We start from the raw sequence: 448030 nt of genomic DNA, 5'->3' as shown, positions 1-448030 counted from the left end.
AAGCGGTTGAGAATACCCGCGCCATCATGCCCGTTTTTAAGGCCGGCAATGGCTGGGAGATCCAAGGCAAGACCGGCAGCGGTTGGCTGAGAAACACCGCCGGCAAGATCGACCGGGCGCGACCGCTGGGCTGGTTTGTCGGTTGGGCGCAAAAAGACGGGCAAGAAATTGCCTTCGCGCGTCTCTTTATCGACACGGTACCGCATGCTGACCCCATCAGTTTGACCACTCGCGATAGCCTGATTGCCGATTTTGCCGGGTTGATGCCGTAACGGCGCTTTAGCGCCGCAAACGCCGCCCCATCAAAAGCAGCACCGCGCCGACGAAGGCGAGCACGGCGCCATTGATGATCCAGGGTGTCTGGTCGATCATGAAGCTCGCCGCCGGATAGGGGAAAATACCCGATCCCTGTGCCATCCACAAAAGGCCCATCAGGATGGCAAGGGCGCCGATGACCGTGAGCGCGATGCGAGCGACTTTCATAAGCAGTCTCCTGGGAGCAAAGAGGAGTGATCCGGCATTTATGCAAGGCTGTCGAAATCGAAGGCCGTCTTTGGTGTCGGGAAGCCTCAAACCATCAATGCGGTCTGGTGCCCGCGTCGCGCATCAGCCGGCGTGTTGCCACAAGCACGATCAGTCCGAAGGTTGCGACCAGCGCGCCATTGATGATCCACACACTGTCGCTGGAGATGAAGCCCGTGCCGGGCAGATGGATCGCGCCCGTTCCATGGCCCACCCACAAAAGCCCGACGATGAAAACAATAGCGCTGATGACCGTGAGGCCAAGTTTGATCTGTCCCATGCCACTCCTCCGTGAGCTGTTTGAGCGAGTATATCGCGGCCCTTTTGCAAGGCCAGCGGAAAATGCGACATCCCGCCGCAGCCTTCATGCCCCATGACCGCAGCCCGCTGCGCCGCTCCAAAGCTTTGTGCATTGGCCAGATGTCTCTCGATCTCAGCCGTAAAGCTGATAAAGCGGAAGCATAGTCCTCTTTTATTGCGCAAGATCCATGACATCTCCCATCCAGTTTCGCGAGCGCATTGCTCTTTACGCACTTTTGACCTCGCTCACCTCGCTCAGTATCGACGCGCTGTTGCCCGGCTTGCGTCAGATCGGCGATGAACTCGGCGTCGCGCCGCCGCTTTCCACCCAGTACGTCATCTCGCTCTTCATCTTCGGCATGGCCTTCGGGGAACTGCTTCTGGGGCCCTTGTCCGATGCGGTGGGGCGGAAGAAGGCGCTTGTGCTCGGCCTTTGCATTTATGCCGCCGGAACGATCGTCGCCATGCTGGCGGGGTCGCTGGACATGGTGATTCTGGGGCGGTTTCTGCAGGGCGTCGGTGTGTCCGGGCCGAAGATCGCGACGCGTGCCATGATCCGCGATCAGTTCGAAGGCGATGCCATGGCCCGCGTCATGTCGCTCATGTTCTCGCTGTTCATCCTGGTGCCGATGCTCGCACCTGCTCTGGCGCAGGGTGTGATCGCGCTTGCCGGCTGGCGGGCGGTCTTTGCCATCTATCTTGGGGTGGCACTGCTGCTGGGGATCTGGCTTGTCCTGCGTCAGCCGGAAACGCTTCCCGCACACAAACGCATAGGATTCCGGCCGAAGCTGCTGTTTAGGAACGCCCTGCGCATCCTGTCGAAGCGTCGTGTCGCCTTTTTGATCCTTGCCACCGGTCTCATCTTCGGAGCGCAGCTTCTCTATCTGAGCACGGCGGCCGATCTGTTCTTCGACGCCTATGGCATCCAGGAAACCTTCCCGCTCTATTTTGCCATTCTCGCCACGTCGATCGGCCTGGCATCCTATCTCAATTCAAGACTGGTCGAGCGTTTCGGCATGGATGGCATGGTGCGCACGGCATTGATGGCTTTGGCAACGGTCGGCCTTGGGATGCTGGTCGCCTGCCTGTTCCGGGATAGGCACCTGCCGCTCACCGTGCTGATGATCTTCGGCTTTCTCGCCTTCTTTGCCATCGGCATCCTGTTTGGCAATCTCAACGCCATGACCATGCGCTCGCTCGGCCAGGTTGCGGGGCTCGGTGCATCGCTGATTGCCTCGGGCTCAAGCCTCGTTGCCACGCTCTTTGCCGTCGCACTCGGTTACGCCTATGACGGCACCGCCACGAATCTTGCAGCCGGTTTTGTCATCGCCGGCATCGGCGCACTGGCTCTTTCGCATCTGGCGGCCCGGGGGGATGCCACGCCTGTCGAGGCGGCACGATAGGCGATTGTCACATTTGCGGGGCTTGAGGGCCGCAGGGCAGGGTGAGGAACGCCCTGCAGCCCAAAAAGTCAGTTCGACTTCGATGCGCCGCCGTCGACGCGCACCATGGTGCCTGTCACATAGGCCGCAGGTTCCGAGCACAGGAAGGTTGCAACCGCGGCAAATTCCTCGACCTTGCCGAGGCGGCCTGCCGGAATGGATTTGATGGAAGCGGTGCGGATCTCGTCCAGGGACTTGCCGGATCGCTTGGCATTGGCGCCGTCCAGCTCGTCGATACGGTCTGTGTGAATGCGACCGGGCAGGATCATGTTGGACGTCACGCCATAAGAAGCGATTTCCGAAGACAGCGTCTTGTTCCAGCCGACCAGTGCGCCGCGCAGCGTGTTGGAGAGTGCAAGATTCGGGATCGGTTCTAACACGCCGGACGAGGCGACCGTCAGGATGCGGCCATAGCCCTGGGTCTTCATGAGCGGCAGCAGCGTATTGGTGAGCGTGATCACCCGCACCACCATCGACTGGAAGAAATTGTAGAGCTTTTCGGCATCCATGTCTTCGGCAGTGCCCGGCGTCGGTCCGCCGGTATTGTTGACCAGGATGTCGATGCCGCCGAGCTTGTCGTGAACGGCATGGGCGATCTGCTCGACGAAACCGGCATCGGAGATGTCTGCTTCGACGAAATCGGCCTTGCCCTTGCCGCCCGCATTGATGGCGTCGGCATTGGCCTTCAGCTTGTCGGTCGAGCGACCGCACATCAACACATGCGCACCTTCATCGGCCAGAGCCTTGGCAATACCGGCGCCAAGGCCGCGCGAGGAGGCAAGCACGAGCGCGCGCTTGCCGGAAAGACCGAGATCCATGGTGAACTCCTTCGTGAGTTTTGTGTCTGTTGGCGTGATCTATAGAGATCCGGCAGGCGAAGCAAAAGCCCCGATCCCGATAGCGGCGATCGCTGACACACAAGCTTCATATCCGTTTCACCGATCATTAAACAAAACAAACTTATAAAATGGCGAACTGCTTAATTACCTTCCACATTAGGGATTCGCATGAACACTTCATTCCGGACTGTTTCGGCAAAGCTGGTGCTGGTCACCGGTGCTGCGATTGGTGCCATTCTGATTGGTTTTACCACGTTCAACGCCTGGAGTGCCAAAGAGCAGACCAAGGCTTCCGTCATGGCGCTTGCGGAAGAAAAAGCATCGTCTGCGGCCCAGGAAGTGGCCGTCGATATCGCCCAGGCAACATCGGCAGGTGCAACGCTTGCTGGCAGCCTTTCCGGCTTCATTGCCGAGGGCTCGCGTAGCCGCGCCGATGTCGTAGCCATGATCAAGACAATCGGTCCACAGTATCCAAGCGTCTACGGCGCATGGATGTGCGAGTTGATCGGTCAGCCGGGTGCAAAGCAACTGACAGGCACCGAAGGCCTGAACCCGGAAGGCATATTCACGCCCTACTGGACCAAGGATGATAACGGCAATGTCGAGTTCTCGACCTGGACGATCAATCCGGAAGACGAATATTATGCCCTGCCGCTGAAGACCGGCAAAGCCACCATCACCTCGCCCTATCTGACCAACCTGAAGAAGCTCGTCACATCTGTGAGTGTGCCAATCCGCGTCGATGGGGAAATTGTCGGTCTTGCCGGGGTCGACATCAAACTTGACGATCTGACCAGCAAGCTTGGCGCCATGCAGCCCTTCGAGGGCGGCCATGTCATGCTTCTCGCCAATAACGGCAACTGGCTGGCCAATCCTGACAAGAACCTGCTGATGACGGATTATGCCGACAAGGGCGCCGATCGGGTGAAGCAGGCACTGGCTGACGGCAAGATCCAGGTCATCGACGATATGCCCAATGGTGTGGTTCGTCTCGTTTATCCGTTCACCGCACCGGGCATGAACACCACCTGGGCAGCCGTCATCGACGTTCCCGGTGCAGTCTTCACCGCCCCGGTCTGGGCGCAGGTGACCAACACCGTCATCGGCGGCCTGATCATTCTGCTTGTCGCACTTTGCGTGATCCAGCTTGCCTCGCGCTCGATCATCGGTCGGCCGCTGTCGGCGATCCTTGGTGGCGTCAACAAGATGAGCCAGGGCAATTATTCCCAGCCAATCGCCAATGCCGACCGCAACGACGAACTTGGCACGCTGGCAACGGCTCTCGAAGCGTTCCGCCACGATCTGGCCACTGGCGAGACAGCCAAGGCGGAGCAGGAAGCCTTGCAACAGCGTGTCGCCAGCGAACGCGAACGGCAGGCCGGCATCGATAACGCCAAGGCCGAAGATCTGCGCAAATTCGTGATGGCCGTTCAGACCGGCTTTGATGCGCTTGCCAGCGGCGATCTGACCGTGCGCATGAACGAGAGCGTTGCGCCGGAATTCGAGCCGATCCGCAGCAACTTCAATGCCTCTGTGACATCGCTTCAGGAGGCCATCAATGGCGTGGTGCATTCCGTATCGACCATTCGCTCGGGCCTGAGCGAAATCTCCTCGGCATCGAACGATCTCGCACGCCGCACCGAACAGCAGGCGGCCTCGCTGGAAGAAACCGTTGCCTCCCTTGGCGATGTCACCCGCGGCGTCAACGATACCGCCGAAGGTGCCGGTCGCGCCCAGGCAACCGCGCAGACAGCGCGCGACAATGCGGCAAAGGGCGGAAGCATCGTCGCCAGTGCCATTTCCGCCATGACGGAAATCCAGGGTTCTTCGGCAAAGATCGGCAATATCATCGGCGTGATCGACGAGATTGCCTTCCAGACCAATCTTCTGGCGCTCAATGCAGGCGTCGAGGCGGCCCGCGCAGGCGAAGCCGGCAAGGGTTTTGCGGTTGTCGCCCAGGAAGTGCGCGAACTGGCCCAGCGTTCTGCCAACGCTGCCAAGGAGATCAAGGCACTGATTTCCACATCGTCGGCCCAGGTCGATACCGGCGTCCAGCTGGTCAGCGACTCAGGCACGTCGCTGGAAGAAATCGTGGCCCAGGTTGCCGCCATGAGCAGCACCGTGTCCGAAATCGCCATCAGCGCACGCGATCAGGCCAACAGCCTGCGCGAGGTGTCTTCCGCCGCCGACCAGATGGACAAGGTCACCCAGCAGAATGCCGCCATGGTGGAGCAGACGACAGCCGCTGCCCAGAGCCTGTCGCAGGAAACGGAAAACCTCGCCATCATGGTCCAGCGCTTCAAGACAGTCAGCGCAAGCGGCCAGACCCAGCGCTACGCAATGGCAAGCTGAGCGGGCAAGTCCGTCTGCCGGTCCATGTAGGCCCTTTCGAATATCCATATCGCGCCGCTTGTGAGTAACCCTCACGGCGGCGCGATGTCGTTTCTGGCAGCAGGTTGGTGCAGCCGGTGGCGACGCAGTCGGGTCAGCGCCGTCCTGCAAGTTCTGCCCTGAGCGCCGCATTTTCCGCTTCAAGCTCTGCGATCCGCTCGCGCAACTGCGTCGCCGCTGCCGTGAATTCCTCTGCCGTCAGGCGCGGTGCGATATGCTGCGGGCAGTTCCAGTCGAATGCTTCCAGTGTCAATTTGAACAGCCGCTCCGGCCGCCCCTTATAGCCTGGATCGACCACTTGCGCGGTAAAGTCCGGGTCGTCGTCGAGCGACAATGCCTGTGCACGGGCAAAGATCTTCATCCGCGCCCGCATGCCGTAATCGACGAGGATCAGCGCCACGCGGTCATCGGCGGCGATATTGCCAAGGCTGATATACTGCCTGTTGCCGCGGTAGTCGGCAAAACCCAGTCTCCTGTCGTCAAGGACCTTGAGAAAGCCCGTCGGGCCGCCCCGGTGCTGGACATAGGGCCAGCCTGTCTCCGAGACGCTGGCCATGTAAAAGCTGTCGCGCTGTTGGATGAATGCGGTCTCGTTGGGACCGAAACGATCGAACGCGCGATCGCCGCCGAAATTTTCCCAGAGCTGGGCCGCGTTATTCTCAGCCTGTGCGGCACGCACGCTGGGCGTGACGGCAATATCGAGAAATCCATAGGTCATAATCATCGCCCTTTCGCGCATCGGGTTGCGATAGCGAGATACTACCGGCTTTCGATTTTCGGGATAATCACGTATATCTGATAATATTAATCTCGAAAAATGAGAGAGTAATGGATCGACTGGAAGCCATGTCCGTACTGGTTGCTGCGGTGGAAACGGGCAGTCTGACCGCAGCGGGAAAGCGGCTCAACATGCCGTTGCCCACCGTGAGCCGGAAGCTCGGGGAATTGGAAGAGCATCTGGGCACACGCCTCGTTGCCCGCACCACCCGAAGCCTGTCTTTGACGGATGCCGGTGCCGGTTACTATGCCGCCTGCATTCGTATTCTGGGCGAGGTCGGCGAGGCAGAGCGCAAGGCATCCGGCGAACAGAGTGAACCAAAGGGCGAGCTGGTCATCACGGCACCGATTGTCTTTGGCCGTCTCCATATGCTGCCCGTCGTCACGGCTTTTCTCGATCTTTATCCCGAAATCGATATCCGGCTTTTGCTCTCCGATCGCAATGCGCAGCTCATGGAGGATCAGATCGATCTGGCGCTCCGCATCGGCACCTTGCCGGACAGCTCGATGGTCGCGACGCGTGTCGGGGAGGTGCGTCATGTGGTTTGCGCCAGCCCCGCATTTATCGCTCAAACGGGCATGCCGCAGACGCCGCCTGACCTTGCGCACCTGCCGTGCGTTACCTTCGACATGGCGGCTGCGCGCAGCCCGTGGATATTTCGCAATGGCCAAGGTGGAAACGGTCAGATGGTGGAGGTCAATGCAAGACTGTGTGTGAACACGGCCGAAGCGGCGATCGATGCCGCGGCGGCTGGGACCGGCTTGACACGCGTCCTGTCCTATCAGGTTGCCGATGCGGTGGCAGATCGCCGTCTTCAGATTGTGCTCGAGGATTTCGAGCCGCCGGGTCTCCCGGTCACCCTGCTGCATCAGGGGCAGGGCGCCTTGCCGATGAAGCTGCGCCGCTTCATGGATTTCGCCATACCCGAACTGCGCAACCGGCTGTCGAACGGCGCTACGCCCGCATCGGAAAAGGCGTAGTTCCGCCAGTCAATGCGGCCCGGCAACTTCCGTCCGCAGCCAGGCGATGAAAACAGTCGCTTCCGCCGTCGTGCGCTGCCGCCCTTCGGGCGTCACCAGATAATGCGCCTCCTTGAGCGGCAGCGTGCTGTCGAGTGCCTTCACCAGCTGGCCGCGCTCCAGATAGGGAGCGGCAAAATCCTGCTGCACGATAGCCGGGCCAACGCCTGCGGTCGCAAGCTCCAGGGCCGCCATCGTGGTGTCGACATTGACACCGGACAGGCGCGGCAGCGCTATACCGAGAGATCCGGCCAGTCTCTGCCACATATCCTCATAACCGGTCACATGGATGAGCGGACGGCGCGCCGTCAGGCGCACCAGCCTGTCGTCGTCTTCGCCCTGTTCCAGCGCATCGGCACGACAGACTGCAATGGCGTCCGACGTCATCAAGCATTCGACGGCATATCCCGGCCAGTTGCCGTCGCCATAGCGCAGATCGACGTCGACCGGCTCCTCGTAATGGGTCTGCGCCCAGACCACCGAGGCGACCCGGATGGAGATATCGGGGAAGCGCTCGGTGAAGCGTTTCAGGCGCGGCGCAAGCCACAGTGCCACAAAGGATGTCGGTGCCCTCAGCGTGAGGGTCCTGTTGCCCACGGGGCCGAACAACCCGTCCGTTGCCGAGGCCAGATCCTCGAACGAACGTCGCACCGGCGGCAGATAGGCAGCGCCGATCTCGGTGAGTTTCAAACTGCGCGGCAGCCGCTCGAACAGAAGAAAGCCCAGATGCCGCTCAAGGCTGCGCACCTGATGGCTGACGGCCGCCTGTGTGAGATTAAGCTCTGCTGCCGCCTTGGTAAAACTGGAATGTCTGGCCGTCGCCTCGAAGGCGCGAAGCCAGGCAAGCGGCGGCAGGCGATACGTGGATGCGGCATTGGTCTCGGTCATGGCTTCGGCCCGGTTCGATGCGATGCAGACCACATCTTGCGCCCCGGGAAAAGCGCCAAGCGTCAAATCTCACAGTTCTGCGGGAAAACCGGGTGCCCTCAGGTCCGTGCCGACCGCATCTTCCAGCAGCTTGACCACCTGCGACGACCAGGCATCGCCGCCATAGGCCGCACGGGCGCGGATGAAGGTCTGCTCTGTCTGCGAGGCCAGGTCGAGCGGCACGCCGAAATCGCGCGCAAACCCCATGGCGAAACCCAAATCCTTGCAGGCGAGATCCATGGTGAAATTGATGTTGTAGCTGCCGTTGAGGATCACCTGGCCTTCGGTCTCGTGCACGAAACTGTTGCCGGACGAGGCCTTGATGATGTTGAAGGCATCGGTGAGGTCGATGCCACCCTTCTTGGCCAGCATCAGCGCCTCGCCGCAGGCCACCAGATGGATGAAGGCCAGCATATTGGTAATCACCTTGATGATGGCGGCCTTGCCCAGTGGCCCGGCGCGGAAGATCTGGTTGCCCATGGCCTGAAAGGCGGGCAGGTGCAGTTCGTACAGATCCTGGTCGCCACCGGTGATGACCGAGATCTCGCCGGAGGCCGCCAGATGCACGCCACCGGTGACCGGCGCTTCCATGACCCGGATGCCCTGCGCGGCGGCCATGGCGCCAAGGCGGATGATTTCCTGCTCGTCCAGTGTGCTCATCTCGATCCAGCATCCGCCCGGCTTCAAGCCTGCCAGAATGCCACGCTCGCCGGTCAGGACCCGCTCGCTGACGGAGGGCGAGGGCAGGCAGGTGATGACAGCCTCCACCTGCTCGGCCACCGCCTGCGCATCCCCGGCCCAGATCGCACCGGCGGCGATCAGATCGGCGGCGTTTTCCTTGTTGAGATCCGTGACGACAAGCCCGAAGCCTTCGCGCAGCAGGCTGCCCGCCAAAAAGCGCCCGAGATGCCCAAGGCCGATGAACCCATATGTCTTGACCATGCCGCTGCGCTCCATTCCTGCGTTGAATTATGGCAAAGATTGCGCGACGGCCGGTGGTCGGACAAACGAAGATAACGCGGGCTGAGACCCCGTTTGATTTGTGAGTGGGCTGCAACTGGCCCGTTTCCCCTCCTGTCGGTCACAGAAGCTCTTGCCAATTTGTCAGGTTGTATGACAACTAGAGCTGAACCTGTCGCCGGATCGCAATTGACGTTCACGTAAGCGTAATTTATTCTTGGCGACAATACATACGGGCCCCCGTATCTGGCCAGTCGGTGTCGCATCGCGGCTCGACAATCCGCGTGGCATTTGCCAATGAGGGAGCCAACAAGATGGGGATCCGACCGAGCGGAGGATAAAGAATGACCGAACAGATGGAACTGCCCGAGCGCGAAAGCATGGAATTCGATGTGGTGATCGTGGGGGCTGGTCCTGCCGGTCTGTCTGCCGCCATTCGTCTCAAACAGATCAATCCCGATATGACCGTGGTCGTGTTGGAAAAGGGCGCTGAAGTCGGCGCGCATATCCTGTCGGGCGCAGTGGTCGATCCGATCGGCATCGACAAGCTTCTGCCGGGCTGGCGCGAGGAGGAGGGGCATCCCTTCAAGACGCAGGTCACCGAGGACCATTTCCTTCTGCTGGGCCCCGCCGGTTCCATCCGCCTGCCCAATGCCCTGATGCCGCCGCTGATGAACAATCACGGCAACTACATCGTCTCGCTCGGCAATGTCTGTCGCTGGCTTGCGACCAAGGCGGAGGAGATCGGCGTCGAGATCTATCCGGGTTTTGCCGCGACCGAAGTGCTTTACAATGCCGATGGCGCCGTCACCGGTGTCGCCACCGGCGACATGGGTGTCGAGCGTGACGGCACGCCGGGGCCAAACTTTACACGCGGCATGGAACTGCACGGCAAATATGTGCTGATCGGCGAAGGCGTGCGCGGGTCGCTGGCCAAGGAGCTGATCGCCAAATTCGACCTCTCCAAGGATCGCGAACCGCAGAAGTTCGGCATCGGCCTCAAAGAACTCTGGGAAGTAAAGCCCGAGCATCACAAGCCGGGCCTCGTCCAGCATTCCTTCGGCTGGCCGCTTGGCATGAAAACCGGTGGTGGCTCCTTCCTCTATCACCTGGAAGACAATCTGGTTGCCGTCGGCTTCGTCGTGCATCTGAACTACAAGAACCCCTATCTCTTCCCCTTCGAAGAATTCCAGCGCTTCAAGACCCATCCGGCCATCAAGGGCACCTTCGCAGGCGCAAAGCGCATCTCTTATGGCGCGCGCGCCATTACCGAGGGCGGCTATCAGTCGGTGCCGAAGCTGACCTTCCCGGGCGGTGCGCTGCTTGGCTGTTCGGCAGGCTTCGTCAACGTGCCGCGCATCAAGGGCAGCCACAATGCCGTGCTGTCCGGCATGCTGGCCGCAGACAAGATCGCCGCCGCTCTGGCCGCTGGTCGCGGCAATGACGAGGTCATCGAGATCGAAAACGAATGGCGCTCGAGCGAGATCGGCAAGGATCTGAAGCGCGTGCGCAACGTCAAGCCGTTGTGGTCGAAGTTCGGAACGGCCATTGGCGTCGCCTTGGGCGGTCTCGACATGTGGACCAACCAGCTTTTCGGCCTGTCGTTGTTCGGCACGCTCAGCCATGGCAAAACCGACGCGGCCTCCCTGGAGCCGGCCGCGAAACACAAACCGATCGCTTACCCAAAGCCGGACGGTGTCTTGACCTTCGACCGTCTGTCCTCGGTCTTTCTCTCCAACACCAACCACGAGGAAAACGAGCCGGTCCATCTCCAGGTGAAGGACATGGCCCTGCAGAAATCGTCCGAGCACGACGTCTATGCCGGCCCCTCGACCCGTTACTGTCCGGCCGGCGTCTATGAATGGGTGGAGAAGGATGGCGAGGAGACCTATGTCATCAACGCCCAGAACTGCGTCCACTGCAAGACCTGCGACATCAAGGACCCCAACCAGAACATCAACTGGGTGCCGCCCCAGGGCGGCGAAGGACCTGTTTATCCGAACATGTGATGATGAGAGGGCGGCTCCGGGCCGCCCTTTTCATGTGGTGCAGGCGGAAATGCCCAAGTGCAGGCCTGACATTCGCGCGGTTGCATTAGGGTCTGATTTGCTGCTCAGAGTACCAATCCCCGTGCAAAAAGACTTGCGGAATGTGCGCGTGAGGAATATTCGCCTTGAAAAGGCAATAGGTCAGCAAGCCTGACCAAACGATAAGCAAGGTCATCATGCGCACCGAACAAGACACGCTTTCCTTCGATATCACGCCCAATGCCAATCCGATGCCCGAGGCCGACCGGCTGGAAGCCTTCAAGACGCTCGGTTTTGGCACGCTGTTTTCCGACCATATGGCGGTGATCCGCTGGAGCGCCGACCGCGGCTGGCATTCGGCCGAAGTGACCGCGCGCGCGCCGTTTCCGATGGACCCGGCCTCTGCCGTGCTGCACTACGCGCAGGAAATCTTCGAGGGCATGAAGTCGTATCGCACAGCCGATGGCCGCGCCGTGCTGTTTCGTCCGGAAGAGAACGCCAAGCGCTTCAACGACTCGGCTCGCCGCATGGGCATGCCGGAGCTTCCGGAAGAACTCTTCCTCGAGGCGGTCGACAAGCTGGTCGAGATCGATGCCAAGTGGATCCCCGAAGGCGAGGGCAGCCTGTATCTGCGGCCTTTCATGTTCGCCAACGAGTCCTTTCTCGGTGTGCGCCCGGCCCGCGAATATATTTTCTGCGTCATCGCCTCGTCGGTTGGTCCCTACTTCAAGGGCGGTGCCAAGCCGGTCACCATCTGGGCATCCAAGACCTTCACGCGCGCGGCCCACGGCGGCACGGGTGCTGCCAAATGCGGCGGCAACTATGCAGCGAGCCTGATTGCGCAAGCCGAAGCGGCCCAGCACGGCTGCGACCAGGTTGTCTTTCTCGATGCCGCCGAAAAGAAGTGGGTCGAGGAACTCGGCGGCATGAATGTGTTCTTCGTCATGGAAGACGGCTCGCTGGTGACGCCGCCGCTCACCGGCACAATCCTGCCCGGCATTACCCGAAATTCGCTGATCAAGCTGGCAAGAGACGAGGGCAGGACGGTGCATGAACGCCTCTATTCCTTCGAGGAATGGCAGGCCGATGCCGCAAGCGGCAAGCTCAGGGAAGCCTTCGCCTGCGGAACCGCCGCCGTCGTCGCCGCCATCGGCAAGGTCAAGTTCACCGAGGGCGAGTTCGAGATCGCCGATGGCCAGACCGGTCCGGTGACCACGAAGCTGCGCGAACAGCTGGTCAGCATCCAGCGCGGCCGCTCCAATGACCGCTATGGCTGGCTGAAGGTGCTCGACGGCGTCTGATCGGGCTCTTCCTCATCTGTGCACAGCAAAAGGCCCGTTCCAAGGACGGGCTTTTTTCGTTTAGCCCTGTCGCAGCTGCGTTGGGCTCATGCCGGTCATGCGGCGAAACATGGCGATGAAGGCAGAAGGGGTGGAGTAGCCGAGCCGCTTTGCCGCATCCTGTACGGAAAACCCGTCTTCCAGAAGGGCGAGCGATGCCACCAGCCGCAGCCGTTGGCGCCAGTCGTTGAACGGCATGCCCAATTGCTCCAGGCAATGGCGCGCCAGAGTACGCTCCGTGGTGCCGGCAAAGCGGGCCCATTCGGATGCCGAGCGCCGGTCGCCGGGATTGTCCTGCAACGATTGAAGGATGGGCGCGATCAACGGATCGTCGCTCAAGGGCAGGTAATGGGCAAAGCGTGGTGCCGCGCGGATCTGATCGACAATCACCATGGCCAGTCTCCGATCGGCGGCGCTCTTTGGATGCCGGACGCTGCGGCGGTCGAAATCGGCCAGGATGGCTTTCATCAAAGGGCTGAGCGCAAGCGTCGACGGCTCGGCGGGCAGGTCGATACACAGGTCCGCTGCCACATAGACGGTGACGTAACGGATTTCCCGGGCATTATGCGCCTCGTGTTCAAATCCCGGCGGAACCCAGATCGCATAATGCGGTGGCGACAGATAGCGCTCGCCCTCGATGACGATCTCGGCCACACCCTCCAGCGCATAGTTGAACTCGCCCCAGACCTGCCGTCGTGGAGGAAAGACCATGCCGGCGCGGTAACGTTCGGTGCGAAAGAAAAGCGGGTCCGGCGTTTCGCCGTCGACCTCTCCGTAAGCTGTTGCCATGGCCGGTCCTCGCAGTCTTCTGTCTGAAAATGACTATATGCCGATTATGAGACATTTGCTAGGAAACACCCGTCTCAGGAGAAGTGGAATGGCAAGCGAAATGGCGACGACACCCAAAGGCGACGACGACGGTCGCTCCGCCGCCATGATGGCAGCCTTCGCCGGTCTCGTGACGATCCTGATCTGGTCCGGCAACACCATTGTCACCAAGGCGTCGGCGGATGTCATTGCCCCCGCATCCATCGCCTTTTATCGCTGGCTGATCGCCTTTATTGTGCTGACGCCATTTGTGGCGAAAGCCGTCTGGCGCGATCGAAGGCTTGCCTTTGGCCACTGGCACCGTCTGTTTCTTCTGGCAATGCTTGGAATGGTCACCTATCAGAGCCTTGCCTATGAGGCGGCAAAGACCACCACTGCCGTCAATATGGGCGTGCTGGTGGCGCTGATGCCGCTGATCGCCGCCTTTGCTGCCGCGGCAATCGCAGGCGAGCGACTGACCCCGGCGCGATTGCTCGGTGCTGCCGTCTCGCTGTTCGGCGTCGCCTATCTGATCTCCCATGGCGACCCCGCCGTTATCTTGCGGGACGGCTTTCGCATCGGCGATGCCCTGATGATCGTCGCCGTGGCCGCCAATGCCTTTTATGGCGTCTTCCTGCGGCGCTGGCCGATGCCATTCTCGCTGTGGCAGCAATTGTGGTGGCAGATCGGCTTTTCGACGCTGGTTCTGCTGCCGCTCTGGTTGCTGAGCGACATCAGCGCATTGAATGCGCAAAACCTGCCGCTTGTCCTTTATGCCGCACTGCCGACCTCGCTCATTGCGCCTTATTGCTGGATATTCGCCGTGCGCGGTCTGGGCGCTGCCAGAACCACGCTGTTTCTCAATCTGCTGCCGCCCATCGTGGCGGGGCTCGCGGCACTGCTTCTCGGCGAGCAGCTTCAGCTCTTTCACCTCATTGGCGGAGGTCTGGCAATTGCCGGCGTTCTGATCGGCATGCGCCGCGCTCCGGTCAGGGTCGAACCGTTAAGATAACGGCAAAAACCTGCCACATCTTCACCACCTGTTAACCATGATTTCCCTAATATTAGCGCTGAAACACAGCATGATTTGGGGACAGAATATGACGATTTCGCGCCGGGGCTTTCTGATCGGCCTTCCATTGTTTGCGGCAGGCTGCCAGACAAACTCCGACTTCGAGAACTATGGTCCGGTAACCGATGCCGGCTATACGCTGAAGCGCATTCCGCTGGACAAGTTCAAGCCTGACCTGCGTCGCCGCGAAGTGGCCTATGAAACCAATATGCCGGCAGGTTCGGTTGTCGTCGATACGCCCAACAAGCGGCTCTACTATGTCATGGGTGGCGGCAAGGCGATGCGCTACGGCGTAGGCGTCGGTCGCAACGGTTACGCCCTGGCCGGCATGGCCTATGTCGGTCGCAAGGCTGAATGGCCGTCATGGACCCCGTCGCCCAACATGCTGCGCACCAATCCCAAGCACAACATGCAATTTGCCGGCGGCGTGCCCGGTGGACCGAACAACCCGCTGGGTGCCCGTGCCATGTATCTCTATCGCGGTGGCAAGGACACGATGTTCCGTCTCCACGGCACCAACCAGCCCTGGTCGATCGGCGAAGCGATGTCGTCGGGCTGCGTGCGCATGATGAACCAGGATGTCATGGACCTTTATGAGCGCGTCAAGGTCGGCGCTCAGGTGAAGATCCTTCAGGCATAATCGACGTTTGCCACTGAGTTTGGAAAACGGTCGGGTTCACCCGGCCGTTTTGCCTTGCGATGCCGTGTGTCAATCAGGCAGCCGCCCTCACGCGCCGCGAGACGATGCCGGTCGACAAGAGCACACCGATACCCGTCAGGCTTGCTGCCGCAACGGTTGCCCAGCCCACCGGTTCAGATAGCAATATGGCCCCGCCGATCGCCGCAGCGATCGGTGTGACGGCGGTAAAGGCCGCCGCCTGCGTGCCGCCCAATGCGCGGATCGCAGTGCCGTAGAAGATCGTTGCCAGAAGTCCCGACAACACGCCTTGCGTCACCACCTGTAACCCGGTTTCCGCAATCGGTGCGTTGAACAGTTGCGTCCCGCCGAAAAAGGGTAGGAGCGCAAGGTTGATCACCGTCGACCAGAAGCAGATCAGCGCACCGCCCTCGAAGGCGGAGAGGCCGGAATGGCGAAAGGCATGGGTATAGATGGCCCAGAGCGTCGCTCCGATCGGCAGGATGACATAGGAATGCCAGGTCAGCCCGGCATCCCCCAGATTGCCGGCCAGCAGCAGGAGGCCGCCTCCCAGAATGGCAAGCATGCCCCATTGCCGCATGCGGTCCGGACGCTCGCCCAGGAAGACCACACCGATCAGTGCAGTCATCAGGGGCATCGCACCGGGCAGGAGGACGCCGGCGGCGGAGGCCGGTGTGGAATGCATGCCAAGTCCCACCACCTGGAAGAAGGGCGCACCGGAACCGACCACCATCAGAATGACGGGCCATGTCTTCACGCCCTTCGGCCAGATGCCGACCCGCATCAGGGCAGGCGCAAGAACGATCAGCGGAACTCCATAGCGCAACAGGCTCAGATCAATGGGGCGAAGCACAGTGCCAACGCTATGACGCGTCGAGATCAGCCAGGACGCCCAGATTAGAACGACGGACAGCGCCGAAAATGCGCCCACAAGCGGGGACACGGTGGAGGAAGATGACGATGTGGTGGCAGCCATTGGTCGCTCCGCAGAAGGATGACGGCACGATAGCTGCAACGCATGTGGCATGTCCTTGCTCAATATGCTGCCAGACGATATGAAATTGGCACGAATTGCCAATAATAAACCTCAGGATTTGCGATTATGCCAAAACTGGACGAATTCGATCTCGCAATCCTGGCTGCGCTTCAAGACAATGCCCGCGCCACCAATGTGGAAATTGCCGACAAGGTAAACCTGTCGCCATCGCCCTGCCTGCGGCGCATCCGGTTGCTGGAGGAGGCGGGCATCGTGAAGGGCTATCGTGCCGATCTCGACCGGCAGGCCGTCGGCCTGGAACTGACGGTTTTCGTGCACTTCAAGGTGATCCGCCACAACAGGGAAAATGCCGATGAGTTCCAGCAGGCCCTGGTGGAGATTCCCGAAGTCGTGTCCTGTTACATGATTTCGGGCGATCTGGACTTCCTGGCCGAGGTCGTTGTGGAAAACCTGGCGGCCTATGAACGCCTGCTCACGGAAAAGCTCTTGGTGCTGCCGCAGGTCACCGATATCCGCTCGAATTTTGCCATCCGCAACGTCAAGACCGGCGGCAAGCTGAAGCTGCCGCCGATGAAGAGCTAAAGGCGTCAAGGGGACAGGGGCTTAGAACCCTTCGAGCACAACCTTGCCGCGGGTCTTGCCGGTCTCCAAAGCCGTATGCGCCTTCTTGAGGTTTTCGGCATTGATCGCGCCGAAGTTCTCGCCAAGTGTCGTGCGGATCTTGCCGGTGTCGACCAGATCGGCAACCTCGTTGAGCAGCCTGTGCTGCTCGATCATGTCGGCGGTCTGAAACAGCGGACGCGCAAACATGAACTCCCAGTGCACGGACACCGCCTTGCGCTTGAAGCGCATGATGTCGAATCCGCCCTTGGGATCGTCGATAATGGCGAGCCGGCCCTGCGGTGCGATGATGGCAGCCAGCGCATCGGCATGCATGTCGCTCTGGGTGAGCGAATAGACGAATGCCGGCGCATCGATGCCAAGTGCAGCATATTCGTCGGCCAGCGGCTTGGAATGGTCGATCACGTGGTCGGCGCCGAGTGATTTGGCCCATTCGGCGGTCTCTGGGCGCGATGCCGTGGCGATCACGGTCAGATCGGTCAGTTGTTTGGCCAGCTGGATGGTGATCGAACCCACCCCGCCGGCGCCGCCGGTGATCAGGATCGCGTGGTTGGCGCCGGGTACCTTGTCTTGAACCTTCAACCGGTCGAACAGCGCCTCATAGGCCGTGATGGCCGTCAGCGGCAGGGCGGCAGCTTCGGCAAAGCTCAGACTCTTCGGCTTCTTGCCGACGATGCGTTCGTCCACAAGATGCAATTCGCTGTTGGTGCCGGCCCGTGCGATCGAACCGGCATAATAGACGTCGTCGCCGGGCTTGAAGAGCGTTACATCGGCACCGACGGCCTTCACCACGCCGGCGGCGTCATAGCCAATCACCTTGTATTCGCCATCGGTGGGGTCCGCAGAGGCGCGAACCTTGGTATCGACAGGGTTGACCGAAACCGCCTTCACCTCGATCAGGAGGTCATGGCCGCTGGCAACCGGATCAGGCAATTCGATGTCGAGGAGGGAGGCTTCGGCGGTAATGGGCCCTGCCTTTTTGTAACCGACTGCGCGCATGGGGTCTCCTTGGCGTGTTGTTTGAATTCTTTTTCACGCGCCTCATGTGGAGATTGCAACCGGCCGAGGCAAGAAGTGTGTCGAGCAATCAGCCCTTGGCACTCCGCCGTTCCACAAGGATCGAGATCAGGAAGATGACCAGGCCGACGGCGGAAAAGCCTGCGCCGACAAAGCCTGTCGAGCCATAACCATAGCCCCAGGAGATCACCAGACCGCCGATCCAGGCGCCAAGCGCATTGGCAATATTGAAGGCGGAATGGTTGGAGGCCGCAGCCAGCGTCTGCGCATCTGCTGCGACATCCATCAAACGGGTCTGTACGGCAGGGCAGGCGGCAAAGCCGCAGCCGGTCAAGAACACGCAGATGAACAGCATGACGGGATTATGCGCCGTCAGCGAGAAGACCGTCATCATCACCACATTGAAGGCCAGCATGCCGCCGATCGTGCCCTTCAGCGAATAATCCGCCATCCGCGATCCAAGCACATTGCCGACATTCATGCCGATTCCGAACATCGCCAGGACAATGGCAACGGTCGTCGCCGGAAGGCCGGCAGTGTCGGTGGTAGTTTTGGCGATATAGCTGAAAATCGAAAACATGCCGCCAAAACCGGTGGCGGCCACAGCAAGCGTCAGCCACACTTGCAACCTGCCGAATGCGCCAAGCTCGCGCCGGATCGATGCGCCTTCGGCAACCTCGTCCTTTGGCAGGTAGAGGAAGATCAGCACCACCGTGAGCGCGCCGATGCCTCCCACCAGCATGAAGGCCGAGCGCCAGCTCAGGATCTGCCCGAGGAAGGTGGCAACCGGTGTGCCGATCAGCGTGGCGATGGTGAGGCCCAGCATCACCCGTCCGACGGCACGGGCTCGCCGATGCGGCGGCACCATGGAGGCCGCAACCAGTGCCGCGACACCGAAATAGGCGCCATGCGGAAGCCCGGTGATGAATCGCAGCGCCGTAAAGGTCACAAAGTCAGGTGCAATTGCCGAAAGAATGTTCCCGGCTGCAAACAGGCCCATCAACATCAACAGCAGCGTCTTGCGGCTGAGGCGCGCTGCCAGCACGGCAATGATGGGCGCGCCGATGACCACACCCAGCGCATAGGCTGTAATCACGTGACCCGCCTGCGGAACGCTCACCTGATAGCTCTCGGCGACATTCGGCAAAAGGCCCATGATCGCGAATTCGCCCGTGCCGATGCCAAATCCACCGGCCGCCAGCGCGACCTCGATCAGGATGGCCATCAGCGGCGAGATGGATGGGCGCTCGAAACGGTTATCCGCAGCACTGGCATTGGAGTAGGCGGGGCAATCTGTCATGGTGGGTCCTGAAGGCGCGACGCGCAGGGGTGCAAAAGGCAACGCGCAGCAAATACGTCTTGGACTTATCATGTTGTTGCAGTGCGGCAAAGGTCGTCAAGGAGCGTTATTCACGCCCGATTGCGGGATTTTTCGCACCCGCCGGGAAACCAACTGCGTAACCGATGCGTTGAGTTGCATTGGGTTCGTCAATTTTTTCAACGAGGGTCGCATCATCCATGAAGATTAAAGCCGTTTTCAATCGCGATGGCGGCACGTTCAAGACGACCGACATGGATGACTATTGCGCCAGGGCGACCGAGGCCTTTGCCCGTGCCGGGCATGACATCGAATGCCGCGTGGTGGCCGGTGCCGATATCTTCGATGCACTGGAAAAAGCAGCCCAGGAACCCGGTATTGAGGCCATTCTCGCGGGCGGTGGCGACGGAACGATCTCCGCTGCCGCCGGTATCGCGTGGAAAGCGGGTCTGCCGCTCGGCGTTATCCCCGCCGGCACCATGAACCTGTTTGCGCGCGCGCTCGGACTTCCCCTCGATATCTGGGCCGTTCTCGATGTGTTGGCCAAGGCCAAGATCCGCGCTGTGGATATCGCAACCGTAGGCGACCGCCCCTTTGTCCATCAGTTCTCGGCCGGTCTCCATGCGCGCATGGTCAGGCTGCGCGACAAGATGGAATTTGCCTCGCGACTGGGAAAAATGCGGGCCAGCGTTCAGGCGGCTTTGAGCGTCATTGGACGTCCGCCACGGTTTGAGGTGGCGCTCGATATCGACCATGACGGTCAAAAGGAAAGGTCTCGCGTTTCGGCGGTTTCGGTATCCAACAACAGCTTTGGCAATAATCCGCTGATGTTTGCCGAAAATCCGGCAGGTGGGCATCTTGGTGTTTATCTTGCCGACGCACTCAAACCATCCGGCGCCCTGAAACTTGCCATCGACATCATCCGCGGCCGGCTGAAGGAAAACGAGGCCGTGCATGCGAAAACCGCAAACAGCGTCACCCTCGAATTCTCCCGGTCCAGACATACGCTCGCCGTGGTCGACGGTGAATTGCTGCACCTGCCGCCGAAGCTGGAGATCAGCATTCATCCCGGCGAGCTGAAGGTTCTGGCGCCCGAGCCGCAGGATCCGGTCGACTGATCGATCGAGGCCCCGTGCATTCACCGGACAGGTCTATTCCAGCTCGATCTCGACACGGCGGTTTTGAGGCCGGCCGTCGATGTCATTGGAGCCATCGGCAATCGTGACAGATTTTGCTTCACGCGCTGCCGAGAAGTCGGCGATCTTGAACGCATCGTCGGACGGAAATGAAGCGGCGACAGGGCTGGCCCATTCGACGCGTGCCGAACCGAGGGCCGGCCCCGCAATGCCTCGCAATCGGCAGATTTCAGTGGGCCGTTGCCGGGTAGATCACACCCTTGCGGATGATCATATTGGCGTAAAGCCGCGGCTCGCCGGTCTGCACGACGGTGTGCGCGCGTTTCACCCGGTCGTAGAAGGCAGGCCCCACCAGCGGCACCACCTCAATTTGCGGCACGTGAAGCCGACAGCAGCCGAGAAGTTCGTCATGCACGGGGTCCAGACGCTCTGCATCCGCCCCGACGGTCGAGCGAAAGAGTGCTTCTTCGACAAAATCATCGACCGGCAGCACCGACAGGATCGCGTTGATCACCGGGACGATGGCAAGGCCATCCAGCCGGATCAGGCGTCGCCCATGCTCCAGCGCGGGATAGTTGCCGTCAACGACGGCGATTTCATCGCCATGTCCCATGGCCCGCAAGGTGGCGAGCAGGTCTGGACTGAGGATGGGGTCAATTCCCTTCAGCATTATCGATTTCCTTGAACAGTACGGTCTGGTCTGTGAGATAGCGGGCGAAGATGGGCAGGCTGGCCCCGCCAATGGCACGCGCCTGCGCGCCGACGGCACCCTCGACAATTTCGGGATAGACAATGCCCTGGACATTGAGCTTGTCGATCTCCTCGTGAGTTGCCTTGACAAGCCGCTCGCGCACCCATGCGGGAAAGCCGCCATCGATGACGGCTGCGGAAAAGTCGATGATGGAACAGGCAGCGACGATTGCCTGGGCAAGGGCGGCTGCACTGTCGCGGATCCAGTTTTCAAGCGGTTCGCCAAAATCGATCCACTGATCGGCGCTGTACCAGAGCGGCTGCGAATCGATGCCGCGTTCGCGCAGCATGCGCTCCAGCATGAAAATCGAGGCGATCTGCAACAACTGCACGGTCTCGCCATTCTTGTTGCGCACGGGCAAGGGGCCTGTCGCGCCAGCGGTTCCGGTCCGTCCGACAAACAAAGCAGAGTTCAACACCACGCCACCGCCGATAAACGAGCCGATGTAGAAATAGACGAAATCGGGATAGCGCGGTCCGACCCCGAAAACGAGCTCGGCCCCGCAGGCGCTGGTCGCATCGTTCTGCAGGAATACCGGATAGTCCACCCGTTGGGCGATCTGGGCCTGCAGGTCAAAGCCGCGCCACTGATCCATCACGCTTTGCGGCGCACCCACTTCGCCTGCCCAGTTCCACAATTCGAACGGCGCGGATATGCCGATGCCGGCAATATTGCCCCGTTGTGCCCGCGACAGGCTTGCCTCGATCTCGGCGATGCCTTCGGTGACAAATTCCAGAATTTCCCCGGGCGAGGGGTAGCCATAGGTGCGATGGCGATTGAGCCGGATCTCGCCGACGAAGTCCATCAGCACCAGATCCGCGCTGCGTCGTCCGATCTTCACCCCATAGGAATAGACCGCATCCGGATTGAGATGCATGGGAACCGAAGGCTGGCCGACCTTGCCGCGCACCGGTTCGCCGCGCATCAGCAGATGATCTTTTTCCAGCGCCCGCATGATAACCGACACGGTTTGTGCGGAAAGCCCCGTTCGCCTGGCGATTTCCGCCTTCGAGACACCGGGATGCAATCGCACGACAGACAGCACGAGACGTTCGTTATAGGCGCGCACACGCACCTGATTGGCGCCGCCGGCCATGCTGGCATAGCTCGCAGTTTCGTCCTGTTTCGGCTGGTTGTCGGTCAAAGTCATCGCCGTTCCTCCTCCGGCCCGATTAAAGCAGCCTCCTTACGCCACCCTGTTCACACCATGTCACATTGGATTAATAAATCAAATGGATTTATTTATTGACAGAAGGAAAACCTAATGTTCTAAATGGCGCCGTGGAGTAGGGCGGACGCAAACGTTTCGTCCTCTGGATTTGAGGAAATCCGGGAATTTTTGGCTATGCTGGCACGCAGGAGGCCGGTATCAATCGGGAGGAAGTCATGAAGAAATCATTTGTCGCCGCATCCTTGGCAGCTCTGGCAATGGGCGTCGTTTTCGCCGCTCCGGCAAGCGCTGCCGACGTCACGGCCTGCCTCATCACCAAGACAGATACAAACCCCTTCTTCGTCAAGATGAAGGAAGGCGCTGAAGCCAAGGCAAAGGAACTGGGCGTTGACCTGAAAACCTTCGCCGGCAAGATCGACGGCGACCACGAGACACAGGTTCAGGCCATCGAAACCTGCATCGCCGATGGCGCCAAGGGTATCCTGATCACCGCATCCGATACTTCGTCCATCGTCTCTTCGGTCAAGCAGGCCCGCGATGCCGGCATGGTCGTGATCGCGCTCGACACGCCGCTCAATCCGATCGATGCCGCAAACGCAACCTTTGCCACCGACAATTTCAAGGCCGGTGAACTGATCGGCCAATGGGCCAAGGCCAAGCTCGGTGCAGACGCCGACAACGCCAAGATTGCCATGCTCGACCTTGCCGTCAGCCAGCCAACCGTCGGCGTGCTGCGCGACCAGGGCTTCCTGCAGGGCTTTGGCATCGATCTCGGCGACCCCAACAAGTGGGGCGATGAAACCGATCCGCGTGTTGTCGGTCATGACGTGACGGCCGGTAACGAAGAAGGGGGTCGCAAGGCCATGGAAAACCTTCTCGCCAAGGATCCGATGATCAATGTGGTCTACACCATCAATGAACCGGCCGCAGCCGGCGCCTATGAAGCCCTGAAGTCGATCGGCCGTGAAGGCGACGTCACCATCGTCTCCGTCGATGGTGGTTGCCCGGGCGTCAAGAATGTCGAGGAAGGTGTCATCGGCGCGACCTCGCAGCAATATCCGCTGCTGATGGCCTCCAAGGGCATCGAAGCAATTGCAGCCTTTGCCAAGGACGGCACCATGCCGGCTCTGACCGAAGGCAAGGATTTCTTCGATACCGGCGTGTCCCTGGTCACGGACCAGGCCGTCGATGGCGTTGAATCCATCTCGGTCGAAGAAGGCAAGAAGCTCTGCTGGGGCTAAGCGGCACACATTCTTCCATGACGGGGGGGCCGCAATGCGGCTCCCTCAACTAAGAGGCGCTCCAGGCGTCCATTCTGTGTCTGACAAGCACATTGGTATCCGCTAGCCGGAAGGGGAGGAGCATGACCAATACCGTTTCCAAGGGACAGGACTACGAGTCCTCGCTCGCCACAAGTCCCTCAACCGTCGCGGAGTTCCAGCACGGTCGCCAGGGCTTCATCGAAATCCTGCAGCACAGGCTGCATCAGGCACCCTCGCTGGTTCCGTTCATTGTTCTGGTGATGTCGATCGTCGTCTTCGGCCTTCTTCTGGGCTCGAAGTTCTTTTCGCCCTTCGCACTCACCCTGATCCTGCAACAGGTGCAGATCGTCGGCATTGTGGCGGCCGCACAAAGCGTGGTCATCCTGACGGCCGGTATCGATCTCTCGGTTGGTGCCATCATGGTGCTGAGTTCGGTCGTTATGGGCCAGTTCGCCTTCCGCTACGGCTTCCCGCCGGGCATCGCCGTCTTCTGCGGTCTGCTATGCGGTGCGGCCTGCGGCTTCATCAACGGTTTCCTCGTCGCCCGCATCAAGCTTCCCCCCTTCATCGTGACGCTTGGCATGTGGCAGATCGTGCTCGCCACCAACTTCCTCTATTCCGCCAATGAGACCATCCGCGCCCAGGACATCGAGACGCAGGCGCCATTCCTGCAGTTCTTCGGCAACAAGTTTTCGGTCGGTGGCGCCGTCTTTACCTATGGCGTTCTCTTCATGGTGCTGTTGATGCTGTTGCTGGCCTATGTGCTGCGCCACACCGCCTGGGGTCGCCATGTCTATGCCGTGGGCGACGATCCCGAAGCCGCAGAACTGTCGGGCGTCAACGTCAAGGCCGTCCTGATTTCCGTCTACACGCTGTCGGGCATCATCTGTGCCTTTGCCGGCTGGGCGCTGATCGGCCGCATCGGTTCGGTGTCTCCGACCTCCGGCCAGCTCTCCAACATCGAATCCATCACGGCCGTGGTGATCGGCGGCATCTCGCTCTTTGGCGGACGCGGCTCCATTCTCGGCACACTGTTCGGAGCGCTGATCGTCGGCGTCTTTACCCTCGGTCTTCGCCTGCTCGGCGCAGACGCCCAGTGGACCTATCTCCTGATCGGTGTCCTCATCATCGCCGCCGTTGCGGTTGACCAGTGGATCAGAAAGGTATCGGCATGAGCGAGCCCCTCTTGAAAGCACGCAACCTCGTCAAGCGCTACGGCAAGGTCGTTGCCCTCGACAACTGCGACTTCGACCTCTATCCCGGCGAAATCCTCGCCGTGATCGGCGATAACGGCGCCGGCAAATCGACCCTCATCAAGGCGATCTCCGGCGCGGTCATTCCGGATTCCGGCGAAATCCTGATGAACGGAAAGCCGCTGGACTTCGCCTCGCCCAATGATGCGCGCGAAGCCGGGATCGAGACCGTTTACCAGACACTCGCCATGTCGCCGGCGCTCTCGATTGCCGACAACATGTTCATGGGCCGCGAAATCCGCAAGCCGGGTTTCATGGGCAAGGTGCTTCGCCAGCTCGACCGTCCGGCCATGGAAAAATTTGCCAGAGAGAAGCTGACTGAACTGGGATTGATGACCATCCAGAATATCAACCAGGCAGTGGAAACGCTCTCGGGTGGCCAAAGGCAAGGTGTTGCCGTTGCCCGCGCTGCGGCCTTCGGCTCCAAGGTGATCATTCTCGACGAGCCGACGGCCGCGCTCGGCGTCAAGGAATCCCGCCGCGTTCTGGAACTGATCCAGGATGTGAAATCGCGCGGCATTCCGATCATCCTGATCTCCCACAACATGCCGCATGTGTTCGAGGTCGCAGACCGCGTCCATGTCCACCGGCTGGGCAAGCGCCTATGCGTCATCGATCCGAAGGATTATACCATGTCGGATGCGGTCGCCTTCATGACAGGCGCCAAGGAGCCGCCGGGAATGGAAATCGCTGCGTGACTGTTACGGTTGAACACATTGCTGATGACATACAGCGCCGGGCAGGGGATGCCCGGCGTTTCATTGTGGCCATTGCCGGTCCGCCGGGTGCCGGCAAGTCGACGCTTGCCGAACGGCTGAACGCTGCCTTGCAGGCCAGGGGCGAAGGCTGCGCCATCCTGCCCATGGATGGCTTCCATATGGATAACGGCATTTTGGAGGAGCGCGGCCTTTTGAAACGCAAGGGCGCGCCGGAAACCTTCGATGCGCGCGGTTTCACCGATATCGTCAAGGCTGTGCGGGCCGGGGGCGAGGTGCTGGTGCCGGTGTTCGACCGCGACCGGGAACTTGCCATCTGCGCGGCCCGCGCCATTGTGCCGGAAGACCGGATCATTCTGGTCGAGGGAAACTATATCCTCCTCGACCGCGCGCCCTGGAACGCTCTGGCACCCCTGTTCGATTTCTCCATCCTCGTCGCCCCGTCCATCGACGAACTCACCCGCCGCCTGACCGAACGCTGGACCGGCTACAAGCTCGATGAGGCCGGTATCGAGTGGAAGCTCTACGGCAACGACCTGCCGAACGGCAAGCTGGTGATCGAGGAAAGCCTGAAGCCGGATCTGAGGATCGAGGGTTTTTGAGGCGCATGCGTGCGGGCTCTGCGCCATGGTCCCAAATCAAAAACGGCGGCCCGAGGGCCGCCGTTTTGCATTCATGTCAGTGCGCAAACGCCGCCGCGATCAGTGACTTGGTGTAATCCTCGCGCGGCGCGTCGAAGATCTGTTCCGTCTGACCCTGCTCGACGATCTTGCCGCTCTTCATCACGATCACCTCGTCGGACATTGCCCGAACCACGGAAAGATCGTGGCTGATGAAGATGTAGGACAGATTGTGCTTGTCCTGCAGGTCACGCAGAAGCTCGATCACCTGGCGCTGCACCGAGCGGTCCAGCGCCGATGTCGGCTCGTCGAGTACGATCACTTCCGGCTTCAGGATGATGGAACGGGCAATGGCGATACGCTGGCGCTGTCCGCCGGAAAACTCGTGCGGATAGCGGTTGCGTGCAGCCGGATCGAGGCCCACTTCCTTCAGGGCCGCAATGGCCCGTACATCGCGCTCGGCCCGCGTCAACTGCGGCTCGTGCACGAACAGACCTTCGGTAATGGTGTCACCCACCGTCTGGCGCGGCGACAGCGAACCATAGGGGTCCTGGAAGACCAGCTGCAGCGCCTTGCGATAGGGCCGCATCTCGGTTCTGTCCAGTCCGGAAATATCCGTCGTCCCGAACCGGTAGGCTCCATCGGAGTGCAGCAGCCTCAGCAACGCACGGCCAAGCGTCGACTTGCCCGAACCGGACTCGCCGACAACGCCGATCGTCTGGCCTCGCCGCAGGGTGACATTCACATGATCGACCGCGCGGAATACTTCGCTCGATTTGAAGAACATGCCCTTGCCGATATCGAAATCCACGATCACATCGCGGGCATCCAGAATGACGGGCGAACCTTCCGGCGGGGGGATTTTGGTCCCGGTCGGTTCGGCCGCCAGCAGCATCTTGGTATATTCATGCTGGGCATCGTTGAAGATTGCGTCGCGGCTTCCCTGTTCCACGATCTCGCCCTTGCGCATCACAACCACGCGGTCAGCCACATGCTTCACCACACCCAGATCGTGGGTGATCAGCACGATGGCCATGCCGAAACGCTTCTGCAGGTCTGCCAGCAGTTCGAGGATCTGCGCCTGAATGGTCACGTCCAGAGCCGTTGTCGGCTCATCGGCAATCAACAGGTCCGGATCATTGGCAAGCGCCATGGCGATCATCACGCGCTGGCGCTGGCCGCCCGACATTTCATGCGGATAGCTGTCGATCCGGCGTTCCGGGTCGGGAATGCCGACGAGCTTCAGCAGTTCGAGAACACGCGCACGGGCATCCGCCTTGCTGAGACCCCGGTGAAACATGATCGGTTCTGCGATCTGCTTGCCGATACGGTAGAGCGGATCGAGCGAGGTCATCGGTTCCTGGAAGATCATGGTGATCTTGGAACCGCGCACCGTGTTGAGTGCCTTGATCGGCTGTCCGATCATGTCCATGCCGCCATAGACGGCGGAACCGGTGGCGCTGCCGTTCTTGGCCAGCAGGCCCATGATGCCCATCATGGTCTGGCTCTTGCCCGAGCCGGATTCACCGACGATGGCAAGCGTCTCGCCCTTCTTGACCTCGAATGAGGTGCCCTTGACCGCTTCCACCTGACCGTCCGGTGTCTCGAAAGTCACCTTCAGATCCTTGACGGACAGCACGGTCTCGTTGTTGCTTTTGTTGTCCATGCTTATCGGTCCTTCGGGTCGAGCGCGTCACGCAGGCCATCGCCAACGAAGTTCAAAGAGAACAGCGTGATGACGAAGAAGACGGACGGGAAGATCAGCAGCCACGGAGCGCTCTGCATGTTGGCAGCACCCTCCGAGATGAGCGAACCCCAGCTGGCCAGCGGCGCCTGAACGCCGAGACCCAGGAAGGACAGGAAGCTTTCGGTCAGGATCACATGCGGCACCACGACGGTGACGAACACGATCACCGGCCCGATGGTGTTGGGAATGATGTGACGACGGATGATCTGCCAGTCGGTGAGTCCCAGCGCCTGTGCCGCGCCGACGAATTCACGGCGTTTGAGCGACAGGGTCTGGCCACGCACGATACGGGCCATTTCCAGCCATTGCACCGCCCCGATGACAATGAAGATCAGAACGATCGATCTGCCGAAGAACACCACCATCACCACCACGAGAAAGACAAAGGGCAGTGAATAGAGGATTTCGACAATACGCATCATGACGTTGTCGACACGGCCGCCAAGATAGCCGGATGTCGCACCATAGATCACGCCGATACCGAGCGAGACCAGGGAGGCGGCGATACCGACGGCAATCGAGATCTGTCCGCCCAGCATCACGCGCACCAGAAGGTCACGTCCGTTGGTGTCCGTGCCGAAGGGGAAATATTCCTGATCGACATGACCGGTCAGCACCATGGAGAGCTGGTCCGGGGCCGTTTCGGCGATTTTCGTGTCGCGGAACTCGTTGACACGGTTGAAGTAGCGGATGGTCCGCTCGTCGATCGGCTTGGTGGAGGTGATCGTCGCGGTGAAATCGCCGTTCTCGACCTCGAAGCTGGAGACGGTGACGCGCGCGCGCCGTGCCGCCGATTCAGCCACATCCTGAAGACTGGCCGGGTCGGGCCTTGGATCGAGGCTCGGTGCGACCGTCACGTAAGACGAAAACACCTGATCGTAGCTGTGCGGCACGAAGAACGGGCCGAGATAGGAGAAGGCGGCAATCAGCAACAGCATGATGGTGCCGGCCATCGCGGGCTTGTTGCGGCGGAAGCGCAGCCAGGCAAGCTGGCCGAGGCTGCGTCCGGCGACTTCCTTTGGAGTTTCTGTCATATCAGTCATGGCGGACCCTCGGATCGAGCAGGCCATAGGCAATGTCGACCAGTAGGTTGAAGACGATCACGAACACGGCAACCAGGACCACCGTCGCCATGACGAGGGGGTAATCGCGGTTAAGCGCGCCGATCACGAAGAAGCGGCCGATGCCGGGAATGGTGAAAATGGTCTCGACGACCGCAGACCCGGTCAAAAGGGCAGCAGCTGCCGGGCCGAGATAGGAGATCACCGGCAACATCGCACCGCGCAAGGCATGGGTGATGACGACAACGCGCGGCGGCAGACCATAGGCGCGGGTCGTGCGGATATGGTCGGTGTTGAGCGCTTCAATCATCGAGCCGCGGGTCAGGCGGGCAAAGACGGCAAGCTGCGGCAGAGCCAGGACGGTAATCGGCAGGGCCAGATAATAGGGCGAACCCGTACCCCAGCCACCTGCTGGCAGCCAGCTCAGCATCAAAGCGAAAATAAGGGTGAGAACAGGACCCATGACGAAGTTCGGAATGGTGACGCCGATGGTGGCAAAGCTCATCAGGCCGAAATCGATGGCGCCGTTCTGGCGAAGGGCCGCGATCGTGCCGAGCAGGACACCGCCGAACAGGGCCAGAAGAATGGCAATGGAGCCGACTTCAAGCGAATAGGGCAGGGCCTTGGCGATCAGTTCCGAAACCGTATTGTCCTTGTAGACAAAGGACGGACCGAAATCACCGCGAATGGCATTGCCGATATAGCTGATATATTGCTGCCACAGCGGATCATTGAGGTGATAGGTCGCGTTGAGAAGCTCCATCGTCTGCGGGGGCAGGGGGCGTTCCAGATCGAACGGACCGCCTGGAGCGACCCGGATCAGGAAGAAGGAGATCGTGATGACGAGGAACAATGTCGGAATTGCACTCATCAGTCTTCTAAAGACGAAGCTCAGCATGTGCTAACAATGAACGCGCGACCGTGTTTGCGATCGCGCGTCCATCTCCAGTGTTGGGGTTACTCGGAAAGGCTGAAGAACTTGGAGCGGTGATCGTTGACCGCATTGTCCTGCCAACCGGACACGCGCTTGGAGACCATCCACAGCTCGGCCTGGTTCATGAATGGAGCGATCGGCTGGTCATTGACCACCATCTGCTCTGCATCATGCAGCATTTCCATACGCTTTGCCTGATCCTGTACGCCATAGGAGTCATCGACGAGCTTGTCGAAGCCCTTGTTGTCGTAATGCGAGTAGTTGAAGGTCGCATTGTCGCTCAGCATCAGGAACAGGAAGTTTTCCGGATCCGCATAGTCAGCGGCCCAGCCAGCGCGTGCGACGTCGAACTTGCCGCCCTGCTTGAGATAGGCGTAGTGCGAGGCAACGTCGAGGTTCTGCAGCGAGACATTGGCACCGAACACGTTCTTCCACATATCGGCGATGGCGGTAGCCACGCGCTCGTGGTTGGTGTTGGTGTTGTAGCGGATCGAGATGTTGAGCGGCTTGCCGCCTTCACCGTAACCGGCTTCCTTCATCAACTCGACAGCCTTGTCTTCGCGGTCGATCTGAGACAGGTCGGCCCAGTCTGGCTTGGCCTGCGTATAGCCTTCCATGCCTGGAGGGACAACCGAATAGGTTGGCAGATAGGCGCCGGAGAAGATTTCCTGGGTCAGGAAGTCGCGGTCGACAGACATCGAGAGCGCCGTGCGGACCTTGACGTCGTCATAAGGCGGGTTGCGCATGTCGAAGGCGTAGTAATAGGTCGACAGCGACGGGCTGACGTGAACCTGGTCGCCATAGTTTTCACGCAGACGCTCAATCTGGTCGGCGGAGAAGTTGTAGACGGTGTCGAGTTCACCGGCTTCAAAGCGACGGATCGCAGCAGCGTCGTCTTCGATCGGATAGAAGATGACCTTGTCGAGCTTGACGTTTGCAGCGTCCCAGTAGTTTTCGTTCTTGACGGTCGTCAGGCTGTCGTTCGGGACATGGGCTTCAAGCTTGAAGGCGCCGTTGCCGACCATATTGCCTGGCTTGACGAACTGGTCGCCAAACTTTTCGTAGTTTGCCTTGCTGATCGGCAGCGCTGTGTAGTGCGCCATCAGCTGCAGGAAGAAGGGGGTGGACTGCTTGAGAGTGATCTCGAGTGTCTTGTCGTCGATCGCCTTCACGCCCAGTTCTTCGACCGGCACCTTGCCGGTGTTGACTTCCTCGGCGTTCTTGATCGGGTAGAGGATGGTTGCGTATTCGGCAGCCGTCTTCGGGTCTTCGACGCGCCGCATGGCGAATTCGAAATCGCCGGCGGTGACATCCGTCCCGTCAGACCACTTGGCGTTGTCACGGATGTGGAAGGTGTAGACGGTACCGTCTTCCGATACGTCCCACTTTTCGGCAGCGCCTGGCTGCAGCTTGCCATCGGGGCCGAAAATCGTCAGGCCCTCGAAGAGGTCATAAATGATGAAGCCTTCGATATTGATCGAGATATGGGCCGGATCGAGCGATGTCGGCTCGCCCGAATTGCCGCGATGCAGAACGGCTTCTGCAAGGGCTGGGCTGGCGCCGAGCATGATTGTGCCCAGTAGCAGGCCGGTTGTTGCGAATTTGCTTATGATCGTCATTTTTTTTCTCCCCTTTGAGGCGTGACGGAACCTGCAAAAAAGGCCAAAACCGCTTTGGATGCAATAGGCTAAAAATGAAGCACGACGCTAAAGTTGCGTAAATATGCATCGACGCACGCATTGGAATGAAATCGTATGGTTTAACGCAATAAGTGTGCGTATAATTGTGGCGAAGAGAATTTTCCTGTCGCGCCAAGATGTCGCGGCTGTTGATAGCGGGGGAAGGTGCGCACCGTCTTGCGCCAAAACGTCACCAAACCCCTAAGGATAAAGGGCCGTGCCATATTCTGGCAGGCCCTTCAATCTGGTCGATAAAGGTACTGGGCCGAGGCTTAGATGCGCGGCAGATAGGTCTGGTAATCGAAGCTCGAAACCGTTTGCAGGAACAGGAGCGCTTCCTTGCGCTTGGTCACGCCATAAAGGTCCTGATAGGCTTCGCCGAACACATCCTTGATGAAGGGTGAAGCCGAGAATTCTTCAACCGCCGTCAGGAAGTCGTGGGTGAGGCGCTTGCCGCCGACCGGATCCTTGCCGGGCTCGGTTGCGGGGCCGGGATCGAGCGTTTCGTCCAAGCCCAGAAGCATACCGCCAAGGATGGCGCTCAGCAGCAGGTAGGGGTTGACGTCTGCACCGGCCACCCGGTGCTCGACACGGGCGGCTGGACCGTCCTTGTCGGGAATGCGGATGGCAGTGCCGCGGTGGCCAAAACCCCAGTCGATATCGACAGGCGCAAACGAGCCCGGCTGGAACCGGCGATAGGAATTGGCAAAGGGCGCAAACACGAGCTGGGCATCGCGCATGGTGTTGAGCATACCCGCAACGACGGATTTCAGCTTCACCGGATCGCCGCCCCTGGCGTCGAGAATATTGTTGCCGTCTCGATTGAGGATACTGCAATGCACATGCAGGCCGGAGCCCGCCTGATCCATATAGGGCTTGGCCATGCAGGTGGATTTCAGCCCGTGGCGGCGGGCGGCATAGTCGGCAGCCCGCTTCAGATAGATACAGTCGTCGGCAGCTGCCAGCGCATCGGGACGGTGCAGAAGGTTGATCTCGAACTGTCCGGGGCCGAATTCCGCCGTCGTCGCATCCGCCGGCAGACCCATGGCATCGGCATAGCCGCGCAGGGTCGACAGGAAGCCCTCCATCGAAGCCGCCGCGGTCATGTCATAGAGCTGGAAACCGTTGGGCTCGCCGCGATAGTTCAAGGCCTTTGGCGGCATCGGCTTGCCGGTCTCGCGCCAGTCATCCTCGACCACGTAAAATTCGAGCTCGGTTGCAACGACCGGCGTCAGCCCGCGCTCGGCAAAACGGTCGAGCACCTTTGCCAGAATGGCGCGCGGATCCATGAAGCTCGGCTGACCGTTCATCTCATGCATGGTGGCCAGCACCTGGCTCGAGCCCTTTGGAGCCCAGGGCATGGCTGCGTGGCTGCGCTTGTCTGGAATGCAAAGGCCGTCCGGGTCGCCGGCGCTGATGGACAGCCCTGTCAGATCGTCATTGTCGTCGCCCCAGATATCCAGCGACTGCGTGGACGATGGCAAACGGACTTCGCCGGCCCAGACTTTTTTCTCCGCCGAGAGCGGGATCATCTTGCCCCTGAGATCACCGTTCATGCCCACGAGCAACAGCTCGACGCGGGCGGATGTATCGGCGGCATGGGTGTCGTCGGCCTTGATGGATTGGGTCATGAAACGGCTTGTCTCGCATGTTGAGGAGAAACGATTTGGTCGCAGCGTGTGGATGATGCACACCCTTGCCAAACCGAATTCGGGCGGTCATGTTCGTAGCCGATAACCAGACGCCTTTCAATCAGGCAAGGGTAAGCAGCACGGAGGGGGAGATGGGCCCGCTCCGCTTGCATGTTTGCGCTTGCTGCAGGGGAATAACCACATGAACCAGAAACCGACGCTTTCCAATCTCGCCGCCATCGATGCTGCCCATCACCTGCATCCCTTCTCCGACATGAAGAAGCTCAATGCGGACGGCACCAGGATCATCAGCAGTGCCGATGGCTGCAATATCTGGGATTCGACCGGCAAGAAATATATCGACGCCTTCGCCGGTCTCTGGTGCGTGAATGTGGGTTACGGTCGCAAGTCCATTGCCGAGGCTGCCTATGCGCAGATGCAGGAACTGCCCTATTACAACACCTTTTTCGGCACCACGACGCAGCCGACGACGCTTCTGGCGCAAAAGATTGCCAGCCATAGCGGCCCCAACCTGCAGCATGTGTTCTTCACCAATTCCGGTTCCGAGGCCTCCGATACCTGGTTCCGCATGGCGCGCGTCTACTGGAAGGCGCTGGGCAAGCCGACCAAGACCACCGTCATTGCCCGCAAGAACGGCTATCACGGTTCGACGGTCGCTGGCGCTTCGCTCGGCGGCATGAAGAGCATGCACGAGCAGGGCCAACTGCCGATCCCCGGCGTGGTCCATATCGGCCAGCCTTACTGGTATGCAGAAGGCGGCGATCTGTCTCCTGAGGAATTCGGTCTGAAGGTGGCGCGGGAACTCGAAGACAAGATCCTGGAACTGGGCGAGGACAATGTGGCGGCCTTCGCGGCAGAGCCGATCCAGGGCGCAGGCGGTATCATCGTCCCGCCATCCACCTATTGGCCGGAAATCAAGCGGATCGCGGCCAAATACGACATTCTTCTGGTTGCCGATGAAGTGATCTGCGGTTTCGGTCGTCTGGGCACATGGTTTGGCCATCAGTATTACGATTTCCAGCCGGACCTCGCACCCATCGCCAAGGGCCTGTCATCGGGCTATCTGCCCATCGGCGGAGTGCTGGTCTCCGATCGCGTGGCCAAGGTGATGATCGAGGAGGTTGGCGATTTTTACCATGGCTATACCTATTCAGGTCATCCGGTGTCGGCAGCCGCTGCCATCGAGAATCTGCGCATCATCGAAGACGAGGGGTTGGTCGAACGGGTTCGCGACGATATCGGCCCTTATCTGAAGACGGCGCTCGCCTCGCTCGAAGATCATGAACTCGTCGGCGAAACCGTCTGCGTCGGGCTCATGGGCGCCGTCCAGATCGCTGCCGACAAGTCGACCCGCCGCCGCTTCGAAAAGCCGGATGCGATCGGCTCGCTGGTGCGCAACCAGTGCGTCGACGCGGGCGTCGTCCTGCGCGCCACCGGCGACCGCATGCTGTTTTCCCCGCCGCTGATCATCTCCCATTCCGAAGTCGATCAGGCCGTGGAAGCACTGCGCAATGGACTGGACTGGCTGAAGGACAATCACAAGGAATAGGGGCTAACGGGCGATGATGCCGTAATGATCGTCGCTGAGTAATGAATAGCCCTTCACCCTAACCCTCTCCCCGCAAGCGGGGAGAGGGTGCCGGCACGCGGGTGAGGGGACATATATATGTCCTGAAGTGATGCTCCTGTGCCTGGTCAGCCCTTACGGCATGACCTGCCCGCCATTCACATCCACTGTCTGTCCGGTGATGTAACCGGCCATCATTTCGGACGCCAGAAACAGATAGGCGCCGACGCAGTCTTCGGCCGTGCCTGTTCGCCCGAGTGGAACGCTGCCGGCGACCTGATCGAGCTGGCCGGGCAGGGCGTAACGGTCCTGAAACGGTGTGGTAATGACACCGGGGGCGACTGCATTGACGCGGATCTTGTGCTTGCCGAATTCGAGCGCCATGCCCTTGGTGACAGCAGCAACAAATGCCTTGGACGAGCCGTAGAGGCCCGATCCCGCGGTTCCGCCGGTGCGTGCCGCCACAGACGTGGTGTTGATGATGAAACCGCCCTGTTTTTTCAGATGCGGCAGCGCTGCATGGCTGGTGGAGACAACCGAACGGCCATTCACATCCATCACCTTGTCGTAATGTTCATCCGTCATCTCTTCATAGATGAGACGGGAGATCATGCTGCCGGCATTGTTGATGAGCCCGTCCAGTTTTCCGAAGGCCTTGGCAATCTTGTCCACGGCCTCCGTCATCGCCTTGCTGTCCGCTGCATCGGCCTGAACCAGCTCCACGCTGCCACCGATGTCTTCGATGTCGCGCGCGATCGCGTCGGCGGCCTGCCTGCTGGAATGATAATGCAGCCCGATCAGGGCGCCCTGAGCTGCAAAACCATGGGCGAGTGCTGCGCCAATGCCACTGGACGCACCGGTAATGAGCACGGCCTTGCCTGCGAGATCGGGAATGGTGGGGTGTGATGTAAGATGCGTCGTCATGGGATACTCCTCCTTGCAAGCGGAGGCAGAATAGACGCCGATCAGGATGGCGTTTCAAGGGATAGATGACAGAATGCCCCGGTCTTTGCCGCCGGAAACGATGACCGGCGGCAAAGGAGTGGCATCGTGTCAGGCAGGTTTCCAGTCAAATGGCAAAGGCGCTTCGCGAAAGGCGAAGCGGTCGAGATGGCTCGACACCACGCCCTTCATACGCTCCAGAACTTCGTCCGACATTGCTTCCAGCTCGACGACAAGTGCTGTCTCGCTGGAGGTCATGAAAGCGGTTGCCTCCTGGAATTTCACCACGCCCTTTTGCTCGCCAAGCTCGACATCGAGCTTGTGGGCCCAGTGCTTGCACAACTGTTGCAGATATTTCCAGCCGCTTTCGGTGGGAACGGTTGCGATTGCTTTCGACATGTTCAGAGCCTTTCGATCTTGCTGGCGGCCTCGTCTATCAACCGCGCGATCTCGAGTTGCAGATCGCGGTTCGCATTTTCATGCGACAGGCGTTCCTGCAGAACCACTTTCAGATTGTGCATGGCACGACGGACAGGTGCGGCATCCGTGCGCTCGCTCATTTTGCCAAGAGCGGACAGGCGCGCCATGATCTCGTCGACCTGAACGGCATTTTCCGCCAGATGCGTTCGACCGGCATCGGTGATCGACAACAGCTTGCGCGCACCTTCGCTGGCCTGTTCTTCGGCCAGGTCCATGTCGATCAGCAATGTCATCGTTGGGTAGACGACGCCGGGACTTGGTGCATAGGCACCGCCGGTGCGGCTTTCGATCTCCTTGATCAGATCGTAACCGTGGCGCGGCTGTTCCTCGATCAGTTTCAACAGTACCAGCCGCAGTTCTCCGCCATCGAACATCCGCCGGCGACCGCCGCGTGGTCCACGCCCCGGGCCATGTCCTTCCTCGCGGTCGAAGCCGCCAAAGGGGCCGCGTCGCATCGCATGCATGTCTGGGCCGCAACGATGGCGGCCAAAGTGAAATCCTCTCATGGGATAATCCTTAAAATGTGTTTCGATGTCTCTAAGATATATCTTAAGACTGTTTTGACAAGGGGTGCCACGCAAATTTCTCGAGGGCAGCTTCGGCAGCAGGGATTGGCCCCGACTTCCACCTGACCTATCGTTACGGTCGAATGACAAGGACAATAGGGCATGAGCGCAGAGCAGCACCGTTATCGGCTCACCGTCACCTGGACCGGCAATCGCGGCAGTGGCACCAGCAGCTACCGTGATTATGGCCGCGACCACGTCATCGCCGCCGCCGGCAAGCCGGACATTCCCGGTTCATCGGACCCTGCGTTCAGGGGCGATGCCGCGCGCTGGAACCCGGAGGACCTGCTGGTGGCCTCGGTTTCGGCCTGCCACAAGCTCTGGTACCTGCATTTCTGCTCGGTCAACGGCATCGTCGTCGAGCGTTACGAGGACGCAGCCGAAGGCGTGATGGTGATGGACGAGGACGGCGGTGGACGTTTCACCGCAATCGCGCTGAAGCCGAAGATCTGGATCTCGTCAGGCGACGCGGAGTGTGCGCTGAAGCTGCACCATGACGCCCACGAAAAATGCTTCATCGCCAATTCGGTGAATTTCCCGATTGGATGCGAGGCGGAGATCCTGCAGGCTTGAACGGCTGGAGACAATGAAGACATGTTTTCGGTTGCGATCGTCGTGAAGGAGAGCAGACTGAGCTGCAAGGCTTTTGGGGCCAGTCTCCGGGGTGCCCGGGCCTCCTCACATTGCACTTGCCAACCTTGATCTGAGAAGGAACATGCGCCGTGCCTTCCGCATCCGCCGATTTTCCAGCCTTTGCCGCGCTTCTTGCCATCCTCGGGACCTTGCTGGTCGGTGCCATCAGTCCCGGCCCGAGTTTCGTCATGGTGTCCCGCATCTCGGTAACGAGGTCTCGCCTGCATGGACTGGCCGCTGCCTGCGGCATGGGGCTCGGCGGATTGCTCTTTTCCACCATCGCCCTTGCGGGCCTGACCACCTTGCTCCTGCAGGTGGAGTGGCTCTACCTGATCCTGAAAATTGCCGGCGGCACCTATCTCATCTATCTCGGCATCCGGATCTGGCGCGGCGCCTCGGCGCCGTTTGCGGCCGATAATGCTGACACTCCCCTGGCGACATCGGTTCGGCGTTCCTTCTGGCACGCTTTCGCTGTTCAGATCGCCAATCCCAAGACCGCGATCGTCTATGCCAGCGTCTTTGCTGCCCTCCTGCCGAGGGACGTTCCATTCTGGATGCTGATATGCCTGCCACCCCTGATCTTCTGCATCGAAGCTGGCTGGTACGCGGTGGTCGCCTTCGTCTTCTCCGCACGAAAGCCGCAGCAGCTCTATCTACGCGGCAAGCGGTTCATCGACCGGACGGCCGGGCTGCTGCTCGGACTGCTGGGGGTAAGGCTGACGGCGGAGGCGGTCCAGGTGTCAGGCTGAAATGGCGTGCCACTTACAGCCATTGCAGGCCCGGATGGGATTGCATGATGTCGAAATCGCGATCCTTTTTGCAGAAGCGGGAGGTCGTGTTCGATGCAAGATGTGCCAATGATTACGTCCGCTGATCGACGGACTGTAAGTCCTTTCCGGCGCAGTTTTCTGTAGGTCAAGGCGGATTTGCGAGCGAGCTCCGGACTTAAGCATTGGCGCGAGCTTGCCGCTTATTTGGTGGCGTGACGGGTCAGCGCCATGACCTCTTCAAGCAGATCGTCATCCATTTCGATATTGGTCCGCATGAGCATGACCTTTGTCCATGGAACATCCAGGATCATACACAAGGGCAGTTGGGACTAAAAAGGCGACTTACTGGAACGCGGTTTCGTAGAAGCTCCTGAGCTTGCGCGAATGCAGCTTTTCCTTCTTCATCGCCCCAAGTTTCTGCAGCGCACGAATGCCGATCTGCAAATGCTGGCTCACCTGGGTGCGATAGAAGGCCGTCGCCATGCCGGGCAGCTTCAACTCCCCGTGCAGCGGCTTGTCGGAGACGCAAAGAAGCGTGCCGTAGGGCACACGGAAGCGGAAGCCGTTGGCGGCGATCGTTGCCGATTCCATGTCCAGCGCGATGGCGCGCGACTGCGACAGCCGCTTTACCGGCCCGCGCTGGTCGCGCAGTTCCCAGTTGCGGTTGTCGATGGTGGCAACCGTGCCGGTGCGCATGATGCGCTTCAGCTCGAAACCCTCGTAACCGGTAATTTCCTCGACAGCGTCCTCGAGCGCCAGCTGCACTTCGGCAAGCGCCGGGATCGGCACCCAGACAGGCACGTCATCATCCAGAACATGGTCCTCGCGCACATAGGCATGGGCAAGCACGTAGTCGCCCAGCCGCTGGCTGTTACGAAGACCGGCGCAATGGCCAAGCATCAGCCAGGCATGCGGGCGCAACACCGCCACATGGTCGGTAATGGTCTTGGCGTTTGAGGGACCGACGCCGATATTGATCATGGTGATCCCGGCATGGCCTTTCATCTTCAGGTGATAGGCCGGCATCTGCGGCAGACGGGGCGGGTTGATATCGCCTTGCGGATGGGAAGACCCCGCCGGTGTCACGATATTGCAGGGCTCGACAAAGGCCGTATAGCCCTCGCCACCGTCGGCCATCAGCTTGCGGGCATAGGCGCAGAACTCGTCGATATAGAACTGGTAGTTCGTAAACAGCACGAAATTCTGGAAATGCGAGGCGCTGGTTGCGGTGTAATGCGACAGCCGGGCCAGCGAATAGTCGATGCGCTGGGCGGTAAAGGGCGCCAGCGGATGCGGCTCGCCGGGCTTGGGCTCATATTCGCCATTGGCGATCTCGTCGTCGGTCGTCGTCAGATCGGGCGTATCGAACAGGTCGCGCAAAGGCACATCCACGAGCGACGAGGCATCGGCCTCCACATGCGCTCCTTCGCCAAAGGCGAAATGCAGCGGAATGGGCGTTGTGGATTCAGAGACTGTGATCGGCACTTCATGATTGCGCATCAAAAGGCCGAGCTGCTCTTTCAGGTAATGGCGAAAGAGATGCGGCTTCGTCACCGTGGTGGTGTAGACGCCCGGTCCTGTCACATGCCCGTAGGACAGACGCGAGTCGATATGGCCGAAACTAGTCGTCTCGATACTGACCTGCGGATAGAAGGCGCGGTAGCGGCCTTCAATCGGTGCCCCCTTGGAAAGGGCGGTAAAATTGTCGATCAGGAAATTGGTGTTGCGCTCGTAAAGCGCGGTCAGTTCATCGACTGCCGACTTGGCGTCCGTGAATACCTTTGGCTCGTAGGCGTCAGGCTTGATGAAACTGATGGATGATGGCTGTGAGATTCGTGTGTTCATGCGCCATTATAGAGTGGAGTTTTTGGCAGGCAAGCGACGGTTCAATGACGAAATTCAAAAAAATATGCGGTTTGTTGCGACGTGTTCGTGATTTTCAGGCCAGACCTGACGCGTATTGGTCCTGAAATCTCAAAATCAGCTCATCGACTGGCGCTGCAGGCTGACGAACAGAACAAGGCCCGCGCCCTGTTTGGCAATCACCGGTTCGCCGCTCTTGGCCATGCCCAGGGCTGCAAGCGGCCCCAGCAGCATGACGGCCATCAGTGCAAGGCGAAGGCCGGAAGAAAAAGTGTTGGTCAGCGAGTTTGTCATTGTCCTGGTATCCCGTGTTTGTGGCATCAGCTTTGAGCGATGCAGAAAATGCTGTTGGGGTGAAAGCAGGGAATGCTGGTGCCGCGATGAACGCGCTGCTCGGGCTTTTCAACGAGGGCGCTCATCACCAGAGCGAAAACCGTCATTGTCAACGTGAAGATCGTAAAGCGCCGTGCCAGTTTTCCCATGTCCCTCAATCCTCTTTCAGATCGTTGGACCCTTTATGACAGCGGCTGCCTGAACGCTTGCTGATGCGGGCATTCATCCAGCGTTCAGAAGCGTTAACAGCGGGAAAGATGTGGGGTTTGGCTGCGCGAGGCCGGTTTCAGATCTCGGCCGCTGCAAAGATACCAGACACCCAATCGAGAAATACCCGCAGTCGCGGTGAGAGCTGGCGGTTCTGGGGATAGAGCGCAGACAAGGGCGTGGGCGAAGGGGGATGGTCGGGCAGGACTTCCACAAGCGTGCCCCGGTCCAGATCGGGTTTGAGCCGGTAGCGCGGCGCCTGGATGAGGCCGAAGCCGAGGCGCGCGAGTTCTGCCATGGTGTCAGAATTGTTGACCGTCACCCGGCTCGGCAGCTCGACCATACGCAATTCGCCCCCAACGGTGAATTCGAGCGGCATTACCGTTCCCGTGCGCGAGGATACAAAGCCCACGCATTGATGACCGCCCAGTTGTTCGGGCGAAGCGGGCATGCCGTGCCGCGCCAGATAATCGGGGCTTGCGCAGGTCACTTCGCGAATATCGGTGAGGTGTCGCATGATCAGGCCACTATCCGGCTGACTGCCGGCGCGCAGAACGCAGTCCACACCCTCGCGCACCAGATCGACGATCCGGTCGCCCTGGCCGATATGCAGATCGAGTTTGGGATTGCGGGCCAGAAATTCCGGCAATTTGGGCAACAGATAGGTATGGGTCAAAAGCGGGTGCGCGTCGATCCGCAACAAGCCTTGCGGTTCCGCATTGCGAAAGGCGGAGTTTGCCTCCTCGAATTCGGTGAGGATCTGCTGGCATCGCTGGTAATAGGCCTGACCATCCAGTGTCGGGCGTACAACGCGTGTCGTCCGCTCCAGCAACCGGGCACCGAGCTCGGCCTCCAGCTGCTTGATCGCTTCCGTCGCTGTCGAGCGCGCCAAGCCGAGATCGCTGGCAGCAGCACTAAAGCTGTGCCGGTCGACGACCCGGGTGAACAGATGCATGCGGTCAAGACGATCCATGTTCATTGTTCATCACAGACGAATTAACATGTCAATTATGATGTTATTGTTTGGTTTCGAGTTCGGTTCTATCTCCTGTTCACCAACCAGGGAGAAAACCATGACTGAACATAAACAGAAGACCGCAATCGTCACCGGCTCCTCCAAGGGCATTGGCGCGGCTATCGCCCAGCGCCTTGCCAAGGACGGTATGGCCGTTGTCGTCAATTATTCCCGCGATGCCGAGGCGGCCAATGCCGTGGTGTCGAAGATCGAGGCCGATGGCGGTCGAGCGCTTGCGGTCGCGGCGGATATCGGCACCGCGCATGCGATGGCTTCGCTGTTCGATGCGGCCGAAGAGGCGTTCGGCGGCGTCGACATCCTCGTCAACAATGCCGGCATGATGCAACTCGCGCCTCTGGCGTCCGTCGAGGATGACGCGTTCGAGCGGCAGATTGCCGTCAATCTTGGAGGCGTATTCCGGGGCATGCGGGAAGGTGCCAGGCGATTGCGCGATGGCGGTCGCATCATCTCCTTCTCCTCCAGCGTTGTCGGCCTCTACCAGCCGACCTACGGCGTCTATGCCGCCACCAAGGCTGCCGTCGAGGCGATGACCCATATTCTTGCCAAGGAGCTTGGTGCCCGAAATATCACCGTCAATGCGGTTGCCCCCGGTCCGGTCGAAACCGATCTGTTCATGCAGGGCAAGCCGGACGAACTGGTCAAGACCATTGCCGGTATGAACCCCTTCAAGCGTCTCGGCCAGCCGGACGACATTGCCAATGTCGTCTCCTTCCTCGCCAGCCCGGATGCCGGATGGGTCAATGGGCAGGTCATCCGCGCCAACGGCGGCGTGATCTGAGCGCCGCCTGCCTGCTTGTCTCCATCGAACCCATCACCAACGAAGCGAAAGGATCGCATCATGCCGTTCATCAATATCAAGACTCCGCAAGGAGCGCTGTCGAAGCAGCAGAAGGAAGAGATCGTCCATCGCGCCACCGATATGATGGTGGACTATTTCACCGAGGCCGCTCGTCCGCACACCATGGTGCTGATCGAAGAAGTCAAGGATGGGGGCTATGCCCGTGCCGATGAGGTCTTCACCATCCCCGAAAGTTACCGGGCGAAAGACTGATCTGACCAAACGCAAGGCGAAGACCCGGGCCTGAGGATGCCCGGGCCTTCAGTCTATTCATTATAATGTCGGATGCGGATCAGAGACGTGTCCAGGTCTGGCTCTTGCACAGAACCGCCAGCACGCAGCCTTTCATCTTCAAAGAATTGCCGGACACGGTTCCGGACCCGGCATAGGTCTTGTCGGTTTCCGGGTCGGTGATCTCGCCCTTGTAGGCATCGCCGGCACCGCTCATCTTGCCGATCTGTTTGCCGGCATGCTTGCCGCTCTTCAGCGTGACGCAGAATGCGCCGCCGCAGGGCGAGATATCGGCGGTCGCGCCGCTTGCCGTCTTCCATTGACCTTGAATGGGTTCGGCTGCCTGCACGCTTGTGACCGACAGCGCCAGAGCGGCGCCAAGAATGAGTTCCCGTATCAATGTTGTTCCTCCCGAAAGCGATGCCGGTGCCTGATTTAGGCCTGGCATCATGTTGGCAATGGTTTCACCGCTCCACCCGGCGCGTGCCATCGGTTAAGAAATAACTTACGCGCACGTAAAGGTAAAGTGGGGACACGGCTGTCTCCGGCTGCATTTTTCCATGCGAAAACCAGCGATTCCGGTGTTTCATAAAAACGGGAACGAAAATCGTGGTGAATTTTCCGTTTAAACCATCGCATGAAGAATCCGTAAAATTTTCGCCAAATCCCACTGTTCTCAGGGGCAGCGATGCTTAACAAATTCCCAAGTTTACAAACAATTTGTACTTTGTTTTCAGCAAATTAACTCTGCCTTTTAAGCGCCTGTTGAAGCCCGTTTGGCATAGTGGGCTCATCAAACGAGCAGGGAAAACCTGCCGACGCTTGAAGGGTCGAGACGGAGCCGCAGAAGACGGACCGGACCCGACAAGCGGCTCGCAAGGGCAAAACAGGGCAGACTGAACAGACAAGCTTTTTAACAGGGATAGTACCAATGGCACGCTTTGAAATGCACACTTCAGAAATGGCCACCATGGGTGGCGAAACCAAAGCTGATGTATTCCGCGATATGGGGCTGATGTATGCCACCGGCCGCGGTTGCAACGTCGACCTTGTCTCGGCCCACAAGTGGCTGAACATCGCCGCGATCAAGGGCTGCGACCGCGCCGCTGAATTGCGCGCCGATCTGGCCCAGACCATGAGCAAGCTCCAGCTCGCCGAGGCGCTCCGCGCTGCCCGCGACTGGATGACAATGCACTGATCGTCTGATCACACAATTCTCCGGGCCGACGGCCCGGCGCGACACAATAAAAATAGAACCCTCTTGCGAGGGGACCGTGGCGGGGGACCTTTGGACGGGGCCGATGCCAACACATCAGAACCGCGACCGGCAGGAACAAGGCCGGCGCGGTTCTTTTTACGTTTGGCTTCCGTTGGTTATCCGGACCCGCTAGAGCGCTTTCAACACATCTGGAAGCGAAGCTTCAAGAAGGTCCATGGCGGCTGGAACACCGGCTGAAATGCGCACGCATCGATTGAGCGGTGCGACGCCCGGCATGCGGATGAACACCCCATGCTCCATCAATCCGTCGACCACGGATTTTGCATAGGCGCCATCACGCCCGCAATCGATGGTGACGAAATTGGTCGCGGATGCCAGCGGCTTCAGCCCGTTCGTCTCGGCGATGGCGGCAATCCTGTCGCGCGAGGTCTTGATGGCGGCAATCGTCTGGCCGAGATAGGCCTGATCCTCAAGGGCTGCCAGAGCTGCAATGACCGAAAGGCGTGGCATGCCGAAATGATTGCGGATCTTGTCGAAATAGATCGCGGTTTCCGGCGTGCTGATGGTGTAGCCGATACGAGCGCCGGCCAGTCCATAGGCCTTGGAGAATGTGCGGGTGCGGATCACGTTCGGGCAATCGATCAATGCATCGATTTCGGGCACCGAACCCTCTGGCGCCGTCTCGCTATAGGCCTCGTCCAGAATCAGCAAAGTCGTTTCCGGCAGCGCCCTGGCAAAGGAGACGATACTGTCTGCATCCCACCAGCTTCCCATCGGATTGTCGGGATTGGCGAAATAGACGATCGGCGCATTCTCACGGCGAACCGCATCCAGCAGTCCGTCGAGATCTTCGCGATCATCGACATAGGGCACTGTCACCAGCCGCCCGCCAAAGCCGGTGACATGAAAGTTGAACGTGGGATAGCCGCCAAGAGATGTCACAACCGGCATGCCGGGTTCGATGACCATGCGCACGATCAAACCGAGCAGATCGTCAATGCCCTCGCCAACGGCAATATTGGCGGCATCGACGCCAAGATGCCGGGCGAGAGCCTGTTTCAGCTGAAAATTTTCCGGATCCGCATAGCACCAGACCTCGCCGGCATTGTCGCGGATGGCCTGCAGCACGGAGGGTGCAGGGCCGAAACCGCTTTCATTGGCGCCGATCCGGGCCTTGACCTTGAGGCCGCGATTGCGCTCGATGGCTTCGGGACCGACAAATGGAACGGTGGAGGGCAGGGCACTGATCAACGGTGTAAAGCGCTGGAATGCGGACATTTCTGAAGTTTCCCGGGCATTTGAAAGAGGGCATCTGGAATAGGCGCGCCCACAATAGGGGCTAATTCGCGCTGTGCAAGCACGCCAAGGCCGCAGAAAGACCGGAAATGAAAAAGGATTTGCGCGCCGTCGTCAGGACAGGCGTGACGAAGGGGAGATGCCGCGACAGGCTTTAAAAATCGCGCGGCCTGCGCCCCATGCCGGGCGGAAAGCCGACGGTTGGACCGGGACGTTTCTGGCGCACATCTTCCCCCATCAGGAAGTCCGCACGGATGATCTGCTGCAGGATGTCATCGGGAATGGGCGCAATGAACTTCACCCCGACGCGCGTGCCGTTGCGATAGGCTTCCGCACAGCCGATCCGGCGGGAAATGCCGATGACCTCAATATAGTAATGCAGGCCGAGGCCGGCCGAGGTCGACATTTCCAGCCCCGCGCCGCCGCGGGAAATATCCAGGATTTCGCAGTTGCGGATGGAGATGTTGTTCATGCAGGGGCTGACTGTCCACACACGGGCGGGGCGGCGCACCTGATACCGGTCCCAGCGCCGCTCGTACATTTCGGAATTAACCGTCGCCAGATGTGTTCCAGACTGCATGCTGTCCCTCGATCCTTGGTGTTCAAGAATATCCTCATGCAGCATGCTGCCTGAAAATTGTTCCTGTCAGGTCAATGAAAAGGTTAAACTTTTACACTTGGGTCGATGGCCCGAGCCTCTGAAAATTCCCGGTTTCCCGAACGCAAGCAATTGATGAACGGTAATTCATGGAACAACGGCTCAACCGCACTTGTTACCGATTGGCACACCAATTCGGTGTCATCGACGACAGGAGAAAACCACATGAGCCAATTCAAAGTACCAACCAAGTCCTGGGTGATTGTCTGCGACGGCGCGCGGGCTTTGTTCATTCAAAATGACGGCGATACCGAAAAGCTGAATTTGCGTGTGGCCGAACGGTCGTCCCAGGAGGATGAGCCAAGCCGGGATCTGGGTAGCGATCGGCCCGGCCGCTCGCACCAGTCGGTCGGGAATGGAAGAAGCGCCATGGAAGAGACAGACCTTCATGCGCAGGCCGAGGAGGCGTTTTTGAAAAGGACCGCCGAACGCGTCAACGAGATGGTCTATGACAAGACCATAGAGGATTACGTGCTGATCGCACCGCCGTCAGCGCTTGGTACCTTGAGACAGCATCTCAATGCGGCATCGACGGATGCGGCGAGCGCTGAAATTCCGAAGGATCTGACCAATCAGCCAATCCCGGATATCGAAAAGCACTTGACCAGGCTGAGGGCCGCCTGAGCCGATCCGATAAGGGCGAAAGCCGGCACGCCCTTGAAGGCTGTGTCGGCTTTTGTCACATCACTGGCTGAGTTCGAAGGACAGCCGCACCACATGATGCAGGAATTCGGGGTCGATCAGCATATTGAAGCCAACCGTGACCTTTTCTTCCTCGCGGCGGATGACCGTGCAGCCGATCTCGTCGTGAATGCCCAGAATTTCCAGGAAAAAATGGGCCGGCACATCGAGCTGGGGGCTCACCTCGAGTTCGGCGCCGTAACGCGAGATCGATTGAATGAGGCAGCGCATCGAACTGGTTGTGCTCAGGCGATGGCCGACAAATATGATCCGCCCCGGCCGGTCGATCCTGAATTTCTCATAGATCTGGTCCGGCGGTATGTCCTGTGTCGTCTTAGGCGTCGTTTGCAAGGGCATGGCACCCTCCCCAGACTTGTTTTTTAGGGACCCACTATAGCGCAGCTTTACGCATGAAGGGTGAAGAGATTTCTTCAAATCCCAACAATCTGCGCCGATCTGCCACAACTGCGAAGGCTCTCGGATCGGCCCCGCTTGACAGGATCGCACAGCCCTTGCATATCTGGCGACGGTTCGAGGCACCGGCCGCCCGCAGGCATAATTGCCCCTGGTGAAGTCCTCTTTTCTAAAACTGGTTCAGCCCATCCTGCGCATGCGCAAATGGGGCAATGCGGGTCCCTTGTTTCAGTTGTCGCATGCCTGTTCAGGAAAGAGGCAAGCCATGTCCACATCAATGGCACATCTGACGATCGACGACCTCAAGGCCCAGGCCAAACGCCTGCGCCAGGCCATGTCTGCTGCCGGCAGCCCGGTTGGCCACAGCCGCGCACTCGAACTGGTGGCCAAAAGCCATGGCGTGCGCGACTGGAACACACTTGCAGCGCTGGCCAGCCGCCACGACAACGCACCCTTGCCGCCGGCATCCGTCGGCGCTCTGGTCTCCGGCGAATATCTCGGCCAGCGCTTCACCGGCAAGGTGCTTGCCTTGCAACAACTCTCCGACAGCGACTTCTACGCCATCACGCTGCATTTCGACGAACCGGTCGATGTCGTCACCTTCGACAGCTTTTCGGCCTTTCGCCAACGTGTGAACGGCACCATCGACAGGAAAGGCGTCTCCCCAAGACAAACCTCCAACGGCCGCCCGCAAATCGTGCTGGATCGGTGAGGGTAGGTGGGACAAGGCAAATCGGGCAGCTCCGCCCCTTCGTATAAGGAGGGGGCGGAGTTGGAGCCGGGCTTTGGCGCAATGGTTGAAATGGGGGCCGGGAGGGGAAGGGCGGGATTGCTACGGGACCGTCTCAGAAGCCGACATGGCGCGGCAGTAGATTGGCCATTTTGGGATCGATAACGACTGGCGCGGGCAGTACTGGCCTTTATAATCGTTGATGATGCTTATTCGCGGACAATCGAGCTAATGTCAGTACAGTTATGAGCTGGCAGCCAAGGCACGGCAGTGGGGCGCGTCCAAGGCGCCAATTTTACGTTTGTGAAATAAGTAGAGCGAGGGGCTTAAACGATGGAGTTAAACGAACTTCCACCGAGGGGTGGTGTAACCCGAGCTTATTGCGAAAGCTGCGGCAGTTCTCTCGACCTCATTTTTGCGCCATTTCAAGAGAGTGTCTCTAGCGTTCTAATCGACATGGACGGCTTGCCCACACTCGAATGCCCCGCGTGTGGCTGGCGCACCCTTCCCGACCGGACACGCTTCTCAATCATGCGCGCGCACGAGCTAGCCTCGAAAGAGGGTAACCGGATTTTCAGCAGCAAGCGAAACAAGATTATCGAGGATTTCGGTTTCACCGATGTCCCATTCAAATACGATCCAGACGATTTTTATTATTACCCGGGCCTCAAACGCCCATGGAACAATGGATTCTTGACCCCTGTGTTTTTCAACCGCAAGGTAATAGCTAAATTCGACGCTGATCCAAACTATCTCGTGAGCTACGCATCGCCGACGTATGGCGACATAAGCGGAGACAACTTCTCGATAGCGTTTGGAATCAATCGCCACGGCCATGTGATCATGTGGCTAGGCGATATAGCGAAACTTCCCAAGTCAGAACAATATTATCTGGTAAGTGAAAATCGACCATCCGACCACTGTCTCGGAAGCGAGTTCTATGACGGTCAAATCGAATGCATCTTCACTGAGCCGCCTCGCGAGAAGATCCTGTTCGCAGCTCGGTCCGATTTTCTGGCAGCCGCCTTCAGGCTCTGGAGCACCAAGCTCGCCCATCTCGACGACGTAGTTTTGGATCTGGCGGGGCAATTGAGACGTCCACTACATGACACGCCCGCTCAGCGCCACGTTGTCTCGGACAATTTGAACAAGGTCCACATCGAATCGATCGACAACGAAGCGCTCGGCAAGCTCCTTAGTAGCTTGGGTATCGCCTGCAATGGAACCGGCCAGCTGAAGCGCCTTCAGGCGCTTCTTGAGAGCATCGCTGACAGCGGCCAAGTTTATGCACGAATGACGCCCTTCTATACTACCTATGATTTTCGCATTTCCTATTCTCATCTTGGCTCGACCGAGGGCGCGGCAAAGAAGATGAAATCCGTTACAGGCCGGCTAGGTCTCGCCGAGGATGCTGAGGTTACCGAAATTTATGACCAACTGCTTGAGAAGCTGATCCACTCCTATTCCACCTTAACCGAAATGGTAACAAAGGCGCTTCCAGCCGAAGCGAGAACATGAGGGCGCATCCCGGATGAAATCGGTGCCATTGTTTAGAAGAAAGCCACACCATGAAAGGCAGAGACCGAAATGCATTATGCTGGTGTGGCTCTGGAAAAAAGTTTAAAAAATGTCACCTCGGTCGAGAGGTCCAGCCGAAGGGAAATCGGTGGGTCGCTGTAGACGCAAACCGACAGGCTTTTTCCAAGAAGAAATGCTGCGCACGCGATGTAGGTCTGGGTAGCTGCGGTGGCGGAGTGGTCAAAGCTCACACTGTGTCGCGGGGGCCAAATTTGGCGAAAATCGCCAAAGATGGCCATGTGCTGCACTACGCTGTGAGCATTCCCGACATGAACAAGAACGGTGGCAACTTATCCGTAAAGAAGATCGGCATCAAAGATGCATCGGCTTTTCATGGCTTTTGCGGCAAACATGATCGGGAGCTTTTCTCCTGCATCGAGAATGAAGCATTTACCGGGCGACCCGACCAGTGCCTTGCTGTTGCTTATCGAACGATGAGTCGAGAACTGTATGGCAAGGATGCCGGAGCTCACTTGCGAGAGACATTACGGGAAGCTGACAAGGGCTGGAAACCTTCTAAGCAATTCTTGTTTCAGAAGATGCTTGACGAAATAAATATAGGGAATGAAGCTGCACGACGTGAACTGAAGGCTACGCATGATGCTCTGACCTCAGCAGTTGTGGGCGCCCGATCTGATATACTTAGTTCGGTCGTCTTTGAATTTGCCGCACCTTTGCCATTCATGTTCGCAGGTGCCTGGTCGCCCTTTACTGATTTCCACGGCAGAGAACTCCAGAAAGGCTATGTGGATGAACTTCTTGAACAGATTTTTGTTTCGTCATTTGCAGGTGACGGGGGGGCGACGGTCTGTGTTTCTTGGCGAAATATTGACGACGCGCCGGGGTCTGTAATCGCCGAACAGCTTCTGGCGCTGCCGTATGACCAACTAGCTTCAGCGGTTCTTCAGTTTGTAATGAAGCATGTTGAGAACGTCTTCTTCAATCCCGACTGGTTCCATGCCCTAGATGGCGAACAGAGAAAGTGGCTCAACCAGCTTGCAGCCGACGGCGTCGATGCGATGGGTGGAGTTCCATCATTGGCTGTAAACTTGGATATTGATTTTCAACTGCCCATATCAACGAGATCGTTTCACGTTAACCTGCGCAATACCAATTCGTCTTAGCGAGCCGATTTTTTGAAGACCTGGCGTTGCGGTCAGCGAAACCTTTTCTCAACGCCCATTTGACCGTTGCCGCGAGCTATATCAACGGCAGCTTCCGGGCACCGCGCCAAGGCGCCTGATTGGCCGGAATGACGCGGCGCAAAGCAGAAATGATTTCCGCAAGGGGGCCGGGAGGGGACTGGCGGGTTCAAGGTCCATGAATGGTCAAGGCGGATATTTTACGCGCAGCTGGCTCGAAATTGCTTTCGGCACAAGGCGATGATTAGGTGGTGTTGAGGGCACCCCCTTCTTTGCGCGTCCATACCCGCCTTTCACAGATCCGGCTCGATCGATCCAAGACAAATTCTTGTCGTGTGCAATGAAGGGCTCGTTTGTAAATTCTATCTGGAGGCGAAGCGGTTCCTGGCTGCCGCCGTTTCCGGCCTGTAAAACGATACTGCATTTCCTTCCGGGTCGCGGAATTGAAACGTCTTGTTGCCCCAGGGCATCGTCTTCATGTCGTGCACCAATGGTACCCTTTCCTTTAGCCGCTCGAATTCGGCATCGATATCCTCGACCTGAAATTCCAGATAGGCGGTGCGGTTCGATCCTGCCTCGCCGCTTCCTGCTTTCCAAAGTGCGACGGTTTCGGCTGCGCCGATTGCCAGCGTCGCACCGGGGCAGACGATTTCGGCAAAAACCGGCGCAAGCCATTCGGCCTTGACGCCAATGACCATTTCATAAAAAGCGACCATCTTGTTCAGATCGGCTGCAATGAGGCGGACTGATGCGAGTTTCATTCTTTTGCCATGGGTTTGAGGGCTGATCGTTAAATTTGCGACCCGTTGCTTGTCGCACAGCCCTCTTGCCACCATTATGGCAGCAGGAGTCAGTAGCGATGCGCCGTGCCGACCGTTTGTTTCAGATCATCCAGATATTGCGCCGTTCGGAGCGGGCGGTGACGGCGGCTGCAATCGCCGAAGAGCTGGAAGTGTCCAAGCGCACCGTCTACCGCGACATCGCCGATCTCATCGGCCAGCGTGTTCCCATTCAGGGGGAGGCAGGATTTGGCTATGTGCTCGATCGCAATTACGACATGCCGCCGCTGATGCTGACCGTCGACGAAATCGAGGCTTTGGTTTTGGGTGCGCAATGGGTCACGGCCCATTCCGACCGTTTGCTGGCCAATGCCGCGCGTGACCTCGTTGCGAAAGTGACAGCGGCGATCCCTGAAGAGCTTCGGCCGTTCATCGCCGAGCCGAGCATTGCCGCGCGACAACCGCTCTTTCCCGAACCCGAAGATGGGCTTGCCGCGAAACTGCGTCAATCGATCCGCGATGGGCGCAAGCTGCTCATCGTCTACCGCACACTGGATGGAAAAACGACAGAAAGAGTGGTCTGGCCGGTCACTTTGGGTTATGCGGAGACAAGCCGTCTGTTGATCGGCTGGTGCGAATTGCGGGCGGGTTTTCGCCACTTTCGATGCGACAGGATTCGATCTGCGGACATTCTCGATCAGCCGATCGGGTTGCGTTCGGGAGATCTGCGCCACCGTTGGCAAAGATGGCGGGCGCAAGAGTTGATGCGGCTCCGAACTGTGGGGAATGATGTTGCCCTATAGCGGACAGGCTGCGCGCGCGTCAGCGCAACGCTGCGATGGCAGCGTTTGTTATGCCATCAATCTAGAACCCAGGAAAATGAGCCGTTGAAAACGATCCGAACCGACCGTCTGGCGATCAGGAATTTCCGTGTGGGCGATGCGGAGGCCTTGTTCGCCTATCTGCGGGAGCCGACTGCGAGTTGCTTCTTCTCGCTAAGACTCGCCGATCTGGCGGCATCCGAAAGCGAGGTTCTAAAGCGCGCTGGCGACGACGAGTATGTCGCCGTTTGCCTGCAGGAATCGGGTGACCTCATCGGCGACCTGTTCGTCCATTCAGATGCCGATTGGCCGGGCGATGAAGAAAAAGCGCAACAATCTGACACGGTATCCGTGGGCTGGAACTTCAATCCACTGTTCAGTGGCGAAGGCTATGCGTTCGAAGCCGCACAGGCCCTGTTTGAAGACTTATTCACGCGTCGGAATAAAAGGCGCATCTACGCCTATGTCGAGGATCACAACACCTCGTCGCGGCGGCTTTGCGAAAAGCTTGGCATGCGAAAAGAAGGCCTCTTCCTGGAATATGTCACGTTCCAGAACGACAGCGCCGGAAATCCGATCTACGAAAACACCATGCAGTACGCCATTCTGCGGCATGAATGGGTTCGACGTTAAACCACATGTCCAGGCTGCCTGTTGGTGATCGCGGGCTAGAGCCTTCATCCGCTTCCCCATCTCGGTCAGGGAGGTGAGGCCAGATAAGCCGCGTGGCTGCCGTGGAAAATCTTGCGGCCGGTGTGAACGGGCGCAATGGGGGGATTATCCCGCGAATGCGATAACGGCGGCCCCACCCTTATCTCACGCAAATCCATAGAAATCGGCGGTCGCCGCACTTGATGCGGGCGACCGCCGCAATCCTTATTGAAAGGCTTGCAGACCGGTCTGCGCACGGCCCAAGATGAGCGCGTGGATATCGTGGGTGCCTTCATAAGTGTTGACGGCTTCCAGGTTCATCACGTGGCGGATCACGCCATATTCGTCAGACACGCCATTGCCGCCATGCATGTCGCGCGAGACCCGGGCGATATCGAGAGCCTTGCCGCAATTGTTGCGCTTCATCAGCGAGATCAGTTCGGCCGGTGCCCGGTGTTCGTCAAACAGGCGGCCGAGACGCAGGCACCCCTGAAGTCCGAGCGCGATCTCGGTTTCCATGTCGGCAAGCTTCTTCTGGATCAACTGGGTGGCGGCCAGCGGCTTTCCGAACTGCTTGCGGTCGAGCGTATATTGGCGCGCAGCATGCCAGCAGAATTCGGCAGCACCCATGGCGCCCCAGGCAATGCCGTAACGGGCGCGGTTGAGGCAGCCGAACGGGCCGGCCAGACCGGACACATGCGGCAGAAGATTTTCTTCCGGCACGAACACGTCCTGCATCTGGATCATGCCGGTGGCCGAAGCCCTGAGCGAGAACTTGCCCTCGATCTTCGGCGTCTCGAAGCCCTTCATGCCGCGCTCAAGCACAAAACCCTTGATCTTGCCGTCATGGGCATCCGATTTCGCCCAGACCACGGCCACATCCGCGATCGGTGAATTGGTGATCCAGTTCTTGGCGCCCGAGATGGAATAGCCGCCATCGACCTTCTTTGCGCGGGTGATCATGGAGCCGGGATCGGAACCGTGATCGGGTTCGGTGAGACCGAAGCAGCCGACCCATTCGCCAGACGCGAGCTTGGGCAGATATTTCGCCCGCTGTTCATCCGTGCCGAAGGCGAAGATCGGATGCATGACCAGCGAGGACTGCACCGACATGGCCGAACGATAGCCGGAATCGACCCGCTCGACTTCGCGGGCAACCAGTCCATAGGCCACGTAATTGGCGCCAACGCCGCCGAATTCCTCCGGAATGGTGGGACCAAGAAGGCCGAGCTCGCCCATCTCGCTCATGATTTCGCGGTGGAAGATTTCATGGCGGTTGGCCTCGGTGACGCGGCTCATCAGTTTGTCCTGACAATAGGCGCGCGCCGTATCGCGGATCATCCGCTCTTCGTCAGTCAGCTGATCTTCCAGCAGAAAAGGATCTTCCCACACGAAATGCGCCATCCTGGCGCGGGCCTGTTCGGGCGTTGCGGTGTGATGGTCACTCATGGGTGCGTCCTTCCGGGAATGGCTGCTTGTTTTGCGACCATAGGTACAACAGCTTTGTCTCCGAGAAAAGCCCGAAGATTCAGGCTTTTCATCTCATTCTCGATCTTGCGGCGATGACTTAAATCATTCCGTTGGGGAATGAGTTGTTGGGTGTGTTCCGTCTTCTGTGGATAGGCACGGGGTTGTCGAGCCGGCGACATATATGGTTACCACCCATGACGCCGTTTGCCGGCCCTGCCATCCTTGACGGGGTGATACCGTCACGGTATCGCTGGACCGCAGATTGCCCGCCGCAAGACGGGAACTTCAGTGCATGGCAGGAGTACGGCGTGACGGACAGGCTGGTCATCATCGGGGCAGGGCAGGCAGGTTTTGCGCTTTCTGCCAAACTGAGAATGCTGGGCGACATGCGGCCGATCACCATGATCGGTGCCGAACCGGAAATCCCCTATCAGCGACCGCCGCTTTCCAAGAAATATCTGCTCGGCGAGATGACGTTCGAGCGCCTGACCTTCCGTCCGGCAGAATGGTTTGTGGAAAACAAAGTCGAGCTCAAACTCTCCACATGGGTAGACGCCATCGACCCTGCGGCGCAGACAGTCACGTGCCGGGGCGGGGAAGAAATCGCCTATGGCACACTGGCCTTTGCCACCGGCTCCACGCCGCGCCGCCTGCCGGCAGCCATTGGAGGCGATCTGAAGGGCGTGTTTGTCGTGCGCGACAAGGCCGATGCGGATTGCCTGGCGGTGGAGATGAAGCCGGGTCGCACACTGCTGGTGGTCGGCGGCGGTTATATCGGCCTTGAGGCAGCAGCCGTGGCCCGCAATCTCGGTCTGGATGTCACCGTGATCGAAATGGGGGAGCGCATTTTACAGCGTGTCGCCTCGCGGGAAACGGCCGATGCCATGCGGGCGATCCACGAAAGCCATGGCGTGACCATTCGCGAAAAGACCGGTCTGGTGCGGTTGATCGGAGAGAACGGACATGTCACCGGCGCCGAACTGGCCGACGGCACGACGATGGCAGCTGATCTCGTGATCGCCGGGATCGGTGCCAGCGCCAATGATGCGCTGGCGACTGCAGCAGGCCTTGCGACGTCGAACGGTATCGTCGTCGATGAATATGCGCGTTCGTCCGATCCGAACATTTACGCTATGGGCGATTGTGCCGTTCTTCCGTGGAAGGGCGCGCAGGTGCGCCTGGAATCGGTGCAGAATGCCATCGATCAGGCGGAAGCCGTAGCGGGCCTGCTGGTCGGTGGAACAGAGCCCTATAGCCCAAAGCCTTGGTTCTGGTCGGATCAATACGATGTCAAGCTGCAGATCGCAGGCTTCAATCTCGGTTTCGATGAAACTCTGGTTCGTCCGGGCACCCGCGAAGGCAGCCGGTCGGTCTGGTATTTTTCCCATGGGGAACTGATCGCAGTCGATGCGATCAACGATGCGAAGGCTTATGTGACCGGCAAACGCCTGCTGGACACCGGCAAGATAACGCCTGATCTGGCGATTCTGGCCGATCCTCAGGCGGATCTCAAACAGCTGCTGCAATAGAATTGTATCGAGGGGGGCGAGGGGGCACTGTCCGGTTCGCGGTGCATTCCCCTTGGCGTGGATCGTACAGGGCTTTTCAGATAGCGGGCGAGGGGCGGGACTTGCTGCGGCCTAGCGCCCGCCACGCTCCAGAATAGGTATGCACATATCCAGATCATGCGATGCCAGATGCGCATAACGCATGGTCATGGACAATGTCTGGTGACCCAGCCACATCTGCACACGGCGGATATCGATACCACCCTGAACCAGACGCGATGCGCATGTGTGGCGCAAGACGTGCGGAACAACATCCTTGTCGTCGCCAAGACCGACAGTCGCCTTGCAGGCATGCCAGCAGGTGCGAAAACGCTGCTGATCGATCATGGAAAAGGGGCCGGGCTTGCGACGATCGCCGTTTTCAACGGCCTTGCGGGCGCGATCGGTCAACGGAACCGAGCGGCTGCGGCCGGATTTGGTGACCCAGAAGGTCGCGCGGCAATCGGAGATATCGTTCCAGCGCAGATTGAGCGCTTCGCTCAGACGTGCTCCGGAATCCACCAGGAAGACACAGAGGCGATAATAGTCATCCGACTGGGACCGGATGGCTTCAAACAGATCGTGTTCTTCCACGCCGTCGAGAAAGCGGATTCGTCCCGCACTTTCCTTTTGGCGTTTGAACTCCGGCAAGCTGTGAATCTCGCCCATCTTGTTGGCCTTTCGCAGCAATTTGCTAAGGGCCGCCATCTTGCGATTGATCGTTGCGTTACTGTTACCGCGCTTGCGCAGGATTCCAATCAGGCTGTCGAGCATATCCTGGCTGAAACAGGCGAATTCCGGTTCAACCAGAAGATCGTGCATTTCGTGGATGAAATTCGTCACATTGTATTTGTGAGGACCGTTCATCCACAGGATGTCGCCATATTTGCGAAACATCTCCCGCAACGACGTATTTTTCACGACAGATAGCCTGGCTCTTTCGCCATGCTGATAGTTTACGCTGTACTCGGGCACATTACCCGTAACGAACGACGCGCCGATACCGGCCTCTACGCTGCTCAAAACCAGTCCCCCTTAAAGAGACGAACGAAAACGCTCGCCGCACACTGAGTAGTGGAGCAAATTGTTATAGTCAATAAACGATATGCAGCAATACGGTCCCATCGTATTCACATATCTATCTTACAAAGGCTTCAAATACGGTCCCATCGCATTGTCGGCCAGCGCCCTTTCAGAGGGCAGAAAACCCGGCCCTAAGGCCGGGTTCCCGTTTCGATCAGATGATCGAATTAGAACGAACGCTGCAGACGGAAGTAACCGCCGAAGTCTTCGGTTACATCGTCATACTCGACGGTAGCGCGAGCAAGCAGGTTTTCGACTGGGTAGTAGTCGAAGGTTACGCCATAAAGGAAGCGCTCTTCGCCACCGACGTATGCTGCTTCACCGTTGTTGTAGGAATCCCAGTACTGAACAGATGGGGTAATTGTCAGCTTTTCAGTAGCCTTGAGGGCGTACGAAGCAGCAATCGACCACTCGGACTGATCCCAGTAGGCGTTGTCGCCTGTGGAGTAGAGGCCAGCAACCTGGAGCGAACCAGGACCAACGTCAGCCTTCACGATACCGCGGATAGCGCCTTCTTCGGTGTTGTTGTCGTACGAACCGAGCAGGTTGGCAGAAACTGGACCGAAGGCAACAGCGAGGTAACCGGTCACACCGATGTCGTGGTAACCAGTGCCTTCAAGTTCATCAAGCGAGATGCCAGCTGTGAAAGCGTCGGCTGCGTAAGTGTATGCAACCGAGACGAATTCTGTTGTGTCGCCGAGGCTGTCGGTTTCGCCAGCAATGCTCGAATCCCACCAGCTGTAGAACCAACCAGCCTGGAAGCCGCCGAGAGCGATATATGCCGAGTCAGCATAGATATCGTTGCTGCCGTTGTTCGATGTGTCCATTTCGAAGGTGATGTAGGACTCAAGAACACCGAGTTCGGTGTCGCTCTTGGCCGAGAAGTTAACCCAAGCAAGGGTCTTCATGTCCCAGTCGTCGCCCTGCGTGCCGTTGGCATGCTTGTCGTCCTGCGTACCGAAGTCGACCTGGAAGCGCATCGCACCAGAGATCTGCAGGCAGGTTTCAGTGCCAGGAATATAGAAGTAGCCGGTGCCGAAAGCGTCGCAAACGCGAACGTATTCCATAGGCTCAGGAGCAGCAGCGACGATGGCGTCAGCGGCCTGCGCGCCAGAAACTGCAGCAAGTGCGGCAGCGGAACCGAGCAAAAGGCTCTTGATGTTCATTATTGACCTCCAGTCAAGTTTGATATGGGTCTGGGTGTTTTGGCTGAAGGACAGCATTCCCTGCCCCATCCCCGTCGATATTCAGAAGACGGACGATCCACCGCCTCGCTTCCGATGTTGAAAATACAAAATGAATGCCGTCATGCAATCAACAAACCGTCGTTTGAAACTTTTCTGCCCCCCCTTCCGTCCATGATGTTGCTGAAAGGACACAAACGGGGTGCTGGCGGCGATGATCTGTTTACTGATTGTTAAGAAAGGCTTTGTTTTTTCAGCACTTACGCTCGCGACCGAAGCTGCAGATGGAAGGCCGCTGTGTCACTATATATAATAGACGGCAATGCCGCCATGCGAAGAGAAGCCCGGAATTGCGGCGTTTGCTAACTGTTGCGTTTTGGTTTTGCGCTCCCCGGGAATAAGTGAGCCATGATCTTTTTTCAGGGCGGTTGTCGTTTGAAGAGAGATTTCGGCCCGAGTCACTGGAAAAAATCGCGGCTGATTCTGGCTTCGGCGATTCGGTGGCCTCATCCCATCGCGGCGATCGTCGGTGATTCACTCAATGTGGACGGTGCGGGGTGGCGTTCCTGGCCTCTTGCGGTGGAAAAAGCGGTAGCCGGTTAAAAAGCCTTGCATTCGTAGTTTCGACGCAATAATCAGGCGTCACCGGAGAGGTGGCCGAGTGGTCGAAGGCGCTCCCCTGCTAAGGGAGTATACCAGAGATGGTATCGAGGGTTCGAATCCCTTCCTCTCCTCCATAACCCCAGCATTCATATAGTCTGCTCGAAAGTGCCGGTTTTCCGGCTCTTTTTACGATTTGGGCACGCCGCACATATCTCGTTGCGCCTTGGCTGCTACGTTGATTCCCGGTGTTTTCAGATAGACCATTGAACAGCGGCGTCTCGATACGGATAATAGGTATGGTGTGTGGAGCAGGTGCTGTATCCGCATATCACCATTGTTGGCGGGTTAGAGCCGGGAGCTGGTAAGGCGGTCATGATCAGCGTTTTCGAGCGGGCGGCGCTTCTGGCCGGTCGCGCCATTCTTGAGGTTTACGAGGCTGGGCCGGATATTTCCTTGAAGGCTGACTGCTCGCCGGTGACCGATGCTGATAACCGTGCAGAGGCCATTATTCTGGGCATTCTGGCCGATTCCTTCCCTGATATACCCGTCGTGGCCGAAGAAGCCGTTGCCGCCGGTCATGTTCCCGATATTGGCAGTGGTCGCTTTATTCTCGTTGATCCGCTCGACGGGACAAAGGAATTCATCGATCGAAACGCCGATTTCACAGTCAATATTGCCCTTATAGAGAATGGGGCACCGATCATGGGCGTGGTCTATGCGCCGGCAAAGGGCGTTGCCTATCTGGGATCGGCCAGTGGGGCGGAAAAACTGACCATTACTCGCCAGTTTGACGTGACTGAGCGCCATCCGATCCAGGCTAGAAAGAGCTGTTTGCCTGTTGTCGCCATCGCCAGCCGTTCCCACAACAGTGCGGAGACTGACGCGTTTCTACGTGACAACGGCATCAGCGGCTGCAAATCCATTGGTTCATCGTTGAAATTCTGTTTGTTAGCCGAAGGCCAAGCGGATGTTTATCCCCGCTATAGCCGCACCATGGAATGGGATACGGCGGCCGGCGACGCCGTGCTTCGCGCTGCAGGTGGCCTGACAACCACTCTCGACGGACATCCGCTTGTCTATGGCAAGCGAAACCAGGCGGCCGATTGCGATTTTGCCAATCCGTTTTTTATCGCCCGGGGCGCGTAGAGCCGAGCGCGACAGCTGGACAGATTTTGGCCGATCCGGTCAGCGTCAAGAAGCGACGCCGTAAAGCTGAAAACATCATCCTCAATCTAAGTTATTGATAAATAATAATTAAATTGACAAATAGTGTTCTTCGAGGCTCATAATTGACTGGAGGTCAATAATGAACATCAAGAGCCTTTTGCTCGGTTCCGCTGCCGCACTTGCTGCAGTTTCTGGCGCGCAGGCCGCTGACGCCATCGTCGCTGCTGCTCCTGAGCCTATGGAATACGTTCGCGTTTGCGACGCTTTCGGCACCGGCTACTTCTACATCCCTGGCACTGAAACCTGCCTCAAGATCGGTGGTTACGTTCGTTTCCAGGTCGACTTCGGTGAAGACACCTACACGACTGCCGCTGGCGGCACCGACGACTGGGATATGGTTACACAGGCTTACCTGACGTTCGACGCCAAGTCTGACACCGAGCTCGGCGTTCTTCAGGGTTACATCGCCCTCGAAAGCGACATCTCTTACGACAGCGACACTTCGATCTATGCTGACGAAGCTTTCCTCGCTCTCGGCGGCATGAAGGCTGGTTGGTTCTACAGCTACTGGGATAGCGGTATCGCAGGTGAAGTTGACAACCTCGGCTCTGCCACAGAGTTTGTCTCGATCGGTTACGAATTCGCTTCTGACGCTTACGCAGTTGGCTTCTTCGTAGACGAATTCGACAAGTCGGACGTTACCAACAACCACGGCATTGGCCTTGAAGCTCAGGTTTCTGGCTCGTTTGGTCCTGTGACTGTAGCGCTTCTCGGCGGTTACGACACCGACGTTGAAGAAGGTACAATTCGTGCGATCGCGACTGCGGCTGTTGGCCCAGGCACGTTCAGCCTTGCTGGCCTCTACTCGACTGACCCGAACGCCTATGGCGATGAATTCGAATGGGCAATCGCGACTTCGTATGCTTTGAAGGCAACCGAAAAGCTGACCATCACTCCCGGCTTCCAGTACTCTGCTAATGCAGCAGCAGCTGGTGTATGGAGCTCGAATGACCAGTGGAAAGCTGGCGTTCTCTTCGATTACGAAGCAGTTGAAAACTTCCACGTCAAGCTCAACGTCAACTACACCGATCCGGATGCTGGCGATGAGACATTCGATGGTTGGTTCCGTCTGCAGCGCGACTTCTAATCTGATCTCCTGATCTGATTACGGAAAGCCCGGCCTCATAGGCCGGGCTTTTTGCATTCTATGGTTGGAGCTTCGATTACATTGACCCGTGATCACCCGCGCGAGAAAAAATCTCCGATCGCCGCGCCGATCCCGTCCAGATGCAAGACCGGCGCGTGGCCCTGTCCTTCAGCTATCACAACCGTAAGCCCGACATGCTTTTCGGCCATCCGCGCAACAATGCCCTCCGTCAGCAGCTTGGAATTCTCCCCCTTCACCACCATCACGGGCAGACCCGCAAACTTATCGAATTGCGGCCAAAGATCCGATGGCGGTTTGCTGAGGTCGAGATCGGCAAACTGACGCGCGATCGCCGGATCGACGTCGGGACGGATCATGCCATCCACCTCGCGGTAGATGGCCGCTGCCATATCGCGGAAATCATCCGCTGAAAGTGCCGTAAATTCAGCGCCATGGTTATCCTGAACATAAGCCGTGGCCTCCTCCCAGTCCTTGGGGGCGGGGCGAGGCGAGGTGAGATAACTTTGAATATGTCGCAGCCCTTCGATGCCAAGTTCCGGCCCGACATCGTTCAAGACAACCGACTCAATCAGCTCCGGTCGCATGGCGATCAGCAGATGCAGGATCAAGCCGCCGCGCGACGTGCCGATAAAACTGGCTTTGGAAACACCGAATGCCGCGCAGGCCGTCAGGACATCGCCTGCCTCGACAACGAGATTGTAGTTCTGCTTGTTGTCGTCCCAGCCTGAGAGGCCGCGGCCACGCGAATCGAGTGTGATCACGCGGCAAGAACTGTCTCTGTCAGTCAGCTGCACCGCCAGATCATGGAAGTCGCGGGAGTTGCGGGTCAATCCGGGCAGGCAGACAATGGTTCGGGTGGCCTTCGGATCGCCGTAGATCCGGGCATAAAGCTTCAGTCCATCGCTGCTGTCATAATATTCCTCGCTGAAACCACTTTGCTGACCCATGAAATCCTCCAATGACTGGACACTTCACGCGATGAGCTAGCGTCCATAGCGCAGATCGTGCTCGATTTCGGCCTTCTGGCCAAGCCGCACTTTGTAGACTTCGTAGTTTTCCATCACCCGCTGCACATAGTTGCGCGTTTCGGGAAAGGGAATGCGCTCGATCCAGTCCACCACATCGTCAATGGGCCGGCCCGTCGGGTCGCCGTAACGGGCAATCCACTGCGGAACCCGCTTTGGGCCAGCATTATAGGCAATGAAGGTCAGGATGTAGGATCCGCCGAAACTGTCGATCTGCTCGCCCAGATAATGCGCCCCGAGCGTGGCATTATATCCCGCATCGCTGGTCAGCCTGTCCGGTGAATAGGCAATTCCGTGCCGACGGGCGACACCCTTGGCGGTTCCCGGCAGTAATTGCAGCAGTCCGCGGGCATTGGCAGGCGAAACGGCTGCCGGATTGAACGCGCTTTCCTGTCGCGCAATGGCGTAGGCCAGGGCCGTGCCTGAGCCCGCAATATTGGCACTGGCCGGGATGACGCCGATCGGAAAGGCAAGCGCCGGCACATCGATACCGCGTCCATAGGCGATCTTGCCGATCTGCAAAGACAGTTGATGATCGCCGGATTTCTCTGCCTTGGCCGTCAGCAAAGCAAGCTCGCCGGGCGAATCGAGTTCGTTTGCAAGTGCGCGATAAAGGCTGGCCGCGCGCCAGCCATGCCCCGCCTGCTCGAAACGCGAAATGGCCTGAACTGCCTCGCGGCGTCCGAATCGGGTGCGCTCCGCTTCGTTCGGCGCCGGATAATCTATCTTCAAACTGGATTGCTTGAGACGCGCCGCCGCGAGCTGGCCATAGAATGTGCTGGGAAAATTGGCGGACTTGCCGAAATTGGCCGTCGCTCTGGCCTTGTCGCCGGCCTCTTCTGCCGTTCGGCCCAGCCAATACCAGGCACGCGAGGCTGAAATCGGCCCGCTGGAGACGCTGAGGATCTTGCTGAAATGTCTGGCTGCCGCCTTTGTGTCATCCAGCCCGCGCAGCGCAAACCAGCCTGCGTGAAATTCCGCGTCAACAATATCGGTCGGTTCCGTGGCAAGATGGTTGGCAACAAGTCGGTAGGCCTTGCTGAATTTCCCATCATCCGCCAGCCCGCGCGCGGTGATGCGCTGTTCGTTCCACCACTCGCCGGGATTGATCAGCTTTTTCGGATCGTGCGGCGCCTTGGCCAGCAACGCTGCCGCCTCGTCATACTTGTCCTGATGCCGCAGGTTCTCAATCTGGATGAAAAGATATGCAGGGTCATTGGCCCATAGATTGTCCACGGCCTGGATCAACTCATCTGCCCTGGACGAGCGATTGATGACGGCACTCCAGGCATTATAGAGCGACGCTGCCTGACCCAACTGCGAAAAGCGTTTCGCCTGGGTCACGCGGCTGCGATAGAGCAAATAGTCCATCCGGGCCTTGTGATCTTCGACGGATAGCAGACCGGGAAAGGCATCAAGGATTGTGTCCTCAAGCTTGGTGTTGAGGGCGTCGCCGTGCCACAGACGAAGGATAAGCGCGCGTGCCTTTGTCTTTTCGCCTTTGGCAAGCTCGGCTTTGGCAAGAACGATGTTTCCTTCAACCGTCTCGGCGCGACTGCTGCCAAAGGCTGCAAGCACCTGATCCGCCGGCGGATCTTCCCGGTAGAGCGCCCGTTCCGAATTGGCGCGAAGGGCTGCCAGACCGGGCCAGGTCTTCAACTCGCGCTGGGCAGCGGCAATGTCTGCGGATGGAACGCTGCTGAGCCCCGACATGGCAATCGACCATGTCAGCATATGGCGATCGAGCGATTGTTTCATGCCGTTGCGGATGGCGAGTGCCTGAGCACCGTCCTTGTTGGAAAGGGCGTCCAGACCGGCCTTCAGATCGCTATTGACGGGCGCAGTTGGCGCGCCATGGTCGGACAGGCTTTCGGCAAAGGGGGCAGGCGGTTTGACAGATGGAACCGGTACGAAGCCAAGCGCATCTTCAGCCACAGCCGGGGCAACGCAGGCGACCCAGATAGCAATTGCGGATGCAAGACAAACACGGCGTGTCATGGGGCTCCTTGAAGCGGCATGGCATTCTGCCGCCCGGTGCAACGCGATTGGCCGAAGCATACCACATCCGAATGATTTCGGGCTTTTACGTTGGCGATTTCTCGCTTAAAAGCCTTGGGCACGCCAGCTTGTCGCCGTCAGGGGGCAAAATGAACTGTGCGCCTCGTAACCGATGAATGCGGCTGAACAATGAATTCGGCCGTCAGGGAGTTTCTTGCATGTTCCAGGGTTCCATGCCCGCGCTCGTCACACCTTTCGCCGAAGACGGCAGTGTCGACGAAGCTGCATTTGCCGCTCATGTGGAATGGCAGATCGCTGAAGGCTCGTCCGGTCTCGTACCGGTGGGCACAACAGGCGAATCGCCAACTTTGTCCCATGCCGAGCACAAACGGGTGGTGGAACTGTGCATCGAAATTGCCAAAAAACGCGTGCCGGTGATCGCCGGTGCGGGATCCAACAATACACGCGAAGCGATTGAGCTTGCTCAGCATGCCGAAAAGGCCGGTGCCGATGCACTGCTGGTGGTTACGCCCTATTACAACAAGCCTACGCAAAAGGGCCTGATTGCGCATTTCTCGGCCATCGCCGATGCCGTTTCGCTGCCGATCATCATCTACAATATTCCCCCGCGCTCCGTCATCGACATGTCACCGGAGACAATGGGCGCGCTCGCCAAGGCGCATAAGAATATTGTCGGTGTGAAGGATGCCACCGGCAAGATCGAGCGCGTGTCCGAACAGCGCATCACCTGCGGCGAGGACTTCGTCCAGCTGTCCGGCGAAGATGCAACCGCGCTTGGCTTCAATGCCCATGGCGGCGTTGGCTGTATTTCCGTGACCGCCAATGCTGCTCCGCGTCTCTGTGCCGAATTCCAGGCGGCGACGGCCGCCGGCGATTTCAAAAAGGCGCTCGAATATCAGGATCGCCTGATGCCGCTGCACAAGGCAATCTTCCTCGAGCCGGGTGTCTGTGGCGTCAAATATGCGCTGTCAAAGCTTGGCCGCATGAAGTTCACCGTGCGCTCGCCGCTGGTGCCGTCGGTCGAACCGTCGACGGCATTGGCCATCGATGCCGCGCTGAAGCATGCCGGACTTCTGAACTGAGCGTATAATGAGACGGCGGGCACAGCCTTGGCTCTGTCCGCCTTTTCTTTGCCGCTGATCGACACTACATAGAAACAATCATGAGCCCCGGCGCGTTTGCAACAGGGCGAAAATAGACATTCCGGGAGAACGGATCGGTATCATGGCACCCAAGGGCAGCCAGCGTGTGGTCAAAAAGATCGTTGCGGAAAACCGCAAGGCACGCTTCAACTATGAGATCATGGACACCTACGAGGCCGGCCTGGTGCTGACTGGCACCGAGGTCAAAGCCTTGCGCGAGGGAAGGGCCAATATCGCCGAATCCTATGCCTCGGACGAAGGCGAAGAGATCTGGCTGATCAATTCTCATCTTCCGGAATATCTCCAGGCCAACCGCTTCAACCACGAACCGCGCCGTCGCCGCAAACTGCTGCTGTCCAAGCGCGAGATCGGCCGCATGCGGGTGGGGATCAATCGCGAAGGCATGACACTGGTGCCGTTGAAGATCTATTTCAACGAACGCGGCAGGGCCAAGCTTGAACTGGCGCTTGCCAAGGGCAAGAAGCTGCACGACAAGCGCGAGACCGCCAAGGAACGCGACTGGAACAGGCAGAAGTCCCGTATTCTGAAGAATTCGGGTTGAACCCACCATCTCCTGGTATTGCCGGCATATCCACTGAATTGAATATGCCGGTCGGTCGCAGGTCTTTGTTAAAGGCCGCTTCGCCCCATCAGCAATAAGAGCGATGCCCGTTCGGAAGCCGCCGCATTGCGCCGCGCGCGCAACAAAGCGTGCGAACACGCGTTGATGCCATCCCCTGACAGTCCGATATCGCGCAATTGCCGCTCGTCGACATCGACGAGACGATTCACTCGATATCCTCGGTTCATGACGCGATAGAGCCAGACCAAGACGCGCACTGGGGAAAAGATGCAGCTGCGCAGTGTCCGAGCGGCAGAGGCAAGCGGGCCTGTGATGTCTTGGTCTATCGAGCTCATGGTCCTGTTCCTTTCAAAAATCAGGCGCAAAGAGGGGTAGCCCGCCTCTCGGTTGAGCAGCAGGGCAAAGGTTTGGGTTGGAGGTTCGACGGAGAGCCGGAAAATAATCGTCGGCTCAGGATGCGGCGCGAAAATGCCGCCACTGCGTCAATCGGTCCAGCGAATGTTTGGAATGTCTCGCATCACGGATGATGATGTTTTGCGGGAAAGCAGTGCGTTTCTACATGCCTATGCCGCGATCCGAGAGGACTAAGCCGCCCCGTAAACCGATGCCGCAGCGTCCTTGATTGCGGCCATGGCCTTTCGGTAGGGACGGGGACCATGGCTGATCCTTGCAACGCCAAGTCTGGCGAGCGTCTCGGTGGACGCTGCCGTGCTCATCGCCGTGATGTTGACGGGAAGGGCGATTGCACCGCAGATTTCGGCGATCAGGTTTTCTGTAGCCAGTCCGGGAACGAAGAACCCGTCAGCGCCAGCCTCCGTATAGGCAAGCCCCCGCGCAATCGCATCCGGCATCAGATCCGGGTGGCGCTCAGCATTGTTTTCGGCCAGAAAATAGTCGTTGCGCGCGTTGATAAAGAGCGGGACCCCTTCAGCGAGCGCCATGGCGCGGATCGCCTTGATGCAGGCGACCTGTCGCTCGACACTGTGCATCCTGCTTTCATTGTCAAAGCTGTCCTCGAAATTGATTCCGACGGCACCGGCTTTGATGATTCTGAGAACATTGGCAGCCACCGCCTCGGCATCGAGCGCATATCCGCTTTCGAAATCCACCGTGAGCGGCAGATCGACTGTCGCCGTTATGCGCGCCGTGACCGTTTCAACCAGATCGAGTGGAATGCTCTCCCCATCGGCATAGCCATGGGCTGCGGCAACAGACCAGCTCCCGGTGGCAAGGGCCGGCGCTCCTGCCTCTGCAACGGCCTTTGCCGAGCCGGCATCCCATATATTGTAGAGCACGAGCGGATTTCCCTTCACGTGAAGGGCGGCGAATGTCTTTGCTTTGTCAGCGCTCAAGGTCAGTTCCAATCTCTTTCGGTTCGCAATAGATGCCTCAAATTGACCTGTGTGTCCGGGCGATCATGCGTTTTTCGTGCTCCAGAAGCCATCTCTTGCGCCACAGGCCGCCACCATAGCCTGTCAGAGAACCGTCGGCGCCCAGCACCCGGTGGCAGGGGATGACGATGGCGATCTGGTTGGCACCGTTGGCGCGGGCAACGGCGCGCACGGCGCTATCGCGACCGATTGCCTTTGCCTGGTCGGAGTAGCTGCGCTGGGTACCCGGCGGGATCCGCCGCAATTCTTCCCAGACCTGCCGCTCGAATGGCGTGCCATGGCCACCGATCCGCGTCTCGAAACCATCGTCATGGCCATCGAAATAACGGTTCAATTCGCGCCTTATCTGCTCTGTGATCCCGGTGCGCCCCATCACGATACCGCAGCTGTTGTTTCTCTGCAGTCGGCGAATTTCGGTTGGCAGGGCAGGGCGGTCGATGAATTCCAGAAGATGTAAGGCGTGGTCGCAGGCAATCGCCATCAATGGGCCAATCGGTGTCTCGATCCAGTCGGCTTTCAGGAGCGGCTTGCCCTTCATCCGCGCAGGGGCGTCGCCAAAGAGCTGGATGATGGCGGATCGAAAGCCGCTACCGGAATCATATCCGGCGTCGAGCTGGGCATCGATCACATCGGCACCAATGGTCAGGCTCTCGGCGGCCTTGCCCACACGGCGAAGCCGGGCAATTTCCAGAAAGCTCATGCCGAATTGTCGTTTGAAGGCGCGCCGCACCGTGGTGCGATCCAGCCCCATAGCCTCGATGTCGGCCTCGCACCAGCGTCGCTGCGGCTCGGCATCGAGCGCAGACAGCAGACGCGAGACAATGGGATCGTGACCCTTGAGCTTGAGCATCGGGGTGCAGCGCTTGCACGGACGGAACCCTTTTTCCAGGCAGACGCCGACGGTCTCCTCAAAGATACAGTTTTCGCGCTTTGGCTTGCGGGCGGGGCAGGTGAAACGGCAGAAGATGCCGGTGGACGAGACGCACACATAGGCGAAGCCGTCATAGGCGGCATCGCGCTGGATCAGCGCGTCATAATAGGTGTCATCTGTGGGGCGAGTAAGCAGCATGGCAGGACTTTAGCCGATTTCACCGACCATGCCGCCGAAAAAGAGGCGTTGATTTTTAAAGCTGCTACATCGCGCGAAAGAACGTGTGGCCTGATTGCAGCCAGCCTTGCGGCCGGCATTTCAGCATCAATCCTCGAATTCTTCCTCTTCTTCTTCCACCGCAGCCGGTGCCGGACGTTGCATGCGTTCGCCCGGATCGCGTCCAACTTCCGCTTTCAACGAAATAAGATCGATAAAGTGATCGGCCTGGCGGCGCAGGTCGTCTGCAATCATGGGTGGTTGCGTGGCCATGGTGGAGACCACAGTCACCTTGCGTCCGCGGCGCTGAAGCGCTTCGACCAGCGTGGTGAAATCGCCATCGCCGGAGAAAATCACCAGATGGTCGATCGTCTCTGCCTGTTCCATGGCATCGACGGCAAGCTCGATATCCATATTGCCCTTGACCTTGCGTCGGCCCATGGCATCGGTAAATTCCTTTGCGGGCTTGGTCACGACCTTGTAGCCGTTATAATCGAGCCAGTCGATCAGCGGGCGGATGGAGGAATATTCCTGATCCTCGATCAACGCTGTGTAGTAATAGGCCCTGAGCAGATAGCCGCGCTTCTGAAATGCCTTCAGCAATTTGCGATAATCGATATCGAAGCCGAGGCTTTTCGAGGCGGCGTAGAGATTGGCACCGTCGATGAAAAGACCGATTTTTTCGCGTGGGTCAAACATTCCCAAAATTCCTCGTCATACAAAACGTCACGATTGACAAAAGCGGGCCAAAAACAATTCACTGCTATGATGGTAATGATTAACTCACGTAAATTATGAATTAATCATATAAGGAATTTCTTTAGAGCAAGAAACGTCGCATTCCAAGCACGCATAGGTTGAGTTTAACTTTATATATATTAAATGTGTCATGGATAGCGCTTCTCAAGGCCGATCTGAGGAAAAACTTGAATTTGTCGTCCATTGATTGTATCGCGTCACCCAATCCCATGAGAACTCGGTTACAAAAGGACAGGCCATGGCCCGTGTCACAGTTGAAGACTGCATCGACAAAGTAGACAATCGTTTCGAGCTGGTGCTGCTCGCCAGCCACCGTGCGCGCCAGATTTCGCAGGGCGAAGCAATCACCATTGACCGCGACAAGGACAAGAACCCTGTTGTAGCACTACGTGAGATCGCTGATGAGACCCTCTCGCCAGGCGACCTGAAGGAAGACCTGATCCATTCGCTGCAAAAGCACGTCGAAGTCGACGAGCCGGAACAGGATATGGGCTCGTCTGCCGCGTCCAATTCGGATGTGGTCAAGGCCGATCAGGACGACGACATGCCGGAAACGGTTTCCTTCGACCAGATGTCGGAAGAAGACCTGCTGGCCGGCATCGAAGGCCTCGTGCCACCGGAAAAGAGCGACGATTACTAATCGTCAAGATTTATTGCCCTAATCTGGGCATATCTGATGCTATTGTTGTGCGCCAATCTCAGAGATTGGCGCGCTTTTCGTTTTTAGGAGTGGCTTTGCATGATGCGGCAATACGAACTCGTCGAGCGAGTTCAACAATATAAGCCCGATGCTAACGAAGCTCTCCTGAACAAGGCATATGTATATGCCATGCAAAAGCATGGCCAGCAGAAGCGCGCCAGCGGCGACCCCTATATCTCCCATCCACTCGAAGTTGCCGCCATTCTGACCGATATGCATCTCGATGAATCGACGATCGCGGTCGCCCTCCTGCACGACACCATCGAAGACACCAGCGCCACCCGTCAGGAAATCGACGAACTGTTCGGCGAGGATATCGGTCGCCTTGTCGAGGGACTGACCAAGATCAAGAAACTCGATCTCGTATCGAAGAAGGCCAAGCAGGCCGAAAACCTGCGCAAACTGCTTCTGGCGATCTCCGACGATGTCCGCGTCCTTCTGGTCAAGCTGGCTGACCGCCTGCACAATATGCGAACGCTCGAGCACATGCGCGACGACAAGCGCGCCCGTATTTCCGAAGAGACGATGGAAATCTATGCGCCGCTGGCCGGACGCATGGGTATGCAGGATATGCGCGACGAGCTGGAGGAATTGTCCTTCCGCTATATCAATGCCGAAGCCTATGAGACCGTCACCCACAGGCTGGAGGAGTTGTCGCAACGCAATGAAGGCCTGATCAAGAAGATCGAGGACGAGCTGGAAGAACTCCTGATCGCCAACGGTCTGCAGAATGCCCATGTGAAGGGCCGGCAGAAAAAGCCCTATTCGGTCTTCCGCAAGATGCAGTCGAAATCGCTCTCCTTCGAACAACTGTCCGATGTCTACGGTTTTCGCATCATCGTCGACGACGTGCCCGGTTGCTACCGGGCGCTCGGTATCGTCCATACTCGCTGGCGCGTGGTGCCGGGCCGGTTCAAGGATTACATATCGACGCCCAAACAGAACGACTACCGCTCCATTCACACCACCATCGTCGGTCCGTCGCGGCAGCGTATCGAGCTGCAGATCCGAACGCAGCGGATGCACGACATTGCCGAATACGGTATCGCGGCCCATTCTCTCTACAAGGATGGCGAGGGCGGCGAGGGCGAACTGCTGTCGAAGGAAAGCAATGCCTATTCCTGGCTTCGCCACACCATCGAGCAATTGTCCGATGGCGACAATCCGGAAGAGTTTCTGGAACACACCAAGCTGGAGCTGTTTCAGGACCAGGTGTTTTGTTTCACGCCCAAGGGCAAGCTGATCGCGCTGCCGCGCGGTGCGACCCCGATCGACTTCGCCTATGCCGTCCACACCAATATCGGCGACACCACCGTCGGCGCCAAGATCAACGGGTCGATCATGCCGTTGGTGACACGGCTGTCCAATGGCGACGAGGTGGAGATCATCCGCTCGGGCGTGCAGGTCCCGCCGGCCGCCTGGGAGGAAATCGTCGTTACCGGCAAGGCGCGCTCGGCCATCCGTCGCGCCACCCGCATGGCGATCCGCAAGCAATATGCCGGCCTCGGTCACCGCATTCTGGAGCGCACCTTCGAGCGTGCCGGCAAGATCTTTTCCCGCGATGCTTTGAAGCCCGTGCTGCACAGGCTCGGCCAGCGCGATGTGGAAGACGCCATCGCCTCGGTCGGGCGTGGCGAAACCTCCTCGCTGGATGTGCTGCGCGCCGTTTATCCCGATTATCAGGACGAGCGCGTCACGGTGAAGCCGGCCAATGACGAGGGCTGGTTCCACGTGCCAAGCGCAACGGGCATGATGTTCAAAATGCCGGAGCGTTCCAAGGAGGGCGAGGGCGCAGACCTCGAGCTGGCGCCGCTGCCGATCCGTGGCTTGTCCGGTCCTGTCGAAGTGCGCTTCTCACCCTCGGGTGCCGTGCCGGGCGACCGCATTGTCGGTATCGTCGAAGATCAAAAAGCCATCACCATCTATCCCATCCAGGCGGGCATCCTGGAGAAATACTACGATGAGCCCGATCGCTGGATCGATGTGCGATGGGACCTCGATGAGGCCAATCGCTCGCGCTTTTATGCCCGCATCCTGCTGAATGCGATCAACGAGCCTGGAACGCTTGCCACCGTCGCCCAGACCATCGCCGGCCTCGATATCAATATCCGAACCCTGACAATGGTCAGGGTCGCTGCCGATTTCACCGAAATGGCCATCGATATCGAAGTCTGGGACCTGCGCCAGCTCAACCAGCTGCTTGCGCAGATGAAAGATCTGGATTGCATCTCTACCATCAAGCGCCTCTACGACTGACCTGCAAGGTGGCAGCGCAGGAGCTATGCTGAACCTGCAATGCGAAAATACGCGATTTCACTGTGTCGCCTTTTGTGTCGGTAAGGGCGCTGCGTGCAATTTTGTGGGAAGGCAGTGTTTCTGGCGAGTTTGCTACTTTTGAGAGCGGCGAAATGGCGATGCGCCTAATTCGATTGCGTCACTTGCACAAAGATTGGTCGTTTTTTCGGTGTCGTTATGCGCTTGACGCATGGCAGCGTGACCAAGTCGGATATAGTCATTTGTGCGTTGCACCATTATATTGGTGATCAGACAAGACACGGACATCCTGAAAGGAAGAAACCATGTTTGGACCGATCCGCAAATTCGCACGTGCATTCCGCATCCCAAGCGTCGATGAACTGGAAACCCAGTATCTCAACAACTCCTTCGACCGCGTTGACCTTGAGCATCGTCAGCGTCAGGTTGATCGCGGCATGTTCCGCCGCCACAATTTCTGATCTCGCAAAAGCTTGATCGATCGGCCGGGAAATAATTCCCGGCAGCCGGATGCAAGCGGGCATGAGGCCTTGTCATTGCCGCTTTTGTTCCACTACATGTGACCCATGCTTTTTCGCCGACGCAAGCCTGCCGGATTGTTTGAAAAACTGCGTGGGTTGTTTTGGCCACGCAAGGGATTCGCGCGACCATTTCATTATATCGTCAAGCGCATCTTGAGATTGACGGCCTCTCCCCATGCCATTGCTGCCGGTGTTGCAGCGGGTGTGGCGTCTTCCTGGAGCCCATTCGTCGGCTTCCATTTCCTCATCGCTTTTGCCATCGCTTATCTCATCGCCGGCAATATGATTGCTGCTGCGATTGGAACAGGCTTTGGAAATCCTCTGACATTTCCATTTCTCTGGGCCACCACCTGGGAGATTGGCAACCGCATGCTCGGTATTCCCCATGGGGACCCCCATCGCCATATCAATCTCTGGCATCTGTTTGAGCGTGCCGAGCTTTCGCAGCTCTGGGGGCCTATCATCAAGCCCATGGTCGTTGGCTGCATACCGCCGGCTCTGATCAGCGGCATCGTTGTCTACAGTTTCACCTATTTCGCCGTGCGCGGCTTCCAGGCGCGCCGCAAGGCACGGCTGGCTGAACGTGCGAAAAAACGTTTCAACGCGGCCATCGACGGCATCGCCAGCGTATAGGACCCCATCATGATCATTGGTATCGGCAGCGATCTGATCGACATCACCCGTATCGAAAAATCGATCGAACGGTTCGGAGATCGCTTCGTCAATCGTTGTTTCACCGATGTGGAGCGTCACAAATCCGATCGCCGCACGAACCGTGCTGCCTCATATGCAAAGCGGTTTGCGGCCAAGGAAGCCTGTTCGAAAGCACTCGGCACGGGCCTTGCCAACGGCGTGTTCTGGAAAGACATGGGCGTGGTCAATCTTCCCGGCGGCAAGCCGACCATGTCCCTCACCGGCGGCGCTGGCGAGCGCCTGGCTGAACTGATGCCGGCAGGCCACGAACCTTACATCCATTTGACCATCACCGATGAACACCCCTATGCGCAGGCCTTCGTGATTATCGAGGCAAGACCGGTTGCCGGTTGAGCCTGCAGGCGTTAGATGCTTTTCGCCGGTCTCTACCGTTGCCGCGAGAGCGGTTAGCGACTAGACAGGGCTGAATTACCAGAAAAAGGAAGACGACGCGTGGCCGAAAGAGCTGAGAAGTCACAGAACGCCCTGTGGGAAAACATAAAGGTCATCATCCAGGCCCTGCTGCTGGCAATGATCATCCGAACGGTGCTGTTCCAGCCCTTCACCATCCCGTCCGGCTCCATGATGCCGACGCTGCTGGTGGGTGACTACATCTTCGTCAACAAATTCTCCTACGGCTATTCCAAGTACTCGCTGCCATTCTCGCCTGACCTGTTTTCTGGCCGTATTCTTGCAAGCGAACCCACACGCGGTGACGTCGTGGTGTTCCGCTTCCCGCCAAACCCCGAGATCGATTACATCAAGCGTCTCGTCGGCCTGCCGGGTGACCACATCCAGGTCATCGACGGCGTTCTCTACATCAACAAGAAGGCTGTTCCGCGCGAGCCCGACGGTTCCTTCACCTCGGACTATCGTCTGGATCCAGGTGAAGATGTTCCGGTCTATCGCGAGACCATGGACAACGGCAAAACCTACGACACGCTCGATCAGGTCCAGTTTTCCCGCGGTGACAACACCCGTGAATTCATCGTGCCTGAAGGCCATTATTTCATGATGGGCGACAACCGCGACAATTCGCTCGACAGCCGTTTTGATGTCGGATTCGTGCCGGCGGAAAATCTGGTCGGCCGCGCCTCGATCATCTTCTTCTCGCTTGGCAATGACACGTCGTTCCGTGAAATCTGGAACTGGCCTGCCAATATGCGTTGGGACCGTCTGTTCAAGGTTGTTGAATGACAAAGGCGAACGCTCAGGCCGAAATGCGTGCCAAGGTCGAGGCAGCGATTGGCCATGAATTCGCCGACAAGACGCGACTGGACCGCGCGCTCACCCATTCGAGCGCGCGCCGTCAAAAGGGCAGCGACTACGAGCGGCTCGAGTTCCTGGGAGACCGGGTTCTCGGCCTTTGCGTGTCCGAACTGTTGTTCCGGACCTTTCTGACGGCGACAGAGGGCGAGCTTTCGGTGCGCTTCAACCAGCTGGTGAGCGCCGAGACCTGTGCCCAGATTGCCGACGAACTGGAGCTTCATCGCTTTATCCGCACAGGCTCGGACGTGAAAAAGCTGACCGGCAAGAATATGCTGAATGTGCGCGCCGACGTGGTCGAGAGCCTGATTGCGGCCATCTACCTGGACGCCGGTCTCGAGGCCGCCCGCGCATTTATCCTTCGCTTCTGGAGCAGCCGGGCCACAAAGGCCGATGCGGCCCGGCGCGACGCAAAGACCGAATTGCAGGAATGGGCACATGCCCATTATGCGGTAACCCCGAACTACAGGGTTGATGATCGCTCCGGACCGGATCATGATCCCCGTTTTACGGTTACTGTCGAAATTCCGGGTGTTGCACCCGAAACGGGCGTAGAACGCTCCAAGCGCGCAGCAGAGCAGGTTGCTGCAACGCGCCTGCTGGAGCGCGAAGGCGTCTGGCAACCGTCAGGCGAAGATTGATTGGACGATATGACAGAATTTGAAGAACATTCCGCCGCTGAAGGGTCAGCCGACGGCGAGGCCCCGACCCGCTCGGGTTTCATTGCCTTGATCGGCGCGACCAATGCCGGCAAGTCCACCCTGGTCAATCGCCTGGTCGGCGCCAAGGTGTCGATTGTCAGCCACAAGGTGCAGACGACCCGCGCCGTCATGCGTGGCATCGCCATCCATAACCGCACCCAGATCGTATTCATGGATACCCCCGGCATCTTCAAGCCAAGGCGCAGGCTCGACCGTGCCATGGTGACCTCAGCCTGGGGTGGCGCCAAGGATGCCGATGTCATCCTTCTGTTGATCGATAGCGAGCGCGGTTTGCGCGGCGATGCCGAGTCGATCCTGGAAGCGCTGAAAGATGTGCATCAGCCGAAGATCCTTGCGCTCAACAAGATCGATCGGGTGAAGCCGGAAGATCTGTTGAAGCTGACGCAGGCGGTCAACGAGATCGTGCCCTTTGAGCGCACTTTCATGATTTCGGCCACCACCGGTTCCGGTTGCGACGATCTGATGGATTTCATGGCGGCCCGTCTGCCGGAAGGTCCCTGGTATTATCCGGAAGACCAGATTTCGGATCTGCCAATCCGCCAGCTGGCTGCTGAAATCACCCGCGAAAAACTGTTTCTGCGTCTCCATCAGGAGCTGCCCTACGCCTCTCACGTCGAAACGGAGAAGTGGGAAGAGCGTAAAGACGGATCTGTGCGCATCGAGCAGGTGATCTATGTCGAGCGCGACAGCCAGAAGAAGATCGTTCTGGGCAAGGGCGGCGATGCCATCAAGGCCATCTCCACCGCATCCCGCAAGGAGATGTCGGAGATCCTCGAACAGCCGGTACACCTGTTCCTGTTCGTGAAGGTTCGCGAGAACTGGGGCGATGATCCAGCCCGCTTCCGCGAGATGGGGCTGGAATTCCCCAAGGGCTGATTCCAATCAAGCCGGCAGACGGCGGGCCACGAATTTTGCGATTGGCCCGCCCAGCAGCAACACCAGCACAAACCGCACCGTCTGCAGCGCCATGACGAAGGATATGTCGACTGGTGTGGATGCGGCGATAATGGCAATGCTGTCGAGACCGCCGGGGCTGGTTGCCAGATAGGCGGTCATCGGATCTATGCCGAGACCCTTCCACAGAATGATCGCCAGCAAGCCGCTGAAGGCGAGCAGCACGACGATGGACAGAGCAATCTGCGGCAGAGCGTTTGCGGCATGGCGCAAAATACGCCGGGTAAAGCCGAGCCCGATGCGCCAGCCGAGAACGCCATAGCCGGCGGCCAGCAACCAGATCGGCAGTTCGACCTCTATCAGGCCCAGACTCTTTAGAATCGTTAAGGCAATCATCGGCAGCAGCATCGTCCCGGCCGGTATTTTGAGTGCTGCGCCCAGGGCGCTGGCACTGATGGCGACGACGATCGTTTCGGTAAAGGCGATCCAGTCTACCGGTGGCCACCAGTCTATCGGTGCACTTTGCTCTCCACTTGCGTGAAATATGAAGGCAGCCACCAGCGAGGCGGATGCAGCCACAGCGACGACACGCAGATATTGCATGAAGGCGACCAGCCGCGCATCCGCTCCATGGGCCTCGGCCATCAGAACCATCGCCGACGCACCACCGGCAGAGGTGCCCCAAACACCTGTGGTTCCCGGTAGCGCACCCGCGCGGGCCAGAAGATAGCCGAACACGCTCGTGGCGCCGATCACGGACAACACCACGGCAATGAAGATGGGCCAGTCATCGAGGAAGGCTGGAATGACGCCCGGATCGAGAGAACGCGCGATGACGCAGCCGACCAGCGAGTGGGCAGCGATATAGGGAATGCGAGACACATTCAGTCGAGCGCCATTGGTCGCAAACAGGATTGCCGTCAGCATCGGCCCCATCAGCAGGGCTGCTGGAATGTGCCACCATTCCAACAGGCCCGTGATCGGGACGGTGACCAGCAGGAGCAGTCCCCATCTGACCTGGGCCGGAAGGTTGGTCAGGATACCGGGGTCGGCTACATGTTCCTTGGATAATGGCATCGGGGTCTCCATCTCCGCTATCGCCTGAGAGAATGTGGGCGCAGTGGTCCGTTGGCCGCTGCCGGCAAGGGTCGCGAGACATGTCCTGTCGCGCAAAAGGCGGTTGGCTGAGAGGGATGTTGACGCATCAAGGCGGCCTTATGGTGGGGCTCTGGAAAGGGCTGGACCCAATCTCGACAAGATAGTATGTGAGGTTGTCCTCACAAAAAGATATATGAGCATGGCCTCGCAAAAGTCAATATCCGAAACCGAAGTCAAGGCGAAGACGCCGCAGCGCAAGCGTGGGCGTGACCGCGTCGCCCAACTTCTGGAGGCGGGAGCCGCAGTCTTTGCGGAGCGCGGCTACGACGCCGCCACCATGACGGAGATCGCGGCGCGGGCAGGGGCCGCCATCGGTTCGCTCTATCAGTTCTTCCCCAACAAGGAGCTTCTGGCCGACGCGCTGGTCGAACGCTACGGCGAGCACGTATTCGAGCGGCTCGATGAAATAGAGGCGCAAGTCACTGCGCTGACAGCAGACCAGTTGACGGATGTCCTGCTGTCGGTCTTCCGCAATCTCGCAGCCGAGCGCCAGCTTGCTCTGTCACTGCTCGATGCCCGCTGGACGGGGCCATCTGTGCGGCCCGGCCACTTCCGCAGTCACATACGTGCCAGGATCGCCGGCATCCTCCGTCTGTGGAACGGTCAGCTTGTGGAGACGGACGCTGCCATCCACGCAGCCGTCATCTTGCAAGCCATGAAGGCGGATGTGCAGCTGACCGAGGAAGCGCCTTATCCGGCAAAGAACTCCGTTGTGCAGGCATGGCGGGGCATATTGCGTGACTATCTCGCCAAGCTGAAGCCCGACGCTGCAAACTGACGACATCGATTGGGACCGGAACCTCTGTCGATTTTTACTGTGTCCCGCCGCCCGCTGGTGTAGAAAACACCCATGCAATGGAGCGACGAATCCATCCTTCTCGGTGTCAAGCGCCACGGCGAATCCAGTGTGATTGCCGAGATGATGACGCGCGCCCACGGCCGTCATCTGGGTCTCGTTCGCGGCGGGCGGTCCCGCACACTGCAACCGGCTCTTCAGCCGGGCAATCGGCTGGATGTGACATGGCGCGCGCGTCTGGATGAGCATCTGGGCGAATATCGCATCGAGCCGGTCCGTTTGAGGGCGGGCGAGCTGATGGAAAGCGCGCTTGGCGTCTACGGCGTGCAGGCGCTGGGCTCATTGCTGCGCCTGTTGCCGGAGCGCGACCCGCATCTGCACCTTTATGAAGCGCTGGATGTCATTCTGGACAATCTGGGAGAACCGGCCGCCGCCGGGGAACTGTTCATCCGGTTTGAACTTGCGGTGTTGAACGATCTGGGTTTCGGCCTTGACCTTGCACGATGCGCTGCGACCGGCACCGAACGCGATCTCGTCTATGTCTCGCCAAAGTCGGGACGGGCGGTCAGCCGTGACGCGGGCGCGAATTGGGCCGACAAGATGCTGCCACTGCCGCCATTTCTGCTGGCAGGTGCGGCAAAGTCTGCCAACCGGGACAGCCTGTCCGATGCCTTTCGACTGACTGGGTATTTTTTGTCCAGGCATGTCTACGAGCCGCGCGGGCTGGAACCCGGCACGGCGCGAGACGGTTTTCTTCAGGCGGCATTGAAGGTGTTGCCGCCAGCCATCTTGCCAGGGCCTGCACCGGTCTGACCGTTGCCGCTCGACGATGACATATGGGCGTGAATGGCCCGTCTGAGTTCTGTAATGCTCGAATAACTGCCGCCGTCCAGTTCGATGACTGGAAATTTGACCGCAATAAATTTCACCCGGTCTCCATCTGGAACCGTGATGCCGACAGGAACGCCGGCATATTCAACAACTTGTTTTTCCATAATGCTATTCCCCGCCTACGCGATCCGCGCGGGCATCCTTGTAACGAATGTCGATTTAATCAGTTCCGGTACGCCGTCACATTCGACAGAAATTTCGCATCGGGCTTTTTGTCGGCCGAAGCGATACAGGATGCCAGGAGTAAGCGGCATGATGGTACACAACACGCATTGCGCGAACCTCCTCTTTGGCGTGACCGCCTGTAGCGGTCGTTGGCAATTTTGACCGTCGGTTCACTCCGACTTGAGTAAAATAGGAATAGTGGAACGAGCGGTCAACGGTCGATACGAAATAAATAAAATCCTATTCCGTATCGTTATGTCATATTGCTGCCATGCAGCATAAAATTCTTCACAATTATGTTTATCTGGATTCGTGTTTGTATGCAACTTTATGCATGTACGGCTGCGTTTCGCTCCACTGCCCGTTCGGCAATAGGCCAGTGAACGATGGCGGCAAACACGCCTAGCGCGACTCCGAACCACCAGACAGAATCGTAGGAACCGAATTTGTCATAGAGATATCCGCCCATCCAGACGCCGAGAAACGAGCCGATCTGGTGCGACAGGAACACCACGCCGCCCAGCATGCCGAGATGGCGTGTGCCGAACATGATTGCAACCAGTGCATTGGTGGGCGGCACGGTGGATAGCCACAACAGACCCATGACAATGGCAAAGACCACAACCGAAGTCGGCGTCTGGGGCAGCAGCAGGAATGCCGTGACGACGACCGAGCGCAGAATATAGATCAGCGACAGGAAGTGTGGCTTTGAATAGCGCTGGCCGATAAAACCGGCCCCCAGGGAACCGATGATGTTGAAAAAGCCGATCAGCGCCATGGCAATTACCGCATAGCGCGCATCGATGCCGATATCGCCAAGATAGGCAGGAAAATGCGCGGTGATGAAGGCCACCTGAAAACCGCAGACGAAGAAGCCGGAGGCCAGCAGGACATAGCTTTTGTGGCCCAGCGCTTCGCGAAGCGCCGCACCCGCCGTCTGCTCGAACTGCGCTTGGGATTGCGTGCCGGACTTGGAGTTGCCTCTGAGAGGATAGGCGAGCAGCGGGACAACCAGCATGAAAATGCCGAGATAGACCAGGCTGTCGGACCAGCCGAAATTGGAAATCAGCGCCTGGCTGAGCGGGGCAAACAGGAACATGCCGGCAGAACCCGCCGCAGTGCCGATCCCGAAGGCAAGCGAGCGCTGTTCGGGCGCCACATTGCGCGCAAACGCCGAGAGAATGATGCCGAATGACCCTGATGCGACCCCAAGCCCGACCAGCACGCCGCCGCCGACATGCAGCCAGATCGGGGCGTCGGCCTGCGACATGATAATGAGGCCCGCCGCATAAATGAGGCCCGAAAGGGTCAGTACGCGGGCGGTGCCATATTTATCGGCGAGCGCGCCGAAAAATGGCTGCCCGAGTCCCCAGCACAGATTCTGGATGGCCATGGCCAGACCGAATGTCGAGCGGTCCCAGCCGGTGTCGGCCAGCATCGGTAGCTGGAAAAAGCCCATGGCCGAACGCGGACCGAAAGTCAGCATGGCAATCAGCGAGCCACTGGCAATGATCAGCCAGGGCATAGGGCTGCGAATGATTTTTTCCATAAAGAGATCCCTCGTTCAACGCGATCATAGGTAGCACTGGAGGCGCCGCCAAACGTATTTTAATGAAGATCCCATCAAGGATGGTGATGCTTCATGTGTTCGCACTGCTTTGGGGGCGCTGCCTCTCGGGGAAAAATAGACAAGGCTTTCGGCAAACCGGATTCCGTGCCGAGTGATCAGTGCTGTGATGCGTCCTTTCGTGCCCACCGGCCAAGGGCAGTCACAGGATAAAACGCACCGACGTTGGGGCAGAACTTATTGGAACAGTTGCAGGATAGCCTGCGAATTGCCATTGGCGATAGACAGTGCCTGTATGCCGAGCTGCTGTTGGGTTTGCAGTGCCTTGAGCCGGGTCGATTCCTCGTTCATGTCGGCATCAACCAACCGACCAACGCCGGTTTCGATCACATCGGACAAGTCTGCGGCGAAATCTGTCTGCGTCGAGATTCGCGTGCTGAGCGCACCATAGGTCGCTGCCACGTCGGTCGCATATTCCTGAACATAATCGAGCACCTGGATCATCTCGTCGAGATCGGTGTTGCTGGTCGACGAATCGAGCGACATCTCCGTGATGGACGGATAGCCAGAAACGAGGGGCGAGTCCGATTTGAACAGGACCCATCCGGTGGCCATGCCGTTTTCCAGAGCGAAATCCTGGCTGGTAAGGATGCCGAGATCGCCGACATGGCCGTCGAGGAAGTCGAACAATGCAAATGTCGACGACGGCACTGTCGTCTGAGTTTCGTCGTAGTAGTCGACCTTGATCGTGTCTATGCCGACGGTGCCGTCGGCCGCCCGCGTGAAGCCACCGACGAGATACTTGTCCTTCACCAGGTTTTCGTCATCCGCGGTCTCGAGATAGAGCCAGTTTTCCCCGTTGAAGCTCGAGGACTTCGAGATGCTCAGCAACTGATTTTTCATTTCGGTCACTTCCGACCAGATCTTGTCACGGTCGACGCCGGGTTCACGTGCCGCCACGAATTTCGCCTTGATTTCGCTCAGGACATCGATGGAAGCTTCCATCCCCATATAGGCGGTATCGACCTTGGCTGCGCCGAAGGCGAGCGCATCCTGAACGGCGGAAAGAGCCTTGTTGTCGGAGCGCATGGTGGTTGCAATCGACCAATAGGCGGCATTATCGTCTGCACCTTCGACACGGTAGCCACTGGAGACCCGTGACTGGGTCGTGTTCAATTGCGAATTGATAGAGCGCAAAGTGTCGAGCGCCGCAATGGCGGCGCCATTCGTTTGAATGCTGACCATGAGGAGAAGCTTTCCAGGCAGTAATACTATATCGGCAATACATTGCTCACCGGGAATTTCCCGCCGCCCGTCATGGCGATGTTTGTGCATGTCTAGAAATATTCGGATATTGTGAAAGTTCTTTTAATCACCCCAAAAAAGAACCCGTCATTACTGATAGGCTATTTTCGTGCTTTGAAAGTCCAGCCATCTTCGCGCACGTCCAGCACGGATACCGTGTCGCCGAGCTTCAAACGTCCTTCGCCACGCGGTACCGTATTCCAGCCGAATAACGGCCCGGGAACACGCCTGTCCGCGGACATGCGCAGACGCCCCATGGCCGGCATGGGATTGGCACCCTCGCGCGAGCCGGTCGCCTGATCCTGCGTGGTCATGATGCAACGCGGGCAGGGCTTGACTAGATCGAACACCATGTCGCCAATCTGGATCACCGACCAACGATCCTCGGCCCAGGGCTCGTCGCAATCGACGACGATGTTGGGGCGGAAGCGATCCATGCCCACCGAGCCTTCGCCATGGGCTTGCATATCGGCGTTGAGGGCCGCAAGCGAAGCGGTTGTCGTCACCAGGATCTGGTAGCCATCGGCAAAGGTCACGGGGCTGTCGGGACCTGCCCATTCGGCACTTGCCGTGCGGCTGGCGCCGCTGTCGAAGAACACCAGCTTCACATCGCGGCCGAACCAGTCGGACAGTTTGGCATCGACAGTGTCGTCGGCGGCTGCTGCATTGACGATGGATTTCCAGATGGCCACGTCCATGCGCTTGTCGGGATGCGGCGGTGCCACCATCATCTCCCGCCCGTCATCCATGACAAGGCGAATATAGCCGGAATGGGGAAGCGCAGTCAGGCGGGCAAGCGCCGGCAGTTCGCGCTGGGTGATGAAATGGCCGGAAGCATCGACAAGCATCATTCGGCGGTCGCCCATCAGTCCGCGTGCATCAATCATCGCTTCGGGAATCGCAATTGCGCGTGCGCTCTTGAATGGATAGATGTTGAGTGCGCTGACCTGCATGATGTCCCTCAGATTTCCTCGAAAAACAGATCGTAGACCTGCTTCAGTCTGTCATGGCGTTCGCTGGCAAGCCGCCGTCCGGCCGTGGTCTGGAAGCCGTCGGCCAGTTTGAACAGTTTTGCCGGGAAGTGGTCAATGGCAAAGGCGCGGTCATCGAGCGCGCGGTTTTCTGCACGCGGATCCGCGGCATCGTAGAGCGCGGAGCCCATACGTCCGGCGATATAGAAGCAACGGGCTGCACCGATAATACCGATGGCGTCCAGCCTGTCGGCATCCTGCAGGATCTTCGCCTCAAGGCTTTCGGGCGCGATGCCGGCTGAAAAGCTGTGGGCGGCGATGGCATGGCAGACAGACGAAATGTCCGGGTCACTCCAGCCCATGTTCCTGAGAATGCCTGCGGCCTTGTCGGCGGCCAGCGTGGAGGCCCTGGACCTGAGCGGTGAACTCTTTTCCACGGAGACGCAATCATGCAGCAGGACGGCTGCCGCCAGAATGCGACCCTCTCCACCTTCGTCGCCATGGATGCGCATCGCATTACGAAACACGCGGGCAATATGGGCCAGATCATGCGCCCCGTCGTCACCGCCCTCTATCGCGTGGGGCATGAGCTCGGTTGCAAGGGCTTCATAAGGCCGGAAACCGGCAAGGAATTTTGCATCTGTCATGGTTGTGGTCCGGATTGGTCGGCACGACGGCCGCGCCAGCGGTCTGGCTACAAATCGCAATGGCGGTTTTGTAGGCTAGAGATCGGCGAAAGAAAAGGACCGGAGACAGCATGTGACAAGGCCCAGTTGCATCGCGGATAAGGCAACGCGCCGGAGGAGCGCTGTCGGCGATGGGCGTTACATCGATTGCGTTCGCAATAGTAAGAATGGTTATTAAAATTAACCGATCATTAATTGGTTTTGATCCGCCCCTGAAATTCGGTAATATGTGTGCGACCCTTTTTGATTTTTGCGTCGGGGCAGGCGGACGTCAATATTTCAGGGGGTATATGATGACATCAATTTCTTCAAATTATACAGCAACTTCATCCTATGTTCAGAGCCTTGACACCAATGGCGATGGTGTTGTGAGCGCAGAGGAACTGGCGGCAGGCGACAAGAAGAGCGGTCGAACCCAGGACCCGACAGTCGAAGTTGGTGGTAGCGCGGCCGCACAGTCCCAGCTCTCCAGCATGTTGTTTCAGTCGATGAACGCGGCAAGCGACAGTGGCACAATGAATCCACCCTCATTTGCCGATATGTTTGCGGCCATGGATGACGATGGCGACGGCAGCGTGAGCGAGGCTGAGTTCGTTGCTGCACGTCCAAAGGACGTGACGGAAGAGATGGCGACAGCACTCTTTGGCCGGATCGACAGTGAGGGCAGCGGTTCTATTTCCGAAGACCAATATGTATCGATGATGGAAGCGCAGCCTCCGATGGGCCCGCCGCCACCGCCGCAAAACGAAGACACTGAGCAACTGTCCTTTGCCGACCTGTTCGCCGAAATGGATAGCGATGGCGATGGAACAATCAGTGCAGCCGAGTTCGTCGCCGCCCGTCCCGATGATGTCACCGAAGACATGGCGACACAGCTTTTCAGCGATATTGATACGGAGCAGACGGGATCAATTACCGAAGAGCAGTTTACCACTGCGATGACGGCTATGCGGACCCCGCCGGAAGCCTCGGCTGAAGACGTTGATACTGTCAGCCTTGCCGACATTCTTGAAAGGGTCAATGCACTTTTCTCTGAATATCTTGCCGACGCGGCAGACGGCACCAGCACGGAATCTATCCTCGTGTGACCATTCGAGATCTTTCGATCTCGCCGGGCCAGCACCATAGCAAGTCCACAAAGTAGAAAGGGGTGTTTCTTCCGAAACACCCCTCTTTGCCGCCGGAATTCAGAAAAGCTGCCCTCAGCGAGCCTCTTTTTCCTCCACCGGTGGTCTTTCCAGCTTGGCCGCCAGTTCGCCGGAATAGGTAACCTGCGGGAACGGGATCGAGATGCCCGCATCGTCAAACGCAAGTTTCACCGCTTTGGTCAGGTCGCGCGATGTGGTCCAGAAATCTGCCGACGCTGTCCAGTAGCGCAGCGTCAGGACAACCGCGCTGTCTCCGAGTTCCATCACAAAGGTTGCCGCCTCCGGATCGGACAGCACGCGTGTGTCGGCTGTTGCGAGCTTCATCATGATCTCTTCGGCCTGGGTAATGTCGTCCTCATAGCCGATGCCGACATTGAGATCGAATCGACGTGTCGGCTCGCGGCTGAAATTGACGATCGGCACATTCCAGAGCGTGGAGTTGGGGGCCAGCAAATATTTACCGTCAAAGGTCTTCATTTCCGTGGCAAACAGGCCGACTTCGCGCACGGTGCCGGAAATATTGCCGGTATCGATATACTCACCCACCCGAAATGGCCTCAGCACCAGCAGCATGATCCCGGCTGCGATGTTCTGCAAAGTCCCCTGCAAGGCAAGGCCGATGGCCAGACCCGCTGCACCAAGGGCGGCGAGGATGGAGGCCGTCTGCACCCCGAATTGTCCCAGCACGGCAATGAAAACCATGATGAGGACGGCATAGCGCACCACATTGGAGAGGAAGACCGCGAGCGTTTCATCGACACCTCTGACCCGGCCGAGTCCACGGCGTGCCCAGCGACCGAGGATAGCGGCGAAAGCCCAGCCGATGATGAGCAGCAGAAGCGCGCCAACGATCGAGAAGGAATATTCCACTGCAATCGCGCTTGCCTGACTGAGTGCGGCGCGCGTTGCGATGAAAAACTGTGATGTCTGTTGTTCCATGCGTTCAATTGTCCCCTTGCAGGTCGGTGTCTATCGGCCACGGGGAACGGAAGGATGCCCTGAATAGAAAAGGGTCTCACGATTTCCGCCTGAGTTGACGGCAATGGGAGACGCTGTTCGGGCCCGGCTGTTCCTCGAGGATATGCTGGCAACGCAGTGACGGAACGGCCGGACGCCCGTCTGTCGCCAAGTTTCTAACGTAAGTAAGCTCCATAAGTTCCAGCTAAACTGGGCTACGGTTCTTCCGAAGTCCAGTCTAGGGGAGAATAATGCTCAGCTCGCCGCATTTTCGGCATTGAGAGGCAAGAGGAAGGGAGCGGCCTCCTTGAACTCTGCACCGCGGCCTATCGATTTGACGGCAGCCCGCAAACGACCGTCCCGCTCGAGCAGACGGTCGGCAATATCCACCAGCCGTGCATTCGGGGTCGCATGCGCCGACGCTTGCCGGAGGCGCTGCACCAGTGCCGCATCCTCCTGCTCGGGATGAACGGCGAGAGCCGCAATCAGTGCCGCCGCTGGGGAGCGCGACACACCAAACCAGCAATGAATGAGAAGCGGCGCGCTCCGGTCCCAGCCACGGGCAAAATCGATGATCGCCTGCACATGACTGTCCTGCGGCGCGATCAGCTTTCCGGTGCCGGCAAAGCTGATGTCGTTGACACCGAGCTTCAGGTGGCGCTCCGCCTGGATCACCGCGGGGCGATGGAAATCCTGATTGGCAGCCATCAGGCTGATCATTTCGCATGCGCGGTGCCGCACGGCCATTTCGGCAATATGCGACAGCGGAGAGACGATGATCAATGTCATGATTTTCCGGCGCGCTCGGCGTCGATAGCCTCGAAACGGCGAACGAAATGGACCTGCGCCGTGGTCGCGGCGTCAGGCGCGATCGGCAGCATCTCGCGACTGAAGCCGCGCGGCATGCCGAACAATTTCTTGGCTTCGGTCTCGGAAAAGCCGGCAAGCTCGACTGCCTCGAAATAGGCGGCGATCTGGTCGGCCTTCTTGATCTGCGCTTTTAATTCACGGCTCGGATGCGGTGCCAGGCCGAATCGCAGATGGATGGCCGCCTCCAACCGTTTCTCGACCGTTTTGTAGCCACCGCCGACGACGGCTTTGAACGGCGAGATCATGTCGCCGATCACGAATTCCGGCGCGTCATGCAGCAGTGCCATCATCCGGTCGTCTGCACTGGCCTGCGGCTGGTTGATGCAGAAGATCTGCTCGACCATGATCGAGTGCTGCGCCACCGAAAAGGCATGGTCGCCATGGGTTTGCCCGTTCCAGCGCGCCACACGCGCCAGTCCGTGGGCAATATCGATCAGCTCCACATCAAGCGGGGAGGGATCGAGCAAATCCAGGCGTCGGCCTGAAAGCATGCGCTGCCAGGCCCGCGCCGAAATCGGTGTAACGGATGCCATTGCGGTCAGCTTTCCTCGGACGGCTGTGGAAAACTGAGCCCGGTCCAGCCCGCAAGGGTCAGAGCCACAGGCACTTCCCCTGCAAGAATCGGAGTGTCGGAAGCCATGGCGTTTCCGGCGCGATCGATCCTGACTATTGAAAGTCCACGCTTCCCGGCAATGGTGCCAAGCGTGCCGAGTGGCTTGCCACCGGCGGTAATCTCCGTGCCGGCTGCGGGCAAAGGCGCTTCAGCCGTCACGATGACCAGACGCCGGCGGGCGGTTCCACGATGCTGCATGCGGGACACGACTTCCTGTCCGACATAGCATCCTTTTTTGAACGAAACACCCGCGTTCAGATCCATCATCACGTCATGGGGATACACATCGTCCAGCGCAAAGTCGAAGGGGGTCTCCGCAACGCCAGCCAGAACTCTGAGCGCATGATAGCCCTCGATCGTGTAATCGCCATGTTTTCCGGCCTGTCGCATGACGGGAATACCGGCCGCGGCAAAGCGCATGTCCACAACCGCGTCGTCGCCTGCAATATCGCCCCAGGTGACGGTCACGCCGTCACTCGGCTCGTTGGAAATCTCGACCTTCGAGCGCAGCTTGTACATGGCAAGGCGCTTGCTCATAGCCTCTGCATTGCTGGCCTGGGTGTCGACAATGAAGTCTGCGCCGTCCCGCCAGATCATGAATGCGAACTGGATCTTGCCCTGCGGGGTCAGCAAGGCTGCTGGCATGGCCTCGCCTTGAGGCAGGCTATCGAGATCGGTGGTGATGAGATTTTGTAAAAATTTTTCGGCATCGGGTCCGCTCAGGCGGATGAGTGCTCTGTCTGGCAAGAGTGCGGCTGGCATCGTTTTCGTATCCGATTGGGTAATGAAATTGTGAAGTTGTCGGCGGTCACGAACGATTCATGCATATCAGACCCGCATTGGGCGAGCATGACAATGCCCAATTCTTTCGAATCAGTAAATAGAACGTGTACGGCCGGCCCCTTAACCGGAATGAAATCAGTCGCCGCCCAGCAGGAAACGCCATTCGCCGTCCGGGGAAATCCCCAGGCGGAAGAAATTGTAATTGCCGATCTCCAGCATGCTGGCGAAATCGCCGGCCGTGACGATACGGAAAAGCTGAACCTTTTCAGGCGCCGTCAGCGCCTGAAGCGGCTTTTCGGCAAAATAGGGCCAGACATACATTTCGCTCGGCGTTCCGGCATTCACACGCGCATAACCGGCTGCCAGCAGATCTTCGATAATGGCCAGGATCTCGATCCCGTCATCGTCGCCGGAAAAACCCTTGAGGACGTCCACTGGGTCGGAATCTGACCCACTCAGTTGCAACTGCGTCTGGTTGGGGCCGGGATTCATCAACGGCTTCAGCTTGGAAACATCACCGGTCGCCGTTGCGTCGATGATCAGCTGGCGCATGCGCTTTACGGGTTCGGGAAGCTTGTCGAGGTCGAACTCGACCTCAACGGTGCCAGACTGCGACGAATCATCGGTCACCGCCTCATCGTCAGCGGGCGCAGAATTGATCAGCGGGTCGGGATCGGGAATGCCAAGCGCACCGTCATTCGGAAGCTCGTCTGCCGGCACATCCTCGGGCGGCAGAAGTTCGCCATTGGTTGCTCCGCGATCGTCCGCACCGGGGATGGATTTCAGTTGTGAAAGTGCAAAAACGCCGTTGCTCTGCGCGGCAAGCCCTGCCGTACAGATGATCGCCGCCAAAGTCGGGCGGAGAATGTATCGACGCAAGGCGGTAGCTCCGACGCGCATCGCTTTATATCCTGATAGTTACTGCAAGTTACGCTGAGGTGAGAATTCGCCGGCAACCATGCGTTCACGCAGCGACTCAAGCAAGGCTTCGGCACCTTCTTCGCCCAGCACGCGAATCGTTTCGCGCATCGCAAGAGCGATCGCCGCATCGGCGATGATTTCCGGCTCGATGCCGTCTGCCATGCCGTCGGCCCAGGCTTCATTCTGGTACTCAAGCGCGGCCTGCATCTTCTCGTGGACAATCATGTCATCGATTTCGTTGCGGCGCGGTTCCATATACTTATTCCTCGCATGCATGCAGTTCTTACTGAGCTCTTAACGACATTAGCAGCCTTTTCTTAAAACGACACGGGTGCCGATCAAAAGAGGTGAATTTATCGTTAATTTCCAAAGCGCGCTGCAATTTCGGTCGCCAGTGTTGCGCCTTCGATACGATATCTCCGCTCCACGTCAACCGCTGCCGGCGTACATTCGACGTGAATTGCCGCAAAAGACCGGTATCCGCGGTTAAATGCAGCCGTCAGAACGCTGCGCCGACCCGGCTCGTCGGCAGTCTCGGACTCCAGAAGGGACTGCATCGTCTCGCGCCATTCCGGTTCTTCTCCCTGATCGCAGAGATTGCGCAGATAATGCACGGTGCCCAGAATCTCGGCCAACCGCGCCAGTTGTGTGTCATAAGGCGTCGGTTTTTCGCCCGCAGTTGGCACATCGACGATGGCGTTATCCACAGCCAGTGCAGGCCATGGCGAAAACGCCAGGATCGCGAGAAGGGCAAGAATGCGGTCTGGTCTTGTCACTAAGATGCGCTCGTGAACGATAGCGCAGCACTTTGAGAGGCTGCAAACCCACATCATTTAACCGGCTTCCTGTTCGCGCGCCAGCGATTCGATGCATTCCAGTACACTTGGGGGAGCCGGGAGCTTTGCTGCATCCTCCAGGGGGAACCAGTCGGCCTCCAGAGCATCGTCTGCGGCCACGACGGCGCTGATGCCCTCAACATCCACCCTGAATACCGACAGAAGGAAATGGCTGGGAGGGCCATCGCCATCGCCTTCCGCTTTCAGGTCGTAAAAAGCATAGAGACGCGGATTGGTGGCGGTCACCCCAGTTTCCTCCTCAAGCTCTCGCAGTGCAGTCTCTTCCAGCGTTTCACCGGGCTCGGAGCGGCCGCCGGGGAATGCATAGAGATCGGCCGCAGGGGGATTGCGACGTCGTACCAGAAGAACCTGACCCGCGAAGACGGCGATGGCGGAGGCGGCTGTCTGTGGTGTGGGGTAAGAATGGGTCATCGGCTCCACTTCCTTTGCGACATCCGATCATAGAAGCAAAGGCGCATGCCTGTCAGCGTCTTTCGGCATATGGTCTGCTTGACCGTGAGCAGGCAGGGTGCGAAGAAAAATCATGTGCGGACGCTTTGCTCTCGATGCCACGGCTGAACAGGTGCTGGAATTCCTCAGCGTGATTCGCATCGAGGACTTCCCGCCGCGGTTCAATATAGCGCCAACGCAGCCCATCCTGATGGCTGTCGGTTCACCCAGGGGCGAGCCTGGCAGCAACCTGCCCAATCGCGAGGCCTTGCTGGTCCGTTGGGGTTTCCTTCCCGGCTGGGTGAAGTCGCCCGATGATTTTCCGCTGCTGATCAATGCGCGGGCGGAAACGGTCAATGAAAAGGCGTCGTTCAGGGCGGCCATGCGCCACAGGCGTGCACTTGTACCGGTGTCCGGATTCTACGAGTGGCGGCGCTACACCAAGGGTAGCAAGCAGAAGTCTCAAGCCTACTGGATACACCCGAAGAATGGCGGTCTTGTCGCCTTTGCAGGCCTGCATGAGACATGGGCCTCGGCCGATGGTTCCGAACTTGATACGGGCGCCATCATCACCTGCGCTGCCAACACGGCGATATCGAAAATTCACGATCGCATGCCGGTGGTCATCAAGCCTGAAGATTTTCCACGCTGGCTGGATTGCATGAATTACGAGCCACGCCAGGTGGCCGATCTCATGGTGCCGACCGACGATGATTTCTTCGAGGCCGTGCCGATCTCTGATCTGGTCAACAAGGTGTCCAACACCAGTCCGGAAATCCAGATCAGGGTGGAAATAGCAGAGCCTGATCCAGCACCCTCGGATAAATCTGCAGGGTCCGGTCAGATGTCGCTATTCTAGAGAGCTGCTTGTCAAACAAGACAAGAGAATTACTCTAACACGCTACATGTGCTGCATGATTTCATGTCGAACAATTGTCGATTTGAAAACTGCAGAAGACGCAGATACGTGGCTTCAGGCTGGCTGAGGCTTCGGTTTGCGCTTGAGCATCAGCGCTGCAGCAGCAACGGCTTTCAACCCGACAGGGCGGTATTGTGAAACGAGGTCCGATTTTTGCGGCGCTGGGGCCGGCTTCTTCGGCGACATGATATTTCCTTGCTTGCGCGTTCTGGTGTTCATCACTGTCCAGAATCTTTGCCTGAACATGACAAAAGCATGACAGAGACAGGCAAGGACGCAAATCACATTAAAACAACACAAACCATATTTCGCGACCGTCCCCGTATAACAAGCATCAGGTCAGTGATTGAAACTGGCGGTCATACGCCTCGGTCGAGGTCGTTTTCCTCGTGCTCGTTGGAGTCATCTTCGACCGTCAGCGTCCCATAACGGCGACGCCAGGCGCGCGCGCCGAAGGGCAGGGTGATGAGGTAGAGCAGAACTGTCAGGGACAGGACCTGCCAGGTAAAGCTCATCAGCAGCGCCACATACAAAACGACCGTCAGCATCAGCGGCAAAACGAAATCACGCCGGATGCCTTGCGTGGTGGACTTGCCCGACCAGACCGGAAGGCGGCTGACCAGAAGGAAGCCGATCAGCACGGTATAGGCCGAAGCGGCATAGGCGAAGGTTTCTGTGATCTGGACCCCAAGGAAACCGAGATAGACCGGCAAAAGCACCAGCAAGGCGCCTGCGGGCGCCGGCACGCCGACGAAATATTCGGACTGCCATTTGGCCTTCTGCTTGCTCTCGTCCATGACGTTGAAGCGGGCAAGGCGAAGACCGGCGGCAATGGCGTAGACCAATGCGGCGATCCAGCCGAGGGAACGGGCCTGATCGAGCAGGAACACGTAAAGCACCAGCGCCGGGGCCACACCGAAATTGACGATATCGGCCAGCGAGTCCATTTGCGCGCCGAATTTCGAGCTGGCCTTCATCATGCGCGCAATGCGCCCGTCAATGCCATCGAGAAAGGCAGCCGCGAGCACCATCATGACCGCCAGTTCGTAGCGATTTTCGAAGGCGAGGCGAATGCCGGTCAAGCCGGCGCAGATGGCCAGAACCGTAATGACATTGGGGATGATCAGGCGAAGCGGTATTTCGCGCAGACGAGGTCCACGCGCCGCATTGTTCTGTTCTTCCGGGTCAATGGTGGGAAGGTCTCTCTCTGGATGGGGCGCTTGCATATTCCTGGGCTTCCTCAAGGTCAGCCGCGACGGCTGACCACCGGTCCCTTTGGCGAGCCGAATTCGGCAAGCACGGTTTCACCGGCAATGGCGGTTTGTCCGATAGCAACCCGCGGCTCGGCACCGGCGGGAAGGAAAACATCCAGACGCGAACCGAAACGGATCAGGCCAAAGCGCTCGCCGGCATCCAGCGAATCGCTCGGATTGGCCCAGCAGACGATACGACGTGCCACGAGACCGGCAATCTGCACGACGCCGATATGGCCGTGGCTGGTGTCGATCACGAGGCCATTGCGCTCGTTGTCGGTGCTGGCCTTGTCGAGCTCGGCATTGAGGAAGCTGCCTTCCTGATAAGAGATGTTGACGATTCGGCCACGCATCGGTGCGCGGTTCACATGGCAGTTGAAGACATTCATGAACACAGAGATGCGCAGCATCGGTTCTGCGCCCAGATGCAGCTCTTCCGGCGGAATGCGCATCTGGATCGACGACACACGCCCGTCAGCCGGGCTGATCACCAGATCGTCATCCTGCGGCGTCACACGCTCCGGGTCACGGAAGAAATAAGCGCACCACAGTGTGAACACCATCCCGACCCAGAAGAGCGGCTCCCAGATCCATCCAAGCACCAGCGAGGCAACAAAAAAGATCGCCACAAAGGGATAACCTTCCTTGTGGACGGGCACGATGGTGTTACGCAGGCTGTCGAACAGGCTCATGGGCCTTTTGTCTCCACTCAAAAAACGATTGGAAGCTGACTACCGCGAAAGCCTGTCAGGAGCAATGGCGCATGGCAAAAGCCTGATCGCGCAGCCACAACATCTAAAGACATCCAGATAGCGTCCCTCATGCCTGATGTGGTGATTGGCCAACGGATTTCCAGAGGCAACGCTTGCTCGCCGCGCCCGTCAGTTCGCCGGCTGCTTGCGGATCACCACACCCTCGGCATCGCTTTCGCGCACCTGGCGCAAATGCTCTTCTGCTTCGGTGGCTTCACGCTGTCGATTCCACATCGAGGCATAAAGGCCATTCTGGTCGAGGAGATCGCGATGGGTTCCCCGTTCGGCAATCTGCCCGCCCTTCAGCACGATGATCTCGTCGGCATTGACCACCGTCGACAGTCTGTGGGCGATCACCAGCGTGGTACGGTTTTGCGATACAACGTCCAGTGCGGCCTGAATTTCCTGCTCGGTGGTGGTGTCGAGCGCCGATGTCGCCTCGTCGAGGATCAGGATCGGCGGCGCCTTCAAAACGGTACGCGCGATCGCCACACGCTGCTTTTCGCCGCCCGACAGCTTCAGTCCACGCTCGCCAACCATGGTCTTGAACCCTTGCGGCAGGTCGGCAATGAAATGCTTGATCTGCGCCACTTCGGCGGCCTGTTCGACATCCTCATCAGAGGCCGACGGCCTGCCATAGCGCACGTTGTAGGCAATGGAATCGTTAAACAGCACGGTGTCCTGCGGCACCATGCCGATGGCGGAACGCAGGCTCTTTTGCGTGATTTCGCGCACATCCTGGCCATCGATGGTAATCGCGCCCGACTGAACGTCGTAGAACCGGTAGAGGAGGCGGGAGATCGTCGACTTGCCGGCACCCGACGGTCCGACCACCGCAACGGTCTTGCCTGCCGGAACCTCGAACGAAATACCCTTGAGGATCGGTCGGTCGGGATCATAGGAAAAATGCACATCGTGGAATGCAATGGCACCCTGGTTGATCTGCAGCGGCTTGGCCCCTTCCTTGTCGGTGATCTCCGGCGCAACGTTCAGCAGATCGAACATCTGCTCGATATCCGTCAACCCCTGGCGGATTTCGCGATAGACGAAGCCGATAAAGTTGAGCGGCACCGAAAGCTGCAGCAGCATGGCGTTGACGAAGACGAAATCACCCACAGTCTGCTCGCCGCGCTGAACGGCAAGCGCCGACATGATCATCATCACCGTCATCCCCAGACCGAAGATGACGCCCTGGCCAAAGTTCAGCCAGCCAAGCGAGGTCCAGACCTGGGTCGCCGATTTCTCATAGCGCTCCATGGAATCGTCGAAGCGACGGGCTTCCATGTCTTCATTGCCGAAATATTTTACCGTCTCGAAGTTGAGAAGCGAATCGATCGCCTTGGTATTGGCCTCGGTATCGCTGTTGTTCATGGCGCGGCGGATGGAAATGCGCCAGTCGCTGGCCCGGATGGTGAACCAGATATAGGCAGCCACAGTCACAGCCGTGACCGCAAGATAGGAAAAACCGTAGCCCCACCAGAAGATGACAGCCGTCAGCAGAAATTCCAGCACGGTCGGGATCGAGTTCAGGATGGTAAAGCGGACAATCGTTTCGATACCCTTTGTGCCGCGCTCGATGATGCGCGAAAGCCCGCCGGTCTTGCGCTCCAGATGAAAGCGCAGCGACAGCTGATGCATATGGACGAAGGTCAGATTGGCGAGCCGGCGCACGGCATATTGCCCGACACTGGCAAAAAGGGCGTCTCGGAGCTGGTTCAGCCCCCACTGGGCGATCTTGGCGACGTTATAGCCGGCCACAAGCGCCACGGCAGACAAGAGGAACAGCGGCAGGATGCCCGTCGCATCCATCTTGCCATCCAATGCATCGGTCGCCCATTTGAAGAAATAGGGCACCAGCATCAACACGGCCTTGGCGAACACCAGAAACACGGAGGCCCACACAACGCGCATCTTCAGATCGAAGCGTTCCGCCGGCCACATGAAGGGCCAGAGGTTCAACAGTGTCCGCAATGGATTGCTGTCGTCCGCAGATACGGTTTTCTTGGTGTCGGCCATGGTCTTCCGCCCCCGGGTAACCTGTATTTCAAGATGAAAAGCGGCGGTCCTTGAGGAACCGCCGCCGCTCAGCAGATAGGGCCATGGTTATGCGAATGCAATGGCAGGCCGGCAAACTAGGGTATTTGAGGCCGGTTAGTTGCCCGGTTTTTCCCCGCGCAGACGACGGCGATGGATATCTTCGGCCTCATTTTCCGGCAAAGCACTGTCCGGGATCGTGAAGATCTGTCCCGGTTCGATCAGGTCGGGATTGAGGATCTGCCCCTCATTGGCCAGATAGATCGTCGTATAGCGAACGCCCTGACCGTAGATGCGTCGCGAGATCTGCCAGAGCGTATCGCCGCGACGAATGATCACGCTGTTGGCGCTCTTGGTCAGAGGGGCTTGCTCGATGGTCGCCGGTTCGCCGGCTGCGGTCTGCACCTGCGCCCCCGAGGCAGCGTCTGTTCCCGACGCGATGGCCGCAGGGGCCTGTGTCGGTGTCGGAGCAGCGTTCAGTACCTCATCGATCAACTTTGCCAGATCGGGAAGGGCAGCGCCAACCGCCGCCACATCTTGCGGCAGTGCCTGAAGCGTGTCCAATGCCTTGCCTGCAGCCTTGGCCGTCTTGGCGATATTCGCCGCAATCTGTTCGCCGGCATTGGTGGATGGGCGGAACTCGCTTAAGGACTTCAGCGAGAAGGAGGTCGCAGACCGGGCAGCGGCCAGCGCTTCCATGGTCGGCTGCTTGCCGTCGACATAGAGCGAGCGAAGTATGGCAAAGGACTTGGACAGCGCGTCACGCTGCTTCTCGAAGGCGCCTTCTTCCAGAGGAACCAGCGCGTCCGGCTGGCCGCTTTCAGCGTCGGGTGCCTTGGCAACCACGGAGACCTGAGAGCCTTCAGGCCGTTCGAACGGCACGGAGGCGCGCACGATTACATTGCCGTTTTCGTCGATCAGATCGACCCGGATCGTGTGAGAGCCAACTGAAAGCGACATCTTGCCTTCGACCACGAAATTGCCGCCGGCATCGGCGCTGGCATCGCCAACGAACGTCTCGTCGGCATAAGCGCGCACTGTGCCACCCTTTTTCGTCGCACCGGCAATGAAGATTTTCTCGTCTTCAATTTCGACTGCGGTGACGCGGATCGCCTGACCATCGCCGGATGACGCAAATGCCGGCTCCGTCGTGGTGGTGGACGGTGGCAGTTCGGCTGTTTCGGCCGGTTCGGCAGTGGCTGCCGTTTCGGCTGGCGCAGGAGCCTCCGTTGACTGCTCGGCAACACGAGGCTGCTTGGTCGATTCAGCCACCTGGTCCGGCATTGTCAGAACCTTGCTCGCTTGCCCGGGCGTTGTGATCATGGCCAGAAGATTTCCGCTGGCATCCTTGGGGACGGAAACCGTCGCCACCTGTTTTGAGGTCACGACCTTGCCGTCCTTGGTCGTTGCACGCAGGGAAAGCGCGTAATCGCCAGGTGGCAGCGGGTTTTCGGTCACGGCGACGAAATCGCCGCTTTCACCGGCCTTGTCGGTGGCAATCACCGTGTCGCCGTCAACGACGTCGACCTGGCTGTCAGGAAGCGAGCGACCGGCAATGACGGTTGACCCATCGGGTTCGACCCGCAACACATCGAATTCGGGAAATACCTCTGCGCTGACAGCAGGGGCTTGATCCGCTGACGCAGAAGAGCCTTCGCTGGCCGGCACGTCGACGTCCATGCCGTCGAGAGCCTTCTCGATCAATCCGATAAGCGGCGCTGCAGCCTCAGGTTCGCTGGGCAGGGCCTTCAAAACGGAGAGCGCCTTTTGCGCACCGGCGCGTGTGGCGGTCATGGCGGCGCCGGCTGTCTTTTCAATATCGTCGGGAATGTTGATCGCGGCCAAGGCCGAGACGGAGGTTTCTGCAACGGCTCTGGCACCGGCATAGGCATCAGCTGTCGGGATTTGTGAATCGGCAAACAGCGAAGCCAGCCCCTTCACCGCATTGCTGGCTTCCTCCTTCAGGCGTGACATCTTTTCCGTCGCTTCGGTCACGGCACTGGTGACGGGGGCAGTATCAGCAGATTTCGATGGGGTCTGCTCGCTGCCGCTCGGTTGGGGATCCTCGGTAATTCGCGGCAACACGAAAAACACCATCAGTATGGTTGCAAAGCCAAGAACCAGTAGAGCCAGCCAGCCGGCGCGGTTTTTCATCATCAAGCCTCTCCAGACGCGCGGTTGCCAATTCCTACAACCGAGGGCCGATATTCCCCTTTTTTCTTGCTAGCGTTATCTATCTCGATGCACAAGCGTTGCAGCGTGCAAAGGCTTGTGCCTTTAAGCCTTTTCCGCCAATTTTATGGGCCTCGCCGTACCATCTGCCTCTTTTGTTGAAATGACTGGAAAATCTGTGCCAAATCGATCTATTTGCGTCTATTGCGGTTCTCAGCCGGGGCGCGGTGACATCTATATGAATGCCGGCCGCGCGCTTGGTCGGGCGATTGCTGAAAACGGTTTCCGCCTCGTCTATGGCGGTGGAACCAAGGGCATCATGGGCGCTGTCGCAAGCGGTGTTCTGTCCGCCGGCGGCAATGTCACCGGCATCATACCCGAATTTCTGGTCGACATGGAAGCCACGCGCCATTCGCTGGGGCAACTCGACGAACTGATTGTCACCAAGGACATGCATGAGCGCAAACATGCCATGTTCGAGCGCGCCGATGCCTTTGTCACGCTACCAGGCGGTATTGGCACGCTGGAAGAGATTGTCGAGATCATGACCTGGGCGCAGCTTGGACGTCACGGCAAGCCGATGGTCTTTGCCAATGTCGGCGGGTTCTGGGATCCGATGCTGGAACTCATTCGTCACATGCAAGAGCAGGGCTTTATCCACACAGCCCATCTGGTCCAGCCGCTGGTGATCGATCAGGTGGGGGATATCGTTCCGCAGATCATGGAGAAATGGCAGCAGATGAGTGACCCGTCCGGCGCCGAAGAGGTCATCTCAAAACTCTGAACTCTGAACTCTGAACTCTGGGCCTGATGCGCCTAGCTGCCGAAATAGTTGAAATACGCCCAGGCAAGAACGAAGGCCGCAATGACGCCGAGCGCGACCAGCAGCTTTTTCAGGCCTGGCCGTGGCGGCTTCGGCTCTTTGGGCTTCGGGGGGCGCTTGAATTCCACGACATTGGACACGTGTTTGGCTCCGATATATTCACTGGCTCCGGGACGCATCCCTGAGCTTTTGTCATGATGCTATTCGACACCGTCTACCCGATATCAGTCAACGATGAACAAAACGGCACCAACTTGCGTCGATGAGCGATGCGGTTCTGCATTGTCTGCGACCTGATAGCTCATACCAGGCCTGAGCACGAAGATGCGGCCATCTTCCAGCTCGGTCGTCAGTTCGCCGGAGACGCAAAACAGCACATGGCCTTTGACGCACCAGTGGTCGGCCAGATAACCCGGCGTGTATTCGACCATGCGAACGCGGATATCGCCGAACTGGCGTGTCCGCCAGCGCGCGGCCCCGGTTTCGCCGGGATGGTCTGTCGCTTCGACTGTGCTCCAGTCTGTGGTGCCGAAGGGAATATCCGTCATCTTCATGTGCGATAACCTCGCTCTGAAATCACAAGGGTGGCGTTGTGGGCGGACGTTTGCGGTAGGCCGTCAGCAACGGCCAGGAATAAACGACCAGCGCTGCCCAGATCAGCGGGAAGGCGATGGCGCGGGCCGTGCCGAACGGTTCGTGGAATATGAAGACGGCGACCAGAAAGATCATGGTCGGCGCAATATATTGCATGATCCCGATGGTCGATAGCCGCAAGAGCTTGGCCCCGTTGGCATAAAGGATCAAGGGGACTGCGGTGACGAGACCGCTCGCCATCAAGAGCAGCGTGTCGGTGCGATCGGACGCCAGGAAATGCCCCTGACCGGTGATTGCCAGATAGATGAGATATCCAAGCGCAAATGGTGCGAGCAGCAAGACTTCCAGCAGGAAGCCTTGATTGGGCCCGATCGGCAGTGTCTTGCGGAAGAAGGCGTAAAATCCCCAGGTCACCGTAAGGCTGAGTGCCACCCAGGGCAGACTGCCGGTCTCGAATGCCAATATGGCAACAGCGATGGCGGCAAGAACAATGGCTGCAATTTGGGTTTTCAGCAATTTTTCCTTCAGCAGCAGCGAACCGAGCATGATCGAAAACAGCGGATTGATGAAATAGCCAAGGGCGGTGTCGAGCGCGCGCCCGGCACCGATGGCCCAGACATAGATGCCCCAGTTGACGCTGATGAGAGCCGCTGTCAGCGCTGCCATGGCCAGCATGCGCGGGGAACGCAGCGCAATTTTGAGATCGCCGGTCCGGCGCAGCAGAATGAGGATGATACCAGCCACTGGCACAGACCAGAGCACGCGATGCGATATCACTTCCGCTGGCGATATATGTGCCACCGCCTTCATGTAGAGAGGCAGGAAGCCCCACAGGAGATAGGCCGAAAGCGCAAACATGAACCCGCGCCCGCTATCTTCATTCTTCGGCACTTCAACCGTCGTGTTCGTCGCCATGGTGTTATCCGCCCAACTGCTTTTTTCAACGCGGTAGCGGAACCTGCATGAATGAGCAAATTCATTTACTTGAACTATCCGGGACTGCAACCCGTCACCAGACACAGCCTTTTAAGGAGGTACCGGAGGGCCGGTCAGCTAAGCTGCTCACCTTCGCTCACATAGTTATGTCAGTCTGACCGTTCTTTGACCCGCCAGGGCGGATCGATACGATTTTCGCCGGCGAAATAGAGTAAAACGCGATTGCCGCCGGGGTCGAAAATCTCAGCTTCCCGCCACAGCCAGGACTGATCCTGAGGGCCGGTCGTGAAGCTCAGGCCTCTGGCCTTCAGGCGAGCGACCTCGGCGTCGAGATCATCGCATTCGAAATAGACCGTGGTGCCGCCGCCACTTGCCTCGCCCTGATGCAGCGAAAATGTACTGTCGCCATCGGGGCAGAGGAAACGCACATAGTGCGGCCGCGAATCGACGATGGGCTGAAGGCCGAGCGCTGTGTAAAAATCCCAGCCGGCATCGAGATCGGGCAGGGTGACAGTGACCTGGTTGAGCCGCATGGCTTACTCCGCAGCAATTCTGCCCGCCAGCGCGCGGTTCTTCATCAGCTTGTAGACGATCGAATCCATCAGGGCCTGGAAAGACGCGTCGATGATGTTTTCGGAGACGCCGACTGTCCACCAGCGCTGGCCGTCGCCATCGGCGGATTCGATCAGAACGCGGGTGATCGCCTCGGTGCCGCCATTGAGGATACGCACCTTGAAATCCACCAGTTCCAGATCGTCGATTTCATGCTGGTATTTGCCCAGATCCTTTCGAAGCGCCAGGTCGAGCGCGTTGACGGGGCCGTCGCCTTCCGCAACCGACATGATCTTTTGCCCGTCGACCACGAGCCGCACCACGGCTTCCGAGACTGTCTTCAGGTCGCCATTGGCATCGAAGCGTCGCTCCACCATCACCCGGAAACCGTCAATGCCAAAGAAGTCAGGAACCGTGCCCAGCGTGCGGCGTGCCAGCAGTTCGAAACTCGCATCGGCACCCTCATAGGCATAGCCGGTCGCTTCGCGCTCCTTGACGATCGAGATCAGCGTATCGAGACGGGGATCGTCCTTGGCGACATCGATCTTGCGGCGCTTGAGCTCGTTGATGAAATTGGCCTTGCCCCCTTGGTCCGACACCATGACCTTGCGGAAATTGCCAATAGTTTCCGGCGGCACATGTTCGTAGGTCTTCGGGTCCTTCAGCAGCGCGGATGCATGAATGCCGGCCTTGGTCGCAAAGGCTGACGCACCGACATAGGGCGCCTGATGGTCCGGCGAGCGGTTGAGAAGTTCGTCGAAGGCGTGGCTGAGACTGGTAAGCTCCAGCAGCTTCTCGCGGTCGATCGAGGTCTTAAAGCGCGCCGCATAGGTATCCTTCAGCATCAGCGTCGGGATAAGCGTAATGAGATTGGCATTGCCACAACGCTCGCCGATGCCGTTGAGCGTACCCTGTACCTGCCGCACCCCGGCCTCGATGGCGGCCAACGAATTGGCAACGGCCTGTCCGGTATCGTTGTGGGCATGGATGCCAAGCGCCGACCCCGGAACGCCGGCTGCGATCAGGGCCGAAACGGTGTCGCGGATTTCCGAAGGTTGTGTGCCGCCATTGGTATCGCACAGCACCACCCAGCGCGCGCCGGCGTCATAGGCAGTCCTGGCGCAGGCCAGCGCATAATTTGGATTGGCCTTGTATCCGTCGAAGAAGTGTTCGCAATCGACCAACGTCTCCTTGCCGGCCGCGACGGCCGCTTTCACGCTGTCGTGGATTGATTGCAGGTTTTCCTCATTGGTGCAGCCCAGTGCGACCTTCACATGATAGTCCCAACTCTTGGCCACGTAACAGATCGCATCCGATTGCGACTGGATGATCTGGTTCAGCCCCGGATCGTTGGAGATCGACACGCCTGCGCGCTTGGTCATGCCAAAGGCGACAAAGGAGGCGCGTAACGTGCGCTTCTTGGAAAAGAAAGCGGTATCGGTGGGGTTGGCTCCCGGATAGCCACCCTCGACATAATCGATGCCGAAATTGTCGAGCATGGTCGCAATCGCGATCTTGTCTTCCAGCGAAAAGTCGATTCCCGGCGTCTGCTGCCCGTCGCGCAGGGTGGTATCGAAGAAAAAGATCTTTTCACGAGTCATGGATGGCGCCTCCCGGGCAGTCTTGTCGTTGTATGTTTGTCAAAGTCACCCTCTGGCCTGACGGCCGTCTCCCCCGCACGCGCGGAGAGACCGAGCCTCTGACCGTCGAGGCACCCAGATTGCTTCGCGCTTTGATCATCTGGAGCGGGCGAAAGATGGCTGGGTGCGGGCCCGGCAAGACGCAGTCGCCCAGCTGTCTGCTCCCTTGTGGGGGAGATGCCTGGCCGGGCAGAAGGGACATCTTGCATCCACGTCATCTCAAGGCTTCCCCGCAAATCGGTCCGTCGCCTGGATCAGCTGGTCGAGGATACCCGGTTCCGTAAACGCATGGCCAGCACCTTCGATAATGTGGAATTCGGCGCGCGGCCAGGCCTTGGCAAGATCCCACGCATAGCGCAGCGGGCAGGGCATATCGTAGCGTCCATGCACGATGACGCCGGGAATGTCCTTCAGCTTATAAGCATCGCGGATCAGCTGGCCTTCCTCAAGCCAGCCGGCATTCATGAAGAAGTGGTTTTCGATGCGGGCAAAGGCGAGCGCAAATTCCGCCTCGCCAAAATTTTCGGTGCGGTCGGGATCGGGCAGGAGCGAGATCGTCGCCCCTTCCCACTGGCTCCAGGCGCGGGCACATTCGAGCTGGGTCTCGCGGTCCTCTTCGGTCAGGCGCCTGTGATAGGCTGCCATCATGTTTGAGCGTTCCGCTTCCGGAATGGGGGCGACGAACTGCTCCCAGCGATCCGGAAACATCTCGGAGACACCGAACTGGTAGTACCAGGCCAGCTCCGCCTTTGTCAGCGTATAGACGCCGCGCAACACGAGTTCGGACACGCGATCCGGATGGGTTTCCGCATAGGCAAGCGCCAGCGTGGAGCCCCAGGAGCCGCCGAACACCAGCCATTTGTCCGCGCCGATCATCGCGCGCAGCTTTTCGATGTCGGACACCAGGTGCCAGGTGGTGTTTGCCTCAAGCGAGGCATGCGGCGTCGACCTGCCGCAGCCGCGCTGGTCAAACAAAATGACGTCGTAAAGTGCAGGATCGAAGAGGCGTCGATGAATGGGGCCAATGGTGCCGCCCGGACCGCCATGAAGAAAGACGGCAGGCTTTGCGCCCCTCGTGCCCACCCGTTCGAAATAGACGCGATGACCGTCGCCAACTTCGAGAAAGCCGGTCTCGAATGGTTCGATCTCGGGATAGAAGCTGTGCAGTTCGCCCGATGCCAGCTCGGTCATTGGTAACTCCGCTGCAAGCTGCGCACTTCGATCTGCCGCACGATGAAACTCGACAAGATGGCGACCATGAACATCAACGGAATCCCGAGTTCGAGGAACTCCTCGAGGAATTCGGCTTCCACGGCGGTATGATGGGTGATGTCGATGCCAAGTGGCAGAAGCTTGCGGTGCAGCCCGTCGACCGATTTCGAAACCACGGCAAAGCCGATGCTGCCGACCGTGGCCCAGGCCCAGAGTGTTGGCTGGCGCAGTCCACGGATGAAGGTCGGTCCATTGATGCGGATGAGGCGCACGGCCATGGTAACGGTAAAGGCTATCGCGATCACACCGAGCAGACGTTCCATCATCGGCGCCTGGGTCGTCAGATAGAGGTCGCTTTTCAAGAGCCCGACACTGGTAATTTTCTTGTCGAGATCCAGCTCGCGGCCCATCATCATCACCATGACAGTCGGGATTTGCCACGAGGTCTTCCATTCGGCACCGGTGCGGGTCCAGAGCCAAAGCACTGCGGCATAACCGTAAAGCAGCGCGGTCGCCATTTCGATGCCGCCGGATTCCCGGATGAGCGACTGGTCCGCATCTTTCGTCGCCAGATCGATGACTACCAGAAGAATTGCGCCTGTCACGCCGAACAGCATGAACAGCCAAGGGTGGTCGTCTACGAGTTTGGTATCGCTATGTTTCATGATAAAAATCTCCATCTCTGAAATTAGTCGGGCCAGACATCGGTATCGTGGTCGGGATGCTGGTAACTCTCGATGGTTTGAAAAAATGCCTCTGCGTCGGCGTCCTGAAGATAAGGCTTGGTGAAAAGACTGTCGATCCATGGCAGACCTTTGTCATGGTTGACCTGAATTTGTGGCTCGTGAAGTTCCGGATGATCGAGCGTGCCGATCGCGAGTTCAAGGCCGCCTGGATGCTGATAGGTGAGGGGCGTGCCACATTTCGCGCAAAAGCCGCGCTTCACCTTTGCGGACGATCGAAACAGCGTCGGCTGCCCGCGTGTCCAGGTGAGATGCGCCAGATCGGCAGAGATGAAGGCACCGAAAAAGCTGCCGAACTGTTTCTGGCACATGCGGCAATGGCAGATCGACGGGCGCCCGAGCTTTGTGGCCTTGAAACGCACGGCACCGCATTGGCAACCGCCGGAAAACGCACCTTCTGTCATACGCCTTGCTCCTTGGGGCGCCAATGATCTGGCTCGACGGCAGGGTGAACATCGAAGCTTGTGGTATCGGTATCAGGATGCTGGAAGGTGACGATCTCGGTCAGAAACGGCGCGTTTTCGACGTCATCCAGCGTGGTGTGTTCCGGCAGGTCATGCAGGTGCTCGACAAAGCCGATCTTGGCTTCCACCCCATACTGCACCACCGGTGGCAGCGCCGAGGGATCGTCGAAGGCACCGGCCGCAAGCGCGATCCCGTCGGGCGCTTCATAGGTCAGCGGCGTGCCGCAATTTGCACAAAAGCCGCGCATGGCGAAGTTGGAGGAGGGGAAGCGCTTCGGCGCACCCCGAGTCCATTCGACCGTTCCGTCCTTGACGTCGACGAGCGGCGCGTAATAGGCACCGAATGCCTTCTGGCACATGCGACAATGGCAGATCGAGGCGGTCAACTTGCCTCTCGCCTTGAACCGCACCGCGCCGCACTGGCAGCCGCCGGAATAGGATGAAGCGCTCACTGGGTTTCCTCCTCGGGCCATGTCTCCGTGTCATGGTCAGGATGTTGATGGACGGCTTGAGCAACCTCTCGAAGCCAGGCTTGCTCTTCTTCCGAGTCCGGTTGATGCGCGATCCCGTCCAGTTCGCCGAACCACGGCATCTTGGCGTCCGTGCCGCATTGCATGCGTGGCATGACGCTCGCCGGCTCATCCAGCGAGCCCAGGACGATATTGATGTGGTCGCTATTGCCGTCGAAGAACAACGGCGTTCCACATTTTTCGCAAAAGCCCCGGCGCACCTTGTCGGAGGACTGGAACCAGCTAGGCTCGCCGCGCGTGATCCAGAAATTCTCCCAGGCGGCATTTCCGAGCGGCATGAAATAATTGCCCGCCGCCTTCTGGCACATGCGGCAATGGCATAGATGCGCATTGCGGATACCGCCCTCGGCCCGATAGCGCACCGCCCCGCACTGGCAACCTCCGGAATGGGCTGTCATCCTGCATCCTCCAACCAGTTTTCGATCCTGAATTCAGGGACCGCCGAAAATTCGCGGACATTGGCTGTAACCAAGGTCATGCCGAGCGAGCGTGCATGGGCGGCCACGAAGAGATCGGTCGTGCCAATCGGCTTTCCCTGTTTCTCACGCAAGTTGCGTATCTCGGCAAAATGATGGCTCGCCTCCGCCTCGTAAGGGAGTATCTGAATGCGCGTGAGAAATTCCTCGACAATCGCATGCAGTCGCGCCGAGCCTCGCTTCAGGCCACCGACGCGCAATTCGGAGGCGACGATCGAACTGACGCACAGTGCATCGTCCCCCAGATCAAACCACCGCTTGCCAGTCTCACCAACCGGGTTGCGCATGGCGTCAGAGACGATGTCGGTATCCAGCATGTAGCGAGGCGATGTCATAGGACGATGTCTCGCGGCGCCGGTTCACGCAGGTCAAAGTCGACATCCATATCATCGTGGTCCAGCGACGGCTGCGTGCGCAGCCACTCGCTAAAGCTCTGTCTGGCAGCATTCACCGGCTCAAGGGTAATTTTATTGCCCTCCTTGCGCATGATCACCGCGTCGCCCGGGAAATCGAATGCAACAGGAATGCCAACGGCGCGATTGCGACCGTTCTTGAAGATCCTAACCTGTCTTTCCATGTCATTTCGACCTCTCTCAAGCGCAGGCATATGTCTCAACATATGCCTTGCTGCCAGCTCCCACAATTCACCGCTTCACCTCCCAGCTTGTCACCCGCTCGCCGGTCTCCTTGTCCTTGCCATCCTTCAACTGGATACCCTTGGCGGCGAGGTCGTCGCGCAGCTTGTCGGCTTCGGCGAAGTTCTTCGACTTCAGCATTTCAAGCCGCATATCGACCAGGGCCTGGACCGCACGTGTCAGGTCGTCGCTGATATCGGACTTCTTCGGCGCAACGCCAAGCAGTTCGGCGCTGGCGACGAAACGCGCCAGTCTGGATGGATCGGCATTGGCAGCGGATGCCAGTGCATGCAGCGCATGAATGGCCGCGACGGTGTTCAGATCGTCAGCCAGAGCAGCCATGACGGATGGGTCGGGGCTGGCATCTCCGCCATCTCCGGCAGGCCATTTGGCGAGCAGCCTTTCAGCTTCCTCCAGCCGCTTCACCGAAAAGTCGATCGGTTCGCGGTAATGCGTCATCAACATGGCGAGCCGCAGGACCTCGCCCGGCCATTTGCGTCCGCCAAAGGTGTCCGTTTCCAGAAGGTCGTGGATGGTGACGAAGTTGCCATCCGACTTCGACATCTTGCGGCCTTCGACCTGCACGAAGCCGTTATGCATCCACACATTGGCCATGACATGGGTGCCGTGGGCGCAACGCGACTGGGCGATCTCGTTTTCGTGGTGCGGGAAGATCAGGTCGAGCCCGCCACCGTGAATATCGAATTCCTCACCGAGATAACGGCCGGACATGGCAGAGCATTCGATATGCCAGCCGGGGCGACCATGGATAGCGGTTTTCTCGCCATCGAGGACGAAGTCGCCGGCCCAGCCGGGCTGGTCGGCAGCCGATTCCTTCCACAGCACAAAGTCTGCAGGGTTCTTCTTGTGCGCTTCAACCGCAACGCGCGCACCCGCCTGCTGGTCCTCCAGCTTGCGCTTCGAAAGCTGTCCGTAATCGGCCATGGATCCGGTTGCAAACAGCACTTCCTTGCCCTCTGTGCCTTCGGCCACATAGGCATGGCCCTTGTCCAGCAATTGCTGGATGATGGCGACCATCTGCGCGATGTTGTCGGTCGCGCGCGGCTCTATGCTGGGCGGCAATGCGCCCAGGGCGGCGACATCGGAGTGAAACTGATCGGCCGTCTTTTGCGTGACTTTGGCGATGGCCTCGTTGAGCGGCAGATCGGGAAAATCGCGCAGCGCCCGCGCGTTGATCTTGTCGTCGACATCGGTGATGTTGCGGGCATAGGTCACGTGGTCAGCGCCATAGAGATGGCGCAGCAGCCGGAACAGCACATCGAACACGATCACCGGGCGGGCATTGCCGATATGGGCAAAGTCGTAGACGGTCGGACCGCAGACATACATGCGCACGTTATCAGCATCGATCGGTTCAAAGTCGATCTTGTCGCGCGTCAGTGTATTGTAAAGCTTCAGGCCCGTGGCCATGCGTTTCTCCCATAATAACAGTCTTGCCGGCTGGACCGGGTCGCTTGTCATCTGGGACTTGTTCAGGAGACGAAAACGGCCAGGCCAGCGGATGCGCTAGCGAATAATAATCCGGCAAATGCAGATCGTCGTTTTCATGGTCACGGTTATGGCGCGGGCCGGGGAATTGGTCAAGGGGCGTGCCTGCGCTCCGTTGTCTTTTGACATATGTGAGCAATGCTCACGTAACGTAAAGCTTTTTAAAGACCATGTGCCCTAGCGTGTTGTAACGCCCCCGAGACGAGTTGTCCGCTATGAATGATCTGTTGCATCTGCCGACCCTGCTGGTGTTGTTTGCCGCGACGATTCTAATGGCCGGTATTCTTCTCATCAGGGCGTCGATCAGAAAGCCTGCAAGCCCGGTGGTCAAGGTCCTGATCGCGGCGGCACTGACGGGATCCGCCGGAAGTCTCATCCATGGTATGCGCGGCAGCCTGCCGCTTTGGTTCGAAACCTCCGTCGGTCTCACCTTGGTCAATCTGGGAGCCGGATTGTTCTGGCTCGGCGTCGTCCTGTTCCATGGGCGAAGAGCTCATTTTCTGTATGCCATTCTTGGTGCCATTCTCTGGTTTGCCTATTCGCTTGTACCGGCTGTTCATGCATCGGTAGTTTTGCGCAGCATCGCAGTCTCCCTGGTTCTCGGTACCTATGCGACGCTGTCCGGTTGGGAAATCAAAAGAGCGGCCGCCGATGAACCTCTTCCGTCCCGCATGATTGTCGCAAGCGTGAACATCGCCCGTGGCCTGGGCTGGTTTATGATCATCCCCCTGACATTCCTGCTTGGGCCGAGCTATCTGCCGGATGGGAGCCATGCCGGATGGTTTGCCCTGTTGACCCTCTGTATGACGCTGGTGGGGATTGTCTGCCTTGTCGGCTTGCTGGTGCTGTACAAGGAACGCGATGGCCGCATTTTCGAGCTGGCTTCGGAGCGCGATTCCCTGACAAACATCCGCAATCGCCGCTCGTTTGTGAAGCATGCGCAGGACCTCCTGTCGGATACGGCATGCCAGGAGTGTCTGTTGCTGCTCGATATTGATGACTTCAAGACGATCAACGACACCCATGGCCATGCAGCCGGCGATCAGGTGTTGATAGCCGTTGCGCGGTTGCTCCAGAGCAAACTCTCGCCGCAGTGGAATTTTGCCCGTATTGGCGGCGAGGAATTCGCATGCCTCATTCCCGGTCAGAGCCTGGAACATGCGCTCGCGACCGCCGAAGCCTTACGTCAATCCATTGAAGAGATGGTGACGCCATTTCAGGGTAAAGCGCTCAAAGTCACCACGAGCATCGGCATTGCCCGGCGCAGTAATGTCGACCAAGGGCTCGACGATTTGCTGGCGGCGGCCGATCGAGGTCTTTATGCTGCCAAGGATGCCGGGCGAAATTGCGTTCGACTGGCACCTGTCGTCACGGTTTTCAGCGGCGATAATGGTGCGATGCCCAGTCGTCAGATAGCGTCGGCTTCCGCTTGAAGCCTCGCCAATATAAGGGCAGCAGTCTTCACCTCTTCGAATTCAGTGCGAGACCGTCGACGAGAACACGTTGATGACGACAATGCCGGCAATGATCAATGCAAGCCCGATAATGGCGGCAAGATCCAGCCCCTGGCGAAAGACAAACCAGCCAACGGCAGACACAAGAACGATGCCGAAGCCGCTCCACAAGGCATAGGCGATGCCGACAGGCAGCGTGCGCAACGCAATAGACAGCATGTAGAACGCGGCTCCATAGCACAAAAGGCTCATCACAGATGGCCATAGCCGTGTGAACTGCTGGGTCTGCTGCAAAAGGCTGGTGCCGGCGACTTCGAAAGCAACTGCGATCGCGAGAGAGCCGTAGGTGACATAGACAGGGTTCATGATAGGCGCTCTCGGGTCATGGCGTTCAGTTGTTCAGTCATGGCGCGCACCTCGTTTGGCGCAGCGGCCGTGCCGGTAATGGTATCGAGCCAGAGCCCGTCTGCCGCAGCGCGGGCAATCCTGAGAGTAAGGTTCGCACTCTCGCCATGGTCGGAAAGCTTGCCGCCAATCCACTGCGCCCAGCTCTGGCGAAGATCGGCATCGGCAAGCGTAGACACGTAAAGTGCGGCCCAAAGCGGTTCGCTTCCAGCTTTTCCCTCTGCCAGAACGGCTGCAATATAGGCGCGGCTGAACCGTCCGTAAGGGGCGTGGTCCGCGTCCATGCGCTCGTTGAGATCAAGGTCGAAACGCTCGATGAGATCGTCGAAAACGGCACGGATCAGCACTGCCTTGCTGGGATAGTGGTGGAAGAAGGCCCCCTTGGTCACGCCGGCCTCCAGGCACACTGCATCGACTGTCACGTCTGCAATGCCACGATGCGTGGCAATTCTCGCTGCCGCATCCAGCAGCATGCGCCGCACCTTTTCAGGCTGTTTCTTTCTCTGAATGGCTTTCATAACTAAACATACCAACTAAAAGGTATGTTTCAAGGGCGTATCGACTATTTACTGACAATTCTCGGATTTTTACGCGCTTTTGAATGTCACGGTCCATGCCGCGATTGCCCGGCCATATCTCGGGAGAGGGCTTCGCGCTTTATGTCGCCCGAACATCGACCTTGCCTCTTCAGGTCGGGCTGGTTCACGGAACCCCGTCAACCAATGTCGATGGCCAAATCTGGAAAATTGCGCGCTTCAGTGAAGCTCCCGCTCTGCCGCGATCATTGTGTCGATCATCAGCTGCCGGGTCTGGTCGGCGGGAACGGCCGAAAGGACCAGCCGCAAGGCCTCCAAGGCCGCGGCCTCGCCATGCTCCATTTCGAGGCGCACAACGGTCGCCACGATCAGATTGGCTGAAGCGGCGGCAGCTTCCCTCTGTATCTCGGTCAGTTCGCCATTGCCGGGATCAGTGCGCGTCTCTTCCGCATGAGACAGAAGATGCACGGTGTCCTGCGTCATTGAATTGAAAGAATCTGTCAGAACACGCTCCATCGCAATATGACAAAATTGTTACGATGAGAAAGCTGACAATTAGCTGACGGTCAGATGACAAACGCGATCTGCTGCGCAGCATGCACAGCCAATTCGACGCTGCCGCGCCGGTGCCAAGGCGTGAACGCGGCGTGTCTAGCTGTGAGCTTTCAGGAGGTTGTCCATTCGGAGCGGATTTAGGAGACTGGAGTTACCACACCTCAGACCTCCAGGATCGCTCCGAATGAACATCCACAAGAATGCCCGACTGACGCCGCTCCGTCGAGAAGAAATGGCTGCCGCTGTTCTTGGCGGCAGGCTGTCGAAAGCGCAGGCCGCGCGGGTCTATCGTGTTTCACCGAAAATCGTTTCTCGCTGGACGGAACGCTTCAAGGCATCGGGCCTGGCGGCAATGATGGATCGTTCGTCGCGTCCTGCCAGTAGCCCGCGACAGACGGACGGAAGTGTTGTCGAACGTATCCTCTATCTTCGTAGACAACGTCTGACCGGCAAGCACATCGCCATGGAAACCGGCGTGTCTCCTGCTACCGTCAGCCGCGTTCTCAGGCGGGCTGGTCTATCCCGGATGAAGGATATCGATCCAGCCGAACCTGTGGTCCGCTACGAATATGCCGAACCGGGCGGCCTGATCCATCTCGACATCAAGCGCCTTGGCCGTTTCGATCGTGTCGGCCACAGGATCACAGGCGACAGGACCAAGCAGAGCAACTCGCGCGGTGTCGGCTGGGAATATGTCCATGTCTGCATCGACGATGCCTCGCGCATCGCTTTCACAGACATCTTCCCGGATGAAAAAGCCGTCAGCGCCATCGCCTTCCTCAAAGCTGCCGTTGCCTATTATGAAAGTCTTGGCGTCACGGTCACGCGCGTGATGACCGACAACGGGTCCTGCTATGTCGCCAAGGAGTTTGCCAAGGCCTGCAAGGCGCTTGGCCTGAAGCACATTCGAACCAGACCCTATACGCCAAAAACCAACGGCAAGGCCGAACGCTTCATTCAGACCGCCTTGCGGGAGTGGGCGTATGCACGAGCCTATCCCTCGTCAGCAATCCGGAAAACGCATCTGCCAAACTGGACCCACATGTACAATTGGCATCGCCCTCACGGCGCACTAAAATCAAAAACACCAATCAGTCGCCTCGGCCTGCCCCGAGACAACCTGTTGAGGTTCCACATCTAGCCAGCCTCTTCCGGGGGAGCATTGTTAATCAGCGCGTTGCCGACTTGCTTGCGCCATTCATTGCTGGTCATGGCAGAGCTGATCAACCGCATGGCTTCCAGAACCGCTTCCTTGCCATGCTCGCGATTGAGCCGCACCATCGCGGCGGCGACGAGATTTGCAACGGCCTCTGCCTGTTCTTTCTGGACGTCGGTCAGGTCCGGTGGCATGACCACTCCTTGAAAGGGCTGCATGTTCCTGAGGCAGGAAAGTTTCGCCTTGTGCGGTGAAACCTCCGTAAACCTACTACTCCAGATTTTGGCGGGCGGCAATCAACGCCCGGGGAAGGCGAGGTAGGTTACCTATTCCGGCAGGCGGTAGTCCTTGAGCTTGCCTTCGCGCACCACGAACAATTTGCCGGTTTCGGTCAGCTCGGGACCGCATAGCGGAAGAAGTGCCGATGCAACGTCGCGCGGATGGGGCAGCGTATCGGGATCTTCGCCCGGCATCGCCTGTGCGCGCATGGCGGTCCGTGTGGCACCGGGATCGACCGAGACGATCTTGAGCGGCAGCCGCTTCGTCTCGCCGGCCCATGTGCGTGCCAGCGCTTCGACGGCGGCCTTGGAAGCGGAGTAGGGCCCCCAGAACGGCTTGCACGACTGCGCAGCACCCGACGACAGGATCAATGCACGTCCCTGATCCGATTTGACAAGCAGCGGTTCCAGCGAGCGGATAAGACGCCAGGTTGCGGTGACATTGATGGTCATCACCTTTTCAAACACCTTGGCCTCGACATGGCCGATGGGCGAGATAACGCCCAGCACGCCGGCATTGGCGACCATGATGTCAAGCTTGCCCCAGCGTTCGAAGATCGAACCGCCCAAGGCGTCGATGGCATTCATGTCGGCGAGATCGAAGGGTACAAGCGTTGCAGAACCGCCGGCAGACTGGATGGCATCGTCCAGCTCTTCCAGCCCGCCGATGGTGCGCGCGCAGGCAATGACATGCGCACCGGCCTTGGCGAGTTCCAGCGCCGTGAAATAGCCGATGCCACGTGAGGCGCCGGTGACGAGCGCGATCCGCCCCTTCAGATCAACTGTCATGCTTTATTCCTTGCCGCTCAGCCCGCGCTGGCGAGCATCGATATCTTGTTGCCGACCGACTGGTCACTCTGCTTGTCGAGAAGACGTGTTGGATAGTCGCCGGTGAAATAGTGGTCGGTAAATTGTGGATTGGCGGCGTTGCGCGGTTCACCGCCAACGGCCATGTAGAGCCCGTCGATGGACAGGAAGGCCAGCGAGTCGGCGCCGATATATTTCGCCATCGCCTGTTCGTCTGCATACTGGTTGGCCAGCAGCTTGTCCCGGTCCGGCGTGTCGATACCGTAGAAGTCGGGATAGAAAATCATCGGGCTTGCAACGCGGATATGCACTTCCTTGGCGCCGGCATCGCGGATCATCTGCACGATCTTGACGGATGTCGTGCCGCGCACGATCGAATCGTCGACCAGCACCACGCGCTTGCCTTCGATCATCGCCCGGTTGGCCGAATGCTTGAGCTTCACGCCAAAGGCGCGGATCTGCTGTGTCGGCTCGATGAAGGTGCGGCCCACATAATGATTGCGGATAATGCCGTATTCGAACGGAATGCCGCTCTCCTGCGCAAAACCGAGTGCTGCCGGCGTGCCGCCGTCGGGAACTGGCACGACAACATCGGCCTCCAGTGGCGCTTCCTTGGCAAGGTTCACGCCCATGGCCTTGCGGGTCTGGTAGACATTGCGGCCGCTCACGACGGAATCGGGGCGGGCAAAGTAGACATATTCAAACAGGCAGGCACGCTCCGGCTGCGGATGCGCCGGCATGCGCGACTCGATGCTGATCGAACCATCGGGCTGGATCTCGCAAATGACCACTTCGCCATTGCGCACATCGCGAACGAATTTGGCACCGATGATATCGAGCGCACAGGTTTCCGACGCGAAGATCGGAACACCATCCAGATCGCCCATCACCAGTGGACGGATGCCGATCGGGTCGCGGGCTGCAATCAGCTTGGTGCGCGTCAGCGCAACCATGGCATAACCACCTTCCATCTGCCGGATGGCATCGATGAAACGGTCGGTCGTGGAAGCATGGCGCGAGCGCGCGATGAGATGCAGAACCACCTCGGTATCCGAGGTCGACTGACAGATCGCGCCGGTGGCGATGATCTGGCGACGCAGCGTCAGTCCGTTGGTGAAGTTGCCGTTATGGGCAATGGCGATGCCGCCTTCTTCCAGTTCGGCAAACAGCGGCTGCACATTGCGCAGGGCCACTTCGCCGGTCGTGGAATAGCGGGTGTGCCCGATGGTCATGGCCCCTGGCAGTTTCGCAAGCGTTGCCGGATCGGTGTAGTGGTCGCCCACAAGGCCCATATGCTTTTCGGTGTGAAAATGCTTTCCATCGAAGGACACCATGCCGGCGGCTTCTTGTCCGCGATGCTGAAGCGCATGCAGGCCAAGTGCGGTCAGCGTCGCTGCATCGGGGTGGCCCAAAATGCCAAACACGCCGCACTCTTCATGCAGCGTGTCACCATCGAGGATATTGTCTTCACGGACGGAATGCGGGTGGTTCATTGCGGCAACCCTTGGCTACGTGTGCGAATTGGCCATATGGCGACACAGGGGACGTTTTTCCAGCCATGGCCGTGAACGGGCGTCCATTGATCGCATTTGAGGGCGCTTTTGCGGCAGATACCGCTCGGCGTCAATTGTTTGTTGCAGGTGCGTCCTCGGCAGGCACCTGTTCGGCGGGCGTATTGCCCTCCGCATCTTCCTTGCCGAGAATGCGTGCCCTGAGCTTAGGCTCGATGTCTTCCGGAAGCACGGCTTCCAGTTTCAGCACCAGCGCATCCAGGAATGGCTTCGATTTCGCTTCATTGACCCAGTCAGGACGCTGGCGAACGTCGATCAGCCAGTTCCAGAAGGCAACGGCGACCACCAGTAGCAGAATGCCGCGCGCCGCGCCGAACAGAAAGCCCAGCGTGCGGTCCAGTGCGCCGATGCGGCTGTCGATAATGAAGTCTGCGATGCGCGACGTGATGAACGAAATCACGATCAGCGCGATCAGGAACACGATGCCGGCAGCGGCCGCAAGCGCGATCCGGTCGTCCGATGTGTAGTTCTTGATATAGGGCAGAATGAACGGATGCAGATAATAGGCGGCAGCCACTGCGCCGGCCCAGCTGGCAATCGAAAGAACTTCGCGCGAAAATCCGCGCACCATGGCGAGTACGGCAGAAAACAGAACGACGCCGATGACAATACCGTCGAAAATCGTGATGGGCATAAAATCCAACTCCACAAGACCCGGCTTGCGGCCCCCGTTTGCCGCTGCCACCGTCACCGGTGGAGCCATTCTCTCTTATTTCGGCCCGACGTGCAAAACGCCACAGGCAAAATCTTCAATCCCCGTCGTTTTCTCCTTTGTTGCGCAAACTGGCTCCCGCAATACGCGCGACCAGATCCGGCAGGCTTTCGATCTCGCTGAGGCGTTTGCCCGCACCCTTTGGAAGGTCCGGAGACGCCGCCGGCAGGACCGCTGAGGAAAAACCGAGCTTTTCGGCTTCCTTGAGGCGCTGGGCAGTATGCGCAACAGGTCGGACGGCGCCCGACAGGCTGACTTCGCCGAAATAGACGCAATCTGCGGGAAGGGCAAGCCCGGCAAGCGATGAAACAAGGGCTGAGGCCACAGCCATGTCGGCGGCTGGCTCGCTGATGCGGTATCCACCGGCAATATTGAGGTACACATCGTGCTGTCCAAGCCGCACGCCGCAATGGGCTTCAAGCACCGCGAGGATCATTGCCAGTCGTGATGAATCCCAGCCGACGATGGCGCGGCGTGGCGTTCCAAGCGAGGTCGGTGCAACCAGTGCCTGCACTTCCACCAGCACAGGCCGCGTCCCTTCCATACCGGCAAATACGGCGGCACCGGGGGATTTTTCATTGCGTTCGCCCAGAAACAGTTCGGACGGGTTTGCAACCTCGCGCAGGCCCCGGTCGGACATTTCGAACACGCCGATCTCGTCGGTCGGTCCAAAGCGGTTCTTGACGGTCCGCAGGATGCGGTAGTGATGGCCTCGGTCGCCCTCGAAATAGAGCACGGCATCAACCATGTGCTCGACCACGCGCGGACCGGCAATCTGGCCTTCCTTCGTCACATGACCAACCAGAACCATCGTGGCGCCGGTCTGCTTGGCAAAACGGATCATGGCTTGCACGCCGGTGCGCACCTGCGTGACAGTGCCCGGCGCACTGTCTGCCGTGTCGCTCCAGAGTGTCTGGATCGAATCGATGATCACCAGATCCGGTCGCTTGCCTTCTGAAATGGTGGCGAGGATGTCCTCGACATTGGTCTCGGCTGCCAGCAGCACATCGGTATCGGCCGCGTGAAGACGCTGCGCTCTCAGGCGCACCTGCGCAACGGCTTCTTCGCCGGATACATAAACGACGCGCTGGCCCTTGCGCGACAATGCGGCGGCTGCCTGCATCAAGAGCGTGGATTTGCCGATGCCGGGATCGCCGCCGATCAGCACGGCCGAGCCCCGGACAAACCCGCCGCCGGTTGCCCGATCCAGTTCCGCCATGCCGGTCGCGATGCGCGGCGCCTCTTCGATCTCGCCGGACAGGGCGGTCAGAGTAACCGGTTTGCCCTTTTTCGGCGTCTTGCCGGGTCCACTGCCGATGCCACCCATCGGGTCTTCTTCGACAATCGTGTTCCACTCGCCACAGCCATCACACTTCCCAGCCCAGCGGGAATGTACGGTGCCACAGTTCTGGCAAATGAATTGGGTTCTCGGTTTGGCCATGCAGTCTACGCTTCCGGTGGTGTGATAAGAACAAATACGGAACGAGCCTCTTCTAGACCGCTTTCCGTTCGCTATCAAGCCATCGTGGGAAAGCGATCAAATGTCCTCTTGTTCGACATATCGGCGCTCATATCGCAGGCCCATGCCTGTCAGCATTTCATAGCCGATGGTGCCGCCGGCGCGGGCGACATCGTCGAGCAGCATGTTCTGGCCGAACAGTTCGACATAGTCGCCGATCTTGAATGCCTGCTCCGGAACATCGGTCATATCGAAAATGGTGATGTCCATGGTAATGCGTCCGATCACCGGAACCCGGTAGCCGGCGATAAAGCCGAAAGCCCCTTCGCTGACCCTGTCGCGCAACGGGATGCCGTGGCCGGAGAGGGAGCGCAGGTAACCGTCGGCATAGCCGACGCTGACAGTGGCAAGCCGGCTGTCACGCGAAAGCCTGTAGCTTGCGCCATAGCTCACCGTTTCCCCGGCCTTTGCAGAGCGTATCTGCAAAATGCGCGCCTCCGCCGTGGCCACGGGTCGCATCGGGTTTTTCACTCCCGACACGGCCTCACCGCCATAAAGGGCGATGCCCGGACGGGTCAGGTCGAAGTGATAGTCTGGGCCATGAAAAGTGCCGGCAGAGGCGGCCACACTCGCCTCGATACCGTCGAATGCCGCACGAACGGAGCGGAATGATTGCAGTTGCTGCTGGTTCATCGGGTGTTGAGGGTCATCGCCGCACGCCAGATGGCTCATGACCAGAACTGGCGAAAAGCTCGCCGGGCGGGAGACGTCGCTCGACAGTTCCATGGCGGCCTCCATGGGCAGCCCAAGCCGGTTGAAGCCGGTATCCACATGCAGCGCGCAAGGGTGATCGCCATGGTTGGAGACGGCGGACATCCAGAAGGCAAGCTGCTCCTCCGATGCCAGAACAGGCACCAGATCATTGTCGAAGAAGGTTTGTTCCATGCCCGGCCAGACACCGGACAGCACGAAGATGCGTGCCTCCGGCGCATAGGGGCGAAGCGTTTCGCCTTCGGCGGGAACTGCGACGAAGAAGTCGCGCGCGCCGGCGTGATAGAGCGTGCGCCCGACATCTTCTATGCCCAGTCCATAGGCATCGGCCTTTACCACGGCGGCGGCGCGGGCCTTGCCAGAGCGCTTTGCCATGTCCCGCCAATTATCGGCAATGGCCGGCAGGTCAATCGTCAGGCGCAAAGGCGCGGAGTGGAAGTGTTCGTCGGGGTCGAATTTCATGGGGGATTGGGACATCGAGATTCACGAATAGGGGAGGAGCCTTGGGTTCGGCCGAACCTAGCACTTTTATTCAAGACCGAAAGGCTGCCATGCGCTAATATTTTGCCATGCACAATGTCTCGCAACAGGATGCCGCAACGGAAATGCCGCTCATAGGTGGAGAGCATGCCAGCTTCTGGCGTGACACCCGCTTTGGCGGCATGGAGTGCCTGAGTGCGACCTTCCAGACCCACGCCTATCCGCCCCATGCCCATGAGACATTCTCCATCGGGGCCATCGAAAACGGCAGCCAGATTGCCAGTATCAATGGGGCACGGGAAGAAACCGGCCCCGGCAATCTCTACCTCATCAATCCCGAAGTTGTGCATGACGGTGCGCCGGGTGCAGATGGCTATCGCTATCGAATGATCTATCCGGGCCACGACCTCTATCGCGATATTCTGGAGGATGTGGGCGGAAGGGCAGTTCACGGCAGCCCGGCATTTCAAAGAGGCCTGCCCAAGGATCCCGAACTCGCCGCCGCCTTTGCCCATGCCCACAGAGCACTGGAGCAAAAGGCCGGTGCCCTGGAGGGCGAGGAGAGCATGTTCCGCGTTCTGGCGGCAATCTTTGCTCGACATGGCAGCCGAATTACAGCACCTGTCGATACAAAGGAGCGGACGGCGGTGCGCCGCGCCCGCGACTATCTGAGCGACAATTATGCAACCGACATCGGATTGACCGAACTGGCCCGCATTGCCGGTCTGTCTCGCGCGCATCTCATCCGTGCATTCCGGCGCGAATATCACATTACGCCGCACGCCTTTCTGACCGATGTCCGGGTGCGCCAGGCGCGCGCCATGCTGATGCTTGGAAAGGCGATTGCCGATGTCGCCTTCGATTGCGGCTTTGCCGATCAGGCCCATTTCACCCGCCACTTCAAGGCGCGTACCGGCATCACCCCGGGCCAGTTTCGCAACGCTTGACACTTTCCTTCAAGACCGACGGATGTCGCACGTCTATTGGCAGAGACCCGATGCCAACAGGACGTGTTCATGCACCAGTGTTCCAAGATTGAAGAATTTCTAAAGGGTGCGCGCCGCATCCTGCCCCTGATGATCGCAGTTGTTCCCGTCGGCGCGGTCTTTGGGGCCGTCGCTGCAACCAAAGGCCTGTCGCCGGCCGAAGCCACGCTGATGAGCGCACTGGTCTTTGCCGGAGGATCGCAGTTCGTGGCCATGGATATCTGGTCTCACCCCGCCAGTTGGGTCTCTGTCGGTTTTGCAGCTCTGCTCGTCAACTTGCGCCACGTTCTGATGGGGTTCTCCATTATTCCGAAACTGGAGAGGTTCAGCAAATGGCAAAAGGCAACAAGTCTGTTGTTTCTGGCCGATGAGATATGGGCTGTCGCCGAATTTCACGGGCGCCAGACAAGGCTTACGTTTTCATGGTTTGCGGGTGCCGTGATGCCGTTCTACTCAGCCTGGGTCCTGTCAGCCCTGCTCGGGGCAATGCTTGGAAGCGGGATCGGAGATGCGGCGGTGCTTGGGCTGGATTTTGCCTTTCCGGCGGTCTTCATCATTCTCATTATGGGGTTCTGGAAGGGCAGGGATACAGGGCGGGTGCTCCTGGCCAGCGCTGGCTGCGCCTTGATCGTCCAGTATTTCATCCCCGGCGTCTGGTATATCGCCGCCGGCGCCGTGGGTGGCATGCTGGCCTCGGCTGTGTCGCCCAGACGCGCGGTTGAGACGTAAGATGACGATCGATCCGGTCACCCTCATCGCCATCCTCGCAATGGCTGCCGCCACTATCGCAACGCGCCTCAGCGGACTATTTCTGCATCGCATGATGTTCATGTCCGACGAGCGCAGGCGCGTGCTCGATGCCATCCCGCCGGCAGTCTTGGCCGCAGTCGTTACCCCGACGGCCCTCGCCACCGGTTGGGCAGAGACATTGGCCTGTGCGGTCACGGCCCTTGCCGCGAAACGCCTGCCGTTTCTGGCAGCCCTTTGTCTCGGCATTACCAGCGTAGCGGTGCTGCGCCGGCTGGGGCTGTGACAACCGGCATTAAGCACATTTGGTAGTTCTTCTGTGATGATAAACGCCCAGATGGTAACTATGCCGAACGGTTGCACGAAACAGGTGCAAGCCCGGTATCGCAATGGGGGCGAAGAGGGTGACGATACGGCAAGAAAAACGGAGTGACGACGCGGGAGCCGAAGTCGATTGCTCGTCGCAGCCTGTGCATGAGGCTTGCGCCAGCGACAAGACACCCCTGATCGTCGATCTCGATGGAACGCTTGTCAGGACGGACCTGCTCTATGAGAGCTTTTTTGACACGTTGTCGCGTGACCCCAAGCGTCTTTTCGATACGGGCTTGGTGCGCAAGTTCAGCCGTGAAGGCTTGAAGGCAAAACTGGCCACAACTTCGCGCATCGACTACGCGCAGCTTCCCTACAATGAAAAGGTTTTGGCGGTTGTCGAGGAGGCCCGAAAAGAAGGGCGCAAAACCTATTTGGCCACAGCCAGTCATCAAAGTCATGGCGAAGGTATCGCTGAGGCACTCGGTCTGTTCGACGGCGTCTTTGCCTCCGATGACAGTGTCAACCTGAAGGGCGCGCGCAAGGCTGAGTTGCTGGTCGCACAGTTCGGCGAGGGTGGCTTCGATTATATCGGCAATCACGACAGCGACCATGAAATCTGGAAGCATGCGCGCCGCGCCTATAGCGTCGATCTGGCGGTATCATCGTCGAAACGATTGACCCGCGAGCACGCAGATCACGTGGTTGTCGAGGAAAGACGCTTCGACTTCAAGGCACTGATCAAGGGTTTGAGGCCACACCAATATGCCAAGAACGGGCTGGTCTTTGTGCCGTTGCTGACGGCGCATCAGTTCAATCTCTTTGCGATCACGCATGCCTTGATGGCGTTCGCAGCCTTTTCGCTGTGTGCGTCCGGAGCCTATCTCCTCAACGATCTCCTCGACATTCAGTCGGATCGAGGACATCCGACCAAGAAGAACAGACCCATCGCTTCCGGTCGACTGCCGATTACGGTTGCGATCGCACTTGCACCCATTTTGACCGTTCTGTCCTTCTTGATCGCCTTTGTTGTTTCGCCCGCATTCTTGCTGGCGCTTGCCGTCTATTACGTCGCGACCAACCTCTATTCCTTCACCCTGAAGAAGCGGATGTTTATCGATGTCGTCGTCTTGTCTTTGCTTTACACGCTGCGGGTCTTTGCCGGAGCGGCAGCGATTGATGTCGTGATCTCCGAATGGCTCTTCGCGTTCTCTTTGCTCATCTTCACGGCGCTTGCGCTGGTCAAACGCTATGTCGAGCTCTCGACCCGACTCGACAAGGGGTTGGATGATCCGTCCAGTCGCAATTACAAGATCGCCGATCTGCCGATTATCGCCGCACTTGCGGCATCGGCCGGCATGAACTCCGTCATGGTTCTGGCACTTTACGTTTCGTCGAACGACGTTGCCCGTGCCTATAGCCATCCACATATTCTGTGGGGCTTGTGCCCGCTGTTCCTGTACTGGATTGCGCGCATCGTCATGCTGGCCCATCGCCGATATGTCGATGAGGATCCCATAGCCTTTGCTCTCAAAGACGACCGCAGCTGGGCCGTCGGGCTGATTGCCATCGCGCTTGTGCTGGTGGCTCATTGAGCGGCGGGGACGAATGATGAATCTGGACCGCTCTCTATCGTGCAGGTTTTCGCAAGCGAGGAAAGCGCCATGACCTCTGTGAGTGAAGCGCCGAAACGCGGAAGCCTTGGCCTGTTTGACGTTTCGCCCTGGATCGCCATCCTGCCGGCGACGCTGTTGACCTTCCTGTTTTCCGGCTATGCACCGATATTCAACAACAATATCTATCACCTGCCGATCATGCTGGAGAGCTGGAACTTGCCGCAGTTTCAGGATGATGCCTTCATCCAGTCACTGCGAAACTTCTCGTCCGGCTTTTGGCTTTTGTTCTCAGGCGTCGGCCACTACATCGCCCCGAGGGTTTTTCTAACTGTATGGCTTGGGGTCACGCATCTCGCTTTTTTGGCCGCAGGGCTGCATTTCGCCGGAAGTCTCGGCTATCGCGACCGCCGCCAATTGAACCTGTTCGTCCTGCTCTTCGCGGTCTCGTCGATGACGGTTGGGCTGACCGTGGGCGGCGGCGGGTTGATGCTCAGCAATTTCACCCATTCGGAACTGGCCAACGCCACAATGATCTTCGGTCTCTCCTTTGCGCTGAGACGGCAATATGGCCAGGCAGCAGTGCTCACATGCGCGACCTTCTTTCTCAACGCCTTCATGGCGGTATGGATGATCGCGCCATTGCTGCTGCTGGCAGTCTACCAGTTGTCGTCCGGTACGCTTTCCGTGAGCAAACTGCTACGCGATGGCCTTGTCGGCAGCGCCGTCGGCCTGGTCTTCCTGCTTCCGCCCCTTTTGAACATCGTCAATAATCCCGAACTGGCCGCACCCCTTGATTTTTCCTATCCGGAATTCCTCTGGGATTTCTATCCGCCGCATTTCTTTTTGAACTCTGTGCCAGCGCGCGAATTGATAAAGCTGCTGGGATTGTTGCTGATCCTGTTCCTGTCGGTCAGGTTCCATGGCCGGAAATCCATGGAATTTCAGATGGTGGCACTCGGGGCTGTGGCAGTCATTGGCATTGGCGCGCTTGTGCCTGAGGTTACCGATGCACGCCTTGTCCTCAACCTGCATCTGATCCGTGGTGCTGTGATGGTGGCGATCCTCGCGCCGCTCAGCTTGGCGCTGGTTGTCTCCCACTGGCTTCTTTCCCCGCAAAATACATTTCGAAAACGCTATGCGTTGATGCTGGCCGGTATTCTGATCGCGCCGATCCAGCTATCGCCCCTGGCGGTTTTGGTTCTGGGCTATGTTCACATCGCTGAATGGCGGGCATCCAGGCCCAAGTGGCGAACGGACCGGTTTTTGAACAAGGCCGCCTGGGGTTTCCTGGCGCTTTGCATTGTGGTGGTGCCATTTCGCATCCATAAAGCGATTGACTGGTCTTTGACGACAGATGAAGTCACTGACACCTGGTCTCGTCTGGGGCGATGGGCAATCCAACAAACGCCAGCGGATGTCAGCTTTTTGCTTGTGCCTTCTGCAGACGAAAATCCGGCGCTTGGTTTTGGAGAAACATCGATGCGCAAGATTTGGATCTCCGGCGAATTTGGCGCCGCGGTGATGTGGTCGCCGTCCTATTACCCGCTCTGGCAGAACCGTATGATGGCGTTCACGCGCCTCGCCACACCGCAGCAACGCCTGCAATTCGCGCAGCTGGCGGAGATCGACTATCTGGCAATGCCGTGCGATCGAACTGTCACGCAGGAACCGGCTCACCGCGAAGGCCCGATCTGCATCTATCGAACCAGTATGGCGACCGGCTATGCGTCGCGCTCCGGGGGCAATCTTCCATGAACTATCTTCTGATCCTGATCAGCGTGTGCCTGAGTGCCTTCTCCCAGGTCATCCTGCGCTACGGCATGACCCGTCCGCTGATCGTCGAGGCGATGTCGGGAAACGCCTCGCTTGCGACGATCCTGATGGCAGTCGCCAGGTCGCCCTATGTGATCGCAGGTCTTGCCTGTTACGGTTTCGGCGCTGTCCTCTGGCTGTTCGTGCTGTCGAAGATCCCGGTTTCCTTCGCCTATCCCTTTGTGTCTCTCGGAATCGTGCTCACGACGATCACCGGCATCGTCGTGCTCCGGGAGAGTATCAGTATCAGCTCTACCTTCGGCGTCATGCTGATCGTTGCCGGCATCTTGGTCATGGCACTCGGTCGGGGGCAGGTGGGGACGTAGGCCTGCTGAAACCTAGGTTTCTTCGTAGGGCGTAAAGCTTGGATCTGCCAGGTCTGCAAAGCGGGTGAATTCCGCCTGGAAGGCGAGCTTCACCGTGCCGGTCGGTCCGTGACGCTGCTTGGCGATGATCACGTCTGCCGTGCCCTTCACCTTGTCCATCAGCATTTCCCATTCTTCATATTTGGGATCTGATGGATCGCGCGGCTCCATGTTCTTGACGTAATATTCCTCACGGAACACGAACAGAACCACGTCGGCGTCCTGCTCGATCGAACCGGATTCACGAAGGTCGGAGAGCTGCGGCCGCTTGTCTTCTCGGCTTTCGACACCGCGCGACAGCTGCGAAAGCGCGATGATCGGAACATTCAGTTCCTTGCCGAGTGCTTTCAGGCCGGTGGTGATCGCGGTGATTTCCTGCACGCGGTTTTCACTCGACTTGCCGCTGCCGGTCATCAGCTGGACGTAGTCGACCACCAGGCAATCGAGCCCACGCTGACGCTTCAGACGACGTGCACGCGCGGAAAGCTGTGCAATGGAAATACCACCGGTCTGGTCAATGAACAGCGGAACCTTCTGCATGGTCTGCGAGAAGCCGACCAGCTTTTCGAAATCCTGCTCGGTGATGTCACCGCGGCGGATCTTCGAAGACGACACTTCGGTCTGCTCCGACATGATACGGGTGGCCAACTGTTCCGACGACATTTCGAGCGAGTAGAAACCGACCACGCCGCCGTTCTTGGCCTTTGACGAACCATCCGGCTGAATTTCCGGCTCGTAGGAGGCCGCGATGTTCCAGGCGATATTGGTCGCAAGCGAGGTCTTACCCATACCCGGACGTCCGGCAAGAATGATCAAGTCGGAGCGTTGCAGCCCGCCCATCTTGTTATCGAGCGACATGATGCCACTGGAAATGCCGGACAGTTGGCCGTCTCGGTTATAGGCTTCGCCTGCCATGTCCACGGCAAGGGCAACAGCGTCGTTAAAGGCCTGGAAGCCACCGTCATACCGTCCGGTTTCGGCAAGTGAGAACAGCCGGCGTTCGGTGTCTTCGATCTGCGCCTGCGGCGGCATGTCGAGCGGCGCATCATACGCGATATTGACGACATCCTCACCGATCTGGATCAGCGAACGGCGCAGGGCCAGGTCGTAGATGGCGCGTCCATAATCCTCGGCATTGATGATGGTTACCGCCATCGATGCCAGACGCGCCATATACTGCGCGATGGTCATGTCGCCGATCTTTGCGTCCGTTGGCAGGAATGTCTTGATCGTGACAGGATTGGCCGTCTTGCCCATACGGATGATCTCGGAGGCAACCTCGAAGATCTTGCGGTGCAGCGGCTCGTAGAGATGTTCCGGCTTCAGAAAGTCCGAAACACGGTAATAGGCGTCGTTATTGACGAGGATAGCACCGAGAAGGGCCTGCTCCGCCTCGATATTGTTCGGTGCCTCACGATAGTGAGGTTCCTCTTGCTTTGCGGGCACAATTTTCCGAAGGGCATCGCTCATGGCGGCGTTCATCAACTCGTGTTTGAGGCGTTGTTATGATGGTCACGGTTTGGCGTCGCAGCCCTCAGGAGTCAACATCAAAGCCGAACCTAATCAGATGCCACTCTGATGCCATTGGCGTTTTTCCTGTTGTCCAAAGTAATCCACAGCGTCTAGCCGATGACCGTCCAATATCGACCAATTTAGCGTGATTCGCCTTGCGCTGCGCAAGGGAATCTGAGTTGCGCAAAAATTGGAAAAAGTGCAAAGACAAAATATTTGCTATAAACGTTATGGTATATACATATAACTTGTGGTAATTATATGCAGACTGATGGAAAGCGTGCAGCCTGCTGCCATAATCCGTCGCACCAATGTCCCAAAAACGGTTAGCCTGTGAAATCCCCCTCCGCGTCCCAAACGCTGCCGTTCGCGGTAGCGGTGCGGCACAGGCAAAGAGAAAGCCCGGCTCGCATGAACCGGGCTTTCTTGTTTTCAGAAATTTCAACGACGGCATGCGGGCGCTAAATCGCGCCTTGTTTGGCCAGCCGATGCTCAGCGCACCATCCGATCACCTCGGATAATGCGCTGAGCCAATCGATCGGTCTTACTTGTCGTCTTCGTCTTCTTCAGATGCGGCAGGTGCGTCTGCAACATCATCTTCGTCTTCGTCGCGGTCCGGGTTGAAGAAGTCTTCCGGACGCAGGGCATCTTCGTCGACGCCGTAGATGGCATCAGCCGAAGTGAGGTCTTCACCCTTGGACTGGCGCTCTGCTTCATCAGCCGAACGGGCGATGTTCAGTTCAACCTTGATTTCGACTTCGGCATGCAGGTGGATGGTAACCTTGTGCAGGCCGATGGTCTTGATCGGATGCTGCATTTCGACCTGGTTGCGGCCGATTTCGAAGCCTTCTGCAGACAGGATCTCGACAACGTCGCGAGCAGCAACGGAGCCGTAAAGCTGACCGGTTTCGCCAGCGGCGCGGACAACGATGAAAGACTTGCCGTCAAGAACGTCGGCAACCTTCTGGGCTTCCGACTTGCGCTCGAGGTTGCGGGCTTCAAGCTGTGCGCGTTCGCTCTCGAAGCGGGCCTTGTTGGCAGCGTTGGCACGAAGGGCCTTGCCCAGAGGCAGCAGGAAGTTACGAGCATAGCCATCGCGAACCTTCACGGTTTCGCCCATCTGGCCAAGCTTGGCAATGCGTTCAAGCAGGATCACGTCCATTTTGGTTTCCTTTCGGTTGTGTTCAATTTGATCAGGGTTTCGGTTGATCTTTTCCAGACTTGCCGTTTGGCGTCAGAGCGACCGTACGGCCGGTGTCGGCAAGTCCGATGACGAGAAACAGGAAGAGCGGAAAAAACATCAGCAGCGACAGATATGCGATGATCAGAACGGGCGTGCGCCAGTCCTTGCCGCGTGTCCGGGCATGCATCGAGGCAAAGCCGGCCATGACAAAGCCGGCGCCAAATGCGCCACAGATGGTCGCACCGATCAGCGCTGCCGTGCCGCCGACGAAACAGGCAACAATGCCTGCCAGAAAGATGAAGAGTGCATTGCGGTTCATGCGCATGGCTGACGGAATGTCTTCGCGCGGACGCAAGGCATGGCCGGATGCCGCAACAATACGCGAGGCAATGTAAAAGGCCGCCGTCAGCATCATCACCCACATGCCGGCCTGGACGATCGGCAGCGCCATCAGCATCATGCCCTCGACCTGCATGATCTGGCCAGCATCCATGGACAGCGACGGATCTGCCGTGGTCGTCGACGTGATGATCATATCGACCATCTGCGACACCAGCTCGGGGCTATAACCGATCATGACCCCGAGCGCGATCACTGCAAGGCTCACGATGCCGCACAGGTGCAAAAGGATGTCAGACAGAGGATACCAGGCCATCAGATCGTCCGGACCGCCCAGTTCGCTTGCAGGCCGCGCCAGATTGGCCAGATGGCTGATCCAGCCAGCCGGAAGCAGGGTGAAGATGGCCATGGCCAGCGCAAACATGGGGGAGACGGTAACAGCGCCGACTGCAGCCGCAGTCACGATTGCCGTGACGGCGGCCATATTGCCCCAGCCGAGACCGACAATCAGGACGGGCAGGGCGGATGCGGCGTAAAGAATGGAAGACAGGGTCGGTTGCGCACTCGCGCCCAGCACAAGCAGGACGGCGGTAATACCAGCAAGCATGCCGGTCAGCAGCAATTTTCCGTTCATGGTCTTCACAGTCGCTGTCCTGCCTTCAAGCAGTTAGGGGAGATATCCCCAACATGGGTTTTGTGCCTGAAAACAGGCGGTCGTTCTGGTCCGATCCGCGCCCAACGCGAAAGGGAGACGAGACCCGCTGAAATCAATCAGCGGGTCTCGGTATCACTTACGATACAACGTAAGGCAACAGGCCGAGGAAGCGGGCGCGCTTGATGGCCTTGGCCAGTTCGCGCTGCTTCTTCTGGGAAACAGCCGTGATGCGGGACGGTACGATCTTGCCGCGCTCGGAAATGTAGCGCTGCAGAAGACGAACGTCCTTGTAGTCGATCTTCGGAGCGTTTGCGCCGGAGAAGGGGCATGTCTTGCGACGACGGTGGAACGGACGACGAGCCATATCAGCCATGGTCAATACTCCTTAAGCACGATCTTCGCGTGGGCGGCGTTCAAAGCCACCTTCGCGTGGGCCACGGTCTGGGCGATCGCCATCACGGCGCGGGCCACGGTCAGGACGGTCACCATCGCGACGCGGACGATCATCGCGATCGCGCTTCTGCATCATGGCCGACGGGCCTTCTTCGTGGGCTTCCACTGCGACGGTCATGTAACGAAGAACGTCTTCGTTGATGCGCATCTGACGCTCCATTTCATGGATCGCGGCACCAGGAGCCTCGATGTCCATGAGAGCGTAGTGAGCCTTGCGGTTCTTGTTGATGCGGTAGGTCAGGGACTTGAGGCCCCAGTTTTCTACGCGCCCGACTTTGCCGCCATTAGCTTCGAGAACACCCTTGTACTGTTCGACGAGGGCATCAACCTGCTGAGACGACATATCCTGCCGGGCAAGGAATACATGTTCGTAAAGAGCCATTGTAGACTTGCCTTTCTTGCGGTTATCAATACCCGGATCCGGCGCTAAGCCTCAACGACTGGTCCTGTTCGGATAAATCCGTAGGCAAGAAAAGCGTTGTTCGAGACGGTCGAGAGCGGAGACACGGGAGACCGGAACCCTGTGGTTCCTGCGGCTTTCGATGATGAAAACCAGCCCTCCGTTCAGCCACCAGCCAAATGACCGGGTATATGTGAACAGCGCGCTTATACGGATTTCTGGAAGGAAGGCAAGGGGCGGTGGAGCAAAAGCCCGGATGACCGCCCTTTGCGTTGCAATTCACACCGCAGCGCCGGATGTGGCGCGCATATGCGCCAGCGAACGCGAAGCCATATAAAAGGTGCAAAAGCCGTTGACCAGAGAATAGCCGAACACTGCGACTGCACTGCCTGTGGCGAGCGGAGCCATGGCAGATCCGACGGCATTGGCATAGTTGACGCAAAACAGCGTCATCATCAAAGCGAGACTGTGATATTCGCCGGCAAGCACAAGGCGACCGTCTGCCTGTCGATACGTATCCCGCGCCGGCCTGATCGACGACACGCAGATAACAGCCAGTATGGCACCGGCGGCTATGCCTGCAAGGGCAGGTTCGGCAAAATGCTCCTGCGCCAGTTTGGCGAATATCAATGCAAGGAATATGGCTGAGGGCAGGATGATCTGGACGGGCGACTTGACGTGGGGTCGTGTCCGTTTAACTCCTGAATAAATGAGATAGGCGAGAATGAGCCAGGCCCAGCCTGGTGTATTTTGAAGAACGACAAGGATCGTATGCATGGTGAAAACCCCTTTTCGGACGGTGGTGAGAGTGGCTGTTGGGGCAATCAGCGCATGGGCCGTGAAGGCAGCAAGTCGGCATGCGTGAACGGTCGAATAAATCCGTGATTGGTCGCACTGTGCAATCCACGCTTCGTGAAATGCGCAAGGATTATTCTTCTCCCCGCACATACGTCTTGTTGATTGCTGCCATATTTCTGATCGGGTTGTCGGGGCCGTTCGGCACATTCGCCTCACTCGGATTTGTCGAGCGCTACCTTTATTGGGCGGTGATGATCACATCGACCTTCGCCGTCGGTAATCTCGTCGGCACCTGGGTCCAGCAGCTACTTGGCGAGAAGGGCTGGACGCCAACAATGCGCTTTGTGCCGATCGGCGTGGCCGCCGGCATTGCCGTTTCATTCGTCGTGGCCTCGGTCGACGCCGTCGTATTTGGCTGGAGCGGTCTGTCCACCGAACGGCTGCTTCAACTTCTGGGCTACAGTCTGCCGGTAGCCGTGGTCATTTCGGCTGCCATCGTCTTGATGCATGATACCGCAGCTGTGTCCGGTTCCGGTGACAGTGGCGATGATGCGCGCGAAAATGGCGTGCCGCGTCTTGTCGACCGCTTGCCCTTCGACAAGCGCGGGCGGATCATTTCCATGTCGGTTGCGGATCACTATGTCGAGGTGACGACCGTTCGCGGCAAGGCAATGCTGCTGATGCGCCTTCGCGATGCAATTGCGGAGGTGGATGGTAACAAGGGTCTGCAGATCCACCGCTCTCACTGGGTTGCCCTCGATGGGATCCGCGCCGTGCATCGCGGTAGCGGGCGCGTGGAGATCGAAACTGAGGTCGCAGAGCGTTTGCCGGTCAGTCGCTCCTATCTGGCCGATGTGCGCTCTGCGGGGCTTTTGCCGTAAACGCTCAAGCGAGGGCCGACAAAGTTCGCTCGATCACAACAGCGCGAATGTGTAGCCGGCATAAAGGGCGAGCATGATGACGCCGGCGCCCCGGCCGATTTTCCGCCCGAAGAAAAGCATGCCGGCGAAAACCGCAGTCACACCCACCATCACCGGAACGTCAAAGGTCGAAAAGCGACTTGCCACGGGGATCGGCAGGACCAGGGCCGTGATGCCGAGGATGCACAGGAGGTTGAAGATGTTGGAGCCCACCACATTGCCGATCATGATGTCGGAGTGGCGCTTCAGCGAGGCGCTGATGGCGGTCGCCAGTTCCGGCAGGCTGGTGCCCACGGCAACGACGGTCAACCCGATCACGGCCTCAGGAATGCCGAATTCACGGGCAAGCGAGGTTGCTCCGCGAATGAGAAGCTCGGCGCCACCGAAAAGGATGACGAGACCAAGGGCAATCAGCGCCGATGTGAAAGGCCAGGAGAGCATCTCCCCCTTGGCCTCTTCGGGAGTATCCAGATCCGGCTTTCCGCTCTCTTTGACATAGGTGTAGCCCAGATACGCGGCCAGCATGACCAGCATGATGATGCCGGCAATGCGGCCGATATAGGAAAATTGCACGAGGCCAAGCACGACAAAGCTCGATGCCAGCATGACCAGCGCATCGCGCTTCACCGAGCTGTTCCAGTTGCTGATCGGATATATGATCGCGCTGACGCCGATGATCAGCATGATATTGGCAATATTGGAGCCGACCACATTGCCGATCGAGATATCGGATGCGCCACTGAAGGCGGCGCTGAGCGAGACCAAAAGCTCAGGCAGGGAGGTCCCGAAACCAACGATCACCAGGGACACGACGAGCGTCGGGATATTGAGCTTTCCCGATAATGAGACCGCCCCACGCAAAAGCCATTCGGCACCGAAATAAAGTGCAACAAGCCCTGCGGCGATCAATAGGAAATCCATTCGTCTCTCTTTGTCTCTAGCGCATAAAGAAGGCGGCCCTTTCGGGCCGCAACTTCAGATGACATGGGAATGCGGGACGCGCATTCCAAGGTGACGCGGCACTTTTCCGGGGCTGGACGGAAAAACAATGCCGGACGTGTGAGCGCCGTTCAGATCGGAGCCGGATATTGCCGGTGAATGCGGGCAATTCCATTCATCACTTCGGCGCTCAAGGTGAGATCCGCAGCGCCGATATTGGTCTTGAGCTGTTCCATGGTCGTGGCACCGATAATGACGGAGGCCATGAAGGGGCGTGTGAGGCAGAAGGCCAAGGCCATGGCCGATGGATCGAGCCCATGCTCCCTGGCGAGGTCCACATAGGCCCGCACAGGAGCTTCCTGCAATGGCTGTAGGCGACCGCCGAGATCGGAGTTGATCGATCCGCGCGAACCGGCGGGTACCTCGCCATTCAGATATTTGCCGCTCAACATGCCGGCGGCAAGCGGCGAATAGGACAACAGTCCGACATCTTCATGATGTGAAAGCTCGGCCAGATCCAGATCGTAAGTGCGGTAGAGCAGGCTGTATTCGTTTTGCACGGTGGCAACGCGCGGCAGGCCGTTCTGCTCGGATGTCGTCAGATATTTCTGTACGCCCCAGGTCGTTTCGTTCGACAGACCGAGCGCCCTGACCTTGCCGGCCTTGACCGCATCGTTGAGCGTTTCGAGGATCATCAGGATGTCGTCGGACGCTTTCTGGCGGTCCTGCTCCCAAGGGGCGTAGGTCCAGGATCGGCGGAAGTGATAGTGACCGCGATTGGGCCAGTGGATCTGGTAGAGATCGAGATAATCCGTCTTCAAGCGACGAAGGCTGGCGTCCAGGGCTTCACGAATGCCCTCGACGGTGATCGGGCCACCATTGCGGATATAGGGGCGTCCTGGGCCTGCAACTTTTGAAGCCAGCACCACCTTGTCGCGGTTGCCGTTCTTCTGAAGCCAGTTGCCGATAATCTCTTCGGTCTTTCCGTAGGTCTCCGGCGACAGCGGGGTCGTGGGGTAAAGCTCGGCAGTGTCGAAGAAGTTCACGCCTTGATCGAGAGCGTAATCCATCTGTTCGAAAGCGTCAGCCTCGTTGTTCTGGCTACCCCAGGTCATGGTGCCAAGGCAGATTTCCGAAGCCGAGATATCGGTGCGGCCAAGTTTATTATATTTCATGATGAAATTCGTCCGGGTCTATGCGAGTGCAGATCAGGGTTTGGAAGGTTCCGGGCGAATTTAGGGTTTTACGCGGTGGGTGCAAGCGAGCAGCGCATGTTTTATTGATTTCAACCGCCAGCCGCGGCCTGTTCTGTGTCTCTCCGGTATGGGGCAGGCAAGCCTCCGTTCAACTGCGCATCGGGGCTGACAAGAACGCCACAAGCAGGGGACGCAAAGGACGTCTCACTTGACTCCCGCGCGCAGAATGTGAATTGGAGGGTCAAAATGACAGGGAAGGATTGAGCCCGATGACTGTGGCATTCACCTTTCCCGGCCAAGGCAGCCAGGCTGTCGGTATGGGCCGGGACCTCGCAGACGCCTATCCGGAAGCGCGCGCGGTATTCGATGAAGTCGACGATGCACTGGGGGAAAAGCTCTCCGCCGTCATGTTTGACGGACCGGAAGACAAGCTGACCTTGACCGCCAACGCGCAGCCCGCATTGATGGCGGTCTCCATGGCCGTCATCCGTGTGATGGAAGCCCGCGGCTTCGTGCTGAAGGACAAAGTGTCATTTGTGGCCGGCCATTCGCTCGGCGAATATTCCGCACTCTGCGCGGCCGGCACATTTTCCATTGCCGATACCGCCCGTCTTTTGCGCATTCGTGGCAATGCCATGCAGGCAGCAGTACCTGTCGGCGAGGGTGCCATGGCGGCCATCATCGGTCTGGAACATGGCGACGTCGAGGCTATCTGTGCCGAGGCGGCGGCGTCAGGCGCCTGTCAGATTGCCAACGACAATGGCGGCGGCCAGCTGGTGATCTCGGGTTCCAAGGTGGCTGTGGAAAAGGCTGCAGCTTTGGCATCCGAGAAGGGTGCCAAGCGCGCCATCATGCTGCCCGTCTCCGCACCTTTCCACTCGGCGCTGATGGGGCCGGCTGCAGACGCCATGCGCGACGCTCTGGCCACGGTCGAAAAGCATAGTCCGGTCGTGCCGGTGATTGCCAATGTTCGCGCCGCTCCCGTCTCCGATGCCGCACTGATCGCAGATCTTCTGGTCGAGCAGGTAACGGGTCAGGTCCGCTGGCGCGAGACGGTTGAGTGGTTCGCAGCCAATGGCGTTTCAACACTTTACGAGATAGGCTCCGGCAAGGTTCTGACGGGACTTGCCCGCCGTATCGACAAGACTGTGACTGGCGTCACCGTCAGCACGCCCGCCGATATTGATGCTGCTCTGGCCGCTCTGATCGGCTGAAGGCTTACAAGAAACAAGGATATCCACAATGTTTGATTTGACCGGCCGCAAGGCCCTCGTCACCGGCGCATCCGGCGGTATCGGCGAAGAGATCGCCCGCCAGCTTCATGCCCAGGGCGCGATTGTCGGCCTGCATGGAACACGCGTTGAAAAGCTTGAGGCACTTGCCTCCGAACTCGGTGATCGCGTGAAGATCTTCCCGGCCAACCTGTCCGACCGCGCCGAAGTCAAGGCGCTGGGCGAGAAGGCCGAGGCCGATCTCGAAGGCGTCGACATTCTCGTCAACAATGCCGGCATCACCAAGGACGGCCTGTTTGTGCGCATGTCCGATGATGACTGGGATGCCGTTCTCGAAGTCAATCTCACTGCGGTCTTCCGTTTGACCCGCGAACTCACCCATCCGATGATGCGCCGTCGCTTTGGCCGCATCATCAACATCACCTCCGTCGTTGGTGTGACCGGCAATCCGGGGCAGGCCAATTATTGCGCCTCCAAGGCCGGCATGATCGGTTTTTCCAAGTCGCTCGCGATGGAAATCGCCACCCGTAACGTAACCGTCAACTGCGTCGCTCCAGGCTTCATCGAAAGTGCGATGACCGAAAAGCTGAACGACAAGCAAAAAGACGGCATCATGGGTGCAATCCCGATGAAGCGCATGGGTAAAGGTGCCGAAGTTGCCTCGGCTGTTACCTATCTTGCGTCCAACGAAGCCAGTTACATGACAGGCCAGACCTTGCATGTGAACGGCGGAATGGCCATGATCTAAAACAGCTTGGCTCGCACTGGAACTCTGGACGCAATTGTATGTTGAGGGTGTTGTGAGGCATGATTTTCGGGCTTTGCGCTGACAGGAAAGCATGTTAAGCGGGCCGTGACTGTGAACAGTCGTCCCGAATTTACAGGCGGGAGCCACATAGTATACAGGCTGTCCCTGAATTGGGCGGGACTGAACGGGTTTGCCGATGAACGCGAAATTTGATCGCCTCATCGGTTTTAAAGCAGGGTAAGGGTCCATCACGGCACCCTTGTTAAAGATAAAGGTCGAGGAAACCGACATGAGCGATATCGCAGAACGCGTAAAGAAAATTGTTGTGGACCATCTCGGCGTTGACGCCGACAAGGTCGTCGAAGGCGCCAGCTTCATTGATGACCTGGGTGCCGACTCCCTCGACACGGTCGAACTCGTCATGGCATTCGAAGAAGAATTCGGCGTTGAAATTCCGGATGATGCCGCAGACTCGATCCTGACTGTTGGCGACGCCATCAAGTTCATCGAAAAGGCCCAGGCCTAATTGGTCTGTCAATGACGGAGCGGACAGTCATGTCCGCTCCCGCTAGGCCCGCCTCAAGCGGGCCTCACTGTTTCTAGATGGCATTTGTAGAAAAATACGGGGTGGACGATCGGCGATGAGACGTGTCGTTATCACGGGTACCGGAATGGTATCTCCATTGGGTTGCGGGACGGAAATCACGTGGAAGCGGCTTTTGGAAGGCCAAAACGCTGCCCGTCGTGTCACCGAGTTTGAAGTCGACGACCTGCCTGCCAAGATTGCCTGCCGCCTTCCATTTGGCGATGGTTCCGACGGAACCTTCAATGCCGATGACTGGATGGAACCCAAAGAGCAGCGCAAGGTCGATTCTTTCATCATTTATGCGATGGCTGCTGCCGATATGGCGCTGAATGATGCCGGTTGGCATCCGAAGAGCGACGAGGACCAGATCGCCACAGGTGTTATGATCGGTTCCGGCATCGGCGGCATCGAGGGCATTGTCGACGCCGGCTACACGCTGCGCGACAAGGGACCGCGCCGCATATCGCCCTTCTTTATTCCCGGTCGCCTGATCAACCTTGCCTCCGGCCAGGTTTCGATCCGCCACAAGCTGCGCGGCCCCAATCATTCCGTCGTCACGGCCTGCTCCACTGGCGCCCACGCCATTGGCGACGCAAGCCGTCTGATCATGCTGGGCGATGCCGATGTGATGGTGGCCGGCGGTGCCGAATCTCCCGTCAGCCGCATTTCGCTCGCAGGTTTTGCCGCCTGCAAGGCGCTGTCGACCGATCGCAATGACGACCCGACCAAGGCCTCGCGTCCCTATGACCGCGACCGTGACGGCTTCGTCATGGGTGAAGGGGCGGGCATCGTGGTTCTCGAAGAACTGGAACACGCCAAGGCACGCGGTGCCAATATTATTGCGGAAGTCGTCGGCTACGGCCTGTCGGGCGACGCCTATCACATTACCGCACCGTCCGAAGATGGCGACGGTGCCTATCGCTGCATGAAAATGGCCATGAAGCGCGCCGGCGTCACTGCCGACGAGATTGACTATATCAATGCGCACGGCACCTCGACCATGGCCGACACGATCGAGCTTGGCGCCGTCGAGCGCCTTGTCGGCGATGCCGCCTCGAAGATCTCGATGTCCTCGACCAAGTCGGCGATCGGTCATCTTCTGGGGGCTGCCGGTGCCGTCGAAGCGATCTTCTCGGCGCTTGCAATTCGTGACAATATCGCGCCGCCGACCCTCAATCTCGACAATCCGGACGTCGAGACGAAGATCGACCTCGTGCCCCATAAGGCACGCAAGCGCGAGATCAACATTGCGCTTTCCAACTCCTTCGGATTTGGCGGCACCAATGCGTCGCTGATCCTGCGCAGATACGAGGGCTGACACCTGGCCGGTCGGCTACGGTTCCCGGTAATCTCGGCTTCGTATCATGCCCCAGAACCTGTATTTTGCCGCAATGGAACGGCAAGAGACAGTGACCCCGAAATGAAGAGGACGACAGGTGACCGACAACAGCCAGAACAGCGCGAATGCCGGCGGGCGTGGTAACGGGGAGGGCAGCAAAGGTCCCATCATCCCGAAGTCGCCGAATGAGGCGCTGCGTCCGGAACGCGTGCCGCAGCCGCCCAAGCGGTCGCGCAAGGCCCACAGCCAGCTTGTCATTTTCCTGAATTTCCTGATGACGATTGCAGTTGCGCTTTGCATCGCAGCCGTTGCCGGCTTTTATTACATCATGTCGCTCTACCAGGAGCCGGGACCGCTGGCGACCAATGCCAATCTGGTCGTTCGAAACGGTGCGGGTCTGGCCGAGATCGCCAATACCCTGGAGCGAAACGGTGCGGTCTCGGACGCCCGCGTGTTCCGCTACGTCACGACCACCTATCTCGATGACGGCGACACGCTGAAGGCCGGCGAATACGAGATCAAGGCAGGCGCGTCGATGAAGGAGATCATGGAATTGCTGAAGTCCGGCAAGTCCATCCTCTACTCCTTCTCCGTGCCTGAAGGCTTGACCGTCAAGCAGATCTTCGCGCGAATGGCCGATGACCCCATTCTCGAGGGTGACCTGCCGGAAGAATTGCCGTCCGAAGGTAGCCTGCGCCCGGAAACCTACAGGTTCTCGCGTGGCACCGAGCGTAAGGAAATCGTCGGCCAGATGATTGCTGGCCAGAAAAAGCTCGTCGACGACATCTGGGAAAAGCGTGATCCTGATCTGCCGATCAAAACCCGCGAAGAGTTCGTCACGCTCGCATCGATCGTGGAGAAGGAAACAGGCAAGGCCGATGAACGTGCCCATGTGGCATCCGTCTTCATCAACCGTCTGGAAAAGGGCATGCGCCTGCAGTCCGATCCGACCATCATCTACGGACTGTTCGGTGGCGACGGAAAGCCGTCCGATCGCCCGATCTACCAGTCCGACCTGAAGAAAGAGACGCCCTACAATACCTATGTGATCAAGGGGCTCCCGCCGGGACCGATTGCGAATCCTGGACGGGCGGCACTGGAAGCGGTCGCCCAGCCGTGGAAGACCAAGGATCTGTATTTCGTGGCAGACGGCACGGGTGGTCATATGTTTGCTGCGACGCTTGACGAGCATAACGCCAATGTTCGCCGCTGGCGCAAGATCGAGGCTGAACGCGGCGTTGATCCCGACGTGGTACAACCGGCGGATCAGTAGGCAGTTGAGACTGCCGGGCAGGGGATAGAGTATGGCGCTTCAATCGATGACGGGTTTTGCCCGAAGCGAAGGCACCAGCGGTCGTTACCGCTGGGCATGGGAGCTGCGCTCCGTCAACGGCAAGGGGCTGGACCTGCGCCTTCGCCTGCCATCTGGAATGGAAGCGTTGGAGAATGACGCCAAGACGCTGGTGTCCAGCCGTCTGGCGCGTGGCAATGTGCAGATGGGGCTGAACGTCTCCATCAGCGAAAGCCGCATGAGCACCAGGGTCAACCGCGACGTGCTGGATGCCGTTTTATCCCTGCGCGATGAACTGGGAGCGGATATCGTCGATCCGGCGCCGATGCGCATGGATACGCTGTTGCAGATTCGCGGACTGGTCGATTTCGAGGAAGAAAAAGACAGCGACGAGGCAATCGCTGCGCGCGACAAGGCCATTCTCGATGGCCTGGAGAAAGCAGCCATTGCGCTTTGCGATATGCGCAGCTCCGAAGGTGAGGCCCTTGGCAAGCTTTTATCCGCCCAGGTCGACAGGATCGAGGAGCTTGCGCTGGTCGTTGAAAACGATCCCTCGCGCTCGGTTGAGGAGATCGCGCGCAAGATCGAAACACAGATTTCCACGTTGATGGAAACTGCCACGAATCTCGACCGCGATCGCCTGCATGCGGAAGCCGCCATTTTGGCCACAAAGGCAGATCTGCGTGAAGAGATCGACCGGCTGAAGGCGCATGTCGCTGCTGCCAGAGATCTTCTGCAAGCAGGTGGACCCGTTGGCAGAAAGCTCGACTTTTTGGCCCAGGAGTTCAACCGCGAATCAAATACAATATGCTCCAAGTCCAATTCCGTGGCGGTGACCGCCGCCGGTATTGAACTCAAGGTCGTGATCGACCAGTTTCGCGAGCAAGTTCAAAACCTGGAGTAACCCGCCTATGGCGAAACCCGCATCTATCGAGATTGCCCGCCGTGGCCTGATGCTCGTGATTTCCTCGCCATCCGGCGCCGGCAAGTCGACGATCGCACGCACGCTTCTTGCAAAGGACGGGAACATCGGGCTCTCGGTCTCCGTGACCACGCGAGAACGTCGCCAGAGCGAGATCGAGGGTGTGCATTACCACTTCGTCTCCAAGCGCGAATTCGAACGTCTGCGCGAATCCGATTCGCTGCTGGAATGGGCGGAAGTGCACGGCAATTTCTATGGCACGCCGCGTGAGCCGGTGGAAATGGCCATGGGCGATGGTCGCGACATGTTGTTCGATATCGACTGGCAAGGTGCCCAGCAGCTTCAGGACAAGATGTCAGCCGATGTCGTATCCGTCTTCATCCTGCCACCAACAATGGCCGAACTGCAGTCGCGTCTCCACCGTCGAGCCGAAGACACGGAAGAGGTCATCCAGACCCGTCTTGCCAACTCGCGGGCAGAGATCGCCCATTGGCGCGAATATGACTATGTGATCGTCAACGACGATCTGGACAGCGCCTTCGATTCCGTTCAGTCGATCGTCAAGGCGGAACGGCTGCGCCGCGACCGTCGCCACGGTTTGTTCGACTTCGTCGATCATCTGGTGACCTGACGCTCATTGGTCGGTTGGTGTGCTTACTAAAGTCACAACTTATTGGAATGTGTAAATTTACTAAAATTAAATACACATAGCGCGATATTGCTCCTGAAACTGCAACCCCAAGTTAGCGGCGGATGGAGCACTTATGCGATTTATCGATATACCGGTGAGATGGCGGTTATGCGCCGCACTTGCATTTCCTTTGATGATGCTGACTGTCCTTTGCTATGTGCAGATCAGTAGCGCTTTCACGTCCTACAAGCATGCCAGACATATCGAGGCCGTTGGTGCGGATCTCGCTGTCATGGGTGATTTCATTCACAATCTCCAAGTCGAGCGTGGTTTGACTGCAGGGTTCCTCGGCTCCAAGGGCACCAAGCGTGGCGATGACCTGAAAGCCGCGCGCGCAGTGAACGACCAGAATCTGGCCTCGATTGACGTCGTGCTGAAGCATATCGAGAGCGAGGACTTTTCGGTGTTGTCGCGCGATGCAGCAAAGATCCGCGATGAAATGAACCGCATGCCGCAGATCCGCAGCGAGATTGATGCTTTGTCGATGGCCGGCGGAGACGCCTTCGCATTTTACACCGGGACCATCTCGGATCTGATGGATTTGTCCCGGGAGTATTCGATGTATGGCGTATCAGGCGGAATTGCCAGCAAACTGGTCGGTTACAGTCTGCTGATGAATGCCAAGGAACTGGCCGGTCGTGAACGCGGTATGGGCAATGGCTTCATTGCCTCCGGGCAGTTCGATCCCGCCCGATACATGACTTTCGTCAGCATGTTCGGTGCTGAACAGGCACTGCTGGATCAATATGTTGCTCTTTTGCCTGAAAGTGTAAGGAAGGAATTCCACCAGAGCCTGGCGACAAAGGAAGCCGAAGCAATAGACGCTGTTCGCGAGCAGATGTTTGCAGGTGGTTCGGGTGCTGATCTGAGCGGTCTGGATGCTGCAACATGGTTCGGTCTCACCACCAAACGGATCGACCAGCTCAAGCAGATCGAAAACGAGTCGCTTGCCAGCATACTCTCCGATGCAAGCGCAATTGCGTCCGCTGAACGTCAACATATGCTGACCGTTGGCGGTCTGACCGCGGTTGGTTTCATGTTTGCGCTCCTTCTTGCCTGCACACTGGCCAACAGCATTTTGAAGCCGCTTGGCCAGTTGACCCGGACGATGGATGATTTGGCCGACGGAAAAGTGGATGTGCTTGGCATTGAAAGCGACCGCAAGGACGAGATCGGGATGATGGGACGTGCCGTCGGACGATATGCCGATCTGGCCGTAGAGCGAGCCAGGAAACAGCGCGAAGAAGAGATGAAGCTGGAGACGGCAGCACGGGCCAGGCGCGAGGAGGAAGAGCGCGAGCGTGCCGCGCGTGCCGCCGAAATCGCCTTCGCTGTAGAACAACTCGAAGGTGGTCTATCGGCGCTGGTTGCGGGTAATCTCGATCATCGTCTCGACAAACCGTTTGCGAAAAACATCGATGGCCTGCGGCTGAATTTCAACAGCTCCATGGACAAGCTAGGCTCGGTTATGGCCACGATCACCCAGAGCGCACAATCGATCAACAATGGATCGACGGAGCTGAAGCAGGCAGCCGATGAGCTTGCACAGCGTACAGAGCGACAGGCAGCAGCGCTGGAACAGGCCTCGGCCTCTCTGAACGAGGTGTCGGGCACCGTTGTCGATTCTGAGCGACGAGCCGAATCGGTCAGTGGCATCGTCGGCGAGGCCAGCAAAGAAGCGCGGCATTCGGAAACTGTGGTCAGCGATACGGTCAAGGCCATGGGACGCATTGAGGAGTCATCCGGTCAGATCAGCCAGATCATTGGCGTGATCGACGATATCGCATTCCAGACCAATCTGCTGGCGCTCAATGCCGGTGTCGAAGCGGCCCGTGCTGGGGAGGCCGGGAAGGGCTTCGCCGTCGTGGCGCAGGAAGTGCGCGAATTGGCGCAACGGTCAGCCACTGCCGCACGCGAAATCAAAGCCCTGATCCAGAGATCGGCCGAGGAGGTTCAGGCCGGTGTCAATCTGGTCGGTGAAACCGGAACGACGCTCAAGGGCATCGAGCAGCACGTGTTGCAGATCAACGAGGAAATCGCAGCCATTGTGCGCTCGTCGCGCGAGCAATCGACGTCGCTTCGCGAAATCACAGCCGCAATCAACCAGATGGATCAGGTCACCCAGCAGAACGCCGCCATGGTGGAGGAGACAAGTGCTGCCACGCACAGTCTGGCATCAGAAACAGATCGCCTGAATGGACAGGTCGGCATGTTCAGGACGACGCGTACGGCAACCGTTTCACGGGCAGCCTGATTGCGGTTGTGCCGTTCAGATGAGGTTTGCCAGCCGGCAGAACTCTTCCACCGATAGCGTTTCGGCCCGGCGTGCCGGGTCGATCTGCGCTTTGTTGAGAAGCGCCTCTCCACCCAGCGACTTGACGCTCTGCCGCAGCATCTTGCGTCGTTGGCCAAAGGCAGCATGTGTCACCTTTTCCAACTGCGCTGCCTCGCAGGGCAGGGGCGTCGCAATGGGCGTCAGGTGAACCACTGTCGACGTAACCTTGGGCGGTGGCGAGAAGGCTTGTGGCGGTACATCAAAGGCCATATGCGCCTCTGTACGCCAGCCAGCGAGCACCCCGAGACGCCCGAAGTGATTGTCGCCCTCGCGGGCAACAATCCGTTGCCCCACTTCTCTTTGAAACATCAGTGTCAGGGATTGCCAGAAAGGCGGCCATTCCGGCGGCAAAAGCCAGTTCACCAGCAATTGTGTACCAACATTATAGGGCAGGTTGGCGATAATCTTCACCGGACCGTCTGGCGCCAACAACTCGAAATCAGTTTTGAGAGCATCGCCCTCGATCACCTCGAGACGCCCCGGATAGTGGTCGGCAATCTCCTGGAGGGCGGGCAGGCAGCGGCTGTCGCGCTCAATCGCGATCACCTTCTTCGCACCGAGTGCGAGGATTGCGCGCGTCAGGCCGCCGGGGCCGGGGCCGACCTCGATGACGGTGACGCCATCCAGCGAACCGGCCGTACGCGCAATCTTCTGGGTCAGATTGAGGTCCAGCAGGAAGTTCTGCCCGAGTGCCTTTTTGGCATCAAGGCCATGCTTCGCAATGACATCGCGAAGCGGTGGCAGTCCGTCGAGTGCTGCCATCAGTTTTCTGTATCCGTTGTCCGGCTGATCTCGTCTGCCATCTTGAGTGCCGCTACAAGGCTTTGCTCACGGGCAAGCCCGGTTCCGGCAATGCCGAAGGCCGTGCCATGATCGGGCGAGGTCCGCACGAAGGGAAGGCCAAGTGTCACATTGACAGAATCGTCGAAGCCGAGTGCCTTGACCGGGATCAGTGCCTGATCGTGATACATGCAGACAGCAACGTCATAGCGACGGCGTGCGTCGTCGTGGAACATGGTGTCGGCCGGCAGGGGACCGAAGGCATCGATTCCCTCGTCACGAAGCTTCATCACGGCAACATGAACAATATCGGCATCTTCACGGCCGATCGCTCCGCCTTCACCGGCATGGGGATTGAGCCCTGCGACGGCCAGACGTGGCGAGGCGATGCCGAAACGGTTCTTCAGATCTGTTGCCGTGATACGGCAGGTGTTGACGATCGCATCAATTGTCATCGCCGCCGGCACATCCTTGATCGGAATATGCACGGTCACCGGCACAGCGCGCAGCTTGGGCCCCGCCAGCATCATCACCGAGTGAAAGGTTTGACCGCTGTGGCGTGACGCAAGATCGGCCAGAAACTCCGTGTGGCCCGGGAACTGGAACCCGGACTCATAGAGAACCGACTTGGCGATCGGGTTTGTCACCATGCCGCGGACCTTGCCCGCAAAACAGAGTTCGACCGCCGTCTCGATCGCCGCAATGGTTACTTTTGCAGTGGCCACATGCGGTTCGCCTGCGACGACATCGATGCCCGTGCTGAGCGGCAGAACCGGAAGTCCGGCGTCGAATTTTTGCATTGCGCCGTCAGCATCGGTCTCGATCAGCGGAACGTCTATTTCCAGCTGCCGCGCGCGGATCGCCAGGACTGCAGGATCGCCCACATAGATGAAGGGCGGGATGGCATCCTGCCGGCGACGGTGCCAGGCGTTGAGCGCAATATCTGGCCCAACACCGGCGGGATCGCCCTGGGTCAGCGCAAGGACAAGGCTGGAACGATCGATCATGCGCGGCTTTCGGTTATTTGTAGACGATCTGCGCTTTGCTGCGCAGTTCTTCGAGGTACTTGGCAGCGTTTGGATCTTCTTCGCCACCGCCCTTGCCGAGATCTTCTGCACGGAACACGACCTCGGCGGCAACGTCGTCCGAGACCTGACGCTGGTTACAGATCGCCAGATACTCAACGCCCTTTTCGGTGACGCGCGTACCTGTTGTGCCGTTCGAGGCCTTTTCGATCAGAGGTTTCCATTCCGGTGGCAGTTCCGGTGCCATCACACGGCCCAGATTGCGGATCGAGACATCGCGGTAATTGGCCGCAAATTGCATCGCATCGTCACAACCGGGAAATTTGGAGCGTGAAGCATTTGCTTCCGCCTGTCGTTTGCCGGTGATCTGACCCTTTTTCGATGCCGGAATGACGAAGATGACCTGTTTGAGGAAATATTCAGTCGTCACGGGCTTTTGCTTGTTTTCAAGCATCTTGGTGACGAAATCATCCTTCGAGAGTCCACCGCCGGAACCGTAACGTGCCTTGAGCAGACGCGGCCAGCTCATCTGCACGGCAATATAGGACTTGAAATGCTCAGCGGTCACGCCCGCCTGAGCGAGAATCGTGGTCATCTGCTTTGCCGACAGCTTGTTGGAGGCTGCGAAACGGGCGAAGGCAGCATCCACCTCGGCTGTGCTCACCGAAGCGCCGACCCGGGCGATCTCCTGCCGCTTCAACTGCTCGTCGACGAGTTCCTGGAGCGCCATCTTTGGCCCAGCGCCGGGGCGGCGCTGCAACCGAAGGAAAGCGGCCCGCTTGGCGACGTCTCCACTGGTGATAGCTGTCCGATTGACGACGGCCCGGATTTCGGTCGCTGCATATGCTGCAGGCGCAATCGCCGGTGAAAGGGAGGTGCATGCCAGAACCGCCGCGCAAGCGAATGCAGCAAGCCTTCCTCTTCTCCCTGTGTTGGTCATATGTCTCACTCCGCGAGGCTGGAAGACGCCACGCAGGCGTCTTCAATCTCTTAGCTTACTATAAGTTTCCGCAGGAATTGCACAATCCTTGCGGCAAAACAATGACCCGCGCCGCAAGGAATATTGATCTTTCAGGCCGTCACAACGCGTGAACTGAAATCAGTTGAAACCGTCGAGTGTTGTGTCGCCGACCTTCACGTCGCCGAGCGTGCGGAAGGAGAGACGCGCACCAATGGCCCAGTCACTGGCCGACTCGTCATTGACGTCGCGCTTGGCCGAGTAGACCAGCGAGAATACCGTGCACTCATCGGCGTAGGAGAAGCCAACACCATGGCGACTGATTGCCGAATTGTTGATATCCCAGGTCATCGAGCCGAATAACGACCAGTATTCATCGACGTTCACTGCGCCTGACGTTTGCAACTCGTCGTTATCGCTATCGAGACCGTAATCGGGCTGCGCAGCGATCCGTGTATAAGTCAGGTTCGCCTGCAGCGTTTCATTGGTGAAGGAAAGTGTGGTGTCCGCACGACGGAAGTCCAGATCCTTCTCATCAAGACGCGCATTGGTAGCGAGCGACAAACCGTTCGGCAGGTCGACCGCAGCCATGCCGACATAGTCCGAGCGACGCGATTCAAGACCGCTGTCGGCACCAACCTTCACCAGGTCGTCTGTCGCAAACGAGTTTTGCCCGGCAAGCTGGAATGACTGTCCAACAATGCTGCGGAATCCGATGCCGTTATCCAGAGACCCGGTATAGCGAATGCCAAGATTGGCGCGCGTGCCGCCTTCAACGCGATCGTAACCGGAGAATTTGTCGCGGTCGAACAGGTTCGTCGCATCGAATACAAAGCTCTGGGCGTCTTCGTTGGGCAGTCGTCCCGCATATTGTTCGTCATTGCGCGCATAGATCTGCGCGATGGGCTCAATGACATGGCTGCTGTTGGCCGTTGTCACGAGAAGCGGATAGCGTGCCTCAAGGCCGGCTGTCGCCATGCCCCGTGTCGCGCTTGTCCCGCCATAATAGTCGCCGGTGTAAGCCGACGGATCGCTCATCGCCAGGCCATAGACATCCCCGCGAACCGCAAGCAGGGGCGTCAGCAGCAGCCCGCCGGGTGCAGTCAGTGTGCGCTTCCACTCAACTTCGCCACTCAGGCGCGTCATGTTTCCCTTCAGGCCCCGATAGCGCGTCAGGTCGTCGATGCCGTCATTGTCGGTATCCACAGTCAGGGCATCGGCCTTGAAGCGCGACAGCGACGTAAAGTTCAGATTGGCGGAGAGCTGACCACCCGCAACCGCTTCCGGTGCATAATAGCTGTAATCGACGACCGGCAGGACCGTCGGTTGCTGCTTTTCAGCCGTATCATCCGGGTCGGCATCCTGCACGTCGAAATAATATCCACGGGCCTCGAACGAGTTCCTGTCGCCAAGTCCCGTCAGGTAAATCTCGTTGGTGTGGGTGGTATCGTCCAGGCCGTCGAGATCGTAGGTGCGGGCAAAGTTGTTGTCGCTCTGCAGCATGACATCCCAGCCGAACGCCCAGCGGGGATTGATATCGAAATTGCCCTTGGATGAAATCATCCCGCGAAGATCGTTTTCCGCGTCGCTCGTTCCAGCGTCGAAGTCGTCCGAATTCATCTGATTGATGCCGGCAATTCGAACAGAAGCTTCGCCGTTGTCGAAACGCTGGCGGAATTCCGTATCAAGCAAGACACCCTGGCCGGTAAAGCCGGTTGCGCTGATCGTTGCATCGCGGTGGTTGTCGAACACGTAGTAATAGGGAACCGTAACTCCGAAGCCGATATTCTCGGCTGTCCGCATCGTGGGAAACAGGAAGCCGGACTTCCGCTTGACCGTATTGTCCGGAACTTCGATCGCCGGCAGTGTCGCAATCGAATGCCCAAACAGCTCGAAGCGTGCCTTTTCGAGACGAACCGTATGGGTCACTCCGTTCTGAACGACCCGCTCTGCCTTCACTTGCCAAAGCGGCGGACGCTCCGGATGCTCGGCACACGGCAGGCAGGCGGTGTAGACACCCTTGTAGAGAATGACCTCGGTGCCACCCACACGCTCGCCGCGCTCGGCAGCCATGCGTGTATTGTCGGTTGTCTCAATGCGAAGCGCATTGATGAAGCCATTGGCAAAATCGTCAGTGACGTCAAGCGTGTCGGCGTAAAGACGGTTGCCGCCGGGTTCCACCATCTCGATGTTGCCGGTCGCAATCAGTCGACCGGAGCGCTGGTCGTACTCGACCTTGCGCGCCACCATTTTATAGCCGCCGTAATTGATCTGCACCGCACCCTGAGCGATGATTCGCTGGGCGTCCCGATCGTAAACCAACTCGTTTGAAGCAAGGACCAATTTGGCATCGTCAGGAACTGACGATGGGGTCAGTTGCCCCATGTCGGTTGCTTGCTGAGCGTGCGCCTGCTGCACACCGAACGCGCTCACGGACAGTGCCGTGCTCGTCAGTAGGGCCGTGCAGAGCCGCCAAATCGTCTTGCGGTACACTGCCGCCACTAACCGTCCTCCTGGTGCAGCAATACGGTCGCTCCGAGTGACATCGCAACGACCACTGGAATCCAGGCCGCAACGAACGGAGGAACAACACCGCTGCTTCCGAATGCTTTCACAAGCACAGTCACAACATAAAGCACGAAGCCTGACAGGATTCCACCGAGAATCACCGAGCGGGATTGGTTGAACCGGCTAAATTTCAACGAAACGGTTGCGGCAATCAGTGTCATTGCGACCAGAAGGAATGGGAGTGACAATAAGGAGTGAAACTGGGTCTCGAGCGCCTTGGTCGATACCCCATAAGATCTGGCGACTGCAATTTTCCTAGAAAGATCATAAAATCCAACGGTCTCCGGCTGCGCAAGGCGCTCTTGAACGAATTCCTGTTTCAAATTGGTACTGACTTTGGCTGTGGCGAGCCTTGTGGGAATCTCGCCCGGCCGAGTCTGTGTAACATCGTTAAGCTGCCAGTAACCATCTTTCAACTTAGCTGTGCGTGCATCCTGTCTCAAAACGATTCGGCCGCCGCTGTCGAAGTGGATAAGCACCGCATCGACGAGTTCGGTCCCGTTGTCGGACACGGTTCGCGCACCGATAATCACGTCGTCATTGCCGCTGATTTGCCGCAACCACGGGATGGCCGTGGACGTGCTCGCCTTGCCACCTGCATTGCGCAGCGTCGTTTCAAGGTTCAGTGCCTGGCCTTGCGCCCAGGCGGCCAGCGGGTTGACCGCCAGGGTGGTAACGAGCCCGACCATCAATGCGCCGAACGCAAAGGGCATCATGAATTGCCACACCGAAATACCGGCTGAGCGCGCAACGACGAGCTCCGATTTCCGGTTCAGCGCGATCAACACCGTCATGCCGACGAAAAGAGAGATGAAGGGTACGGTCTGCTGGATGATGAGCGGCAGCCGCAGCGCTGTCATGTAAAGGGCGACAGTGGCGGTGAAACCGTCGATGTCGCCGAAGCGTCCGCTGGTTTCGCTGAAATCGATCAGGAACGAGATCGCCGTCACGCCGATGAAGAACCACAGGGTGAGCGCCAGGTAACGGCGCAGAAAGTAGCGGCTAAGCGTCGATACCATCAGCTTTGCCCTCCGCTTTTGCCCGTATCGTCGAATCGGTTGCGAATCGTGTCGAGCAATTGACTGCTGCGATAACCGATCGCCTGAGACAATCGCTGCCGGTGGGGCTTGCGCGCTCTGGCAAGCAACATCGCAGCGATCAGGGCTGCAACACCTGGAACCGCATAGACGAGCGGCGCAAAGAGCGCATTTCGCTCGACGAGCGACAGTGTGTAATTCTGTAGCAGGTATATCAGAATGGAAAGTCCAAGTGCCGCGACCATCGGATGCAGACGTGCTTCGCGATGAGAGCGGGCGTCAGCGGAGACCACCAGCGAGATCAGGGCGAAGACGAAGGTCAGCGCCCAGGTTGAAAGACGCCGGTGCAACTCGCTGCGATATTCCTCGGGGCGCCGCTGGAAGTCAGAATCATTCGGGTCCGGGTCAAGCAGAAAGGCGAGTGTCCGGTCACCGGCATGCAGCCGTGCCTCGCCACGGGTCTGCGACAGGTCCGTCAGGTCAAATGAATAGGAATCGAAACGCACAATGGAGACATTGCCGTCACGTGCCTTGCGTTGAACTTCGCCGTCGCGCATCACCAGCGCGGTCCCGCTTTCGTCAACAGCACCTTCGCGCGCATAATAGATGAGGTCGAAATTCGGATCGCGCGAATCGGCAACGAACAGTCCCTTGAGCACTCGGCCGGACAGGCGTTCTGAAATCTGCACATAGAGCCCGTCTTCGAGACGCCGGAATGTCTTTTCCTCGATGACCGATGACAGCAGATCGGCATAGGCCGCCGCGATCATTTCGCGTGCGGATACGCGCAGCTTCGGTTCGACAAAATTCGACATCAGGAAGGAGAATGCGCACAGCAACGCCGCAATAACCAGTATGGGCCGCGTGACGATGCTGCGTGAGGCGCCGGCGGCATCAATGACCGGGAGCTCCGAATCGTTGTTCATCGATGTCAGCGTCTGCGTGACACCAATGACCATTGCAAATGGCAGAACGGCCGGCAGAATGGTCGGCAGGATCAGGCTGGCCAGCTTGAAGAATGAGCCGACGGACTGGCCGCTATCGGTGACAAGATTGATGCGGCCCAGCACCTGGGTCACCCAGATGATGGTCAGCACAGGCAGCAGAGCGGTCAGGAACATTTGACCGACACGTTTTGCGATGTACAGTTCCAGCAGCTTCATACGCCAACCCGACAATGCTTGGCGACAGCAGCCAGCACGAAGAAAAATTTTGCTTTCTCTACGCGGCTCAGTCGCTTTTGGCGACAGGTACTAAAACATTTTTAATGTTTTCGCTGACGAATTTTCGTTGCTCGAGGATGTTGGCCACACTGAAAACCGCGGCGTAAAGGACAATTGAGGACAACCAGCCCAGAATGACATCGGAGAGATAGTGGCCGCCGAAGAAGACCCGAAGGGCCGGTGTGACGATGCAGATGGCGATTGCCGGAGGAATGAGGAACGGCTGGAGCTTTTTCGGAATGAGTGGAAGCAGGCAGATGACCCAGCCGGCACCGGCGGCTTCTCCCGAGACAAAGGAGCAGTTCTTGGGACATTCTCCGCCGAATTCGCCCGCAGGCATGAATATATGGGTCCCGCCGAAAAGGTCGGTATCATTGGGGCGCGGACGTCCCGAGAACATTTTGAAGATCAGGTTGACCAGGACATAAGGGCCAAGCGCGAGTGTCAGAAGCGACAGCGAATATTGTTGCGCAGGCCGGCCACGATAGGATTCGTCCCCGTTTTTGATCACCGTGAAGATGAGCATCCCGAGCAACACCAGCGCCGCGGCCGCAGGGACGTAAAAGAGAATCTTGCGTAAAACGATGAAGAACGGGTCAGTGCTGATCGGGAAAAATCCGCAATTCTCACCCGCTGGAGCAGGCTTCGGACATTCAGTCTCCTGGAAGAATATACGGGTCGCAGCTATGTCTATCTGCGGAAAAAAATGAAAAAAGGCCAGGATCAGAAACCAGATCGACAGCATGAGCATGAAGAATCCGAACGTTTCATGTCTCGGAATCGCCGGCAAGAAGCCCGGTGTTTCTTTATGTTGCTTTGGCAAATCAGTCAGGTCCATTGCGGCAGGCGGTTGAAACTGCGATTATTCAAGTCTGACGCTATCTCGTGCATGCGCACCATGACAAGGCTATGACGGTTTTAAAATTAGATATTTATGAAGTACGACCTACTTTTCCGCAGGAAGATTTCTCTGACACTTGCCTTCGAGGTTGAAAGGTTGAACATCTGGCCCAAATGAAAAAAACAAACACACGCGGAGCAATTAATGTCAGTGAAGCTTGAAATCTCCTTCTCCAAATCGGCGCGTCTCGATGGCGTAACGGCCATCCTCCTGAAAGCCTCTGGCGACGGCGCGGCTGCTGGCATCGCAGACGTCGATCCGTCAGGCGTTTATGAGCGTGCAGCGAAGGTGCGCAAGTTCACCGGAAAGTCCCTGGCAAAGCTCGATGTGGTGGCGCCACATGGTTCGTCCGTTGATCGCATGGTTGTTTTAGGCTTGGGCGATGCTGCCAAGATGAGCGACCATGACTGGCTACGTGCTGGCGGCACCGCCATGTCGACATTGTCCGGCGTTGAGTCCGCCGTGGTCTATCTGGATGCTGCAGGGGTTGACGTGTCGGGCAAGCAGGCAGCCGACTTTGCTCTTGGCATGCTGCTTCGTGCTTACAAGTTTGATTCGTTCAAGACCTCCAAGAAGAAGGACGAGGACGAAGACGATTCCAAGGTGAAAGCCCTGAAAGTCACGCTCGTGACAGCCGCTGCCTCCGACGCCAAAGAGGCCTTTGTCGATGCAGAAGGTGTCGCCGGCGGTGTCTTGCTCGCGCGCGATCTTGTCAACCTGCCGCCGAACGTGCTTGGCCCTGAGGAATTTGCGGCCCGCGCAAAGGCCATGGAAAAGCTCGGCGTCGAGATTGAAATTCTGGGCGAAAAGGAAATGAAGAAGCTCGGCATGGGCGCTCTTCTCGGCGTGGCTCAAGGGTCGTCGCGTCCGCCACGTCTCGTCGTCATGCAGTGGAAGGGCGGCAAGGCGAAGGACAAGCCGATTGCGTTCGTCGGCAAGGGCGTTGTCTTCGATTCCGGTGGCATCTCGATCAAGCCTGCCGGTGGCATGGAAGACATGAAGGGTGACATGGGTGGCGCTGCCGCCGTGACAGGCCTCATGCATGCGCTGGCGTCTCGCAAGGCCAAGGCCAATGTCGTTGGCATTATCGGTCTTGTCGAAAACATGCCGGACGGCAATGCCCAGCGTCCCGGCGACATCGTCACCTCGATGTCGGGCCAGACCATCGAGATCGTCAATACCGATGCTGAAGGCCGCCTCGTCCTGGGTGATGCACTTTGGTATTGCAACGAACGTTTCGAGCCGAAATTCATGATCAATCTGGCAACCTTGACCGGTGCCGTTCTCGTCGCGCTCGGCTCTCATCATGCGGGTCTGTTCTCCAACGACGATGCATTGTCGGAGCAGTTGCTGGCCGCAGGTCTGCAGACGCATGAGCGTCTCTGGCGTCTGCCGCTCGGCAAGGAGTACGACAAGATGATCGATTCGCGCTTTGCCGATATGAAGAATAGTGGTGGCCGACATGCCGGCTCCATCACAGCGGCCCAGTTCCTCCAGCGCTTCGTCAAGGAAACGCCGTGGGCGCATCTCGATGTCGCCGGAACGGCCATGGGGTCGCCTGCAGACGAGATCAGCCAGAGCTGGGCATCCGGCTACGGCGTTCGCCTGCTCGACCAGCTGGTGCGTGCGAATTACGAATCCTGAACCTGAAAGGTCCAACTGCCTTGGCGGAGATTCTCTTCTACCACCTGACGGAATCGAAGCTCGAGGACGCTTTGCCGCCGCTCCTGGAAAAAAGCCTGGAGCGCGGCTGGCGCGTGGCCGTGCAGACGCCGAACGCCGAAAGGCGCGATGCGCTCGATGGGCATCTGTGGACATTTCGCGATGACAGCTTCCTGCCGCATGGCACGGAGGAGGGGCCACAGTCGGCCGAACAGCCGATCCTCTTGACGGTCTCGGCAGACAATCTTAATGCCGCGACGGTTCGGTTCCTGATCGACGGTGCCTCGCCTCCCGAAGATCTGAACTATGACCGCGTCGTCTTCCTCTTCGATGGACATGATCAGCATCAGCTGGAATCGGCGCGGGGTGAATGGAAACGTCTGAAGGGCGAGGGGCATGCCCTGACCTACTGGCAGCAATCCCCTGAAGGGCGGTGGCAGAAGAAGGCCTGATCCCGACGTCGAGATGTGGCCATTCGTGGCGACAGCCTCACTGTGCCGATGCCAGCAGATCGAGGCCTGAACGCTTGTGGCGCAGTGCGACGACTTTGTAGCCACCGGCCTGCAAGCGCGAAAGCAATTGCGGGAGCATCAGTTCTGTGCGGGCATGAATGTCGTGCAGCAGTATGATGCCGCTTTGACGAGCCGCGAGTGTTGCCATGGTGCGTTCGACAATCTCGGATGGCGTGGACTTGAAATAGTCCTTGGAGTCGATGCCGACATCCAGCACCACGGTGCCGCGGCGGGCGAGTGCGGCGCGAAGCGGGCCGGTGTCGGCGAGGTAAGGAAAACGGAAGAAGCCGATATCCGCACCGGTGCTGACCCTGACAGCCGTCTCGCCCCGCATGATCTCGGTCATGGCGCGATCGAAATTCATGCCGCTCAGATTGGCATGACGCCAGGTATGGCTCCCCACAGAATGGCCGCGTGCGACCACCTTTCGGGCGATGTCCGGATGGTTCTTCGCCATCTCTCCCACCATCAGGAAGGTCGCCTTGACGCGGAAAAGATCTAGCGTGTCGAGAATGCGCTCCGTCTTGCCGGGAACCGGGCCATCGTCAAAGGTGAGGATGACTTCCTTGGGTGCCAGTTTGATGTCGCCGACCGAGGAGACGTCCAGCGTGCGCCCCGTCAAAGGACCGCGTGGTGTGCCCAGACTGGCGTGAAACCATGCACGCGGTTCCATCGGAAGGGGATCGCTCGCATCGACAGGGCGAGGCTGCGGGATAGCGGGCACGAAGGCCGTCTGTGCTGAGGTTTCGTTTTTCTTGAGGTTCGCACAACCGGTGACGGTCAAGGCGACAACAACGCAGGCAACAAGGCGAAACGCAAACATGACCACACTCAAAGCGATATGACGTTGAGCACCGGTCTAGCGAAACATGGTTAATCTTTGGTTGAAATGGCCTCTTGGCGATTAACCATAAGACTGGCCTGTGTTGCGTTACTCTGCCATTGCCTCATCATATTCGGTCGAAAGCTCCAGCCACTGCTCTTCGGCGTCTGCCAGCTTTGACGCCGTTTCGCCGCGTAGTTTGGCCTTCTCCGCGGCCTTGGCCGGAAACTTCTCGTAAAGCACCGGATCCGCAAGTTCCGCATCAAGTGCCTGAATCTGCTTCTCCAGTTTCTTCGTCAACGCTTCGATTTCGTTGATCTTTTTCTTCATCGGCGCAAGCTGGGCGCGCCGTTCGGCGGCCTGCTTGCGCTGGTCGGCCTTGCTGGCCTGATCGGCAACTAACTCAGTTCTCGGCTTTTCTTCTTTTTTTTTACCGGAAGAGACGATGAGCCCGCGATATTCTTCCATATCGCCTTCGAAGCTTGTCACCGTGCCATTATTGACGAGCCACAGGCGATCCACGGTCGCCTCGATCAGATGGCGGTCATGGCTGATCAGGATCACCGCACCTTCATAGTCGTTGAGCGCTGCAATCAATGCGCGGCGGCTATCGATGTCGAGGTGGTTGGTGGGCTCGTCGAGGATCAGAAGGTTCGGCGAATGGAAGGCGGCAAGGCCCATCAGCAGGCGAGCCTTTTCGCCACCGGAGAGATCCTTGGCAGCTGTCGCCATCTTCTCGGTCGCCAGCCCCATCTGGGCAACGCGTGCCCGCACCTTGGCTTCGGGCGCACCAGGCATGAGACGACGAACGTGGTCGACCGGTGTGTCGTTGGGAATGAGGTCGTCGAGCTGATGCTGGGCGAAAAAGCCGATCTTCAGATTCGGTGCCAGCTTGATATCGCCGCTTTCAGCCTTCAACCGGCCCGAAATGAACTTGGCGAACGTCGACTTGCCGTTACCGTTCGCACCCAAAAGCGCAATGCGGTCGTCATTGTCGATGCGAAGATCGATATTCTTCAAGATAGGTTTTCCCGGCTCGTAGCCGACCGTGCCGCCATTAATGGCAACGATAGGCGAGGCAGGTTGCTTCTCTGGCTCCGGGAAGGTGATCGGCTGCACGTGATCCTCGATCACGGAGGCCACCGTGCCCATGCGCTCCAGCGCCTTCACGCGGCTTTGGGCCTGCTTGGCCTTGGATGCCTTGGCCTTGAAGCGGTCGACGAAGCTCTGCAGGTGCTTGCGCGCGGCCTCGTTCTTGGCCTTTGCTTTCGTCTGCAATTCGTCGGCTTCCGCCTTCTGACGTTCGAACTGGTCATAGCCGCCGCGATAGAAGGTCAGTTTTTTCTGATCCAGATGGACGATCGAATTCACGGCGGTGTTCAACAGATCCCGGTCATGGCTGATGATGATGACCGTATGGGGATAGCGTCGCACATAGTCTTCCAGCCACATCGTGCCTTCAAGGTCGAGATAGTTGGTCGGCTCGTCGAGCAGCAGCAGGTCGGGTTCGGAAAAGAGCACCGCTGCCAGCGCCACGCGCATGCGCCAGCCACCGGAAAAGGATGAGGCAGGACGAAGCTGCGCGTCGGCATCGAAACCGAGACCGGCCAGAATCGTGGCAGCACGTGCTTCCGCGGAATGCGCGTCGATATCCACCAGCCGCATCTGGATCTCGGATATCCGTTCCGGGTTGGTCGCCGTCTCGGATTCTGCCAACAGCGCTGCCCGTTCCTTGTCGGCGGCCAGAACGATGGACAAGAGCGAGTCTTCGGTTCCCGGCGCTTCCTGGGCCACCTGGCCCATGCGTGCATTCTTGGGGATCGAGATCGAACCGGTCTCCGGCGTCAGGTCACCGGTGATGATCTTGAACAAAGTGGACTTGCCCGCGCCATTGCGTCCGACCAGCCCGGCCTTGGTGCCGCTGGGAAGCGAAACGCTGGCATGATCGATGAGGAGGCGGCCGGCGATGCGAGCCGAAATATCGTTGATTGTAATCATGCCCCGGCTTGTGGCCGAACTGCAGTGCAAAGGCAATATAGGATCATACCGCAAGGCAGCATGAATGCGCCACGAGCTGTCTGGAGATGCCGTTGCGCAACAAAAAGAAGCGCAAACTCAAGCTGAACGACGAAACTTCGCTGTTGTGGCAGCCGCCGGATGTCCGGCGATCGGATTGCGACGATTGCCCTTCGTGGCTTTGAGGGCCTCCTGGGCCTGCGCCAGAAGCTGTGCCGCACTCATCGATGCGCCCGTCAGCGAGTATCCGATCATCAGCGTCAGATTGCTGTTGTCCGACGGATCGTCTGTGGCAAAGACCAGATTGTCGCTGATGGAGGTAAACAGCCGTTCTGCAATCGCCTCGGCATCCTCGGCGGAGACATCGTCGAACAGAAACGAGAACTCATCGGCACCGGTGCGGGCGACGAAGTCATTTTTCTTGATGGACCTGCGTACAATGGCCGAAAGACTCTTCATCAACCGGTTCACGGCGGCATCGCCAAACGACTGGGCCATGGCCTGAAAGCGGTCGATCCCCACGATGATCAGTGCCGTCGACTTCGGATCGCTGTCACCGGCGTAGAGTGCTTCGAGGCGGTTGTTGAAGGCGATCCGGTTCGGCAGGGATGTCACCCGGTCGCGCAATGCGGCGGTCTTGGCCTGGCCTGCCTTGCGTTCAGCCTTGGCGATGCGTTCGATACCATCGGCAAGCTTCTCGCGCAGACGATCCTCCGCTCCCATCTGTGCCTGAGCAGCCGATCTCAGATAGTCTATCTCGCTCTTCAGATCTGCGGTGTTGCCGGCATATCCGTCTTCAAGTTCGGTCGAGATGACCTCAAGCGCCTGCATGAAGCGACTCCCATGTTCAAGGCCGCTCGCCAGATCCTGGGTCAACTGTCTGAGCACGCTCGCCGCTTCCCGGTGCGCCACCTCGTCGGCAATGCCGCAATGAGAGACCAGACGGTGCTTGAGGCCGATCTGATCGAGCAGGTGCTGAGACGGATTGGTGCCGATGGCTTTCACGTCGCGCAAAAGGGCAGGGTCATGGCCGTAGAGCCCCTGATAGAAGAGCTCATAATTGCGCGGAATGCCGGAGACCTTGAGACGGGCCATGTGTCTGGCCACTGTTTGAAGCTGATCGAGGCCAGAGGTGTTGGTGGCACGCTGCGCGTCTGCAGTATCCTCAAACATAACATATCCCATCAATAAATTATGGGCGCCTGGATGCTTGTCGCTGGCGCGCGGTCTTTAGCAATGGCAGTGATAGTTGCTGGAACCTCTTGAAAAAGGATGAATGTTGCACTGACTCCGTGCTTCGCGCCGAAGGTTCAGCGGACCATGGTAAACGGGATGTTTTAAAGCAGACGTGTCAGAGCCACTGCTGTCCCGCCGACCGCAGGAAATAGATGAGGTCCAGAGATAGCGACGGCTTGCCAAGCGCAGTCAGCGTCATGTGCGCCTGTCCGCGGTGGTGGGTCTGGTGATTGAAGAAGTGGGAGAGCGCCGGTCCAAGCTTGTGCGTTATCTGGCTGGGATTGGTGATCGGCGTATAGGTGAATGGCTGATCGAGCATCTCGGGTGACAAAGAGCTGACCCAGTTGATGATCCGCGCATCTTCCGCTTTTCGCGCCTCTGTCAGCTGTGGCAGGGTGGAGTAGGGTTGTTCGTTGAGGCTCTTATGCGACGGGCCTTCTCCGGCGAAACGGTGCATCCAGATGCGATCGGCGACCAAGATATGGCTGAGCGTCGCAAACAGCGAACCGAAATAGGCGCCTCGGTCTTCGTTCAACGCCTGCGGCGTTAGAGTGGCTGCTGCGTCATATAGGAGTGTATTTGCCCAGGCGTTGTAAGCGGCAAACATATGATAATGCGCGATCATGATCCTACCTCTTTCAATCCGGTCTTTTACCCTAGCGCAGATATGTTGCAATGGGCGTGATGCATCGATGAAATAACTTGATTTGATCGACAGCGTCCCGGGAGGCTAACAATCAGGGCCTGGATTTTCAGCGAGGTTTATGATGACCATCACTCTTTACTCCTTGTGCGGCGCGGATGAAACGCGACCGTTTTCACCCCATTGCTGGAAGGTGGTGATGGCCCTGCACCACAAGGGGTTGCCATTCGTCGAAAGTCCCAAGGCCTTCACAGCGATACCGGGCGTTGAAAACGGTGTATCCAAAACGGTTCCGCTTCTGCGGGATGGAGAGACGCTGATTTCCGACAGCTTTGCCATCGCCCGTTATCTGGAAGAGACCTATCCCGATCGTCCGTCTCTCTTTGGCGGAGATGGTGGCCTGGCCATGGCACGTTTCGTCGAAGCCTTCTCCAACACCACAGTTCACCCGGCCGTCACCAGGATTGCCATCGTCGATATCTGCAACATGCTGGGGCCGGAGGATCAGTCCTATTTCCGCGAAAGTCGCAGCAAGCGCCTTGGCAAGCAGATCGAGGAGGTGGCCGCAGGCCGCGACACCGAGATCGCCGAGTTTGCCGACAAGCTGAAGCCGGTGCGCTACCTGCTGGCGCACCAGCCCTTCATTGGGGGTGAAACCCCCTTGTTTGCCGATTATATCGTCTTCGGCGCCTTGAAATGGCTCGATATCGCCAGCGGCTCTGTTTACCTGCCGGAAGAAGATCCCGTCTTTGCCTGGTATCAGCGCTGCCTCGATCTCTTTGCCGGTGAACCCCGCAAGGTCGCCTGACGGCCGCAACAGGCCGCCTCTGGTCAAGATCGAGCCGCGCCGGCGTGCAATTGTGACGCCGGCGTGAAATTCGTGCATCCCTCTTGTTTTTCAGTCCCTTCGCCGCTAGAAACCGCCCACTTTCCCTATTCCACAAGAGGACATCACACATGGCGATTGAACGCACTTTTTCGATGATCAAGCCGGACGCAACCAAGCGTAACCTGACGGGCGCCATCACCAAGATGCTCGAAGATGCTGGCCTGCGCGTCGTTGCATCCAAGCGCGTCTGGATGAGCACCCGCGAAGCTGAGGGCTTCTATGCCGTTCACAAGGAACGCCCTTTCTTCGGCGAACTGGTTGAAGGCATGACATCCGGCCCGACCGTCGTTCAGGTTCTGGAAGGCGAAGGCGCAATCCTCAAGAACCGCGAAGTCATGGGTGCAACCAACCCTGCCAACGCGGACGAAGGCACCATCCGCAAGACCCACGCTCTGTCCATCGGCGAGAACTCGGTTCACGGTTCGGACGCGCCTGAAACGGCTGCTGAAGAAATCAAGTACTGGTTCTCCGACACCGAAATCGTCGGCTGAATCAGACTGTCAGGCGCAAGTCTGAACTAATTGATGGATATGAGAAAACGGCGCCGGATGGCGCCGTTTTTTTGCGAGCATCGGATGCTTGTCCGCGCCTTGGTTCACATCGTCCGTGGCAGGATGTGCTGGATTTGAGATCCGCATTCTCTCATGTCGCCGGGCATGCTTCCGGGGAAAAATCCGGCTTTTGGCCGGGCTTGTAGACCTCGGGATTGGCCGTATAGATCGCCCCGACGATGAGCGGTTTTGCTGGCAATATGCTCTGGTCGAGGTCTGAGGTGAGGGTCGTCTCGATGGTCTGGATCAGGTCGCCCTTGCCATCGGTCACGGTCATCGTCACGTGATAGGGTCTGTTCTTGACGACACAGTGGATGGGCGGGCTTTCCAGTGCCACCTTCGTCCAAGATGGGAAGATCTTCGTCTTCGTCACGATCGGTGGCCCGCCGCGCGGGTCTTCGTAGTTGGTTTCGATAAAGCTGTGCTCCGGCAGTGTCGACTTGCGCGCAAGCGTCAGCACATAGGTTGCGGTCGAGACGCGGTAGTTGAAGGCAAAGAGCTTGCCTTCAATGGCAAGCGGTCCCTCATCCTCGCGCTGGCAGCCACCTGCGGCAAGCAAAGCCGCCAGCATGGCCATTGTCGTGATCGGCGCTTTCATGGCGCTATCCCCTGCTTTTGTCGTTGATAGTGACGGTTGGCCTTGGCGCGATTGCCGCATACGGCCATGTCGCACCAGGTGCGGCTGCGGTTCTTGCTGCGGTCGATGAACAGCCAGCCGCAGTTGCCGCAGATCTTCATGCGCTGTGGATCGGGCTCGCAGATGAGGGCAAGCGCCGAGCGTGCGGTGCGGGCTTCCAGCGCTGTATCACTGGCAGCCGCCGACAGGTTGCGGGCAGCAAGGGCGAGCATCCATGCAAGCAGGTGTCGGTCATCGTTCCCGAGCGTGCGTGCCCGAAAATAGTCGTCGATGGCTTCGCGCAAGGCGAGGAAATCCTCAACATTGGCGGTTGTCGCTGCCGTCAGGCCGTTGACCTGCTGGCGCTCTGCGCAATGGGTGATCGCCGCCGGCACGAAATCATCCATCTGCGCGGTGATGGCAAAACGGTCGATCGAGCGTTCGGGGTCGAACCGCAAAATGACGCTGTTGGCGACATCCAGTGCGAGCGCGCCGCCGGAGAAGCGATGAGGGGTCCAGGCAAAATCCATGGTGAAATACTAACTGGTAAAAATCATTTTACCAGTTATAAATTTGGGTGGAGGCCGTCATGAGCTATTTCCTGCAGCAACTCGCCAATGCCGTTCCCGTCGCAGCACTCTATGCCGCGCTCGCCTTCGGCTATGCTCTGGCCTTCGGTATGACCAGACGTGCGGATATCACTTATGGCGCGTTGTTCGCATTTGCCGGCCAACTCTATTTGCTCTTCACCGGTGTCGGCTGGAACGACTTTCGTCTGATCTTTCCAGCGGCCCTGGCCTTCGGGGCTGCTCTGTCCCTTGTCTATGCCGTGGGGGCGGGAGCACTGATTGCCCGCTCGGTCATGCGGCCGTTGTACCGGCTATCGCCCAACACTGTCATCGTCGCCAGTCTGGCGGTGCTGATCGTCTTGTCGGAAACCGGCAGGCTGGCGCTTGAAAGCGGAAACCTGTGGCTGCCGCCCTTTCTCAATACCTCCATCACGTTCTGGCGCGATGGCACCTTCAGTGTCACGCTGACTGTGATCCAGATCGGCAATGCGGCACTGATGACGGCGATTGTGCTGGGTGGCCAGGCGGTTTTGCGCCAGACCCGGGCGGGGCGTATCTGGCGGGCAGTGGCTGACGATCCGCTGGCCGCAGAACTTTGCGGTGCGGCTTCCGGCAAGGTCTTCGTTCTCGCCTATGTGGCAGCATCGGCCATATCCGCCACCTGCGGTCTGCTCGCCACCTCCTATTACGGAACGATGGACTTCGGCGCTGGCCTTGTTTTCGGTCTCAAGGTCGTTTTGATTGCCGCGGCCGGTGGCCATGCTCACCCGCTTCGCGCGGCTGTGGGGGCTGCAGGTGTTGGTGTGGCCGAAACCTTCTGGAGCGGCTACGCGCCCATCCTCTGGCGGGACTTCGTCATCGTCTCGGCTCTGGTGGTCCTGCTTGTTTTGTCGCGACGGGAGCGGTTGGCGCCGTGACGATCACAACCACTTGTCGCGGGCAGCGTCGTCGGCGTCCTTGGCGGCCACCCAGTCGCGGCTTCGACCGTCGATAGCGTGTTCCTTCTTCCAGAACGGTGCCGAGGTCTTCAGGTAATCCATCATGAAATTGGCACCATCGAAAGCAGCCTGCCGGTGCGGGGCAGCAGCCACGACCAGCACGATATTCTCGCCCGGAGCGATCTTGCCGAACCGGTGGATGGCCGTGAGCCCCAGAAGATCAAAGCGTGAAATCGCCTCGTCGGCAATCCGCGTCATTTCCGCTTCGGCCATGCCGGGATAGTGTTCGAGTTCCAGCGCTGATAGCTGCCCACCTTCGTCGCGGCACAGACCTGAGAAGGAAACGATAGCTCCGATATCGCGGCGGCCTTGGGCCAGACGCTTTGTCTCCGCATTCAGATCGAAGTCTTCACGCTGCACGCGAATGGTCGGCTGGACCATGGTTACCCGCCCGTCATCGGTGGAAAGAGCCCTATCTCGCCTGCGCCGGCGATCGGTTCGTCATGCTCGACATGCTCCTGATTGATCGCAACCCGGATGGCCTGTGGAAACTGCAATGCGTTTTCGTATTCCTCGCCAAGTCCGCGCAGATGCTCGATCAGATCGCCGGCAGTGACGACGCTCGTCGGCAGGTTGAGTTCCTCTTCGGGCTTGCCGATCCGTTCGCGCACCCAGGCGAAATAGACGAGTTTCACCATGTCACTCTTCCATGATGTGCTTGGCGCCGGCCCGGAAATAATCGTAGCCGGTATAGAAGGTCAGGATGGCCGCCAGCCACAGCAGCGCGATGCCCATCTCGGTCGTATAGGGCAGCACCTTGTCGCCTGCGGGACCAGCCAGAAGAAATGCGATGGCCACCAACTGCACGGTGGTCTTCCATTTGGCGATACGCGTCACCGGCACCGATACCTTCAGCGCGGCCAGATATTCGCGCAGGCCCGATACCAGGATTTCGCGGCAAAGGATGGTAATGGCCGCCCAGATCGACCAGCCGGCAATCGTGCCATCGGCGGCCATCAGCAGCAGGACGGAGGCGACCAGCAATTTGTCGGCGATCGGGTCCAGCATGCGGCCGATATTCGATGTCTGGTTCCAGATGCGGGCGAGATAACCATCGAGAAAATCGGTGAGGGAGGCGACGACGAAGATCCAGAAGGCCGTCCAGCGCGCGAAATCGGTACTTTGCAGTTTGCCCTCAATGAAAAAGCAGACGACGATCAACGGAACCGCCAGAATGCGACCGTATGTCAATAAATTGGGAATATTATATGCGCGCGAAGCCATGATGTCCTGCTATCCGATATTTCGACCGTAGATGACGGTTTCCGACGCAAGCCGTCAACACGCCTCGTTATATTTAATGTCGCAGGCGCCCAGCAAAAGGCCAGCCCGCGTCAATCTGCACCGTTTTCGTGAAAATGATTGTAGACGAGCTTTGCGACGGCCTCGGAAATTCCGTCGACCGCCATCAGATCGCTGATCGCTGCCCGCGAAGCTGCCTTGGCTGTGCCGAAGTGCTGCAGGATCGCCCGCTTGCGGGTCGGCCCGATGCCGGCGATCTCGTCCAGCGGGTTTTTCACCATCTCCTTCTTGCGCCGCGCGCGGTGCGAACCGATGGCGAAACGGTGAGCCTCGTCACGCATGCGCTGGATGAAATAGAGCACGGGATCGCGCGGTGGCAGCGAGAAGTCTGGCTTTCCCTTGACGAAGAAGCGTTCCCGTCCGGCCTCGCGGTCCACGCCCTTGGCAATGCCGATGGCTGTTACGCAATCGGTAATGTCGAGATCGTCGAGGATCTTGCGCACAGCCGACATCTGTCCCTGGCCACCGTCGATCAGGATCACATCCGGCCATGCGGGAAAGGCAGCATCGGCGGCATCCTCTGTTGTCGTTGTGCTCCGGTCCGGCTTGCCTTCTTCCTTGATCAACCGCGAGAAACGTCGGGTCATCACCTCGCGCATCATGCCGAAGTCATCGCCGGGGGTGATGTCTTCCGATTTGATGTTGAACTTGCGGTATTGGTTTTTCACAAAGCCCTCTGGCCCGGCGACCACCATGCCGCCGACCGCATTGGTGCCCATGATGTGGGAGTTGTCATAGATCTCGATGCGTCGCGGTGTGTAATCGAGTGAGAAGGTCTCTTTCATGCCCTGCAGCAGTCGCGCCTGAGACGAGGTCTCGGCAAGCTTGCGCCCATGGGCCTCGCGCGCATTGGCAACAACGTGATCGACAAGGTCCTTCTTTTCTCCACGCTGCGGAACCAGAACCAGCACCTTGTGGGCAGCCTTTTCCGATAGAGCCAGCGCCAGAAGCTCCTGCTCCTCTATCGTCTCCGACAGCAGGATCTGCCTGGGCACCGGCTTGTCGTCATAAAACTGCGCGAGGAAGGCAGACAGCACCTCGGCGCCGGAAAGCTGCGGGTCGGCCTTGGGGAAATAGGCGCGGTTGCCCCAGTTCTGTCCGGTGCGGAAGAAGAACACCTGAATGCAGCATAGCCCGCCCTCCTGATGGATGGCGAAAATATCGGCTTCCTCGACACCGGCCGGATTGATGCCCTGGTGGCTCTGCACATGGGAGAGTGCGGCCAACCGGTCGCGGAACACGGCGGCCCGCTCGAAGTCGAGATCTTCGGCCGCCTCGTTCATGGTCCGCGCCATGGTTTCTTTCACCTTCTGGCTTTTGCCGGAAAGGAAGTCTTTGGTCTCCTTGACCAGTTCCGCATAGTCCGCGTCGCTGACCTCGCCGGTGCAAGGCCCCGAACAACGCTTGATTTGATAGAGCAGGCACGGGCGGGTGCGGCTTTCGAAGACGCTGTCGGTGCAGGTGCGCAGCAAAAAGGCCCGTTGCAGCGAATTGATGGTGCGCCCGACAGCCGTTGCCGAGGCGAAGGGGCCGAAATAATCACCCTTGCGCGCCCGCGCACCCCGGTGCTTGTAGATCGCGGGGGCCTTCCCGTCGCCGGTGATCATAATGTAGGGAAAGCTCTTGTCGTCGCGCAAAAGCACATTGTAACGCGGACGCAGCCGTTTGATCAGGTTCGCTTCGAGCAGCAGCGCCTCGACCTCGGTGCGGGTCGTGACGAATTCCATATGGGTCGTTTCGCGTACCATGCGCGCCAGCCGGTTGGAATGCAGCCGTCCTTGCGCGTAATTGCTGACCCGTTTCTTTAGAGAGCGCGCCTTGCCGACATAGAGAACCTCCCGCGCGGCATTCAGCATGCGGTAGACACCAGGGGCGTTCGGCAGCTTCTTGACGAACTCGCCAATCAGTTCTGCACCCTTCAGCTCGGAGGGAACATCGCCGCTCTCGTTCCAGTCGATAGACAGGGTCGTTGCGGCCTCGACAATATCGGCGACCACGCCATCGTCATCATCTTCTGTGCCATCATAGAGCACACCGCCATCGCTGAGCTTGCCGCCCGTCATGCTTTATTCTCCTTCGCATGTGGTATCAGCCAAATGCGAGATTGTTCATGCGCCTGTACCTGTTTGCGTCTGTAGAACGCTGATCTCCGGCAAAGCGGCATCCAATTTTCGTGCCTTTACGACCACCGCTGCCGTGGTCGGGCTCGATTCTCCGTGTGCATGGGCGCAAAGAATCGAAGCCACGAGTCATATAGGCGTGTTTTTACGTTTGGCGAACACGCTGGCTTGATAACACACCAAAAACAACACAAGCGGCAAACATCTTCGTTCTCAAGTAAAAGTGTGCGATATCAAGTAGATCTGACTTTACTATTTATTAGGGTTAATAAAATCCCTGTCGCATAATAGCAACATCTAACTTTCACCACTTGGGCGCCACAAACATTTCACATTTTGGCTCTTTCAAATCCTCAATTGAATTTCATTTTCCTCGGGAACGGACAGGAACCGTCTAACGTTCATATCGCAGGAACAAACAGCTGTTCGGCGGCCTGAACCGAAAAGGAGAATTTTTTATGCGTAAACTCATTCTGACCCTCATGGTCTCTTCGGCAGCTCTCGTGAGCTTCAGCGCGGCCCAGGCAGCTGATGCGGTCGACCAGATCCCAGCACCGCCAGTCGCCACCGAAAACACCTATGTGCCAGCCTCTGGCTGGACCGGTGGATATATCGGTGGTGGCGTCACCTATGATTGGGGTGGCAGCAACTTGGGCGACGCCGTTGGCGGTACCCTCTACGGTGGTTACAACATGCAGAGCGGCCAGATCGTCTACGGTCCGGAAGCTGACATCAGCTACAACAACCAGGAAGGCTCGGCCGGCGCCGGCATCGACAGCAAGGAAGGCCTCAACGGCTCGATCCGTGGTCGCGTCGGTTACGACATGAACCCGTTCCTGATCTACGGTACCGGTGGTCTGGCCGTCGGCAATCATGAACTCAGCAGCGCCGCAGGCTCTGACGAGAAGGTCTCGGCCGGTTATACAGTCGGTGCCGGTGTTGAAGCCCTGGTGACGGATAACATCACCGCACGCGTGGAATACCGCTACACCGACTACATGGACCGTGACTTCGACCTCGGCGGTACAACCGTATCGCGCGGCTTTGACGATCACAGCGTCAAGCTCGGTATCGGCGTCAAGTTCTAAGAACGCCGTAAGTACGCTTCACGAGTGAAGCAGCACCAATTGGAAGCCGGGTTCGTCCCGGCTTCTCTTTTATCAAGCTCTATAATTCCCTGAGCCGCTCGGCGACTGCCTTTTCTACGCCGGTTGCTGCGTGGAGCTTGAACCACTCGATCATCCGTCGAACATCTCCACTTGCCGGGTTTTGCCCCAACGCTCCAATCAGTTCGGCACTGGCAGCAGCCATTGCAGTCAGGATGCGTGCCGTCTCAGGAACATAAGGCAGATCATTGCCGGCGTCATGGCGTGCGCGGATAATTGAGTAGCGCACCGTCTCAGGCAGGGACCATCCACTGGTCAGGAAATCGCTGACGCTGACCGCTTGCCCGTTTACTGTGGTCGTCGCGTCACGATCTTTTGGCTCAAAGCCGGTCGCTTCAATGCGCTCGCAGGCATCAATCGCTGCGTTCATCATTTCACGAATTAGAGGCCAGTCTGTTTTCATTGTTTGCCTCACCGTGACTGCGGCTTCATTTCGCTCCAGCCATCGAAACGCTTGGCGAATTTCGAAGGCCACGCAGCCAGTTCCGTACGGCCCTTTTCCCACTGTCCGGGAAAACGCAGCATCAGGTAACCGAGCAAGGCGGCAAGCGCGAAATGACCGCCATGCAATGTCTTTCCGGTTTTCGGCATATTGGCGTTCAGATAGTCGAGACCGCGCTCCACCTTTGACCACTGCTTGTCGATGACAGGCTGGTAAAGCATCTCTTCCGGGCGAAAGCGGCGTTCATAGACAATTGCCAGAAGGCAATCGGTCGTCCCGTCGCACAGCGCTTCAAGGCGCTCCGCTTCGGTGCGCTTCTCGCCCTTTTTGGGATAAAGCTTACCGTCCGAAATCCGGTTGAGATACTGCATGATGGCGCGGCTGTCGAAGATCGCCAATTGCCCATCCCCGCGCACCAGTGTTGGAATTTTCCCCAACGGATTATTCTCGATCAGAATGTCCGGCGCCGCCGTGGTATCCACTTTCACCGATTCGATATCCAGTTCCAGATAGCGCGCGGCCATCCGCACCTTGGCCGAATAGGGGGACGTCGAAGAGTAAAGCAGTTTCATGTCGTTTCCTGAGGTTTAATTGGCGACCGGCGGTATCGTGATCGATGAACGTTGACACGACTTTCTATCAACTTCCTCGCACGCCCGGAATGTTAAATCGGTTGTCATGCAAATGCGCACTTCCTCCAGCCTTTCCCCGTCACAGGTCACGGACATGGCTTTCGTCGAAAGTCCGGGATTGACGGCGACGAATTGCTGCTCCAGTCCGTCAGGACTCACGGTTTGGCGAATTGCGGGTTGCTGCAATGTGTCCGGTATTTTCAGCTTCTCGAACGCGGCGCGCGTCACGCGAAAATAATCCGCCTGGGACAGACCGGAACAGGTGCCATGCTTGCGCCATTCATGCCCGATCAACCCCATGCTCGGCATGATATCGAGATAATGCTGGCCGAGGTTATCTGGAACGCGGTCCGGCTGGTCGCTGGCGCAGGATTCGGGATAGCCTTTTTCATATTGCGGCCACAGCCCGTGCACGATCAGTCCGAATGCCTTGGAGGAGCCGCATTGCTGCTGGTTGCCCTCTCCCTCGTCTGACAGGCAGTAGCTTGGCGACCACGACAAGGACAGGACGTAGAAGTCGAAGCCCTGTCCAATGGGCAAAGGTTTCGTGCTTTCAGCAGGGGCAGGGACGGGTTTGGGGGCGGCTTGAACGATGACCGCCGGAGTATCTTCCACGTCCCAACTGGGCACGATAGGATCTTGCAGGAAGATCATGAGGCCCGCAGCAATCATCAGGCCGACAAAGGCGGCTATGCCATAATAGCGGTGCATGGCGGACCTCTATCGCTGCAATGTCGTGTGGGGCCGCTCCTCCGGCAAACAATGACGGAGCAGCAGATAACGGCTTTCGTGGTCGAAAGTATTGTCGGCGGAATTGGGGGTGCGGTTTGAACTCGAAGCCATCGCCGCATGGCCCGCGCTCAAGAATGCGCCAGTTGCGGCTAACCTACTGATGAAGAAGCGATTGCCCATCATGAGTCTCCCGTTTTTGCAACAATGTTGGCTAACTCGGGAGAGGTCAAGCCATCAAGCTTGGGGAGGCGGAACGGCTCCGCCTCTCGCTATCAAGAGGCCTCAGCGGCGTTCGAAGAAGACGTGGCAGCGGTCATTCGGCAGATTGCCGGTCGACAAGGGCAAGAATTCCCCGCTTTTGACGTCGAGGATATGGGCGTTGAAGGCCCGGGCCGGAAAGAATTTGAAGATATCGCTGTTCTTGTGACCGTAGGTCGACAGATCGGCGTCACCATGAAGCTCGATGAACCAGTGTGATGTCGTATGCGACAGCGTTTGCGTTGCGCCACCCAAGGCCTCGATCTCGTGCCCCTCGATATCCAGAAAAACCAGTGCCGGTGCACCATGGACAGCGGTCAATTCGTCAATCGACAAAACAGCAACCTTGGCGGACCCGGCACCGGCACTCCGGGCGCGACCGTTGAGCCCGCCATCGATCGAGACAGCAATTTTCCCCGACGAGACAAGTCCGTGAAGGCAGGTGATGTTGCGGTAGCCGTTCATGGCGATGTTGCGCTCGGCAACCCGCTGGTTATGCGCATTGGCTTCGACAGCCACCACCTTGCCAGTCTTGCCGGCCAGTTCCGCCAGAAGCATGGCAACCATGCATTGGTGCGCGCCCAGATCGAAGATCGTCTTACCGGCGAGCTTGAAGCGCTTGAGGAACTCGAGTTCGGGAAGGTTGTCTTCATCGTGATCGTACCAGGCTGAACCAACAGGATCTGCGATATGCATGTTCAGCCGTTTGCCCGCGAAATTATGGGTGGCGTCGTATGCGGCAAACTGCCGTGTCATTCGCTCTTGCTTGGTGCGACGAAATAGATCGTAGATGATTTCAGGCGTGTATGAACGGATCGCGGATTTAAGCATTACAATTTTCCCTAATCGTTTAATTCAATTAACGAGGATTGATTAGGTAATGCAAATAAATCAGTGCTTCTTGCACTTTGATGGTTAAGGTTCGGATTTAATTAAATTTTTTCAAATCTTCTCGGATTCGCCTCTAAGCCAGAAGCAACGCTGCGACGCATAGCGATCGACGCCCAGAATTTTCTTCAACTCCGGCAGCAGTGTGTGCAGTTCATCCTTGAGCGTGAAGGGTGGGTTGACGATCACGAGTCCTGATCCGGTCAGCCCTGTGATATCGCGATCGCTGCGCACCAGAAGCTCGGCGCAGAGCATTTTCGGGATTTCCAGAGCCTGCAGTGCCTGATGAAACTCTTCGATGGGTGCGCCCTTCTTGATCGGATACCAGAGGCAATAGGTGCCGGTGGCAAAACGGCGATAGGCCTTTGCCAGTCCGTCTGCGATGCGAAGATATTCACCGTCCTTCTCGAATGGCGGATCGACGAGCACGATGCCGCGCTTTTCCTTCGGCGGCAGATGTGCGCCCAGTGCCAGCCAGCCGTCCAGTTCGGTCACGCGCGCCTGAAAATCACCCTCGAAGAGGCGCGCAAGTGCGCGGTAATCATCCGGATGGAGTTCCATGGCCGAAAGCCGGTCTTGCGGGCGAAACAACATCCGCGCGAGCTTCGGCGATCCCGGATAGACCGTCACCGGTCCCTTGGGGTTCAGCTCTCGCACCGCGTCGAGATAGGGGGAGAGCAGCGCCTTTGCCTTGGGCGACAGCTCGGCCTCCAGCAAGCGTCCGATGCCGTCCTGCCATTCGCCGGTCTTCTGCGCTTCCTCGCTCGAGAGATCATAGACGCCAATTCCAGCATGCGTATCGAGCACGCGAAAGGCCTTGTCTTTCTGCTGCATATAGACGACCAGGCGCGCCAGCACCGCATGCTTCAACACATCCGCAAAATTGCCGGCGTGATAGATGTGACGGTAGTTCATCTGCGATCCTGATGTGTTCTATGATTTATGGAAATGGGGCTTTTGAGCCCGCGCTGCTTGCCATATAGAAAAGCAATGAACATCGCCAGTCCCAACACCTCCCGCACCATCGGTCATACGGTCTGTCCGCATGACTGTCCCTCCGCTTGCGCACTTGATGTCGACCTCGGGCCGGATGGCCGTGTGGGCCGGGTGAGGGGCGCTGCCGACAACAGCTACACCGCCGGTGTCATCTGCGCCAAGGTCGCCCGTTATGCCGAGCGTATCTATCATCCTGACCGCCTGATGACGCCTAAGCGCCGCACCGGCGCAAAAGGCGAAGGTGTCTGGCAGGAGATCTCGTGGGAGGCGGCCCTCGATGAAGCAGCCGAAGGCCTGCTCAAGGCCGAGCAGAACCATGGGGCAGACGCGGTCTGGCCCTATTTCTATGCCGGCACGATGGGTCAGGTGCAGCGCGATTCCATCGAGCGGCTACGTCACGCCAAGCGTTATTCCGGTTTCTTCGGCTCGATCTGCACCAACATGGCCTGGACCGGCTATGTGATGGGCACAGGCGCTTTGCGCGGCGCCGACCCGCGCGAGATTGCCAAGGCCGATTGCGTTGTCATCTGGGGTACCAATGCGGTGGCCACCCAGGTCAATGTGATGACCCATGCCATCAAGGCGCGCAAGGAGCGCGGTGCCAGGATCGTCGTCATCGATGTCTACGATAATCCGACGATGAAGCAGGCCGATATGGCGCTGGTCGTCCGACCGGGCACAGATGCGGCGCTCGCCTGCGCGGTCATGCACATTGCGTTCCGCGATGGATATGCCGATCGCGCCTATATGGACAAATACACGGACGATCCATCGGGCCTTGAGGCGCATCTGAAGAGCCGGACACCGCAATGGGCAGCATCGATCACGGGCCTATCCGTCGAGGAGATCGAAGCCTTTGCGGCTTTGGTGGGCCAGACCCGGAAAAGCTTCTTCCGGCTCGGCTACGGGTTCACCCGCCAGCGCAATGGCTCCGTTGCCATGCATGCCGCATTGTCGGTGCCGACGGTACTTGGTTCCTGGCAATATGAAGGTGGAGGTGCCTTCCACAACAATGGCGGCATCTACCGTTTCGACAAATCGCTGCTGATGGGCACGGCCTATGCCGATCCCACCGTGCGTTCGCTCGATCAGTCGCAAATTGGCCGCGTCTTGACGGGCGATGCCGAGGCCCTGCGCCATGGCGGGCCGGTGACGGCACTTCTCATCCAGAACACCAATCCGGTGAACGTTGCGCCTGAACAGCGGCTGGTCAAGCAGGGCTTCCTGCGCGACGACCTCTTCACCATTGTCCACGAGCAGTTCATGACGGATACGGCTGCTCTTGCCGATATCGTCCTTCCGGCCACAATGTTCATGGAGCATGACGACATTTATCGGGGCGGTGGCCACAGCCATATCCTGCTTGGACCCAAGATCGTCGAGCCGCCGGACACCGTGCGCAGCAATCTCTACGTGATCGAGGAACTGGCCAAACGTCTCGGCATCGCCGATATGCCGGGCTTCGGCATGGATGAGCGCCAGCATATCGACCGTATCCTGACCGGTGCCGGACATCCCGGCATTGACGTGCTGGAGCAGGAAAAATGGTTCGATTGCCAGCCGCCCTTCGAGGACGCGCATTTCCTCAACGGTTTTGGCCATGCGGACGGCAAGTTCCGGTTCAGCCCTGACTGGGCGGGGACAGTCACACCCAACAGTCCGCCGGATACGATCGGCAATATGGGACCGATGGCCGAATTGCCGGGCTTTCCGGACCAGGTCGATATGATTGAAGCAGCCGATCAGGTTCACCCCTTCCGCCTGACCACATCGCCCGCCCGTAACTTCTTGAACTCCACCTTCGCCGAGACCAGGACCTCGTCCGATAAGGAAGGGCGGCCACAGGTGATGGTCGCGCATGCCGATGCCGAGCGTCTTGGCATTGAAAACGGCGATCTGGTGAAACTTGGAAACAACCGAGGCGAAATCCGCATCCATGCCCGGGTGACGGGGGAGGTCAAGGCAGGCGTTCTGGTCGCCGAGGGCTTATGGCCCAATAAGGCCCATGTCGATGGCGAGGGTATCAATGTACTGACCGGTGCCGATGCCGTGGCACCGCATGGGGGCGCGGCGTTCCACGACAACCGTGTCTGGCTGTGCAAGGAAACCGCATGAGCAAATTCGACAGGACGACAATAGACGTTGTCTCCGACGAGACCCTGTGGGACGGCTGGAGCCGCCTGCGTCGCGTGACCTTCGACTACACCGGGGACGATGGAAAAACCGACCGGCTGGATTGGGAAGTGTTCGATCGCGGTGAAGCGGTGGCACTCTTCCTGTTCAACAGCCAGCGCCAGACTGTGGTGCTCGTGCGCCAGTTTCGCGTCCCGGCTTTTCTGCGCGGAGATCATGCCTTCCTGCTGGAGGTGCCGGCCGGCGCACTGGAAAAGGACGAGGATCCGGCACAAGCCATCTGCCGCGAGGCGCTGGAGGAAACCGGCTACAAGGTCGAGGCGCCGACCAAACTGTTTTCGCTCTACATGTCGCCAGGCGCTGTGACCGAGAAAGTGCATTTCTACAGCGCCTCGGTCGACGATTCCGCCAAGGTGGCAGCAGGCGGCGGCCTGGAAGACGAGCATGAAGACCTGGAACTGTGCGAGCTCCCGCTGGATGAGGCGCTGGCGATGATCGAAAGCGGCACCATTGTCGACGGCAAGACGGTTGTCTTCCTGCAATGGGCAGCGCTCAACCGCGACCGTCTCTTCAACTAGACATTCAAATCGGGAGAAACGCATGGCATCGACTTCTGCCAAATGGGCGCTTGTGACCGGCGCAACGGGCGGACTGGGTCAGGCGTTCTGCCATAATCTGGCGCACAGAGGCTATAACATCATCGTCACGGCGCGCAGCGAGGAGGCATTGGCGGCGCTCGGTGATACGCTCAGGTCCGCCCATGGCGTCGAGGTCGTGGCTGACGCTGCCGATTTGAGCCAGCCAGGTGCCGCCCGGCGGTTGAAAGCGGCGCTGGAACGTCGCGGCATCACCGTCGATGCGCTCGTCAACAATGCAGGCTATGGCTGCCACGGTCGCTTCATCTCTCACACGGTTGAGGATGAATTGGGCATGATCGATGTCAATATCCGCGCCTTGACCGAACTTTGCCATCTCTTTGCGGCAGAGATGGTCAAGCGTGGCGGCGGGCATATTTTGCTGGTCGCAAGCGCAGCCGCATTCCAACCCATTCCCGGCTACGCGGTCTATGCCGCCACCAAAGCCTATGTGCTGTCGCTTGGCTATTCCTTGCGCGAGGAACTGCGGCGCAAGAATATCAAGGTCAGTGTGCTTTCGCCGGGACCGACCGAAACCGGTTTCTGGTCACGCGCTGGTCATACTCTCAATCCACTGGTGGGATCCTTCATGATGGATGCTCAACCGGTGGCGGAAGCGGGACTTGAGGCACTTTTCAGCGGCAGGGCAGGCGTGGTGCCAGGCATCGCCAACAAGCTGGCGGTCCTAACCTCCAGGATTTTTCCCCGCAGCCTGCTGGCCAAAGGCGCGGCCTATGTCATGAGCCGCCAGAAATGATCGCGGATCAGAAGCTGCCCTTCAGGCCCGCGCCGACATAGATGGTGCGAAGCGTGGCTCCCGCAGCCTCGTCATACGAATTCCGTACGCCCGTCGATGTGTTGTAGGTCTTGGTGTCGCCACGGCCGAGATTGGTGAAGTCGTAATTGGCCGTCAGATAGAGCGACGCTTTCGGTGTAAGCGTGTAGGACGCCCCAAGGCTTGCGCCGAAGGTCGGGGCAAAATCGAACTCGTCAGTGAATTCCAGATCGCGAAGCCAGTGGTTGTCCGTTGCCTTGGCGGCAAAGGCAAAACCGCCCTCAAGCCCGCCGTCGATGCTCAGTCGCCCGAATTTGCGCGAACCGTCGATATGCGCATAGGCGGTTGGAATCTGCTGGCGATAGGTGATGACTTTTTCTCCGTCGGTGAACGTGCCCGACGTGTCGCGCGTGCCAGTGGTACTGTAGAGGTAGGAACCGCCGCGTGAGGTCCATTGCAGGTCGGTGTATTTTACCCCGATACCGCCTGACAGCGTGTTGCGCGGGTCATCGACAAATTTACGATTGATTTCGATGCCGCCACTGTAAAAATGATCAAGCCCGGTGTCGGGGTGAATGGAACGGTCACTCCAGCCGCTCTTGCTGGTATCGATGTAATAAGGACTGATCCAGTCATAGTCGGTCATCTTGCCGTCGCCCTTGAAGCCGACGCGGCCATTGACTTTAAGCTGCCACTCGGGCGCAATCTCTATGCCAAGCGATCCGCGCAGAACAGGCACATTCTTGGTTTCCCAATCCAGTTCGCTGATCTTGAAACTGCCGGAATGGACCGTTTCCGTGGCATAGATATCCATGATGCCGGCATCGATGGAGCCGGAGATCAGGTTGTCGTCTGCGGCTGCATGATGGACCGCACCAGCTGTAAAAAGGCAGACGGCGAGGCTGAAATATTGACGCGAATTGGACACGCTCGACACTCCGCTGACGCTCTATTCGCCTGAAAACAAGGCAAAACCATATTGCGAGAATTTTCGCAGAATATAGTTAATTATAGATTTATGCGGTACTAATTCACGCGCGTAGCGACGTCACGCAACGTGCGCCAAGCTTAGTCCGTCGCTTCCTCGCGTGAGGCGATATAGCCGCCGGTCTGGCGCTGCCACAGCCGCGCATACAGGCCGTCTTGTGCCAGCAGACGATCGGGGCTCCCCTGTTCGACAATGCGTCCCTTGTCGAGAACGATGATCCGGTCCATGCGGGCAATGGTCGAAAGCCGGTGGGCAATCGCGATCACCGTCTTGCCATCCATGAGCATGTCGAGCTTTTCCTGAATGGCGGCCTCCGCCTCGCTGTCCAGCGCCGACGTTGCCTCGTCCAGCACCAGGATCGGGGCATCCTTCAGCAGCACACGGGCAATGGCCACGCGCTGGCGCTGGCCCCCCGACAGACGTACCCCACGGTCGCCGACAAAGGCTTCGTAGCCGGTACGCCCTTCGCCATCCTTCAAGTCTGCGATAAATTCATCGGCGCGGGCAAAGCGTGCTGCATTTTCCACCTCCTTCTGTGTCGCGCCCGGCCGTCCATAAAGAATATTGTCGCCAATGGAGCGATGCAGCAGCGACACGTCCTGGGCAATAAACCCGATCTGGGCGCGCAGGCTTGCCTGGGTGACGCCGGCGATATCCTGACCGTCGATGGCAATCTTCCCGGCGTCCAGATCGAAGAGCCGCAGCAACAAGCTGACCAGCGTTGTCTTGCCGGCACCGGACAGACCCACAAGGCCGACCTTTTCGCCTGAACGAATGGAGAGAGAGAGGTCGTGAATGACGGCCTGCTTCTGGTGATATTCAAAGCCGATATTGTGGAACTCGATTGCACCACCGGTGACGTTCAGGGCAGGGGCATTCGGCTGATCGACCACCTTTGGCGGCGTCACCAGAACCGGCATGGCATCGCGGATCGTGCCGACGGCTTCGAAGATCTGCTGACCGAGGCTCAAGAAACCGCGCGAATTGGCTGAAAGCCGTTGCGTGATCGTCACGGCGGCAACGAATTCGCCAATCGATACGAAGGACGTAGCCAGTCCCCAGACACTGACGCCGAAGATGGCGATGAACAACAGCACATTAGAGGTGATAACCGCAAAGTCAGCAGTGAGGCCGATACGGCGTTCGCGGAACTGCGCGTGTATCGATTTTCCAAGCACCTTGCGAAGCGCTCCGGCCTCGCTGTCTTCGGCGGCAAAAAGTTTCACGGTCTGGATGTTGCTGTAGAGGTCCGTCATTTCGCCGACCACCCTGCTGCGGGCCTTGGCCGCCGCCTTTGCGGTCGCACTGAAACGCGGAATCGCCTGTTTTGCAATGACGATGTTGACCGCGATCCAGCACAAGACAGGCAGCGTGAGCGGCCAAGCAAGGGCAGCGAGAAGTGCCACAGAGCCCGCCATCTGTACGAGGAAGATAGGCAGCGTCCAGACCGCTGCCGCCAACTGCTGCTTAACCGCTGAGGCGACTTGGGCAATACGGCTCGCGACTTGACCCGCGAACAGGTCGTGGAAAAAGCCGATGTCCTGACGCTCGACCGCCTGGTGACCATGCCACTGAATAAGGACGGGCAACGATACAGAAAGCACATGCACGCCGATCGTATTGCAAAGAAAAATCAAAGCAGGCGTAACCGGAAAGAACAGGAAGACGAAAGCGGCCAGCTCCCCGCGGTGCGCGCTGAGATAGGGAATGGCCCCTTCACTCGAGACGCCGTCGACCATATGCGCTATGCCCCACAGTATCGTCAGGTTTACAATCTCAACCAGAGCCGAGAGTGCAAGGACGATAAAGAGCGTCGCAGGCGCCATTTTGACGAAGTGAAACAGCAGCCGCAACGGTCCCTCAGAGGGGATCGGACGGTACGGAACCTCAAGCGGTCGCAATATTCTCTCGAAAGGGCCGAAAATACGGTCGGACAACGTCATGACGGCTCCGCGGGCAAAAATTCGTTCGGAATGAAAATAAGCACGCGCAGTAAAACATGAGTCCCGGCCATCCGGGAACCCGTCGAATGTGACGAAGGGATATTCGTCTGTAACCGATCGTATTCAGAGCGAGAGGACGAAGCCGCTCGCGTCGGTTGCTGTGCTGGTCGAGATCACACGACCTTCAGCGGACATGGTCACGTTGCCCAGCGCCACTTGCCGCAATGCTTCCGGGTAAAGTTTATGCTCGACGGTGAGCACGCGCGCGGCCAGATCGTCGGATGTGTCGGTTGGCAGCACCGGAACGACGGCCTGACCGATGACAGGGCCTTCGTCCATGCCGGCGGTGACGAAATGCACCGTGCAGCCGCTGACCCGCATCCCTGCATCAATCGCCCGGTCATGGGTATGGAGCCCCGGAAAGAGCGGCAGCAGGGATGGATGGATGTTGAGGATGCGACCTTCATAGGGGGAAATGAAATCGGCCGATAGCAACCGCATATAGCCCGCCAGGCAGAGGAGGTCCGGTTTCAGCTCGGCGAGCTTCTGCAGGATCGCCTGTTCGTGAGCGTCCTTGCTGGCGTAATCCTTTCGCTGGAATGCGAAAGTCGGCACGCCCAGGGCGCTGGCTTTTTCAAGTCCGCCAGCAGTAGCCTTGTCGGACATGACCGCAATGATCTCGGCGGGGAAATCCTCCGCTTTCGTCGCGGCCAGGAGGGCAAGCATGTTGGAGCCGCTACCAGAAATAAAGGCAACGACGCGCTTGCGGGCTTGGCTCATAGGGCAAGCTCGCCTGTATAGATGGTACCTGGAGCACCGTCTTCACGGGCAACCATGCGTCCAAGCGTGAACACCGTTTCGCCTTCAACGGAAAGAGCGTCCGCAACGCGCGCGGCATCGGCTGCTGCAACGACGACGATCATGCCGACGCCGCAATTGAAGGTGCGCAGCATTTCATTGCGGGCAACGCCACCGGTCTTGGACAACCAGGAGAAGACGGCCGGCGGCTTTATGGAGGCAAGGTCGATTTCGGCAGCCAGATGCTTGGGCAGGACGCGCGGAATATTTTCCGGAAAACCGCCGCCGGTAATATGGGCAAGCGCCTTGATGGCACCGGTCTCGCGGATCGTCTTCAACAATGGCTTCACATAGATCCTGGTGGGTGTGAGAAGGGCCGCGCCCAGCGAAACGCCCTCGGCAAAGGGCGCCGGAGCATCCCAGGCAAGGCCGGAAAGTTCAACGATCTTGCGCACCAGCGAAAAGCCGTTGGAATGCACACCGGAAGAACCGAGGCCGAGGATCACATCGCCTTCGGCAAGATCGCACGCCGGCAGCAGCTTTCCGCGTTCGGCTGCACCGACGGCAAAGCCGGCAAGGTCGTAATCGCCACGGGAATACATGCCTGGCATTTCTGCCGTCTCGCCACCGATCAGCGCGCAACCCGACTGGCGGCAACCCTCGGCAATACCCTCGACGATGGCCGCACCCTGATCGGGGTCAAGCTTTGCCGTGGCAAAATAGTCGAGGAAGAACAGGGGCTCGGCCCCTTGAACGACGAGGTCGTTCACGCACATGGCCACAAGGTCGATCCCGACAGTGTCATGAATATTGGCGTCGATGGCGATCTTGAGCTTGGTGCCGACGCCATCATTGGCCGCGACCAGAACCGGATCGGTAAAGCCTGCAGCCTTCAGGTCGAACAGACCGCCGAAGCCGCCGATTTCACCATCGGCGCCGGGGCGACGGGTGGAGCGGACAGCCGGCTTGATTTTCTCCACCAGCAGATTGCCGGCATCGATATCCACGCCTGCATCGCTATAGGTCAGACCGTTCCTGTCAGACTGGCTCATTTCTTGTCTCCGCGGCTCGCGATTGTTGCGGTGGCAATTGCATGACAGCGCGTCGGATGCAAGGCGCTAGGCCCTCAACCCGCTGGTTTTTTGCCGTCCCCGATGCCTATCCTGCTGGCGGCGGCCGTGCAGGTTCTTGTAATAACGGTGGTTCGCCCCCAACTCGGCTCGGGTCTGCACCCCATACGAGAAAGCGAACGGCCTTGCTCCCCGGCGCGCGCTGTCATATTCGTGAATGCACGCGCGAAGCGGCCGTCATCGGCAAAAAATACGACCCGAACCGAAGAAAGATAACGCATGTCCCAACAGATCAGCGGCTCAGGCCTGCGTCGCCAAGTGCTCTTCTGGGTTGGCGCGCTTGCCGTCTTCATCCTCTTCCTGATGACATTCAGCTCCATCCTGCTGCCCTTCATTGCCGGGATGGCGCTGGCCTATTTCCTGGATCCGGTGGCGGATCGACTGGAAAAGATCGGCTTGAGCCGTATGTGGGCCACGGTCGTGATCCTGCTCTCTTTCATCGTCGTTTTTGTTCTGTCGTTGATGATCATCATCCCGGTGCTGGCAACCCAGCTCAATGATTTCATTCAGCGTGTGCCGCAATATCTCACCGACCTGCAAAATCTCGTTGCCCATTCCAATGCAAGCTGGCTGCCCAGCTGGCTGGAAAGCCAGACCAGCACGATCCGCGAGAACTTCTCCAAATATCTGTCCGAGGGGGTGAGCTTTCTCGGCACATTGCTGGCGCAGATCTGGAATTCCGGCAAGGCCATCGTCGATGTGGTCTCATTGCTGGTGGTGACGCCGGTGGTTGCCTTCTACCTCCTGCTCGACTGGGACCGCATGATCGCCAAGCTCGATAGCCTGGTGCCGCGTCGTTACCTGTCGGATGTGCGTGAGGTCTCGCGGGAAATGGACCGGACGATTGCCGGCTTCGTGCGCGGGCAGGGCTCGCTCTGCCTCATTCTCGGCATCTATTATGCCGTTGGCCTGTCCCTGATCGGGGTGAATTTCGGTCTTCTGATCGGTCTCTTCACCGGCATGATCAGTTTTATCCCCTATGTCGGCTCCACTGTCGGCCTGCTGTTGGCCGCAGGGATCGCCGCCGTCCAGTTCTGGCCGGATTATTGGCATCTGGTCATTGTCATTGCCTTCTTCCTCTCCGGCCAGTTCATCGAGGGCAATATCCTGCAGCCCAAGCTGGTCGGTTCCAGCGTCGGCCTGCATCCGGTCTGGTTGATGTTTGCCCTTTTTGCCTTTGGCGCCCTGTTCGGTTTCGTCGGTGTTCTTGTCGCCGTACCGGCGGCAGCCGCCGTCGGTGTGCTTGTCCGCTTCGCGGTCAGGCGGTATCTTGAGAGTGATTTGTACGAAGATCCTGCGGCATCCAGCAAGGTGCCGGAAGGTATGGCCGGAAATAGAACTGAAGCAGATGCGTGAGTTGAAAAAGGTTGTCGCAAGGCCCCGGACCAGCGAACAGTTGCCCTTTGCCTTTGAACACAGGGCGTCGTCCGGTCGCGATGATCTCCTGATTTCAGAGCGGATGTCCGCTGCCGTGGCGATGATCGACAATTGGCCAGCCTGGCCATCGCCTGTGGTGATCATCACCGGGCCGGGAGGTTCGGGAAAGTCGCATCTCGCCGATATCTGGAGACAGGCATCCGGCGCGCTCTCCATCCATCCTTTAGCCGGCGCCGGTGCCTCTGAGGTTGCCGCAGCCAGCCCGGTGGTGTTCGAGGACGCTGACCGGACCGGTTTCGATGACACCGAACTGTTCCATGTCATCAATAGCGTCAAGCAAAACGGCCAGTCTCTGCTGATGACGGCGCGCGCATGGCCGCTATCCTGGGATGTCGAATTGGCAGATCTGAAGTCACGGTTGAGGGCCGCCACCATGGTGGAGATCGGCGAGCCGGACGAAGGCGATTTGGCGCAGTTGATTGTAAAACTGTTTGCGGATCGCCAGCTTAATATCGATGACAAGATAGTCGATTATATCGTTCCAAGGATGGAGCGGTCTTATGGGGCGGTGCAGGCCGTTGTCGAACGTATCGACACATTGGCGCTGGCACGGCGCACGAAAGTGACACGATCGATTGCCTCCGAAGTCATCAGTGCCCTGTCTGATGAGTTGGCGGGAGACGATCTGTCACAGTAAAGTCGTGCAACTGTTATATTGACCGCGGGAAATGAATTGAGAGGGTTGAAATGGACACGGTAGCGACGGAACTGAACGCGGAAAACAATAACGAGGTTGATGCGCAGGAGGCCTTGCTCACGAGCCCTGAACGTTTCATCAACCGCGAATTTTCCTGGCTTCAGTTCAATCGCCGTGTTCTGGAGGAAACCTTGAACACCGCGCATCCGCTTCTGGAGCGGATCAGGTTCCTCTCTATTTCGGCTGCAAACCTGGATGAATTCTTCATGGTGCGCGTGGCTGGCCTTGAAGGTCAGGTGCGCCAGGGCATTTCCATCAAGAGCCCCGATGGCAAGACGCCTGTCGAACAGCTGGAAGATATTCTCAAGGAAATCGACAACCTTCAGATGGAGCAGCAGGCCTCCTTGGCTGTCCTGCAGCAATATCTCGCCAAGGAAGATATTCTGATCGTGCGCCCGGCTGCGCTGTCGGGTCAGGACAAGGCCTGGCTGGAGACGGAATTCGGCGAATCCATTTTCCCGGTTCTGACACCACTGTCCATCGATCCGGCCCACCCGTTCCCCTTCATTCCCAATCTCGGCTTTTCCATGGGTCTGCAGCTGGAAAGCAATCGGGGCCGCGAGCCGATGACGGCGCTTTTGCGTCTGCCGCCGACGCTCGACCGCTTCGTGCGACTGCCGGATGAAAATGCGGCCATCCGCTACATCACGCTGGAAGATGTGGTGGGCATGTTCATCCACCTGCTTTACCCCGGCTACAAGGTCACCGGTTTCGGTACCTTCCGCATCATCCGCGACAGCGATATCGAAGTGGAAGAAGAAGCCGAAGATCTGGTGCGTTTCTTCGAGACAGCGCTCAAGCGCCGCCGCCGCGGTTCGGTGATCCGCATCGAGACGGATTCCGAAATGCCGGCATCGCTTCGACATTTCGTGGTCCATGAACTGGGCGTGCCGGACAACCGCGTGGCTGTGTTGCCGGGTCTGCTTGCCCTCAATACCATTTCGGAGATCGCCAAGGCGCCGCGCGACGACCTGCGCTTTGATCCTTATAATGCCCGATTTCCAGAACGCGTTCGCGAACATGCCGGTGATTGCCTGGCTGCGATCCGCGAAAAGGACATGGTCGTTCATCACCCCTATGAGAGCTTCGACGTCGTGGTGCAGTTCCTGCTTCAGGCCGCGCGCGATCCCGATGTGCTGGCGATCAAGCAGACGCTTTACCGCACATCCAATGACAGCCCCATCGTTCGTGCCCTGATCGATGCGGCCGACGCCGGCAAGTCGGTGACGGCCCTGGTCGAACTGAAGGCCCGCTTTGACGAAGAGGCCAATATTCGCTGGGCCCGCGATCTTGAACGGGCTGGCGTACAGGTCGTGTTCGGTTTTATCGAGTTGAAGACCCACGCCAAGATGTCGATGGTGGTTCGCCGCGAAGACGGTAAGTTGCGCACCTATTGCCATCTCGGCACCGGCAATTACCACCCCGTGACCGCCAAGATCTACACCGACCTGTCCTTCTTCACCTGCAATCCGAAGATTGCCCACGACATGGCCAATGTCTTCAACTTCATCACCGGCTATGGTGAGCTGGAAGAGGGCATGAAGCTGGCGGTGTCGCCCTATACAATGCGTCCGCGCATCCTCAAGCACATCGCCGAAGAGATCGAGCATGCGCGCAATGGCCGTCCTGCCACGATCTGGATGAAGATGAATTCTCTGGTCGACCCGGAGATCATCGACGCGCTTTACAAGGCGAGCGGTGCCGGAGTCGATGTCGATCTGGTCATCCGCGGCATCTGCTGCCTGCGCCCGCAGGTTCCGGGCCTCTCCGACAATATCCGTGTGAAGTCGATCGTCGGGCGCTTCCTGGAACACAGCCGCATCTTCTGCTTCGGCAATGGTTATGGTCTGCCCTCAGAGAAGGCGCAGGTCTATATCGGCTCGGCTGACATGATGCCGCGCAATCTCGACCGACGCGTCGAAACAATGGTTCCCCTGATCAATCCGACGGTCCATGAACAGGTGCTGACGCAGATCATGCTGGGCAATCTCATTGACAATCAGCAGAGCTACGAGATATTGGCCGACGGCACGTCCCGGCGTATGGAAGTCAGGTCGGGTGAGGAACCGTTCAACGCGCAACACTATTTCATGACAAACCCCAGCCTGTCGGGCCGTGGAGAGTCGCTGAAGGAAAGTGCGCCGAAGCTGATGGCCGGATTGATCTCCGGACACAAACAATAACTGGAACTTCATGACCAGATCAGAAGCGCAGGGGCGCCTTCCCGGAATAGCCCCTGTCTCGGTGATTGACATAGGATCGAACTCGATCCGTCTCGTGATCTACGAGGGATTGTCCAGGGCGCCCGCGGTGCTGTTCAACGAGAAGGTCCTGTGCGGTCTCGGCAAGGGGCTCGCGGGCACCGGCCGGATGGACGAGGTCGGTATCAAGCGCGCGCTCGATGCGCTGCACCGGTTCCGGGCACTGTCACGACAGGCGCAGGCAACCGCCCTTTATGTGCTGGCGACTGCTGCGGCTCGAGAGGCGGAGAACGGCCCTGCCTTCATCGAGGAGGCCGAACACATCCTCGAACAGGACGTCCTCGTTCTGACCGGTGAAGAGGAAGCCCTTTATTCCGCTTATGGCGTCATTTCCGGGTTTTATGAACCCGATGGTATCGCCGGAGATCTGGGCGGCGGATCGCTCGAACTGATCGACATCAAGGGCAACGAGGTCGGCAAGGGCATAACTCTGCCGCTCGGTGGCTTGCGTCTTTCGGAAACGGCGGGCGGTTCTCTTGAAAAGGCCTGTGCCTTTGCCAAGAAGCAAATCAAGAATGCCAGAATGCTGGAAGATGGCGCCGGCCGAAAATTCTATGCGGTCGGGGGCACATGGCGAAACATCGCCAAGCTGCACATGGAAATCAAGGGATATCCCTTGCACATGATGCAGGGATACGAATTGCCCGCAGCCGAGATCGGCCAGTTCCTTGATGAAATCATCTCCGGCAGCAATGCCAAGGAAGACGCCTGGGGCACCATTTCCAAGAACCGCCGGGCCTTGATTCCTTATGGAGCGGTTGCGCTTCGCGAGGTGCTGGATGTCATGAAGCCGGCCAGTGTCTGCTTTTCGGCACAAGGTGTCCGCGAGGGCTATCTGTATTCGCTTCTCTCCGAAGAGGAGAAAGCCGCCGACCCGCTTGTCACGGCAGCCAACGAGCTTGCCATCCTGCGCGCGCGTTCGCCCGAGCATGCGCGCGAGATCGCGGACTGGACGGGCCGGATGATGCCCTTCTTTGATATTGAAGAGACGCTGGAAGAAAGCCGCTATCGCCGCGCCGCCTGTCTCCTGGCAGATATCAGCTGGCGTGCCCATCCCGACTATCGCGGCCTTCAGGCTCTCAATATTATCGCGCACTCCTCCTTTATCGGTATCAGCCATCCTGGACGCGCATTCATCGCTCTTACCAACTACTTTCGCTTTGAGGGCTTGAACGACGACAAGCGCAGCGGAACGCTGGCGACAATCGCCACCGACCGATTTCTCGATCGCGCCAAGCTTCTCGGTGGCCTGTTGCGGGTGGTCTATCTGTTTTCAGCCTCGATGCCGGGCATCGTGCAGAACCTGACATTCATGCCGAGCACCAAAGACGATATCGACCTGGAATTTGTGGTGCCCGAAGCCTATCGCGACTTTGCCGGCGAACGTATCGAAGGTCGCCTACAACAGCTTGCCAAACTGACCGGCAAGCGACTGGCCTTCCGCTTCGAATAAAGAACTCGTCATTGTCGAGACCCGTCAGCCAGCCTCTGTCTGGAGCGCTGGCTGCTGCCCTTTTAGGCTTTGCATTGCTTTTTGACAGGCAGTTTGCGCAGATCTTGAGCGAAAAATAGGCTCATCAAAAATGCTTCACGGCGGTGTGACTTCCCTTGAATTCCCAACCTGTCGAAAGAGGTGAAGGGCTAAGTCATTGAAATTACTCAATCGAATGTTATAAAAAACAACAGTTGTATTGTTCAATTATCGGCAACAATGCGGTCGCATTTCGACGCCTTGCTAATCGATCTCGAAACCCCAATTTCTCAATCATCGGCTCCCAAGACCGAACACGAAATTAAAACGAGAACAAGGAAACACGATCATGAACAAGGTATTTGCAGCAGCTCTTCTCACCGCCATTGCCGGCGCATCGTCTGCTTACGCTATCGAGCCAATCCAGGGTTCGATCCCATCGAGCGCCCGTCTTGAAAAGGCACCTGTCGGCAGCTCTTTCCAGAACCAGTTCTACGCTGATGGCAACCAGTACCGCGAAACCTATGTCGTCGCCCCCGACCACAGCGTTTCGCTCGTCAACCGCGAACAGCTTTCCAACAACAGCTAATCGCGACCAACTGAACAATAACAAGCAGTCGTCCAGCGATGCGGCACTGGCCGCTCGCGACGGCGAAGCTTACCCAGGAAACAAGGAAACACGATCATGAACAAGGTATTTGCAGCAGCTCTTCTCACCGCCATTGCCGGCGCATCGTCTGCTTACGCTATCGAGCCAATCCAGGGTTCGATCCCATCGAGCGCCCGTCTTGAAAAGGCACCTGTCGGCAGCTCTTTCCAGAACCAGTTCTACGCTGATGGCAACCAGTACCGCGAAACCTATGTCGTCGCCCCCGACCACAGCGTTTCGCTCGTCAACCGCGAACAGCTTTCCAACAACAGCTAATCGCGACCAACTGAACAATAACAAGCAGTCGTCCAGCGATGCGGCACTGGCCGCTCGCGACGGCGAAGCTTACCCAGGAAACAAGGAAACACGATCATGAACAAGGTATTTGCAGCAGCTCTTCTCACCGCCATTGCCGGCGCATCGTCTGCTTACGCTATCGAGCCAATCCAGGGTTCGATCCCATCGAGCGCCCGTCTTGAAAAGGCACCTGTCGGCAGCTCTTTCCAGAACCAGTTCTACGCTGATGGCAACCAGTACCGCGAAACCTATGTCGTCGCCCCCGACCACAGCGTTTCGCTCGTCAACCGCGAACAGCTTTCCAACAACAGCTAATCGCGACCAACTGAACAATAACAAGCAGTCGTCCAGCGATGCGGCACTGGCCGCTCGCGACGGCGAAGCTTACCCAGGAAACAAGGAAACACGATCATGAACAAGGTATTTGCAGCAGCTCTTCTCACCGCCATTGCCGGCGCATCCTCTGCTTACGCTATCGAGCCAATTCAGGGTTCGATCCCATCGAGCGCCCGTCTTGAAAAGGCACCTGTCGGCAGCTCTTTCCAGAACCAGTTCTACGCTGATGGCAATGAATATCGCGAAACCTATGTTGTCGCACCCGACCACAGCGTCTCGCTCGTCAACCGCGAAATGATGTCCAATCAGTAATCGCAAGATACTGAAAGACACTAACAATCCGTATCACGTGTCGGCTCTAGGCCCCCGTGACGATCAAATTGAACCAAGAAACAAGGAAACACGATCATGAACAAGGTATTTGCAGCAGCTCTTCTCACCGCCGTCGCCGGCGCATCGTCTGCTTACGCTATCGAGCCAATCCAGGGCTCCATCCCGGCCACAGCTCACCTTGAAAAGGCACCCGTCGGCAGCTCATTCGAGAACCAGTTCACTGCCAATGGCAATGAATATCGCGAAACCTATGTTGTCGCTCCCGACCATAGCGTAACACTGGTCAACCGCCAGCTTCTGTCGCACGACTAAGCGATGCTGGACTGACATTGCAATGGAGCCGGGCCGATGGCCCGACCCATCTTGTGTGGTTTCATTCCATACGCAAATGGCCGAAGGCGGATCACGCCTCCGGCCATTCCCGTGTCTACTTGGCTGACAGGAACTCGCCCACCTCAAGCAGGACGAATTCGTTGTCGTCGGCCTTGTCGACTGCACGCCCGGCGGAGAATGGCAGATTGTTGTCGTTGCCAACGACGATGTGGGTCTGATCGACCACATCCACATTCTCGATGGTCACGAACGGCATGTCATAAAAGCCGTCGCCACCACCCTGACGCTTCTTGTTGTCAGGATCCGCAATCTTCATCAGGTCGATGTAACCGATCTTGCGGACCGCCTCACCGGCATTGTCGTCCGTCATCTCGATCTTGTAGATGCGCTTGTGCATGGCGGGCGTTGCAAAGCAGGTCGGATCCTTCGACGCCGCATCGGCGCAGGCCTTGTCTGGCGCTCCCTCGCCATTGTCACGCTCGATCACCAGTGCGGTCGTATCATCGACCATATTGAAGTCGCCGATGGCCTCTCCACCTTCAGACAACGGGTAAAGCCAGCTGCGACCGGTCCAGGCCTTCGACGCCACATCCAGTTCGACGATACGCAGCGCCGTCAGGTCGCCGGCCTTTTCAACCGATCCGTCTTCCTTGTAGAGCGGACCTTCCAGCAGACCGTAAAGCTTGGTGCCGTCCTTCGACATGGCAAGCCCCTCATAGCCACCCGAGCGTTTGAGGTTGAAGGTTGGCATTTTGGCTGTTGGATTGGCTGGCACGACCAGCATTGCATTATCTGGCGATGTGACCTCGATATCGCCGACCTTGGTCGCAATCACATCGGTCAGGTGACCATCGCTGTTGAATTTCAACATGTAAGGTCCGAATTCTTCGCCGATCCAGAAGCCGTCAGCAACCGGCTGGATCGATTCAACGTCGAAATCGGCACCGGTCAGGTAGCGGGTATCGGCACCTTCCATGACGATCGGGAAGGGCGCTTTCTTGTCCGGGTCGCTGAGGAACAGTGTCTTTTGCACATTGACCTTGCCAGCGTCCCAGTCGAACGCAATGCGATGCAGCATCAGCATGGAATCGGACGAATTGGTCTTCTTGCCGAAACCATTGTCGGAAAGGCTCCAGAACGTGCCGTCGTCCATGGTCTTGATGCCGGAAAATCCCTGCATGGCCTGACCGTCAAAAGGGGTCGAAAGGCCGGTCTCGCGGGTGCCGTCCATACCCTTGACGGTGCCAATGCCCTCTGCGCGCTTGCGGTCTGCGGTGATGAACTTTGCCGATGTTTGCAGATGCTCCGCTGCATCGGCAGGAGCTGCGATGATGCTGTTGGCCGGCAGGATTGCGTGAGAAACGAGCTTGGCTGGAAAAACGGTCTCGTCAGCAAATGCTGAGCCTGCAAACAGAACGAAAAGGGACGCGGAAGCAAGAAGGGTCTTTTTCATCGATGTCACCACTGAAAAGAGGAAAGGAACGCGGCGATCGATACGATGCGTGCATGTCCGCTCGATTACATCTGGATGAAGGTTTGGTGATCTCCCCGGAGATTTTGGGCTTGCGGCAAATCAATATGCGGGTCGATCGCCGAAAAGCTCACCACGGGTGCCAGGCTGCATGGTTGAGAGCCGGATCACAGGCCGAGGATCATCGGACCTAGCAGGATCAGCGCGCCGATCGGCGTGGCAAATCCGAGCATGATATAGGCGATGGCACTAAGGGCCAGATAGATGCCCCAGGCGAGCCGTTGCGGTGTTCGAAGTCCGCCAATGGCGACTGCGATATTGGCCAGTGCAAGCGATCCACCCAGCGCGAAAAGCTGCGTTGCCGACAGAATAGACTCTATGAACAGCATGTGGATCGAGACCGCCACCAGCGAGATGATGATGGCAAAGACGATGAGCTTGCGGGACGACAACAGCGCTTTCAGGCCTCCAGTGCCAAAACGGCGAAACTCGCAAGCCAGTGTTCCCCCATGTAGTCGCCGGCCACATGGGGCAGGGCGGCATCGAGATGGCGAATGGCAGCGGTTTCGAATTGCGATTGAAGGCGATTGTCTGCGACCAGGGCACCGGCAAGGGAGCGCCAGCACCAGGCACGCGACAGATTGAGTCCGTCGAGATGTGCGATCTTGCCGTCCGATCTGTCTGAGACGGTGACCGGCTGGAACAGGATGTCCGGCATGCTTTGAGCGATATCCGGCAAGAAGCGGTCGAACCAGTTGAGGAAGTCTTCGACCGCTAAGAGGCGGCGCATGCATTCTGCCTCGATCAGCGTTGACGACAGGAAATCGTCGCCGGATGGCTCGCCCCAGGCCGGGCAATCTTCGTCAGCGCCATACCAGCGCAGCGCTGTGTCGCGCAAAAGCGTGAGCAATGCACCATCGCCAGCCCCTTCGGCGTAATCGGCGGCAAGCCTCAAGGCAAAGGCGGTGTTGAAATGGGTGCCCACACGCACCGGATAGGTCGCAAGCGGCAGGAACTCGACGAAGCGGCGGACAATGACATTGACAAGCGGCCGCAAGGCTTCAGACCAGCGTTTGTCGCGGCAGACGGCAAGTTCGGACGCCAGTTTCAACAACCAGGCCCAGCCATAGGGACGCTCGAAGCCACGCGCGGTGGTCGCCTCCAGATAGAGGCACTCTCCGGCAATCTTGTCGGAGACGAACTGGGTATCGAAAAGTGCGATGATATCGGTGCTCGCGGCCATCGCTGGAAAGCGATTGAGCAGCCGGGCCAGCATCCAGTAGCCATGCACGCAGGAATGCCAGTCATAGCTTCCGTAAAAGACGGGGTGCAGATCCTGTGGCGTGCGGGCGTCGCCTGGTCCGGACAGGACATGACCTGGCTTGTTGGGATAGGGCCTGACGACATGACCAAGCGCGATGCGGGCAAACCGCTCCGCCGTTGCCTGATCCAGTTCATGCGTCGTCATGCCTTCTCCTAGCCGGATTCGTCGATGGCGAATCCATCGCCCCAGTCTGCACGGCGAACTTGCCTGAAGACTTCGCCGTCACGACGGCTGAACATTTCTTCCCCGGCACGTCCATCGGCTCTGCAAAGTTTGATCCGACCGACCCCGCCGTTCACGCGTGGCGGTGACAGCACACGCGCAGACGGTGGTGCCGCTGCAACGCGCGATGCCGCAATGAAGATATATTTCTCGTCCTCCCACGGCACCTCGCCTTTCTTGGCGAGCCTGTGGATACGCGAGCGCGCCACGCGCCTGGAAAAGTGACACCAGTCGGGACTCTCGATCGGACAGGTCTGTGCATGTGGGCAGGGGGCCAGCAGATGCGCGCCCGCCTCTATCAAAACCTGGCGTGCCGCCAGAATACGCTTCCAGCCAGCCGTCGTGCCCGGTTCGATGATGACGAGCGTCCGGGACGCGAGTGTCCAGAGCCGCTGCGTGACCTCGCCAATGGCGGTTTCGGGCAGTTCGTCCAGCACATAGGCAAGCGTCACGAGTTCTGCCGGTTCGACTTCTGGCATGCGTCGGGTGATGTCGCCATCTGTCCAGGTGGTGGAAACGGTTGAGGACCCGGAGAGCTTTTCGCCAACCGTGCGAATAGCCCCGCTCGTCTCGATCATCTGGGCGCGCTCGAGGTCGGGCCAGCAATCGCTTGCCGCCCAAAGCACTGTTCCGGGACCGGCGCCGAAATCGAGCAATGTACGCGGCGCAAAATCGGGATCGGCTTCAGTCACCATATCGAATGCCGCACGCACGGCTGCGAATGTCGCCGGCAAACGTGTTGCCAGATAGGCCTTGGCGGCGATCGCTCCGTCAATATGCAGACGGCCGTCACGCACTTCCTTGCGGTAGCGGCTGGAAAGCGTTTCCGCAGCGCGCGACAATGCCTCGAGGCGCTCACCCTCGAGCATGGCATCGACAGCACTTCGAAGCGGGGAAGGCAGTTCCATATCTTATGCTCCAGCTTGCCATTCGGGGCGCAGGATAGACATCTGCACAAAGTCGAACCGGCCAATGCCGGGCTTTATGCCAGCCTGCCGCTGAACGCCTTCGTGAACAAAGCCCGTCTTTTCGTAGAGTGCTATAGCAGCCTTGTTGCCGGCAACCAGGCGAAGCCAGATCCGATGGATCGTGCCATGTTCTTTGAAAGCGTGGTCAAGAACGATGGGAAGCAGGCGAGAGCCATATCCCTTGGCCGGTGCCGTGACCGCGAAGCGTCGCAGGCAGGCATTGCCAAAATGATCGTCGAGGTCTGTGAAGATTGCAAAGCCAAGATCGGCGCCGACGAGATAGAGGAACGTCGGGTCATCGATCTGGCGCAGGTGAGTGGCTTCTTCGAAACGGCCAACTGTTTTCTCATAGCCGGGCATGCGCTCGGTTGCCATGATGAAGGGGATATCGTCGGGCGTCGCGCGTCTCACCATGCCGGCCGGCATGATCAGAGTTCCACCATTTCCACTCGCTTGTCGGCGAAACGTAGGGCAATGCCGCCGCCGATCAATTTCAAGGCGGGATTGCCGAACAATTCACGCCGCCAGCCATGCATCGCCTGCACCTGTGCGTTTTCACCTTCGGTTGCAATCTTGTCGAGATCGTCGCTGTTGGCGATCATCTTGGCCGCAACACCATGCTTTTCCGAAATCATACGCAACAGCACCTTCAGCAGTTCAACCGCAGAAGCTGCGCCATCCGATACGTGGCTCTGACGTGGCAGATGCGGCATCTCGGCCTTGGGAATGGCCAGCGCCGTCTTCACAGCCTCGATAATCGCGGTACCGGCACTGGAACGTTCCCAGCCCTTGGGGATGGTGCGAAGACGGCCGAGCGCTTCGGTATCTTTCGGTTGCTGCTGTGCGATCTCATAGATCGCATCATCCTTGATGACCCGACCACGCGGTACATTGCGGTGTCTGGCTTCGCGTTCGCGCCATGCTGCCACTTCGCGCACGACGGCCAGTTCCTGCGGCTTGCGCAGCCGCATCTTCAGCCGCTGCCAGGCGTTTTCCGGCGCCAGATCATAGGTTTCACGCGATTCGAGAACCGCCATCTCTTCGGTCAGCCAGCTGGCCCGGCCTTCACGCTCCAGCTCTTCCTTGAGCTTGAAATAGACGTCGCGCAGATGGGTAACGTCCGCCAGTGCATAGTCGAGCTGCTTTTCGGTCAGCGGGCGTCGGCTCCAGTCGGTGAAGCGCGATGTTTTGTCGATATGTTCGCCTTTGACCCGCTGCACCAGCTGGTCATAGGACACACTGTCGCCAAAGCCGCACACCATGGCGGCGACCTGCGTATCGAAGATCGGATGCGGAATGAGGTCGCCGAGATGGAATATGATCTCGATGTCCTGACGCGCGGCGTGGAACACCTTGACCACGGAACTATCGGCCATCAGCGCGAAAAAGGACTTAAGGTCGATGCCCTTCGCCAACGGGTCGACGATAACCTCGACATCGGGACTCGCCATCTGGATCAGGCAGAGCTCAGGCCAGAAAGTCGACTCTCGAAGAAACTCGGTGTCGATGGTGATGAAGTCGGATTTTGCGAGTTCGCGGCAGGCGTGCTCGAGTTCAGCAGTGGTCTCGATCATATCGTCTCGATAAGTGAAGTTTTATATATTGACGATCTTCCTTTCCCTTTCGGCAGCTGATGTCAATACGACGGGCCGGCTTTCCCGCCGTGCGTGCAGGGAATGCCCTGTTTTTGCACCTTTCAGACAATTTTTGCGTTCAGAAACGTTTCAGATCGCGCAATGCTGCGATATTTCCGCGATGCACCTTTTCATAGGCTGCGAAATAGCGGATGCGCCCGTCGGCGATATCCTCGGCCACGAAAGCGTTCAAAGGCAGGGCGTCGATGGAAGGATCATCGAGATGCTCGATGAGACGGAGCAGATAGGAGCGATTGGCCTCGATCAACCCGGTGTCATATCCCCCTGCGGCGATGATTTCCGGCGCGCCATGGTCAGGCAATATGTGCTTGATCGGCAATTCCGCCAATCGCGTGAGTTCGCGGATATGGGTCTTTAAATGTTCAGGCTCGGCGATATAGGTGATGGTATCCTCGAGCGTGTCACCGGCCAGCAGAATGCCCTCATCCGGTAGCCACAACACGCAGCCATCGGCGCTGTGGATATCGAAGTGCAGCAATTCCACACTTCGGTGGCCAAAGTCGAAAGCGAGGCGTTCGGTAAAGACCCGCGTCGGCATGACGACCGGCGATATGGGCGGTCCCCTGGTCTCGAGTTCCAGGCGATTGTCTTCCAGCGCTTTCGCGGTTGCCTCAAGCGCAATGATCTCGCAATCGGCAAACACTTCGTTGCCGGCCACATGGTCGGAGTGCCAGTGGCTGAGAACGACGCGGATGGAACTGACGCCGATGCTTTCCAGATGGCGCCGAATGGCCCGTGCATGGTCGAGCGACATATGGGTGTCGTAGACGATGGCTTCCTGGGCAAAGACCAGCGCGTAAGTGGCAATGCCGAGCGAATAGGCGCCGTCATCCAGCCAGTTGTCGTCCTGCGAATGCAGCCTCTTTCCGGCAATGCGTCCATCGTAATAGGCAAAGAGCCCGGCGAATGGTTCGAAGATGCGCATCGTTTCGGAAAGATCTGTCATATCAGCTGCCTCGGTTCGTCATGCCACAACATCAGTGGTGACGAGACCGCGTCTGTCAACGGCGGGGCAGACGACGGACTGTCAGATGACCCGGAAGTAACCGGTCATGCCCGTCTTTTGGTGCTCGATGATGTGGCAGTGAAAGACCCAGTCGCCCAGATTGTCCGCCACCAGCGCAAGCTGAACCTTTTCGTCCGGCATGATGAGATAGGTGTCGGATACGAGTGGCGCGACCGGCCCCTTGCTCGACGATACCACCTGGAAGTTCATGCCATGCAGATGGATTGGATGCGCATGCGGTGTGACATTCTCCATATTGAGGAGATAGGTCTGGCCAAGCTTGAGTTCGGCAAGCGGGGCGGTCGGGTCATCGCTGTCGCCCGGCCACGGCACCTTGTTGATCGCCCAGAAGGAATAACCGAGCGAACCGCAAAAGCTCTCTTTGGCCGCGTTTTCAGCTGTTGCGCTCAAAACCAGCGGAATGGCGGTCGCGGTACTGAAATCGGCCTCGACCGGGGCATTGGGGCGGAATGTCGGGGCATCGCCCAGATTGCGCTTGAGGGACGTGCCCACGGCACGGAAATTGGCGACGACCTTTGGGGTGGACGGTCTGATATCTTCCAGCTTGACGATAGCGCCTTCATCGTCCGGCATGCGGATGATCAGGTCCAGGCGCTGCCCGGGCGAAATGACCGCCGTGTCGAGCCGCTCTCCAACGGGAAGAGGCTGGCCGTCAATCGCCATGATCAGCGCATCGGCACCTACAAGTTTTAGAGTGTAGATGCGCGTCACATCGGTGACGGCAAGCCGCAAGCGCACCAGTCCGCCGGCCGGGGCATCATGGGTCGGCTCTACCGCCCAGTTGGCGGTGCGCACAGTGCCATAAGTCCCGCTCTTGGCCGCGTCGCGCGGCTTGAACTGGGCGATGAACTGGCCATCGCCACCCAGCCGCCAGTCGCGCAGGTTGAGCACGATCTCGGCATCGAAGACCGGGTCATTCGGATCCTCGACCACAAGCACGCCGGTCATGCCATGGCCCATCTGGGTCAGCGTATTGCAATGGGGGTGATACCAGAAGGTGCCGGCATCCGGTGGCGTGAAGGCATAATCGAAGGTGTCGCCGGTATAGACGTAAGGCTGCGTCAGAAACGGAACGCCATCCATCGCGTTGGGAATGCGCAATCCGTGCCAGTGGATGGTGGTTGGCTCATCGATGCTGTTCTTCAACTGGGCCGCAAAAGGCTCGCCGCGCGTCAAGCGCAACAGTGGCGGCATGGGGCCGACGTTGAGACCCGCAGACTCGTAGGTCAAAACGCTGTGCGTCGCCTCGTTCCCGACGATTACGGCGTCACGCTTGACGGCTTCCAGGGTAATCGGGTGTGCGGCAGCCTTTGCCATTCCGAAGCGTCCGGCCAGACCGACGCCTGCGCCATAGGCGCCGACAACGGCAGCCGATTTCAACAATGTGCGGCGGGAGATTTTCGGCAACTGCGCCTCCATGCGTTTTGGCCAGCTTTAAACCTGATCGTCGCTCTCATCAATATGGGGAGGTCGGCCAGTTTGCCGCACGGACTGTCACTTCGTCTTGGTGTTTGGTGGGCGGGCGAGCTTGGCAAAGAAGGCGGAAGTGCGCAAAAGCGAGCGGAAGCGCATGCGCCTTTCTTCCACCGGAACGCCTTCGCGAACGCGCATTCTAAGAAGTGTGTAGGCCATGAAGCCGGCCAGCACGACGACCGTGTAGACAAACAGTGCCTGCGGCCCGAAGTGATCGATCATGATGGAGGCGAACAGAGGGCCGATGACGGCGCCCGCCGACCAGTAGAACAAGGTGGCCGCCGAGATCAGCGCGTGTTGTCCGGGGGCTGCATGGTCATTGGCATGGGCCGAACAGAGCGAATAGAGCGGCATGGCAAAGGCGCCAAAGGCGAAGATGCCCACATAGTTCAGCCAGATGTTGGACCCGGCGACAAAGGCCAGAAACAGACTGGCCACCAGCGAACCGAATGTGGCCGCCAGAATGATCAGGCGCCGGTCGAGCTTGTCGGAATAGTGGCCGAGCGGATATTGCAGCACCACGCCGGCAAAGATGCCGACGCTCATGAAGGTGGCAATCGAGGCGACCGACATGCCGATGCCATCGGCATAGATCGGCCCCAGCGAACGAAAGCTGGAATTGGTAAGCCCGACCACCACGCAGCCAATAGTGGCCAGCGGCGACACCCGCCACAGGATGCCCAGATTGAAATTCACCTGCTCCGGTGCCTCAGGGCTGGAACGGTCGGTGAGCGAAATCGGCACCAGCGACAGGGTCAAGGCGATGGTAATGATCGCAAACAGCTGGAACCCGTCGATGCCGACCGCCGGGATCACGAATTGAGCCAATGTGACCGCGCCAAGATCGACGAAACGATAGACAGACAGCGTGCGGGCACGGGTTCCGTTATCCACCTTGGCATTGAGCCAGCTTTCCACCGTGGCAAACAATCCGGCAAAGCATATGCCCTGCACCAGACGCATGGAAAACCAAGCCGCAGGCGTGATGAAGAGCAGCATCATGATCGAGCCGGACGCTGCAATTGCAGCCAGAGCCGAAAAGGCCCGGATATGCCCGATAGAGCGGATTACCCGGGTCACATAGATGCAGCCAATGGCAAAGCCGATATTGTAGCCGGTGCCGATGACGCCGATTATCGAGGGTGAAAAGCCCTCCTGAAGCGCACGCAGGGAGATGAAGGTACCCTGAAGCCCGTTGCCACCGATCAGAATGCCGGCAGTCAGAAGAAGGGGAATGAGTGATCGAAGCGGTGACATGGCATGCTTTGCAGATGTTCAGCGCCCGCGGCGCACGGTCACCGTCTATAACCGGAATCGGTACCGGTTGTCTCGCCGGAATGTCATCATCTCCCGGGCCGATGTCATATCGTCGATCCGGTTCAAAGGAAGGGCCGCCCCATGATCGCCTGAACGAAGGTGCCGACGACGACGGCGATGCTGAACACGCTGCCGGCAAGCAATCCGGGGATCAGCAGGCGCGGCGCAATGGCGCCAAGCAATACGCCGAGGATCGGCAGGGCCTGCATGATATGGGTGGCAAAGAAATGCGCCACCCTGAGATCGCCGCCGCTGCGCGACCAGCCGAACAGAAAGAGCCCGTCAGCATCGCTGTGCACCCCGCCGACCCAATGGCCCGGACCGCCGATGCGGCCGCTGCCAAGCGCAAAGGCCGTGACGAGCGTCAGGATGCTGCCAAGCACCAGACCCCAGCCGCCGCCAAGCTGCAATCCGCGCGGCGCATCCGCTGCCGGCCGCATCAGCAGGTAGAGGCCGATCGCAAGGCTGGACAGCACCAGCAAGGCGGCCCCGATGCCCATTAGTCCATAGGCCAGGGCCTCGATCGGGGTTTCTGAATTGAAATGCGAGGCACGGCCCCGCGCGGCTTGAAGCGTGATGTAGAGGATCTCGCCGCTTGCAGTCATTGCGGCCACCAGGCAGGCAATCCAGACGCCCCAGCCGTTTTTCGCCGCGCTCTCGATGAGGGGAAGCAGGATGGCAAGCGTGCCCAGCATCATGATCAGCGAGGCCTGAAACTTCAGCGGTTTGCTCCAGACGCTGACGCCGTTCAGCAATCTGTCGTCCACCACCACGGCGGCAAGGCTCGGCAACATCAACGCCAGCTGAATGCCGATGGCTGCAATCAGGAGGTTGTGCGCGCTGGAAACGTCGCAGCGGAAGGCCCAGGCTTGGCCCGGCACGGGCGCAGTGGTCAGGCTCATGGCTCAGGCCTTTCTCTGTGTGAGCGCCCTATCGGTGGCGCGGGTGATAACGAAGATCAAAAGACCCAGGGGGCCGAACAGGAAGGTTGCAAGAAGGATCGGTGCCTGCAGGACGCGGTTGATGCCGAGCTTGTCGGCTTCCAGCGCGATCCAGGTTCCGATGAAGAGATCGAAGGCCAGATAGTGTATCCAGCCGGCCACCAGCACCGCGTCGTTGGAAAACAGTGCACGAACTTCGGCAATCGATCCAAAGCCTCCACCATCGATGCGGAAGAAGTGCGTGAATATGAGCGCGGCATAGGTGACGGCGAGAAGGCCGACCGCGCCATAACGCAGGAAAGCGATCAGCGCGGGCCAGCGTGGCAGCACCACAAGCGCCACCCAGCCATACAGGGCGAGCATGCTCGCCGCGGAAAACACCGTATCGAAGGACATCGAAACCTCATCTTGACAGTGACAAGATAACCTTAGCGCAAAACTTGTCAGTGTCAAGATTGCCTTTTGACAGCATTCCCCGCTCCAGACTATGAAGGGGCATGGCACGTCAAAAAGCATATCATCACGGCGATCTGAGAAAGGCACTGGTCGAGACCGGCCGGACCATGCTGGAGGAAGTGGGACTGGAAGGCATGTCCCTGCGCAAGATCGCAGCCCGCGTCGGCGTGTCCCATGCCGCCCCGGAGCATCATTTCCCCACCTTGCGGCACCTGTTGAATGCCTTGGCGAGCGAAGGCTTCATCCTGTTTCGAACATCCATGCTCGATGCGATGCAAAGCAGTGACGACAATGCTGCCGATCAGTTGCGCGGGGCATGCAAGGGCTATCTGGATTTCGCCGTCTCGCATCCCAATCTGTTCCGGCTGATGTTCAACAAGAACAGTCTCGACTGGGATGATCCCAAACTGGGCGAGGCTGCAGAGCCTTCCCGTCAGTTGCTGGCCGATATCTGCAAGCCGGCTGCCGCGCGGATGGGCTTGGATACACCGCAAGGGCGGCTGTCGGTCGAACATCTGGTCTGGTCGCAGATCCATGGATATGCCCATCTGGTGATCGACCAGAAAATCGAGGCCGATGCCGAAGTCTCCGGCACCACGCTTGCCCCGCCCTTCGATCTGGCGGGACTGCTGCTGCCCGCTGACGGGAAGGGCTGAAAGCCCGGCTAAAACGGGGGGCAGGGGGATCGGATTGGGGCGCGAGCCTTGACAAATCCGGCGTGCCATGCGCTTGTCCGCGCGATTTAAAACGCCCGAGAATCCGCCGTTGCGGATGACACCCAAGAATATGCAGGATCAAACCATGCACCCTTATCGCAGCCACACCTGCGCCGCCCTTCGTAAATCCGATGTCGGTTCCACCGTCCGCCTGTCTGGCTGGGTTCATCGCGTCCGCGACCATGGCGGTGTATTGTTCATCGACCTTCGCGACCATTATGGCGTAACCCAGGTGGTGGCCGACCCCGACAGCCCGGCCTTCAAGCTGGCCGAAACCGTTCGCGGCGAATGGGTCATCCGCATCGACGGCCTGGTCAAGGCCCGCTCCGACGACACCGTCAACAAGAACATGCCGACAGGCGAGATCGAGCTTTACGCGCAGGAAATCGAAGTCCTGTCGTCTGCCAAGGAATTGCCGCTGCCGGTCTTCGGCGAGCCGGACTATCCGGAAGACGTCCGTCTGAAATACCGCTTCCTCGATCTGCGCCGCGAAACGCTGCACAAGAACATTGTCAAGCGCACCCAGATCATCTCGTCCATGCGTTCGGGCATGGCCGCTGCCGGCTTCCCGGAATATTCCACGCCGATCCTGACGGCGTCTTCGCCGGAAGGCGCGCGCGACTTCCTCGTGCCAAGCCGCGTCCATCCGGGCAAGTTCTTCGCGCTGCCGCAGGCACCGCAGCAATACAAGCAGCTGTTGATGGTGGCCGGTTTCGACCGCTACTTCCAGATCGCACCCTGCTTCCGCGATGAAGACCCGCGCGCCGACCGTCTGCCGGGCGAATTCTACCAGCTCGACGTCGAAATGAGCTTCGTCACCCAGGAAGATGTCTGGAACACGATGGAGCCGATGATGACGTCGGTCTTCGAACAATTCGCCGAAGGAAAGCCGGTCACCAAGGTCTGGCCGCGTATCCCTTACGACGAAGCGATCCGCAAATACGGGACCGACAAGCCGGATCTGCGCAACCCGATCGTCATGGAAGGCGTCACCGACCATTTTGCCGGTTCCGGCTTCAAGGTCTTCGCCGGCATGATCGAGAAGAACCCCAAGGTCGAAATCTGGGCGATCCCGGCCAAGACCGGTGGCTCCAGAGCCTTCTGCGACCGCATGAACGCCTGGGCCCAGCAACAGGGCCAGCCGGGTCTCGGCTATATCTTCTGGAAGGAAGAGGATGGCAACACGGTCGGCTCCGGCCCGCTTGCCAAGAATATCGGTGAAGAGCGCACCGCAGCCATTGCAGCCCAGCTCGGCCTTGAAGCGGGCGATGCCTGCTTCTTTGTCGCCGGTGAGCCATCCAAGTTCTACAAGTTTGCAGGCGAAGCCCGCACCCGCGCCGGCGAGGAACTCAACCTCGTCGACCGCGACCGCTTCGAATTCTGCTGGATCATCGACTTCCCCTTCTACGAGTGGAACGAAGACGAAAAGAAGGTCGACTTCTCGCACAACCCCTTCTCCATGCCGCAGGGTGGCATGGATGCGCTCAACAACGAAGATCCGCTCACCATCAAGGCCTATCAGTATGATGCGGTCTGCAACGGCTTCGAAATTGCCTCCGGCTCCATCCGTAACCAGTCGCCCGAGACCATGGTCAAGGCCTTCGAACTGGTCGGTCTGAGCCAGGCGGATGTCGAAGAGCGCTTCGGCGGCATGTATCGCGCCTTCCAGTATGGTGCGCCTCCGCATGGCGGCTGCGCCTTCGGTATCGACCGTGTGATCATGCTTCTGGTCGGCGCCAAGAACCTGCGCGAAATCACGCTCTTCCCGATGAACCAGCAGGCCCAGGACCTCCTGATGGGGGCGCCTTCGCCGGCCCAGCCCGCGCAGCTGCGCGAACTGGAACTGCGCGTTGTGCCGCAGCAGAAGAAGGACTGACGCGGGTCAGGGACCGAAGATTTAGGAGAGCCCCGGAAGCGATGGTTTCCGGGGCTTTTTTGTTGGTCGAGTCTACAACCCCGGCCACATACCGCCATCCAGCCGCAAATTCATGCCCGTGATGTAGCTGGCGCGGGGACTGGCTAGGAAGGCGATGGCGTCGGCGATTTCTTCGAGTGTGCCGACCCTGTTCATCGGTACCTGCGCGAACATCGGCAGCACCTTGGTTTCGATTTCCGACCACGGTCCATCACGATCCATGCCCAGATTGCCGGCGGTGGTGCGAAATGCGGTGTCCAAGCTCTCGCTATGGATCGTGCCGGGCGACACCGTGTTGACGGTGATGCCGTCTTCGGCCGCTGCCTTTGCGAGCGAGGAACTCATGGCGAGCATGGCAGCCTTGGCGGCCGAATAATCCGGACGCTTGAAGGGCGGCATCATGGCGGCCATGCTGGAGATGTTGATGATCCGTCCCCATTTTGCGGCGCGCATGGCGGGCAGCACGCTCGTCGTCACACGCAGCGCGGCAAGCACATTGCGATCATAGCCGGAAGCCCAGCTGTCTGGTCGGGTGGTCGACCAGTCTTCGGTCTTGCCCGAGCCGCCGGCGTTGTTCACCAGGATCTCGACAGGGGTTTGAAAGGCCTGCGCTCGATTGACGAGACGTTCCACATCGTCATCGATGGTAAGGTCGCCGGTCACGGCATAGGCACGTCCGCCCTGTGCCCGGATGTCCTGCGCCACCGCTTCGGTTTTCGCCTCGTCGCGGCCGTGCACGATGACGACCGCACCTTCCTTGGCGAGGCCGCGGGCAATGCCTTCGCCGATCCCCTTGCTGCTGCCGGTGACAAGCGCCACGCGTCCCTCGAGTTTCAAGTCCATGATGTCGCTCCTATGTTATGGATAGGCCCCGAGGGAAGGACATGATGATGGATGAGGCAATTACGCACTTTAAAGTGCCTGTCGAAAGTGATGTCGAGCGCACGTCGCAGCACCCTCGCGCCTGCCTTGGGCCTGACGGTTCGGTTGCCCATGTCGGGCGTGTGTTTCGAATGCTGGGCGGACGATGGAAGCTGCCGATCCTGTTCCGTCTCTTTGCCGCACCCTCGTTGCGCAGCTCGCAATTGCTGCGCGACATGCCGGGGCTGTCGCAGAAGGTGCTGACCGATCAGCTGCGCGCGCTGGAAAAGGACGGGCTCGTCGAACGCCGGGATTTCAACGAGCAGCCACCACGGGTCGAGTATGCGGTGACGCGGGCAGGGCAAGACCTGATGCCTGTGCTGCTCGCGGTCCGTGAGTTTTCACGCGATCATCCCGCTGCGTGACGAGGCATTCGTGCGTATCACCCCTTCGGCAAGGCATTATCCAAAAAGAACCACTGCCCCAGATTGGCCCTGACCACCGGCTCGATGGCATCGTTGAGGCGTTGGATATCATCGAGCAACCGCGCCCGCGGCTTGTCTTCCGGCTCCAAGGTGATCGGTTCGAGAAACTGGCAGATGAAGCGGAAGCCGTCGGTGCGCAGGTTGTACCAGGGCTGGATGGTGGCGCCGGTCATGCGGGCGAGGCGGACGGCGACGGCGAGATTGCCTTCCAGATGCGGTTTGCGGCCGAACAGCGGTCCGCGAATCTTGTTCTGGAAACCCTCGTCGCAGAACATCGAGATCACGCCACCCTCCTTCAGCACCTTCACGGCAGGGCGAGTGCCCTGCGCCCCGGGCGGCAGGAAATTGAGGCCGCCCTTGCGCCGCACGCGCTCGGAAATCCACGCCTTGGCGCGGCCGGGCGGCGGCGTGTAATTGGCATAGGGGCGAAGGCCGATATCGCGCAGCACCGAGGGGCCGATCTCCCAATTGCCCAGATGCATGCCGACGATGATGACGGGACCTTTTGCAAGCGATTCCATCAGATAGTGCCGGTCGCGGATGTCGATGCGCTGGCGATGTTTCGCCAGCCGGTTGACCACGGAAAATTCCGTCATCAGCCGTCCCTGCGTCTCGAAATTGGTCTTCAGCAGTTTTTCCTGCGCGTCTTTCGACAGATACGGGCAGAGTTTGGCGATGGTGGCGCGGGTGCGCTTTTCCGCGGACGGATGGAAGCGCGGAATGGCAAAACCGCCGAGCCATGCGCCGAAATTCGAACAGCTATCCATCGGCATGAGCTTCATGCCGTAATGGCCGGCAAAATGCATGCCGTTCCAGAAATTGTCGTGGATCCAGTAGCGGATGAAACGCTTGCGCCTGTCGCCGCCGGCCATGAGATCGGACAGGGCAGGGGCCACCTGCTCTTCATAGCGCCAGGCCTTGCGCTTGGATGCCTCGACCGTCTTCTTGTCTCCTCCCGAAACCATGACGTCCTCAGCGTTTGTGCAGCGTGACGGGAAGGCCGTCCTTCGGCCTCAGCGTCAGGCGGCAATGCGGTTCCACCTTGTGCCCCTCGCGCACCCGAACACGATAACGCTGCGCAAGAATGGCAAGGCACAGGATCGATTCGGTCAGCCCGAATTGCAGACCGGCGCAGACACGCGGGCCAGCCGCAAAGGGGATGTAGCTATAGGGAACCGGCCGATTGTCGCCCATGAAGCGCTCCGGCATGAAATGATGCGGTTTTGGAAAGAGGCTCGCCGTGCGATGCAGGATCCACGGCACGATCAGAACCAGCGAGGCCGGTTTGACCTCGAGGTCTCCGATCCTGTCGGCTTCGGCAGCCTGGCGCGCCAGGATCGGCACGGGCGGATAGAGCCGCAGTGTTTCCTCGATGATGGCGCGGCACCATTCCAGCTGCGGCACGTCATCGACGGTTGGCGTGCGATCGCCGCAGACGCGCTCGATCTCCTCATGCAGCCTGGCTTCGACCCAGGTCGCCTTGGAGAGCAGATACCACGCCCATGTCAGCGTGGCGGCTGTCGTTTCGTGGCCGGCCATGAAGATCGTGGCCGCTTCGTTGCGCAAGGCCACAACATCGAGCTTCAGTTCCGGGTTCTTCTGCTGGCGGCGCACCAGAAGCTCGATCATGGAATTATGGTCGCCATGACCGGCCAGATGATCCTCGACCACCTTGTCGATGATCTTGTGGATGCGCTTGACCGAACGCCTGAGCGTTGGTGTTCGCAAGACCGGAAGCCCTTCGTCGAATCCGAGGAAATAGCCGAGATTGATCGAATCGATCAGCGACTGATAGCTGCTGAAACTGTCGGTGACGGCATCGGCGCTCTCCTTGCCGAGATCATTGCCGAACACGCTGCGGGCAATGATTTCGGCTGTCAGTCCGGCCATCTCGTGCAGAACATTGACCGCGGCACCGTCGCCAAGCGAATCCCAGCGCTCAATCAGTTCCAGCGTCGTCTGCTGCATCACCGGACCGAAGGCCGGCACCCGGTTCTTGTGCACGATATCGGCAACCAGCGAGCGCCGCTGCTTCCAGGTGTGGCCGTCGGAAATGAACAGCCCGTCGCCGAGCAGATATTCAAGCGCACGCCGCATTTGCGGGCTCTTGCGCTCGAAATTCTGATGACGCTTGGCCACCACATAGCGGATGGCTTCCGGCGAATTCACGGTGACGACCTGTCTGCCGAGAATGCGGTTCTCGCGAACATGCTCGGTATAGTCTTTCTTGCGCCAGACCGAGAGAAAGTCGGTGCGCGCCTGCAAGATCAGTTTGAGCGGTTTGCCGGTCTCGCCCTTGTAAAAGTCGGCATGTGCAGGCTCGAAAGACTGCCCCTTCAAGTTCTCTTTGATCGCGACAGGCCGATTGAGCCAGGACAGCATGAATTACCCGCTTTTGAACCTTCAACTGCAACGGGTTTAGCGACCCGTCGGCGGGCGTCAACCCGGAAGGGGCAAATTAGACTGCCGCAGTCTCAGCGAATGAGGCAATTCGCAAGCCGGGGACGGCAAGGATGCGCAACCGTGTCGCGCATCCCGCCTTGATGATCGCAGACCTGACAGGCTTTGCCGTTTACTGGTTTGCCTTGACGCTGACGCCCAGCACCTGTGGCAATGTTTCCGGCGCGCCCATGCCGGCCCCCATGATCATCGGGAAGGGAACGGGGCTTTCCGGTGCGGCGGTGATCACAAGGTTCTTGGGATCGTCAACATAGGTGTTGATCGCTGCGGACAGTTCATTCTGCAAGGCGCCGAGTTTCCATTGTGCCAGCAGTATGGGTGCCATGGCCTTGACCATCTGCGCGATCTGCGTGCCGCTCGTGCCCTGCTGCTCGCCGGCATAATCCAGCCCGCGCTTGGTAATGCCGTCGTCAGCGAAACTGATCTTCGCATTGACGAAGGACATCTGCTGCATCAGGCCGAGCATTGCCAGTCCGCTTGCCTGCTGCGCCTGCGGATTTTTCGGATCGGACTGCATGGTGCGTGCCGTTTCCTGCAACTGCTTCACCAGATCGAGCGTATAGCCCGACAGCGTGAAGCCCAGGTCGAGTTTGCCGATATTGGCAAAATCGAGCGCATATTCGTCGACTTTGATGGTGCCGGTGGGCAGTTCCCATGAACCCTTCACCGAGATGTCGCCATCGAGCGTCACGATACCGAGCTTGCTCAGCGCGTCGCGGGCCTTCGGATCCTTGACGATGCTCAGATCACCCTTGATGCCGGTCATCCCGCCGTTAAAGGACATGGACTGCTCATCATCGGCGACATCGAGCGTGCCCTGGGCTTCTTCCATGGAAAAAACCGTCTTGCCGTCGACAGTCACAGTGGCCGGACCGGCATGGGCTTCTTCGTAAAGCGCCAGGGCATTGATATCGCCAGAATTCGGATCGCCCGGAACGTGGACGCCGGAAAGATAAAGGTCGGACACCTTGATGGTGGCCTTGTCTTCTTTCCTGTTGATCTCGGGAAAGGTCACGGTATCGATGCTGTAACCGCCATCGTCGTCTTCCGTGACACCCTCGAGCGTCAGTTCGTCGAGCTTGATGCCCTTGTCATCCACGCCCTTGGGCGAGAAGGTCACGCCTGTGAGCGTCACGTCGTCTCCCGAAACGTCGATGGATTGTGCCTTGATTTGACCGCCAGCGGCATAGGCTGCGTTGATCTTGGCCAGAAGATCCTGCCCGTCGAGTGCCCAGGCAGGGGCGGCAAATGATGCAAATGCGGCGCTGGCCATCAGCAAGCGGGCTCTCGTCAGGTGGGTCATGATCTCTCCTCGGTTTCGCTCGCACTGCGTCGCGCGTTCACTGTCTTGCCTGTATATGAGCGTTTGAATGACTTTCAAAGTCTTCGCGTGATTCATGCTCGTGCAACGCGAATACGGTCAGACCGAGGCATGGAGGTGGATAATCCACAGTACACTGCCCGCATTTCCTTGCCGTCGGGCGGCTTCTCGGCTAGGCAGGCTCTATGGGAAAAGAGCTTCTGCCACCCGGTGACGGTGGCGACAACATTCAGCCGGTCGACCTGAAGGCGGCGCTCGAAGAGCGCTACCTCGCCTATGCGCTTTCCACCATCATGCACCGGGCCTTGCCCGATGTGCGCGATGGCCTGAAGCCGGTTCACCGCCGTATCATTCATGCCATGAGCGAGATGGGGGTCCGTCCCAATACCGCGCACAAGAAATGCGCGCGTATCGTCGGCGACGTGATCGGTAAGTTCCACCCGCATGGCGACCAGTCCGTCTATGACGCGCTGGTGCGTCTGGCCCAGGATTTCTCGCAACGTTATCCGGTGGTCGACGGGCAGGGCAACTTCGGCAACATCGACGGCGATAGCGCCGCTGCCTATCGTTACACCGAAGCGCGCATGACCGATGTCGCAGCCTTGCTGCTCGACGGTATCGATCAGGACGCGGTCGACTTCCGCCTGACCTATAACGAGGAAGACGAGGAACCGGTCGTTTTGCCGGGCGCCTTCCCGAACCTGCTGGCCAATGGCTCATCCGGCATCGCAGTCGGCATGGCGACCTCCATTCCGCCGCACAATGTCCACGAGATCTGCGATTCCGCGCTTTATCTCATCAAAAATCCGCAAGCCACGGTCGAAGACCTGTTCTTCGATCCTTCCAATCCACAAAAGGGCGGCATCGAAGGCCCTGACTTCCCGACCGGCGGCGTGATCGTCGAAGGCCGCGACAGCATGCTGGAGACCTATCGCACCGGTCGCGGCGGCTTCCGTGTGCGCGCCAAGTGGGAACTGGAAGATCTGGGCCGCGGCGGCTACCAGATCGTCATCACCGAAATTCCCTATCAGGTGCAGAAGTCGCGTCTGATCGAAAAGATTGCCGAACTGCTGATCGCCCGCAGACTGCCGTTGCTGGAAGACATTCGCGACGAATCGGCGGAAGACGTGCGCGTCGTTCTGGTGCCGAAGAGCCGTACGGTCGATGCCACGCTGTTGATGGAATCCATGTTCAAGCTCACCGAGCTTGAAACGCGTATCTCGCTCAACATGAACGTGCTGTCGCAGGGCAAGGTGCCAAAGGTGATGGCGCTGAACGAGGTATTGTCGGAATGGCTCGGTCACCGTCGCGACGTTCTGGTTCGCCGCTCACGCTTCCGTCTGGCGGCGATCGACCGCCGTCTGGAAATTCTGGGCGGCCTGCTGATCGCATACCTCAATCTCGATGAGGTCATCCGCATCATCCGCGAGGAAGATGAAGCCAAGCAGGCCTTGATCGAACGGTTTACGCTGACCGATCTTCAGGCCGAGTCGATCCTCAACATGCGCCTCAGAAATTTGCGCAAGCTCGAGGAATTCGAGATCCGCAAGGAGCACGAGGCACTGTCGGCCGAAAAGGCCGAAATCGAGACGCTGCTCGCCTCCAGCGACAAGCAGTGGCAGACGATCGCCTGGCAGATTGGCGAACTGAAAAAGAAATACGCAAAGGCAACCGATCTCGGCCGCCGCCGGTCGCAATTTGCAATGGCGCCCGAGGCCGATCTCGAAGCCATCCAGCAGGCCATGATCGAAAAGGAGCCGATCACGGTCGTTGTCTCCGACAAGGGCTGGATCCGCGCGCTGAAGGGCCATATTTCCGACACCTCGACGCTCACCTTCAAGGAGGGCGATGTGCTGAAGGTAGCCTTCCCGGCCCAGACCACCGACAAGATCCTGTTGGTGACCACGGGTGGCAAGGTCTACACGCTCGGCGCGGACAAGCTGCCGGGCGGTCGCGGCCATGGCGAACCGATCCGCATCATGGTCGATATGGAAAACGAGCAGGATGTGCTGACGGCCTTCGTCCACGATCCGTCGCGCAAGCTTTTGCTGTCGTCGACGGCCGGCAATGGTTTCATCATTGCCGAAACGGACATGATCGCCAATACCCGCAAGGGCAAGCAGGTCATGAATGTGGGGATGCCGGACGAGACCAAGTTGGTTGTACCGGTCACGGGCGATCATGTTGCGGTCGTCGGCCAGAACCGCAAGATGCTGGTCTTCCCGCTCGACCAGATCCCGGAAATGACCCGAGGCAAGGGCGTACGCCTTCAGCGCTACAAGGATGGCGGCATCAACGACGTCAAATTTTTCGGCATGGATGAAGGCCTGACCTGGGTAGACAGCGCCGGGCGGACATTCAGCAAGAACCGCGAAGAACTGATCGAGTGGCTCGGCGATCGCGCATCCGCGGGCCGCATCGTGCCCAAGGGGTTCCCGCGCTCGGGCAAGTTCTCCGGCTGACGATCAGCCCACCTGGACGGTGCGATCGGCCAGAAAGCCTGACCGTTTGTTCCCGCCCGAAAACGGCTGATTGACGGCGATGACGTAGAGATAGGCTGCCGCCAGAGCTTTGACATCCGTCTCGACGTAAGCCGCTTTATTCAGTGGTCGAGCGCGGGCTGCCTCCAGCGCATGATCATCTGTCAAGCCGGCAAGGCCACCGCGCTCTTCAAGTTGCTCAGCGTGCATGGTCTCCACGGCTTTGCGCGAAAGCCGCCGTGGGGTGAGCATTTGGCAGGGCCTTGCTTTCGGCCAAGAGGACGGCAACCCGAAAACTAACTGTCCGCTTTGACGTCGCCACTGTCATGGCTGCTGCCAGTCGCAGGTGCAGGCTGGAGCGGGTCGTCGGACAGAAGGGCAGGCTTCGTGCCGCGCCCTTGCCAGAGCGAATGGCCAGCCAAGGCCGCGATGATCAGAGCGCCGCCAACCAGCGTCGTCGTGCTGGGCGCATCCTTGAAAATGAGCCACAGCCAGACAGGCGCCAGCACAGTTTCAAGAAGGTAGAACATGCCCACTTCTGCGCCGCTCAGATAACGGGGACCGACGGCCAGGCACCAATAGGCGATCGGCATGACAATCAACCCGTCCAGCAGGATCCATTCCGGGCTGCTGACCGCATAGCCGCCTTGCGTGACGAAAAACAGCCCGACCACGCCGGGGAAGATGGCGGCGATCAAAGGTGCAAGGCCAAGCGGTTTGGTTGCCATCCGACCAGCGGTAATCGCGCAGGCAAGCGCAAGTGCGGCTGCGGCGGCAAGAAGATCACCGAACAGATGCCCGCCCGTCAGCCCGCCACCGACAATCAGCAGAACTCCGAACACCATGATGGCCATGGCAATGACGGTTGAGACGCTGGGGCGTTCCTTGAAGACGAGCCAGGCCAACAGGGCACAGAATGTCGGATTGAAGGCGATAATGAAGACCGCATTGGCGGCACTGGTGTGATAGATCGCGGCCAGAAAACCGAGCATGGCAAGGCCAAAGAAAAAGCCATAAAGCACAGCAGCACGTCCCGGCATCAAGGCTGGACGGTAGGAGGTAAACAGTCTGGCAATCCCCCAGACGACAATGGCCACCGCAAAGGTCGCAAAACTGCGAAGCGCAATCATCGACCAGAACTCGGCCTGACCGAGCTTCACCAAAGGCACGTCGAACGACAAAGCCAATGCGCCGAAGGCGACAATCAGCCGCCCGTTCACTTGCTCTTTGTTCATTCAGCGCCGTCTGTGGATGTCGAAGCGGAGTTTTCCCAGCCATTGGGCATCAGGTGTTCCTGCGGCTGGAAGCGTGTCTTGTAGTCCATCTTCTTAGAGCCACTGACCCAGTAGCCGAGATAGACATGCGGCAGCCCAAGCGTATTGGCCCGCTTGATGTGATCAAGAACCATATAGGTTCCGAGAGAGCGTTTGGTGAGTTCCGGATTGAAGAAGGAATAAACCATCGACAGCCCGTCGATCATGGTATCGCTCAGGGCCACCGCAACGAGTTCGCCCTTGTCATTATCCGGCGCGTCATCGCCGGGTCTCACGCGATATTCTATGATGCGCGTTTGCACATGGGTGTCTTCCACCATGATTGCATAATCCAGCGCCGACATATCCGACATGCCGCCGGTCTGATGACGATGATCGAGATAGCGGCGGAAGAGCGAAAACTGTTCCGTGGAGGGTTGCGCCGGATAGACGGTTGCTCTCAGGTCGCTATTGGCTGCAAGCACGCGTCGGAAGGTTTTCGTTGGCTGGAACTGCTTGGCGAGGATGCGCACAGACACGCAGGCCCGGCAGCTTTCGCAGGCCGGGCGATAGGCAATATTCTGGGACCGACGGAAGCCGCCTTGCGTCAGCAGATCATTCATCTCTCCGGCACGCGGACCAATCAGATGCGTGAACACCTTCCGTTCCATCTGATCTGGCAGATACGGACAAGGCGCTGGCGCCGTAAGATAGAACTGCGGAGAAAGCGTCGTTTGGGTGTTCATCTTGCTCCAGCGATTAGCAGGCTCGGGCTATAAATTATAATACCATGGCGCAAGTATGGAAAACGTCAACCATATGATCGCAACCAGCGGTACGCCGCCCTTGACGAAATCCGAAAATTTATAGTGTCCGGGGCCCATGACCAGCAGGTTGGTCTGGTAACCGATGGGTGTCGCAAACGAGCAATTTGCCGCATAGACCACGGCTGCTGCAAAGGCCTCCGGCGGCGCACCGGCGCGGCGGGCGACATCGATGGCGATGGGCATGAACAATGCGGCGACCGCATTGTTGGACAGGATATTGGTCAAGACGGCCATCACCAGAAAGAGCACCGACAGAAGTGCCGCGGTTGGTGCGCCATCCATCATTGCCACGGTTTCCCGGGCGATCAGGGCTGCACCACCGGTTGCTTCCAGTGCCGTCGCCATGGCAATCGAGGCACCAATCAGCAGGAATATCTGCTTATCGAACGCGCGGTTGGCCTGATTGAGCGTCAGGCAGCCAGTGGCAATCATCAAGGCTGCGCCAGCAATGGCGTTGACCACAATGGGGGAAATATCGAAAGCGGACAAAAGAACGATGGCCGCAAAAATACCCGCTGCCATGATCGCCTTGCGCCTCTGAGGCACGGATTCTGTCGAATGCTCCAGAAGCAGGATGTCGTGGTTACCGCGCATCGACTCGATGGCTTCTAGCCGACCGCCGATCAAAAGCGTGTCACCGGCCTCCAGTCTTATTTCCGACAATCCGGCGCGCGCCATGCGGCTTTTTCTCTGGACGCCGAACACCGCGACATCGAATTGCGCCTGCAGGCCGGAGAGCTGGATCGTGCGACCTTCGTAGCGCGAACCGGGGGCGATTATGGCCTCAACCAGATGAAAATGCGCGTCCGGCGGCGTCAGATCGGCTGCATCCAGCGAATCAATATCGGGCGATTCGGAGTCGGCACCCTTTTCGCCCTTGGCGATGGCCTCCATGAAGGACTTGCGTGTGCCGGTGACGATCAGTCGGTCGCCGGGAGCCAGTGTGATTTCGTCGAAAGGCGGCAGAATGGGAATGTCGCGGCGGATCAGAAGACGCGGGGTCAGGTTGCGGATGTCCGGAAAGAAACCGGCCTTGGCCGTCATGCCCTCGTAGCGGTGACCACGGGTGACAGCGATCTCACCAAGAAACTGGCTGCCATTCGCCGAGGCTTCGCGGGAAATCGGTGTCACGCGGTCCTTCAACAGGCGCGGCAGAAGAAACAAGACATAGAGCGTGCCCGTGCCCGCAAGGATGACGCCCATGCCGGTCAGGTCAAAAAAGTCGATTGTCACACCGGATTTGGCCGCAACGCCGGCTGCAATCATATTGGTCGAGGAGCCGATCAGCGTCGTCATGCCACCCAGAATGGCGATAAACGAAAGCGGCATATAGACCCGGTAGGCCGGCACGCGGTGCTGGGCCGCGATCACCGTCAGAATGGGGATAAAGATCACCACGACCGGAGTGTTGTTCAAAAACGCGCTGATGGCACCGGTCACACACAGGATAATGGCGACCGCAAGTTTTGGACCGCTCGCGCCAAGCTTGCCGAAAGCGCGGGCCGGCAGTTCCAGCGCATCGGTGGCAAACAGTCCCTGACCGACGATCAGCAGGGCAACGACCGTGGCGAGCGCCGGATTGCCGAAGCCGGCAAGCAGTTCGCCAGGTCCCAGCTGCGCGCCATTGGGGCTCTGATAGGGCAGCATGCCGAACAGGATCAGGAGGGCCGCGATCACGCCGATGGATACGCCTTCGACGGAAAAGCGATCACTGGCAAAGGCGACAATCGCCGCAATGATAATCAGGAAGGTCGCAACAAGATGAAATTCCGACATGCAGCGTTCCGGTGGCAATGCGCAAAACAAGGTGAGTATCACCACTACCTATATGCCGTTGCGCCGGCGGGAAATAGCGGCAGCGACCAAATCAATGGCTTAGGGCGAAATATTGTTGCGCCAAAACTGCCATTGGCGCGAACGACCGGCAATCATTGATCCCCAAATTGATCGACTAGGATATCTTGCATACAAGGGATGCATCTGGTAGCCGTCGAGATGCGAAGGCTTGAAACTAAAAATGGTCGCGCAAAGGGGAGGGAAATGGGCAAGCTCGCACAGGAAGGCGAAAAGTCAGATCGATCCGCGGCTACGTCGTCGCGCGCTTCCGCATTGGCACTGTCGAAGGGCGCGCTCTATGCCGATTTGAAGGATCGTATTCTCAAGCTTGAGCTGGCACCCGGTGAGCCGATCTCCGAAATCGCCGTTGCAGACCACTACAAGGTGAGCCGCACGCCGGTGCGCGAGGCCATACAGCGATTGCTGTCGGATAAGCTGGTCGACGTGCGCGCCAAATCCGGCACCTATGTTGCGCGCATACCCTTGAACCTCTTGCCGCAAGCCATTGTGGTGAGGAAGGCGCTGGAAGGGGTCACCACGCGTCTTGCAGCGCAAGTTGCGACCCAGAGCCAGATCCTGGAATTGAAGTCGCGCCTTGTGCGCATGCGGGAGATCTTGCCGACGGGGGAGCGCGAGCAGTTTCACCTCGCAGACGAGGCCTTTCATTCGACAATCGCCCGCATGGCCGGCTATCCGGGCATCTGGACGATGGTTGAACATGCAAAGATGCATGTCGATCGCTATCGGCGCGTGACGCTGCCGCAGGAAGGTCGCATGCTGGGTGTTATCGAGGAGCATGAGGCGGTGCTTGAGGCAATCGAGCGCCATGATCCGGACCGGGCGGTGGAGGCCATGGACCGGCATATCGAAGCTCTTGAAATAGCTGTCGATGAAATTCGTCGGTTGAATCCGTCCTATTTCGTCGACGAGGAGGATCTTTTGCGCTGAGGCGAACCTTGGCGGAAAGCTACCGTACCACAGGGAGTTGGTGCGTGATTTGGCGGAGGAAACGGCCGAACCGTCCGGCCTTTTATTTGGGAGGAAGACATGAAAATTACCCGCAGAAACGCGATGGTCGCGACCGCTGCCCTTGCCATGACCAGCGCGCTTGCACTGCCGGCAAAGGCTGCCATGGAACTGAAATGGGCGCACGTCTACGAGACGGGCGAACCCTATCACCAGCAGGCGCTCTGGGCTGCCGAAGAAATCAAGAAGCGTACCAACGGAGAGATCAGCATCTCGGTCTTCCCGGCATCTCAGCTTGGCAATGAAAACCAGATCAACGAAGGCCTGACACTCGGCACTGTCGACATCATCTATACCGGCGTTGCCTTTGCCGGCTCGATCTTCAAGCCCATCTCGATCAGCAACGCGCCCTTTATCCTCCGTGACTTCGATCACTGGAAGGCTTACCGCGATTCTCCGCTCTTCGGCGAAATGGCCGATGGCTACAACCAGGCCTCCGGCAATCATGTGGTTGCGCTTACCTATTACGGTCAGCGGAACCTGACGGCAAACAAGGAAATCAAGACACCGGCCGACATGAAGGGCATGAAGCTGCGTGTGCCGCCAGCACCGCTATATCTGATGTTCACCAAGGCAGTCGGCGCAAATGCCACCCCGATCGCCTTCGCCGAAGTCTATCTGGCGCTGCAGCAGGGCACCGTTGACGGCCAGGAAAATCCTCTGCCGACCATCAAGGCCAAGAAGTTCTACGAAGTTCAAAGCCACATCATGCTCAGCGAGCATATCACCGAGTCTCTGTTGACGATTGTCGGTCCTCATATCTGGTCGCAACTGAGCGACGACCAGAAGAAGATCTTCGAGGATGTGCTGCGCGAGGCAGCCTCGAACTCCACGGAAACGATCCGCAAGGCAGAAGGTGAGCTTGCGGCCTGGTTTACGGAGCAGGGCACAACCGTCGTTGAAGTCGATCGTGGTCCCTTCATCGAAGCTGCCAAGCCACTCCACAACGATCCGGAATCGGGCGCTGGCTGGACACAAGAGCAATACGACGCGCTGCAGGCGCTCTGATCGTCTGTGAAAATGCACCGCCCGGCACACAGCTGTGCGCGGGCGGTGCGGTTTGCTTTGTGATGTGCATTGGGATGGACGAACGATGACGACAAAAGGTGTGGTGCCGGCAGGTCCCGGCGAGGAGATTGTCATTCAGGTGGAGGACGACGTTGAGGAGCCCATTGAGTTCCATATCGACGACGTGATTGCCTTCATACTTTTCTGGGCCCTGGGCGGCGTGACCTTCCTGCAGTTCTTTACGCGCTATGTGCTCAACGACTCGGTTGCCTGGACCGAAGAGGTCGGGCGCTATCTTTTGATGTGGGTCACGTTCTTCGGTGCTGCCATCGTCTTTCGGCGTCGCTCGAATATCGCGGTCGACATTATTGTCGATACCTTTCCGCCGACGGCAGGCCGTGCCTGCCGCTTCGTCGCTGATGCGATCACCGTATGCTTTGTCGGCATATTGGTCTGGTTCTCCTGGACCATCACCCAGCGCATGTCGATCCAGCGCATGACGGTTATCGATGTCTCCATGGCTGTCATTTACGGCGGGATCGGCATCGGTTGCCTGCTGATGTTCTGGCGTGCGGTCGAGGCCTTCATCGCCAATGCGCGCCGAGGCTGGAGACCGCTGGACGTCAACACCCATTTGACCGCCGATTGAGGGCATCATGACCATATTATTGATCGTATTTTTCGGACTGCTGTTCCTCAGTGTTCCCGTATTCGTGGCCCTTGGCGGTGCATCGCTCGTCTACACGCACTTCATCGGACATATTCCCGATTTCGTGGTCCTGCATCGCATGGCAGGCGGCGTCGACTCCTTCCCGCTGATTGCCGTGCCCTTCTTCATTCTGGCCGGGAACCTGATGAACTCGGCCGGCATCACCAACCGTATCTTCAATTTTGCCACCGCGGCCGTTGGTTGGCTGCGCGGAGGACTTGGGCATGTGAATGTTCTGGCATCGGTCATCTTTGCCGGCATGTCCGGTGCAGCCGTTGCCGATGCCGGTGGTCTCGGCACCATCGAGATCAAGGCGATGCGCGATCACGGCTATGATGACCAGATGGCTGTCGGTATCACAGCGGCATCGTCAACCATTGGCCCGATCATTCCACCATCGCTGCCTATGGTGATCTTTGGCGTCATGGCCAATGTCTCCATCGGCCAACTGTTCGCAGCAGGCTTCATTCCGGGCCTGATGATGGCACTGGCATTGATGATCTACGTTACCTGGTATTCCCGGCGAAAGGGCATGGGACGCGATCAGGCGTTCAGCGTCACGCGTCTTGGCACAACCTTTATTGCCGCCCTTCCGGCCTTGCTGACACCTGTCATCATCATCGGCGGTATTGCAACCGGCGCCTTCACGCCAACCGAGGCAGCGATTGCTGCCTGTGCTTGGGCACTGATGCTGGGCTTCATCTTCTACCGTACTTTGACCTTGCGCCGCTTCTACAGCATCAGCATCCAGACCATCGAGACCACAGCCAGCGTTCTGATCATCGTGGCGGGCGCTTCACTGTTTGGCTGGATCCTGACCGTGACCCAGGTGACGGCCACCGTCACCGCCTTCCTGCTCGGAGTCACCGAAAATCCGCTGCTGCTGCTGCTCATCATCAACGTCATCATTCTGATCGTTGGATGTTTCATGGAAACGATCGCGGCGATTTCGATCCTCGTACCCGTTCTCATGCCGGCCGTCCTGCATGTGGGCATCGATCCGGTTCAGTTCGGTGTGGTGATGGTGCTCAATCTGATGATCGGTCTTTTGACGCCGCCCGTGGGTATGGTGCTGTTCGTGCTGGCTCAGGTGTCGAACCTCTCGCTGGACAAGACGATCAGGGCGGTGGCACCGTTCTTGGTGCCGCTCTTCATCGTCCTGTTCCTGATCAGTGCGATACCGTCTCTCACCCTTTATCTGCCAACGCTTTGGTACAGATAAAAGAAAGCCCCGGCTTCACACGTTGAAGACCGGGGCAGGGCAGGGGACCGTTGAACCGAAGAGTAGGTTTTAGTAAGCGCGGGCGACAGCCGTTCCGACCAGAAGGTCATGCACCAGTCGCGAGCGGTCGATGAACAGACCGGCCAGCAGAATGAGCGGTGTCAGCACAGAATTGAGGATCCAGAATAGAGCCAGATGCGCGATGGCGGTGACGAAGTCGATCTTGCCGCCATCGACCTTCACCATGAAGATACCCATGGCACGCATGCCCGGTGTCGACTGGCGTGGTCCAGCCAGAGACATCCCGAAATAAAGACCTGCAACAATGAAGAACAGGATCGGATAAAGAAGAAATCCGAGACCAAGTGTCAGGACGCCGAGAAAAAAGACCACCACTGCAGCCGGCACCCACAGCACCGCAATCAGCAGATAGTCGATCAGGAAAGCAAACATCCGCCGTGTCAGCACGCCGCTATAGGCGCGCCAGTCATCGGGGGCGGCATAGGTCTGGTTCTGATCAATGGCCATGGTCGCTTCCTTTTTGCCTTCGTTCCTCCATGATATGGGGAGACGTAAAATGAAATTCAAACCCTGGCGTGCGGTCTGTGCGGTCGGCGGATGCGTGAGACCTACTTGGACAGCGCGCGCGCCACATCCATGGCGAAATAGGTGAGGATGCCGTCACAGCCTGCGCGCTTGAAGGCGAGAAGCGTTTCCATCATCGCCCGGTCGCCGTCGAGCCAGCCATTGGCAGCGGCTGCCTTGATCTGCGCATACTCGCCAGACACCTGATAGGCATAGACCGGCAGGCCGAATGCCTCCTTCACGCGCCAACAGATATCGAGATAGGGAAGTCCGGGCTTGACCATCAGCATATCGGCCCCTTCCTCCACATCGAGAGCCGCATCGCGCAAGGCTTCGGTGCCGTTGGCGGGGTCGACGTAATAGGATTTCTTGTCGCCCTTCAACAAACCATCCGTCGAGATCGCCTCGCGATAGGGGCCGTAAAAGGAAGAGGCGAACTTGGTTGCATAGGACATGATGCCGACATCCTGGTGGCCCGCGGCGTCCAGCGCCTTGCGGATGGCGCCAATGCGGCCGTCCATCATATCGGAGGGCGCAATGATATCGGACCCGGCATCGGCTTGCAAAACGGCGGCATGAGCAATCTGGTCGACCGTCTCGTCATTGACGATCACGTCGCCCCGCAAAATGCCGTCATGGCCGTGGCTGGTGAAGGGGTCGAGCGCAACATCGGTAATCACACCGATATTGGGAACAGCCTTCTTGATGGCAGCGGTTGCCGTGTTGATCAGGTTATTGGCATCGAGAATGGCCGAGCCGGTCTCGTCGCGAAGGTCCATCTCCACATTGGGAAAGGTCGCAAGTGCAGGAATACCAAGGTCTGCGGCTTCCTTGGCGGCTTCAACCGCCTTGTCCACCGTCATGCGATTGACGCCCGGCATGGCGGCAATCGGTTCAACGATATTATGGCCGGGAATAACGAAGATCGGCCAGATCAGATCGTCTACCGTCACCCGGTTTTCCAAAGTGAGCCTGCGCACCCAGTCGGCCTTGCGAATACGCCGCATGCGGCGATGACCGGTAATTTCATCCACCAGATGTGTCTTGTCTGTCATTGGGCGCTGGCTCCCTTTGTCTCAATTTGGCATGCACTGTCATATTATGGGGCGCGCTGGTCCGCTTGAGCCGTCCAGCATCGGCAATTGCCTTATCATGCCATCGTCATTTGCCAAACACTGTCGGACATGCTGCGACGATCTGGCGGGCGAGGATCGCAAGGGCTATCGTCGCCGCCATGGATGCTGATTCTTCACACGCCCCGAAACCAAGCCTCACCGAAAGCTTGTTTGTCGTCTTCTTTCGTCTCGTCGCCGTGTCATGCCTGTGGCTGGGTTTGCAGTACTGGGCCATGCTGACGGGCTACTCGCTCGGCGGAATGGGACGTTTCGACCTTTTGTCCGTGCCATGGAAGGTTGCGGCCTCCACATTGGCGGTGGTCTTTCCTGTGGCCGCCCTTGGTCTGTGGATTGCCGCAGCCTGGGGCAGCGTCATCTGGATATTCGCCGCAGGCTTGCAGTTCTTGATGTATGGCCTTTGGACAGACACCTTTGGCCAGAGCATGCTGATCATCACAATGCATTGCACGGTGGTGCTGGTCTATGCCGTCTTTCGTCTGGCATTATGGCTGGAGGCCCGGCAGCGCCATTGAACGCATAAAGGCTTGGTTTACCCTATTTACCAAGTCGATGCTGGTAAGGGCTTGTTAAGCCTACGTTTTAAATAGAATTTTATATGCATTCGATAGGGTCACTCACAAGGCGGGAAGAAAAAACAAAACCGCCGCCAAAAACAGTGAGGCAGACCGATGAACACGAAACTTAAGCCGCAGGCAGATATTGTCGACGTGCAGGAAGATGCGATCCGCAGCCTGTACATGGAATCCCTTCACCTTGTCGAGCGACTGCACCGTCGTCTGCTCGATGTCATCAAGGACGAGTTCGACCGCCAGGGTCGTAGCGACGTCAACGCCATCCAGGCATTGCTCCTGTTCAACATTGGCAATTCCGAACTGACAGCTGGCGAACTGCGCTCGCGTGGTTACTATCTCGGCTCGAACGTATCCTACAACGTCAAGAAGCTGGTTGATCTTGGCCTGATCAACCATCAGCGCTCGCGCATCGACCGTCGTTCGGTCCGCATCAGCCTGACGGAAGACGGCCAGGCGATCGCTGAAACCGTGGCAAAGCTCTATGAGCGCCACATCGGCTCGATCCAGAAGGTCGGCGGTATCGGCGAGAATGAATTCTCGGAAATGAACAAGCTCCTCCAGCGGCTCGACCGCTTCTGGAACGACCAGATCCTCTATCGGCTGTAATTAGACACTGCCCCCGATAGACAAAAAGGCCGGGTGTGCTGTTTGCGCACCCGGCTTTTTCTTGTTTTCAGCATGAAAGCGGCAGCGGCCCCAGCGGGTTCGCCAATTTCACGCGCAAACACGCCTTCGTGAGCACCCCGGTGCTGACACGAATTGGCCATATTGGTATGGGACCCGCAACATATACCAAATCCATTGCCTGATGGGCGCATTTCATCGCCATGTTTCGAGTGAACCGGCGGTGGAGTCCATGGGCTGACTATGCCACATTATGCATCGAGTCTGAATCGCTGGGGATACGCTAAGAAATGTCGAACAAGTCCGAACTTCTCGCTATGTCGCGTCGAGCCCTGCTTCGGGGTGCGGCGACAACAGCCGCTGCCGCGATAGCGGGAACGGCTGCCGCGCAGTCGGCCATTAACGAGGTCATCAATGCGCCGCGCCGCGGCAATTGGGATGACCAGTTCGATGCAAAGGCATCTCGCACCGATGTCAGCGCGATTTCAAATTCGCCCGTGCTGAGTCCCAGCAATCAGGTCAATCTGTTGCAGGCGATCGGTGATTATCAGGCAATCGTCGCCAATGGCGGCTGGCCGATGGTCAATTCGGGCGTCAAGCTCAGGATCGGCGTTGTCGATCCATCCGTCCGGGTCTTGCGCCAGCGTCTGATGATTTCCGGCGACCTTGCCCGTTCGGCCGGCGTCTCCGACTCCTTCGATTCCTATGTCGACGGGGCCGTCAAGCGTTTCCAGGCGCGTCACGGCCTGCCGGAAGATGGTGTACTCGGTGAATTCACGCTGAAGGCGATGAATGTTTCCGCTGACGTGCGCCTCTCGCAGCTGAACAAGAACCTTCAGCGTCTTGAGGGCATGAAGGAAGACCTTGGCCAGCGTTATATCATGGTCAACATTCCGGCCGCCTATGTCGAAGCTGTCGAGAACGATACAGTCGCCCTTCGCAACACGGCAATTGTAGGCCGCGAAAGCCGCCAGTCTCCACTGGTCGATTCCAAGGTCTCCGACATCATCCTCAATCCGTACTGGACCGCACCGCGCTCGATCGTCAAAAAGGACATCGTTCCGCTGATGCAGAAAGATCCAACCTATCTGGCGCGCAACAATATCCGGCTGTTCGACAACAAGGGCCAGGAAGTCTCGCCTGAATCCGTGGACTGGTTCGCAGCTGAAGCGCCAAACCTGATGTTCCGTCAGGATCCGGGCAAGATCAACGCCATGTCTTCGGTGAAGATCAACTTCCCGAGCCCAGACGCGGTTTATATGCACGACACGCCGACGCAGGGTCTGTTCAACAAGCTGATGCGCTTTGAATCGTCAGGCTGCGTTCGCGTTCAGAACGTGCGCGACCTGGTGGTCTGGATTTTGAAGAACACCCCAACCTGGGATCGTCAGCACATCGAGCAGGTCATTGCCAGCCGCGTGAACACGCCGATCCCGGTTGTCGATCCGCCACATGTGCACTGGGTCTATATCACCGCATGGTCGGCCAAGGACCGCGTCGTGCAGTTCCGCGATGATATCTACCAGCTTGACGGCGATGCCCAGCTGGCGCTCCAGACCACTGCCGGTATCGAGCAGATTTCAGGGTCTGTGGAAGACGATATTCTTCCGCAATAAGCTGAGCTGTTCGAGAATAAAGTTTGTGGGGCGGCTCTCCTTCGGGAGGGCCGTTTTGCGTCGCAATGCTTCTGTTCCGTCGCTTCCGCGCTCGATCAGCGAATTGTCACCGCGGCCGAGAGGCGCAAAGAATGGCGCCGACTGACCCAGCCTGCGCTCTTTGATGGGCAAATGTCGCTCCCCGTATTGCCCTTGGGCATATGGAGGGCTAAGACGCCACTGCATCTTTCCCGTTCAGGAGCCTGCCATAATGTCGAACACCGATGCCTTCTTCTCCCGCCCGCTGGCCGAAGCCGATCCGGAAATTTTCGGCGCGATCGAGAAGGAACTGGGCCGTCAGCGTCATGAGATCGAGCTGATCGCCTCCGAAAACATCGTTTCCCGCGCCGTGCTCGAAGCCCAAGGCTCGATCATGACCAATAAATATGCCGAAGGCTATCCGGGCAAGCGCTACTATGGTGGCTGCCAGTTTGTCGATATCGCCGAGGAACTCGCGATCGAGCGCGCCAAGCAGCTGTTCGGCGTCAACTTCGCCAATGTGCAGCCCAATTCCGGTTCGCAGATGAACCAGGCGGTCTTCCTGGCACTTCTGCAGCCGGGCGACACCTTCATGGGTCTCGATCTCAACTCGGGCGGTCACCTCACGCACGGTTCGCCAGTCAACATGTCCGGCAAGTGGTTCAATGTCGTGTCCTATGGCGTTCGCGAAGGCGACAACCTGCTCGACATGGACGCCGTGGCGGAAACTGCCCGCAAGAATAAGCCAAAGCTGATTATTGCTGGCGGCACGGCCTATTCCCGCACATGGGACTGGAAGCGCTTCCGCGAGATCGCTGACGAAGTCGGCGCGTGGCTGATGGTCGATATGGCCCATATTGCCGGTCTGGTCGCCGGTGGCCAGCATCCGTCGCCGTTCCCGCATTGCCACGTTGCGACCACCACGACCCACAAGTCGCTGCGTGGACCGCGCGGCGGCATGATCCTCACCAATGACGAGGATCTGGCAAAGAAGTTCAATTCGGCTGTGTTCCCAGGCCTTCAGGGCGGTCCGTTGATGCATGTCATCGCCGCCAAGGCCGTTGCCTTCGGAGAGGCGTTAAAGCCCGAGTTCAAGGAATACGCCGCCCAGATCGTCAAGAACGCCAAGGCGCTTTCCGAGACGCTGGTGGCGGGCGGCCTCGATATCGTATCGGGCGGCACCGACAACCATCTGATGCTGGTCGATCTTCGCAAGAAGAACGCCACCGGAAAGCGGGCCGAAGCAGCGCTCGGCCGCGCCTATGTGACCTGCAACAAGAACGGCATTCCTTTCGATCCGGAAAAGCCATTCGTCACCTCGGGCATTCGTCTCGGCACACCGGCCGGCACCACCCGCGGGTTCAAGGAAGCCGAATTCACAGAAATCGGCAACCTGATCGTCGAGGTTCTGGATGGTCTGAAGACGGCGAACTCCGATGAGGGCAATGCCGCTGTCGAAGCTGCCGTGCGCGAGAAAGTGGTCAAGCTGACCGATCGCTTCCCGATGTATCCCTACCTGTAAGGAAGAAGTTCGAGCCGATGCGTTGTCCATTTTGCGGATCTGAAGACACACAGGTCAAGGATTCCCGTCCTGCGGAGGACAATACGTCCATCCGCAGGCGGCGCATCTGCCCGGATTGCGGCGGCCGCTTCACCACCTTCGAACGCGTGCAGTTGCGCGAATTGATGGTGTTGAAGAAGACCGGTCGCAAGGCACCCTTCAATCGCGACAAGCTGGTGCGGTCGTTTCAGATCGCACTGCGCAAACGTCCGGTGGATAGCGAGCGCATAGAGCGCGCTGTCTCCGGCATTGTCCGTCGCTTGGAAAGCTCGGGCGAAACGGAAATCGGATCGGAAGAAATCGGCCTGCAGGTGCTGGAAGCGCTGAAGGGTCTCGACGACGTCGGCTTCGTTCGCTACGCCTCCGTCTATCGCGATTTCTCCCATGCCGAGGATTTTGAAAACGTCATCGCCGAGATCAATGCCAAGATCTCCCGCGACACCGTCGGAGATTGACGTTGACCGCGGCAGATGACGAGCGGTTCATGGCGGAGGCAATCCGCCTGTCGAAAACACATCTCGGCCAGACATCACCCAATCCCTCAGTCGGCTGCGTCATCGTCAAGGATGGCGAGATCGTCGGTCGGGCGGTCACGGCCGTGGGTGGACGCCCCCATGCCGAGACGCAGGCCCTGGATGAGGCTGGCGACAAGGCAAGGGGCGCGACGGTTTACGTGACGCTCGAACCCTGTTCCCATCACGGCAAGACGCCGCCTTGCGCCGACGCCCTGGTCAAGGCCGGCGTGGCGCGTGTGGTGACGTCGCTACCCGATCCGGACCAAAGGGTGTCGGGCAGGGGACTGCAGATCATGCGCGATGCCGGTATCCAGGTGGAAACAGGCATGGCCGAAAATGAGGTGCGCCGGGTGCTGGCAGGCTACCTGATGCGTCAGACCCAAAACCGGCCGCAAGTGATTCTGAAACTTGCCATTTCTGCAGACGGCATGATCGGCCGCAATGGCGAAGGCCAGATCGCGATTACAGGCCCTGAGGCGCGCACCGAAGTGCAGCATCTGAGAGCCCATTGCGATGCGATTCTCGTTGGCATAGGCACGGCGCTTGCTGACGATCCCGAACTGACAGTGCGCATTTCCGGCATGGAAGCGCGCTCGCCCATCCGTATTGTGCTCGACCGCCGGCTCGAATTGCCGCTGGATTCTAAACTGGTCCAGACAGCGCATGATGTCCCGACGATCCTTGTGACCAGTGAGCAGCGCAAGGACGCATCGCGCTATTGCGAGACGCTGGCGGAACGCGGGGTCGAGGTGTTGGAAGCCGATGACATCGATACCTTGCTCTTTGCGCTGGCAAGCCGTGGCATCTCCTCGCTGCTGATCGAGGGAGGAGCCCGCGTCGCAAAGGACGTTCTGGGGTCAGGTGTTGTCGATCGCATCCTGCTGTTCAGCGGGCCTGATACAATCGGTGAAGGTGGGATTGAATCGCCCGTCACCGCCTCCAATATTCCAGATGGTTATGAAATTGTGCGCGAGGCTGATTTCGGCCCCGACCACCTGGTGGAATACGAGAGAAGCAGCTGATGTTTACTGGAATTGTGACCGATATTGGCGTGGTGGATCGGATCACCCCCCTCAATGAAGGCGTCAAACTGCGCATCCGCACGGCTTATGATCCGGCCACGATCGACATGGGCGCGTCCATTGCCCATTCCGGCACCTGCCTCACGGTTACGGCTTTGTCCGAGGATGGTTCCAACGAGCGCTGGTTTGAGGTGGAGGCCTGGGAAGAAGCGCTGCGCCTGACCACCATTGGCGCCTGGTCCGAGGGGACCCGCATCAATCTCGAGCGCGCATTGAAGGTTGGCGATGAATTGGGCGGCCATATCGTTTCCGGCCATGTCGATGGCAAGGCCGAGATCCAGTCGATCGCCGAGGAAGGCGATGCTGTACGTATCCGGCTGAGAGTGCCGGATGCCTATGCGCGCTTCATTGCGCCCAAGGGTTCCGTCGCGCTCGACGGAACGTCGCTCACGGTCAATGCGGTTGATGGCTGTGATTTCGATGTTTTGCTGATCCGGCACACACTGGAGGTTACCACTTGGGGAGACCGTAAGGCCGGAGATTTCGTCAATCTCGAGATTGATACGATGGCAAGATATGCTGCGCGCCTGGCCGAATTTCCCGGAGCCGGTGGATCGTCCATCTAACGGGGCTTGACGGCGGCCGTTTATACCCGACCAGGCTGCAACATTATCTGAAGAACAGCAGGAACAGAATGACGAAGGGGAGGGGGATCCCTACGAGCCAAAGCAAAAGTCCACGAAACATTGTCATCTCCTTTTACACTGGAACTGTCCGGTGCTGTGAGCCACCCGATGAGTGGCTGCTGCGGTAATAACGTCATGATCTGGATTTGGTTCCCTTCAATAAACTGAACCGCATTCCCTCTCTCCCGGGCGGCAGAAGAGAGGGAATGCCGGCACTCATGACTTGGAACGTTCGCGCGCGGCTAGCGGACGTAGAAAGTCAAACCACCGTCTTCGGCCTTCTTGGCCGCGACGATATTGTTGATCTCAACCTTGTCGGCCTTGAGCGCCTTCATCAGGGTCTTGTTGGACTCGATGGATGCCTGCAGCTTGTGGACGCCCGGCGATTTCGGTGTGAGTGCATTATAGGCTGTATAATTGGGGTCGCTCTTCGCAATCGAGGAGATGTCCTGCAGTTGGAATTTCACCATTTTCGTCGTGGCGATATCATGGTCAAGGCTGGAAGCCTTGTCAGAGGCAAAGCTTGCACCGGCAAAAGAAGTGGCGGACATCAGGCCGATGGCGGCGAGTGTTGCGAAGCGGTTCATTGTAATTCTCCTTTCAATGAAACCAGTGAGAGGCATGAATACCTCCCGCTTGCAGGATCAAATCTGGGATCGGTTTTGGGCAAAATAGTGGCGTAAGTTACTGAAATTCATTACATATTATTTAATCTGGTATCGGAGAATTAATGTTCTCTGGCATAGATTTGTCGCAATCTGCGAAGTGAGCCTTCACCTGCGTCGCAAGTCGCACGACTCGGCCCTTCGAATGTTGGCGGCAGCGGGAGCTCCATTTCTTCACCACGCTAAAAACACTTGCCAATCCATCATCATCATGGTTTGACCGCCATCTCTCCGGCAAATGCCGTGATTTGCCGAACAATCAAGGGCTAAAGACATGTCGCAGACAAAATCAAAGCCGCATCTTTTGATCGTGGAAGCGCGCTTCTACGACGATATGGCGGACGCCCTTCTGGAAGGTGCAACTGTCGCTCTGGACGCAGAAGGCGCGACCTATGACGTGGTCACTGTACCGGGTGCGCTCGAAATTCCGGCGGCGATTGCCATGGCGCTGGATGCGGCCGATGATGAGGGCACCAACTATGACGGCTTCGTTGCCCTTGGCATGGTCATCCGCGGGGAGACCTATCATTTCGATATCGTGTCGAATGAATCCTCGCGCGCACTGATGGATCTGGCGGTCTCTGAATCGCTTGCCATTGGCAATGGTATCATGACAGTGGAAAACGAAGATCAGGCTTGGGCACGCGTCCGTCGTACCGACAAGGACAAGGGCGGCTTCGCAGCGCGTGCGGCCCTGACGATGATCAAACTGAAGAACAAGCTGAGTGGCTGAGCAATGAGCAGCGAAGATCAAAACCCGGCTATCAAGCCGGCAAACCAGCGCGGCGCCGCAAGGCTCGCCGCAGTCCAGGCCCTGTATCAGATGGATATCGGCGGTACTGGCGTGCTGGAAATCATGGCGGAATACGAGACGCATCGTCTTGGCAAGGAAGTCGACGGCGAGACCTATTTGAAGGCCGATCCCGGCTGGTTCCGCTCTATCGTCTCGGGCGTTGTCCGCGATCAGACCAAGATCGACCCGGTCATTCGCAAGGCTTTGCAGGACGACTGGGCGTTGTCGCGCATCGACAGCACTGTGCGCGCCATCCTGCGCGCCGGCACTTTTGAGATTGTCGAGCGCAAGGATGTTCCTGTCGCGGTTATCGTCACCGAATATGTCGAGATCGCCCGGGCATTCTTCGAGGACGATGAGCCAAAGCTGGTGAATGCTGTTCTCGACCGCATCGCCAAGCAGGTACGCACCGAAAAGTAAAATCGCCAAGGCGGATCAGGAAAGAAACAGTGCAATGAGCGTGGCCGATAGCACCCAGATGGATGTCCAGTTTGGTCGCGCCAAACGCAATGTGTTTCTGTTGACCGCTGCACAGTCGGTGCTGGGCTCCGTGGCACCGATCAGCATTTCACTGGGCGGGCTTGCTGGCTTCCAGCTTCTGGGCGACGACAAATCGCTCGCCACGCTTCCCGTCACCGGTTTCAACCTTGGTGTCGCCATGGGCGCCGTTCTGGTGGCTGCAGTGGCGCGCTTCCTCGGTCGCCGTGAAGGTTTCATGGTCGGCGCGATGATGGCAGCCCTAGGCGGCTGTGTCGCCGCCTATGCGCTCTATCAAAGCGATTTCTGGATTTTCGCTTTCGGTCTTATTCTGGTTGGCATATCCGGCGGGTTCACCCAGAAGATCCGTTTCGCCGCAGCCGACGCATCGCCGAGTTTCTTCAAGGGTAAAGCCATTTCCTGGATTCTGGCGGGTGGTATCGTGTCCGCTATCGTCGGTCCACAGATCGCCATTCAGATGAAGGATGCGTTGGCACCGGTGACATTTGCCGGCTCCTTCCTCAGCATCGCGCCCTTGATGCTGATCGCAATCGCCATTCTATTCTTCCTGAACCTGCCGAAAAAGACCGAGCATGATCATGCTACAGGTGAGCCGGCCCGGCCCCTGACGGAGATCATCGCCACACAACGGTTCTTCACAGGAATGTTCTGCGGCGTGGCATCCTATGCGCTGATGAGCTTCATGATGACCGGCGCTCCGCTTGCCATGGTCATTGGCTGTGGCTTCTCGCCGGAGCTTGCAACGCTTGGCATCCAATGGCACGTCATCGCCATGTTTGCCCCGAGCTTTTTTACCGGCATGCTGATTTCACGCTTCGGCAGTGAGAAGATCGTGGCCGCCGGTCTTGTGATCCTGATGGCCTGCGCACTCGTCGCTCACATGGGCATAGAACTCTGGAATTTCTGGCTGGCGCTGGTGCTGCTCGGCATCGGCTGGAACTTCGGCTTTATCGGTGCCACGGCCATTGTCGCCTCAAGCTATCGTCCGCAGGAGGCCGACAAGGTGCAGGGCTTCCACGATATCGTTCTGTTCGGCACCGTTGCACTCGCTTCCTTTTCGTCGGGCAAGGTCTTTGCAGCCTATGGCTGGGCCGTCATGAATCTCGTGATCTGGCCAGTTACCGTTCTCTGCCTGATCCTTCTGGCATTGCAGATGCGCTCTGCAGCGCGCAAGCCAGCCTGAGCTTCGCCCCCTACCGAAGCGGGGCTTGACGTCAATAAATCGGCAACGCAATCTCGCCTCGTGCAAAACGTCCTCGGAGGGGAGGTCGGATTGGCACGTCAATGCCCGCGTTACGTGAGGCGTGGGCAATTCGGGAGGGAATTGCGAATGACAGTGCTTCTAGGCGTAATTGTTTGCGGATTATTGTCGATCGTCTATGCGATCTGGGCCACGCGCTCGGTCCTGGCAGCCGATCAGGGTAATGCGCGTATGCAGGAAATTGCGGGATATATCCGCGAAGGCGCGCAGGCCTATCTGACACGCCAGTATATGACCATCGCCATGGTGGGCGTCGTGGTCTTCATCATTACCTGGCTGTTGCTCTCGCCAACTGCGGCATTCGGCTTCTTGATCGGCGCCGTGCTTTCAGGCGCTGCCGGGTTCATCGGTATGCATGTCTCGGTCCGCGCCAATGTCCGCACGGCGCAGGCCTCGTCGCAAAGCCTGGCGGCTGGTCTCGACATCGCCTTCAAGTCTGGTGCCATTACCGGCATGCTCGTCGCAGGCCTCGCTCTGTTGGGTGTGTCTATCTATTTCTACGTGCTCACTGTCATTCTCGGCCATGAAAGCGGCTCACGCGATGTGATCGACGCGCTTGTTGCGCTCGGCTTCGGCGCATCGCTGATCTCCATCTTTGCCCGTCTGGGCGGCGGTATCTTCACCAAGGGTGCAGATGTCGGCGGCGATCTCGTCGGCAAGGTTGAAGCGGGTATTCCCGAAGACGACCCGCGCAACCCCGCAACCATTGCCGACAATGTCGGCGACAATGTCGGCGATTGCGCCGGTATGGCGGCCGATCTGTTCGAGACCTACGCGGTGTCCGTTGTGGCCACCATGGTTCTCGGCGCGATCTTCTTTGCCGGCAGCGCCATGCTGGAACTGTCGATGATCTATCCGCTGGCTATCTGCGGTGCCTGCATCGTCACCTCGATCATCGGCACATTCTTCGTCAAGCTCGGGACCAACGGCTCGATCATGGGCGCTCTCTACAAAGGTCTGATCGTCACCGGTCTCCTGTCGATCCTTGGCCTCGGTGCCGCCACATCGTTCACCATCGGCTGGGGCTCCATCGGCACCGTTGCCGGTCAGGATGTGACCGGCTGGAACCTCTTTCTTTGCGGCATCCTGGGCCTTGTGGTCACCGCCTTGATTGTGGTGATTACCGAATACTACACCGGCACCAACAAGCGTCCGGTCAATTCAATCAGCCAGGCATCGGTCACCGGTCACGGCACCAATGTGATCCAGGGACTGGCGGTTTCGCTCGAATCGACCGCGTTGCCGGCACTCGTGATCGTCGGCGGCATCGTTTCCACCTACCAGCTCGCTGGACTTTTCGGCACGGCCATTGCGGTGACCACCATGCTTGGCCTTGCCGGCATGATTGTCGCGCTCGACGCCTTCGGTCCGGTGACCGATAATGCCGGCGGTATCGCTGAAATGTCCGAACTGCCGCCTGAGGTGCGCAAGACAACCGATGCGCTGGATGCCGTCGGCAACACCACCAAGGCTGTCACCAAGGGCTATGCCATCGGCTCCGCAGGTCTGGGGGCGCTCGTGCTCTTTGCCGCCTATTCCAACGATCTGGCCTATTTCGCAGCCAACAGCGAGCAATATCCCTACTTCGCCAATATGGGAGACATCTCCTTCAGCCTGTCCAACCCTTACGTTGTGGCCGGTCTGATCTTCGGCGGCATGATCCCCTATCTGTTCGGTGGCATTGCCATGACCGCTGTTGGCAGGGCTGCAGGTTCGATCGTGGAAGAAGTCCGTCGCCAGTTCCGTGAGGAAGCCGGCATCATGCAGGGAACCGTCAAACCGGATTACGGTCGCGCGGTCGACCTGCTGACCAAGGCGGCGATCAAGGAAATGATCATTCCTTCGCTGCTGCCGGTTCTGGCGCCACTCGTCGTCTATTTCGGCGTATTGCTCATTTCCGGCTCCAAGGCATCCGCCTTCGCAGCCCTTGGTGCTTCGCTTCTGGGTGTCATCGTCAACGGCCTCTTCGTGGCGATTTCCATGACCTCGGGCGGCGGTGCCTGGGATAACGCCAAGAAGAGTTTCGAAGATGGCTTTATCGACAAGGACGGCGTGACCCACATCAAGGGATCGGATGCCCATAAGGCATCCGTGACCGGTGATACCGTTGGCGATCCCTACAAGGATACAGCAGGTCCCGCCGTCAATCCCGCGATCAAGATCACCAACATCGTCGCATTGCTGCTGCTGGCAGTGCTGGCTGGCTGAGGACAGGCAACGCGCTTGGGCTTTGGCTGAAGCGCGACCCGGTTGATCAGTATCAAGATATGGATGCCTGCGCGCGGGCATCCGATCCCAAAAAGAAAAGCCCGCGGAGAGGATCTCTTCGCGGGCTTGCTTTTAATGATTGGTGCTGACCGAGGTTACAGGCCGCCACCAAGAATATTCTTGACGCTGTTGGCGGCACCCGCGCTGCCTCCGGACAGAACCTGCTGCAGGAAGGTGAGGTCCTTGCCGCCGGTCGGTGTCGTGCGCGAAATGTTGTCGAACACCTTGCCATCCTTCATCGAATAGTTGGCGATCTGCGAGACCACGCCATCCTTGTCGAAATAGATCGCAAGGATCTTCTGTTCGACCAGACGCTGCTTCATGAAGGCAACTGGGCGTTCGCGCGTCTGGGAAATGTAGTAGAAGACTTCGCTGTCGAAAGTCGCTGTCGTGGATGGCGTGCCAAGCGACAGCAGAACCTGCTCGCGGCTCGAACCCACTGGAACCAGCGCCAATGCCTGCTCGTCCACGATATAGCCGTTATGGAAGACTTCCTGGGTGGTGCAGCCTGCAAGGATGGCGCTCGACATAAGAAGTCCCGCTGCCGCACCGCGGAAAACGCCCTTGCCCGAATTAAGATACCGAATTTTCAAGCACACGTCTCCCTGCTGCGTTTGACGCCATCGTGGCGGCGCCCGACTTGTTGGGCATATGATTGTGGCCTTTCCGGGGAAAGGTCGCATCGAGATGCCGGTTCGTCCAGACCGATCGCTGTCGGGTCTAAGGGACCGGTAGACCGGTCATCCCGTGCCCAATGCGGCGATGGCATTGCAATTCACGACTGCTTCGGTAAACCAGCTTGCGCAATCATGCAACAACGTGCCGGGTATGGTATGCTCCTTCCTCGGCCAATTCTGGGAAAAACCATTCTGTTCAAGCTGTTTCGCCAGAGAAAGCACAACCAGATCATCGTGGACCGGCAATATGCTGCGCTGACCTCACTTGCGCGCACGCCGTATTTCTACACCGATCTCGATGTTCCGGACACCGTTATGGGCCGTTTCGAGATGCTCACACTGGTACTGATCCTGTTTTTCCGCCGCACGGCAAAGTCTGAGCGCAGCGGCCAGGAGCTTGCCCAGGAAATCATCGATGCATTCTTTACCGATATCGATCATTCGATTCGCGAACTTGGTGTGGGTGACCAGAGCGTGCCAAAGCGCATGAAGAAATTCGCCGGCATGTTCTATGGGCGGCTGGAATCGTATTCCGCTGCGATTGACGCTGATGAGCGAGAACAGTTGGCATTGGCGCTTCGACGCAATATATACCCCGACGCAGGCGCGGGCGCTCCAACGATGGAAAAACTCGCCGCCTGGACTATCGGCGCGGAAAAGGCGCTCACTGCGATCACCGAAGACGAGGTCGCCTCTGGCCATCTCGTTATTCTTGCCCCGGGAGGGGATACTGCATGAAGACCCAAAATCCCAAGGAAGGCGACACGCCGTTCTCATATCTCGTCAAGGTTGGCCATGTATCCGCCAATCCGGTGCAGGTGCATCTGGAAGCGAATGAGGTCGAGCGCGCCGGTCTGGCTGCGCTCTGGAACGTCGAGGCCGTCAATTCACTGTCCGCCGATCTTCAGATCGCACGCTGGAAAAAAGATGGTATTCGCATTCGCGGGACACTGAAGGGCGAACTGGTTCAGGCCTGCGTCGTGACTCTCGAGCCCGTTTTGTCCAGGGTGGATAACGAGATTGAGCAGATCTATGTGCCCGAAGGTTCCAAGCTTGCGCGTATCATGACCGACGACAACGGCGAGATGATACTCGATCCGGAAGGCCCGGATATTCCGGAGGCATTCTCCGGAGATACGATAGACGCTGGCGCTCTCGTCGCCGAATTTGCGGCTCTTTCCATCGATCCCTACCCGAAGAAGCCTGAAGCCGAATTCTCCGACTACATTGAGAGTGATGACGAAAAAGACGCGCGTCCATCGCCATTCGCGGTCCTGAAAGACTGGAAAAAGGATTGATCGCACCTCGCCGGGCTCTCCCGGGAGGCATAAACAAGTTGTCAGTGGCGGCAAAACCGGTATTTTGGCCGAAAAATTCGCCTGCCTTGGCGAACAGGAGGATCAACTCAGCGTGATCAGGATTTCTCTCGATGTGATGGGGGGCGACTTCGGTCCCGAAGTTGTCATACCAGGCGCTGTAAAGGCGCTGGAACGTCATCCGGACGTGAATTTCGTCATGTTCGGTCAAAAAGAAAAGTGCGAGCCCATTCTCGCAAAATATCCCAAGCTCAAGGACCGATATGTCTTTCACGACTGCGAAGTTGCAGTCGCCATGGACGAAAAGCCGAGCCAGGCCCTGCGTCGTGGCCGCTATGTATCCAGCATGTGGCGTTCCATCGACGCGGTGAAGAAAGGCGAGGCCGATGTGTGCGTCTCCGCCGGTAACACCGGCGCGCTCATGGCAATGTCCAAGTTTTGTTTGCGCACGATGGCGACCATCGAGCGTCCGGCAATTGCTGCCATCTGGCCGACGCTCTCGGGTGAGAGCATCGTTCTGGACGTTGGCGCAACGATTGGCGCCGATGCCCAGCAGCTTCTCGACTTCGCCGTGATGGGCGGCGCCATGGCGCGCGCCTTGTTCGAAATCGAAAAGCCGCTCGTTGGCCTGCTCAATGTCGGTGTCGAAGAGGGCAAGGGACAGGAAGAGGTCAAGGAAGCGGGTCGTCTGATTCGTGAGGCCGGTCTCGATTCCCTCGATTATTACGGCTTTGTTGAAGGCGACGATCTCGGCAAGGGCACTGTCGACGTTGTGGTGACCGAAGGCTTCACCGGAAACATTGCGCTGAAGACGGCGGAAGGTACTGCCCGCCAGATCGCAGAATATCTGCGCGCAGCCATGTCCAGGACCTTTATGGCCAAGCTTGGTTATCTGCTGGCCAAGGGCGCATTTGATCGCCTGCGCGAGAAGATGGATCCGCGCAAGGTCAACGGCGGTGTGTTCCTCGGCCTCAACGGTATTGTCATCAAGAGCCACGGCGGCACCGACGCTGAAGGCTTTGCCGCGGCCATTGATGTCGGTTACGACATGGCCCGCAACGGCCTCACCGAAAAGATAGAAAACGATCTCAAAAAATATCATGCAAGCCACCCGTCCAGCGCGGGCCCAGAAGCTGCATAATCTATAGGGTAAGAAACACATGATCCGGTCTGTAGTACGCGGTTTCGGAGCATCGCTTCCGAAACGGGCGGTTCCCAATCGCGAGTTGGAAAGTATTGTCGACACATCCGACGAGTGGATTGTCCAGCGAACCGGTATCCATCAGCGTTACATTGCCGGCGACGGAGAGACGACAGCGTCGCTGGGCGAGGGCGCAGCGCGTGCGGCTCTTGAAAATGCAGGCATGACAGTTGATCAGATCGACCTGATCATTGTGGCGACATCGACACCGGACAACACCTTCCCGGCGACGTCGGTGAATATCCAGCATCGCCTTGGCATGAGCCATGGTTATGCCTTTGACGTTCAGGCCGTCTGTTCGGGCTTCGTTTACGCGCTGGCAACGGCAGATGCCCATATACGCACCGGCATGGCCAAGCGCGTTCTGGTCATCGGCGCTGAAACCTTTTCGCGCATCCTCGACTGGACCGATCGCACCACCTGCGTGTTGTTCGGCGATGGTGCAGGGGCGCTGATTCTCGAGGCGGAAGAGGGCGAGGGCACGATTGCCGACAGAGGTATCCTCACCTCTCAGCTGCGGTCCGATGGCGCAAACAAGGAAAAACTCTATGTCGACGGTGGCCCGTCATCGACGGGTACAGTCGGCCATCTGCGCATGGAGGGTCGCGAGGTCTTCAAGCACGCCGTCGGTATGATCACCGATGTGATCGAGCAGGCGTTCGACGCGACCGGCACAGGTGCCGACGATATCGACTGGCTGGTCCCGCATCAGGCCAACAAGAGAATCATCGACGCTTCGGCCAAAAAACTTGGTATTCCTGCTGAAAAAGTCGTCATTACCGTCGATTTGCACGGCAATACGTCGGCCGCGTCCATTCCGCTGGCTTTGTCTGTTGCAGCCGGTGACGGGCGTATCAAGAAGGGCGATCTGGTCCTGCTTGAAGCGATGGGTGGCGGCTTTACCTGGGGTGCCGTTTTGCTGCGCTGGTAACCAATTTGCTCGAAATAACGGATTTCAAACAAGCGCTTGACCGCTAGGGCCAAGGGCAATACTGTCCTTTTCATTGATTAATTCTGGCGAAGAGATGGGCTTTATACGATGGCCGGAAAGACTGTTACCCGCGCAGATTTAGCAGAATCGGTGTTCCGCAAGGTGGGGCTTTCCCGCACCGAATCGGCGGAGCTCGTGGAAACGGTAATCGACGAAATCTGCAATGCAATTGTCAGGGGAGAGACCGTAAAGCTCTCTTCCTTTGCCACATTCCAGGTTCGCAGCAAGAATGAGCGCATCGGCCGCAATCCGAAAACCGGCGAAGAAGTTCCGATCTCTCCACGTCGTGTCATGACCTTCAAGGCCTCCAACGTGCTCAAGCAGCGCATCCTGCGCGCGCATAACGCCCGCAAGGCCAAGCAGAAGCCTGTCAATCCGGCGAGCTGACATTCGCGTAAAACCGATATTTTCCAAAACCTTGGACGAAAGTCTTGAATTACGGCCTCGTGCCCGTTGAAATACGCATGAGTTGCGACGACAGTATCTGCGTCGCAGACAGGAGCGGAACCGTGGACAAGAGCCCTGACGCCTTTCGGACCATCAGTGAGGTCGCAGACGATCTCGATCTGCCGCAGCATGTGCTGCGCTTCTGGGAAACCCGCTTTCCGCAGATAAAGCCGATGAAGCGCGGCGGCGGACGTCGATATTATCGCCCTGACGACGTCGAATTGCTGAAGGGCATCCGCCATCTGCTCTATGATCAGGGCTACACGATCAAGGGCGTGCAGAAGCTTCTGAAAACCAATGGCAATAAATTCGTCATCGCGGTCGCCAATGGTGATGTCGATGCAATGGAAGCAACGGTTGCTGCCAGCGTTTCCAAGAACAATGACGAACCGCAGTTCAGCACGGCAGACGACGATCAGATCGTCGGCCGCCCCAAGGCAAAGGCAAGCAACCGGTTCTTTGGCTTTGGCGGTGGCCACGGTGATGATGACAGCGTTGTGGCGAACGCGCGTGGAACAACTGTGGGAAAAGAGGACAGGGCGCTTCTGCAGGAGGCACTTTATGATCTTTTGGAATGCAAACGCCTTCTCGATCAGGTCCGCTAACCACCCTTTTTTGCCCTTGGCGACAAAATTGTCCTTGCGTCATAAAGCCCGAAAGACTAAGTGAAACTTGCTCTCAGGAGCCGGTCGGAATGTAGCGCAGCCCGGTAGCGCACTTGACTGGGGGTCAAGGGGTCGTGGGTTCGAATCCCGCCATTCCGACCATTTAATTCCTTGTTTTACAAGGAGATGTCGTTCTCTCCCCCACAAAGGACCTGTCCTTACGGAGAACGCAATCAGGCTGAGGCACAGCGGTGTCGACATGCAGCCTATCTGGATTTCGGAAATTTTCGACCGTCGGTCCAGCTGTTATCAGCCGAACTGGATGTCCCGACGAGCGTTTGCAAGCAGATCCTGCTTTGGGGCGTGCTCGCCCAGAAGATTTCGAAGTCGGCGTTCTTCCCGTCCATCAAGTCGGTAACGTTTGCAGAATTCGGCAACACTGAAAAGATCTGCGATATCCGTCTCTGCGGCAATGAAATCGGTGTGATTTTGCATCGGCATCTCCTGAGGGGCAAATATCAATGCAGCAAGGCTACAATGGTTCCATTGTGCCAATCTTTTCCGATCGTCTCGTTCTGAGGCATTGGTTTCGATCAGAGTCGGATTTCCGGGAAGGCCAGCCGGCAGGGACTAGCTCGCCTTCCCGGCACTGGAGGTTACTCCGTGTCCGAAATTCCGGACATATTGTCCGGCATATTTCCGTCCTTCTGCACAAGAAGGCCTTCTGACATGCTGGTATTTTCCGCCACTATACTGGCCGTCAGGATCGTATCGTCGATTTCCGCCTGAGCGGTCGTCGGCAAATGACCCATACAATCGGCCATGGCGGTTGTCGCAAACAAGCCGAAGGCGGCACCGATGATGATGTTTTTCATGCGGCATTCTCCCCCAAGTCGTTAGCAACCGAATCATAGCGTGGCATGTAATCTGACTCTAATCACAATATGTGGCGAATATGTAATATACGCGACCGCCTTGAAATTGCTGCGATGCAACATTATTTATTGTTACGCGTTGGATATGTCTGGCTTTCGCCAGGGGCGCATAAAGGAGCGTGGAATCCATGCGTATGAAAGTTCCCAAGCTCTTTACCGACGCCATGAGCGGTCGAAGCAAGTGGCAACGCGATATATCGGCCTGGCAGCGAGATATGGCCTCCTGGATGCAGGATGCCCCTGCACCTGTCGCCCCCGCACCTTTGAAGAAGCCCCGCAAAAAGCCGAGACGCTTGAAGCAGACCAATGCCTTCGGCAACAATCCGGGCGATCTCACGATGCTGCATTATACACCGCCAAAATTGGCGGTCGGCGCGGCGCTCGTTGTTGTCCTGCATGGATGCGATCAGGCAGCCGAGGATTTCGATGCCGCCAGCGGCTGGAGCGATCTTGCCAACCGGGATGGTTTCGCTCTTCTCTATCCCGAGCAGAAGGCGGGCAACAATCCCAATCGCTGCTTCAACTGGTTTCGTCCCAGTGCTGCCAGTCGCGACCGGGGCGAGGTCATGTCCGTTCGCTGCATGATCGACTATATGCTTGAAAACCATGCTCTCTCGAACAAGCGTATCCACATTTTCGGCCTGTCTGCGGGCGGAGCGATGGCTGCTGCCTTGCTGGCGTCCTATCCCGACATGTTCGCCGGCGGTGCCATCGTTGCCGGCCTTCCTTTCGGCGCTGCGCGCGATGCCATGGGCGCAATGTCGGCCATGAGTTCAGGTGCTAGTAAAGGACCTGTCGAGTGGGGCGATCTGGCGCGCTCTGCATCCGACAAGAAAACAGGTTTCCCACCCCTGTCCATCTGGCATGGGCTGAGCGACAGGGTCGTCTCGGTGGCCAATGCAGACGGCCTTGCCGCCCAGTGGCTCGATCTCCACGATCTCGACCGTAGCGGTGCAAGCGAATTGAAGGTGGGACGCCAGACGATCCGCCAATGGTCGAATGCGAAGGGTGAAGTGGCTGTCGAGCAGAGACTGATCGACGACATGGATCACGGCCTGCCGGTGTCAGCGCGCAATCTTCTGCAAGCACCCGACAAGCGGTTTTTCTATGATGTCGGCGTCGACGCTGCAACGGAGATGGCCAAGCGCTGGCAACTTGCCGCCAAGTGACCGGCAAACATTCTCAGTCGATGGAATGTGAGCTTCTGGCATAAGGCAGGCCCTGGGAAAGGGACGCTCTGCGCGCAGGCTTTGGCGCCGCGCCGTTTTTCTGCCAGTTATGTTCCAGCGCGCGGCAGCCCCAAATGATCCCCAGCAGCAGATAGACGTGCCGCCAGTGATCGATGTCGATCACGTTGCCGATACCGACATGACCGACCACGACGATCCAGGCGATCATCAGATAGGGCTGCCAGGGTCTGTTGCGTAGAAGATAGTGAAATCCGGTCGCAAGCGTCCAGCAGATCATCGCGATATAGGTGACAAAGCCGAGCCAGCCATAGGTCGTCAGCGATTTCAGCCAGATATTGTGCTCATCCTCGGTATAGATCTTGCCAAACGCCATAGGTCCCAGACCGAGCGGGTGTTCCATCGACAGGGCAAAGCCGATCCGGTGGCGTTCGAAACGGCCCAGATGTCCGGCATCGTAGTCCTGCTCCAGCTGCGCGCGGGTGGTGAAAAGATCTGCGACCTTCTTGGACTGCATGGCGCCGATCAATCCGCCCATCATGATCACGACGGCCACAAGTGTCAGCAGGAAGATGCGCAGGCGAAACACGCCGGTGCGCTCCTTCAACAGCAGAATGAAGACAAGTGCCACCGCGGAAAACAGAAACAGGGCCCAGGCAGCGCGCGAGAAGGACAGAAAAACCCCAAGGGTGATGATCAAAAGTCCGACAGCCCGGAAGGGGGCGCCGGCAATGCTCTTGGTCAAGAGCCCATGTATCAGATAGAGCGACGGTGCGATCAGGAAGGGACCGAAGACGTTCGGATCCTGAAACGCGCCCTTGGCGCGGTCATAAAGCGTAAAGACCTCCGCACCCGGGAAGGCATGGAAATAGCCCAGAATGCCAAGTGTCGATGTAATGATGGCGGAGATGACCCATGCGTCGAAGATGATCTTCAGCCGCCTGTGATCATTCTCGATAATGGCCGCGTAGAAGACCGCGCTGAGTGCCAGAAAGATCGATACTGCGATATAGAGTGGCGCGCCCTCAAGGTCGTGCATCACGGTGAGTGACATCATGCCACCGATATTGAAGAGCAGCAGAAGAGCCAGAAGCGGCGCAACGGCCCGCGAGATCTTCAGGCCGATCAGAAACCAAAGCGGAATCTGTACTGCCATGAATACTTCGTAAGGCGCGGGCTCGGAGATCACGAAACCAGACAGAAAGACGCCGAAGGCCACCATGGCCGAGCCGATCAGGCCCATTGCCGCAAGATGTGGCCTGGAAACGGGTGGCCTATGTGTCGCGATCGCGCTCAATAGGCATTTTCCGTATTCAGAAGTTTGATCGGGGTCAGGAACAGGATCTTGAGATCGAACAGCAGCGACCAGTTTTCGATATAGAACAGGTCGTAGGCCGTGCGGAACTTGATCTTGTCGTCATTGTCGATTTCACCGCGCCAGCCATTGATCTGCGCCCAGCCGGTGACACCCGGCTTGACGCGATGGCGCGCGAAATAGCCTTCGACGATCTCCCCGAACATCCGGTCGCGCGATTGCGCAAGAACGGCATGGGGGCGGGGCCCGACAAGCGATAGGTCGCCTTTCAGCACGTTGAACAATTGTGGCAGTTCGTCGATCGAGAGCTTGCGAATATAGCGACCGATTGGGGTGACGCGCGGATCATCCTTGGTGACAACCTTCTTGGCGGCATGGTCGGTCATCTCGGTATACATAGAGCGGAATTTGAGGACGTTGATCTCTTCATTGTTGAAGCCGTGACGCTTCTGCACAAAGAGGGCAGGGCCCTTGGATGTTGCTTTGACAGCGATGGCTGTCGCGACCATCAACGGCCAGAGAAGAAAAAGGGCCAGCAGGCTGAAGAAGATATCGAAAGCACGCTTGGCAACCGAATCCCAGTCTCGGATCGGCTTGTCGAGAATATCAAGCATCGGCACTGCGCCGACATGCGAATAGGAGCGGGGACGGAACCTGAGGCTGTTGGAGTGTGCTGCAAGACGGATATCGACCGGCAGCACCCATAGCGATTTCAACAGTTCGAAAATCCGTTCTTCGGCACTGAGTGGCAACGAGATGATCATCATGTCGATATGGGCCAGACGGGCAAACTCCGTGAGCTCCGGAAATGTGCCAAGCTTGGGGTAGCCGGCAATCACATCTGGCGAACGAGCGGAGCCACGATCGTCAAAAATACCGCAGATGCGGATATCGTTGTCCGGTTGTTCCTCAAGCGCCCGGATCAAATCCTTGGCAGGCTTTCCACCACCGATGATGACGGCACGGCGTTCCATCACGCCATTGCGCGCCCAACGGCGGATGGCAAGCGCGATGAGGTTTCGCTCGCCGAACAGAAACAGTCCACCTGCGCAGAACCAGACCAGATACCAGTCACGCAAATGCGCCTGTCCGGGATGGATGAGAATGAGAACGACAGCAATGATCGCGCAAGTCACCGTCCAGGTGCCGATGACCCTTGGCATGAAATGCATCGGCGCCCGCAACGCCGGGATCTGATAGCAGTCGGCAATCTGCATCAACAAGACTGTGAGCACGCTACCGGCACAAGCGATGCAGAAATGGACGATATAGTCCGTCAGCGTTCCGGCATTCATCACGGTATGCGCTGCAAGACCGATCGCCAGCAGAAAACCGAACTCAAGCAGGCGCAATTGGCCAGTCACGATGATGGGAGAGTAATTGGTATCGCGGAACTGATTGGCGATCTGCCGCGCAAACGGGTTCATCTCGACAGGAGGTTGACGCTGAGCAGAGCCGTCCGCTGCGCTCTCGGAGATTTTACGGCGCAGTTCGCTGGAATCGAAATGCTGCCCGTTGTCCTTTTTAGCCATAGCTGAAAGCCCGCTCCTCGTTCATCAGAGTGCTAGCACCAAGATGCTAAGAAACGTTTATGACGAGTAGGATTAGGCTAAAGATCGAACTGCATTTTATCAGGATGCTTTACTGATATGTGCCAAGCGCTCCCGGTAGACCGACAGCACCCTGTCTGCCATGACCGATGCCGAAAATTGCGAGCGAAACTGGTCTTCTGTCGGCATTGTCTCGGCAATCCATTCGGGATTGGTGATGGCTTCAGACATGGTTCGGGCCAAGGCCTCCACATTGCCCGGCTCGCTCAATGCCTTGCTGTCTCCGCCCAACACTTCTGGTATCCCGCCAACCCGAGAGGCAATCACGCCCTTTCCGGCACCCAGCGCTTCAAGCACGATATAGGGCATGGCCTCAGCACGCGAGGGGACAACAACAAGCTTGGACATGGCGAAGGCATCGCGAACCCGCATGGCCGGCAGCATCGTGATGCGTTCGCCAAGACCAAGGCGGTTGCGCAGGTTGTCATAGGCGTCGAGATCAGGACCATCGCCCACCATCCGCGCCGAAAGAGGACGCCCGACGATACGCTCTGCCTCTGCGAAGGCGCGGATGAAGACATCCGGGCCCTTCAGATCACGCATCATGCCGACATAGATCAGATCGGCGGCATTGGCGTTGGTCGCCATCGGCTGAAGATCTCGGTCGGATATCCCGTTATAGATCATCCGCGCAGTACAACGCGGCCGGCCGATCTTCGTTTCGTAAACGCCCTGCTCGTATTTGCACACGAACAGGATGGCATCGGTCATCCGTTCGAGCAGCCGTTCGGCCAAGAAGACGGCTTGTCCCTTCACGGAGGCCTGCTTGAAATGCAGGCTGCCTCCGTGAGGGGAATAGACGCGGGCTACGCAATACCTGTTCACCCGCAACACTGAGCCGATGGTGCGGGCGATAACGCCACCTTTGGCGCCGTGGCCATGCAACACATCAGGCTTCAAACTTTTTATGGTGTCATAACTGGACTTGATCGAGGAAAGGTCCTTCAGGCTGACCGAACGCCGGATGGGAATGCGGGTAAGGCCCAAGGAAAGGAATGGCATGATCTGATCGAAAAGCGCGTCCTCATGGGCTCCACCGGTCGTGCTGTCGCACACAATGCCGACAGCATGGCCCGCCTTGCTGTGCTGCTCAGCCAGATCGCGCACATGCCGGAAAATACCTCCGACCGGTGATCTGAAGCAGTGAATGATACGAAGAGGCTCACCATATTGCATCTATCAGAAGAGCCGTTCACGGATATACAGCGTATCGCCCGCCATGATGGGGTCTGTGATCGGAACATGACCGGTGTAGCTGTTGCCATTGACGCGCCGCGTAATGTCAACCATCCGCTGATTGGCTCTTGTGGAGAAGCCGCCGGCAACGGCAATCGCATTCTGGACGGTCATGCCGGGGACGTAGGAATACTGACCGGGTTGGCCCACTTCACCCATGATGAAGATCGACCGGTAGCGATCCACCTCGATCGACACGTCGGGGTCACGCAAGAAGCCCTTGCGCAGCTTCTCCGCGATGGTTTTTTCCAGCTGTTGAAGCGTGGAACCACGTGCAGCGACCGCGCCGATCAATGGGAAGGCGATATATCCCGCCTGATCGACCGTGTAGCTGTTGGTCAGGCTCTGCTGTTCGAAAACGGTGATACGCAGGCGGTCACCGCTGTCGACCCGGTAGGGCTGGATCGTTGCTTCATGGAAGACCTTTGGTGCCGGCTTGTAGGATGTACAGCCTGACAGAAGCGCGGCAGCCACAGCCACCATCGCAAAACCAAATTGCCTTGTGCCCGAGATTTTCATTGCGCTTCTGCGCTCCCTGGGTGTGAATTCATTCTCAGTCGTTATCGGTCTATTAGGGTTAATGCCCGGTAAATGCGCAGTGACATCTCTAAGTATTTTCAAAACGAATACTGCTTTGACTGCCAAAGCGATTAACGCTTGGGTTACCATAAAGGTTTACAATTTCAGCACTTGAGTAATGGGAGTGCCGAGATGACGGGTTTCAGCAACGCGCAGCAGGACGTCGATATCGACCTTGCTCAGCTTTTCCGCGCCGTATGGCGCCGGAAGGGGAGGATCCTTGCTGTGACCTGTCTGGTGGGCGGACTGGCCTGTGTCGGCTCAACCTTTATCTCGCCCCGCTACGAGAGCGAGACACGCATCCTGATCGAGCCGAGCGCCACAGGCCTCGCCAGCAATCCCAATATTGCGGCAGCCGAGATGCAGCCGATGCTCGACGAACTCAATGTCGGCAGCCAGGTTCAGCTGTTGAGCTCGGTGGACCTGATCAAACAGGTTGCCCGCGACCTTGACCTCTATCAACTTTCAGAATTCGATCCCGATATTAAGCCGTCAGCCTTGTCGGATGTGCTTGTGCTGCTGGGTATCAAGAAGAACCCGATGGATCTGGCACCTGAAGACCGCGTTGTGAAGAACTTCCAGCAGAAGCTTCAGGTCTATCAGGTCGAAAAGTCCAGGGTTATCGGTGTCAAGTTCAGTTCCAAGGACCCCAAGCTTGCAGCGGCGATCCCCAACAAGATTGCCGAAGTCTACCAATCCTTGCAGAGCGGCGCAAAGCTCGACAGCACATCGGACGCCGCGCGCTGGCTGGAGCCTGAGATTGCCAATTTGCGCGACAAGGTCAACGAGGCAGAAAGGAAGGTTGCGGAATATCGCGGCAATTCCGGTCTGCTGCGCACCAGCGATACCCAGAGTTTCGCCACCCAGCAGCTCAATGACGTCTCGCTTGAACTGGCGCGTGTACGTGCACAACAGGCCGACGCGGAAGCCAAGGCCGAAAGCGTGCGGGCCGCAATCAAGGCAGGCAAGCCGACTGACTCGATGGAAGCTGTCGCCAGTTCACCGGTCGTTCAACGCCTCAAGGAAACCGAATCCGGCATAAGAAGCCAGCTCACCGATCTGCAGACAACGCTGCTCGACGGCCATCCGAGGCTGAAAGCACTGCGCGCTCAGCTTGCCGGTATTCGCCAGCAGATTGCCCAGGAGTCCCTGAGCGTTGCATCCTCGCTGGAAAACGAGGCAGGCGTTGCCAAGCTGCGCGAAGCGCAGCTGTTGCAACAGCTGAACCGCGCCAAGGCGGATTCTGCCCAGGCCGTTGAAGATGAGGTGGGTTTGAAGGCGCTTGAGCGTGAAGCCACAGCCCAGCGTCAATTGCTCGAAACCTATCTTGCCCGTTACCGCGAAGCCACCAGCCGTCTCGACAAGGGCGCGAGCCCGGCTGACGCACGGGTCATCTCGAAGGCCAGCGAACCGGCTCAGCCGAGCTTCCCGAAGATTGTTCCCATAACCATTGTCGCTGCCGTTGCAACCTTTGTCCTGAGTGCGATCATCGTGATGCTGAGCGAATTGTTTAGCGGCCGTGCGCTGCGTCCTGTCTACGCCGAGTGGGAACAGGAACCTGCAAGGGACGAGACCCAGCCGGAGCGCCAGATACCGCAGGTGGCCTTATCGGTTGCTCCAGCGGTTGCCGCCCAGTCAGAAATGGTGACGCCTGCTCCACCGCCGCTGAGCCGGGAAGCGCATGAAGAACCAATTCCCGCCAGCATGCTCGATGCCGAACCGGACGAACAGCTTGCCGCAGAAATGGAAAAGAGCGTCTATCTGTCGAATGACGCCTCTGATGCAGAGGATACGGGCGAGTTTTCAATCGGCAGTGTCGCCGGCTATCTGATCGATGAGGACGTGCGCGTCGCATTTGCCATCTCGCCTTCGGGCGATGATGGCTCCACGGCCACCGTCATGCTTGCCCGCGAGATTGCCGAGACCGGTCGACGCGTAATTTTGATCGACATGACCGGCTCCGGTTGTCCGACCGCTTTGATGGCGGCGAATGCCGAGTTGCCGGGCATTACGGATCTGCTGTGCAGCGCGGCGGAATTTTCTGACGTCATGCACCCGGACAGGCTGTCTGCTGCCCATATCGTACCGCAGGGTACAAGCGATATTCGTCAGGCTATGCGCGGAGCAGACCGTCTTTCCATTGTCACCGACGCCCTTGCGGACGTCTACGATCTGGTGCTGATCGAATGCGGTCCGGCAAGACCTGAAGGCGTTGCGCGCCTGAGCCGTAACGGTGCCCATGAGGTCATCGTGTCGGCACCGAACCCAGATCGCGACCTCCTGGCGTCCATCATGGAGCAGTTCGAAAAGGTCGGTTATGGCGACCTGATCTTGATGTGTGCCAATACAGTGGCCATGCCAATCGACGGCCGCCACGCTGCCTGACCGGGTTCAACCGGTCTGGCGCGGTGCTTCTGGCTCTTCATCTGCATAAGCACGCAACCGCTGGATCATCGCATAGAGCTGCGGGTTGCCCTTGATGACAGCCTTGCCTCGCGTGAGGCCCTTCTGGGTAAGAGAACTCAGACGTCCGACCGCACTGATCGGCAGGTAGACGTCATGTTGTATGGTCTCGACCGTACACCAGCGGCGCTTGTATTCCTGGTCGCCGACTCCGAAGTCGAACAAGGCGGCTCCTTCGGCACAATATCGCTCTATCATCAGCCAGAACAGATATTCGCCTGGACTTGCCTCGGCCACCAAATCTTCGTTGATCGAACCGAATTGGCAGATGACATGATCGCCCTTGCGCGACATGCCGGCGATCGCGGCGATCTGTCCGTCATGCTCGCCCTTCAGGCGTAAGGCATGCAATTCCAAGGGTGCATCCTGACCATCGCCGGAGCGCTCCAGCAACATACGGAAGAAGCACTGCGTCTCTGCGTGCTGGAAAACATTGGGAATGCCCAAGGCCTTGAAGCGGACGGCCTTCTGATGGAAAAAGACGTCGATCATCTCCAGTTTTTCAGCGTCGCTGCGGGCAACCACGTAGTCGCAGCCGCCTGCGGCTTCCAGCTTGCGGGTCTGGCCACGAAATCTCTTGCGGCGTCGCTTTCCATTCAATTGATCGATTGTCGCGTCAAAGTCTGAGAAGAGCGGAAGCTGGAAGGAGTGGTTCTGGTGTTCTATGACAGGAAGACCGAAAAACGGGTTTCGGTCGCCGCGCCAGTCGAGCGGAATGTTCTTCAAACTGACAAGATCGGCCTTGCCCTTCAGGCCGGCGGCCAACGCTTCCGCCAGTGCCTCTGAATCGGCTTTTGTGCAGCGGGCGCGGAAGGCCGGAGCAAACAGTCCGGTGTTGATGTTGTTGAAGCGAGCGCCGATGAATTGCGCTGTCCGCACCATGTTCTGGCGCACGATCTCCAGCGGAAGAATGCAAACGCATTCACCGTCCACTGTGCCGCGCATGATCGCCAACGGATTGCCGTGGGTCTTTGCCCAGGCCAAACACCAGTCGTAACCCTGGTGCAGAGAATTGAGATTGTCGCTTTCAAGCCGCCGCCATTCCCGCTCCAGCGGTTCCATTGCGGAGAAAAATTCGAACTTCACGTCTTCAGCAGACCTTTCATCCTCGAAAGCATGGGGATCGAGCGTGGCGAGCCTCGCAATCGCCACAGGGGCAATCGCCATCACATTCATGTCCAGCGGTGCAAGCGGCACGGCGTATACTCCATAAGAAGCCAATGCCCGCACTTTAGCGTCGATCATCTAATTTCAATTTACGTCGCCGGGCATGCAATGGAAATCCGCAAATCTCGGTTACCAATGCCTTAACTGCTTGCGTCCGGTTAGCCGAGCATCGCCTTGAAAATCGTTCTATGGCCTATTTTTGAACAGGCCCGGCCATCCATTTGATGATGACCATAGCTGGCAGTATCCACAATACGCCGCTGAACAGAAAATAGAGAAAATGCATCCACCAGGGAGCCGTGGCGAGCAGCGCCGAGGCGATTGACACCGCAAGGACCGCATAGACAAGAACGAGGATGACGATGAGGATCGTACCAATCAGTTTGCGCAGTCGAACGGGCATGATTTCAAATTCCAAGGTGAACACAGGGCAGGGTGGTTGATCAAGATTGAGGGAGCGACCCCTTGCCGCAATCCATCAGGCCTTGTCTTCTAGCGGCACTTGCGCCAAATCAACAGCCATGCAGAAGGAATTTTCCATGGTCAACAGCGCAACGGTCGGCGAGCCGGCAATCATGAACGAGATCAACCGCAGTCGGAATAACCGGCGCGCGATACGGATCTGGCTCGGTATCGTCGTCTTCGCCCTGTTGTGCCTCGTTCTCGTTGGCGGCGCCACCCGCCTGACCAATTCCGGTCTTTCGATCACGGAATGGAAGCCGATCCACGGCGTTATACCGCCCTTGAGTGCGCAGGAATGGGAGGAGGAGTTCCAGCTTTATCAACGCATTCCCGAATATCAGCAGATCAACAAGGGAATGACGGTTGAGGACTTCAAGAGCATTTTCTGGTGGGAATGGGCGCACCGCCTGCTTGCCCGCTCGATCGGTGCCATCTTCGGTCTGCCATTGCTGTTCTTTTGGGTGACGGGACGAATAGAGCAACGCCTCAAATTGCCACTGTTGGGCATTTTCCTTCTGGGCGGATTTCAAGGCTTCGTCGGCTGGTGGATGGTATCGTCGGGCCTGTCTGTGCGCACAGATGTCAGTCAGTATCGGCTGGCAACCCATCTGGTGATCGCCTGCCTGATTTTCTCTGGCTGCATTTGGGTCATGCGCGGATTGTCGCCCCATGCCGGCGATCCTGCGCCAACGCGACATGCCGGTCGATGGGCAATGGCAATCGCAATACTCGCCTTGTTCCAGATTTATCTCGGCGCACTCGTGGCAGGGCTCGATGCAGGTTTCACCTACAACACATGGCCACTGATGGATGGCGCGCTTTTGCCCGGCGGCCTTTTCGTCCAGCAACCCTGGTGGATCAACCTGTTCGAAAATCCAAAGACAGTCCAGTTCATCCACCGTCTTGGCGCCTATGCGCTTTGGTTCGTGGTGCTGCTGAACATGATCTGGTGCTTGAGAGGCAATGCGGCGACGACCCATACCCGCCGCAGCATGCTGCTCTTCGCCCTGGTCACCGTGCAGGCCATGATCGGTATCGCGACACTTCTCATGCATGTGCCCCTGGACGTCGCGCTCACCCATCAAGGCGGAGCGCTGATCGTGCTGGGCTTTGCCATTGCCCATTGGCGCGCCTTTTCCGGCGAATATCCGCCCGAGGCCGCTGTCGAAGTGCGCAGTTGACCTCAGCCGAACCGGTATCCTGAATAGGGTTTGCCCAGAAACTCGCCCTTGAAGATGCGGTGTCCGCGATCAGAACCCGCGGCACCGGCTGCGACAAAGATGGGTACCAGATGGTCGTGGTCCGGTACATGGCACGCGAGGGCATCGGGGTTTTGCTCCCAGGATGACAGAAGCGCCGACCGCTCGACCACATCATCTTTCTCCACGGCATCGGTCAGCCAGTCATCAAAGCGGATTGCCTGTTTCTGGTGCTGGGCATCGTCGCTATAGAACATGCGCATGTTATGGTAGGTCATGCCCGAAGCGATAATGAGCACATCTTCGTCACGCAGCGGTTCAAGCGCGCGACCGATCGCCAGATGGGTTTCAGCGTCCAGGGTGTTCTTCATCGACAGCATCATGATCGGCACGTCGGCATCCGGATAGACCAGCATCATTGGAATAAAGACGCCGTGGTCAAAATTGCGCTCGGCGCTCTCACCGACGTCCATGCCGGCGGCCTCGATAAGCGTTTTGGCGCGTGCTGCCAGTTCCGGCGCGCCTGCGGCCGGATAGCTCAGCTCATAGGTCTCCGGCGGGAAGCCGCGATAGTCGTAAAGCATGCCGGGATGTTCCGCCGTGCTGACTGTCGGCACCGGCTCGTTTTCCCAGTGGCCGGAAATCATCAGGACGGCTTTTGGCCGACGACCGATCTGGTGATCGAGGCCGCGCAGAAAAGCGCCCAGATCCGCCCATGGCGTCTTGCCATCAGGGGCGGCTGGGAAATCCATGAACGGCCAGGGACCACCGCCATGGGGGATGAAAAGAACGGGGAATCTCTGGCTGTCGGACACGGTGCTTGCCTCGCTTTGCTGTTTCCCAAGATATAGCAACGCTGCGGGGCAACCACGATCCGGCATTGGGACGACATATTGTTCGCTGATCTTGAACGACTGGAGAATAGCAAGGTCTGAAAATAGCAACGCTGCGCTTGGATGGGCAGTGCGGTGTCGACTCCGCTGACGGCGATGTGCCAACGCGCGCACAGAGGCGGTATCTGAGTATCACTGCTGCGAAGGTCGATAGGTGCGAGCCGGAGCAACCCCTGGCTCAGGAAACCCCATCAAGTCATTCAGTACTTTTGAATTTGCGGCGCATTATCTGCGATGTCGTAATAATCGCCCTTGTCCTTGACAAAGATATGCTTGCCCACGTGAAGGCCGGTTGGGTGATCGAGGCAACCGGCAGCAATCCCGACCCCGTCTTCATCATTCATGCGATAGAATAGGCTGGAACCACACGTCTTGCAGAAGCCCCGCTTGGCGAAATCTGAAGATTTGTACCACGCAAGCCCCTGATCGTTGGTGAAATTCACTTGATCGTAGGGCGCGTGCGTTGATGCCCAAACATGGCCACTGGTACGGCGGCATTGACTGCAATGACATATCGTTACCGTTTCCCTCACAGCCTCGACTTCGAAACTGACCGAACCACAGTCGCATCTGCCCTTGATCATCCACCGTCTCCCTCATCAAATCTTCAACCGCATCGCTCAAGCGCGCGCAGATGAACTACATAGGACGAGTCGACAAAGGGTTCCAAGTAGACGCTAACTGTCGCCACTGCGCTCGAGAGCGGATTTGCCGGGCAGCAGGGCGTCAGGCCGTCAGCATCAGATCCATGTTCTGGACCGCCGCACCCGACGCGCCCTTGCCGAGATTGTCCAGCAGGGCAACCAGATTGACATGCGCACCGCCGGGCGTGCCGAACACGAACAGTTTCATCGTGTCCTGGCCCACCAGTTCTTCTGCGTCCACCCGTGGCATTGCGGCACTGTCTGCCAGAGGCACCACAGTGACGACGTCCTGGCCGGCATAATGTGCGACGAGCGCGGCATGGATGGTTTCCATGGACGCCCCATCCTTCAGATCGTCAAGGAACAGTGGAACCTGCACGATCATGCCCTGGGCAAAACGGCCGACCGAGGGCGAAAACAGCGGCGCGCGGTCGAGCTTGCCATGAACCGTCATCTCGGGCACATGCTTGTGCTTCAGCGTCTGGCCATACAGAAAATTGTTCGCGCTCAGATGATCCGGATGGTTCTTGTCTTCCATCTGCGCAATCATCGCCTTGCCGCCGCCGGTATAGCCCGAAACGGCATTCACGGAGACCGGATAATCGGCCGGTAGAATGCCGGCCATGCGCAGCGGCCGGATAAGGCCGATGGCGCCGGTAGGATAGCAACCGGGATTGGCGACACAACGCGCAGAACGAATCCTGGCGGCCTGATCCTTGTCCATTTCGGCAAAGCCGTAGGCCCAGTCTTCCGCCACACGGAACGCCGTCGAGGTATCGATCAACCGGATATTGTTGTTGCCGGCGACCATTGTCACAGCATCGCGCGAAGCATCGTCCGGCAGGCAGAGGATGGCAATATCCGCACTGTTCAGCAGATCTTCCCGCATGGCGGGATTGCGCCGCTCGGCTTCCGGGATCGACAGCAAGTCCACATCGCGACGACCGGCCATGCGGGTGCGGATCTGCAAGCCCGTGGTGCCGTGTTCGCCATCAATGAATATCTTCGCTGTCATGTTCAAAACTCCTGAGGTTGGCGCAGATGCGACAGGTTGCAGATATACCCGATATGTTTGGAGTTCAATATTGCGTAGACGGCTTTCAATTTGGATGATGGGAGTTGTATCGCCGCGATTATTGAGTGCAAAAATTGCGTTGCGCGTTGGTTTGTGAGTGCTTTTGTGCGACTTAGGTCCGACTTCGGCATCTATTTCAGCAGAATTAGAGGGGCCGACTATCTGTCAAACGTTCACGAGCATCGTCTTCAAAACATGCAATATAGAAATGAAATCGACGGTCTGCGGGCGGTTGCTGTCATATCGGTCATACTTTACCACGCTGGATTCCCAAGCATAAGCGGGGGGTATGTCGGCGTCGATATTTTCTTCGTTATCAGCGGCTACCTGATCACCGGAATTGTCCGACGCGAGATCGCCGAGGGTCGGTTTTCGTTCCAGCAGTTTTATATGCGCCGCGCGCGGCGTATCCTGCCAGCTCTTTTCCTCGTACTCGCAGCCACGATCCCGTTTGCCTGGATGTGGCTACTGCCGCATGCTTTCAGAGATTATTCCCAAAGCTTGCTGGCGTCAGTTCTGTCCTATGCCAACATCCACTTCTGGACCAAGAGTGGCTATTTCCAGTCCGAAGCCGAACTGGAGCCGCTGTTGCATATATGGAGCCTGGCAGTCGAAGAACAATTCTATTTGCTATTACCCGTGCTGCTTCTCCTTCTCTTTCGAACGGGCCGGGAGAGGGCTGTTCCGCTTGTCCTTTCTGTTTTGGCGGTGGCGAGCTTGATTTTGTGCGAAGTTTTGGTGCGGCAATATCCCGATGCAAATTTCTACCTATTGCCCAGCCGGATGTGGGAGCTTCTGGCCGGGAGCCTGTTGAGTCTACTTCCGGCGGCGGGCCGCAAGCGAAGAAATGGGGCGCTGGCTTTTTTGGGATTGTTTATGGTGGGTACTTCCATCTTACTGTTTGATTCCAATACACCTTTCCCTTCGGTGTTCGCTCTCCTGCCCGTCATTGGAACCTGCCTCATCTTGCACTTCGCCAAAGAGGGTACAGGCGCAGCATGGTTTCTACGCCGCAGTCCCTTGGTGTTCGTCGGACGTATCAGCTACAGCGCCTATCTCTGGCATCAGCCTGTCTTTGCCTTCGCCCGCATAAGGGCGCCGGAAGAACCCGGTGCGTGGATGATGAGCCTCCTGATCGGTTTGTCCATATGCCTTGCCAGCCTGTCATGGCGTTTTGTCGAGCAGCCATTTCGCCGTCGAGGCACCAGCATACGCCAACCTTCCAGCTACTTCCCTCTCGGGGCAGCATTAGTTGGAATAGGCCTTTGCCTTTTGGGTGTTCTCGGAAATACGAACCGAGGCTTCCCTTGGCGCTTGCCCCCGGACTTACAGGATTTCGAAAAGGAATACGCATTTAGCAAGAACTGTCTCGTGAACCGTAAAATGGCGATACCAGTATTTCCAAATAAAAAATGTATTTTCAACGAGAGCAATAAAAGAAAATACGTATTGTGGGGTGATTCTATTGCGTCCTCAATAGCGCCCGGCCTGGCAAATATGCTGAATGGTAAAGGTATTGCCTTGGAGCAGATGACGCTAGCCGGCTGCGCACCCATTGTAGATGTTGCTCAGCAGGATCCCAGTACTGCAAGAATGTGCCTTGAGTTCAACCGTCAGGTCCTGAGCCGAATTTCGTCTTCCGGCGCCGACACTGTGGTGCTGGTCGCTGCATGGAAAGGCCTTTTCCATAGCCAGAATTTCCTGATCGGGGACCAGATGGAGATTGTTAGGGATGACGACGGACGGCAAAGAGTTGTTGCCTTGCTCGACTCAACTATTCGACTCCTTCAGGAGCATGGATTGCATGTCGTGCTGGTCTATCCGACCCTTGTCGCAGAACGTTATATCACACAGGTCGTTGCAGGTTATCGCGTTCGTGGTATCGACGATTTGGATTTGACGCGGTCCGCCTCAGAATTTCGGGCAGAGGTTGCTTCGGTTGGCAGGCTTCTCGATTCCGCCGGCTCGCCATCTTTGACGCGAGTGGATCCGAACAAGGCTTATTGCGACGACCACCCGACAGGAGTTTGTTTTCTCGCAGCTGGCGGCAGACCGGTGTTGGCGGACCCCATTCATTTTTCACCTTTTGGCGCAAAGTTGGTCGCAAGCGCCATTATGCGACAGATGGGCTTTGACCTGCAGGAACCTGCTACGGAGCGGCTGCCCTTTGAAAGAGCGAGGTCACCTGGTGCGGGAGCGGACAATTTCTAACTTTTCGGTATCATGAAAAGACGACGAGGCTGGAAAATCGCTCTTCACCTCGCTGGAAGCCTTTTTGATCATCTCCCGCGTGCCAATCGCTCCGCATGCAGACCCAGCAAATACATGGCCACGGTCGAGCCGGCGATTGCGGTAATGTCGGCATGGTCATAGGCGGGCGCGACCTCGACGACGTCGCCGCCGCGGATGTCGAGTTGGCCAAGGCCGCGCAAGACCGACAGCATCTTCGCGCTGGATGGGCCGCCGGAGACGGGTGTGCCTGTGCCGGGCGCATAGGCCGGGTCGAGGCAGTCGATATCGAAGGTCACATAGGTCGGTAGTCCGCCTGTATGGCTGACGATAAGCGACGCGATGTCACCGGGCCGCATGTCTTCGACCTGGTGACCATACACGATGCGGATACCGCAATCTTCCGGCGCATGGGTGCGAATGCCGATCTGGATCGAGCGGTCGGGATTGATGATGCCGTCGCGCACGGCGCGCGCCACAAAGGAACCGTGATCGATCCGTTTGTCGTCGTCGAACCAGGTGTCCTGATGCGCGTCGAACTGCACCAGTGCCATCGGCCCGTGCTTGGCAGCATGCGCTTTTAGCACCGGCCATGTGACAAAATGATCGCCGCCCAAGGTCAGAAGGAAGTTGGCCGACGCGAGGATCATGGTTGCTTCCTCTTCAATCGTATCGGGCGTCTGCCAGTGATTGCCGTAATCGAGAAGGCAGTCGCCATAATCGATCGTCGGCATGGCTTCGAACAAATCACGCTCGAAGGGATATTGCGGGTCATTGTCCATGATGGCTGAGGCCCGCCGGATCGCCTGTGGGCCAAAGCGTGCACCCGGACGGTTGGAGGTCGCCGCATCGAACGGAATACCCCAGACAACCGCCTCCGCGCCTGTCAGGTCCTTGGTATATTTGCGGCGCATGAACGAAAGCGCCCCGGCATAGGTCGGATCTGTTGCAGCCGAGGTGAGTGAGGACGCAGTGAATGCGTGATCGATCGTCTTCGCCATGGTCTGGATCTCCCTGCTTTGCCGGACGGCCTAGAGCGTGGCGGCGATATTAGGGACGGCTGGCGCAAATTCCAGCAGTTTTTGCGATGCATTCACCGCATGTGCGGCCCCATAGGTCGGACCTGTAGGATTTGTGCCTGTCAGCAGGGGTTGCAGCGCAATCGAGGGCGCAAAGAAAAAGGCGGACCGAAGCCCGCCTTTGAAGTCTTGTTCTGAAATCCAGCGATTAACGCTTGGAGAACTGGAAGGACCGGCGGGCCTTGGCCTTGCCGTACTTCTTACGTTCAACAACGCGGCTGTCGCGGGTCAGGAAGCCACCCTTCTTCAGGACGGGGCGAAGGCCCGGCTCGAAGTAGGTCAGTGCCTTGGAGATGCCGTGACGAACAGCGCCAGCCTGGCCCGACAGACCGCCACCGGAAACGGTAGCAACGATGTCGAACTGGCCTTCGCGTGCCGAAGCAAGCAGAGGCTGCTGCAGGATCATCTGCAGAACCGGGCGTGCAAAGTAGGTTGCGAATTCGCGACCGTTCACGGTGATCTTGCCGGAGCCGGCCTTGACCCAAACGCGAGCAATGGCGTTTTTACGCTTGCCGGTGGCATAGGAACGGCCGAGATCGTCGACCTTACGGACGTGTGCCGGAGCTTCTTGAGCTTCGCCGGTCGCGCCGAGTTCCTTCAGGGAAGAGAGGTCAGCCATTATCAGGCGCTCCTTACGTTCTTTTTGCTCAGCTTCGCGACGTCGAGGACGGTCGGCTGCTGTGCTTCATGGGGATGGTTCGAACCAGCGTAAACGCGCAGGTTCTTCATCTGGCGACGACCGAGCGGGCCGCGTGGGACCATGCGCTCAACGGCCTTTTCGAGGACGCGCTCTGGAAAGCGGCCTTCGATGATGGCGCGCGCTGTGCGCTCCTTGATGCCGCCCGGATAGCCGGTGTGCCAGTAATATTTCTTGTCGTTGTATTTGTTGCCGGTCAGCACGACCTTCTCGGCATTGATAACGATGACATTGTCGCCGTCGTCAACGTGAGGTGTGTAGGTGGCCTTGTGCTTGCCGCGCAGGCGCATGGCAATGAGGGAGGCGAGGCGACCAACAACGAGGCCTTCGGCGTCGATGATGATCCACTTCTTCTCCACCTCTGCAGGCTTCTGAACGAAGGTAGACATGGTGATCACTTTCAGTTTGAACCCTTTCGGCCAAAGCCGTTCAGGCGTTTCTTGTTGCTTGAATTGCATGGTCTTTAGGAACACGCAAAATGTAGGCGGGCCTCAGGGCTCGCGAACTGGCCGGGTTATAGATGTGGCCATGATCTGCGTCAAGATAGCATTGAAGGCAGGGTGTCTCAAATTTGTAAATTAAAACAGAGGCTTAATTGTGCGGTATTTGGATACCGTAAAATTTATGGCCGAATTGGTTGTGTCATGGAGGTCGAAATGGCTTTGAGGCGCGTCGTTACGGGCTGAGTGGCTTCAGCGCGGCGGAATCGAATAGGTCGCGCTGGCATGTGCCAAGGGCTCGGTTGGCGTGCTCTGATAGAGCAGGGCGTCGATCACAGCCAGCCGTTTTCCAAGCTTCAACAGCCGGCAGTCGCAGAGCATTGGCGCCAGTTCGGGCTTTCGCAGAAAGTTGATGTTGAGATTGGTGGTGACGGCAAGGGCGACTGGTCCGATATGGGCGAGAACGGCGGCATAGGCTGCGACATCCGCCAGGGCAAACATCGATGGACCGGAAATCGTGCCACCGGGCCGCAGGTGCCGCTCTTTGGGGGTAAACTGCATTGTAACAGCACCCGGGCCGACAGAGACGACCGTAAAGGTTTTGCCATCGATATGCAGTTGCGGGAAGTCCGTTTCCAGAAAGGTATCGATTTCCTGCGCGGTCATCACTGGCTGCATTGTGTCTCATTCCCATGTCGCGTAAGCGGCGTGCCGCACCACTAGAATTGCTGACCGCTTTTATGGCAGGCTTTGGCTCTGCCGCAAATTGGTGAAAAGGAGAATGCCATGGCCGAAGTCGTTTCGTTCAAAAAAGAGGCTGACAAGGCAATGCAAGGCCCCGTCATTTCCAGTCTTGCCGATGGCATCCTTCGTCTTGTGCTGGACAATCCGCCTGCAAACGTCTTGTCCATTGCGGTGATGGAGGCGCTTCATGCCGAGCTGGATAGAGCCGCCGAAGATAAGGATGTCCGTGTTATTGTCATCGCATCGACCGGAAACCTGTTCTCGGCAGGTCACGATCTCAAGGAATTGACGGCGCATAGAACGGACCCTGACAACGGACGAGCGTTCTTTGACAAGACCATGCGGCTTTGCTCGGATCTCATGCTCAAGATCACCCATCTGCCAAAGCCGGTCATTGCCGAGGTCGATGGACTGGCAACAGCCGCAGGCTGTCAGCTGGTCGCTTCCTGCGATCTGGCCATCTGCACCGACACGGCGACCTTTTGTACGCCCGGGGTGAATATTGGTCTGTTCTGCTCCACGCCCATGGTCGCGCTGTCGCGTGCCGCTACGCGAAAGCAAGCAATGGAAATGCTGTTGACCGGCGAGACGATCGACGCGCAGAACGCCCGAGAATTTGGGCTCGTCAACCGCATCGTGCCGAAGCAGTATCTTGGTCAGGTGGTGCAAAAATATGCGACCATCATCGCCTCCAAATCTCCCCTCACTTTGAAGATCGGTAAGGAAGCCTTCTATCGCCAGGCAGAAATGCCAATCGAAGCGGCATACGATTATGCGGCAGGTGTGATGGTGGAGAACATGATGGTGCGAGATGCACAGGAAGGCATTTCAGCTGTTCTTGAAAAACGAGAACCGGAGTGGAAGGGCGAATAGCATCTACCGAGGTTTGCCTAGTGCCTGGATACGCGGCGGTTTTGAACATCTGGCAACTATTTGCATGCTGATATATGAAGCTTCCTGTTTCTCGCAATATGACCCGAAAGCTCCAGCCGCAACCATTAGATGCTACTAAGGTACGCGGAAACATTTGCAGATCAAAAAAAGAACATATAAAAATATCACGTCAATTTTGGGGAGGCGTAATGTCGCTTGATCATCGCATTTCTATCGTCACGCTGGGCGTGTCCGATGTCGCAAAAAGTACCGAATTTTACGAAAAGCTCGGCTGGAAACGCTCTTCCTCCTCGCAGGACAGCGTCACGTTCATTCAGTTGAAAGGCGTGGTGCTGGGACTCTTTTCACGCGCAGCCCTGGCTGAAGATGCTGGGGTGGAAAACACGCCCGCCGGCTTTTCCGGGGTGACATTGGCGCACAATGTTGCGAGCCCCAGAGGGGTGGATGCGGTGGTGAAATTCGTCGTTTCCTGCGGCGCCAAGCTTGTAAAGGCTCCTCAAAAGGTGTTTTGGGGCGGTTACTCGGGCTATGTATCCGATCCGGACGGTCACCTGTGGGAAATTGCCCACAATCCGTTCTTCCCCCAGGATGAATATGGACACGTCGTCTTGCCGGAATGAAGTCGTCTTGCCGGAATGAAACAGTCTGCGGCGCAGGGCTCCGGTAATTCGTTAAGAATTACCGGATATTCTGATGTTGGGACATTGTGAGACGGGCTTTCAAACCAGCCGGCTTTGCCGGGAGGAGGCTCTATGGACTATCTGCACCACACCGACACCGAAATTGCCGATATTCTCAGCACGGTGCGACACGTAGCGATTGTCGGCGCGTCGCTCAATGACGACAAGCCAAGCCATTGGGTCGCGGGATTTCTGCTCGGCAAGGGATATACGATCTATCCCGTCAACCCCGCCTATGCAGGCCAGACCTTGCTCGGACAAACGATCTATGCGCGGCTCTCCGACATTCCGGAGCATGTCGATATGATCGACGTATTCAGGCGCTCGGAGCACTTTGCTGGCGTCGTTGATGAGGTCTTGAAGCTTCCCGATTTGCCAAAGGCGATATGGGGCCAGCTTGGCGTTCGGGATGACAAGGCTGCGGAAAAGGCCGAAGCGGCCGGCATCAAGGTGATCATGGACCGCTCGCTCGTGTCTGAATATGCCATGGTCTATGGCCGGTCACACGGTCAGGCGGCCTGACAGCAATTCGCTTGGATGAGGATCAAAGCGAATTGTTGGGCACAACGAACAGCGGAAATGTCCGATCACGCTCGCGTGGTATGGGCTCGCATGCAAGCACCCGACAGCCGGGATCATCTTTTGTAGGAATGCGGGTCCATTCCGCATATTCGTTGCTGTCACAATAGCGGCTGTTTTTGACATAGCGGTCGTAAAGGGGCAGGCCCGCCACATTCTTTGACGGATATCTCAAAATGGCGGCCCCCTCTGAGCGCAAAATATCCCGTGCCTGCTCGCATGTCAGCGAAGGAGAATTATAGCGCGAGATCGCAAGCGCGGGGGCAGCGGCAGCGAGCGAGAAAACCGTCACGAGGGCGGCAAGCAGCGTCTTGTTCATCACACCATCCTTCTCAAAACGTTTCGATCGAACAACGCCGCTGCGGTTCAGGTGGTTCCTGCAGCGCGGTTGGGAGACCGCTTGTTTAGATGATAGGTCAGTGCACTCTTCAAGCATAGGGCAAGGGCCGTTTCAGGAAGCGGAACTGACATCGCAAGAACCAGTGCGCGGTTGCCCTCAAAACCGAAATCCTGCGGGAACTGCTGGCGAAACATCTCCACGAGAGACGTATTGCAGTTGAAGAACAACGCGCATGTGCCCGTCTGTGCCTTGGATGCGCCCAGACGGATTGTCGTGCCGCTCTTGCTTTTTTCGGTGAGATAAGCCGGTTCACCCCACTTCAGGGTCTCCGTCACAGGACCCACGCCTTGCGTATCTGCCGCCGCCTCAAAGATCATCGACCTGATCTCCAGCAGCCTTTGCTGAACCGGCTGAGGATGTCGTGAAAGCGCCTCTTTAATCTGCGTAGGTAAGGGAGGTGCGGCCATGGGCGTGTGTGTCCGGTCTCTGCTAGCCGTCATCATAGCGCTCTTCATCTGGCGGGCAATCCTCGGATGGGACGGTTCCCAGCCTCTTGGATTGACGGGAAAAGGCACTAGCTTTGTTTGAAGAGCGTCAACCGCTCATCAAAGATTTGGAGCAACGCAAATGAGCCATGACCGTTATGACGATGCAGAGATCGCTGCCGTTCTGAAGACTGTAAAGACGATCGCGGTCTTGGGGGCATCTCCCAATCCGGCGCGCCCGAGCAACGGCGTGATGCAATTCCTCATCTCCAAGGGGTACAAAGTCTTTCCGGTCAACCCCGGGCAGGCCGGCAAGGAAATCCACGGCCGGACTGTTTACGCATCGCTTGCCGATATTCCAGAACCAATTGACATGGTCGATGTTTTCCGCGCACCCGAACATCTGCCGGCAGTCGTAGACGAGGTCCTGAGCGTCGAGCCGCAGCCCAAATATCTGTGGGGCCAGCTTTCCGTGCGCAATGACGAGGCCGCCGCGACCGCAGAAGCCGCCGGAATGACGGTCATCATGGACCGCTGCCCAGCGATCGAATATCCCCGTCTGATCGGTTAGGTCGCTATTCTGCCAGAACGGTCGGTGTTGCGCGCAGCCAGTTCATGTTCTCTGCGTTGCAGCAATAGGACTGGAAGTTCTGCTGGATCGTATGGTCGTCGAGATCCTTGCGACAGGTCTGTTTGGCTGAGCAACTGGCGCATTCGACCTGCATGGCGCGGAATTGTTCGCGGTAGCGCAACTCCACTTCAACCGGATCGATGCCAAGCGCTTTCATCAGTCTTGGCATTTCGTCTGCCGCATGCGGTCCGGCCTTTGCCAGCTGGATCAACTGATCGGGACGAATGCCGCAATCTCCGGCAATGGCGCGGATGGTGTCGGTTCCCAGCGCCGCGAGCATTTCCGATTCACTCGCGCCTTCCCAGCCCTTTGCCATCCAGGAGATGAGTTGGGCGAAAATTCCATTTTTATGTTCATTGGCTGCAATGTTCATGGCCTACCTCCAGTGCTTTTGGAATGATTGGCCTCGAAAGATGATTGCGCATTGATCAGGATCAACCGCGCGACGCTTGCGGCTTTCGCCTATTCGCGATTAAGGTCGCGCCAAAGCTCGCGCGGGAGTGCCGCGAGCACAAAAGGGAGGTTTTCATGTCGAGCGACAATCCGGGTTTCTCAACGCTTTCTGTCCATGCCGGCGCTCAGCCTGATCCGGCAACGGGCGCGCGCGTCACGCCGATCTATCAGACGACGGCTTACGTCTTCAACGATTCCGATCATGCCGCGAACCTGTTCGCACTCAAGGAATTCGGCAATATCTATACCCGCATCATGAACCCCACGCAGGCTGTGCTGGAGGAGCGCGTTGCAGCCCTTGAGGGCGGTACGGCCGCGCTTGCCGTCGCGTCTGGCCATGCGGCCCAGCTGTTGATCTTCCACGCCATCATGCAGCCGGGCGAGAATTTCGTAGCAGCCAGAAAGCTTTACGGCGGATCGATCAACCAGTTCGGCAACGCCTTCAAGAGCTTTGGCTGGAATGTGCGTTGGGCAGATCCCGTCGATACGGCAAGCTTCGAGGGGCAGATCGACGACAAGACACGGGCAATCTTCATCGAGAGCCTAGCCAATCCCGGCGGCACCTTTGTCGATATTGAGGCCATTGCCGAGGTTGCGCGCAAACACGGCCTGCCGCTGATCGTGGACAATACCATGGCGAGCCCTTATCTCGTGCGTCCGCTGGAACACGGCGCTGATATCGTCGTGCATTCCGCCACCAAGTTCCTTGGGGGACACGGCAACTCCATGGGTGGCGTCATCGTCGATGGCGGCACGTTTGATTGGTCGAAATCCGGCCATTACCCGATGTTGTCAGAACCACGCCCCGAATATAACGGGCTGGTTCTTCATCAGACTTTCGGTAATTTCGCCTTTGCGATTGCCTGCCGCGTGCTGGGGCTCCGCGACCTTGGACCGGCTATCGCGCCCATGAACGCCTTCCTGTTGTTGACCGGTATCGAGACCTTGCCGCTTCGCATGCAGCGCCATTGCGAAAACGCGCTCAAGGTGGCGACATGGCTGAAGCAGCATGACAAGGTTGCCTGGGTCAGTTACCCGGGCCTGCCGGACGACCCCAACCACGCGCTGCAGCAGCGCTATTCGCCGAAGGGCGCCGGTGCCGTCTTCACCTTCGGCGTGACCGGCGGCTATGCCGCCGGCAAGGCCATGGTTGAAGGACTGCAGCTGTTCTCGCATCTGGCCAATATCGGCGACACCCGGTCGCTGGTGATTCACCCGGCCTCCACCACCCATGCCCAGCTCACGGAAGAGCAGCAGGTGGCCGCAGGGGCAGGGCCTGACGTGGTGCGCCTGTCGATCGGTATCGAGGATGCCGAGGATATCATCGGCGATCTCGAACAGTCGCTGTCAAAGGTCTGATTTCAAATTCGGGCGGCTCGTGTGGAGCCGCCCCAGCAACAGGATGTGGCATGGCCAACTATCTGCGTTTCGATCTCGACACGGTGGCCCCCGAAGAGGGCGCGCCGCCAGCTGAACGGATCATTTCCGGCGATCCGAAATTCCAGACATGGGATCTCGAAGAGGCTTCCGGGGGTATCTATGCCGGGGTCTGGCAGGCAACACCGGGAAAATGGCGGGTGTCCTACGACGAATGGGAATATTTCCACATTCTCGAAGGCCACTCCATTCTTGCCGAAGACGACGGAGAGATCATCCACCTGAAGGCCGGTGACCGCATGGTGCTGAGACCGGGCTTCAAGGGAACCTGGGAAGTCATTGAAACGACTCGCAAGGATTACGTCGTCCGCCTTTAACCGGCATCCTTTGTCAGGGCGTCGGCGATTGCTTGATGCTCTTTAGCCATGGCAGCATCTTCGGCTGTCATGGCCTTGTAGATTTGACGTTCGGTCATGCGCGCCACATAGGCCTTGATCGCCGGTCGTGGCGGAACGAGACCGAACATGACGGTCCAGGCGAGGGCGGTTCCCCAAAGGATATCCGCAGCAGTCAGCCGTTCGCCCAGCAGATGGGCCCCGGTGCTCAGCGTCGTCTCAATGAGATCGATCAGATCCTCATAGCGGCCGTAAGGCGTATCATTTGGCGTTTCCGGTATGAAACCTCTGTGTCGGTCAACGACCGCCGGCTCGAAGCAACTGCCATACATCGCAATCCAGCGCAGATAGCGGCCGCGGTCCGGATCGTCGAGGGCTGGCGTCAGCCCGGCTTGCGTAAACAGGTCTGCGAGATAGGTCACGATCGCCACCTGTTCGCTCACCAGCGTCCCGCCATGTCTGATGGCAGGCACCTTGCCCAAGGGATTGATGGCCAGATAGTCCGGCTGTCTTTGCTCGCCGATCTTCATGTTCAGCACATGCAGCGTGTAGGGCGCCTTCAGTTCTTCCAGAAGAATGCGCGTTCCGGTCGCCCGGGTCTGGGGAGAGTAATAGAGGGTAATGTCTTGCTGGGCGGTCATCGGATTTCCTTCGATTGCGGTTGAAGCGATGAACGCAGTTTGCGGCACCATACCTGTCAGCTTTTGTCAGGTTGTCATGATATAGCTCTCCAAACGGAGATTTTTTCGATGCGCGCCAGCCGCCTCATCAACATTCTCACGACACTGCAGGCCCGAGGTCTGGTAACGGCGGAGGTCCTTGCCGAGGAAAATGAGGTGTCGGTTCGCACAATCTACCGCGATATCGACGCGCTCTCGTTATCCGGTGTGCCAGTCTATAGCGAACGCGGGCCGGACGGCGGTTATCGTCTGCTCGATGGCTATCGCGTACGGTTGAACGGCATGACCACAGGCGAGGCCGAGGCCATGTTCCTGTCGGGATTGCCGGGGGCGGCGGCAGATCTCGGTCTGGGGTCCCTCATGGCTGGCGCTCAGAAGAAACTGTCAGCCGCACTGCCTGAGGACTTGCGCCAGAGTGCTGCGAGAATGCAATCGAAGTTTCATCTGGATGCACCGACATGGTTTGGCGAAAACGAGCAGCCGGTTCATCTTCAGGCCGTGGCCGATGCGGTGTGGAATGCCAAGCGCATCCGCATGCGATATCGTGCCTGGAAATCGGAGAAGACCCGGGAGGCAGAGCCGCTGGGCATCGTTTTGAAGGGCGGAGCATGGTATCTGGCGGCCCGGGTCGACGGTGACGTGCGCACTTACCGCGTCTCCCGTATTCTCGATCTTGTCGTTGAAGATGTGCGCTTCGATAGGCCTGACGACTTCAATCTTGCGCAATATTGGACAGACAATACGCAGCGCCTGGAACAGGAACTCCATCCCGAGTGGGCGACCTTAAGGGTTTCGGCTTGGGGCATGATGATGCTTCGACACACCAGCGCAAGCTATGTGCGGCAGCATCTGGAGGTTTTGGAGGCGGCCGATGACCAGGGTTGGACCACTATTCGCCTGCCTGTCGCCGCCGGGCGCCATGCCGTTTCCGACCTTCTGCGGCTGTCTACCGAGGTGGAGGTCATTGAGCCGCTAAGTCTCAGAGACGCGATGCGTTTGGCAGTCGATACAATTTCCCGTCGATATGCGGTCACAGCCATGGCAGCGGACGCGTAACAGTCTCCATCAGGCCGCTACCAGGTAAGGTCGAGGCGTTCCAGTCCGTGGAAGTGGTAGACATCCTTGACCTCAGGCGGCGATGCGATGCGCAGGCCCGGCAGTCTTTCAAACAGGATCGGCAGCGCGATGTTGAGCTCCAGCCGTGCGAGAGGCGCACCGATACAGAAGTGTATGCCGGCGCCAAAGGAGAGGTTCGGCGCCTCCTGGCGACCCGGTTGGAAGGCGAGAGGATCGGAAAATTTGGCTGGATCCAGATTGGCGGCCGCCAGGATCAGCCCCACCTTGTCGCCGCGCTTGAAGGATGCCCCGTCGATCTCCACTGGCTCGAGGCACCAGCGCTGGAAGATATGGACGGGTGCACAGATCCGCAGCGTTTCTTCCACGGTCCGCTCTTTGGTCTTCTCATCGGCGAAAAGGCTAGAGGGCTCGCGGCCGCTCTCCAGAATGATGCGCACCGAATTGCCGATCTGGTGCACGGTGGCCTCGTGGCCGGCATTGAGCAGGACGATGGTGGTCGACACCAGTTCGTCGTCGGTCAGAAACTGTCCTTTGTGCTCGGTGTGGATCATGTGGCTCAGAAGATCGTCGCGCGGATCGGCCCGGCGCTTGGCGATCATCTCGCGCACATATTCGGAAAATTCCTTTGCCGATCGGTCGGCGGCCTCTTCGTCGTCACGGGAGCGCTTGAACATGTACATGCCGACATAGTCATGGCTCCATTTCAGGAGCTGCGGCCCCATCTCTTCCGGAATGCCGATCATGCGGGCAATCATCGTCACCGGAATGATGTCGGCAAAGGAGGAAAGCAGTTCAGTCTCGCCATCCTTTTCGAACCGGTCGATCAGCCGGTGGCACAGATCTGCGATCTCCGACGTCATTTTTTCCACATGGCGGGAGACAAAGGCGCGATTTACCAGCGTTCTGAGCCGTGTATGTTCCGGGGGCTCCAGCTCCAGCAGGGAATGTTCCTCCGCCTTGTCGAAGTTGACCGTGTGAGCAAGAGGCTCTGGAAGTGCCAGGTCTTCGCGGCTGGCCACATGCAGGATCTGCCGGCCAAACCGGCGATCGCGCAACAAGGCGTTCACATGGTCATAGCCGATGAAGAACCACATCTTCTGCTCTGCCCAGTAAAAGGTTGGGCAGGCGTCATGCAGTGCCGCATAGGCCGCATTCGGATTGCCAAAGAAAGCAGGGTCTCTGGCATCAAGGCTGACACGGCGGGTATCGCGATCGATCGCAAGAAATGGGAAATGGGACATGGCCTCTGTCTAGCCAATCCAAACGGCCCGTCAAGCAGCAGATTGGCCGCAGTTGCCGGTTCTGGCGCAGGCTGTTGACGGCTGGTTTACCATGACGACCTCGAAAACTGTGGAGGTCCACAAAAGGTAAGCCACACTTAAGGCAAAACTGTAATAAGCGAAAATGACGTTATGGGCACTTGTCCGAACAAGCGGCGTGTTTACCTTATCGACGACGGTGTCTTGAAGTACAGGGGCCCGGCACTCTATGTAGGGTTGACATATTTTCGACGATGATTCCCGCCGCGCTCCCGTGTTGGGGAAGGAAGTAATGAAGGACGGACATGAGAAATCCAGTTGATACCGCCATGGCATTGGTTCCCATGGTTGTTGAACAGACCAACCGCGGCGAACGGTCTTACGATATCTATTCGCGCCTCCTCAAGGAACGCATCATCTTCCTGACTGGTCCTGTTGAGGATCATATGGCTTCGCTGGTCTGCGCCCAGCTGCTGTTCCTTGAAGCGGAAAATCCGAAAAAAGAAATCGCAATCTATATCAATTCGCCAGGCGGCGTCGTGACAGCCGGCATGGCTATTTACGATACCATGCAGTTCATTCGCCCCGCCGTTTCGACACTGTGCGTCGGTCAGGCTGCATCCATGGGCTCGCTTCTGCTGGCAGCCGGCGAAAAGGGTATGCGTTTTGCCACTCCGAACGCCCGCATCATGGTTCACCAGCCGTCCGGCGGGTTCCAGGGACAGGCATCCGATATCGAGCGTCATGCTCAGGATATCCTGAAAATGAAGCGCCGTTTGAACGAGGTCTATGTCAAGCACACAGGCCGTACATACGAAGAAGTTGATAAGACGCTCGACCGTGACCATTTCATGGAAGCGGCTGATGCCCAGAAATGGGGCATTGTCGACAAAATTATGACCTCCCGCCTCGAAATCGAGGGTGCTGCACCGGCCTCGTAAGGGCCGGTGATCCCGGCTTTTGGGTGATATTACTCAATGTGAACAGGTCGGGGGTTCCAAGAGACGACAAAGACGTTATTAGTTGTCATTAAGGCTATGTTGAAATTTTATGACATAGCTTGCGATTTGGAGGGGTTTTCGTTGCCTCCGGTTCGTGTAGGTGAATGTTGGAACCGGATGTACCCCCGTCAAAGTCGATGCGATCCGGAATCGCTGCAAAGGCTGTGGCCCGGGTGGAGTAAGTGGACCGCGAAGTCCTGACGGGCAGCGGCGTGCTGGAAGGAAGAAGACATGAGCAAAGTCAGCGGTAGCAACGGCGGTGACTCCAAGAATACCCTCTATTGCTCTTTTTGCGGAAAGAGCCAGCACGAAGTCCGGAAGCTGATTGCCGGGCCGACTGTTTTCATCTGCGATGAATGCGTCGAATTGTGCATGGACATCATCCGCGAGGAGAATAAGTCTTCGATGGTCAAATCGCGGGACGGTGTGCCGACCCCGCAGGACATCATCAAGACGCTCGACGAATATGTTATCGGTCAGCGCCAGGCGAAGAAGATTCTGTCGGTTGCTGTGCATAACCATTACAAGCGGCTCTCACACTCCTCAAAGGGCGGTGATATCGAGCTTGCGAAATCCAACATCCTGCTCGTTGGCCCGACCGGCTGTGGCAAGACCTATCTTGCCCAGACATTGGCGCGCATCATCGATGTGCCCTTCACAATGGCCGATGCCACCACGCTGACCGAAGCCGGTTACGTCGGTGAGGATGTCGAAAACATCATCCTGAAGCTTCTGCAGTCTGCGGATTACAACGTCGAGCGCGCCCAGCGCGGCATCGTCTATATCGATGAAATCGACAAGATCTCCCGCAAGTCGGACAATCCTTCGATCACCCGCGACGTGTCGGGCGAGGGTGTTCAGCAGGCGCTTCTGAAGATCATGGAAGGCACGGTTGCCTCCGTTCCGCCGCAGGGTGGTCGCAAGCATCCGCAGCAGGAATTCCTGCAGGTCGATACCGCGAATATCCTGTTCATCTGCGGCGGTGCCTTTGCCGGCCTCGACAAGATCATCTCGGACCGTGGTGAAAAGACATCGATCGGCTTTAGTGCAGCTGTTGCCGCACCCGATGACCGTCGTGTCGGCCACGTGCTGCGTGACCTTGAGCCTGAAGATCTGGTGAAGTTCGGACTTATCCCCGAATTCATCGGCCGTCTGCCGGTTCTGGCAACGCTCGAAGACCTTGACGAGGACGCTCTGATCCAGATCTTGTCGGAGCCGAAGAACGCTTTGGTGAAGCAGTATCAGCGCCTGTTCGAGATGGAAGATGTGGAACTGACATTCCACGAAGACGCATTGCGCGAAATTGCCCGCAAGGCGATCATCCGCAAGACCGGTGCCCGTGGTCTTCGCTCGATCATGGAAAAGATCCTGCTCGACACCATGTTCGAACTGCCGGAATTGGAAGGCGTGCGCGAAGTCGTCATCTCCGACGAAGTCGTCAACGGCAATTCTCGTCCGCTCTACATCTATGCAGACCGCAAGGAAGAGAAGGCCAACGCTTCGGCTTGATCTACCTGAACTGAATTTGCGAAAGAGCCCGCTCCGGCGGGCTTTTTTGTGCCTTGCCGGCTCAACAGCATGGAAAACATCGAGTTTTACACACTGCGTCTATTTCCCTAGCGTAAGGCTTGGGGTAGGTCTTTGGCGTGGTTGTGTGGTCCGGAAAGATTCGCCTGTCGAATTTTCTTTGTCGGCGAAAGATATCGCTCCAGCCCCGCATTAGTTTCGCGTTCTATAGCTTTATGTTGCGTTCCCTTGTCCGCGTCCGTCACAAATTAGGGGAGCGGCAGCGGTCAGGCTTGAATTAGCGGCTCCGGCACTCCATTTCTGCCGGGACAGAAGAATACGCATGCAGCCCTTTGGGGTAGCGGCGAAAGCGCCTGGTAACAGGCCGTTTGAAAGGAAATGCAATGACCGATGAAACGTCTGGCGCAGGCCAAACCAATATCTATCCGATATTGCCTCTGCGTGACATTGTGGTTTTCCCCCACATGATTGTTCCCCTGTTCGTCGGCCGCGAGAAGTCCATCCGTGCGCTTGAAGAAGTCATGGGGTCCGACAAGCAGATCATGCTCGCAACCCAGATGAGCGCCGGTGATGATGATCCGGCTTCCGATGCGATCTTCGAGATCGGCACGGTTGCAAATGTACTGCAGCTGCTGAAGCTGCCCGATGGCACAGTAAAGGTCCTGATCGAAGGCCGTGCCCGTGCCAGGGTCGAAGCCTATACCGACCGCGAGGATTTTTATGAGGCAACGGCTGTCCTGCTCGACGAGCCGGAAGAAGATGCTGTTGAAATTGAGGCTCTGTCGCGCTCTGTCGTGTCCGAGTTCGAGAACTATGTGAAGCTCAACAAGAAGATTTCTCCGGAAGTCGTCGGAGCTGCGAGCCAGATCGAGGACTATTCCAAGCTGGCCGATACGGTTGCCTCGCATCTGTCGATCAAGATCACCGAAAAGCAGGAAATGCTGGAAACGGTGAGCGTGAAGGGTCGTCTGGAAAAGGCGCTCGGCTTCATGGAAGGCGAAATTTCCGTCCTTCAGGTCGAGAAGCGCATCCGTTCGCGCGTCAAGCGCCAGATGGAGAAGACCCAGCGCGAATACTACCTCAACGAACAGATGAAGGCGATCCAGAAGGAACTCGGCGACGGCGAAGACGGTCGTGACGAGATGGCCGAGCTGGAAGACCGCATTTCCAAGACCAAGTTCACCAAGGAGGCCAAGGAAAAGGCCGAAGCCGAGCTGAAGAAGCTGCGCAACATGAGCCCAATGTCTGCAGAGGCAACGGTCGTGCGCAATTATCTCGACTGGCTGCTGTGCCTGCCCTGGGGAAAGAAGTCCAAGGTCAAGGTCGACCTCAACGCGGCTGAACAGGTTCTCGATGAGGATCACTTCGGTCTCGACAAGGTCAAGGAGCGGATCGTCGAATATCTCGCCGTTCAGGCCCGCCAGAAGAAGTTGAAGGGTCCGATCCTTTGCCTCGTTGGACCTCCCGGCGTCGGCAAGACATCGCTTGCCAAGTCGATCGCCAAGGCGACCGGTCGCGAATATGTTCGCATGGCGCTCGGTGGCGTTCGTGACGAGGCTGAAATCCGTGGTCACCGTCGCACCTATATCGGCTCGATGCCTGGCAAGGTCATTCAGTCGATGAAGAAGGCCAAGAAGGCCAACCCGCTGTTCCTGCTCGATGAGATCGACAAGCTGGGTCAGGACTATCGCGGCGATCCGTCTTCGGCTCTGCTTGAGGTGCTCGATCCGGAACAGAACTCGACATTCATGGATCACTACCTGGAAGTCGAATACGATCTGTCCGACATCATGTTCATCACCACGGCCAACACGCTGAACATTCCAGGCCCGTTGATGGACCGCATGGAGATCATCCGCATCGCCGGTTACACCGAAGATGAAAAGCGCGAGATCGCCAAGCGTCACCTTCTGCCGAAGGCAATCAAGGAGCATGCGCTTCGCCCCGAGGAGTTCTCGGTCAGCGACGATGCCCTGATGGCTGTCATTCAGCAGTATACCCGCGAAGCCGGTGTACGCTCCTTCGAACGCGAACTGATGAAGCTCGCCCGTAAGGCCGTGACCGAAATCATCAAGGGTAAGGTGAAGTCGGTTTCGGTCACAGCTGCCAACATCCACGATTACCTCGGTGTTCCGCGCTTCCGTCACGGTGAAGCTGAGGGCGAGGATCAGGTTGGTATCGTCACCGGTCTTGCATGGACAGAGGTTGGCGGCGAGCTGCTGACAATCGAAGGCGTCATGATGCCGGGTAAAGGTCGTATGACTGTGACCGGTAACCTGAAGGACGTCATGAAGGAATCGATCTCGGCTGCGGCGTCTTACGTCCGCTCGCGCGCTGTCGATTTCGGCATTGAGCCTCCGCGCTTCGACAAGTCGGACATACACGTGCACGTTCCAGAAGGTGCAACGCCGAAGGACGGTCCGTCTGCCGGTATCGCCATGGCAACCGCCATCGTGTCCATCATGACCGGTATTCCGGTGTCGAAGGATATCGCGATGACAGGGGAAGTGACCTTGCGCGGTCGCGTGCTGCCGATCGGCGGCCTGAAGGAAAAGCTGCTTGCGGCCCTTCGCGGCGGCATCAAGAAGGTTCTGATCCCGGAAGAAAATGCCAAGGATCTGGCTGACATTCCGGACAATGTGAAGAACAATCTTGAGATCGTTCCCGTGTCCCGCATGGGCGAGGTGATTGAGCACGCATTGCTGCGCGTTCCGGAGCCGATCGAATGGGATGCAAGCCTTCAAACGCCCGCCGTTACAACGGCTGACGGGGCCGAAGAAGGTGGCGCTTCAGTGGCACACTGAGGCTTAATTGCCGCATTCTTGCCAAATTGGCACATTCCCAATGAAAAGGCTGGCTAATATGCCAGCCTTTTTTGTGTAAAAACGCCGGAACGTCTTGTTTTGCGGGCTTTTGCAGTGCTTTTCAGTTGCTATGGGCGGAACTACACGTATTCTCCGCCCGACCTCAATTCAGAGTCGTTTCATGCCAATCAGAAAGGGTGGAAACATGAATAAGAACGAGCTCGTATCTGCTGTCGCCGAAAAGGGCGGTTTGACCAAGGCCGACGCAGCGTCGGCAGTGGATGCAGTTTTCGAAACTGTACAGGCTGAACTCGCAAAGGGCGGCGACATCCGTCTCGCTGGCTTCGGTGCCTTTACCGTTTCGCATCGTGAAGCATCCAAGGGTCGCAACCCTTCGACAGGCGCAGAAGTCGACATTCCGGCACGCAACGTGCCGAAGTTCACGGCCGGCAAGGGTCTGAAGGACGCCGTTAATAACAAGTAATTGTGGGGCGCTTCCCTGGAAGCGCCTTTGCACTTCTCTTCATTGCGAAGTGATGAAAAGAGCCCGGACACGCGTCGGGCTCTTTTTTTGTGGGCGCGGCCCCCATCCCGTCATGCGGGCTGGCCATTTTCAGAGACGCAGTGTTTCGCAAACGCGGATCATTCGGTGCTTGATGAAACCGCCGATTTCACTTAACTCATGGTCGCCGGATAATCCGGCATGAATTCTCAGGGCGGGGTGAAAGTCCCCACCGGCGGTATGGGACCTTTCTCCCGAGCCCGCGAGCGCTCCGTGAAAGCGGAGGTCAGCAGATCCGGTGAGATGCCGGGGCCGACGGTCATAGTCCGGATGAAAGAGAATGAGATCCTGGCGGCTTCCGACTTGCGTTCTGCCATCGGGCAGGCGCGGGGGAGGGTGTTCGTTAGACGGTGCATCGTCATTGTCTTGCGCACTGTGCCGCTATCCCTCTCATGCGTCCTGATTTGTGTTGATCCTTTGACGTGAAGGAAGAATGACATGAATCAGAGCTTGATTTTGCTTGTGCGTTCCCGCGCCGTAACCGGTGCATTTTTCATGGTGCTCGCAGGCATTGCCTTTGCCGCTCTCAATGTCGCTACCCAGCGGCTCACCATGACTTTGGGCTTTTCACCGTCCTCGACGGCCTTTTGGCAATATGGCTTTGCCTTCGTGCTGTCGCTGCCTTTGCTGGCCCGACTTGGCATCAAGTCCATGAAGACGATCTATCCCTGGCGTCACATCATCCGAGTGGTCTTTGCCGCCTTTGGCGTTCAGGCCTGGACCATCGGTCTGGCCTCGGTGCCGATCTGGCAGGCCATCGCACTGGTGATGACCTCGCCTTTCTTCATCATCATGGGCGCGCGCCTGTTCTTGGGCGAACGTGTCGGGCCTGTGCGCTGGGCAGCAACGGCTGTCGGTTTCACCGGTGCCATGATCATTCTGCAGCCATGGTCGGATGGATTTACCGCAGCCGCGCTTCTGCCGGTGCTGGCAGCCCTGCTCTGGGGAGCGTCGTCGCTGGTGATGAAGAACCTCACCAATTTCGAGCCTGCAGAAACCGTCACCGTCTGGCTGCTGGTGCTGCTGACGCCCATCAATGGCGGTCTGGCACTGGCCTCGGGCTTTGAGGTGCCGACCGGCCAGGTGTTGGCGCTTCTGCTCGTGGCAGGCCTACTGACAGCGTTCGGCCAATATCTCCTGACACTCGCCTACAGCGTCGCCGATGCTGCTTATGTACAGCCATTCGACGATCTGAAGCTGCCGCTCAACGTACTGGCCGGGTGGTTGGTGTTCGGCTATGCGCCTGCAGGCTATCTCTGGCTGGGTGCGCTGATGATCCTGTCGGCTTCGCTGTTCCTGATGTGGACAGAGATGGGCAAGGAGAAGCGGGAGACGCAACTGCCGGCCTGAGCTGTGGATAAGCCCCGGCGGGGTCGATAGAGGCAATCACTGCAGCCTATCGGCGGCCATTGTCATTCGTCTGTCATCCAAGTGACGCACAAGCCTCCTGTCTCATTCTCATGGAACAGGAGGGCTCTCCCATGACTTCAGGATTTTCCCGCGCGGCCCTGACCGCGGCTCTGCTCGCTTCCGCCGCCATCCCGGCTGGCGCGGAACAGGTCTTCAACCGCATCGCGTCTTTCCCTGTCGCCACCAATCTGCCGGCGGACCAGGATCCGATGACGCAAACCTCGGCTGAAATCATCTATGCCTCGGAAGACGGCAACACGCTCGTCTATTCCGATAGCCCGCTTGGCGGCATCGGCTTCGTCGACATCACCGATCCAAAGGCACCCAAGGCAGCAGGCGCTGTCATGCTCGACGGCGAGCCGACCTCAGTTGCTATCGCCGGCGACAAGGTCTTCGCAGGTGTGAACACTTCCGAAAGCTATGTGAAGCCATCGGGCAAGCTCGCCATCGTCGGTCTGACATCCAAGACCGTTGAAGCCAGCTGCGATCTCGGCGGTCAGCCCGATTCGGTTGCGGTCTCCCCAGATAAGTCCTTCATTGCCGTTGCAATCGAAAACGAGCGCGACGAAGAACTGAATGACGGTGCAATGCCGCAGATGCCCGCCGGCGATGTGGTCATCATTCCAATCAAGGATGGCACCGCCGATTGCGGCGCACTCAGCCATGTGGACGTGACCGGTCTTGCCGAGATCGCGCCTGAAGATCCGGAACCGGAATTCGTCGCCATCAATTCGCTCGGCGAAATTGCCCTGACGATGCAGGAAAACAATCACATCGTCATCATTGACGGCAAGACTTCCAAGGTGACCGCGAATTTCTCCGCTGGTTCGGTCGATCTTGACGGTATCGACATCGAAAAAGACGGCAAGCTCGACTTCACCGGGTCTCTGAAAGATGTGAAGCGCGAGCCTGACGCTGTGAAGTGGCTGGACGACAATCGTATTGTGATCGCCAATGAAGGCGACTACCAGGGTGGCTCGCGTGGCTTCACCATCTTCGACAAGACCGGCAAGGTTCTGTTCGAATCCGGTGCGTCGTTCGAACGCGAAGTGGCCCGCCTCGGCCATTTCCCTGACAAGCGCGCCGGCAAGAAGGGTATCGAGACAGAAGGTCTCGAAGTCGCCTCCTTCGATGGCCAGACCTACATCTTCGTTCTGTCGGAGCGTGGCTCTGTCGTCGGCGTCTACAAGGATACCGGTGCCGATCCTGAACTGGTGCAGATCCTGCCATCCGGTATCTCTCCCGAAAGTGCTGCTGCTATTCCAGGCCGCAAGCTGCTGGCGACGGCAAACGAAGTCGACCTCGGCGAAGATGGCGGCGCGCGTTCGCATGTCATGATCTATGCCCAGGAAGAGGGCGCAGCCTCTTATCCGATGATCGAATCGGTCTCCGCTGACGGCAATATCATCGGCTGGGGCGCACTCTCCGGCCTCGTTGGCGACGCCGAGAAGCCCGGAATCCTTTATGCGGTCAATGACAGCTTCTATTCGGCGCAGCCGCAGATCTTCACAATTGATGCGACAGCAAAGCCCGCAAAAATCACATCGGCTCTGCCGATCACACGGGACGGCAAGGCTGCCAAGAAGCTCGACATCGAAGGCATCACGCTCGACGGTCAGGGCGGCTACTGGCTTGCCTCTGAAGGCAATACGGAAAAGGAAGTGCCGCACGCGCTCTATCACGTTGATGGCAAGGGTGCGATCACCGACGAAGTCTCACTGCCGGAAGACCTTTTGAAAAACGAAGTCCGCTTTGGTTTCGAAGGCGTGACCATGCTCGGCTCCGGCGATGACGCCACCTTGTGGATGGCCGTTCAGCGCGAATGGAAGGATGATGACAAGGGCACCGTCAAGCTCGTCTCCTACAAGCCAGCCTCCAAGGAGTGGGCAGCCGTTCGCTATCCGCTCGACAAGGGTGAAAAGGGCTGGGTCGGCCTGTCGGAAATCACCGCCCACGATGGCCAGCTCTATATCGTCGAGCGCGACAACCAGCTTGGCGATGCGGCCAGGATCAAGAAACTTTACCGCGTCGCGGTCGACAGCCTGAAGCCTGCCGCAATCGGTGGCGAGTTGCAGATGGTCTCGAAGGAAGAAGTTCATGACTTCATTCCCGATCTCAAGGCAACCGGCGGTTATGTTGTCGACAAGCTCGAAGGCTTCACCTTCGACAAGGATGGCAAGGCCTTTGCCGTCACCGACAACGACGGTGTCGACGACTCATCGGGCGAGACCCTGTTCTTCCCCGTTGATCTGACCGCCACCAACTAAGTTTCGTTCTCCCAAGACGATCGACCGAAGAGCCGGACGGGCAACCGTCCGGCTCTTTTTGCGATCAGCGACCTCGAGAGACGAAAGGGGTCGTGGAGAAAGATGATGTCGCGAGCATCAGGCCTGGCATGGCTCGTTGCAGACGGAGATGGCGGATCGCGGAAGCGCAAGACTGCGAATGCGTCTGGTCACGCAAGGCTCTCCGTCTATTATGAGCGGAAACGCACCCAGATTCGATGACGTGCTCACCAAAGCGAGATGATCTGTTGGAAACCGACCTCTACCCACCCGTTAAGCGCTTTCTCGAAAACCTCGGCTTCGAGGTCAAAGGCGAGGTGAAGGGTTGTGACGTCGTTGCGGTGTCCGGCGATGTGACGGAACTCGTTGTCATTGGCGAACTCAAGCAGACCTTTACCCTGGAGCTGGTGCTGCAGGCGGTCGAGCGCACCTCGGCCTGCGATGAGGTCTGGCTTGCGGTCTCGGCTTCGAAGAAGGGCAAGGGCCGCGAGGCAGATTCGCGGGTGAAAAAGCTTTGCCGCTATCTCGGTTTCGGATTGCTCTGCGTGGCGGGCGGTGATCGCGTTGACGTGATCGTCGAGCCAAGCGACTGGAAACCCCGCCGTGACCCCAAGCGCCGTTCCCGCATCGTCCAGGAATTCAACCGTCGCAGGGGCGATCCGATGGCCGGTGGCTCGACGCGCGTGCCGCATATGACGGCCTATCGTCAGCAGGCCCTGGTGGTTGCAGGTGCCATGGCGGAGGCACCAGTTCGTCCGCGCGACCTGAAGGCGGTAGCGCCTGAGGCCGCAAAAATCCTGCAGGCCAATTACTATGGATGGTTCATGCGGATTGAACGCGGTGTCTATGACCTGACGGATGCCGGTCGTGCAGCGCTGACGACATGGTCAAACCACCTGCCGCAGGCGGAAAATCCGGCGGCGCAGCACATAGCTTTGGGAGAAAAGACGGAACGGGCGGCCTGATCGGACCGCCCGGACAACACTTTACCAGCGATGATGCACGTGTGGGGCAATCAGCCGGTCGTAGACATCCTTTGCCGCAGCCATCACGTCGGCCGACAATGGCGCAAGTTCGGACGCCCCAGCGTTACCCTTGGCTTGCGCGTCATTGCGTGCGCCGGGGATAACCACCGTTACGGCCTCATGCATGAGGATCCAGCGCAGCGCCAATTGCGCCATGCTGGCGCCGGCGGGCACCAGCTTGCGGATCTCGTCAACCGCATGGAGGCCTGTCTCGTAGGGCACACCGGCAAAGGTTTCGCCCACATCGAAGGCCTCGCCCGCGCGGTTGAAATTGCGATGATCGTCATCGGCAAAATTGGTGGACGCAGTCATCTTGCCGGATAACAACCCGCTTGCCAGTGGCACGCGCGCAATCACGGCGATGTTTTTCTTCTGCGCCTGCTCGAAGAACAGACCTGCAGGGCGTTGGCGAAAGATGTTGAAGATGAGCTGGACGCTTTTGACGCCCGGATATTCGATCGCCTTCAGTGCTTCCTCGACCTTTTCGACACTCACGCCGTAATTGGCGATCTTGCCTGCCTTCTGGATCTCTTCCAGCGCATCGAACATTTCCGGCTGGTAATAGACTTCGGTCGGCGGGCAGTGAAGCTGCACGAGATCGAGACAGTCGATATCCAGATTTTTCAGGGAGCGGTCAATGAAGGCTTCGATATTGGCGCGCGTATAACCTTCCGCCACATGCGGGGACAATCGACGTCCGGCCTTGGAGGCCACCATGGGTCGCTCCCCGCCACGATCCTTCAGTACATCGGCGATGATCTTTTCGGATCGCCCGTCGCCATAGACATCCGCCGTATCGATGAAAGTCACACCGGCATCAAGCGCCGCGTTGAGCGCTGCACGCCCGTCCGCTTCCGAGACATCGCCCCATGAGCCGCCAATTTGCCATGCGCCAAAGCCAATCTCGCCGACGGTGAAGCCGGTACGGCCAAATGCATGATGCTTCATATGAAATTCTCCTTCTTGCCGGTGACGCAGGTAACAACGGCACCCCGGTCGGCAAGGGCGAACAGGGAATTGCGTATTTCACGTCTTGATGATGTTCATGATATGTTCCATATCTGATTGCCCCTGAATAATGATGATGAAAACCTGATGACCAGTTTGATCGACACCCTTGGAAAGGCCGCGCGCCATAACATGCTCGTGGTCGTGCGCTGTCTGGGCTGTGGCCGCGAGGCAAAGTTCATGGCCCATGAACTTGCAGTCTTCTACGGCCATGGCAGAGTGCTGGACACACTGCCATTTAAATGCCTGGAATGCGGTGTAAGCGAGAAGAAGATCAGGCCGATGGAGTTCATGAACGACCGCACGCGTGAGATCATTGTCTGGCGTCCGACCAAGATGAAGATCTAGCCGCGTGCCATCGGCCTATGGGGGAGACAAGTGTTCAAATTCGTCTTCAGGCTGTTGGCGCTTGTGCCCATGGTGCTGGTCGGCTGGGGCGTGGTCGAAAGTGCGATCACACTCTACCGCTCGGGCGTCGCCTATGGGTTTGTCGATCCTGTAGGCCTTGCGCAGTACCGACTGTATGCCGCCGGACCGCAGCGGTTTGTCGAGGAAATCGAAAAAGCCATCGACGCCGGTGACTACGACTATGCCGAATCGCTTTATGCGCTCGGCATAGCCTATGGTCACGATCTACCCCCGGATCTTGAGGAAAAGGCGAAAGCCACCTGGGCACGTCGCGCCGGTGTCGGCAGTCTGCGTGCCGCCAGGGGCTTCATCTTCGGCTCGGTGGATACGGGCGAGGAATTGGCCGGGACCTTGGTCAGCGATCTCGTTGGTGTCGGTGACCTCAGAGACTTCTCGGTCCAGGGCTTCAATTATGTATCCGGAAGAGATTACGACGTCTTGCTTCTTGGCTTTTCCGCAGTCGGGCTGGGGCTGACGGCAGCAAGCTACGGCTCGTTCGGTTTGGCCGCACCCGCAGATACCGGCGTCTCACTGGTCAAGAACGCCTATCGCGCCCGCAGGCTTTCCAAGCCGCTTACCGCCTATTTTGCCAAGACTGCCCGTCGGCTGATCAAGCCATCGGTACTGAAGTCGGAACTCAAGGTGTCGAGCGAGGGTGCCGCCGGCATAGCGCGCCTGGAGAAGGCCGCGTTCAAATCGGTGGACAAAACCGCAGCGCGTATCTTGATGAAGGATGTCGAGGTATTGGGCGACATGCGCAAGACGAGCGGTATTCGCGCGCCTTTGGCAGCGCTTGCCATTGCCGATGGGCCGAAGGATTTGCGTAAACTCAGCCGGGTCAGTGCGCATTTCGGCGCAAAGGGTGCTGTGGTGATGAAGTTTCTGGGCCGATCGGTCATCAGACTTGGCTATGGCGTTGCCGAGATCGCGAGTGCCGCGATCTCCCTGATACTCATGTTGTCAATGGCGTTGATACGCCTGCCGGCCCGCCTGTTGCTGGGCCGGTTGTTCAGCCGTTGGCACGCAGCAGCGCTGGTATTTCGGACATTGCGTCCGATCCTGCGGGCGTGGTGACCGCACCGGTATTCATGTGGGCGCTAATCTGGACGATGGTTGCCGTCTGCATCTCCGCAGTCTGCTCAGGCTTTGCATTGTCGCTGGTTTCCGACACGGAAATCATGTCACCGGCGGCGTCATAAAAATACTGCTTCTTGGTCATCTCGCGCTTTCAGCTTCCTGGACGGGGCCGTCCTGTCGGCGCCCGTTGATGCGGCTTCTCCTGATCGCGAATTGTTTTGAAATTAAGGCATGATCCAGCCCGTGCGCGGAACTTTTCCGCCATGCTGGGGGTTTCGTATTCAACCACCTGAAAGGGAGCACGGACATGCAAATTATTGGCACACAAGTTCATGAACAACGAGGCGGCAAGGGCGGATACATCGTCGAATTTGTCGGCGAGGGTGGCGACGTCATCTCCGTACAGTTGCGTCAGGGCAAGACCGGAGCGCTCAATCGTCAGAACGCCCTCGACAAGGCGCGTATCGCATTGTTGCATGCAGCCCAGTACAAGCGCAGCGACGATGTCAACGATGAGGCAGAGGCGGAGGCTATCCGTTCAGCCCGCGGATCCAACGATAACAATGATACGGAAGACCGTTTGGAGGAGGGGCTGGAAGACACATTTCCGGCATCCGACCCGGTCTCGATCACCCAGACCACCACAGCCGGTCGCGACGACCGGTGATCCATTCTCTGCATGATGCAGAGACCGACGATCCGCATGAGGCGGAATATCTTGAGCGGCACGTGCCATGATGGCCCGTGCCGTTTTTGATTTGTGAACGAGTTCGGTTGCAAGCCGTGATCCGTGCTGTTGCTGCACGCGTATTGATATCATGATCAAGAGAGCAAAAACGCGGGTATGATGACTAACGGGAGCCAGGAGAGAGTGCCGAACCGGCTCCTTGCGCTTTATGCCTTGCCTGCGCTGCCGCTGGCGGCTATTGCGCTGCCGTTTTATATTATCGTACCGTCTTACTATGCGACGCGTCTGGGGCTGTCGCTGGCCGGTATCGGCGTGGTTCTGCTGCTGATACGGGTCATGGACGCCATCACCGATCCACTGTTCGGCTATTGGTCGGATCGCATCACATCCCGGTTCGGGCGCAGGCGTTTTTTCTTTGCCTTGTCCTTGCCGCTGACGGCGGTTTCAGCACTGATGCTGTTCTGGCCCCCAAGCACTGCAGGGCTCTTCTATCTCGCCTTCTGGGGTGCGGCACTCTCCATCGGAACCACATGGACGACCTTGCCTCACACCGCCTGGGGTGCGGAACTCGTGTCGGACTATCATGGCCGTGCGCGGTTGACCGCCTGGCGCGAAGGCGCAACCGTGTTCGGCACACTGGTTGCCGTGTCACTGCCCTTCGCCATCGGCCTCGAACGGGCAGATGGCTTGTCTGGGTTGGCTTATCTCGGTCTGTTCGTCGCCGTCGGTTTGCCGGTGCTGGGATTGATGACGGTCGCATGGGTCGCGGAGCCCGAAGACCTGACCCGCCGTCGCCTGGCGCTTGTCGACGGATTGCGCCAGCTTTGGGACAATGCTCCCTTCCGCCGTCTTGCCCTGGCCTTTCTTCTCAACAGTTTTGCCAATGCGGTGCCGGCCAGTCTGTTCCTGTTCTTCGTCTCCGCACGGCTGGGTGCTGAGACATTGCAAGGCCCGCTGTTGTTTGCCTACTTCCTCAGTGCCGTGGCTGGCGTTCCCCTGGCCGTGCTTGCCGCCAGGAGAGTGGGCAAGCATCGTGCCTGGTGCATTTCCATGCTGGCGGCCTGCGCGATCTTCTTTACGGCCGGCTTTCTGCGGGAGGGCGATGTCGCTCCTTTTGTCGCCATCTGTATCTTGACCGGTCTGCTGCTGGGCTTCGATCTGGCACTTCCACCGGCAATACAGGCGGATGTGATCGACAACGACACGGCGCTGTCAGGAGAACAGCGCTCCGGACTTTATTTCGCCGCCTGGAGCCTGATTTCCAAACTGGCGCTGGCCCTTTCTGCCGGAACTGTCTTTCCCCTACTGGGATCAGCAGGTTTCGATGCCAATGCTGCTGAGAGCGCCGCCCCCGCTGCGCTTTGGGCACTGGGTGCCCTCTACGCCTGGCTGCCGATCCCCATAAAGCTGGCATCCATCGCAGTCATGTGGAACTTCTCGCTCGACGAATTGGAACAGAAGCGGCTGCGCGAGCGCATTGAGAACGCATGATCAACATAAACACGCTATCTGCAAGAAATGACGGGCGTTGCTGCGCTGCATCGGCCAGTCCGACATCCTTCGTGCTAAGACGGCGCAAAAGCTGCGGTTGTTAAGAGTAGCTTTCACAAAGCAACCACCGGCGGACGCGAATATGCAAGTTCTGACAACGACGTTTCATCCCGCATGGATTATTGCCGCCGCAACAGCCTTCCTGGTCATTACCCGTCCGTTTCGATGGCCTGAGGCCGTCTGGGCGGTCGGAGGCGCAGGCCTGTTGCTTGCATTTGGCCTGATGCGCCCGTCAGCCGCCTGGACCGGTATCGCCAAGGGGTTTGACGTCTATCTGTTCCTGATTGGCATGATGCTTCTGGCGGAGTTGGCGCGAAAGGAAGGCCTGTTTGACTGGCTGGCCGTTGCCGCGATCAACCATGCCAAAGGCTCACCGAAACGGTTGTTCGTTCTGATCTATGCCGTCGGTCTCCTGGTCACCGTCTTTTTGTCCAATGATGCCACTGCTGTGGTCCTGACGCCGGCAGTCTATGCGGCAACACGCGCGGCCAAGGTGAAAAATCCGCTGCCATATCTGCTGATCTGCGCCTTTCTTGCCAACGCCGCCAGTTTCGTCCTGCCGATTTCGAACCCCGCCAATCTCGTCATTTTCGGTGGCGGCCACATGCCACCGCTCGGTGAATGGCTACGAATGTTTACGCTTCCCTCCATCGTTGCGATCATTGCCACTTTTGTCGCTCTTTACTGGACACAGCGCGGCTCTCTCAGCACCGACACGGTCGCCATGACTGCGTCGACGCCGCAATTGTCCTTGGCTGCCAAAGTTGTCGGAATTTCCCTTGCGCTCACGTCGGTTGGACTGGTTCTCGCCTCGGCATTTGAAATGGAATTGGGCCCGCCGACATTTCTGGCCGGCATGGCGACGATGCTGGTAATCGTCGCGGTCAATCGTCAGGCCCCATTTGCCGTGCTGCGGGGTATCTCCTGGACAGTCTTGCCTCTGGTCGCCGGCCTGTTCGTGATCGTGGAAGCGCTGAGCGGGACGGGCCTTATCCGCATCCTTGCAGACATTCTCGAGCGCGCGATTGCCAGTTCGCCGCAATGGGCTGCAGGTGGTGCAGGCGTAATCGTTGCCATCGTTACAAATCTCGTCAACAATCTCCCGGCGGGTCTGGTTGCGGGCAGCACGGTCCAATTGGCGCAAGTGCAAGGCGTGGTATCCGGTGCGATCCTGATCGGTGTCGATCTGGGGCCTAACCTGTCGGTGACGGGGTCGCTTGCGACCATACTCTGGTTGACGGTGCTACGGCGCGAGAACATCCATGTCGGGGCCTGGCAGTTTCTGAAGCTCGGTGTCGTCGTGATGACACCGGCTCTGCTTCTGGCGCTGGCAGCACTGCTCCTGACGTCATAGTCCTGTGACGGTTATCAGGGCATCACCGCAGAGGCGTCCGTGCGTTAAACCGACTCTCGCTCGATAATCTGGCATTCGACCTTAAGCTGGTCGTGGCGGCTTTTCAGCCCGCCTGCAATATCGTCGATCATCTCCACCGCCATCGCGCCCATTTCAAAGAGCGGCAGGTGAAGAGTGGTCAGCGGCGGCCGGATGAACTGGGCGATATCGCGATTGTCGAAGCCGATGACCGAGATGTCGCCCGGAACGGATTTTCCTCGTTCTTTCAGCGCCTCGATACATCCAAGCGCCATCAGATCGTTGGCACAGAAGATCGCGTCGGGCGGGTTGGGCAGATCCATCAAGACCTGGGTCTCGGCATAACCGGAGGAGGGCTCCCAGTTGCCGTAGCGCACCAGTTCGGCATCGAAGGTGAAGTCGTGGCTCGCCAGAGCCTGCTTGTAGCCGCGCAGCCGGTCGCGCGGATTGTCGAGGCCGTCCTGTCCGTTGATCAGTGCGATCCGGCTGCGACCGGCCCGGATCAACCGTTCGGTCGCAGACCGACCTCCGGCAACGTCGCCCGGCAATATGGACGGCAGTCGCCGGCTTTGATCGTAGCAATTGACGAGCACCGACGGCACCGTCAACAGCGGCGTCGGTGGATCGATCTTGCGTGTCAGGATCGTACCAAAGATATAGCCCATCAAGGGTTGCCGCTCGTATTGCTGGAAGACGTTCTCGGTTGGGTCTTCGTCCGCCCGGAAAATGCCGAGCGTGACGATGATTCCCAGTTCGAGTGCCTTTTCGCGCGCGCCCTCGAAGGCAAGTGCCATCCAGGGATCGGTCGTCAACTCGTCGGTGATGAACGCGATCACCCTGCTGTCTGTCGCATCGCTGGCAGGCGAGCGATTTGTGCGAAGGTAACCGAGTTCATTGACGGCGTCGAAAACCTTACGGCGCGTCGCTTCGCTGAAGCGTGCCCCTGAACTGCCATTGAGTATAAGGGAGACGGTCGCTTGCGATACACCCGCCCGCGCTGCGACATCCATCATGGTGGGTTTCAAGGTGATCTCCGTATTGCGCGCGAGCGCACTGTCATTTCGATTCGCTATCTTCGCACATTGCGGAATCGGTCAAATGCCACAGCGACGATGATGAAGGTACCTATGAACATTCCTTGCCAGAAAGTCGAGATACCCAGCAGGATCAGGGAATTGCGAATGACCTCGATGAGCAGCGCGCCGACAACGGCACCCAGCGCATTGCCTTCGCCACCCGCCAGATTGGCCCCGCCGATGACCGCTGCGGCAATGACGGTAAGCTCCATCGCCTGACCGAGATTGGTCGTGACGCTCCCCAGCCAACCAGCCATCAGGATGCCTGCAAGGCCCGCTGTAAAGGCAGAGAACATGTAGATACTGACCTTCAGACGTTTGACCGGAATGCCGGTCAGGATCGCCGCACTTTCATTGCCCCCGATTGCAAACAGATGTTGTCCCCATCGGGTCCAGCGAAAGACCAGTGACATGATCACGGCAAGCGCAATGACGGCATAGAGTGGATGCGGAATGCCGAGTGTCGAGCCACCGCCAATCCACAACAGTATCTCGTGATCCGGCCCGAACTCCCAGATCATCTTGTTGTCCGACAGCACCATGGCAAGCGAACGCGCGGCTGACAGTGTCCCGAGTGTGACCACAAAGGCCGGCATGCCCGCATAAGCAATCAGCACGCCGTTCAACAGTCCGACCAGAAGTGCCGAGCCGAGGGCCATGAGGGCCGAGACCCAGAAGGACATGCCGCTGGCCATGGCCACACTGATCACCATTGCGCTCAAGACCACCGATGATCCGACCGAAAGGTCGATGCCACCGGAGGCGATGACGGCCGTCATGCCGATGGCGATGATTGCGACGAAGGCGAAGTTGCGCCCCACATTGAACAGGTTCCGCTCGCTCGCGAAAGTATCGGTCAAAAGGGTGAGCGCCAGGCATGCTAAGATGGCGGCGGTGAAGACCCAGAAGACCTGCAGGCTTTTTAGGCGGGAAAACCAGTTTTGATGCAGCGATTTGCTGATGATGTCGTCGAGCGTTGTCATGTCGATCTCCCTCCTAGGCAGTTTCGATGGCGCCGGTGATCAGGCCGGTGACTTCTTCAGGGGATGAATCCTTGGCGGGCTTGCGGCACACCATCTGCCCTCGACGTAAAACGGCGATCCTGTCTGAGACGCTGAACACATCGGGCATTCTGTGGCTGATCAGGATCACGCTGATGCCGCGGTCACGCAGGCGGCGGATGAGGTCGAGCACTTCCGCGACCTGACGCACCGAAATTGCGGCCGTCGGTTCATCCATCATGACAATCTTCGGTTCCGACAGCAGTGTGCGCGCGATTGCCACCGCCTGTCGTTGTCCACCGGACATTCGCCGCACGAGATCGCGCGGCCGGGTTTCCGATTTGAGTTGCTTGAACAATTCGGCCGAGACGGAATTCATCTGCTTGTAGTCGATATATCGGATCGGCCCGAAGTGACGCAGCGGCTCTCGTCCGAGAAAGACATTGGACGCGGCAGACAGATTGTCGGCGAGCGCCAGGTCCTGGTAGACCATCTCTATGCCCTCCCGCTGGGCGTCGAGAGGTCTGTGAAAGACCACTGGCTTGCCGTCAATGCTGATCTTGCCCGTACTCGGCGGGAAGTTTCCGGCAATGATTTTGACGAGCGTGGATTTTCCGGCGCCATTATCCCCCATAAGGCCCAGAACCTCCCCCGGTTCGATCGAAAGTGACACATCGCTAAGCGCCTGTATCGCTCCGAAATTCTTTGAAACTCCTGAAAATGCAAGTCGCGACACAATTTCCTCCCTTTATATCAGCGCCGAAAATCCTCACTCCAAATCACACGGGCGGCTCATTTTCCCACGCCAGAATTAACTAATTACTTGACTTAATATTATTAGTAAACAAAGTTCAACTCGGACTAAGCTCTTTCGGAGGAGGGAAGCATGAGGCTTCTGCTGACGGGCGGAACGGGAAAGGTCGGGCAGGCATTCCTGCACGCATTCCTTGCAGATGTTCGTTTTGCGAAGTGGGAAGTGGTCGCACTTTGCAATAACAGGTCGGTCGAGGAGGGGGAGCGCGTCTCTGCGGTTCGGGGGTCCATGAACGATCCAGCTATCGTGGCTGAAGTCATGGATGGGGTGACCCATGTGATCCACATGGCAGCTGTCAAGGAAACGCCAGAGCTGATCTTCGATGTCGCCTTGAAGGGGCTTTACCTGCTGCTCGAGGAATTTCGGCGTTCACATTATGCGCGTCAGTTCATCCTGTTGAGTGGCGACTGCGCGGTCGGGCATATCTTCCATGACTACGATGCCCCAATCACCGAGGCGTCCGAGCGTCGGGCTTATCCGGGCAGCTACGCACTGACCAAGACCCTGGAAGAGGTGATGCTGGAGCAGTTCGGTCATCAGTACGGTGTGAACTGGTCGACGCTTCGTGCCCCGTGGATCATGGAGAAAGACGATTTTCGCTTCGCGCTCGACTTCAGCGACGCGCAATTTGGCGGTCCTTCATGGGCGGAGTTGATCGAGGAGGATCGGCTGCAGGACTGTCGCAAGGGTGGATATGTGCCGGTCTTGCGCGATGTGAACGGCGACTATCTCAAGCGAAACTTCGTCCATATCGACGACCTCGTGTCAGCAATTCTGGCGACGATCGACAACCCTCGTGCTGAAGGACAATTGCTCAATATTTCCATGGATCAGCCAGTGGATTATGGCGTCCTGGGCGAGCGGCTTTCAGCGCTCAACGGGCTCACTCCGGTCGAGATCGACACGCCGTTCTATAGCAACTGGCTCGACAATTCCAAGGCGCGGATGCTGCTCGGCTGGTCCCCGGAGATCGGCCTCGAGCAGATGATCGAGCGCGCCTGGCAATACAAGCGTGCGGAAAACGACCCGCGCATTGTCTGGTATCCCGGCTGAGGCAGGAGGCTTTGGTCGGTTTAAGTGGAGGAGGAAAAACCGATGAAAATGAAGATATTGGCAATGACGGCCCTATCTGTCGCGGCTTTGGCCGCAGGGTCGGCTGGAGCAGCGGACAAAAAGACCCTGGCGATTGTCGTCAAGGGTCTCGACAACCCGTTCTTCGAGCAGATCAACCTGGGCTGCAAGAAGTGGATGTCGGAGAATGCAGACAGCGAATACGAGTGCCTCTATACCGGCCCGGCGTCATCTGCAGACGAAGCCGGTGAAGTCCAGATCGTCGATGATCTGCTGACCCGTGGGGTGGCAGCGATTGCCATTTCACCGTCCAACGCGCCCGCCATGGGCAATCGTGTGCGTGACATTGCGCCGTCAGTGCCGGTGATGACGGTGGATGCGGATTTCCTGGAAAAGGACCGCGACCTGCGCAAGACATATCTCGGAACAGACAACTATCTGATGGGCGTGAAAATGGCGGAGGAGGCCAGCAAGCTCAAGCCGGATGGCGGTACCGTCTGCCTGCAGCTTGGCAATGTCGCTGCTGACAACATCAATGCCCGCGCTCAGGGCTTTCGCGATACCATTGCCGGTGCCAAGGAAATCGACCGCCTGACAGGACAGGGCGGTTGGACGGAAGTCGAGGGTTGCCCGGTCTATACAAATGACCAGGCCGATCTGGCCAACCAGCAGATGTCGGACGTGTTCACCGCCAATGCGGATCTCGACGCCTTCATCCTGATCGGCGGCTGGGCACAGTTTGCGCCGCAAGCCTATGCCCAGGTGACCGACCAGGTGATGGACAAGCTCAAGAGCAAGGACCTGATCATTATCGCCGGCGACACGCTGCCGCCGCAGACCCAGGCCTTCCGCGATGGTCGCAGCCACGCCCAGGTTGGTCAGCGTCCGTTCGAGATGGGCTACAAGGCTCCGGATGTGATGATCCAGCTCATCAACGGTGAGACGGTGGAAGATCCGCTGTTTACCGGGCTCGATGTCTGCAACCAGGACGATCCTGGTTTCTGCGCCGATAACTGAGTCTTGCGGGGCGGCGGGTGGCGGGCTTCCGGGCTCGCCGCCATTCTATGTCGCAAGACGAATTATCAGTAAACATATTAATAATAATGTCATCCGTTACCGTCATGTGGAACGCGACCTGGGAGGAAATCGGGTCGCAGGGAGGAAAGAAATGAAACATCTGAAATCATTGGTTCTCGCAGCAAGTGTGGCATTTGCCGCGAGTCCGTCCTTTGCTCAGGACAAACCCTCGCTGGCCTTTATCGTCAACGCGGCATCCGACTTCTGGAAGCTCTCCGAAGCAGGCGTGAAGGCGGCCCAGGCCGAGTTGCCGGATTATGACTTGCAGTTCCGCTACCCGGCTCAAGGGACAGCGGCCTTGCAGAATGCCCTGATGGACGATCTGGTCGCCGCCGGTACCGACGCGATCATGATTTCGTCGGCCGATCCGAAGAACTCGATCGATGCCTTCAATCGCATTGCAGCGCAGGTGCCGTTGTTTACGACGGACAGCGACGCACCCAACAGCAATCGCATTGCCTATCTCGGCTCGTCCAACACGGATGCCGGCGTTCAGGCCGGCGAAATGGCCGTCGCTGCAATGCCGGATGGTGGCAAATGCATGGGCTTTGTCGGCTTTCTCGGCGCTGACAATGCCGTTGAACGCATTGCCGGCTTCCGCAAGGCCGTCGAGGGCTCCGGTATCGAACTGGTGGATGTGAGGGGCGATGACGTGGACTTTGCCCGCGCACGCTCCAATGTCGATGACGTCCTGGCAGCCAATCCGGACATTACCTGCATGGTCGGGTTCTATTCCTACAACCCGCCCAAGATCTATGAGGCCCTTCAGGCCGCTGGGAAGCTGGGGCAGGTGACCGTGGTTGCCTTTGACGAAGACCCGGTGACGCTGGGTGCCGTGCGCGAAGGAAACTTCGTCGGAACTGTGGTTCAGGACCCTTACCAGTGGGGCTATCAGGGGATGAAGCTGATGGCGGCCTATCTGCAAGGCGACAAATCGCAGATTCCGTCTGACGGCCTGATCATTGTGCCAACCAAGAAGATCACCAAGGACAATGTCGATGCCTTCGCAGCCGAACTGAAAGCCCGCGTCGGCGGATAAGCGCGCTGTCGAAAACGATCCTGGCTGCACGGATCCCATGGGGTTCGTGCAGCCTTTTGATCCGTCCTGCGTTCCGGGAGCGTCGATGACAGAATATCCTGACAAGACCATAGAACTCGATCTGGTGGGGATCACCAAGGTCTATCCGGGTGCGGTGGCACTCAACAATGTGTCCTTGAGCATTCGCGCCGGCGAGGTGGTTGGGCTTATCGGCGAAAACGGTGCCGGCAAATCCACCTTGATGAAAGTGCTAAGCGGCGCCATCGCGCCTGATGAGGGGCGGATCATCATCGATGGCGAAGAGGTGAGGTCACTGACACCCGCCCGGGTTCATGAGCGGGGCATTGCTCTCGTCCATCAGGAACTCAATCCGTTTTCCAATCTCGATGTCACAGCCAATGTGCTTCTTGGCCGCGAAATGAGGCATGGCATTTTCGGATTTCTTGATCGCACGGCGATGGAACAGAAAGTGGCGCCGATCCTTGAACTGCTCGGCGCGCGTTTCGGCCCGCGTGATCGGGTCTCCGACCTCTCGCTGGCCGATCAGCAACTGCTCGAAATTGCCCGTGCGCTGTCGATCGATCTGCGTCTGCTCATTCTCGACGAACCCACATCCAGCCTGACCATATCGGAGACCAAGCGCCTGCTGGAGGTTATCCGGCAGTTGAGCGCAAAGGGCGTGGCCGTGCTGTTCATCACTCACCGTCTGGCCGAGGTCGAACAGGTGGCAAGCCGGGTGGTGGCGTTGCGCGATGGCTGCAATGCTGGGGGCCTGAGCCGCGAGGAAATCACCAGGCACAATATGGTGCATATGATGATCGGCCGCGACGTCAGCCAGTTCTACGAGAAAACCGACCATGTGCTCGGTTTGCCGGTTCTGGAGGTCAAGGCTCTGCGCACCAAAGCCAATCCGCAACATTCCATTGATCTTTGTCTGAGGGCCGGCGAGATCCATTGCCTGACGGGACTTGTCGGTGCCGGTCGCACCGAGCTGGCGCGCGCGATATTCGGCATCGATCCGGTCGAGGGCGGGGTAATCGAGATCGGGGGCAGGGTGCTTGCCCCCCATTCCGTGCCAGACGCGATCGCCGCCGGCATTTGCCTGGTGCCCGAGGATCGAAAGGCAGAAGGCCTGTTCCTGGATTTCTCGGTCATGGAAAATGTTGCGATGCCGGCGCATGACGGGCTTTCAAGGCATGGCTTCGTCGATGCGCGTGCGGAACGAAGACTGGCCGAATCGTCAAGGGACAATCTGAAGATCAAGACGTCGAGCATCGATCGCGCCGTCGCCGAAATGTCGGGTGGCAATCAGCAAAAGATCGTTCTCGCCAAATGGTTGGCGATGAAGCCCAAGGTCATCATTCTCGACGAACCGACCCGCGGCATCGATGTGGGGGCCAAGGCGGAGGTCTATCGGCTGATGCAGGCGCTGGCTGCCGAAGGCGTGGCGCTGTTGATGATCTCGTCCGACATGGAAGAGGTGATCGGCGTTTCAGACCGCGTGGCGGTCATGTGCCATGGGCGGATTTCCGGAACGCTCAAGCGCGATCAACTGACCGAGGAGAGCATTCTCCGACTGGCCGTCGAATAGAAGGGGAAGAGGATGCACAAGAAAGATATTGGACTTGCCACCCTGGTGGTCACGGTTGGCGCCATTGTTGCCATGGTCAATCCGCGTTTTCTGTCGCCGATCAATCTGGCCAATACTGCCAATCTCATCGGCCTGTTCGGATTGTTTTCGATAGCCGAAGCATTCGTCATCGTGACGGCTGGCATCGAATTGTCCATTGGTTCCGTCATCGCACTGATCGGCGTCATATTCGTCGACCTCATCGCCAGTTTCGGTGTTCCATGGGGCGTGGCACTGGCAATTGTCCTGGTTCTCTCCGTGGTCATAGGCCTGCTTCATGGCTGGCTGATCACCCGACTCAAGCTGCAGCCGTTCGTCGTCACCCTGTGTGGCCTTCTGATCTATCGCGGTGTTGCGCGATTCTACACCAAGGACGGGACCGCCGGCTTCAGTTTCGGTTCCGATTTTCCCATGCTGGAATATCTCGTGTCCGGTCGCACCGCCGGCATACCGCATTCCGTGATCGCTTTTGCGCTGGTCGCCATCGTCTCCTGGTTCCTGCTGCACCGCACAGTCTTCGGCCGCCATCTGTTCGCCGTCGGCAAGAATAGCGAGGCCGCGCGCTATTCAGGCATCGACACCAATCGTGTGATCATAAAGGCCTATGTGCTCTGCGCCTTCTTGACCGGGATCTCGGCGGTATTCTTCGCCATGTACACCCGGTCCGTTCAGCCATCGTCGCATGGCAATTTTTACGAACTGTATGGCATTGCCGCGGCAGTTCTTGGCGGCTTTTCGCTGCGGGGCGGGGAGGGCTCGATCATCGGCGTGGTGCTGGGCGTCATCCTGCTGCAGGAACTGCAGAACCTCGTGAACCTGCTCGGCATCCCGTCCTCCTTGAATTTCGCCGTGATGGGCAGCGTGATTCTCGCAGGCGTGATCGCCGATACGCAGTTTTCCCGCTACCGCGACGCCCGCCGACAGGCGAGCGCCATGGCAGCGATGGAAGACAATACATAATGTGACGCGGATTAAGTAAGGTGTCGTCTAAGCCGACTCGTTGCTACCGGATGGCGCATGACGAGTTGGCCATGGCTGCAATCCGATTGGTGAACGGCTCGCAACCGCGCCGCGCCTTATGAAGATGAGTGGGATACAGCACACACGGCATGAAATGCGGTTGGTTGCGCTTAAGAAAAAAAAGGAATTTCTGGAGGAAATGGTGGGCGATGAGAGACTCGAACTCCCGACATCCTCGGTGTAAACGAGGCGCTCTACCAACTGAGCTAATCGCCCGTCCGCTGTGCGAAGCATCTGTCCGCCGCGTCGGTGGCCGTGATCTATGCGGATCGGAAAAAATGCGCAAGAGTGTTTGTGAAGTTTTTTTGTTTTTTTTATCGCTTCGCACACAGGAGAGAAAAAATCGCACCTCTTTATGTATGGGGTCTTTCCATTGGCAATGGCCGGGTTGAAAGGGGAGGGCGCACACTGGAGGCGGGCATTGTCCAAAACATTTGCATCGCTGTCATCGTTTTGTCTGCGAACCTGCTTGACACCCAATCACGAACATCTTAGTTAGCCGCTCATCGACCGGCGAGGCCCGGTTGGTGAGGACGGTTTCACCGTCTTTTTGAGATGTGCGCGGGTGTAGCTCAGTTGGTTAGAGTGCCGGCCTGTCACGCCGGAGGTCGCGGGTTCGAGCCCCGTCACTCGCGCCACTCTCAAGTCCTCGACGAAAGGCAGCCTATCGAATTTCGAAAAGCAGTCTTCTCCGCTCAATGCGGACTATATATGCGCGGGTGTAGCTCAGTTGGTTAGAGTGCCGGCCTGTCACGCCGGAGGTCGCGGGTTCGAGCCCCGTCACTCGCGCCATATATTTCTCCTCCAATAAAAATAGGGTTTTGTTGCGCCGCATGGGTGTAATATACCGTTGACTATGTATCTGATTTTAACTCCTTGATAAAGTCGGACAGGTATCGGGTGAAAAGCCCGCTTGAGGCTTGCGCATCCGAGTTGGCTGCGTTAACCAACGGCTTGTTGCAACACTTATTTCGGCTTGTTGGCCTGATGGCCGGAATGTCGCCCGACATTTTCACTGACAGGCAGGGATGGATAAGATGACTGAACTCCTCAGTTCCTACCTTCCGATCGCAATTTTTATCGGCATTGCCCTCGTTATCGGTATAGCGCTTCTCGTTGCGCCGTTTGCCGTTGCGTATAAGGCGCCTGATTCTGAAAAGCTTTCGGCTTACGAATGTGGTTTCAATGCATTCGACGATGCGCGTATGAAATTCGACATTCGATTCTATCTTGTGTCGATTCTCTTCATCATCTTCGATCTTGAAGTTGCCTTCCTTTTCCCTTGGGCCGTTTCCTTCGGCGATCTGGGCTGGTTCGGCTTCTGGTCGATGATGGTCTTCCTCGGCGTTTTGACCATCGGCTTTATCTATGAATGGAAGAAGGGAGCCCTGGAATGGGAGTGACCGCTTCAGACACGACGCTCGTCGCGCAGCAGCCGAAGGGGATTATCGATCCCTCGACCGGCAAGCCGATTGGAGCCAATGATCCGTTTTTCGGCGAGATCAACAATGAACTTGCCGACAAGGGTTTCCTGGTCACTTCGACCGACGAGCTCATCACCTGGGCCCGTACCGGCTCGCTGATGTGGATGACCTTCGGTCTGGCCTGTTGCGCCGTCGAGATGATGCAGCTTTCCATGCCGCGCTACGACGTCGAGCGCTTTGGCTTTGCCCCGCGCGCGAGTCCCCGTCAGTCGGATGTGATGATTGTTGCGGGGACGCTGACCAACAAGATGGCGCCCGCGCTTCGCAAGGTCTATGACCAGATGCCGGAGCCACGTTACGTGATTTCCATGGGCTCGTGTGCCAATGGCGGTGGTTATTACCACTATTCCTATTCGGTGGTGCGTGGCTGCGATCGCGTCGTGCCCGTCGATATCTATGTGCCGGGCTGTCCGCCCACGGCAGAGGCGCTGCTTTATGGCGTGCTTCTGCTGCAGAAAAAAATCCGCCGTACCGGGACCATCGAACGGTAAGGGCTGAGGGACGAGACAATGAGCGAAGCCCTGAACGAGCTTGCATCCTTTATTCAGGAAGTACGTGGCGAACTGATCGCCAGCGCCGAAATCAAATTCGGTGAATTGACGCTGACCGCCACACCGGAAAAGCTGATCGCGCTTCTGACCTTCCTGCGTGACGACGTGCAGTGCGGGTTTGTCAATTTCATCGATATCTGTGGTGTCGACTATCCGGCGCGCCCCGAGCGTTTCGATGTTGTCTATCATCTGCAGTCGCCGCGTCAGAACCTGCGCATCCGCGTCAAGACCATGACATCGGAAGAAAAGCCCGTGCCGTCGGCCTGTGGCGTCTTTCCCGGTGCCGACTGGTTCGAGCGTGAAGCCTGGGATATGTACGGCATCATGTTTACCGACCATCCGGATCTGCGCCGCATTCTGACCGATTACGGTTTTGAGGGGCATCCGCTGCGCAAGGACTTCCCGACCACGGGCTTTGTCGAAGTTCGCTACGACGATTCGGTCAAGCGCGTGGTTTACGAGCCGGTCGAGCTGAAGCAGGAATTCCGTAGTTTCGATTTCCTCTCGCCATGGGAAGGCACGGATTACGTGCTGCCCGGCGATGAAAAAGCGGCGAAGTGAGGACGGAAGGGTAAGTCAATGACCGAGCATAACGTTCGCAACTTCAACATCAACTTTGGTCCGCAGCATCCCGCAGCCCACGGCGTTCTGCGTCTGGTGCTCGAGCTCGACGGTGAAATCGTGGAGCGCGTCGATCCGCATATCGGTCTGCTCCATCGTGGCACCGAAAAGCTGATCGAAACCAAGACCTATCTGCAGGCCGTTCCTTACTTCGACCGTCTCGACTACGTGGCGCCGATGAACCAGGAACATGCCTATGCCATGGCGGTCGAAAAGCTCCTCGGCCTCGAGATCCCGATCCGCGGTCAGCTGATCCGCGTTCTCTATTCCGAAATCGGCCGTATCCTGTCGCATCTCTTGAACGTGACCACGCAGGCCATGGACGTTGGCGCACTGACGCCGCCGCTCTGGGGCTTTGAGGAACGTGAAAAGCTGATGGTGTTTTATGAGCGTGCCTGCGGCGCGCGCATGCACTCTGCCTATTTCCGTCCCGGTGGCGTTCATCAGGACCTTCCGCCGGAGCTGGTGGAAGATATCGGTGCATGGTGCGATCCCTTCCTGAAGACCCTCGACGATATCGACGATCTTCTGACCGGCAACCGTATTTTCAAGCAGCGTAACGTCGATATCGGCGTGGTGAAGCTGGAAGATGCCTGGGCCTGGGGTTTCTCCGGCGTCATGGTGCGCGGTTCGGGCGCCGCATGGGATCTGCGTCGTTCGCAGCCCTATGAATGTTACTCCGATCTCGAATTCGACATCCCGATCGGCAAGAACGGCGACTGCTATGACCGTTACCTGATCCGCATGATCGAAATGCGCGAGTCGGTGAAGATCATGAAGCAGTGCGTCAACCGTCTGCTTGGCGATGCAAAGACCGGCCCGTTCTCATCGCTCGACGGCAAGGTTGTGCCGCCGAAACGCGGTGAAATGAAGCGGTCGATGGAAGCGCTGATTCACCACTTCAAGCTCTACACCGAAGGCTATCACGTCCCTGAGGGTGAGGTTTACGCAGCCGTTGAAGCGCCCAAGGGCGAGTTCGGCGTGTTCCTCGTCTCCGACGGTACCAACAAGCCATACCGCTGCAAGATCCGTGCGCCGGGCTATGCCCATCTTCAGGCAATGGACTTTATCTGTCGCGGACACCAGCTCGCCGACGTGTCGGCAATTCTAGGCTCGATCGATATCGTCTTTGGAGAGGTCGACCGTTAATGCGCCCTGGCCTGATCATACTCGCAGCAAGCCTGGTGGCCGCTTCTGGTGCTGATGCCCAGACGTCGACCACAGGTGTTGCTTCGAGTTCTTCCTCCAAATCCATGGGGGAATTGGTCAGCGAGGGCTATGAGATCAAGTCGGCCGTTCCCAACGGCTCAACATTCATCGTGTTCCTCCAGAAGGACAATTCGGCCTATGCCTGCGAATTCGCCACCGTGGCGAGCTCAAGGTGTGGAGCCATAAACTGACAAGGCGTGAGGAAGAATGTCCGTTCGTCGACTAGCAGAAGACCAGCTCCAGCCCGGTGGCTTTTCCTTCACCAAGGAAAACGCCGCATGGGCTGAGGCGACGATCAACAAATATCCGGAAGGCCGTCAGCAGTCGGCCGTCATCCTGTTGCTCATGCGAGCGCAGGAACAGGACGGTTGGGTCACGCGTGCCGCGATCGAATCGATCGCCGATATGCTTGGAATGGCGTATATTCGCGTTCTCGAAGTCGCGACATTCTATACGCAGTTCCAGTTGAAGCCGGTCGGCAAGCGCGCCCATGTGCAGGTCTGTGGCACAACGCCCTGCATGCTGCGTGGCGCTGAAGACCTGATCAATGTGTGCAAGAAGAAGATCAATGCCCAGCCATTGGAGCTCAACGAGGACGGCACGCTGTCCTGGGAAGAGGTTGAATGTCAGGGCGCCTGCGTGAACGCGCCGATGGTGATGATCTTCAAGGATTCCTATGAGGATCTGACGGCTGAAAAGCTCGAAGACATTATCGACCGTTTCCAGGCAGGCAAGGGTGACGAAGTCACGCCCGGCCCACAAATCGACCGTATTTTCTCAGCCCCTGAAGGTGGCCTGACCTCACTTCTGGAAGCCGACACGGCACCGAAGAAGACAAAGGCTGCGTCTGCCTCCACTGCTGAAGTCTCCGTCCCGCCAGCCAAGGCCGGCAAGCCTGATTCCGACGCTGAGATGACAAATCCAGCGCTGAAGACACCGGCAGACGGCAAGACGGCAACGCCTGGCGGCGAACCGGTCAAGCCGGCGCGCAAGAGTGCAAAGCCTGCGACCGATGAGGCCGATGCGGGTGACAAGCCTTCGCTCGACGACAAGAACCGTCCAGCAGCCGTCGAAAAGCCTGAGACGCCTGACGACCTCAAGCTGATTTCGGGCGTTGGCCCGAAGCTTGAAGGCACGTTGAACGAACTCGGCATCTACACCTACGCGCAAGTCGCGTCGTGGAAGAAGGCCGAACGGGAATGGGTCGATGGTTATCTGAAATTCAAGGGCCGCATCGATCGTGACGATTGGGTCAAGCAGGCCAAGGCGCTCGCCAAGGGCGGCGAAGCCGAATACATCAAAGTTTTCGGCAAGAAGCCGCGCTAAGGGGTAGGATATGTTAAAAGATCAAGACCGCATCTTTACCAATATCTATGGCCTCAAGGACAAGTCCCTGAAGGGTGCGATGTCCCGCGGCCATTGGGACGGTACCAAGCAGCTGCTCGAAAAGGGCCGTGACTGGGTCATCAATGAGGTCAAGGCGTCAGGGCTTCGCGGTCGTGGCGGCGCTGGCTTCCCCACCGGCTTGAAATGGTCCTTCATGCCGAAGGAATCCGATGGCCGTCCGCATTATCTGGTCGTCAATGCCGATGAGTCGGAACCCGGCACCTGCAAGGACCGTGACATCATGCGTCACGATCCGCACACGCTGATCGAAGGCTGCGTTGTCGCCTCTTTCGCCATGGGTGCCCATCACGCGTTCATTTATGTCCGTGGCGAGTTCATGCGCGAGCGTGAAGCCCTGCAGGCAGCGATCGACGAATGCTATGATGCAGGACTGCTCGGCAAGAACAACAAGCTCGGCTACGATATCGATATCATCGTGCACCACGGTGCCGGTGCCTATATCTGCGGCGAAGAAACGGCTCTTCTCGAAAGCCTGGAAGGCAAGAAGGGCCAGCCGCGGCTGAAGCCTCCGTTCCCGGCCAATATGGGCCTCTACGGTTGCCCGACCACCGTCAACAATGTTGAATCGATTGCGGTGACCCCGACCATTCTGCGCCGTGGTGCCGGTTGGTATTCAAGCTTCGGTCGCGCCAACAATGCCGGCACCAAGCTCTATTCGATCTCGGGCCATGTCAATCGTCCCTGCACGGTTGAAGACGCCATGTCGATCACCTTCGAAGAACTGATCGAGAAGCATTGCGGCGGGATTCGCGGTGGCTGGGACAATCTTCTGGCCGTCATTCCCGGCGGGTCGTCGGTTCCCTGTGTTCCAGGTGCCCAGATGAAAGACGCCATCATGGATTATGACGGCCTCAAGGAACTGGGGTCCGGCCTCGGGACCGCCGCTGTCATCGTCATGGACAAGTCCACCGACATCGTGAAGGCCATCTGGCGTCTGTCTGCGTTCTACAAGCATGAGAGCTGCGGTCAGTGCACGCCGTGCCGTGAAGGAACAGGCTGGATGATGCGGGTCATGGAGCGCATGGTGAAGGGCAATGCCCAGAAGCGCGAAATCGACATGCTGTTCCAGGTGACCAAGCAGGTTGAAGGCCACACGATCTGCGCGCTCGGCGACGCCGCTGCATGGCCGATCCAGGGCCTCATCAAGCATTTTCGCCCGGAAATGGAAGCGCGTATCGACCAGTATACCCGCAACGCCATGGCCCATGGCGCGGTGATGGAAGCAGCTGAGTAAAGATCAACCGGTGGGCTTGAGGAAAGATCGTCATGGCCAAGGACAACGACAGGAAGAGCGAGGAGCACCCGGAAAATCCGGCTGACTTCAGCCGGATTGCCGATGCCTTCAAGGACATGCCGATTCAGCAGCTGATGGCCAATCCGGCCGCTGCCTTTGCGGCGGCGACCGCTTTCGGCTTCGGCATGGCGACCCAGATGACAGACGTTTTCCTGCGCTCCATGCAGGCCGCGGGCAAAGCATCTGAGAGTGCTGCGAAAGAAGGCGACGGCGGGGAAGATGCGGTTCAACCCGTCGCCGAGCCGGTCAAGGAGCCAGCAACGGCGCGTGCCGAAAAGCCGAAGCCAGCAAAGGTGACAAAGCCAAAGGCAACGAAGCCTGCCGCAGCCAAGTCGCCGGCTCCAGCGAAGTCCAAGGCGCAAGCCGCCAAAGCTGCGACGGCCAGGGAAGACGCGCCAAAGCCGGCGAAGACGGTGGCGACTAAGCCGACGGCCAAAGCGAAGCCGGCAGCCAAGATCGCAGCCAAGCCAAAGGCCGTGGCGGGGGCGAAGCAAGGCACAGTCGCGGCCGACGACCTGAAGGAGATTTCAGGGATCGGACCGAAGCTAGAGCAGTTGCTGAACGCACAGGGAATAACACGGTTCGCGGATATCGCGGGCCTGACGAAAGCCAGGATCGACAAGCTTGACGACACACTCGGATTGTCCGGCCGTATCGGTCGGGATGACTGGGTCGGCCAGGCGAAATCTCTGTCCGGAGACAAAAGCTGATGCAGTTTGTCGACCAGGCATTTGACGGAATTTGGAAAGCCATGTGCGAGAAGACAGCGAATGCTGGCGTGCATGTTTCCGGGAAATTGAACAATCGCGGCGACCACCAATCAATGGACCGGTCGCTCCTGCTGCGGCAGGCACGGTGTGCGTGAGACAGGAAGGCGAATATGACAAAGCTGAAAGTCGACGGTAAAGAAATCGAAGTTCCGGATCACTTCACGCTGCTTCAGGCGTGCGAGGAGGCCGGGGCCGAGGTGCCGCGCTTCTGTTTCCATGAGCGGTTGTCGGTTGCCGGCAATTGCCGCATGTGTCTCATCGAGGTGAAGGGTGGCCCGCCGAAGCCGGCAGCTTCCTGCGCCATGGGTGTGCGCGATGTCCGCGGTGGCCCGAATGGCGAACTGCCGGAAGTTTTCACCAACACGCCCATGGTCAAGAAGGCCCGCGAAGGCGTGATGGAGTTCCTGCTCATCAACCACCCGCTGGATTGCCCCATCTGCGACCAGGGCGGTGAGTGCGATCTGCAGGACCAGGCTATGGCCTTTGGTATCGATAGCTCGCGCTACAAGGAAAACAAGCGCGCCGTCGAAGACAAGTATATTGGCCCATTGGTCAAGACCGTGATGAACCGCTGCATTCACTGCACACGCTGCGTTCGCTTCACCACCGAGGTGGGCGGCATCACCGAACTCGGTCTGGTTGGTCGCGGCGAAGATGCCGAAATCACGACCTATCTCGAGCAGGCCATGACCTCCGAGCTTCAGGGCAACGTTGTTGACCTGTGCCCGGTCGGTGCGCTCACCTCAAAGCCATTCGCGTTCACCGCGCGTCCTTGGGAACTCGGCAAGACCGAATCCATCGACGTGATGGATGCGCTCGGTTCCGCCATCCGCGTTGATACGCGTGGCCGCGAAGTCATGCGTATCATGCCGCGCGTCAACGACGACATCAACGAAGAGTGGATCTCCGACAAGACCCGCTTCATCTGGGATGGGTTGAAGACCCAGCGCCTCGACCGTCCTTATGTCCGTCGGGACGGCAAGCTCATGCCCGCGACCTGGGGTGAAGCCTTCGCTGCCATCAAGACCGCAGTGTCTGCGACCACTGGCGACAAGATCGGCGCCATTGCCGGCGACCTCGCATCCGTGGAAGAAATGTATGCCTTGAAGGAGCTGATGACGGCTCTCGGTTCGAGCAATATCGATTGCCGCCAGGATGGTTCGGCTCTCGATCCGTCGCTCGGTCGCGCAAGCTATGTCTTCAATCCGACGATTGCCGGCATCGAGCAGGCTGACGCACTTCTGATCATCGGTGCCAACCCGCGTTATGAGGCCGCTGTTCTGAACGCCCGTATTCGCAAACGCTTCCGCCGTGGCAACTTCCCGATCGGTGTGATCGGCGAAGCCGGCGAGATGCGTTACGACTACGATTATATCGGCGCTGGCCCCGACTCGCTGAAAGAACTGGTCGATGGCACCGGTGCATTCTTCGAGACACTTAAAAATGCCGAACGCCCGATGATCATCATCGGTCAGGGTGCATTGTCGCGCGCCGATGGCGCAGGCGTTCTTGCAAGTGCCGCCAAGCTTTCGGCTGCAATCGGCGCCGTGACGGATGAGTGGAATGGCTTTGCCGTTCTCCATACCGTCGCATCGCGCGTCGGGGGACTCGATCTCGGTTTCGTTCCGGGCAAGGATGGCGCGACCGCAGCGGAATTGCTGACGACGACAGATGTTCTCTTCCTACTCGGCGCAGACGAAATGGACTTCTCGGCCAAGACGGCGAAGTTCACCGTTTATATCGGCAGCCACGGCGACAACGGCGCGCACACGGCGGACGTGATCCTTCCGGGTGCGACTTATACCGAAAAGTCGGGTACCTGGGTCAACACCGAAGGCCGCGTTCAGATGGGCAACCGCGCCGGTTTTGCACCCGGTGATTCTCGCGAAGACTGGGCCATCCTGCGTGCGCTGTCGGATGTTCTCGGCAAGAAACTGCCGTTCGACTCACTGGCCGCCCTGCGCGCCAAACTGTACGAAAGCTACCCGCATTTCGCGATGCTGGATGAGATTGCACCGTCCAAGGGCAGTGAAATTGCCGCACTTGCGAAAAAAGGCGGGAAGATGACCAAATCCGGGTTTGCGTCTCCGGTAAAAGACTTCTATTTGACGAACCCGATAGCGCGCGCTTCGGCTGTGATGGCTGAGTGCTCGGCACTGGCCCGTAACAATTTCAAGGTTGCGGCAGAGTAAGGGCAGGGGATCATGGACACATTTGCATCAACCTATCTCTGGCCGGCGCTGATCATGATAGGGCAGTCTTTGCTACTGCTCGTCTGTCTTCTGGTCTTCATTGCTTACATCCTTTTGGCCGACCGCAAGATCTGGGCTGCCGTTCAGCTGCGCCGCGGCCCGAACGTTGTCGGTCCATTCGGTCTGTTCCAGTCCTTCGCCGACCTTTTGAAGTTCGTCTTCAAGGAACCGGTCATTCCAGCCGGCGCCAACAAGGGCGTGTTCCTTCTGGCCCCCTTGGTCGCCGTGGTTCTGGCGCTGGCCACCTGGGCCGTGGTGCCGCTGGCCGATGGCTGGGTCATCGCCAACATCAATGTCGGTATCCTCTATGTGTTCGCCATTTCCTCGCTCGAGGTCTACGGCATCATCATGGGCGGCTGGGCATCGAACTCCAAATATCCGTTCCTCGGCGCGCTTCGTTCGGCAGCGCAGATGGTGTCTTACGAAGTCTCGATCGGCTTCGTGATCGTCACCGTGCTTCTGACAGCAGGATCGCTGAACCTGACGGATATCGTCATGTCGCAGTCCGATGGTCTGGGAACGCGTCTGGGCCTGCCCAACACCTTCCTCGACTGGAACTGGCTGGCGCTGTTCCCGATGTTCATCATCTTCTTCATCTCGGCGCTCGCTGAGACGAACCGCCCGCCCTTCGACCTTCCGGAAGCGGAATCGGAACTGGTGGCCGGCTTCATGGTCGAATACGGTTCCACGCCTTACATGATGTTCATGCTGGGCGAATATGCGGCCATCGTGCTGATGTGTGCGCTCACCACCATCCTGTTCCTCGGTGGCTGGTTGCCGCCGGCCGATATCGCCGTCCTCAACTGGGTGCCGGGTATTATCTGGTTCATCCTGAAGGCCGGCTTTGTGTTCTTCATGTTCGCGATGGTGAAGGCGTTCGTGCCGCGCTACCGCTATGACCAGCTCATGCGTCTTGGCTGGAAGGTGTTTCTTCCGCTGTCGCTTGCCATGGTCGTCATTACAGCATTCGTGCTGAAGTTCATGGGCTGGGCGTGATCATGTCCATCCTGACATTCAGCGGATTTGGAGGTTAAGATGGCTGGTCTTTCACAGGCTATCAATTCCCTGTTTCTGAAAGAGTTCGTCGGCGCTTTCTTCCTGTCGATGCGCTACTTCTTCAGGCAGAAGGCCACGATCAACTACCCCTTCGAAAAGGGGCCGGTTTCTCCACGCTTTCGCGGTGAGCATGCGCTTCGCCGTTATCCCAATGGCGAAGAACGTTGCATCGCCTGCAAGCTGTGCGAGGCGATCTGTCCTGCCCAGGCCATCACCATCGAGGCTGGCCCGCGCCGCAATGACGGCACGCGCCGCACGGTTCGCTACGACATCGACATGGTAAAATGCATCTATTGCGGTTTTTGCCAGGAAGCCTGTCCTGTTGATGCGATCGTCGAAGGTCCGAATTTCGAATTCGCAACGGAAACCCGTGAAGAACTCTATTTCGACAAGCAGCGCCTGATCGACAATGGCGACCGCTGGGAGCGTGAAATCGCGCGCAATATCGCGATTGATGCACCTTACCGCTAGTCGCGGTGCAACGTTTGGGCGGGGCATTCAGTCTCGCCCGGGCTTTTGAGTTTGAAGAGCAGCGCAGACCGGATATCCGATCCGCAAGCGCATTATCGGACGGCGCGGGGAGCCCGCCTTCGATGAAAGACGAAAAGGCAAGACTATGGGTCTGCAGGCAGTATTTTTCTATCTCTTCGCCATCGTCGCCGTGGCGTCGGCATTCATGGTCATTTCAGCGAAGAACCCGGTTCACTCGGTCCTCTTCCTGATCTTGACCTTTGTGAATGCCGCCGGTCTCTTTCTCCTGACTGGAGCAGAGTTCCTCGCGATGATCCTCCTCGTCGTCTATGTCGGCGCGGTTGCGGTTCTCTTCCTCTTCGTCGTGATGATGCTCGACATCGATTTTACCGAATTGAGGGCAGGGGCTGCGAAATATGCGCCGGTCGGTGCGCTCATCGGTCTCGTCGTCGCCGCTGAACTGATCTTCGTGATCGGCGGCAGCGTAATTTCGCCGGAAGCCCTGAACGCCGTCAAAATGCCGATCCCGGATATTGCGACGCGCACCAACACAGCTGCCCTCGGCGATGTGCTCTATACGAATTATGTTTATTACTTCCAGATTGCCGGCCTTGTTCTGCTGGTTGCGATGATCGGCGCCATCGTGTTGACGCTCAGGCATCGCCAGCACATCAAACGGCAGGATATTTCCCAACAGGTTGCCCGCACGCCCGCGACCGCCGTCAAGGTGGTCAAGGTCAAGCCCGGGCAAGGCGTCTGAGGCAAGGCGAGGTCAAGGATACAAAAATATGGAAATCGGTCTTTCCCACTACCTGACGATCAGCGCCATCCTCTTTATTCTCGGCGTGTTCGGTATCTTCCTGAACCGCAAAAACGTCATCGTCATTCTGATGTCGGTCGAGTTGATCCTGCTTGCGGTCAACATCAACATGGTGGCCTTTTCGCACTTCCTCAACGATATCGTCGGCCAGGTCTTTGCACTGTTTATCCTGACCGTGGCCGCTGCGGAGGCTGCGATTGGCCTCGCGATCCTTGTGGTCTTCTATCGCAACCGCGGTTCGATTGCCGTGGAAGACGTCAATATGATGAAGGGCTGAACCGGCTATGCTTATCTATAAGGCCATTGTCTTTCTGCCGCTGATCGGCTCGCTCATTGCCGGCCTGTTCGGTCGCCAGATCGGCGCCAAGGCTTCAGAATACATCACAAGCGGTTTGATGATCATCACCGCTATCCTGTCCTGGTTCGTCTTCATCAATATCGGTCTTGGCCATGGTGAAGGCCAGGAAGTCATCAAGGTTCCGGTTTTGCGCTGGATCCAGTCCGGCGGCATTGACGTCGAATGGGCGTTCCGCATCGACACCCTGACCGCCGTCATGCTGGTGGTGGTCAATACCGTGTCGACGCTGGTTCACATCTATTCCATGGGCTATATGCATCACGACCCGCATCGCCCGCGCTTCTTCTCCTACCTGTCGCTGTTTACCTTCGCCATGTTGATGCTGGTAACCTCCGACAACCTTGCCCAGATGTTCTTCGGCTGGGAAGGCGTTGGTCTGGCGTCCTATTTGCTGATTGGCTTCTGGTTCAAGAAGCCTTCGGCCAATGCCGCAGCCATGAAGGCCTTCATCGTCAACCGTGTCGGTGACTTCGGCTTCATTCTCGGCATTTCCGGTATTTTCGTTCTGTTCGGCTCGATCAATTTCGAAACGATCTTTGCCGCCGCACAGAGCTACCTTCCGGCTGAAGGCGCCGAGAGCACGGAAGCGGTGATCAACCTCTTCGGCATGAACCTCGATAAGGGCCACGCCCTGACCGGAATCTGCCTCCTGCTCTTCATGGGTGCCATGGGTAAGTCGGCGCAGTTCCTCCTGCACACCTGGTTGCCGGACGCGATGGAAGGCCCGACCCCTGTGTCGGCACTCATCCACGCAGCGACCATGGTCACTGCCGGTGTCTTCCTTGTCGCCCGCATGTCGCCACTGTTCGAACTGTCGCCAGACGCACTGACCTTCGTGACGATCATCGGCGCGATTACAGCGTTCTTTGCCGCCACGGTCGGTCTCGTGCAGAACGACATCAAGCGTGTGATCGCCTATTCGACCTGTTCGCAGCTCGGCTACATGTTCGTGGCGCTCGGCGTCGGCGCCTATGGGGCGGCCATCTTCCACCTGTTCACGCACGCCTTCTTCAAGGCTCTGCTGTTCTTGGGCGCGGGCTCGGTCATTCATGCCGTCGATGGCGAGCAGGACATGCGCTATATGGGCGGTCTGCGTAAACACATCCCCTATACCTTCTGGGCGATGACAATCGGTACACTGGCGCTGACCGGCGTTGGCATCCCGGGCACGATGATCGGCTTTGCCGGCTTCTTCTCCAAGGACGTCATCATCGAAGCATCCTATGCCTCGCATTCCGCAGTGGCCGGCTTTGCCTTCACCATGCTGGTGATCGCGGCTCTGTTCACCAGCTTCTATTCCTGGCGTCTGGCCTTCATGACCTTCTTCGGCAAGCCGCGGGCCTCCGCCGACGTGATGCACCATGTGCATGAATCGCCGATGGTCATGCTGATCCCGCTATTGGTTCTGTCTGTCGGTGCGATCTTTGCCGGCCTGGTCTTCGAAGGTTTCTTCTACGGCCACGAATATGCAGAGTTCTGGAAGGGTGCACTGTTTACCCTGCCTGAAAACGAACTGCTGGAAGAATTCCACCACGTTCCGTTCTGGGTCCAGATCAGCCCGTTCGTCGCCATGCTGCTCGGCTTCGTGATTGCCTGGTATATGTATATCCGTTCGCCGGAGACGCCCAAACGCCTGGCAGAGCAGCACCGTGTGCTCTACCAGTTCCTGCTCAACAAGTGGTATTTCGACGAGCTGTATAACTTCCTCTTCGTGCGCTCCGCCAAGGCATTCGGCCGCTTCCTCTGGAAGAAGGGTGATGTTGGAGTGATCGACACCTACGGACCCAACGGCATTGCCGCTGTCGTCGCAGGTGCCACGCAGCGGGTCGTCCGTCTTCAGTCGGGCTACCTCTACCACTATGCCTTCGTGATGCTGATTGGCGTCGCCGCCCTGATTACCTGGATGATGCTCGGGAGTTCCGTCTGATGACCGATTGGCCTATTCTTTCAACGGTCACCTTTCTGCCGCTTATCGGTGTCTTGCTCTTGCTTCTGACAAGGGACGACACTGAATCCGGTCGCCGAAATGTCCGTAGCGTTGCCTTGTTGACGACAGTCTTCACCTTTGCAGTCTCGCTCTTCATCTGGGTTGGCTTCGACAATTCGACAGCTGATTTTCAGATGGTGGAAAAGACCGAATGGCTGGGGACCGGCATTGCCTATCACCTCGGCGTTGACGGCATTTCGATGCTGTTCGTGATCCTGACCACCTTCTTGATGCCGTTCTGCATTCTGGCAAGCTGGATCTCGGTCGAAAAGCGCCTCAAGGAATACATGATCGCCTTCCTGCTTCTCGAAACGCTGATGATCGGCGTGTTCGTGTCGCTCGATATCGTGCTGTTCTACGTGTTCTTCGAAGCCGGTCTGATCCCGATGTTCATCATCATCGGTGTCTGGGGCGGCAAGGACCGCGTCTACGCGTCCTACAAGTTCTTCCTCTACACGCTGCTCGGCTCGGTGCTGATGCTGCTGGCCATCATGGCGATGTATTGGGATGCCGGCACGACCGACATGACCGAACTGCTGCAACATGATTTCCCGGCGCATATGCAAACCTGGCTATGGCTGGCCTTCTTCGCCTCCTTTGCGGTGAAGATGCCCATGTGGCCGGTCCATACATGGTTGCCGGATGCGCACGTGCAGGCACCGACGGCGGGCTCGATGATCCTTGCGGGTATCCTGCTGAAGCTGGGTGGCTACGGTCTGCTGCGCTTCTCGCTGCCGATGTTCCCGTTGGCCTCCGATTTCTTCGCCCCTCTGGTCTTCACAATGTCGGTGATTGCGATCGTCTACACCTCACTGGTGGCGCTTGCGCAGGAAGACATGAAGAAGGTGATTGCCTATTCATCGGTCGCGCATATGGGTTATGTGACCATGGGTACATTTGCGGCCAATGCGCAGGGTATTCAGGGTGCCATCTTCCAGATGATCAGCCACGGCTTCGTCTCGGCCGCGCTCTTCTTCTGCGTAGGCGTGATCTATGACCGGCTGCATACCCGCGACATCGCGGCCTATGGTGGCCTGGTCAACAATATGCCGAAATATGCCGTGGCCTTCCTGATCTTCACCATGGCCAATGTGGGGCTTCCGGGCACCTCTGGCTTTATCGGTGAGTTTCTGACCCTGATCGGTGCGTTCCGCGCCAATACCTGGGTTGCGCTCTTTGCCGCAACAGGCGTTATTTTGTCGGCTGCCTACGCTCTATGGCTCTATCGCCGGGTGGTCTTCGGAGCGCTGGAAAAGGAAAGCCTGAAGGCACTTCTTGACCTTTCCGGGCGCGAGAAGCTCATCCTCTATCCGTTGATCGTTTTGACCATCTTCTTCGGCGTCTATCCGGCACCGATCTTCGATGTGACCGCGGCTTCGGTCGACCATTTGATCAACAACTATTCGGCAGCTTTGCAGGCGGCGCATGACGTTGCGCTCATTGCGAATTGACGACAGGACCCTTTGGATATGACCGCTGAAACACTCCTTGCAAACCTGCATCTGATCGCGCCGGAGCTGATCCTCGCGATCGGCGCCCTGGTGCTGCTGATGATTGGCGTCTTCTCGGGTGAGAAGTCGGCAACCACTGTCACAGGACTTGCTGTCGCCGTGCTGGTTGCGGCCGGCATCTGGATGGTCCTCGTCGGTGGCGACGGTGAAGCCTTCGGTGGCGCATTCATCGCGGACGGCTATGGCCGCTTCATGAAAGTGCTCGCCCTGATCGGCTCCGTGACTGCTATGATCATGGCCGTCGGCCATGCCCGCTACGATCACCTCGACAAGTTCGAGTTCCCGGTCCTGCTGGTTCTGGCCACCCTCGGCATCATGCTGATGATCTCGGCCAATGACCTGATCTCTTTCTATCTGTCGCTCGAACTGCAGTCGCTGGCGCTCTATGTCGTCGCTGCGATCAACCGTGACAGCCTCCGTTCGACGGAAGCGGGCCTGAAGTATTTTGTTCTCGGTGCCTTGTCGTCCGGCATGCTGCTTTACGGCATGTCGCTGGTCTACGGTTTCACCGGCAATACCGGCTTTGACGAAATCGCACGCGTTCTGACGGCTGGCAAACCGCAGCTGGGCCTCATCTTCGGTCTGGTCTTCGTCCTGGCCGGTATCGCCTTCAAGATCTCGGCGGTGCCGTTCCACATGTGGACGCCGGATGTGTATGAAGGTGCACCGACCCCGGTCACGGCCTTCCTTGCAGCAGCTCCCAAGGTTGGTGCAATGGCGATCCTCGTCCGTCTGGTTATCGGTGCATTCGAGCCGATCTTTGCCGAATGGCAGCAGATCATCGTCTTCATCTCGATCGCGTCGATGGTGCTGGGCTCCGTGGCCGCGATCGGTCAGCGCAATATCAAGCGCCTGATGGCCTATTCGTCCATCGGCCATATGGGTTACGCGCTGGTCGGTCTTGCCGCCGGTTCGAAGACGGGTGTCACAGGGGTGATCATCTACATGACCATCTACATGGCCATGACCCTCGGCACCTTTGCCTGCATCATGGCGATGCGCCAGAAGGAAGGCGGCAATGTCGAGAATGTCGACGATCTCGCCGGCCTTTCCACCACCAAGCCTTTCATGGCCGTCATTCTGACAGCATTGATGTTCTCGTTGGCGGGTATTCCACCTCTGGCAGGCTTCTTCGGTAAGTATTTCGTCTTTGTGGCCGCCATCGAAGCCAAGCTCTACGCTCTGGCGATCATAGGTGTGCTGTCCTCGGTCATCGGCGCCTTCTACTACCTGCGTGTCGTGAAGGTGATGTGGTTTGACGATGCCACCATGGAATTCGCGCGCATTGCCGGCGAATTGCGCCTGGTCTTCGGTCTCTCCGGTATCTTCGTTCTGGGTTACCTGTTCTTCGGCGGACCGCTGGGCACCGCTGCGGACGCCGCCGCAAAGTCGCTCTTCTATTGACGAGCGCTGGCCTGAATGGCCGGATCTCGATCAAGGATTTCCGGCACGAGGGGCTTGGTGTCGTCGGCTCGACCAATGCAGACGCTCTTGAGCGCGCAAGGGCCGGCGATCAAGGAAATGTGTGGCTGACAGCGACCGCCCAAACGGGCGGTCGTGGTCGTCGCGGCAGGACCTGGTCATCAGAGCCAGGTAATCTTTATTCCTCGCTACTCCTTATTGATCCAGCGCCATTGGAAAGCCTGCCGTCGCTGCCCCTGGCCGTTGCGATTGCTGTGCATGATGCCGTTCGCGCCGTTTTGCCCGTCGATGCACCGGCGCTAGAAATCAAGTGGCCCAACGACATCCTGATCGGCCGCAAGAAGGTCTGCGGTATTCTGCTGGAAGGCGAGCGCTTGCCCGATGGCCGCCAGGCACTGGCAATCGGCATCGGTGTCAATATCGTCGTGCGTCCGGAACTCGCAGGCTACCCGGTCGTTAGCCTGGGCGAGGTGGGGGCGTCGGTATCACCCCAAGAGCTTTTTGCACGTCTGTTCGAAACCATGGCTGAGGCGCTGGCTCTGTGGGACCAGGGCCGGGGCGTTGCAAGTGTCGTTGCCCGCTGGCGTGAAGCGGCATGCGGCGTGGGTGAAAAAATTACGGTCAATCTGCCGGACCGTTCGATTTCCGGTTATTTTTCCGGAATTGATGATAAAGGCATGTTGCTGCTTGATCGGGAAGGCGAAAGCCGAATGACGATCGCGGCTGGTGATGTATTTTTTGGTGAAGTGAGTTAGCGAACAAAGTATGGCGAAGAACGAGGAACTGGTATTTCTGCCGTTGGGCGGCGTCGGCGAGATTGGAATGAATCTGGCCCTCTATGGCTATGGTCCGCCGACCCACCGCCAGTGGATCATGGTGGATTGCGGCGTAACATTTCCGGGACCGGATCTGCCTGGCGTGGATCTTGTGCTGCCAGATATCCGCTATGTTCTCGCCCAGAAGAACAACCTCAAGGCTATCTTCATCACGCATGCGCATGAAGACCACTATGGCGCCTTGAATGACCTGTGGCCCGGTCTCAACGTTCCCGTCTATGCCTCTGGCTTCACAGCCGGAATGCTGGAAGCAAAGCGCAACTACGAAGGCAGCCGCAGCGAAATTCCGATCACGAATTTCAAGGCTGGCGACACAGTCACTGTCGGTCCGTTCTCAGTCGAGGCTGTTGGCGTAAACCATTCCATTCCAGAACCCATGTCTCTGGTGATCCGGACGCCGCTTGGCAATCTGGTCCACACCGGTGACTGGAAGATCGACCATGCGCCATCGCTCGGGCCTTTGACCGATGAAGCCCGCTTCCGCGCTATCGGCGACGAAGGCGTTTTGGCGATGATGTGCGATAGCACCAACGCCATGCGTGACGGTGTGTCGCCATCGGAAGAAGAAGTCTCCAACGGCTTGCGCCAGATCATCGAGTCAGCCGAGGGTAGGGTGGCGATTACCACCTTCTCCTCCAATGTCGGCCGTATCCGCTCCATCGCCCAGGCAGCAGAAGCCGCCGGTCGCGAAGTGCTGCTGCTCGGCAGTTCCTTGAAGCGGGTCTGCGCCGTCGCCGCGGATGTTGGTCTGATGGAGGGAATGAAGCCCTTCATCGCTGAAGACGAATATGGCTATATTCCGCGCGACAAGATCGTCGTCATCCTGACCGGCAGCCAGGGCGAGCCGCGGGCAGCACTTGCCAAGCTCTCGCGTGACGAAATGCGGAACGTTGCGCTGGCATCCGGCGATACCGTGATCTTTTCGTCGCGCGCCATTCCCGGCAACGAAAAGGCGATCCTGGATATCAAGAACGGCCTGATCGAGCAGGGCGTTCATATCATCACGGACAATGAAGCTCTGGTACATGTGTCGGGTCACCCCCGCCGCAACGAATTGCAGCAGATGTATCAATGGGTACGTCCGAAGGTCCTCGTTCCCGTGCACGGCGAAGCAGCCCATCTGATTGCCCAGGGCGAACTGGCAAAGCAGTCCGGCATTGCCACTGTTCCGCGGGTCCGCAACGGCGACGTGTTGCGGCTCGCTCCCGGACCTGCCGAAGTGGTGGATGAGGCTCCGCATGGCCGGGTGTTCAAGGACGGAAAACTGATTGGCGATTTCGAGGAAATGGGCATCGGCGACCGCCGCAAGCTTTCCTTCGTCGGTCACGTGGCCGTCAATGTTCTGCTCGACAGCCATTTCGATTTTCTGGGTGATCCGGAAATCGTGCCCATGGGCCTTCCGGAATTCGACAATGAGGGCGAAGACATGGAGGATGTTCTCTATGATTGCGTTCTTGGTGCAGTCGAGAGCATTCCGCGCGCCCGTCGCAAGGATCTGGACAAACTGCGCGAGTCGATCCGCCGCGCAGTTCGCTCCACTGCCAATGAGGCATGGGGCAAGAAGCCTGTGGTGACGGTCTTCGTGACCAAAGTCTGATTGGCGATGTCAGGAGGGCGGTATAGCGTGCCGCCCACTGATTTCAGGAGGACACAATGCTCGGACGCGTCAATCATATCGCCATCGCCGTTCCGGATCTTGAAGCCGCCACATCCACCTATCGGGATATGCTGGGCGCCAAGGTGTCCAAGCCGCAGGTCCTTGCGGAGCACGGGGTGACCGTTGTCTTCGTTGAACTACCCAACACCAAGATCGAGCTGCTGGAGCCGCTGGGTGACACGTCTCCCATTCTCGCTTTTCTCGACAAGAACCCATCCGGCGGCATGCATCATGTCTGCTACGAGGTCGACGATATTATTGCTGCGCGCGACCGGTTGAAGCAGGCGGGCGCCCGCGTACTGGGAGATGGTGAACCGAAAACCGGCGCTCATGGAAAGCCCGTTCTGTTCCTGCATCCCAAGGACTTCTTCGGTACGCTCATCGAACTCGAACAGGTGTGACAATTTGGGCAAGGATCGCGTTTGTGATCGTGCCCGCCAAGTTCTATAACGCGGCAACAAGCAGCAGGGGTCGCATATGCTTATCTTTCTTCAGCACTTCGCCGTCTACTTCATCATCTGGTGGATTACGCTCTTTGCCGTGCTGCCGATCGGCCTTCGCACGCAGTATGAGAATGATGATGTTGTCCCAGGAACGGTGGAGAGTGCGCCTGCGCGCTTTCGCGGTTTACGCGTTGTATTGATGACAACAGTCATCGCCGGGGTCATTCACGGCGGCTGGTATCTGCTGACGAATTATACAGGCCTCAGCATGGATAATCTTCCGCGTATAATGCCGGAATTCAAGTAAGTTCAGGGCAGGCGACAAGCCAAAAAAAAACAAGGCCGTGAGGCCTTGTTCTAAATTATCGCGTGATCTTCAACCATTTAAGGGGCTGCGAGCAAAGCGCGCCTAAGATCTGATCCTCCCAAGACTTGACCGCGAAAATCGACAAGAATTTAAGCTCCTTGCCTCTTTTGTGTGCTCAAGCTAGCCTAAACCTCAGGCCATGTCACCCTGTTTTTTGTAAAATTACTACAGTTCAAAGAAAAAATAGAGCTGTTCAGAGTGTCGTTGCCTTACTTAGCGGTATGCTGTGAGCAACTGCTCGCCAATGGAGAATATGTCGCAGTTTTTGCAGCGTCGCCAAGCGCTCAGCGCGGGTTTTCTTCCGCGTCGGAAACCGCTATGAACGCAGCCGAATAGAACCCTTGTCACGGCTGATTCCGCATCCGTAGCGGCTGAGCCCATTTGATGGAATACGTTATGCGTCTGTCGCGCTACTTTCTGCCTATCCTGAAGGAAAACCCCAAGGAAGCCGAGATCGTCTCTCACCGCCTGATGCTGCGCACCGGTATGGTTCGCCAGCAGAGCCAAGGCATCTACTCCTGGTTGCCACTGGGCAAGAAGGTGCTGGACAAGGTGAATGCAATCATTCGCGAAGAGCAGAACCGCGCGGGCGCCATCGAAATTCTGATGCCAACGTTGCAGTCCGCCGAGCTTTGGCAGGAAAGCGGTCGATACGAGGCTTATGGCAAGGAGATGCTGCGCATCACCGACCGTCAGGACCGGCCCATGCTGTACGGACCCACCAATGAGGAAATGGTCACCGACATTTTCCGCTCCTATGTGAAGTCCTACAAGAACCTGCCCTTGAACCTTTATCACATCCAGCTGAAATTCCGTGACGAGATCCGTCCGCGCTTCGGCACCATGCGCTCGCGTGAGTTCATGATGAAGGACGCCTATTCCTTCGATATGACCACGGAAGATGCGGTACACTCTTATAACAAGATGTTTGCCGCCTACCTGCGCACCTTCGACCGGTTGGGTCTGCGCGCCATTCCAATGCAGGCCGATACGGGTCCCATCGGTGGGAATCACAGCCATGAATTCATCATTCTGGCCGAGACCGGAGAGTCGGAAGTCTTCTCGCACCGGGATTTCGTCAATTTCGACATTCCGCCAGCCGACGTCGATTTCGATGATGTTGCCGGCATGCAGGCGATCTTCGACAAGTGGACGTCCGTCTATGCGGCCACGTCGGAAATGCACGATGAGGCAGCCTTCGCGGCCGTTCCCGAAGCAGATCGTCTGTCGGCTCGCGGTATCGAGGTTGGACACATCTTCTATTTCGGCACCAAGTATTCCGAGCCGATGGGCGCCAAGGTGCAGGGACCGGACGGCAAGGAACATCTTGTCCACATGGGATCCTATGGCATTGGACCGACACGCCTTGTTCCCGCCATCATTGAAGCCTCGCATGACGACAACGGAATCATCTGGCCGGAATCGGTCGCGCCCTTTGATTGCGTCGTGATCAACATGAAGACGGGCGACGAAGCGTGTGATGCGGCTTGCGAAAAGATCTATGCGGAACTGATGAAGGCCGGCAAGGACGTCCTTTACGACGACACCACCGGTGGTGCTGGTGCAAAGTTTGCGACAGCCGACCTCATTGGCGTCCCGATGCAGATCATTGCTGGTCCGCGCTCGGTTGCCAATGGCGAAGTCGAACTCAAGGTGCGCAAGACCGGCGCCCGCGAGACCATGACAATCGAGGCCGCGATCAACCGCCTTCTGGCCTGATCGAATTATTGGAGGCGACATGACCAGCGCAGCCGCCGACACTCCGGCTGGCCAGAACGGTGAAAAAACCGGCTCGGCCAAGCCTTTTTCCGCATTCGAACGCATGGTGGCATGGCGCTACCTGCATGCCCGACGCAAGGAAGCTTTCATCTCGGTGATCGCAGGCTTTTCCTTTGTCGGCATCATGCTGGGTGTGGCAACGCTCATCATCGTTATGGCGGTGATGAACGGTTTCCGCACGGAGCTGATTTCGCGCATTCTGGGCATCAACGGTCATATGATCGTTCAGGCCGTTGATACGCCTCTGAGCGACTTCGCCGATCTGGCGAAGAAGTTCGAGGGCGTCGAAGGCGTGACCATGGCCATTCCTTTGGTCGAGGGGCAGACCCTGGCCTCAGGCCGGTTGGGTGCGGGCACCGGCGCTCTGGTGCGTGGCATCCGTGCCGAAGACCTTCTCAAGCTGAAAACGGTATCGGGCAATATCCGCTCCGGCGATATGGTCGGCTTTACCAGCGGGCAGGGCATTTTGATCGGCTCGCGCATGGCCGCGGATCTGGGTGTGTCTGCCGGCGATACGGTGACGCTTGTGTCTCCCGAAGGCGATGTAACGCCCATGGGCGTAAACCCGCGCGTGAAAGCCTATACGGTATCCGGCATCTTCGAGATTGGCATGTCGGAATATGACAGCTCCATCATCTACATGCCGCTTGAAGAAGCGCAGCTCTACTTCAACGCCGAAGGCATCGTGCAGTCGATCGAGCTGTTCGTTTCCGATCCAGACAAGATCGACGAGATCCGTCCCAAGGTGGAGGCGGCCGCCGGTCGCCAGCTCTACATCACCGACTGGCGTCAGCGGAACCAGACCTTCTTCTCTGCCCTTCAGGTGGAGCGCAATGTGATGTTCATGATCCTGACGCTCATCGTTCTGGTGGCGGCACTCAACATCATTTCCGGCCTCATCATGCTGGTGAAGGACAAATCGAGCGATATCGGGATCTTGCGGACCATGGGCGCCAGTTCCGGCGCCGTCATGCGCATTTTCTTCATGACCGGGGCGGCCATCGGAACGGCGGGCACCATTGCCGGTGTCGCTCTTGGCGTTGTGGTCTGTCTCAACATCGAGTCGATCCGCCAGTTCTTCTCCTGGGTCTCCGGTACGATCCTGTTCGATCCGGAACTCTACTTCCTGAGCCAGCTGCCGGCGGATATGAATCTCGGCGAGACCGTGACCGTCGTCATCATGGCGCTCACATTGTCCTTCCTGGCGACGATCTTTCCCGCCTGGCGGGCATCGCGCCTCGATCCCGTCCAGGCGCTCCGATACGAATGAGGACACCTCAAGCCATGTCATCCAAGACCGTCCTCCAGCTCTCAGGGATCAAGCAGGACTATGGTCAGGGCGAGACCGTCCTGACGATCCTGAAAAATGCCAATTTCAGCCTCATGGCAGGCGAAACCGTCGCTTTGGTCGCCCCCTCGGGCACCGGCAAGTCGACGCTTCTGCACATTGCCGGGCTGCTCGAGCATCCGACCGATGGCGAAGTGACGCTGGGCGGTGAGGCCTGCAATGGTCTTGGCGATGATCAACGCACCCGGATGCGGCGCAATGGCATTGGCTTCGTCTATCAGTTCCACCATTTGCTGCCCGAGTTTACGGCCCTCGAGAATATCATGATGCCGCAGCTGATCGCCGGCCTGACAATGGCCGAGGCGCGGGAGCGGGCAAGCCAGCTTCTCGATTACATGCGCATCAGCCACCGTGGCCAGCATCGCCCGGCGGAACTGTCGGGTGGTGAACAGCAGCGTGTCGCCATTGCCCGCGCCGTTGCCAATGCACCGCTGGTGCTGCTGGCCGACGAACCGACCGGCAACCTCGATCCGGAAACCGCTTCTTATGTGTTTTCCGCCTTGGAGGCACTGGTGCGGCAGTCGGGACTTGCAGCTCTCATTGCGACCCATAACCACGACCTGGCGCGGCGTATGGATCGCTGTGTGACCATCATTGATGGCAAGGTTGTCGATTATGATCCGGGTGCTCGTCCCGTCATTTAACCCCGCAGATTTTGATGCCGCGCTCGTCGCTCCAGTCTTTCAGGGAAACCGTGCTTGGCGCGGTGTTCTGGGATGTGCCGTTTAAGACATACTTCCCGCTCAGCACATTGTAGTCGCACGACCCGTTGCTGTCGGGATTGTCGATATCCAGCGTGTCGTTCCAGTTATAGGTAAAGCCGGCAACGATAAACTGGCTGTCACGCCAGGCGATGGTGACCGTCTGCGTCCAGCGGTTCCGCCCGATGCCCGAATTTTGCGTCGTCACCGCCAGGGAACCATTGTCCAGCGCTTTGAGCTCAGGGTCGCGTCCAAACATGCCGTCGAGACTGGTGTTGCCCCACAGCGAATAGGCACCCTCGCTGACGGGCCGCAACAGGTTGTGGGTCTTGTCTGCAAGGTACAGATAGAGAAGGGCTTCGTCACTGTCCGCGTCCTCTGGAGCGACCAGCAGGGCAAGGTCGCTTCGGCCATCCTTGTTCCAGTCGCCGGTCACGCCGGAGACGACCCGTCCAGTTGGAAAATCACCAGCACCTGCCGAGACAGCCGGAAGCAATGCAATCACGGCAGCGGTCATCATTCGTTTCATCGTCTCTCACAATTCTCAATGGCAATTCATCTGGCGGTGTTCTCGCATACAGGCATGCTGAACAAAATGGCGAAAAAGTGATTGACGAAAGAACGAAAAGAGAACATAGTGAAAACATAACAAGTAAGGAGTGAGCCATGACCGAGGTAATTCGTGACGTTGCAGCATTCGCTTCCATCGCGGTTTTCATCGCAAGTTTTTCATTGATCGTGATGGCCCTGTAAGGCCTTTAGAGCGGGATAGCTTTTTGTCCCGGCCGTTTGCATCTGGACTTGAGACCTCAGCCGGTCGAAAATAGCCGCCGATTCCTCGTGAGAGAAAGCGGTGCGTTTATGAGTGGTGCGGTTGTGGCTAAGGGTTCGGACGGGGCAGGCGAAACATCGCCGGGTTTCGTGCATCTGAGGGTCCATTCGGCCTATTCGCTGCTCGAAGGTGCTTTGCCTCTCAAGAAGATCCTCGCGAAGGCGGCAAGCGACAGCCAGCCAGCCATCGCGGTGACCGATACCAATAATCTGTTCGTCGCGCTGGAGTTTTCGCAAAAGGCGCTGGGCGAGGGGCTGCAGCCGATCATCGGATGCCAGCTCGCCATCGACATGGAAGATGCGGGCGATGACAAGCGTGGACATCAGTCCATGCAGAAGTTCCCGGCCATCGTTCTGTTGTCGTCGACACCGGCCGGCTATGAGCGTCTGGTCGATCTGGTGAGCCGTGCCTATCTCGACGGTGAAAGCGGACAACTGGTTCACATCAAGGCGTCCTGGCTCGAAGAGATCGGCACGGAAGGTCTGATTGCGCTCACCGGTGCCACGACAGGTCCGGTCGATATTGCGCTGCGCGAAGGGCACAAGGCTCAGGCCGAAGCCCGCCTTGAGACGCTGAAAGGCTTTTTCGGCGACAGGCTCTATATCGAATTGCAAAGGCAGGTTGGCTATAGCCGCCCGCACGAGCAAAAGATGATCGATCTGGCTTACGAGCATGACGTGCCGCTGGTTGCCACCAACGAGGCCTTCTTCCCGACCAAGGATGACTATGAGGCCCATGACGCTCTTATGGCAGTGGCCCATAATGCTATCGTCTCCGATGACAGCCGTTTTCGCCTGACACCCGATCACTATCTCAAAAGCCGCGCAGAAATGCGCAAGCTGTTTGCAGACCTGCCGGAAGCGCTCGACAACACGGTCGAGATCGCCCGTCGTTGTTCCTTCATTCTCGACACGCGCAAGCCCATCCTGCCACGCTTTACCGGCGCCAGCGAAGACCCCGATGAGGCCGATCGCGCCGAGGGCGCGGAGCTTCGCCGTCAGGCGGTCGAAGGGCTTGAAAACCGGCTGGCGGCCCTTGGAATGGCACCGGGCTACGACGAAACCCAATATCGCGAGCGCCTCGATTTCGAACTCTCCATTATCGAGCGTATGAAATTCCCGGGCTACTTCCTGATCGTTGCCGACTTCATCAAATGGGCCAAGAGCCAGGATATTCCGGTTGGCCCCGGACGTGGTTCGGGTGCGGGCTCGCTGGTTGCCTATGCCCTGACCATTACCGATGTCGATCCGCTGCGCTTCTCACTGCTGTTTGAACGCTTCCTCAATCCGGAACGCGTATCGATGCCCGACTTCGATATCGACTTCTGCCAGGATCGCCGCGAAGAGGTGATCCGTTATGTACAGAAGAAATACGGTCGCGAGCAGGTGGCGCAGATCATCACCTTCGGATCGCTGCAGGCGCGCGCAGCGCTGCGTGACGTCGGTCGTGTTCTGGAAATGCCCTATGGCCAGGTCGACAAGATCTGCAAGCTGGTGCCGAACAACCCGGCCAGCCCGACTCCTCTCTCCAAGGCGATCGAGGAGGAGCCCAAGCTGCAGGAGGCTGCTGACGAGGAGCCTGTTGTCGCCCGGCTTCTGGACATCGCCCAGAAGATCGAAGGCCTCTATCGTCACGCCTCGACCCATGCTGCCGGTATCGTCATCGGTGACCGCCCGCTGTCGAAGCTGGTGCCGATGTATCGCGATCCGCGCTCGGATATGCCGGTCACCCAGTTCAATATGAAATGGGTCGAACAGGCCGGTCTGGTCAAGTTCGACTTTCTCGGTCTGAAAACGCTGACGGTTCTGAAGACTGCGGTTGATTTCGTGCGCCGCACCAAGGGTGTCGAAGTCGATCTTGCGGCCATCCCGCTGGACGACAAGAAGACCTATGACATGCTCTCGCGCGGCGAGACTGTGGGCGTGTTCCAGGTGGAAAGTGCCGGCATGCGCAAGGCCCTGATCGGCATGCGTCCCGACTGCATCGAGGACATCATCGCGCTGGTGGCGCTCTACCGCCCGGGCCCGATGGAGAATATCCCGGTCTACAATGCCCGCAAGCACGGCGAAGAAGAAATCGAATCGGTTCATCCGACCATCGATTATCTGCTCAAGGAAACGCAGGGCGTTATCGTCTACCAGGAGCAGGTGATGCAGATCGCTCAGGTGCTCTCCGGCTATTCGCTCGGAGAAGCCGACCTTCTGCGTCGCGCCATGGGTAAAAAGATCAAGGAGGAGATGGACAAGCAACGCGCTCGTTTCGTCGACGGTGCGGTGAAAAACGGCGTCCTCAAACCGCAGGCCGACCTCATTTTCGATCTGCTGGCCAAGTTCGCCAATTACGGCTTCAACAAGTCGCACGCCGCTGCCTACGCTATCGTCTCCTACCAGACCGCCTATATGAAGGCGCATTATCCGGTCGAGTTCCTCGCATCGTCGATGACCTATGAAATGTCGAACACCGACAAGATCAACGATTTCCGCCAGGATGCGGGCCGGATTGGCATCAAGGTCGTGCCGCCATCGGTGCAGACCTCCTTCCGCAAGTTCGAGCCGGGCGACAACAGCATTTTCTATTCGCTGGCGGCGCTTAAAGGCGTGGGCGAGGCCTGCGTGGATCATATCGTCGAGGTGCGCGGCGACACGCCATTTGCCTCGATCGAGGATTTCTGCCTGCGCATCGATCCCAAGCAGATCAACCGTCGGGTGTTCGAAAGCCTGATTGCGGCCGGCGCCTTCGATTGTTTCGGTGTGGATCGGGCGCAGCTGGTCGCGTCGCTTGACCGCATTATCGGTTACGCCCAGCGTGCGCAGGAAAACAAGGTCAGCGGACAGTCCGACATGTTCGGATCCGGTGGCGCCAGCGGACCGGAAAAGATCGCACTTCCGGCCTTCTCACCCTGGACACCGTCAGACAAGCTGATGCGTGAGTTCCAGGTGCTGGGCTTCTATCTGTCCGCCCACCCCCTGGATGCCTACAAGTCGCTTCTGGAAAAGCTGCGCGTCCAGACCTTCGGCGAATTTTCCGGTGCCGTGAAGCAGGGCGCCGTCGCCGGCCGTCTGGCGGGCACAGTGATCAGCAAGCAGGAACGCAAGACCCGCACCGGCAACAAGATGGGCATCGTGGTTTTCTCAGACCCGTCCGGTCAGTTCGAAGCCGTGCTCTTTTCCGAAGGGCTGAACCAGTTCCGCGACCTTTTGGAAACCGGCAAGTCACTGGTCATCACCGTGCAGGCCGATGAGCGGCCGGAAGGCATTGGACTTAGAATCCAGACGGCGCAATCGCTGGAAGAAAAATCGGTTCAGATGCAAAAGGCACTGCGTGTCTTCGTGCGCGATTCCGGACCGTTGAAATCCGTCGCAACCCACCTCAATGCCAAAGGCGACGGTCTCGTTTCCTTTGTGGTGATCAAGGAGGAGGGCGTACGCGAGATCGAGGTCGAACTGACGGACAAGTTCCGCCTGTCACCGGAAATCGCCGCCGCCTTGCGCTCTGTGCCGGGCGTGGTCGATGTGGAACTGGTATAACCGGCCGGAAGCCTCGCTTATCCCTGCGGATTGCGGTGGGTTATGGTGATGAAGTCCGTGCCCTGACCGGTTTCCGGGCCAATGCCGGTATCGTTGATCGTCAGCGAGCTGCCCTCGTCGAGCAGAAGTGCGATTTTGTGGCGGATATTGTCGGGAATGGCGATCCGGTCGAGTGCTGCGGCCATGCTGTCTGAGGCCTGATCATCGGTAATGCCCAGACGCTTGCGCGTGGCAGAACTGATGTAGTCCTCAAGCGTCACCCCGTGCCACTCGGCCTTGCCGGAAAAGCGGTTGACGGCGGTTGCCTCGGCGAAATGTGTACCGAGTGCCTTCTCGGGATGGTCGATCGTGATCGGCGCCTCGAAGACCGGCTTGAATTTCTGCCGGACCATGATCTGGCCAAGGGGCGGCTCACCACGCCCGCCGGCATGGTAGAGCGTCCGCATGAACTCGGCGGTCATGATCTCGCCCTTGGTCGGCAGGCCTTTCCAGCGCTTGAAGCCGTTGATGGCGCTGATTGTCATCGGACCGATATGACCGTCTGGTTGACCCGCATCGAAACCGAGATCGGTCAGAATTTCTTGCGCGTCAAACACCATCTCGCGCACACCGCGACGGGTAATGAGAATACGAAGCGGCGGCAGTTTCTCAAGGGTTACACTGGTGCTCGCACCGACCTTTGGCAGAACTTCCGCAACGGCCACTTCGACCGGGATCTCGCTTCCATCGAAATTGGTCGGCCGCAACTGCGCGTCGGACAGGAGCATGCTGTTGTCGACGGGAAGCTCCGGCGTAAAAAGTGTGCGGCTGGAGATCAGCTGAGGCGCGACAGGCGCATCGGTAATGATCACATGCGCGCCACGCTCGGTCATCTGAAACAATGAGCGCGCAAAGGCGCCGGGCAAACGCACGCAGCCATGCGAGGCCGGATAGCTGGGCACGCTGTTGGATTCATGTAGCGCGACACCAGACCATGTAATGCGCTGCATCCATGGCATTGGCGCGTTCGAATAGAGGTTCGACTCGTGATATTTGCGTTTCTCGAGGATTGAAAAAACGCCTGAAGGAGTCGTGTGCCCGGATTTTCCGGTCGAAACCTTCGAGGTCGCGACGATCTGTCCGCCGTCGTAAACGGTCAGGCTCTGTTGGTTCTTGGAGACGAAAATCTGCAGCGTGCCGCCATCTGCGGCAAGCGTTGCGGAGGAAAACGCGGTCGACGCCAGAAGACCGATGCCCAGATAAATTGACTTGAACACGAAACACAACCTCTACGCAAAACAACTCCTCTCGAATATAAGAGGAAGTTTAAGAAAGTTTTGAAGGACTGCCTCGCTCACATTTTTGTGTCAGGAAAAATCAATAGAAGCCGCTATTGGCCAGTTCGGGATGAGCGGCCAACAGCTTAACGATCCTGCCGCTTGGGATGGAATGTATAGCCGGTTTCAACGCTGCCCTTGCCGAATTTGTCGCGCAGCTTATCCATGGCAGCTTCCGCAGCAGCCCGGCGCCCGGCCTGCTGGTCGACCAGATCGCCGGGGTCTGCGGTGGCAGCGTCGCAAAGGTCACTGACACCGATCCCGATCAGCCGGTACTTCGTGCCATCCGTTTCTTTTTCCAGAAGAGATATGCCGGTCCTGAAAATGCGGTCGGCAAGCTGGGTCGGATCGTCGAGACGCCTGTTGCGGGTCCGGCCTTTGAAATCGGCAGTCTTGAGCTTCAGCACCACTGTCTGCCCGGCAATGGCGCTTTTCTTCAAGCGCCAGGCGACTTTCTCCGAAAGCGAGCGCAGATGCGTCACCAGTTGCTCATGATTGGAGATGTCGTCGAAGAAAGTCGTTTCGGCCGAAACGCTCTTTGCCGCCTCGTTCAAATGCACATCGCGCTCGTCAATGCCACGTGACAGTCTAAATAGGCGCTGCCCCATGGAGCCGTAGCGGCGCATCAGGTCGCCTTCTTCCATGGTCTGCAACTGGCTGATCATCGTGATGCCATCGCGCTCCAGCGTGCCGGCAAGGGCTTTGCCAACGCCCCATATGGTTGTCACGGGTCTGGATGCCAGGAACTCGAGCGCCTCCGTGCGTCCGATAACGGAAAACCCGCGGGGCTTTTGCAGATCCGACGCCACCTTGGCCAGAAATTTGCAATAGGAGAGGCCGACGGAGACGGTGATCCCAACCTCCTGTTCGACCCGTCGGGCGAATTTCGCCAGCACCCGGGCGGCAGGGTCGTGATGCAGCTTTTCCGTGCCCTTGAGTTCCAGAAAGGCCTCGTCGATGGAGATCGGCTGCACCATCGGTGTCAGTTCCTGCATCATCTGCCGCACCTCGCGGCCAACGCGGGCATATTTTTCCATATCGGGTTTGATAACGACGGCATCAGGGCATGCATCCAATGCCTTGAACATAGGCATGGCCGAGCGCACACCATGAACGCGGGCGATATAACAGGCCGTCGAGACAACGCCTCTTTTGCCCCCACCAATGATCACCGGCTTGTCTGCAAGCTCGGGATTGTCGCGCTTTTCAACAGAGGCATAAAAGGCGTCGCAATCGATATGGGCGAGTGTCAGATCGTAGAGTTCTGAATGGTAGACAAGCCGCGGGCTGCCACAGGACGCGCACCGACGGCGGCCTTCAGGTTGACCCTTAAGGCAGTCACGGCAAAAGCCCGGAGATGGTTGATCGTCAGCGGCCATGATGAGAACAAAAGTTGAACATTCGATGTTTATGCGCTAGCGTTCCGCAATGCAAGCGGAGCAAGACATGATGCCTCAAAATTTCACTGACCGTCCACTGTCACCTGATCTGTCGCAGGACGTCGCGGTTGCCATGGGGCGGCAGGGGGGCTGTTACGGTTGCTGGTATGCCTGTTTCTGCCTGGCGCCACCCGAATGACAGGCAGGGAGCGCTGACGGGTGCAAGCCCGACATGCGCGCGCGTGGGAGTGCTGGCGCACCGCCGGGCGTGCGCGGATGGCCAGCCGACAGAGGGCCTACATCATCGGACCGGAAAGCTTGTGCCATGCCTCTGCTACCGTTTCAGGCTTGGTGCCTGTCGCCTCGCAAAAGCTCATCAGGCTGGGTTCATGGGCCATCATGAAATCCAGAAGTCCCGCCAGAAAGCCCGGATCTGTCGCCGCAGTGCGGATCTGGTCGGCCTGCACACCGGAAAGCGCAAGAAAACGCGAGAGCATATCGGGTTCATTTGCCAGCCAGGCAAGGATTGTGACCGCCGTTTCTTGCGGATCGGTCGTCGAGAGCTGTTCGCGCATAAGTTTTTCCATGATTTTCGCGAGGTTACCGTTTTCTCAACCAAATGAGAGTAGTTTAGCTTGTGAACAGATTTGAGCCGACCCGTGTGCCAAAGGTATGCGGGGCGCTGGGGGACGGAGCAAAAGGACTGGTAATGCCCAAGAAGGTCATGATTGTAGAAGACAACGAGCTCAATATGAAGCTCTTTCGCGATCTGATCGAGTCCTGTGGCTATTCCACGATTCAGACGCGAAACGGCATGGAAGCCCTCGATCTGGCGCGGAAATATCATCCGGACCTGATCCTCATGGATATACAATTGCCGGAAGTCTCGGGCCTGGAAGTGACGAAGTGGTTGAAGGACGATCCGGAGCTGCACGTAATTCCGGTAATCGCCGTGACGGCCTTCGCCATGAAGGGGGACGAGGAGCGCATTCGTCAGGGCGGTTGCGAAGCCTATGTTTCAAAGCCAATTTCGGTGCCCAAGTTCATAGAAACCATCAAGACCTATCTTGGTGATGCGTAACAAGACGGAAGATCAACCATGACAGCACGCATTTTGGTGGTTGACGATATACCGGCAAACGTCAAATTGCTCGAAGTTCGGCTGATTGCCGAATATTTCGATGTGCTGACGGCTGACAACGGTCCTCGGGCACTTGAGATCTGCAGCCAGACGCAAGTCGATGTCATTTTGCTCGATATCATGATGCCTGAGATGGATGGCTTTGAGGTCTGCGAGCGTCTGAAGGCCGACCCCCGCACCGCCCATATTCCCGTCGTCATGGTCACCGCGCTCGATCAACCCTCCGACCGGGTTCGTGGACTGAAGGCGGGCGCCGACGATTTCCTGACCAAGCCCGTCAATGATCTCCAGCTGATCTCTCGTGTTAAAAGCCTGGTGCGACTGAAGACGCTGAGCGACGAGTTGCGCATTCGCGCCGAGACTGCGCGCAATATAGGTATGGAAGATCTTCTGCGTGTGACGGACGGAAAGCTCGAGGAAGCGGGGCAGGTTCTGCTGGTCGACAGCCGCGGCAGCTCGCAGGAACGGATCATCAAGGCGTTGAAGCCCGTGGCCGAGATCATGGCCATGTCCGATCCGCAGGCAGCCGTCTTCGAAGCCACGGAAAATTCGTTCGACCTGGTCATCGTCAACGCCAACTTCGACGATTACGATCCGCTGCGTCTATGCTCCCAATTGCGTTCCGTGGACCGCACGCGCTTTATTCCGATCCTCCTCATCGTCGATCAGGGTGCGGATCAAATCGTGGTGCGCGCACTCGATCTGGGCGTCAATGACTATATACAGCGCCCGCTCGATCCCAATGAACTCGTGGCACGCGTCCTCACCCAGATCCGCCGCAAGCGTTTCAATGATCGTCTGCGCGAAAGCGTCCAGCACACGATCGAGCTGGCCGTCACGGACGGTCTCACAGGACTTAACAACCGTCGCTATCTCGACAATCACCTGAAGACGCTGTTTGCACGTTCAAAGGTGAGGGGGCGTCCGCTCTCCGTGTGCATCGCCGATATCGACCGCTTCAAGCAGGTCAACGATACCTACGGCCATGACGCGGGCGATGAGGTGCTGCGAGAGTTTGCAGCACGTATCCGTTCAACCGTGCGCGGTGCGGATCTGGCCTGCCGGTTTGGTGGGGAGGAGTTTGTGCTCGTCATGCCCGATACGCCCGCAGACACCGCCGCTTCTGTGGCCGAACGACTGCGTGCAATTATCGAGTCCAAGCCGTTCACGATACGCGGCGTCGATGTCAGCCTGGATATAACGGCATCTATGGGCATTGCGACAGTGGTCGACGGCGTGGTGACGCCCGAGCAATTGCTCAAACAGGCTGACCGTGCGCTCTACGAAGCCAAGAATGCCGGCAGAAATCGGGTGGTCGCGGCCGTCGCAGCCTGACGACAAGCGATGCCCGTGATGGGTGTGCCGAATCGCAACACCTCTCCAGAGATTGCCGAGACAGGCAAATTCTCAATTGCGCTTGTGCCGGTTGTGGATAAAAATGTCGTCAGAGAGTGCAGTGGCGTCGGTTGCGTTGAGGCGAGTGTATCGTCACAAGAGTTTTCGGTTTTACGAATTCATTCGGCATTCGCATTGATATTTTTTCGGTCTTCTTTGCACAATTGCATTGTTTTGACAGTTAAAATGGAGGTGCGGTGCAATTTTTCTGTGCCTTTATATCTTAGTTTGTACGAAAATAGAAAAATTACTACGTTTTCGTCTTGGTTCAATTTTCGTTAGCGAAGATTATGCCGGTTCTTCATTCTAAGGTAAATTTGATTGTCCTGAAACTATACTTATGTATCTCTCGTGAATATCGATTCAAGCAGAGAGTCTTAACTGGCCGAATTTAACCATATGTTGTGACAAAATGGGGCGCGGTTAAGAAATAGTTGATTTTTCTTCCAACTTGCGCGAAGTTCGAGACACGGACATCGGGTCCACAAGGACATTCGAACACCCCATGATGCTCAGGTCCGCCGCATCTCCTGGGTCGTGGGGTCGGTCGGTTAGCGTGCTTGTTACAGTCGGTTCCTCGTGCCGCCTTAGTATGCTGACCGACCCCCTATTGTAAGAAGCACCGTATCATCGTGATGATACGGTGCTTTTTTATTGGCCGCTCGGTGAGGGGGGGGGCGCGCGCGGCCGAAGCCGGAATAGAGAAGGGGCGCCTCGTGACTAGCGCGGGCGCCCCTTGAACCTGTCTTGCAACTCCAAAGCGGAATTACTTGATCTTGGTTTCCTTGAACTCAACGTGCTTCCGTGCGACCGGATCATACTTGGTCTTGGTCATCTTGTCGGTCATCGTACGGCTGTTCTTCGTGGTAACGTAGAAGAAGCCGGTGTCGGCCGTCGACAGAAGCTTGATCTTGATTGTTGTAGCCTTAGCCATGGTCGTCCTGCCTTTAAGAAAAATGAAGCCACGGACAACCGTATGGGTCCAAGGCTAATTCTGGCGCGAAACTACAAATCGGCCCCGAAAAGTCAAGTCTGTTTCGGTCTAAAAAGCAATCTTCCGATGGAAAGCGCCACATAAAGCGCGAAGAAGCCCGCAATTGCCCATGCAAAACCGTGCATTCCGGAGATATCCATCGCAGCACCGATCGCCTGTGGACCGGCAACAGTCCCGACAGCATAGCAGAAGATAAAGGCGGCATTGGCGGCTGCAAGGTCAGACCCCTTGAGTCGCGAGCCGAGATGGCTAAGGCCGATCGTATAGAGACCGGACACGCAGCCACCGAAGAACAGCAACAATACCCCGAGCGTGATCCAATTGGATGCGAACCAGGGCAGCATCAGTGCCCCTATCAGGCCCATCAGCGCCATGACGAAAAGCAACAGGCGCCTATCCTTCAGCCTGTCGGAAAGCATGCCAAGCGGGATCTGGAAAGCCATATTGCCGATACCCATTGCGGTCAGCAATAAAGCCCCTTGGGCCTCGGAAAAACCGAGGCGGGTGGCATAGATCGGAAACAGTGACAGACCGCCAGCTTCGACAGCGCCAAAGACGAAAACGGCGGCAGTGGCGGTCGGAACGAGGAACACATAGCGCAGGAAGTGATTTTGCGGCTTTCCCTCCAGGACCGGACTTTCGCCGCGGGCGATGAAGATAGGGATTGCCGCAAGAAGGATGACACCGGCCCCCACGGCGAAGGGAAGAACCCCATCGGATCCGAGTACGGAAAAGAGCAGGGGACCTGATGCGAATCCGACGGACAGGACAGTGGCGTAAATGCCCAGCACCAGGCCACGACGGGATGGCGGGGCAGCGGCATTGATCCAGAACTCGGACAGGATGAACAGCGTCGTGGTGGCACCGTGGAACACCAGCCGTAGCGGAAACCACATCCAGAACTGTTCGGCATAGAAGAAGCCGAGGGCGCTGATGGCTGACAGAAGAACCGCCCACAGCATTGTGCGCGCGACACCGAAGTCATGGGCAAGCTTGGTGGTGATAGGGGCTGCAATCATGGCAGCAACACCCGCCATCGCCGAATTGAGCCCTATCAGCGTCGACGGTATTCCGCGCTTTTCCAGAATGATGGACAGCAGCGGAAGGCCAAGCCCCATGGCAATGCCAACGGCGGTAATGGCTGCGATTGCGGCGATCAGTGACGGCCAGTGGATGGTCTCCGGGTAACCGTGAGCACCGAGACCCTTATCGGACATGGTTTGAACCCTCAGATGCCACTGCGCAGGAACTGGCCCCGCCGTGCGTAATAGTATGGACATTCCAGATCGAAGGGCAGGGACGGTTGCGCTGTCATCTGTGCTTGCACGTCTTCCAGGATTGTTTGCGTAATCGGCGGAATGTTCAGCGTTGAATTGCTGCCAATGTCAAGCCATTGCAGATCATGAAGTTCTTCCGAATTGCGCATGCAATCCAGTCGAAGCGCGGTTTCGTCGGTAAAAGTGCAAAAGAAGCGGGTATCGAAACGACGGACATTCCCGGGCGGTGTCACGGCGCGAGCGACATATCGCAGAGACGATAGATCGGCCACCAGCCGCTCAACGGTGCCCCGTACCTCCAGTTGGCCGAGCACAAGTCCAGTCTCTTCATGCAACTCGCGGATGGCAGCAAGCGCCAGCGCGCGGCCGCGACGCACCGCAGCTTCATCCGTCTTGCCGCCGGTGAGGCGCGTCAGGACAGATGCATGAAGGTCAGAGCTATAGGGAAGCGCGTGATCGGTACGGTCACGCCGTCCACCCGGAAACACATAGAAATTGGGCATGAAAGCATGCTTGTTGCCGCGCTTGCCGACAAGAACCCGGATTGTTGTCCCGGAACGATCAAGAACCAGAATGCTTGCGGCATCCTTCGGCCGCAGGGGGGAAGGCGCCGGCCCCCCTTGCGGCTGGTTCTCGAAGGGATGCGAGGTCATGCGCCCGGAAACTCGTCCGCTTCATCAGGTGTGTCGCCAAAACCGTGCATTCGAAGTGCCCATTGCAGACCAATGACGCCACCCTTGATCGGTTGAATGATCGCCAGCGAGATCACCACTGCCAGCGGCGCCCAGATGGCAAGATGGATCCAGGGAGATGCGGGAAAAATCAGGTCGGTCATCATGTAGCCGCCCAGCAGTACATGGCCAAGAACCATGACCACCAGATAAGGCGGAAGATCGTCGGCGCGGTGGTGATACATCTCCGCCCCGCAGGATGCACAAGTGTCCACCGGTTTCAGGAAGGCTTTAAACAGGCGCCCGCTGCCGCAGGAGGGGCACGAACAAGCCATGCCCCGCATGATGGAGCGGCCCAGGGGCCGGTCGGCCTTTTTGTCTCCGCCATACCGGACCATCGACGATGCTTCGCTTGACGACATGACTTTATCCTCTCAGTGCTGAACCTCAGCGACGACCGCGTGGCGGTCGGGTGCCGGGCTGCTTGCGCATTTGTTCTCGTCCGCGCTTGGACGTTTTGTGGAATGATCGCGTCGACGTGGGCATAGCGCGTCCCTCGCTCAGCATTTCGAACCGCAACGCCCCCGCAAGCGGTATGGCCTCGACAAGCTTGACTTCCACGACATCCCCAAGCTGATAGCCAAGTCCGGTCTTTTCGCCCGAAAGTGCCTGATGCGCTTCGTCGTATATGAAGTAGTCCTTACCAAGTGTCGAGATCGGTATAAAGCCATCTGCGCCGAATTGCGGCAAGGCGACAAATAGTCCCGATTTGGTGACACCGGCAATCCGGCCTTCGAACTCGTCGCCGACGCGTGTCGACAGGTGATGCGCAACAAGGCGGTTGACCGTATCGCGTTCGGCCGCCATCGCACGGCGCTCGAAGGTGGAGATTTCAGCGGCGATATCAGCGAGTGCTGCCTCTTCGTCCGGCGAAATCCCGCCTTCGCCAAGGCCGAGCGAACCGACCAGCGCCCGATGCACGATCAGGTCCGCATAGCGGCGGATCGGCGAGGTGAAATGCGCGTACTTCATCAGGTTGAGGCCGAAATGGCCAATATTTTCGGGGCTGTAGATTGCCTGGCTCTGCGAGCGCAGCACCATCTCGTTGACCATGATCTGGTGCGGCGTATCCACCGCCTGGGCCAAAATGCCATTGAATGAATTGGCGCGCATATTGCCGCGTGACAGTGACATGCCGATCGTGCCGAGGAACTCGCGCAGGGTTTCCTGTTTCGACATCGACGGCGTGTCATGGACGCGGAAGATCAGCGGCTGGCGTTTCTTCTCCAGTGTTTCCGCAGCAGCCACGTTCGCCTGGATCATCATTTCTTCGATCAGCTTGTGCGCATCGAGGCGTTCCGGCACATGGACCCGGTCGACAGTGCCGTCTTCCTTGAGAAGGATCTTGCGCTCGGGCATGTCCAGTTCAAGCGGCTGGCGACGATCGCGCCCGCGTTTCATGATCTCGTAGGCGTTCCACAGAGGCTTGAGAATGGGCTCCAGCAATGGACCGCTCTTGTCGTCGGGATTGCCGTCGATAGCCGCTTGGGCCTGCTGGTAGGAGAGCTTGGCAGCACTCTTCATCATCACCCGATGGAAGGTATGTCCCGCCTTGCGGCCCTCCTTGGAAAAGGTCATGCGAACCGCAAGCGCTGGCCTGTCCTCGCCCTCGCGCAGTGAGCAGAGATCGTTGGAAATGCGCTCCGGCAACATCGGCACCACACGGTCGGGGAAGTACACCGAATTACCGCGCTTGAGCGCTTCGCGGTCGAGTGCCGATTTGGGGCGTATATACCAGGACACATCGGCAATCGCGACTGTCACGATCATGCCACCCGGATTATCGGGAGAGGGATCCTCTTCGGCATAAACAGCGTCGTCATGGTCTTTCGCATCGGCAGGATCGATGGTGACCAGCGGAACCTTGCGCCAATCCTCGCGCTTGGTCATCGGAGCAGGCTTGGCTGCTTCTGCTTCGTCCAGAACGGCCTGCGGGAAAATATGCGGAATGCCATGGGCATGAATGGCGATCATCGAGATCGCCTTTTCAGACGCGACCGAGCCAACCACGTTCAGCACCTTGGCGCGTTTCAGGCCAAGTCTGGAATGCGAGCGGATTGCTTCGACCTCGACCAGATCGCCATCCTTGGCGCCGTTGAGGTCCGTGCTGTCGATCACCATTTCGTCGTCGCGGCGCTCGACCGGCATGATCCGGCCATGGTCTGCGCCCGGACGTTCCTTGTAGACGCCGAGGATGGACAGGCGCGTCTTGTCGATCACCTTGATCACCCGGGCCGTATAGGCCGGGCCTGCGCGATCTTTGGAGGGAAAAATCTTGGCCAGCACCCGATCGCCCAGGCCGCCGACGGGGCTCTTGCCGTTTTTCTTGTCGGCGCTTGACTGACGGATCAGGACGGCGGGTGCGACACCCAGATCCTCGTTCCATTCCGATGGACGACCGATCAGATCGCCGTCCTTGTCGCGTGTGGTGATGTCGATCAGCGTGACAGGCGGCAGTGCGCCGGGCTTGACCAGCGACTTGCGGTCCTTTTGCACCAGGCCGTCGTCCTGCAAGGCCTTCAGCGCTTGCTTGAGCTCGACGCGCGCTTCGCCCTTCAGGCCGAAGGCCTTGGCAATCTCGCGTTTGGAGGCTCTGTCCGGAAAATCGGCAATGAACCGCAACAGCACGTCGCGAGACGGAACCTCACCGTGAATGATCTGGTCAGGCTTGGGCTGCGACGCGCCCTTTGCCGCGCGCCGCTCTTTCCTGTTGCGGGGAGCGGTCGTCATGTCGGGCTCGCGCGGATTTTTGCTCAAGTTCAGCTCTTCTTTGTCTTGCTCGCCGTTTTCGCTTTGGCGGTGCTTTTCTTCTTCAGCTTGGCATCGGCGGTGTCGTCAGCCTTTGCCTTGGCAGTTTTTGCCGGAGCCTTTTTGGCCTTGGCCGGTTTACTGCCGGATTTCCCTGCCTTTTCGACAATCAGTGCCAGCGCTTCTTCAACGGTCACGCTTTGCGGGTCCTTGCCCTTTGGCAGGGTGGCATTCACCTTGGCCCAATTGACATAAGGACCGTAACGGCCGTCGCGAACCGTGATCGGCCCACCATCGGGGTGATCGCCCAGTTCCTTCAGCGCTGCCGGCGTTCCACGCCCGCGGCCACCCTTGGACTGCTTTTCCGCCAGAACGATGACGGCGCGGTTGAGGCCGATGGTGAAGACGTCTTCAATGCTGTCCACATTGGCATAGGTGCCGTCATGGAGCACGAACGGTCCATAGCGGCCAAGACCGGCGGTGATCATCTTGCTGGTCTCCGGATGCGGTCCCACATCACGGGGCAATGCCAGAAGCTGAAGCGCCTTTTCGAAATCGATGTCTTCGGGCTTCCAGCCCTTGGGCAGCGATGAGCGCTTGGCTTCCTTGCCTTCGCCGCGCTGGACGTAAGGACCGAACCGGCCCGAACGCAATGTCACGTCCTCGTCGGTCTCCGGATCCTTGCCGAGCGCCTTGGGATCATTGCCAAGAGCCTCGGCTTCCGCACCACCTTCTGACGACAGCTGGCGGGTGAAATTGCATTCCGGATAGTTCGAGCAGCCGACAAACGCGCCGTATTTTCCAAGCTTCAGCGAAAGGTTTCCGGTGCCGCAAACCTGGCAGATGCGCGGGTCGGAGCCGTCCTCGCGCTTGGGGAAGACCAGCGGTGCCAGCGCTTCGTTTAGCGCGTCCAGTACATTGGTGACCCGCAATTCCTTGGTATCTTCGATCTGGGCGAAGAAATCCGTCCAGAAGTCGCGCAAAACCTGCTTCCAGTCGAGATCGCCAGCCGAAATCCTGTCGAGCTTTTCCTCGAGATCGGCGGTGAAATCATATTCGACATACTTGGTGAAGAAGTTTTCCAGGAACGCCGTCACCAGCCGACCCTTGGCCTGCGGGACAAGCCGGCGCTTGTCGACCGTCACATATTCCCGGTCGTTCAGTGTCTTCAGTGTCGCGGCATAGGTGGAAGGACGGCCGATGCCGAGCTCTTCCATCTTCTTGATCAGCGAGGCTTCCGAGTAGCGCGGCGGTGGCTCGGTGAAGTGCTGCGAGGCATTCACTTTCTGCTTGGCCAGGCTTTCCTGTGCGTTGATCTCCGGCAGACGACCATCTTCGTCGCTGTCGTCGGACTGTTCGCCATCTTCCTTCTGGTCGGTATAGGCAGCGATAAAGCCGTCGAAACGGATGACCGAGCCGACGGCACGAAGACCGGCCTGATCGCCACCCTTCGATGCCGTGATTTCAGCTGTCGTACGCTCGATCTCGGCGGATGCCATCTGGCTGGCAATGCCGCGCTTCCAGATCAGGTCGTAAAGGCGAAGCTGGTCGGAATCCAGATACGACTTCACCTGATCCGGTGTGCGTGTGAATTCGGTCGGCCGGATCGCCTCATGCGCTTCCTGGGCATTCTTCGCCTTGGTCGAATAGATCCGGGGTGCATCGGGAACATAGCGTGCGCCGAACTGATCGGCGACTGCCAAACGGGCCGCCTCGATCGCTTCAGGTGCCATCTGCACGCCATCGGTACGCATATAGGTGATCAGGCCGACCGTTTCGCCGCCGATATCGATACCTTCATAAAGGCGCTGCGCGACCTGCATGGTGCGCGACGCCGAGAAGCCGAGGCGGGAGGAGGCAGCCTGCTGCAATGTGGAGGTCGTAAACGGAGGGCCCGGATTGCGCTTGACCGGCTTTGCCTCGATGCTGGCAACCACGTAGCTTGCACCTTCAAGCAGATCCTTGATCCGGTTGGCCTGTTCGCCATTGGCAACAGAGTTCTTCTGCATCCGCTTGCCATCGGCAGAAACGAGGCGCGCCACGAATTCGTCGCCCCGCGGCGTTTTCAAAAGTGCAGAGATATTCCAGTATTCTTCCGGGATAAAACGCTCGATCTCGGTTTCACGGTCGCAGACCAGACGCAGCGCAACAGATTGCACGCGGCCGGCTGAGCGAGCGCCCGGCAACTTGCGCCACAGAACCGGAGACAGGTTGAACCCGACGAGATAGTCGAGCGCGCGGCGCGCCAGATAGGCGTCGACCAGCGGCGTATCGATATCGCGCGGATTGGCCATGGCATCGAGCACGGCTTTCTTGGTAATGGCGTTGAACACGACGCGCTTGACCGGCTTGTCGCCAAGAACCTTCTTCTTTTTCAACAGATCGAGCACATGCCAGGAAATCGCTTCACCTTCGCGATCCGGGTCGGTTGCGAGAAACAGTCCGTCCGAGGACTTCACTGCATCGGCAATGTCCTTCATGCGTTTCTGTGACGCGCTATCCACTTCCCAGGTCATTTCGAAATCCTGGTCGGGCAGCACCGAGCCGTCTTTTGCGGGCAGATCCCGCACATGTCCAAACGAGGCGAGAACCGTGTAGCCCGATCCGAGATATTTATTGATTGTCTTGGCTTTGGCTGGTGATTCTACAACGACTACATTCATGATGTCTCTCTGAACAAGCGATCGCGACGGCTTGTTTTTGCAGGCTTGTGCCCATTTTCGCGATTCTGGTCTTCCGAAATGGACAGGGATTCGATTTCGGTCAAGGGGCTAACGTGATTTTGTGGAAGATGCAACGTGATACAACTAAAAGGAGAGTTGTGGGTAATTGCAATTTTTGATAAATGAAGTATCGTTTTTACGCTCTTCCTTTTGATGGGGCCGAAAAGCTTTAGAAAATTATTGGCGGGATCGAATTGCGATGACGAATACCACCGACATTACGGTTGATGAGGCCGCGACGAGGCAGAACATCGCATATATCCGGCAGATGCTCGCCGAGCTGCGTCTGGTGGCGCAGAATGAAGGAGCCGACATGCTCTGTTATCTTATTGAGATGGCCTATGTCGAGGCCGGTGACCTGCAATCGGGCCGCAGGTCGGTTTCATTCCGTCATCGAAATTGACACAAGCCCACCCGGATGCCGGTGCAACCGACCGGCAATGTCGAGTTCCAGAAGCACCAGATAGACGGTCGCCGCTGCAATGCCTGTATGGCGAATGATGTCGTCAATATCGACCGGAGACGGCCCGAGCGCATCGACGATGATCGTCCGTTCCCGATCCCCCGGCGGCACATCGATGGGTTTCTCCTCATCCCATGACGGCTCCTCCACCTGTTGAGTGGTGAAAAACTCGGTCCCGGAAACAGGTTTGAGCGCTTCCAGCACGTCATCGGAGGAAGTGGTAACGATAGCCCCCTCTTTCAACAGGCCGTTGGTACCCTGGCATCGCGGGTCGAGGGGAGAGCCGGGCACTGCAAAGACAAGTCGGCCAAATTCGCCGGCCAGGCGCGCCGTGATCAAAGAGCCTGACCGGCTGGCTGCTTCCACGACAACGAGGCCAAGCGCGGTGCCGGCAATCAACCTGTTTCGTCTGGGAAAATCCCTGGCCCGGGCTTCCCACCCAAACGGCATCTCGCTGATCGCCAGACCGCGGCCTTCGCAGATCTCTGCATAGAGCGGCAGGTTCTCCGGCGGATATGGTTGATCCAGCCCACCTGCCATGGCGGCGATCGTGCCCGTCTCGAGGCTCGCTTGATGCGCGGCCGCATCGATACCGCGTGCAAGGCCTGACACGACAGCATATCCCGCCCGCCCGGTGTCGCGCGCAATCATTGCTGCAAATTTCGCTCCGCTGATCGAGGCATTTCTGGAGCCGACAATGCCGACCGCCGGCAGGCTCGTCAGCGACAGATTGCCTTTGACAGCAAGGAGAGGAGGGGCCGCCTCGATCTGGCGCAGTGCCGGCGGATAATCGGGTTCGCCGATCCCCAGAAAACGGGCGCCGTATCTGTGGGCAGTCTCCAGTTCGGCTTCCGCCTCGGCTTCACTCGCCACGCGGATGGCGCGCGTCGATCCGCCACGGCGGGACAGTTCAGGCAACATGGCAATGGCTGTCTCGGCGGTGCCGAAGTGATTGATGAGGTCGCGGAAGGTGGCCGGGCCGACATTGTCGCTGCGGATGAGGCGAAGCCAGGCAATCCTCTGCCGGTCCGTCAGCGCAATTCCTGTTCGTCTCGCGCCGACTGTCTCCATCCCGTCCTTATCCCTTTTGGCCTATCTTGCCTTCCGTCCCGGCGATCAGCCGTTCAATATTGGTCTTGTGCTTCCACCAGCTGATGACGGTCATCGCCGCAGTGACCAGTGCTGCATCATGCTGACCCAAAAACCACAATGCAACCGGAATTATCACCGTTGCAACCAGAGCGGATAGCGACGAGTAGCGGCTGATGAAGGCGACCGAGAGCCAGACGACGGCAAACACCAGAACCATGAGCGGAGCAACGCCCAGCAAGGTCCCGATATAGGTGGCCACGCCCTTGCCGCCCTTGAAGCCGAGCCAGACCGGAAAGAGATGTCCGATGAAGGCGGCAAAACCGCCCAGAAGGCCGGCAAGCGGGCTTGCATCGCTTCCAAACAGATATTGGGCAAGCAGTGCAGCAGCCGTGGCCTTCAATGCATCGAGGAGAAGGGTGCCGGCTGCAAGTTTCTTGTTTCCGGTTCGAAGCACATTGGTCGCGCCAATATTGCCGGACCCGATCTTGCGCACGTCACCCAGTCCGGCCATCCGCGTGAGGATCAGGCCGAAGGGAATGGACCCAAGCAGGTAGCCCAGAACCAGTGAGCCGATAAGGGCCGTGGTCGAAAGCGTGGAATAGTCGAGGCTAGGCATGGTCTCCTCCTTGATCCGGTATCAGATCGAATGCACGCATTGCCCGGCGACATAGGTGGCAACCGCCCGACCCGAAAACCGGGCGTCCTCAAAGGGCGTGTTCTTCGACCGCGACATCAGCGTATCTTTTTCCACGATCCATGGTTCGTCCAGATCGATCAGCGTGATATCGGCCTTTGCGCCCGGCTTCAGCGTGCCGGCCTCGAGACCGAAGATTGATGCAGGGCGCGTGGACATCGCATCGATCAGGCGATTGAGCGTAACCAGTCCGCTGTGATGCAGTCTCAAAGCCGCAGACAGCATGGTCTCCAGCCCGACCGCACCATCCGCAGCATCCGCAAAGGGCAGGCGCTTGGTGTCGACATCATGCGGGTCATGGGAGGAAACGATAATGTCGATTTCGCCCTTGGACAGCGCATCCACCATCGCCATGCGGTCATCTTCGGAGCGAAGCGGTGGCGACAGCTTGAAGAAGGTCCGGTATTCGCCAATGTCGTTCTCGTTGAGCGACAGATGGTTGATCGAGATAGCGGAGGTGACATTTGCGCCGCGATTGCGTGCGATGGTCACGGCCTCGGACGCTTCCGGCACCGATATCTTGGCCGCGTGATATTTGGCCTTGGTCAGTGCCGCGATCCTCAGGTCTCGCTCCAGCGGAATGATTTCGGCTTCCTTCGGAATGCCGGAAAGGCCGAGCCAGCTTGCAAACAGCCCTTCGTTCATGACACCGCCGGAGAGATACCTGTCACGCGGCTCAAGCGAGACCACCGCATCGAATTCGCGGGCATAGGTCATTGCCCTTCGCAGCACCAGCGTATCGGACAGCGTCTGGCGTCCATTGGTAAATGCCACGGCGCCTGCACGCTGGAGAAGACCGAATTCGGTCATTTCCTTGCCGTTCAGCCCACGTGTCAGGGCCGCTGCCGGGTAAACATTGACGACGGCGGTATCACGTGCGGTCTTGCGCACGAATTCCACCAGAGCAATGTCGTCGATCACCGGATCGGTTTCCGGCATCATGATGAAGGAGGTTACACCGCCGGCGGCAGCCGCGCGGCTTGCCGACGCAATGGTTTCGCGATGCTCGGCACCGGGTTCTCCGGCATAGACGCGCGCATCGACAAGACCAGGTGTCGCCACCAGGCCGGTGCAATCGCGCATCTCGGCACCCTCAGGCATTCCCTGGTTCGACGCATCGGCACCGGCAGCGATGATGCGGCCGTCTTCGCCGCAAATAATCGTGCCGACTTCATCCATGTTGCGGGACGGGTCGATGATGCGAGCATTTTTCAGGACCAGCGGCGCTCTCATGCGTTTACTCCTTCGCTGCGCGGTCCCTGGTTCTGCGACAGAAGAAGCGTTTCCATGACGGCCATGCGAACGGCAACGCCCATCTCTACCTGTTGCTCGATCACACTTTGCGGACCGTCGGCCACATCGGACGCAATTTCCACGCCCCGGTTCATCGGGCCCGGATGCATCACGAGGGCATCTTCCTTCGCGGCTTTCAGCTTTTCGGCGTCGAGGCCGTAGAAGTGGAAATATTCGCGGACCGACGGAACGAAGGAGCCGTCCATGCGCTCACGCTGCAGACGAAGCATCATCACCACGTCAGCACCTTTGAGGCCCTCTGCCATGGAGTTGTAGACCTCGACGCTCATGTCGCGGATGCCGGTCGGCAAAAGGGTAGAAGGTGCAACCACACGAACCCGCGCACCCATCTGATTGAGAAGGATGATGTTGGAGCGGGCCACACGCGAATGCAGCACGTCACCGCAGATCGCGACCGTTATGCCGGACAGGCGACCCTTTGCGCGCCGGATCGTCAAAGCGTCGAGAAGCGCCTGGGTCGGGTGTTCATGCTGTCCGTCGCCGGCATTCACCACCGAGCAGGCTACCTTCTGGGCCAGAAGTGCGGCAGCACCGGCAGACGAATGGCGCACCACAAGCACGTCTGGATGCATGGCATTCAGCGTCATCGCAGTGTCGATCAGCGTTTCGCCTTTTTTCACCGATGAGTTGCTGACCGACATATTCATGACATCGGCGCCAAGTCTCTTGCCGGCAAGCTCGAACGAGGACTGGGTCCGGGTTGAGGCTTCGAAAAACAGATTGATTTGGGTCAGTCCGCGCAGTGTGGACGTCTTCTTCTCGCGCTGGCGACTGATCTGTACTGCAGCGTCAGCCTTGTCGAGAAGAAAGGTAATGTCCTGTTCGCTAAGACCCTTGATGCCAATGAGATGGCGATGGGGAAAGAAGACCATAGGTGGCGTCCTCTGGAGAAAGTCACGCGGTCTATAAAGAGTGAAGGGCCGTCCGGCAAGCATATGCTATGTGGATACGCGGGTATTCCCATGTTAAATGCGGCGCATAACGCATAGAAGAAGTGCATGACAGAGATGAGCAAAGCCGAAGAAAAACTTGCCCTGGAGTTGAACCAGCCCAAGCCCTGGGCGGGAATCAATGCCTATCGTACCGACCCGCTTCTGCTCGATATCTCGGCAGGGCTGCCGCGCATCGTCAAAGATGAGCTCGAATCGATTGGTCGCTACGTGACCTCGCATGAGGCGCAGGAACTGGCGCGCATGGCCAACCAGAGCAGCCCGCAATTGCGCACCCACGGCCCGCGTGGCGAACGCCTGGATGTGGTTGAGTTTCATCCGGCCTGGCACGCGCTCATGCGCCGTTCCATGTCCGTTGGGCTGCATTCCTCCGTGTGGGAGAACAATAGTCCGGCCAAGGGACACGAACACAAGGCACGTGCGGTACGCTTTTTCCTGACCGCCCAGCTCGAATGCGGACATCTGTGCCCGCTCACCATGACCAGCGCGTCCGTCGCCGCCATGATGGGATCGCCGCGGGTTCAGCGCGAATGGGCGCCGAAAATCCTGTCCCGCAAATATGATTCGGCCAACAAGCCGCCCATGCAGAAATCGGCAATCACCATCGGCATGGGCATGACCGAAAAGCAGGGTGGCACCGATGTGCGTGCCAATACCAGCACCGCCGAAAGGGTCGGTGAGGGCATCTATCGTCTCGCCGGCCACAAATGGTTCATGTCGGCCCCCATGAGCGACGCCTTTGTCATGCTGGCGCAGACCAAGGAAGGTCTCGGCTGCTTCCTGACCCCGCGTCTGCTCGAAGACGGTTCGGCAAACGGTCTGCGTTTCCAGCGCCTCAAGGACAAGATCGGCAACCGTTCCAACGCGTCATCCGAGGTCGAGTTCGACGGTTCCATGGCGTATATGCTGGGCGAGCCGGGGCAGGGCGTTCGCACGATCCTCGAAATGGTCACCCTGACGCGGCTCGATTGCGCGCTGGCGTCTGCCGGCATCATGCGGGCATCGCTCGCCGAAGCCGTTCACCACGTGCGCGGGCGGCAGGTCTTCGGCAAGAACCTGATCGATCAGCCGATCATGACCCGCGTACTGGCGGATATGGCGCTGGATGTGGCGGCAGCCACGGCACTGTCGTTCCGTCTGGCCGACAGTTTCGATCATGCCAGCGAAAACCCGGCCGATGCCGCCTTTGCCCGCGTCATGACACCGGTGGTCAAATATTGGGTCTGCAAGATCGCGCCCGGCCTGATCTATGAGGCAATGGAATGCCTTGGCGGCTCGGGCTATATCGAGGAACGCCCGATTGCACGCCACTACCGCGAAGCGCCGGTCAATGCGATCTGGGAAGGCTCGGGCAATGTGATGGCGCTCGATGTCTTGCGTGTCCTGAACCGGGGCAGGGATCTCTTCGAAGTCATATTCGAAGGGCTGGAACGCGATCTGGGCCGCTCGGGCAAGAAAACCGTCGAAGTGCTTCGCGCCGCCATCGCGCTGTGTGAGCAGGATGAAGGTGCGGCCCGCCTGTTCGTCGAGCAACTGGCGCTCGCAGCCGCTGCCGCAGAACTCTATCGAGTCGGTGCCGGCAAGATTGCCGACTCGTTCCTGGAGACACGTCTGGCCGGCGGCTGGCGCCATACCTATGGTGTGCTCGATGGACGCTTTGACGCCCGCTATGTCGTCGACCTTCTTTACCCGCCAGCAACCTGACCGACGGCCCACAGGATTGCCGGGATGGTGAAGAAGGCCGCTGCCGTCTGCAGCGTGGCGATCGCCGCATAAAGCGGTGCGTCGCCACCCATCTGCTTTGCCAGCAGGTAGCCGTTCATGGCTGTCGGCACGCCTCCGGATAGCGCAAGCAGCAGAAGTGTCTCTCCTTGCACGCCCAGCAAGAGGCCGATCCCCGTCATGATCATCGGAAACACCAGGAGTTTGAGCACGACGCCGGCAATGGCTGCCGGATGCGGTTTGAGCGCATCCGATATCTTCAGACCGGCACCGACCATGATCAATCCCAGGCCAAGGGCCGAGCGGGACACCAGATCAACGGCAACCAGCACCGGATCATAGAGCTCGATACCCGTCAGATTGACCAACACACCAGCGCCAGCACCGAGGATGATCGGATTGGTCGCCATGCGCTTGAGGATGGCTGTCGGGTTGCGGGAGCCGCCGTTGAACCACACCAGCGTGCCGATATTGAAGACGTTGATCGGCAGAATATTGGCCGCCATGATGATGGCAACGACGGTCAGGCCATTGGCACCTGCCAGCTTTTCCGCAATCGCCAGCGCCATGAAGGCGTTCCACCGCGTTGCCGTCTGGAAGATTGTCGTGAAGCTGGACGGACTGACGCCCGAGCGCCGGAACAGCGGCCAGCTTGCCAGAACCAGCACGCTCATCAGGACGACCGAGGAAAACGTGACGGCTGTAACCGATCCGGTCGCCATCCGCGCGAAATCCGCCTGTGAAAGTGACATGAACAGCAGGGACGGAAACAGCACGTAGTATCCGAATTTCTCCAGACCGTCCCAGAACGGCTGCTCGAAAACCGGAGCCCGCTTGAGGCCTATGCCCAATAGCACCAGCAGGAAGATGGGGAGAATGGCTTCGAAAATGGCGAGCATAAGGAAAAAACCTGTTTGTATACGTCCCGATATCCGGCCTTGATCGGCAGTGCAATGGTGGCGGGGTCGGGCGACACGATTCAATCGCGCGGGCAAAACAGGGATGGCCCCGCCCAAAGACACCGCAATTCATAGTCTCGCGGCGATATCGCCTTATGGCTGCGGACAAATCCACAGGCCACGTTAACCATAACGAAGGGTTTACGTTGCGTGCCGGGCAAGCGCGGTCCAGAGTCTCCGTTAACGAAGTTTTAACCATCCGTGTTGGGACGGGAACCAGCGTGAAACAGACCGCGTTTCTGGTCGTCATGATGACGTTCTTCGCAAGTCTTGCGTTGGATATTTCCGTGCCTGCACTGGTGTTGAGCCTGATGGCGCTCTCCAACCATATCGTGCTGAACGGACCGCCCACGCGACGGTTCAGGGAGAAGACCGCATGAAGTGGTTTTTGATTTTATGGGCGACGCCGGTCCTTCTGCTCAGCAGTTGGTACGGACTTTCCTATTACGACATGAGCTTTGGCATTTTCATGCTCACGCGCCAGGCCCATGACCTCGTTTTCCAGATCTACGGTCAGGTACTCGGCATTCCGCCAGAGACCATTCCCCCACTGGTCGCGCGCGCCATCGTGTTCGACAGTCTATTGGTTTTCTCGATCATAGCATTTCGAAAGCGCCGCCAGATTGCTGCCTGGTGGCGAGCACGCCGTGGTCAGTCCGACGAGGCAATGCGTGCGGCAGTCAGCCCTGAGAGCCTGTCCAGCGCGCCCTGAAGAATGAAGCTCGCCGCTGCCGAATCGATGCGTTCGGCGCGCTTGGCCCGTGACACATCCATTTCCAGAAGTGCCCTTTCGGCGGCAACGGTCGAAAGCCGTTCATCCCAGAAGACGAAGGGGATGTCGGTCTTGTCTGACATCGCGCGGACGAATGCACGGGTCGCCTGAACGCGCGGACCCGACGAGCCATCCATGTTCATCGGCAGGCCGATGATGAAGGCTGCCACCTTTTCCTTGGCGGCAAAGGACAACAGCACCTCTGCATCCTTGGTAAACTTCACGCGCTTGATCACCGGGCGAGGGGAGGCAAAGCGCCGCCCCAGGTCGGACATAGCAAGCCCGATAGTCTTGGTGCCGAGGTCAAGCCCGGCCACGGCCTGTCTGGCTTCCAGAAATTCCGGCAATTCCTCGATCGTCAAGATGGCCATTGTCGGTCCTAGCGCTTGCGCACGAATTCGGTGCGCAGAACCAGGCCCTTGATCGCATCGTGGCGGCAATCGATTTCTTCGGGATTGTCGGTGAGGCGGATAGACTTGATGACGGTACCCTGTTTGAGGGTCTGGCCGGCGCCCTTGACCTTGAGATCCTTGATCAGTGTGACGGAATCGCCATCTGCGAGCACATTGCCAGCGGAATCGTATACAGCATTGGCAGCCGCAGCCTCAGCCGCGATTTCCGAAGCGGGACGCCATTCACCGCTCACTTCGTCATATACATAATCGTCATCGGCCATTTGCATTCTCCAGTTCATGGTCACGTTATCGAAGCTTGCTGTCGCTTACAGTACCGGTCGGATGCACGCAACCAAGGGCAGGTGGCATCATCCGCCCTGAAACAATCGAAGATTTTTGCCTCAAACCAGTATCGTCACCGACCATTCTTGCCGTCTTGCGAGGCTGACACATATAAGTTGGCGACAGACAACCATAGGAGAATCCCATGAAGATCACCTGGCTTGGCCACTCCGCCTTTCGCCTTGAAACCGGCAAGGCAACCATACTCGTCGACCCTTTCCTCACCCATAATGCCTCCTTTTCCGGTCAGGACATGAAAGACGTGACCAAGGGTGTGACCCACATCCTTTTGACCCACGGCCACGGCGATCATGTTGGCGATACCGTTGCAATTGCCAAGGATACCGGTGCCGTGGTGCTGGCCAATGCCGACCTTGCTGCCTGGCTCGGCGCAAAAGGTGTCGAAAAGCTGGAGATGGGCAATACGGGCGGCACAATCGCGTTTGACGGGTTTACCGCGACATTTACCGATGCCAAGCATTCCTCTGCTCAGATCACGGAAGATGGCGTGTCCCATGCACTCGGCAATGCCAACGGCCTGATGCTGCATTTCAATGACGAGCCCTCGCTTCTGCACATGGGCGACACCGACATCTTTTCCGACATGGCGCTGATCAACGAATTGCACCAGCCGGATATCGGTCTCGTGCCGATCGGTGACCGGTTCACCATGGGGGGAGCCGTTGCCGCACTGGCCTGCCAGCGCTTCTTCAATTTCAAGACGGCACTGCCTTGCCATTACGGCACTTTCCCGATCATCGACCAGACCCCGGACAAGTTTGTGGCCGGAATGGATGGCTCAAAGACCAAGGTGGAAACGCCAAAGCCCGGCGAGAGCATCACTCTCGGATAATTCCCCCGTTGCGAAGCGCGGACATGGCCTTTATAGCGAGGGAGAAATTCCAATCGGAGAATAGCCATGTCCGTTGACCTAGCCACCGTCAAGCGCGTCGCGCATCTTGCCCGCATCGCTCTCAGCGATGATGAAGCCAGCAAGATGATGGGCGAGTTGAATGGTATTTTGGGCTTTGTCGAACAATTGTCCGAAGTCGACGTCGAGGGCGTCGAGCCCATGACCTCCGTCACCCCGATGGAGATGCGCAAGCGCATTGATGCCGTGACCGATGGCAACAAGGCCGAGGATATCGTTGCCAACGCGCCGGAAACAGACCGCAATTTCTTCCTCGTGCCGAAGGTTATCGAATAGCGGCATCCGCCCTCATTCGAGCCGTCACGATCCCGCGCGTCTTCCGCGCCGAGCCCTTTTCTAAAGTGAAGCGACACCATGAGCGAACTGACCAGCCTGACCATTGCCGAAGCCCGCACGAAACTCGCCGCCAGGGAGATCACGGCCGTCGAACTGACCGAGGCCTATGTGAAGGCAATCGACGGAGCCAATGATCATATCAATGCCTATGTCTCGGTCACCCAGGACAAGGCATTGGAGATGGCCAAGGCTTCCGACGAGCGCATTGCTGCTGGAAAGGCCGGCGCGCTGGAAGGCATCCCGCTCGGTATCAAGGACCTGTTCGCAACACAGGATGTTCACACGCAGGCCTGCTCGAACATCCTGAACCGCTTCAAGCCAAAATATGAATCCACCGTCACGCAGAATCTGTGGGACGATGGTGCCGTCATGCTGGGCAAGCTCAACATGGACGAATTCGCCATGGGCTCATCCAACGAGACCTCTTTTTATGGTCCGGTGACGAACCCCTGGAAGGCGAAGGATTCGAATGAGAAGCTGGTTCCCGGCGGATCCTCCGGTGGATCGGCCGCAGCCGTTGCCGCTCATCTTTGCGCAGGCGCCACAGCCACCGATACCGGTGGATCGATCCGCCAGCCGGCAGCCCTGACCGGCACCGTCGGCATCAAGCCGACCTATGGTCGCTGCTCACGCTGGGGCACGGTTGCCTTTGCCTCATCGCTGGATCAGGCAGGCCCGATTGCCCGCGATGTGCGCGATGCCGCCATCCTTTTGAAGTCGATGGCAAGCGTCGACCCGAAGGATACCACATCCGTCGACCTGCCCGTGCCGGACTACGAGGCAGCCCTTGGCCAGTCGCTGAAGGGCATGAAGATCGGTATCCCCAAGGAATACCGCATTGACGGCATGTCGGATGAAACCGACAAGCTCTGGGCCCAGGGCATGGACTGGCTGAAGGATGCCGGTGCCGAGATCGTCGATATCTCGCTGCCGCATACAAAATACGCGCTGCCCGCCTATTATATCGTGGCACCTGCCGAGGCTTCCTCCAACCTTGCCCGTTATGACGGCGTTCGCTACGGCCTGCGCGCGGATGGCGGCAAGGACATCGCCGACATGTACGAAAAGACCCGCGCCGAGGGCTTTGGCAAGGAGGTCCAGCGTCGCATCATGATCGGCACCTATGTGCTGTCCGCCGGTTATTACGATGCCTATTACCTGCAGGCCCAGAAGGTCCGCACGCTGATCAAGCGCGATTTCGAGCAGGCCTTTGCCGCAGGTGTCGATACCATCCTGACACCGGCAACGCCGGGATCGGCTTTCGCCATCGGCGACAAGGAGCTCGCCTCCGATCCGGTCAAGATGTACATGCAGGACGTATTTACCGTCACGGTCAACATGGCCGGCCTGCCGGGTATCTCGGTTCCAGCCGGTCTCGACGGCCGCGGCCTGCCACTTGGCCTTCAGCTTATCGGCAAGCCGTTCGAGGAAGAAACGCTGTTCAAGACCGCCTATGTTGTCGAACAGGCTGCCGGCAAGTTCACGCCGGCGAAGTGGTGGTAACCGGATAGAGATTGTTGTGAAGTGTAGAAAGCCGCCCGGTAAAAGTCGGGCGGCTTTTTTCATGTCGTCTATTGTCCAGCTGAGACCGCACCAGTTCCAGCCTCCGCTTAGTGACGCGGTAGGGGCTACCGCCGGAAGACGCTCTGGCGCATTTGGTCTTCAGTTTCCGGAAGAGCCGCGTCGTGATGTCGGGGAAAGGCCAGCCTTCGCGCGTGATTTCGAGGGAGGCACGGGCCGGGCGTGTTTCTTTCGCGGGGCCGGCCTCTACCGGGTCTCGGACGAGTTGGACATGAACACTCCAGACTTGCCAAGCGTATAGGATGACGGTTGGTCCGGTTTGGCAACCCTTCAGTGTTGCGGGGGCGGCACCATCGATTTCCGCGCTTCGACGCTCGGCGGAACGGTGTCGCCAGGCCGTTCCCGCAACTCCTGTTCTGCGCGTCTGCGGGCTTCCGCCATATCCTCGGCAACACCGTCCAGTCGTTCGGTCCTGAAAATGTCCTTGTTGAGTATTCCGATGCTGTACATGCGCGAAATATGCTCTCCCAGCTTGTCGAGCGCGCCGGTCCAACCCCAGCTGTGGTCGGTGCAGTCGTCGGACGTCAGGAACTCGGCCTGCCGGAAATGCATCAGCGTGGCGTCGCCAAGGTCCTCGAAAGCAATGGAAACCAGTGTCTCGTAGCGGTGCCAGTCCATGCTGTAGGAGAAGGCAAGCCTTTCCGGTGCGACGATCTCCCTGTAGATGCCCCAGGTCCATGTGGGTGGGGAGCCATCTGCACCGGCAATTGCGAAGCGCCATCGCCCGCCAACCCGGAAATCCTGCTCGCAGTGGTCGAGGAAGTGGCCGCGCGGTCCCCACCACCGAATGATTTGCCGCGGCATTGTCCACAAACCAAAGACGACGTCGCGAGGCGCTTCGAAGCGCCGCTCGATTTCGAGAACTTTTCCTGGTGTACGTGCATCATTCACTGGCTGTCCTCCTTGTTGCGGACAATGGTCGCAAGATATTCATCCATGCGGTCGAAGCTTTCGTCCCAGAAGCCCCTCATCCGCACGGTCCAGTCGGCGACCTCTTTCAATCGCTCTGGCGCCAGCTGGCAGGGGCGGGTCTGCGCAGCGCGGCCGCGGGTTATAAGGCCGGCCTGTTCGAGCACCTTGAGATGCCGCGATATGGCGGGCGGGCTGATATCGAAGGGCTCCATCAGCTCCTGCACGGTCGCCGCGCCATGCGAGAGCCGCTCGAGCATGGCGAGGCGGGTCGGGTCTCCGAGTGCAGCGAAAACCTGCGGAAGGTGCGTGTTCATTTGTTAGCTTTTTTGTTAATTAACATTTTTGTTAATTAACTCATCGCAGGATACCTGTCAATGAGCGCGCAGATGACAGCCGAATGGGAAAAGCCGCGTCTCAATCAGGTGCTTGTGGCTGGCTAGACGCTGATGCGGTCTTCTCCTCGGGCATGATCCTGACCTCCACCGGCGTGCGCATGATGACCTCGCGATGCGGGAAGGGGATGTCGATATCGGCGTCCTTGAAGGCGTCCCACAGTGCCATCAGGACTTCTCCGCGGATATTGGTGAGACCATTGGCGGGGTCCGAGATCCAGAAGCGGAGCTTGAAGTCGAGCGATGAGGAACCGAAGGCCGTCATCCAGCAGACCGGTGCCTTATAGGCCGTGACGCGCGGTATCGTCTTGGCAGTCGCAATGGCGATCTCGACCACCTGATGCGGGTCGCTGGAATAGGCCACGCCGAAATCAACGTCGATGCGGACATATTCGCTGGAGAAAGACCAGTTGATCACCTGCTGGGTGATGAAGTCCTCGTTCGGAATCAGATATTCCTTGCCGTCACGGGTAATGACCGAGACGAAGCGCGCTCGAAGCTCCCGTATCCAGCCGAAGGTCTCGCCAAGCGAAATCGTGTCGCCCGGTTTGATCGACTTGTCCATCAGGATGATGATGCCGGAGATGAAGTTCGACACCACTTTCTGCAGACCAAAACCGAGACCCACACCGATCGCGCCGGACAGCACGGTGAAGGCGGTCAGGTCGATGCCGGTCGCCGACAGTGCAAAGGCGCCGGCAATCACGATCAGTACAATCTTCGTGAGTTTGCCCAGAAGCACCCGGATGGCTGGAGACACATCGTCGATGCGCTCGACACGATTGGCAACGATATTGCCGATGAAGACGGCGGCCCAGATCAGCGCTGCCGTGATGATCGAGCCCTTGACGACGGACAACAGCGATATCCGCGTGGCGCCCAGTGTGATCGCCGCAGCATTCATCGACGTTGTGACTTCATCGACGAAGCCGAGCAGGACCAGAGCAAGGTAGATCCACGTCCCCAGAGCCACAAGGCGGGCCAGCGAGCGATTGCGGATCACGCGTGTCAGAACGGCGACTACGAACCAGGCGATGGCGAGCGCAAGCGCCTTGGAGACAAGCCATGAACGGCTGGGCCAGGTAAAATGCTCGATCAGGATTTGCGCCAGCCACAGCCAGGCAATGAAGAATACCCAGCGCAGACGTCGCATGAAGGCGATGACCACCCGCAACAGGTCTGGATTGCCCTTGATATTGCGTGCGCGCCCCTCAACCATCGGCTCGACCAGACGTGCCAAAGCCACAGCCAGAACGATACCGACGATCACGATCACGAACTGATAGGTGCCCCAGTCATCGCGGAAAAGAGCGTAAATCCTTTCTTCGAGCAGGCTCAGCACGGATTGAACGGTCAATATGAAACTCCCAATGGCCGTCCGATACGGAGAGGCGATCTGCCACCCGTCGCCGTGGGCCTTGGTGTTCATGGTAGTGCGATGGCAGCCGGCGGTAAAGCGCCGGCTGCCAGGGGCTGGGCTCACCTGTTGTCGGGCTGCGCTCTGACAAGATTCAAACCGCGCTCCGTAATGGTATAAGGGCGGCTTGCTCTCGACTGGATAGCCCGCAGGCGCTTCAGTCTGCGGAATTGCTCAAGATCGAAGCTCGCAAAGAGCCAGCCCTCGCGCGTGAAGCACTGGCACTTTTCGATCTTGCGGTTTGCGTTGCGGGTTATTTCAATACGCCCGCCTTGGGCGAGCAGGTGGAGTATGCGCTGATCTGCGCGAGAAATGTCCATTGTCGGTGAAATCCGGAACACGCATCCTGAAGAGAACGCACAAAAACGTGTCCGCTGCCGCAAGGCCGCGGGGCTTCGCTTTTGTTTGGCCCATGCGCACTGATCACCTTGGATCGTGGGCAGGGGCCTTTACCGGGACTCGGACAAACCGAACATCAAAACTCCATGAACGAGGCCAGCAGGATGGGAGCAACGTCTTGTTCTGTCAATCCTGTGGCCAATCGGCTGATCGATGTGCAGGGCATCAATGGCCACTGGAAAAAGCCGACGACGAATGATCTACTGATCTCCCGCGACGAGGTTGCCCATGATCACCGTGAGAAGCGCAAGACTGGATGAAGCCGATATCCTGGCCGATATCGGTCTGCGGGCCTGGGAAAAGGCCATGATCCCGGTGGGGGAGACGGGTACCATGGTGGAATACGCCCGCAGGGCCTTTGTCAATTTTACCCACACATCCTGGATTACCATCTCGGTGGTGGAAATATCCGGTGATCCTGTCGGTTGGGCCTCCCGCGAGGAACTGGACGAGAATATTACCGACCTGTGGGTGGATCCTCTTCACCAGGGCAAGGGCCTCGGAAAGCTTCTGCTGGCCGAGATGGAGGCCGAAATCGAGCATCAGGGCTTCACCCAGGCGCGAATGCAAACCCATGCGCTGAATGCGGAAGCGGTCGGATTCTTTGAAAAGCACGGTTACGCGGTGCATTGGCTGACAGTCGTCTACAATCCCAAGCTTGATCGCGATGTCCAGACGATCGGGCTGTCGAAGCAATTATCCGTGGAGAAAGAGACGGTCAGCTATGGTCAGGAATTCTAGACGACGAGGATCGAGACGAAATAGCCGGTCAAGCCCAGAACAATGATGCTGTGCAGGACGGCAATCGTTTTGAGGTAACGGCGAAATGGCTGCTTTTGCGTCTTGTGGCGGAAGATCCGCTGAGCCGTCAGAGCGCCCGGACTGCCGCCGAAAAAGGCAAGCGTCAAAAGCTGCGCCTCGCTGATGCGCCGCCGGTTCGCCCGTGCGGCCGCCTTGTCCCACCAGTAAACGATGAAGACGACGGCATTATAGAGCGCGGCGGCGAGCAGCAATATCACGACGGTATCGGTTTCCATGCCAATGCTCTAGCGCAAGTCGGTTAATGGCGCATCCCTCTGGCCGTGGTGGCATCTTGCCGATCCCAAGCCTTGCGCAGGCGCAGCATTTGCTCTACCTCACACTCTGATTTTCAAAGCATCAGACGAGCCGACGATGACCCTAGTTGATACCCGCACTCCCGATCCGAAACGCATGATTGAAGGCGCCACTGGCGACTGGGAAGTCATCATCGGCTTGGAAGTCCATGCCCAGGTAACGAGCAAATCCAAGCTCTTCTCCGGCGCATCGACCGAATTCGGCAAAGCACCCAATGCCAATGTGTCACTTGTGGATGCGGCCATGCCCGGCATGCTGCCCGTCATCAACGAGGAATGCGTCAAGCAGGCGGTGCGGACAGGTCTCGGCCTGAAGGCCCAGATCAACAAGCGCTCGATCTTTGACCGCAAGAACTATTTCTATCCCGATTTGCCGCAGGGCTATCAGATCTCGCAGTTCAAGGATCCGATCGTCGGCGAAGGCAAGATCATCATCTCCCTGGGGCCTGACCGTCAGGGCAATTTCGAGGACATCGAAATCGGCATCGAGCGTCTGCATCTGGAGCAGGACGCCGGCAAGTCCATGCACGACCAGCATCCGACCATGTCTTATGTCGACCTCAACCGCTCCGGCGTGGCGCTGATGGAAATCGTCTCCAAGCCCGATATGCGCTCCTCCGAAGAAGCCAAGGCCTATGTGACCAAGCTGCGCACCATCGTGCGCTATCTCGGCACCTGCGATGGCAATATGGACGAAGGTTCGATGCGTGCCGACGTCAATGTCTCCGTGCGCAAGCCCGGTGGTGAATTCGGCACACGCTGCGAAATCAAGAACGTCAACTCGATCCGTTTTGTCGGTCTTGCCATCGAATATGAAGCCCGACGCCAGATCGCCATTCTGGAAGACGGCGGCGTGATCGATCAGGAAACCCGTCTGTTCGATCCCACCAAGGGCGAAACGCGTTCGATGCGCTCCAAGGAAGATGCGCACGACTATCGCTATTTCCCTGATCCGGACCTGCTTCCGCTCGAATTCGACGATGCCTTCATCGCGGAATTGGCAAAGGACCTGCCGGAACTGCCGGACGACAAGAAAGCCCGCCTGGTCAAGGACCTTGGCCTGTCGGTGTATGACGCCTCCATTCTCGTCTCGGAAAAGGCGATCGCCGATTATTACGAGGAACTGGCAGCCGGTCGTGATGGAAAGACGGCCGCCAACTGGGTCATCAACGACTTGCTGGGCGCCTTGAACAAAGCCGGCAAAGGCATTGAAGAGACTCCGGTTTCCCCCGCTCAGCTCGGTGCCATCATCGACTTGATCAAGGAAGGCACGATCTCAGGCAAGATCGCCAAGGATCTGTTCGAGATCGTCTGGAACGAAGGCGGAGATCCGAAGGACATCGTCGAAGCCCGCGGCATGAAGCAGGTGACCGATACCGGCGCGATCGAAAAGGCTGTCGACGAGATCATCGCGGCCAACCCCGATCAGGTTGAAAAGGCCAAGGCCAAGCCTTCGCTGGCCGGCTGGTTCGTCGGTCAGGTGATGAAGTCGACCGGCGGCAAGGCCAACCCGCAAGCTGTCCAGGCGCTGGTCAAGGCCAAGCTCGGGATCGTCGAGGAGTAAGGCCGGATGGTCTATTTCGTCCGCACCGCTGGTCCGAAAGACGCGGAAACCATTCGTGCGCTCATCGAAGAGACCTTTCATGATTCCTATGATGGTCTTTACGGTGCCGACCGTGCAACGAAGATGATCGACGAATGGCATTCTTTGGCTGCCATTCGCGATCGCATTTCCAAGCCCGGTGGAGAGTTTCTTGTCGCCGATAGCGGCAAGGACATCGGCGGCATGGGCTATGCAGCCATGTATCCGAAGATGGCCAAGACAGCCATGCTGCATCACCTTTATGTCCGTCCGTCCGCTCAGGGAGAGGGTATCGGCAGAGATATTTTCGCCGAACTCGAAACCTGCTTCCCCGATGCCGAGATCATGCGGCTTGAAGTCGCCGTCGAGAACACGCGCGCCATCTCGTTTTATGCACGGCTCGGCTTTGTCGAGGTCGACAAGGTCACAGATTGCGGCGGTCCCGGCTCAGGCCTGCCGGCTGTGCTGATGGAAAAACGTCTCGAACTCTGATCCGTCAGTTCTCAAACGGTATCTCTTCGGCGTTGCCATTCGCGTCGTAGAACATCACCGGCGCGCATTCGATCAGATATGGCCGAAGCGTCTTGTCGCAGGCCACTTTGGCAAGGGCGAGTGCGGTCTCCTTGCTATCCAGTCCGCACATGAATTCGTGCCAGTGAATACCCTCCTGATGCTGCACGAAAATGTCGATGCTGGTCCGTGCCGGATAGCAATAGGCGATCTCCAGGCAGTCCTCGTCGGTTCCGCCGCCAGTGATGCATTGCTGTTTGGCGCAGGCAAAGGCTTCTTGCGCGTCCTCGCCCACGCATACCCCGCTCGACATTTCAGGGGCCTCGACATAGGCAATACCCTGAAGTGTACCATCTTGCGCATTGGCTGTGGCGAAGGCTAAGGCAATGCCAACGGTGAGCGCCGGCACACGAATGACCATCCTGTTGTCCTCCTCTTTGCTCCCGCGATCAGGAAAGATTGAAATCTGAATATGAGGCACTGCGCATGAATCCGGAAGTGACTATTCGTATCGCCGAGGAGACCGATGTTCCTGCAATCGCGGCAATCTTTGCGACCGACATATTGGGCGGACATGGCGATACTGCTGATCCCGAAGCGCTGCCGGACTATCTTGCCGCATTCCATGCGATCACGGCTTCAGACAACGAGACTCTGTACGTTGCACTGGTCGATGGCACGGTTGTGGCGACCTTCCAGACTTTCGTCACCACGACAATGAGCGGGCGCGGTTCGTCCTCTATGATCATCGAGGCGGTCCATACGCATCCCGATGCACGCGGGCAGGGGATCGGGGCAGAGATGATCCGTTTCTGTATCGGCAAGGCCGAGCGCCTCGGGCTGCGTCTCGTGCAGCTCACATCCAACGCCACCCGCAAGGACGCACACCGGTTTTACGAACGGCTGGGCTTCGCTCCGAGCCATATCGGTTTCAAAATGAAGCTCAAATGACCAATTGCCCATTGCGAATCACTGGACATCGGCCTTGTGAGATTGCATAAGCGGGATACGGATTTTGAGACAGTAAGCCGAGCCCTTGCTCAAGGGCCGCGCCCAAGGAAAAGACATGAAACAGCTTCTCTTGGAAATCTTCACCTGGTGGAACGGTCGGACCATGGGAACGCGGTTCTTCACCTGGCGCAAGGGTACGAAGGTCGGTGAAGACGAATTGGGCAATCTCTACTACGAAGGACCCATGGCCTCGTGGGGCAAGCCCAAGCGCTGGGTCATCTACAAGGGTTATGCGGACGCGTCGACCATTCCTGCCGGCTGGCATGGCTGGATGCATTATCGCACCGATACACCGCCAAGCAAGGAAGACTACAAGCCCGCAGAATGGGAAAAGCCACATCGTCCGAACTTTACCGGTTCGGCACAGGCCTACCGCCCACCGGGTTCTATCGCAGTTGCAGGTGAGCGTCCGCGCGTTACCGGCGATTATGATGCTTGGACACCGGGCAACTGATACCGATTTGGCCATAATTTGAGTCTAGGCGCTTTCAAACCTGTTCGGACCGCCTGCGGTAAGCGGTGGTTTGCAGGGAAAAAAGGCTGGAGACGGGCGGATATGATTTCTTCGAAGCGCAATGCTTCAATCTTTGGGACGGTTCTTCTGGGTGCGGCAGTTATGTCTGCTGGCCTCTGGAACTGTGTGCGGCCAGCTGAGGCTGCGCGACTTGAAAATCCTGTCGCGGTCTTTTCCGGCATCGACAAGATTACCGGCCGCATCACATCCTTCGACGTCTATATCAACGAGACTGTTCAGTTCGGTGCGCTGCAGGTCACCCCGAAGGTTTGCTATTCGCGTGATGACAGCGAAGCGCAGCAGACCGACGCTTTTGTAGAAGTCGACGAAATCACCCTCGATCGCAAGATCCGCCGTATCTTTTCCGGCTGGATGTTTGCAGACAGCCCCGGCCTCAATGCCGTGGAACACGCGATCTATGACGTCTGGCTGAGCGGCTGCAAGGCAACCTCCGACGTTCCGCCGCCTGAGGGCGCGCAGGCCGTGCACGAAGCGCCTGTGCCGGAGAGCCAGAAGGAAAAACTGGAGGCTGCGCAGAAGGCGCAGTCGGACGCTCAGAGCACGAGCACTCAGCCGCAGCAGGACGGCAATCCGGATGCGGTCGCAGTCGACGGAGCAACCCAGCCCGTCGATCCGCAGGACGGCTCAGTGGCCGTTCCACCGCTCGACAGCCCGCAGGTCATCGGCGACCAGCCACAGGGCGAATTCAGCGCTGACGGTCAGCTCGATCCCCAAGGTCAGTTTAGTTCCGAGGGTCAGTTCGATCAGCAAGATCAGCTGCAGCCACTGAATGGCGATCAGCCGCAGGGTCAACCGGTGCAGCCGCAGATCGAAGGCGTTCAGCCAGGCAGCGTCGGATTGTTCTAGGACGGCATTTTGTCCGCGCGAAACAGGGTCTCTTTGTCGATACGATGGGTGCGTGATCACGGGTGATCGGCCCATTGTGCGTTACTTGAACGCCTTGCTTGGATTAGACATCGCCTCTTCCAGCAATTGCTGATACTCGGCTTTCGGAATTTCGATCGCGCCGAAGCTTGTCAGGTGGTCGGTGGTGAATTGCGTGTCGAGCAGTGTGAAGCCTTTGGCCTTCATCCGCTCCACCAGATGCACCAGACAGATCTTGGAGGCATTGGTCCGGCGTGAGAACATGCTCTCGCCAAAAAACGCGCTGCCGAGCGATACACCGTAGAGCCCGCCCACCAGTTCATCTCCCTCCCAGGCTTCCACCGAATGGGCGTGCCCGAGGGAGTAAAGGGCGCTGTAGAGGCCGCGGATCGTCTCGTTGATCCAGGTGCTGGGCCTGTCGTCTGCTTCCTCCGCACATTTTGCCACAACGAGATTGAAGTCCGTATCGACACGGATATCGAAAGGCGCCTTGCGCACGGCCTTGGCGAGGCTTTTGGAAACGTGGAAGTCGTTGAGGGGAATGATGCCGCGCAGATCGGGCTCGACCCAGAACAGTTCCGGGTCATCGGCGGATTCCGCCATGGGAAACATCCCGATGGAGTAGGCGCGCAGCAGGATGTCCGGAGTGATTGCCGTCTGCCTGCTGCGTCGCCCTGCCATCTGTCAGCCGTCAGGCCGAAGTCTTGGCCAGATATTCCTCCAGCCAATGAATGTCGTAATCGCCGTTTGCAATATCCGGGTTCGAGATCAGATCCTGGAACAGCGGCAGTGTGGTCTTGATACCGTCGATGACGAACTCGTCCAGCACACGGCGCAGACGCATCATGCATTCGACGCGCGTGCGTCCATGAACGATGAGCTTGCCGATCAGGCTGTCGTAGTAAGGCGGGATCTTGTAGCCGGCATAGGCACCGGAATCGACGCGAACGCCCAGACCGCCCGGAGCATGGAAATGCGTGATCGTGCCGGGCGACGGCACGAAAGTCCGCGGGTCCTCAGCGTTGATACGGCATTCGATGGCATGGCCGAAGAACACGATCTCGTCCTGCGTCACCGACAGTCCCGCGCCGGAAGCAACACGGATCTGTTCATGCACGAGGTCGATGCCGGTAATGGCTTCGGTGATCGGATGCTCAACCTGAAGGCGGGTGTTCATTTCAATGAAATAGAACTCGCCATTCTCGTAAAGAAACTCGATCGTGCCTGCACCGCGATACTTCATCTTGCGCATGGCGTCGGCACAGATTTCGCCGATCTTCATGCGTTGCTCGACGTTGAGAGCAGGGGAGTTCGCTTCTTCCCAGACCTTCTGGTGACGACGCTGCAAAGAGCAGTCGCGTTCGCCCAGATGGATCGCATTGCCGGCGCCGTCGCCAACAACCTGCACTTCAATATGGCGTGGCTTGCCCAGGTATTTTTCCATGTAAACAGCGGCATTGCCAAAGGCGGCAAGCGCCTCGGAACGGGCCGTGGAAACGGCTTCATCCAGTTCTGCTTCGTTCTTGGCCACCTTCATGCCGCGCCCGCCGCCGCCGGCTGTCGCCTTGATCAGAACGGGGAAACCGATCTCGCGGGCAACCTTCAGGGCGTTTTCAGGCGTAACTTCACCCTCAGAGCCCGGAACGACCGGAATGCCGAGTTCCATAGCCGTGACCTTGGCGGTGATCTTGTCACCCATCATGCGGATATGATCTGCGGTCGGGCCGATGAACGTGATGCCATGGGCTTCCAGAATGTCGGCAAACTTGGCGTTTTCCGACAGGAAGCCGTAGCCGGGATGCACAGCATCCGCGCCGGTAATCTCGCAGGCAGCAACAATCTGATGAATATTCAGATAGCTGTCGCGCGACTGCGGTGGGCCAATGCAGACACTCTCGTCGGCAAGGCGCACATGCATGGCGTTGGCGTCTGCGGTCGAATGCACGGCAACCGTTGCGATGCCGAGTTCCTTGCAGGCGCGCAGCACGCGCAGAGCAATCTCGCCGCGGTTCGCTATGAGTATCTTGGAAATGACAGCCATCAGCAATTACTCGATGATTACGAGTGGTTCGCCGTATTCGACGGGTGCGGAATCCTCGATGAGGATATCGACGACCTTGCCGGAGCGCGGCGAGGGGATCTGGTTCATCGTCTTCATGGCTTCGATGATGAGAAGGGTTTGGCCTTCCTTCACCGTTGCGCCGATTTCGATGAAGTTACGCGAACCAGGAGCGGGGGCGAGGTACACTGTTCCAACCATCGGGGCAGTGACAGCCTTCGAAAGGTCGCGTCCTGCGGGGGCAGCTTCGGCGGCAACAGCAGCTACGGCGACTGGTGCCGGGGCTGGCGCCGGGGCCGGAGCGGCATAGGTCGGCATTGCGACAGGGGTGCCGTTACGGGAAACGCGAATGCGCAGATCCTCCTGCTCCACTTCGATCTCGGTCAGATCGGTGTCGTTGAGGATATTGGCCAGATCACGGATCAGTGCCTGATCTATGCCGGATTTCTTCTCTGCCATGGATGTTGATCCTGTAATTGTTATTGTTTGATGGTGTTCAGCGCGTCCAGCGCCAGAATATAGCTATGCGGTCCAAAACCGCAGATCACGCCCTTGCACGCGGGCGCTATCATCGATTTGTGGCGGAATTCTTCTCGTGCGTGCACATTCGAGATGTGAAGTTCCACCACTGGAACGCCGATGGCCTTGATGGCGTCATGAAGGGCAATAGACGTATGCGTGTAGGCGCCGGCGTTAATCGCCACACCCGCCGCCTTGTCATTCGCCTCATGTATCCAGCTCACCAGATCGCCCTCGTGATTGCTTTGGCGAAAGTCTACGGCAAAACCCTTGTTCTCGGCATGGGCTTTGCACTCCGCCTCGATGTCGGCGAGGGTCTGGCCGCCATAAATCCCAGGCTCGCGCTTGCCGAGCATGTTGAGATTGGGGCCGTTCAGGACGAATAGGGTCTTGCTCATCAGTGGTTCCGTGGCCATTCGACCGCCTCCTATAGACCTGACGGGCCGCGAGGGAAAGCCCTTGCGGCCTGTAGGCAGGCCTTGTGTCCACATGGATCACAGGAAATCGAGGGTCAAGCCCGCAACGGGTAACTTGGTAAACGGCTCAGCAGCCGCCACCGCCGCATTGGCGCACGTCTTTAACCTTCTGCTCGAGGAGCTCGGCACCCAGCGCACCGAACAGGGCCTCGTCGCCGACAACGTAAGACGGCGTGCCGGTGATACCGAGATTGCTGGCCAGCTGATAGGTCTCGCGCACAGACTGGTCATTCGGGTTGCTGGCCATTTGCGCGCGGATATCGGCCTCGCTCACACCGAGCGAGGTCGCAACCGCGATGGCGCTGTCTTCCGTGGCGCGCCCTTGCGAACCCAGCAATGTCCGGTGAAATTCGGCGTATTTTTCCGGTGCCAGCTTGCGGAAGGCGTCCGATACCTTGTGGGCCGCAACCGAATCCGGACCGAGGATCGGAAGCTCCTTCAGCACGAAGCGCACATTGCTGTCACTGCTGATCACCTTGTCCATGTCGGACAGCGCGCGTTTGCAGTATCCGCAGTTGTAGTCGAAAAATTCGACAATGGTCACATCGCCATCCGGATTGCCAAGTGCGAGATCAGAGGAGGAATTGAAAATTTCGTCCTTGTTGTCGCTGATAGCCGCAGTCGCCTTGTCCTGACGTGCTTGCTCCTGCTTCGCCTCAAGAGCATTCTGCACATCGAGCATGATTTCCGGATTGGCGATCAGGTATTCCTTGATGAAGGCGCCGAACTCTTCCTTCTGCTTGTCGTCCAGCGCATGGGCCGAAAACGGCAGTGTAGTGGCGACACAAAGGGTCAGCGCGGCGGCAATATGCTTCAACGGCAAGGTCATAAGGTCCTCATTCTAAATTCGACCGGCAACGGCCCATAAGGGCCTGCGCGCGATCCTGCAATCTGCGCGAAGTCTAAGGGTAACCGCGCAGAAGATAAAACGTAATTTGATCGGCTCCCCGACAATCGCGGGATTGTGAAGATCGCAATATTGGGGCAATTGTCAGGCGCTCCCTATCTCGGGTGACAGGTGGAAAAGGCATAATTAAGTGATTTCAGTTTCGAAGCGCAGCGCAGTCGAACCCTTCCACGCGATGGATGTGCTGGCGGAGGCGACCCGTCGGCGCAATGACGGTGCTCCGATCATATCCATGGCCGTGGGGCAGCCAGGCCATCCTGCACCGCAAGCCGCCCTTGATGCCGCGCGCAAAGCGCTCGACCACGGTCGGATCGGATATACCGATGCGCTGGGACTTGCTGATTTGCGAACCGGACTTGCCGACCATTACCGTAAGCGAAATGGCTTGGACATTGATCCTGCGCGCATCGTGGTGACGACCGGTTCGTCTGCCGGTTTCAACCTGGCGTTTCTGTCTCTTTTCGATCCCGGTGACACAGTCGCGATCGCCCGACCCGGTTACCCCGCCTATCGCAATATCTTGAAAGCCTTGGGCCTCAACGTGCTGGAAGTGCCGGTCAATGCCGAGAGTGCCTACACCCTGACGCCGGAAGGCCTGCACGCCGCGCAAGGAAATGCAGGCGTTCGGGCCAAGGGCGTACTGCTTGCAAGTCCTGCCAATCCAACCGGTACTGTGACTGGCCGCGCGCAGTTAAAGGCGCTCGTCGATTACTGCCGTCAGGATAGCATCACCCTGATCTCGGACGAGATTTATCATGGGCTGACTTTCGGCACCGGCGAGACCAGCGCGTTGGTGCTGACCGACGACGTCGTCGTCATCAATTCATTCTCCAAATATTATTGCATGACGGGTTGGCGCATCGGCTGGATGGTGCTGCCCGATCAGCTCGTTCGGCCGATCGAATGCGTTGCCCAAAGTCTCTATATCTCCGCACCCGAATTGTCGCAGTTGGCAGCCATTGGCGCCCTTGGAGCCGATGTGGAACTGGAAGCCTATAAGCAAGCCTGTCGCAGCAATCGAGACTTTCTGGAGCAGCGGTTGCCGGAAATCGGCTTCTCGGTTCTCTCCCCGATGGACGGCGCTTTCTATGCCTATGTCGACGTAAGCGCCTTTACCAATGACAGTATGGAATTTGCCAAACGCATGCTGGCCGAGGCCGATGTCGCGGCAACGCCTGGCCTCGATTTCGACCCGGAAGAAGGACATCGCGCCATGCGCTTCTCCTATGCGGGCACCATGGAAGAGATGGTTGAGGCAACCGACAGAATTGCCCGATGGCTCAAGTGATTGTCTTTTAAATCAGATGGTTGGGCCTGTTTTCGGAATCAAGACTAAAACCTCTTGAATCAATCTGTAAAGGACAGGCTTGTCTGCGAACGAGCAAAGGCCAACATGACTGAAATTCTGCTTCGCGAAAAATATAACACGGCACCCGATATCCTGACGCCACGCCTGCTGATGCGCGCGCACCGTGCATCTGATTTCGACGCGGTAGCGACGATGTGGGCCGATGACGATGTGGTCCGTCATATCACCGGCAAGCCGTCGACACCCACGGAAAGCTGGGCGCGCCTGATACGTTATATTGGCCACTGGCCGGCACTTGGCTTTGGCGGTTGGGCACTGGAGGATCGGCAGACCGGCGCCTATCTCGGCGCGGTCGGCTTTGCAGACTACAAGCGCATCATCACACCATCGATCAGCGGTATACCTGAAGCCGGGTGGGTGCTGGCACCCCATGCGCATGGGCGCGGTCTTGCGCATGAAGCGCTTTCCGCCTCTCTGCAGTGGGCCGATCGCCACTTTGTCGAAGACAGGATTGCCGCCATCATCTCTCCGGAGCATGAGCGCTCGATACGCCTCGCCGAGAAATGCGGCTTCGTTGCAATGGGAAATGCAATGCTGGCGGATGATCCTGTGCTGTTGATGGAACGCCGCAGAGCGCCCCGCTGACGTTCATCGCACAAACGAAAAACGGCCGCGCAATGCGCGGCCGTTTTTAAATTCTACCTGGGCATCTCTCAGAAGAAACCGCGCTTCTGCCACCAGCCGCCCTTCTTGGGCTTGGCTGGCTCTTCATCGTTTCCGGCACTGGCCGCAGTCGACGTGACGACCGGTTCGGAAGACACAACATTGTCTCCACGGTTGGAACGAACTGCCTTGGCATCCTCAGTCGCCGCATCCGCTTCTTCACCAACAGATGCGGTTGCCTCAGCAAGCGGAGAGGCCTCTTCAGCTGGTGCTTCGACGTCTGCTACCTTTTCCACAAGCTCAGGCTCAACCTTGGCCGGGCCTTCCTCGATCACCGGTACTTCAACCGGAGAAACAGCAATCTTCGCCTTGCGGGTGCGGCGCGGCTTCTTCGGTGCAGCGCCCTCCTGAAGCGATTCCGCCGATTCGATCACGGCCATCGCAGTCGGCTCTGCGGCATCCTTCGCCTCGGCGACGTCTTCGATCAGTTCAGCAACGGTTTCGGTTTCGCCGTCGTCGCCATTTCCGTTTTCGCCGTCAGACTTGTCGGTCTCGCCATCATTGTCCGATGCGTCAACTTCACCCTCAGGGCGATTGCGACGTCCGCCACGCTTGCCACGGCGGCGACGCTTGCGCTTGCCGTTACCTTCGCCATCGGCAGACGAATCGCCGTTTTCGGCACTCGCGCTATCGCTGTCGCTGTCGTCATCGTCCTCGTCATCGCCAGCATCTTCGCTGACGCTGTCGGAAGAACCGTTTTCGGCCGCCCGCTCGTCAGAGCCGTTACCATTCTTGCCACGACGACGCCGACGACGCTTGCGCTTGCGGTTGCCTTCACCGTCACCGTCTTCCTTGTCGACGGTTTTCGTTGCAACCGGTGCTGCGACTTCCAGCGTATCGTCTTCTTCGTCATCTTCCGGCTCGGGAACGAAGTCATCTTCTTCGATCTCGGGCAAGGCAGACAGAAGGGTTTCGATCTTGACCGGGTTTTCGACGGCTTCACCGCGATCGACAGCAAAGTGCTGATGACCGATGGTGGCATCGGCTTCAATGGTGATGGTCACACCGAAGCGGTTCTCATAATCGATGATGGTCGCACGCTTCTGGTTGAGAATGTAAAGCGCGGTTTCCGGCGTTGCGCGCACAGTAATGTCGTGCGTCGTGCTCTTGAGCAGGAATTCCTCGACGCCACGCAGAACGTGAAGCGCCACGGACGACTGCGAGCGGATAAGGCCGGTCCCTGTGCAATGCGGGCAGACCTGCGTCGTCGATTCCAGCACCGATGCGCGAATACGCTGACGCGACATTTCCAGAAGGCCGAAATGCGAGATGCGGCCAACCTGAATGCGGGCGCGATCGTTCTTCAGGCAGTCCTTCAGCTTCTTTTCGACAGAGCGATTGTTGCGCTTCTCTTCCATGTCGATGAAGTCGATGACGATCAGGCCGGCAAGGTCGCGCAGGCGAAGCTGGCGTGCCACTTCTTCCGCAGCTTCCAGGTTGGTCTGCAGCGCGGTGTCTTCGATCGAGTATTCGCGGGTCGATCGACCCGAGTTGACGTCGATGGCAACCAGCGCTTCGGTCTGGTTGATGATGATGTAACCGCCGGACTTCAACGTCACCTGCGGCTGCAGCATCTTGTCGAGCTGGCCTTCGATGCCGGAACGCGAGAAAATCGGGTGCAGGTCACGATACGGCTGAACCACCTTGGCATGACTCGGCATCAGCATCTTCATGAAGTCTTTTGCTTCGCGGTAGCCTTCTTCGCCGGCCACGATAACTTCATTGATGTCCTTGTTGTAGAGGTCGCGGATCGAGCGCTTGATCAGCGAGCCTTCTTCATAGACGAGGCATGGTGCAGTCGAGGCGAGCGTGAGCGTGCGGACATTCTCCCACAGACGCATCAGATATTCGAAGTCACGCTTGATCTCGACCTTGGTGCGATTGGCACCAGCTGTTCTGAGGATCACACCCATGCCCTGCGGCACTTCCAGGCTGCGTGCAACTTCTTTCAGGCGCTTGCGGTCTGTTGGCTGCGTGATCTTGCGGGAAATTCCGCCGCCCCGTGCGGTGTTCGGCATCAAAACAGAATAACGACCGGCCAGCGAAAGATAGGTGGTCAGAGCCGCACCCTTGTTGCCACGTTCTTCCTTGGCAACCTGCACCAGCAGGATCTGCCGGCGCTTGATGACTTCTTGAATGCGGTACTGCTTGCGCGGCTTGCGAACGATGCGGTCAGGAACCTCTTCCATGGCGTCTTCAGCGCCGACGGATTCGATCTCTTCCTTCTCGTGATTGTCATCGTCGTCGTCGTCATCGCGCGAACGACCGCCAACTTCTTCCGAAACCGAATCGCTATCGACCATGGCAGCCATGGTCGAACCATTGCCGCCGTCTTCGTTGTCATCGCTATCGGATGCGCCAGGAGCTTCGTCGGCTGCGGCAGTCTCTTCAGCAGGCACCTTGTCGGCTGCCTTCTTGCGCGGCTTGCGCACACGCTTGGGCTTTGCCTTGGGCGTCACGTCCTCGGCTGCTGCGGCCTCTGGCTGTGCCTCAGACGCGTCTTCCGGTGCATTTGCCTCGGCGACCACTTCTTCTACCGCGCTTGCAACGCCCAGATCTGCTTCCGGCTGTTCGTCGGCGGATGCATCGTCGTGGTCGTCATTGCGGCGGTGCTCTTCGGCTTCCGCCTGCACGAGCGCCTGCCTGTCGGCCAGCGGGATCTGATAATAATCGGGATGGATTTCGGCGAAGGCCAGAAATCCGTGACGGTTGCCACCGTAATCGACGAAAGCGGCCTGGAGTGAAGGCTCAACGCGCGTTACCTTGGCCAGATAGATGTTCCCGCGCAGCTGCTTCTTGTGCTGCGACTCGAAGTCGAATTCCTCTATCCGGTTACCGCGTACGACAACGACGCGCGTCTCTTCTTCGTGAGACGCGTCGATAAGCATTTTGTCTGCCATAGTAAGATGTGCTCCTCGGCGCGGTTGCGAAGAAGCAAAACCGCCCGCTGCCTTTCGGCAGGGACGGTCTCATTCACGAAATGCGCCGGTAATAATTGTTCGCGCCTGTCATTTTCGCGTGATGCAGCCCGAGGACCGACGGGGGCATGCATCGCCCTTGCTCCGTGGTATCTGGGGGAAATCCGCTCAAAAAACATAAATGACCATACGTGAACGACAATGCCATAGACCCTTGGGGTCCGATGAGTGCCCTTTGGTAAGGGCGATTGGTGTTAATCCACCTGAAAGGTGGGCCGGCCACATGCCGACTTTCCGATTCAGTTTCAGGAAAAAAATGCAATGACGGCGGATGAGCATCCGACACTCAAGGCGCCAAGTCCTTAAAAAGGTTGGCAGCCGTGGCGGTGATTCTATCCCATCGGCACTTTTAACCCTCACTTGCCTTGTATGTTTTCTGTGTGACAATAGCAAGTGCTAACACTAGCCGCCATAATGTCGTGTGAATTGTGGTGCTTACAGGTTTTTGCAAAGAATCGACTTACTTTCGGTTGGCGTAGGCTCCACGAAAGGATTGTCGGCTATGAAAATGCAATTTTAAAGCGGCCCCAGGCGGAATTTGGTACGCTTTTATTCAAAAATGACATGCGGAAATAAATTGGGTGTAACGATCTGCTGATGTTTGAAGGCAATTGGGGACAGGCTGCGCATAGCGTTGCGCAAGCCGTTTTGCGGATTTTTTTTGTGGCCGGAGCGATCTTGGCGATGGAGTGGCCTGCGCTTGCGACGGCGCCGGATGCCGATCCGGCAGCGGTTGCTGAACCGCTTGTCGCCTATGGCGCGCGCATTGCTGGGGACAAGGTGAGGACCCGGATCGTCATCGACTTCGAAAAGGAACCGGAGTTCAAGGTTCATTATATAGCCTCGCCGCCACGCATCATCGTCGACCTGCCGGCAACGGCATTCAATTTTGATGCGTCGGAACTTGAGGCACGCGGCCTGTTCAGCGACATTCGGTATGGTGCGATTGATGCGGACTCTGCGCGCCTCGTCCTGACAGCCGAACATCCGGCGCGCCTTGTGATGAGCGAGGTTCAGGAAGATGTCGAGGGAAAGGGCTACCGGCTCGTTCTTGACGCAGAGACGGCGCCCGATCATGTCTTCAACGATCTTGTCAGAATGGGCTGGAACGAGACGGCAACCGCATCCAGACCGGGCAGGGCGGGGCGCGTTCCGCCGGTGGCGCCCGCAAAACGCGGCGATTTCGTCGTTGCGATCGATGCCGGCCATGGGGGCATCGATGCTGGTGCTTCGGGCGCGGTCACCAAAACGCCCGAAAAGGAAATCACGCTGGCCTTCGCCAAGGAGTTTGCCGATGAACTCAACCGTCAGCCCGGTTTCCACGCATTCCTGACCCGTACCGGAGATGAGTTTCTCTCTTTGTCGGAACGCGTGGCAATCGCCAGACGAAACGAGGCCAATCTCTTTATATCTTTTCACGCGGACACGCTGCGCCAGAGCTATATTCGGGGGGCGACCGTCTACACCATTTCGGATAATGCGTCTGACAAGATGGCCGCGAGCCTGGCGGAACGGGAGAACCTGTCCGATGAGGTCGCTGGTGTCGCCCAGTCGGTTGAGCCAGATCAGGTGACCGATATCCTGCTCGATCTGACGCGGCGCGAAACCCAGGCATTCTCTGTGTCGCTGGCTGATTCGGTGGTGAAATCCTTCGAAGGTGAAGTTGGCCTGATCAATAATCCGCATCGCTATGCGGGTTTCCGCGTGCTTCAGGCTCATGATGTGCCGTCGATTTTGTTGGAATTGGGCTTTCTGTCCAACAAGGAGGATGAGAAACTTCTGTTGGACCCGAAATGGCGCGCCAAGGTTTGTGGTCTGCTGACAGAAGCGGTCAAGAAGTACCATCTGCCGATCATCGCCAATGGCGGTTGAGCGGATGGGGCGGCTCTATTTGCGGGCTGCCCCTGTAACGAATCGGAGAGTGAGCCAGTTTGGCCCTATTTTTCCCACATTCGATCCGTTATTCCCCAATGACGCGGCTGCTTTATCGAATCTCGATGAGTTTGCTCGCCGCCGCTTGCCAACTGGGTGCTCGCGTGCAAAAGGCCAGCATATGTGCGATGTTGTTTCATCGCCCGGCATTTGGGTCTGGGTGGATTTGTGGGTCGCTACCGCCTTGAGCGGAGAGGCTTTACTCCCTGGACGAAACGAAAGAGCGGGAGCAGCGCACCTCGTCGCGCCAACGGATAACGAAGAATGCAGAATTTCTTGCCGGTAAATCGACCATGATCAGACTGATTGGATATCTCTTCGGGCTCGCCTCTGTACTGGCCTTGGGCCTAGCGGTTGTCGTTGCGGTTTATCTCACCGGCGTTTCGAGGGATCTGCCGGACTATGAGGTACTGTCCAGCTATGCGCCTCCGGTCACGACCCGCTTCCATGCCGGCAATGGGGCCTTGATGGCGGAATATGCGCGCGAGCGTCGTCTGTTTTTGCCCATCCAGGCAGTCCCCGATCGCGTCAAGGCAGCCTTCCTTTCGGCTGAAGACAAGAATTTCTACAACCACCCGGGCGTCGATGTTTACGGTCTCGCGCGCGCGATCGTGACCAATGTGCAGAATATCGGCTCAGGCCGTCGCCCGGTCGGGGCCTCGACGATTACCCAGCAGGTGGCCAAAAACTTCCTGCTCTCGTCCGACCAGACCATCGACCGTAAGGTCAAGGAAGCCATCCTGTCGTTCCGCATCGAACAGGCCTATTCCAAGGACAAGATCCTCGAACTCTATCTGAACGAGATCTTCTTCGGCATGAATGCCTATGGTATCGCCGGCGCTGCTCTGACCTATTTCGACAAGTCGGTCACGGAACTGACCATTTCGGAAGCCGCCTACCTGGCATCGCTTCCCAAAGGCCCATCCAATTACCATCCTTTCCGTCATCCCAAGGCAGCGCTCGAGCGGCGCAACTGGGTGATCGACCGCATGGTGGAAAATGGCTTTATCAGCCAGCCGGAAGGTGATGCCGCCAAGAAGCAGCCGCTCGGCATCAACCTTCGCCAGACCGGCTCCTATATCTTTGCATCCGATTACTTTGCCGAAGCCGTACGCCGTCAGCTGATTGAAAAATATGGCGAGAAGGCACTGTATGAAGGTGGCTTGTCGGTACGGACCTCCTTCGATCCCAAGATGCAGGTCTTTGCGCGCAAGGCGCTGCAGGACGGTCTGATCAACTACGACGAGCGTCGCGGCTTCCACGGCCCCATCGACCATATCGACGTCAATGGTGACTGGGGTGCACAATTGGCAAAGCTCACTCCGCTTCGTGACGTTCCCGAATGGGATCTGGCCGTCGTCCTCGCCGTCTCCGCCAAGCAGGTGGATATTGGCCTGCGGCCGCAGCGAGAGGAGGGGGGGAAGTTCTCCGCTGACCGCGATACGGGCCGTATTGAAGCCAAGAATATGGAATGGGCCTTCCGCTCCGCCAAGGGAGACCGCAAGACCACCAAGACACCTGAAGGCGTCGTGGAACCGGGTGATGTGGTCTATGTTCAGGCCATGGGCGAAGACCAGGCCGGAAGCTATCGCTTGCGTCAGCCGCCCAAGGTTCAGGGCGGTCTCGTCGCCATGGATCCGCATACGGGCCGCGTGCTGGCCATGGTTGGCGGCTTCTCCTATGCCCAGTCCGAGTTCAACCGGGCAACGCAGGCCATGCGTCAGCCGGGCTCATCGTTCAAGCCGTTCGTCTATGCCGCGGCTCTCGACAATGGCTACACGCCTGCATCGGTGATCCTCGATGCACCGGTCGAATTCGTATCGGGCGGACAGGTCTGGCGTCCGCAGAACTACGGCGGAGGCTCGGCCGGCCCATCGACGCTGCGTCTTGGCATTGAAAAGTCGCGTAACCTCATGACGGTTCGCCTGGCCAATGACATGGGCATGAACCTTGTCGCAGAATATGCCGAACGTTTCGGCGTCTACGACAAGATGCTGCCGGTTCTGGCCATGTCGCTCGGTTCGGGCGAAACGACGGTGCTGCGCATGGTGTCGGCCTATTCGGTCTTTGCCAACGGCGGCAAGCAGATCAAGCCGACGCTGATCGACCGCATTCAGGATCGTTACGGCAAGACCATCTTCCGTCATGAAGAGCGGGTCTGCGAAGGCTGCAACGCTAACGAATATTCCGGCCAGGAAGAGCCAGTTGTCGTCGACAATCGCGAGCAGGTTCTCGATCCGATGACCGCTTACCAGATCACCTCCATGATGGAAGGTGTGGTCAAGCGCGGGACGGCAGCCGGCAAGGTCAAGCTCGATCGCCCGGTCGCGGGCAAGACGGGCACGACCAACGATGAAAAGGATGCCTGGTTCGTTGGCTATACGCCGAATCTGGTCGCCGGCCTTTACATCGGTTTCGATACACCGACCCCGATGGGCCGTGGCGCGACCGGTGGTGGTCTGGCTGCCCCGATCTTCAACAACTTCATGCAGAATGCCGTGAAGGATCGTCCGGAAGGCAAGTTCAACATTCCGCAAGGCATGAGCCTTGTCCCCGTCGATCGCAAGACCGGAATGGCCGCAGCGGAAGGTGACCCGGATACCATCATCGAAGCCTTCAAGCCCGGTACAGGTCCGGCCGACTTCTTCTCCGTCATCGGTATGGATGAATATATGAACCCTGAGGAAATCCTGCGCACCTCGCCGCAGGCCAATCAGGCTGTAACCTCCGGATCAGGCGGGCTTTTCTGATCCCATCACGTCCTTTGCGTTTGCGCCCGCCCTTTACATCGAGGGCGGGCGCAACTATTCACGGGCAGAATTTTTCCGCACGAACAAGAAGAATGGAAGAATGCGTAACGAAATCGAAAACGTAGTCGACGAAATCAAGCAGGCCATAACCCTGCTGAGGAGGCATCTTTGACTGGGATCAGGCGCTAAGACGACTGGACTGGTTGAACAACAAGGCAGAGGATCCAAACCTCTGGAACGACGCCACGGAAGCGCAAAAGCTGATGCGCGAACGCCAACAGCTTGAAGATGGCATCAATGGCGTCAAGAAGCTTGAGCAGCAGCTGACCGACAATATCGAGCTCATCGAAATGGGTGAGGACGAAGGCGACGAGGAAGTCGTCCGTGAGGCCGAGGAAGCGCTGAAGTCGCTGAAGTCGGAATCCGGTCGTCTTCAGGTCGAGGCCATGTTGTCGGGTGAAGCCGATGGCAATGACAGCTATCTGGAAGTGCATTCCGGCGCCGGCGGAACCGAATCCCAGGATTGGGCGAGCATGCTGTTGCGCATGTATACCCGCTGGGCTGAACGCAACGGTTTCAAGGTCGAATTGCTGGAAGTGCATGACGGCGAAGAAGCCGGCATCAAGTCGGCGACCATTCTGGTCAAGGGCCACAATGCCTATGGCTGGCTGAAGACCGAATCGGGCGTGCATCGCCTGGTGCGTATTTCGCCTTATGATTCTAATGCGCGTCGCCACACCTCGTTCTCTTCGGTCTGGATCTATCCGGTTGTCGACGACTCGATCAATATCGAGATCAACGAAAGCGATTGCCGTATCGATACCTTCCGCTCGTCAGGCGCCGGCGGACAGCACGTCAACACGACCGACTCGGCTGTGCGCATTACGCATATTCCAACCGGTATCGTGGTCGCCTGCCAGCAGGAACGATCCCAGCACAAGAACCGTGCCAAGGCCTGGGACATGCTGCGTGCGCGCATGTACGAAGCCGAGTTGAAAAAGCGCGAAGAGGCAGCCAATGCCGAGGCGGCTTCCAAGTCCGATATCGGCTGGGGCCACCAGATCCGCTCTTACGTTCTGCAGCCCTATCAGCTGGTCAAGGATTTGCGCACCGGCGTTGAAAGCACTGCGCCGGACGACGTGTTGAACGGCGGTCTGAACGACTTCATGGAAGCCTCGCTCGCCCACCGTATCAGCGGCAAAGCCAATGAGGATGTCGCCGACATCGATTGACGTCGATAGTACGGGTGACAATTCCAATCGCGATCAAAGGCCGCGCGGAGATCTCTCCGGGCGGCCTTTCTGTTTGAAAATTCTGATCAATTTTGCCAACCTCCGGCTCTGTCACGATATCGGGAGGCAACAGGGCTATGCAAAATGTTGGATTTTCGACCGGCGAGTTTTTCGATGAGGAGCGTTGCAACTGGACGAGTGACGGCAGGCGTCCCATCGCATGGAGCGCGTGGTATCCAGCGAAGGACATACTGAGCGCGTCGATAAATGCGACGCGCGACGCATCTGCGAGCCTTTTCGTGAAAGACGACGTGATGGCCGATGCGGTCCCCGTGCGGGGGCGTTTCCTTCCAACAGTCATATTCTCTCATGGCACCGGCGGTTCGGCAGCCGGTATGTCATGGTTTGCGCTACGGCTTGCGGCAGCTGGATACCTCGTCCTTGGCGTCGATCATCACGGCAATACGGCGACCGAGAAATATCGCCCCGAAGGATTTCTGTGCTGGTGGGAGCGGGCACGCGATCTGACGGTGCTTTTGGATCATCAGATGGAGGACGGTCCGTTTGCGGGTTTGATTGACCCGGATCGGATCTTCGTTGCGGGCTTTTCGCTCGGTGGCTATACGGCAGTAGCCTGCCTGGGGGCGCTGACGTATCTTGATCTTTATCGTCAATGGGCTGGTGATAGTCCGCTTGGCCGCGGCCCGCGGGAATTCCCTAATGCCATCGACCACCTTGACCAGTTGCTGGGGCAAAGTGCGGAATTTGCCGCGTCCATGAAAAGGCAGTCTCTGGATTACGCTGACACCCGTTTTAAGGCGGCGCTTCTATGCGCGCCGGCACCAACGGTACGCGGCTTCACGGACGAGTCGGTCAGGGCAATCCATGTGCCGGTTCTGACATTCGTCGGCGGAGCAGACCGGGAGGCGCCCGCTGACCCTTGCGCCAAATGGCTGGATGACAGGTTGCAAAACAGTCGACTCGAACGTCTGGCGCCAGACGTCGGCCACTATGTCTTTCTCAATGAATGCACTGAGGCCGGGTGCCAGGCTATCCCTGAGATTTGCGTGGATGCGCCGGGTGTCGATCGAAGGGCGATCCATGATCGCGTCGCAGCGGCGGCGATTACCTTCTTCGCTGGCATCGAATAGGGAAGAGTCTCTGCCAGTTTGGGCGGCGCAGTCCGTCAGTGATATCAGTTGGTGGCACGCTCGACAGTGATATCGCCGAATTCGTCGATGATCACCGTCCAGCTTTCGGGCTCCGACGATTGCGGATCGGTTTTCAGATACACGGTGGCAAACAGGCCCGGCTGGCTGCTCACGCCACGCGAGTCCTCAGGTCGGATATCGGTCACATAGGCGCCAAGGGCTGAAAATTCTTCCAGTTCCACACTATTGATCAGGCTTGGGCCCTCTTGTGTCGACTGGATCTGTTGCAGATAGATTTTTGCGGTCGCATCCGGCTGTCGAACCGAGACGAGCTTGTAATAGCCGCGACGCTGCTCCTCCTGATCGCTGCCAGCTTCACCAGTCGTCATATCCGGGCCGCTATCCTGCCAGAAACCTGCACTGATCACGAATGTTACAGCGACCGGAAATTGGCCCATGTCCTCTGCCCCGGCTGGTGAGCCTGCAGCCAGAAACAAGGCGAGGGTGAGTGAGGCCGAGAGCATGTTCATCAGTCTGCGTCTCCTTCAACCGGTTGGTTCAACGCAACCATTGGTCTGAGCAGTTGCGTCCTCGCAAGCGAGATTAAGGCGAGTGGGGCAAAACGAAAAGCGGGCAGGGCGCTTTAGTTGGAAAACTGTTCGGCGATGATTCGGTCCGACCACGACCGGTCCGGATCAGACAGGATACGCGCCGTCGTATCCGTCGACTGCTGTACCTTCACATGGGTGACCGACTTCACCTCGGTGTGGTCGGCGACCGCATTGACCGGCCGCTTGTCTATTTCCAGGACGTCGATTTCCACAGTCACGCTGTCCGGCAACAGCGCACCGCGCCAGCGACGGGGCCTGAAGGGGCTGACCGGGGTCAACGCAAGAAGCGGCGCTTCCAAAGGCAGGATGGGTCCATGGGCGGAAAGATTATAAGCGGTGGAGCCGGCAGGGGTCGCCAGCATCACGCCGTCGCACGTCAGCTCCTCCAGCCGCACCTTGCCATCGATCGTCACTTTGAGCTTGGCGGCCTGATAGGACTGGCGCAGCAGTGAGACCTCATTGATGGCAAGCGCGATCGAATTGGTGCCGTCGGTGCTGCGGGTCGTCATCTTCAGGGGATGAAAGGCGTATTCGACAGCGCTCCGGATACGTTCGTGAAGACCTTCGGTGCGGTAGTCGTTCATCAGGAAGCCGACCGAGCCGCGGTTCATGCCATAGATCTGCTTGCCGCTGTTCATGGTGGTGTGCAGTGTCTGCAACATGAAGCCATCACCGCCCAGCGCCACGATCACCTCTGCATTTTCCGGCTCCGTATTGCCGTAAATGCGCACGAGCTCGTCCAGCGATGCTTGTGCTTCGTCGGTATTAGACGCGATGAATGACAGAGGCTGAAAAGAGGAAGACATACACGACCCTTCTTGATCGCCAATGGGTACAGGAAAAAGCTGCGACGCCACAAGGCGTTTTGCGGCCCCTCGGTACGGTGGACAATGTCATTCTATTGGAAATGATACAGATTCCTGTCGATTTTCTCTTTACACACCGGCAGAATCTGGTATCCAGCACCCCGGTTGCCCTTGTAGCTCAGTTGGTAGAGCACCTGATTTGTAATCAGGGGGTCACGAGTTCGAACCTTGTCGGGGGCACCATTTTTCACACACTGTAACGCTATTCGGCGGCTGTTATTCAGTCGCGTCATCGCGCGTGTTTGAGACAATAGTCAGCAATATAATTTAGAACTTGATAATTCAATGATGGCATTATGCGCTTTCCCCGAATGTGGAGGGCGCGATGCGACCCGGACGCCGCCGCCTTTTTGCGGCTCTCTTCGAAAAAATATTCTGGCTGCTGATGGTGCTCGCATTCGCCTGGTTCATGCAGTCCATGCAGATGCGCTACAGCGCGTAGGGCATTGCCTGGCGGTGTGAATTAGATGTTTACAATTTACAAATGCGGCGTAAACTGCGGGCATGATCGAGAAAATGAAACCAGTGGCTGTTTCTTTTCTGCTCGCTGCCATCCCGGCGGGTGCCTCTGTTCTTGCGGCTGAACCGGACGATTGCAGCTGCCTTGGCAAGGGTGGCCAGACTTACTCTCTCGGTCAGGTGACTTGTCTTCAGGTCGATAACCACGATTTTCTCGCGCGGTGCGAGATGAACCTCAATGTGACAAGCTGGCGAAAATTGAACAACGGCTGTGCAGCGACAGTCCCGTTGTCTGAAGACGCAACGCCCGTCGAAACGTCATGCACCCCCTGGCATGTGAAGGTGTCGCTTCGCTGATTGCGGAGCGCGCAACAGTGGCCTTCCTGCGCGAAAAATAAAGTCTCCACAACCGGCCCATTTACAAAGAGCCTCAACAGGCGCTTAATATCCGTGTTTTGACGACACCGGAGATTTCGCCATGCTCTTTGGACTGTCTATTCAAGCATTCACGCAATTTCATGTTATCGTCAGCCTTGTTGGCGTTGTCGCCGGACTGGCGGTGGTTTACGGATGGCTGCATTCGACGCCCATGACGCGTATGACGGCGATTTTTCTCGCCGCAACGGCCGTCACGGTCGTCACCGGCTTCATGTTTCCGATCACGGCCTTCACGCCGGCGCTGGGCGTCGGCATCCTCACCACTGTGTTGCTCCTCGTGGCGCTCTACGCTCTTTACGTGCGCCATCTTTCGGGGCGTTGGCGCATGACCTATCTGATCACAGCCATTTCATCGCTTTATTTCAATTGCTTCGTTGTGGTGGCGCAATCGTTTCTAAAAGTCCCGTCGCTGCATGCGCTGGCGCCGAACGGAAGCGAGCCACCCTTCGCGATCAGCCAGGCAATTCTGCTCGTCGCCTTTGTTGTTGCAGGCTATTTCGCCGTCCACCGATATCATCCGCCAATGGCTGCAGCCTAGCCGCTGAGGCCATTGGGGATGCCTGTTTCAAATATCCCTGTCGGTGACGCCGTCAGTCCTCTTCGGAATCCAGTCGCACGGCATCCTGAATGCTGTGGATCAGATCGGGCAGGGCGCTCTGCACGCGGTTCCAGCTCGGCATGAAGGGGGTTGCGTTCGGATTGTCGCGGAACACATCGCCCGCCTCAATCAGATTGGCGGCAAACAGTTCCACTGCCTGTTCTTCCTTGTGGCGATCGGTGGTCAGACCGTTCATGCGCGCGTCATTGTGATAGATCTCAACCAGATCGAGTGCGGTGCGGTAATAAGTGGCCTTCAGCGTGCGCAGGCTTTCCTGGCTGAAAACGACACCGTCGGTTGCCAGTTTCCGCAACAACGCCTTGGTAATGTCGATCGACATGCGCGACAGCCCGCGTTCCTTGTCGTCCGACGACAGGTCCTGATGCTTGTGGTCATAGGCGTCGGCGATGTCCACCTGACAGATTGAGGTGTTGGAATAATTGCGCCACAGCTCTGACAGCACTCCGATCTCGAGACCCCAGTCGGAGGGAATGCGGATATCCGGCAACAAATGTGCCCGCATGGCAAATTCGCCGGCCAGCGGATAGCGAAACGCTTTCAGATAATCGATGTAGGGGTGATGGCCGATCACCTTTTCGAGGCTCAGCAGTAGCGGTGTCACCAGAAGACGCGTTACGCGGCCATTGAGCGAGCGGTCAGCGATGCGCGGGTAATAGCCCTTGGAAAAGACGTAAGGAAATCCGGGATTGGTGACGGGGTAGACCAGTCTGGCCAGCATTTCGCGGCTGTAGGTGACGATATCGCAGTCATGCAGCGCAACCACACCGGCTGTGCGTGCCCCCAGGACGTATCCGATACAATACCAGACATTGCGGCCCTTGCCGGGTTGGTCCGGCGCCAGGCTTGCCGCATCCAGTTTCGCGTCGATTTCGCGCAGGCGCGGCCCGTCATTCCAGAGGATCGAGTGCTTTTGCGGCAGGCGTGAAAAATAGTCCCGTGCACGTCTGTATTGATCGCGATCTGCCTGATCGAGACCGATCACGATTTCCGAAATGTAAGGGACTTCCGAAAGCTCGGAGACGATGTGCTCGAGCGCATCGCCTTCCAGCTCCGAGTAGAGCGATGGCAGGATAAGCGTGATGGGGCGAACCTCGGCAAAGACCTTCAGTTCCTGCTCCATGCGTTCCAGGGAGCGTTCGCGCAGATTGTGAAGGGTTGCCACGACCCCATTTTGATGAAAGTCCGCCACGGTCTTGTCCCTTTCGTCTTTACACCCGCCTTTGCAGGCTCATTTCGCGGCTCCAACGAGCTGCCATATCATTTCGTTCCAACCCTCAGGGCCCGTTTTTTCAGAGCGCAGAATATGGCCCTGACGTTCCCGTTGTGTGACAGGAAGCGGTTTGTGTGCTCGATTGGCGATGATGACGCCATGATGGGCGGTCTCCAGCATCGCCAGATCATTCGGCGCGTCGCCAAGGGCAATGGTCGTGATCGCAGGTCCATACAGATCTGCATAGAGCGAAACGATCTCTGTCATCCGTGCCGCCTTGGAGGTTTTCGGCATGATGGTGAAGAATCGTCCACCCTGCGCTGCCATAAAGTTTTTTTGGTCCAGCTCGGCCTCAAACAGTGCTTTCTGTTCGGCGTTGCCGGTAAAAAGTCCAGGTTCGGAGAAGCGTCGTTTCTTGGCCAGCATCGCGGCCTGCGGATCAAGTCCGGTGCGCGCACAGACCTCGTCGACGCTCCAGTCGCCAAAGCCTTGGAACAGGCCGTCCAGCGATGACGTCAGGCCTTTGATCATCGCCCTGAGGCTCTGATAGTCATCCGGCCCGTTGTCGTTGGCCACCGCATCGGCTTCCGGAAATACGATGCCGGCACCGTTTTCCACAATCATTGGATTGTCGATGCCGATCGCACGCGCAATCGGCCGCATCTCCGCCTCTGTCTTGCTGCTGGCAAGAATCAGCGGAATGCCGTGGGCTTCCAGCAGGTCAAGAGCGGGGCGGGCCGGTTCGAAGGAATAGCTTTCATGATCGAGAAGCGTCCCGTCGAGATCGGAAAAGACAAGTATCATGCTTTGGAGCTTAGCAGATACTGCCTCGTCGCATAGAGGGCGATCGCCGCTGCATTGGAAACATTCAGCGATTTGATTGCACCCGGCATATCGAGGCGGGCAAGCACATCCACCGTGTCGCGCGTCTTCTGCCGCAGGCCCTTGCCCTCGGCCCCCAGAACAAGGGCAACCTTGTTTCCGGTAAAGCTTTGTTCGATGGCAGCCGGGCCTTCCGAATCGAGGCCGACGGAATAAAAGCCGAGCTTCTTCAACTCGCCCAGCGCATCGGCGAGGTTGCCGATCTGGATATAGGGGATGAGTTCCAGCGCGCCCGATGCGGACTTCGCCATGACGCCCGATTCGGTCGGGCTATGGCGCTGCGTCGTAATGACGGCGCCGGCGTTGAAGGCAACGGCCGAGCGCATGATGGCGCCGACATTGTGCGGATCGGTGATCTGATCAAGCACCAGAATCAACGGGCTTTCCTGCAAGGCCTCAAGATTGCGCACGGGCAGGGGCCGCGTTTCCAGCATCACACCCTGATGAATGGCATCGGGGCCGAGATGGGTGTCGATATCGGCAGGCGATACGATCTTCACCGGAAAGGACTGGGCTGCCACCTCGCCGATATCCAGACGTACCCACGCGTTCTGCGTGACGGAAAGTTCGATGATCTTGCGTTCGGGATTCTCAAGCGCTGCGCGCACCGTGTGCAGGCCGTAAAGGAAGACCTGTTCAGGGGCGAGTTTGGGCGGTGTCCATTGTCCGCCCTGACCGCGGCGCTTCTGCGGTGCGGGTGTCGGGATCTCGCCGCGCTCGCGCTTTGCGTCGCGCACCTGGCGGCGCAGGGTTGCATAATGGCTGTCACGGCCGTTCTTGTCGTCTGGATTATCTTTGCTCATAACGCCTTATATCCAGCGACATCGACGCCGGATAGTCCCTAGTCTCGACAGCGACATTTCCATTTTGCAAAATTTTTCAGGCAATTTTCCATTTGCTCGTGTTGACATCAGTCGGCGGGGCGGTCATATACCCGCCGCAGATCGAAGGGGCCGCGCAACTTGCAAAGCTGCTTCGAACTCGAGAAAAGCTTGGTCGCTTGATCCGGTCGAATAACTGGAGGAATGCCCGAGTGGTTAAAGGGGACGGACTGTAAATCCGTTGGCTCAGCCTACGTTGGTTCAAATCCAACTTCCTCCACCATTCGACTTCGGATCGAACACCGCGGGTATAGCTCAATGGTAGAGCAGCAGCCTTCCAAGCTGAATACGCGGGTTCGATTCCCGCTACCCGCTCCAATCCGCTTTCCCTGTATTGGCATTCTTAAGCTAAGGGATTGAAGATCCTTAGTGAATTGTCGTGCGCCGCGAAAGCTGCGACGCCGCTGATGGCTGCCAGGTGGCCATCCGTAATTAAGTCTTGCGCATTCGTTGCGAAAGCCTTAAACGGCGGAACCAAACCGGTTCGCCGGGTCAACTCATTCACGATCAGGAAGAAGCATTCAAATGGCAAAGAGTAAATTTGAGCGCAACAAGCCGCACGTTAACATTGGCACGATTGGCCACGTTGACCATGGCAAGACGTCTCTGACGGCTGCAATCACCAAGTTCTTCGGTGAGTTCAAGGCCTACGATCAGATCGACGCCGCTCCGGAAGAAAAGGCACGTGGCATCACCATCTCGACGGCACACGTCGAGTATGAGACGCCGAACCGCCACTACGCCCACGTTGACTGCCCCGGCCACGCCGACTACGTCAAGAACATGATCACGGGTGCAGCGCAGATGGACGGCGCGATCCTGGTTTGCTCGGCAGCCGACGGCCCGATGCCGCAGACCCGCGAGCACATCCTGCTTGCCCGTCAGGTTGGCGTTCCGGCAATCGTCGTGTTCCTCAACAAGGTCGACCAGGTTGACGACGAAGAGCTCCTCGAGCTCGTGGAAATGGAAGTTCGCGAACTTCTGTCGTCCTACGACTTCCCGGGCGATGACATTCCGGTCGTCAAGGGTTCTGCACTGGCAGCGCTCAACGACAGCGACAAGAAGATCGGCGAAGACGCCATCCGCGCCCTGATGGAAGCTGTTGACGCTTACATCCCGACGCCGGAGCGTCCGATCGACCAGCCGTTCCTGATGCCGATCGAAGACGTGTTCTCGATCTCGGGCCGTGGTACGGTTGTGACCGGTCGTGTTGAGCGCGGTATCGTCAAGGTTGGTGAAGAAGTCGAAATCGTCGGCATCAAGGACACCTCCAAGACGACGGTTACCGGCGTTGAAATGTTCCGCAAGCTGCTCGATCAGGGCCAGGCTGGCGACAACATCGGTGCACTCGTCCGCGGTGTTGACCGTAACGGCGTTGAGCGTGGTCAGATCCTGTGCAAGCCGGGTTCGGTCAAGCCGCACAAGAAGTTCATGGCAGAAGCCTACATCCTGACGAAGGAAGAGGGTGGCCGTCATACGCCGTTCTTCACCAACTATCGTCCGCAGTTCTACTTCCGCACGACGGACGTGACCGGTATCGTGTCGCTTCCGGAAGGCACGGAAATGGTTATGCCTGGCGATAACGTCACGGTTGAAGTCGAGCTGATCGTTCCGATCGCGATGGAAGAAAAGCTGCGCTTCGCGATCCGCGAAGGCGGCCGCACCGTCGGCGCCGGTATCGTGGCTTCCATCATCGAGTAATATCGGTTTCTTCCGCGAGGAAGATGCGAGCCCCGCCGGAAACGGCGGGGCTTTTTTGTTAGTCGCTCAAGGGAGAGGTGATTGGTGGCGGGGGACGGATATATCGACAACCTGCGGCGCCTGGTCGGGCGCGAGCGATTGATGGTGCCAAGCGTCGCTGCATCTATTTCGAACGCGGAGGGGCGCCTGTTGCTTCAGCGCAAGTCTGCGGGGCAGGGCTGGAGCCTGCCGGCCGGTGCGATCAAAATCGGCGAGACGCCCGAGCAGGCGATCATGCGCGAAGTTCGGGAGGAAACGGGTTTTCTGGTCGAGCCGCAAACGGTTCTGGCCGTGTTTGGCGGCGCGGACTATCGCCACACCTATCCCAATGGCGATCAGGTCGAATATCTCGTCGTGCTTTATCGCTGCCGCATCCTCGGCGAGGCAATGGATTCGGCAATCGATAAAGAAACGGAGCGGCTCGACTGGTTTGCAGAGGCAGACATGCCGCCGCTGGCATTGCCCTATCCTGTGGCCCGCTTGTTTCAAAGATAGAGGTTGTCACTGGCGCCATCCAACCTATTTAGGTGACGGCATTAAGGGAGGATTTCATGACCAAACGTATTCTGTTCACCGGCGGTTCTGGCAAGGCGGGCCGGCATGTCATACCTTGGCTCATCGATAAGGGGTACGAGGTCCACAATATCGATCTCGTGCCGCTGGATTATCCGGGCGTCACCAATCTGACGGTCGACATCACCGATTCCGGTCAGGTCTTCAATGCGCTGTCGATGCATACTGACTTTTCCGATCTCGAACACGGCAAGGGCGTTCAGCCATTTGACGCCGTCGTCCATTTCGCAGCCATTCCGCGTATCCTGATCAAGCCGGACAACGAGACCTTCCGCGTCAACACGATTGGCACCTATAATGTCATAGAGGCGGCGGTGAAGCTTGGTATTCGCAAGGTGGTCATTGCCTCCAGCGAAACCACTTATGGCATCTGCTTTGCAGAGGGCGACAAGCTTCCGCATTACCTGCCCTTCGATGAGGATTATGACGTCGATCCGATGGATAGCTATGGTTTGTCCAAGGTCGTCAACGAGAAGACGGCACGCGCCTTTGCCGAGCGAACCGGTGCCGACGTCTACGCGCTTCGAATCGGCAATGTCATCGAGCCGGACGAATACGGCATGTTCACCGAATTTGTCGAAAAACCGGAGACGCGCCTGCGCAATGCCTGGTGCTATATCGACGCGCGCGACCTCGGTCAGATGGTCCATCTGTGCATTGAAAAGGATGGTCTGGGCTTTCAGGTCTTCAATGCCACCAATGATACGGTCACAGCCCAGATGACGACTCAGGAGCTGGCCGCCCGATTCTTCCCCGGCGTAGCGTTCAAGCGCGACATGGCGCGGGACGAAGGACTGATTTCCAATGCCAAGATTCGCGAAGTCCTCGGTTTCAAGGAAGAGCATGACTGGCGGAAATACGTAAATCTGTGAGGGCAGGGCCGTCGAAAGTCGGCTCTTTCGGGGCATCACGCAAAAATTGCGTCGTCACCTCGTGATTGGGCTTGTCATCCTCGGCCAAACTGAATATGTACCCCCACGACCTCGCTTGGCGAGGACGTAGGGGTATAGCTCAGTTGGTAGAGCGGCGGTCTCCAAAACCGCAGGCCGTGGGTTCGAGCCCCTCTGCCCCTGCCACTATCGTCAAGTGCACATATGCTTGATGGTGGTGTGTAAGCACGAAATTGGAATGTGCGTCGTTTTCGGATTCGCTCTTGTGGAATTGGATTTCGGCGTTTATGTAGGGTTCAAACAGACACGCGGTGCGTGGGGCTGAATAGTTCGGCTTTACGTGCCGTATGTGCGTGGGCATGAATTAGATGGCATCAAAGGCAAATCCATTCGCGTTTCTGCAGCAGGTTCGCTCCGAGACGTCGAAAGTAACGTGGCCGTCTCGCCGCGAGACGGTGATCTCGACGGTAATGGTTCTCGTTATGGTCGTTTTTGCTGCGCTGTTTTTCTTCGCGGCTGATCAATTGATCGGCTGGCTGATCAGCCTCGTGCTTAACCTCGGCAACTAATTGGGCGGAGATAAAGTCATGGCGGCACGCTGGTATATCGTCCACGCATATTCGAACTTTGAGAAGAAGGTCGCAGAATCGATCGAGGAAAAAGCTCGGCAAAAAGGCCTTGAGCATCTCTTCGAGAAGATCCTGGTTCCAACCGAAAAGGTTGTCGAAGTGCGTCGTGGACGCAAAGTCGATTCTGAACGCAAGTTCTTCCCGGGCTATGTCATGGTTCGGGCAAACCTGACGGACGAGGCTTATCACCTCATCAAGAATACCCCGAAGGTTACGGGGTTCCTTGGTTCGGACAACAAGCCTGTTCCGATCCCTGACTTCGAAGCCGAGCGTATCCTCGGTCAGGTTCAGGAAGGTGTCGAGCGGCCCAAGTCCTCCGTCACCTTCGAGATCGGCGAACAGGTTCGCGTCTCCGACGGTCCGTTCGCATCCTTCAATGGCACCGTACAGGATGTCGATGAGGAGCGTTCGCGTCTCAAGGTTGAAGTTTCTATTTTCGGTCGCGCTACGCCGGTCGAACTCGAATACGCTCAGGTCGAAAAGGTCTGAGTGCTGCGGGGTAACCCGCAAATCGCGTGGGAGAGAAGGGGCCTTAGCCGGGCTTTGTGATCGCACCACGCAACCGCAGCCGCCGGAGCAATCCGGCATCTACGGGCCGGGTTTCCGGTCCACAACGAAAGGCAGAGAGATATGGCTAAGAAAGTTGCAGGCCAGCTCAAGCTCCAGGTCAAGGCAGGATCGGCAAACCCGTCCCCGCCAATCGGCCCGGCACTTGGTCAGCGTGGCATTAACATTATGGAATTCTGCAAGGCGTTCAATGCTGCCACGCAGGAAATGGAAAAGGGTATGCCGATTCCGGTCGTCATCACCTATTACCAGGACAAGTCCTTCAACTTCATCATGAAGCAGCCGCCAGTCAGCTACTTCCTGAAGAAGGAAGCAAAGGTTACGTCCGGCTCGAAGACACCGGGCAAGGGCGCTGCTGCCGGCAAGATCACCAAGGACCAGGTCCGTACGATCGCCGAAGCCAAGATGAAGGATCTGAATGCCGCTGATATCGACGGCGCAATGGCCATGATCGAGGGCTCCGCCCGCGCCATGGGCCTAGAAGTGGTAGGTTGATCATGGCTAAGCTCGCAAAGCGTATTCAGAAGATCCGTGAAGGCATTGATCCGACCACTCTGGTCGCTCTCGCCGATGCCATTTCTCTCGTCAAGGAACGGGCAATTGCCAAGTTCGACGAGACCGTTGAAATCTCCATGAACCTCGGTGTCGACCCGCGTCACGCCGACCAGATGGTTCGTGGTGTTGTCAATCTGCCGAACGGCACTGGCCGTGACGTCAAGGTTGCCGTATTTGCCCGTGGCGCCAAGGCTGATGAAGCCAAGGCTGCTGGCGCAGATGTCGTTGGTGCTGAAGATCTCGTTGAGATCGTTCAGGGCGGCAAGATCGATTTCGATCGCTGCATTGCAACGCCTGACATGATGCCGCTCGTCGGTCGTCTCGGTAAGGTTCTCGGCCCACGTGGCATGATGCCGAACCCGAAGGTCGGAACTGTGACGATGGATGTTGCCGGAGCTGTTAAGGCTTCCAAGGGCGGCGCAGTCGAGTTCCGCGTCGAAAAGGCCGGTATCGTTCACGCCGGCATCGGCAAGGCATCCTTCGATGCCAAGGCTCTGGAAGAAAACATCCGTGCCTTCGCTGACGCCGTCGTCAAGGCAAAGCCAGCCGGTGCAAAGGGTAACTACGTCAAGCGCGTAGCCATCTCCTCGACCATGGGTCCTGGCGTCAAGATCGACCCTTCGTCGGTTTCGGCAGCTTAAGTTTCGGGCCGGGATTGCGATCCCGGCCTTCCTGAATTTCCGGTCCTTCGGGGCCGGAAATTGCCCGGTTTCATAGCCGGGCATTCCTGTCCGAGATTGCGGGTGGCCGAAAGGCCTTAATTTCCGCCTGCATGAGACGGGTAAGATCCGGAATTCGGGACGCGCAAGCATCCTTACATTCGGTTCGAGCCTAGTGTGCCTGATGCCTGGCCTTTCGTGGGTTAGTGTGAAGGGGACAGGATCCTCAAGCGTCGCTTGGGATCTTGAAGACAAGATTCCCAAGGGGCAAAAGGCAAACCCGATGGGGCCTGCATGATTGCGGTCCCGTCAACTGGAGACAGACAGTGGAAAGAGCGGAAAAACGCGAATTCGTCACAGAGCTGAGCGAAGTCTTTAAGGCTTCCGGTTCGGTTGTTGTGGCCCACTATGCTGGTGTCACAGTTGCGCAAATGAACGACTTTCGTTCGAAAATGCGTGCTGCTGGCGGCACCGTCAAAGTCGCGAAGAACCGTCTGGCCAAGATCGCTCTTCAGGGCACGGAAGCCGAAGGGATCACTGATCTCTTCAAAGGTCAGACGCTGATTGCTTACAGCGAAGACCCGATCACGGCTCCGAAAGTCGTCATGGATTTCGCCAAGACCAACGACAAGATCGTTGTTCTCGGTGGTGCCATGGGAGCAACCACGCTCGATGCCAATGCAGTCAAGTCGCTTGCGACCCTGCCTTCGCTCGACGAACTGCGCGCAAAGCTGCTGGGCATGATCCAGACACCAGCTACTCGCATCGCAGGGGTTGTTGCAGCACCGGCAAGTCAGCTTGCTCGCGTGTTTGCGGCCTATGCCAAGAAGGACGAAGCCGCGTAAGGCGGTTTTTCGCTGTTCATATCAAAACCCAGTTCGTTTCGAACCGAACACTTATTAAGGAACTATGACAATGGCTGATCTCGCAAAGATCGTTGACGACCTCTCCGCACTGACAGTTCTGGAAGCTGCTGAGCTTTCCAAGATGCTCGAAGAAAAGTGGGGCGTTTCTGCAGCTGCTCCTGTAGCTGTTGCTGCTGCTGGCGGCGGTGCTGCTGTTGCTGCTGAAGAAGAAAAGACCGAGTTTGACGTCATCCTCGCAGATGCCGGCGCAAACAAGATCAACGTCATCAAGGAAGTCCGCGCTATCACAGGTCTCGGCCTGAAGGAAGCCAAGGACCTCGTTGAAGCCGCTCCTAAGGCTGTCAAGGAAGCCGTTTCCAAGGCTGAAGCTGCAGACCTCAAGAAGAAGCTTGAAGACGCTGGCGCCAAGGTCGACGTTAAGTAATTTGAAATTGCGTTTGGGGGAGGGCTTTTGCCCTCTCCCATTCGTATTTTCTCGCCGAACTGATTACCCAAAAGCCCGTAAAACGGCTTTTGGGTAATGGGTTCTTCAAGAGGATGGTCTCAAACCGAACTGTACGGCAATCCGGCCGGCGCTTCGGGATCAGAGACGAGTTTGATTGATCCATTGATCGACGGAGCCGCCTGGCCAGCGCCCTCCGTCCGTTGCAGGCCCGGATGCAAATTGACAAGGAGCGACGATGGCTCAGACCCTTTCCTTTAATGGTCGTAGGCGCGTACGCAAATTTTTTGGTAAAATTCCAGAAGTCGCGGAAATGCCGAACCTCATCGAGGTTCAGAAGGCTTCTTACGATCAGTTCCTCATGGTTGACGAGCCCGAAGGTGGCCGTCCCGATGAGGGGCTTAATGCCGTTTTCAAATCCGTATTCCCGATCACGGATTTCTCTGGCGCTTCGATGCTGGAATTCGTTTCCTACGAATTCGAGCCGCCGAAGTTCGACGTCGACGAATGCCGTCAGCGTGACCTGACCTATGCAGCGCCGCTGAAAGTGACGCTGCGCCTTATCGTGTTTGATATTGATGAGGATACGGGCGCGAAGTCGATCAAGGACATCAAGGAACAGTCGGTCTACATGGGCGACATGCCTTTGATGACCAACAACGGTACCTTCGTTGTCAACGGCACGGAACGCGTTATCGTTTCGCAGATGCACCGTTCGCCGGGCGTCTTCTTCGACCACGACAAGGGCAAGAGCCATTCGTCCGGCAAGCTTCTGTTTGCGGCCCGCGTGATCCCGTATCGTGGTTCGTGGCTCGACATCGAGTTCGACGCCAAGGACATCGTGCATGCCCGTATCGACCGTCGCCGCAAGATCCCTGCGACATCGCTTCTGATGGCGCTGGGCATGGACGGCGAAGAAATTCTGTCGACCTTCTATTCGAAGTCTACCTATGCGCGCTCAGAGGGCGGCTGGCGCATCCCGTTCAATCCGGAAACCCTCAAGGGTGCCAAGGTCATCTCCGAGATGGTCGATGCGGATACGGGCGAAGTCGTCGTTGAATCCGGCAAGAAGCTGACTCCGCGTCTGCTGCGTCAGCTGGTAGACAAGGGCGTCAAGGCGCTGAAGGCCTCCGACGAGGACCTGTACGGGAACTTCCTCGCAGAGGATATCGTCAACTTCGAAACCGGTGAGATCTTTCTCGAAGCCGGTGACGAACTGGACGAGAAGACCCTGCAGATCATCCTCGATAACGGTATCGACGAGATCCCGGTTCTGGGTATCGACCATATCAATGTCGGCGCTTACATCCGCAATACGCTTGCTGCAGACAAGAACGAGAACCGTCAGGAAGCTCTGTTCGACATCTATCGCGTGATGCGTCCGGGTGAGCCGCCAACCATGGATTCGGCTGAAGCCATGTTCAACTCGCTGTTCTTCGACAGCGAGCGTTACGATCTCTCGGCCGTTGGTCGCGTGAAGATGAACATGCGTCTCGATCTCGACGCCGAAGACACGGTTCGCGTTCTGCGCAAGGAAGACATCCTGGCAGTCGTCAAGATGCTCGTTGAGCTTCGCGATGGCCGCGGCGAAATCGACGATATCGACAACCTCGGCAACCGTCGTGTCCGTTCGGTCGGCGAGCTGATGGAAAACCAGTATCGTCTGGGTCTCTTGCGCATGGAACGTGCGATCAAGGAACGTATGTCCTCGATCGAAATCGACACTGTGATGCCGCAGGATCTGATCAACGCCAAGCCGGCCGCTGCTGCTGTTCGCGAGTTCTTCGGATCGTCGCAGCTGTCGCAGTTCATGGACCAGGTGAACCCGCTGTCGGAAATCACCCACAAGCGCCGCCTCTCGGCTCTTGGCCCAGGTGGTCTGACACGCGAACGCGCAGGCTTTGAAGTCCGCGACGTTCACCCGACCCACTACGGCCGTATTTGCCCGATTGAAACGCCGGAAGGCCCGAACATCGGTCTGATCAACTCGCTTGCAACCTTCGCCCGCGTTAACAAGTACGGCTTCATTGAAAGCCCGTACCGCAAGATCGTGGACGGCAAGGTGACCAAGGAAGTGCTGTACCTCTCGGCAATGGAAGAGGCCAAGTACTACGTTGCCCAGGCAAACTCCGAACTGACACCAGAAGGTGAATTCGTCGAAGAATTCGTCGTTTGCCGTCACGCCGGCGATGTGATGCTGTCGCCGCGCGACACCGTCAACCTGATGGACGTTTCGCCAAAGCAGGTCGTATCGGTTGCTGCCGCTCTGATCCCGTTCCTGGAAAACGACGACGCCAACCGCGCGCTCATGGGTTCCAACATGCAGCGTCAGGCCGTGCCTCTGGTACGTGCTGAAGCGCCATTCGTTGGTACCGGCATGGAGCCGATCGTGGCCCGTGACTCCGGTGCGGCCATCGGTGCTCGCCGCGGCGGTATCGTTGACCAGGTGGATGCGACCCGTATCGTTATCCGTGCGACCGAAGATCTCGATCCGTCGAAGTCTGGTGTGGACATCTACCGTCTGCAGAAGTTCCAGCGTTCCAACCAGAACACCTGCGTCAACCAGCGTCCGCTGGTCGCCGTCGGTGACATTCTGAACAAGGGCGACATCATTGCTGACGGTCCGTCGACTGACCTCGGCGATCTGGCACTTGGCCGCAACACGCTCGTCGCGTTCATGCCATGGAACGGCTACAACTACGAGGACTCCATCCTTCTGTCCGAGCGTATCGTACGCGATGACGTCTTCACCTCGATCCATATCGAGGAGTTTGAAGTCATGGCCCGCGACACCAAGCTTGGTCCGGAAGAAATCACGCGCGACATTCCGAACGTTTCGGAAGAAGCGCTGAAAAACCTCGACGAAGCCGGTATCGTTTACATCGGTGCGGAAGTTGCACCGGGCGATATCCTGGTGGGCAAGATCACACCGAAGGGCGAAAGCCCGATGACGCCGGAAGAAAAGCTTCTGCGTGCCATCTTCGGTGAAAAGGCCTCCGACGTTCGCGACACCTCGATGCGCATGCCTCCGGGCACATTCGGCACGATCGTCGAAGTTCGCGTTTTCAACCGCCACGGCGTTGAAAAGGACGAACGTGCGATGGCGATCGAGCGTGAGGAAATCGAGCGCCTCGCCAAGGACCGTGACGACGAGCAGGCCATTCTCGACCGTAACGTCTACAGCCGTTTGATGGACATGCTGCGTGGCCAGATGTCGGTTGCCGGACCCAAGGGCTTCAAGAAGGGTGCTGAACTCAACAACAGCATCGTGTCTGAATACCCGCGTTCGCAGTGGTGGATGTTTGCCGTTGAGGACGAAAAGGTTCAGGGCGAGATCGAAGCCCTGCGTGGTCAGTACGACGAATCCAAGTCGCGCCTTGAACAGCGCTTCATGGACAAGGTCGAAAAGGTCCAGCGTGGCGACGAAATGCCTCCGGGCGTCATGAAGATGGTCAAGGTCTTTGTCGCTGTGAAGCGCAAGATCCAGCCAGGCGACAAGATGGCCGGCCGTCATGGTAACAAGGGCGTGGTCTCGCGCATCGTACCGGTCGAGGACATGCCGTTCCTCGAAGATGGTACGCATGTCGACATCGTTCTGAACCCGCTTGGCGTGCCTTCGCGTATGAACGTTGGTCAGATCCTTGAAACGCACCTGGCCTGGGCTTGCGCCGGTATGGGCAAGCGCATCGGTGAAATGCTCGAGGAATACAAGACGAGCAACGACATCACCGAGCTGCGTGAAGAGCTGACAGCCACCTACAAGAGCATTGCAAACGACGAAGTCGATCATTTCGACGACGAGTCGCTGCTGCTCTTGGCTGATCAGTCCAAGGGCGGTGTCTCGATCGCAACGCCGGTCTTCGACGGTGCGCACGAGATTGACGTTTCCGAGATGCTCACCCGCGCCGGTCTCGATCCGTCGGGTCAGTCAGTTCTGTACGATGGCCGTACCGGTGAACAGTTCGACCGAAAGGTCACCGTTGGCTACATGTACATGATCAAGCTGAACCACTTGGTCGACGACAAGATCCACGCGCGTTCGATCGGTCCTTACTCGCTCGTCACCCAGCAGCCGCTTGGTGGTAAGGCGCAGTTCGGTGGTCAGCGCTTCGGGGAAATGGAAGTCTGGGCTCTGGAAGCTTACGGTGCAGCTTACACGCTGCAGGAAATGCTCACGGTCAAGTCGGATGACGTGGCCGGCCGTACAAAGGTCTATGAAGCGATCGTCCGTGGTGACGATACCTTCGAGGCCGGCATTCCGGAAAGCTTCAACGTTCTGGTCAAGGAAATGCGCTCTCTCGGCCTGTCGGTCGAGCTGGAGAATTCCAAGCTGGACGAAGCGGCAGCCGCAGCAGGCCAGTTACCGGACGCGGCAGAATAAGGAAGACGAGGCGCGCGCCGGCCAATTGGCGCGCGCTGCTTCTGCTCCGGCGCTCAAAGCCCGGGGCAGGGCATTTCCGCCGCATTCGCGGTCTATAGTCGTTTTAGGGGATTGTGGTGGTCACCCGGGAATTTGGTCACCATCGATCCCAAGCTGAGGGCGATAAGCCCCACAAGGAGACAGGCATGAACCAAGAGGTCATGAACCTTTTCAATCCGCAGGTTCCGGCTCAGCACTTCGATTCCATCCGGATTTCGATCGCCTCGCCTGAGAAAATTCTCTCCTGGTCCTATGGCGAGATCAAGAAGCCTGAGACCATCAACTACCGTACGTTCAAGCCAGAGCGTGACGGTCTGTTCTGCGCGCGTATTTTTGGCCCGATCAAGGACTATGAGTGCCTTTGCGGCAAGTACAAGCGCATGAAGTACAAGGGCATCATCTGCGAAAAGTGCGGTGTGGAAGTCACGCTGTCGCGCGTTCGCCGTGAGCGCATGGGCCATATCGAGCTCGCCGCTCCCGTTGCCCATATCTGGTTCCTGAAGTCGCTTCCTTCGCGCATCTCGACATTGCTCGACATGACGTTGAAGGATGTTGAGCGCGTTCTCTATTTCGAGAACTATATCGTGACGGAGCCAGGCCTGACCTCGCTCAAGGAAAACCAGCTTCTCTCCGAAGAAGAATACATGATCGCCGTCGATGAGTTCGGCGAAGATCAGTTCACCGCCATGATCGGCGCTGAAGCCATCTTCGAGATGCTGGCATCCATGAACCTGGAAAAGATCGCTGGCGATCTGCGCACGGATCTGGCTGAAACAACGTCGGATCTGAAGCAGAAGAAGCTGATGAAGCGGCTGAAGATCGTCGAGAACTTCATCGAGTCCGGCAACAAGCCGGAATGGATGATCATGAAGGTCGTTCCTGTCATCCCGCCGGACCTGCGCCCGCTGGTTCCGCTCGATGGCGGTCGTTTTGCGACGTCTGACCTCAACGATCTCTATCGTCGTGTGATCAACCGTAACAACCGTCTGAAGCGCCTGATCGAACTGCGCGCTCCCGGCATCATTATCCGCAACGAAAAGCGCATGCTGCAGGAATCTGTGGATGCACTGTTCGACAACGGCCGCCGTGGCCGCGTCATCACCGGCGCCAACAAGCGTCCGTTGAAGTCGCTGTCCGACATGCTCAAGGGCAAGCAGGGCCGTTTCCGTCAGAACCTTCTCGGTAAGCGCGTCGACTATTCCGGTCGTTCGGTTATCGTGACCGGTCCTGAACTGAAGCTGCACCAGTGCGGTCTGCCGAAGAAGATGGCGCTCGAGCTGTTCAAGCCATTCATCTATGCCCGTCTCGACGCCAAGGGTTACTCCTCCACCGTCAAGCAGGCCAAGAAGCTGGTTGAAAAGGAAAAGCCTGAGGTCTGGGATATCCTCGACGAGGTTATCCGCGAGCATCCGGTTCTTCTGAACCGTGCGCCGACGCTTCACCGCCTGGGCATCCAGGCCTTCGAACCGACCCTGGTTGAAGGCAAGGCGATCCAGCTGCATCCGCTCGTCTGCACGGCCTTCAACGCCGACTTCGACGGCGACCAGATGGCCGTTCACGTGCCGCTGTCGCTGGAAGCCCAGCTCGAAGCCCGCGTGCTGATGATGTCGACCAACAACATTCTGCACCCGGCCAATGGTCATCCGATCATCGTGCCGTCGCAGGACATGGTTCTCGGCCTCTACTATCTGTCGATCATGAACCAGAACGAGCCGGGCGAAGGCATGGTCTTCTCCGACCTCGGCGAGCTGCATCACGCTCTGGAAAACAAGGTTGTTACCTTGCACTCCAAGATCCGTGGTCGTTTCAAGACAGTTGATGAAGACGGCAACCCGGTCTCGCACGTTCACGAAACGACACCTGGTCGTATGCTCATCGGCGAACTTCTGCCGAAGAACTTCCAGGTGCCGTTCGAAACCTGCAACCAGGAAATGACCAAGAAGAACATCTCGAAGATGATCGACACGGTCTACCGTCACTGCGGTCAGAAAGACACGGTCATCTTCTGCGATCGCATCATGCAGCTCGGCTTCGGCCATGCTTGCCGCGCCGGTATTTCCTTCGGCAAGGACGACATGGTCATCCCGGACGCCAAGTACACCATCGTCGGTGATACGGAAGCGCTGGTGAAGGAATACGAGCAGCAGTACAACGACGGTCTCATCACCCAGGGCGAAAAGTACAACAAGGTTGTCGACGCATGGGGCAAGGCGACTGAAAAGGTCACGGAAGAAATGATGGCCCGCATTAAGGCTGTCGAATTCGATCCCGAAACCGGTCGTCAAAAGCCGATGAACTCGATTTACATGATGAGCCACTCCGGTGCGCGTGGTTCGGTGAACCAGATGCGTCAGCTGGGCGGCATGCGCGGCCTTATGGCCAAGCCATCGGGTGAAATCATCGAGACGCCGATCACGTCGAACTTTAAGGAAGGCCTGACCGTTAACGAGTACTTCAACTCGACTCACGGTGCCCGTAAGGGTCTCGCAGACACCGCTTTGAAGACGGCTAACTCGGGTTACCTGACCCGTCGTCTGGTTGACGTTGCGCAGGATTGCATCGTCAACATGGTCGATTGCGGAACTGAAAACGGCCTGACCATGACCGCCATCGTCGATGCCGGTCAGGTTGTTGCCTCCATCGGTGTCCGTGTTCTGGGTCGTACGGCTCTGGACGATATCGATCATCCGGTCACTGGCGAGCGTATCGTCGATGCCGGCAAGATGATCCTCGAGCCCGATGTCATCGAAATCGAAAAGGCTGGCATTCAGTCGATCCGAATTCGCTCGGCCCTGACCTGCGAAGTGCAGACCGGCGTTTGCGGCGTCTGCTATGGTCGCGACCTTGCCCGTGGTACGCCTGTCAACATCGGTGAAGCTGTCGGCGTTATCGCTGCGCAGTCGATCGGTGAGCCGGGCACCCAGCTCACCATGCGTACCTTCCACCTTGGCGGTACGGCAAACGTGGTCGACAGCTCGTTCCTGGAAGCATCGTACGAAGGTACTGTGCAGATCAAGAACCGCAACATGCTGCGCAACTCCGACGGCAACCTGGTTGCCATGGGTCGTACGCTGTCGGTCACGATCCTGGACGAACGTGGCGTCGAACGGTCTTCGCAGCGTGTCGCCTACGGCTCCAAGCTGTTTGTCGACGATGGCGACAAGGTGAAGCGCGGTCAGCGTCTCGCCGAGTGGGATCCGTATACACGTCCGGTCATGACGGAAGTTGCCGGTACGGTCGAGTTCGAAGATGTGGTCGATGGTCTCTCCGTTCTGGAAGCAACCGACGAGTCCACAGGCATCACCAAGCGTCAGGTTATCGACTGGCGCTCCACGCCGCGCGGCGCGGATCTCAAGCCTGCGATCGTCATCAAGGACGACGCCGGCAATGTGATCAAACTTGCCCGTGGTAACGATGCCCGCTTCCAGCTTTCGGTTGACGCCATTCTGTCGGTTGAGCCGGGCCAGAAGGTCTCCCAGGGTGACGTGCTTGCACGTTCGCCACTGGAAAGCGCGAAGACGAAGGACATCACCGGTGGTCTGCCGCGTGTTGCCGAACTGTTCGAAGCTCGTCGTCCGAAGGACCATGCCGTCATCGCTGAGATTGATGGTACGATCCGCCTTGGCCGCGACTACAAGAACAAGCGTCGCGTGATCATCGAGCCGGCAGAAGATGGTGTCGAACAGGTCGAATACCTGATTCCGAAGGGCAAGCCCTTCCACCTTCAGGAAGGCGACTTTATCGAAAAGGGTGACTACATCCTCGACGGTAACCCGGCACCGCACGACATCCTGGCGATCAAGGGCGTGGAGGCACTCGCTTCCTACCTCGTGAACGAAATCCAGGAAGTCTACCGTCTGCAGGGCGTTGTCATCAACGACAAGCACATCGAGGTGATCGTTCGCCAGATGCTGCAGAAGGTCGAAATCACCGAGTCCGGTGACTCAGGCTATATCGTTGGCGACAATGTGGATCGCATCGAGCTCGATAACCTCAACGAGCGTCTCGTCGAGGAAGGCAAGAAGCCAGCTGATGGCCTGCCGGTTCTGCTCGGCATCACCAAGGCATCGCTGCAGACGCCGTCCTTCTTCTCGGCCGCATCCTTCCAGGAAACCACCAAGGTTCTCACGGAAGCTGCGATTGCCGGCAAGACCGACCCACTGCTCGGCCTGAAGGAAAACGTGATCGTCGGTCGTTTGATCCCTGCCGGTACCGGTGGCGTCATGACTCAGATCCGCCGTATCGCAACCTCTCGCGACGACCTCATTCTCGAGGAACGCAAGAAGGGTTCCGGTGTGGATTCGGCAACGCCGATGCTTCAGGATCTTGCCAAGGCAGAACAGCCAACCGCTGGCGAGTAATCGCCAGCACAGGGCTTTCCTGTCAGGTTTGAAAAGTAGAAAGGCGCTCGGAGCAATCCGGGCGCCTTTTGTCGTCAAACAATGATGTTCCCCAAAAGATGCGCACGAAAAAGGGCCGCAGGCGAAAGCCAGCGACCCGTCAAATTCTTGTCCGCGCCTTCCGCGCAGATCGGCGATACATCAGTCGAAGCGGATGATCGCGACTTCGCCCTCAAGCGCGCCCTGATAAGCAGAAGCATGCGGCTCCTCATCAGGCATGCCGCCCATCACGCCGATCTGGTCGAGATCTGCCTCCAGATAGCCTTCTTCGGAAAGCGCGTTGAGGGCAGTTCTCACAGCGGTGTCGTCGTCCGGTGCGATCAGCATGATATGCAGGTCGATACCATCGCTATCGGCGACCTCATAGGCCTTGGCGATAATGATGAAGACCATAGGCTCGTCGTTGGAGTTGTCGTTGTCCGCCGGGCTGGCCATGGCGTTTCCTTTCGTCTGAAGATACTTGATTCGAACGGCGCCTTCGCCGCCAGCGTGTAAGAAGGTGAGGGGAGTAAACGATTCCCGCCCTGTTTTCAGTGATGGATCTTGAATCTAGCGTTGCATCCACGATATTTCCATGGCCGGTGCGAATTAAGGGTGTAGACGAGCCCTCTGCACCGCCGTTTGGCAAGAATTTCCCGATGCAGACTTGACGGAACCTGGGGAAACCAGTAGTACGCCCGGCATCAGATCCAATGTGAGGCATGGCTGTTCAGGACGACTCGTCCCGGAGTTCACCTCAAACAAGGTTCTAACGCACGCTGAAGACTGAAATGCTGCACGCATGACGCATGGTAAGTGCGTCCTCTGCTCTTTGTGGTCCATCCGCTAAAAAGCGGGTAGGGCCATATTTTGCGCATGATGAACGGTGCGGCCACCGCCGGCGACGGCAAGACGAAGGGTCCGTGAGGGCTTAGAGACACAACAAGGGATGGTTATATGCCTACCGTAAACCAGCTGATCCGTAAGCCGCGTCAGGCACAGGTAAAGCGCAATAAGGTTCCTGCTCTTCAGGAAAACCCGCAGAAGCGTGGAGTTTGCACTCGCGTTTACACCACGACCCCAAAGAAGCCGAACTCGGCTCTTCGTAAGGTCGCCAAGATCCGTCTGACCAATGGCTTTGAAGTCATCGGTTATATCCCAGGCGAAGGCCATAACCTGCAGGAACACTCCGTTGTGATGATCCGCGGCGGCCGCGTAAAGGATTTGCCGGGCGTTCGTTACCACATCATCCGTGGTGTTCTCGATACGCAGGGCGTCAAGAACCGTAAACAGCGCCGCTCCAAATACGGTGCAAAGCGTCCGAAGTAATCTTCGGTCACAAACGATTTAATCGGGCGCTGCGCGAGGTTCTCCGCGTTATAAGGCGCCATCAACCAGTTGAGAGACAAGAAGCATGTCACGTCGCCACAGAGCTGAAAAGCGTGAGATCAACCCGGACCCGAAGTTCGGCGATCTCGTTGTCACCAAGTTCATGAATGCCATCATGTTGCATGGTAAGAAGTCCGTCGCTGAAACCATTGTTTATGGCGCGTTCGATAACGTTCATGAAAAGATGAAGCAGGAGCCGGTAGCGGTTTTCCATCAGGCGCTTGAAAACGTTGCTCCGCACGTTGAAGTGCGTTCGCGTCGCGTTGGTGGTGCAACCTACCAGGTCCCGGTCGATGTTCGTCCGGAGCGCCGTCAGGCTCTCGCCATCCGCTGGCTGATCACCGCTGCTCGCAAGCGCAACGAAACAACCATGGTCGATCGCCTGTGCGGCGAACTCATGGATGCAGCTAACAATCGTGGCTCCGCGGTTAAGAAGCGCGAAGACACCCACAAGATGGCCGACGCCAACCGTGCCTTCTCGCATTACCGCTGGTAATCACACGATCGATTATTGAAAGGCAGTCCATAATGGCTCGCGAATATAAAATCGAAGACTACCGCAATTTCGGTATCATGGCGCACATCGACGCCGGTAAAACGACGACGACCGAACGCGTTCTGTTCTACACCGGCAAGTCTCACAAAATCGGTGAAGTGCACGACGGCGCAGCCACCATGGACTGGATGGAGCAGGAGCAGGAGCGTGGTATCACCATCACGTCTGCTGCGACCACGACCTTCTGGAAGGGTCGCGACGGCAAGATGCGCCGCTTCAACATCATCGACACCCCCGGCCACGTTGACTTCACGATTGAAGTTGAGCGTTCGCTGCGCGTTCTCGATGGTGCAGTAGCGCTTCTCGACGCCAATGCCGGTGTTGAGCCGCAGACGGAAACTGTTTGGCGTCAGGCCGACAAGTACAACGTTCCGCGGATGATCTTCTGCAACAAGATGGACAAGATCGGTGCCGACTTCTATCGCTCGGTTGAGATGATCAAGACCCGTCTCGGTGCGATCCCGGTTGTTGTTCAGCTGCCGATCGGCGCTGAAAACGACTTCGCCGGCGTTGTCGATCTGATCGAAATGCAGGCCCTTGTCTGGCAGGGTGAAAACCTCGGCGCTGAATGGGATGTCGTTGAAATCCCGGACGACCTGAAGGAACGTGCTGCCGAGTGGCGCGAGAAGATGATCGAAGCGATCGTCGAAATCGACGAAGCTGCGATGGAAGCCTATCTTGAAGGCAACATGCCCGATAACGATCAGATCCGTGCGCTGATCCGTCGTGGTACCATCGACGTGAAGTTCTTCCCGATGTTCTGCGGCTCTGCCTTCAAGAACAAGGGCGTTCAGCCGCTTCTCGATGGCGTTGTCGACTTCCTGCCGTCGCCGCTGGACATTCCTGCTATCGCCGGTATCGACTTCAAGACCGAAGCCGAGATCGAGCGTCATGCAGACGACAGCGAGCCTTTGTCGATGCTGGCATTCAAGATCATGAACGACCCCTTCGTCGGTTCGTTGACGTTCTGCCGCATCTATTCCGGCAAGCTCGAAAAGGGTACGTCTGTACTCAACACGGTCAAGGACAAGCGCGAGCGCGTCGGCCGTATGTTGCAGATGCATTCCAATAGCCGTGAAGACATCGAAGAAGCCTTCGCAGGCGACATCGTGGCTCTGGCTGGCCTCAAGGAAACCACAACAGGCGACACGCTCTGCGATCCCCTGAAGCCGGTTATCCTCGAGCGCATGGAATTCCCGGAACCGGTCATTCAGATCGCGATCGAGCCGAAGTCCAAGGCTGACCAGGAAAAGATGGGTCTCGCGCTCAATCGTCTGGCTGCTGAAGATCCGTCTTTCCGCGTCAAGACAGACCAGGAATCGGGTCAGACCATCATCGCCGGCATGGGCGAGCTTCACCTCGACATTCTCGTTGACCGCATGCGTCGCGAGTTCAAGGTTGAAGCATCTGTCGGTGCACCGCAGGTTGCTTACCGTGAATCGATCACGCGCAAGCATGAAGAAGATTACACGCACAAGAAGCAGTCCGGTGGTACCGGTCAGTTCGCGCGCGTCAAGATCGTCTTCGAACCGAACCCGGATGGCGAAGACTTCCTGTTCGAATCCAAGATCGTTGGTGGTTCTGTTCCCAAGGAATACATCCCTGGCGTACAGAAGGGCATCGAAAGCGTTCTGACTTCTGGTCCGCTCGCTGGCTTCCCGATGCTCGGTGTCAAGGCAACCCTGATCGATGGCGCATACCACGACGTCGACTCCTCGGTTCTCGCCTTCGAAATCGCATCGCGTGCCTGCTTCCGTGAAGCAGCCCGTCAGGCTGGTGCACAGTTGCTCGAGCCGATGATGAAGGTCGAAGTTGTAACGCCGGAAGATTACGTCGGTGACGTAATCGGTGACCTTAACTCGCGTCGTGGCCAGATCCAGGGCCAGGAATCACGCGGTGTTGCAGTTGTCATCAACGCGCATGTTCCTCTTGCGAACATGTTCAAATACGTCGACAACCTTCGCTCCATGTCGCAGGGCCGCGCCCAGTATTCGATGGTCTTCGATCACTACGCGCCGGTTCCATCGAACGTAGCCCAGGAAATCCAGGCGAAGTATTCCGGTCAGAAGTGACCGGGATACCCGAATAGCTATTAGATTAATTGAATTTCCCCGGATGGGGATAGCAAAACGGAGAGCCGAAAATGGCAAAGAGTAAATTTGAGCGCAACAAGCCGCACGTTAACATTGGCACGATTGGCCACGTTGACCATGGCAAGACGTCTCTGACGGCTGCAATCACCAAGTTCTTCGGTGAGTTCAAGGCCTACGATCAGATCGACGCCGCTCCGGAAGAAAAGGCACGTGGCATCACCATCTCGACGGCACACGTCGAGTATGAGACGCCGAACCGCCACTACGCCCACGTTGACTGCCCCGGCCACGCCGACTACGTCAAGAACATGATCACGGGTGCAGCGCAGATGGACGGCGCGATCCTGGTTTGCTCGGCAGCCGACGGCCCGATGCCGCAGACCCGCGAGCACATCCTGCTTGCCCGTCAGGTTGGCGTTCCGGCAATCGTCGTGTTCCTCAACAAGGTCGACCAGGTTGACGACGAAGAGCTCCTCGAGCTCGTGGAAATGGAAGTTCGCGAACTTCTGTCGTCCTACGACTTCCCGGGCGATGACATTCCGGTCGTCAAGGGTTCTGCACTGGCAGCGCTCAACGACAGCGACAAGAAGATCGGCGAAGACGCCATCCGCGCCCTGATGGAAGCTGTTGACGCTTACATCCCGACGCCGGAGCGTCCGATCGACCAGCCGTTCCTGATGCCGATCGAAGACGTGTTCTCGATCTCGGGCCGTGGTACGGTTGTGACCGGTCGTGTTGAGCGCGGTATCGTCAAGGTTGGTGAAGAAGTCGAAATCGTCGGCATCAAGGACACCTCCAAGACGACGGTTACCGGCGTTGAAATGTTCCGCAAGCTGCTCGATCAGGGCCAGGCTGGCGACAACATCGGTGCACTCGTCCGCGGTGTTGACCGTAACGGCGTTGAGCGTGGTCAGATCCTGTGCAAGCCGGGTTCGGTCAAGCCGCACAAGAAGTTCATGGCAGAAGCCTACATCCTGACGAAGGAAGAGGGTGGCCGTCATACGCCGTTTTTCACCAACTATCGTCCGCAGTTCTACTTCCGCACCACGGACGTGACCGGTATCGTGTCGCTTCCGGAAGGCACGGAAATGGTGATGCCTGGCGATAACGTCACGGTTGAAGTCGAGCTGATCGTTCCGATCGCGATGGAAGAAAAGCTGCGCTTCGCGATCCGCGAAGGCGGCCGCACCGTCGGCGCCGGTATCGTGGCTTCCATCATCGAGTAATCGATTGACGGGTGGCCGGGGACAGTGTATGTCGCCGGCCACGAACACATGCGGACGGTGATTTGTTATCGTCCGCAGTTTGCGCTGCGTTGAGTCGATCTTTCGGGATCGAGACCTGGCAGGGCTCTCAGAATAGCAGGTGACAGCGACCCCGCACTGGTGTCGCTGTGATTTTTGATAATTCGGGGCCGGCCAGTAATTGGTAATTCACTGTCTCTGCGTATGCGGGACGCGAAAAAGAACAAGGACATGTCGAATGAACGGCCAGAATATCCGCATCCGCCTCAAGGCGTTTGATCACCGGGTTCTCGATGCCTCCACGCGGGAGATCGTTTCGACCGCAAAGCGTACAGGCGCGAGCGTTCGCGGCCCGGTACCGCTTCCTACCCGCATTGAAAAGTTCACGGTTAACCGGTCGCCACACGTCGACAAGAAGAGCCGCGAACAGTTCGAGATGCGCACACACAAGCGTCTTCTCGACATTGTTGATCCGACACCGCAGACCGTTGACGCGCTGATGAAGCTCGACCTGGCTGCCGGCGTAGACGTCGAGATCAAGCTTTAAAAAATGGAATTCCGGCGAGAGCCGAAATAACAAGGAAGGTACGTGGCAAGACCTGCCAACGACTTCTCGAAACGGGAAACCCGATAGTTCGGAAGGACTGGAGCGGAATCCTTAAACAAAGAGGCAAGACGGGATCGCCTGATCTCGTTAGCGACTCTCAAGAGGAATGAACCAATGCGTTCAGGTGTTATTGCACAGAAAGTGGGCATGACCCGGGTCTACAACGACGCCGGCGAGCATGTTCCTGTAACTGTATTGCGGATGGACGGCTGCCAGGTCGTGGCTCAGCGTACGCAGGAGAAGAACGGCTATACGGCTGTTCAGCTCGGCGTCGGTGTTGCCAAGGTCAAGAACACGTCGAAGGCGATGCGCGGTAATTTTGCCGCCGCCAACGTCGAGCCTAAGGCCAAGCTTGCCGAGTTCCGCGTATCCGAAGACAATCTGATGGAAATCGGTGCTCAGATCATGGCTAGCCACTTTGCGGCCGGTCAGTTGGTTGACGTAACCGGTACTACAATCGGTAAGGGCTTTGCCGGCGCGATGAAGCGCCACAACTTCGGCGGTCTTCGCGCGACCCACGGTGTGTCGGTTTCGCACCGTTCGCACGGTTCGACCGGTTCCAACCAGGATCCTGGTAAGGTCTGGAAGGGCAAGCGTATGGCTGGTCACATGGGCCAGACCCGCGTCACCACCCAGAATCTGGAAGTTGTGTCGACCGATGAAGATCGTGGTCTGATCCTGATCAAGGGCGCCGTACCCGGCTCCAAGGGTTCCTGGATCATCGTTCGCGACGCCATCAAGTCGGCCGCGAAGTAAGGGAGCCAAGAACATGGAATTGAACGTCAAGACCCTCGAGGGCAAAGACGCCGGCAAGGTCTCCCTGTCGGACCTGATTTTCGGCCTCGATCCACGCGAAGATATTCTCGCACGTATGGTTCGTTGGCAGCTCGCGCAGAAGCAGCAGGGCAGCCACAAGACCAAGAGCCGTTCGGAAGTAGCCCGCACCGGCGCCAAGATGTACAAGCAGAAGGGTACGGGCCGCGCTCGTCACCATTCGGCTCGCGCTCCGCAGTTCCGCGGTGGTGGACGTGCACATGGTCCGGTTGTTCGCAGCCATGCATTCGACCTTCCCAAGAAGGTTCGCGCGCTTGCTCTGCGTCACGCTCTCTCCGCCAAGTTCAAGTCTGAAGACCTGATCATCGTCGATGACCTGGTTGCTTCGGAAGCCAAGACAAAGGCGCTGATCGGCACGCTTGCTTCGCTCGGCCTCACCAACGCCCTCGTTATCGGCGGTGCTGAGATCGACAACAACTTCAAGCTCGCTGCTCAGAACATCCCGCATATCGATGTTCTGCCAGTTCAGGGCATCAATGTTTACGACATCCTGCGTCGTGGCAAGCTCGTGCTTTCCAAGGCTGCTGTAGAGGCTCTGGAGGAGCGGTTCAAATGACGGATCTTCGCCACTATGACGTGATCGTCTCTCCGTCGATCACTGAAAAGTCGACCCTGGTATCCGAACACAACCAGGTCGTCTTCAACGTTGCCAAGGGCGCCTCCAAGCCAGAAATCAAGGCTGCTGTGGAAGCTCTCTTTGGTGTCAAGGTCACCGCCGTGAACACGCTCGTCCGCAAGGGCAAGGTAAAGCGGTTCCGCGGCTTCATCGGCAAGCAGAAAGACGTCAAGAAGGCTGTCGTGACGCTCGCCGAAGGTCAGTCCATCGACGTGTCGACGGGCATCTGAGGTAGGGATCTAGAAAATGGCATTGAAAAGCTTTAACCCGATCACTCCGAGCCAGCGTCAGCTCGTCATCGTCGACCGCTCAGCCCTCTACAAGGGCAAGCCGGTCAAGTCGCTGACGGAAGGTCTTGGCAAGAGCGGTGGTCGTAACAACACCGGTCGTATCACGGCTCGCTTTATCGGTGGTGGTCACAAGCGCACCTATCGTCTGGTTGACTTCAAGCGTCGCAAGTTCGACGTCGAAGGCACCGTCGTGCGTCTGGAATACGACCCTAACCGTACCGCGTTCATCGCACTGGTAGCATATGCTGACGGCGATCAGGCTTATATCCTGGCTCCGCAGCGCCTGACAGCCGGCGACAAGGTGATCGCATCGCAAAGCGCAGTAGACGTGAAGCCTGGCAACACCATGCCGCTTCAGGCTATTCCGGTTGGTTCGATCATCCACAACGTTGAGATGAAGCCGGGCAAGGGCGGTCAGATCGCTCGTTCGGCAGGCACCTATGTACAGCTGGTCGGCCGTGATGCCGGCATGGCAATCCTCCGCCTGAATTCGGGTGAACAGCGTCTGGTTCCTGGCTCTTGCCTTGCAACCATCGGCGCGGTCTCCAACCCGGACCACGGCAACACTAACGATGGTAAGGCCGGTCGTACCCGCTGGCGTGGCAAGACCCCGCATAACCGCGGTGTCGTCATGAACCCGGTCGACCACCCCCACGGTGGTGGTGAAGGCCGCACCTCTGGTGGTCGTCACCCGGTTTCTCCATGGGGTAAGCCGACCAAGGGCAAGCGTACTCGTTCGAACAAGTCGACAGACAAGTTCATCATGCGCTCGCGCCACCTGAAAAAGAAGTAAGAGAGGTTAGTCAGAAATGGCTCGTTCAGTATGGAAAGGCCCGTTTGTCGATGGCTATCTTCTCAAGAAAGCTGAGAAGGTGCGCGAAGGCGGCCGAAATGAAGTTATCAAGATGTGGAGCCGTCGCTCCACGATCCTGCCGCAGTTCGTAGGCCTGACATTCGGCGTCTACAACGGCAGCAAGCACATTCCGGTGTCCGTCAATGAGGACATGGTCGGACACAAGTTCGGTGAATTCGCTCCGACCCGGACCTATTACGGTCACGGTGCGGACAAGAAAGCGAAGAGGAAGTAAAGATGGGCAAGGCAAAAGCCGAACGTCGGCTTAAGGATAACGAGGCGCAGGCCGTTGCGCGCACGCTCCGCGTCAGCCCTCAGAAGCTGAACCTCGTTGCTGCGATGATCCGTGGCAAAAAGGTCGATCGTGCACTCGCTGACCTGGAATTTTCGCGCAAGCGCATTTCCGGCACTGTGAAGAAGACACTGGAATCGGCGATCGCGAACGCCGAGAACAACCATGATCTCGATGTCGACCAGCTGGTCGTCGCCGAGGCATATGTTGGCAAGTCGATCACCATGAAGCGTTTCCATGCCCGTGGCCGTGGCCGCGCATCGCGCATCGAGAAGCCTTTCGCACACCTGACGATCGTTGTCCGCGAAGTTGAAGCCAACGGGGAGGCCGCATAATGGGTCAGAAGATCAATCCAATCGGTTTCCGTCTTGGTATCAATCGTACCTGGGATAGCCGTTGGTTCGCCGACAATGCTGAATACGGTCAGCTGCTTCACGAAGATCTGAAGATCCGCAAGTATCTTCAGAACGAATTGAAGCAGGCCGGTATCGCCAAGGTGGTTATCGAGCGTCCGCACAAGAAGTGCCGCGTCACGATCCACTCGGCTCGTCCGGGTCTGATCATCGGCAAGAAGGGTGCGGACATCGAGAAGCTTCGCAAGAAGATCTCCGAGATGACCAATTCCGAAACGCACCTCAACATTGTTGAAGTGCGCAAGCCGGAAGTCGACGCAACTCTCGTTGCTCAGTCGATCGCTCAGCAGCTTGAGCGTCGTATCGCGTTCCGTCGTGCCATGAAGCGCGCCGTTCAGTCTGCGATGCGTCTGGGTGCCGAAGGCATCAGGATCACCTGCGCAGGCCGTCTGGGCGGTGCAGAAATTGCCCGTACAGAATGGTATCGCGAAGGTCGCGTTCCGCTTCACACGCTGCGTGCGGACATCGACTACGGCACAGCCGAAGCCGTAACCGCATACGGCATCTGCGGCATCAAGGTCTGGATCTTCAAGGGCGAAATCCTGGAGCATGATCCGATGGCCTCCGAGCGCCGTGCACTCGAAGGCGATTCGCAGGGTCCAGCAAGCCGTGACCGTGGTGGCGATCGTCGCCGCGAACACGCTTGATTTGCGCTGGCGAAAGATAATCGGAGAATTAGAAAATGTTGCAGCCAAAGCGTACTAAATACCGCAAGCAATTTAAGGGCCGCATCAAGGGTGTCGCCAAGGGCGGTGTTGAACTGGCGTTCGGTGAATTCGGCCTCAAGGCCCAGGAACCGAACCGCGTCAACGCCCGCGAGATCGAAGCTGCCCGTCGTGCCATTACGCGTTACATGAAGCGTGCTGGCCGCGTGTGGATCCGTATCTTCCCAGACACTCCGGTAACGGCTAAGCCAACCGAAGTTCGTATGGGTAAGGGTAAGGGCTCGGTAGATTACTGGGCAGCACGCGTCCATCCCGGTCGTATGATGTTCGAGATCGACGGCGTTTCGGAAGAAATCGCCCGCGAGGCTCTGCGCCTCGGTGCAGCCAAGCTCTCGGTCAAGACGCGCTTCGTACAGCGCATTGCAGAGTAAGGATCAAGCCGATGAAACCCGCAGACGTCCGCGCGATGAGCGCCGATCAGTTGAAAGACGAGCTTGCCAAGCTGAAGAAAGAGCAGTTCAACCTGCGCTTCCAAAAGGCTACCGGCCAGCTTGAAAAGTCCTCGCGTGTCACCGAAGTCCGTAAGGATATCGCTCGCGTGAAAACCATTGCCCGCCAGAAGGCGGCTGAAGCCAAGGCCTAAAGGACCAGAAAAAGATGCCTAAACGCATTCTGCAGGGCACCGTCGTTTCGGACAAGAACGAGAAGACGGTTGTAGTTCGGGTCGAGCGCCGATTCGCTCACCCCCTTCTTCAGAAGACTGTTCGTCGTTCCAAGAAGTACAAGGCACACGACGAGTCGAACCAGTACAAGACCGGCGATACCGTATTCATCGAAGAATGTGCGCCGATCTCGAAGGACAAGCGCTGGACGGTAGTTTCCGCCCAGGCTTGATGTGGAATTTTGCGGCAGGCCCTTGCGCCCGCCGCAGAAATCTGTATGAAGCACACAGTGCAGGAACGCTCGGGCGACGGGCGTTCTTTTGCTTTGAGCGCACGGAAGGTCCCTATCAGGGAAACCACCTTGGCAATTATCCTCCCGCGCGACGATTAGAATTTTCATAAGCCGGAATAGGGGGCCCATGTGCCCAACCGTTTCGGTCACAACTAGAAGGCGACCTGACATGATTCAGATGCAGACTAACCTCGACGTGGCGGATAATTCCGGCGCACGTCGTGTCATGTGCATCAAGGTGCTGGGCGGTTCCAAGCGTAAGTATGCTTCCATCGGCGACATCATTGTCGTTTCGGTTAAGGAAGCCATTCCGCGGGGCCGCGTGAAGAAGGGCGACGTAATGAAGGCGGTTGTCGTGCGTACCGCTAAGGACATTCGTCGCGCCGACGGCAGCGTCATTCGTTTCGACAACAATGCAGCCGTTTTGATCGACAACAAAAAAGAGCCGATCGGCACACGTATCTTCGGACCGGTTCCGCGCGAGCTTCGCGCCAAGAGCCACATGAAGATTATCTCGCTGGCTCCGGAAGTTCTGTAAGGGAGCGATTGAGATGCAAAAAATTCGTAAAGGCGACAAGGTCGTCGTTCTCACTGGCAAGGACAAAGGCCGCTCTGGCGAAGTCCTCCGCGTGATTCCCAAGGAAGAGCGTGCCGTCGTAGCTGGCATCAACGTCGTCAAGCGCCATCAGCGCCAGACGCAGACCCAGGAAGCCGGCATTATCAACAAAGAGGCCTCTGTGCATCTTTCCAACCTTGCTGTCGCCGATAAGGATGGCAAGCCAACCCGCGTTGGTTTCAAGGTTGTCGAAGGCAAGAAAGTGCGCGTGGCCAAGCGTTCGGGAGAAGTGATCGATGGCTGAGGCAAAGTACGAGCCACGGCTCAAGACAGAATACGTGTCCCGGATCCGCAAGGCGCTTCAGGAGCAGTTCTCCTACGCTAACGAAATGCAGATCCCGAAGCTGGACAAGATCGTGATCAACATGGGTGTTGGTGAAGCAACGGCTGACTCGAAGAAGCCAGCAGTTGCGGCAGCTGACCTGGCGGCTATTGCCGGTCAGAAGGCAATTGTCACCCATGCTCGCAACTCGATTGCTGGCTTCAAGGTTCGTGAAGGCATGCCGATTGGCGCGAAGGTTACCCTTCGTGGCGCGCGCATGTATGAATTCATGGACCGCCTGGTCAATATCGCGCTCCCGCGCGTTCGCGACTTCCGGGGATTGAACCCGAAGAGCTTTGACGGCCGTGGCAACTTCGCCATGGGCATCAAGGAACACATTGTGTTCCCTGAGATCAACTACGACAAGGTTGATCAGATGTGGGGCATGGATATCATCGTTTGCACGACGGCACCAACGGACGACGAAGCACGGGCTCTTCTGAAAGAGTTCAACTTCCCGTTCCGCACGTAACCGTAACGACGAGCGTAGAAGAGGATCTTAATATGGCGAAAGTCAGCGCAGTTGAAAAGAACAAGCGCCGCCGCAAGACCGTCGCGAATGATGCCGCAAAGCGTGCGGCCCTGAAGGCGACTATCATGAACCAGTCTCTTTCGATCGAAGAGCGTTTCAAGGCAACCTTGAAGTTGGCGGAACTGCCGCGCGATGGCTCCAAGACCCGTATTCGCAACCGTTGCGAAGTGACAGGTCGTCCGCGCGCGTTCTATCGCAAGCTCAGGATGTCGCGTATCGCGCTTCGCGAGCTGGGCAATACCGGCAAGGTGCCGGGCATTGTTAAGTCGAGCTGGTAAGGAGACGGGCAAATGACGATGACAGATCCGTTGGGCGATATGCTCACCCGTATCCGTAATGGCGCCGCACGCCGCAAGTCTTCGGTATCGACGCCAGCTTCCAAGCTGCGCGCTCGCGTTCTCGATGTACTGCTGTCGGAAGGCTACATTCGCGGTTACTCCGAAGTTCAGTTCGACAATGGCAAGGCCGAGTTCGAAATTGAACTGAAGTACTATGAAGGCGCATCGGTGATCCGTGAGATCGGCCGTGTGTCTAAGCCGGGCCGCCGAGTTTATGTCTCGGTTAAGTCCATTCCGCAGGTCGCGAACGGCCTCGGCATTACGATCCTTTCGACTCCGAAGGGTGTGATGGCCGATCACCAGGCTCGCGAACAGAACGTTGGTGGCGAGGTTCTTTGCTCGGTCTTCTAAGACTGAAGCATAGGCACTCCATAGCGAACAGACAGGATTGAACTATGTCTCGTATCGGTAAAAAGCCCGTTCAGGTTCCGGCAGGCGTGACGGCTTCCGTCGATGGCCAGAAGGTCACTGCCAAGGGTCCTAAGGGTGAACTCTTCTTCGTCGCGAATGACGAAGTCTCCTTGAAGCTGGAAGACAATGCTATTGTCGTTCAGCCGATCAACCAGTCCAAGGACGCCCGCTCCAAGTGGGGCATGTCCCGCACCATGATCGAAAACATCTTCACAGGCGTGAAAGATGGCTACGAGCGCAAGCTCGAGATCAACGGTGTTGGTTATCGTGCCACGATGCAGGGCCAGAACCTGCAGCTGGCTCTCGGCTTCAGCCATGACGTTGTCTATCAGCCGCCGCAGGGCGTGACCCTTGCTTGCCCCAAGCCGACGGAAATCGTCGTCTCGGGCATCAACAAGCAGGTCGTAGGCCAGGTTGCTGCTGAGATCCGCGAATATCGTGGTCCCGAGCCTTACAAGGGCAAGGGCGTCAAGTATGCCGAAGAGCGGATCATCCGCAAAGAAGGCAAGAAGAAGTAAGGATCGCGCGAAATGGCAAGCAGAAAAGAAGCACTTGTTCGTCGTGCGAACCGCGTACGACGTCAGATCAAGGCGGTGGCCAATGGCCGTCCGCGTCTGTCGGTACATCGCTCTTCGAAGAACATCTACGCTCAGATCATCGACGATGTCGCTGGCAAGACCCTCGCGGCTGCCTCGACTCTCGACGGCGGTCTGAAGAAGGACTTGAAGACCGGCGCCGACGTTGCAGCAGCAGCGGCAGTGGGCAAGCTCGTAGCCGAGCGCGCCTCCAAGGCCGGTGTCACCGAAGTTGTCTTCGATCGTGGCGCATTCATCTATCATGGTCGCATCAAGGCTCTCGCCGAAGCAGCTCGTGAAGGTGGTCTGACCTTCTGACGAAATTACCGCCCGGGCCAACCGGGCGGTATTCCAGCTTATGCTGGTATCCTTATTCGCAGGCCCATAGGGCAGGGCGAATTTTTTTGTGATCTGCCGATTGCACCCGTAAAAGAAAAAGGAAAAGGACAATGGCACAGGAAAAGCGTGGTTCGCGCGACGATCGCCAGAACCGTGATGAGCGCGATAGCGAGTTTGTCGACAAGCTGGTCGCCATCAACCGCGTCGCTAAAGTTGTTAAGGGCGGCCGTCGCTTCGGCTTCGCAGCCCTCGTCGTCGTCGGCGACCAGAAGGGCCGTGTAGGCTTTGGTCACGGCAAGGCACGTGAAGTGCCTGAAGCTATCCGCAAGGCAACCGAAGCTGCAAAGCGTGGCTTGATCTTCGTGCCTCTGCGCGACGGTCGTACGCTGCATCATGATGTTCACGGTCGCCACGGCGCCGGCAAGGTTCTGCTGCGTTCCGCCAAGGCTGGTACCGGTATCATTGCAGGTGGCCCGATGCGTGCCGTCTTCGAAACGCTTGGCATGAGCGACGTTGTTGCAAAGTCGACCGGTTCGTCGAACCCCTACAACATGATCCGCGCTACTTTCGACGCCCTGAAGCATCAGGTGCACCCGAAGGACGTTGCGGCTCAGCGCGGCCTGAAATATGCCACGCTGCAGGCTCGCCGGACCGCCGCTGGCGTGTCCTCCGAAGAGTAAGGAGAGCTTGAGTCATGGCTAAGAAGCCCGTAGAAAACAAGACGATCACGGTCGAACAGATCGGTTCGCCCATTCGCCGTCCGGCCGTACAGCGTGCAACGCTCGTAGGCCTGGGCCTCAACAAGATGCATCGTGTCCGTACCCTGGAAGACACTCCGTCCGTTCGCGGCATGATCCGGTCTGTCCAGCATCTCGTACGCGTCGTCGACGAGAAGTAAGACGAGGATATGCAAATGAAACTGAATGAGATCAAGGACAACGAAGGCGCTACCAAGGATCGTATCCGCGTAGGTCGCGGTATCGGTTCGGGTAAGGGCAAGACCGGTGGTCGCGGCGTGAAGGGTCAGAAGGCCCGTTCAGGCGTCGCCATCAACGGCTTCGAAGGCGGTCAGATGCCAATCTACCGTCGTCTGCCTAAGCGCGGCTTCAAGAACATCTTCTCGACTGATTACACAACCGTTTCGCTCGGTCGTATTCAGGCCGCGATCGATGCCAAGAAGCTCGATGGCAAGAAGACGATCGATTCGGCTGCTCTGAAGGCAGCTGGCGTCATCCGTCGCGAAAAGGATGGCGTTCGCGTCCTCTCTGACGGCGAACTGACGGCTAAGGTCACGATCGAAGTTGCTGGTGCATCCAAGGCTGCGGTCGAAAAGATCGAAAAGGCCGGCAGCACAATCAAGCTGCTTGTGGTTGCTGCTGAGGCGTCCGAGTAAACTTTGTCAAGATTTCGCCCGGGGTGCTTCACACCGGGCGATTTTTCTCCCATATGTGAGCCTCACATTCCAACAGACGGAATGACGCGTTTCGTCTTCCGGGAGATTCTGGAAAACAAGGGTGAGGCAACATGCCGCTTTATTGCGGCTTTCCCGCGCCCGGTTTTTCGAAGAAAATTTGAATACGATGTCCGGCCTGCCGAATACAGGCGCTACCGGAATTGGTTACGCGGAGAATTGCATGGCGTCTGCAGCGGAACAACTGGCTTCGAACCTGAACTTCTCGACCTTCGCGAAAGCGACAGATCTGAAGAAGCGTTTGTGGTTCACCCTGGCTGCCCTTCTTGTCTACCGGCTTGGTACTCACATTCCGCTTCCGGGTCTCAACCCAGAAGCCTATGCTGCCGCGTTCCGCGGCCAGTCCGGCGGTATCCTCGGTCTCTTCAACATGTTTGCGGGCGGCGCTGTAGCGCGCATGGCGATCTTCGCGCTCGGCATCATGCCTTATATTTCGGCCTCGATTATCGTCCAGCTGATGACCTCCGTGGTTCCATCGCTGGAAAACCTCAAGAAAGAGGGCGAGCAGGGCCGCAAGATCATCAACCAGTATACACGGTATGGCACCGTGCTGCTCGGCACCCTGCAGGCCTATGGCATTGCAGTCGGCCTCGAAAGCGGCAACGGCATTGTCAACGATCCAGGCTGGTTCTTCCGCATCTCGACGGTTGTGACGCTCGTCGGCGGCACCATGTTCCTGATGTGGCTCGGTGAGCAGATCACCTCGCGCGGCATCGGTAACGGTATCTCGCTGATCATCTTCTCCGGTATCGCCGCCGGTCTGCCAACCGCACTGGCCGGTACGCTGGAACTCGGTCGCACGGGTGCCTTGTCGACGCCACTGATTCTGACCGTCCTCATCGTTGCCATTGGTGTTATTGCGCTGATCGTCTTCGTCGAGCGAGCTCAGCGACGGCTGTTGATCCAGTATCCGAAGCGACAAGTGGGCAACCGCATGTTCCAGGGCGATACGTCGCACCTGCCGCTGAAGCTGAACACTTCGGGCGTTATCCCTGCGATTTTCGCATCCTCGCTTCTGCTGTTGCCGGCAACGGCTGCGGGCTTCACAGGTAGCACCACACTGCCATCCTGGGCGACAACCATCATTGCAGCGCTTGGCCACGGCCAGCCGCTCTACATGGTGCTCTATGGTGCGTTGATTGCCTTCTTTGCCTTCTTCTACACGGCGATCGTCTTCAATCCGAAGGACACTGCTGACAATCTGAAGAAGCATGGCGGCTTCATTCCGGGCATCCGTCCGGGCGAACGCACCGCTGAATATATCGACTACGTGCTGACGCGCATCACCCTTGTTGGTGCCATCTATCTCGTATTCGTCTGCATTCTGCCTGAAATTCTCGTGGCGCGTACGGGAGTGCCATTAGCCCTTGGTGGTACTTCTCTTTTGATTGTTGTCAGCGTAACCCTTGATACGGTTGCACAGATCCAGGGTCACCTCATTGCTCAACAGTATGAGGGGCTGATCAAGAAGTCGAAATTGCGTGGAGGAAAGAGGGGACGATGAGACTGATTCTTTTGGGGCCGCCGGGCGCGGGTAAGGGAACCCAGGCCCAGCGGATTGTCGAGAAGCACGGTATTCCGCAGCTCTCGACCGGGGATATGTTGCGCGCTGCTGTGGCCGCCGAGACCGATGTTGGCAAGCGTGCCAAGGCTGTCATGGATGCCGGCAAGCTCGTCTCTGATGACATTGTCATCGCCATCGTTTCAGAGCGTATTGACCAACCCGATTGCGCCAATGGTTTCATTCTGGATGGTTTCCCGCGCACGCTGGTACAGGCCGATGCGACGGAAAAGATGCTCTCCGACAAGGGCCTCGATCTGTCTGTCGTCATCGAGCTTCGTGTGGACGACAAGGAACTGATTCGCCGTGTGTCGGGTCGTTATTCCTGCGCCAAGTGTGGCAGTGTCTACCACGACTCAGACCACAAACCGTCGAAAGAGGGTGTGTGCGACAAGTGCGGCTCGACGGAATTCAAGCGTCGTCCCGATGACAATGCCGAAACCATGGCCCACCGTCTGGAGGTTTACTACAAGGAAACCTCTCCGCTGATTGGCTATTACTGGGCCAAGGGTAAGTTGAAGACGGTTGACGGTATGGCTGAAATGGATGCGGTAACAACGTCCGTCGAGGCAATCTTAGCGAAGGTTTGAGCCCGGTCGGGCTCAAAAGATTCTTTCCGGGACCGGTTGCCTTTGGCTGCTGATTCCGCTAAATAGCGCGCCAACTCGCGACATTTGAGCGATCGGCGCGTTCTTCCCACCGGGGGAGACCGGGTTCGATCGTTTTGACCTGTTGAGAACCCGATTTGTAATTGCGGCCCGTCGGGCCGTGTAACGAGACACCACTTGCCGGATGGCAACTGGAACGTAAGGAGAATAGGCGTGGCACGTATCGCTGGCGTCAACATCCCGACTGCGAAGCGCGTTGTTATCGCGCTGACCTATATTCACGGGATCGGATCGAAATTCGCGCAGGAAATCATGGAGAAGACTGGTCTCCCTGCTGACAAGCGCGTTCATCAGCTGACGGACTCTGAAGTCCTGGCAATCCGCGAAACCATCGACCGCGATTACCGCGTCGAGGGTGATCTTCGTCGCGAAACCGCGATGAACATCAAGCGTCTGATGGACCTGGGCTGCTACCGCGGTCTGCGTCACCGTCGCGGCCTTCCGGTTCGCGGCCAGCGCACGCACACCAATGCCCGCACCCGCAAGGGTCCGGCAAAGGCGATTGCTGGTAAGAAGAAGTAATTTCCGGACATTCCGGGGTGAGGGCTGGCGCAGCAGTGCCGGCCTTCTTGAGTTTGGCAAAGGGCTGTGTTTTAGGTCTTTTCCAGGTGTAGCCGCTGGAACTACGGCGGTGCTAAGATCAATGAAAGGGAAGTTATGGCCAAGGAAGCCACACGCGTACGCCGTCGCGAACGCAAAAATATCTCGTCGGGCGTTGCTCACGTAAACTCGACATTCAACAACACGATGATCACCATCACCGACGCACAGGGCAATGCTATTGCCTGGTCGTCTGCCGGTGCCAAGGGTTTCAAGGGCTCGCGTAAGTCGACGCCATTTGCCGCTCAGATCGCTGCTGAAGACTGCGCCAAGAAGGCTCAGGAACATGGCATGAAGTCGCTTGAAGTGGAAGTTTGCGGTCCGGGTTCTGGCCGTGAATCTGCACTTCGCGCTCTGCAGGCTGCCGGTTTCATGATCACTTCGATCCGCGACGTTACGCCGATCCCGCACAATGGTTGCCGTCCGCGCAAGAAGCGCCGCGTCTGATCATCACCCATCCTGCCGGTGAGGGCGCGCGTCGCCCTTCCGGTGCTTTTCATGCTCGGTCACCACGAGTGGATGGTGGTGACGAACGGAAGGTTAAAACATGATTCAGAAGAATTGGCAGGAACTGATCAAGCCGAACAAGGTCGAGTTCAGCTCGTCCAGCCGCACGAAGGCCACATTGGTCGCCGAGCCGCTGGAACGGGGATTCGGTCTGACGCTTGGTAATGCGCTTCGTCGCGTTCTCTTGTCGTCGCTGCGCGGTGCTGCTGTAACGGCTGTTCAGATCGACGGTGTTCTGCACGAGTTCTCGTCCATCCCGGGTGTCCGGGAAGACGTGACCGATATCGTGCTCAACATCAAGGAAATCGCCATCAAGATGGATGGTGACGATGCAAAGCGCATGGTCGTGCGTAAGCAGGGTCCAGGTGTTGTCACCGCTGGAGATATCCAGACGGTTGGCGATATTGAAATCCTGAACCCCGATCACGTGATCTGCACGCTCGATGAGGGCGCCGAGATCCGTATGGAGTTCACCGTCAACAACGGTAAGGGCTACGTGCCTGCAGACCGTAACCGTGCAGAAGATGCTCCAATCGGTCTTATTCCGGTCGACAGCCTCTACTCGCCGGTCAAGAAGGTGTCCTACAAGGTCGAAAACACCCGTGAGGGCCAGGTTCTCGACTATGACAAGCTGCTGATGACCATCGAAACCGATGGCTCCATCACCGGCGAGGACGCGGTCGCATTTGCTGCCCGCATCCTGCAGGACCAGCTCGGTGTATTCGTCAACTTCGACGAGCCGCAGAAGGAAGTCGAAGAAGAGTCCGTTACCGAACTCGCCTTCAACCCGGCTCTGCTCAAGAAGGTCGACGAACTCGAACTTTCGGTTCGCTCTGCAAACTGCCTGAAGAACGATAACATCGTCTACATCGGTGATCTGATCCAGAAAACCGAGGCAGAAATGCTGCGAACACCGAACTTCGGTCGCAAGTCGCTCAACGAGATCAAGGAAGTTCTGGCATCTATGGGCCTGCATCTCGGCATGGAAGTGCCGGCATGGCCGCCAGAAAACATCGAAGATCTGGCCAAGCGTTACGAAGACCAGTACTAAGCGTCAAAAAAGGCAGGTTTACCTCTGCCTTTTCCAGTCAAACTGCAGGCTGATGCCTGTATGTGTCAGGAAACGGCAGGGCCGCTCGAAGTGCGAAGCGGCAGACCTGCACTAAAGGAGAATAGCAATGCGCCACCAGAATTCCGGCCGCAAGCTGAACCGTACCGCCAGCCACCGTAAGGCGATGTTCGCCAACATGGCCGCTTCGCTCATCACCCATGAGCAGATCGTCACGACGCTTCCAAAGGCGAAGGAAATTCGCCCGATCGTCGAGAAGCTGGTGACCCTCGGTAAGCGCGGCGACCTTCACGCTCGCCGTCAGGCCGTTTCGCAGATCAAGGATCAGGACGCAGTCCGTAAGCTCTTTGATGCGATCGCGACCCGTTATGCAAACCGCAATGGCGGCTACCTTCGCATCATGAAGGCCGGCTTCCGTCAGGGCGACAATGCACCGCTCGCAGTCATCGAATTCGTTGAACGCGACGTCGATGCCAAGGGCGCAGCCGACAAGGCTCGCGTTGCTGCAGAAGCTGACGCTGAAGCAGAAGCTGCATAATTCAGTTTTCGTTTGCTTCGGGAGCGAAATGAGAAAGGCCGGACGAGCGATCGTCCGGCCTTTTCTGCGTGTGATGCAATCGACCCCGAGAGTGCCTGTGCGCGGAGATATCGGAACGTCCGGCAAGGAGCGGGGGCGCTCACTTCGGGATGTGGATCGTTGCCCTGATATGCTTCAACGAAGCGACGATGGTGAAGGTCATGATCACCAGGAGCGTCCACGAACTCCATTTGCCCAGGTGTACGGTCGACCAGGCGCCGAGTTGGTTTGGATAGTGCCAGATGGCGAAAAAGGTCGATATGTTTTCGGCGAGCCAGATAAAGAAGCCGATCAGCACGAATGACAAGAGCATCGGCATCTGCCGGTCCCGGTCGAAGGGGCGGAAGATCACGGTGGTGCGCGCGTAAAGCCCGATGGCCAGCGCTGCCACATACCAGCGATAGTCGCCGATATAGTGATGGGTGAAGAAATTCAGGTAGATCGCAAGCGCCACACCCGTCGCCATCCAGTAGGAAGGGTGATGGCGGATGCGGACATCCAGCAATCGCCAGGCCTGAATGATGTAGCTGCCGACAGCGGCATACATGAAGCCGGAAAACAAAGGCACGCCGAAGAGTTTTGTATAGGCGAAGTCCGGATAGGACCACGACTGGATGCTGCCGGATGTCTTGAATACTTCCAGAGCGAAGCCGACGAGGTGAAACAGGCAGATCGCCTTCAACTCGTCCATTGTCTCGAGCTTGGTCCAGACCATCCAGATCTGGATCGACAAGGCTATAATCAGCAGCACGTCATAGCGGGGAATGCCGAACACCCCCTGGCGCGGGACGATGAAGATGGACACAAAGAACAGGCCGGCAAACAGGCAGGCGCGTGCCTCCTTGATCCCGAAAAACAGGAACTCGACAACGAACCGGGACAGGCCGCGCAGCGCCGGAGCAGGGGGATTGTCGATCAACCGCCGATCGAAGCTCTGCAACAGGTTGTCGCGCCCCTCAGTCACCGTCGTCATCGTCTCTCCACTTCCGCGCGGTTGTCTTTTCACGAGAGCTAACTACTAAGGCGTCATGGACAAAATCAAGGCAACACTTCCGGGAAACCTTCCGCTTCGCATCCGTCGCTTCGCGATTTCGCTGACAATCGTCGCATGCGGGCTGGTGTTGCGGTTGACCGGATATGAGATCGGCCTGCCGTATTTCTTCGTGAAGTATGGCGGTTCACTGCTCTGGGGAATGATGGTGTTCTGGCTTCTGGCAATGCTGTTGCCAAGCCAGTCGATCTGGCGTGTTGCGGCGCTGGCGTTCGTCGTTGCCGCACTGACAGAATTCAGTCGCCTCTATCACACGCCGTGGCTCGATTCTTTCCGATTGACGTTTGCCGGCGCCCTGCTGCTTGGACGGATCTTTTCGTGGGGCAACATACTGGCTTACAGCCTTGGCATCATCGTCGCAGCCGTCGTCGAAACTCGGCTGCTGGCATGGCGTCTGGGGACCAGGCCCTAATGGGCAACGGCCATCCGCCGGGCACGTCGCCATTCCACGATCTTTGTCCTGAAGAGACGATAGGCCAGCAACACGATCACGATGCCGATATAGGTGGCGGGCTCCAGCGTCACGGATTTCAGCGACAGGGCGTAGTGTAATGCCGCACCGGCTGCGATGGGATAGATCAGCTTGTGCAGCTTCGCCCAGCGGGTACCCAGTCTGCGGATCGACCAGCGGTTGGAGGTGATCGCCAGCGGAATCAGCATGATCAGGCAGGCCATACCGATGATGATATAGGGCCGCTTGGTCATGTCGCCCAGGATGGACGAGAAGATCAAACCGCGATCAAGCGTCAGGTAGACGGTGAAATGGGCCAGGACATACCAGAAGGCCAAAAGGCCCAATGCACGCCTGTATGGCAACAGGTTGATCTTGAACAGGTCCCGAACAGGCGTGACCACCAGCGTCAGACAGATGAACCGCAACGCCCAAAGCCCAAGGGAATGCTCGAAGGTGCGCACGGGATCGGCGCCGAGCTGCGCCGTGACGCCCAGGTAGAACGTCCATAACCCCGGCAGCAGACCGAACGCATAGAGCGCCCAGATTGCCGCCGAACGCTGTCTGGTGGAAAGGGAAAAGCCCATCTCAGAAGTTCTTTCTGAGGTCCATGCCGGCATAAAGGCTTGCAACCTCGTCACCATAGCCGTTGAACATCAGTGTATTCATGCGGGCGCCGCCAAACAGACCCTGCGCCTCGCCGATGCGCCGTTCGGTCGCCTGGCTCCAGCGGGGATGGTCGACCTCGGGGTTCACATTGGCATAGAATCCGTATTCGTTGGGTGCCAACTGGTTCCACGAGTTTGGTGGCTGCTTGTCGGTGAGGGTGATCTTGACGATCGACTTGATGCCCTTGAAACCATATTTCCACGGCACCACAAGACGGATCGGCGCGCCGGACTGGTTGGGCAGGGTCTCGCCGTAGAGGCCGGTCGCCAAAATGGCCAGCGGATGGCGGGCCTCATCGAGGCGCAGTCCCTCGACATAGGGCCAGTTCATGGGCTGGAAGAGTCCGCGTTGGCCCGGCATCTGTTCCGGCCGGACGACGGTCTCGAAGGCCACATATTTGGCGCTGCCGAGCGGTTCGACCTTGTCCAGCAGCGCTGAAATCGGAAAGCCGATCCACGGGATCACCATCGACCAGGCTTCCACGCAGCGCATGCGGTAGATGCGTTCTTCCTGCGGAATGGCGGAGATCAGATCGTCGATACCGAAAATGGTCGGCTTGTTGACCAGCCCACCCACTTCCAGCCGCCAGGGCTGCGGCTTGAAGTCGCCGGAATTCTGCGACGGATCGGACTTGCCGGTCCCGAATTCATAAAAGTTGTTGTAGGAGAGCGCGTCTTCCTTGAGGGTGATCTTCTCGTTCACCTTGTAATCTGTCTCTTTCGCCGCAAGCGCCGCGGCAAGCGCGCTCGGTGCGGCGGCCAGAGCCATGCCGCCTGCAGCAGCTGCCATGAAGCTGCGCCGGTTGATATAGGCGGAATGCGACGTGATCTCGGATGATGGAATTCTCGGCGGACGATAGCTGGGCATGGAAGCCTCCGATCAATAGCGGTGTAGTTCCGTTCTCATAGTAGTTACGTAAGTCAAACCCATATGGTTTCACACTGTCTCGTAAAAAAATGCCGGGAACGTTTTCGTGAGCATCAGGTGGCGGCGCAAGGCGTGCTCATCCGCACCAGCTGCGGCGCGATCCCTCCCATGGTCGTGCAAGTCCCTTGGCGATCAACGCCTTGCCAATAGACTGGCCGTTACGCGTCACAGTGCGCAGCTTGCGACCATAACGGTCCCGGTCAGACGAGCCCCAGCCTGCAAGCTCGAAGCTGCCGGCATTCAAAAGGTTTTGCAGTTCCTGCTTGGCCTGAAGACCGAGGGCCTTTTCACGCGCACAGCGCGGCGGCGACAGTTCGGGTGTGTCGATATCGGCAATGCGGATCTTTTCGCCATTCATCCAGAAGGTGTCGCCATCCACCACGCAATTGATGCGCTTGGCACTACCGCATAGGCTGAAGGATGCCCGGTACATGTCAGGAGCGGCGTCCTCCTTGGTGAGGGCGGAAGGTTGAACGAAGAGAGCCGTCTGATCAAACAGATCGGCAGCATAGGTGCCGATCGCGACGGCAATAATGGCGATCAGGATCGGCAGCGTGTTCGCATGGAGCCTGTTGCCAACGATTGCAAAAGGCCGAGAGCCTTTTTCGCTGCGCCTGCATCCCGCCATCGCCGTCTCCCGCCTTCCATCACGCGCGAGAAACTAGGGCAGGGGCCTTAACGCAAGCTTACGAGTGAGGCCGTGCCGGCCGGGCAACCGTACCGTTTTGCAGCCACCTGACGGTGACAGTTGCAGGTGATTGCTTTAAATACGGGGTTAATGCGGGAGTTTCGCAGGCCGTTTAGCTTCATTCGAGGTGATGCGCCGCCTCCGCCAATGAGAACACGAATATCGAGGTAACACCTATGCCAGCTTATCGTTCGAGAACCACGACCCACGGCCGTAACATGGCCGGCGCCCGCGGCCTCTGGCGCGCGACGGGCATGAAGGATGGCGATTTTGGCAAGCCTATCATTGCCGTGGTCAACTCTTTCACGCAGTTCGTTCCAGGCCACGTGCATCTGAAGGATCTGGGCCAGCTCGTCGCCCGCGAAATCGAAGCTGCCGGTGGCGTCGCCAAGGAATTCAACACGATTGCGGTCGATGACGGCATCGCCATGGGCCATGACGGCATGCTCTACTCGCTGCCGTCGCGCGAAATCATCGCCGACTCGGTCGAATACATGGTCAACGCCCACTGCGCCGATGCCATGGTCTGTATTTCAAACTGCGACAAGATCACGCCCGGCATGCTGAACGCTGCCATGCGCCTGAACATTCCGGCCGTATTTGTCTCCGGTGGCCCGATGGAAGCCGGCAAGGCTACGCTTCAGGGTCGCACCGTCGCCCTCGACCTCGTGGATGCAATGGTGGCGGCCGCCGACGACAAGATGTCGGATGAGGATGTCGCGACCATCGAGCGTTCGGCATGCCCCACCTGCGGCTCCTGCTCGGGCATGTTCACCGCCAACTCGATGAACTGTTTGACGGAAGCGCTCGGCCTGTCGTTGCCCGGCAACGGCTCGACATTGGCGACCCATTCGGACCGCAAGCGCCTCTTCGTCGAGGCCGGCCATCTGATCGTTGATATTGCCCGTCGTTACTATGAGCAGGATGACGAAAGCGTTCTGCCTCGCTCCGTGGCCTCCAAGCAGGCCTTCGAGAATGCCATGTCCCTCGACATCGCCATGGGCGGATCGACAAACACAGTGCTGCACATTCTGGCAGCGGCCCATGAGGGCGGCGTCGACTTCACCATGGAAGACATCGACAAGCTGTCGCGTCGGGTTCCGTGCCTTTCCAAGGTCGCGCCTGCCAAGCAGGATGTGCACATGGAAGACGTTCACCGTGCCGGCGGTATCATGCGTATCCTGGGCGAACTCGAACGTGGTGGCCTGATCCACCGCGATTGCCCGACTGTCCATGCCGCAACACTCGGCGATGCGATCGACCGTTGGGACATCACACGTACCAATTCCGAAACGGTCCGTGAATTCTTCAAGGCCGCACCCGGTGGCGTTCCGACCCAGGTCGCATTCTCGCAGTCTTCGCGCTGGGACGAACTCGATACCGATACCGACAAGGGCGTTATCCGCTCGGTAGAGAAGCCCTTCTCCAAGGATGGTGGGCTGGCCGTGCTCTACGGCAACATCGCGCTGGATGGCTGCATCGTGAAGACGGCGGGCGTCGATGAATCGATCCTGAAATTCACCGGTTCTGCCGTCGTCTATGAAAGCCAGGACGCAGCCGTAAAGGGTATCCTGTCCAATGAGGTTGCCGCCGGCGATGTCGTCGTCATTCGCTACGAAGGGCCAAAGGGTGGTCCGGGCATGCAGGAAATGCTCTATCCGACCAGCTATCTGAAGTCGAAGGGTCTCGGTAAAGCCTGCGCCCTGATCACCGATGGTCGCTTTTCCGGCGGCACTTCGGGTCTGTCCATCGGCCATGCCTCTCCGGAAGCAGCGCAGGGCGGCGCAATCGGTCTGGTCAAGAACGGTGACACGATCGAGATCGACATTCCCAACCGCACGATCCATCTGGCCATCGATGACGCCGAAATGGCTGCCCGTCGCCATGAACAGGATGCGCTCGGCTGGAAGCCGTCTGCACCCCGCAAGCGCAATGTGACGACGGCGCTCAAGGCCTATGCCGCCTTTGCATCGTCCGCCGACAAGGGCGCTGTGCGCATCCTTCCGGAATAAACGGGTTGGCCCATAGCCAAGTCACAAAGGACCCCGCCGACCATGATCGGCGGGGTCTTTTTCGTTCAACCACCCGTGTGGAGGGGGCCGACTGCACTCAGTCTCGCCAACTCGGGTCGTCGCGGTCGAGCGTCGTTTTCAGGTGGTCGAAGTGCTTCTGCGCCATGCCGCGATAGGGTGTCCACCCGTCGGCTGTGGCCTGAGCGATCTCGTCGGATAACACGGCGAGTGGCTTTCCGGTTGAAAGCGCAAGGACCATGGTTTGCGCGGCCTTTTCGAAGAAATAGAGATCCTCAAACGCATCAGCCACGGTGTCGCTGGCAATCGATACGCCATGATTGCCCATCACAAGAGCTGACTTGCCCTTGATCATCTCGGCAAGGCGAATGCCTTCCTCTTCCGCGTCGGCAATTCCGCCAAAGGAAAGGTCGTAACCGATCCGCCCGAAGAACCGCGCGGTATTGTTGTCGAGCGGCAAAAGAGTAGGGTCTTTGAGGCAGGAGAGCGCCACAGCATAAGGCGAGTGGCAGTGCAGGATCACCCGCGCTTCCGGCAGCATCCGGTGCATGGTGCCGTGGATGGCCCAGGCCGAGGCGTCCGGCGCGTTGGGACCCGACATCACGTCCGGATCGTCTGCATCAAGCAGCAAGAGATCGGACGCGCAGATGGTTGAAAAGTGCTGCCAGCGCGGATTGAGCAGAAACTGGCGACCATTCGCAGAGACGGCAGCACTGAAGTGGTTCCCCACCGACTCGCTCCAGCCAAACCGGTGACAGAGCCGGAAAGCAGCTGCCAGATCCTGACGCAAGGCGAGGCTTGCCTCGGCTTCCAACTGTTCGTGTCTCAAAGCGGTGACAGTCATGCCTTGAACCGCCCCTGGCTGGTGAGCGCCCGATAGGTCGACCGCATTTCCGAACGATCGGTATAGGTCCCACGCAAGAAGCGCTCGCCGCTGGTGGCCGAATAGGCGAGACGTCCATGCACGATACGGTGATTGTCGAATACCATGCATTCGCCGGCCTTCATCAGGAAGCGCATCATGTATTTGTCATCCTGCAGCATTTTGCCGAAGCGGCAGAATGCCGGGTAATAGTCGTCGAGCACGTGCTGAGGCAGGTCGAAAATATCGAGCATGTGCTGGCTGATGGTCAGGCCCGATACTTCGCCATGCTGGTCGAGTTCGATCACCCGTTGGCGCGAGCGCATGTCGTAGTTGTCATGTTCGCAGAAGAACGGCACATCGATTTCGGACAGAAGACGGAAGCCTTCAGGGTCGAGCTTGCGAAAATCATTGGCGACCGCGACGCCGTCTGAATAGATGCTCAAGCCGCCATCCACGCTATTGGCCGTGCAATGCAGGAACTGAATGCCCGGTGCAAATTCTTCAGCCGGTGTGTCCGTATGCAGTTCCAGTGCCTTGGCTGTGTAGGCGGTATTGGTCGGATTGATATGCGTGTAGACCTCGAAATAATCGCCAAAGAAGGTCGGGCGAACATGCCCCATCAGCTCGACGGTTTCGGTCAAGCCTTCCTTGCTGTTTGGCATATCTGTGACGATCGTCAGTCCGTCCACAATCATCGCCTTGATCCACTTTGCCACCTTGGCGGGATCCTCTTTCAGCTCGGCTTGAGAGAAACGCGGGATAGACGCGTAATTGTCGCTGAACCAGGCACGGCGTGGCAGGTCGGCTGGGTCAGCCCGGCGTTTGCCATCGGCATATTGTGTCAGCATCGACATTGGAAAGTGCGAGGTGTGATCTTCATGTTCCCATGAGACCACCAGCCTGTCACCGTCGACAAATGCGAGTTGCGGGCGTGGTGCCTCGCTCAGATGGAAGATATCGAACTGGCGTTCACGGGTCGTACTGTCGAAAGATGTCGGGCAATTGTCCCGCAGCCAATAATAATTAAAATAGCAGTTCCGGCCATTGGGCAGATCAACATGCAGGCCTTTTTCGCCGATCGTGACAGTGTCGGTCGCGACGTGGATATTCATGGAAATTCCTTGAGTTGTGCGGGAGTGTCTTGGGGTGCTGTCTGCAACAATCGTCGAATTTCCGTATTTGGAAAATATGGATTATGCTTATTTTAGTATAAGTTGGAGATTAACTTGGACCGTTTGCCGCCACTGCGACTGCTCACCACCTTTGAAGCCGTTGCCCGGTTGGGTTCCATGAGCCAGGCGGCCGGTCGCCTGAATGTCAGTCAGCCGGCTGTCACTCAGGCGCTGAAGGCGCTGGAAGATCATGTCGGTACGCCGCTGATGGATCGCAACACGCGGCCGGCGCGCCTGACGGATGCCGGGCTGCTTCTGGCACGTGCCACGCGTGAGGGGCTGGACATGATCACCGCCGCGATCGAGGAGATACGGGCTCACTCCGGCCTCGAAGCCCAGCGGCTGACGGTTGCCTGCACGCTCGGCATGGCGACCTACTGGCTGATGCCGAGGCTCAACGACTTCTATACGCGTCATCCGGAACTGCTGGTCAATGTGCAGGCGCCGCCGACCGATATGCTCAGAATGTCACCCGACATCGATCTTGTGCTTCGCTACGGCACCGGAAGCTGGGACGACGGCGACACAATCAAGATGTTCGACGAACAGATGTGTCCGGTTGGTCGCCCGGCGCTGGTCGAACGGCTGATGAATAGAGGGGAGAGCCTGGACAATGCCCCACTGATCCACGTGCGCAAGGTCGAAAGCCGGCAATGGGAGGGATGGAGCGATTATCTGTCCAGACGCGGCCTCGGAAAACCGCGTGCTACAGGCCAGGTATTCGACAACTATGTGCAGGCAGTACAGGCGGCGCTCGATGGGCGTGGCCTGATGCTGGGCTGGCGCTCCATCACCGATGGGCATGTGGCCGATGGATCGCTGGTGTCATGGCCGAATGCCGCGCTGAGCGTCGGCACGGCCTATTATGCGACAGTGTCCCGCACCGCTGCATCAAAGCCCTCCGTTGGGGCATTCGTGACATGGCTCGCAGACCAGTCGACTGCCCAGCGTCGCTAGCCCATTGAAGCTGTGGTACGAATTGTCCGGTGTCAGACTGGATCGCGCACGGTCAGTCGGAGATAGCCGGGTTGTATTGCCTGTCACGACTACACTAGAGTTTGACATTAGCAACATCTAAAGCCTATCAATAGTAGCGGGACCGGGCGTAGGCGTGGCTGCGGAGACATGAGATTCTCGATGTCCCGTTTCTCCAGGCTGAGACGACACCTGCTTTGGAAGAGGTGGAGAGACGCCGGTGGGGGTTGTAACAGGATCGCACGCGCCAAGCTTTTTCCGATCCCTGCGCGCCAAACTGGTCGCTGTCACATGTCTGCTGGCCCTGACAATAAGTGCAGCAATCGGCTCCATCAGCTATATCCGCATGCAGTCCGTTGTCCTGTCCAACGCCGCCGACGGCCTTGCTGGTGAGGCGCGTCTGGTTGCGGCGAAATTTGCCGAATCCTACAGCGTCATGCGCCGGGACGTAACGCTCCTTGCCATTTCTCCCGAGGTTGAAGGCCTGGTACGTGGGCTGGTCGCCGGCGGTATCGATCCTCAAACCGGCACAACCGCCGCTCAGTGGCGCGACGCTCTCGAAGGCGTGCTGATTTCGTTTCTCAAACAACGTCCCGCCTATACGCAGATGCGCTTCATCGGCTTGGCAGATGGAGGGCGGGAACTTGTGCGGGTTAATCGAACGGCGACCGGCTTTGAACGCGTTCCCGCCAGTGGTTATCAGCGCAAGGGAGAGGAGCCCTATGTGAAGGCAAGCGTCGCCAGCGGAGGGGTCTATTTTTCCGAGGTGACCTATAACAGGGAATATGGAAAGGTCGTTCTACCTCTTCAGCCTACACTTCGTATCGTCATGCCCGTGCGAGATGCCGCCGGCCAGATCTTCGGACTGGTGGTTTCCAATGCCGACTATGAGCAGTTGCTAACCCTGACTTTTGCCGCCGTGCCGTCAGAGCACGAGGCGACAGTCATCAATTCTGCCGGTGACTATATGAGACGGCAGCCGGGCAAGAAGCCTGACGCACTGCAGTTTCATCAGAATTATACGCAGCCGCCACCTGCCATACTCGGTCAGTTTCATCCGGAAGAAAATAGTGAGCAGGTCTACCGGACAGACAGCGACCTCTACTATTTTGTCAGATTGGGCATTGCGCCGGCGCAGACTGCGGCCAGCATCGGTGTCGCCCTACGTGTGCCCCTATCGCAGCTGCTGGCGCCTGCCTACGCGTTCCTGCGCGACACGATCCTTGTGTCGCTGCTGGTTGTCGCCGTCTCTCTGATCATCGCCTATGTGATCGGGCTGGCAATCACCCGTCGCCTCAGGACGCTCACGGAGACAATCAAGGGCGCGGAGGGCGACGACGATAGGCTGGTTCTCCCGGAAGATGGTGTAGACGAGGTGGCAGAGCTCTCACGCGCGTTCAACGGGCTGCTGTCCGAGCGTGAACATCTGATCGGGAAACTTTTGATCTCCAATGCCGAACTTGAGGAATTTGCCTTTGCTGCTGCGCATGATCTGAAAGCCCCGCTGCGCGTGATCGACAATGCCTCGAAATGGCTTGAAGAGGAAATGAGCGATAGACTGACTGAGGACAACATCGAAGATATTCATCTCCTGCGCAGCCGTGTGACGCGCATGGAGGACTATCTCGACAAACTGCTGGAATTCGCCCGCATCGGCCGTCGCGAAAACGAATTGTTCCGGCAAAAGGTCACCGGGTCGCAGCTGCTGCACGAGGTTCTGGAACTGCTGACTGTCCCGGGTGGTTTCCAGATCACGGCCAGCACGGCATTCAATGAACTGACAGTCTACCTCATGCCGCTGCATCAGGTTTTCGTCAATCTCATCGGCAATTCCATCAAGCACCATGATCGAGCGGAGGGTAGCATCGAAATCGATGTGGAAGACCAGGGCGATCACTATCTGTTTTCCGTGACCGATGATGGTCCGGGCATCCCCTCGAAATACCGGGAGACCATCTTCAAGATGTTCCAGACATTGAAACCGCGCGATCAGATTGAGGGCAGCGGAATGGGGCTCGCCATGGTCAAGAAGTATGTGGAACTCTATGGCGGTCAGGTCATGATCGACGATGGCCTTCTGGGGCGCGGAGCGATATTTCGGTTCCGTTGGCCGAAGAACCAGTTCCTGAGATAGTGACCAGGGCCGTCTCTCGTGGACTGCACCAGCTAGAGTGGGCGGGGCAGGCTGTCATAGGCACTCTGCAACTGCTTCAGCCGCTTTGCATAGGCGGCGCGTATGCACTCCACATCCGCCGCACAGGTTTCACGAGATTTTAGCCAGGCCACCTGTTCATCTTGCAGCGTCCCGCGATTGCCCATGGCAAACAGTCCCGACAGCAGCTCGAACGTCGTCACCATTTTCACATCGGCATCGTTGAGGTCGCGATTGTCGCAGATGGCTTTTTCATCGGGTGCCAGGTCTGTTCGCTCGCAATCGAAACTGGCGGCGCTCGCGGTTGCCGTACCGGCGATGAGCGCCACGATGGCAATGCCCGATAATTTGACGATAAGCGACATCCTTGCCTCCAGGTTGACTTTCTCATTCTTTGAAACGTCGCGGGCCTCAAACCCGTTCCGACAACAGTGGAATTGCGGTCGAGGTCCACAAATGTGGCGTTCAAGACGACCGGAACCGGACATCGCAGATATTACAATTACGTAACTCTTGTCTTGATTATGGCGCTTACCCACATTTTGCCGCGTTCCGCCTATTTTGCTTCGGGGCATTAGCTTCTAGAAGTGCAGCAGAATTGAAAGGTAATACGATGCTTGGTCTCAAGGCTGCGGTTGCAGCGGTCTCCCTATGTCTCGTCCTTCCACTGGCGCCCGCCATGGCCCAAGACGCAAAGCAGGTGCCGACCTCGAACGCAGAGATGCAGCTGTCGTTTTCGCCTCTGGTCAAGGCGACCCATGGGGCAGTGGTCAATGTCTATGCCGAGCGCTTGGTACAGCGGCGTGCCTCGCCCTTTGCCGGAGATCCCTTTTTCGAGCAGTTTTTCGGTCAGCGTTTCCCCAATCGCACCGAAAAACAGTCCTCGCTGGGATCAGGCGTGATCGTGGAGTCCAACGGGACAATTGTGACCAATAACCACGTCGTTGACGGTGCCGATGACATCAAGGTCGCCTTGTCCGATGGGCGCGAATATCCATGCGAAGTGGTGCTGAAGGACGACCGGCTGGATCTCGCCGTGTTGAAGATCAAGTCCGACGATCAAAACTTCCCGGTTTTGAAGATTGGCGATTCCGACTCGGCGGAAGTGGGCGATCTGGTGCTGGCCATCGGCAACCCCTTCGGTGTCGGCCAGACGGTGACCAGCGGCATTGTCTCCGGCCTTGCGCGCAATCAGGTCACTGACGGCGATTTCGGCTTCTTCATTCAGACCGACGCGTCCATCAATCCTGGTAATTCCGGCGGAGCCCTCATGAACATGAAGGGTGAACTGATCGGTATCAACACAGCAATCTTTTCACGCGGTGGCGGGTCGAACGGCATCGGTTTTGCCATTCCCGCCAATCTGGTCAAGGTCTTCTTGGCCGCGGCCGATAGCGGGGCTGCAGGCTTCGAACGTCCTTATGTCGGTGCATCCTTTGAACCCGTAACATCGGATGTGGCAGAGGCGCTCGGTCTCAAACATGTGCTCGGCGCTTTGGTGGTCAAGACGGTGCCGGGTGGTCCGGCTGAGAAAGCCGGTCTTAAGCCGGGACAGGTGATCGTCGCCGTCAATGGCGTCACCGTTGAGCATCCCGATGCGCTCGGTTATCGCCTGACGACTGCCGGCGTTGGCCAGACCGTGAAGCTCGATGTCATCGATAACGGCAAGGACAGAACCGTGGAGATGGCCTTGAATGGCGCACCTGAGACCGTGAAGCCGGATGAACGCGTCATCGCTGGCCGAAGCCCATTCACCGGTGCGCACGTCGCCAACCTGTCGCCCAAGCTTGCCTATTCCATGCATCTGCCGACAGAAGATACCGGTGTGGTCGTCACCGACCTGGACGATGGAACCCCAGCCCAACGGCTCGGCTTTGCAAAGGGCGATATCATCGTCGCGGTGAATGGTGGTAACGTCGGCTCGACCGCCGATCTGCAGGCCATCGTTGAAAGCGAGCCCGGTTTCTGGCGTGTCGAAATCGAGCGCGACGGAAAACGGATAAGGCAGATTTTTCGATGAGTGATCTTTTCGCGTCGCAGATTCCGGACGATGTCGCGGCCCGCAGGCCGCTCGCCGACCGGCTGCGGCCGAAATCCCTGGCCGAAGTTGCAGGCCAGGACCATCTGACCGGCGAGGATGGTGTGCTATCGCGCATGATCTCGTCGGGCTCTCTCGGCTCCATGATTTTCTGGGGGCCACCCGGCACCGGCAAGACCACGGTCGCGAGACTTTTGTCCGGCGAGGCGGGCCTCGCCTTCGAGCAGATATCGGCGATTTTCTCCGGTGTTGCAGACCTCAAAAAGGTCTTTGAAGGCGCCAAGGCGCGCCGTATGGGGGGCCGCCAGACACTTCTGTTTGTCGACGAGATACACCGCTTCAACCGCGCCCAGCAGGACAGCTTTCTGCCGGTGATGGAAGACGGCACCGTGATCCTTGTCGGGGCAACGACGGAGAATCCCTCCTTCGAACTGAATGCCGCTCTTTTGTCGCGTGCCCGCGTTCTCACCTTCAAGGCCCATGACGAGGAGAGCATCGGCACGCTTTTGACCCGTGCCGAGGAGATGGAGGGCAAGCCGCTGCCGCTGGATGAACCGGCGCGTTTCGCCCTGATCCGCATGGCCGACGGCGATGGCCGCGCATCACTGACGCTGGCTGAAGAAGTCTGGCGCGCAGCACGCGAAGGCGAGACCTTCGATACCGAGGGCCTGACCCGCATCGTCCAGCGCCGCGCCCCGGTCTATGACAAGGGCCAAGATGGGCACTACAATCTGATCTCGGCCCTGCATAAGGCGGTGCGCGGCTCCGATCCCGATGCCGCACTCTACTATCTCTGCCGCATGTTCGACGCGGGCGAAGATCCGCTATATCTCGGTCGCCGGCTTGTGCGCATGGCGGTGGAGGATATTGGCCTGGCCGACCCGCAGGCACTTGTTATCGCCAATTCGGCCAAGGATGCTTATGATTATCTGGGCTCTCCGGAGGGCGAATTGGCGCTGGCACAGGCTTGCGTCTATCTGGCGACCGCGCCTAAATCCAATGGCGTCTACGTTGCCTACAAGGCCGCGATGCGTGCGGCCAAGGAGCATGGCTCGCTTCTGCCTCCCAAACATATCCTCAACGCGCCAACCAAGCTGATGAAGGGCGAGGGCTATGGCGACGGTTACCGCTATGACCACGATCAGCCCGATGGTTTTTCCGGTCAGGACTATTTTCCGGAAAAGATGGGCCGTCAGACCTTCTACGATCCGCCTGAGCGTGGCTTCGAGCGCGAGATCAGGAAGCGTCTGGATTGGTGGGCAAAGCTGCGCCGCGAGCGCGGTGGCTGAACTTGAAAATTCACGTCATTGGCGAAAAGCCGGCTTGCCGGGTATCGGCCTCTCCTGACCATCAAAACGGAGAGGTTGGACCATATTCACGCTTGCCGCTGCAATTCTTGAGGGTATGCAGCAGCCCCACGGCTGATGGTTAAGAACCTAAAAAAGTCAGCTAAAGACGCGCAACAGGGCCCTGAAAACCTGCGTTTAGGACGCCCGGCGCTGGGGTGTGGGGACCGTCACCATTTTGACAGCTGATTCGGCAAGCCCGTGATGGCCTTCCATGTCGACCACCAGATGCCAGTGCGCAGTGTCCGGGATCGTCAGCTTGACAGGGGATTTTTTTGCCACGCCGCCCAGATATTTATAGTCCAGCCCTTCCTTGAAACGCTGGAAATTGGGGGCTGTCATCAGCCGCACGTTATTCACCGCAGACAGCGTGACCTCGATGATAGCACCGGCACGCTGATCCTTAAGGTCGTAATGCGTAAAGCGGAAGGACGGCTTGGCCATTCTTCTCCTCGTTAAATACCATCATGCAAACGTATGAAGATTAGCGTTTGCGAGTTAAAGAAAGGTTTGAAGCATTGCCGTATTTGCAGCACAAGTCTCCAAAGCTGCAAAGTGGTACGCACTCCAATCGCCTGCGCAATCTCACTATGTGGCCTGAATGATAGCGCAGTCAGGATCGAATTTTAAGAGCGGAATAGAAGGGGGCTTGTGCAAGACGATGCGGCAGCCTTCGGAGCGACCCTTCGAAACCTGGAGAATTGACTTTGGATGCAACTGCAAGAAGTGCGACCGTCACCCCGGCATCGCATCTTTCAGGTCGTCCCCATCCGGCATATCGACACTGCGGTACCGAGCCTCGATCAGTCCATAACCGCCAAATGCAGCAAGGCCGAGCGCGACGATGAAGTAGAGAATGGCACCGAACGGCAGTTGTCTGACCCATGCCAATGCATCGCTCATGCTGCCGGCCTGATCCGGATCGACGGTAAAGGCAGCGTAGCAGAAGAAAACGCCCACGATGGCGAAGACAAGCCCGCGTGAAGCAAGACCGTAGATGCAAATCAGCGAAAGCGGGGAGGCGTCGCCGCCGGGCAACTGGATGTATTTTCTAAACTTCCGGGACAGACCCTTATAGGCCGTCACACAGCCGCCGATAACAAAGCCTATACCCACGAGGCCTGCGATCCAGGCACCGAACGGTTTTGACATCAACCATTGTGCGAGACCGGTCTTCCCATCTGAACCGGACTGCGAACTGCCAAGCAGATCCAGCGCGTGGCCGGCTGCGTAGAAGGCGAGCCCGACATAGGTAACCGCGCTGCCAAACAGGGCTGCACGGATGATGTAGCCTTTCAGATCGTCGGCGTGATTGTCGGCATTGCCGATCGACTGCGCCAGCCGCCAGACCACAAAACCAAGCAGCCCGAGCGCGATCAAACCGAGCCAAACACGACCGAACGGTTGTCCCGTGAGCGTTTCAAGCGCCGACTTTGTGCCTGTCTCCCGACCGCCGCCAAAGGTGGAGAACAGGGCCAGACCGGCCACCAGAATGAAGACTACGCCACGTGCGCCATAACCGGCCCTCGCGAGCCAGTGATATTGGGGTTGAATTGTCATGGGGCAGACCTCCTGTTTAGGCTACCAACTCCCATGCACGCTCAGCGGTTCCCAAAGCCATGGCGCAACTGTCCCTGCAGGGCAGACGGCGTGCATTTCCCTCGCCATGCTAAAGGGGTTCGCGGGCGAAACCCTTGGCAAGGATTGGACCTGTGGGGCGACCGGTTGGCGAGCCGCCGGCCTGTTCCAGCGTCAGTTCGTAGAGCTGGTTATCCCGTGGAGCGGGAAGGGCCGGTGCTTGCAACACAGCGGACTGCGTACCGTTGATCAGGCCAAGCGAAACAGGTCCCATATCCTTGGAGGGCAGGGTCCAGACCTGGATGGTCTTGTCCTCAGGCACGTTGAAGTCGCCGAGCAGGCGCACGCTGGCATTGGCATTGCCGAAATCCTCAACGACCGCCTGCACTTGACCGGTCTCATTGAGCAGCACGGCAATCACCACCGGTTCCACGATGCGGTTGAGGCTCCACACAAGGCCTGCAGCCATGACCAATGTGGCGGCAATGGCTGAGAGTGCTGCGGTCCGCCAGCCACCGCTGCTGCGGTTGTCGTTTGCCACTTTGCTGGTGCCCGAAATGGGGTTGGTACCTTGCGGGGGCAAGGCGTTTTCGATCTTCTGCCAGAGCGTTTCGTCCAGTTCCGCCGGTTGAATGGCGGTGTCGAGCGGCAAAAACCGCTCCCGGCTTGCGGCAATTGCCGCTTCCAGCTCGCTATCTCGTTCCATTTCGGCCTCGATTTCTGCAGCCTGGCTCGCCTCCAGCAGCCCCAGAACATATTCGTCAGCAAGGATTGCGATCTCGTCTCGTCTGATCGTCATGCCATGCACTCCCGAAGCGAGGAGAGGCCACGGCGGATCCAGGATTTGGCGGTGCCAAGCGGAATGCGAAGGCGACCGGCGATCTCGCCGTGGGTATAGCCGCCGACATAGGCCATCAGGATTCCATTGCGCTTGATTTCCTCCAGCGCGCCGAGACAGTCGCGCAGACGGCTATCGCGGTCGAGCCTGTGCCAGGCTGCCAGCACTTCAGCCGCTTGATCGCTCTCCTGCAGAACCTCCACTTCAGCCACTGTGTGCTCTCGGCTGCCGTCACGCAGCATATTGAGCGCGCGGTTGCGCACGATGGCATAGATCCAGCCGCGTGCAGAGCCGCGCTCGGGCGCATATTGATGGGCATGGGTCCAGATGCGGATGAACGCCTCTTGCACGACCTCCTCGGCAAGGTCGCGCCTGCGCAGGATGCGTTCTGCCACCGCAACCAGCCGTCTGGCCTCCAGGTCGAAGATATGCCTAAGGGCTGTCCGATTGCCATTTGCGCAACCCGCAAGGGCTGTCGCCAGTTCATCCGTTGCCGTCTTCATCACATTCACTCAAGCGCTCCCGCGTGGGACGGGCGTTACTGCCCTCGTTATCTATACGCGCGAAAGAGGGTGTTTGGATGCGCGAGAAAATATTTTTTGCCCCGCTGCATCCAGACGCAGGGTGTCGCGTGTCTTACCTTGTGGAAGCCGCAAAACGGCATGCACCGCGAGGCTTCCAATCGGTCCACTCATTGGGAGATTTTAGATATGAACACCATTCGCTTTGCACTCATCGCCTCGACCGCCCTTGGCCTCACTGCAACCGTTGCCTCTGCCGCACCGGCTCTTGGCCTCGTCGGCGACAAGACACTGGTCATGTTCGACACAGACACGCCCGATATGGGCAAAAGCATGGACGTATCCGGCGTTGACAAGCTCTTGGGCATCGACGTTCGTCCAGCCGACAAGACCGTCATCGGCGTGACCGGCGATCACCGCATCGTCACCATCGATCCGAAGACCGGCGCGGCAACAGAGATTGCCAAGATGGACAAGATGCTGCCGATGGCCGACACCCCGGTGATCGTCGATTTCAACCCGATGGCCGACCGTCTGCGTTTCATGACCGGCACCACCAATCACCGTGTCCATCCCGATACCGGTGCGGTCACTGTCGATGGGTCGCTGGCCTTTGAGGAAGGCGATATGCACAAGGGCGAAGCCCCGAACATCGTCGCTGCCGCCTATATCAACTCTGTCGGCAAACCGGAAAAGACGGCCATGTATGATGTTGACGCGACGATCGGCGCGCTCATTCAGCAGACCAAGCCAAACGATGGCACGTTGAAGGCGATCGGTAAGTTCGGCATCAAGGATATGCCGGCAAGCTACGCGCTCGACATCTACTCCACGGCCGATGGTGCGAATACCGCATATCTGGTGGCCAACAACATGCTCTACACGGTGAGCCTGGAGACCGGCAAGGCGAGTGAAGTCGGCAAGATCGGCGGCACGGATGGAGAGGTCCGCGACATCACCGTTCTGCCAGCGATGTAAGATTGTCGTCTATCGATCCATCACATTTCGAAGGGCCGGTTCATACCGGCCCTTTCTGTTTGCGCCAATATTGCTGCCTCCGGAACACTTCGCCGGCCGAGCGGGTTATTGTAGGGAACCGGAAAATATCAATCAGACAGAAGGAGACAGATCATGGCGATCAAGAAATTTGGATCGGCTGAGTGGAATGGTGGCCTGAAGGACGGCAAGGGCAAGGTATCGCTGGAAAGCGGCGCCATGGACGCCCACCCTTATGGCTTCAACACCCGCTTTGAGGGCGTGAAGGGCACCAATCCGGAAGAACTGATTGGCGCAGCCCATGCCGCCTGCTTCACCATGGCCCTGTCCAAGGCGCTTGGCGACGAAGGCTATACCGCGGAAAATCTGGAGACGAAGGCCATCGTCTCTCTCGACAAGGCCGGTGACGGTTTCGAGATTTCCGGCATCGAACTGCAGCTCAAGGGCAAGGCATCCGGTGCCGACGAAGCCAAGTTCAAGGAAATCGCAGAACAGGCGAAGGCTGGCTGCCCAGTGTCCAAGGCACTGAAGGCTGTGCCGATCAGCTTGACGGTCAATTACGGCTGACGCCGCCTGAACGACCTCAAAATGGAACATTGGTCTGACGCCGCTCGTGCTTTCCGCATGGGCGGCGTCTCCGTTTCTCGATCTGGTATCTGACCACCAGCCGGGGTGAGGGCAGCCCTGCGAAAAATTAGTAGAAAATTAAGCACGATCTGAGCAATCGCAGGCCCGATTGGGCCCGGGACGGTTCGGTTAAGAAACTCTTTACGAAATGATGAAAATGAATCGGAATTGCATGGTGGTGTGGGATCGCTGGGGGGCGAAAGGTCCGGCGAGGGGGCTGCACCACCGAGGATATGCAAGTGACGAACCCCGCCCGCGCTTTAAGCGCGTGGCTTTGTATGGAGTTGACTATGACCATGAAGCCTTTCGCAATGGCGCTTGCCGCCACCTTGTCCGCCACGTCCGCAATGGCCGCCGATCTGACGCCTTATCAGGAGCCGCCGGCCTATAACGAGCCTGCAGCCACATCGACCGGCTTCACCGGCGCCTATGTCGGTATCCATGCCGGCGTTGCTGGCGACACACTCAATCCATTCTCCGGTGACAACGGCCTCGCAGCCGGCGTTCACGGCGGTTACAACACTGAACTGGGCGGCGCCATCGTCGGTGGCGAAGTCGAGCTGTCCCATATGGGCGATGCCGAAGTCGACGTGTCGGGCGGCCAGTTGCGGGAACGCCAGCGTCTGGCCCTGAAGGCCAAGGCGGGTGTCGCCCTCGACGAGACCCTGCTCTACGGCACGGCCGGCCTGGCCATGACCAACCTGCGCGACGGTCGCGGCGTCGAGGGGCCTGACGGCTGGAAGCCGGGCCTGTTGCTCGGCGTCGGCGTCGAGCAGAACCTCACCGACCAGATCTCCGCCTCGGTCGAATACAACTATGTCTCGACCGGCGACGTTCGCTCCTTCAACGGCGTCACCACCACGGAAAATGACATCTCCGACCACACGGTGAAGGCTGGCCTGAACTACAAGTTCTAAGGCCGGAACACAGGCGAATTGCCAAAGGGCGCCGTCATCCGGCGCCCTTATTTTTTGTCCTTGGTTTGCAGCCGCCTTGCTCGCCCCTTGCGGCAGAGGAAGCAATGTCAGCATCCTTGGCACAAGCGACGCACACCGTTGGACCGTACCAAATAATTGTATTTTCTGGTGGTGATGCTAGCCTCGGCGTAGTCCGAGGGAATACGATGCGACACCATCCTCCGCCCGTTCATCGTCGATACGCGCGTCGCATGCGCGGTGATCCTACGGATGCAGAAGCCGTGCTGTGGCAGGCACTGTCCGCTCGCAAGCTCGAGGGCTTCAAGTTTCGCCGCCAGGTCCCTCTCAAGGGCTTCATTCTCGACTTTGTTTGTTTCGAGGCGCGTCTGATCGTTGAGGTCGACGGTTGGCAGCATGCCGACAATCGCCGCGACCGGCTCCGTGATGCGACTTTCCATGAGGATGGATTTCGCGTGCTGCGTTTCTGGAACGATGAGGTGATCGAAAATTCTGTTCTTGTCTGCGCCGCAATTCTTGCAGAACTGAGAAACACCGGAGCGTGAAGACACGTGCCATCCGCTCTTCTCCCCTTGTGGGAGAGGAAGCAATTTCAGCACCTTAGCGCAAGCTAAGTGCTAGAAATTGCAGGTGAGGGGGTCTCTTTTGTTGTGCGCACCTGCCCACCCCCTCACCAACAAAATCTGCGACTTAGCTGACGCTAAGGCCGCGATTTTGTAACCTCTCCCACAAGGGGAGAGGTGGAGCGGCGTCCTAAAGCGCGATCGCGTCCCAGGATTTCGAAAAGCGCGCGAGTTCGGCTGGGAGAGCGTCTTCAAGCGAAGTGTTGAAAAGGCTGCTATAGGCGCTGCCGCAAGCGTCTGTGACGTGCCAAGCAAGCGATGCCAAATCCATTATGCTTTGACGGTAGATGGTCTCGTTAAAATGCGGCCCGACGTAGAATCGCTGTCCGTCATAATGAGCCATGATTGGTGCGGATGAGGGGTGCGTTCCATATTCGGAAAATAGATCAAAGCGCTGATCCAGATACTCGAATTTCCCTTGTTCTGAAATTGCTTTCCTAAGTTTGCCTCGCCCGTATTTATTATGTCTATCCGTACTTTGTGAGCGCCGCCAATCTGGAAGTTTTTCTGGAAATTCCGCGAAATATAGAGCAAGCATGCCGATCTCTGCGATATCACGCAGTAAGCTCGCTGCCTGTACGAAATAGCCGCAATTCAGTAACTTGATGGCTGCTCTCATATCGTTTGTGGCGCGGAAAGCTAGAACGCTAACCGCCAGATATGTTGCGTGATCCTCTGGATCTGATCTGCCGACATCATGCCGCAGCACGGCTTTCTCGATCAAATCTAAACTGGCATCCATGACTTCGAATTGAGCCGAAAGAGAAAAGGCGAGCCGCGTATGGCTCGCCTCGACTTCGTTTTCGGTAAGGGTGCTCAACGGCAGTTTCCGCTCAGCTGCACCCACTCGTGCTTCCGCAGGTGTCGCACTTCTCGCAGGTGCCGTTGCGCACCATTGTGAAGTTCTGGCACTCCGAGCACATGTTGCCGGTATAGCCCTGGGCGATGGAGCGCAGGCGGCGGTCGGCTTCGACCTTCTTGGCATCGGCCTTGGCGGCTGCGGCGTCGGCCTGGGCCTTGTCGGAGAACAGGGCCGTCGTTTCCTGGGCGCTTTCGTCAGCCAGGTTCTCGTCGGCGATTTCCTCGGCCAGTTCAGCGGCGCGTTCCTCATAATCGCGCTTGAAGGCGACGATTTCAGAGGTGGACACGGCGGCTGCCACTTCCAGCTTGCGAACGGCACTGCCGGAGAAGGCCGTCACGCTGCTGGTGGACGATCCCTTGGCGGGTGTGCCCGAGGTCGAGCCCTTGGGTTCGGAGGCATTCGCATTGCCGGCGCCGCCAACCAGCGTCGGCTTGTAGCCGCGGGTCCAGCCGGTCGACAAAAGATTGGTCTTGCCTTCCTGGATACCCTTGCCGAGTGCCGTGTTGGAGAAGTCCGATGTATCGACATGGGCCAGATCGTGGCGACCGAGATAGGACACGGCCAGTTCGCGGAACACGTAGTCGAGGATCGACGTGGCATTCTTGATCGCGTCATTGCCGATGACCATGCCGGCCGGCTCGAACTTGGTGAAGGTGAAGGCCTCCACATATTCTTCCAGTGGCACGCCGTATTGCAGACCGAGCGAGATGGCGATGGCGAAGTTGTTCATCATGGCCCGGAAGGCAGCGCCTTCCTTGTGCATGTCGATGAAGATCTCGCCGATGCGGCCATCGCCGAATTCGCCGGTGCGCAGATAGACCTTGTGGCCACCGATGGCTGCCTTCTGGGTGTAACCCTGACGGCGGTTCGGCAGCTTTTCGCGCTCGCGCACGACCCGCTCCACCACACGCTCGACGATCTTTTCGGTGATCGTCACAGCCTGGGCAGCAGCCGGTGCCGCCATCAGCTCTTCCATGGCGTCTTCGTCGTCCTCGTCCTCGATCAGTGAGGCGTTGAGCGGCTGGCTGAGCTTGGAACCGTCGCGGTAGAGGGCGTTGGCCTTGAGCGCCAGCTTCCACGACAGCATATAGGCTTCGCCGCAATCCTCCACGGTCGCGTCATTCGGCATGTTGATCGTCTTGGAGATCGCACCGGAGATGAAGGGCTGGGCAGCCGCCATCATGCGGATATGGCTTTCCACCGACAGGTAACGCTTGCCGATCTTGCCGCAAGGATTGGCGCAATCGAAGACAGGCAGGTGCTCGTCCTTGAGGAACGGCGCGCCTTCCAGCGTCATCGCACCGCAGACGTGAACATTGGCAGCTTCGATCTCCTTCTTGGAGAAGCCGATATGCTCCAGCAGGTTGAAGCTCATGTCGGAAAGCTGTTCGTCGGAGACCTTGAGGGTTTCCTTGAGGAAGTCGGCACCGAGCGTCCACTGGTTGAAGATGAACTTGATGTCGAAGGCAGCCTTGGTGGCCGCGTTCAGCGCTTCGATCTTCTCGTCGGTGAAGCCCTTGGCCTTCAGCGAGCCGGGGTTGATGCCGGGTGCCTGGTTCAGGTTGCCGTGACCGACCGCATAGGCCTCGATCTCGGCGATCTGGCTTTCCGAGTAGCCAAGCGTGCGCATGGCTTCGGGAACCGCACGGTTGATGATCTTGAAGTAGCCGCCGCCGGCAAGCTTCTTGAACTTTACCAGTGCGAAGTCAGGCTCGATGCCGGTGGTGTCGCAGTCCATGACCAGACCGATCGTACCGGTTGGCGCGATCACGGTGGTCTGGGCATTGCGGTAGCCGTGCTTCTCGCCCAGTTCCAGCGCCTTGTCCCAGGCAGCCTTGGCATGGACGACCAGATCCTGATCCGGGTTTTCCGAATGGATGAGGGCAACCGGATCGACAGCAAGGGCCTCATAGCCGCTGGTCTCGCCGTAAGCGGCACGACGGTGGTTGCGCATGACGCGCAGCATGCTTTCGCGATTCGGCTCGAAATTCGGGAACGGGCCAAGCTCGGAGGCCATTTCCGCCGAGGTGGCATAGGCAACACCGGTCATGATGGCCGTCAGCGAACCGGCAATCGCACGGCCTTCGCTGGAGTCGTAAGGGATACCAGTCGACATCAGCAGACCGCCGATATTGGCATAGCCGAGGCCGAGCGTGCGGTATTCATAGGAGAGTTCCGCAATCCGTTTGGATGGGAACTGCGCCATCATCACCGAGATTTCGAGAACCATGGTCCACAGGCGAACGGCATGTTCATATTCGCCGATATTGATGCGCTTGGTGTTCTTGTCCTTGAACTGCAGAAGGTTCAGCGAGGCAAGGTTGCAGGCGGTGTCGTCGAGGAACATGTATTCCGAGCACGGGTTCGAGCCGCGGATCGGGCCGCCGGCTGGCGACGTGTGCCAGTCGTTCATGGTCGTGTTGAAGTGGATGCCCGGATCGGCCGAGGCCCAGGCGGCATAGGAAACCTTGTCCCACAGGTCGCGGGCCTTCAGCGTCTTCATCACGCGACCGTCCTTGCGGGCAGTCAGGTTCCAGTCGCCATCGTTCTCAACGGCACGCAGGAAATCGTCCTTGAGCGAAACGGAATTATTGGAGTTCTGGCCGGAGACCGTCAGATAGGCTTCCGAATCCCAGTCGGTGTCATAGGTCTTGAATTCGAGATCCGTATAGCCCTGCTGGGCAAACTGGATGACGCGCTTGACATAGTTTTCCGGAACCTGGTCCTTCTTCGCCGCCTTGATTTCGCGCTTCAGGGCAGGGTTCTGGTTCGGGTCGAAGCACTTGTTGCCTTCGGCTTCGCAGTTCACGCAGGCCTTCATGATGGCCTTCATGTGCTTGGCAACGATCTTGGAACCGGTAACGAGCGCTGCAACCTTCTGCTCTTCGTTCACCTTCCAGTCGATATAGGCTTCGATATCCGGATGGTCGATATCGACCACGACCATCTTGGCCGCACGACGGGTGGTGCCGCCGGACTTGATCGCACCCGCTGCACGGTCGCCGATCTTCAGGAAGCTCATCAGACCGGAGGACTTGCCGCCGCCCGACAGCTTTTCGCCTTCGCCGCGCAGCGACGAGAAGTTGGAGCCGGTGCCGGAGCCATACTTGAACAGGCGGGCTTCGCGGACCCAAAGGTCCATGATGCCACCCTCGTTGACGAGATCGTCTTCGACGGACTGGATGAAGCAGGCATGCGGCTGCGGATGTTCGTAAGAGGACTTGGACTTGGTCAGCTTGCCGGTGAAGGGATCCACATAGAAGTGACCCTGGCCGGGGCCGTCAATGCCATAGGCCCAATGAAGGCCGGTGTTGAACCACTGCGGCGAATTCGGTGCAACGCGCTGGGTCGCCAGCATATAGGCAAGCTCGTCGCGGAAGGCGAGCGCATCGTCTTCGGACGTGAAATAGCCGCCCTTCCAGCCCCAATAGGTCCAGGTGCCGGCCAGACGATCGAAAACCTGAGCCGCGCTGGTTTCAGGACCGTACTGCTCTTCCTTGGGCAGAGCCTTCATCGCTTCCAGATCGGCAACGGAACGCCACAGGAAGGAAGGAACGTCGTTTTCCTCAACCTTCTTCAGACGGGCAGGGATACCGGCCTTGCGGAAATATTTCTGCGCCAGAACGTCGGTCGCCACCTGGCTGAACTGGGCTGGAACATCGATATCCGCCGCCCGGAAAACCACCGAACCGTCCGGGTTCTTGATCTCGCTCACCGCCTTGCGGAATTCGACTTCCGCATAGCGCGATTGGCCTGGCTTTGTGAAACGACGTTCTATGCGCATTTGGCTCTAGTCCTTGAAAAGTTCAGCGCCCGTTAAAAGAGCGCAAAGTGTCCGCGATGACGGCGCAGTTTAACGCGCAGCCAGTGTTCCGTCCGCCAGAAATCAGGTGATTCACCTCAGCGATGAGGGACCTGTATCTTGTGGTTAGATTGGCTGCAAACGCTAAATATAGTATTAACAGGTTATTGCCGCCAGTCTTGAATGTGTGTCGGAGGCTAAAAAAACGCACGCAGAACGGGGCCGAAAAATAGTCCGTCATGAACCGTATTCCGTGAAATTCTACCCAGCGATTTTGCCTTGAAAAGATCGGGTCTCGTTACTTTCCCGTCCCGTCGCCGCCGCAACGTCCCCATTAAGTTTAAATGACCTGATTCCGTCAAGGGGTGGTCTGTGACGAATTTATTAATACCAGATATTGTGGTGCCATCTGTGGAAAACGGGGATGAAATGCAAAAAGGTGAAAGCCCCTGTTTTTGCGCCCTTTATCGGCATCGCCGCGCTTAAATCCGCCGCGCCATGCGACTTGTGCATCGCAAGAAATAGGGGGAGCTGTTGCCTTTGCGTGACTACCCCGAATTGCGAATGTGGATAACCGAATGTGCCATTCTGGTGCGACTCAGCGACTCGGTGGAGCCGACCTTGTGCTGCCGCATCCGGTTGCAGTTACCTCCAGTTTAAGTAGCCAATGATCATTCAAGCGCGCATGACGACAGCCGTCATGAAAATGCAATCTTACGTTAGGTAATCGGTAAGCACTCTGCATATACAACAGCATTCGTCGAAGATCCGGATTGACGGGAGGCATAACGGGTCGGTCGGCTTGCCACGCTAGGGGATATGCCAATGAGCCTGAAGAACCTGCCGATCTTGCAAAAGATCAATCTCGTCGTCGCCCTGATGGGTTTAGCCGCACTTGCAATCACGATCGCCGGGGCGCAAGGCCTTCTGTCGCTGGGTTCCTCCCTGAAGGATACCGGTCAGCGTGAAGAAGTCGCCCGCGAAGCGATGGACCTCAGAATCGATATCATCGCGATCAGCCGCATGACCTATCAGCTGGCGCTTGCGCCGGAAGAGGCCGCAGACTTTGCCGCGCAGACCGAACGTCGCGCCGAGGAAATGCTGGGCCGCCTGCCCAAGATCGCCTCCACAGCCGACCAGACGGAAGTCAAACAGCTTGAGGATATCCGCGCCTCGCTCAACAGCTATTTCGACCAGATCCGCGCCATGGTCGCGGTTGCGTCTGCGCCAACACCCGATCCGGCCGCCATCCAGGCGGCCCTCGCCGAGGCTCTGGAAGGACAGAAGGCCGTGACCTCCGCCGTGAAGGTCTACAGCACCTATTCCGGCGAAAGCCTGTCGAAGTCGCGGGCCAATGCACTCGACCAATCCGGATTTACAATTATCGTTCTGTCCGTCACCGCCGCTCTCTTCATCGGCGCAGGCGTTCTGGCTGGCCTGTTTGTCGGCGGTCGCGGCATTTCCCGCCCTGTACGCGAACTGACGGCTGTCATGAGCCGTCTCGCCAAGGGCGATCTTGACGCGACTATCGGCGGTTCCGAGCGCAAGGACGAGATTGGCGAAATGGCACGGGCTCTGGAGATCTTCCAGGCCAACCGCCGTCAGATGCGCCAGATGGAAGCAAATGAAGCCGCCCTTCACGCGCAGCAGTCCGATCTGCAGTCGAGCATAAGTGGCATTGTGGCCGCTGCCGCTGCCGGCGATTTCAGCCAGCGCATCACCAAGACCTACGATGATCGCGACCTGCAGAACTTTGCAGAGAGCGTGAACACACTGGTTGAAAGCGTGGATCTGGGCGTGGCCGAAGTCCGCCGCGTGATCGCTGCCCTGTCCAAGGCCGATCTCAGCCAGGAAATGCGTGGCGAATTCCAGGGCGCATTCGCGGAGCTCAAGGTCAACGTCAATGCCACCATGGCAACGCTGCGCCAGACCATGCAGAACATCCGCGGTGTGGCCTCGACCATTACCGAAAACTCCGGTGAATTGAGCTCGGCCGCCGATCAGCTTGCCCGCCGTACCGAACAGCAGGCAGCGTCTCTCGAAGAAACTGCCGCAGCTCTCGAGGAAATCACGACGACGGTTCGCAGCTCCACCGAGCGCGCCAACGAGGCGACCAAGATGGTCGCAACGACCAAGGACAGCGCCGGAAAGTCCGGCGAAATCGTCAGAAGCGCGATCGACGCCATGGGACGTATCGAACAGTCTTCCTCCAAGATCAGCCAGATCATTTCCGTGATCGACGAAATCGCCTTCCAGACCAACCTTCTGGCACTGAATGCCGGCGTTGAAGCGGCACGCGCCGGTGAAGCCGGACGTGGCTTTGCCGTTGTCGCCCAGGAAGTCCGCGAACTGGCCCAGCGCTCTGCCAATGCCGCCAAGGAGATCAAGGGCTTGATCAACACCTCGGCGGACGAAGTGAAGGGGGGCGTGTCTCTGGTGCTTTCGACCGGCGAAGCCCTCACCGAGATCGAGGGCCTCGTCAACAAGGTCAACGATCACGTCACCAGCATTGCGCGTGCAGCGCAGGAACAGTCTGTGGCCTTGGGTGAGATCAACACATCGGTCAACCAGATGGACCAGATGACCCAGCAGAACGCCGCAATGGTGGAAGAGACCACGGCTGCCAGCCAGGTTCTTGCCAATGAGGCACGTGGTCTTCAGGGGCAGCTCAGCCAGTTCAAACTGGATGACCGCAGCCCGTCTGCCATGTCCCGAAAGATCGCTGCCTGATCCAAGGGCAGCGCTCGTGCAAGCTTGATTGCGAGCATCGAGAAACCTGCAATGAAGCCCGTCAGACTGTTTGTCTGGCGGGTTTTTTCAGGTTTTCGGAATTTCACGAAATTGCGAATAATCGATCGTGGCTGGGTTCGCTTCTGCTCCGCAACTGTTATAGATGATGCAAACTGCGCGATCAGGCGCTGGGTGTCATGAGCGAAGGACTTTGGTGAGTGAGCATTGTTGAGGTTGACGGCGGCAATCGTGAGAGCCGCCGACTGGAAGCACTTGCCGGTTATGATGTCCTCGACACCCCCCGTGAGAAGGACTTCGACGACATTGCCGCACTTGCGTCCGGCATTTGCGGAACCCCGATTGCCGTGGTCAATCTGGTGGGGGCCAACAGGCAGTTCTTCAAGGCGGAAGTCGGTCTGGGTGTGCGTGAGACGCCCTTTGAGAGTTCCTTTTGTGCCAAAGCCATTCTGGAAGACGAATTCCTGATGGTTCCAGATGCGACCGTCGATCGTCGCTTCAACTGTAATCCACTTGTCACGGGCGATCCCCACCTGCGCTTCTACGCGGGCGCCATTCTCAAAACATCAGACGACCTGCCGATCGGCACGGTCTGTGTTCTCGATTACGAGCCACGCGAATTGAACGAGGTTCAGCAGCAGACTTTGCGTGTTCTGGCGCGTCAGGTGATGGTGCAACTGGAGCTCCGCAAGGCATTAAAGGAAAAGGCGCATGAGGCGGAAGCGCAGCGCCGCCTGAGTGAGATGCGCCTGGCGAGGGCTAAATCGAGCGAAACCATCAGTGAGCAATTGCGGTTGGAAGAGGAGCGCTCGAGAAGCGCGCAGGCGGCCGGGCGTGTCGGGACCTTCGAACTCGATATCCAGACGAATATGTTGCACGTCTCGGACGAGTTCTGCCGGATTTTTGGTGTTCCGATAGAAAAGAGCTACCACGCTGCCGCAATTGAGGCCGTGGTCGTCGAAGATGACCGCAAATTGCGCTCAGACGCAGCAAGAAGGCGTGATGGAACGGCTGATCTCGACGTGGATTATCGCATAAAACGGGCCAGTGACGGAAAACTTCGATGGGTGTCCCGCCGCGCGCGCTTCGTCCATAACGAGAAGGGTGAGATCACCCGCATGGTCGGCGCGGTGTTCGACACGACCGACGCCAAGTTGAATGTTGAAAAGACAGCGGCCTTGCTTCGCCTTGGCGATCAGCTTCGAGATGCCGATACCGTGGCAGAGGTTGTGCGCGCCTCGGCGGATATTCTGGCCAAGGGACTTGAGACGGCCCGCGCAGGATATTGCGCTGTCGACCAGTCATCTGGCGCTTTCGTGGTGGAATTTGATTGCACGAAGCCGGACGCTATTTCCATTGTCGGACGAAATCTTGCCGAGGACTTCCCGGTCACGATTGACCGGCTGGTGGCGGGCAACACGTTGACGGTCTCCAATGTGCCCGCCATGGCCTGGCTGGGCGGCGACGTAGACCACTATCGGGAGATCGGTGCGCGATCCTTGATGAAGGTACCGATCCTCAAGGGCAAGCTGCTCGTCGGTGTGCTTTTCGTTCATGACGACAGGCCGCGCACGTGGACGAAGAATGAACAGGATTTTGCCTGGGGCGTTGCCGACCGCACCTATGCGGCCCTTGCCAAGATACAGGCCGAGGAAGAACAGAAGATTCTCAATCAGGAACTGAGCCATCGGCTGAAGAATACGCTGGCAATGGTTCAGGCAATCGCGGGTCAGACCTTGCGAGATGTCACCGAGAGGGATGCCGTTGCGGCCTTTTCCGGTCGTTTGCAGGCCCTAAGTACGGCGCACGATGTCCTCCTCCAGCAAAGTTGGTCGACAGCGAAGATCCGAGACGTGATTGAAAAGGTCATGGCGCTTCACGCTGATGCCTCGCGGTTGCAGATCGAGGGTCCGGACCTCTCGCTTGGTCCGAAGGCCGGGTTGTCGATGTCTCTTTTGCTGCATGAACTTGCAACGAATGCGCTCAAATACGGCGCTCTTTCGAATGAGGCAGGCAAGGTATCCATGCAATGGTCTGTCGAACAGGAGGACGATGTGCCTGTCTTTTGCCTGTCCTGGCAGGAATCAGGCGGACCGCCCGTGTCTGAGCCGGAAAAAAAGGGTTTTGGATCGCGTCTCATAAGAATGGGTTTGGCGGGAACGGGGCACGCAGACAAACGTTACGACTCGACGGGACTGGTTGCCTTATTCAAGGCACCGATGACATTGATCCAGGAAACCGGCACTTAAAGCGCGCAGGCTAGCGGGCAGAAAGCACTCGGCTCATGACCCTTATCAAGGGAAGCGCCAACATCAACGTCCTTGTCGTCGAAGATGAGCCGCTGATCCGCATGTCGGCTGTCGATCTGGTGGAAAGTGCCGGCTTTTCTGCACTCGAAGCTGCCGATGCCGATGAAGCGGTCAGAATTATCGAAAGTTCGGACATAGACATCGTTTTCACCGATATCGACATGCCAGGCTCAATGGATGGGTTGGAACTGGCCAAATGGCTGAACGAGAACTGGCCATCCATCCATATAATCATCGCATCCGGACGTCACGTTCTCTGTGCTGAAGAGTTGCCAGACCGAGGCTGCTTCTTCTCCAAGCCCTATGACGAAGAAAAGATATCAGAGGCCCTGAAGGGTATGGTGTCAGACTGAATACGTTTCCGGTGAAATTTGGCTGAGATGCCTCACGGGCCATGCGCGCAAGCGGTTTCAGGTGCCGTGTGGCATGCCTTGGCTGCGATCAAGTCGAAACGAGAAAGTTGTGGCCGCACCGTAAAGCACGGCCACAATGCGCTCAAAGAGCGTCGAGATTGATCCCGACGGTAACGGCACCAATTGGGGTTCCGGCTTCGTCGCTGATTGTGACAGATGCCTGGGACTGAAGCGTCTGGCTCGATTCGTCCTTTTCGATTTCGTCCACGAAAATCACATCCTTGCCGGCACCGAAGGATTTTTGGAATTTCGCCTCGTCGCCCTGCCAGTAATCCGAGGTGATATCGCTTTGTCCGACATTGAGGCCCTTGTCGTCCATCACGAAGACTTCGGCGATGGCGCCGTCTGATTCGGCCTGCTTTGCACGCAGAAACTCGGACACGGGATTTGCGAGAACCTTGTCGATCAGGCTAGTGTCGCCGCCGTCAACGCCGGCGCGCCAGGTTTTGTCCAAAGCGTCGATATCGCCTTCGCTCAGACCCGCATGCTCGGCATTTTGTGCCTTGATCGCATCAATGATGACAGGGTCATTCAGCCACGGTACGATATTCGCCTGAACATATTCGGTCACTGGTGCCACATGGGCGTCGTCTGCATGGGCGAGCCCGATTGCGGTGACCAGGCTTGTCGCTGCCAATAGCAGCACTGCAAAACTCTTCTTCATGACACTTCCTCTCTTAATCCCTGGTGGTTGATGATGGTATGGCTTTTGTGAGTGGCGCACTGATCAGAATTCCTCCCAAGTATTCTGGGCGAGTGCGGTGTTGCCGCGGGCAACCGGCGCTGCGTGCACGGCCGCGCGGCCTGCTGGTGGCTTGGGTGAGACTGCTGCTTGGGGCGTGGTCGAGGCGGCGTTGGAAAGGCCCGTGCCCTTGACGTTGAAGCGTCCCGATGCGGATTGTAGTTGCTTGCTTTGCGACAGAAGATCGTGGCAGGCGGCATTGGTTTCTTCCACCATGGCCGCATTCTGCTGAGTGGCCTGATCCATCTGGTTGATGGCGGTATTGATTTCCTTCAGGCCCGAAGACTGTTCCTGATAGGACGCGACAATCTGCAGGATGCTCTCATTGATCTTGCTGACCTGGTCACCAATGGTCAGCAAGGCATCGCCAGCGGAATTGACCAGATTGACGCCGGTTGACACTTCGGCGCCGGACGCACTGATCAACGTCTTGATTTCCTTGGCTGCATTGGCGGAGCGCTGCGCCAGTTCGCGCACTTCCTGCGCAACCACGGCAAATCCCTTGCCGGCTTCTCCTGCGCGTGCGGCTTCCACGCCGGCGTTGAGCGCCAGAAGGTTGGTCTGAAACGCAATCTCGTCGATCACGGAAATGATGGTGCCGATTTTCGCAGACGACTGCTGGATGCGGTCCATCGCCCCGATGGCTTCGCGGACGATTTGTGCGGAGCTTTCTGCGCCCTGCTTTGTCTCACCGACGAGCTGGCTGGCATTCTGGGCATTGGAGGAGGAGTTGGCGACGGTGCCGGTGACCTCGTTGATCGCTGCGGCCGTCTGTTCGAGGGCAGCTGCCTGCTGCTCGGTCCGCTTTGCCAGCTGGTCGGCCGAACTGGCCAGTTCGCCGGAACCGCTTTGCACCGAGATGGAGACCTGCTTGATTTCGGTGATCGCCTCGGCCACGGCATCGACCATGGCGTTGAAGTCGCCGCTCAGCTTGGCAAACTCAGGCGGAAGGCCCTTGATATAGGCGGTGAAATCACCCTTGGCCAAACGCTCCAGCGAGGAGGCGAGGGCAGCCATCACCTCACTTTGGACCTTGGCCGCCGATTGCGCCTGTTCGCCGCTGCGCTGACGCTCCTCATCCAGTGCCAGACGCTGCTCTTCGCTACGCTTGCTCTGTTCCTGCTTGCTGATCGCCTCATTGCGGAAAACTTCCAGGGCGCGCGCCAGGAAGCCGATCTCGTCGCCGTTCTGCTGATAGACGACAGGTGTTTCGAAATCGCCCTGGTGGAGGGCGCTGATGCGATTGCTCAACGTCTTAAGCGGATGCCCGACGAAATGGCGCATGGCCATGAGGAAAGCGAGGATCGATGCGGTGATCACGGCCAGCTGCGCACCCAGTGTGATCAACGCCTTGTGCTTGGCGCTTGCCAGCTGTGCTTTCGCCGACCATGTGGTGATGAGAAAGCCACTCTGCGCCCCGTTCTTGCTGACGGGCAGAGGCGATACGATATCCACATATCCATCCGACAGATTTGCCTCGCTGACCTTGGCCTCTGCAGGCTCTGCTCCGGCGAGCGACTTAAGACTGTCCAGTGGCGGCAGGTCACTCAGTCCTTCCCGTGTCCAGCTGTCGACCATCTCGCCTTTTGCGTTAAAGGCGTAGAATTGTTCCAGGTTCAGCTTCGGATCGTCGCGGTGCAGCGCATAGGCTTCGCGAATGGCATCGACCTTGCCCCATTTGACACCGCCGGCGGCGATGGAACCGAACTGATCCGCATTCTGAAGCCAGCCTTTCTCAGCCAGTTCGACCATGAATTTGCTTTCGCTCGACCATGTGTAGAAGGCCAGGCCAACAATGCCGATCAGGTTTATCGCGACGATGATCGTCGCAAGCTTCATGGTCAGTGGGAGGTTTCGGACATAGTTCATCATGACGGCGTGTGACCTCTGCGTATCCGGATGCTATGCGCGTCGCGGAGAGGAAGTCTCATTCCCGCACAGGATTTACAGGCGTCATGCCTGTTCATCTCACGACTCGCGATGATAATATAAGAAATATCGAACACAATGAATTAATAAATATGAAAATACGCATACATCTTATGATGCAAGATCAACCGCGGTGAGGTTTTGGGCAGGCGAATTACGCTATGCACCGGATCTGAAAACAAAAAAGGCGCCTCGATGAAGCGCCTTTTGAAACATATTATGTGTGCTGAGATTAGCCCTTCGCACCCTTGGCGATCGGCTCCTGGTAGGTGAAGCCCATATCCCAGGGGAAGTAGATCCACGTGTCCTGAGAAACTTCGGTGACGAAGGTATCGATCAGGGGCACGCCCTTGGGCTTTGCATAGACGCAGGCAAAATGCGCCTTGGGCAGCATGGCACGAACCTCTGCGGCAGTCTTGCCGGTATCCGTCAGGTCGTCCACGACCAGAACGCCAGCGCCTTCGTCTGTCAGAAGATCGGCGGTGATGCCCTTAAGCACGGTCATCTCGCCCTGATTGAGATAGTCATGATAGGAGGCAATACACACGGTTTCGATGAGCCGGATGTTCAGCTCCCGCGAGATGATCGCCGCCGGAACCAGTCCGCCGCGGGTGATGCAGACGATCCCGCGGAATTCTTGGCCGGTGCCGGCAAGGCGCCATGCGAGCGCGCGCGCGTCCCGGTGGAACTGATCCCAGGAAACGGGGAAGGCTTTTTCAGGTAGGGACATCGACGAACTCCGCTCGGCTGCTATTGGATCGTGACCGGATCATCCGGCCCTGCTTGGGACAGCCAGCCGTTCGTCTGCAGAAATGTGCAGATTGATCGTCAGAAAAAGCCACGAAGAGAACGTGTTTCTCGTCCCACGATCCGGGCAGATGTCCTTTGCTTTCGCTAATAGCGGCAATCGCCGCCCTTGGGCAAGAGCGGCGACCGATGGAATTCAGCGCGACAGAAGCGTCATGGCGGTCATGGAGTCGAGCAGCGTCCGTGTTACGCCGCCAAACAGCATCTCCCACCAGCGCTGATGCGTATAGGCCCCCATGATCAGCAGATCGATCCCGCTATCGGCCAGACGGTTCTGTATGGCGACGGATGCTTTCATATCGTCGCCTTCCTCCGTCTCCACCGTCACATTGACACCATGTCGCGCAAGCGTGGTTGCAATCGCCGCACCCGGTACGAAGCGCTCTGTACCGCCCTTGTCGCCAGGGCTCACGCAATAGACTTCCACGCTGTCTGCAGCCTTGAGAAAGGGCAGGGCATCATAGGTGGCACGCGTGGCTTCGCGCGAGCCGTTCCAGGCCACCATCACCTTGCGGATCGGCTTTGGCTGTTTCAGCACGTAAGGGATGAGAAGCATGGGCCGACCGCTTTCGAACAGAAAGTTCTCGAGATCTGCGCGGTTATCCGTCGGACTGCCGTTCTCGCCCTGTGCAGCGACCACCAGATCGGCCGTCCGCGCGCTTTGGATCAGGGAACTGGAGCTTAAACCTGCAGAGGCGACAAAACTGCGCCATTCATAAGCCGTTCCATTGCGTTTCGCGCGCTCGGAGAAGATCTTTTCGATCGTCTGCGTCTCTTCCTGGGCCATTTCCTGCAGCGCCTGGACGGTTGAGGGATCCGGGATCTCCATCGGTGCCACAAGCGGGATGGCGGCAATCGCTTCTGAGTGAAGCCCGACCACATGCGCGCCGAACTGTTCGGCCAGTGCGATCGAGAACTCGGTCACCTGCGCGGCATTTTTCGGATTGTCCAATACAGATAGAATTGTCTTGTAACCCATCTTGCTCTCCCTTTGCGACCATTGCGCCACATGCGATGTTAGACAACCGATTGCGGCGTGTCGCCTTGACCTCTGTCAATTGAAAGGTGTGGCGGAATGTTCCGAATTTCAGGCCACTTGACCGCCGATTTCCTGGGCCTTTTGCTCCTTGTCCATCGCAATGGAGGTAATCATGTCTTCAACGTCTGCCTTGGCCGCATCGATGGCAATCATCTCGCGTCCGCGGATCACCAGTTCGGTGGAGAATTTGACCCCGTCGAACTGGGGATAGGAGCCGATACTGGTTGCCGGATGATTTTTCTGCACGGCCGCCAGAGGTGTGCCGATATCGCCTTCGCCAAACGGGCAGGGCACAGTCACGGACAGAAGCTTCGCACCACCTTCCAATGTCGGGATGACATTGTCGAGCATGGCTTCGAAAACCGAGGGTACGCCGGCCATCACATGGACATTGCCGATGATGAAACCCGGTGCCGTCGAAACCGGATTGGCGATATGACGTGACCCTTCGGGCATCCGTGCCATACGTTTGCGGGCCTCGGAAAACTCCATGCCGCGACGGGCATACATTTGCGCCAGCAATGTCATCGCGTCTGGGTCATGAATACAGGCAACGCCAAAGGCCGCCGAGACCGCATCCGCCGTGATATCGTCATGGGTCGGGCCAATGCCGCCGGATGTGAAGACGTAGGTATAGCGGGCGCGCAGCGCATTCAGCGCCTCGACGATTGCATCCTGCTCGTCGCTGACGATCCGCACTTCCTTGAGGTCGATGCCAGCCAGCACCAGCATCTCTGCCAGCCGCCCGATATTCTTATCCTTGGTTCGGCCTGAAAGCAGTTCGTCGCCAATGGCGAGCATTCCCGCGGTGAAGGTGTTGGCCATACTCATGCAGAACATTTCCTCAGCTTGATCGTTCCCCTATTTATGCACCGCATCGCGCCAATGCAAACCGCCTGCGGAGCATCGTGACCGGGAGGGCGAGAACTGTTGGCGGATCGACAGGTGCGCATAGAAAGCGACCTTGATGAACAGTCCGTCACCTTTTGCAGCCCTTACACCGGCACGCGAAAATGCTAGATCGAATGCACTCATACCGTTGTCGATGACAACATCAACAAGGAGACCATTATGACCAAGGTACTGGTACTTTACTATTCGTCTTACGGACACGTCGAAATCATGGCGAACGCAGTTGCCGAAGGCGCGAAGTCAGCTGGAGCCGAAGTCACGGTCAAGCGCGTTCCCGAACTGGTTCCCCCGGAAGTGGCCAAGTCCTCCGGCTTCAAGATGGATCAGCCCGCCCCGATTGCAGAGCCGCTGGAACTTGATCAGTATGACGCCATCATTGTGGGCGCCGGCACACGCTACGGCACCATGGCCTCCCAGATGCGTAACTTCTGGGATCAGACAGGGGCGCATTGGGCTCAGGGCAAGCTCGTCGGCAAGGTCGGCTCGGTATTCACATCCACCGCAACCCAGCACGGCGGTCAGGAATCCACGATCCTCGGCTTCATCCCCACGCTGATGCATCATGGCATGGTCGTTGTCGGTCTTCCCTATGCCTTCCAGGGCCAGATGGGCGTTGAGCAGGTCAAGGGCGGCTCCCCTTACGGTGCTTCCACGATCACGGACGGCGACGGTTCCCGCATGCCGAGCGACATCGAACTGGAAGGCGCACGTTACCAGGGTGCCCATGTGGCCAAGATTGCCGCAAAACTGGCCTGATCGGGCTGGATCTTTGATTGTATGACGAGGCGCGGGGCCTGCTCCGCGCCTCTTTTCATGGTCGCGGCACAAGATCTCTCAAAATAGAATGAAATTCTTCAGTCTCAGTTTAGGAGGCATGCTTATTATACCGGCAACAGTGATGTCCTGGTAAGGCAGGTGAAATGATGGATGAAGAGCGCCGCGCAGAAAACAGATTTCGTGTCCTGAAGGGCGGACATGTCGTGCTTCCCGGAAAATACTCCACCTTTGACTGTGTTGTTCGCAACCTCGCCGGCAGAGGCGCGAAACTGGTGATGCCGTCAACGCTGGGTGTGCCAAACCAGTTCGAGCTGCAATTGGACAGCGGTGATGCCCATCCCTGCAAGGTGCGCTGGCGCTCGGAGACAGAGCTTGGCGTTCTGTTCGAGGACTCGCCCGCCTGAGAGCGCAGGGCGTCGCTCCTGCTGAAAGCCGACTGCCTCAAAACAAGTCCACCATGAACGGAAAACGACCTTGACGCGTCGCGTCAACTATCCGAAACAGGGGCAGAGCGGACGTGGCGAAACTGGTAGACGCAAGGGACTTAAAATCCCTCGGAGCAATCCTTACGGGTTCGATTCCCGTCGTCCGCACCAGCAAGATTTCAGTCAATCTTTGTAGCCAGGCGCTGATGCATGAATCAGCTATTCCCTTACTGCGTAGCAATCGTAAACGGCAGTTCCACCGGTGCCGCATGGCCGCCATAGACGTCGTTGACGATATATCTGAGCACGTAGTCCCCTGCCGCAGCACCTGAGACGTCAAGCGTGAGATGGGTGAAGATCTCCTGATTGCGCACGTGACCGGTGAAGGTGAAATTTCCAAAGCCTTTTTGCTCGGCAAGCGTATCGCCCTTCGAGTCGGCCAGTTGCAGGTCTACGGTGAAATTGGCCTGCTGTTTTTCCTTGCCAACCTCGTTCCAGGTCAGGCCGATCAATTCCAGATAGGTGACGATCGGTTCCCCACGCTTGAAGATTGCGCTCGAACGCGCAGAATAGGCACCGTAGGCCGGAGGCTTTTCCGAGACGAATGTCGCAAGGCTCACAGTGAAGGGAAGCGATTCGGAGAAATCGCCGAAGGCCTCGCGCATGATGTCGAAGGCAGCCTTGCTGTCGCCGGACGCTGATTTTTCCTCGGCCTTGGCTGCGGCATCTGCGAGTGGGCCTGCCTGCAGTGGCTCAGCCGGCGACACTCCGGCGATCAGGCCGGCAAGAGCCAAGGCTGCACCTCGAGAAAATGCGCACAGGCTGTGCTTTGCCGTTTGTCTCATCTTGTCTCCCCCCGAATGCGCCGTTTTGCTAAAGAATGAAACAATAGCAGCGACAGTCAAGTCTTCCAGAACATCGGCATCAGCAGAACGAGCACGGAAAGGACTTCGAGGCGGCCCATCAACATCAGCAGAGACAACAGATAAAGTGCCGCATCGCCCATGGTCGAAAAATTGCCGGCAGGGCCGACAACCGGACCGATGCCGGGGCCGACATTGGCAAGGGCCGTGATCACGGAAGAGGTCGATGATTCCAGATCGTAGCCGAGTGCGCCCATGGCAAGACTGCCGACGGCCCACAGCATCATGAAGGCTGCAAAGAACAGGAACACGGTGCGCTGCGTCTCCGGATCCACCGTCAGCTTTCCGTAGCGAACGGAATAGACGGCATTGGGATAAAGCAGTTTCTTCATGCCGGTATTGATGATGTTGGCAATAATGACGAAGCGATAGGCTTTGATGCCGCCGGCAGTGGAACCCGAGCAGCCCCCCATGAAGGTGGCAAAAAAGGCCGCCAGGATGACGAACGGACCCCAGAGTGTATAGTCCTGGCTGGCGTAACCGGTGGTCGACAGGATCGACGAGAAGGTGAAGAAGGAGTGGGTCAGCGCCGTTCCGAAATTGATGTCATTCGCCAGATGGTGATAGAGCGCAGTCACCAGCGAGAATGCGATCAGATAGCCGATGAAGACCACGATCTGCGGGTCGCGCAAAGCATCCAGCCTGCCGCGCACGATAAACACGATCAGGATCGAAAACGGCAGGCTGCAGATCGTCATGAAGATCGTCGAGATCCACAAAAGCGTCGAATTGCGGAAATAGCCGAACGAGGCGTCATGGGTGGAGAAGCCGCCGGTGGCAACGGTGGTGAAGGCGTGGTTGATGGCGTCGAAATGGCTCATGCCGGCGACGTCGTACAAAATGGCGCACAAAAGCGTAATGCCAAGATAGATGGCGATGAAGGCGCGGGTGAAGCTTGCAAGGCGCGCAAACGGCTTGTCGCTGGTATCGGAGGATTCCATCTTGAAGAAGGACATGCCGCCGACGCGCAGGAAGGGCAGCACGAACAGGCCGAGCGCCACGATCCCGATACCGCCCAGCCACTGCAACAGCGACCGCCACATCAACAGGCCGGGAGGCAGGTGATCGAGACCGGTCAGCACAGTCGATCCGGTCGTGGTGATAGCGGATATGGATTCAAACAGCGCCTGGGCGAATGTCAGCTCATTGCCGGCAAACAAAAGCGGAATGGCACCGACCAGGGAGAACGTCGCCCACAGCACATTGACCAGCAGGAACCCAAGCCGTTTGGAGAAGACGGGTGGCGCACCGCGCGTTGCCATGGCGGTCATCAGCGACAGGCCGCCGACCATGAAGGCGGACAAGGCAAAGATCTGCCAGTCCGAATTGCCATAGTAAAGGTCGACCATGGCGGGAATCATCATCGCCGTCGACAGATAAAGACCGCAAAGCGAGGCGATGTAGATGACGGAGCGAAACTGGCTGGCGTTCAAGGAAGATGCATCCCGATTGCGATTCATACGGAAATGTCTTGGTCTCCGCCTGATGCTTATGCCATAGCGGGGCCCGCGATAAAACTCAATGGACCCGCACGATATGAAAACGGACGTGGAAAAAGCATCGGTAGCAATGCGGGAGCTCTTCGCTGCGACCCCGCTTCAGCTGAACGAGCACCTGAGCGCGAAATACGGTGCGCAGATCTATCTCAAGCGCGAGGATCTGACGCCGGTACGCTCCTACAAGATTCGCGGCGCCTTCAACTTTTTCCGCAAGGTCATCGCCTCGGGCGGCTCCGGCAAGACCTTCGTCTGCGCATCTGCCGGCAATCATGCGCAGGGCTTTGCCTTTGTCTGCAAGCATTTCAGCGTGCCGGGTGTGGTTTTCATGCCGGTCACCACGCCGCAGCAGAAGATCGACAAGACACGTATGTTCGGCGGCGAGTTCATCACCATTCGCCTGATCGGTGATATCTTCGACCAGTGCTATGCCGCTGCTCGCGATTATGTCGAAGCCAATGACGGCTACATGGTCCCACCTTTCGATCATGCCGATATCATTGAGGGACAGGCAACCGTTGCCGCAGAGATTGCAGAGCAATTGCCGGAAGGCGTCGTGCCGGATCTGGTGGTGCTGCCGGTCGGAGGCGGCGGCCTGTCGGCAGGCGTGACCGGCTATTTCCGTGATGTGCTGGACGATAAGGCGTTTCTGTTTGCGGAGCCGTGCGGTGCCCCCAGCCTCAAGACCAGCATCGCAACGGGCGAGATCGTGACGCTGCCCAAGGTCGATAATTTCGTCGATGGCGCAGCGGTTGCGCGGATCGGCGACTTGAATTTCGCCGCCTTGAAGCATTTTGCCGCAGACCAGGTTATGCTTTTGCCGGAAAACGCGATCTGCCAGACGATG

At 58.2% G+C, this 448030-nt stretch carries 455 protein-coding genes, 10 tRNA genes, 3 pseudogenes and 1 riboswitch (2 of these 469 running past the window's edge); of the genes and pseudogenes, 248 read left to right on the top strand and 220 right to left on the bottom strand.

Annotated elements, in window-relative coordinates:
- On the top strand, positions 1–272 hold the 3' end of the coding sequence (gene blaOXA, locus ACWPM9_RS14615) for a class D beta-lactamase (RefSeq protein ID WP_484755588.1). The gene continues 541 nt to the left of window position 1, outside the view; the window shows 272 of its 813 coding nt (coding positions 542–813); its start codon lies off the left edge, out of view; it ends in the stop codon at positions 270–272.
- Positions 273–279: 7 nt separating this feature from the next.
- Here blaOXA and ACWPM9_RS14610 read toward each other — a convergent pair whose 3' ends face one another.
- Both ACWPM9_RS14610 and ACWPM9_RS14605 read right to left on the bottom strand, forming a co-directional pair.
- Positions 280–483 (bottom strand): hypothetical protein, encoded by a 204-nt coding sequence (locus ACWPM9_RS14610; protein WP_428185333.1) that lies wholly within the window; start codon positions 481–483, stop codon positions 280–282.
- Positions 484–577: 94 nt separating this feature from the next.
- Positions 578–802 (bottom strand): hypothetical protein, encoded by a 225-nt coding sequence (locus tag ACWPM9_RS14605; protein ID WP_484755587.1) that lies wholly within the window; start codon positions 800–802, stop codon positions 578–580.
- Between the two features lie 208 nt (positions 803–1010).
- Here ACWPM9_RS14605 and ACWPM9_RS14600 point away from each other — a divergent pair, with 208 nt between their 5' ends.
- A complete protein-coding gene (locus tag ACWPM9_RS14600) occupies positions 1011–2225 on the top strand; it encodes a multidrug effflux MFS transporter (protein ID WP_484755586.1) in 1215 nt (404 codons plus the stop codon).
- Between the two features lie 68 nt (positions 2226–2293).
- On the opposite strand, the gene ACWPM9_RS14595 is transcribed toward ACWPM9_RS14600, so the two are convergent.
- Positions 2294–3082, bottom strand: coding sequence for an SDR family oxidoreductase (locus tag ACWPM9_RS14595; RefSeq protein WP_484755585.1), 789 nt, complete (start codon positions 3080–3082; stop codon positions 2294–2296).
- Positions 3083–3271: 189 nt separating this feature from the next.
- On the opposite strand from ACWPM9_RS14595, the gene ACWPM9_RS14590 reads away from it, so the two are divergent.
- Positions 3272–5455 carry a methyl-accepting chemotaxis protein gene (locus ACWPM9_RS14590; RefSeq protein ID WP_484755584.1) on the top strand — a complete coding sequence of 728 codons (2184 nt, stop codon included), beginning with the start codon at positions 3272–3274 and terminating at the stop codon, positions 5453–5455.
- A 133-nt stretch (positions 5456–5588) separates the two neighbouring features.
- Here ACWPM9_RS14590 and ACWPM9_RS14585 read toward each other — a convergent pair whose 3' ends face one another.
- Entirely contained in the window at positions 5589–6212 is a 624-nt protein-coding gene (locus tag ACWPM9_RS14585) for a pyridoxamine 5'-phosphate oxidase family protein (RefSeq protein WP_484755583.1), read from the bottom strand.
- 110 nt (positions 6213–6322) lie between these two features.
- On the opposite strand from ACWPM9_RS14585, the gene ACWPM9_RS14580 reads away from it, so the two are divergent.
- Positions 6323–7252: a LysR family transcriptional regulator gene (locus ACWPM9_RS14580; RefSeq protein WP_484755582.1), complete on the top strand. Its 930-nt coding sequence runs from the start codon at positions 6323–6325 to the stop codon at positions 7250–7252.
- Positions 7253–7261: 9 nt separating this feature from the next.
- Here ACWPM9_RS14580 and ACWPM9_RS14575 read toward each other — a convergent pair whose 3' ends face one another.
- Both ACWPM9_RS14575 and ACWPM9_RS14570 read right to left on the bottom strand, forming a co-directional pair.
- Positions 7262–8179 carry a LysR substrate-binding domain-containing protein gene (locus ACWPM9_RS14575; protein ID WP_484755581.1) on the bottom strand — a complete coding sequence of 306 codons (918 nt, stop codon included), beginning with the start codon at positions 8177–8179 and terminating at the stop codon, positions 7262–7264.
- Between the two features lie 69 nt (positions 8180–8248).
- Positions 8249–9160 carry an NAD(P)-dependent oxidoreductase gene (locus ACWPM9_RS14570; protein ID WP_428185325.1) on the bottom strand — a complete coding sequence of 304 codons (912 nt, stop codon included), beginning with the start codon at positions 9158–9160 and terminating at the stop codon, positions 8249–8251.
- Between the two features lie 362 nt (positions 9161–9522).
- Between ACWPM9_RS14570 and ACWPM9_RS14565 the strand changes: the two genes are divergently transcribed.
- Both ACWPM9_RS14565 and ACWPM9_RS14560 read left to right on the top strand, forming a co-directional pair.
- On the top strand, positions 9523–11187 hold the full coding sequence (locus tag ACWPM9_RS14565; protein ID WP_484755580.1) for an electron transfer flavoprotein-ubiquinone oxidoreductase: 1665 nt from the start codon (positions 9523–9525) through the stop codon (positions 11185–11187).
- A 215-nt stretch (positions 11188–11402) separates the two neighbouring features.
- The gene (locus ACWPM9_RS14560; RefSeq protein WP_484755579.1) at positions 11403–12506 is read left to right on the top strand and encodes a branched-chain amino acid aminotransferase; all 1104 of its coding nucleotides are present in this window, start codon (positions 11403–11405) and stop codon (positions 12504–12506) included.
- 60 nt (positions 12507–12566) lie between these two features.
- On the opposite strand, the gene ACWPM9_RS14555 is transcribed toward ACWPM9_RS14560, so the two are convergent.
- A complete protein-coding gene (locus ACWPM9_RS14555) occupies positions 12567–13334 on the bottom strand; it encodes an AraC family transcriptional regulator (RefSeq protein WP_484755578.1) in 768 nt (255 codons plus the stop codon).
- 88 nt (positions 13335–13422) lie between these two features.
- On the opposite strand from ACWPM9_RS14555, the gene ACWPM9_RS14550 reads away from it, so the two are divergent.
- A complete protein-coding gene (locus ACWPM9_RS14550; protein ID WP_484755577.1) occupies positions 13423–14364 on the top strand; it encodes a DMT family transporter in 942 nt (313 codons plus the stop codon).
- Between the two features lie 88 nt (positions 14365–14452).
- Positions 14453–15064 (top strand): L,D-transpeptidase, encoded by a 612-nt coding sequence (locus tag ACWPM9_RS14545; protein WP_484755576.1) that lies wholly within the window; start codon positions 14453–14455, stop codon positions 15062–15064.
- A 73-nt stretch (positions 15065–15137) separates the two neighbouring features.
- Here the strand turns inward: ACWPM9_RS14545 and ACWPM9_RS14540 are convergent, their stop codons facing one another.
- On the bottom strand, positions 15138–16058 hold the full coding sequence (locus ACWPM9_RS14540; protein WP_484755575.1) for a DMT family transporter: 921 nt from the start codon (positions 16056–16058) through the stop codon (positions 15138–15140).
- Positions 16059–16184: 126 nt separating this feature from the next.
- Between ACWPM9_RS14540 and ACWPM9_RS14535 the strand changes: the two genes are divergently transcribed.
- Positions 16185–16661 (top strand): Lrp/AsnC family transcriptional regulator, encoded by a 477-nt coding sequence (locus ACWPM9_RS14535; RefSeq protein ID WP_484755574.1) that lies wholly within the window; start codon positions 16185–16187, stop codon positions 16659–16661.
- 21 nt (positions 16662–16682) lie between these two features.
- On the opposite strand, the gene ACWPM9_RS14530 is transcribed toward ACWPM9_RS14535, so the two are convergent.
- Entirely contained in the window at positions 16683–17699 is a 1017-nt protein-coding gene (locus tag ACWPM9_RS14530) for a zinc-binding alcohol dehydrogenase family protein (RefSeq protein ID WP_484755573.1), read from the bottom strand.
- An 88-nt stretch (positions 17700–17787) separates the two neighbouring features.
- Complete coding sequence (locus tag ACWPM9_RS14525; protein ID WP_428185316.1) at positions 17788–19017, bottom strand: MFS transporter; 1230 nt, start codon at positions 19015–19017, stop codon at positions 17788–17790.
- Positions 19018–19235: 218 nt separating this feature from the next.
- On the opposite strand from ACWPM9_RS14525, the gene ACWPM9_RS14520 reads away from it, so the two are divergent.
- A complete protein-coding gene (locus tag ACWPM9_RS14520) occupies positions 19236–20153 on the top strand; it encodes a diacylglycerol/lipid kinase family protein (protein WP_484755572.1) in 918 nt (305 codons plus the stop codon).
- A gap of 33 nt (positions 20154–20186) precedes the next feature.
- Here ACWPM9_RS14520 and ACWPM9_RS14515 read toward each other — a convergent pair whose 3' ends face one another.
- The 3 genes from ACWPM9_RS14515 to ACWPM9_RS14505 are packed head-to-tail and all read right to left on the bottom strand — an operon-like array spanning position 20187 to position 22072.
- The gene (locus ACWPM9_RS14515; protein ID WP_484755571.1) at positions 20187–20390 is read right to left on the bottom strand and encodes a hypothetical protein; all 204 of its coding nucleotides are present in this window, start codon (positions 20388–20390) and stop codon (positions 20187–20189) included.
- 10 nt (positions 20391–20400) lie between these two features.
- Positions 20401–20841 carry an RbsD/FucU family protein gene (locus ACWPM9_RS14510; RefSeq protein ID WP_428185313.1) on the bottom strand — a complete coding sequence of 147 codons (441 nt, stop codon included), beginning with the start codon at positions 20839–20841 and terminating at the stop codon, positions 20401–20403.
- Positions 20825–22072 carry an ROK family transcriptional regulator gene (locus ACWPM9_RS14505; RefSeq protein WP_428185312.1) on the bottom strand — a complete coding sequence of 416 codons (1248 nt, stop codon included), beginning with the start codon at positions 22070–22072 and terminating at the stop codon, positions 20825–20827. The genes ACWPM9_RS14510 and ACWPM9_RS14505 overlap by 17 nt, the downstream gene beginning before the upstream one ends.
- A gap of 236 nt (positions 22073–22308) precedes the next feature.
- Here ACWPM9_RS14505 and ACWPM9_RS14500 point away from each other — a divergent pair, with 236 nt between their 5' ends.
- From ACWPM9_RS14500 to ACWPM9_RS14485, 4 genes are all read left to right on the top strand, one after another.
- Positions 22309–23334: a sugar ABC transporter substrate-binding protein gene (locus ACWPM9_RS14500; RefSeq protein ID WP_428185311.1), complete on the top strand. Its 1026-nt coding sequence runs from the start codon at positions 22309–22311 to the stop codon at positions 23332–23334.
- Positions 23335–23456: 122 nt separating this feature from the next.
- Positions 23457–24530, top strand: coding sequence for an ABC transporter permease (locus ACWPM9_RS14495; protein ID WP_428185310.1), 1074 nt, complete (start codon positions 23457–23459; stop codon positions 24528–24530).
- On the top strand, positions 24527–25306 hold the full coding sequence (locus ACWPM9_RS14490; protein ID WP_428185309.1) for an ATP-binding cassette domain-containing protein: 780 nt from the start codon (positions 24527–24529) through the stop codon (positions 25304–25306). The genes ACWPM9_RS14495 and ACWPM9_RS14490 overlap by 4 nt, the downstream gene beginning before the upstream one ends.
- Positions 25303–25926, top strand: coding sequence for a nucleoside triphosphate hydrolase (locus ACWPM9_RS14485; RefSeq protein ID WP_484755570.1), 624 nt, complete (start codon positions 25303–25305; stop codon positions 25924–25926). Before ACWPM9_RS14490 ends, ACWPM9_RS14485 begins: the two co-directional genes overlap by 4 nt.
- A 76-nt stretch (positions 25927–26002) precedes the next feature.
- On the opposite strand, the gene ACWPM9_RS14480 is transcribed toward ACWPM9_RS14485, so the two are convergent.
- From ACWPM9_RS14480 to ACWPM9_RS14460, 5 genes are all read right to left on the bottom strand, one after another.
- Positions 26003–27610, bottom strand: coding sequence for an ABC transporter ATP-binding protein (locus ACWPM9_RS14480; protein WP_428185307.1), 1608 nt, complete (start codon positions 27608–27610; stop codon positions 26003–26005).
- Positions 27611–27612: 2 nt separating this feature from the next.
- Entirely contained in the window at positions 27613–28734 is a 1122-nt protein-coding gene (locus ACWPM9_RS14475) for an ABC transporter permease (RefSeq protein ID WP_428185306.1), read from the bottom strand.
- A complete protein-coding gene (gene oppB, locus ACWPM9_RS14470; protein WP_484755569.1) occupies positions 28727–29650 on the bottom strand; it encodes an oligopeptide ABC transporter permease OppB in 924 nt (307 codons plus the stop codon). The genes ACWPM9_RS14475 and oppB overlap by 8 nt, the downstream gene beginning before the upstream one ends.
- Positions 29651–29709: 59 nt before the next feature.
- Entirely contained in the window at positions 29710–31305 is a 1596-nt protein-coding gene (locus ACWPM9_RS14465; RefSeq protein ID WP_428185304.1) for a peptide ABC transporter substrate-binding protein, read from the bottom strand.
- Positions 31306–31637: 332 nt separating this feature from the next.
- Positions 31638–32996 (bottom strand): glutamine synthetase family protein, encoded by a 1359-nt coding sequence (locus tag ACWPM9_RS14460; protein ID WP_484755568.1) that lies wholly within the window; start codon positions 32994–32996, stop codon positions 31638–31640.
- A gap of 202 nt (positions 32997–33198) precedes the next feature.
- Here ACWPM9_RS14460 and ACWPM9_RS14455 point away from each other — a divergent pair, with 202 nt between their 5' ends.
- Positions 33199–34566, top strand: coding sequence for an aspartate aminotransferase family protein (locus tag ACWPM9_RS14455; RefSeq protein ID WP_484755567.1), 1368 nt, complete (start codon positions 33199–33201; stop codon positions 34564–34566).
- 153 nt (positions 34567–34719) lie between these two features.
- Here the strand turns inward: ACWPM9_RS14455 and ACWPM9_RS14450 are convergent, their stop codons facing one another.
- The 3 genes from ACWPM9_RS14450 to ACWPM9_RS14440 form a co-directional block, all read right to left on the bottom strand.
- Entirely contained in the window at positions 34720–35508 is a 789-nt protein-coding gene (locus tag ACWPM9_RS14450; RefSeq protein WP_484755566.1) for an SDR family NAD(P)-dependent oxidoreductase, read from the bottom strand.
- Positions 35509–35637: 129 nt separating this feature from the next.
- The gene (locus ACWPM9_RS14445; protein WP_428185300.1) at positions 35638–35925 is read right to left on the bottom strand and encodes a DUF2218 domain-containing protein; all 288 of its coding nucleotides are present in this window, start codon (positions 35923–35925) and stop codon (positions 35638–35640) included.
- 2 nt (positions 35926–35927) lie between these two features.
- The gene (locus ACWPM9_RS14440) at positions 35928–36512 is read right to left on the bottom strand and encodes a PadR family transcriptional regulator (protein ID WP_428185299.1); all 585 of its coding nucleotides are present in this window, start codon (positions 36510–36512) and stop codon (positions 35928–35930) included.
- A gap of 162 nt (positions 36513–36674) precedes the next feature.
- On the opposite strand from ACWPM9_RS14440, the gene ACWPM9_RS14435 reads away from it, so the two are divergent.
- Together ACWPM9_RS14435 and ACWPM9_RS14430 are read left to right on the top strand one after the other, a co-directional pair.
- Entirely contained in the window at positions 36675–37145 is a 471-nt protein-coding gene (locus tag ACWPM9_RS14435) for an OsmC family protein (protein WP_484755565.1), read from the top strand.
- A gap of 149 nt (positions 37146–37294) precedes the next feature.
- Positions 37295–37954, top strand: a complete 660-nt coding sequence (locus tag ACWPM9_RS14430) for a LysE family translocator (protein ID WP_484755564.1) — start codon at positions 37295–37297, stop codon at positions 37952–37954.
- A gap of 221 nt (positions 37955–38175) precedes the next feature.
- On the opposite strand, the gene ACWPM9_RS14425 is transcribed toward ACWPM9_RS14430, so the two are convergent.
- From ACWPM9_RS14425 to ACWPM9_RS14405, 5 genes are all read right to left on the bottom strand, one after another.
- Positions 38176–38286 (bottom strand): type II toxin-antitoxin system VapB family antitoxin, encoded by a 111-nt coding sequence (locus ACWPM9_RS14425; RefSeq protein ID WP_484755563.1) that lies wholly within the window; start codon positions 38284–38286, stop codon positions 38176–38178.
- Between the two features lie 31 nt (positions 38287–38317).
- A complete protein-coding gene (locus ACWPM9_RS14420; RefSeq protein ID WP_484755562.1) occupies positions 38318–39820 on the bottom strand; it encodes an AMP nucleosidase in 1503 nt (500 codons plus the stop codon).
- Positions 39821–39955: 135 nt separating this feature from the next.
- Entirely contained in the window at positions 39956–40132 is a 177-nt protein-coding gene (locus ACWPM9_RS14415; RefSeq protein WP_428185293.1) for a hypothetical protein, read from the bottom strand.
- A 26-nt stretch (positions 40133–40158) separates the two neighbouring features.
- Complete coding sequence (locus tag ACWPM9_RS14410) at positions 40159–40320, bottom strand: hypothetical protein (RefSeq protein WP_484755561.1); 162 nt, start codon at positions 40318–40320, stop codon at positions 40159–40161.
- Between the two features lie 137 nt (positions 40321–40457).
- Complete coding sequence (locus ACWPM9_RS14405; protein ID WP_484755560.1) at positions 40458–41351, bottom strand: LysR family transcriptional regulator; 894 nt, start codon at positions 41349–41351, stop codon at positions 40458–40460.
- A 100-nt stretch (positions 41352–41451) separates the two neighbouring features.
- Here ACWPM9_RS14405 and ACWPM9_RS14400 point away from each other — a divergent pair, with 100 nt between their 5' ends.
- Together ACWPM9_RS14400 and ACWPM9_RS14395 are read left to right on the top strand one after the other, a co-directional pair.
- Positions 41452–42192 carry an SDR family oxidoreductase gene (locus ACWPM9_RS14400; protein WP_484755559.1) on the top strand — a complete coding sequence of 247 codons (741 nt, stop codon included), beginning with the start codon at positions 41452–41454 and terminating at the stop codon, positions 42190–42192.
- Positions 42193–42252: 60 nt separating this feature from the next.
- Positions 42253–42465 carry a tautomerase family protein gene (locus ACWPM9_RS14395; protein WP_428185289.1) on the top strand — a complete coding sequence of 71 codons (213 nt, stop codon included), beginning with the start codon at positions 42253–42255 and terminating at the stop codon, positions 42463–42465.
- A 79-nt stretch (positions 42466–42544) separates the two neighbouring features.
- On the opposite strand, the gene ACWPM9_RS14390 is transcribed toward ACWPM9_RS14395, so the two are convergent.
- Positions 42545–42883, bottom strand: coding sequence for a DUF2147 domain-containing protein (locus ACWPM9_RS14390; RefSeq protein WP_484757658.1), 339 nt, complete (start codon positions 42881–42883; stop codon positions 42545–42547).
- 531 nt (positions 42884–43414) lie between these two features.
- Here ACWPM9_RS14390 and ACWPM9_RS14385 point away from each other — a divergent pair.
- Complete coding sequence (locus tag ACWPM9_RS14385) at positions 43415–43681, top strand: sel1 repeat family protein (RefSeq protein WP_428185287.1); 267 nt, start codon at positions 43415–43417, stop codon at positions 43679–43681.
- 189 nt (positions 43682–43870) lie between these two features.
- Here the strand turns inward: ACWPM9_RS14385 and ACWPM9_RS14380 are convergent, their stop codons facing one another.
- The gene (locus ACWPM9_RS14380; protein WP_484755558.1) at positions 43871–44980 is read right to left on the bottom strand and encodes a pyridoxal phosphate-dependent aminotransferase; all 1110 of its coding nucleotides are present in this window, start codon (positions 44978–44980) and stop codon (positions 43871–43873) included.
- A gap of 172 nt (positions 44981–45152) precedes the next feature.
- On the bottom strand, positions 45153–45578 hold the full coding sequence (locus ACWPM9_RS14375; RefSeq protein WP_484755557.1) for a PilZ domain-containing protein: 426 nt from the start codon (positions 45576–45578) through the stop codon (positions 45153–45155).
- A gap of 243 nt (positions 45579–45821) precedes the next feature.
- Between ACWPM9_RS14375 and ACWPM9_RS14370 the strand changes: the two genes are divergently transcribed.
- Positions 45822–46280 (top strand): host attachment family protein, encoded by a 459-nt coding sequence (locus tag ACWPM9_RS14370; RefSeq protein ID WP_484755556.1) that lies wholly within the window; start codon positions 45822–45824, stop codon positions 46278–46280.
- Positions 46281–46340: 60 nt separating this feature from the next.
- Here ACWPM9_RS14370 and ACWPM9_RS14365 read toward each other — a convergent pair whose 3' ends face one another.
- A complete protein-coding gene (locus tag ACWPM9_RS14365) occupies positions 46341–46694 on the bottom strand; it encodes a hypothetical protein (RefSeq protein ID WP_484755555.1) in 354 nt (117 codons plus the stop codon).
- Positions 46695–47016: 322 nt separating this feature from the next.
- On the opposite strand from ACWPM9_RS14365, the gene ACWPM9_RS14360 reads away from it, so the two are divergent.
- From ACWPM9_RS14360 to ACWPM9_RS14345, 4 genes and pseudogenes are all read left to right on the top strand, one after another.
- A complete protein-coding gene (locus ACWPM9_RS14360; RefSeq protein WP_484755554.1) occupies positions 47017–47463 on the top strand; it encodes a glyoxalase superfamily protein in 447 nt (148 codons plus the stop codon).
- A 483-nt stretch (positions 47464–47946) separates the two neighbouring features.
- Positions 47947–48999: a hypothetical protein gene (locus ACWPM9_RS14355; RefSeq protein ID WP_484755553.1), complete on the top strand. Its 1053-nt coding sequence runs from the start codon at positions 47947–47949 to the stop codon at positions 48997–48999.
- A 50-nt stretch (positions 49000–49049) separates the two neighbouring features.
- Positions 49050–49094: pseudogene (locus tag ACWPM9_RS14350) on the top strand (SEC-C metal-binding domain-containing protein); the annotation flags it as partial.
- 177 nt (positions 49095–49271) lie between these two features.
- Positions 49272–50183: a hypothetical protein gene (locus tag ACWPM9_RS14345; protein WP_484757696.1), complete on the top strand. Its 912-nt coding sequence runs from the start codon at positions 49272–49274 to the stop codon at positions 50181–50183.
- A 380-nt stretch (positions 50184–50563) separates the two neighbouring features.
- On the opposite strand, the gene ACWPM9_RS14340 is transcribed toward ACWPM9_RS14345, so the two are convergent.
- Positions 50564–50962, bottom strand: a complete 399-nt coding sequence (locus tag ACWPM9_RS14340) for a VOC family protein (protein ID WP_484755552.1) — start codon at positions 50960–50962, stop codon at positions 50564–50566.
- 98 nt (positions 50963–51060) lie between these two features.
- On the opposite strand from ACWPM9_RS14340, the gene ACWPM9_RS14335 reads away from it, so the two are divergent.
- The gene (locus ACWPM9_RS14335) at positions 51061–51783 is read left to right on the top strand and encodes a helix-turn-helix transcriptional regulator (protein WP_484755551.1); all 723 of its coding nucleotides are present in this window, start codon (positions 51061–51063) and stop codon (positions 51781–51783) included.
- 84 nt (positions 51784–51867) lie between these two features.
- On the top strand, positions 51868–52434 hold the full coding sequence (locus ACWPM9_RS14330; RefSeq protein WP_484755550.1) for a GNAT family N-acetyltransferase: 567 nt from the start codon (positions 51868–51870) through the stop codon (positions 52432–52434).
- A 243-nt stretch (positions 52435–52677) separates the two neighbouring features.
- Here the strand turns inward: ACWPM9_RS14330 and ACWPM9_RS14325 are convergent, their stop codons facing one another.
- On the bottom strand, positions 52678–53901 hold the full coding sequence (locus ACWPM9_RS14325; protein WP_428185276.1) for an acyl-CoA dehydrogenase: 1224 nt from the start codon (positions 53899–53901) through the stop codon (positions 52678–52680).
- Positions 53902–54230: 329 nt separating this feature from the next.
- Here ACWPM9_RS14325 and ACWPM9_RS14320 point away from each other — a divergent pair, with 329 nt between their 5' ends.
- Positions 54231–55451 (top strand): NAD(P)/FAD-dependent oxidoreductase, encoded by a 1221-nt coding sequence (locus ACWPM9_RS14320; protein WP_484755549.1) that lies wholly within the window; start codon positions 54231–54233, stop codon positions 55449–55451.
- 111 nt (positions 55452–55562) lie between these two features.
- Here ACWPM9_RS14320 and ACWPM9_RS14315 read toward each other — a convergent pair whose 3' ends face one another.
- Positions 55563–56492 carry a tyrosine-type recombinase/integrase gene (locus ACWPM9_RS14315; RefSeq protein WP_428185274.1) on the bottom strand — a complete coding sequence of 310 codons (930 nt, stop codon included), beginning with the start codon at positions 56490–56492 and terminating at the stop codon, positions 55563–55565.
- Between the two features lie 227 nt (positions 56493–56719).
- The gene (locus tag ACWPM9_RS14310) at positions 56720–57718 is read right to left on the bottom strand and encodes a porin (RefSeq protein WP_484755548.1); all 999 of its coding nucleotides are present in this window, start codon (positions 57716–57718) and stop codon (positions 56720–56722) included.
- A 665-nt stretch (positions 57719–58383) separates the two neighbouring features.
- On the opposite strand from ACWPM9_RS14310, the gene ACWPM9_RS14305 reads away from it, so the two are divergent.
- The 3 genes from ACWPM9_RS14305 to ACWPM9_RS14295 all read left to right on the top strand — a co-directional run bounded on the left by ACWPM9_RS14305 (position 58384) and on the right by ACWPM9_RS14295 (position 60653).
- Positions 58384–58473, top strand: a tRNA-Ser gene (locus ACWPM9_RS14305).
- Positions 58474–58711: 238 nt separating this feature from the next.
- Positions 58712–59485 (top strand): 3'(2'),5'-bisphosphate nucleotidase CysQ, encoded by a 774-nt coding sequence (gene cysQ / locus ACWPM9_RS14300; protein WP_484757657.1) that lies wholly within the window; start codon positions 58712–58714, stop codon positions 59483–59485.
- Positions 59486–59645: 160 nt separating this feature from the next.
- The gene (locus ACWPM9_RS14295) at positions 59646–60653 is read left to right on the top strand and encodes a porin (RefSeq protein WP_484755547.1); all 1008 of its coding nucleotides are present in this window, start codon (positions 59646–59648) and stop codon (positions 60651–60653) included.
- Positions 60654–60745: 92 nt separating this feature from the next.
- On the opposite strand, the gene ACWPM9_RS14290 is transcribed toward ACWPM9_RS14295, so the two are convergent.
- Positions 60746–61621 carry an alpha/beta fold hydrolase gene (locus ACWPM9_RS14290; protein WP_484755546.1) on the bottom strand — a complete coding sequence of 292 codons (876 nt, stop codon included), beginning with the start codon at positions 61619–61621 and terminating at the stop codon, positions 60746–60748.
- A 36-nt stretch (positions 61622–61657) separates the two neighbouring features.
- Positions 61658–63697, bottom strand: a complete 2040-nt coding sequence (locus ACWPM9_RS14285; RefSeq protein WP_484755545.1) for a lytic transglycosylase domain-containing protein — start codon at positions 63695–63697, stop codon at positions 61658–61660.
- Between the two features lie 218 nt (positions 63698–63915).
- Here ACWPM9_RS14285 and dapA point away from each other — a divergent pair, with 218 nt between their 5' ends.
- Entirely contained in the window at positions 63916–64800 is an 885-nt protein-coding gene (gene dapA / locus ACWPM9_RS14280; RefSeq protein ID WP_484755544.1) for a 4-hydroxy-tetrahydrodipicolinate synthase, read from the top strand.
- Between the two features lie 142 nt (positions 64801–64942).
- Positions 64943–65422, top strand: a complete 480-nt coding sequence (gene smpB, locus ACWPM9_RS14275; RefSeq protein WP_484755543.1) for an SsrA-binding protein SmpB — start codon at positions 64943–64945, stop codon at positions 65420–65422.
- A gap of 68 nt (positions 65423–65490) precedes the next feature.
- On the opposite strand, the gene ACWPM9_RS14270 is transcribed toward smpB, so the two are convergent.
- The 4 genes from ACWPM9_RS14270 to ACWPM9_RS14255 all read right to left on the bottom strand — a co-directional run bounded on the left by ACWPM9_RS14270 (position 65491) and on the right by ACWPM9_RS14255 (position 68620).
- Positions 65491–65778, bottom strand: coding sequence for a hypothetical protein (locus tag ACWPM9_RS14270; protein ID WP_484755542.1), 288 nt, complete (start codon positions 65776–65778; stop codon positions 65491–65493).
- A gap of 249 nt (positions 65779–66027) precedes the next feature.
- Entirely contained in the window at positions 66028–66795 is a 768-nt protein-coding gene (locus ACWPM9_RS14265; protein ID WP_484755541.1) for an isocitrate lyase/PEP mutase family protein, read from the bottom strand.
- Between the two features lie 37 nt (positions 66796–66832).
- Positions 66833–67903: a bifunctional transcriptional activator/DNA repair enzyme AdaA gene (locus tag ACWPM9_RS14260; RefSeq protein ID WP_484755540.1), complete on the bottom strand. Its 1071-nt coding sequence runs from the start codon at positions 67901–67903 to the stop codon at positions 66833–66835.
- A gap of 126 nt (positions 67904–68029) precedes the next feature.
- Complete coding sequence (locus ACWPM9_RS14255) at positions 68030–68620, bottom strand: LabA-like NYN domain-containing protein (RefSeq protein WP_428185263.1); 591 nt, start codon at positions 68618–68620, stop codon at positions 68030–68032.
- Between the two features lie 298 nt (positions 68621–68918).
- On the opposite strand from ACWPM9_RS14255, the gene rpoZ reads away from it, so the two are divergent.
- The 8 genes from rpoZ (at position 68919) to era (ending at position 75732) form a co-directional block, all read left to right on the top strand.
- Complete coding sequence (gene rpoZ / locus ACWPM9_RS14250) at positions 68919–69320, top strand: DNA-directed RNA polymerase subunit omega (protein ID WP_428185262.1); 402 nt, start codon at positions 68919–68921, stop codon at positions 69318–69320.
- Positions 69321–69419: 99 nt separating this feature from the next.
- Positions 69420–71636 carry a RelA/SpoT family protein gene (locus tag ACWPM9_RS14245; protein WP_428185261.1) on the top strand — a complete coding sequence of 739 codons (2217 nt, stop codon included), beginning with the start codon at positions 69420–69422 and terminating at the stop codon, positions 71634–71636.
- A gap of 323 nt (positions 71637–71959) precedes the next feature.
- Positions 71960–72115 (top strand): DUF3563 domain-containing protein, encoded by a 156-nt coding sequence (locus ACWPM9_RS14240; protein WP_428185260.1) that lies wholly within the window; start codon positions 71960–71962, stop codon positions 72113–72115.
- A 105-nt stretch (positions 72116–72220) separates the two neighbouring features.
- On the top strand, positions 72221–72808 hold the full coding sequence (locus tag ACWPM9_RS14235; RefSeq protein ID WP_428185259.1) for a DUF2062 domain-containing protein: 588 nt from the start codon (positions 72221–72223) through the stop codon (positions 72806–72808).
- 9 nt (positions 72809–72817) lie between these two features.
- Complete coding sequence (gene acpS / locus ACWPM9_RS14230; protein ID WP_484755539.1) at positions 72818–73222, top strand: holo-ACP synthase; 405 nt, start codon at positions 72818–72820, stop codon at positions 73220–73222.
- A gap of 99 nt (positions 73223–73321) precedes the next feature.
- Positions 73322–74065, top strand: a complete 744-nt coding sequence (gene lepB / locus ACWPM9_RS14225; RefSeq protein ID WP_428185257.1) for a signal peptidase I — start codon at positions 73322–73324, stop codon at positions 74063–74065.
- Positions 74062–74775 (top strand): ribonuclease III, encoded by a 714-nt coding sequence (rnc, locus tag ACWPM9_RS14220; RefSeq protein WP_484755538.1) that lies wholly within the window; start codon positions 74062–74064, stop codon positions 74773–74775. Before lepB ends, rnc begins: the two co-directional genes overlap by 4 nt.
- Positions 74776–74784: 9 nt before the next feature.
- Positions 74785–75732, top strand: coding sequence for a GTPase Era (gene era / locus ACWPM9_RS14215; RefSeq protein ID WP_428186457.1), 948 nt, complete (start codon positions 74785–74787; stop codon positions 75730–75732).
- A gap of 6 nt (positions 75733–75738) precedes the next feature.
- On the opposite strand, the gene ACWPM9_RS14210 is transcribed toward era, so the two are convergent.
- Positions 75739–76827: an AbrB family transcriptional regulator gene (locus ACWPM9_RS14210; RefSeq protein WP_428185255.1), complete on the bottom strand. Its 1089-nt coding sequence runs from the start codon at positions 76825–76827 to the stop codon at positions 75739–75741.
- A 220-nt stretch (positions 76828–77047) separates the two neighbouring features.
- On the opposite strand from ACWPM9_RS14210, the gene ACWPM9_RS14205 reads away from it, so the two are divergent.
- On the top strand, positions 77048–77686 hold the full coding sequence (locus ACWPM9_RS14205; protein WP_484755537.1) for a TetR/AcrR family transcriptional regulator: 639 nt from the start codon (positions 77048–77050) through the stop codon (positions 77684–77686).
- Positions 77687–77758: 72 nt separating this feature from the next.
- Entirely contained in the window at positions 77759–78517 is a 759-nt protein-coding gene (gene recO, locus ACWPM9_RS14200; protein ID WP_484755536.1) for a DNA repair protein RecO, read from the top strand.
- Here the strand turns inward: recO and ACWPM9_RS14195 are convergent.
- The 5 genes from ACWPM9_RS14195 to ACWPM9_RS14175 all read right to left on the bottom strand — a co-directional run bounded on the left by ACWPM9_RS14195 (position 78460) and on the right by ACWPM9_RS14175 (position 83250).
- Positions 78460–78699: a hypothetical protein gene (locus ACWPM9_RS14195; protein ID WP_484755535.1), complete on the bottom strand. Its 240-nt coding sequence runs from the start codon at positions 78697–78699 to the stop codon at positions 78460–78462. The two genes, recO and ACWPM9_RS14195, sit on opposite strands and share 58 nt — an antisense overlap.
- Before the next feature lie 389 nt (positions 78700–79088).
- Positions 79089–80309 (bottom strand): MFS transporter, encoded by a 1221-nt coding sequence (locus tag ACWPM9_RS14190; protein WP_484755534.1) that lies wholly within the window; start codon positions 80307–80309, stop codon positions 79089–79091.
- Positions 80310–80564: 255 nt separating this feature from the next.
- Complete coding sequence (locus tag ACWPM9_RS14185) at positions 80565–81572, bottom strand: flagellin N-terminal helical domain-containing protein (RefSeq protein WP_484755533.1); 1008 nt, start codon at positions 81570–81572, stop codon at positions 80565–80567.
- Positions 81573–81733: 161 nt separating this feature from the next.
- A complete protein-coding gene (locus ACWPM9_RS14180; RefSeq protein ID WP_428185249.1) occupies positions 81734–82585 on the bottom strand; it encodes an MOSC domain-containing protein in 852 nt (283 codons plus the stop codon).
- 8 nt (positions 82586–82593) lie between these two features.
- Positions 82594–83250 carry an HD domain-containing protein gene (locus ACWPM9_RS14175; RefSeq protein ID WP_484755532.1) on the bottom strand — a complete coding sequence of 219 codons (657 nt, stop codon included), beginning with the start codon at positions 83248–83250 and terminating at the stop codon, positions 82594–82596.
- A 170-nt stretch (positions 83251–83420) separates the two neighbouring features.
- On the opposite strand from ACWPM9_RS14175, the gene ACWPM9_RS14170 reads away from it, so the two are divergent.
- The gene (locus ACWPM9_RS14170; RefSeq protein WP_484755531.1) at positions 83421–84377 is read left to right on the top strand and encodes an EF-hand domain-containing protein; all 957 of its coding nucleotides are present in this window, start codon (positions 83421–83423) and stop codon (positions 84375–84377) included.
- A gap of 114 nt (positions 84378–84491) precedes the next feature.
- Here ACWPM9_RS14170 and ACWPM9_RS14165 read toward each other — a convergent pair whose 3' ends face one another.
- From ACWPM9_RS14165 to ACWPM9_RS14130, 8 genes are all read right to left on the bottom strand, one after another.
- A complete protein-coding gene (locus ACWPM9_RS14165; RefSeq protein WP_428185246.1) occupies positions 84492–85376 on the bottom strand; it encodes a mechanosensitive ion channel family protein in 885 nt (294 codons plus the stop codon).
- A 273-nt stretch (positions 85377–85649) separates the two neighbouring features.
- Positions 85650–86183: a tyrosine phosphatase family protein gene (locus ACWPM9_RS14160; RefSeq protein ID WP_484755530.1), complete on the bottom strand. Its 534-nt coding sequence runs from the start codon at positions 86181–86183 to the stop codon at positions 85650–85652.
- Entirely contained in the window at positions 86180–86797 is a 618-nt protein-coding gene (locus ACWPM9_RS14155) for an HD domain-containing protein (RefSeq protein ID WP_484755529.1), read from the bottom strand. Before ACWPM9_RS14155 ends, ACWPM9_RS14160 begins: the two co-directional genes overlap by 4 nt.
- Positions 86798–86802: 5 nt before the next feature.
- On the bottom strand, positions 86803–87639 hold the full coding sequence (gene ygfZ / locus ACWPM9_RS14150) for a CAF17-like 4Fe-4S cluster assembly/insertion protein YgfZ (protein WP_484755528.1): 837 nt from the start codon (positions 87637–87639) through the stop codon (positions 86803–86805).
- Between the two features lie 156 nt (positions 87640–87795).
- On the bottom strand, positions 87796–88560 hold the full coding sequence (locus ACWPM9_RS14145) for a hypothetical protein (protein WP_484755527.1): 765 nt from the start codon (positions 88558–88560) through the stop codon (positions 87796–87798).
- Positions 88561–88578: 18 nt separating this feature from the next.
- Positions 88579–88836: a hypothetical protein gene (locus ACWPM9_RS14140; RefSeq protein ID WP_428185241.1), complete on the bottom strand. Its 258-nt coding sequence runs from the start codon at positions 88834–88836 to the stop codon at positions 88579–88581.
- A gap of 104 nt (positions 88837–88940) precedes the next feature.
- Positions 88941–89357 (bottom strand): TIGR02301 family protein, encoded by a 417-nt coding sequence (locus ACWPM9_RS14135; protein WP_484755526.1) that lies wholly within the window; start codon positions 89355–89357, stop codon positions 88941–88943.
- A 57-nt stretch (positions 89358–89414) separates the two neighbouring features.
- Positions 89415–89849 carry an NUDIX hydrolase gene (locus ACWPM9_RS14130; protein ID WP_428185239.1) on the bottom strand — a complete coding sequence of 145 codons (435 nt, stop codon included), beginning with the start codon at positions 89847–89849 and terminating at the stop codon, positions 89415–89417.
- A gap of 112 nt (positions 89850–89961) precedes the next feature.
- Between ACWPM9_RS14130 and ACWPM9_RS14125 the strand changes: the two genes are divergently transcribed.
- Positions 89962–90726, top strand: a complete 765-nt coding sequence (locus ACWPM9_RS14125) for an SOS response-associated peptidase (protein ID WP_484755525.1) — start codon at positions 89962–89964, stop codon at positions 90724–90726.
- A 114-nt stretch (positions 90727–90840) separates the two neighbouring features.
- On the opposite strand, the gene ACWPM9_RS14120 is transcribed toward ACWPM9_RS14125, so the two are convergent.
- The 5 genes from ACWPM9_RS14120 to ACWPM9_RS14100 form a co-directional block, all read right to left on the bottom strand.
- On the bottom strand, positions 90841–90972 hold the full coding sequence (locus tag ACWPM9_RS14120) for a hypothetical protein (RefSeq protein ID WP_428185237.1): 132 nt from the start codon (positions 90970–90972) through the stop codon (positions 90841–90843).
- A 173-nt stretch (positions 90973–91145) separates the two neighbouring features.
- Positions 91146–92012 carry a CDP-diacylglycerol--serine O-phosphatidyltransferase gene (pssA, locus tag ACWPM9_RS14115; RefSeq protein WP_428185236.1) on the bottom strand — a complete coding sequence of 289 codons (867 nt, stop codon included), beginning with the start codon at positions 92010–92012 and terminating at the stop codon, positions 91146–91148.
- Positions 92013–92032: 20 nt separating this feature from the next.
- Positions 92033–92731: a phosphatidylserine decarboxylase gene (locus ACWPM9_RS14110; protein WP_428185235.1), complete on the bottom strand. Its 699-nt coding sequence runs from the start codon at positions 92729–92731 to the stop codon at positions 92033–92035.
- 189 nt (positions 92732–92920) lie between these two features.
- A complete protein-coding gene (locus ACWPM9_RS14105; RefSeq protein ID WP_428185234.1) occupies positions 92921–94807 on the bottom strand; it encodes an ABCB family ABC transporter ATP-binding protein/permease in 1887 nt (628 codons plus the stop codon).
- Between the two features lie 135 nt (positions 94808–94942).
- Positions 94943–96982 carry a LysM peptidoglycan-binding domain-containing protein gene (locus tag ACWPM9_RS14100; protein WP_484755524.1) on the bottom strand — a complete coding sequence of 680 codons (2040 nt, stop codon included), beginning with the start codon at positions 96980–96982 and terminating at the stop codon, positions 94943–94945.
- Positions 96983–97160: 178 nt separating this feature from the next.
- On the opposite strand from ACWPM9_RS14100, the gene ACWPM9_RS14095 reads away from it, so the two are divergent.
- Positions 97161–97781 (top strand): LOG family protein, encoded by a 621-nt coding sequence (locus ACWPM9_RS14095; RefSeq protein ID WP_484755523.1) that lies wholly within the window; start codon positions 97161–97163, stop codon positions 97779–97781.
- 32 nt (positions 97782–97813) lie between these two features.
- Here ACWPM9_RS14095 and ACWPM9_RS14090 read toward each other — a convergent pair whose 3' ends face one another.
- From ACWPM9_RS14090 to cysS, 13 genes are all read right to left on the bottom strand, one after another.
- Positions 97814–97960, bottom strand: coding sequence for a hypothetical protein (locus ACWPM9_RS14090; RefSeq protein WP_484755522.1), 147 nt, complete (start codon positions 97958–97960; stop codon positions 97814–97816).
- 84 nt (positions 97961–98044) lie between these two features.
- Positions 98045–98374: a DHCW motif cupin fold protein gene (locus ACWPM9_RS14085; protein WP_484755521.1), complete on the bottom strand. Its 330-nt coding sequence runs from the start codon at positions 98372–98374 to the stop codon at positions 98045–98047.
- A gap of 22 nt (positions 98375–98396) precedes the next feature.
- Positions 98397–99329: an EamA family transporter RarD gene (gene rarD / locus ACWPM9_RS14080; protein ID WP_484755520.1), complete on the bottom strand. Its 933-nt coding sequence runs from the start codon at positions 99327–99329 to the stop codon at positions 98397–98399.
- Between the two features lie 170 nt (positions 99330–99499).
- The gene (locus tag ACWPM9_RS14075) at positions 99500–99883 is read right to left on the bottom strand and encodes a VOC family protein (RefSeq protein WP_484755519.1); all 384 of its coding nucleotides are present in this window, start codon (positions 99881–99883) and stop codon (positions 99500–99502) included.
- 3 nt (positions 99884–99886) lie between these two features.
- The gene (gene cimA / locus ACWPM9_RS14070; protein WP_484755518.1) at positions 99887–101503 is read right to left on the bottom strand and encodes a citramalate synthase; all 1617 of its coding nucleotides are present in this window, start codon (positions 101501–101503) and stop codon (positions 99887–99889) included.
- A gap of 258 nt (positions 101504–101761) precedes the next feature.
- Positions 101762–102733, bottom strand: a complete 972-nt coding sequence (gene pip / locus ACWPM9_RS14065; RefSeq protein WP_484755517.1) for a prolyl aminopeptidase — start codon at positions 102731–102733, stop codon at positions 101762–101764.
- On the bottom strand, positions 102730–103419 hold the full coding sequence (locus ACWPM9_RS14060) for a hypothetical protein (protein WP_484755516.1): 690 nt from the start codon (positions 103417–103419) through the stop codon (positions 102730–102732). The genes pip and ACWPM9_RS14060 overlap by 4 nt, the downstream gene beginning before the upstream one ends.
- Before the next feature lie 23 nt (positions 103420–103442).
- Positions 103443–103901 carry a GFA family protein gene (locus ACWPM9_RS14055; RefSeq protein WP_484755515.1) on the bottom strand — a complete coding sequence of 153 codons (459 nt, stop codon included), beginning with the start codon at positions 103899–103901 and terminating at the stop codon, positions 103443–103445.
- Positions 103898–104434 (bottom strand): GFA family protein, encoded by a 537-nt coding sequence (locus ACWPM9_RS14050; RefSeq protein WP_428185224.1) that lies wholly within the window; start codon positions 104432–104434, stop codon positions 103898–103900. The genes ACWPM9_RS14055 and ACWPM9_RS14050 overlap by 4 nt, the downstream gene beginning before the upstream one ends.
- Positions 104410–104889 carry a GFA family protein gene (locus ACWPM9_RS14045; RefSeq protein ID WP_484755514.1) on the bottom strand — a complete coding sequence of 160 codons (480 nt, stop codon included), beginning with the start codon at positions 104887–104889 and terminating at the stop codon, positions 104410–104412. The genes ACWPM9_RS14050 and ACWPM9_RS14045 overlap by 25 nt, the downstream gene beginning before the upstream one ends.
- Positions 104886–105302, bottom strand: coding sequence for a PIN domain-containing protein (locus tag ACWPM9_RS14040; RefSeq protein ID WP_484755513.1), 417 nt, complete (start codon positions 105300–105302; stop codon positions 104886–104888). Before ACWPM9_RS14040 ends, ACWPM9_RS14045 begins: the two co-directional genes overlap by 4 nt.
- Positions 105299–105544 (bottom strand): antitoxin, encoded by a 246-nt coding sequence (locus ACWPM9_RS14035; RefSeq protein ID WP_484755512.1) that lies wholly within the window; start codon positions 105542–105544, stop codon positions 105299–105301. Before ACWPM9_RS14035 ends, ACWPM9_RS14040 begins: the two co-directional genes overlap by 4 nt.
- Positions 105545–105611: 67 nt before the next feature.
- Positions 105612–107033 carry a cysteine--tRNA ligase gene (cysS, locus tag ACWPM9_RS14030; RefSeq protein WP_484755511.1) on the bottom strand — a complete coding sequence of 474 codons (1422 nt, stop codon included), beginning with the start codon at positions 107031–107033 and terminating at the stop codon, positions 105612–105614.
- Between the two features lie 293 nt (positions 107034–107326).
- Here cysS and ACWPM9_RS14025 point away from each other — a divergent pair, with 293 nt between their 5' ends.
- On the top strand, positions 107327–108544 hold the full coding sequence (locus ACWPM9_RS14025) for a GGDEF domain-containing protein (RefSeq protein WP_484755510.1): 1218 nt from the start codon (positions 107327–107329) through the stop codon (positions 108542–108544).
- Positions 108545–108586: 42 nt separating this feature from the next.
- On the opposite strand, the gene ACWPM9_RS14020 is transcribed toward ACWPM9_RS14025, so the two are convergent.
- The 3 genes from ACWPM9_RS14020 to ACWPM9_RS14010 all read right to left on the bottom strand — a co-directional run bounded on the left by ACWPM9_RS14020 (position 108587) and on the right by ACWPM9_RS14010 (position 109989).
- A complete protein-coding gene (locus tag ACWPM9_RS14020; RefSeq protein WP_428185218.1) occupies positions 108587–108931 on the bottom strand; it encodes a DMT family transporter in 345 nt (114 codons plus the stop codon).
- Positions 108928–109488 (bottom strand): TetR/AcrR family transcriptional regulator, encoded by a 561-nt coding sequence (locus ACWPM9_RS14015; RefSeq protein ID WP_484755509.1) that lies wholly within the window; start codon positions 109486–109488, stop codon positions 108928–108930. Before ACWPM9_RS14015 ends, ACWPM9_RS14020 begins: the two co-directional genes overlap by 4 nt.
- Positions 109489–109725: 237 nt before the next feature.
- Positions 109726–109989, bottom strand: a complete 264-nt coding sequence (locus ACWPM9_RS14010) for a hypothetical protein (protein ID WP_484755508.1) — start codon at positions 109987–109989, stop codon at positions 109726–109728.
- 256 nt (positions 109990–110245) lie between these two features.
- On the opposite strand from ACWPM9_RS14010, the gene ACWPM9_RS14005 reads away from it, so the two are divergent.
- A complete protein-coding gene (locus tag ACWPM9_RS14005; protein WP_484755507.1) occupies positions 110246–111202 on the top strand; it encodes an IS481 family transposase in 957 nt (318 codons plus the stop codon).
- Here ACWPM9_RS14005 and ACWPM9_RS14000 read toward each other — a convergent pair.
- The 6 genes from ACWPM9_RS14000 to alr form a co-directional block, all read right to left on the bottom strand.
- Entirely contained in the window at positions 111199–111411 is a 213-nt protein-coding gene (locus tag ACWPM9_RS14000) for a hypothetical protein (protein WP_428185215.1), read from the bottom strand. The genes ACWPM9_RS14005 and ACWPM9_RS14000 overlap by 4 nt on opposite strands.
- A gap of 132 nt (positions 111412–111543) precedes the next feature.
- A complete protein-coding gene (locus tag ACWPM9_RS13995) occupies positions 111544–112284 on the bottom strand; it encodes an SDR family NAD(P)-dependent oxidoreductase (RefSeq protein ID WP_428185214.1) in 741 nt (246 codons plus the stop codon).
- Between the two features lie 17 nt (positions 112285–112301).
- Positions 112302–113795, bottom strand: coding sequence for an amidophosphoribosyltransferase (purF, locus tag ACWPM9_RS13990; protein WP_484755506.1), 1494 nt, complete (start codon positions 113793–113795; stop codon positions 112302–112304).
- Positions 113796–113925: 130 nt separating this feature from the next.
- Positions 113926–114507: a CvpA family protein gene (locus ACWPM9_RS13985; protein WP_428185212.1), complete on the bottom strand. Its 582-nt coding sequence runs from the start codon at positions 114505–114507 to the stop codon at positions 113926–113928.
- 115 nt (positions 114508–114622) lie between these two features.
- Entirely contained in the window at positions 114623–116026 is a 1404-nt protein-coding gene (radA, locus tag ACWPM9_RS13980) for a DNA repair protein RadA (protein ID WP_428185211.1), read from the bottom strand.
- Between the two features lie 96 nt (positions 116027–116122).
- The gene (gene alr / locus ACWPM9_RS13975; protein ID WP_484755505.1) at positions 116123–117277 is read right to left on the bottom strand and encodes an alanine racemase; all 1155 of its coding nucleotides are present in this window, start codon (positions 117275–117277) and stop codon (positions 116123–116125) included.
- Between the two features lie 107 nt (positions 117278–117384).
- Between alr and ACWPM9_RS13970 the strand changes: the two genes are divergently transcribed.
- The 6 genes from ACWPM9_RS13970 to ACWPM9_RS13945 all read left to right on the top strand — a co-directional run bounded on the left by ACWPM9_RS13970 (position 117385) and on the right by ACWPM9_RS13945 (position 123091).
- A complete protein-coding gene (locus tag ACWPM9_RS13970) occupies positions 117385–118242 on the top strand; it encodes an AraC family transcriptional regulator (protein WP_428185209.1) in 858 nt (285 codons plus the stop codon).
- 69 nt (positions 118243–118311) lie between these two features.
- Positions 118312–119010 (top strand): AzlC family ABC transporter permease, encoded by a 699-nt coding sequence (locus ACWPM9_RS13965; RefSeq protein ID WP_484755504.1) that lies wholly within the window; start codon positions 118312–118314, stop codon positions 119008–119010.
- Between the two features lies 1 nt (position 119011).
- The gene (locus ACWPM9_RS13960; protein ID WP_428185207.1) at positions 119012–119314 is read left to right on the top strand and encodes an AzlD family protein; all 303 of its coding nucleotides are present in this window, start codon (positions 119012–119014) and stop codon (positions 119312–119314) included.
- Positions 119315–119432: 118 nt separating this feature from the next.
- Positions 119433–120932 (top strand): UbiA family prenyltransferase, encoded by a 1500-nt coding sequence (locus tag ACWPM9_RS13955; RefSeq protein WP_484755503.1) that lies wholly within the window; start codon positions 119433–119435, stop codon positions 120930–120932.
- 69 nt (positions 120933–121001) lie between these two features.
- Positions 121002–122708, top strand: coding sequence for a hypothetical protein (locus ACWPM9_RS13950; protein ID WP_484755502.1), 1707 nt, complete (start codon positions 121002–121004; stop codon positions 122706–122708).
- Positions 122705–123091 carry a DMT family transporter gene (locus ACWPM9_RS13945; protein ID WP_484755501.1) on the top strand — a complete coding sequence of 129 codons (387 nt, stop codon included), beginning with the start codon at positions 122705–122707 and terminating at the stop codon, positions 123089–123091. Before ACWPM9_RS13950 ends, ACWPM9_RS13945 begins: the two co-directional genes overlap by 4 nt.
- 12 nt (positions 123092–123103) lie before the next feature.
- Here ACWPM9_RS13945 and ACWPM9_RS13940 read toward each other — a convergent pair whose 3' ends face one another.
- From ACWPM9_RS13940 to ACWPM9_RS13915, 6 genes are all read right to left on the bottom strand, one after another.
- Entirely contained in the window at positions 123104–124600 is a 1497-nt protein-coding gene (locus ACWPM9_RS13940) for a replicative DNA helicase (protein ID WP_484755500.1), read from the bottom strand.
- A 586-nt stretch (positions 124601–125186) separates the two neighbouring features.
- Positions 125187–125804: a 50S ribosomal protein L9 gene (gene rplI, locus ACWPM9_RS13935; RefSeq protein ID WP_428185202.1), complete on the bottom strand. Its 618-nt coding sequence runs from the start codon at positions 125802–125804 to the stop codon at positions 125187–125189.
- A gap of 31 nt (positions 125805–125835) precedes the next feature.
- Positions 125836–126798 (bottom strand): DUF2232 domain-containing protein, encoded by a 963-nt coding sequence (locus ACWPM9_RS13930; RefSeq protein ID WP_484757656.1) that lies wholly within the window; start codon positions 126796–126798, stop codon positions 125836–125838.
- Between the two features lie 157 nt (positions 126799–126955).
- On the bottom strand, positions 126956–127192 hold the full coding sequence (gene rpsR, locus ACWPM9_RS13925) for a 30S ribosomal protein S18 (protein WP_428185201.1): 237 nt from the start codon (positions 127190–127192) through the stop codon (positions 126956–126958).
- 12 nt (positions 127193–127204) lie between these two features.
- Positions 127205–127654: a 30S ribosomal protein S6 gene (gene rpsF, locus ACWPM9_RS13920; protein ID WP_428185200.1), complete on the bottom strand. Its 450-nt coding sequence runs from the start codon at positions 127652–127654 to the stop codon at positions 127205–127207.
- 297 nt (positions 127655–127951) lie between these two features.
- On the bottom strand, positions 127952–128449 hold the full coding sequence (locus ACWPM9_RS13915) for a DUF6622 family protein (protein WP_484755499.1): 498 nt from the start codon (positions 128447–128449) through the stop codon (positions 127952–127954).
- Positions 128450–128553: 104 nt separating this feature from the next.
- Between ACWPM9_RS13915 and ACWPM9_RS13910 the strand changes: the two genes are divergently transcribed.
- Positions 128554–129351 (top strand): LytTR family DNA-binding domain-containing protein, encoded by a 798-nt coding sequence (locus ACWPM9_RS13910; protein WP_484755498.1) that lies wholly within the window; start codon positions 128554–128556, stop codon positions 129349–129351.
- Positions 129352–129384: 33 nt separating this feature from the next.
- Here the strand turns inward: ACWPM9_RS13910 and ACWPM9_RS13905 are convergent, their stop codons facing one another.
- Together ACWPM9_RS13905 and ACWPM9_RS13900 are read right to left on the bottom strand one after the other, a co-directional pair.
- On the bottom strand, positions 129385–130311 hold the full coding sequence (locus ACWPM9_RS13905; RefSeq protein WP_484755497.1) for a calcium/sodium antiporter: 927 nt from the start codon (positions 130309–130311) through the stop codon (positions 129385–129387).
- 149 nt (positions 130312–130460) lie between these two features.
- Entirely contained in the window at positions 130461–131504 is a 1044-nt protein-coding gene (locus ACWPM9_RS13900; protein WP_484755496.1) for an aldo/keto reductase, read from the bottom strand.
- Positions 131505–131794: 290 nt separating this feature from the next.
- On the opposite strand from ACWPM9_RS13900, the gene fabD reads away from it, so the two are divergent.
- The 8 genes from fabD to ACWPM9_RS13860 all read left to right on the top strand — a co-directional run bounded on the left by fabD (position 131795) and on the right by ACWPM9_RS13860 (position 140588).
- Positions 131795–132739 carry an ACP S-malonyltransferase gene (gene fabD, locus ACWPM9_RS13895; protein WP_484755495.1) on the top strand — a complete coding sequence of 315 codons (945 nt, stop codon included), beginning with the start codon at positions 131795–131797 and terminating at the stop codon, positions 132737–132739.
- 28 nt (positions 132740–132767) lie between these two features.
- Positions 132768–133505, top strand: a complete 738-nt coding sequence (gene fabG / locus ACWPM9_RS13890) for a 3-oxoacyl-[acyl-carrier-protein] reductase (RefSeq protein ID WP_428185194.1) — start codon at positions 132768–132770, stop codon at positions 133503–133505.
- Between the two features lie 289 nt (positions 133506–133794).
- Positions 133795–134031 (top strand): acyl carrier protein, encoded by a 237-nt coding sequence (locus ACWPM9_RS13885; RefSeq protein ID WP_141147342.1) that lies wholly within the window; start codon positions 133795–133797, stop codon positions 134029–134031.
- A gap of 115 nt (positions 134032–134146) precedes the next feature.
- On the top strand, positions 134147–135409 hold the full coding sequence (gene fabF, locus ACWPM9_RS13880; RefSeq protein WP_484755494.1) for a beta-ketoacyl-ACP synthase II: 1263 nt from the start codon (positions 134147–134149) through the stop codon (positions 135407–135409).
- Between the two features lie 118 nt (positions 135410–135527).
- The gene (gene mltG, locus ACWPM9_RS13875; protein WP_428185192.1) at positions 135528–136703 is read left to right on the top strand and encodes an endolytic transglycosylase MltG; all 1176 of its coding nucleotides are present in this window, start codon (positions 135528–135530) and stop codon (positions 136701–136703) included.
- Between the two features lie 31 nt (positions 136704–136734).
- Positions 136735–137625: a YicC/YloC family endoribonuclease gene (locus tag ACWPM9_RS13870; RefSeq protein ID WP_484755493.1), complete on the top strand. Its 891-nt coding sequence runs from the start codon at positions 136735–136737 to the stop codon at positions 137623–137625.
- Positions 137626–137632: 7 nt separating this feature from the next.
- Entirely contained in the window at positions 137633–138274 is a 642-nt protein-coding gene (gmk, locus tag ACWPM9_RS13865) for a guanylate kinase (RefSeq protein ID WP_428185190.1), read from the top strand.
- Positions 138275–138467: 193 nt separating this feature from the next.
- On the top strand, positions 138468–140588 hold the full coding sequence (locus tag ACWPM9_RS13860) for a methyl-accepting chemotaxis protein (RefSeq protein ID WP_484755492.1): 2121 nt from the start codon (positions 138468–138470) through the stop codon (positions 140586–140588).
- A gap of 15 nt (positions 140589–140603) precedes the next feature.
- Here the strand turns inward: ACWPM9_RS13860 and rsmA are convergent, their stop codons facing one another.
- From rsmA to ACWPM9_RS13825, 7 genes are all read right to left on the bottom strand, one after another.
- Positions 140604–141431, bottom strand: a complete 828-nt coding sequence (rsmA, locus tag ACWPM9_RS13855) for a 16S rRNA (adenine(1518)-N(6)/adenine(1519)-N(6))-dimethyltransferase RsmA (RefSeq protein ID WP_484755491.1) — start codon at positions 141429–141431, stop codon at positions 140604–140606.
- On the bottom strand, positions 141431–142456 hold the full coding sequence (gene pdxA / locus ACWPM9_RS13850) for a 4-hydroxythreonine-4-phosphate dehydrogenase PdxA (RefSeq protein ID WP_484755490.1): 1026 nt from the start codon (positions 142454–142456) through the stop codon (positions 141431–141433). The genes rsmA and pdxA overlap by 1 nt, the downstream gene beginning before the upstream one ends.
- Positions 142457–142469: 13 nt before the next feature.
- Positions 142470–143414 carry a SurA N-terminal domain-containing protein gene (locus ACWPM9_RS13845; protein ID WP_428185186.1) on the bottom strand — a complete coding sequence of 315 codons (945 nt, stop codon included), beginning with the start codon at positions 143412–143414 and terminating at the stop codon, positions 142470–142472.
- A gap of 159 nt (positions 143415–143573) precedes the next feature.
- Positions 143574–145934: an LPS-assembly protein LptD gene (locus ACWPM9_RS13840; protein ID WP_484755489.1), complete on the bottom strand. Its 2361-nt coding sequence runs from the start codon at positions 145932–145934 to the stop codon at positions 143574–143576.
- Positions 145934–147022, bottom strand: a complete 1089-nt coding sequence (gene lptG / locus ACWPM9_RS13835) for an LPS export ABC transporter permease LptG (protein WP_428186455.1) — start codon at positions 147020–147022, stop codon at positions 145934–145936. Before lptG ends, ACWPM9_RS13840 begins: the two co-directional genes overlap by 1 nt.
- Positions 147019–148200: an LPS export ABC transporter permease LptF gene (lptF, locus tag ACWPM9_RS13830; RefSeq protein WP_484755488.1), complete on the bottom strand. Its 1182-nt coding sequence runs from the start codon at positions 148198–148200 to the stop codon at positions 147019–147021. Before lptF ends, lptG begins: the two co-directional genes overlap by 4 nt.
- A 67-nt stretch (positions 148201–148267) precedes the next feature.
- Positions 148268–149098 carry a phosphatase PAP2 family protein gene (locus ACWPM9_RS13825; RefSeq protein ID WP_484755487.1) on the bottom strand — a complete coding sequence of 277 codons (831 nt, stop codon included), beginning with the start codon at positions 149096–149098 and terminating at the stop codon, positions 148268–148270.
- A gap of 207 nt (positions 149099–149305) precedes the next feature.
- Between ACWPM9_RS13825 and ACWPM9_RS13820 the strand changes: the two genes are divergently transcribed.
- Both ACWPM9_RS13820 and ACWPM9_RS13815 read left to right on the top strand, forming a co-directional pair.
- Positions 149306–150805 carry a leucyl aminopeptidase gene (locus ACWPM9_RS13820; RefSeq protein ID WP_484755486.1) on the top strand — a complete coding sequence of 500 codons (1500 nt, stop codon included), beginning with the start codon at positions 149306–149308 and terminating at the stop codon, positions 150803–150805.
- A 20-nt stretch (positions 150806–150825) separates the two neighbouring features.
- Complete coding sequence (locus ACWPM9_RS13815) at positions 150826–151275, top strand: DNA polymerase III subunit chi (RefSeq protein ID WP_484755485.1); 450 nt, start codon at positions 150826–150828, stop codon at positions 151273–151275.
- A 37-nt stretch (positions 151276–151312) separates the two neighbouring features.
- Here the strand turns inward: ACWPM9_RS13815 and ACWPM9_RS13810 are convergent, their stop codons facing one another.
- From ACWPM9_RS13810 to ACWPM9_RS13795, 4 genes are all read right to left on the bottom strand, one after another.
- Positions 151313–152158 (bottom strand): polysaccharide deacetylase family protein, encoded by an 846-nt coding sequence (locus tag ACWPM9_RS13810; protein ID WP_484755484.1) that lies wholly within the window; start codon positions 152156–152158, stop codon positions 151313–151315.
- A gap of 108 nt (positions 152159–152266) precedes the next feature.
- Positions 152267–154156 carry an ABC-F family ATP-binding cassette domain-containing protein gene (locus ACWPM9_RS13805; protein ID WP_428185179.1) on the bottom strand — a complete coding sequence of 630 codons (1890 nt, stop codon included), beginning with the start codon at positions 154154–154156 and terminating at the stop codon, positions 152267–152269.
- Between the two features lie 117 nt (positions 154157–154273).
- Positions 154274–155347 (bottom strand): GGDEF domain-containing protein, encoded by a 1074-nt coding sequence (locus ACWPM9_RS13800; RefSeq protein WP_428185178.1) that lies wholly within the window; start codon positions 155345–155347, stop codon positions 154274–154276.
- 178 nt (positions 155348–155525) lie between these two features.
- Positions 155526–156035 (bottom strand): DinB family protein, encoded by a 510-nt coding sequence (locus ACWPM9_RS13795; RefSeq protein ID WP_484755483.1) that lies wholly within the window; start codon positions 156033–156035, stop codon positions 155526–155528.
- Between the two features lie 142 nt (positions 156036–156177).
- Here ACWPM9_RS13795 and ACWPM9_RS13790 point away from each other — a divergent pair, with 142 nt between their 5' ends.
- Both ACWPM9_RS13790 and ndk read left to right on the top strand, forming a co-directional pair.
- Positions 156178–156861 carry a glutathione S-transferase family protein gene (locus ACWPM9_RS13790; RefSeq protein ID WP_484757655.1) on the top strand — a complete coding sequence of 228 codons (684 nt, stop codon included), beginning with the start codon at positions 156178–156180 and terminating at the stop codon, positions 156859–156861.
- A 149-nt stretch (positions 156862–157010) separates the two neighbouring features.
- The gene (gene ndk, locus ACWPM9_RS13785; protein WP_428185176.1) at positions 157011–157433 is read left to right on the top strand and encodes a nucleoside-diphosphate kinase; all 423 of its coding nucleotides are present in this window, start codon (positions 157011–157013) and stop codon (positions 157431–157433) included.
- 151 nt (positions 157434–157584) lie between these two features.
- Here the strand turns inward: ndk and ACWPM9_RS13780 are convergent, their stop codons facing one another.
- Together ACWPM9_RS13780 and ACWPM9_RS13775 are read right to left on the bottom strand one after the other, a co-directional pair.
- Positions 157585–158091, bottom strand: coding sequence for a hypothetical protein (locus tag ACWPM9_RS13780; RefSeq protein WP_484755482.1), 507 nt, complete (start codon positions 158089–158091; stop codon positions 157585–157587).
- Entirely contained in the window at positions 158088–158639 is a 552-nt protein-coding gene (locus tag ACWPM9_RS13775; RefSeq protein ID WP_484755481.1) for a CGNR zinc finger domain-containing protein, read from the bottom strand. The genes ACWPM9_RS13780 and ACWPM9_RS13775 overlap by 4 nt, the downstream gene beginning before the upstream one ends.
- 59 nt (positions 158640–158698) lie before the next feature.
- Here ACWPM9_RS13775 and ACWPM9_RS13770 point away from each other — a divergent pair, with 59 nt between their 5' ends.
- Positions 158699–159595 carry a branched-chain amino acid ABC transporter permease gene (locus ACWPM9_RS13770; RefSeq protein ID WP_484755480.1) on the top strand — a complete coding sequence of 299 codons (897 nt, stop codon included), beginning with the start codon at positions 158699–158701 and terminating at the stop codon, positions 159593–159595.
- Between the two features lie 3 nt (positions 159596–159598).
- On the opposite strand, the gene ACWPM9_RS13765 is transcribed toward ACWPM9_RS13770, so the two are convergent.
- From ACWPM9_RS13765 to uvrC, 4 genes are all read right to left on the bottom strand, one after another.
- On the bottom strand, positions 159599–160057 hold the full coding sequence (locus tag ACWPM9_RS13765) for a molybdenum cofactor biosynthesis protein MoaE (protein WP_428185172.1): 459 nt from the start codon (positions 160055–160057) through the stop codon (positions 159599–159601).
- A gap of 2 nt (positions 160058–160059) precedes the next feature.
- On the bottom strand, positions 160060–160314 hold the full coding sequence (gene moaD / locus ACWPM9_RS13760; protein WP_484755479.1) for a molybdopterin converting factor subunit 1: 255 nt from the start codon (positions 160312–160314) through the stop codon (positions 160060–160062).
- Position 160315: 1 nt separating this feature from the next.
- Entirely contained in the window at positions 160316–160900 is a 585-nt protein-coding gene (pgsA, locus tag ACWPM9_RS13755) for a CDP-diacylglycerol--glycerol-3-phosphate 3-phosphatidyltransferase (protein ID WP_428185170.1), read from the bottom strand.
- A 110-nt stretch (positions 160901–161010) separates the two neighbouring features.
- Positions 161011–163041 (bottom strand): excinuclease ABC subunit UvrC, encoded by a 2031-nt coding sequence (uvrC, locus tag ACWPM9_RS13750; protein WP_484755478.1) that lies wholly within the window; start codon positions 163039–163041, stop codon positions 161011–161013.
- A gap of 515 nt (positions 163042–163556) precedes the next feature.
- Here uvrC and ACWPM9_RS13745 point away from each other — a divergent pair.
- The gene (locus tag ACWPM9_RS13745) at positions 163557–164186 is read left to right on the top strand and encodes an outer membrane protein (RefSeq protein ID WP_428185168.1); all 630 of its coding nucleotides are present in this window, start codon (positions 163557–163559) and stop codon (positions 164184–164186) included.
- Between the two features lie 79 nt (positions 164187–164265).
- Here the strand turns inward: ACWPM9_RS13745 and ACWPM9_RS13740 are convergent, their stop codons facing one another.
- The 5 genes from ACWPM9_RS13740 to ACWPM9_RS13720 form a co-directional block, all read right to left on the bottom strand.
- The gene (locus tag ACWPM9_RS13740) at positions 164266–164667 is read right to left on the bottom strand and encodes a hypothetical protein (protein WP_484755477.1); all 402 of its coding nucleotides are present in this window, start codon (positions 164665–164667) and stop codon (positions 164266–164268) included.
- 8 nt (positions 164668–164675) lie between these two features.
- Complete coding sequence (locus ACWPM9_RS13735) at positions 164676–165278, bottom strand: glutathione S-transferase (protein WP_484755476.1); 603 nt, start codon at positions 165276–165278, stop codon at positions 164676–164678.
- 15 nt (positions 165279–165293) lie between these two features.
- The gene (locus tag ACWPM9_RS13730; RefSeq protein ID WP_484755475.1) at positions 165294–166010 is read right to left on the bottom strand and encodes a ribonuclease T2 family protein; all 717 of its coding nucleotides are present in this window, start codon (positions 166008–166010) and stop codon (positions 165294–165296) included.
- Between the two features lie 342 nt (positions 166011–166352).
- Positions 166353–167159, bottom strand: a complete 807-nt coding sequence (locus tag ACWPM9_RS13725; RefSeq protein ID WP_484755474.1) for an FkbM family methyltransferase — start codon at positions 167157–167159, stop codon at positions 166353–166355.
- A 111-nt stretch (positions 167160–167270) separates the two neighbouring features.
- Complete coding sequence (locus tag ACWPM9_RS13720) at positions 167271–168131, bottom strand: 23S rRNA (adenine(2030)-N(6))-methyltransferase RlmJ (RefSeq protein ID WP_484755473.1); 861 nt, start codon at positions 168129–168131, stop codon at positions 167271–167273.
- A 75-nt stretch (positions 168132–168206) separates the two neighbouring features.
- On the opposite strand from ACWPM9_RS13720, the gene ACWPM9_RS13715 reads away from it, so the two are divergent.
- The 3 genes from ACWPM9_RS13715 to ACWPM9_RS13705 are packed head-to-tail and all read left to right on the top strand — an operon-like array spanning position 168207 to position 171737.
- Positions 168207–170327 carry a molybdopterin oxidoreductase family protein gene (locus tag ACWPM9_RS13715; protein ID WP_484755472.1) on the top strand — a complete coding sequence of 707 codons (2121 nt, stop codon included), beginning with the start codon at positions 168207–168209 and terminating at the stop codon, positions 170325–170327.
- Positions 170324–170923 (top strand): NUDIX domain-containing protein, encoded by a 600-nt coding sequence (locus ACWPM9_RS13710; RefSeq protein ID WP_428185161.1) that lies wholly within the window; start codon positions 170324–170326, stop codon positions 170921–170923. Before ACWPM9_RS13715 ends, ACWPM9_RS13710 begins: the two co-directional genes overlap by 4 nt.
- A 22-nt stretch (positions 170924–170945) precedes the next feature.
- Positions 170946–171737 (top strand): SDR family NAD(P)-dependent oxidoreductase, encoded by a 792-nt coding sequence (locus ACWPM9_RS13705; protein ID WP_484755471.1) that lies wholly within the window; start codon positions 170946–170948, stop codon positions 171735–171737.
- A 7-nt stretch (positions 171738–171744) separates the two neighbouring features.
- On the opposite strand, the gene ACWPM9_RS13700 is transcribed toward ACWPM9_RS13705, so the two are convergent.
- From ACWPM9_RS13700 to purM, 4 genes are all read right to left on the bottom strand, one after another.
- Entirely contained in the window at positions 171745–172683 is a 939-nt protein-coding gene (locus ACWPM9_RS13700) for an omptin family outer membrane protease (protein ID WP_428185159.1), read from the bottom strand.
- 140 nt (positions 172684–172823) lie between these two features.
- Complete coding sequence (locus ACWPM9_RS13695) at positions 172824–174686, bottom strand: ABC transporter ATP-binding protein (RefSeq protein ID WP_484755470.1); 1863 nt, start codon at positions 174684–174686, stop codon at positions 172824–172826.
- 123 nt (positions 174687–174809) lie between these two features.
- On the bottom strand, positions 174810–175466 hold the full coding sequence (purN, locus tag ACWPM9_RS13690) for a phosphoribosylglycinamide formyltransferase (RefSeq protein WP_484755469.1): 657 nt from the start codon (positions 175464–175466) through the stop codon (positions 174810–174812).
- Entirely contained in the window at positions 175463–176536 is a 1074-nt protein-coding gene (gene purM, locus ACWPM9_RS13685) for a phosphoribosylformylglycinamidine cyclo-ligase (RefSeq protein WP_484755468.1), read from the bottom strand. The genes purN and purM overlap by 4 nt, the downstream gene beginning before the upstream one ends.
- A 297-nt stretch (positions 176537–176833) precedes the next feature.
- Here purM and ACWPM9_RS13680 point away from each other — a divergent pair, with 297 nt between their 5' ends.
- The 9 genes from ACWPM9_RS13680 (at position 176834) to ACWPM9_RS13640 (ending at position 184407) form a co-directional block, all read left to right on the top strand.
- Positions 176834–177970 carry an AI-2E family transporter gene (locus tag ACWPM9_RS13680; protein ID WP_428185155.1) on the top strand — a complete coding sequence of 379 codons (1137 nt, stop codon included), beginning with the start codon at positions 176834–176836 and terminating at the stop codon, positions 177968–177970.
- Complete coding sequence (hdaA, locus tag ACWPM9_RS13675) at positions 177963–178688, top strand: DnaA regulatory inactivator HdaA (RefSeq protein ID WP_484755467.1); 726 nt, start codon at positions 177963–177965, stop codon at positions 178686–178688. Before ACWPM9_RS13680 ends, hdaA begins: the two co-directional genes overlap by 8 nt.
- Before the next feature lie 50 nt (positions 178689–178738).
- The gene (locus ACWPM9_RS13670; RefSeq protein WP_484755466.1) at positions 178739–180931 is read left to right on the top strand and encodes an RNA degradosome polyphosphate kinase; all 2193 of its coding nucleotides are present in this window, start codon (positions 178739–178741) and stop codon (positions 180929–180931) included.
- A 10-nt stretch (positions 180932–180941) separates the two neighbouring features.
- On the top strand, positions 180942–182462 hold the full coding sequence (gene ppx / locus ACWPM9_RS13665) for an exopolyphosphatase (RefSeq protein WP_428185152.1): 1521 nt from the start codon (positions 180942–180944) through the stop codon (positions 182460–182462).
- Between the two features lie 367 nt (positions 182463–182829).
- Positions 182830–183069: a hypothetical protein gene (locus ACWPM9_RS13660; protein WP_428185151.1), complete on the top strand. Its 240-nt coding sequence runs from the start codon at positions 182830–182832 to the stop codon at positions 183067–183069.
- Between the two features lie 96 nt (positions 183070–183165).
- A complete protein-coding gene (locus tag ACWPM9_RS13655; RefSeq protein ID WP_428185151.1) occupies positions 183166–183405 on the top strand; it encodes a hypothetical protein in 240 nt (79 codons plus the stop codon).
- 96 nt (positions 183406–183501) lie between these two features.
- A complete protein-coding gene (locus ACWPM9_RS13650; protein ID WP_428185151.1) occupies positions 183502–183741 on the top strand; it encodes a hypothetical protein in 240 nt (79 codons plus the stop codon).
- Positions 183742–183837: 96 nt separating this feature from the next.
- On the top strand, positions 183838–184074 hold the full coding sequence (locus ACWPM9_RS13645) for a hypothetical protein (RefSeq protein WP_484755465.1): 237 nt from the start codon (positions 183838–183840) through the stop codon (positions 184072–184074).
- 96 nt (positions 184075–184170) lie between these two features.
- The gene (locus ACWPM9_RS13640) at positions 184171–184407 is read left to right on the top strand and encodes a hypothetical protein (protein WP_428185148.1); all 237 of its coding nucleotides are present in this window, start codon (positions 184171–184173) and stop codon (positions 184405–184407) included.
- 115 nt (positions 184408–184522) lie between these two features.
- Here ACWPM9_RS13640 and ACWPM9_RS13635 read toward each other — a convergent pair whose 3' ends face one another.
- The 11 genes from ACWPM9_RS13635 to ACWPM9_RS13585 all read right to left on the bottom strand — a co-directional run bounded on the left by ACWPM9_RS13635 (position 184523) and on the right by ACWPM9_RS13585 (position 195222).
- Complete coding sequence (locus tag ACWPM9_RS13635; protein WP_484755464.1) at positions 184523–185881, bottom strand: esterase-like activity of phytase family protein; 1359 nt, start codon at positions 185879–185881, stop codon at positions 184523–184525.
- 185 nt (positions 185882–186066) lie between these two features.
- Complete coding sequence (locus tag ACWPM9_RS13630; protein ID WP_428185146.1) at positions 186067–186351, bottom strand: hypothetical protein; 285 nt, start codon at positions 186349–186351, stop codon at positions 186067–186069.
- Between the two features lie 8 nt (positions 186352–186359).
- Positions 186360–187367 carry a DUF2891 domain-containing protein gene (locus ACWPM9_RS13625; protein ID WP_484755463.1) on the bottom strand — a complete coding sequence of 336 codons (1008 nt, stop codon included), beginning with the start codon at positions 187365–187367 and terminating at the stop codon, positions 186360–186362.
- Positions 187368–187375: 8 nt separating this feature from the next.
- Positions 187376–188353, bottom strand: coding sequence for a small ribosomal subunit Rsm22 family protein (locus ACWPM9_RS13620; RefSeq protein ID WP_484755462.1), 978 nt, complete (start codon positions 188351–188353; stop codon positions 187376–187378).
- Between the two features lie 3 nt (positions 188354–188356).
- Positions 188357–188827 (bottom strand): GNAT family N-acetyltransferase, encoded by a 471-nt coding sequence (locus tag ACWPM9_RS13615; RefSeq protein ID WP_484755461.1) that lies wholly within the window; start codon positions 188825–188827, stop codon positions 188357–188359.
- Between the two features lie 14 nt (positions 188828–188841).
- On the bottom strand, positions 188842–189987 hold the full coding sequence (rnd, locus tag ACWPM9_RS13610; RefSeq protein WP_484755460.1) for a ribonuclease D: 1146 nt from the start codon (positions 189985–189987) through the stop codon (positions 188842–188844).
- A 139-nt stretch (positions 189988–190126) separates the two neighbouring features.
- Complete coding sequence (locus ACWPM9_RS13605; RefSeq protein ID WP_428185141.1) at positions 190127–191014, bottom strand: MBL fold metallo-hydrolase; 888 nt, start codon at positions 191012–191014, stop codon at positions 190127–190129.
- Between the two features lie 81 nt (positions 191015–191095).
- Positions 191096–192502 carry a multicopper oxidase family protein gene (locus ACWPM9_RS13600; RefSeq protein WP_484755459.1) on the bottom strand — a complete coding sequence of 469 codons (1407 nt, stop codon included), beginning with the start codon at positions 192500–192502 and terminating at the stop codon, positions 191096–191098.
- 87 nt (positions 192503–192589) lie between these two features.
- Positions 192590–193825 (bottom strand): MFS transporter, encoded by a 1236-nt coding sequence (locus ACWPM9_RS13595; RefSeq protein WP_428185139.1) that lies wholly within the window; start codon positions 193823–193825, stop codon positions 192590–192592.
- A gap of 122 nt (positions 193826–193947) precedes the next feature.
- On the bottom strand, positions 193948–194787 hold the full coding sequence (locus tag ACWPM9_RS13590; protein WP_428185138.1) for a hypothetical protein: 840 nt from the start codon (positions 194785–194787) through the stop codon (positions 193948–193950).
- A 3-nt stretch (positions 194788–194790) separates the two neighbouring features.
- Positions 194791–195222 (bottom strand): ABA4-like family protein, encoded by a 432-nt coding sequence (locus ACWPM9_RS13585; RefSeq protein ID WP_428185137.1) that lies wholly within the window; start codon positions 195220–195222, stop codon positions 194791–194793.
- A gap of 101 nt (positions 195223–195323) precedes the next feature.
- Here ACWPM9_RS13585 and ACWPM9_RS13580 point away from each other — a divergent pair, with 101 nt between their 5' ends.
- Together ACWPM9_RS13580 and aspS are read left to right on the top strand one after the other, a co-directional pair.
- On the top strand, positions 195324–195938 hold the full coding sequence (locus ACWPM9_RS13580) for a TetR/AcrR family transcriptional regulator (RefSeq protein WP_484755458.1): 615 nt from the start codon (positions 195324–195326) through the stop codon (positions 195936–195938).
- Positions 195939–196083: 145 nt separating this feature from the next.
- Positions 196084–197874, top strand: a complete 1791-nt coding sequence (gene aspS / locus ACWPM9_RS13575) for an aspartate--tRNA ligase (protein WP_484755457.1) — start codon at positions 196084–196086, stop codon at positions 197872–197874.
- Positions 197875–197946: 72 nt separating this feature from the next.
- On the opposite strand, the gene ACWPM9_RS13570 is transcribed toward aspS, so the two are convergent.
- Positions 197947–198756 (bottom strand): SDR family NAD(P)-dependent oxidoreductase, encoded by an 810-nt coding sequence (locus ACWPM9_RS13570; RefSeq protein ID WP_484755456.1) that lies wholly within the window; start codon positions 198754–198756, stop codon positions 197947–197949.
- Between the two features lie 47 nt (positions 198757–198803).
- Here ACWPM9_RS13570 and ACWPM9_RS13565 point away from each other — a divergent pair, with 47 nt between their 5' ends.
- Positions 198804–199199, top strand: coding sequence for a winged helix-turn-helix transcriptional regulator (locus tag ACWPM9_RS13565; RefSeq protein WP_484755455.1), 396 nt, complete (start codon positions 198804–198806; stop codon positions 199197–199199).
- A gap of 17 nt (positions 199200–199216) precedes the next feature.
- Here the strand turns inward: ACWPM9_RS13565 and ACWPM9_RS13560 are convergent, their stop codons facing one another.
- The 3 genes from ACWPM9_RS13560 to ACWPM9_RS13550 form a co-directional block, all read right to left on the bottom strand.
- Positions 199217–200224 carry a lysophospholipid acyltransferase family protein gene (locus ACWPM9_RS13560; protein ID WP_484755454.1) on the bottom strand — a complete coding sequence of 336 codons (1008 nt, stop codon included), beginning with the start codon at positions 200222–200224 and terminating at the stop codon, positions 199217–199219.
- A gap of 7 nt (positions 200225–200231) precedes the next feature.
- Complete coding sequence (locus tag ACWPM9_RS13555; RefSeq protein WP_428185132.1) at positions 200232–201641, bottom strand: cytochrome P450; 1410 nt, start codon at positions 201639–201641, stop codon at positions 200232–200234.
- 190 nt (positions 201642–201831) lie between these two features.
- Positions 201832–203022, bottom strand: coding sequence for a hypothetical protein (locus ACWPM9_RS13550; protein WP_484755453.1), 1191 nt, complete (start codon positions 203020–203022; stop codon positions 201832–201834).
- A 203-nt stretch (positions 203023–203225) separates the two neighbouring features.
- Here ACWPM9_RS13550 and parC point away from each other — a divergent pair, with 203 nt between their 5' ends.
- Entirely contained in the window at positions 203226–205502 is a 2277-nt protein-coding gene (gene parC, locus ACWPM9_RS13545; protein WP_428185130.1) for a DNA topoisomerase IV subunit A, read from the top strand.
- Between the two features lie 3 nt (positions 205503–205505).
- Here parC and ACWPM9_RS13540 read toward each other — a convergent pair whose 3' ends face one another.
- The 4 genes from ACWPM9_RS13540 to ACWPM9_RS13525 are packed head-to-tail and all read right to left on the bottom strand — an operon-like array spanning position 205506 to position 209376.
- A complete protein-coding gene (locus tag ACWPM9_RS13540) occupies positions 205506–205772 on the bottom strand; it encodes a type II toxin-antitoxin system death-on-curing family toxin (protein WP_484755452.1) in 267 nt (88 codons plus the stop codon).
- Positions 205773–205816: 44 nt separating this feature from the next.
- Positions 205817–206755, bottom strand: coding sequence for a DMT family transporter (locus tag ACWPM9_RS13535; protein WP_484755451.1), 939 nt, complete (start codon positions 206753–206755; stop codon positions 205817–205819).
- Positions 206752–207519, bottom strand: coding sequence for an arginyltransferase (locus ACWPM9_RS13530; protein WP_428185128.1), 768 nt, complete (start codon positions 207517–207519; stop codon positions 206752–206754). Before ACWPM9_RS13530 ends, ACWPM9_RS13535 begins: the two co-directional genes overlap by 4 nt.
- 27 nt (positions 207520–207546) lie before the next feature.
- Positions 207547–209376 (bottom strand): SLC13 family permease, encoded by a 1830-nt coding sequence (locus ACWPM9_RS13525; protein ID WP_484755450.1) that lies wholly within the window; start codon positions 209374–209376, stop codon positions 207547–207549.
- Between the two features lie 264 nt (positions 209377–209640).
- Between ACWPM9_RS13525 and ACWPM9_RS13520 the strand changes: the two genes are divergently transcribed.
- The 4 genes from ACWPM9_RS13520 (at position 209641) to ACWPM9_RS13505 (ending at position 213401) form a co-directional block, all read left to right on the top strand.
- The gene (locus tag ACWPM9_RS13520; protein ID WP_428185126.1) at positions 209641–210384 is read left to right on the top strand and encodes a GntR family transcriptional regulator; all 744 of its coding nucleotides are present in this window, start codon (positions 209641–209643) and stop codon (positions 210382–210384) included.
- Between the two features lie 99 nt (positions 210385–210483).
- Positions 210484–211470 carry a sialic acid TRAP transporter substrate-binding protein SiaP gene (locus ACWPM9_RS13515; RefSeq protein WP_428185125.1) on the top strand — a complete coding sequence of 329 codons (987 nt, stop codon included), beginning with the start codon at positions 210484–210486 and terminating at the stop codon, positions 211468–211470.
- An 85-nt stretch (positions 211471–211555) separates the two neighbouring features.
- Entirely contained in the window at positions 211556–212119 is a 564-nt protein-coding gene (locus ACWPM9_RS13510; protein ID WP_428185124.1) for a TRAP transporter small permease, read from the top strand.
- A gap of 7 nt (positions 212120–212126) precedes the next feature.
- Complete coding sequence (locus ACWPM9_RS13505) at positions 212127–213401, top strand: TRAP transporter large permease (RefSeq protein ID WP_428185123.1); 1275 nt, start codon at positions 212127–212129, stop codon at positions 213399–213401.
- A 69-nt stretch (positions 213402–213470) separates the two neighbouring features.
- On the opposite strand, the gene ACWPM9_RS13500 is transcribed toward ACWPM9_RS13505, so the two are convergent.
- Positions 213471–213929 carry an RDD family protein gene (locus ACWPM9_RS13500; RefSeq protein WP_428185122.1) on the bottom strand — a complete coding sequence of 153 codons (459 nt, stop codon included), beginning with the start codon at positions 213927–213929 and terminating at the stop codon, positions 213471–213473.
- Positions 213930–214030: 101 nt separating this feature from the next.
- On the bottom strand, positions 214031–215041 hold the full coding sequence (gene hemB / locus ACWPM9_RS13495) for a porphobilinogen synthase (RefSeq protein WP_428185121.1): 1011 nt from the start codon (positions 215039–215041) through the stop codon (positions 214031–214033).
- Positions 215042–215220: 179 nt separating this feature from the next.
- On the opposite strand from hemB, the gene ACWPM9_RS13490 reads away from it, so the two are divergent.
- The 7 genes from ACWPM9_RS13490 (at position 215221) to ACWPM9_RS13460 (ending at position 221676) form a co-directional block, all read left to right on the top strand.
- Positions 215221–215634, top strand: coding sequence for a DUF6163 family protein (locus tag ACWPM9_RS13490; protein WP_484755449.1), 414 nt, complete (start codon positions 215221–215223; stop codon positions 215632–215634).
- Positions 215635–215790: 156 nt separating this feature from the next.
- Complete coding sequence (gene ldtR, locus ACWPM9_RS13485) at positions 215791–216300, top strand: transcriptional regulator LdtR (RefSeq protein WP_428185119.1); 510 nt, start codon at positions 215791–215793, stop codon at positions 216298–216300.
- Between the two features lie 308 nt (positions 216301–216608).
- Positions 216609–217934, top strand: coding sequence for a L,D-transpeptidase family protein (locus tag ACWPM9_RS13480; protein WP_428185118.1), 1326 nt, complete (start codon positions 216609–216611; stop codon positions 217932–217934).
- Positions 217935–218184: 250 nt separating this feature from the next.
- Entirely contained in the window at positions 218185–219474 is a 1290-nt protein-coding gene (gene glyA / locus ACWPM9_RS13475) for a serine hydroxymethyltransferase (RefSeq protein WP_428185117.1), read from the top strand.
- A gap of 17 nt (positions 219475–219491) precedes the next feature.
- Positions 219492–219968 (top strand): transcriptional regulator NrdR, encoded by a 477-nt coding sequence (gene nrdR / locus ACWPM9_RS13470; protein WP_428185116.1) that lies wholly within the window; start codon positions 219492–219494, stop codon positions 219966–219968.
- A 29-nt stretch (positions 219969–219997) separates the two neighbouring features.
- A complete protein-coding gene (ribD, locus tag ACWPM9_RS13465) occupies positions 219998–221050 on the top strand; it encodes a bifunctional diaminohydroxyphosphoribosylaminopyrimidine deaminase/5-amino-6-(5-phosphoribosylamino)uracil reductase RibD (protein ID WP_484757654.1) in 1053 nt (350 codons plus the stop codon).
- On the top strand, positions 221050–221676 hold the full coding sequence (locus ACWPM9_RS13460) for a riboflavin synthase (protein WP_484755448.1): 627 nt from the start codon (positions 221050–221052) through the stop codon (positions 221674–221676). The genes ribD and ACWPM9_RS13460 overlap by 1 nt, the downstream gene beginning before the upstream one ends.
- Before the next feature lie 302 nt (positions 221677–221978).
- On the opposite strand, the gene ACWPM9_RS13455 is transcribed toward ACWPM9_RS13460, so the two are convergent.
- Entirely contained in the window at positions 221979–222323 is a 345-nt protein-coding gene (locus tag ACWPM9_RS13455; protein WP_428185114.1) for a hypothetical protein, read from the bottom strand.
- 352 nt (positions 222324–222675) lie between these two features.
- Here ACWPM9_RS13455 and ribH point away from each other — a divergent pair, with 352 nt between their 5' ends.
- The 4 genes from ribH (at position 222676) to ACWPM9_RS13435 (ending at position 227161) form a co-directional block, all read left to right on the top strand.
- Positions 222676–223134 (top strand): 6,7-dimethyl-8-ribityllumazine synthase, encoded by a 459-nt coding sequence (ribH, locus tag ACWPM9_RS13450; RefSeq protein ID WP_428185113.1) that lies wholly within the window; start codon positions 222676–222678, stop codon positions 223132–223134.
- A gap of 3 nt (positions 223135–223137) precedes the next feature.
- On the top strand, positions 223138–223614 hold the full coding sequence (gene nusB / locus ACWPM9_RS13445) for a transcription antitermination factor NusB (protein ID WP_484755447.1): 477 nt from the start codon (positions 223138–223140) through the stop codon (positions 223612–223614).
- A 34-nt stretch (positions 223615–223648) separates the two neighbouring features.
- Positions 223649–224875 carry an MFS transporter gene (locus ACWPM9_RS13440; RefSeq protein WP_484755446.1) on the top strand — a complete coding sequence of 409 codons (1227 nt, stop codon included), beginning with the start codon at positions 223649–223651 and terminating at the stop codon, positions 224873–224875.
- 147 nt (positions 224876–225022) lie between these two features.
- Entirely contained in the window at positions 225023–227161 is a 2139-nt protein-coding gene (locus ACWPM9_RS13435) for a sodium-translocating pyrophosphatase (RefSeq protein WP_484755445.1), read from the top strand.
- Between the two features lie 155 nt (positions 227162–227316).
- Here the strand turns inward: ACWPM9_RS13435 and ACWPM9_RS13430 are convergent, their stop codons facing one another.
- Positions 227317–227820, bottom strand: coding sequence for an outer membrane protein assembly factor BamE (locus ACWPM9_RS13430; RefSeq protein WP_484755444.1), 504 nt, complete (start codon positions 227818–227820; stop codon positions 227317–227319).
- 210 nt (positions 227821–228030) lie between these two features.
- Here ACWPM9_RS13430 and ACWPM9_RS13425 point away from each other — a divergent pair, with 210 nt between their 5' ends.
- The 7 genes from ACWPM9_RS13425 (at position 228031) to ACWPM9_RS13395 (ending at position 232620) form a co-directional block, all read left to right on the top strand.
- Positions 228031–228636 carry a ubiquinol-cytochrome C chaperone family protein gene (locus ACWPM9_RS13425; RefSeq protein ID WP_428185108.1) on the top strand — a complete coding sequence of 202 codons (606 nt, stop codon included), beginning with the start codon at positions 228031–228033 and terminating at the stop codon, positions 228634–228636.
- Complete coding sequence (locus tag ACWPM9_RS13420; RefSeq protein WP_484755443.1) at positions 228633–229196, top strand: YceD family protein; 564 nt, start codon at positions 228633–228635, stop codon at positions 229194–229196. The genes ACWPM9_RS13425 and ACWPM9_RS13420 overlap by 4 nt, the downstream gene beginning before the upstream one ends.
- Before the next feature lie 112 nt (positions 229197–229308).
- On the top strand, positions 229309–230355 hold the full coding sequence (gene plsX, locus ACWPM9_RS13415; RefSeq protein ID WP_428185106.1) for a phosphate acyltransferase PlsX: 1047 nt from the start codon (positions 229309–229311) through the stop codon (positions 230353–230355).
- A 19-nt stretch (positions 230356–230374) separates the two neighbouring features.
- Positions 230375–231346, top strand: coding sequence for a beta-ketoacyl-ACP synthase III (locus ACWPM9_RS13410; RefSeq protein ID WP_428185105.1), 972 nt, complete (start codon positions 230375–230377; stop codon positions 231344–231346).
- Positions 231347–231454: 108 nt separating this feature from the next.
- Positions 231455–231793 carry an integration host factor subunit alpha gene (locus tag ACWPM9_RS13405; protein ID WP_428185104.1) on the top strand — a complete coding sequence of 113 codons (339 nt, stop codon included), beginning with the start codon at positions 231455–231457 and terminating at the stop codon, positions 231791–231793.
- Positions 231794–231915: 122 nt separating this feature from the next.
- Positions 231916–232458 (top strand): MerR family transcriptional regulator, encoded by a 543-nt coding sequence (locus ACWPM9_RS13400; protein ID WP_484755442.1) that lies wholly within the window; start codon positions 231916–231918, stop codon positions 232456–232458.
- Positions 232459–232543: 85 nt separating this feature from the next.
- Positions 232544–232620 (top strand) — tRNA-Pro (locus ACWPM9_RS13395).
- Positions 232621–232767: 147 nt separating this feature from the next.
- On the opposite strand, the gene ACWPM9_RS13390 is transcribed toward ACWPM9_RS13395, so the two are convergent.
- Together ACWPM9_RS13390 and ACWPM9_RS13385 are read right to left on the bottom strand one after the other, a co-directional pair.
- A complete protein-coding gene (locus ACWPM9_RS13390) occupies positions 232768–232953 on the bottom strand; it encodes a hypothetical protein (RefSeq protein WP_428185102.1) in 186 nt (61 codons plus the stop codon).
- Positions 232954–233114: 161 nt separating this feature from the next.
- The gene (locus ACWPM9_RS13385; protein WP_428185101.1) at positions 233115–233333 is read right to left on the bottom strand and encodes a hypothetical protein; all 219 of its coding nucleotides are present in this window, start codon (positions 233331–233333) and stop codon (positions 233115–233117) included.
- Between the two features lie 188 nt (positions 233334–233521).
- Here ACWPM9_RS13385 and ACWPM9_RS13380 point away from each other — a divergent pair, with 188 nt between their 5' ends.
- A complete protein-coding gene (locus ACWPM9_RS13380; RefSeq protein ID WP_484755441.1) occupies positions 233522–234562 on the top strand; it encodes an extracellular catalytic domain type 1 short-chain-length polyhydroxyalkanoate depolymerase in 1041 nt (346 codons plus the stop codon).
- 13 nt (positions 234563–234575) lie between these two features.
- On the opposite strand, the gene ACWPM9_RS13375 is transcribed toward ACWPM9_RS13380, so the two are convergent.
- From ACWPM9_RS13375 to ACWPM9_RS13360, 4 genes are all read right to left on the bottom strand, one after another.
- The gene (locus tag ACWPM9_RS13375; protein ID WP_484755440.1) at positions 234576–235877 is read right to left on the bottom strand and encodes an O-antigen ligase family protein; all 1302 of its coding nucleotides are present in this window, start codon (positions 235875–235877) and stop codon (positions 234576–234578) included.
- Positions 235874–237427, bottom strand: a complete 1554-nt coding sequence (locus tag ACWPM9_RS13370) for an undecaprenyl-phosphate glucose phosphotransferase (RefSeq protein WP_484755439.1) — start codon at positions 237425–237427, stop codon at positions 235874–235876. Before ACWPM9_RS13370 ends, ACWPM9_RS13375 begins: the two co-directional genes overlap by 4 nt.
- A 99-nt stretch (positions 237428–237526) precedes the next feature.
- Entirely contained in the window at positions 237527–238681 is a 1155-nt protein-coding gene (locus ACWPM9_RS13365) for a glycosyltransferase family 4 protein (RefSeq protein WP_484755438.1), read from the bottom strand.
- A gap of 3 nt (positions 238682–238684) precedes the next feature.
- Entirely contained in the window at positions 238685–239260 is a 576-nt protein-coding gene (locus tag ACWPM9_RS13360) for a polysaccharide biosynthesis/export family protein (protein ID WP_484755437.1), read from the bottom strand.
- 192 nt (positions 239261–239452) lie between these two features.
- Here ACWPM9_RS13360 and ACWPM9_RS13355 point away from each other — a divergent pair, with 192 nt between their 5' ends.
- Positions 239453–241705: a GumC family protein gene (locus ACWPM9_RS13355; RefSeq protein WP_484755436.1), complete on the top strand. Its 2253-nt coding sequence runs from the start codon at positions 239453–239455 to the stop codon at positions 241703–241705.
- A gap of 6 nt (positions 241706–241711) precedes the next feature.
- Here the strand turns inward: ACWPM9_RS13355 and ACWPM9_RS13350 are convergent, their stop codons facing one another.
- Positions 241712–242959, bottom strand: coding sequence for a GNAT family N-acetyltransferase (locus tag ACWPM9_RS13350; RefSeq protein ID WP_428186452.1), 1248 nt, complete (start codon positions 242957–242959; stop codon positions 241712–241714).
- Positions 242960–243143: 184 nt separating this feature from the next.
- Positions 243144–243353: a DUF2842 domain-containing protein gene (locus tag ACWPM9_RS13345; protein ID WP_428185094.1), complete on the bottom strand. Its 210-nt coding sequence runs from the start codon at positions 243351–243353 to the stop codon at positions 243144–243146.
- A gap of 136 nt (positions 243354–243489) precedes the next feature.
- Here ACWPM9_RS13345 and ACWPM9_RS13340 point away from each other — a divergent pair, with 136 nt between their 5' ends.
- Positions 243490–244593 (top strand): COX15/CtaA family protein, encoded by a 1104-nt coding sequence (locus ACWPM9_RS13340; RefSeq protein WP_484757653.1) that lies wholly within the window; start codon positions 243490–243492, stop codon positions 244591–244593.
- Positions 244594–244595: 2 nt separating this feature from the next.
- Here ACWPM9_RS13340 and ACWPM9_RS13335 read toward each other — a convergent pair whose 3' ends face one another.
- From ACWPM9_RS13335 to argC, 3 genes are all read right to left on the bottom strand, one after another.
- Positions 244596–245426, bottom strand: a complete 831-nt coding sequence (locus ACWPM9_RS13335) for a DODA-type extradiol aromatic ring-opening family dioxygenase (RefSeq protein WP_484755435.1) — start codon at positions 245424–245426, stop codon at positions 244596–244598.
- A 278-nt stretch (positions 245427–245704) separates the two neighbouring features.
- Complete coding sequence (locus ACWPM9_RS13330; protein WP_484755434.1) at positions 245705–246088, bottom strand: GFA family protein; 384 nt, start codon at positions 246086–246088, stop codon at positions 245705–245707.
- A 142-nt stretch (positions 246089–246230) separates the two neighbouring features.
- Entirely contained in the window at positions 246231–247163 is a 933-nt protein-coding gene (argC, locus tag ACWPM9_RS13325) for an N-acetyl-gamma-glutamyl-phosphate reductase (protein WP_484755433.1), read from the bottom strand.
- 255 nt (positions 247164–247418) lie between these two features.
- Here argC and ACWPM9_RS13320 point away from each other — a divergent pair, with 255 nt between their 5' ends.
- Positions 247419–249434, top strand: coding sequence for an acyltransferase family protein (locus tag ACWPM9_RS13320; protein ID WP_484755432.1), 2016 nt, complete (start codon positions 247419–247421; stop codon positions 249432–249434).
- Positions 249435–249502: 68 nt separating this feature from the next.
- Here the strand turns inward: ACWPM9_RS13320 and speB are convergent, their stop codons facing one another.
- From speB to ACWPM9_RS13300, 4 genes are all read right to left on the bottom strand, one after another.
- Complete coding sequence (speB, locus tag ACWPM9_RS13315) at positions 249503–250453, bottom strand: agmatinase (protein WP_484755431.1); 951 nt, start codon at positions 250451–250453, stop codon at positions 249503–249505.
- A 226-nt stretch (positions 250454–250679) separates the two neighbouring features.
- Positions 250680–251150 (bottom strand): 30S ribosomal protein S9, encoded by a 471-nt coding sequence (gene rpsI, locus ACWPM9_RS13310; RefSeq protein WP_428185088.1) that lies wholly within the window; start codon positions 251148–251150, stop codon positions 250680–250682.
- A 2-nt stretch (positions 251151–251152) separates the two neighbouring features.
- Entirely contained in the window at positions 251153–251617 is a 465-nt protein-coding gene (gene rplM / locus ACWPM9_RS13305) for a 50S ribosomal protein L13 (RefSeq protein WP_428185087.1), read from the bottom strand.
- A gap of 303 nt (positions 251618–251920) precedes the next feature.
- Positions 251921–252346: a PaaI family thioesterase gene (locus tag ACWPM9_RS13300; protein WP_484755430.1), complete on the bottom strand. Its 426-nt coding sequence runs from the start codon at positions 252344–252346 to the stop codon at positions 251921–251923.
- 108 nt (positions 252347–252454) lie between these two features.
- Between ACWPM9_RS13300 and ACWPM9_RS13295 the strand changes: the two genes are divergently transcribed.
- The 3 genes from ACWPM9_RS13295 to ACWPM9_RS13285 all read left to right on the top strand — a co-directional run bounded on the left by ACWPM9_RS13295 (position 252455) and on the right by ACWPM9_RS13285 (position 254508).
- Complete coding sequence (locus ACWPM9_RS13295; protein ID WP_484755429.1) at positions 252455–253285, top strand: enoyl-CoA hydratase; 831 nt, start codon at positions 252455–252457, stop codon at positions 253283–253285.
- 209 nt (positions 253286–253494) lie between these two features.
- Positions 253495–253926 carry a VOC family protein gene (locus ACWPM9_RS13290; RefSeq protein ID WP_428185084.1) on the top strand — a complete coding sequence of 144 codons (432 nt, stop codon included), beginning with the start codon at positions 253495–253497 and terminating at the stop codon, positions 253924–253926.
- A 132-nt stretch (positions 253927–254058) separates the two neighbouring features.
- Positions 254059–254508, top strand: a complete 450-nt coding sequence (locus ACWPM9_RS13285; RefSeq protein ID WP_428185083.1) for a CoA-binding protein — start codon at positions 254059–254061, stop codon at positions 254506–254508.
- Positions 254509–254530: 22 nt separating this feature from the next.
- On the opposite strand, the gene ACWPM9_RS13280 is transcribed toward ACWPM9_RS13285, so the two are convergent.
- Positions 254531–254884 carry a hypothetical protein gene (locus tag ACWPM9_RS13280; RefSeq protein ID WP_484755428.1) on the bottom strand — a complete coding sequence of 118 codons (354 nt, stop codon included), beginning with the start codon at positions 254882–254884 and terminating at the stop codon, positions 254531–254533.
- A 47-nt stretch (positions 254885–254931) separates the two neighbouring features.
- Entirely contained in the window at positions 254932–255282 is a 351-nt protein-coding gene (locus ACWPM9_RS13275) for a DUF1801 domain-containing protein (protein ID WP_484755427.1), read from the bottom strand.
- A gap of 250 nt (positions 255283–255532) precedes the next feature.
- Between ACWPM9_RS13275 and ACWPM9_RS13270 the strand changes: the two genes are divergently transcribed.
- Complete coding sequence (locus ACWPM9_RS13270) at positions 255533–255961, top strand: CoA-binding protein (protein ID WP_428185080.1); 429 nt, start codon at positions 255533–255535, stop codon at positions 255959–255961.
- Between the two features lie 4 nt (positions 255962–255965).
- Here ACWPM9_RS13270 and ACWPM9_RS13265 read toward each other — a convergent pair whose 3' ends face one another.
- Entirely contained in the window at positions 255966–256394 is a 429-nt protein-coding gene (locus tag ACWPM9_RS13265; protein ID WP_428185079.1) for a DUF6455 family protein, read from the bottom strand.
- A 155-nt stretch (positions 256395–256549) separates the two neighbouring features.
- Here ACWPM9_RS13265 and ACWPM9_RS13260 point away from each other — a divergent pair, with 155 nt between their 5' ends.
- A complete protein-coding gene (locus ACWPM9_RS13260) occupies positions 256550–257833 on the top strand; it encodes an O-acetylhomoserine aminocarboxypropyltransferase (RefSeq protein WP_484755426.1) in 1284 nt (427 codons plus the stop codon).
- Positions 257834–257883: 50 nt separating this feature from the next.
- Positions 257884–258228 carry a cupin domain-containing protein gene (locus tag ACWPM9_RS13255; RefSeq protein ID WP_428185077.1) on the top strand — a complete coding sequence of 115 codons (345 nt, stop codon included), beginning with the start codon at positions 257884–257886 and terminating at the stop codon, positions 258226–258228.
- On the opposite strand, the gene ACWPM9_RS13250 is transcribed toward ACWPM9_RS13255, so the two are convergent.
- Entirely contained in the window at positions 258225–258887 is a 663-nt protein-coding gene (locus tag ACWPM9_RS13250) for a glutathione S-transferase family protein (RefSeq protein ID WP_484755425.1), read from the bottom strand. The two genes, ACWPM9_RS13255 and ACWPM9_RS13250, sit on opposite strands and share 4 nt — an antisense overlap.
- A gap of 108 nt (positions 258888–258995) precedes the next feature.
- On the opposite strand from ACWPM9_RS13250, the gene ACWPM9_RS13245 reads away from it, so the two are divergent.
- Positions 258996–259982 (top strand): helix-turn-helix transcriptional regulator, encoded by a 987-nt coding sequence (locus tag ACWPM9_RS13245; RefSeq protein WP_484755424.1) that lies wholly within the window; start codon positions 258996–258998, stop codon positions 259980–259982.
- 17 nt (positions 259983–259999) lie between these two features.
- On the opposite strand, the gene ACWPM9_RS13240 is transcribed toward ACWPM9_RS13245, so the two are convergent.
- Positions 260000–261244: a cytochrome P450 gene (locus tag ACWPM9_RS13240; protein ID WP_484755423.1), complete on the bottom strand. Its 1245-nt coding sequence runs from the start codon at positions 261242–261244 to the stop codon at positions 260000–260002.
- Positions 261245–261567: 323 nt separating this feature from the next.
- Here ACWPM9_RS13240 and clpP point away from each other — a divergent pair, with 323 nt between their 5' ends.
- From clpP to ACWPM9_RS13205, 7 genes are all read left to right on the top strand, one after another.
- A complete protein-coding gene (gene clpP, locus ACWPM9_RS13235) occupies positions 261568–262203 on the top strand; it encodes an ATP-dependent Clp endopeptidase proteolytic subunit ClpP (RefSeq protein WP_428185073.1) in 636 nt (211 codons plus the stop codon).
- Between the two features lie 291 nt (positions 262204–262494).
- Entirely contained in the window at positions 262495–263772 is a 1278-nt protein-coding gene (clpX, locus tag ACWPM9_RS13230) for an ATP-dependent Clp protease ATP-binding subunit ClpX (RefSeq protein WP_428185072.1), read from the top strand.
- A gap of 401 nt (positions 263773–264173) precedes the next feature.
- Positions 264174–266594 (top strand): endopeptidase La, encoded by a 2421-nt coding sequence (gene lon / locus ACWPM9_RS13225; RefSeq protein WP_428185071.1) that lies wholly within the window; start codon positions 264174–264176, stop codon positions 266592–266594.
- Between the two features lie 205 nt (positions 266595–266799).
- The gene (hupB, locus tag ACWPM9_RS13220; RefSeq protein ID WP_428185070.1) at positions 266800–267078 is read left to right on the top strand and encodes a DNA-binding protein HupB; all 279 of its coding nucleotides are present in this window, start codon (positions 266800–266802) and stop codon (positions 267076–267078) included.
- 219 nt (positions 267079–267297) lie between these two features.
- Positions 267298–267442: riboswitch (FMN riboswitch) on the top strand.
- Between the two features lie 152 nt (positions 267443–267594).
- Positions 267595–268506 carry a DMT family transporter gene (locus ACWPM9_RS13215; RefSeq protein ID WP_484755422.1) on the top strand — a complete coding sequence of 304 codons (912 nt, stop codon included), beginning with the start codon at positions 267595–267597 and terminating at the stop codon, positions 268504–268506.
- A gap of 131 nt (positions 268507–268637) precedes the next feature.
- Positions 268638–270833, top strand: a complete 2196-nt coding sequence (locus ACWPM9_RS13210) for an esterase-like activity of phytase family protein (RefSeq protein WP_484755421.1) — start codon at positions 268638–268640, stop codon at positions 270831–270833.
- A 266-nt stretch (positions 270834–271099) separates the two neighbouring features.
- Positions 271100–271816, top strand: coding sequence for a DUF2161 domain-containing phosphodiesterase (locus ACWPM9_RS13205; protein ID WP_484755420.1), 717 nt, complete (start codon positions 271100–271102; stop codon positions 271814–271816).
- Between the two features lie 21 nt (positions 271817–271837).
- Here ACWPM9_RS13205 and ACWPM9_RS13200 read toward each other — a convergent pair whose 3' ends face one another.
- Positions 271838–272824 carry an aldo/keto reductase gene (locus ACWPM9_RS13200; RefSeq protein ID WP_484755419.1) on the bottom strand — a complete coding sequence of 329 codons (987 nt, stop codon included), beginning with the start codon at positions 272822–272824 and terminating at the stop codon, positions 271838–271840.
- 147 nt (positions 272825–272971) lie between these two features.
- Here ACWPM9_RS13200 and ACWPM9_RS13195 point away from each other — a divergent pair, with 147 nt between their 5' ends.
- Positions 272972–273232: a hypothetical protein gene (locus ACWPM9_RS13195; RefSeq protein WP_428185065.1), complete on the top strand. Its 261-nt coding sequence runs from the start codon at positions 272972–272974 to the stop codon at positions 273230–273232.
- Positions 273233–273262: 30 nt separating this feature from the next.
- Positions 273263–274366 (top strand): hypothetical protein, encoded by a 1104-nt coding sequence (locus ACWPM9_RS13190; protein ID WP_484755418.1) that lies wholly within the window; start codon positions 273263–273265, stop codon positions 274364–274366.
- Here the strand turns inward: ACWPM9_RS13190 and ACWPM9_RS13185 are convergent.
- Positions 274302–274511 carry a hypothetical protein gene (locus ACWPM9_RS13185; RefSeq protein WP_484755417.1) on the bottom strand — a complete coding sequence of 70 codons (210 nt, stop codon included), beginning with the start codon at positions 274509–274511 and terminating at the stop codon, positions 274302–274304. The genes ACWPM9_RS13190 and ACWPM9_RS13185 overlap by 65 nt on opposite strands.
- Before the next feature lie 165 nt (positions 274512–274676).
- Between ACWPM9_RS13185 and ACWPM9_RS13180 the strand changes: the two genes are divergently transcribed.
- From ACWPM9_RS13180 to ACWPM9_RS13170, 3 genes are all read left to right on the top strand, one after another.
- Positions 274677–275036, top strand: coding sequence for a hypothetical protein (locus ACWPM9_RS13180; protein WP_428185062.1), 360 nt, complete (start codon positions 274677–274679; stop codon positions 275034–275036).
- A gap of 177 nt (positions 275037–275213) precedes the next feature.
- Positions 275214–276548, top strand: a complete 1335-nt coding sequence (locus ACWPM9_RS13175; protein ID WP_484755416.1) for an MFS transporter — start codon at positions 275214–275216, stop codon at positions 276546–276548.
- Between the two features lie 142 nt (positions 276549–276690).
- Positions 276691–277962, top strand: coding sequence for an arsenic transporter (locus ACWPM9_RS13170; protein ID WP_484755415.1), 1272 nt, complete (start codon positions 276691–276693; stop codon positions 277960–277962).
- Between the two features lie 44 nt (positions 277963–278006).
- Here ACWPM9_RS13170 and ACWPM9_RS13165 read toward each other — a convergent pair whose 3' ends face one another.
- The 3 genes from ACWPM9_RS13165 to ACWPM9_RS13155 are packed head-to-tail and all read right to left on the bottom strand — an operon-like array spanning position 278007 to position 280793.
- On the bottom strand, positions 278007–279005 hold the full coding sequence (locus tag ACWPM9_RS13165; RefSeq protein WP_428185059.1) for a LacI family DNA-binding transcriptional regulator: 999 nt from the start codon (positions 279003–279005) through the stop codon (positions 278007–278009).
- 44 nt (positions 279006–279049) lie between these two features.
- On the bottom strand, positions 279050–280039 hold the full coding sequence (locus tag ACWPM9_RS13160) for an ABC transporter permease (RefSeq protein WP_428185058.1): 990 nt from the start codon (positions 280037–280039) through the stop codon (positions 279050–279052).
- 13 nt (positions 280040–280052) lie between these two features.
- The gene (locus ACWPM9_RS13155; RefSeq protein ID WP_484755414.1) at positions 280053–280793 is read right to left on the bottom strand and encodes an ATP-binding cassette domain-containing protein; all 741 of its coding nucleotides are present in this window, start codon (positions 280791–280793) and stop codon (positions 280053–280055) included.
- 150 nt (positions 280794–280943) lie between these two features.
- Between ACWPM9_RS13155 and ACWPM9_RS13150 the strand changes: the two genes are divergently transcribed.
- From ACWPM9_RS13150 to ACWPM9_RS13130, 5 genes are all read left to right on the top strand, one after another.
- The gene (locus tag ACWPM9_RS13150) at positions 280944–281924 is read left to right on the top strand and encodes an NAD-dependent epimerase/dehydratase family protein (RefSeq protein WP_428185056.1); all 981 of its coding nucleotides are present in this window, start codon (positions 280944–280946) and stop codon (positions 281922–281924) included.
- Positions 281925–281972: 48 nt separating this feature from the next.
- Positions 281973–282959: a substrate-binding domain-containing protein gene (locus ACWPM9_RS13145; RefSeq protein WP_484757652.1), complete on the top strand. Its 987-nt coding sequence runs from the start codon at positions 281973–281975 to the stop codon at positions 282957–282959.
- 151 nt (positions 282960–283110) lie between these two features.
- On the top strand, positions 283111–284058 hold the full coding sequence (locus ACWPM9_RS13140; RefSeq protein ID WP_428185055.1) for a sugar-binding protein: 948 nt from the start codon (positions 283111–283113) through the stop codon (positions 284056–284058).
- A gap of 85 nt (positions 284059–284143) precedes the next feature.
- The gene (locus ACWPM9_RS13135; protein WP_484755413.1) at positions 284144–285649 is read left to right on the top strand and encodes a sugar ABC transporter ATP-binding protein; all 1506 of its coding nucleotides are present in this window, start codon (positions 284144–284146) and stop codon (positions 285647–285649) included.
- A gap of 12 nt (positions 285650–285661) precedes the next feature.
- Complete coding sequence (locus tag ACWPM9_RS13130) at positions 285662–286648, top strand: ABC transporter permease (protein ID WP_484755412.1); 987 nt, start codon at positions 285662–285664, stop codon at positions 286646–286648.
- Between the two features lie 200 nt (positions 286649–286848).
- On the opposite strand, the gene ACWPM9_RS13125 is transcribed toward ACWPM9_RS13130, so the two are convergent.
- Positions 286849–286924, bottom strand: a tRNA-Val gene (locus ACWPM9_RS13125).
- A 345-nt stretch (positions 286925–287269) separates the two neighbouring features.
- On the opposite strand from ACWPM9_RS13125, the gene ACWPM9_RS13120 reads away from it, so the two are divergent.
- From ACWPM9_RS13120 to ACWPM9_RS13000, 25 genes are all read left to right on the top strand, one after another.
- Positions 287270–287346: transfer RNA gene (locus ACWPM9_RS13120), tRNA-Asp, on the top strand.
- Positions 287347–287423: 77 nt separating this feature from the next.
- Positions 287424–287500, top strand: a tRNA-Asp gene (locus tag ACWPM9_RS13115).
- Positions 287501–287745: 245 nt separating this feature from the next.
- Positions 287746–288111 (top strand): NADH-quinone oxidoreductase subunit A, encoded by a 366-nt coding sequence (locus ACWPM9_RS13110; RefSeq protein ID WP_428185052.1) that lies wholly within the window; start codon positions 287746–287748, stop codon positions 288109–288111.
- The gene (locus ACWPM9_RS13105) at positions 288102–288683 is read left to right on the top strand and encodes a NuoB/complex I 20 kDa subunit family protein (protein WP_428185051.1); all 582 of its coding nucleotides are present in this window, start codon (positions 288102–288104) and stop codon (positions 288681–288683) included. Before ACWPM9_RS13110 ends, ACWPM9_RS13105 begins: the two co-directional genes overlap by 10 nt.
- A gap of 18 nt (positions 288684–288701) precedes the next feature.
- On the top strand, positions 288702–289304 hold the full coding sequence (locus ACWPM9_RS13100) for an NADH-quinone oxidoreductase subunit C (RefSeq protein WP_428185050.1): 603 nt from the start codon (positions 288702–288704) through the stop codon (positions 289302–289304).
- An 18-nt stretch (positions 289305–289322) separates the two neighbouring features.
- Positions 289323–290513, top strand: a complete 1191-nt coding sequence (locus ACWPM9_RS13095) for an NADH-quinone oxidoreductase subunit D (RefSeq protein WP_428185049.1) — start codon at positions 289323–289325, stop codon at positions 290511–290513.
- On the top strand, positions 290513–290764 hold the full coding sequence (locus ACWPM9_RS13090) for a hypothetical protein (protein ID WP_428185048.1): 252 nt from the start codon (positions 290513–290515) through the stop codon (positions 290762–290764). The genes ACWPM9_RS13095 and ACWPM9_RS13090 overlap by 1 nt, the downstream gene beginning before the upstream one ends.
- Before the next feature lie 16 nt (positions 290765–290780).
- Positions 290781–291899, top strand: a complete 1119-nt coding sequence (locus ACWPM9_RS13085; protein ID WP_484755411.1) for an NADH-quinone oxidoreductase subunit E — start codon at positions 290781–290783, stop codon at positions 291897–291899.
- Positions 291900–291909: 10 nt separating this feature from the next.
- Complete coding sequence (gene nuoF / locus ACWPM9_RS13080; RefSeq protein ID WP_428185046.1) at positions 291910–293214, top strand: NADH-quinone oxidoreductase subunit NuoF; 1305 nt, start codon at positions 291910–291912, stop codon at positions 293212–293214.
- Between the two features lie 32 nt (positions 293215–293246).
- Positions 293247–293984: a hypothetical protein gene (locus tag ACWPM9_RS13075; protein WP_484755410.1), complete on the top strand. Its 738-nt coding sequence runs from the start codon at positions 293247–293249 to the stop codon at positions 293982–293984.
- A 170-nt stretch (positions 293985–294154) separates the two neighbouring features.
- On the top strand, positions 294155–296236 hold the full coding sequence (gene nuoG, locus ACWPM9_RS13070; protein WP_428185043.1) for an NADH-quinone oxidoreductase subunit NuoG: 2082 nt from the start codon (positions 294155–294157) through the stop codon (positions 296234–296236).
- 12 nt (positions 296237–296248) lie between these two features.
- Positions 296249–297292, top strand: coding sequence for an NADH-quinone oxidoreductase subunit NuoH (nuoH, locus tag ACWPM9_RS13065; RefSeq protein ID WP_484755409.1), 1044 nt, complete (start codon positions 296249–296251; stop codon positions 297290–297292).
- Positions 297293–297331: 39 nt separating this feature from the next.
- Positions 297332–297823 (top strand): NADH-quinone oxidoreductase subunit NuoI, encoded by a 492-nt coding sequence (nuoI, locus tag ACWPM9_RS13060; protein ID WP_428185041.1) that lies wholly within the window; start codon positions 297332–297334, stop codon positions 297821–297823.
- Between the two features lie 145 nt (positions 297824–297968).
- Positions 297969–298583 (top strand): NADH-quinone oxidoreductase subunit J, encoded by a 615-nt coding sequence (locus tag ACWPM9_RS13055; protein ID WP_428185040.1) that lies wholly within the window; start codon positions 297969–297971, stop codon positions 298581–298583.
- Positions 298584–298611: 28 nt separating this feature from the next.
- Positions 298612–298920, top strand: coding sequence for an NADH-quinone oxidoreductase subunit NuoK (nuoK, locus tag ACWPM9_RS13050; RefSeq protein ID WP_428185039.1), 309 nt, complete (start codon positions 298612–298614; stop codon positions 298918–298920).
- A 7-nt stretch (positions 298921–298927) separates the two neighbouring features.
- Positions 298928–300928, top strand: coding sequence for an NADH-quinone oxidoreductase subunit L (nuoL, locus tag ACWPM9_RS13045; protein WP_484755408.1), 2001 nt, complete (start codon positions 298928–298930; stop codon positions 300926–300928).
- Positions 300928–302439, top strand: coding sequence for an NADH-quinone oxidoreductase subunit M (locus tag ACWPM9_RS13040; protein ID WP_428185037.1), 1512 nt, complete (start codon positions 300928–300930; stop codon positions 302437–302439). The genes nuoL and ACWPM9_RS13040 overlap by 1 nt, the downstream gene beginning before the upstream one ends.
- A gap of 18 nt (positions 302440–302457) precedes the next feature.
- On the top strand, positions 302458–303903 hold the full coding sequence (nuoN, locus tag ACWPM9_RS13035; protein ID WP_484755407.1) for an NADH-quinone oxidoreductase subunit NuoN: 1446 nt from the start codon (positions 302458–302460) through the stop codon (positions 303901–303903).
- Positions 303900–304676, top strand: coding sequence for a biotin--[acetyl-CoA-carboxylase] ligase (locus ACWPM9_RS13030; protein ID WP_484755406.1), 777 nt, complete (start codon positions 303900–303902; stop codon positions 304674–304676). The genes nuoN and ACWPM9_RS13030 overlap by 4 nt, the downstream gene beginning before the upstream one ends.
- Before the next feature lie 10 nt (positions 304677–304686).
- Complete coding sequence (locus ACWPM9_RS13025) at positions 304687–306354, top strand: ribonuclease J (protein WP_428185034.1); 1668 nt, start codon at positions 304687–304689, stop codon at positions 306352–306354.
- Positions 306355–306410: 56 nt separating this feature from the next.
- A complete protein-coding gene (gene mce / locus ACWPM9_RS13020; RefSeq protein WP_484755405.1) occupies positions 306411–306815 on the top strand; it encodes a methylmalonyl-CoA epimerase in 405 nt (134 codons plus the stop codon).
- Positions 306816–306891: 76 nt separating this feature from the next.
- The gene (locus ACWPM9_RS13015) at positions 306892–307164 is read left to right on the top strand and encodes a DUF1467 family protein (protein ID WP_428185032.1); all 273 of its coding nucleotides are present in this window, start codon (positions 306892–306894) and stop codon (positions 307162–307164) included.
- A 456-nt stretch (positions 307165–307620) separates the two neighbouring features.
- Complete coding sequence (gene proS / locus ACWPM9_RS13010) at positions 307621–308943, top strand: proline--tRNA ligase (protein ID WP_484757651.1); 1323 nt, start codon at positions 307621–307623, stop codon at positions 308941–308943.
- Positions 308944–308962: 19 nt separating this feature from the next.
- On the top strand, positions 308963–310273 hold the full coding sequence (locus ACWPM9_RS13005; protein WP_428185031.1) for a lipoprotein-releasing ABC transporter permease subunit: 1311 nt from the start codon (positions 308963–308965) through the stop codon (positions 310271–310273).
- Between the two features lie 14 nt (positions 310274–310287).
- Positions 310288–310995 (top strand): ABC transporter ATP-binding protein, encoded by a 708-nt coding sequence (locus ACWPM9_RS13000; RefSeq protein WP_484755404.1) that lies wholly within the window; start codon positions 310288–310290, stop codon positions 310993–310995.
- On the opposite strand, the gene ACWPM9_RS12995 is transcribed toward ACWPM9_RS13000, so the two are convergent.
- Positions 310988–311581 carry a hypothetical protein gene (locus ACWPM9_RS12995; RefSeq protein ID WP_484755403.1) on the bottom strand — a complete coding sequence of 198 codons (594 nt, stop codon included), beginning with the start codon at positions 311579–311581 and terminating at the stop codon, positions 310988–310990. The genes ACWPM9_RS13000 and ACWPM9_RS12995 overlap by 8 nt on opposite strands.
- Positions 311582–311913: 332 nt before the next feature.
- Here ACWPM9_RS12995 and dnaE point away from each other — a divergent pair, with 332 nt between their 5' ends.
- On the top strand, positions 311914–315411 hold the full coding sequence (gene dnaE, locus ACWPM9_RS12990) for a DNA polymerase III subunit alpha (protein ID WP_484755402.1): 3498 nt from the start codon (positions 311914–311916) through the stop codon (positions 315409–315411).
- 17 nt (positions 315412–315428) lie between these two features.
- Here the strand turns inward: dnaE and ACWPM9_RS12985 are convergent, their stop codons facing one another.
- From ACWPM9_RS12985 to ACWPM9_RS12975, 3 genes are all read right to left on the bottom strand, one after another.
- Positions 315429–316667, bottom strand: a complete 1239-nt coding sequence (locus ACWPM9_RS12985) for a L,D-transpeptidase family protein (RefSeq protein WP_484755401.1) — start codon at positions 316665–316667, stop codon at positions 315429–315431.
- Positions 316668–316813: 146 nt separating this feature from the next.
- Positions 316814–318106: a DNA polymerase IV gene (locus ACWPM9_RS12980; protein WP_484755400.1), complete on the bottom strand. Its 1293-nt coding sequence runs from the start codon at positions 318104–318106 to the stop codon at positions 316814–316816.
- Positions 318107–318402: 296 nt separating this feature from the next.
- On the bottom strand, positions 318403–318693 hold the full coding sequence (locus tag ACWPM9_RS12975) for a DUF3572 domain-containing protein (protein WP_484755399.1): 291 nt from the start codon (positions 318691–318693) through the stop codon (positions 318403–318405).
- Positions 318694–318815: 122 nt separating this feature from the next.
- Between ACWPM9_RS12975 and ACWPM9_RS12970 the strand changes: the two genes are divergently transcribed.
- On the top strand, positions 318816–319187 hold the full coding sequence (locus ACWPM9_RS12970; RefSeq protein ID WP_428185023.1) for a response regulator: 372 nt from the start codon (positions 318816–318818) through the stop codon (positions 319185–319187).
- Between the two features lie 18 nt (positions 319188–319205).
- The gene (locus ACWPM9_RS12965) at positions 319206–320582 is read left to right on the top strand and encodes a PleD family two-component system response regulator (protein WP_484755398.1); all 1377 of its coding nucleotides are present in this window, start codon (positions 319206–319208) and stop codon (positions 320580–320582) included.
- A gap of 826 nt (positions 320583–321408) precedes the next feature.
- Here the strand turns inward: ACWPM9_RS12965 and rpmG are convergent.
- The 6 genes from rpmG to topA all read right to left on the bottom strand — a co-directional run bounded on the left by rpmG (position 321409) and on the right by topA (position 329055).
- On the bottom strand, positions 321409–321576 hold the full coding sequence (rpmG, locus tag ACWPM9_RS12960) for a 50S ribosomal protein L33 (protein ID WP_007626161.1): 168 nt from the start codon (positions 321574–321576) through the stop codon (positions 321409–321411).
- Between the two features lie 92 nt (positions 321577–321668).
- Positions 321669–322853: an MFS transporter gene (locus ACWPM9_RS12955; protein WP_428185021.1), complete on the bottom strand. Its 1185-nt coding sequence runs from the start codon at positions 322851–322853 to the stop codon at positions 321669–321671.
- 11 nt (positions 322854–322864) lie between these two features.
- Positions 322865–323566, bottom strand: coding sequence for an NUDIX hydrolase (locus ACWPM9_RS12950; protein ID WP_484755397.1), 702 nt, complete (start codon positions 323564–323566; stop codon positions 322865–322867).
- Positions 323563–324006 carry a DUF983 domain-containing protein gene (locus ACWPM9_RS12945; RefSeq protein ID WP_428185019.1) on the bottom strand — a complete coding sequence of 148 codons (444 nt, stop codon included), beginning with the start codon at positions 324004–324006 and terminating at the stop codon, positions 323563–323565. The genes ACWPM9_RS12950 and ACWPM9_RS12945 overlap by 4 nt, the downstream gene beginning before the upstream one ends.
- Before the next feature lie 25 nt (positions 324007–324031).
- Complete coding sequence (rnr, locus tag ACWPM9_RS12940; protein ID WP_484755396.1) at positions 324032–326401, bottom strand: ribonuclease R; 2370 nt, start codon at positions 326399–326401, stop codon at positions 324032–324034.
- A gap of 2 nt (positions 326402–326403) precedes the next feature.
- On the bottom strand, positions 326404–329055 hold the full coding sequence (gene topA, locus ACWPM9_RS12935; RefSeq protein ID WP_484755395.1) for a type I DNA topoisomerase: 2652 nt from the start codon (positions 329053–329055) through the stop codon (positions 326404–326406).
- Between the two features lie 259 nt (positions 329056–329314).
- On the opposite strand from topA, the gene ACWPM9_RS12930 reads away from it, so the two are divergent.
- A complete protein-coding gene (locus ACWPM9_RS12930; protein ID WP_484755394.1) occupies positions 329315–329518 on the top strand; it encodes a hypothetical protein in 204 nt (67 codons plus the stop codon).
- On the opposite strand, the gene dprA is transcribed toward ACWPM9_RS12930, so the two are convergent.
- The 4 genes from dprA to ACWPM9_RS12910 are packed head-to-tail and all read right to left on the bottom strand — an operon-like array spanning position 329498 to position 333550.
- Positions 329498–330649, bottom strand: a complete 1152-nt coding sequence (gene dprA, locus ACWPM9_RS12925; RefSeq protein WP_484755393.1) for a DNA-processing protein DprA — start codon at positions 330647–330649, stop codon at positions 329498–329500. The two genes, ACWPM9_RS12930 and dprA, sit on opposite strands and share 21 nt — an antisense overlap.
- Positions 330650–330656: 7 nt before the next feature.
- On the bottom strand, positions 330657–331286 hold the full coding sequence (plsY, locus tag ACWPM9_RS12920; RefSeq protein WP_428185014.1) for a glycerol-3-phosphate 1-O-acyltransferase PlsY: 630 nt from the start codon (positions 331284–331286) through the stop codon (positions 330657–330659).
- A gap of 21 nt (positions 331287–331307) precedes the next feature.
- Complete coding sequence (locus ACWPM9_RS12915) at positions 331308–332597, bottom strand: dihydroorotase (protein WP_484755392.1); 1290 nt, start codon at positions 332595–332597, stop codon at positions 331308–331310.
- Positions 332594–333550 carry an aspartate carbamoyltransferase catalytic subunit gene (locus tag ACWPM9_RS12910; protein WP_428185012.1) on the bottom strand — a complete coding sequence of 319 codons (957 nt, stop codon included), beginning with the start codon at positions 333548–333550 and terminating at the stop codon, positions 332594–332596. Before ACWPM9_RS12910 ends, ACWPM9_RS12915 begins: the two co-directional genes overlap by 4 nt.
- A 126-nt stretch (positions 333551–333676) precedes the next feature.
- Between ACWPM9_RS12910 and ACWPM9_RS12905 the strand changes: the two genes are divergently transcribed.
- Complete coding sequence (locus ACWPM9_RS12905; protein ID WP_428185011.1) at positions 333677–335332, top strand: acyl-CoA dehydrogenase family protein; 1656 nt, start codon at positions 333677–333679, stop codon at positions 335330–335332.
- Here ACWPM9_RS12905 and ACWPM9_RS12900 read toward each other — a convergent pair.
- On the bottom strand, positions 335314–336249 hold the full coding sequence (locus tag ACWPM9_RS12900) for an AEC family transporter (RefSeq protein WP_484755391.1): 936 nt from the start codon (positions 336247–336249) through the stop codon (positions 335314–335316). The two genes, ACWPM9_RS12905 and ACWPM9_RS12900, sit on opposite strands and share 19 nt — an antisense overlap.
- A 281-nt stretch (positions 336250–336530) precedes the next feature.
- Here ACWPM9_RS12900 and ACWPM9_RS12895 point away from each other — a divergent pair, with 281 nt between their 5' ends.
- Positions 336531–336689 (top strand): hypothetical protein, encoded by a 159-nt coding sequence (locus ACWPM9_RS12895; protein WP_428185009.1) that lies wholly within the window; start codon positions 336531–336533, stop codon positions 336687–336689.
- Complete coding sequence (locus ACWPM9_RS12890) at positions 336686–337021, top strand: DUF6105 family protein (protein ID WP_428185008.1); 336 nt, start codon at positions 336686–336688, stop codon at positions 337019–337021. The genes ACWPM9_RS12895 and ACWPM9_RS12890 overlap by 4 nt, the downstream gene beginning before the upstream one ends.
- On the opposite strand, the gene ruvX is transcribed toward ACWPM9_RS12890, so the two are convergent.
- Together ruvX and ACWPM9_RS12880 are read right to left on the bottom strand one after the other, a co-directional pair.
- Positions 336961–337452, bottom strand: a complete 492-nt coding sequence (gene ruvX, locus ACWPM9_RS12885) for a Holliday junction resolvase RuvX (protein WP_428185007.1) — start codon at positions 337450–337452, stop codon at positions 336961–336963. The genes ACWPM9_RS12890 and ruvX overlap by 61 nt on opposite strands.
- A gap of 8 nt (positions 337453–337460) precedes the next feature.
- The gene (locus ACWPM9_RS12880; RefSeq protein ID WP_428186449.1) at positions 337461–337763 is read right to left on the bottom strand and encodes an alkylphosphonate utilization protein; all 303 of its coding nucleotides are present in this window, start codon (positions 337761–337763) and stop codon (positions 337461–337463) included.
- Between the two features lie 200 nt (positions 337764–337963).
- On the opposite strand from ACWPM9_RS12880, the gene ACWPM9_RS12875 reads away from it, so the two are divergent.
- The 3 genes from ACWPM9_RS12875 (at position 337964) to gatA (ending at position 340588) form a co-directional block, all read left to right on the top strand.
- Complete coding sequence (locus ACWPM9_RS12875) at positions 337964–338671, top strand: metal-dependent hydrolase (RefSeq protein ID WP_428185006.1); 708 nt, start codon at positions 337964–337966, stop codon at positions 338669–338671.
- Between the two features lie 66 nt (positions 338672–338737).
- Positions 338738–339025, top strand: a complete 288-nt coding sequence (gene gatC, locus ACWPM9_RS12870) for an Asp-tRNA(Asn)/Glu-tRNA(Gln) amidotransferase subunit GatC (RefSeq protein ID WP_428185005.1) — start codon at positions 338738–338740, stop codon at positions 339023–339025.
- Between the two features lie 78 nt (positions 339026–339103).
- Positions 339104–340588: an Asp-tRNA(Asn)/Glu-tRNA(Gln) amidotransferase subunit GatA gene (gene gatA / locus ACWPM9_RS12865; RefSeq protein WP_484755390.1), complete on the top strand. Its 1485-nt coding sequence runs from the start codon at positions 339104–339106 to the stop codon at positions 340586–340588.
- 67 nt (positions 340589–340655) lie between these two features.
- Here the strand turns inward: gatA and ACWPM9_RS12860 are convergent.
- The 5 genes and pseudogenes from ACWPM9_RS12860 to ACWPM9_RS12840 form a co-directional block, all read right to left on the bottom strand.
- A pseudogene (locus ACWPM9_RS12860) lies at positions 340656–340910 on the bottom strand (YjhX family toxin); the annotation flags it as partial.
- 26 nt (positions 340911–340936) lie between these two features.
- The gene (locus ACWPM9_RS12855) at positions 340937–341557 is read right to left on the bottom strand and encodes an SRPBCC family protein (RefSeq protein ID WP_484755389.1); all 621 of its coding nucleotides are present in this window, start codon (positions 341555–341557) and stop codon (positions 340937–340939) included.
- A complete protein-coding gene (locus ACWPM9_RS12850) occupies positions 341554–341892 on the bottom strand; it encodes an ArsR/SmtB family transcription factor (RefSeq protein WP_484755388.1) in 339 nt (112 codons plus the stop codon). Before ACWPM9_RS12850 ends, ACWPM9_RS12855 begins: the two co-directional genes overlap by 4 nt.
- Before the next feature lie 100 nt (positions 341893–341992).
- Positions 341993–343327: a mechanosensitive ion channel family protein gene (locus ACWPM9_RS12845; protein WP_484757650.1), complete on the bottom strand. Its 1335-nt coding sequence runs from the start codon at positions 343325–343327 to the stop codon at positions 341993–341995.
- A 122-nt stretch (positions 343328–343449) separates the two neighbouring features.
- Complete coding sequence (locus ACWPM9_RS12840) at positions 343450–343707, bottom strand: YjhX family toxin (protein ID WP_428185000.1); 258 nt, start codon at positions 343705–343707, stop codon at positions 343450–343452.
- Positions 343708–343872: 165 nt separating this feature from the next.
- Between ACWPM9_RS12840 and ACWPM9_RS12835 the strand changes: the two genes are divergently transcribed.
- Together ACWPM9_RS12835 and ACWPM9_RS12830 are read left to right on the top strand one after the other, a co-directional pair.
- Positions 343873–344046, top strand: a complete 174-nt coding sequence (locus ACWPM9_RS12835; protein ID WP_484755387.1) for a hypothetical protein — start codon at positions 343873–343875, stop codon at positions 344044–344046.
- Positions 344015–344527, top strand: coding sequence for a GNAT family N-acetyltransferase (locus ACWPM9_RS12830; RefSeq protein ID WP_428184998.1), 513 nt, complete (start codon positions 344015–344017; stop codon positions 344525–344527). Before ACWPM9_RS12835 ends, ACWPM9_RS12830 begins: the two co-directional genes overlap by 32 nt.
- On the opposite strand, the gene ACWPM9_RS12825 is transcribed toward ACWPM9_RS12830, so the two are convergent.
- Positions 344524–344823, bottom strand: a complete 300-nt coding sequence (locus ACWPM9_RS12825; protein WP_484755386.1) for a DUF1294 domain-containing protein — start codon at positions 344821–344823, stop codon at positions 344524–344526. The genes ACWPM9_RS12830 and ACWPM9_RS12825 overlap by 4 nt on opposite strands.
- A gap of 136 nt (positions 344824–344959) precedes the next feature.
- On the opposite strand from ACWPM9_RS12825, the gene gatB reads away from it, so the two are divergent.
- Both gatB and ACWPM9_RS12815 read left to right on the top strand, forming a co-directional pair.
- Entirely contained in the window at positions 344960–346465 is a 1506-nt protein-coding gene (gene gatB, locus ACWPM9_RS12820; protein ID WP_484755385.1) for an Asp-tRNA(Asn)/Glu-tRNA(Gln) amidotransferase subunit GatB, read from the top strand.
- Between the two features lie 6 nt (positions 346466–346471).
- Positions 346472–346975 (top strand): GNAT family N-acetyltransferase, encoded by a 504-nt coding sequence (locus ACWPM9_RS12815; RefSeq protein WP_428184995.1) that lies wholly within the window; start codon positions 346472–346474, stop codon positions 346973–346975.
- Between the two features lie 4 nt (positions 346976–346979).
- Here the strand turns inward: ACWPM9_RS12815 and ACWPM9_RS12810 are convergent, their stop codons facing one another.
- Positions 346980–347414, bottom strand: coding sequence for a hypothetical protein (locus ACWPM9_RS12810; RefSeq protein ID WP_484755384.1), 435 nt, complete (start codon positions 347412–347414; stop codon positions 346980–346982).
- A gap of 65 nt (positions 347415–347479) precedes the next feature.
- On the opposite strand from ACWPM9_RS12810, the gene ACWPM9_RS12805 reads away from it, so the two are divergent.
- The 3 genes and pseudogenes from ACWPM9_RS12805 to ACWPM9_RS12795 all read left to right on the top strand — a co-directional run.
- Positions 347480–347944 carry a GNAT family N-acetyltransferase gene (locus tag ACWPM9_RS12805; protein ID WP_484757649.1) on the top strand — a complete coding sequence of 155 codons (465 nt, stop codon included), beginning with the start codon at positions 347480–347482 and terminating at the stop codon, positions 347942–347944.
- 115 nt (positions 347945–348059) lie between these two features.
- A complete protein-coding gene (locus tag ACWPM9_RS12800; RefSeq protein WP_428184993.1) occupies positions 348060–348458 on the top strand; it encodes an NADH:ubiquinone oxidoreductase subunit NDUFA12 in 399 nt (132 codons plus the stop codon).
- A 162-nt stretch (positions 348459–348620) separates the two neighbouring features.
- Positions 348621–349001, top strand: a pseudogene (locus tag ACWPM9_RS12795) (DUF2155 domain-containing protein); the annotation flags it as partial.
- A 465-nt stretch (positions 349002–349466) separates the two neighbouring features.
- Here the strand turns inward: ACWPM9_RS12795 and aat are convergent.
- The 5 genes from aat to ACWPM9_RS12770 form a co-directional block, all read right to left on the bottom strand.
- Positions 349467–350084 carry a leucyl/phenylalanyl-tRNA--protein transferase gene (aat, locus tag ACWPM9_RS12790; RefSeq protein WP_428184992.1) on the bottom strand — a complete coding sequence of 206 codons (618 nt, stop codon included), beginning with the start codon at positions 350082–350084 and terminating at the stop codon, positions 349467–349469.
- A gap of 10 nt (positions 350085–350094) precedes the next feature.
- Positions 350095–351444, bottom strand: coding sequence for an acetyl-CoA carboxylase biotin carboxylase subunit (gene accC, locus ACWPM9_RS12785; RefSeq protein ID WP_428184991.1), 1350 nt, complete (start codon positions 351442–351444; stop codon positions 350095–350097).
- Between the two features lie 6 nt (positions 351445–351450).
- Positions 351451–351921 (bottom strand): acetyl-CoA carboxylase biotin carboxyl carrier protein, encoded by a 471-nt coding sequence (gene accB, locus ACWPM9_RS12780; protein WP_428184990.1) that lies wholly within the window; start codon positions 351919–351921, stop codon positions 351451–351453.
- A gap of 20 nt (positions 351922–351941) precedes the next feature.
- On the bottom strand, positions 351942–352379 hold the full coding sequence (gene aroQ / locus ACWPM9_RS12775) for a type II 3-dehydroquinate dehydratase (RefSeq protein WP_428186447.1): 438 nt from the start codon (positions 352377–352379) through the stop codon (positions 351942–351944).
- A gap of 145 nt (positions 352380–352524) precedes the next feature.
- A complete protein-coding gene (locus ACWPM9_RS12770; RefSeq protein ID WP_484755383.1) occupies positions 352525–353286 on the bottom strand; it encodes a DsbA family protein in 762 nt (253 codons plus the stop codon).
- 208 nt (positions 353287–353494) lie between these two features.
- Here ACWPM9_RS12770 and ACWPM9_RS12765 point away from each other — a divergent pair, with 208 nt between their 5' ends.
- A complete protein-coding gene (locus ACWPM9_RS12765; protein ID WP_484755382.1) occupies positions 353495–354652 on the top strand; it encodes a pyridoxal phosphate-dependent aminotransferase in 1158 nt (385 codons plus the stop codon).
- Between the two features lie 105 nt (positions 354653–354757).
- Positions 354758–355318 (top strand): GNAT family N-acetyltransferase, encoded by a 561-nt coding sequence (locus tag ACWPM9_RS12760; protein ID WP_484755381.1) that lies wholly within the window; start codon positions 354758–354760, stop codon positions 355316–355318.
- Between the two features lie 68 nt (positions 355319–355386).
- Here ACWPM9_RS12760 and ACWPM9_RS12755 read toward each other — a convergent pair whose 3' ends face one another.
- Positions 355387–358296, bottom strand: coding sequence for an Rne/Rng family ribonuclease (locus ACWPM9_RS12755; protein ID WP_484755380.1), 2910 nt, complete (start codon positions 358294–358296; stop codon positions 355387–355389).
- Between the two features lie 675 nt (positions 358297–358971).
- Here ACWPM9_RS12755 and ACWPM9_RS12750 point away from each other — a divergent pair.
- From ACWPM9_RS12750 to ACWPM9_RS12735, 4 genes are all read left to right on the top strand, one after another.
- The gene (locus tag ACWPM9_RS12750; protein WP_484755379.1) at positions 358972–360246 is read left to right on the top strand and encodes an N-acetylmuramoyl-L-alanine amidase; all 1275 of its coding nucleotides are present in this window, start codon (positions 358972–358974) and stop codon (positions 360244–360246) included.
- A 353-nt stretch (positions 360247–360599) separates the two neighbouring features.
- Positions 360600–363056, top strand: coding sequence for a penicillin-binding protein 1A (locus ACWPM9_RS12745; RefSeq protein ID WP_428184984.1), 2457 nt, complete (start codon positions 360600–360602; stop codon positions 363054–363056).
- A 100-nt stretch (positions 363057–363156) separates the two neighbouring features.
- A protein-coding gene (gene prfB, locus ACWPM9_RS12740) for a peptide chain release factor 2 (protein ID WP_428184983.1) occupies positions 363157–364288 on the top strand; the annotation gives its coding sequence in 2 pieces (ribosomal slippage) (positions 363157–363225 and positions 363227–364288; 1131 coding nt in all).
- Between the two features lie 137 nt (positions 364289–364425).
- Positions 364426–365439 carry an alpha/beta hydrolase family protein gene (locus ACWPM9_RS12735; protein ID WP_484755378.1) on the top strand — a complete coding sequence of 338 codons (1014 nt, stop codon included), beginning with the start codon at positions 364426–364428 and terminating at the stop codon, positions 365437–365439.
- Positions 365440–365483: 44 nt separating this feature from the next.
- Here the strand turns inward: ACWPM9_RS12735 and ACWPM9_RS12730 are convergent, their stop codons facing one another.
- Together ACWPM9_RS12730 and ACWPM9_RS12725 are read right to left on the bottom strand one after the other, a co-directional pair.
- Positions 365484–365963 carry a hypothetical protein gene (locus ACWPM9_RS12730; protein WP_484757648.1) on the bottom strand — a complete coding sequence of 160 codons (480 nt, stop codon included), beginning with the start codon at positions 365961–365963 and terminating at the stop codon, positions 365484–365486.
- A 119-nt stretch (positions 365964–366082) separates the two neighbouring features.
- A complete protein-coding gene (locus ACWPM9_RS12725) occupies positions 366083–366856 on the bottom strand; it encodes an NAD kinase (protein WP_428184981.1) in 774 nt (257 codons plus the stop codon).
- A 167-nt stretch (positions 366857–367023) separates the two neighbouring features.
- Between ACWPM9_RS12725 and ACWPM9_RS12720 the strand changes: the two genes are divergently transcribed.
- The 3 genes from ACWPM9_RS12720 (at position 367024) to ACWPM9_RS12710 (ending at position 368351) form a co-directional block, all read left to right on the top strand.
- Positions 367024–367099 (top strand) — tRNA-Thr (locus ACWPM9_RS12720).
- 342 nt (positions 367100–367441) lie between these two features.
- Entirely contained in the window at positions 367442–367732 is a 291-nt protein-coding gene (locus ACWPM9_RS12715) for a hypothetical protein (protein WP_484755377.1), read from the top strand.
- Between the two features lie 121 nt (positions 367733–367853).
- Entirely contained in the window at positions 367854–368351 is a 498-nt protein-coding gene (locus ACWPM9_RS12710; RefSeq protein WP_484755376.1) for a hypothetical protein, read from the top strand.
- A 52-nt stretch (positions 368352–368403) separates the two neighbouring features.
- On the opposite strand, the gene ACWPM9_RS12705 is transcribed toward ACWPM9_RS12710, so the two are convergent.
- The 3 genes from ACWPM9_RS12705 to rlmB form a co-directional block, all read right to left on the bottom strand.
- Positions 368404–369594, bottom strand: coding sequence for a glycosyltransferase family protein (locus tag ACWPM9_RS12705; protein ID WP_484755375.1), 1191 nt, complete (start codon positions 369592–369594; stop codon positions 368404–368406).
- 66 nt (positions 369595–369660) lie between these two features.
- Complete coding sequence (locus ACWPM9_RS12700; RefSeq protein ID WP_484755374.1) at positions 369661–370446, bottom strand: HAD-IIB family hydrolase; 786 nt, start codon at positions 370444–370446, stop codon at positions 369661–369663.
- Positions 370443–371327: a 23S rRNA (guanosine(2251)-2'-O)-methyltransferase RlmB gene (gene rlmB / locus ACWPM9_RS12695; protein ID WP_484755373.1), complete on the bottom strand. Its 885-nt coding sequence runs from the start codon at positions 371325–371327 to the stop codon at positions 370443–370445. The genes ACWPM9_RS12700 and rlmB overlap by 4 nt, the downstream gene beginning before the upstream one ends.
- A 216-nt stretch (positions 371328–371543) precedes the next feature.
- On the opposite strand from rlmB, the gene ACWPM9_RS12690 reads away from it, so the two are divergent.
- The 14 genes from ACWPM9_RS12690 (at position 371544) to rpoC (ending at position 387107) form a co-directional block, all read left to right on the top strand.
- Positions 371544–371628, top strand: a tRNA-Tyr gene (locus ACWPM9_RS12690).
- Positions 371629–371649: 21 nt separating this feature from the next.
- Positions 371650–371723: transfer RNA gene (locus ACWPM9_RS12685), tRNA-Gly, on the top strand.
- Between the two features lie 207 nt (positions 371724–371930).
- Entirely contained in the window at positions 371931–373106 is a 1176-nt protein-coding gene (tuf, locus tag ACWPM9_RS12680) for an elongation factor Tu (RefSeq protein ID WP_484755370.1), read from the top strand.
- An 84-nt stretch (positions 373107–373190) separates the two neighbouring features.
- Positions 373191–373640, top strand: coding sequence for an NUDIX domain-containing protein (locus tag ACWPM9_RS12675; RefSeq protein ID WP_484755372.1), 450 nt, complete (start codon positions 373191–373193; stop codon positions 373638–373640).
- A gap of 56 nt (positions 373641–373696) precedes the next feature.
- On the top strand, positions 373697–374590 hold the full coding sequence (locus ACWPM9_RS12670; RefSeq protein ID WP_428189334.1) for an NAD-dependent epimerase/dehydratase family protein: 894 nt from the start codon (positions 373697–373699) through the stop codon (positions 374588–374590).
- A 128-nt stretch (positions 374591–374718) separates the two neighbouring features.
- Positions 374719–374794 (top strand) — tRNA-Trp (locus tag ACWPM9_RS12665).
- Positions 374795–374976: 182 nt separating this feature from the next.
- The gene (gene secE / locus ACWPM9_RS12660; RefSeq protein WP_428189333.1) at positions 374977–375177 is read left to right on the top strand and encodes a preprotein translocase subunit SecE; all 201 of its coding nucleotides are present in this window, start codon (positions 374977–374979) and stop codon (positions 375175–375177) included.
- A gap of 18 nt (positions 375178–375195) precedes the next feature.
- Complete coding sequence (nusG, locus tag ACWPM9_RS12655; protein ID WP_428189332.1) at positions 375196–375726, top strand: transcription termination/antitermination protein NusG; 531 nt, start codon at positions 375196–375198, stop codon at positions 375724–375726.
- A 141-nt stretch (positions 375727–375867) separates the two neighbouring features.
- Positions 375868–376299, top strand: coding sequence for a 50S ribosomal protein L11 (gene rplK / locus ACWPM9_RS12650; protein ID WP_428189331.1), 432 nt, complete (start codon positions 375868–375870; stop codon positions 376297–376299).
- Positions 376300–376301: 2 nt separating this feature from the next.
- Positions 376302–377000: a 50S ribosomal protein L1 gene (rplA, locus tag ACWPM9_RS12645; RefSeq protein WP_428189330.1), complete on the top strand. Its 699-nt coding sequence runs from the start codon at positions 376302–376304 to the stop codon at positions 376998–377000.
- Between the two features lie 344 nt (positions 377001–377344).
- A complete protein-coding gene (rplJ, locus tag ACWPM9_RS12640) occupies positions 377345–377863 on the top strand; it encodes a 50S ribosomal protein L10 (protein WP_428189329.1) in 519 nt (172 codons plus the stop codon).
- A 70-nt stretch (positions 377864–377933) separates the two neighbouring features.
- Positions 377934–378308 carry a 50S ribosomal protein L7/L12 gene (rplL, locus tag ACWPM9_RS12635; RefSeq protein WP_428189328.1) on the top strand — a complete coding sequence of 125 codons (375 nt, stop codon included), beginning with the start codon at positions 377934–377936 and terminating at the stop codon, positions 378306–378308.
- Positions 378309–378564: 256 nt separating this feature from the next.
- Positions 378565–382707 (top strand): DNA-directed RNA polymerase subunit beta, encoded by a 4143-nt coding sequence (rpoB, locus tag ACWPM9_RS12630; RefSeq protein WP_428189327.1) that lies wholly within the window; start codon positions 378565–378567, stop codon positions 382705–382707.
- A 185-nt stretch (positions 382708–382892) separates the two neighbouring features.
- Positions 382893–387107, top strand: a complete 4215-nt coding sequence (gene rpoC / locus ACWPM9_RS12625) for a DNA-directed RNA polymerase subunit beta' (protein ID WP_428189326.1) — start codon at positions 382893–382895, stop codon at positions 387105–387107.
- 180 nt (positions 387108–387287) lie between these two features.
- Here rpoC and ACWPM9_RS12620 read toward each other — a convergent pair whose 3' ends face one another.
- Positions 387288–387581 carry a transcriptional regulator gene (locus ACWPM9_RS12620; protein ID WP_428189325.1) on the bottom strand — a complete coding sequence of 98 codons (294 nt, stop codon included), beginning with the start codon at positions 387579–387581 and terminating at the stop codon, positions 387288–387290.
- A gap of 501 nt (positions 387582–388082) precedes the next feature.
- Here ACWPM9_RS12620 and rpsL point away from each other — a divergent pair.
- The 31 genes from rpsL (at position 388083) to rplQ (ending at position 407478) form a co-directional block, all read left to right on the top strand.
- Complete coding sequence (gene rpsL / locus ACWPM9_RS12615) at positions 388083–388454, top strand: 30S ribosomal protein S12 (RefSeq protein ID WP_003507760.1); 372 nt, start codon at positions 388083–388085, stop codon at positions 388452–388454.
- Between the two features lie 85 nt (positions 388455–388539).
- Positions 388540–389010, top strand: coding sequence for a 30S ribosomal protein S7 (rpsG, locus tag ACWPM9_RS12610; protein ID WP_484755371.1), 471 nt, complete (start codon positions 388540–388542; stop codon positions 389008–389010).
- A gap of 32 nt (positions 389011–389042) precedes the next feature.
- On the top strand, positions 389043–391142 hold the full coding sequence (gene fusA, locus ACWPM9_RS12605; protein WP_428189323.1) for an elongation factor G: 2100 nt from the start codon (positions 389043–389045) through the stop codon (positions 391140–391142).
- Positions 391143–391213: 71 nt separating this feature from the next.
- Positions 391214–392389, top strand: coding sequence for an elongation factor Tu (tuf, locus tag ACWPM9_RS12600; protein ID WP_484755370.1), 1176 nt, complete (start codon positions 391214–391216; stop codon positions 392387–392389).
- Positions 392390–392645: 256 nt separating this feature from the next.
- Positions 392646–392954 carry a 30S ribosomal protein S10 gene (gene rpsJ / locus ACWPM9_RS12595; protein ID WP_006728688.1) on the top strand — a complete coding sequence of 103 codons (309 nt, stop codon included), beginning with the start codon at positions 392646–392648 and terminating at the stop codon, positions 392952–392954.
- A gap of 174 nt (positions 392955–393128) precedes the next feature.
- Positions 393129–393770: a 50S ribosomal protein L3 gene (rplC, locus tag ACWPM9_RS12590; protein ID WP_428189101.1), complete on the top strand. Its 642-nt coding sequence runs from the start codon at positions 393129–393131 to the stop codon at positions 393768–393770.
- A gap of 13 nt (positions 393771–393783) precedes the next feature.
- Positions 393784–394404, top strand: coding sequence for a 50S ribosomal protein L4 (rplD, locus tag ACWPM9_RS12585; RefSeq protein ID WP_428189102.1), 621 nt, complete (start codon positions 393784–393786; stop codon positions 394402–394404).
- Positions 394401–394694 (top strand): 50S ribosomal protein L23, encoded by a 294-nt coding sequence (locus ACWPM9_RS12580; protein ID WP_428189103.1) that lies wholly within the window; start codon positions 394401–394403, stop codon positions 394692–394694. Before rplD ends, ACWPM9_RS12580 begins: the two co-directional genes overlap by 4 nt.
- Positions 394695–394710: 16 nt before the next feature.
- Complete coding sequence (rplB, locus tag ACWPM9_RS12575) at positions 394711–395547, top strand: 50S ribosomal protein L2 (RefSeq protein ID WP_428189104.1); 837 nt, start codon at positions 394711–394713, stop codon at positions 395545–395547.
- 16 nt (positions 395548–395563) lie between these two features.
- The gene (gene rpsS / locus ACWPM9_RS12570) at positions 395564–395842 is read left to right on the top strand and encodes a 30S ribosomal protein S19 (protein ID WP_099868163.1); all 279 of its coding nucleotides are present in this window, start codon (positions 395564–395566) and stop codon (positions 395840–395842) included.
- Positions 395843–395844: 2 nt separating this feature from the next.
- On the top strand, positions 395845–396234 hold the full coding sequence (gene rplV / locus ACWPM9_RS12565) for a 50S ribosomal protein L22 (RefSeq protein WP_428189105.1): 390 nt from the start codon (positions 395845–395847) through the stop codon (positions 396232–396234).
- The gene (gene rpsC / locus ACWPM9_RS12560) at positions 396234–396959 is read left to right on the top strand and encodes a 30S ribosomal protein S3 (RefSeq protein ID WP_428189106.1); all 726 of its coding nucleotides are present in this window, start codon (positions 396234–396236) and stop codon (positions 396957–396959) included. The genes rplV and rpsC overlap by 1 nt, the downstream gene beginning before the upstream one ends.
- Positions 396960–396994: 35 nt before the next feature.
- Positions 396995–397408, top strand: coding sequence for a 50S ribosomal protein L16 (gene rplP, locus ACWPM9_RS12555; RefSeq protein WP_428189107.1), 414 nt, complete (start codon positions 396995–396997; stop codon positions 397406–397408).
- Positions 397409–397419: 11 nt separating this feature from the next.
- Complete coding sequence (gene rpmC, locus ACWPM9_RS12550) at positions 397420–397620, top strand: 50S ribosomal protein L29 (protein WP_428189108.1); 201 nt, start codon at positions 397420–397422, stop codon at positions 397618–397620.
- A gap of 14 nt (positions 397621–397634) precedes the next feature.
- Positions 397635–397871, top strand: coding sequence for a 30S ribosomal protein S17 (gene rpsQ, locus ACWPM9_RS12545; RefSeq protein WP_428189109.1), 237 nt, complete (start codon positions 397635–397637; stop codon positions 397869–397871).
- A gap of 229 nt (positions 397872–398100) precedes the next feature.
- Complete coding sequence (rplN, locus tag ACWPM9_RS12540) at positions 398101–398469, top strand: 50S ribosomal protein L14 (RefSeq protein WP_428189110.1); 369 nt, start codon at positions 398101–398103, stop codon at positions 398467–398469.
- A gap of 13 nt (positions 398470–398482) precedes the next feature.
- Positions 398483–398791, top strand: a complete 309-nt coding sequence (rplX, locus tag ACWPM9_RS12535) for a 50S ribosomal protein L24 (protein ID WP_484755369.1) — start codon at positions 398483–398485, stop codon at positions 398789–398791.
- A complete protein-coding gene (rplE, locus tag ACWPM9_RS12530) occupies positions 398784–399341 on the top strand; it encodes a 50S ribosomal protein L5 (RefSeq protein ID WP_428189112.1) in 558 nt (185 codons plus the stop codon). The genes rplX and rplE overlap by 8 nt, the downstream gene beginning before the upstream one ends.
- Before the next feature lie 32 nt (positions 399342–399373).
- Positions 399374–399679 (top strand): 30S ribosomal protein S14, encoded by a 306-nt coding sequence (rpsN, locus tag ACWPM9_RS12525; RefSeq protein ID WP_428189113.1) that lies wholly within the window; start codon positions 399374–399376, stop codon positions 399677–399679.
- A gap of 12 nt (positions 399680–399691) precedes the next feature.
- A complete protein-coding gene (rpsH, locus tag ACWPM9_RS12520; RefSeq protein WP_428189114.1) occupies positions 399692–400090 on the top strand; it encodes a 30S ribosomal protein S8 in 399 nt (132 codons plus the stop codon).
- Positions 400091–400134: 44 nt separating this feature from the next.
- Positions 400135–400668, top strand: a complete 534-nt coding sequence (rplF, locus tag ACWPM9_RS12515; RefSeq protein ID WP_484755368.1) for a 50S ribosomal protein L6 — start codon at positions 400135–400137, stop codon at positions 400666–400668.
- Between the two features lie 12 nt (positions 400669–400680).
- Complete coding sequence (gene rplR / locus ACWPM9_RS12510) at positions 400681–401043, top strand: 50S ribosomal protein L18 (RefSeq protein ID WP_428189116.1); 363 nt, start codon at positions 400681–400683, stop codon at positions 401041–401043.
- Between the two features lie 131 nt (positions 401044–401174).
- A complete protein-coding gene (rpsE, locus tag ACWPM9_RS12505) occupies positions 401175–401744 on the top strand; it encodes a 30S ribosomal protein S5 (RefSeq protein WP_428189117.1) in 570 nt (189 codons plus the stop codon).
- Between the two features lie 14 nt (positions 401745–401758).
- Positions 401759–401962 (top strand): 50S ribosomal protein L30, encoded by a 204-nt coding sequence (rpmD, locus tag ACWPM9_RS12500; protein WP_428189118.1) that lies wholly within the window; start codon positions 401759–401761, stop codon positions 401960–401962.
- 15 nt (positions 401963–401977) lie between these two features.
- Positions 401978–402457 carry a 50S ribosomal protein L15 gene (gene rplO / locus ACWPM9_RS12495; protein WP_428189119.1) on the top strand — a complete coding sequence of 160 codons (480 nt, stop codon included), beginning with the start codon at positions 401978–401980 and terminating at the stop codon, positions 402455–402457.
- A 241-nt stretch (positions 402458–402698) separates the two neighbouring features.
- Positions 402699–404039 carry a preprotein translocase subunit SecY gene (secY, locus tag ACWPM9_RS12490; protein WP_428189120.1) on the top strand — a complete coding sequence of 447 codons (1341 nt, stop codon included), beginning with the start codon at positions 402699–402701 and terminating at the stop codon, positions 404037–404039.
- Complete coding sequence (locus tag ACWPM9_RS12485; protein ID WP_428189121.1) at positions 404036–404686, top strand: adenylate kinase; 651 nt, start codon at positions 404036–404038, stop codon at positions 404684–404686. The genes secY and ACWPM9_RS12485 overlap by 4 nt, the downstream gene beginning before the upstream one ends.
- A 231-nt stretch (positions 404687–404917) precedes the next feature.
- The gene (gene rpsM / locus ACWPM9_RS12480) at positions 404918–405286 is read left to right on the top strand and encodes a 30S ribosomal protein S13 (protein WP_428189122.1); all 369 of its coding nucleotides are present in this window, start codon (positions 404918–404920) and stop codon (positions 405284–405286) included.
- A gap of 135 nt (positions 405287–405421) precedes the next feature.
- A complete protein-coding gene (gene rpsK / locus ACWPM9_RS12475; protein WP_015915761.1) occupies positions 405422–405811 on the top strand; it encodes a 30S ribosomal protein S11 in 390 nt (129 codons plus the stop codon).
- A gap of 100 nt (positions 405812–405911) precedes the next feature.
- On the top strand, positions 405912–406922 hold the full coding sequence (locus ACWPM9_RS12470; protein ID WP_428189123.1) for a DNA-directed RNA polymerase subunit alpha: 1011 nt from the start codon (positions 405912–405914) through the stop codon (positions 406920–406922).
- 127 nt (positions 406923–407049) lie between these two features.
- The gene (rplQ, locus tag ACWPM9_RS12465) at positions 407050–407478 is read left to right on the top strand and encodes a 50S ribosomal protein L17 (protein ID WP_428189124.1); all 429 of its coding nucleotides are present in this window, start codon (positions 407050–407052) and stop codon (positions 407476–407478) included.
- 139 nt (positions 407479–407617) lie between these two features.
- Here rplQ and ACWPM9_RS12460 read toward each other — a convergent pair whose 3' ends face one another.
- The gene (locus ACWPM9_RS12460) at positions 407618–408490 is read right to left on the bottom strand and encodes a DUF817 domain-containing protein (protein ID WP_484755367.1); all 873 of its coding nucleotides are present in this window, start codon (positions 408488–408490) and stop codon (positions 407618–407620) included.
- Between the two features lie 55 nt (positions 408491–408545).
- On the opposite strand from ACWPM9_RS12460, the gene ACWPM9_RS12455 reads away from it, so the two are divergent.
- Positions 408546–408980: a ribosomal maturation YjgA family protein gene (locus ACWPM9_RS12455; RefSeq protein WP_484755366.1), complete on the top strand. Its 435-nt coding sequence runs from the start codon at positions 408546–408548 to the stop codon at positions 408978–408980.
- Here the strand turns inward: ACWPM9_RS12455 and msrQ are convergent.
- The 3 genes from msrQ to ACWPM9_RS12440 all read right to left on the bottom strand — a co-directional run bounded on the left by msrQ (position 408977) and on the right by ACWPM9_RS12440 (position 411243).
- The gene (gene msrQ, locus ACWPM9_RS12450) at positions 408977–409606 is read right to left on the bottom strand and encodes a protein-methionine-sulfoxide reductase heme-binding subunit MsrQ (RefSeq protein WP_484755365.1); all 630 of its coding nucleotides are present in this window, start codon (positions 409604–409606) and stop codon (positions 408977–408979) included. The genes ACWPM9_RS12455 and msrQ overlap by 4 nt on opposite strands.
- Position 409607: 1 nt before the next feature.
- Positions 409608–410555, bottom strand: a complete 948-nt coding sequence (msrP, locus tag ACWPM9_RS12445) for a protein-methionine-sulfoxide reductase catalytic subunit MsrP (RefSeq protein WP_428189128.1) — start codon at positions 410553–410555, stop codon at positions 409608–409610.
- 136 nt (positions 410556–410691) lie between these two features.
- On the bottom strand, positions 410692–411243 hold the full coding sequence (locus ACWPM9_RS12440; RefSeq protein ID WP_484755364.1) for a thermonuclease family protein: 552 nt from the start codon (positions 411241–411243) through the stop codon (positions 410692–410694).
- Positions 411244–411479: 236 nt separating this feature from the next.
- On the opposite strand from ACWPM9_RS12440, the gene ilvD reads away from it, so the two are divergent.
- Positions 411480–413315 (top strand): dihydroxy-acid dehydratase, encoded by a 1836-nt coding sequence (ilvD, locus tag ACWPM9_RS12435; protein ID WP_428189130.1) that lies wholly within the window; start codon positions 411480–411482, stop codon positions 413313–413315.
- A 97-nt stretch (positions 413316–413412) separates the two neighbouring features.
- Here the strand turns inward: ilvD and ACWPM9_RS12430 are convergent, their stop codons facing one another.
- On the bottom strand, positions 413413–414177 hold the full coding sequence (locus ACWPM9_RS12430) for a class II aldolase/adducin family protein (RefSeq protein WP_428189131.1): 765 nt from the start codon (positions 414175–414177) through the stop codon (positions 413413–413415).
- Positions 414174–415310 (bottom strand): TauD/TfdA family dioxygenase, encoded by a 1137-nt coding sequence (locus ACWPM9_RS12425; protein ID WP_484755363.1) that lies wholly within the window; start codon positions 415308–415310, stop codon positions 414174–414176. Before ACWPM9_RS12425 ends, ACWPM9_RS12430 begins: the two co-directional genes overlap by 4 nt.
- A 114-nt stretch (positions 415311–415424) precedes the next feature.
- On the opposite strand from ACWPM9_RS12425, the gene ACWPM9_RS12420 reads away from it, so the two are divergent.
- Positions 415425–416327, top strand: a complete 903-nt coding sequence (locus tag ACWPM9_RS12420) for a LysR substrate-binding domain-containing protein (protein WP_484755362.1) — start codon at positions 415425–415427, stop codon at positions 416325–416327.
- Positions 416328–416565: 238 nt separating this feature from the next.
- Positions 416566–418479, top strand: coding sequence for an ATP-binding protein (locus ACWPM9_RS12415; protein ID WP_484755361.1), 1914 nt, complete (start codon positions 416566–416568; stop codon positions 418477–418479).
- 32 nt (positions 418480–418511) lie between these two features.
- Here the strand turns inward: ACWPM9_RS12415 and ACWPM9_RS12410 are convergent, their stop codons facing one another.
- Positions 418512–418862: a lysozyme inhibitor LprI family protein gene (locus tag ACWPM9_RS12410; RefSeq protein ID WP_484755360.1), complete on the bottom strand. Its 351-nt coding sequence runs from the start codon at positions 418860–418862 to the stop codon at positions 418512–418514.
- A gap of 248 nt (positions 418863–419110) precedes the next feature.
- Here ACWPM9_RS12410 and ACWPM9_RS12405 point away from each other — a divergent pair, with 248 nt between their 5' ends.
- Complete coding sequence (locus tag ACWPM9_RS12405; protein WP_428189136.1) at positions 419111–420517, top strand: DegQ family serine endoprotease; 1407 nt, start codon at positions 419111–419113, stop codon at positions 420515–420517.
- Positions 420514–421824 (top strand): replication-associated recombination protein A, encoded by a 1311-nt coding sequence (locus ACWPM9_RS12400; RefSeq protein WP_484755359.1) that lies wholly within the window; start codon positions 420514–420516, stop codon positions 421822–421824. Before ACWPM9_RS12405 ends, ACWPM9_RS12400 begins: the two co-directional genes overlap by 4 nt.
- Before the next feature lie 195 nt (positions 421825–422019).
- Here the strand turns inward: ACWPM9_RS12400 and ACWPM9_RS12395 are convergent, their stop codons facing one another.
- The 4 genes from ACWPM9_RS12395 to ACWPM9_RS12380 all read right to left on the bottom strand — a co-directional run bounded on the left by ACWPM9_RS12395 (position 422020) and on the right by ACWPM9_RS12380 (position 424800).
- Complete coding sequence (locus tag ACWPM9_RS12395; protein ID WP_428189138.1) at positions 422020–422325, bottom strand: DUF1883 domain-containing protein; 306 nt, start codon at positions 422323–422325, stop codon at positions 422020–422022.
- 291 nt (positions 422326–422616) lie between these two features.
- Entirely contained in the window at positions 422617–423441 is an 825-nt protein-coding gene (locus ACWPM9_RS12390; protein WP_428189139.1) for a DUF1206 domain-containing protein, read from the bottom strand.
- Between the two features lie 109 nt (positions 423442–423550).
- A complete protein-coding gene (locus ACWPM9_RS12385) occupies positions 423551–424258 on the bottom strand; it encodes an anti-sigma factor (protein WP_428189140.1) in 708 nt (235 codons plus the stop codon).
- Positions 424255–424800: a sigma-70 family RNA polymerase sigma factor gene (locus tag ACWPM9_RS12380; protein ID WP_428189195.1), complete on the bottom strand. Its 546-nt coding sequence runs from the start codon at positions 424798–424800 to the stop codon at positions 424255–424257. Before ACWPM9_RS12380 ends, ACWPM9_RS12385 begins: the two co-directional genes overlap by 4 nt.
- A gap of 207 nt (positions 424801–425007) precedes the next feature.
- On the opposite strand from ACWPM9_RS12380, the gene ACWPM9_RS12375 reads away from it, so the two are divergent.
- The 4 genes from ACWPM9_RS12375 to ACWPM9_RS12360 all read left to right on the top strand — a co-directional run bounded on the left by ACWPM9_RS12375 (position 425008) and on the right by ACWPM9_RS12360 (position 427921).
- Positions 425008–425796 carry a DUF4394 domain-containing protein gene (locus tag ACWPM9_RS12375; RefSeq protein ID WP_484755358.1) on the top strand — a complete coding sequence of 263 codons (789 nt, stop codon included), beginning with the start codon at positions 425008–425010 and terminating at the stop codon, positions 425794–425796.
- A 153-nt stretch (positions 425797–425949) separates the two neighbouring features.
- Positions 425950–426381, top strand: a complete 432-nt coding sequence (locus tag ACWPM9_RS12370) for an OsmC family protein (RefSeq protein WP_428189142.1) — start codon at positions 425950–425952, stop codon at positions 426379–426381.
- Positions 426382–426731: 350 nt separating this feature from the next.
- The gene (locus ACWPM9_RS12365) at positions 426732–427358 is read left to right on the top strand and encodes an outer membrane protein (protein WP_428189143.1); all 627 of its coding nucleotides are present in this window, start codon (positions 426732–426734) and stop codon (positions 427356–427358) included.
- A gap of 206 nt (positions 427359–427564) precedes the next feature.
- The gene (locus ACWPM9_RS12360; RefSeq protein ID WP_484755357.1) at positions 427565–427921 is read left to right on the top strand and encodes an endonuclease domain-containing protein; all 357 of its coding nucleotides are present in this window, start codon (positions 427565–427567) and stop codon (positions 427919–427921) included.
- Between the two features lie 208 nt (positions 427922–428129).
- Here ACWPM9_RS12360 and ACWPM9_RS12355 read toward each other — a convergent pair whose 3' ends face one another.
- Entirely contained in the window at positions 428130–428819 is a 690-nt protein-coding gene (locus ACWPM9_RS12355; protein ID WP_484755356.1) for a hypothetical protein, read from the bottom strand.
- A 13-nt stretch (positions 428820–428832) separates the two neighbouring features.
- Positions 428833–432645 carry a vitamin B12-dependent ribonucleotide reductase gene (locus tag ACWPM9_RS12350; protein ID WP_428189145.1) on the bottom strand — a complete coding sequence of 1271 codons (3813 nt, stop codon included), beginning with the start codon at positions 432643–432645 and terminating at the stop codon, positions 428833–428835.
- An 843-nt stretch (positions 432646–433488) separates the two neighbouring features.
- On the opposite strand from ACWPM9_RS12350, the gene ACWPM9_RS12345 reads away from it, so the two are divergent.
- The 3 genes from ACWPM9_RS12345 to ACWPM9_RS12335 all read left to right on the top strand — a co-directional run bounded on the left by ACWPM9_RS12345 (position 433489) and on the right by ACWPM9_RS12335 (position 438073).
- Positions 433489–435393: a methyl-accepting chemotaxis protein gene (locus ACWPM9_RS12345; RefSeq protein WP_484755355.1), complete on the top strand. Its 1905-nt coding sequence runs from the start codon at positions 433489–433491 to the stop codon at positions 435391–435393.
- A 218-nt stretch (positions 435394–435611) separates the two neighbouring features.
- Complete coding sequence (locus ACWPM9_RS12340; protein ID WP_484755354.1) at positions 435612–437660, top strand: HWE histidine kinase domain-containing protein; 2049 nt, start codon at positions 435612–435614, stop codon at positions 437658–437660.
- A 35-nt stretch (positions 437661–437695) separates the two neighbouring features.
- On the top strand, positions 437696–438073 hold the full coding sequence (locus ACWPM9_RS12335) for a response regulator (protein ID WP_428189148.1): 378 nt from the start codon (positions 437696–437698) through the stop codon (positions 438071–438073).
- Between the two features lie 142 nt (positions 438074–438215).
- Here the strand turns inward: ACWPM9_RS12335 and ACWPM9_RS12330 are convergent, their stop codons facing one another.
- The 5 genes from ACWPM9_RS12330 to ACWPM9_RS12310 form a co-directional block, all read right to left on the bottom strand.
- A complete protein-coding gene (locus ACWPM9_RS12330) occupies positions 438216–438797 on the bottom strand; it encodes a hypothetical protein (protein ID WP_484755353.1) in 582 nt (193 codons plus the stop codon).
- A gap of 63 nt (positions 438798–438860) precedes the next feature.
- Entirely contained in the window at positions 438861–440747 is a 1887-nt protein-coding gene (locus tag ACWPM9_RS12325; protein WP_484755352.1) for a methyl-accepting chemotaxis protein, read from the bottom strand.
- Positions 440748–441036: 289 nt separating this feature from the next.
- Positions 441037–441534 (bottom strand): xanthine phosphoribosyltransferase, encoded by a 498-nt coding sequence (gene gpt, locus ACWPM9_RS12320; protein WP_428189151.1) that lies wholly within the window; start codon positions 441532–441534, stop codon positions 441037–441039.
- A 213-nt stretch (positions 441535–441747) separates the two neighbouring features.
- Complete coding sequence (locus ACWPM9_RS12315; RefSeq protein WP_428189152.1) at positions 441748–442590, bottom strand: universal stress protein; 843 nt, start codon at positions 442588–442590, stop codon at positions 441748–441750.
- 108 nt (positions 442591–442698) lie between these two features.
- Positions 442699–443481: a competence/damage-inducible protein A gene (locus ACWPM9_RS12310; RefSeq protein WP_484755351.1), complete on the bottom strand. Its 783-nt coding sequence runs from the start codon at positions 443479–443481 to the stop codon at positions 442699–442701.
- A 240-nt stretch (positions 443482–443721) separates the two neighbouring features.
- On the opposite strand from ACWPM9_RS12310, the gene wrbA reads away from it, so the two are divergent.
- The 3 genes from wrbA to ACWPM9_RS12295 all read left to right on the top strand — a co-directional run bounded on the left by wrbA (position 443722) and on the right by ACWPM9_RS12295 (position 444935).
- On the top strand, positions 443722–444318 hold the full coding sequence (wrbA, locus tag ACWPM9_RS12305) for an NAD(P)H:quinone oxidoreductase (RefSeq protein WP_428189154.1): 597 nt from the start codon (positions 443722–443724) through the stop codon (positions 444316–444318).
- Between the two features lie 164 nt (positions 444319–444482).
- Positions 444483–444743 (top strand): PilZ domain-containing protein, encoded by a 261-nt coding sequence (locus tag ACWPM9_RS12300; RefSeq protein ID WP_428189155.1) that lies wholly within the window; start codon positions 444483–444485, stop codon positions 444741–444743.
- A 107-nt stretch (positions 444744–444850) separates the two neighbouring features.
- Positions 444851–444935, top strand: a tRNA-Leu gene (locus tag ACWPM9_RS12295).
- Between the two features lie 56 nt (positions 444936–444991).
- Here the strand turns inward: ACWPM9_RS12295 and ACWPM9_RS12290 are convergent.
- Positions 444992–445609, bottom strand: coding sequence for a hypothetical protein (locus ACWPM9_RS12290; RefSeq protein WP_484755350.1), 618 nt, complete (start codon positions 445607–445609; stop codon positions 444992–444994).
- 56 nt (positions 445610–445665) lie between these two features.
- On the bottom strand, positions 445666–447120 hold the full coding sequence (locus tag ACWPM9_RS12285; RefSeq protein WP_428189196.1) for a TrkH family potassium uptake protein: 1455 nt from the start codon (positions 447118–447120) through the stop codon (positions 445666–445668).
- A gap of 103 nt (positions 447121–447223) precedes the next feature.
- On the opposite strand from ACWPM9_RS12285, the gene ilvA reads away from it, so the two are divergent.
- Positions 447224–448030 carry the 5' portion of a threonine ammonia-lyase gene (ilvA, locus tag ACWPM9_RS12280; protein WP_484755349.1) on the top strand. It continues 441 nt past the right edge of the window, so the window shows 807 of its 1248 coding nt (coding positions 1–807); the start codon lies at positions 447224–447226; its stop codon lies beyond the right edge, outside the window.

It is taken from the genome of Agrobacterium sp. H141 (assembly GCF_057158725.1).
This window is presented reverse-complemented; position numbering and strand designations above follow the sequence as displayed.

What these genes read in the sequence shown, in the direction of transcription:
- ACWPM9_RS13145 (WP_484757652.1), top strand. Translation starts at nt 281,973, where the DNA reads ATGAAGATATTGGCAATGACGGCCCTATCTGTCGCGGCTTTGGCCGCA.
- rpsQ (WP_428189109.1), top strand. Translation starts at nt 397,635, where the DNA reads ATGCCTAAACGCATTCTGCAGGGCACCGTCGTTTCGGACAAGAACGAG.
- ACWPM9_RS12975 (WP_484755399.1), bottom strand. Translation starts at nt 318,693, where the DNA reads ATGGAAAAACTTATGCGCGAACAGCTCTCGACGACCGATCCGCAAGAA.
- rplN (WP_428189110.1), top strand. Translation starts at nt 398,101, where the DNA reads ATGATTCAGATGCAGACTAACCTCGACGTGGCGGATAATTCCGGCGCA.
- ACWPM9_RS12850 (WP_484755388.1), bottom strand. Translation starts at nt 341,892, where the DNA reads ATGAACACGCACCTTCCGCAGGTTTTCGCTGCACTCGGAGACCCGACC.
- ACWPM9_RS13530 (WP_428185128.1), bottom strand. Translation starts at nt 207,519, where the DNA reads ATGAACACCCAAACGACGCTTTCTCCGCAGTTCTATCTTACGGCGCCA.
- ACWPM9_RS13250 (WP_484755425.1), bottom strand. Translation starts at nt 258,887, where the DNA reads ATGACCGCCCAGCAAGACATTACCCTCTATTACTCTCCCCAGACCCGG.
- rpmG (WP_007626161.1), bottom strand. Translation starts at nt 321,576, where the DNA reads ATGGCTAAGGCTACAACAATCAAGATCAAGCTTCTGTCGACGGCCGAC.
- fusA (WP_428189323.1), top strand. Translation starts at nt 389,043, where the DNA reads ATGGCTCGCGAATATAAAATCGAAGACTACCGCAATTTCGGTATCATG.
- ACWPM9_RS14370 (WP_484755556.1), top strand. Translation starts at nt 45,822, where the DNA reads ATGAGCCAATTCAAAGTACCAACCAAGTCCTGGGTGATTGTCTGCGAC.
- ACWPM9_RS14060 (WP_484755516.1), bottom strand. Translation starts at nt 103,419, where the DNA reads ATGAAACATAGCGATACCAAACTCGTAGACGACCACCCTTGGCTGTTC.
- ACWPM9_RS14045 (WP_484755514.1), bottom strand. Translation starts at nt 104,889, where the DNA reads ATGACAGCCCATTCCGGAGGTTGCCAGTGCGGGGCGGTGCGCTATCGG.
- ACWPM9_RS14245 (WP_428185261.1), top strand. Translation starts at nt 69,420, where the DNA reads ATGATGCGGCAATACGAACTCGTCGAGCGAGTTCAACAATATAAGCCC.
- ACWPM9_RS14040 (WP_484755513.1), bottom strand. Translation starts at nt 105,302, where the DNA reads ATGACATCGCCTCGCTACATGCTGGATACCGACATCGTCTCTGACGCC.
- rpmD (WP_428189118.1), top strand. Translation starts at nt 401,759, where the DNA reads ATGGCTAAGAAGCCCGTAGAAAACAAGACGATCACGGTCGAACAGATC.
- ACWPM9_RS12830 (WP_428184998.1), top strand. Translation starts at nt 344,015, where the DNA reads ATGATCACCGTGAGAAGCGCAAGACTGGATGAAGCCGATATCCTGGCC.
- ACWPM9_RS13295 (WP_484755429.1), top strand. Translation starts at nt 252,455, where the DNA reads ATGGCCGAAGTCGTTTCGTTCAAAAAAGAGGCTGACAAGGCAATGCAA.
- ACWPM9_RS14085 (WP_484755521.1), bottom strand. Translation starts at nt 98,374, where the DNA reads ATGAAGATGACGGATATTCCCTTCGGCACCACAGACTGGAGCACAGTC.
- ACWPM9_RS14475 (WP_428185306.1), bottom strand. Translation starts at nt 28,734, where the DNA reads ATGACTGATATGACAGAAACTCCAAAGGAAGTCGCCGGACGCAGCCTC.
- ACWPM9_RS14580 (WP_484755582.1), top strand. Translation starts at nt 6,323, where the DNA reads ATGGATCGACTGGAAGCCATGTCCGTACTGGTTGCTGCGGTGGAAACG.
- ACWPM9_RS12405 (WP_428189136.1), top strand. Translation starts at nt 419,111, where the DNA reads ATGCTTGGTCTCAAGGCTGCGGTTGCAGCGGTCTCCCTATGTCTCGTC.
- ACWPM9_RS13100 (WP_428185050.1), top strand. Translation starts at nt 288,702, where the DNA reads ATGAGCGAAGCCCTGAACGAGCTTGCATCCTTTATTCAGGAAGTACGT.
- ACWPM9_RS13905 (WP_484755497.1), bottom strand. Translation starts at nt 130,311, where the DNA reads ATGGATTTCCTATTGATCGCCGCAGGGCTTGTTGCACTTTATTTCGGT.
- ACWPM9_RS14165 (WP_428185246.1), bottom strand. Translation starts at nt 85,376, where the DNA reads ATGGAACAACAGACATCACAGTTTTTCATCGCAACGCGCGCCGCACTC.
- ACWPM9_RS13460 (WP_484755448.1), top strand. Translation starts at nt 221,050, where the DNA reads ATGTTTACTGGAATTGTGACCGATATTGGCGTGGTGGATCGGATCACC.
- rplB (WP_428189104.1), top strand. Translation starts at nt 394,711, where the DNA reads ATGGCATTGAAAAGCTTTAACCCGATCACTCCGAGCCAGCGTCAGCTC.
- ACWPM9_RS13195 (WP_428185065.1), top strand. Translation starts at nt 272,972, where the DNA reads ATGACCAGTTTGATCGACACCCTTGGAAAGGCCGCGCGCCATAACATG.
- ACWPM9_RS13555 (WP_428185132.1), bottom strand. Translation starts at nt 201,641, where the DNA reads ATGCTGTCCTGGCTCAATCGGCCTGTCGCGATCAAAGAGAACTTGAAG.
- ACWPM9_RS13985 (WP_428185212.1), bottom strand. Translation starts at nt 114,507, where the DNA reads ATGCCCATCACGATTTTCGACGGTATTGTCATCGGCGTCGTTCTGTTT.
- ACWPM9_RS13110 (WP_428185052.1), top strand. Translation starts at nt 287,746, where the DNA reads ATGACTGAACTCCTCAGTTCCTACCTTCCGATCGCAATTTTTATCGGC.
- ACWPM9_RS13805 (WP_428185179.1), bottom strand. Translation starts at nt 154,156, where the DNA reads ATGATTACAATCAACGATATTTCGGCTCGCATCGCCGGCCGCCTCCTC.
- ACWPM9_RS14415 (WP_428185293.1), bottom strand. Translation starts at nt 40,132, where the DNA reads ATGACAAACTCGCTGACCAACACTTTTTCTTCCGGCCTTCGCCTTGCA.
- ACWPM9_RS12735 (WP_484755378.1), top strand. Translation starts at nt 364,426, where the DNA reads ATGCAAAATGTTGGATTTTCGACCGGCGAGTTTTTCGATGAGGAGCGT.
- ACWPM9_RS13650 (WP_428185151.1), top strand. Translation starts at nt 183,502, where the DNA reads ATGAACAAGGTATTTGCAGCAGCTCTTCTCACCGCCATTGCCGGCGCA.
- rnc (WP_484755538.1), top strand. Translation starts at nt 74,062, where the DNA reads ATGACAAAGGCGAACGCTCAGGCCGAAATGCGTGCCAAGGTCGAGGCA.
- ACWPM9_RS12770 (WP_484755383.1), bottom strand. Translation starts at nt 353,286, where the DNA reads ATGACCTTGCCGTTGAAGCATATTGCCGCCGCGCTGACCCTTTGTGTC.
- ACWPM9_RS14325 (WP_428185276.1), bottom strand. Translation starts at nt 53,901, where the DNA reads ATGAGTGACCATCACACCGCAACGCCCGAACAGGCCCGCGCCAGGATG.
- ACWPM9_RS13585 (WP_428185137.1), bottom strand. Translation starts at nt 195,222, where the DNA reads ATGTCCTTCGATACGGTGTTTTCCGCGGCGAGCATGCTCGCCCTGTAT.
- ACWPM9_RS13860 (WP_484755492.1), top strand. Translation starts at nt 138,468, where the DNA reads ATGATGCTGACTGTCCTTTGCTATGTGCAGATCAGTAGCGCTTTCACG.
- ACWPM9_RS12315 (WP_428189152.1), bottom strand. Translation starts at nt 442,590, where the DNA reads ATGGGTTACAAGACAATTCTATCTGTATTGGACAATCCGAAAAATGCC.
- ACWPM9_RS14190 (WP_484755534.1), bottom strand. Translation starts at nt 80,309, where the DNA reads ATGGAAAAAATCATTCGCAGCCCTATGCCCTGGCTGATCATTGCCAGT.
- ACWPM9_RS13095 (WP_428185049.1), top strand. Translation starts at nt 289,323, where the DNA reads ATGACCGAGCATAACGTTCGCAACTTCAACATCAACTTTGGTCCGCAG.
- rpsL (WP_003507760.1), top strand. Translation starts at nt 388,083, where the DNA reads ATGCCTACCGTAAACCAGCTGATCCGTAAGCCGCGTCAGGCACAGGTA.
- ACWPM9_RS12300 (WP_428189155.1), top strand. Translation starts at nt 444,483, where the DNA reads ATGATGGATGAAGAGCGCCGCGCAGAAAACAGATTTCGTGTCCTGAAG.
- nusG (WP_428189332.1), top strand. Translation starts at nt 375,196, where the DNA reads ATGGCGGCACGCTGGTATATCGTCCACGCATATTCGAACTTTGAGAAG.
- wrbA (WP_428189154.1), top strand. Translation starts at nt 443,722, where the DNA reads ATGACCAAGGTACTGGTACTTTACTATTCGTCTTACGGACACGTCGAA.
- ACWPM9_RS13135 (WP_484755413.1), top strand. Translation starts at nt 284,144, where the DNA reads ATGACAGAATATCCTGACAAGACCATAGAACTCGATCTGGTGGGGATC.
- ACWPM9_RS14000 (WP_428185215.1), bottom strand. Translation starts at nt 111,411, where the DNA reads ATGCCACCGGACCTGACCGACGTCCAGAAAGAACAGGCAGAGGCCGTT.
- msrP (WP_428189128.1), bottom strand. Translation starts at nt 410,555, where the DNA reads ATGCCCAGCTATCGTCCGCCGAGAATTCCATCATCCGAGATCACGTCG.
- nuoI (WP_428185041.1), top strand. Translation starts at nt 297,332, where the DNA reads ATGGCTGGTCTTTCACAGGCTATCAATTCCCTGTTTCTGAAAGAGTTC.
- ACWPM9_RS12810 (WP_484755384.1), bottom strand. Translation starts at nt 347,414, where the DNA reads ATGGTCATTCGTGTGCCGGCGCTCACCGTTGGCATTGCCTTAGCCTTC.
- secE (WP_428189333.1), top strand. Translation starts at nt 374,977, where the DNA reads ATGGCATCAAAGGCAAATCCATTCGCGTTTCTGCAGCAGGTTCGCTCC.
- ACWPM9_RS13515 (WP_428185125.1), top strand. Translation starts at nt 210,484, where the DNA reads ATGAAAATTACCCGCAGAAACGCGATGGTCGCGACCGCTGCCCTTGCC.
- ACWPM9_RS13615 (WP_484755461.1), bottom strand. Translation starts at nt 188,827, where the DNA reads ATGGTGAGACGCGCGACGCCCGACGATATCCCCTTCATCATGGCAACC.
- nuoK (WP_428185039.1), top strand. Translation starts at nt 298,612, where the DNA reads ATGGAAATCGGTCTTTCCCACTACCTGACGATCAGCGCCATCCTCTTT.
- rpsG (WP_484755371.1), top strand. Translation starts at nt 388,540, where the DNA reads ATGTCACGTCGCCACAGAGCTGAAAAGCGTGAGATCAACCCGGACCCG.
- ACWPM9_RS13005 (WP_428185031.1), top strand. Translation starts at nt 308,963, where the DNA reads ATGACCAGCGCAGCCGCCGACACTCCGGCTGGCCAGAACGGTGAAAAA.
- ACWPM9_RS12485 (WP_428189121.1), top strand. Translation starts at nt 404,036, where the DNA reads ATGAGACTGATTCTTTTGGGGCCGCCGGGCGCGGGTAAGGGAACCCAG.
- ACWPM9_RS13900 (WP_484755496.1), bottom strand. Translation starts at nt 131,504, where the DNA reads ATGAAATATAATAAACTTGGCCGCACCGATATCTCGGCTTCGGAAATC.
- ACWPM9_RS13645 (WP_484755465.1), top strand. Translation starts at nt 183,838, where the DNA reads ATGAACAAGGTATTTGCAGCAGCTCTTCTCACCGCCATTGCCGGCGCA.
- ACWPM9_RS12310 (WP_484755351.1), bottom strand. Translation starts at nt 443,481, where the DNA reads ATGAGTATGGCCAACACCTTCACCGCGGGAATGCTCGCCATTGGCGAC.
- ACWPM9_RS13210 (WP_484755421.1), top strand. Translation starts at nt 268,638, where the DNA reads ATGACTTCAGGATTTTCCCGCGCGGCCCTGACCGCGGCTCTGCTCGCT.
- rplL (WP_428189328.1), top strand. Translation starts at nt 377,934, where the DNA reads ATGGCTGATCTCGCAAAGATCGTTGACGACCTCTCCGCACTGACAGTT.
- ACWPM9_RS12455 (WP_484755366.1), top strand. Translation starts at nt 408,546, where the DNA reads ATGGACAAAATCAAGGCAACACTTCCGGGAAACCTTCCGCTTCGCATC.
- ACWPM9_RS13720 (WP_484755473.1), bottom strand. Translation starts at nt 168,131, where the DNA reads ATGAACTACCGTCACATCTATCACGCCGGCAATTTTGCGGATGTGTTG.
- ACWPM9_RS12460 (WP_484755367.1), bottom strand. Translation starts at nt 408,490, where the DNA reads ATGACGACGGTGACTGAGGGGCGCGACAACCTGTTGCAGAGCTTCGAT.
- ACWPM9_RS13820 (WP_484755486.1), top strand. Translation starts at nt 149,306, where the DNA reads ATGTCAGTGAAGCTTGAAATCTCCTTCTCCAAATCGGCGCGTCTCGAT.
- ACWPM9_RS13730 (WP_484755475.1), bottom strand. Translation starts at nt 166,010, where the DNA reads ATGATTGCTGCGGGCCTCATGATCTTCCTGCAAGATCCTATCGTGCCC.
- rplI (WP_428185202.1), bottom strand. Translation starts at nt 125,804, where the DNA reads ATGGACGTGATCCTGCTTGAACGCATTGCCAAGCTTGGCCAGATGGGC.
- ACWPM9_RS12370 (WP_428189142.1), top strand. Translation starts at nt 425,950, where the DNA reads ATGGCGATCAAGAAATTTGGATCGGCTGAGTGGAATGGTGGCCTGAAG.
- rpsH (WP_428189114.1), top strand. Translation starts at nt 399,692, where the DNA reads ATGACGATGACAGATCCGTTGGGCGATATGCTCACCCGTATCCGTAAT.
- rplR (WP_428189116.1), top strand. Translation starts at nt 400,681, where the DNA reads ATGGCAAGCAGAAAAGAAGCACTTGTTCGTCGTGCGAACCGCGTACGA.
- ACWPM9_RS14610 (WP_428185333.1), bottom strand. Translation starts at nt 483, where the DNA reads ATGAAAGTCGCTCGCATCGCGCTCACGGTCATCGGCGCCCTTGCCATC.
- ACWPM9_RS14010 (WP_484755508.1), bottom strand. Translation starts at nt 109,989, where the DNA reads ATGACGCAGGACACCGTGCATCTTCTGTCTCATGCGGAAGAGACGCGC.
- ACWPM9_RS12970 (WP_428185023.1), top strand. Translation starts at nt 318,816, where the DNA reads ATGCCCAAGAAGGTCATGATTGTAGAAGACAACGAGCTCAATATGAAG.
- rpsR (WP_428185201.1), bottom strand. Translation starts at nt 127,192, where the DNA reads ATGGCTGATATGGCTCGTCGTCCGTTCCACCGTCGTCGCAAGACATGC.
- ACWPM9_RS14295 (WP_484755547.1), top strand. Translation starts at nt 59,646, where the DNA reads ATGAACATCAAGAGCCTTTTGCTCGGTTCCGCTGCCGCACTTGCTGCA.
- ACWPM9_RS14235 (WP_428185259.1), top strand. Translation starts at nt 72,221, where the DNA reads ATGCTTTTTCGCCGACGCAAGCCTGCCGGATTGTTTGAAAAACTGCGT.
- ACWPM9_RS13170 (WP_484755415.1), top strand. Translation starts at nt 276,691, where the DNA reads ATGCAAGTTCTGACAACGACGTTTCATCCCGCATGGATTATTGCCGCC.
- purN (WP_484755469.1), bottom strand. Translation starts at nt 175,466, where the DNA reads ATGAGCCAAGCCCGCAAGCGCGTCGTTGCCTTTATTTCTGGTAGCGGC.
- rplX (WP_484755369.1), top strand. Translation starts at nt 398,483, where the DNA reads ATGCAAAAAATTCGTAAAGGCGACAAGGTCGTCGTTCTCACTGGCAAG.
- rplD (WP_428189102.1), top strand. Translation starts at nt 393,784, where the DNA reads ATGGAATTGAACGTCAAGACCCTCGAGGGCAAAGACGCCGGCAAGGTC.
- ACWPM9_RS12915 (WP_484755392.1), bottom strand. Translation starts at nt 332,597, where the DNA reads ATGAGAGCGCCGCTGGTCCTGAAAAATGCTCGCATCATCGACCCGTCC.
- ndk (WP_428185176.1), top strand. Translation starts at nt 157,011, where the DNA reads ATGGCGATTGAACGCACTTTTTCGATGATCAAGCCGGACGCAACCAAG.
- rpsI (WP_428185088.1), bottom strand. Translation starts at nt 251,150, where the DNA reads ATGGCTGACCTCTCTTCCCTGAAGGAACTCGGCGCGACCGGCGAAGCT.
- ACWPM9_RS14400 (WP_484755559.1), top strand. Translation starts at nt 41,452, where the DNA reads ATGACTGAACATAAACAGAAGACCGCAATCGTCACCGGCTCCTCCAAG.
- ACWPM9_RS13930 (WP_484757656.1), bottom strand. Translation starts at nt 126,798, where the DNA reads ATGAACGGAAAATTGCTGCTGACCGGCATGCTTGCTGGTATTACCGCC.
- rplM (WP_428185087.1), bottom strand. Translation starts at nt 251,617, where the DNA reads ATGTCTACCTTCGTTCAGAAGCCTGCAGAGGTGGAGAAGAAGTGGATC.
- rplP (WP_428189107.1), top strand. Translation starts at nt 396,995, where the DNA reads ATGTTGCAGCCAAAGCGTACTAAATACCGCAAGCAATTTAAGGGCCGC.
- ACWPM9_RS13670 (WP_484755466.1), top strand. Translation starts at nt 178,739, where the DNA reads ATGGACACGGTAGCGACGGAACTGAACGCGGAAAACAATAACGAGGTT.
- ACWPM9_RS13150 (WP_428185056.1), top strand. Translation starts at nt 280,944, where the DNA reads ATGAGGCTTCTGCTGACGGGCGGAACGGGAAAGGTCGGGCAGGCATTC.
- ACWPM9_RS12440 (WP_484755364.1), bottom strand. Translation starts at nt 411,243, where the DNA reads ATGGCGGGATGCAGGCGCAGCGAAAAAGGCTCTCGGCCTTTTGCAATC.
- ACWPM9_RS12325 (WP_484755352.1), bottom strand. Translation starts at nt 440,747, where the DNA reads ATGATGAACTATGTCCGAAACCTCCCACTGACCATGAAGCTTGCGACG.
- ACWPM9_RS13355 (WP_484755436.1), top strand. Translation starts at nt 239,453, where the DNA reads ATGACGGGTTTCAGCAACGCGCAGCAGGACGTCGATATCGACCTTGCT.
- accC (WP_428184991.1), bottom strand. Translation starts at nt 351,444, where the DNA reads ATGGCTGTCATTTCCAAGATACTCATAGCGAACCGCGGCGAGATTGCT.
- ACWPM9_RS13765 (WP_428185172.1), bottom strand. Translation starts at nt 160,057, where the DNA reads ATGGTCCAGCCGACCATTCGCGTGCAGCGTGAAGACTTCGATCTGAAT.
- ACWPM9_RS13550 (WP_484755453.1), bottom strand. Translation starts at nt 203,022, where the DNA reads ATGACCCACCTGACGAGAGCCCGCTTGCTGATGGCCAGCGCCGCATTT.
- secY (WP_428189120.1), top strand. Translation starts at nt 402,699, where the DNA reads ATGGCGTCTGCAGCGGAACAACTGGCTTCGAACCTGAACTTCTCGACC.
- ACWPM9_RS14545 (WP_484755576.1), top strand. Translation starts at nt 14,453, where the DNA reads ATGACGATTTCGCGCCGGGGCTTTCTGATCGGCCTTCCATTGTTTGCG.
- ruvX (WP_428185007.1), bottom strand. Translation starts at nt 337,452, where the DNA reads ATGGCCATCTTGACGATCGAGGAATTGCCGGAATTTCTGGAAGCCAGA.
- ACWPM9_RS12375 (WP_484755358.1), top strand. Translation starts at nt 425,008, where the DNA reads ATGAACACCATTCGCTTTGCACTCATCGCCTCGACCGCCCTTGGCCTC.
- argC (WP_484755433.1), bottom strand. Translation starts at nt 247,163, where the DNA reads ATGACAGCGAAGATATTCATTGATGGCGAACACGGCACCACGGGCTTG.
- ACWPM9_RS14420 (WP_484755562.1), bottom strand. Translation starts at nt 39,820, where the DNA reads ATGAACACACGAATCTCACAGCCATCATCCATCAGTTTCATCAAGCCT.
- rplE (WP_428189112.1), top strand. Translation starts at nt 398,784, where the DNA reads ATGGCTGAGGCAAAGTACGAGCCACGGCTCAAGACAGAATACGTGTCC.
- fabD (WP_484755495.1), top strand. Translation starts at nt 131,795, where the DNA reads ATGACTGTGGCATTCACCTTTCCCGGCCAAGGCAGCCAGGCTGTCGGT.
- ACWPM9_RS14595 (WP_484755585.1), bottom strand. Translation starts at nt 3,082, where the DNA reads ATGGATCTCGGTCTTTCCGGCAAGCGCGCGCTCGTGCTTGCCTCCTCG.
- rpsE (WP_428189117.1), top strand. Translation starts at nt 401,175, where the DNA reads ATGGCACAGGAAAAGCGTGGTTCGCGCGACGATCGCCAGAACCGTGAT.
- ACWPM9_RS13715 (WP_484755472.1), top strand. Translation starts at nt 168,207, where the DNA reads ATGAACATCGCCAGTCCCAACACCTCCCGCACCATCGGTCATACGGTC.
- ACWPM9_RS13885 (WP_141147342.1), top strand. Translation starts at nt 133,795, where the DNA reads ATGAGCGATATCGCAGAACGCGTAAAGAAAATTGTTGTGGACCATCTC.
- ACWPM9_RS12470 (WP_428189123.1), top strand. Translation starts at nt 405,912, where the DNA reads ATGATTCAGAAGAATTGGCAGGAACTGATCAAGCCGAACAAGGTCGAG.
- ACWPM9_RS12875 (WP_428185006.1), top strand. Translation starts at nt 337,964, where the DNA reads ATGAAGATCACCTGGCTTGGCCACTCCGCCTTTCGCCTTGAAACCGGC.
- uvrC (WP_484755478.1), bottom strand. Translation starts at nt 163,041, where the DNA reads ATGACGGGCGGCAAGCTCAGCGATGGCGGTGTGCTCTATGATGGCACA.
- nuoL (WP_484755408.1), top strand. Translation starts at nt 298,928, where the DNA reads ATGCTTATCTATAAGGCCATTGTCTTTCTGCCGCTGATCGGCTCGCTC.
- ACWPM9_RS14500 (WP_428185311.1), top strand. Translation starts at nt 22,309, where the DNA reads ATGAAGAAATCATTTGTCGCCGCATCCTTGGCAGCTCTGGCAATGGGC.
- alr (WP_484755505.1), bottom strand. Translation starts at nt 117,277, where the DNA reads ATGAAATTCGACCCCGACGAACACTTCCACTCCGCGCCTTTGCGCCTG.
- nuoN (WP_484755407.1), top strand. Translation starts at nt 302,458, where the DNA reads ATGACCGCTGAAACACTCCTTGCAAACCTGCATCTGATCGCGCCGGAG.
- ACWPM9_RS12400 (WP_484755359.1), top strand. Translation starts at nt 420,514, where the DNA reads ATGAGTGATCTTTTCGCGTCGCAGATTCCGGACGATGTCGCGGCCCGC.
- ACWPM9_RS14425 (WP_484755563.1), bottom strand. Translation starts at nt 38,286, where the DNA reads ATGATCCTGGATGTTCCATGGACAAAGGTCATGCTCATGCGGACCAAT.
- ACWPM9_RS12955 (WP_428185021.1), bottom strand. Translation starts at nt 322,853, where the DNA reads ATGTCCGATAAGGGTCTCGGTGCTCACGGTTACCCGGAGACCATCCAC.
- rarD (WP_484755520.1), bottom strand. Translation starts at nt 99,329, where the DNA reads ATGGCGACGAACACGACGGTTGAAGTGCCGAAGAATGAAGATAGCGGG.
- ACWPM9_RS13810 (WP_484755484.1), bottom strand. Translation starts at nt 152,158, where the DNA reads ATGTTTGCGTTTCGCCTTGTTGCCTGCGTTGTTGTCGCCTTGACCGTC.
- rplV (WP_428189105.1), top strand. Translation starts at nt 395,845, where the DNA reads ATGGGCAAGGCAAAAGCCGAACGTCGGCTTAAGGATAACGAGGCGCAG.
- ACWPM9_RS12805 (WP_484757649.1), top strand. Translation starts at nt 347,480, where the DNA reads ATGAATCCGGAAGTGACTATTCGTATCGCCGAGGAGACCGATGTTCCT.
- ACWPM9_RS13090 (WP_428185048.1), top strand. Translation starts at nt 290,513, where the DNA reads ATGCGCCCTGGCCTGATCATACTCGCAGCAAGCCTGGTGGCCGCTTCT.
- ACWPM9_RS13245 (WP_484755424.1), top strand. Translation starts at nt 258,996, where the DNA reads ATGCGCGCCAGCCGCCTCATCAACATTCTCACGACACTGCAGGCCCGA.
- ACWPM9_RS13780 (WP_484755482.1), bottom strand. Translation starts at nt 158,091, where the DNA reads ATGAAAGCGCCGATCACGACAATGGCCATGCTGGCGGCTTTGCTTGCC.
- pdxA (WP_484755490.1), bottom strand. Translation starts at nt 142,456, where the DNA reads ATGATCGATCGTTCCAGCCTTGTCCTTGCGCTGACCCAGGGCGATCCC.
- ACWPM9_RS14605 (WP_484755587.1), bottom strand. Translation starts at nt 802, where the DNA reads ATGGGACAGATCAAACTTGGCCTCACGGTCATCAGCGCTATTGTTTTC.
- ACWPM9_RS12840 (WP_428185000.1), bottom strand. Translation starts at nt 343,707, where the DNA reads ATGGACATTTCTCGCGCAGATCAGCGCATACTCCACCTGCTCGCCCAA.
- ACWPM9_RS13740 (WP_484755477.1), bottom strand. Translation starts at nt 164,667, where the DNA reads ATGAAAACAGACTGGCCTCTAATTCGTGAAATGATGAACGCAGCGATT.
- rpoC (WP_428189326.1), top strand. Translation starts at nt 382,893, where the DNA reads ATGAACCAAGAGGTCATGAACCTTTTCAATCCGCAGGTTCCGGCTCAG.
- ACWPM9_RS14055 (WP_484755515.1), bottom strand. Translation starts at nt 103,901, where the DNA reads ATGACAGAAGGTGCGTTTTCCGGCGGTTGCCAATGCGGTGCCGTGCGT.
- ACWPM9_RS13915 (WP_484755499.1), bottom strand. Translation starts at nt 128,449, where the DNA reads ATGCATACGATCCTTGTCGTTCTTCAAAATACACCAGGCTGGGCCTGG.
- ACWPM9_RS14050 (WP_428185224.1), bottom strand. Translation starts at nt 104,434, where the DNA reads ATGGCCCGAGGAGGAAACCCAGTGAGCGCTTCATCCTATTCCGGCGGC.
- ACWPM9_RS14405 (WP_484755560.1), bottom strand. Translation starts at nt 41,351, where the DNA reads ATGGATCGTCTTGACCGCATGCATCTGTTCACCCGGGTCGTCGACCGG.
- ACWPM9_RS12835 (WP_484755387.1), top strand. Translation starts at nt 343,873, where the DNA reads ATGAACGAGGCCAGCAGGATGGGAGCAACGTCTTGTTCTGTCAATCCT.
- ACWPM9_RS12330 (WP_484755353.1), bottom strand. Translation starts at nt 438,797, where the DNA reads ATGAAGAAGAGTTTTGCAGTGCTGCTATTGGCAGCGACAAGCCTGGTC.
- ACWPM9_RS13455 (WP_428185114.1), bottom strand. Translation starts at nt 222,323, where the DNA reads ATGAACCGCTTCGCAACACTCGCCGCCATCGGCCTGATGTCCGCCACT.
- cimA (WP_484755518.1), bottom strand. Translation starts at nt 101,503, where the DNA reads ATGACTCGTGAAAAGATCTTTTTCTTCGATACCACCCTGCGCGACGGG.
- rsmA (WP_484755491.1), bottom strand. Translation starts at nt 141,431, where the DNA reads ATGGCAGCACTCGACGGACTGCCACCGCTTCGCGATGTCATTGCGAAG.
- gmk (WP_428185190.1), top strand. Translation starts at nt 137,633, where the DNA reads ATGGCGAAACCCGCATCTATCGAGATTGCCCGCCGTGGCCTGATGCTC.
- ppx (WP_428185152.1), top strand. Translation starts at nt 180,942, where the DNA reads ATGACCAGATCAGAAGCGCAGGGGCGCCTTCCCGGAATAGCCCCTGTC.
- ACWPM9_RS14185 (WP_484755533.1), bottom strand. Translation starts at nt 81,572, where the DNA reads ATGGTCAGCATTCAAACGAATGGCGCCGCCATTGCGGCGCTCGACACT.
- ACWPM9_RS13405 (WP_428185104.1), top strand. Translation starts at nt 231,455, where the DNA reads ATGGCCGGAAAGACTGTTACCCGCGCAGATTTAGCAGAATCGGTGTTC.
- ACWPM9_RS13275 (WP_484755427.1), bottom strand. Translation starts at nt 255,282, where the DNA reads ATGATCTTTGAGGCGGCGGCAGATACGCAAGGCGTGGGTCCTGTGACG.
- purF (WP_484755506.1), bottom strand. Translation starts at nt 113,795, where the DNA reads ATGAACCACCCGCATTCCGTCCGTGAAGACAATATCCTCGATGGTGAC.
- ACWPM9_RS14365 (WP_484755555.1), bottom strand. Translation starts at nt 46,694, where the DNA reads ATGCCCTTGCAAACGACGCCTAAGACGACACAGGACATACCGCCGGAC.
- ACWPM9_RS13420 (WP_484755443.1), top strand. Translation starts at nt 228,633, where the DNA reads ATGAAGACCCAAAATCCCAAGGAAGGCGACACGCCGTTCTCATATCTC.
- ACWPM9_RS12385 (WP_428189140.1), bottom strand. Translation starts at nt 424,258, where the DNA reads ATGACGATCAGACGAGACGAGATCGCAATCCTTGCTGACGAATATGTT.
- ACWPM9_RS14555 (WP_484755578.1), bottom strand. Translation starts at nt 13,334, where the DNA reads ATGGCAACAGCTTACGGAGAGGTCGACGGCGAAACGCCGGACCCGCTT.
- ACWPM9_RS12930 (WP_484755394.1), top strand. Translation starts at nt 329,315, where the DNA reads ATGACGAATACCACCGACATTACGGTTGATGAGGCCGCGACGAGGCAG.
- fabG (WP_428185194.1), top strand. Translation starts at nt 132,768, where the DNA reads ATGTTTGATTTGACCGGCCGCAAGGCCCTCGTCACCGGCGCATCCGGC.
- dnaE (WP_484755402.1), top strand. Translation starts at nt 311,914, where the DNA reads ATGAGTGGTGCGGTTGTGGCTAAGGGTTCGGACGGGGCAGGCGAAACA.
- ACWPM9_RS14570 (WP_428185325.1), bottom strand. Translation starts at nt 9,160, where the DNA reads ATGGTCAAGACATATGGGTTCATCGGCCTTGGGCATCTCGGGCGCTTT.
- ACWPM9_RS12290 (WP_484755350.1), bottom strand. Translation starts at nt 445,609, where the DNA reads ATGAGACAAACGGCAAAGCACAGCCTGTGCGCATTTTCTCGAGGTGCA.
- ACWPM9_RS14590 (WP_484755584.1), top strand. Translation starts at nt 3,272, where the DNA reads ATGAACACTTCATTCCGGACTGTTTCGGCAAAGCTGGTGCTGGTCACC.
- ACWPM9_RS13705 (WP_484755471.1), top strand. Translation starts at nt 170,946, where the DNA reads ATGGCATCGACTTCTGCCAAATGGGCGCTTGTGACCGGCGCAACGGGC.
- ACWPM9_RS13105 (WP_428185051.1), top strand. Translation starts at nt 288,102, where the DNA reads ATGGGAGTGACCGCTTCAGACACGACGCTCGTCGCGCAGCAGCCGAAG.
- nrdR (WP_428185116.1), top strand. Translation starts at nt 219,492, where the DNA reads ATGCGTTGTCCATTTTGCGGATCTGAAGACACACAGGTCAAGGATTCC.
- ACWPM9_RS13160 (WP_428185058.1), bottom strand. Translation starts at nt 280,039, where the DNA reads ATGACAACGCTCGACGACATCATCAGCAAATCGCTGCATCAAAACTGG.
- tuf (WP_484755370.1), top strand. Translation starts at nt 371,931, where the DNA reads ATGGCAAAGAGTAAATTTGAGCGCAACAAGCCGCACGTTAACATTGGC.
- rplK (WP_428189331.1), top strand. Translation starts at nt 375,868, where the DNA reads ATGGCTAAGAAAGTTGCAGGCCAGCTCAAGCTCCAGGTCAAGGCAGGA.
- gatB (WP_484755385.1), top strand. Translation starts at nt 344,960, where the DNA reads ATGACCCTAGTTGATACCCGCACTCCCGATCCGAAACGCATGATTGAA.
- ACWPM9_RS14550 (WP_484755577.1), top strand. Translation starts at nt 13,423, where the DNA reads ATGGCAAGCGAAATGGCGACGACACCCAAAGGCGACGACGACGGTCGC.
- ACWPM9_RS12950 (WP_484755397.1), bottom strand. Translation starts at nt 323,566, where the DNA reads ATGACCTCGCATCCCTTCGAGAACCAGCCGCAAGGGGGGCCGGCGCCT.
- ACWPM9_RS14380 (WP_484755558.1), bottom strand. Translation starts at nt 44,980, where the DNA reads ATGTCCGCATTCCAGCGCTTTACACCGTTGATCAGTGCCCTGCCCTCC.
- mce (WP_484755405.1), top strand. Translation starts at nt 306,411, where the DNA reads ATGCTCGGACGCGTCAATCATATCGCCATCGCCGTTCCGGATCTTGAA.
- ACWPM9_RS13560 (WP_484755454.1), bottom strand. Translation starts at nt 200,224, where the DNA reads ATGGTTTCGGGAGGAGACAAGAAGACGGTCGAGGCATCCAAGCGCAAG.
- ACWPM9_RS13775 (WP_484755481.1), bottom strand. Translation starts at nt 158,639, where the DNA reads ATGGATTTTGCCTGGACCCCTCATCGCTTCTCCGGCGGCGCGCTCGCA.
- ACWPM9_RS12425 (WP_484755363.1), bottom strand. Translation starts at nt 415,310, where the DNA reads ATGAATATCCACGTCGCGACCGACACTGTCACGATCGGCGAAAAAGGC.
- gatA (WP_484755390.1), top strand. Translation starts at nt 339,104, where the DNA reads ATGAGCGAACTGACCAGCCTGACCATTGCCGAAGCCCGCACGAAACTC.
- smpB (WP_484755543.1), top strand. Translation starts at nt 64,943, where the DNA reads ATGGCACCCAAGGGCAGCCAGCGTGTGGTCAAAAAGATCGTTGCGGAA.
- rpoB (WP_428189327.1), top strand. Translation starts at nt 378,565, where the DNA reads ATGGCTCAGACCCTTTCCTTTAATGGTCGTAGGCGCGTACGCAAATTT.
- dapA (WP_484755544.1), top strand. Translation starts at nt 63,916, where the DNA reads ATGTTCCAGGGTTCCATGCCCGCGCTCGTCACACCTTTCGCCGAAGAC.
- ilvD (WP_428189130.1), top strand. Translation starts at nt 411,480, where the DNA reads ATGCCAGCTTATCGTTCGAGAACCACGACCCACGGCCGTAACATGGCC.
- ACWPM9_RS14535 (WP_484755574.1), top strand. Translation starts at nt 16,185, where the DNA reads ATGCCAAAACTGGACGAATTCGATCTCGCAATCCTGGCTGCGCTTCAA.
- ACWPM9_RS12410 (WP_484755360.1), bottom strand. Translation starts at nt 418,862, where the DNA reads ATGTCGCTTATCGTCAAATTATCGGGCATTGCCATCGTGGCGCTCATC.
- nuoF (WP_428185046.1), top strand. Translation starts at nt 291,910, where the DNA reads ATGTTAAAAGATCAAGACCGCATCTTTACCAATATCTATGGCCTCAAG.
- ACWPM9_RS13330 (WP_484755434.1), bottom strand. Translation starts at nt 246,088, where the DNA reads ATGATCAAGGGCAGATGCGACTGTGGTTCGGTCAGTTTCGAAGTCGAG.
- ACWPM9_RS13385 (WP_428185101.1), bottom strand. Translation starts at nt 233,333, where the DNA reads ATGAAAAACATCATCATCGGTGCCGCCTTCGGCTTGTTTGCGACAACC.
- ACWPM9_RS12880 (WP_428186449.1), bottom strand. Translation starts at nt 337,763, where the DNA reads ATGCAAATGGCCGATGACGATTATGTATATGACGAAGTGAGCGGTGAA.
- rpmC (WP_428189108.1), top strand. Translation starts at nt 397,420, where the DNA reads ATGAAACCCGCAGACGTCCGCGCGATGAGCGCCGATCAGTTGAAAGAC.
- ACWPM9_RS14075 (WP_484755519.1), bottom strand. Translation starts at nt 99,883, where the DNA reads ATGCGGCTCAACCAGGTCACTGTCACCCTGCCCGATCTCGATGCCGGC.
- ACWPM9_RS12945 (WP_428185019.1), bottom strand. Translation starts at nt 324,006, where the DNA reads ATGTCGTCAAGCGAAGCATCGTCGATGGTCCGGTATGGCGGAGACAAA.
- ACWPM9_RS14145 (WP_484755527.1), bottom strand. Translation starts at nt 88,560, where the DNA reads ATGCGCGTCGGAGCTACCGCCTTGCGTCGATACATTCTCCGCCCGACT.
- clpX (WP_428185072.1), top strand. Translation starts at nt 262,495, where the DNA reads ATGAGCAAAGTCAGCGGTAGCAACGGCGGTGACTCCAAGAATACCCTC.
- ACWPM9_RS13285 (WP_428185083.1), top strand. Translation starts at nt 254,059, where the DNA reads ATGGACTATCTGCACCACACCGACACCGAAATTGCCGATATTCTCAGC.
- ACWPM9_RS14105 (WP_428185234.1), bottom strand. Translation starts at nt 94,807, where the DNA reads ATGGCCGACACCAAGAAAACCGTATCTGCGGACGACAGCAATCCATTG.
- ACWPM9_RS13795 (WP_484755483.1), bottom strand. Translation starts at nt 156,035, where the DNA reads ATGATCGCGCATTATCATATGTTTGCCGCTTACAACGCCTGGGCAAAT.
- ACWPM9_RS12750 (WP_484755379.1), top strand. Translation starts at nt 358,972, where the DNA reads ATGTTTGAAGGCAATTGGGGACAGGCTGCGCATAGCGTTGCGCAAGCC.
- dprA (WP_484755393.1), bottom strand. Translation starts at nt 330,649, where the DNA reads ATGGAGACAGTCGGCGCGAGACGAACAGGAATTGCGCTGACGGACCGG.
- ACWPM9_RS13000 (WP_484755404.1), top strand. Translation starts at nt 310,288, where the DNA reads ATGTCATCCAAGACCGTCCTCCAGCTCTCAGGGATCAAGCAGGACTAT.
- ACWPM9_RS13970 (WP_428185209.1), top strand. Translation starts at nt 117,385, where the DNA reads ATGCACAATGTCTCGCAACAGGATGCCGCAACGGAAATGCCGCTCATA.
- ACWPM9_RS14410 (WP_484755561.1), bottom strand. Translation starts at nt 40,320, where the DNA reads ATGGGAAAACTGGCACGGCGCTTTACGATCTTCACGTTGACAATGACG.
- nusB (WP_484755447.1), top strand. Translation starts at nt 223,138, where the DNA reads ATGAGCAGCGAAGATCAAAACCCGGCTATCAAGCCGGCAAACCAGCGC.
- hdaA (WP_484755467.1), top strand. Translation starts at nt 177,963, where the DNA reads ATGCGTGAGTTGAAAAAGGTTGTCGCAAGGCCCCGGACCAGCGAACAG.
- ACWPM9_RS13240 (WP_484755423.1), bottom strand. Translation starts at nt 261,244, where the DNA reads ATGTCCCATTTCCCATTTCTTGCGATCGATCGCGATACCCGCCGTGTC.
- ACWPM9_RS14395 (WP_428185289.1), top strand. Translation starts at nt 42,253, where the DNA reads ATGCCGTTCATCAATATCAAGACTCCGCAAGGAGCGCTGTCGAAGCAG.
- aroQ (WP_428186447.1), bottom strand. Translation starts at nt 352,379, where the DNA reads ATGAGCAAGACCCTATTCGTCCTGAACGGCCCCAATCTCAACATGCTC.
- ACWPM9_RS14110 (WP_428185235.1), bottom strand. Translation starts at nt 92,731, where the DNA reads ATGAGCCTGTTCGACAGCCTGCGTAACACCATCGTGCCCGTCCACAAG.
- parC (WP_428185130.1), top strand. Translation starts at nt 203,226, where the DNA reads ATGGGAAAAGAGCTTCTGCCACCCGGTGACGGTGGCGACAACATTCAG.
- ACWPM9_RS13965 (WP_484755504.1), top strand. Translation starts at nt 118,312, where the DNA reads ATGCACCAGTGTTCCAAGATTGAAGAATTTCTAAAGGGTGCGCGCCGC.
- rplF (WP_484755368.1), top strand. Translation starts at nt 400,135, where the DNA reads ATGTCTCGTATCGGTAAAAAGCCCGTTCAGGTTCCGGCAGGCGTGACG.
- rnd (WP_484755460.1), bottom strand. Translation starts at nt 189,987, where the DNA reads ATGATCGAGACCACTGCTGAACTCGAGCACGCCTGCCGCGAACTCGCA.
- ACWPM9_RS13870 (WP_484755493.1), top strand. Translation starts at nt 136,735, where the DNA reads ATGGCGCTTCAATCGATGACGGGTTTTGCCCGAAGCGAAGGCACCAGC.
- ribD (WP_484757654.1), top strand. Translation starts at nt 219,998, where the DNA reads ATGGCGGAGGCAATCCGCCTGTCGAAAACACATCTCGGCCAGACATCA.
- ACWPM9_RS12390 (WP_428189139.1), bottom strand. Translation starts at nt 423,441, where the DNA reads ATGACAATTCAACCCCAATATCACTGGCTCGCGAGGGCCGGTTATGGC.
- ACWPM9_RS13845 (WP_428185186.1), bottom strand. Translation starts at nt 143,414, where the DNA reads ATGACCAACACAGGGAGAAGAGGAAGGCTTGCTGCATTCGCTTGCGCG.
- ACWPM9_RS14585 (WP_484755583.1), bottom strand. Translation starts at nt 6,212, where the DNA reads ATGACCTATGGATTTCTCGATATTGCCGTCACGCCCAGCGTGCGTGCC.
- ACWPM9_RS13075 (WP_484755410.1), top strand. Translation starts at nt 293,247, where the DNA reads ATGGCCAAGGACAACGACAGGAAGAGCGAGGAGCACCCGGAAAATCCG.
- ACWPM9_RS14540 (WP_484755575.1), bottom strand. Translation starts at nt 16,058, where the DNA reads ATGGCTGCCACCACATCGTCATCTTCCTCCACCGTGTCCCCGCTTGTG.
- ACWPM9_RS13390 (WP_428185102.1), bottom strand. Translation starts at nt 232,953, where the DNA reads ATGCAAAATCACACCGATTTCATTGCCGCAGAGACGGATATCGCAGAT.
- ACWPM9_RS14600 (WP_484755586.1), top strand. Translation starts at nt 1,011, where the DNA reads ATGACATCTCCCATCCAGTTTCGCGAGCGCATTGCTCTTTACGCACTT.
- ACWPM9_RS14005 (WP_484755507.1), top strand. Translation starts at nt 110,246, where the DNA reads ATGAACATCCACAAGAATGCCCGACTGACGCCGCTCCGTCGAGAAGAA.
- ACWPM9_RS13570 (WP_484755456.1), bottom strand. Translation starts at nt 198,756, where the DNA reads ATGGACTTGAAACTCGAGGGACGCGTGGCGCTTGTCACCGGCAGCAGC.
- ACWPM9_RS13425 (WP_428185108.1), top strand. Translation starts at nt 228,031, where the DNA reads ATGCAACAACGTGCCGGGTATGGTATGCTCCTTCCTCGGCCAATTCTG.
- ACWPM9_RS14560 (WP_484755579.1), top strand. Translation starts at nt 11,403, where the DNA reads ATGCGCACCGAACAAGACACGCTTTCCTTCGATATCACGCCCAATGCC.
- acpS (WP_484755539.1), top strand. Translation starts at nt 72,818, where the DNA reads ATGATCATTGGTATCGGCAGCGATCTGATCGACATCACCCGTATCGAA.
- ACWPM9_RS13540 (WP_484755452.1), bottom strand. Translation starts at nt 205,772, where the DNA reads ATGCTCACCCCACGGCGGCTTTCGCGCAAAGCCGTGGAGACCATGCAC.
- ACWPM9_RS14100 (WP_484755524.1), bottom strand. Translation starts at nt 96,982, where the DNA reads ATGATGAAAAACCGCGCCGGCTGGCTGGCTCTACTGGTTCTTGGCTTT.
- ACWPM9_RS13725 (WP_484755474.1), bottom strand. Translation starts at nt 167,159, where the DNA reads ATGCTTAAATCCGCGATCCGTTCATACACGCCTGAAATCATCTACGAT.
- ACWPM9_RS13590 (WP_428185138.1), bottom strand. Translation starts at nt 194,787, where the DNA reads ATGAGCCTGACCACTGCGCCCGTGCCGGGCCAAGCCTGGGCCTTCCGC.
- lon (WP_428185071.1), top strand. Translation starts at nt 264,174, where the DNA reads ATGACCGATGAAACGTCTGGCGCAGGCCAAACCAATATCTATCCGATA.
- ACWPM9_RS13260 (WP_484755426.1), top strand. Translation starts at nt 256,550, where the DNA reads ATGTCGAGCGACAATCCGGGTTTCTCAACGCTTTCTGTCCATGCCGGC.
- ACWPM9_RS12380 (WP_428189195.1), bottom strand. Translation starts at nt 424,800, where the DNA reads ATGAAGACGGCAACGGATGAACTGGCGACAGCCCTTGCGGGTTGCGCA.
- ACWPM9_RS12670 (WP_428189334.1), top strand. Translation starts at nt 373,697, where the DNA reads ATGACCAAACGTATTCTGTTCACCGGCGGTTCTGGCAAGGCGGGCCGG.
- ACWPM9_RS12350 (WP_428189145.1), bottom strand. Translation starts at nt 432,645, where the DNA reads ATGCGCATAGAACGTCGTTTCACAAAGCCAGGCCAATCGCGCTATGCG.
- ACWPM9_RS13505 (WP_428185123.1), top strand. Translation starts at nt 212,127, where the DNA reads ATGACCATATTATTGATCGTATTTTTCGGACTGCTGTTCCTCAGTGTT.
- ACWPM9_RS13595 (WP_428185139.1), bottom strand. Translation starts at nt 193,825, where the DNA reads ATGTCACCGCTTCGATCACTCATTCCCCTTCTTCTGACTGCCGGCATT.
- ACWPM9_RS13520 (WP_428185126.1), top strand. Translation starts at nt 209,641, where the DNA reads ATGGGCAAGCTCGCACAGGAAGGCGAAAAGTCAGATCGATCCGCGGCT.
- ACWPM9_RS13510 (WP_428185124.1), top strand. Translation starts at nt 211,556, where the DNA reads ATGACGACAAAAGGTGTGGTGCCGGCAGGTCCCGGCGAGGAGATTGTC.
- rplO (WP_428189119.1), top strand. Translation starts at nt 401,978, where the DNA reads ATGAAACTGAATGAGATCAAGGACAACGAAGGCGCTACCAAGGATCGT.
- ACWPM9_RS12725 (WP_428184981.1), bottom strand. Translation starts at nt 366,856, where the DNA reads ATGTCTTCCTCTTTTCAGCCTCTGTCATTCATCGCGTCTAATACCGAC.
- ygfZ (WP_484755528.1), bottom strand. Translation starts at nt 87,639, where the DNA reads ATGCCAGCCGCACTCTTGCCAGACAGAGCACTCATCCGCCTGAGCGGA.
- ACWPM9_RS14195 (WP_484755535.1), bottom strand. Translation starts at nt 78,699, where the DNA reads ATGGAAAAACAAGTTGTTGAATATGCCGGCGTTCCTGTCGGCATCACG.
- ACWPM9_RS12345 (WP_484755355.1), top strand. Translation starts at nt 433,489, where the DNA reads ATGAGCCTGAAGAACCTGCCGATCTTGCAAAAGATCAATCTCGTCGTC.
- ACWPM9_RS14035 (WP_484755512.1), bottom strand. Translation starts at nt 105,544, where the DNA reads ATGGAAAGACAGGTTAGGATCTTCAAGAACGGTCGCAATCGCGCCGTT.
- ACWPM9_RS13960 (WP_428185207.1), top strand. Translation starts at nt 119,012, where the DNA reads ATGACGATCGATCCGGTCACCCTCATCGCCATCCTCGCAATGGCTGCC.
- tuf (WP_484755370.1), top strand. Translation starts at nt 391,214, where the DNA reads ATGGCAAAGAGTAAATTTGAGCGCAACAAGCCGCACGTTAACATTGGC.
- ACWPM9_RS14310 (WP_484755548.1), bottom strand. Translation starts at nt 57,718, where the DNA reads ATGAACATCAAGAGCCTTTTGCTCGGTTCCGCTGCCGCACTTGCTGCA.
- ACWPM9_RS13950 (WP_484755502.1), top strand. Translation starts at nt 121,002, where the DNA reads ATGACCTCTGTGAGTGAAGCGCCGAAACGCGGAAGCCTTGGCCTGTTT.
- ACWPM9_RS13620 (WP_484755462.1), bottom strand. Translation starts at nt 188,353, where the DNA reads ATGGAACTGCCTTCCCCGCTTCGAAGTGCTGTCGATGCCATGCTCGAG.
- ACWPM9_RS14175 (WP_484755532.1), bottom strand. Translation starts at nt 83,250, where the DNA reads ATGACAGATGCAAAATTCCTTGCCGGTTTCCGGCCTTATGAAGCCCTT.
- pgsA (WP_428185170.1), bottom strand. Translation starts at nt 160,900, where the DNA reads ATGGCTTCGCGCGCATATAATATTCCCAATTTATTGACATACGGTCGC.
- aspS (WP_484755457.1), top strand. Translation starts at nt 196,084, where the DNA reads ATGCACCCTTATCGCAGCCACACCTGCGCCGCCCTTCGTAAATCCGAT.
- ldtR (WP_428185119.1), top strand. Translation starts at nt 215,791, where the DNA reads ATGAACACGAAACTTAAGCCGCAGGCAGATATTGTCGACGTGCAGGAA.
- ACWPM9_RS12620 (WP_428189325.1), bottom strand. Translation starts at nt 387,581, where the DNA reads ATGGCCAGCCCGGCGGACAACGACAACTCCAACGACGAGCCTATGGTC.
- ACWPM9_RS14435 (WP_484755565.1), top strand. Translation starts at nt 36,675, where the DNA reads ATGAGCGCAGAGCAGCACCGTTATCGGCTCACCGTCACCTGGACCGGC.
- rpsN (WP_428189113.1), top strand. Translation starts at nt 399,374, where the DNA reads ATGGCGAAAGTCAGCGCAGTTGAAAAGAACAAGCGCCGCCGCAAGACC.
- proS (WP_484757651.1), top strand. Translation starts at nt 307,621, where the DNA reads ATGCGTCTGTCGCGCTACTTTCTGCCTATCCTGAAGGAAAACCCCAAG.
- ACWPM9_RS12745 (WP_428184984.1), top strand. Translation starts at nt 360,600, where the DNA reads ATGATCAGACTGATTGGATATCTCTTCGGGCTCGCCTCTGTACTGGCC.
- ACWPM9_RS14260 (WP_484755540.1), bottom strand. Translation starts at nt 67,903, where the DNA reads ATGCTGCTTACTCGCCCCACAGATGACACCTATTATGACGCGCTGATC.
- ACWPM9_RS14290 (WP_484755546.1), bottom strand. Translation starts at nt 61,621, where the DNA reads ATGGGTCAGCAAAGTGGTTTCAGCGAGGAATATTATGACAGCAGCGAT.
- ACWPM9_RS13640 (WP_428185148.1), top strand. Translation starts at nt 184,171, where the DNA reads ATGAACAAGGTATTTGCAGCAGCTCTTCTCACCGCCGTCGCCGGCGCA.
- fabF (WP_484755494.1), top strand. Translation starts at nt 134,147, where the DNA reads ATGAGACGTGTCGTTATCACGGGTACCGGAATGGTATCTCCATTGGGT.
- ACWPM9_RS14155 (WP_484755529.1), bottom strand. Translation starts at nt 86,797, where the DNA reads ATGGCATCCGTTACACCGATTTCGGCGCGGGCCTGGCAGCGCATGCTT.
- ACWPM9_RS14240 (WP_428185260.1), top strand. Translation starts at nt 71,960, where the DNA reads ATGTTTGGACCGATCCGCAAATTCGCACGTGCATTCCGCATCCCAAGC.
- ACWPM9_RS13340 (WP_484757653.1), top strand. Translation starts at nt 243,490, where the DNA reads ATGGTCAACAGCGCAACGGTCGGCGAGCCGGCAATCATGAACGAGATC.
- accB (WP_428184990.1), bottom strand. Translation starts at nt 351,921, where the DNA reads ATGGCAGAGAAGAAATCCGGCATAGATCAGGCACTGATCCGTGATCTG.
- ACWPM9_RS14020 (WP_428185218.1), bottom strand. Translation starts at nt 108,931, where the DNA reads ATGAACCCTGTCTATGTCACCTACGGCTCTCTCGCGATCGCAGTTGCT.
- ACWPM9_RS13825 (WP_484755487.1), bottom strand. Translation starts at nt 149,098, where the DNA reads ATGGACCTGACTGATTTGCCAAAGCAACATAAAGAAACACCGGGCTTC.
- ACWPM9_RS14490 (WP_428185309.1), top strand. Translation starts at nt 24,527, where the DNA reads ATGAGCGAGCCCCTCTTGAAAGCACGCAACCTCGTCAAGCGCTACGGC.
- ACWPM9_RS13180 (WP_428185062.1), top strand. Translation starts at nt 274,677, where the DNA reads ATGCAAATTATTGGCACACAAGTTCATGAACAACGAGGCGGCAAGGGC.
- ACWPM9_RS13140 (WP_428185055.1), top strand. Translation starts at nt 283,111, where the DNA reads ATGAAACATCTGAAATCATTGGTTCTCGCAGCAAGTGTGGCATTTGCC.
- ACWPM9_RS12580 (WP_428189103.1), top strand. Translation starts at nt 394,401, where the DNA reads ATGACGGATCTTCGCCACTATGACGTGATCGTCTCTCCGTCGATCACT.
- ACWPM9_RS14210 (WP_428185255.1), bottom strand. Translation starts at nt 76,827, where the DNA reads ATGCCATTATCCAAGGAACATGTAGCCGACCCCGGTATCCTGACCAAC.
- ACWPM9_RS13270 (WP_428185080.1), top strand. Translation starts at nt 255,533, where the DNA reads ATGAGCCATGACCGTTATGACGATGCAGAGATCGCTGCCGTTCTGAAG.
- ACWPM9_RS12800 (WP_428184993.1), top strand. Translation starts at nt 348,060, where the DNA reads ATGAAACAGCTTCTCTTGGAAATCTTCACCTGGTGGAACGGTCGGACC.
- era (WP_428186457.1), top strand. Translation starts at nt 74,785, where the DNA reads ATGACAGAATTTGAAGAACATTCCGCCGCTGAAGGGTCAGCCGACGGC.
- ACWPM9_RS13435 (WP_484755445.1), top strand. Translation starts at nt 225,023, where the DNA reads ATGACAGTGCTTCTAGGCGTAATTGTTTGCGGATTATTGTCGATCGTC.
- msrQ (WP_484755365.1), bottom strand. Translation starts at nt 409,606, where the DNA reads ATGGGCTTTTCCCTTTCCACCAGACAGCGTTCGGCGGCAATCTGGGCG.
- ACWPM9_RS14525 (WP_428185316.1), bottom strand. Translation starts at nt 19,017, where the DNA reads ATGACAGATTGCCCCGCCTACTCCAATGCCAGTGCTGCGGATAACCGT.
- ACWPM9_RS14170 (WP_484755531.1), top strand. Translation starts at nt 83,421, where the DNA reads ATGGGCGTTACATCGATTGCGTTCGCAATAGTAAGAATGGTTATTAAA.
- ACWPM9_RS14125 (WP_484755525.1), top strand. Translation starts at nt 89,962, where the DNA reads ATGTGCGGACGCTTTGCTCTCGATGCCACGGCTGAACAGGTGCTGGAA.
- pssA (WP_428185236.1), bottom strand. Translation starts at nt 92,012, where the DNA reads ATGCAAGCGCCCCATCCAGAGAGAGACCTTCCCACCATTGACCCGGAA.
- ACWPM9_RS13085 (WP_484755411.1), top strand. Translation starts at nt 290,781, where the DNA reads ATGTCCGTTCGTCGACTAGCAGAAGACCAGCTCCAGCCCGGTGGCTTT.
- ACWPM9_RS14025 (WP_484755510.1), top strand. Translation starts at nt 107,327, where the DNA reads ATGAATGATCTGTTGCATCTGCCGACCCTGCTGGTGTTGTTTGCCGCG.
- aat (WP_428184992.1), bottom strand. Translation starts at nt 350,084, where the DNA reads ATGGCAGGGCGACGCAGCAGGCAGACGGCAATCACTCCGGACATCCTG.
- rpoZ (WP_428185262.1), top strand. Translation starts at nt 68,919, where the DNA reads ATGGCCCGTGTCACAGTTGAAGACTGCATCGACAAAGTAGACAATCGT.
- plsY (WP_428185014.1), bottom strand. Translation starts at nt 331,286, where the DNA reads ATGCCTAGCCTCGACTATTCCACGCTTTCGACCACGGCCCTTATCGGC.
- rlmB (WP_484755373.1), bottom strand. Translation starts at nt 371,327, where the DNA reads ATGAGCAAAGATAATCCAGACGACAAGAACGGCCGTGACAGCCATTAT.
- ACWPM9_RS13565 (WP_484755455.1), top strand. Translation starts at nt 198,804, where the DNA reads ATGGATGAGGCAATTACGCACTTTAAAGTGCCTGTCGAAAGTGATGTC.
- ACWPM9_RS13770 (WP_484755480.1), top strand. Translation starts at nt 158,699, where the DNA reads ATGAGCTATTTCCTGCAGCAACTCGCCAATGCCGTTCCCGTCGCAGCA.
- ACWPM9_RS14140 (WP_428185241.1), bottom strand. Translation starts at nt 88,836, where the DNA reads ATGGAACCGCGCCGCAACGAAATCGATGACATGATTGTCCACGAGAAG.
- rplA (WP_428189330.1), top strand. Translation starts at nt 376,302, where the DNA reads ATGGCTAAGCTCGCAAAGCGTATTCAGAAGATCCGTGAAGGCATTGAT.
- ACWPM9_RS13255 (WP_428185077.1), top strand. Translation starts at nt 257,884, where the DNA reads ATGGCCAACTATCTGCGTTTCGATCTCGACACGGTGGCCCCCGAAGAG.
- rplC (WP_428189101.1), top strand. Translation starts at nt 393,129, where the DNA reads ATGCGTTCAGGTGTTATTGCACAGAAAGTGGGCATGACCCGGGTCTAC.
- ACWPM9_RS13945 (WP_484755501.1), top strand. Translation starts at nt 122,705, where the DNA reads ATGAACTATCTTCTGATCCTGATCAGCGTGTGCCTGAGTGCCTTCTCC.
- ACWPM9_RS14120 (WP_428185237.1), bottom strand. Translation starts at nt 90,972, where the DNA reads ATGTCGCCGAAGAAGCCGGCCCCAGCGCCGCAAAAATCGGACCTCGTT.
- ACWPM9_RS13535 (WP_484755451.1), bottom strand. Translation starts at nt 206,755, where the DNA reads ATGAACAAAGAGCAAGTGAACGGGCGGCTGATTGTCGCCTTCGGCGCA.
- ACWPM9_RS13175 (WP_484755416.1), top strand. Translation starts at nt 275,214, where the DNA reads ATGATGACTAACGGGAGCCAGGAGAGAGTGCCGAACCGGCTCCTTGCG.
- ACWPM9_RS14495 (WP_428185310.1), top strand. Translation starts at nt 23,457, where the DNA reads ATGACCAATACCGTTTCCAAGGGACAGGACTACGAGTCCTCGCTCGCC.
- ACWPM9_RS14510 (WP_428185313.1), bottom strand. Translation starts at nt 20,841, where the DNA reads ATGCTGAAGGGAATTGACCCCATCCTCAGTCCAGACCTGCTCGCCACC.
- ACWPM9_RS14520 (WP_484755572.1), top strand. Translation starts at nt 19,236, where the DNA reads ATGAAGATTAAAGCCGTTTTCAATCGCGATGGCGGCACGTTCAAGACG.
- ACWPM9_RS13580 (WP_484755458.1), top strand. Translation starts at nt 195,324, where the DNA reads ATGGCACGTCAAAAAGCATATCATCACGGCGATCTGAGAAAGGCACTG.
- ACWPM9_RS13525 (WP_484755450.1), bottom strand. Translation starts at nt 209,376, where the DNA reads ATGTCGGAATTTCATCTTGTTGCGACCTTCCTGATTATCATTGCGGCG.
- ACWPM9_RS13500 (WP_428185122.1), bottom strand. Translation starts at nt 213,929, where the DNA reads ATGGCCATTGATCAGAACCAGACCTATGCCGCCCCCGATGACTGGCGC.
- speB (WP_484755431.1), bottom strand. Translation starts at nt 250,453, where the DNA reads ATGGCGAAGACGATCGATCACGCATTCACTGCGTCCTCACTCACCTCG.
- recO (WP_484755536.1), top strand. Translation starts at nt 77,759, where the DNA reads ATGCAATGGAGCGACGAATCCATCCTTCTCGGTGTCAAGCGCCACGGC.
- ACWPM9_RS13025 (WP_428185034.1), top strand. Translation starts at nt 304,687, where the DNA reads ATGGCGAAGAACGAGGAACTGGTATTTCTGCCGTTGGGCGGCGTCGGC.
- ACWPM9_RS13265 (WP_428185079.1), bottom strand. Translation starts at nt 256,394, where the DNA reads ATGAACATTGCAGCCAATGAACATAAAAATGGAATTTTCGCCCAACTC.
- ACWPM9_RS13015 (WP_428185032.1), top strand. Translation starts at nt 306,892, where the DNA reads ATGCTTATCTTTCTTCAGCACTTCGCCGTCTACTTCATCATCTGGTGG.
- ACWPM9_RS13995 (WP_428185214.1), bottom strand. Translation starts at nt 112,284, where the DNA reads ATGACAGTTGATCTGAAGGGGCGGATCGCGCTCGTCACCGGCGCCTCA.
- ACWPM9_RS13215 (WP_484755422.1), top strand. Translation starts at nt 267,595, where the DNA reads ATGAATCAGAGCTTGATTTTGCTTGTGCGTTCCCGCGCCGTAACCGGT.
- ACWPM9_RS14450 (WP_484755566.1), bottom strand. Translation starts at nt 35,508, where the DNA reads ATGACGACGCATCTTACATCACACCCCACCATTCCCGATCTCGCAGGC.
- ACWPM9_RS13625 (WP_484755463.1), bottom strand. Translation starts at nt 187,367, where the DNA reads ATGACGACGCATGAACTGGATCAGGCAACGGCGGAGCGGTTTGCCCGC.
- ACWPM9_RS13185 (WP_484755417.1), bottom strand. Translation starts at nt 274,511, where the DNA reads ATGACCAAGAAGCAGTATTTTTATGACGCCGCCGGTGACATGATTTCC.
- ACWPM9_RS13480 (WP_428185118.1), top strand. Translation starts at nt 216,609, where the DNA reads ATGTCGAACAAGTCCGAACTTCTCGCTATGTCGCGTCGAGCCCTGCTT.
- rpsC (WP_428189106.1), top strand. Translation starts at nt 396,234, where the DNA reads ATGGGTCAGAAGATCAATCCAATCGGTTTCCGTCTTGGTATCAATCGT.
- ACWPM9_RS13635 (WP_484755464.1), bottom strand. Translation starts at nt 185,881, where the DNA reads ATGAAAAAGACCCTTCTTGCTTCCGCGTCCCTTTTCGTTCTGTTTGCA.
- oppB (WP_484755569.1), bottom strand. Translation starts at nt 29,650, where the DNA reads ATGCTGAGCTTCGTCTTTAGAAGACTGATGAGTGCAATTCCGACATTG.
- moaD (WP_484755479.1), bottom strand. Translation starts at nt 160,314, where the DNA reads ATGGTGAAACTCGTCTATTTCGCCTGGGTGCGCGAACGGATCGGCAAG.
- ACWPM9_RS14445 (WP_428185300.1), bottom strand. Translation starts at nt 35,925, where the DNA reads ATGTCGAAAGCAATCGCAACCGTTCCCACCGAAAGCGGCTGGAAATAT.
- ACWPM9_RS12360 (WP_484755357.1), top strand. Translation starts at nt 427,565, where the DNA reads ATGCGACACCATCCTCCGCCCGTTCATCGTCGATACGCGCGTCGCATG.
- ACWPM9_RS12755 (WP_484755380.1), bottom strand. Translation starts at nt 358,296, where the DNA reads ATGGCAGACAAAATGCTTATCGACGCGTCTCACGAAGAAGAGACGCGC.
- ACWPM9_RS13040 (WP_428185037.1), top strand. Translation starts at nt 300,928, where the DNA reads ATGACCGATTGGCCTATTCTTTCAACGGTCACCTTTCTGCCGCTTATC.
- ACWPM9_RS13735 (WP_484755476.1), bottom strand. Translation starts at nt 165,278, where the DNA reads ATGAAACTGCTTTACTCTTCGACGTCCCCCTATTCGGCCAAGGTGCGG.
- ACWPM9_RS14440 (WP_428185299.1), bottom strand. Translation starts at nt 36,512, where the DNA reads ATGAGAGGATTTCACTTTGGCCGCCATCGTTGCGGCCCAGACATGCAT.
- ACWPM9_RS12335 (WP_428189148.1), top strand. Translation starts at nt 437,696, where the DNA reads ATGACCCTTATCAAGGGAAGCGCCAACATCAACGTCCTTGTCGTCGAA.
- ACWPM9_RS12910 (WP_428185012.1), bottom strand. Translation starts at nt 333,550, where the DNA reads ATGGTCTTCTTTCCCCATCGCCATCTCATTGGCATCAAGGGTCTTAGC.
- glyA (WP_428185117.1), top strand. Translation starts at nt 218,185, where the DNA reads ATGTCGAACACCGATGCCTTCTTCTCCCGCCCGCTGGCCGAAGCCGAT.
- ACWPM9_RS12900 (WP_484755391.1), bottom strand. Translation starts at nt 336,249, where the DNA reads ATGCTCGCCATTTTCGAAGCCATTCTCCCCATCTTCCTGCTGGTGCTA.
- ACWPM9_RS13410 (WP_428185105.1), top strand. Translation starts at nt 230,375, where the DNA reads ATGATCCGGTCTGTAGTACGCGGTTTCGGAGCATCGCTTCCGAAACGG.
- ACWPM9_RS14205 (WP_484755537.1), top strand. Translation starts at nt 77,048, where the DNA reads ATGGCCTCGCAAAAGTCAATATCCGAAACCGAAGTCAAGGCGAAGACG.
- ACWPM9_RS13605 (WP_428185141.1), bottom strand. Translation starts at nt 191,014, where the DNA reads ATGACAGATCTTTCCGAAACGATGCGCATCTTCGAACCATTCGCCGGG.
- ACWPM9_RS14335 (WP_484755551.1), top strand. Translation starts at nt 51,061, where the DNA reads ATGCGCCGTGCCGACCGTTTGTTTCAGATCATCCAGATATTGCGCCGT.
- ACWPM9_RS12430 (WP_428189131.1), bottom strand. Translation starts at nt 414,177, where the DNA reads ATGACTGTCACCGCTTTGAGACACGAACAGTTGGAAGCCGAGGCAAGC.
- gpt (WP_428189151.1), bottom strand. Translation starts at nt 441,534, where the DNA reads ATGTCCCTACCTGAAAAAGCCTTCCCCGTTTCCTGGGATCAGTTCCAC.
- ACWPM9_RS13130 (WP_484755412.1), top strand. Translation starts at nt 285,662, where the DNA reads ATGCACAAGAAAGATATTGGACTTGCCACCCTGGTGGTCACGGTTGGC.
- ACWPM9_RS12710 (WP_484755376.1), top strand. Translation starts at nt 367,854, where the DNA reads ATGCTCTTTGGACTGTCTATTCAAGCATTCACGCAATTTCATGTTATC.
- ACWPM9_RS14095 (WP_484755523.1), top strand. Translation starts at nt 97,161, where the DNA reads ATGACTGGAAAATCTGTGCCAAATCGATCTATTTGCGTCTATTGCGGT.
- ribH (WP_428185113.1), top strand. Translation starts at nt 222,676, where the DNA reads ATGTCGCAGACAAAATCAAAGCCGCATCTTTTGATCGTGGAAGCGCGC.
- cysQ (WP_484757657.1), top strand. Translation starts at nt 58,712, where the DNA reads ATGATCAGCGTTTTCGAGCGGGCGGCGCTTCTGGCCGGTCGCGCCATT.
- ACWPM9_RS14160 (WP_484755530.1), bottom strand. Translation starts at nt 86,183, where the DNA reads ATGACATTGATCATCGTCTCTCCGCTGTCGCATATTGCCGAAATGGCC.
- ACWPM9_RS12760 (WP_484755381.1), top strand. Translation starts at nt 354,758, where the DNA reads ATGACTGAAATTCTGCTTCGCGAAAAATATAACACGGCACCCGATATC.
- ACWPM9_RS13200 (WP_484755419.1), bottom strand. Translation starts at nt 272,824, where the DNA reads ATGAAGCATCATGCATTTGGCCGTACCGGCTTCACCGTCGGCGAGATT.
- ACWPM9_RS13055 (WP_428185040.1), top strand. Translation starts at nt 297,969, where the DNA reads ATGGGTCTGCAGGCAGTATTTTTCTATCTCTTCGCCATCGTCGCCGTG.
- ACWPM9_RS14360 (WP_484755554.1), top strand. Translation starts at nt 47,017, where the DNA reads ATGTCCACATCAATGGCACATCTGACGATCGACGACCTCAAGGCCCAG.
- ACWPM9_RS12980 (WP_484755400.1), bottom strand. Translation starts at nt 318,106, where the DNA reads ATGGCCGCTGACGATCAACCATCTCCGGGCTTTTGCCGTGACTGCCTT.
- ACWPM9_RS13800 (WP_428185178.1), bottom strand. Translation starts at nt 155,347, where the DNA reads ATGTTTGAGGATACTGCAGACGCGCAGCGTGCCACCAACACCTCTGGC.
- cysS (WP_484755511.1), bottom strand. Translation starts at nt 107,033, where the DNA reads ATGGCCACGGGCCTGAAGCTTTACAATACACTGACGCGCGACAAGATC.
- ACWPM9_RS13940 (WP_484755500.1), bottom strand. Translation starts at nt 124,600, where the DNA reads ATGAGCGATGCCCTTCGGAAAATTGTGCCCGCAAAGCAAGAGGAACCT.
- ACWPM9_RS14465 (WP_428185304.1), bottom strand. Translation starts at nt 31,305, where the DNA reads ATGACGATCATAAGCAAATTCGCAACAACCGGCCTGCTACTGGGCACA.
- ACWPM9_RS14180 (WP_428185249.1), bottom strand. Translation starts at nt 82,585, where the DNA reads ATGCAGGTCAGCGCACTCAACATCTATCCATTCAAGAGCGCACGCGCA.
- ACWPM9_RS13680 (WP_428185155.1), top strand. Translation starts at nt 176,834, where the DNA reads ATGTCCCAACAGATCAGCGGCTCAGGCCTGCGTCGCCAAGTGCTCTTC.
- topA (WP_484755395.1), bottom strand. Translation starts at nt 329,055, where the DNA reads ATGAATGTAGTCGTTGTAGAATCACCAGCCAAAGCCAAGACAATCAAT.
- ACWPM9_RS13790 (WP_484757655.1), top strand. Translation starts at nt 156,178, where the DNA reads ATGACCATCACTCTTTACTCCTTGTGCGGCGCGGATGAAACGCGACCG.
- ACWPM9_RS14575 (WP_484755581.1), bottom strand. Translation starts at nt 8,179, where the DNA reads ATGACCGAGACCAATGCCGCATCCACGTATCGCCTGCCGCCGCTTGCC.
- ACWPM9_RS13360 (WP_484755437.1), bottom strand. Translation starts at nt 239,260, where the DNA reads ATGAAAATCTCGGGCACAAGGCAATTTGGTTTTGCGATGGTGGCTGTG.
- ACWPM9_RS14375 (WP_484755557.1), bottom strand. Translation starts at nt 45,578, where the DNA reads ATGCAGTCTGGAACACATCTGGCGACGGTTAATTCCGAAATGTACGAG.
- ACWPM9_RS14015 (WP_484755509.1), bottom strand. Translation starts at nt 109,488, where the DNA reads ATGAAAGCCATTCAGAGAAAGAAACAGCCTGAAAAGGTGCGGCGCATG.
- clpP (WP_428185073.1), top strand. Translation starts at nt 261,568, where the DNA reads ATGAGAAATCCAGTTGATACCGCCATGGCATTGGTTCCCATGGTTGTT.
- lptF (WP_484755488.1), bottom strand. Translation starts at nt 148,200, where the DNA reads ATGAAGCTGCTGGAACTGTACATCGCAAAACGTGTCGGTCAAATGTTC.
- ACWPM9_RS12395 (WP_428189138.1), bottom strand. Translation starts at nt 422,325, where the DNA reads ATGGCCAAGCCGTCCTTCCGCTTTACGCATTACGACCTTAAGGATCAG.
- ACWPM9_RS14480 (WP_428185307.1), bottom strand. Translation starts at nt 27,610, where the DNA reads ATGGACAACAAAAGCAACAACGAGACCGTGCTGTCCGTCAAGGATCTG.
- hupB (WP_428185070.1), top strand. Translation starts at nt 266,800, where the DNA reads ATGAATAAGAACGAGCTCGTATCTGCTGTCGCCGAAAAGGGCGGTTTG.
- pip (WP_484755517.1), bottom strand. Translation starts at nt 102,733, where the DNA reads ATGACCGAGCTGGCATCGGGCGAACTGCACAGCTTCTATCCCGAGATC.
- ACWPM9_RS13370 (WP_484755439.1), bottom strand. Translation starts at nt 237,427, where the DNA reads ATGGCTAAAAAGGACAACGGGCAGCATTTCGATTCCAGCGAACTGCGC.
- ACWPM9_RS14530 (WP_484755573.1), bottom strand. Translation starts at nt 17,699, where the DNA reads ATGCGCGCAGTCGGTTACAAAAAGGCAGGGCCCATTACCGCCGAAGCC.
- purM (WP_484755468.1), bottom strand. Translation starts at nt 176,536, where the DNA reads ATGAGCCAGTCTGACAGGAACGGTCTGACCTATAGCGATGCAGGCGTG.
- ACWPM9_RS14340 (WP_484755552.1), bottom strand. Translation starts at nt 50,962, where the DNA reads ATGAAACTCGCATCAGTCCGCCTCATTGCAGCCGATCTGAACAAGATG.
- ACWPM9_RS13290 (WP_428185084.1), top strand. Translation starts at nt 253,495, where the DNA reads ATGTCGCTTGATCATCGCATTTCTATCGTCACGCTGGGCGTGTCCGAT.
- ACWPM9_RS13660 (WP_428185151.1), top strand. Translation starts at nt 182,830, where the DNA reads ATGAACAAGGTATTTGCAGCAGCTCTTCTCACCGCCATTGCCGGCGCA.
- ACWPM9_RS13350 (WP_428186452.1), bottom strand. Translation starts at nt 242,959, where the DNA reads ATGAATGTGATGGCGATTGCCCCTGTGGCGATTGCGAGGCTCGCCACG.
- ACWPM9_RS14270 (WP_484755542.1), bottom strand. Translation starts at nt 65,778, where the DNA reads ATGAGCTCGATAGACCAAGACATCACAGGCCCGCTTGCCTCTGCCGCT.
- ACWPM9_RS12905 (WP_428185011.1), top strand. Translation starts at nt 333,677, where the DNA reads ATGACAGAGATGAGCAAAGCCGAAGAAAAACTTGCCCTGGAGTTGAAC.
- ACWPM9_RS14455 (WP_484755567.1), top strand. Translation starts at nt 33,199, where the DNA reads ATGAACCAGAAACCGACGCTTTCCAATCTCGCCGCCATCGATGCTGCC.
- ACWPM9_RS13655 (WP_428185151.1), top strand. Translation starts at nt 183,166, where the DNA reads ATGAACAAGGTATTTGCAGCAGCTCTTCTCACCGCCATTGCCGGCGCA.
- radA (WP_428185211.1), bottom strand. Translation starts at nt 116,026, where the DNA reads ATGGCCAAACCGAGAACCCAATTCATTTGCCAGAACTGTGGCACCGTA.
- nuoG (WP_428185043.1), top strand. Translation starts at nt 294,155, where the DNA reads ATGACAAAGCTGAAAGTCGACGGTAAAGAAATCGAAGTTCCGGATCAC.
- ACWPM9_RS12825 (WP_484755386.1), bottom strand. Translation starts at nt 344,823, where the DNA reads ATGGAAACCGATACCGTCGTGATATTGCTGCTCGCCGCCGCGCTCTAT.
- ACWPM9_RS14565 (WP_484755580.1), top strand. Translation starts at nt 9,523, where the DNA reads ATGACCGAACAGATGGAACTGCCCGAGCGCGAAAGCATGGAATTCGAT.
- ACWPM9_RS13490 (WP_484755449.1), top strand. Translation starts at nt 215,221, where the DNA reads ATGGATGCTGATTCTTCACACGCCCCGAAACCAAGCCTCACCGAAAGC.
- ACWPM9_RS14285 (WP_484755545.1), bottom strand. Translation starts at nt 63,697, where the DNA reads ATGACACGCCGTGTTTGTCTTGCATCCGCAATTGCTATCTGGGTCGCC.
- ACWPM9_RS14505 (WP_428185312.1), bottom strand. Translation starts at nt 22,072, where the DNA reads ATGACTTTGACCGACAACCAGCCGAAACAGGACGAAACTGCGAGCTAT.
- ACWPM9_RS13280 (WP_484755428.1), bottom strand. Translation starts at nt 254,884, where the DNA reads ATGAACAAGACGCTGCTTGCCGCCCTCGTGACGGTTTTCTCGCTCGCT.
- ACWPM9_RS12730 (WP_484757648.1), bottom strand. Translation starts at nt 365,963, where the DNA reads ATGCTCTCGGCCTCACTCACCCTCGCCTTGTTTCTGGCTGCAGGCTCA.
- ACWPM9_RS12365 (WP_428189143.1), top strand. Translation starts at nt 426,732, where the DNA reads ATGACCATGAAGCCTTTCGCAATGGCGCTTGCCGCCACCTTGTCCGCC.
- ACWPM9_RS13320 (WP_484755432.1), top strand. Translation starts at nt 247,419, where the DNA reads ATGCAATATAGAAATGAAATCGACGGTCTGCGGGCGGTTGCTGTCATA.
- ACWPM9_RS13300 (WP_484755430.1), bottom strand. Translation starts at nt 252,346, where the DNA reads ATGCAGCCAGTGATGACCGCGCAGGAAATCGATACCTTTCTGGAAACG.
- ACWPM9_RS13745 (WP_428185168.1), top strand. Translation starts at nt 163,557, where the DNA reads ATGCGTAAACTCATTCTGACCCTCATGGTCTCTTCGGCAGCTCTCGTG.
- ACWPM9_RS14255 (WP_428185263.1), bottom strand. Translation starts at nt 68,620, where the DNA reads ATGTTTGACCCACGCGAAAAAATCGGTCTTTTCATCGACGGTGCCAAT.
- ACWPM9_RS13380 (WP_484755441.1), top strand. Translation starts at nt 233,522, where the DNA reads ATGCGTATGAAAGTTCCCAAGCTCTTTACCGACGCCATGAGCGGTCGA.
- ACWPM9_RS13440 (WP_484755446.1), top strand. Translation starts at nt 223,649, where the DNA reads ATGAGCGTGGCCGATAGCACCCAGATGGATGTCCAGTTTGGTCGCGCC.
- ACWPM9_RS13345 (WP_428185094.1), bottom strand. Translation starts at nt 243,353, where the DNA reads ATGCCCGTTCGACTGCGCAAACTGATTGGTACGATCCTCATCGTCATC.
- rpsJ (WP_006728688.1), top strand. Translation starts at nt 392,646, where the DNA reads ATGAACGGCCAGAATATCCGCATCCGCCTCAAGGCGTTTGATCACCGG.
- ACWPM9_RS12995 (WP_484755403.1), bottom strand. Translation starts at nt 311,581, where the DNA reads ATGAAACGAATGATGACCGCTGCCGTGATTGCATTGCTTCCGGCTGTC.
- ACWPM9_RS14130 (WP_428185239.1), bottom strand. Translation starts at nt 89,849, where the DNA reads ATGACCCATTCTTACCCCACACCACAGACAGCCGCCTCCGCCATCGCC.
- ACWPM9_RS14385 (WP_428185287.1), top strand. Translation starts at nt 43,415, where the DNA reads ATGGCACGCTTTGAAATGCACACTTCAGAAATGGCCACCATGGGTGGC.
- rpsK (WP_015915761.1), top strand. Translation starts at nt 405,422, where the DNA reads ATGGCCAAGGAAGCCACACGCGTACGCCGTCGCGAACGCAAAAATATC.
- ACWPM9_RS14460 (WP_484755568.1), bottom strand. Translation starts at nt 32,996, where the DNA reads ATGACCCAATCCATCAAGGCCGACGACACCCATGCCGCCGATACATCC.
- gatC (WP_428185005.1), top strand. Translation starts at nt 338,738, where the DNA reads ATGTCCGTTGACCTAGCCACCGTCAAGCGCGTCGCGCATCTTGCCCGC.
- rpsF (WP_428185200.1), bottom strand. Translation starts at nt 127,654, where the DNA reads ATGGCTCTTTACGAACATGTATTCCTTGCCCGGCAGGATATGTCGTCT.
- ACWPM9_RS12815 (WP_428184995.1), top strand. Translation starts at nt 346,472, where the DNA reads ATGGTCTATTTCGTCCGCACCGCTGGTCCGAAAGACGCGGAAACCATT.
- ACWPM9_RS13695 (WP_484755470.1), bottom strand. Translation starts at nt 174,686, where the DNA reads ATGACGTTGTCCGACCGTATTTTCGGCCCTTTCGAGAGAATATTGCGA.
- rpsS (WP_099868163.1), top strand. Translation starts at nt 395,564, where the DNA reads ATGGCTCGTTCAGTATGGAAAGGCCCGTTTGTCGATGGCTATCTTCTC.
- hemB (WP_428185121.1), bottom strand. Translation starts at nt 215,041, where the DNA reads ATGACAGACAAGACACATCTGGTGGATGAAATTACCGGTCATCGCCGC.
- ACWPM9_RS12700 (WP_484755374.1), bottom strand. Translation starts at nt 370,446, where the DNA reads ATGATACTTGTCTTTTCCGATCTCGACGGGACGCTTCTCGATCATGAA.
- rplQ (WP_428189124.1), top strand. Translation starts at nt 407,050, where the DNA reads ATGCGCCACCAGAATTCCGGCCGCAAGCTGAACCGTACCGCCAGCCAC.
- ACWPM9_RS12890 (WP_428185008.1), top strand. Translation starts at nt 336,686, where the DNA reads ATGAAGTGGTTTTTGATTTTATGGGCGACGCCGGTCCTTCTGCTCAGC.
- ACWPM9_RS12965 (WP_484755398.1), top strand. Translation starts at nt 319,206, where the DNA reads ATGACAGCACGCATTTTGGTGGTTGACGATATACCGGCAAACGTCAAA.
- nuoH (WP_484755409.1), top strand. Translation starts at nt 296,249, where the DNA reads ATGGACACATTTGCATCAACCTATCTCTGGCCGGCGCTGATCATGATA.
- ACWPM9_RS13365 (WP_484755438.1), bottom strand. Translation starts at nt 238,681, where the DNA reads ATGCAATATGGTGAGCCTCTTCGTATCATTCACTGCTTCAGATCACCG.
- ACWPM9_RS13710 (WP_428185161.1), top strand. Translation starts at nt 170,324, where the DNA reads ATGAGCAAATTCGACAGGACGACAATAGACGTTGTCTCCGACGAGACC.